411 protein-coding genes and 9 pseudogenes (2 of these 420 only partly in view) are annotated in these 454,473 nt (G+C 73.1%); 192 read left to right on the top strand and 228 right to left on the bottom strand.

Annotated features, from left to right (window positions below):
- From ACH54P_RS03900 to ACH54P_RS03880, 5 genes and pseudogenes are all read right to left on the bottom strand, one after another.
- Nucleotides 1-2,270: the 5' portion of a SpoIIE family protein phosphatase gene (locus tag ACH54P_RS03900; RefSeq protein ID WP_489910940.1), read on the bottom strand. 112 nt of this gene lie to the left of the window's left edge; 2,270 of the gene's 2,382 nt are visible here — the first part of the coding sequence; its start codon is at nt 2,268-2,270; its stop codon lies off the left edge, out of view.
- 4 nt (nt 2,271-2,274) lie between these two features.
- Nucleotides 2,275-6,810, bottom strand: coding sequence for a HAMP domain-containing protein (locus ACH54P_RS03895; protein WP_489910939.1), 4,536 nt, complete (start codon nt 6,808-6,810; stop codon nt 2,275-2,277).
- Nucleotides 6,811-7,208: 398 nt separating this feature from the next.
- Nucleotides 7,209-7,635 (bottom strand): annotated as a pseudogene (locus tag ACH54P_RS03890) (transposase); the annotation flags it as partial.
- 26 nt (nt 7,636-7,661) lie between these two features.
- A complete protein-coding gene (locus ACH54P_RS03885; RefSeq protein WP_489910938.1) occupies nt 7,662-8,633 on the bottom strand; it encodes a magnesium transporter CorA family protein in 972 nt (323 codons plus the stop codon).
- 357 nt (nt 8,634-8,990) lie between these two features.
- A complete protein-coding gene (locus ACH54P_RS03880) occupies nt 8,991-11,222 on the bottom strand; it encodes a helix-turn-helix domain-containing protein (RefSeq protein WP_489910937.1) in 2,232 nt (743 codons plus the stop codon).
- 125 nt (nt 11,223-11,347) lie between these two features.
- Here ACH54P_RS03880 and ACH54P_RS03875 point away from each other — a divergent pair, with 125 nt between their 5' ends.
- Genes ACH54P_RS03875 through ACH54P_RS03845 form a run of 7 tightly spaced genes read left to right on the top strand, consistent with a single transcriptional unit; the run spans nt 11,348 to nt 18,023 of the window.
- A complete protein-coding gene (locus tag ACH54P_RS03875) occupies nt 11,348-12,310 on the top strand; it encodes an AraC-like ligand-binding domain-containing protein (protein ID WP_489910936.1) in 963 nt (320 codons plus the stop codon).
- Between the two features lie 39 nt (nt 12,311-12,349).
- Nucleotides 12,350-13,117, top strand: a complete 768-nt coding sequence (locus ACH54P_RS03870) for a MoaF C-terminal domain-containing protein (RefSeq protein ID WP_489910935.1) — start codon at nt 12,350-12,352, stop codon at nt 13,115-13,117.
- 12 nt (nt 13,118-13,129) lie between these two features.
- The gene (locus ACH54P_RS03865; protein WP_489910934.1) at nt 13,130-13,525 is read left to right on the top strand and encodes a nuclear transport factor 2 family protein; all 396 of its coding nucleotides are present in this window, start codon (nt 13,130-13,132) and stop codon (nt 13,523-13,525) included.
- A complete protein-coding gene (locus ACH54P_RS03860) occupies nt 13,522-14,694 on the top strand; it encodes an ABC transporter substrate-binding protein (protein ID WP_489910933.1) in 1,173 nt (390 codons plus the stop codon). Before ACH54P_RS03865 ends, ACH54P_RS03860 begins: the two co-directional genes overlap by 4 nt.
- Before the next feature lie 10 nt (nt 14,695-14,704).
- On the top strand, nt 14,705-15,565 hold the full coding sequence (locus tag ACH54P_RS03855) for a branched-chain amino acid ABC transporter permease (protein WP_489910932.1): 861 nt from the start codon (nt 14,705-14,707) through the stop codon (nt 15,563-15,565).
- A 50-nt stretch (nt 15,566-15,615) separates the two neighbouring features.
- Entirely contained in the window at nt 15,616-17,334 is a 1,719-nt protein-coding gene (locus ACH54P_RS03850) for a branched-chain amino acid ABC transporter ATP-binding protein/permease (RefSeq protein WP_489910931.1), read from the top strand.
- Nucleotides 17,331-18,023 carry an ABC transporter ATP-binding protein gene (locus tag ACH54P_RS03845; protein WP_489910930.1) on the top strand — a complete coding sequence of 231 codons (693 nt, stop codon included), beginning with the start codon at nt 17,331-17,333 and terminating at the stop codon, nt 18,021-18,023. Before ACH54P_RS03850 ends, ACH54P_RS03845 begins: the two co-directional genes overlap by 4 nt.
- A 7-nt stretch (nt 18,024-18,030) precedes the next feature.
- Here the strand turns inward: ACH54P_RS03845 and ACH54P_RS03840 are convergent, their stop codons facing one another.
- The gene (locus ACH54P_RS03840) at nt 18,031-18,831 is read right to left on the bottom strand and encodes an SDR family NAD(P)-dependent oxidoreductase (protein WP_489910929.1); all 801 of its coding nucleotides are present in this window, start codon (nt 18,829-18,831) and stop codon (nt 18,031-18,033) included.
- Nucleotides 18,832-18,844: 13 nt separating this feature from the next.
- Nucleotides 18,845-19,543: an SDR family NAD(P)-dependent oxidoreductase gene (locus tag ACH54P_RS03835; RefSeq protein ID WP_489910928.1), complete on the bottom strand. Its 699-nt coding sequence runs from the start codon at nt 19,541-19,543 to the stop codon at nt 18,845-18,847.
- A gap of 113 nt (nt 19,544-19,656) precedes the next feature.
- Here ACH54P_RS03835 and ACH54P_RS03830 point away from each other — a divergent pair, with 113 nt between their 5' ends.
- Entirely contained in the window at nt 19,657-20,433 is a 777-nt protein-coding gene (locus ACH54P_RS03830; RefSeq protein WP_489910927.1) for a molybdenum cofactor biosynthesis F family protein, read from the top strand.
- A gap of 4 nt (nt 20,434-20,437) precedes the next feature.
- Nucleotides 20,438-22,051, top strand: a complete 1,614-nt coding sequence (locus tag ACH54P_RS03825) for an amidohydrolase (RefSeq protein WP_489910926.1) — start codon at nt 20,438-20,440, stop codon at nt 22,049-22,051.
- A gap of 13 nt (nt 22,052-22,064) precedes the next feature.
- On the opposite strand, the gene ACH54P_RS03820 is transcribed toward ACH54P_RS03825, so the two are convergent.
- Nucleotides 22,065-23,504: a GMC family oxidoreductase gene (locus ACH54P_RS03820; protein WP_489910925.1), complete on the bottom strand. Its 1,440-nt coding sequence runs from the start codon at nt 23,502-23,504 to the stop codon at nt 22,065-22,067.
- 139 nt (nt 23,505-23,643) lie between these two features.
- Here ACH54P_RS03820 and ACH54P_RS03815 point away from each other — a divergent pair, with 139 nt between their 5' ends.
- From ACH54P_RS03815 to hpaD, 6 genes are all read left to right on the top strand, one after another.
- A complete protein-coding gene (locus ACH54P_RS03815) occupies nt 23,644-25,077 on the top strand; it encodes an aldehyde dehydrogenase family protein (RefSeq protein WP_489910924.1) in 1,434 nt (477 codons plus the stop codon).
- An 87-nt stretch (nt 25,078-25,164) separates the two neighbouring features.
- Nucleotides 25,165-26,583 (top strand): fumarylacetoacetate hydrolase family protein, encoded by a 1,419-nt coding sequence (locus ACH54P_RS03810; RefSeq protein ID WP_489910923.1) that lies wholly within the window; start codon nt 25,165-25,167, stop codon nt 26,581-26,583.
- An 11-nt stretch (nt 26,584-26,594) separates the two neighbouring features.
- Nucleotides 26,595-27,233 (top strand): GntR family transcriptional regulator, encoded by a 639-nt coding sequence (locus tag ACH54P_RS03805; protein ID WP_489917097.1) that lies wholly within the window; start codon nt 26,595-26,597, stop codon nt 27,231-27,233.
- A gap of 16 nt (nt 27,234-27,249) precedes the next feature.
- Nucleotides 27,250-28,197 carry a 4-hydroxy-tetrahydrodipicolinate synthase gene (gene dapA / locus ACH54P_RS03800; protein WP_489910922.1) on the top strand — a complete coding sequence of 316 codons (948 nt, stop codon included), beginning with the start codon at nt 27,250-27,252 and terminating at the stop codon, nt 28,195-28,197.
- Entirely contained in the window at nt 28,194-29,702 is a 1,509-nt protein-coding gene (gene hpaE, locus ACH54P_RS03795; RefSeq protein WP_489910921.1) for a 5-carboxymethyl-2-hydroxymuconate semialdehyde dehydrogenase, read from the top strand. Before dapA ends, hpaE begins: the two co-directional genes overlap by 4 nt.
- A complete protein-coding gene (hpaD, locus tag ACH54P_RS03790) occupies nt 29,699-30,742 on the top strand; it encodes a 3,4-dihydroxyphenylacetate 2,3-dioxygenase (protein ID WP_489910920.1) in 1,044 nt (347 codons plus the stop codon). The genes hpaE and hpaD overlap by 4 nt, the downstream gene beginning before the upstream one ends.
- On the opposite strand, the gene ACH54P_RS03785 is transcribed toward hpaD, so the two are convergent.
- Both ACH54P_RS03785 and ACH54P_RS03780 read right to left on the bottom strand, forming a co-directional pair.
- The gene (locus ACH54P_RS03785) at nt 30,720-32,579 is read right to left on the bottom strand and encodes a S9 family peptidase (RefSeq protein ID WP_489910919.1); all 1,860 of its coding nucleotides are present in this window, start codon (nt 32,577-32,579) and stop codon (nt 30,720-30,722) included. The genes hpaD and ACH54P_RS03785 overlap by 23 nt on opposite strands.
- A 101-nt stretch (nt 32,580-32,680) precedes the next feature.
- Nucleotides 32,681-33,121, bottom strand: coding sequence for a DUF6292 family protein (locus tag ACH54P_RS03780; RefSeq protein WP_489910918.1), 441 nt, complete (start codon nt 33,119-33,121; stop codon nt 32,681-32,683).
- Between the two features lie 217 nt (nt 33,122-33,338).
- Between ACH54P_RS03780 and ACH54P_RS03775 the strand changes: the two genes are divergently transcribed.
- The 5 genes from ACH54P_RS03775 to ACH54P_RS03755 all read left to right on the top strand — a co-directional run bounded on the left by ACH54P_RS03775 (nt 33,339) and on the right by ACH54P_RS03755 (nt 37,414).
- The gene (locus tag ACH54P_RS03775) at nt 33,339-33,776 is read left to right on the top strand and encodes a DUF6292 family protein (protein ID WP_489910917.1); all 438 of its coding nucleotides are present in this window, start codon (nt 33,339-33,341) and stop codon (nt 33,774-33,776) included.
- Nucleotides 33,773-34,312, top strand: a complete 540-nt coding sequence (locus ACH54P_RS03770; RefSeq protein ID WP_489910916.1) for a DivIVA domain-containing protein — start codon at nt 33,773-33,775, stop codon at nt 34,310-34,312. The genes ACH54P_RS03775 and ACH54P_RS03770 overlap by 4 nt, the downstream gene beginning before the upstream one ends.
- Before the next feature lie 116 nt (nt 34,313-34,428).
- Entirely contained in the window at nt 34,429-35,835 is a 1,407-nt protein-coding gene (locus ACH54P_RS03765) for an FAD-binding oxidoreductase (RefSeq protein WP_489910915.1), read from the top strand.
- An 11-nt stretch (nt 35,836-35,846) separates the two neighbouring features.
- The gene (locus tag ACH54P_RS03760) at nt 35,847-37,112 is read left to right on the top strand and encodes a class I SAM-dependent methyltransferase (protein ID WP_489910914.1); all 1,266 of its coding nucleotides are present in this window, start codon (nt 35,847-35,849) and stop codon (nt 37,110-37,112) included.
- Between the two features lie 98 nt (nt 37,113-37,210).
- Nucleotides 37,211-37,414 carry a cold-shock protein gene (locus ACH54P_RS03755; RefSeq protein ID WP_072479091.1) on the top strand — a complete coding sequence of 68 codons (204 nt, stop codon included), beginning with the start codon at nt 37,211-37,213 and terminating at the stop codon, nt 37,412-37,414.
- 52 nt (nt 37,415-37,466) lie between these two features.
- On the opposite strand, the gene ACH54P_RS03750 is transcribed toward ACH54P_RS03755, so the two are convergent.
- Entirely contained in the window at nt 37,467-37,694 is a 228-nt protein-coding gene (locus tag ACH54P_RS03750) for a hypothetical protein (RefSeq protein WP_489910913.1), read from the bottom strand.
- A 254-nt stretch (nt 37,695-37,948) separates the two neighbouring features.
- Here ACH54P_RS03750 and ACH54P_RS03745 point away from each other — a divergent pair, with 254 nt between their 5' ends.
- Both ACH54P_RS03745 and ACH54P_RS03740 read left to right on the top strand, forming a co-directional pair.
- On the top strand, nt 37,949-38,887 hold the full coding sequence (locus ACH54P_RS03745; RefSeq protein ID WP_489910912.1) for an acyl-CoA desaturase: 939 nt from the start codon (nt 37,949-37,951) through the stop codon (nt 38,885-38,887).
- A gap of 52 nt (nt 38,888-38,939) precedes the next feature.
- Nucleotides 38,940-39,515 (top strand): polysaccharide deacetylase family protein, encoded by a 576-nt coding sequence (locus tag ACH54P_RS03740; RefSeq protein WP_489910911.1) that lies wholly within the window; start codon nt 38,940-38,942, stop codon nt 39,513-39,515.
- 36 nt (nt 39,516-39,551) lie between these two features.
- Here the strand turns inward: ACH54P_RS03740 and ACH54P_RS03735 are convergent, their stop codons facing one another.
- Nucleotides 39,552-40,568: an endo-1,4-beta-xylanase gene (locus ACH54P_RS03735; RefSeq protein WP_489910910.1), complete on the bottom strand. Its 1,017-nt coding sequence runs from the start codon at nt 40,566-40,568 to the stop codon at nt 39,552-39,554.
- A gap of 123 nt (nt 40,569-40,691) precedes the next feature.
- Here ACH54P_RS03735 and ACH54P_RS03730 point away from each other — a divergent pair, with 123 nt between their 5' ends.
- Nucleotides 40,692-41,762: a LacI family DNA-binding transcriptional regulator gene (locus tag ACH54P_RS03730; RefSeq protein WP_489910909.1), complete on the top strand. Its 1,071-nt coding sequence runs from the start codon at nt 40,692-40,694 to the stop codon at nt 41,760-41,762.
- Here the strand turns inward: ACH54P_RS03730 and ACH54P_RS03725 are convergent.
- The 4 genes from ACH54P_RS03725 to ACH54P_RS03710 are packed head-to-tail and all read right to left on the bottom strand — an operon-like array spanning nt 41,723 to nt 47,883.
- Nucleotides 41,723-44,782, bottom strand: coding sequence for a glycosyl hydrolase 115 family protein (locus ACH54P_RS03725; RefSeq protein ID WP_489910908.1), 3,060 nt, complete (start codon nt 44,780-44,782; stop codon nt 41,723-41,725). The two genes, ACH54P_RS03730 and ACH54P_RS03725, sit on opposite strands and share 40 nt — an antisense overlap.
- 16 nt (nt 44,783-44,798) lie before the next feature.
- Complete coding sequence (locus tag ACH54P_RS03720) at nt 44,799-45,623, bottom strand: carbohydrate ABC transporter permease (RefSeq protein ID WP_489910907.1); 825 nt, start codon at nt 45,621-45,623, stop codon at nt 44,799-44,801.
- Complete coding sequence (locus tag ACH54P_RS03715; RefSeq protein WP_489910906.1) at nt 45,623-46,594, bottom strand: carbohydrate ABC transporter permease; 972 nt, start codon at nt 46,592-46,594, stop codon at nt 45,623-45,625. The genes ACH54P_RS03720 and ACH54P_RS03715 overlap by 1 nt, the downstream gene beginning before the upstream one ends.
- Nucleotides 46,591-47,883 (bottom strand): extracellular solute-binding protein, encoded by a 1,293-nt coding sequence (locus ACH54P_RS03710; protein ID WP_489910905.1) that lies wholly within the window; start codon nt 47,881-47,883, stop codon nt 46,591-46,593. The genes ACH54P_RS03715 and ACH54P_RS03710 overlap by 4 nt, the downstream gene beginning before the upstream one ends.
- Before the next feature lie 133 nt (nt 47,884-48,016).
- On the opposite strand from ACH54P_RS03710, the gene ACH54P_RS03705 reads away from it, so the two are divergent.
- From ACH54P_RS03705 to ACH54P_RS03690, 4 genes are all read left to right on the top strand, one after another.
- Nucleotides 48,017-49,027 carry a LacI family DNA-binding transcriptional regulator gene (locus ACH54P_RS03705; RefSeq protein WP_489910904.1) on the top strand — a complete coding sequence of 337 codons (1,011 nt, stop codon included), beginning with the start codon at nt 48,017-48,019 and terminating at the stop codon, nt 49,025-49,027.
- Between the two features lie 29 nt (nt 49,028-49,056).
- Entirely contained in the window at nt 49,057-51,354 is a 2,298-nt protein-coding gene (locus tag ACH54P_RS03700; protein ID WP_489910903.1) for a beta-xylosidase/alpha-l-arabinosidase, read from the top strand.
- Entirely contained in the window at nt 51,351-52,577 is a 1,227-nt protein-coding gene (locus ACH54P_RS03695) for an SGNH/GDSL hydrolase family protein (protein ID WP_489910902.1), read from the top strand. The genes ACH54P_RS03700 and ACH54P_RS03695 overlap by 4 nt, the downstream gene beginning before the upstream one ends.
- Nucleotides 52,578-52,826: 249 nt before the next feature.
- A complete protein-coding gene (locus ACH54P_RS03690) occupies nt 52,827-53,507 on the top strand; it encodes an Asp23/Gls24 family envelope stress response protein (RefSeq protein WP_489910901.1) in 681 nt (226 codons plus the stop codon).
- Between the two features lie 44 nt (nt 53,508-53,551).
- Here ACH54P_RS03690 and ACH54P_RS03685 read toward each other — a convergent pair whose 3' ends face one another.
- On the bottom strand, nt 53,552-54,112 hold the full coding sequence (locus tag ACH54P_RS03685) for a dihydrofolate reductase family protein (RefSeq protein ID WP_489910900.1): 561 nt from the start codon (nt 54,110-54,112) through the stop codon (nt 53,552-53,554).
- 132 nt (nt 54,113-54,244) lie between these two features.
- Nucleotides 54,245-55,810 carry a phosphoenolpyruvate--protein phosphotransferase gene (locus ACH54P_RS03680; protein ID WP_489910899.1) on the bottom strand — a complete coding sequence of 522 codons (1,566 nt, stop codon included), beginning with the start codon at nt 55,808-55,810 and terminating at the stop codon, nt 54,245-54,247.
- A gap of 103 nt (nt 55,811-55,913) precedes the next feature.
- Between ACH54P_RS03680 and ACH54P_RS03675 the strand changes: the two genes are divergently transcribed.
- The 6 genes from ACH54P_RS03675 to ACH54P_RS03650 all read left to right on the top strand — a co-directional run bounded on the left by ACH54P_RS03675 (nt 55,914) and on the right by ACH54P_RS03650 (nt 63,758).
- Nucleotides 55,914-56,675 carry a DeoR/GlpR family DNA-binding transcription regulator gene (locus ACH54P_RS03675; protein ID WP_489910898.1) on the top strand — a complete coding sequence of 254 codons (762 nt, stop codon included), beginning with the start codon at nt 55,914-55,916 and terminating at the stop codon, nt 56,673-56,675.
- The gene (pfkB, locus tag ACH54P_RS03670) at nt 56,672-57,616 is read left to right on the top strand and encodes a 1-phosphofructokinase (RefSeq protein WP_489910897.1); all 945 of its coding nucleotides are present in this window, start codon (nt 56,672-56,674) and stop codon (nt 57,614-57,616) included. The genes ACH54P_RS03675 and pfkB overlap by 4 nt, the downstream gene beginning before the upstream one ends.
- Complete coding sequence (locus tag ACH54P_RS03665) at nt 57,613-58,065, top strand: PTS sugar transporter subunit IIA (RefSeq protein ID WP_489910896.1); 453 nt, start codon at nt 57,613-57,615, stop codon at nt 58,063-58,065. The genes pfkB and ACH54P_RS03665 overlap by 4 nt, the downstream gene beginning before the upstream one ends.
- 2 nt (nt 58,066-58,067) lie before the next feature.
- Complete coding sequence (locus ACH54P_RS03660) at nt 58,068-59,516, top strand: PTS fructose transporter subunit IIC (RefSeq protein ID WP_489910895.1); 1,449 nt, start codon at nt 58,068-58,070, stop codon at nt 59,514-59,516.
- 11 nt (nt 59,517-59,527) lie between these two features.
- The gene (locus ACH54P_RS03655) at nt 59,528-59,806 is read left to right on the top strand and encodes an HPr family phosphocarrier protein (protein ID WP_489910894.1); all 279 of its coding nucleotides are present in this window, start codon (nt 59,528-59,530) and stop codon (nt 59,804-59,806) included.
- Nucleotides 59,807-59,900: 94 nt separating this feature from the next.
- Nucleotides 59,901-63,758, top strand: a complete 3,858-nt coding sequence (locus ACH54P_RS03650; RefSeq protein ID WP_489910893.1) for a tetratricopeptide repeat protein — start codon at nt 59,901-59,903, stop codon at nt 63,756-63,758.
- A 4-nt stretch (nt 63,759-63,762) separates the two neighbouring features.
- On the opposite strand, the gene ACH54P_RS03645 is transcribed toward ACH54P_RS03650, so the two are convergent.
- Nucleotides 63,763-64,350, bottom strand: a complete 588-nt coding sequence (locus ACH54P_RS03645) for a TetR/AcrR family transcriptional regulator (protein ID WP_489910892.1) — start codon at nt 64,348-64,350, stop codon at nt 63,763-63,765.
- A gap of 161 nt (nt 64,351-64,511) precedes the next feature.
- Between ACH54P_RS03645 and ACH54P_RS03640 the strand changes: the two genes are divergently transcribed.
- The 6 genes from ACH54P_RS03640 (at nt 64,512) to ACH54P_RS03615 (ending at nt 70,791) form a co-directional block, all read left to right on the top strand.
- Nucleotides 64,512-65,804 (top strand): cytochrome P450, encoded by a 1,293-nt coding sequence (locus tag ACH54P_RS03640; protein WP_489910891.1) that lies wholly within the window; start codon nt 64,512-64,514, stop codon nt 65,802-65,804.
- The gene (locus ACH54P_RS03635; protein ID WP_489910890.1) at nt 65,801-66,691 is read left to right on the top strand and encodes an alpha/beta fold hydrolase; all 891 of its coding nucleotides are present in this window, start codon (nt 65,801-65,803) and stop codon (nt 66,689-66,691) included. Before ACH54P_RS03640 ends, ACH54P_RS03635 begins: the two co-directional genes overlap by 4 nt.
- Nucleotides 66,692-66,758: 67 nt before the next feature.
- Nucleotides 66,759-67,625: an SDR family NAD(P)-dependent oxidoreductase gene (locus tag ACH54P_RS03630; protein ID WP_489910889.1), complete on the top strand. Its 867-nt coding sequence runs from the start codon at nt 66,759-66,761 to the stop codon at nt 67,623-67,625.
- The gene (locus ACH54P_RS03625; protein WP_489910888.1) at nt 67,622-69,097 is read left to right on the top strand and encodes a flavin-containing monooxygenase; all 1,476 of its coding nucleotides are present in this window, start codon (nt 67,622-67,624) and stop codon (nt 69,095-69,097) included. Before ACH54P_RS03630 ends, ACH54P_RS03625 begins: the two co-directional genes overlap by 4 nt.
- Nucleotides 69,098-69,130: 33 nt before the next feature.
- Nucleotides 69,131-69,997, top strand: a complete 867-nt coding sequence (locus tag ACH54P_RS03620; RefSeq protein WP_489910887.1) for an NAD(+)/NADH kinase — start codon at nt 69,131-69,133, stop codon at nt 69,995-69,997.
- 113 nt (nt 69,998-70,110) lie between these two features.
- Nucleotides 70,111-70,791 (top strand): DUF998 domain-containing protein, encoded by a 681-nt coding sequence (locus ACH54P_RS03615; protein ID WP_489910886.1) that lies wholly within the window; start codon nt 70,111-70,113, stop codon nt 70,789-70,791.
- Here ACH54P_RS03615 and ACH54P_RS03610 read toward each other — a convergent pair.
- From ACH54P_RS03610 to ACH54P_RS03600, 3 genes and pseudogenes are all read right to left on the bottom strand, one after another.
- Entirely contained in the window at nt 70,788-71,630 is an 843-nt protein-coding gene (locus tag ACH54P_RS03610; protein ID WP_489910885.1) for a dihydrodipicolinate synthase family protein, read from the bottom strand. The two genes, ACH54P_RS03615 and ACH54P_RS03610, sit on opposite strands and share 4 nt — an antisense overlap.
- Before the next feature lie 364 nt (nt 71,631-71,994).
- Nucleotides 71,995-72,258 (bottom strand): hypothetical protein, encoded by a 264-nt coding sequence (locus ACH54P_RS03605; protein ID WP_489917145.1) that lies wholly within the window; start codon nt 72,256-72,258, stop codon nt 71,995-71,997.
- Nucleotides 72,259-72,272: 14 nt separating this feature from the next.
- Nucleotides 72,273-72,329: pseudogene (locus tag ACH54P_RS03600) on the bottom strand (DNA polymerase ligase N-terminal domain-containing protein); the annotation flags it as partial.
- 126 nt (nt 72,330-72,455) lie between these two features.
- On the opposite strand from ACH54P_RS03600, the gene ACH54P_RS03595 reads away from it, so the two are divergent.
- Nucleotides 72,456-73,439, top strand: coding sequence for a YdcF family protein (locus ACH54P_RS03595; RefSeq protein ID WP_489910884.1), 984 nt, complete (start codon nt 72,456-72,458; stop codon nt 73,437-73,439).
- Here the strand turns inward: ACH54P_RS03595 and ACH54P_RS03590 are convergent.
- From ACH54P_RS03590 to ACH54P_RS03580, 3 genes are read right to left on the bottom strand one after another with little or no spacing between them, the layout of a single operon-like run.
- Entirely contained in the window at nt 73,436-74,644 is a 1,209-nt protein-coding gene (locus ACH54P_RS03590; RefSeq protein WP_489910883.1) for a glycosyltransferase, read from the bottom strand. The two genes, ACH54P_RS03595 and ACH54P_RS03590, sit on opposite strands and share 4 nt — an antisense overlap.
- Nucleotides 74,641-75,471, bottom strand: a complete 831-nt coding sequence (locus ACH54P_RS03585; RefSeq protein ID WP_489910882.1) for an SDR family NAD(P)-dependent oxidoreductase — start codon at nt 75,469-75,471, stop codon at nt 74,641-74,643. The genes ACH54P_RS03590 and ACH54P_RS03585 overlap by 4 nt, the downstream gene beginning before the upstream one ends.
- Nucleotides 75,468-76,481 (bottom strand): alpha/beta hydrolase, encoded by a 1,014-nt coding sequence (locus ACH54P_RS03580; protein ID WP_489910881.1) that lies wholly within the window; start codon nt 76,479-76,481, stop codon nt 75,468-75,470. Before ACH54P_RS03580 ends, ACH54P_RS03585 begins: the two co-directional genes overlap by 4 nt.
- Nucleotides 76,482-76,882: 401 nt before the next feature.
- Here ACH54P_RS03580 and ACH54P_RS03575 point away from each other — a divergent pair, with 401 nt between their 5' ends.
- Genes ACH54P_RS03575 through ACH54P_RS03560 form a run of 4 tightly spaced genes read left to right on the top strand, consistent with a single transcriptional unit; the run spans nt 76,883 to nt 84,964 of the window.
- The gene (locus tag ACH54P_RS03575; protein WP_489910880.1) at nt 76,883-77,557 is read left to right on the top strand and encodes a hypothetical protein; all 675 of its coding nucleotides are present in this window, start codon (nt 76,883-76,885) and stop codon (nt 77,555-77,557) included.
- 17 nt (nt 77,558-77,574) lie between these two features.
- Nucleotides 77,575-79,284 carry a fatty acyl-AMP ligase gene (locus ACH54P_RS03570; RefSeq protein WP_489910879.1) on the top strand — a complete coding sequence of 570 codons (1,710 nt, stop codon included), beginning with the start codon at nt 77,575-77,577 and terminating at the stop codon, nt 79,282-79,284.
- The gene (locus ACH54P_RS03565) at nt 79,281-83,480 is read left to right on the top strand and encodes a beta-ketoacyl synthase N-terminal-like domain-containing protein (protein ID WP_489910878.1); all 4,200 of its coding nucleotides are present in this window, start codon (nt 79,281-79,283) and stop codon (nt 83,478-83,480) included. The genes ACH54P_RS03570 and ACH54P_RS03565 overlap by 4 nt, the downstream gene beginning before the upstream one ends.
- The gene (locus ACH54P_RS03560) at nt 83,477-84,964 is read left to right on the top strand and encodes an MFS transporter (RefSeq protein WP_489910877.1); all 1,488 of its coding nucleotides are present in this window, start codon (nt 83,477-83,479) and stop codon (nt 84,962-84,964) included. Before ACH54P_RS03565 ends, ACH54P_RS03560 begins: the two co-directional genes overlap by 4 nt.
- 24 nt (nt 84,965-84,988) lie before the next feature.
- Here the strand turns inward: ACH54P_RS03560 and ACH54P_RS03555 are convergent, their stop codons facing one another.
- Complete coding sequence (locus ACH54P_RS03555) at nt 84,989-85,447, bottom strand: SRPBCC family protein (RefSeq protein WP_489910876.1); 459 nt, start codon at nt 85,445-85,447, stop codon at nt 84,989-84,991.
- 127 nt (nt 85,448-85,574) lie between these two features.
- On the opposite strand from ACH54P_RS03555, the gene ACH54P_RS03550 reads away from it, so the two are divergent.
- On the top strand, nt 85,575-86,009 hold the full coding sequence (locus ACH54P_RS03550; RefSeq protein ID WP_489910875.1) for a DUF4383 domain-containing protein: 435 nt from the start codon (nt 85,575-85,577) through the stop codon (nt 86,007-86,009).
- On the opposite strand, the gene ACH54P_RS03545 is transcribed toward ACH54P_RS03550, so the two are convergent.
- A complete protein-coding gene (locus ACH54P_RS03545; protein ID WP_489910874.1) occupies nt 85,960-87,204 on the bottom strand; it encodes a glycosyltransferase 87 family protein in 1,245 nt (414 codons plus the stop codon). The genes ACH54P_RS03550 and ACH54P_RS03545 overlap by 50 nt on opposite strands.
- Before the next feature lie 96 nt (nt 87,205-87,300).
- Here ACH54P_RS03545 and ACH54P_RS03540 point away from each other — a divergent pair, with 96 nt between their 5' ends.
- Together ACH54P_RS03540 and ACH54P_RS03535 are read left to right on the top strand one after the other, a co-directional pair.
- Entirely contained in the window at nt 87,301-87,528 is a 228-nt protein-coding gene (locus tag ACH54P_RS03540; protein ID WP_489910873.1) for a hypothetical protein, read from the top strand.
- Nucleotides 87,529-87,560: 32 nt separating this feature from the next.
- Nucleotides 87,561-88,766: a cysteine desulfurase-like protein gene (locus tag ACH54P_RS03535; RefSeq protein ID WP_489910872.1), complete on the top strand. Its 1,206-nt coding sequence runs from the start codon at nt 87,561-87,563 to the stop codon at nt 88,764-88,766.
- 83 nt (nt 88,767-88,849) lie between these two features.
- On the opposite strand, the gene fusA is transcribed toward ACH54P_RS03535, so the two are convergent.
- The 3 genes from fusA to ACH54P_RS03520 all read right to left on the bottom strand — a co-directional run bounded on the left by fusA (nt 88,850) and on the right by ACH54P_RS03520 (nt 94,771).
- Nucleotides 88,850-90,841 (bottom strand): elongation factor G, encoded by a 1,992-nt coding sequence (fusA, locus tag ACH54P_RS03530; RefSeq protein WP_489910871.1) that lies wholly within the window; start codon nt 90,839-90,841, stop codon nt 88,850-88,852.
- Nucleotides 90,842-91,237: 396 nt separating this feature from the next.
- The gene (locus ACH54P_RS03525; RefSeq protein WP_489910870.1) at nt 91,238-92,887 is read right to left on the bottom strand and encodes a PucR family transcriptional regulator; all 1,650 of its coding nucleotides are present in this window, start codon (nt 92,885-92,887) and stop codon (nt 91,238-91,240) included.
- 78 nt (nt 92,888-92,965) lie between these two features.
- The gene (locus ACH54P_RS03520) at nt 92,966-94,771 is read right to left on the bottom strand and encodes a hypothetical protein (RefSeq protein WP_489910869.1); all 1,806 of its coding nucleotides are present in this window, start codon (nt 94,769-94,771) and stop codon (nt 92,966-92,968) included.
- A gap of 135 nt (nt 94,772-94,906) precedes the next feature.
- Here ACH54P_RS03520 and ACH54P_RS03515 point away from each other — a divergent pair, with 135 nt between their 5' ends.
- From ACH54P_RS03515 to ACH54P_RS03505, 3 genes are read left to right on the top strand one after another with little or no spacing between them, the layout of a single operon-like run.
- Entirely contained in the window at nt 94,907-95,248 is a 342-nt protein-coding gene (locus ACH54P_RS03515) for a cupredoxin domain-containing protein (protein WP_489910868.1), read from the top strand.
- Nucleotides 95,245-96,471: a hypothetical protein gene (locus ACH54P_RS03510; protein WP_489910867.1), complete on the top strand. Its 1,227-nt coding sequence runs from the start codon at nt 95,245-95,247 to the stop codon at nt 96,469-96,471. Before ACH54P_RS03515 ends, ACH54P_RS03510 begins: the two co-directional genes overlap by 4 nt.
- Nucleotides 96,468-96,629 carry a hypothetical protein gene (locus ACH54P_RS03505; RefSeq protein WP_489910866.1) on the top strand — a complete coding sequence of 54 codons (162 nt, stop codon included), beginning with the start codon at nt 96,468-96,470 and terminating at the stop codon, nt 96,627-96,629. The genes ACH54P_RS03510 and ACH54P_RS03505 overlap by 4 nt, the downstream gene beginning before the upstream one ends.
- A 48-nt stretch (nt 96,630-96,677) precedes the next feature.
- Here ACH54P_RS03505 and ACH54P_RS03500 read toward each other — a convergent pair whose 3' ends face one another.
- The 6 genes and pseudogenes from ACH54P_RS03500 to ACH54P_RS03475 form a co-directional block, all read right to left on the bottom strand.
- Entirely contained in the window at nt 96,678-100,280 is a 3,603-nt protein-coding gene (locus ACH54P_RS03500; protein WP_489910865.1) for a discoidin domain-containing protein, read from the bottom strand.
- A 206-nt stretch (nt 100,281-100,486) separates the two neighbouring features.
- Complete coding sequence (locus ACH54P_RS03495) at nt 100,487-101,353, bottom strand: MerR family transcriptional regulator (protein ID WP_489910864.1); 867 nt, start codon at nt 101,351-101,353, stop codon at nt 100,487-100,489.
- Between the two features lie 960 nt (nt 101,354-102,313).
- Nucleotides 102,314-102,973 (bottom strand): annotated as a pseudogene (locus ACH54P_RS03490) (AfsR/SARP family transcriptional regulator); the annotation flags it as partial.
- A 162-nt stretch (nt 102,974-103,135) separates the two neighbouring features.
- Nucleotides 103,136-103,801: pseudogene (locus ACH54P_RS03485) on the bottom strand (response regulator); the annotation flags it as partial.
- Nucleotides 103,798-104,955 carry a sensor histidine kinase gene (locus ACH54P_RS03480; RefSeq protein ID WP_489910863.1) on the bottom strand — a complete coding sequence of 386 codons (1,158 nt, stop codon included), beginning with the start codon at nt 104,953-104,955 and terminating at the stop codon, nt 103,798-103,800. The pseudogene ACH54P_RS03485 and the gene ACH54P_RS03480, both read right to left, overlap by 4 nt.
- Nucleotides 104,956-105,014: 59 nt before the next feature.
- Nucleotides 105,015-105,926, bottom strand: a complete 912-nt coding sequence (locus ACH54P_RS03475; protein ID WP_489910862.1) for an alpha/beta fold hydrolase — start codon at nt 105,924-105,926, stop codon at nt 105,015-105,017.
- A gap of 56 nt (nt 105,927-105,982) precedes the next feature.
- Between ACH54P_RS03475 and ACH54P_RS03470 the strand changes: the two genes are divergently transcribed.
- From ACH54P_RS03470 to glgC, 5 genes are all read left to right on the top strand, one after another.
- On the top strand, nt 105,983-106,798 hold the full coding sequence (locus ACH54P_RS03470) for a helix-turn-helix transcriptional regulator (protein WP_489910861.1): 816 nt from the start codon (nt 105,983-105,985) through the stop codon (nt 106,796-106,798).
- Between the two features lie 139 nt (nt 106,799-106,937).
- Nucleotides 106,938-108,341, top strand: a complete 1,404-nt coding sequence (locus tag ACH54P_RS03465) for a hypothetical protein (RefSeq protein WP_489910860.1) — start codon at nt 106,938-106,940, stop codon at nt 108,339-108,341.
- Between the two features lie 235 nt (nt 108,342-108,576).
- Nucleotides 108,577-110,097: a hypothetical protein gene (locus ACH54P_RS03460; RefSeq protein WP_489910859.1), complete on the top strand. Its 1,521-nt coding sequence runs from the start codon at nt 108,577-108,579 to the stop codon at nt 110,095-110,097.
- 94 nt (nt 110,098-110,191) lie between these two features.
- Entirely contained in the window at nt 110,192-111,346 is a 1,155-nt protein-coding gene (gene glgA, locus ACH54P_RS03455; protein WP_489910858.1) for a glycogen synthase, read from the top strand.
- A complete protein-coding gene (gene glgC / locus ACH54P_RS03450; protein ID WP_489910857.1) occupies nt 111,328-112,560 on the top strand; it encodes a glucose-1-phosphate adenylyltransferase in 1,233 nt (410 codons plus the stop codon). Before glgA ends, glgC begins: the two co-directional genes overlap by 19 nt.
- Nucleotides 112,561-112,794: 234 nt before the next feature.
- Here glgC and ACH54P_RS03445 read toward each other — a convergent pair whose 3' ends face one another.
- Together ACH54P_RS03445 and ACH54P_RS03440 are read right to left on the bottom strand one after the other, a co-directional pair.
- Nucleotides 112,795-112,926: a hypothetical protein gene (locus tag ACH54P_RS03445; protein ID WP_489910856.1), complete on the bottom strand. Its 132-nt coding sequence runs from the start codon at nt 112,924-112,926 to the stop codon at nt 112,795-112,797.
- Between the two features lie 131 nt (nt 112,927-113,057).
- Nucleotides 113,058-113,207 carry a hypothetical protein gene (locus ACH54P_RS03440; protein WP_489910855.1) on the bottom strand — a complete coding sequence of 50 codons (150 nt, stop codon included), beginning with the start codon at nt 113,205-113,207 and terminating at the stop codon, nt 113,058-113,060.
- 171 nt (nt 113,208-113,378) lie between these two features.
- Here ACH54P_RS03440 and ACH54P_RS03435 point away from each other — a divergent pair, with 171 nt between their 5' ends.
- On the top strand, nt 113,379-114,416 hold the full coding sequence (locus tag ACH54P_RS03435; protein ID WP_489910854.1) for an NADPH:quinone reductase: 1,038 nt from the start codon (nt 113,379-113,381) through the stop codon (nt 114,414-114,416).
- On the opposite strand, the gene ACH54P_RS03430 is transcribed toward ACH54P_RS03435, so the two are convergent.
- Both ACH54P_RS03430 and ACH54P_RS03425 read right to left on the bottom strand, forming a co-directional pair.
- A complete protein-coding gene (locus tag ACH54P_RS03430) occupies nt 114,400-115,224 on the bottom strand; it encodes an NAD(P)-dependent oxidoreductase (RefSeq protein ID WP_489910853.1) in 825 nt (274 codons plus the stop codon). The two genes, ACH54P_RS03435 and ACH54P_RS03430, sit on opposite strands and share 17 nt — an antisense overlap.
- Before the next feature lie 105 nt (nt 115,225-115,329).
- Complete coding sequence (locus ACH54P_RS03425; RefSeq protein ID WP_489910852.1) at nt 115,330-118,077, bottom strand: AfsR/SARP family transcriptional regulator; 2,748 nt, start codon at nt 118,075-118,077, stop codon at nt 115,330-115,332.
- A 115-nt stretch (nt 118,078-118,192) separates the two neighbouring features.
- On the opposite strand from ACH54P_RS03425, the gene ACH54P_RS03420 reads away from it, so the two are divergent.
- The 4 genes from ACH54P_RS03420 to ACH54P_RS03405 all read left to right on the top strand — a co-directional run bounded on the left by ACH54P_RS03420 (nt 118,193) and on the right by ACH54P_RS03405 (nt 123,591).
- The gene (locus tag ACH54P_RS03420; RefSeq protein ID WP_489910851.1) at nt 118,193-118,675 is read left to right on the top strand and encodes a hypothetical protein; all 483 of its coding nucleotides are present in this window, start codon (nt 118,193-118,195) and stop codon (nt 118,673-118,675) included.
- A gap of 33 nt (nt 118,676-118,708) precedes the next feature.
- Nucleotides 118,709-119,665 carry a zinc-binding dehydrogenase gene (locus ACH54P_RS03415; RefSeq protein WP_489910850.1) on the top strand — a complete coding sequence of 319 codons (957 nt, stop codon included), beginning with the start codon at nt 118,709-118,711 and terminating at the stop codon, nt 119,663-119,665.
- A 237-nt stretch (nt 119,666-119,902) separates the two neighbouring features.
- Nucleotides 119,903-121,783, top strand: a complete 1,881-nt coding sequence (locus tag ACH54P_RS03410; protein WP_489910849.1) for a serine/threonine-protein kinase — start codon at nt 119,903-119,905, stop codon at nt 121,781-121,783.
- On the top strand, nt 121,780-123,591 hold the full coding sequence (locus ACH54P_RS03405; protein ID WP_489910848.1) for a serine/threonine-protein kinase: 1,812 nt from the start codon (nt 121,780-121,782) through the stop codon (nt 123,589-123,591). Before ACH54P_RS03410 ends, ACH54P_RS03405 begins: the two co-directional genes overlap by 4 nt.
- A 1-nt stretch (nt 123,592) precedes the next feature.
- Here ACH54P_RS03405 and ACH54P_RS03400 read toward each other — a convergent pair whose 3' ends face one another.
- Nucleotides 123,593-124,552 (bottom strand): alpha/beta hydrolase, encoded by a 960-nt coding sequence (locus ACH54P_RS03400; protein ID WP_489910847.1) that lies wholly within the window; start codon nt 124,550-124,552, stop codon nt 123,593-123,595.
- A 104-nt stretch (nt 124,553-124,656) separates the two neighbouring features.
- Here ACH54P_RS03400 and ACH54P_RS03395 point away from each other — a divergent pair, with 104 nt between their 5' ends.
- Nucleotides 124,657-125,682: a helix-turn-helix domain-containing protein gene (locus ACH54P_RS03395; RefSeq protein WP_489910846.1), complete on the top strand. Its 1,026-nt coding sequence runs from the start codon at nt 124,657-124,659 to the stop codon at nt 125,680-125,682.
- Here the strand turns inward: ACH54P_RS03395 and ACH54P_RS03390 are convergent.
- Together ACH54P_RS03390 and ACH54P_RS03385 are read right to left on the bottom strand one after the other, a co-directional pair.
- On the bottom strand, nt 125,675-126,643 hold the full coding sequence (locus tag ACH54P_RS03390) for a TIGR01777 family oxidoreductase (RefSeq protein WP_489910845.1): 969 nt from the start codon (nt 126,641-126,643) through the stop codon (nt 125,675-125,677). The genes ACH54P_RS03395 and ACH54P_RS03390 overlap by 8 nt on opposite strands.
- A gap of 55 nt (nt 126,644-126,698) precedes the next feature.
- Nucleotides 126,699-127,586: a LysR family transcriptional regulator gene (locus ACH54P_RS03385; RefSeq protein WP_489910844.1), complete on the bottom strand. Its 888-nt coding sequence runs from the start codon at nt 127,584-127,586 to the stop codon at nt 126,699-126,701.
- Between the two features lie 115 nt (nt 127,587-127,701).
- Between ACH54P_RS03385 and ACH54P_RS03380 the strand changes: the two genes are divergently transcribed.
- Nucleotides 127,702-128,898: an MFS transporter gene (locus tag ACH54P_RS03380; RefSeq protein WP_489910843.1), complete on the top strand. Its 1,197-nt coding sequence runs from the start codon at nt 127,702-127,704 to the stop codon at nt 128,896-128,898.
- Nucleotides 128,899-129,132: 234 nt separating this feature from the next.
- Nucleotides 129,133-129,732: a hypothetical protein gene (locus tag ACH54P_RS03375; RefSeq protein WP_489910842.1), complete on the top strand. Its 600-nt coding sequence runs from the start codon at nt 129,133-129,135 to the stop codon at nt 129,730-129,732.
- Between the two features lie 3 nt (nt 129,733-129,735).
- On the opposite strand, the gene ACH54P_RS03370 is transcribed toward ACH54P_RS03375, so the two are convergent.
- A complete protein-coding gene (locus ACH54P_RS03370; protein ID WP_489910841.1) occupies nt 129,736-130,515 on the bottom strand; it encodes a prepilin peptidase in 780 nt (259 codons plus the stop codon).
- 103 nt (nt 130,516-130,618) lie between these two features.
- On the opposite strand from ACH54P_RS03370, the gene ACH54P_RS03365 reads away from it, so the two are divergent.
- A complete protein-coding gene (locus ACH54P_RS03365) occupies nt 130,619-131,482 on the top strand; it encodes a universal stress protein (RefSeq protein ID WP_489910840.1) in 864 nt (287 codons plus the stop codon).
- A gap of 60 nt (nt 131,483-131,542) precedes the next feature.
- Nucleotides 131,543-131,953 (top strand): hypothetical protein, encoded by a 411-nt coding sequence (locus tag ACH54P_RS03360; RefSeq protein WP_489910839.1) that lies wholly within the window; start codon nt 131,543-131,545, stop codon nt 131,951-131,953.
- Nucleotides 131,954-132,056: 103 nt separating this feature from the next.
- Here ACH54P_RS03360 and ACH54P_RS03355 read toward each other — a convergent pair whose 3' ends face one another.
- Complete coding sequence (locus tag ACH54P_RS03355; RefSeq protein WP_489910838.1) at nt 132,057-134,168, bottom strand: AfsR/SARP family transcriptional regulator; 2,112 nt, start codon at nt 134,166-134,168, stop codon at nt 132,057-132,059.
- A gap of 250 nt (nt 134,169-134,418) precedes the next feature.
- Nucleotides 134,419-134,781, bottom strand: coding sequence for an STAS domain-containing protein (locus ACH54P_RS03350; RefSeq protein ID WP_489910837.1), 363 nt, complete (start codon nt 134,779-134,781; stop codon nt 134,419-134,421).
- A gap of 181 nt (nt 134,782-134,962) precedes the next feature.
- Here ACH54P_RS03350 and ACH54P_RS03345 point away from each other — a divergent pair, with 181 nt between their 5' ends.
- Entirely contained in the window at nt 134,963-135,826 is an 864-nt protein-coding gene (locus ACH54P_RS03345) for a manganese catalase (protein WP_489910836.1), read from the top strand.
- Nucleotides 135,827-135,914: 88 nt separating this feature from the next.
- Nucleotides 135,915-137,114, top strand: coding sequence for an amidohydrolase (locus ACH54P_RS03340; RefSeq protein ID WP_489910835.1), 1,200 nt, complete (start codon nt 135,915-135,917; stop codon nt 137,112-137,114).
- On the opposite strand, the gene ACH54P_RS03335 is transcribed toward ACH54P_RS03340, so the two are convergent.
- From ACH54P_RS03335 to ACH54P_RS03305, 7 genes are all read right to left on the bottom strand, one after another.
- Nucleotides 137,094-139,991: a beta-galactosidase gene (locus ACH54P_RS03335; RefSeq protein ID WP_489910834.1), complete on the bottom strand. Its 2,898-nt coding sequence runs from the start codon at nt 139,989-139,991 to the stop codon at nt 137,094-137,096. The genes ACH54P_RS03340 and ACH54P_RS03335 overlap by 21 nt on opposite strands.
- On the bottom strand, nt 139,991-141,610 hold the full coding sequence (locus tag ACH54P_RS03330) for a rhamnogalacturonan lyase B N-terminal domain-containing protein (protein WP_489910833.1): 1,620 nt from the start codon (nt 141,608-141,610) through the stop codon (nt 139,991-139,993). Before ACH54P_RS03330 ends, ACH54P_RS03335 begins: the two co-directional genes overlap by 1 nt.
- A 10-nt stretch (nt 141,611-141,620) precedes the next feature.
- Entirely contained in the window at nt 141,621-141,815 is a 195-nt protein-coding gene (locus ACH54P_RS03325) for a hypothetical protein (RefSeq protein WP_489910832.1), read from the bottom strand.
- A gap of 15 nt (nt 141,816-141,830) precedes the next feature.
- Nucleotides 141,831-143,750 carry a GDSL-type esterase/lipase family protein gene (locus tag ACH54P_RS03320; protein ID WP_489910831.1) on the bottom strand — a complete coding sequence of 640 codons (1,920 nt, stop codon included), beginning with the start codon at nt 143,748-143,750 and terminating at the stop codon, nt 141,831-141,833.
- A gap of 17 nt (nt 143,751-143,767) precedes the next feature.
- Nucleotides 143,768-144,754 carry an arabinan endo-1,5-alpha-L-arabinosidase gene (locus ACH54P_RS03315; RefSeq protein WP_489910830.1) on the bottom strand — a complete coding sequence of 329 codons (987 nt, stop codon included), beginning with the start codon at nt 144,752-144,754 and terminating at the stop codon, nt 143,768-143,770.
- 164 nt (nt 144,755-144,918) lie between these two features.
- Nucleotides 144,919-145,941, bottom strand: coding sequence for a pectinesterase family protein (locus ACH54P_RS03310; RefSeq protein WP_489910829.1), 1,023 nt, complete (start codon nt 145,939-145,941; stop codon nt 144,919-144,921).
- A gap of 65 nt (nt 145,942-146,006) precedes the next feature.
- A complete protein-coding gene (locus tag ACH54P_RS03305) occupies nt 146,007-146,663 on the bottom strand; it encodes a pectate lyase (RefSeq protein WP_489910828.1) in 657 nt (218 codons plus the stop codon).
- On the opposite strand from ACH54P_RS03305, the gene ACH54P_RS03300 reads away from it, so the two are divergent.
- On the top strand, nt 146,641-146,829 hold the full coding sequence (locus ACH54P_RS03300; protein WP_489910827.1) for a hypothetical protein: 189 nt from the start codon (nt 146,641-146,643) through the stop codon (nt 146,827-146,829). The two genes, ACH54P_RS03305 and ACH54P_RS03300, sit on opposite strands and share 23 nt — an antisense overlap.
- 156 nt (nt 146,830-146,985) lie before the next feature.
- Here ACH54P_RS03300 and ACH54P_RS03295 read toward each other — a convergent pair whose 3' ends face one another.
- From ACH54P_RS03295 to ACH54P_RS03250, 10 genes are all read right to left on the bottom strand, one after another.
- Nucleotides 146,986-148,275, bottom strand: coding sequence for a pectate lyase family protein (locus tag ACH54P_RS03295; RefSeq protein WP_489910826.1), 1,290 nt, complete (start codon nt 148,273-148,275; stop codon nt 146,986-146,988).
- A gap of 10 nt (nt 148,276-148,285) precedes the next feature.
- The gene (locus ACH54P_RS03290) at nt 148,286-149,218 is read right to left on the bottom strand and encodes a DUF6807 domain-containing protein (RefSeq protein ID WP_489910825.1); all 933 of its coding nucleotides are present in this window, start codon (nt 149,216-149,218) and stop codon (nt 148,286-148,288) included.
- On the bottom strand, nt 149,215-150,504 hold the full coding sequence (locus ACH54P_RS03285; protein ID WP_489910824.1) for a Gfo/Idh/MocA family oxidoreductase: 1,290 nt from the start codon (nt 150,502-150,504) through the stop codon (nt 149,215-149,217). The genes ACH54P_RS03290 and ACH54P_RS03285 overlap by 4 nt, the downstream gene beginning before the upstream one ends.
- A 10-nt stretch (nt 150,505-150,514) precedes the next feature.
- Complete coding sequence (locus ACH54P_RS03280) at nt 150,515-151,645, bottom strand: Gfo/Idh/MocA family protein (protein ID WP_489910823.1); 1,131 nt, start codon at nt 151,643-151,645, stop codon at nt 150,515-150,517.
- Nucleotides 151,642-152,310 carry a DUF624 domain-containing protein gene (locus tag ACH54P_RS03275; RefSeq protein ID WP_489910822.1) on the bottom strand — a complete coding sequence of 223 codons (669 nt, stop codon included), beginning with the start codon at nt 152,308-152,310 and terminating at the stop codon, nt 151,642-151,644. Before ACH54P_RS03275 ends, ACH54P_RS03280 begins: the two co-directional genes overlap by 4 nt.
- 4 nt (nt 152,311-152,314) lie before the next feature.
- Nucleotides 152,315-153,160: a carbohydrate ABC transporter permease gene (locus tag ACH54P_RS03270; protein WP_489910821.1), complete on the bottom strand. Its 846-nt coding sequence runs from the start codon at nt 153,158-153,160 to the stop codon at nt 152,315-152,317.
- Complete coding sequence (locus ACH54P_RS03265; protein WP_489910820.1) at nt 153,157-154,143, bottom strand: carbohydrate ABC transporter permease; 987 nt, start codon at nt 154,141-154,143, stop codon at nt 153,157-153,159. Before ACH54P_RS03265 ends, ACH54P_RS03270 begins: the two co-directional genes overlap by 4 nt.
- Before the next feature lie 3 nt (nt 154,144-154,146).
- Nucleotides 154,147-155,448 (bottom strand): ABC transporter substrate-binding protein, encoded by a 1,302-nt coding sequence (locus ACH54P_RS03260; protein ID WP_489910819.1) that lies wholly within the window; start codon nt 155,446-155,448, stop codon nt 154,147-154,149.
- Nucleotides 155,449-155,657: 209 nt separating this feature from the next.
- Nucleotides 155,658-156,860, bottom strand: a complete 1,203-nt coding sequence (locus ACH54P_RS03255) for a Gfo/Idh/MocA family protein (RefSeq protein ID WP_489910818.1) — start codon at nt 156,858-156,860, stop codon at nt 155,658-155,660.
- A 214-nt stretch (nt 156,861-157,074) separates the two neighbouring features.
- The gene (locus ACH54P_RS03250) at nt 157,075-158,052 is read right to left on the bottom strand and encodes a pectate lyase family protein (RefSeq protein WP_489910817.1); all 978 of its coding nucleotides are present in this window, start codon (nt 158,050-158,052) and stop codon (nt 157,075-157,077) included.
- A 242-nt stretch (nt 158,053-158,294) separates the two neighbouring features.
- Here ACH54P_RS03250 and ACH54P_RS03245 point away from each other — a divergent pair, with 242 nt between their 5' ends.
- Complete coding sequence (locus tag ACH54P_RS03245) at nt 158,295-159,278, top strand: LacI family DNA-binding transcriptional regulator (RefSeq protein WP_489910816.1); 984 nt, start codon at nt 158,295-158,297, stop codon at nt 159,276-159,278.
- On the opposite strand, the gene ACH54P_RS03240 is transcribed toward ACH54P_RS03245, so the two are convergent.
- From ACH54P_RS03240 to ACH54P_RS03220, 5 genes are all read right to left on the bottom strand, one after another.
- Nucleotides 159,275-160,519 carry an FAD-binding protein gene (locus tag ACH54P_RS03240; protein ID WP_489910815.1) on the bottom strand — a complete coding sequence of 415 codons (1,245 nt, stop codon included), beginning with the start codon at nt 160,517-160,519 and terminating at the stop codon, nt 159,275-159,277. The genes ACH54P_RS03245 and ACH54P_RS03240 overlap by 4 nt on opposite strands.
- A 58-nt stretch (nt 160,520-160,577) precedes the next feature.
- A complete protein-coding gene (locus ACH54P_RS03235) occupies nt 160,578-161,636 on the bottom strand; it encodes an Lrp/AsnC family transcriptional regulator (protein WP_489910814.1) in 1,059 nt (352 codons plus the stop codon).
- A 33-nt stretch (nt 161,637-161,669) separates the two neighbouring features.
- Entirely contained in the window at nt 161,670-162,434 is a 765-nt protein-coding gene (locus ACH54P_RS03230; protein ID WP_489910813.1) for a hypothetical protein, read from the bottom strand.
- Nucleotides 162,431-163,018: a papain-like cysteine protease family protein gene (locus ACH54P_RS03225; protein WP_489910812.1), complete on the bottom strand. Its 588-nt coding sequence runs from the start codon at nt 163,016-163,018 to the stop codon at nt 162,431-162,433. The genes ACH54P_RS03230 and ACH54P_RS03225 overlap by 4 nt, the downstream gene beginning before the upstream one ends.
- Nucleotides 163,019-163,488: 470 nt before the next feature.
- Nucleotides 163,489-164,085 (bottom strand): DUF6801 domain-containing protein, encoded by a 597-nt coding sequence (locus ACH54P_RS03220; RefSeq protein ID WP_489910811.1) that lies wholly within the window; start codon nt 164,083-164,085, stop codon nt 163,489-163,491.
- A gap of 292 nt (nt 164,086-164,377) precedes the next feature.
- On the opposite strand from ACH54P_RS03220, the gene ACH54P_RS03215 reads away from it, so the two are divergent.
- Nucleotides 164,378-164,893, top strand: a complete 516-nt coding sequence (locus ACH54P_RS03215; protein WP_489910810.1) for a hypothetical protein — start codon at nt 164,378-164,380, stop codon at nt 164,891-164,893.
- 228 nt (nt 164,894-165,121) lie between these two features.
- Here ACH54P_RS03215 and ACH54P_RS03210 read toward each other — a convergent pair whose 3' ends face one another.
- Nucleotides 165,122-167,905, bottom strand: coding sequence for an AfsR/SARP family transcriptional regulator (locus ACH54P_RS03210; RefSeq protein WP_489910809.1), 2,784 nt, complete (start codon nt 167,903-167,905; stop codon nt 165,122-165,124).
- A gap of 302 nt (nt 167,906-168,207) precedes the next feature.
- Between ACH54P_RS03210 and ACH54P_RS03205 the strand changes: the two genes are divergently transcribed.
- From ACH54P_RS03205 to ACH54P_RS03190, 4 genes are all read left to right on the top strand, one after another.
- Entirely contained in the window at nt 168,208-168,909 is a 702-nt protein-coding gene (locus tag ACH54P_RS03205) for a S1 family peptidase (protein WP_489910808.1), read from the top strand.
- 466 nt (nt 168,910-169,375) lie between these two features.
- Nucleotides 169,376-170,629 (top strand): permease, encoded by a 1,254-nt coding sequence (locus ACH54P_RS03200; protein ID WP_489910807.1) that lies wholly within the window; start codon nt 169,376-169,378, stop codon nt 170,627-170,629.
- Between the two features lie 38 nt (nt 170,630-170,667).
- Complete coding sequence (locus ACH54P_RS03195) at nt 170,668-171,237, top strand: TetR/AcrR family transcriptional regulator (RefSeq protein WP_489910806.1); 570 nt, start codon at nt 170,668-170,670, stop codon at nt 171,235-171,237.
- 76 nt (nt 171,238-171,313) lie between these two features.
- Complete coding sequence (locus tag ACH54P_RS03190) at nt 171,314-172,327, top strand: medium chain dehydrogenase/reductase family protein (protein ID WP_489910805.1); 1,014 nt, start codon at nt 171,314-171,316, stop codon at nt 172,325-172,327.
- Nucleotides 172,328-172,374: 47 nt separating this feature from the next.
- On the opposite strand, the gene argG is transcribed toward ACH54P_RS03190, so the two are convergent.
- On the bottom strand, nt 172,375-173,829 hold the full coding sequence (argG, locus tag ACH54P_RS03185; RefSeq protein ID WP_489910804.1) for an argininosuccinate synthase: 1,455 nt from the start codon (nt 173,827-173,829) through the stop codon (nt 172,375-172,377).
- A gap of 91 nt (nt 173,830-173,920) precedes the next feature.
- On the opposite strand from argG, the gene ACH54P_RS03180 reads away from it, so the two are divergent.
- Nucleotides 173,921-174,799, top strand: coding sequence for an aminoglycoside phosphotransferase family protein (locus ACH54P_RS03180; RefSeq protein ID WP_489910803.1), 879 nt, complete (start codon nt 173,921-173,923; stop codon nt 174,797-174,799).
- Nucleotides 174,800-174,943: 144 nt separating this feature from the next.
- Here the strand turns inward: ACH54P_RS03180 and glpD are convergent, their stop codons facing one another.
- Genes glpD through ACH54P_RS03165 form a run of 3 tightly spaced genes read right to left on the bottom strand, consistent with a single transcriptional unit; the run spans nt 174,944 to nt 179,003 of the window.
- The gene (glpD, locus tag ACH54P_RS03175) at nt 174,944-176,647 is read right to left on the bottom strand and encodes a glycerol-3-phosphate dehydrogenase (RefSeq protein WP_489910802.1); all 1,704 of its coding nucleotides are present in this window, start codon (nt 176,645-176,647) and stop codon (nt 174,944-174,946) included.
- Between the two features lie 2 nt (nt 176,648-176,649).
- The gene (glpK, locus tag ACH54P_RS03170) at nt 176,650-178,167 is read right to left on the bottom strand and encodes a glycerol kinase GlpK (protein WP_489910801.1); all 1,518 of its coding nucleotides are present in this window, start codon (nt 178,165-178,167) and stop codon (nt 176,650-176,652) included.
- Between the two features lie 14 nt (nt 178,168-178,181).
- Nucleotides 178,182-179,003, bottom strand: a complete 822-nt coding sequence (locus ACH54P_RS03165; RefSeq protein WP_489910800.1) for an MIP/aquaporin family protein — start codon at nt 179,001-179,003, stop codon at nt 178,182-178,184.
- A 154-nt stretch (nt 179,004-179,157) separates the two neighbouring features.
- Here ACH54P_RS03165 and ACH54P_RS03160 point away from each other — a divergent pair, with 154 nt between their 5' ends.
- Together ACH54P_RS03160 and glpK (ACH54P_RS03155) are read left to right on the top strand one after the other, a co-directional pair.
- Complete coding sequence (locus ACH54P_RS03160; RefSeq protein WP_489910799.1) at nt 179,158-179,925, top strand: IclR family transcriptional regulator; 768 nt, start codon at nt 179,158-179,160, stop codon at nt 179,923-179,925.
- A gap of 10 nt (nt 179,926-179,935) precedes the next feature.
- Nucleotides 179,936-181,885 carry a glycerol kinase GlpK gene (gene glpK, locus ACH54P_RS03155; RefSeq protein ID WP_489910798.1) on the top strand — a complete coding sequence of 650 codons (1,950 nt, stop codon included), beginning with the start codon at nt 179,936-179,938 and terminating at the stop codon, nt 181,883-181,885.
- Here glpK (ACH54P_RS03155) and ACH54P_RS03150 read toward each other — a convergent pair.
- Nucleotides 181,882-183,006, bottom strand: coding sequence for an acyl-CoA dehydrogenase family protein (locus ACH54P_RS03150; RefSeq protein WP_489910797.1), 1,125 nt, complete (start codon nt 183,004-183,006; stop codon nt 181,882-181,884). The genes glpK (ACH54P_RS03155) and ACH54P_RS03150 overlap by 4 nt on opposite strands.
- A 29-nt stretch (nt 183,007-183,035) precedes the next feature.
- Complete coding sequence (locus tag ACH54P_RS03145; RefSeq protein WP_489910796.1) at nt 183,036-183,866, bottom strand: substrate-binding domain-containing protein; 831 nt, start codon at nt 183,864-183,866, stop codon at nt 183,036-183,038.
- 248 nt (nt 183,867-184,114) lie between these two features.
- Here ACH54P_RS03145 and ACH54P_RS03140 point away from each other — a divergent pair, with 248 nt between their 5' ends.
- The gene (locus ACH54P_RS03140; protein ID WP_489910795.1) at nt 184,115-185,557 is read left to right on the top strand and encodes a DUF1996 domain-containing protein; all 1,443 of its coding nucleotides are present in this window, start codon (nt 184,115-184,117) and stop codon (nt 185,555-185,557) included.
- 58 nt (nt 185,558-185,615) lie between these two features.
- Here ACH54P_RS03140 and ACH54P_RS03135 read toward each other — a convergent pair whose 3' ends face one another.
- The 16 genes from ACH54P_RS03135 to ACH54P_RS03060 all read right to left on the bottom strand — a co-directional run bounded on the left by ACH54P_RS03135 (nt 185,616) and on the right by ACH54P_RS03060 (nt 207,985).
- Nucleotides 185,616-187,664, bottom strand: coding sequence for a glycoside hydrolase family 2 protein (locus tag ACH54P_RS03135; protein ID WP_489910794.1), 2,049 nt, complete (start codon nt 187,662-187,664; stop codon nt 185,616-185,618).
- 14 nt (nt 187,665-187,678) lie between these two features.
- On the bottom strand, nt 187,679-188,371 hold the full coding sequence (locus tag ACH54P_RS03130) for a glycoside hydrolase family 12 protein (RefSeq protein ID WP_489910793.1): 693 nt from the start codon (nt 188,369-188,371) through the stop codon (nt 187,679-187,681).
- A gap of 134 nt (nt 188,372-188,505) precedes the next feature.
- The gene (mmsB, locus tag ACH54P_RS03125; RefSeq protein WP_489910792.1) at nt 188,506-189,726 is read right to left on the bottom strand and encodes a multiple monosaccharide ABC transporter permease; all 1,221 of its coding nucleotides are present in this window, start codon (nt 189,724-189,726) and stop codon (nt 188,506-188,508) included.
- The gene (gene mmsA / locus ACH54P_RS03120; RefSeq protein ID WP_489910791.1) at nt 189,723-191,243 is read right to left on the bottom strand and encodes a multiple monosaccharide ABC transporter ATP-binding protein; all 1,521 of its coding nucleotides are present in this window, start codon (nt 191,241-191,243) and stop codon (nt 189,723-189,725) included. Before mmsA ends, mmsB begins: the two co-directional genes overlap by 4 nt.
- Nucleotides 191,240-192,343: a multiple monosaccharide ABC transporter substrate-binding protein gene (gene chvE / locus ACH54P_RS03115; RefSeq protein WP_489910790.1), complete on the bottom strand. Its 1,104-nt coding sequence runs from the start codon at nt 192,341-192,343 to the stop codon at nt 191,240-191,242. Before chvE ends, mmsA begins: the two co-directional genes overlap by 4 nt.
- Nucleotides 192,344-192,360: 17 nt before the next feature.
- Nucleotides 192,361-193,869 (bottom strand): L-arabinose isomerase, encoded by a 1,509-nt coding sequence (gene araA / locus ACH54P_RS03110; RefSeq protein WP_489910789.1) that lies wholly within the window; start codon nt 193,867-193,869, stop codon nt 192,361-192,363.
- Nucleotides 193,870-193,885: 16 nt separating this feature from the next.
- Nucleotides 193,886-194,563: an L-ribulose-5-phosphate 4-epimerase gene (locus tag ACH54P_RS03105; RefSeq protein WP_489910788.1), complete on the bottom strand. Its 678-nt coding sequence runs from the start codon at nt 194,561-194,563 to the stop codon at nt 193,886-193,888.
- A complete protein-coding gene (araB, locus tag ACH54P_RS03100) occupies nt 194,563-196,191 on the bottom strand; it encodes a ribulokinase (RefSeq protein WP_489910787.1) in 1,629 nt (542 codons plus the stop codon). The genes ACH54P_RS03105 and araB overlap by 1 nt, the downstream gene beginning before the upstream one ends.
- 70 nt (nt 196,192-196,261) lie before the next feature.
- Nucleotides 196,262-200,086: a LamG-like jellyroll fold domain-containing protein gene (locus ACH54P_RS03095; RefSeq protein ID WP_489910786.1), complete on the bottom strand. Its 3,825-nt coding sequence runs from the start codon at nt 200,084-200,086 to the stop codon at nt 196,262-196,264.
- Nucleotides 200,087-200,153: 67 nt separating this feature from the next.
- Nucleotides 200,154-201,137, bottom strand: coding sequence for a galactofuranose ABC transporter, permease protein YjfF (yjfF, locus tag ACH54P_RS03090; protein ID WP_489910785.1), 984 nt, complete (start codon nt 201,135-201,137; stop codon nt 200,154-200,156).
- Complete coding sequence (locus ACH54P_RS03085; protein WP_489917095.1) at nt 201,134-202,132, bottom strand: ABC transporter permease; 999 nt, start codon at nt 202,130-202,132, stop codon at nt 201,134-201,136. Before ACH54P_RS03085 ends, yjfF begins: the two co-directional genes overlap by 4 nt.
- Before the next feature lie 35 nt (nt 202,133-202,167).
- Nucleotides 202,168-203,670 carry a sugar ABC transporter ATP-binding protein gene (locus tag ACH54P_RS03080; RefSeq protein WP_489917093.1) on the bottom strand — a complete coding sequence of 501 codons (1,503 nt, stop codon included), beginning with the start codon at nt 203,668-203,670 and terminating at the stop codon, nt 202,168-202,170.
- Nucleotides 203,671-203,720: 50 nt separating this feature from the next.
- Nucleotides 203,721-204,701 (bottom strand): ABC transporter substrate-binding protein, encoded by a 981-nt coding sequence (locus ACH54P_RS03075; protein WP_489910784.1) that lies wholly within the window; start codon nt 204,699-204,701, stop codon nt 203,721-203,723.
- Between the two features lie 115 nt (nt 204,702-204,816).
- A complete protein-coding gene (locus ACH54P_RS03070) occupies nt 204,817-205,860 on the bottom strand; it encodes a LacI family DNA-binding transcriptional regulator (protein ID WP_489910783.1) in 1,044 nt (347 codons plus the stop codon).
- A gap of 242 nt (nt 205,861-206,102) precedes the next feature.
- On the bottom strand, nt 206,103-207,065 hold the full coding sequence (locus tag ACH54P_RS03065) for an endonuclease/exonuclease/phosphatase family protein (protein WP_489910782.1): 963 nt from the start codon (nt 207,063-207,065) through the stop codon (nt 206,103-206,105).
- The gene (locus ACH54P_RS03060) at nt 207,062-207,985 is read right to left on the bottom strand and encodes a D-alanyl-D-alanine carboxypeptidase family protein (RefSeq protein WP_489910781.1); all 924 of its coding nucleotides are present in this window, start codon (nt 207,983-207,985) and stop codon (nt 207,062-207,064) included. The genes ACH54P_RS03065 and ACH54P_RS03060 overlap by 4 nt, the downstream gene beginning before the upstream one ends.
- A 298-nt stretch (nt 207,986-208,283) precedes the next feature.
- Between ACH54P_RS03060 and ACH54P_RS03055 the strand changes: the two genes are divergently transcribed.
- Both ACH54P_RS03055 and ACH54P_RS03050 read left to right on the top strand, forming a co-directional pair.
- On the top strand, nt 208,284-208,412 hold the full coding sequence (locus tag ACH54P_RS03055) for a hypothetical protein (protein WP_489910780.1): 129 nt from the start codon (nt 208,284-208,286) through the stop codon (nt 208,410-208,412).
- A 102-nt stretch (nt 208,413-208,514) separates the two neighbouring features.
- A complete protein-coding gene (locus tag ACH54P_RS03050; protein ID WP_489910779.1) occupies nt 208,515-209,585 on the top strand; it encodes a right-handed parallel beta-helix repeat-containing protein in 1,071 nt (356 codons plus the stop codon).
- 139 nt (nt 209,586-209,724) lie between these two features.
- Here the strand turns inward: ACH54P_RS03050 and ACH54P_RS03045 are convergent, their stop codons facing one another.
- The gene (locus ACH54P_RS03045; RefSeq protein ID WP_489910778.1) at nt 209,725-210,519 is read right to left on the bottom strand and encodes an SDR family NAD(P)-dependent oxidoreductase; all 795 of its coding nucleotides are present in this window, start codon (nt 210,517-210,519) and stop codon (nt 209,725-209,727) included.
- A gap of 187 nt (nt 210,520-210,706) precedes the next feature.
- Between ACH54P_RS03045 and ACH54P_RS03040 the strand changes: the two genes are divergently transcribed.
- On the top strand, nt 210,707-211,357 hold the full coding sequence (locus tag ACH54P_RS03040; protein WP_489910777.1) for a LysE family transporter: 651 nt from the start codon (nt 210,707-210,709) through the stop codon (nt 211,355-211,357).
- A gap of 111 nt (nt 211,358-211,468) precedes the next feature.
- Nucleotides 211,469-212,167, top strand: a complete 699-nt coding sequence (locus ACH54P_RS03035) for a DUF6008 family protein (protein WP_489910776.1) — start codon at nt 211,469-211,471, stop codon at nt 212,165-212,167.
- On the opposite strand, the gene ACH54P_RS03030 is transcribed toward ACH54P_RS03035, so the two are convergent.
- The 3 genes from ACH54P_RS03030 to ACH54P_RS03020 all read right to left on the bottom strand — a co-directional run bounded on the left by ACH54P_RS03030 (nt 212,148) and on the right by ACH54P_RS03020 (nt 218,491).
- Nucleotides 212,148-216,254 (bottom strand): beta-galactosidase, encoded by a 4,107-nt coding sequence (locus ACH54P_RS03030; RefSeq protein WP_489910775.1) that lies wholly within the window; start codon nt 216,252-216,254, stop codon nt 212,148-212,150. The two genes, ACH54P_RS03035 and ACH54P_RS03030, sit on opposite strands and share 20 nt — an antisense overlap.
- Nucleotides 216,255-216,476: 222 nt before the next feature.
- Nucleotides 216,477-217,520 carry a LacI family DNA-binding transcriptional regulator gene (locus ACH54P_RS03025; protein WP_489917091.1) on the bottom strand — a complete coding sequence of 348 codons (1,044 nt, stop codon included), beginning with the start codon at nt 217,518-217,520 and terminating at the stop codon, nt 216,477-216,479.
- Between the two features lie 83 nt (nt 217,521-217,603).
- Entirely contained in the window at nt 217,604-218,491 is an 888-nt protein-coding gene (locus tag ACH54P_RS03020; protein WP_489910774.1) for a serine hydrolase, read from the bottom strand.
- Between the two features lie 115 nt (nt 218,492-218,606).
- On the opposite strand from ACH54P_RS03020, the gene ACH54P_RS03015 reads away from it, so the two are divergent.
- The 5 genes from ACH54P_RS03015 to ACH54P_RS02995 all read left to right on the top strand — a co-directional run bounded on the left by ACH54P_RS03015 (nt 218,607) and on the right by ACH54P_RS02995 (nt 222,956).
- Nucleotides 218,607-219,176, top strand: coding sequence for an RNA polymerase sigma factor (locus tag ACH54P_RS03015; RefSeq protein WP_489910773.1), 570 nt, complete (start codon nt 218,607-218,609; stop codon nt 219,174-219,176).
- A complete protein-coding gene (locus ACH54P_RS03010) occupies nt 219,173-220,324 on the top strand; it encodes a CU044_5270 family protein (RefSeq protein ID WP_489910772.1) in 1,152 nt (383 codons plus the stop codon). The genes ACH54P_RS03015 and ACH54P_RS03010 overlap by 4 nt, the downstream gene beginning before the upstream one ends.
- 112 nt (nt 220,325-220,436) lie before the next feature.
- On the top strand, nt 220,437-221,210 hold the full coding sequence (locus tag ACH54P_RS03005) for a FadR/GntR family transcriptional regulator (RefSeq protein WP_489910771.1): 774 nt from the start codon (nt 220,437-220,439) through the stop codon (nt 221,208-221,210).
- Complete coding sequence (locus tag ACH54P_RS03000; protein WP_489910769.1) at nt 221,204-221,932, top strand: TSUP family transporter; 729 nt, start codon at nt 221,204-221,206, stop codon at nt 221,930-221,932. Before ACH54P_RS03005 ends, ACH54P_RS03000 begins: the two co-directional genes overlap by 7 nt.
- Nucleotides 221,933-221,945: 13 nt before the next feature.
- A complete protein-coding gene (locus ACH54P_RS02995) occupies nt 221,946-222,956 on the top strand; it encodes a 1-aminocyclopropane-1-carboxylate deaminase/D-cysteine desulfhydrase (RefSeq protein WP_489910768.1) in 1,011 nt (336 codons plus the stop codon).
- Between the two features lie 4 nt (nt 222,957-222,960).
- Here ACH54P_RS02995 and ACH54P_RS02990 read toward each other — a convergent pair whose 3' ends face one another.
- Nucleotides 222,961-223,611 (bottom strand): helix-turn-helix transcriptional regulator, encoded by a 651-nt coding sequence (locus tag ACH54P_RS02990; protein WP_489910767.1) that lies wholly within the window; start codon nt 223,609-223,611, stop codon nt 222,961-222,963.
- An 85-nt stretch (nt 223,612-223,696) separates the two neighbouring features.
- Between ACH54P_RS02990 and folE the strand changes: the two genes are divergently transcribed.
- Nucleotides 223,697-224,317, top strand: coding sequence for a GTP cyclohydrolase I FolE (gene folE / locus ACH54P_RS02985; protein WP_489910766.1), 621 nt, complete (start codon nt 223,697-223,699; stop codon nt 224,315-224,317).
- 191 nt (nt 224,318-224,508) lie between these two features.
- On the opposite strand, the gene ACH54P_RS02980 is transcribed toward folE, so the two are convergent.
- The 4 genes from ACH54P_RS02980 to ACH54P_RS02965 all read right to left on the bottom strand — a co-directional run bounded on the left by ACH54P_RS02980 (nt 224,509) and on the right by ACH54P_RS02965 (nt 227,795).
- Entirely contained in the window at nt 224,509-224,940 is a 432-nt protein-coding gene (locus tag ACH54P_RS02980) for a hypothetical protein (protein ID WP_489910765.1), read from the bottom strand.
- Nucleotides 224,941-225,062: 122 nt separating this feature from the next.
- Nucleotides 225,063-225,722, bottom strand: coding sequence for a response regulator (locus ACH54P_RS02975; RefSeq protein WP_489910764.1), 660 nt, complete (start codon nt 225,720-225,722; stop codon nt 225,063-225,065).
- A complete protein-coding gene (locus ACH54P_RS02970; RefSeq protein WP_489910763.1) occupies nt 225,719-227,221 on the bottom strand; it encodes a GAF domain-containing sensor histidine kinase in 1,503 nt (500 codons plus the stop codon). Before ACH54P_RS02970 ends, ACH54P_RS02975 begins: the two co-directional genes overlap by 4 nt.
- 166 nt (nt 227,222-227,387) lie before the next feature.
- Nucleotides 227,388-227,795: a pyridoxamine 5'-phosphate oxidase family protein gene (locus tag ACH54P_RS02965; protein WP_489910762.1), complete on the bottom strand. Its 408-nt coding sequence runs from the start codon at nt 227,793-227,795 to the stop codon at nt 227,388-227,390.
- Nucleotides 227,796-228,031: 236 nt separating this feature from the next.
- Here ACH54P_RS02965 and ACH54P_RS02960 point away from each other — a divergent pair, with 236 nt between their 5' ends.
- Nucleotides 228,032-228,649 carry a sigma-70 family RNA polymerase sigma factor gene (locus ACH54P_RS02960; RefSeq protein WP_489910761.1) on the top strand — a complete coding sequence of 206 codons (618 nt, stop codon included), beginning with the start codon at nt 228,032-228,034 and terminating at the stop codon, nt 228,647-228,649.
- A gap of 174 nt (nt 228,650-228,823) precedes the next feature.
- Nucleotides 228,824-229,336 (top strand): P-loop nucleotide/nucleoside kinase family protein, encoded by a 513-nt coding sequence (locus ACH54P_RS02955; RefSeq protein ID WP_489910759.1) that lies wholly within the window; start codon nt 228,824-228,826, stop codon nt 229,334-229,336.
- Here the strand turns inward: ACH54P_RS02955 and ACH54P_RS02950 are convergent.
- Together ACH54P_RS02950 and ACH54P_RS02945 are read right to left on the bottom strand one after the other, a co-directional pair.
- Nucleotides 229,308-230,711 carry an MFS transporter gene (locus ACH54P_RS02950; protein WP_489910758.1) on the bottom strand — a complete coding sequence of 468 codons (1,404 nt, stop codon included), beginning with the start codon at nt 230,709-230,711 and terminating at the stop codon, nt 229,308-229,310. The two genes, ACH54P_RS02955 and ACH54P_RS02950, sit on opposite strands and share 29 nt — an antisense overlap.
- 292 nt (nt 230,712-231,003) lie before the next feature.
- A complete protein-coding gene (locus ACH54P_RS02945) occupies nt 231,004-231,798 on the bottom strand; it encodes an IclR family transcriptional regulator (protein ID WP_489910757.1) in 795 nt (264 codons plus the stop codon).
- 116 nt (nt 231,799-231,914) lie between these two features.
- Between ACH54P_RS02945 and ACH54P_RS02940 the strand changes: the two genes are divergently transcribed.
- From ACH54P_RS02940 to ACH54P_RS02925, 4 genes are all read left to right on the top strand, one after another.
- The gene (locus tag ACH54P_RS02940) at nt 231,915-233,132 is read left to right on the top strand and encodes a CaiB/BaiF CoA transferase family protein (RefSeq protein WP_489910756.1); all 1,218 of its coding nucleotides are present in this window, start codon (nt 231,915-231,917) and stop codon (nt 233,130-233,132) included.
- A 1-nt stretch (nt 233,133) separates the two neighbouring features.
- Nucleotides 233,134-234,036 carry a hydroxymethylglutaryl-CoA lyase gene (locus tag ACH54P_RS02935; protein ID WP_489910755.1) on the top strand — a complete coding sequence of 301 codons (903 nt, stop codon included), beginning with the start codon at nt 233,134-233,136 and terminating at the stop codon, nt 234,034-234,036.
- Nucleotides 234,037-234,714: 678 nt separating this feature from the next.
- Nucleotides 234,715-236,145 carry a DUF1996 domain-containing protein gene (locus ACH54P_RS02930; RefSeq protein ID WP_489910754.1) on the top strand — a complete coding sequence of 477 codons (1,431 nt, stop codon included), beginning with the start codon at nt 234,715-234,717 and terminating at the stop codon, nt 236,143-236,145.
- A gap of 63 nt (nt 236,146-236,208) precedes the next feature.
- Nucleotides 236,209-236,559, top strand: coding sequence for an MmcQ/YjbR family DNA-binding protein (locus ACH54P_RS02925; protein WP_489910753.1), 351 nt, complete (start codon nt 236,209-236,211; stop codon nt 236,557-236,559).
- A gap of 3 nt (nt 236,560-236,562) precedes the next feature.
- Here the strand turns inward: ACH54P_RS02925 and ACH54P_RS02920 are convergent, their stop codons facing one another.
- Complete coding sequence (locus ACH54P_RS02920) at nt 236,563-237,783, bottom strand: MFS transporter (RefSeq protein ID WP_489910752.1); 1,221 nt, start codon at nt 237,781-237,783, stop codon at nt 236,563-236,565.
- A 75-nt stretch (nt 237,784-237,858) separates the two neighbouring features.
- Between ACH54P_RS02920 and ACH54P_RS02915 the strand changes: the two genes are divergently transcribed.
- Entirely contained in the window at nt 237,859-238,395 is a 537-nt protein-coding gene (locus tag ACH54P_RS02915; RefSeq protein WP_489910751.1) for an ArsR/SmtB family transcription factor, read from the top strand.
- Nucleotides 238,396-238,399: 4 nt separating this feature from the next.
- On the opposite strand, the gene ACH54P_RS02910 is transcribed toward ACH54P_RS02915, so the two are convergent.
- The 7 genes from ACH54P_RS02910 to ACH54P_RS02880 all read right to left on the bottom strand — a co-directional run bounded on the left by ACH54P_RS02910 (nt 238,400) and on the right by ACH54P_RS02880 (nt 246,714).
- A complete protein-coding gene (locus ACH54P_RS02910) occupies nt 238,400-239,614 on the bottom strand; it encodes an FAD-dependent monooxygenase (RefSeq protein ID WP_489910750.1) in 1,215 nt (404 codons plus the stop codon).
- 158 nt (nt 239,615-239,772) lie between these two features.
- Entirely contained in the window at nt 239,773-240,543 is a 771-nt protein-coding gene (locus ACH54P_RS02905) for an SH3 domain-containing protein (RefSeq protein WP_489910749.1), read from the bottom strand.
- 132 nt (nt 240,544-240,675) lie between these two features.
- Nucleotides 240,676-242,115, bottom strand: a complete 1,440-nt coding sequence (locus ACH54P_RS02900) for a glycoside hydrolase family 3 protein (protein WP_489910748.1) — start codon at nt 242,113-242,115, stop codon at nt 240,676-240,678.
- 4 nt (nt 242,116-242,119) lie between these two features.
- Nucleotides 242,120-242,950, bottom strand: a complete 831-nt coding sequence (locus ACH54P_RS02895; protein ID WP_489910747.1) for a carbohydrate ABC transporter permease — start codon at nt 242,948-242,950, stop codon at nt 242,120-242,122.
- The gene (locus tag ACH54P_RS02890) at nt 242,947-243,933 is read right to left on the bottom strand and encodes a carbohydrate ABC transporter permease (RefSeq protein ID WP_489910746.1); all 987 of its coding nucleotides are present in this window, start codon (nt 243,931-243,933) and stop codon (nt 242,947-242,949) included. The genes ACH54P_RS02895 and ACH54P_RS02890 overlap by 4 nt, the downstream gene beginning before the upstream one ends.
- Nucleotides 243,930-245,231 carry a sugar ABC transporter substrate-binding protein gene (locus ACH54P_RS02885; protein ID WP_489910745.1) on the bottom strand — a complete coding sequence of 434 codons (1,302 nt, stop codon included), beginning with the start codon at nt 245,229-245,231 and terminating at the stop codon, nt 243,930-243,932. Before ACH54P_RS02885 ends, ACH54P_RS02890 begins: the two co-directional genes overlap by 4 nt.
- A gap of 931 nt (nt 245,232-246,162) precedes the next feature.
- Nucleotides 246,163-246,714 carry an FHA domain-containing protein gene (locus ACH54P_RS02880; RefSeq protein ID WP_489910744.1) on the bottom strand — a complete coding sequence of 184 codons (552 nt, stop codon included), beginning with the start codon at nt 246,712-246,714 and terminating at the stop codon, nt 246,163-246,165.
- A 153-nt stretch (nt 246,715-246,867) separates the two neighbouring features.
- On the opposite strand from ACH54P_RS02880, the gene ACH54P_RS02875 reads away from it, so the two are divergent.
- Complete coding sequence (locus ACH54P_RS02875; RefSeq protein ID WP_489910743.1) at nt 246,868-248,370, top strand: CBS domain-containing protein; 1,503 nt, start codon at nt 246,868-246,870, stop codon at nt 248,368-248,370.
- A 3-nt stretch (nt 248,371-248,373) separates the two neighbouring features.
- On the opposite strand, the gene ACH54P_RS02870 is transcribed toward ACH54P_RS02875, so the two are convergent.
- Together ACH54P_RS02870 and ACH54P_RS02865 are read right to left on the bottom strand one after the other, a co-directional pair.
- Nucleotides 248,374-250,476, bottom strand: a complete 2,103-nt coding sequence (locus ACH54P_RS02870) for a (Fe-S)-binding protein (protein ID WP_489910742.1) — start codon at nt 250,474-250,476, stop codon at nt 248,374-248,376.
- 30 nt (nt 250,477-250,506) lie between these two features.
- A complete protein-coding gene (locus ACH54P_RS02865; protein ID WP_489910741.1) occupies nt 250,507-250,941 on the bottom strand; it encodes a hypothetical protein in 435 nt (144 codons plus the stop codon).
- A gap of 219 nt (nt 250,942-251,160) precedes the next feature.
- Here ACH54P_RS02865 and ACH54P_RS02860 point away from each other — a divergent pair, with 219 nt between their 5' ends.
- Nucleotides 251,161-251,823 carry a nitroreductase family protein gene (locus ACH54P_RS02860; RefSeq protein WP_489910740.1) on the top strand — a complete coding sequence of 221 codons (663 nt, stop codon included), beginning with the start codon at nt 251,161-251,163 and terminating at the stop codon, nt 251,821-251,823.
- 2 nt (nt 251,824-251,825) lie between these two features.
- Here the strand turns inward: ACH54P_RS02860 and ACH54P_RS02855 are convergent, their stop codons facing one another.
- The 4 genes from ACH54P_RS02855 to ACH54P_RS02840 all read right to left on the bottom strand — a co-directional run bounded on the left by ACH54P_RS02855 (nt 251,826) and on the right by ACH54P_RS02840 (nt 258,396).
- Entirely contained in the window at nt 251,826-253,928 is a 2,103-nt protein-coding gene (locus ACH54P_RS02855; protein WP_489910739.1) for a putative bifunctional diguanylate cyclase/phosphodiesterase, read from the bottom strand.
- Nucleotides 253,929-254,024: 96 nt separating this feature from the next.
- Nucleotides 254,025-254,879, bottom strand: a complete 855-nt coding sequence (locus ACH54P_RS02850) for an alpha/beta hydrolase (protein WP_489910738.1) — start codon at nt 254,877-254,879, stop codon at nt 254,025-254,027.
- Nucleotides 254,880-254,952: 73 nt separating this feature from the next.
- Complete coding sequence (locus ACH54P_RS02845; protein ID WP_489910737.1) at nt 254,953-255,075, bottom strand: hypothetical protein; 123 nt, start codon at nt 255,073-255,075, stop codon at nt 254,953-254,955.
- A 393-nt stretch (nt 255,076-255,468) separates the two neighbouring features.
- Nucleotides 255,469-258,396 (bottom strand): glycoside hydrolase family 3 protein, encoded by a 2,928-nt coding sequence (locus ACH54P_RS02840; protein WP_489910736.1) that lies wholly within the window; start codon nt 258,394-258,396, stop codon nt 255,469-255,471.
- Between the two features lie 344 nt (nt 258,397-258,740).
- On the opposite strand from ACH54P_RS02840, the gene ACH54P_RS02835 reads away from it, so the two are divergent.
- Genes ACH54P_RS02835 through ACH54P_RS02815 form a run of 5 tightly spaced genes read left to right on the top strand, consistent with a single transcriptional unit; the run spans nt 258,741 to nt 264,782 of the window.
- The gene (locus tag ACH54P_RS02835; protein WP_489910735.1) at nt 258,741-259,748 is read left to right on the top strand and encodes a LacI family DNA-binding transcriptional regulator; all 1,008 of its coding nucleotides are present in this window, start codon (nt 258,741-258,743) and stop codon (nt 259,746-259,748) included.
- A 35-nt stretch (nt 259,749-259,783) separates the two neighbouring features.
- Nucleotides 259,784-261,016, top strand: a complete 1,233-nt coding sequence (locus ACH54P_RS02830; protein WP_489910734.1) for a sugar ABC transporter substrate-binding protein — start codon at nt 259,784-259,786, stop codon at nt 261,014-261,016.
- A complete protein-coding gene (locus tag ACH54P_RS02825; RefSeq protein ID WP_489910733.1) occupies nt 261,013-261,951 on the top strand; it encodes a carbohydrate ABC transporter permease in 939 nt (312 codons plus the stop codon). Before ACH54P_RS02830 ends, ACH54P_RS02825 begins: the two co-directional genes overlap by 4 nt.
- Entirely contained in the window at nt 261,948-262,763 is an 816-nt protein-coding gene (locus ACH54P_RS02820) for a carbohydrate ABC transporter permease (RefSeq protein ID WP_489910732.1), read from the top strand. The genes ACH54P_RS02825 and ACH54P_RS02820 overlap by 4 nt, the downstream gene beginning before the upstream one ends.
- Before the next feature lie 21 nt (nt 262,764-262,784).
- Complete coding sequence (locus tag ACH54P_RS02815; protein WP_489910731.1) at nt 262,785-264,782, top strand: glycoside hydrolase family 31 protein; 1,998 nt, start codon at nt 262,785-262,787, stop codon at nt 264,780-264,782.
- 201 nt (nt 264,783-264,983) lie between these two features.
- Here ACH54P_RS02815 and ACH54P_RS02810 read toward each other — a convergent pair whose 3' ends face one another.
- The 3 genes from ACH54P_RS02810 to ACH54P_RS02800 form a co-directional block, all read right to left on the bottom strand.
- The gene (locus tag ACH54P_RS02810; protein ID WP_489910730.1) at nt 264,984-266,108 is read right to left on the bottom strand and encodes a DUF4239 domain-containing protein; all 1,125 of its coding nucleotides are present in this window, start codon (nt 266,106-266,108) and stop codon (nt 264,984-264,986) included.
- Complete coding sequence (locus ACH54P_RS02805; RefSeq protein WP_489910729.1) at nt 266,101-266,427, bottom strand: type VII secretion target; 327 nt, start codon at nt 266,425-266,427, stop codon at nt 266,101-266,103. Before ACH54P_RS02805 ends, ACH54P_RS02810 begins: the two co-directional genes overlap by 8 nt.
- 212 nt (nt 266,428-266,639) lie before the next feature.
- A complete protein-coding gene (locus ACH54P_RS02800) occupies nt 266,640-267,584 on the bottom strand; it encodes a pentapeptide repeat-containing protein (protein ID WP_489910728.1) in 945 nt (314 codons plus the stop codon).
- 53 nt (nt 267,585-267,637) lie between these two features.
- On the opposite strand from ACH54P_RS02800, the gene ACH54P_RS02795 reads away from it, so the two are divergent.
- Entirely contained in the window at nt 267,638-268,243 is a 606-nt protein-coding gene (locus ACH54P_RS02795; protein WP_489910727.1) for a TetR/AcrR family transcriptional regulator, read from the top strand.
- A 21-nt stretch (nt 268,244-268,264) separates the two neighbouring features.
- Here ACH54P_RS02795 and ACH54P_RS02790 read toward each other — a convergent pair whose 3' ends face one another.
- Complete coding sequence (locus ACH54P_RS02790) at nt 268,265-268,822, bottom strand: YceI family protein (RefSeq protein ID WP_489910726.1); 558 nt, start codon at nt 268,820-268,822, stop codon at nt 268,265-268,267.
- 107 nt (nt 268,823-268,929) lie between these two features.
- Here ACH54P_RS02790 and ACH54P_RS02785 point away from each other — a divergent pair, with 107 nt between their 5' ends.
- Genes ACH54P_RS02785 through ACH54P_RS02770 form a run of 4 tightly spaced genes read left to right on the top strand, consistent with a single transcriptional unit; the run spans nt 268,930 to nt 273,088 of the window.
- The gene (locus ACH54P_RS02785) at nt 268,930-269,406 is read left to right on the top strand and encodes a MarR family winged helix-turn-helix transcriptional regulator (RefSeq protein WP_489910725.1); all 477 of its coding nucleotides are present in this window, start codon (nt 268,930-268,932) and stop codon (nt 269,404-269,406) included.
- Nucleotides 269,407-269,414: 8 nt separating this feature from the next.
- Entirely contained in the window at nt 269,415-270,398 is a 984-nt protein-coding gene (locus ACH54P_RS02780; RefSeq protein WP_489910724.1) for a glutathione S-transferase family protein, read from the top strand.
- 22 nt (nt 270,399-270,420) lie between these two features.
- Entirely contained in the window at nt 270,421-271,194 is a 774-nt protein-coding gene (locus ACH54P_RS02775) for an SDR family NAD(P)-dependent oxidoreductase (RefSeq protein ID WP_489910723.1), read from the top strand.
- Nucleotides 271,195-271,222: 28 nt separating this feature from the next.
- Nucleotides 271,223-273,088: a GmrSD restriction endonuclease domain-containing protein gene (locus ACH54P_RS02770; protein WP_489910722.1), complete on the top strand. Its 1,866-nt coding sequence runs from the start codon at nt 271,223-271,225 to the stop codon at nt 273,086-273,088.
- A gap of 12 nt (nt 273,089-273,100) precedes the next feature.
- Here ACH54P_RS02770 and ACH54P_RS02765 read toward each other — a convergent pair whose 3' ends face one another.
- Nucleotides 273,101-274,045 (bottom strand): helix-turn-helix transcriptional regulator, encoded by a 945-nt coding sequence (locus ACH54P_RS02765; protein WP_489910721.1) that lies wholly within the window; start codon nt 274,043-274,045, stop codon nt 273,101-273,103.
- 61 nt (nt 274,046-274,106) lie between these two features.
- On the opposite strand from ACH54P_RS02765, the gene ACH54P_RS02760 reads away from it, so the two are divergent.
- Nucleotides 274,107-275,237, top strand: coding sequence for an epoxide hydrolase family protein (locus ACH54P_RS02760; protein WP_489910720.1), 1,131 nt, complete (start codon nt 274,107-274,109; stop codon nt 275,235-275,237).
- Here the strand turns inward: ACH54P_RS02760 and ACH54P_RS02755 are convergent.
- Both ACH54P_RS02755 and ACH54P_RS02750 read right to left on the bottom strand, forming a co-directional pair.
- Nucleotides 275,234-275,764 (bottom strand): LmrA/YxaF family transcription factor, encoded by a 531-nt coding sequence (locus ACH54P_RS02755; RefSeq protein WP_489910719.1) that lies wholly within the window; start codon nt 275,762-275,764, stop codon nt 275,234-275,236. The genes ACH54P_RS02760 and ACH54P_RS02755 overlap by 4 nt on opposite strands.
- Nucleotides 275,697-276,353: a GNAT family N-acetyltransferase gene (locus ACH54P_RS02750; protein ID WP_489910718.1), complete on the bottom strand. Its 657-nt coding sequence runs from the start codon at nt 276,351-276,353 to the stop codon at nt 275,697-275,699. The genes ACH54P_RS02755 and ACH54P_RS02750 overlap by 68 nt, the downstream gene beginning before the upstream one ends.
- Before the next feature lie 136 nt (nt 276,354-276,489).
- Between ACH54P_RS02750 and ACH54P_RS02745 the strand changes: the two genes are divergently transcribed.
- On the top strand, nt 276,490-277,089 hold the full coding sequence (locus ACH54P_RS02745; RefSeq protein ID WP_489910717.1) for a hypothetical protein: 600 nt from the start codon (nt 276,490-276,492) through the stop codon (nt 277,087-277,089).
- A 78-nt stretch (nt 277,090-277,167) separates the two neighbouring features.
- Here the strand turns inward: ACH54P_RS02745 and groL are convergent, their stop codons facing one another.
- From groL to ACH54P_RS02700, 9 genes are all read right to left on the bottom strand, one after another.
- Nucleotides 277,168-278,859 carry a chaperonin GroEL gene (groL, locus tag ACH54P_RS02740; RefSeq protein WP_489910716.1) on the bottom strand — a complete coding sequence of 564 codons (1,692 nt, stop codon included), beginning with the start codon at nt 278,857-278,859 and terminating at the stop codon, nt 277,168-277,170.
- Between the two features lie 10 nt (nt 278,860-278,869).
- Complete coding sequence (locus ACH54P_RS02735; RefSeq protein WP_489910715.1) at nt 278,870-279,895, bottom strand: NAD(P)-dependent alcohol dehydrogenase; 1,026 nt, start codon at nt 279,893-279,895, stop codon at nt 278,870-278,872.
- Complete coding sequence (locus tag ACH54P_RS02730) at nt 279,892-280,590, bottom strand: iron-sulfur cluster assembly protein (RefSeq protein WP_489910714.1); 699 nt, start codon at nt 280,588-280,590, stop codon at nt 279,892-279,894. The genes ACH54P_RS02735 and ACH54P_RS02730 overlap by 4 nt, the downstream gene beginning before the upstream one ends.
- Entirely contained in the window at nt 280,587-281,624 is a 1,038-nt protein-coding gene (locus ACH54P_RS02725; RefSeq protein WP_489910713.1) for an amidohydrolase family protein, read from the bottom strand. Before ACH54P_RS02725 ends, ACH54P_RS02730 begins: the two co-directional genes overlap by 4 nt.
- 45 nt (nt 281,625-281,669) lie before the next feature.
- A complete protein-coding gene (gene mimD / locus ACH54P_RS02720; protein ID WP_489910712.1) occupies nt 281,670-282,041 on the bottom strand; it encodes a propane 2-monooxygenase effector subunit MimD in 372 nt (123 codons plus the stop codon).
- Nucleotides 282,038-283,207 carry a ferritin family protein gene (locus tag ACH54P_RS02715; RefSeq protein WP_489910711.1) on the bottom strand — a complete coding sequence of 390 codons (1,170 nt, stop codon included), beginning with the start codon at nt 283,205-283,207 and terminating at the stop codon, nt 282,038-282,040. The genes mimD and ACH54P_RS02715 overlap by 4 nt, the downstream gene beginning before the upstream one ends.
- Nucleotides 283,208-283,224: 17 nt before the next feature.
- Complete coding sequence (locus ACH54P_RS02710; protein ID WP_489910710.1) at nt 283,225-284,259, bottom strand: NADH:ubiquinone reductase (Na(+)-transporting) subunit F; 1,035 nt, start codon at nt 284,257-284,259, stop codon at nt 283,225-283,227.
- Nucleotides 284,260-284,276: 17 nt separating this feature from the next.
- Nucleotides 284,277-285,929: a ferritin family protein gene (locus ACH54P_RS02705; protein ID WP_489910709.1), complete on the bottom strand. Its 1,653-nt coding sequence runs from the start codon at nt 285,927-285,929 to the stop codon at nt 284,277-284,279.
- A gap of 144 nt (nt 285,930-286,073) precedes the next feature.
- A complete protein-coding gene (locus ACH54P_RS02700; protein ID WP_489910708.1) occupies nt 286,074-286,313 on the bottom strand; it encodes a hypothetical protein in 240 nt (79 codons plus the stop codon).
- Between the two features lie 137 nt (nt 286,314-286,450).
- Between ACH54P_RS02700 and ACH54P_RS02695 the strand changes: the two genes are divergently transcribed.
- The gene (locus ACH54P_RS02695; RefSeq protein WP_489910707.1) at nt 286,451-288,244 is read left to right on the top strand and encodes a sigma-54-dependent Fis family transcriptional regulator; all 1,794 of its coding nucleotides are present in this window, start codon (nt 286,451-286,453) and stop codon (nt 288,242-288,244) included.
- 4 nt (nt 288,245-288,248) lie between these two features.
- On the opposite strand, the gene ACH54P_RS02690 is transcribed toward ACH54P_RS02695, so the two are convergent.
- Entirely contained in the window at nt 288,249-289,424 is a 1,176-nt protein-coding gene (locus tag ACH54P_RS02690) for an FAD-dependent oxidoreductase (RefSeq protein ID WP_489910706.1), read from the bottom strand.
- Between the two features lie 92 nt (nt 289,425-289,516).
- On the opposite strand from ACH54P_RS02690, the gene ACH54P_RS02685 reads away from it, so the two are divergent.
- Nucleotides 289,517-290,080 carry a TetR/AcrR family transcriptional regulator gene (locus ACH54P_RS02685; protein WP_489910705.1) on the top strand — a complete coding sequence of 188 codons (564 nt, stop codon included), beginning with the start codon at nt 289,517-289,519 and terminating at the stop codon, nt 290,078-290,080.
- A gap of 71 nt (nt 290,081-290,151) precedes the next feature.
- Here the strand turns inward: ACH54P_RS02685 and ACH54P_RS02680 are convergent, their stop codons facing one another.
- Nucleotides 290,152-290,862, bottom strand: a complete 711-nt coding sequence (locus ACH54P_RS02680) for a DUF4142 domain-containing protein (RefSeq protein ID WP_489910704.1) — start codon at nt 290,860-290,862, stop codon at nt 290,152-290,154.
- Between the two features lie 225 nt (nt 290,863-291,087).
- On the opposite strand from ACH54P_RS02680, the gene ACH54P_RS02675 reads away from it, so the two are divergent.
- Both ACH54P_RS02675 and ACH54P_RS02670 read left to right on the top strand, forming a co-directional pair.
- Nucleotides 291,088-291,564 (top strand): MarR family winged helix-turn-helix transcriptional regulator, encoded by a 477-nt coding sequence (locus ACH54P_RS02675; RefSeq protein WP_489910703.1) that lies wholly within the window; start codon nt 291,088-291,090, stop codon nt 291,562-291,564.
- A 17-nt stretch (nt 291,565-291,581) separates the two neighbouring features.
- Entirely contained in the window at nt 291,582-291,995 is a 414-nt protein-coding gene (locus tag ACH54P_RS02670) for a DUF5655 domain-containing protein (RefSeq protein ID WP_489910702.1), read from the top strand.
- A gap of 1 nt (nt 291,996) precedes the next feature.
- On the opposite strand, the gene ACH54P_RS02665 is transcribed toward ACH54P_RS02670, so the two are convergent.
- A complete protein-coding gene (locus tag ACH54P_RS02665; RefSeq protein ID WP_489910701.1) occupies nt 291,997-293,265 on the bottom strand; it encodes a YncE family protein in 1,269 nt (422 codons plus the stop codon).
- A 188-nt stretch (nt 293,266-293,453) separates the two neighbouring features.
- Between ACH54P_RS02665 and ACH54P_RS02660 the strand changes: the two genes are divergently transcribed.
- Both ACH54P_RS02660 and ACH54P_RS02655 read left to right on the top strand, forming a co-directional pair.
- Nucleotides 293,454-294,575, top strand: a complete 1,122-nt coding sequence (locus ACH54P_RS02660) for a helix-turn-helix domain-containing protein (RefSeq protein ID WP_489910700.1) — start codon at nt 293,454-293,456, stop codon at nt 294,573-294,575.
- Between the two features lie 32 nt (nt 294,576-294,607).
- A complete protein-coding gene (locus ACH54P_RS02655; protein WP_489910699.1) occupies nt 294,608-295,057 on the top strand; it encodes an HIT family protein in 450 nt (149 codons plus the stop codon).
- Here ACH54P_RS02655 and ACH54P_RS02650 read toward each other — a convergent pair.
- The 5 genes and pseudogenes from ACH54P_RS02650 to ACH54P_RS02630 form a co-directional block, all read right to left on the bottom strand.
- A pseudogene (locus tag ACH54P_RS02650) lies at nt 295,054-295,161 on the bottom strand (hypervirulence associated TUDOR domain-containing protein); the annotation flags it as partial. The gene ACH54P_RS02655 and the pseudogene ACH54P_RS02650 overlap by 4 nt on opposite strands.
- A gap of 5 nt (nt 295,162-295,166) precedes the next feature.
- Nucleotides 295,167-296,390, bottom strand: coding sequence for an FAD-dependent monooxygenase (locus tag ACH54P_RS02645; protein WP_489910698.1), 1,224 nt, complete (start codon nt 296,388-296,390; stop codon nt 295,167-295,169).
- Nucleotides 296,391-296,421: 31 nt separating this feature from the next.
- The gene (locus ACH54P_RS02640) at nt 296,422-299,427 is read right to left on the bottom strand and encodes an ATP-binding protein (protein ID WP_489910697.1); all 3,006 of its coding nucleotides are present in this window, start codon (nt 299,425-299,427) and stop codon (nt 296,422-296,424) included.
- 89 nt (nt 299,428-299,516) lie between these two features.
- Nucleotides 299,517-300,449: pseudogene (locus ACH54P_RS02635) on the bottom strand (winged helix DNA-binding domain-containing protein); the annotation flags it as partial.
- A gap of 74 nt (nt 300,450-300,523) precedes the next feature.
- Nucleotides 300,524-301,654 carry an epoxide hydrolase family protein gene (locus tag ACH54P_RS02630; RefSeq protein ID WP_489910696.1) on the bottom strand — a complete coding sequence of 377 codons (1,131 nt, stop codon included), beginning with the start codon at nt 301,652-301,654 and terminating at the stop codon, nt 300,524-300,526.
- 62 nt (nt 301,655-301,716) lie between these two features.
- On the opposite strand from ACH54P_RS02630, the gene ACH54P_RS02625 reads away from it, so the two are divergent.
- Nucleotides 301,717-302,685: a helix-turn-helix transcriptional regulator gene (locus tag ACH54P_RS02625; protein ID WP_489910695.1), complete on the top strand. Its 969-nt coding sequence runs from the start codon at nt 301,717-301,719 to the stop codon at nt 302,683-302,685.
- Here the strand turns inward: ACH54P_RS02625 and ACH54P_RS02620 are convergent.
- Both ACH54P_RS02620 and ACH54P_RS02615 read right to left on the bottom strand, forming a co-directional pair.
- Nucleotides 302,654-303,133 carry an SRPBCC family protein gene (locus tag ACH54P_RS02620; RefSeq protein WP_489910694.1) on the bottom strand — a complete coding sequence of 160 codons (480 nt, stop codon included), beginning with the start codon at nt 303,131-303,133 and terminating at the stop codon, nt 302,654-302,656. The two genes, ACH54P_RS02625 and ACH54P_RS02620, sit on opposite strands and share 32 nt — an antisense overlap.
- 1 nt (nt 303,134) lies before the next feature.
- The gene (locus ACH54P_RS02615; RefSeq protein ID WP_489910693.1) at nt 303,135-303,470 is read right to left on the bottom strand and encodes an ArsR/SmtB family transcription factor; all 336 of its coding nucleotides are present in this window, start codon (nt 303,468-303,470) and stop codon (nt 303,135-303,137) included.
- A 269-nt stretch (nt 303,471-303,739) separates the two neighbouring features.
- Here ACH54P_RS02615 and ACH54P_RS02610 point away from each other — a divergent pair, with 269 nt between their 5' ends.
- Complete coding sequence (locus ACH54P_RS02610; protein WP_489910692.1) at nt 303,740-304,093, top strand: alpha/beta hydrolase; 354 nt, start codon at nt 303,740-303,742, stop codon at nt 304,091-304,093.
- On the opposite strand, the gene ACH54P_RS02605 is transcribed toward ACH54P_RS02610, so the two are convergent.
- The gene (locus tag ACH54P_RS02605; protein ID WP_489910691.1) at nt 304,044-305,231 is read right to left on the bottom strand and encodes an amidohydrolase; all 1,188 of its coding nucleotides are present in this window, start codon (nt 305,229-305,231) and stop codon (nt 304,044-304,046) included. The two genes, ACH54P_RS02610 and ACH54P_RS02605, sit on opposite strands and share 50 nt — an antisense overlap.
- 80 nt (nt 305,232-305,311) lie before the next feature.
- Here ACH54P_RS02605 and ACH54P_RS02600 point away from each other — a divergent pair, with 80 nt between their 5' ends.
- Nucleotides 305,312-306,772, top strand: a complete 1,461-nt coding sequence (locus ACH54P_RS02600; protein ID WP_489910690.1) for an aminotransferase class I/II-fold pyridoxal phosphate-dependent enzyme — start codon at nt 305,312-305,314, stop codon at nt 306,770-306,772.
- Between the two features lie 62 nt (nt 306,773-306,834).
- Here the strand turns inward: ACH54P_RS02600 and ACH54P_RS02595 are convergent, their stop codons facing one another.
- A complete protein-coding gene (locus tag ACH54P_RS02595) occupies nt 306,835-307,314 on the bottom strand; it encodes a hemerythrin domain-containing protein (RefSeq protein WP_489910689.1) in 480 nt (159 codons plus the stop codon).
- 8 nt (nt 307,315-307,322) lie between these two features.
- The gene (locus ACH54P_RS02590; RefSeq protein WP_489910688.1) at nt 307,323-307,691 is read right to left on the bottom strand and encodes a hypothetical protein; all 369 of its coding nucleotides are present in this window, start codon (nt 307,689-307,691) and stop codon (nt 307,323-307,325) included.
- Between the two features lie 95 nt (nt 307,692-307,786).
- On the opposite strand from ACH54P_RS02590, the gene ACH54P_RS02585 reads away from it, so the two are divergent.
- Nucleotides 307,787-308,881 carry a carboxylate-amine ligase gene (locus tag ACH54P_RS02585; RefSeq protein ID WP_489910687.1) on the top strand — a complete coding sequence of 365 codons (1,095 nt, stop codon included), beginning with the start codon at nt 307,787-307,789 and terminating at the stop codon, nt 308,879-308,881.
- 218 nt (nt 308,882-309,099) lie between these two features.
- On the opposite strand, the gene ACH54P_RS02580 is transcribed toward ACH54P_RS02585, so the two are convergent.
- The gene (locus ACH54P_RS02580) at nt 309,100-309,495 is read right to left on the bottom strand and encodes an STAS domain-containing protein (protein WP_489910686.1); all 396 of its coding nucleotides are present in this window, start codon (nt 309,493-309,495) and stop codon (nt 309,100-309,102) included.
- A gap of 111 nt (nt 309,496-309,606) precedes the next feature.
- Here ACH54P_RS02580 and ACH54P_RS02575 point away from each other — a divergent pair, with 111 nt between their 5' ends.
- Nucleotides 309,607-310,740 carry a carboxylate-amine ligase gene (locus ACH54P_RS02575; protein WP_489910685.1) on the top strand — a complete coding sequence of 378 codons (1,134 nt, stop codon included), beginning with the start codon at nt 309,607-309,609 and terminating at the stop codon, nt 310,738-310,740.
- Nucleotides 310,741-310,749: 9 nt separating this feature from the next.
- Entirely contained in the window at nt 310,750-311,820 is a 1,071-nt protein-coding gene (locus tag ACH54P_RS02570; RefSeq protein WP_489910684.1) for an iron-containing redox enzyme family protein, read from the top strand.
- A 38-nt stretch (nt 311,821-311,858) separates the two neighbouring features.
- Here the strand turns inward: ACH54P_RS02570 and ACH54P_RS02565 are convergent, their stop codons facing one another.
- Nucleotides 311,859-312,077 carry a CDGSH iron-sulfur domain-containing protein gene (locus tag ACH54P_RS02565; protein WP_489910683.1) on the bottom strand — a complete coding sequence of 73 codons (219 nt, stop codon included), beginning with the start codon at nt 312,075-312,077 and terminating at the stop codon, nt 311,859-311,861.
- Nucleotides 312,064-312,783 carry a HemK2/MTQ2 family protein methyltransferase gene (locus ACH54P_RS02560; RefSeq protein ID WP_489910682.1) on the bottom strand — a complete coding sequence of 240 codons (720 nt, stop codon included), beginning with the start codon at nt 312,781-312,783 and terminating at the stop codon, nt 312,064-312,066. Before ACH54P_RS02560 ends, ACH54P_RS02565 begins: the two co-directional genes overlap by 14 nt.
- Nucleotides 312,784-312,945: 162 nt before the next feature.
- Here ACH54P_RS02560 and ACH54P_RS02555 point away from each other — a divergent pair, with 162 nt between their 5' ends.
- Nucleotides 312,946-313,119 carry a hypothetical protein gene (locus ACH54P_RS02555; protein WP_489910681.1) on the top strand — a complete coding sequence of 58 codons (174 nt, stop codon included), beginning with the start codon at nt 312,946-312,948 and terminating at the stop codon, nt 313,117-313,119.
- A 93-nt stretch (nt 313,120-313,212) separates the two neighbouring features.
- Here ACH54P_RS02555 and ACH54P_RS02550 read toward each other — a convergent pair whose 3' ends face one another.
- Nucleotides 313,213-314,487, bottom strand: coding sequence for an ATP-grasp domain-containing protein (locus tag ACH54P_RS02550; RefSeq protein ID WP_489910679.1), 1,275 nt, complete (start codon nt 314,485-314,487; stop codon nt 313,213-313,215).
- 83 nt (nt 314,488-314,570) lie between these two features.
- On the opposite strand from ACH54P_RS02550, the gene ACH54P_RS02545 reads away from it, so the two are divergent.
- Entirely contained in the window at nt 314,571-316,073 is a 1,503-nt protein-coding gene (locus ACH54P_RS02545) for an FAD-dependent oxidoreductase (RefSeq protein ID WP_489910678.1), read from the top strand.
- 43 nt (nt 316,074-316,116) lie between these two features.
- Here the strand turns inward: ACH54P_RS02545 and ACH54P_RS02540 are convergent, their stop codons facing one another.
- Nucleotides 316,117-316,641, bottom strand: a complete 525-nt coding sequence (locus tag ACH54P_RS02540) for a DUF1360 domain-containing protein (protein WP_489910677.1) — start codon at nt 316,639-316,641, stop codon at nt 316,117-316,119.
- 124 nt (nt 316,642-316,765) lie between these two features.
- Between ACH54P_RS02540 and ACH54P_RS02535 the strand changes: the two genes are divergently transcribed.
- On the top strand, nt 316,766-317,779 hold the full coding sequence (locus ACH54P_RS02535; RefSeq protein WP_489910676.1) for a DNA topoisomerase IB: 1,014 nt from the start codon (nt 316,766-316,768) through the stop codon (nt 317,777-317,779).
- A gap of 147 nt (nt 317,780-317,926) precedes the next feature.
- The gene (locus tag ACH54P_RS02530; RefSeq protein ID WP_489910675.1) at nt 317,927-318,271 is read left to right on the top strand and encodes a hypothetical protein; all 345 of its coding nucleotides are present in this window, start codon (nt 317,927-317,929) and stop codon (nt 318,269-318,271) included.
- Between the two features lie 139 nt (nt 318,272-318,410).
- Here the strand turns inward: ACH54P_RS02530 and ACH54P_RS02525 are convergent, their stop codons facing one another.
- The 3 genes and pseudogenes from ACH54P_RS02525 to ACH54P_RS02515 all read right to left on the bottom strand — a co-directional run bounded on the left by ACH54P_RS02525 (nt 318,411) and on the right by ACH54P_RS02515 (nt 320,175).
- Nucleotides 318,411-318,794 carry a VOC family protein gene (locus tag ACH54P_RS02525; RefSeq protein ID WP_489917089.1) on the bottom strand — a complete coding sequence of 128 codons (384 nt, stop codon included), beginning with the start codon at nt 318,792-318,794 and terminating at the stop codon, nt 318,411-318,413.
- A gap of 45 nt (nt 318,795-318,839) precedes the next feature.
- A pseudogene (locus ACH54P_RS02520) lies at nt 318,840-319,184 on the bottom strand (VOC family protein); the annotation flags it as partial.
- Nucleotides 319,185-319,188: 4 nt separating this feature from the next.
- Nucleotides 319,189-320,175 (bottom strand): YihY/virulence factor BrkB family protein, encoded by a 987-nt coding sequence (locus ACH54P_RS02515; protein ID WP_489910674.1) that lies wholly within the window; start codon nt 320,173-320,175, stop codon nt 319,189-319,191.
- Between the two features lie 84 nt (nt 320,176-320,259).
- Between ACH54P_RS02515 and ACH54P_RS02510 the strand changes: the two genes are divergently transcribed.
- A complete protein-coding gene (locus ACH54P_RS02510) occupies nt 320,260-320,724 on the top strand; it encodes an SRPBCC family protein (protein WP_489910673.1) in 465 nt (154 codons plus the stop codon).
- Between the two features lie 226 nt (nt 320,725-320,950).
- Here ACH54P_RS02510 and ACH54P_RS02505 read toward each other — a convergent pair whose 3' ends face one another.
- The 6 genes from ACH54P_RS02505 to ACH54P_RS02480 form a co-directional block, all read right to left on the bottom strand.
- Nucleotides 320,951-322,543 carry a phytoene desaturase family protein gene (locus tag ACH54P_RS02505; RefSeq protein WP_489910672.1) on the bottom strand — a complete coding sequence of 531 codons (1,593 nt, stop codon included), beginning with the start codon at nt 322,541-322,543 and terminating at the stop codon, nt 320,951-320,953.
- Nucleotides 322,544-322,577: 34 nt separating this feature from the next.
- On the bottom strand, nt 322,578-323,651 hold the full coding sequence (locus tag ACH54P_RS02500; RefSeq protein WP_489910671.1) for an NAD-dependent epimerase/dehydratase family protein: 1,074 nt from the start codon (nt 323,649-323,651) through the stop codon (nt 322,578-322,580).
- A 71-nt stretch (nt 323,652-323,722) separates the two neighbouring features.
- Complete coding sequence (locus ACH54P_RS02495; protein WP_489910670.1) at nt 323,723-325,747, bottom strand: CocE/NonD family hydrolase; 2,025 nt, start codon at nt 325,745-325,747, stop codon at nt 323,723-323,725.
- 19 nt (nt 325,748-325,766) lie between these two features.
- A complete protein-coding gene (locus ACH54P_RS02490; protein WP_489910669.1) occupies nt 325,767-326,957 on the bottom strand; it encodes a zinc-dependent alcohol dehydrogenase in 1,191 nt (396 codons plus the stop codon).
- A 271-nt stretch (nt 326,958-327,228) separates the two neighbouring features.
- Entirely contained in the window at nt 327,229-328,224 is a 996-nt protein-coding gene (locus ACH54P_RS02485; RefSeq protein WP_489910668.1) for an inorganic phosphate transporter, read from the bottom strand.
- The gene (locus ACH54P_RS02480) at nt 328,224-328,838 is read right to left on the bottom strand and encodes a DUF47 domain-containing protein (protein WP_489910667.1); all 615 of its coding nucleotides are present in this window, start codon (nt 328,836-328,838) and stop codon (nt 328,224-328,226) included. The genes ACH54P_RS02485 and ACH54P_RS02480 overlap by 1 nt, the downstream gene beginning before the upstream one ends.
- Nucleotides 328,839-328,931: 93 nt before the next feature.
- Here ACH54P_RS02480 and ACH54P_RS02475 point away from each other — a divergent pair, with 93 nt between their 5' ends.
- Nucleotides 328,932-329,873 (top strand): glycosyltransferase, encoded by a 942-nt coding sequence (locus ACH54P_RS02475; RefSeq protein ID WP_489910666.1) that lies wholly within the window; start codon nt 328,932-328,934, stop codon nt 329,871-329,873.
- 22 nt (nt 329,874-329,895) lie between these two features.
- Nucleotides 329,896-331,104: a glycosyltransferase family 4 protein gene (locus ACH54P_RS02470; RefSeq protein WP_489910665.1), complete on the top strand. Its 1,209-nt coding sequence runs from the start codon at nt 329,896-329,898 to the stop codon at nt 331,102-331,104.
- A 145-nt stretch (nt 331,105-331,249) separates the two neighbouring features.
- Here ACH54P_RS02470 and ACH54P_RS02465 read toward each other — a convergent pair whose 3' ends face one another.
- From ACH54P_RS02465 to ACH54P_RS02455, 3 genes are read right to left on the bottom strand one after another with little or no spacing between them, the layout of a single operon-like run.
- Nucleotides 331,250-332,140, bottom strand: coding sequence for a glycosyltransferase family 2 protein (locus ACH54P_RS02465; RefSeq protein ID WP_489910664.1), 891 nt, complete (start codon nt 332,138-332,140; stop codon nt 331,250-331,252).
- On the bottom strand, nt 332,119-332,985 hold the full coding sequence (locus tag ACH54P_RS02460) for a glycosyltransferase family 2 protein (protein ID WP_489910663.1): 867 nt from the start codon (nt 332,983-332,985) through the stop codon (nt 332,119-332,121). Before ACH54P_RS02460 ends, ACH54P_RS02465 begins: the two co-directional genes overlap by 22 nt.
- Nucleotides 332,982-333,845, bottom strand: a complete 864-nt coding sequence (locus ACH54P_RS02455) for a polysaccharide pyruvyl transferase family protein (RefSeq protein ID WP_489910662.1) — start codon at nt 333,843-333,845, stop codon at nt 332,982-332,984. Before ACH54P_RS02455 ends, ACH54P_RS02460 begins: the two co-directional genes overlap by 4 nt.
- 70 nt (nt 333,846-333,915) lie before the next feature.
- On the opposite strand from ACH54P_RS02455, the gene ACH54P_RS02450 reads away from it, so the two are divergent.
- The 9 genes from ACH54P_RS02450 (at nt 333,916) to ACH54P_RS02410 (ending at nt 342,433) form a co-directional block, all read left to right on the top strand.
- On the top strand, nt 333,916-334,881 hold the full coding sequence (locus ACH54P_RS02450; RefSeq protein WP_489910661.1) for an NAD-dependent epimerase/dehydratase family protein: 966 nt from the start codon (nt 333,916-333,918) through the stop codon (nt 334,879-334,881).
- A 113-nt stretch (nt 334,882-334,994) separates the two neighbouring features.
- Nucleotides 334,995-336,668: a carbamoyltransferase family protein gene (locus tag ACH54P_RS02445; RefSeq protein ID WP_489910660.1), complete on the top strand. Its 1,674-nt coding sequence runs from the start codon at nt 334,995-334,997 to the stop codon at nt 336,666-336,668.
- The gene (locus tag ACH54P_RS02440) at nt 336,668-337,228 is read left to right on the top strand and encodes a D-sedoheptulose-7-phosphate isomerase (protein WP_489910659.1); all 561 of its coding nucleotides are present in this window, start codon (nt 336,668-336,670) and stop codon (nt 337,226-337,228) included. Before ACH54P_RS02445 ends, ACH54P_RS02440 begins: the two co-directional genes overlap by 1 nt.
- Nucleotides 337,225-338,592 (top strand): PfkB family carbohydrate kinase, encoded by a 1,368-nt coding sequence (locus ACH54P_RS02435; RefSeq protein ID WP_489910658.1) that lies wholly within the window; start codon nt 337,225-337,227, stop codon nt 338,590-338,592. The genes ACH54P_RS02440 and ACH54P_RS02435 overlap by 4 nt, the downstream gene beginning before the upstream one ends.
- 37 nt (nt 338,593-338,629) lie before the next feature.
- Nucleotides 338,630-339,316, top strand: a complete 687-nt coding sequence (locus ACH54P_RS02430; protein ID WP_489910657.1) for an SDR family oxidoreductase — start codon at nt 338,630-338,632, stop codon at nt 339,314-339,316.
- Nucleotides 339,307-340,257 (top strand): glycosyltransferase family 9 protein, encoded by a 951-nt coding sequence (locus ACH54P_RS02425; protein WP_489910656.1) that lies wholly within the window; start codon nt 339,307-339,309, stop codon nt 340,255-340,257. The genes ACH54P_RS02430 and ACH54P_RS02425 overlap by 10 nt, the downstream gene beginning before the upstream one ends.
- Nucleotides 340,250-341,554: a UDP-glucose dehydrogenase family protein gene (locus ACH54P_RS02420; RefSeq protein ID WP_489910655.1), complete on the top strand. Its 1,305-nt coding sequence runs from the start codon at nt 340,250-340,252 to the stop codon at nt 341,552-341,554. Before ACH54P_RS02425 ends, ACH54P_RS02420 begins: the two co-directional genes overlap by 8 nt.
- Nucleotides 341,555-341,556: 2 nt before the next feature.
- Complete coding sequence (locus tag ACH54P_RS02415; protein ID WP_489910654.1) at nt 341,557-342,162, top strand: flavodoxin family protein; 606 nt, start codon at nt 341,557-341,559, stop codon at nt 342,160-342,162.
- Nucleotides 342,163-342,253: 91 nt separating this feature from the next.
- Nucleotides 342,254-342,433, top strand: a complete 180-nt coding sequence (locus ACH54P_RS02410) for a hypothetical protein (protein ID WP_489910653.1) — start codon at nt 342,254-342,256, stop codon at nt 342,431-342,433.
- A 50-nt stretch (nt 342,434-342,483) separates the two neighbouring features.
- On the opposite strand, the gene ACH54P_RS02405 is transcribed toward ACH54P_RS02410, so the two are convergent.
- The gene (locus ACH54P_RS02405) at nt 342,484-343,566 is read right to left on the bottom strand and encodes an FUSC family protein (RefSeq protein ID WP_489910652.1); all 1,083 of its coding nucleotides are present in this window, start codon (nt 343,564-343,566) and stop codon (nt 342,484-342,486) included.
- On the bottom strand, nt 343,559-344,911 hold the full coding sequence (locus ACH54P_RS02400; protein WP_489910651.1) for an aldehyde dehydrogenase family protein: 1,353 nt from the start codon (nt 344,909-344,911) through the stop codon (nt 343,559-343,561). The genes ACH54P_RS02405 and ACH54P_RS02400 overlap by 8 nt, the downstream gene beginning before the upstream one ends.
- A gap of 90 nt (nt 344,912-345,001) precedes the next feature.
- Here ACH54P_RS02400 and ACH54P_RS02395 point away from each other — a divergent pair, with 90 nt between their 5' ends.
- Nucleotides 345,002-346,486, top strand: a complete 1,485-nt coding sequence (locus tag ACH54P_RS02395) for an HAD-IIIA family hydrolase (protein WP_489910650.1) — start codon at nt 345,002-345,004, stop codon at nt 346,484-346,486.
- Nucleotides 346,483-347,532: a glycosyltransferase family 9 protein gene (locus ACH54P_RS02390; protein ID WP_489910649.1), complete on the top strand. Its 1,050-nt coding sequence runs from the start codon at nt 346,483-346,485 to the stop codon at nt 347,530-347,532. The genes ACH54P_RS02395 and ACH54P_RS02390 overlap by 4 nt, the downstream gene beginning before the upstream one ends.
- 16 nt (nt 347,533-347,548) lie before the next feature.
- Here the strand turns inward: ACH54P_RS02390 and ACH54P_RS02385 are convergent, their stop codons facing one another.
- The gene (locus ACH54P_RS02385) at nt 347,549-347,737 is read right to left on the bottom strand and encodes a DUF2795 domain-containing protein (RefSeq protein ID WP_489910648.1); all 189 of its coding nucleotides are present in this window, start codon (nt 347,735-347,737) and stop codon (nt 347,549-347,551) included.
- Between the two features lie 218 nt (nt 347,738-347,955).
- On the opposite strand from ACH54P_RS02385, the gene ACH54P_RS02380 reads away from it, so the two are divergent.
- Both ACH54P_RS02380 and ACH54P_RS02375 read left to right on the top strand, forming a co-directional pair.
- Nucleotides 347,956-348,552: a DUF8817 family protein gene (locus tag ACH54P_RS02380; RefSeq protein WP_489910647.1), complete on the top strand. Its 597-nt coding sequence runs from the start codon at nt 347,956-347,958 to the stop codon at nt 348,550-348,552.
- Nucleotides 348,553-348,751: 199 nt separating this feature from the next.
- Complete coding sequence (locus tag ACH54P_RS02375; protein ID WP_489910646.1) at nt 348,752-349,087, top strand: histone-like nucleoid-structuring protein Lsr2; 336 nt, start codon at nt 348,752-348,754, stop codon at nt 349,085-349,087.
- Between the two features lie 222 nt (nt 349,088-349,309).
- Here ACH54P_RS02375 and ACH54P_RS02370 read toward each other — a convergent pair.
- A pseudogene (locus ACH54P_RS02370) lies at nt 349,310-349,576 on the bottom strand (Ppx/GppA phosphatase family protein); the annotation flags it as partial.
- A gap of 339 nt (nt 349,577-349,915) precedes the next feature.
- On the opposite strand from ACH54P_RS02370, the gene ACH54P_RS02365 reads away from it, so the two are divergent.
- The 4 genes from ACH54P_RS02365 to ACH54P_RS02350 all read left to right on the top strand — a co-directional run bounded on the left by ACH54P_RS02365 (nt 349,916) and on the right by ACH54P_RS02350 (nt 352,208).
- Nucleotides 349,916-350,740: an SDR family oxidoreductase gene (locus tag ACH54P_RS02365; protein ID WP_489910645.1), complete on the top strand. Its 825-nt coding sequence runs from the start codon at nt 349,916-349,918 to the stop codon at nt 350,738-350,740.
- 156 nt (nt 350,741-350,896) lie between these two features.
- Complete coding sequence (locus ACH54P_RS02360) at nt 350,897-351,364, top strand: DUF4383 domain-containing protein (RefSeq protein WP_489910644.1); 468 nt, start codon at nt 350,897-350,899, stop codon at nt 351,362-351,364.
- 53 nt (nt 351,365-351,417) lie between these two features.
- On the top strand, nt 351,418-351,849 hold the full coding sequence (locus tag ACH54P_RS02355; protein WP_489910643.1) for a hypothetical protein: 432 nt from the start codon (nt 351,418-351,420) through the stop codon (nt 351,847-351,849).
- Entirely contained in the window at nt 351,846-352,208 is a 363-nt protein-coding gene (locus ACH54P_RS02350) for a VOC family protein (RefSeq protein ID WP_489910642.1), read from the top strand. The genes ACH54P_RS02355 and ACH54P_RS02350 overlap by 4 nt, the downstream gene beginning before the upstream one ends.
- A gap of 607 nt (nt 352,209-352,815) precedes the next feature.
- Here the strand turns inward: ACH54P_RS02350 and ACH54P_RS02345 are convergent.
- The 5 genes from ACH54P_RS02345 to ACH54P_RS02325 all read right to left on the bottom strand — a co-directional run bounded on the left by ACH54P_RS02345 (nt 352,816) and on the right by ACH54P_RS02325 (nt 356,275).
- Nucleotides 352,816-353,244 (bottom strand): DUF6292 family protein, encoded by a 429-nt coding sequence (locus tag ACH54P_RS02345; protein ID WP_489910641.1) that lies wholly within the window; start codon nt 353,242-353,244, stop codon nt 352,816-352,818.
- Between the two features lie 121 nt (nt 353,245-353,365).
- A complete protein-coding gene (locus ACH54P_RS02340) occupies nt 353,366-354,004 on the bottom strand; it encodes a phosphoribosyltransferase (RefSeq protein ID WP_489910640.1) in 639 nt (212 codons plus the stop codon).
- 4 nt (nt 354,005-354,008) lie between these two features.
- A complete protein-coding gene (locus ACH54P_RS02335) occupies nt 354,009-355,298 on the bottom strand; it encodes an erythromycin esterase family protein (RefSeq protein WP_489910639.1) in 1,290 nt (429 codons plus the stop codon).
- Nucleotides 355,299-355,340: 42 nt separating this feature from the next.
- On the bottom strand, nt 355,341-355,679 hold the full coding sequence (locus tag ACH54P_RS02330; RefSeq protein ID WP_489910638.1) for a hypothetical protein: 339 nt from the start codon (nt 355,677-355,679) through the stop codon (nt 355,341-355,343).
- 41 nt (nt 355,680-355,720) lie between these two features.
- Nucleotides 355,721-356,275, bottom strand: coding sequence for a copper resistance CopC family protein (locus tag ACH54P_RS02325; protein ID WP_489910637.1), 555 nt, complete (start codon nt 356,273-356,275; stop codon nt 355,721-355,723).
- A gap of 404 nt (nt 356,276-356,679) precedes the next feature.
- On the opposite strand from ACH54P_RS02325, the gene ACH54P_RS02320 reads away from it, so the two are divergent.
- The 6 genes from ACH54P_RS02320 to ACH54P_RS02295 all read left to right on the top strand — a co-directional run bounded on the left by ACH54P_RS02320 (nt 356,680) and on the right by ACH54P_RS02295 (nt 361,878).
- Entirely contained in the window at nt 356,680-357,297 is a 618-nt protein-coding gene (locus ACH54P_RS02320) for a hypothetical protein (RefSeq protein ID WP_489910636.1), read from the top strand.
- Between the two features lie 3 nt (nt 357,298-357,300).
- On the top strand, nt 357,301-358,209 hold the full coding sequence (locus ACH54P_RS02315) for a copper resistance D family protein (protein ID WP_489910635.1): 909 nt from the start codon (nt 357,301-357,303) through the stop codon (nt 358,207-358,209).
- Nucleotides 358,210-358,237: 28 nt separating this feature from the next.
- Entirely contained in the window at nt 358,238-359,209 is a 972-nt protein-coding gene (locus tag ACH54P_RS02310) for a cupredoxin domain-containing protein (RefSeq protein ID WP_489910634.1), read from the top strand.
- 59 nt (nt 359,210-359,268) lie between these two features.
- Complete coding sequence (locus ACH54P_RS02305; protein WP_489910633.1) at nt 359,269-359,730, top strand: hypothetical protein; 462 nt, start codon at nt 359,269-359,271, stop codon at nt 359,728-359,730.
- Nucleotides 359,727-360,341 carry a cupredoxin domain-containing protein gene (locus tag ACH54P_RS02300; protein WP_489910632.1) on the top strand — a complete coding sequence of 205 codons (615 nt, stop codon included), beginning with the start codon at nt 359,727-359,729 and terminating at the stop codon, nt 360,339-360,341. The genes ACH54P_RS02305 and ACH54P_RS02300 overlap by 4 nt, the downstream gene beginning before the upstream one ends.
- A 94-nt stretch (nt 360,342-360,435) precedes the next feature.
- Nucleotides 360,436-361,878 (top strand): glycoside hydrolase family 76 protein, encoded by a 1,443-nt coding sequence (locus ACH54P_RS02295; RefSeq protein WP_489910631.1) that lies wholly within the window; start codon nt 360,436-360,438, stop codon nt 361,876-361,878.
- A 42-nt stretch (nt 361,879-361,920) separates the two neighbouring features.
- Here the strand turns inward: ACH54P_RS02295 and htpG are convergent, their stop codons facing one another.
- Nucleotides 361,921-363,816, bottom strand: a complete 1,896-nt coding sequence (htpG, locus tag ACH54P_RS02290; protein ID WP_489910630.1) for a molecular chaperone HtpG — start codon at nt 363,814-363,816, stop codon at nt 361,921-361,923.
- A gap of 171 nt (nt 363,817-363,987) precedes the next feature.
- Between htpG and ACH54P_RS02285 the strand changes: the two genes are divergently transcribed.
- The 3 genes from ACH54P_RS02285 to ACH54P_RS02275 all read left to right on the top strand — a co-directional run bounded on the left by ACH54P_RS02285 (nt 363,988) and on the right by ACH54P_RS02275 (nt 366,953).
- Entirely contained in the window at nt 363,988-364,926 is a 939-nt protein-coding gene (locus ACH54P_RS02285; protein WP_489910629.1) for a CE1 family esterase, read from the top strand.
- Nucleotides 364,927-365,036: 110 nt separating this feature from the next.
- Entirely contained in the window at nt 365,037-365,498 is a 462-nt protein-coding gene (locus tag ACH54P_RS02280) for an HNH endonuclease (protein ID WP_489910628.1), read from the top strand.
- A 99-nt stretch (nt 365,499-365,597) separates the two neighbouring features.
- Nucleotides 365,598-366,953, top strand: a complete 1,356-nt coding sequence (locus ACH54P_RS02275) for a protein kinase domain-containing protein (protein ID WP_489910627.1) — start codon at nt 365,598-365,600, stop codon at nt 366,951-366,953.
- 7 nt (nt 366,954-366,960) lie between these two features.
- Here the strand turns inward: ACH54P_RS02275 and ACH54P_RS02270 are convergent, their stop codons facing one another.
- From ACH54P_RS02270 to ACH54P_RS02240, 7 genes are read right to left on the bottom strand one after another with little or no spacing between them, the layout of a single operon-like run.
- Nucleotides 366,961-368,784, bottom strand: a complete 1,824-nt coding sequence (locus ACH54P_RS02270; RefSeq protein WP_489910626.1) for an exo-alpha-sialidase — start codon at nt 368,782-368,784, stop codon at nt 366,961-366,963.
- A gap of 2 nt (nt 368,785-368,786) precedes the next feature.
- Nucleotides 368,787-370,748: a beta-galactosidase gene (locus tag ACH54P_RS02265; protein WP_489910625.1), complete on the bottom strand. Its 1,962-nt coding sequence runs from the start codon at nt 370,746-370,748 to the stop codon at nt 368,787-368,789.
- On the bottom strand, nt 370,748-371,671 hold the full coding sequence (locus ACH54P_RS02260; protein WP_489910624.1) for a dihydrodipicolinate synthase family protein: 924 nt from the start codon (nt 371,669-371,671) through the stop codon (nt 370,748-370,750). Before ACH54P_RS02260 ends, ACH54P_RS02265 begins: the two co-directional genes overlap by 1 nt.
- Nucleotides 371,671-372,624 (bottom strand): oligopeptide/dipeptide ABC transporter ATP-binding protein, encoded by a 954-nt coding sequence (locus ACH54P_RS02255; protein WP_489910623.1) that lies wholly within the window; start codon nt 372,622-372,624, stop codon nt 371,671-371,673. Before ACH54P_RS02255 ends, ACH54P_RS02260 begins: the two co-directional genes overlap by 1 nt.
- Entirely contained in the window at nt 372,621-374,525 is a 1,905-nt protein-coding gene (locus ACH54P_RS02250) for a dipeptide/oligopeptide/nickel ABC transporter permease/ATP-binding protein (RefSeq protein WP_489910622.1), read from the bottom strand. Before ACH54P_RS02250 ends, ACH54P_RS02255 begins: the two co-directional genes overlap by 4 nt.
- Nucleotides 374,522-375,481: an ABC transporter permease gene (locus ACH54P_RS02245; protein ID WP_489910621.1), complete on the bottom strand. Its 960-nt coding sequence runs from the start codon at nt 375,479-375,481 to the stop codon at nt 374,522-374,524. Before ACH54P_RS02245 ends, ACH54P_RS02250 begins: the two co-directional genes overlap by 4 nt.
- A gap of 15 nt (nt 375,482-375,496) precedes the next feature.
- A complete protein-coding gene (locus ACH54P_RS02240) occupies nt 375,497-377,095 on the bottom strand; it encodes an ABC transporter substrate-binding protein (protein WP_489910620.1) in 1,599 nt (532 codons plus the stop codon).
- A 142-nt stretch (nt 377,096-377,237) separates the two neighbouring features.
- Between ACH54P_RS02240 and ACH54P_RS02235 the strand changes: the two genes are divergently transcribed.
- The 3 genes from ACH54P_RS02235 (at nt 377,238) to ACH54P_RS02225 (ending at nt 381,380) form a co-directional block, all read left to right on the top strand.
- Nucleotides 377,238-377,966, top strand: coding sequence for a FadR/GntR family transcriptional regulator (locus tag ACH54P_RS02235; protein ID WP_489910619.1), 729 nt, complete (start codon nt 377,238-377,240; stop codon nt 377,964-377,966).
- Between the two features lie 112 nt (nt 377,967-378,078).
- Nucleotides 378,079-380,214, top strand: coding sequence for a hypothetical protein (locus ACH54P_RS02230; RefSeq protein ID WP_489910618.1), 2,136 nt, complete (start codon nt 378,079-378,081; stop codon nt 380,212-380,214).
- Between the two features lie 14 nt (nt 380,215-380,228).
- Entirely contained in the window at nt 380,229-381,380 is a 1,152-nt protein-coding gene (locus tag ACH54P_RS02225; protein WP_489910617.1) for a S53 family peptidase, read from the top strand.
- A gap of 12 nt (nt 381,381-381,392) precedes the next feature.
- On the opposite strand, the gene ACH54P_RS02220 is transcribed toward ACH54P_RS02225, so the two are convergent.
- From ACH54P_RS02220 to ACH54P_RS02200, 5 genes are all read right to left on the bottom strand, one after another.
- Complete coding sequence (locus ACH54P_RS02220; protein WP_489910616.1) at nt 381,393-382,100, bottom strand: LuxR C-terminal-related transcriptional regulator; 708 nt, start codon at nt 382,098-382,100, stop codon at nt 381,393-381,395.
- A gap of 3 nt (nt 382,101-382,103) precedes the next feature.
- Nucleotides 382,104-382,493, bottom strand: coding sequence for a hypothetical protein (locus ACH54P_RS02215; protein WP_489910615.1), 390 nt, complete (start codon nt 382,491-382,493; stop codon nt 382,104-382,106).
- Between the two features lie 30 nt (nt 382,494-382,523).
- Nucleotides 382,524-383,732 carry a cytochrome P450 gene (locus ACH54P_RS02210; RefSeq protein WP_489910614.1) on the bottom strand — a complete coding sequence of 403 codons (1,209 nt, stop codon included), beginning with the start codon at nt 383,730-383,732 and terminating at the stop codon, nt 382,524-382,526.
- Between the two features lie 247 nt (nt 383,733-383,979).
- On the bottom strand, nt 383,980-385,371 hold the full coding sequence (locus tag ACH54P_RS02205; RefSeq protein ID WP_489910613.1) for an aspartate aminotransferase family protein: 1,392 nt from the start codon (nt 385,369-385,371) through the stop codon (nt 383,980-383,982).
- A gap of 117 nt (nt 385,372-385,488) precedes the next feature.
- Complete coding sequence (locus ACH54P_RS02200) at nt 385,489-385,983, bottom strand: Lrp/AsnC family transcriptional regulator (protein WP_489910612.1); 495 nt, start codon at nt 385,981-385,983, stop codon at nt 385,489-385,491.
- Nucleotides 385,984-386,155: 172 nt separating this feature from the next.
- Between ACH54P_RS02200 and ACH54P_RS02195 the strand changes: the two genes are divergently transcribed.
- Nucleotides 386,156-387,529, top strand: coding sequence for an APC family permease (locus ACH54P_RS02195; protein WP_489910611.1), 1,374 nt, complete (start codon nt 386,156-386,158; stop codon nt 387,527-387,529).
- Nucleotide 387,530: 1 nt separating this feature from the next.
- On the opposite strand, the gene ACH54P_RS02190 is transcribed toward ACH54P_RS02195, so the two are convergent.
- The gene (locus ACH54P_RS02190; protein ID WP_489910610.1) at nt 387,531-388,070 is read right to left on the bottom strand and encodes a copper resistance CopC family protein; all 540 of its coding nucleotides are present in this window, start codon (nt 388,068-388,070) and stop codon (nt 387,531-387,533) included.
- 125 nt (nt 388,071-388,195) lie between these two features.
- On the opposite strand from ACH54P_RS02190, the gene ACH54P_RS02185 reads away from it, so the two are divergent.
- From ACH54P_RS02185 to ACH54P_RS02165, 5 genes are read left to right on the top strand one after another with little or no spacing between them, the layout of a single operon-like run.
- A complete protein-coding gene (locus ACH54P_RS02185; RefSeq protein WP_489910609.1) occupies nt 388,196-388,672 on the top strand; it encodes a hypothetical protein in 477 nt (158 codons plus the stop codon).
- Nucleotides 388,665-389,849, top strand: coding sequence for a PPE domain-containing protein (locus tag ACH54P_RS02180; protein ID WP_489910608.1), 1,185 nt, complete (start codon nt 388,665-388,667; stop codon nt 389,847-389,849). Before ACH54P_RS02185 ends, ACH54P_RS02180 begins: the two co-directional genes overlap by 8 nt.
- Complete coding sequence (locus ACH54P_RS02175; protein WP_489910607.1) at nt 389,846-390,139, top strand: hypothetical protein; 294 nt, start codon at nt 389,846-389,848, stop codon at nt 390,137-390,139. Before ACH54P_RS02180 ends, ACH54P_RS02175 begins: the two co-directional genes overlap by 4 nt.
- Nucleotides 390,132-390,818, top strand: a complete 687-nt coding sequence (locus ACH54P_RS02170; RefSeq protein ID WP_489910606.1) for a hypothetical protein — start codon at nt 390,132-390,134, stop codon at nt 390,816-390,818. The genes ACH54P_RS02175 and ACH54P_RS02170 overlap by 8 nt, the downstream gene beginning before the upstream one ends.
- Nucleotides 390,815-391,411: a hypothetical protein gene (locus ACH54P_RS02165; protein ID WP_489910605.1), complete on the top strand. Its 597-nt coding sequence runs from the start codon at nt 390,815-390,817 to the stop codon at nt 391,409-391,411. The genes ACH54P_RS02170 and ACH54P_RS02165 overlap by 4 nt, the downstream gene beginning before the upstream one ends.
- On the opposite strand, the gene ACH54P_RS02160 is transcribed toward ACH54P_RS02165, so the two are convergent.
- On the bottom strand, nt 391,323-392,111 hold the full coding sequence (locus ACH54P_RS02160) for a helix-turn-helix transcriptional regulator (protein WP_489910604.1): 789 nt from the start codon (nt 392,109-392,111) through the stop codon (nt 391,323-391,325). The two genes, ACH54P_RS02165 and ACH54P_RS02160, sit on opposite strands and share 89 nt — an antisense overlap.
- 48 nt (nt 392,112-392,159) lie before the next feature.
- Between ACH54P_RS02160 and ACH54P_RS02155 the strand changes: the two genes are divergently transcribed.
- Entirely contained in the window at nt 392,160-392,933 is a 774-nt protein-coding gene (locus tag ACH54P_RS02155) for an ESX secretion-associated protein EspG (protein ID WP_489910603.1), read from the top strand.
- 8 nt (nt 392,934-392,941) lie between these two features.
- Here ACH54P_RS02155 and ACH54P_RS02150 read toward each other — a convergent pair whose 3' ends face one another.
- Genes ACH54P_RS02150 through ACH54P_RS02135 form a run of 4 tightly spaced genes read right to left on the bottom strand, consistent with a single transcriptional unit; the run spans nt 392,942 to nt 395,409 of the window.
- Nucleotides 392,942-393,412, bottom strand: a complete 471-nt coding sequence (locus tag ACH54P_RS02150) for a hypothetical protein (RefSeq protein WP_489910602.1) — start codon at nt 393,410-393,412, stop codon at nt 392,942-392,944.
- Nucleotides 393,409-393,675, bottom strand: a complete 267-nt coding sequence (locus tag ACH54P_RS02145) for a YbaB/EbfC family DNA-binding protein (protein WP_489910601.1) — start codon at nt 393,673-393,675, stop codon at nt 393,409-393,411. The genes ACH54P_RS02150 and ACH54P_RS02145 overlap by 4 nt, the downstream gene beginning before the upstream one ends.
- Nucleotides 393,672-394,679 (bottom strand): CHAP domain-containing protein, encoded by a 1,008-nt coding sequence (locus tag ACH54P_RS02140; RefSeq protein ID WP_489910600.1) that lies wholly within the window; start codon nt 394,677-394,679, stop codon nt 393,672-393,674. The genes ACH54P_RS02145 and ACH54P_RS02140 overlap by 4 nt, the downstream gene beginning before the upstream one ends.
- 1 nt (nt 394,680) lies before the next feature.
- Nucleotides 394,681-395,409, bottom strand: coding sequence for a transglycosylase SLT domain-containing protein (locus ACH54P_RS02135; RefSeq protein WP_489910599.1), 729 nt, complete (start codon nt 395,407-395,409; stop codon nt 394,681-394,683).
- A gap of 117 nt (nt 395,410-395,526) precedes the next feature.
- On the opposite strand from ACH54P_RS02135, the gene ACH54P_RS02130 reads away from it, so the two are divergent.
- The 8 genes from ACH54P_RS02130 (at nt 395,527) to ACH54P_RS02095 (ending at nt 400,937) form a co-directional block, all read left to right on the top strand.
- Nucleotides 395,527-396,051, top strand: coding sequence for a L,D-transpeptidase (locus ACH54P_RS02130; protein WP_489910598.1), 525 nt, complete (start codon nt 395,527-395,529; stop codon nt 396,049-396,051).
- 12 nt (nt 396,052-396,063) lie between these two features.
- A complete protein-coding gene (locus ACH54P_RS02125) occupies nt 396,064-396,828 on the top strand; it encodes a putative protein N(5)-glutamine methyltransferase (protein ID WP_489910597.1) in 765 nt (254 codons plus the stop codon).
- Nucleotides 396,829-396,942: 114 nt separating this feature from the next.
- On the top strand, nt 396,943-398,241 hold the full coding sequence (locus ACH54P_RS02120; RefSeq protein WP_489910596.1) for a transporter: 1,299 nt from the start codon (nt 396,943-396,945) through the stop codon (nt 398,239-398,241).
- Between the two features lie 45 nt (nt 398,242-398,286).
- The gene (locus tag ACH54P_RS02115; RefSeq protein WP_489910595.1) at nt 398,287-398,769 is read left to right on the top strand and encodes an RNA polymerase sigma factor; all 483 of its coding nucleotides are present in this window, start codon (nt 398,287-398,289) and stop codon (nt 398,767-398,769) included.
- Nucleotides 398,766-399,359, top strand: a complete 594-nt coding sequence (locus ACH54P_RS02110) for a methylated-DNA--[protein]-cysteine S-methyltransferase (protein ID WP_489910594.1) — start codon at nt 398,766-398,768, stop codon at nt 399,357-399,359. Before ACH54P_RS02115 ends, ACH54P_RS02110 begins: the two co-directional genes overlap by 4 nt.
- Complete coding sequence (locus tag ACH54P_RS02105) at nt 399,356-400,069, top strand: 2OG-Fe(II) oxygenase (protein ID WP_489910593.1); 714 nt, start codon at nt 399,356-399,358, stop codon at nt 400,067-400,069. The genes ACH54P_RS02110 and ACH54P_RS02105 overlap by 4 nt, the downstream gene beginning before the upstream one ends.
- Nucleotides 400,066-400,443, top strand: a complete 378-nt coding sequence (locus tag ACH54P_RS02100) for a hypothetical protein (RefSeq protein WP_489910592.1) — start codon at nt 400,066-400,068, stop codon at nt 400,441-400,443. The genes ACH54P_RS02105 and ACH54P_RS02100 overlap by 4 nt, the downstream gene beginning before the upstream one ends.
- Nucleotides 400,443-400,937 (top strand): methylated-DNA--[protein]-cysteine S-methyltransferase, encoded by a 495-nt coding sequence (locus tag ACH54P_RS02095; protein ID WP_489910591.1) that lies wholly within the window; start codon nt 400,443-400,445, stop codon nt 400,935-400,937. Before ACH54P_RS02100 ends, ACH54P_RS02095 begins: the two co-directional genes overlap by 1 nt.
- On the opposite strand, the gene ACH54P_RS02090 is transcribed toward ACH54P_RS02095, so the two are convergent.
- The gene (locus ACH54P_RS02090) at nt 400,938-401,540 is read right to left on the bottom strand and encodes a LysE/ArgO family amino acid transporter (protein WP_489910590.1); all 603 of its coding nucleotides are present in this window, start codon (nt 401,538-401,540) and stop codon (nt 400,938-400,940) included. It lies immediately after the preceding gene.
- A gap of 68 nt (nt 401,541-401,608) precedes the next feature.
- Between ACH54P_RS02090 and ACH54P_RS02085 the strand changes: the two genes are divergently transcribed.
- Together ACH54P_RS02085 and ACH54P_RS02080 are read left to right on the top strand one after the other, a co-directional pair.
- The gene (locus tag ACH54P_RS02085) at nt 401,609-402,493 is read left to right on the top strand and encodes a LysR family transcriptional regulator ArgP (RefSeq protein ID WP_489910589.1); all 885 of its coding nucleotides are present in this window, start codon (nt 401,609-401,611) and stop codon (nt 402,491-402,493) included.
- A 308-nt stretch (nt 402,494-402,801) separates the two neighbouring features.
- Nucleotides 402,802-405,501 carry a tetratricopeptide repeat protein gene (locus ACH54P_RS02080; RefSeq protein WP_489910588.1) on the top strand — a complete coding sequence of 900 codons (2,700 nt, stop codon included), beginning with the start codon at nt 402,802-402,804 and terminating at the stop codon, nt 405,499-405,501.
- Here ACH54P_RS02080 and ACH54P_RS02075 read toward each other — a convergent pair.
- A complete protein-coding gene (locus tag ACH54P_RS02075) occupies nt 405,423-405,689 on the bottom strand; it encodes a hypothetical protein (RefSeq protein ID WP_489910587.1) in 267 nt (88 codons plus the stop codon). The two genes, ACH54P_RS02080 and ACH54P_RS02075, sit on opposite strands and share 79 nt — an antisense overlap.
- Nucleotides 405,690-405,883: 194 nt before the next feature.
- On the bottom strand, nt 405,884-406,528 hold the full coding sequence (locus ACH54P_RS02070; RefSeq protein ID WP_489910586.1) for a TetR/AcrR family transcriptional regulator: 645 nt from the start codon (nt 406,526-406,528) through the stop codon (nt 405,884-405,886).
- Between the two features lie 64 nt (nt 406,529-406,592).
- Here ACH54P_RS02070 and ACH54P_RS02065 point away from each other — a divergent pair, with 64 nt between their 5' ends.
- Nucleotides 406,593-408,110: an FAD-dependent oxidoreductase gene (locus ACH54P_RS02065; protein ID WP_489910585.1), complete on the top strand. Its 1,518-nt coding sequence runs from the start codon at nt 406,593-406,595 to the stop codon at nt 408,108-408,110.
- Nucleotides 408,111-408,160: 50 nt separating this feature from the next.
- On the top strand, nt 408,161-409,099 hold the full coding sequence (pip, locus tag ACH54P_RS02060) for a prolyl aminopeptidase (RefSeq protein WP_489910584.1): 939 nt from the start codon (nt 408,161-408,163) through the stop codon (nt 409,097-409,099).
- On the opposite strand, the gene dmpG is transcribed toward pip, so the two are convergent.
- Genes dmpG through ACH54P_RS02045 form a run of 3 tightly spaced genes read right to left on the bottom strand, consistent with a single transcriptional unit; the run spans nt 409,096 to nt 412,234 of the window.
- On the bottom strand, nt 409,096-410,121 hold the full coding sequence (gene dmpG, locus ACH54P_RS02055; protein WP_489910583.1) for a 4-hydroxy-2-oxovalerate aldolase: 1,026 nt from the start codon (nt 410,119-410,121) through the stop codon (nt 409,096-409,098). The genes pip and dmpG overlap by 4 nt on opposite strands.
- Nucleotides 410,118-411,017, bottom strand: coding sequence for an acetaldehyde dehydrogenase (acetylating) (locus tag ACH54P_RS02050; RefSeq protein ID WP_489910582.1), 900 nt, complete (start codon nt 411,015-411,017; stop codon nt 410,118-410,120). Before ACH54P_RS02050 ends, dmpG begins: the two co-directional genes overlap by 4 nt.
- A gap of 50 nt (nt 411,018-411,067) precedes the next feature.
- Nucleotides 411,068-412,234: an MFS transporter gene (locus ACH54P_RS02045; protein ID WP_489910581.1), complete on the bottom strand. Its 1,167-nt coding sequence runs from the start codon at nt 412,232-412,234 to the stop codon at nt 411,068-411,070.
- 145 nt (nt 412,235-412,379) lie between these two features.
- Between ACH54P_RS02045 and ACH54P_RS02040 the strand changes: the two genes are divergently transcribed.
- On the top strand, nt 412,380-412,598 hold the full coding sequence (locus tag ACH54P_RS02040; protein ID WP_489910580.1) for a hypothetical protein: 219 nt from the start codon (nt 412,380-412,382) through the stop codon (nt 412,596-412,598).
- Nucleotides 412,599-413,053: 455 nt separating this feature from the next.
- On the opposite strand, the gene ACH54P_RS02035 is transcribed toward ACH54P_RS02040, so the two are convergent.
- Together ACH54P_RS02035 and ACH54P_RS02030 are read right to left on the bottom strand one after the other, a co-directional pair.
- On the bottom strand, nt 413,054-414,547 hold the full coding sequence (locus ACH54P_RS02035; protein ID WP_489917087.1) for a rhamnogalacturonidase: 1,494 nt from the start codon (nt 414,545-414,547) through the stop codon (nt 413,054-413,056).
- A 170-nt stretch (nt 414,548-414,717) separates the two neighbouring features.
- Complete coding sequence (locus tag ACH54P_RS02030; protein WP_489910579.1) at nt 414,718-415,302, bottom strand: helix-turn-helix domain-containing protein; 585 nt, start codon at nt 415,300-415,302, stop codon at nt 414,718-414,720.
- An 18-nt stretch (nt 415,303-415,320) separates the two neighbouring features.
- On the opposite strand from ACH54P_RS02030, the gene ACH54P_RS02025 reads away from it, so the two are divergent.
- Nucleotides 415,321-415,809, top strand: coding sequence for a GNAT family N-acetyltransferase (locus ACH54P_RS02025; RefSeq protein ID WP_489910578.1), 489 nt, complete (start codon nt 415,321-415,323; stop codon nt 415,807-415,809).
- Between the two features lie 147 nt (nt 415,810-415,956).
- On the opposite strand, the gene ACH54P_RS02020 is transcribed toward ACH54P_RS02025, so the two are convergent.
- Nucleotides 415,957-416,544 carry a helix-turn-helix domain-containing protein gene (locus ACH54P_RS02020; RefSeq protein WP_191306572.1) on the bottom strand — a complete coding sequence of 196 codons (588 nt, stop codon included), beginning with the start codon at nt 416,542-416,544 and terminating at the stop codon, nt 415,957-415,959.
- Between the two features lie 77 nt (nt 416,545-416,621).
- On the opposite strand from ACH54P_RS02020, the gene ACH54P_RS02015 reads away from it, so the two are divergent.
- The 3 genes from ACH54P_RS02015 to ACH54P_RS02005 all read left to right on the top strand — a co-directional run bounded on the left by ACH54P_RS02015 (nt 416,622) and on the right by ACH54P_RS02005 (nt 418,793).
- A complete protein-coding gene (locus ACH54P_RS02015; protein WP_489910577.1) occupies nt 416,622-417,563 on the top strand; it encodes an NAD(P)/FAD-dependent oxidoreductase in 942 nt (313 codons plus the stop codon).
- Between the two features lie 40 nt (nt 417,564-417,603).
- Nucleotides 417,604-418,059, top strand: a complete 456-nt coding sequence (locus tag ACH54P_RS02010) for a group II truncated hemoglobin (RefSeq protein ID WP_489910576.1) — start codon at nt 417,604-417,606, stop codon at nt 418,057-418,059.
- Nucleotides 418,060-418,226: 167 nt separating this feature from the next.
- Nucleotides 418,227-418,793: a TIGR03086 family metal-binding protein gene (locus ACH54P_RS02005; RefSeq protein WP_489910575.1), complete on the top strand. Its 567-nt coding sequence runs from the start codon at nt 418,227-418,229 to the stop codon at nt 418,791-418,793.
- On the opposite strand, the gene ACH54P_RS02000 is transcribed toward ACH54P_RS02005, so the two are convergent.
- On the bottom strand, nt 418,765-419,676 hold the full coding sequence (locus ACH54P_RS02000) for an NAD-dependent protein deacetylase (RefSeq protein ID WP_489910574.1): 912 nt from the start codon (nt 419,674-419,676) through the stop codon (nt 418,765-418,767). The genes ACH54P_RS02005 and ACH54P_RS02000 overlap by 29 nt on opposite strands.
- Nucleotides 419,676-420,578 (bottom strand): GNAT family N-acetyltransferase, encoded by a 903-nt coding sequence (locus ACH54P_RS01995; RefSeq protein ID WP_489910573.1) that lies wholly within the window; start codon nt 420,576-420,578, stop codon nt 419,676-419,678. The genes ACH54P_RS02000 and ACH54P_RS01995 overlap by 1 nt, the downstream gene beginning before the upstream one ends.
- A 130-nt stretch (nt 420,579-420,708) precedes the next feature.
- On the opposite strand from ACH54P_RS01995, the gene ACH54P_RS01990 reads away from it, so the two are divergent.
- Entirely contained in the window at nt 420,709-422,127 is a 1,419-nt protein-coding gene (locus tag ACH54P_RS01990) for a serine/threonine-protein kinase (protein WP_489910572.1), read from the top strand.
- Here the strand turns inward: ACH54P_RS01990 and ACH54P_RS01985 are convergent.
- The 5 genes from ACH54P_RS01985 to ACH54P_RS01965 are packed head-to-tail and all read right to left on the bottom strand — an operon-like array spanning nt 422,117 to nt 425,207.
- The gene (locus ACH54P_RS01985) at nt 422,117-423,022 is read right to left on the bottom strand and encodes a DUF3800 domain-containing protein (protein WP_489910571.1); all 906 of its coding nucleotides are present in this window, start codon (nt 423,020-423,022) and stop codon (nt 422,117-422,119) included. The genes ACH54P_RS01990 and ACH54P_RS01985 overlap by 11 nt on opposite strands.
- Nucleotides 423,023-423,063: 41 nt before the next feature.
- Nucleotides 423,064-423,525: a DUF3291 domain-containing protein gene (locus ACH54P_RS01980; protein WP_489910570.1), complete on the bottom strand. Its 462-nt coding sequence runs from the start codon at nt 423,523-423,525 to the stop codon at nt 423,064-423,066.
- A gap of 2 nt (nt 423,526-423,527) precedes the next feature.
- Nucleotides 423,528-423,962 carry a Rieske (2Fe-2S) protein gene (locus ACH54P_RS01975; protein WP_489910569.1) on the bottom strand — a complete coding sequence of 145 codons (435 nt, stop codon included), beginning with the start codon at nt 423,960-423,962 and terminating at the stop codon, nt 423,528-423,530.
- Between the two features lie 13 nt (nt 423,963-423,975).
- Nucleotides 423,976-424,527 carry a DUF6529 family protein gene (locus ACH54P_RS01970; protein ID WP_489910568.1) on the bottom strand — a complete coding sequence of 184 codons (552 nt, stop codon included), beginning with the start codon at nt 424,525-424,527 and terminating at the stop codon, nt 423,976-423,978.
- The gene (locus tag ACH54P_RS01965) at nt 424,527-425,207 is read right to left on the bottom strand and encodes a hypothetical protein (protein WP_489910567.1); all 681 of its coding nucleotides are present in this window, start codon (nt 425,205-425,207) and stop codon (nt 424,527-424,529) included. The genes ACH54P_RS01970 and ACH54P_RS01965 overlap by 1 nt, the downstream gene beginning before the upstream one ends.
- A gap of 132 nt (nt 425,208-425,339) precedes the next feature.
- On the opposite strand from ACH54P_RS01965, the gene ACH54P_RS01960 reads away from it, so the two are divergent.
- Nucleotides 425,340-426,362: an alpha/beta hydrolase gene (locus ACH54P_RS01960; protein ID WP_489910566.1), complete on the top strand. Its 1,023-nt coding sequence runs from the start codon at nt 425,340-425,342 to the stop codon at nt 426,360-426,362.
- Here the strand turns inward: ACH54P_RS01960 and ACH54P_RS01955 are convergent.
- Nucleotides 426,317-427,519 (bottom strand): hypothetical protein, encoded by a 1,203-nt coding sequence (locus ACH54P_RS01955; protein WP_489910565.1) that lies wholly within the window; start codon nt 427,517-427,519, stop codon nt 426,317-426,319. The genes ACH54P_RS01960 and ACH54P_RS01955 overlap by 46 nt on opposite strands.
- Before the next feature lie 133 nt (nt 427,520-427,652).
- On the opposite strand from ACH54P_RS01955, the gene ACH54P_RS01950 reads away from it, so the two are divergent.
- Nucleotides 427,653-428,516 (top strand): alpha/beta fold hydrolase, encoded by an 864-nt coding sequence (locus ACH54P_RS01950; protein WP_489910564.1) that lies wholly within the window; start codon nt 427,653-427,655, stop codon nt 428,514-428,516.
- Here the strand turns inward: ACH54P_RS01950 and ACH54P_RS01945 are convergent.
- Entirely contained in the window at nt 428,477-428,815 is a 339-nt protein-coding gene (locus ACH54P_RS01945; RefSeq protein WP_489910563.1) for a DoxX family protein, read from the bottom strand. The genes ACH54P_RS01950 and ACH54P_RS01945 overlap by 40 nt on opposite strands.
- Before the next feature lie 335 nt (nt 428,816-429,150).
- Here ACH54P_RS01945 and ACH54P_RS01940 point away from each other — a divergent pair, with 335 nt between their 5' ends.
- Nucleotides 429,151-429,282, top strand: coding sequence for a hypothetical protein (locus ACH54P_RS01940; RefSeq protein ID WP_489910562.1), 132 nt, complete (start codon nt 429,151-429,153; stop codon nt 429,280-429,282).
- A 91-nt stretch (nt 429,283-429,373) separates the two neighbouring features.
- On the opposite strand, the gene ligD (ACH54P_RS01935) is transcribed toward ACH54P_RS01940, so the two are convergent.
- The 4 genes from ligD (ACH54P_RS01935) to ACH54P_RS01920 all read right to left on the bottom strand — a co-directional run bounded on the left by ligD (ACH54P_RS01935) (nt 429,374) and on the right by ACH54P_RS01920 (nt 432,949).
- Nucleotides 429,374-430,363 (bottom strand): non-homologous end-joining DNA ligase, encoded by a 990-nt coding sequence (ligD, locus tag ACH54P_RS01935; protein WP_489910561.1) that lies wholly within the window; start codon nt 430,361-430,363, stop codon nt 429,374-429,376.
- Between the two features lie 50 nt (nt 430,364-430,413).
- Nucleotides 430,414-430,833 carry a DUF6292 family protein gene (locus ACH54P_RS01930; RefSeq protein ID WP_489910560.1) on the bottom strand — a complete coding sequence of 140 codons (420 nt, stop codon included), beginning with the start codon at nt 430,831-430,833 and terminating at the stop codon, nt 430,414-430,416.
- Nucleotides 430,834-431,229: 396 nt separating this feature from the next.
- Nucleotides 431,230-432,150, bottom strand: a complete 921-nt coding sequence (ligD, locus tag ACH54P_RS01925; RefSeq protein ID WP_489910559.1) for a non-homologous end-joining DNA ligase — start codon at nt 432,148-432,150, stop codon at nt 431,230-431,232.
- Nucleotides 432,151-432,205: 55 nt separating this feature from the next.
- Entirely contained in the window at nt 432,206-432,949 is a 744-nt protein-coding gene (locus ACH54P_RS01920; protein ID WP_489910558.1) for an ANTAR domain-containing protein, read from the bottom strand.
- Nucleotides 432,950-433,056: 107 nt separating this feature from the next.
- Here ACH54P_RS01920 and ACH54P_RS01915 point away from each other — a divergent pair, with 107 nt between their 5' ends.
- Nucleotides 433,057-433,794 (top strand): GAF and ANTAR domain-containing protein, encoded by a 738-nt coding sequence (locus ACH54P_RS01915; protein WP_489910557.1) that lies wholly within the window; start codon nt 433,057-433,059, stop codon nt 433,792-433,794.
- 8 nt (nt 433,795-433,802) lie between these two features.
- On the top strand, nt 433,803-435,212 hold the full coding sequence (locus tag ACH54P_RS01910) for a SpoIIE family protein phosphatase (protein WP_489910556.1): 1,410 nt from the start codon (nt 433,803-433,805) through the stop codon (nt 435,210-435,212).
- A gap of 208 nt (nt 435,213-435,420) precedes the next feature.
- On the opposite strand, the gene ACH54P_RS01905 is transcribed toward ACH54P_RS01910, so the two are convergent.
- From ACH54P_RS01905 to ACH54P_RS01895, 3 genes are all read right to left on the bottom strand, one after another.
- Nucleotides 435,421-435,816 (bottom strand): STAS domain-containing protein, encoded by a 396-nt coding sequence (locus tag ACH54P_RS01905; RefSeq protein WP_489910555.1) that lies wholly within the window; start codon nt 435,814-435,816, stop codon nt 435,421-435,423.
- 98 nt (nt 435,817-435,914) lie between these two features.
- The gene (locus ACH54P_RS01900; protein WP_489910554.1) at nt 435,915-436,700 is read right to left on the bottom strand and encodes an ANTAR domain-containing protein; all 786 of its coding nucleotides are present in this window, start codon (nt 436,698-436,700) and stop codon (nt 435,915-435,917) included.
- A gap of 155 nt (nt 436,701-436,855) precedes the next feature.
- The gene (locus tag ACH54P_RS01895) at nt 436,856-438,463 is read right to left on the bottom strand and encodes a RecQ family ATP-dependent DNA helicase (protein ID WP_489910553.1); all 1,608 of its coding nucleotides are present in this window, start codon (nt 438,461-438,463) and stop codon (nt 436,856-436,858) included.
- A 128-nt stretch (nt 438,464-438,591) separates the two neighbouring features.
- Between ACH54P_RS01895 and ACH54P_RS01890 the strand changes: the two genes are divergently transcribed.
- Nucleotides 438,592-439,527: a PfkB family carbohydrate kinase gene (locus ACH54P_RS01890; protein ID WP_489910552.1), complete on the top strand. Its 936-nt coding sequence runs from the start codon at nt 438,592-438,594 to the stop codon at nt 439,525-439,527.
- Nucleotides 439,528-439,728: 201 nt separating this feature from the next.
- On the opposite strand, the gene ligD (ACH54P_RS01885) is transcribed toward ACH54P_RS01890, so the two are convergent.
- From ligD (ACH54P_RS01885) to ACH54P_RS01860, 6 genes are all read right to left on the bottom strand, one after another.
- Entirely contained in the window at nt 439,729-441,312 is a 1,584-nt protein-coding gene (gene ligD / locus ACH54P_RS01885; RefSeq protein WP_489910551.1) for a non-homologous end-joining DNA ligase, read from the bottom strand.
- Nucleotides 441,313-441,329: 17 nt separating this feature from the next.
- Nucleotides 441,330-441,473 (bottom strand): hypothetical protein, encoded by a 144-nt coding sequence (locus tag ACH54P_RS01880; RefSeq protein ID WP_489910550.1) that lies wholly within the window; start codon nt 441,471-441,473, stop codon nt 441,330-441,332.
- Nucleotides 441,474-441,478: 5 nt separating this feature from the next.
- Complete coding sequence (locus ACH54P_RS01875; protein WP_489910549.1) at nt 441,479-442,033, bottom strand: hemerythrin domain-containing protein; 555 nt, start codon at nt 442,031-442,033, stop codon at nt 441,479-441,481.
- A gap of 57 nt (nt 442,034-442,090) precedes the next feature.
- Nucleotides 442,091-442,276: a hypothetical protein gene (locus ACH54P_RS01870; protein ID WP_489910548.1), complete on the bottom strand. Its 186-nt coding sequence runs from the start codon at nt 442,274-442,276 to the stop codon at nt 442,091-442,093.
- Nucleotides 442,276-442,464 (bottom strand): hypothetical protein, encoded by a 189-nt coding sequence (locus ACH54P_RS01865; RefSeq protein ID WP_489910547.1) that lies wholly within the window; start codon nt 442,462-442,464, stop codon nt 442,276-442,278. The genes ACH54P_RS01870 and ACH54P_RS01865 overlap by 1 nt, the downstream gene beginning before the upstream one ends.
- A 102-nt stretch (nt 442,465-442,566) precedes the next feature.
- Nucleotides 442,567-444,144 carry a glycoside hydrolase family 13 protein gene (locus tag ACH54P_RS01860; protein ID WP_489910546.1) on the bottom strand — a complete coding sequence of 526 codons (1,578 nt, stop codon included), beginning with the start codon at nt 444,142-444,144 and terminating at the stop codon, nt 442,567-442,569.
- 26 nt (nt 444,145-444,170) lie between these two features.
- Between ACH54P_RS01860 and ACH54P_RS01855 the strand changes: the two genes are divergently transcribed.
- Complete coding sequence (locus ACH54P_RS01855; RefSeq protein WP_489910545.1) at nt 444,171-444,980, top strand: class I SAM-dependent methyltransferase; 810 nt, start codon at nt 444,171-444,173, stop codon at nt 444,978-444,980.
- 9 nt (nt 444,981-444,989) lie between these two features.
- On the opposite strand, the gene ACH54P_RS01850 is transcribed toward ACH54P_RS01855, so the two are convergent.
- Genes ACH54P_RS01850 through ACH54P_RS01830 form a run of 5 tightly spaced genes read right to left on the bottom strand, consistent with a single transcriptional unit; the run spans nt 444,990 to nt 450,737 of the window.
- A complete protein-coding gene (locus ACH54P_RS01850) occupies nt 444,990-445,361 on the bottom strand; it encodes a hypothetical protein (protein WP_489910544.1) in 372 nt (123 codons plus the stop codon).
- A gap of 8 nt (nt 445,362-445,369) precedes the next feature.
- The gene (locus ACH54P_RS01845; RefSeq protein ID WP_489910543.1) at nt 445,370-448,519 is read right to left on the bottom strand and encodes a WXG100 family type VII secretion target; all 3,150 of its coding nucleotides are present in this window, start codon (nt 448,517-448,519) and stop codon (nt 445,370-445,372) included.
- On the bottom strand, nt 448,519-448,836 hold the full coding sequence (locus tag ACH54P_RS01840; RefSeq protein WP_489910542.1) for a hypothetical protein: 318 nt from the start codon (nt 448,834-448,836) through the stop codon (nt 448,519-448,521). Before ACH54P_RS01840 ends, ACH54P_RS01845 begins: the two co-directional genes overlap by 1 nt.
- 1 nt (nt 448,837) lies before the next feature.
- Nucleotides 448,838-449,095, bottom strand: coding sequence for an acyl carrier protein (locus ACH54P_RS01835; protein ID WP_489910541.1), 258 nt, complete (start codon nt 449,093-449,095; stop codon nt 448,838-448,840).
- The gene (locus ACH54P_RS01830; RefSeq protein WP_489910540.1) at nt 449,088-450,737 is read right to left on the bottom strand and encodes a fatty acyl-AMP ligase; all 1,650 of its coding nucleotides are present in this window, start codon (nt 450,735-450,737) and stop codon (nt 449,088-449,090) included. The genes ACH54P_RS01835 and ACH54P_RS01830 overlap by 8 nt, the downstream gene beginning before the upstream one ends.
- A gap of 66 nt (nt 450,738-450,803) precedes the next feature.
- Here ACH54P_RS01830 and ACH54P_RS01825 point away from each other — a divergent pair, with 66 nt between their 5' ends.
- Complete coding sequence (locus ACH54P_RS01825) at nt 450,804-451,289, top strand: DUF2087 domain-containing protein (protein WP_489910539.1); 486 nt, start codon at nt 450,804-450,806, stop codon at nt 451,287-451,289.
- On the opposite strand, the pseudogene ACH54P_RS01820 reads toward ACH54P_RS01825, so the two are convergent.
- Nucleotides 451,286-452,233: pseudogene (locus ACH54P_RS01820) on the bottom strand (sigma-70 family RNA polymerase sigma factor); the annotation flags it as partial. The gene ACH54P_RS01825 and the pseudogene ACH54P_RS01820 overlap by 4 nt on opposite strands.
- Before the next feature lie 63 nt (nt 452,234-452,296).
- Nucleotides 452,297-452,815, bottom strand: coding sequence for a bifunctional nuclease family protein (locus ACH54P_RS01815; protein WP_489910538.1), 519 nt, complete (start codon nt 452,813-452,815; stop codon nt 452,297-452,299).
- 158 nt (nt 452,816-452,973) lie between these two features.
- Between ACH54P_RS01815 and ACH54P_RS01810 the strand changes: the two genes are divergently transcribed.
- Together ACH54P_RS01810 and ACH54P_RS01805 are read left to right on the top strand one after the other, a co-directional pair.
- Nucleotides 452,974-453,450, top strand: coding sequence for an SRPBCC family protein (locus ACH54P_RS01810; RefSeq protein WP_489910537.1), 477 nt, complete (start codon nt 452,974-452,976; stop codon nt 453,448-453,450).
- Between the two features lie 81 nt (nt 453,451-453,531).
- Nucleotides 453,532-454,473, top strand: partial view of an MFS transporter gene (locus ACH54P_RS01805; RefSeq protein ID WP_489910536.1) — the 5' portion only. Its footprint extends 492 nt past the window's final position; 942 of the gene's 1,434 nt are visible here — the first part of the coding sequence; the start codon lies at nt 453,532-453,534; its stop codon lies beyond the right edge, outside the window.

Below are 454,473 nucleotides of genomic sequence, written 5' to 3'. Positions count from 1 at the left end.
TCCACCAGGGTCACCAGGCGGGCCACCGAGTCCTGCACCGGGCGGTCCCGGCGCTCGATCAGGCCGTCGGTGTAGATCAGCAGGATGTCGCCCTCGTCGAGCTGGACTTCTTCCTCCTGGTAGACGACGTCGCGCACCGCGCCGAGCAGGGAGCCGCGGATCAGCGGCAGCGTCGTCGCCGAGCCGTCGCGGTGCCGCAGGATCGGCGGCAGGTGCCCGGCCCGGGCCCAGCGCAGCCTGCGGTTCGCCGGGTTGTAGACGGCGGCGACCGCGGTCGCCGTCACGTGGTCGGTGAGGTGGTAGGCCACCAGGTTCAGCCACGTGAGCAGCTGCGCCGGCCCGGCGCCGGTCGCGGCGAGGCCACGCAGGGCGTTGCGGAGGCTGACCATCCCGGTGGCCGCGTCGATGCCGTGGCCGGCGACGTCGCCGACGCACAGCAGGACCTCGCCCGTGGGCAGCGCGACGGCGTCGTACCAGTCGCCGCCGACGAGGTGTTCCTTCTCCGCGGGCCGGTACCGGACGGCGGCGCGCAGCCCCGGCATGTCGACCGGGCCCTTCGCCGGCGGCATGATCGCGCGCTGCAGCTGCAGCGCGAGCCGGTTGCGCTCGATCGCCTCCTGCTCGGTCTCGGCCAGCCTGTCCCGGGTCGCGGCCAGCGCCACTTCGGTCCAGTGCTGCGAGGAGACGTCCTGGTAGGCACCCCGGACCGCGACCAGCTCGCCCCGGCCGTCGACGACCGGCTCGGCGACCACCCGGATGTGCCGCGCGACGCCGTCGGAGCGCTCCAGCCGGAAGGCCGTCGACGACGGGCGCTTGTGGTGCAGCACCGCCCGCAGGAACCGGCCGATCGACGGCGCGTCGTCGGAGTGCGCGTGCTTGGCCAGTTCGTGCAGCGACAGCGGCGCGGCGTTCGGCGGCAGGCCGTAGAGGGCGAACAGCTCGGTGTTCCAGGTGATCGCCCCGGTCACCACGTTCTCCTCGAACCCGCCGATGCGGCCGAGCCGCTGGGCGTGCTGCAGCAGCACGGCGAGCTTCGCCGCGTCGTCCTGGATGCGCAGGATCAGCAGCACGTTGCCGGCGAAGCGCGTCACGCTGACGTCGGTGAGCACGGTCAGGGGCACCTGGTCGACCAGCGTGGTGATCGCCATGCTGTCGGCGCGGAACGGCTCGCCGGTGGCGTAGACGCGCTGGATCTTGTCGAGCAGGCCGCTTTCCCCGGCGGCCAGCGGGTAGGCCTCCAGCAGCCGGGTGCCGACGATCCGGCTGCGCGGCCGTCCGCCGGGGTCGGCGAACCGGACGTTGGCGTGGTGGATGCGGAAGTCGTTGAGCCGGTCGCCGCCGTCGAGGCACGGCGAGAGCAGCACGGCCGGGTCGTGCAGGCCGTCGATGAAGTCCACGAGCTCGCCGAGGATGTCGCCGGAACGGCTTGACACCGCCACCGGCGCGATCACGCCGTCCCAGGTGTCGAGCGTGTGCGCGCACAGGTCGGCCAGCGCCTCCAGCTGACGGCGCTGCCGCCCGGGTTCGGCGGGCAGCGGCTCGGGCCAGCACATCTCGACGACGCCGATGATCCGCCCGCCGGTGCCGGTCGGCACCGCGACCCGCCCGCCCCCGGCCAGCGTGTGCTGCCCGATCGACGGCAGCCCGGCGGCGGACAGGGTGGGGAACCAGACGGTGTCGCGCTCCAGCAGCGCGCTGCGGGCGGGCGTCGCCACGCCCGGCGGGACGTAGCGCCAGCGGGCGGCTTCCTCGGCCGAGAACCCGGCCGAGCCGGCCAGGGTCAGCGACCCGTCGGGCCCGGCCAGCCACACCGCGACGGCGGTCGCGCCGAGCGGCCGCAGCGCGTGCTCCAGAATGGACTCCGCGACGCGCTGGGTGTCCCCCGCCGCGAGCACCCCGCTCTCCGCGGTGCGCAGCCGCACGGCGACGGACTCTTCTTCGCCGTCCGCGCGGGCCAGGAACTCCTGCGCCACTTCGGTGATCCGGTCCTCGGCGGCCTCGCCGACGACGTCCGCGGCGAACTCCAGCGACGTCATCCCGGCCCGCTCGGCCAGGCTCTCCAGCTGCCGGGCGGCGTCGGCGGGCGTGCAGTGCAGGCGTTCCATCAGCACGCCCTTGGCGAGCTCGATCAGCGCGCGCCCGTCGGCGACGGCCTGCGCGTGGTCGACCTCGTCGCGCAGGCGGGAGACGGTGTCGGCGAGCCGGGCGAGGTTGGCGGTCACCTCGGCGGGCGGCGCCAGCACGGGGAGGGTCTCTTCCTCGGCGGTCACCCGATCACGCCGTCACTTGCCGCTTGATGCGGGCGATGAGGTCGTCCGCGTCGACCGGCTTGGTCACGTAGTCGGTGGCGCCGGAGGCGAGGCTCTTCTCGCGGTCGCCCGGCATCGCCTTCGCCGTCACCGCGATGATCGGGATGCTCGCGTGCTCGGGCATCGCGCGGATCTTGGCGGTCGCGGTGTAGCCGTCCATCTCCGGCATCATCACGTCCATCAGGATCAGGTCGATCCCCGGGTGCGAGGCGACCGTCTCGACGCCCTTGCGGCCGTCCTCGGCGTGCAGCACCTGCAGCCCGTGCAGCTCCAGGATCCCGGTGAGCGCGTAGACGTTGCGCGGGTCGTCATCGACGATCAGCACCGTGCGCCCGGCCAGGGTCGTGTCGACGTCGGCCGCCCGCACCGGCGCGGCCGGCTCGTCCGGGCGGACCAGCGGGAGCACCGCGCCGGGTTTCTCCGCCGACAGGTGCAGCGCGATCCGCTCGCGCAGCTCGTCCAGCCCGGACAGCACCTCCAGGGACTGCACGTCCGCGCGGGACTGCACGAGCTGGGCGAGCTCGACGTCGAGGCGGCGGCTGTTGTGCGCGAGCACCGGCACCAGCCGCAGCGCGCTGTCGCCCTGCATCGCGTCGAGGAAGGTGAACGCGGCCCGGTCCGGCAGGTCGAGGTCCAGCACCACGCAGTGGTAGGCGTCGGTGGCGAGCGCGGCCGCCGCCTCCTGCGTGCCGACCGCCGTGACGACTTCGACCTCGGCGGGCGAGATGCCGATGTCGCGGCTGTCGGCCAGGTCCGAGGCGGCGCTTTCGGCGACGAGCGTCAGCAGCCCGTGCTGGCGCTCCTCCACGACCAGCAGCCGCCGGTACGCGCGCGGTGCGGCCGTCGCGACCCCGGACTCCCTCGTCGCGAGGGCGGTCGAGGGCTGCTCGCCCGGCGGCAGCGGCGCGAAGTCCGGCCGCGCGACCGGCAGCGAGAAGGTGAACGTGCTGCCCTCGCCGGCGGTGCTCTCGGCCGTGATGAACCCGCCGAGCAGCTGGGCGATCTCGCGGCTGATCGACAGGCCGAGCCCGGTGCCGCCGTACTTGCGGCTGGTGGTGCCGTCCGCCTGCTGGAACGCGCCGAAGATCGACTCCAGCTGGTGTTCGGCGATGCCGATGCCGGTGTCGATGACGCGGAACGCGACGGCCGGGCCGTGCGCGCGCAGCGGGCGGGGCAGCCGGTCGGGGTCCACCGGCTCGATGTGCAGCTCGATCCCGCCGACCTCGGTGAACTTGACCGCGTTGGACAGCAGGTTGCGCAGCACCTGGCGCAGCCGCGAGTCGTCGGTGAGCAGCTCGGTGGGCGAGCCGGGGGCGACGGTGATCCGGAAGTCGAGGTTGCGCTGCGAGGTCATCGGCCGGAACGTCGCCTCGACGTAGTCCAGCAGGCCGCGCAGCGACACCTGTTCCGGGGTGACGTCCATCTTCCCGGCCTCGACCTTGGACAGGTCGAGGATGTCGTTGATCAGCTGCAGCAGGTCCGAGCCCGCGGAGTGGATGATGCCCGCGTACTCGACCTGCTTCGCGGTCAGGTTGCGGGTGGGGTTCTGCGCGAGCAGCTGGGCGAGGATCAGCAGGCTGTTGAGCGGGGTGCGCAGCTCGTGGCTCATGTTGGCCAGGAACTCCGACTTGTACTTCGACGCCAGCGTCAGCTGCTGGGCGCGGGCCTCCAGCTCCTGGCGGGCCTGCTCGATCTCCAGGTTCTTCGTCTCGATGTCGCGGTTCTGCGTGACCAGCAGCGCCGCCTTCTCCTCCAGCTCGGCGTTCGAGGACTGGAGTTCCTCCTGCCGCGCCTGCAGCTCCTCCGAGCGGGCCTGCAGCTCCGCGGTCAGCCGCTGCGACTCGCCGAGCAGCTCGTCGGTGCGGGCGTTGGCGACGATGCTGTTGACGTTGACGCCGATCTGCTCCATCAGCAGTTCCAGGAACGCCCGGTGCACCGCGGTGAAGCCGTGCACCGACGCGAGCTCGAGCACGCCGAGCACCTGGTCCTCGACCACGATCGGCAGCACGATCAGGCTGGCCGGGACGGTGCGGCCGAGCCCGGAGGAGATGGTGGCGTAGCCGGGCGGCACGTCGTCGACCGCGATCGGGCGGCGGCTGCGCGCGGCCTGCCCGACCAGCGACTGGCCGATCCGGAACCGGACCACCGGGCCCTCGCCCTCGGGGTGGCCGTAGGCGCCGACCAGCCGCAGCTCCGGCACCTCGGCGGTGTCGTCGGCCAGGTAGAACGCGCCGTACTGGGCGTTGACCAGCGGGACGAGCTCGTCCATCACCGCGGCCGCGACGACGGCGAGGTCGCGGCGGCCCTGCATCAGCCCGGTGATGGTGGCCAGGTTCGACTTCAGCCAGTCCTGTTCCTGGTTCGCCCGCGTGGTCTCGCGCAGCGACTCCACCATCGAGTTGATGTTGTCCTTCAGCTCGGCGACCTCGCCGGAGGCGTCGACGGTGATCGAGCGGGTCAGGTCGCCCTCGGCGACCGCGCTGGTCACCTCGGCGATGGCGCGGACCTGCCGGGTGAGGTTCCCGGCCAGCTCGTTGACGTTCTCCGTCAGCCGCTTCCACGTGCCGGACACGCCTTCGACCTCGGCCTGGCCGCCGAGGCGGCCTTCGCTGCCGACCTCGCGCGCCACGCGCGTGACCTCCGCGGCGAACGCCGAGAGCTGGTCGACCATCGTGTTGATCGTCGTCTTGAGTTCCAGGATCTCGCCGCGGGCGTCGACGTCGATCTTGCGGGTCAGGTCGCCCTGCGCGACGGCGGTGGTCACCTGGGCGATGTTGCGGACCTGCCCGGTGAGGTTGTTCGCCATCGAGTTGACGTTGTCGGTGAGGTCCTTCCACGTGCCGGCCACGTTCGGCACCCGTGCCTGGCCGCCGAGCATGCCTTCGGTGCCGACCTCGCGCGCCACGCGGGTGACCTCGTCCGCGAACGCGGAGAGCGTGTCCACCATCGTGTTGATGACGTCGGCCAGCGCCGCGACCTCGCCCTTGGCCTCGACGGTGATCTTGCGCGACAGGTCGCCGCGCGCGACCGCCGTGGCGACCTGGGCGATCGAGCGGACCTGGCCGGTCAGGTTGGACGCCATGACGTTGACGTTGTCGGTGAGGTTCTTCCACGTCCCGGACACGCCGCGGACGGTCGCCTGCCCGCCGAGGTTGCCCTCGGTGCCGACCTCGCGCGCCACCCGGGTGACCTCGTCCGCGAACGCGGACAGCTGATCCACCATCGTGTTGATGGTGTCCTTGAGCTCGAGGATCTCGCCGCGGGCGTCGACCCGGATCTTCTGCGACAGGTCGCCGCGCGCGACCGCGGTGGTGACCTGGGCGATCGAGCGGACCTGCGCGGTGAGGTTGTCGGCCATGACGTTGACCGACTCGGTGAGGTCCTTCCAGGTCCCCGACACGCCCTTGACGTCGGCCTGGCCGCCGAGGCGGCCCTCGGTGCCCACCTCGCGCGCCACCCGGGTGACCTCGTCCGCGAACGCGGACAGCTGATCCACCATCGTGTTCAGCGTGTCCTTGAGCTCGAGGACCTCGCCGCGGGCGGTGACGTTGATCTTCTGCGAGAGGTCGCCGCTCGCCACCGCGGTGGCGACCTGGGCGATGTTGCGGACCTGGTCGGTCAGGTTGCCTGCCATGAAGTTCACCGAATCGGTGAGGTCGCGCCAGGTGCCGGAGACGCCCTTGACGTCGGCCTGGCCGCCCAGCCGTCCCTCGGTGCCCACCTCGCGGGCCACTCTCGTGACTTCGTCGGCGAACGACGACAGCTGGTCCACCATCGTGTTGATCGTGTTCTTGAGTTCGAGGATTTCGCCGCGCGCGTCGACGGTGATCTTCTGCGACAGGTCGCCCTTCGCCACCGCCGTCGTCACCTGGGCGATGTTGCGGACCTGGTCGGTCAGGTTGCCCGCCATGAAGTTCACCGAATCGGTGAGATCGCGCCAGACGCCGCCGACGCCGGGGACCTGGGCCTGCCCGCCGAGGCGCCCTTCGCTGCCCACTTCGCGAGCCACGCGGGTGACTTCGTCGGCGAACGACGACAGCTGGTCCACCATCGTGTTGACGGTGTCCTTCAGCTCCAGGATCTCCCCGCGCGCGTCGACGTCGATCTTCTGCGACAGGTCGCCCTTCGCCACCGCCGTCGCCACCTGCGCGATGTCGCGGACCTGGGTGGTGAGGTTGCCGGCCATGGCGTTCACCGAATCGGTGAGGTCCTTCCACGTGCCGGACACCCCGGGGACCTTCGCCTGCCCGCCCAGCTGCCCCTCGCTGCCGACCTCCCGCGCCACGCGGGTGACCTCGGAGGTGAACAGCGACAGCTGGTCGGCCATCCCGTTGAACACGGTGGCGATCTCCCCCAGCAGCCCGTCGGCGCCACCCGGCAGCCGGATGCCGAAGTCGCCGTCGCGGACCGCGGTCAGGCCGGCCAGCAGCCGGCGCAGTTCCTGCTCCCCCGCCTCGCCCACGCCCGAAGCGTCCGCGCCCGGGCGCACGCCGTCGACCATTGCCCCACCCATCCGCCACCCGTTTCTTCGCCTGTCGGCGCCCTCGCGCCGTCCCGCCGTGCACACCGGATGGCTCAGCATAGTGCAGCTGCACTATGCTGAGCGGCAACGGTTGAGCAACCAGCCGCGCCCGTGTCCGCGTGCGCTCCCCAGGCGGTGCTCGAAAGCCTTTCCTTCTCCCCCAGGCCATCCGGCCGCATTGACCCGTTCGGCTGAACGCCGGCGCGGTCCCCGGTGACGTGTGCCCGACGACGTCGCCGCGCTTCGTTGCGCCCGGATTTCGGCTCCACTGTGGACGCTCCACTGTGGACGTCCCGGCGCGCCCTAGGGCCCGTCCTCAAAGCCAGATGAGTGCGGCGCCGGTGAGCCACACGGTCGAAGGCCGGTGGGCGTCCACCGGACCGGCCACGGCGTAGCCGGTCGGCCTGCTGATCCCGGCGTTCGGGAATCGTCGCCGGGATGTGCCGTCGGCGCGGGTAGGAGCGGATGGCTCGGCTGGAGTAGCCCTTGCCCGCCAGAACCCGGCTCGGCCGGGTCGGCGGACGGCCTGGAACCGGCCTGCGCCACCAGCGCGGAGAGGGTGCCAGTGCGTGACCAGCGCCAGAACCGGTTGCAGACCGTCTTCCACGGCCCGTACCGTTCCGGCAGCCCACGCAACGCGACACCGGTCTTGGCCTTGAACAACATCCCGTTGATCACTCGGCGGTCATCGACCGGCGGTCGTCCTTTGGCCCCGGAGGCCGCCAGCAAGGGCTCGATCACCTGCCGCTGCTCATCGGTCAACTCCTGCCTACGCACCACAACCCGGATCAAAGCAGGACACATCGCCCCCTTTGAGGACAGGCCCCAGCTCACAGCCAGTCCTTGCGCTTGAAGAGCGCGTACAAGCCCACCGACAGCACCACCACGGCGACCGTCGAAGCCCAGAACCCGCTCGGCGCGCCGTTGCCCGGGTACGGGACGTTCTGCCCGTAGAACCCGGTCACCGCCGTGGGCACCGCGATCACCGCCGCCCAGCCGGTGACCTTCTTCATCACCAGGTTCAGCCGGTTGCTCTGCAGGTTCAGCTGCGTCTCCCGGATCGTGGTCACCAGTTCCCGCAGCGACTCCGTCTTCTCCGCGGCCTGCCGGGCGTGGTCGTGGACGTCCGCGAAGTACGGGCGCGTCAGCTCGTCGGCCAGCCGCAGGTCCGGCCGCGTCAGGTCGCTGATCACCTCGCGCATCGGCAGCACCACCCGCCGCAGCGCGGTCAGGCTCTTGCGCAGCCGGAACGAGCGGTGCTGCAGCTCCGACTGGTCGGGACGGTTGTCGAACACGAGGTCTTCGAGGGCCTCGACCTGCTCGTCGAGCGACAGCACGGCCTCCAGGTGCCCGTCGACGACGTGGTCGAGCAGGCCGTGCACCAGGAACGGGACACCCGACTTCGCCAGCTCGGCCGCCTGGTCCCAGCGCTGCACGACGGCCTCGATGTCGAAGCCGTCGTCCTTGCGCACGGTCACCAGCGCCCGGGGCGTGACGAACGCGGCGAGCTCGGTGGTCGTGACGCGGCCGGTGGCGGCGTCGAACCGGACCGCGTAGGCGGTCAGGAACGCGTGCCCGTCGTAGCGGTCGACCTTGGGCCGCTGGTGCTCCTGGACGGCGTCCTCCACGGCGAGCCGGTGCAGGCCGAGCTCGCCGGCGAGGGCGGCCAGGTCCGCTTCGGACGGCGCGCAGAGGTCCACCCAGACCGCGGTGCCCGGTTCGGCCAGGAAGTCGGAGACGTCCTCGACGGGGAAGTCTTCTTTGTGCAGCTCGCCGTCGCGGTACACCCGGGTTCTGGTCATCCGCCTGGTTACCCGCCGTCGCGGAGGTTCACACGACGCCCGCGGTTGTAGAGGCGCGTTGTGGAGGTTGTCGCTGTCGCGCCCGGCGGCGCACCGCCAAGATCGTCTTGCCGCAGCTTTTTGAGGGGAAGGCACCGGTGACGACCGTTCGGACGACGCTTCCGGCCGCGCTGCTCGTGGCGTCCGCGCTCGCCGGCGTGCCCGGGAGCGCGGACGCCGCGGAACCCGGGGTGCGGGTCGTGGTGGTCCAGCGGGTGCGCGACACGGTGCACCTCGGCTGTGCGACGCACGCCGGCAAGGTCACCTGCGCCGCCGTCCACCGGCCGCGGTCCTACCTGATCGCCGGCTTCGCGGCCGTCACAAGCGGTCCAGCTCCGCTCGCACCGCGGCCGCGCGCTCCTCACCGCCGTACTCCCGCAGCAGGTCCAGGGCTTCCGTGAGCGCTTCGCGCGCCCGGTCGCGGTCGGCCAGGCCCAGGTGGGCGCGGCCCAGTTCGGCCAGTGTCATGGCCTCGTACAGCCGGACCCCGGCGGCGCGCCAGAGGTCCGCGCTCCGGCGCAGCTCGGCCACGGCGGAGCCGTACCGGCCGAGCTCCCGGTGCACGACGCCGATCCGCATCCGGCCGTAGGCGGTGCCCCGCACGTCGCCGGCGTCCTCCCCGACGGCCACCGCCTCGGCGGCGTACTCCAGTTCGCGCGAGCGGTCGCCCTGGCGCCCGTACAGCACGGCGAGGTTGACCAGGTTCAGCGTCTCGACGTGCCGCAGGCCGAGCGACCGGTTGAGCGCGAGGCTCCGCTCGCCGAACGCGATGGCCGCGTCGACGTCGTCACCGAGGCCGAAGACGAAGCAGAGGTTGTTGAGCGTGGCCGCGAGCTGGCGCGGGTCGCCGATTTCCTCCCAGTCCGCGAGGCTCCGCCGGAGGTGGTCGTGGGCGCGCCGGAAGTCGGCCGCTTCGCCGCCGTGGGCGAGTTCGGCCTCGGCGACCCCGAGGTCGTTGCGCAGGGTCGCGGCCGCCACCGGGTCGACGCCGTCGACCAGTTCGAGGGCCACCTCGTCGACCTGGATCGCGTCGCGCCACCGGGCACGGGCCCGGTGGTACTCGTACAGGCCGAGGGCGACGGCGGCGATCGTCTCGGGCGGCACCCCGGGGGTGGCCGCGGCCTGCCGCACGACGGTCACGAGGTGCGCCTGGTGCCGGTCGAGCCAGCCGAACACCTGCTCCGAAGACACCGGAGCCGCCGTGGCGGCCGGTCCGGCGGCCGCCCAGCGTCCCGCCGCCCAGTCGTGGCGGTGCGAAGCCGCCGCGACGAGCGCCATGCTCTGCCAGGCCATCGCCGCGCAGAGCTCGACGACGCGGGTGATCGCCGCGGCCCGCTCGGCGGCGGTCAGCCGCTCGGCGTGCTCGCGGGCGTAGAGCCGGAGCAGGTCGTGCAGCCGGTACCAGCCCGGCGCGGGCGTGGTCAGCAGGTGCTCGTCGGTGAGCCGGTCCAGCAGCGCCTCGGTTTCGCGCTCGGGCGCGTCGAGCAGCCGGCCGGCGACGGGCACCGACAGTTCCGGGACGTCGAGCAGGGACAGCAGCGGGTACGCGCGGGCCGCCGTCGCGTCCAGGGCGCCGAGCGCGAGCGCGAAGCCGGGCCGGACGCCGGTTTCGTCGAGGCGGCGGCGCTCGTCGTCGAGCCGGTGCGCGAGGTGGGCGACCGGCCAGGCCGGCCGCGTCGCCAGCCGGGCGCCGACGAGGTGCAGGGCCAGCGGCAGGTACCCGCACAGTCGGGCCACCCTCCGCGCCGCGGCGGGCTCGGCGGCGACGCGGTCCGCGCCGATCTCGGCCGCGAGCAGGCGCAGCGCGTCCGCCTCGGGCAGCACGTCCAGCTGCACCCGGTGGGCCTGCGGCAGGTCCGGCAGCGCGGCGCGGCTGGTCACGATCGCCGCCGAGCCGCCGGCCCCGGGCAGCAGGGGCGAGACGTGCGCGGCGTCGCGGGCGTTGTCGAGCACCAGGAGCACGCGCTTCCCGGCGAGCAGGGTCCGGAAGCGGGCCGACGCCGAGCCGAGCGAAAACGGCGTCGGCGGCTCGCCGCCGAGTTCGCGGATCAGGCGGTCGAGCAGGTCCAGGGGATCCGGCGGGTCGGCCGCGTGCCCGCGCAGGTCCAGGTGCAGCGTCCCGCCGGGGAAGCGGCGGGCGAGCCGGTGCCCGGCCGCCAGCGCCAGTGCGGTCTTCCCGATCCCGGCCATCCCGGTGATGGCGACGACGACGCCCTCCCGCCGTTCGGCGAACAGGCCCAGCACCCGCTCGAGCTCGACCTCGCGGCCGGTGAACGCGGCGACCCCGCCGGGAAGCTCCCGCGGGACGACGGCCTCGCCCGCCGGGGTCTTCGGCCGCGAAGCCGCCGCGGCGAACTCGGCGCGAGCGTCGTCGTCGAGGTCCAGGGCGTCGGCGAGCCGGTCGAGGGTGTCGCGGTGCGGGAACCGGCGGTCGCCGCGTTCGAGGGCGCCGACGGCCTGCGCGCTGAGCCCGGACTTCTCGGCCAGCGCCTCCTGGGTCAGCCCGGCCGCGCGCCGCGACCGGCGCAGCCGCGCCCCGAACGACTCCATCCCTGCCCTTCCTCCCCTTCAGGAGGATCACACGCGGGCGCGCCCGGGCGCCAGGAGCGTTGTCCCCGAAGATCGTATCGCTTATCGTATACGAGGCCGTCCTCCCGACGCTGTGAGGTGACCCCGTGCCCGCCCCCACCACCCTGATCGCCCGCGACTTCACCGAGTTCCGCACCGCGGTTTCGCAGTCGTTCGTCCCCCTGCACGTCACGGCGGGCGGTGACGGGTTCCGCGGCCGGATCCGCTCGTCGGCCGCCGACGAGGTGCAGGTTTCCGAGGTCACCGCGACGCCCCACGTCGTCGAGCGCACGCCCGAGCTGATCGCCCGCGGCGAGCGCCGGTTCTACAAGCTGAGCCTCGTCCTCGCGGGTACCAGCCTCCTGGTGCAGGACGGCCGCCAGGCCGTGCTGCGGCCCGGCGACGTCGCCCTCTACGACACGCACCGGCCGTACTCGCTGGTGTTCGAAGAGGACTTCCGCACCCTCGTCGTGATGTTCCCGCAGCGGCTGATCGACCTGCCCGCCGAGCTCGTCGGGCGGCTGACCGCGGTGCGGATCTCGGGCAAGGAGGGCGTCGGCAACGTCGTCGTGCCGTTCCTCGCCCAGCTCGGCGGCAACCTCGAGCAGCTGGCCGGCCCGGCGGGCGCGCGGCTGGCGCACAGCGCGGTCGACCTGCTCGCCACGCTCGTCGCCACCGAGCTCGACCTGGCGCACGTGAACGCCGACCCGCACCACGAGCTGATGCGCCGGATCCGCGCGCACATCGACGCGAACCTGCACACCGCCGACCTGACCCCGGCGCGGATCGCCGCCGAGCACTTCATCTCCACCCGGCACCTGCACGGGCTGTTCCAGGAGCAGGGCACCACGGTCGCCGGCTGGATCCGCACGCGACGGCTCGAGCACTGCCGTCGCGACCTGCTCGACCCGGTGCACGCCGGCCGCCCGGTCGCGGCCATCGCCGCGCGCTGGGGGTTCGTCGACGCCGCGCACTTCAGCCGGGTGTTCAAGGCCGCGTTCGGGCGCGCGCCGAGCGAGCTGCGCCGCGAGTTGACCGTGCGCGACGGGTTGTTGTCCGCGGGCGCGTGACCGCTCGTCGGGCGGGCCGCCCCGCCCGACGATGAGGCCATGCCCGAAGCCCCCACCGACGGCTGGCGCACCTACGACGAGTTCGCCGCCGGGATCGCCACCTACCGCCTGCCGGACGCCGACCTCACCGGCCGCTCGCTGACCGTCACCCTCGACGACGGCGCCGAGCTCGCGCTCGCCTTCGACGACGCGAAGCACGTCGTGCTCAACGGCGTCGAGGACCCGTACGACGCGGTCGCCGTCCGCGACGACGTGTTCTTCGTCAACGTGCCGTTCACCAGCGTCGACGGCGAGGCGCTGACCGTCGTGTACTCGACGGCGACCCACCGCGCGCTCGCCGTCCGGTCGGTGATCGGCGCCGAGGACGTCGACGGCGTGCCCCGGGTCTCGCAGCGGTTCCGGTCCGGGGTCACCGACGGCGGACCGGCGTCCGGCGCCGTGCCCGGGCCGTCGCGCGACCTGATCGGCAAGCGCAACCTCTACCGCTACAGCCCGGACCACCTCTACGAGCACGTCTACGTCTCGTCGGAGCGCTACGCCTGGCAGTGCCTCGAAGGCGTGCAGCGCGGCCACGGCGACATGGACCTCTCGACGGTGTGGAAGTTCGCCGACGGGTTGTACCTGTTCTGCTTCCGCGAGTTCCGGATCGCGGTGGCCGGCGTCTGGCTGCACGACCTCGGCTACGCGTTGCGCACCACCGGTGTGTTCCTCGGCCTGACCGGCGACGGCCGGTCCGAGCACTCCCGGGCGGGCGGGCACGTCTACCCGCTCGGCTCGGTCAGCTACCCCGACGCCCAGCCCGTCTGAAGGAGTTCACCCGTGTCCCCTGTGGACGTCATCCGCGCGCACTACGCCGCCAGCGACCGGGGAGACCTGCCCGGCATGCTCGCCCCGCTCGGCCCGAAGACACAGTGGACGGAGGCCGCCGGCTTCCCCTACGCGGGCACCTACACCGGCCCGGACCAGGTGCGCCGCCACGTCTTCGAGGCGATCGGGCGCGACTGGGACGGCTACCGGTTCACCCTCGCCGACCTCCTCGACGCCGGGGACACGGTCATCGGCGTCGGCACCTACACCGGCACCCACCGCCGGACCGGCAAGGCCTTCACCGCCCGCGTCGCGCACCTGTGGCGCTTCCACGGCGGTGCCGTCGTCAGCTTCGAGCAGATCGTCGACTCCGCGCCCGTCGTGGCCGCGACCCGGGAGCAGCCATGAGAAAGTCCCTTCCCGCCCTGGCGGTCGCCGCCCTCCTCGCCACCGCCGGGTGCGCCGGCTCCGGGGCCGGTACCGACGGCCCGATCGTCGTCGGCTCCGTCAACGCGCTGAGCGGCGCGGCCACCTTCCCGGAAGCTTCCCGGGCGGCCGAAGCCGTGTTCGACGCGGCCAACGCCGCGGGCGGCGTCAACGGCCGCAGGATCGAGTACAAGGCGATCGACGACAAGGGCGACCCGGCGGCGGCCGCGGCCGCCGCCCGCGAGGTGGTCGGCGGCGACGAGGCCGTCGCGCTCGTCGGGTCGTCGAGCCTCATCGAGTGCGAGATCAACGCGAAGTACTACGAGCAGCAGAAGATCCTGTCCGTGCAGGGCATCGGCGTCGACCCGGCGTGCTTCTCCAGCCCGAACATCGCGCCGGTCAACGTCGGGCCGTTCCACGACATGACGCTGACCCTGCTCTACGGCTCGGAAGTGCTGCACCTGAGCGACATCTGCGCGCTGCTGGAGATCGCGGGCAACACGCTGCCGGCGTACCGGGCGGCGATCGACGAGTGGACGAAGATCACCGGGAAGACGCTGAAGCACCTCGACTCGACCCTGCCCTACGGCGGCTCGGACTACACCTCCTCCATCGTCAAGGCGCGCGCGGCGGGGTGCAAGGCGATCACGGTGAACCCGGTGGAGCCCGACTCGATCGGCCAGCTCAAGGCCGCGCAGGCGCAGGGCTGGACCGACGTCACCTGGCTGCTGCTGACCAGCGTCTACAGCGAGAACTACGCCAAGGCGATCTCGAACGCCGGTGCCGGGGTGTACGTGCCCGCCGAGTTCTACCCGTTCACCGACGCCGGCAGCCCGCAGACGAAGGACTGGCGCGACCTGATGACGGCGAACCGGATCCCGCTGACGTCGTTCAGCCAGGGCGGTTACCTGGCGGCGAAGTACTTCCTCGACGTCGTCCGCGGCATCAAGGGCGACGTCACGCGCGAATCGGTGACGAAGGCGCTGCGCGAGATGAAGCCGGTCAGCGACCCGATGGTCGGCACGCCGTACGTGTTCGGCCCGGCCGCCACGCACCACGACAACACCGCCGGCTGGCCGATCAAGCTCGCCTCCGGCACGAACAAGTGGGAGCTGGCCGCGCGGGACTGGCTCCGGATCCCCCGGTCGTAGGAGGACGTTCATGCTGCAGGGCGCTCTGGCCGGCCTCGCCGCCGGCGGCCTCTACGCGGTGCTCGCGGTGTGCCTGACGCTGATGTCGCGGCTGGTGCGCGTGGTCAACTTCGCGCAGTCCGCCACCGGGATGTTCGGCTGCTACGTCGCGGTGTTCCTGTCGATCCGCTTCGGACTCCCGGAATGGGTGGCGACCCTCGCCGGGATCCTGCTCGGCGGTGCGCTGAGCGCGGTGCTGGGCTGGATCGTGTCCACCTGGCTGGCCGAGGCGGACACCGGGACGCGCTCGGCGGTGACGGTCGCGGTGCTCCTGCTGCTGATCTCGCTGGCGTTCATCCTGTTCGGCAACAAGCCCCAGCCGTTCCACCCGCTGCTGGCCGGGCCGGCGTTCACGGCCGGCGGGGTGGTGGTCAGCCAGGTCACGGTGGTGACGGTCGCGCTGGCGGTGCTGGTGGCGCTCGGCTGCCGCGCGGTCCTGGCCCGCACGGCGCTCGGCGTCCGGCTGCGGGCGTTGTCGGAGCGCCCGACGACGGCGGAGCTGCTGGGCATCCCCGCCCGGCCGCTGTCGGTCGGCGTCTGGACGGCGACCGGGGTGATCGCGACGCTGGCTGTTTCGATCGTGGCACCGTCCCAGTCGAACGACCCGACCTCCCTGGCGATGCTGGTGGTCCCGGCCGCGGCAGCGGCCCTCCTGGGCGGCTTCCGCCGGCTGGACCTGGCGGTGGCGGGCGGCCTGGTGCTGGGCATGGCCCAGGGCGCGGTCGCCCAGGCCGACCGGCTGTCGGTGCTGCGGTACTTCCTCCCGCTGCTGGTGATCGTGGCGCTGCTCCTGTGGACCCAACGCAAGGAGGTCTGGGATGCGGCTCGCTGACCAGCCCGGATCGCCGCCGCTCGTCACCCTGCCCCGAAAGGAGGTGTCCCGTGCCGCTTGCTGAGCACCCCCTCGGCCGGTTCGGGCTGCCCCTGCTCGTCGCGGCCGCCGCCGTCGCGGTCGGTTATGCCTTGAGCGCCGGGCTCGCCGGGTACTTCGTCTACCTCGGCGTGAGCGCCGTCGTCGCGGCCATTGCGCTGCTCGGGCTCGGGGTCGTCACCGGCACCGCCGGGATGGTTTCCCTGTGCCAGCTGACCTTCGGCGCGGTCGGGGCGTTCGTCGTCTCCGCGTGCAACGTCGCGGGCGTGCCCGGCGGGTTCGTCGTCTGGCTGCTCCTCGGCGGCCTGGCCGCCGCCCTCGCCGGGGTGCTCGTCGGGCTGCCCGCGCTGCGGCTGCGCGGCATCACCCTCGCCGTCGTCACCCTCGGGCTCGCCTCGGCCGCCGACCTGACGCTCGTGCAGATCCAGTTCCCCGGCGCCACCGAGGGCCTGCCGGTCGAGCGGCCGGAAGCGTTCTCCGACAACCGGTCCTACTTCCTGTTCGCGGTCCTGGTCCTCGTCGCCTGCGGGCTTCTGGTGCACTTCCTGCGCCGCGGCCGCTGGGGCAGCAGCTGGCACCTGGTCGCCTTTTCCGAGCGCGGCACCGCGGCGGTCGGCGCCGGCGTGCGGACGTCGAAGCTCACGGCGTTCGCGGTCAGCGCCGCGCTCGGCGGCGTCAGCGGCGGCCTGCTCACCGGCCAGGTCGGCCTCGCGTTCCCGGCGAGCTTCACCGCGATCCAGTCCCTCGCGCTGTACGTGCTGGCGATCATGTCCGGCGCGCACCTCATCGACATGGCGGTCTTCGGCGCGCTGCTCTGGGTCGCGGTGCCGGAACTGCTGAAACGCTGGGGCGTACCGCAGGACTGGGGGTTCGTGATCTTCGGTGTGCTCGGCATCCAGGCTCTCGCCGGGCGCGGCAACCTCGGCACGGCCGTCCGCAACCTCGCCCACCGCCGCCGGTCGCGGGCCACGGCCGGCGTCGGTCTCACCGCGGACGTCCCGGACGTCGAGCCACTGCCACCCGGTGCCCCGGTGCTGGAAGTGCGCGGGCTGAGCGTCCAGTTCGGTCACGTCGTCGCCCTGTCCGAAGTGGACATCGCGGTGCCGGAGCACGGGATACTGGGCGTGATCGGCCCGAACGGCGCCGGGAAGTCCACTTTGGTCGACGTCGTCAGCGGGTTCCTGCCGCGGGCCACCGGCACGGTGACCCTGGATGGGCGGCCGCTCACCGGCTCCCCGGCCCGGCGGGCCCGCGCCGGTCTCCGGCGGACGTTCCAGCAGGACCGCGTCCCGCCCGGCCTCACGGTCGGCGCGTACGTCCGGTTCGTCGCCCGGCGCCGGCTCTCCGGCGACGAGGTGACCGGCGCGCTGGAGTTCTTCGGCTGCCCGGCGGCGCGCACGCCGCTGTCCCGCGTCGACGCCGGCGCGCGGCGCCTCGTCGAGGTCGTCGGCCACCTGCTGGCCCGGCCCCGGGTGCTCCTGCTCGACGAACCGGCGGCCGGGCTGCCGCACGAGGAGCACGTCGCGTTCGGGCGGCGGCTGCGGCAGGTGCCGGCGCGGTTCGGGGTGTCGGTGCTGCTCATCGAGCACGACCTCGACCTCGTGCGGTCGGTGTGCGACCGCCTGACCGTGCTGGACTTCGGCGAGGTCCTGGCGAGCGGGCCGCAGGCGGACGTCCTGGCCGACCCGGCGGTCCTGAAGGCGTACATGGGCGAAACGGAGCTGCTGTGAACGCGTTGCGAGTGACCGGGCTGACCGTGAAGCGCGGAGCGGGCCCGGTGATCCGGGACGTCGGCTTCACCCTCGAGCCCGGCCGGATCACGGCCCTGGTCGGGCCGAACGGCGCCGGCAAGACGAGCCTCCTGGAGGCGGTGTCGGGCGTGGTCCCGCCGTCGGCGGGCCGCGTCCACCTCGGCGGGGTGGACATCACCCGGCACTCGCGGGTGGCGCGGGCGCGGCTCGGGCTGGCCCACATCGAACAGGGCCGGGCGGTGTTCCCGGGCCTGACGGTGCTGGAGAACCTCCGCCTGACCGCCCGCACCCCGGCCGGTCTCGACGAGGTGCTGTCCCTGTTCCCCGAGCTGGCCAAGCGCCGCGACTCCCCCGCCGCGCTGCTGTCCGGCGGCGAGCAGCAGATGGTGGTGCTGGCGCGGGCGTTCGCGGCGCGCCCGGCGTTCCTGCTCATCGACGAGATGTCGCTGGGCCTGGCGCCGGTGGTGTTCACCCGCCTGCTGCCGGTGGTGACGCGGTTCGCCGCCGAAGGTGCGGCGATCCTGCTGGTGGAGCAGTTCACGCACCTGGCGCTCGGTGTCGCCCAGGAGGCTTTGGTCGTCTCGTCGGGCAGGGTGACCTACGCCGGCGACGCGCGGACGTTGCTGGACTCCCCCGCCACGCTGCACGCCGCCTACCTGGGCGGCTGACGGGCCTTCACATGCCGGCACGCTCGAAGGCCAGGGTCGGCAGGTCCACGGCGTGGGCGCCGCCGTCGGCGACGAGGACCGCGCCGGTGATGTACGACGACTCCGCCGAGCCCAGGAACCGGACCACCGACGCGATCTCCTCCGGCTCGGCCGGGCGGCGCAGCGGGACCTCCGCCGTCACGCGGCGGTAGCCCTCGTCGTGACCGCCCGTGAACCCGGCCGCCGCCGCGAACTGGTCCATCTCCGCGTCCGCCATCGGGGTGCGGACCCAGCCGGGGCACACCGCGTTCGCCCGCACGCCCCGCGGCCCGAAGTCGCGGGCGATCGACCGGGTCAGGCCGATCAGCGCGTGCTTGGCGACGGTGTAGCCGGCGATGTTCGGCCCGGCGAACAGCCCGGCCAGCGACGACACCACCACGACCCGCCCGCCGGTCTCGACCAGCGACGGCAGCGCGGCCCGGCAGAACACGAACGCGCTCGACAGGTTCGAGCGCAGCGCCAGCTCCCACTCCTCGTCGCCGGTGTCGGTGACCGACGACAGGCCGTGCCCGCCGGCGTTGGCGACGACGACGTCCAGCCGCCCGAACCGGCCGATGATCTCGGCGACGGCGTGCTCGGCGTCGTCACGCACGCTCGCGTCGCAGGCGATGACGTGCGCGCCGGTCTCCGCGGCCACCTTCTCCAGGGGCTCGCGCCGCCGTCCCAGCACGACGACTCGCGCGCCCTCGGCCGCGTACCGGCGTGCCACCGCGGCGCCGATCCCGGTGCCGCCGCCGGTGATCGCGACGACGCTGCCCGACATGTCCATTGTGGATCCTTCCCTAGGCGGGGAACGCCGAGCGGGCCGACATCCCGAAGTCGGCCAGCAACGCTTGGCCGTTGACCGGCCGTGAAGCCGGCGAAGCGAGGAACAGCACCTGGCGGGCGACGTCGTCGGCGGCCTGGACCGGGAACGCCGGGTCGTCGAGGACCGCGCCGAGGTCGGCGCGCGCCATCGGCGTGTCCACCACCGACGGGCAGACGCAGTTCACCCGGATGCCCGGCACCTCGACGGCCAGCGCGCGGGTCAGCGCCACCACCGCGCCCTTGGACGCGCAGTAGGGCGCCATCCCCGGCGCCGCCGTGAACGCCGAGTCGCTGCCGAGCAGCACCACCGCGCCGCCGTCGGCCAGCCATGGCAGCGCGTGCTTGACCAGCAGGAACTGCCCGGTGACGTTGACGGCGAGAACCGCGGCCACCTCGGCCGCGCTCGTCTCGGCGAGCGGCTTGCCGACCGGACCGGAGACGCCGGCGCAGCCGACGACGACGTCGAGGCCGCCGAACCGGCGCGCCACGGTGTCCACCGCGGCGGCCAGTGCGGGTTCGTCGGTGACGTCCGCGCGGACGACGTCGGGGCCGGGCTCCCGGTCGACGACGCCCACCCGGGCGCCCTCGGCACGGAACGCCCGCGCGCAGGCCAGCCCGATGCCGGACGCCCCGCCGGTCACCAGGACCGCCTTCCCGGCGAGCTCGGTTCGCATGCGCCCATCCTCGCCGCGGGTGGCCGCAACGCCGTTGGCCGCGAGCGCAGCGTTGTTGTCCGCCGCCGCACGAGCGGTTCCGCGCGGGACGGCGCGGAACGAGACTGACCAGGGTGACGACGCTCTCCGACACCTCGACCTGGCTGCCCCTCGACGGGCTGGCCCCCGGCTTCGACGCGAACAAGGCCCCCGTGGTCGGCGACCTGCACGGCCGCGCGTTCGTGCTGCACGACGACGGCGGCGGCCACGACCGCACGGCCCGGTTCACCGGCACGCGCGTCGCCTGGGACGGCACGACCTGCCCCGGCGAGACGTTCCTGGTCGACGACAACCTGTACTACGTCCAGTTCCACCCGGCCGCGCGCGAAGCCGTGTCGCTCGTCCTGGACCTGCGCGACGGCCGCGCGCTGGTCGTCACCACGACGATCGGCGACGGCGGCACCCCGCGCGTCACCCAGGAGTTCCGGCCCGCGACGCTCGACGGCTTCGAGGTGCGCGGCGAGCCGATGGCGCCGAGCACCGCGCTGATCGGCCGCCGCGCGCTGTGGGTGTACAGCCGCGAGCACGCCTACGAACACGTCTACCTCAGCCCGCACTGGTACACCTGGCAGTGCCTGGCCGGCCCCGAGCGCGGGCTGGCCGACACCGACGAGAACACCGTCCACCGGATCCGGCCCGGGATCCACGTCTTCGCCTGGCGGGAGAAGGTCGTCCCGTGCGCGTCGGTGACGGTCGCCGACCACCGCGACGCCCGCCGCCTGCGCTCCCACGGCGTCCTCTTCGGGCTCGACGCCACCGGGGAACGGCCGACGCACTTCACCTTCGGCGCGCACGGGCGGCTGCTGAGCACGACCGTCCACCCGGACGGCTTCGACCCGGCGGAATCCTGAAACCATGGCCGCCGACCTGATCCTCACCAACGCCGTCGTGTACACAGTGGACAGCGCGCGGCCGTGGGCGTCTGCGCTCGCCGTCGCCGACGGGAAGGTCCTCGCCCTCGAAGACGTCCCGCGCGGACCGAACACGGAGGTCGTCGACCTCGGCGGGGCGTTCGTCATGCCCGGTCTCGTGGACGTGCACAACCACCACGCGATGGCCGGGCGCGCGGAGCTGTTCGAGCTCGGCTTCGGCTCGGACGCGGGCTTCGAGGACATCCTCGACGCGGTCCGCGCGCGAGCCGCCTCGCTGGGCCCCGACGAGTGGCTGACCGGCGGCGCTTGGGCGTCCACCTTGGCAGAGACGCTGTCGTCCGCCTCGGCCCGGCGCGCGCTCGACTCGGCCGCGGGTGGACGGCCGGTGTCGCTGTCCGACGACAGCCGGCACAACAAGTGGGTCAGCAGCCGCGCCCTCGAACTGGCCGGCATCACCGCGGCCACCCCGGACCCGCCCGGCGGCGTGATCGGCCGCGACGGCGGCGAACCCAGCGGGCTGCTCCTGGAGGCCGCGGGCGTGCTCGTCGAGCGGGTCACCGGCGGGCTCACGCCGGAGCAGCACCGGCGGGCCTCGCGGCGCGCGATCGAGATCCTGCACGGCTTCGGCGTCACCGCCTTCCAGGACGCCGGCGTCTCGACCGACATCCTCGAAGCCCTTCGCTCGCTGGACGCCGCCGGCGAACTGCCGGCGTGGGTGGTGTCGTCCCTGCTGGTCAACGACCCGATCTTCGGCTTCGACCCGGTCGGTGCGCCGCTGCTGGAGGTCGCCGGGCGCTACCGCACCGAGCACCACCGGCCGGACTTCGTGAAGATCTTCCTCGACGGGGTGCCGCCGACGCGCACGGCGGCGTTCCTCGAGCCGTACCTGCCCGACGCCGACCACGGCGCCTGCTTCCACGGCTCGACGACCATGCCGCCCGGGGAACTCACGGATTGGCTGCGCACGGCCGCTTCGGCGGGCTTCTCGGCGAAGGTGCACTGCACGGGCGACGCCTCGGTGCGGCAGTTCCTCGACGCGGTCGCGGAACTGCGGGCGTCGGGCTACACCGACACGCGGTTCCAGGTGGCGCACGGGCAGTTCGTGCACCCGGACGACGTGCCGCGGTTCGCCGAGCTCGGCGTTGCCGCCGACATCTCGCCGTTCCTGTGGGTGCCCGGGGTGATCCCTTCGGCGATCGCTACGGTGCTTCCCGCTTCGCGCGCGTCTCGTATGCAGCCGAACCGGGCTTTGCTGGACACCGGGGCCCTTGTCGCCGGTGGCTCCGACTGGCCGGTCAGCCCTTCGCCGAACGTTTGGGAGGGCATTGCCGGTCTGGTCGCGCGCCGGGACCCGTACGGCCGGTGGCCGGGGGCGCTGTGGCCGGAGCAGGCGATTACGCTCGCCGAGGCTGTCTCGGTGTTCACCCTCGGCGGGGCCCGGGCTTGTGGTCTGGATGACGTCACCGGGGCGCTGCTTCCTGGGCTGTCGGCGGATTTTGTCGTTCTTGATCGGGATCCTTTCCGGACTGGGGATGTCGCCGGGACTCGGGTCGTTGAGACCTGGTTCGCCGGGCGGAAGGTGTATTCGGCTGCCTGAGTTCCCCTTCCGGTCAGCCGTCGAGGATGAACCTCGCCGCCTGCTCACCGACCAGCACCGCCGGAGCGTTCGTGTTGCCCGTCGTCACCCGCGGCAGTACCGACGCGTCCGCGACCAGCACGCCGTCAAAGCCATGCAATGCCAGCTCGGGGCTCACCACCGCGTCGTCGTCCGTGCCCATCCGGCAGGTGCCTGCCTGGTGGTGGTACGTGATCGCCGTGCGGCGGACGTACTCGCCGATGTCCTCGCCGTCCGAGGGGTACAGCGGGCGGGCGCCCCAGTCCTCCGCCAGTGCCGGGGCCCGGCCGACCTCGCGGCACTGCTCCACCGATGCCACCAGGCTCTCGAAATCCGATCGCGCCGCCAGCGCGGCCAGGTCGATCAGCAGCACGTCGTCCGGGGACGGGCCGGACAGCCGCAGGGTTCCGCGGCTCTCCGGGGTCACCATGCCCGCCATCAGCGAGAACCCCGTCGGCGGCCCGGACATCCACGGCTCGTACATCGGCACGCTGAAGCAGATCGGCTGCGTGTCGGGCACCGCGAGGCCCGGGCGGCTGCGCCAGAACCAGTGGACCTGCGTCACCGGGCGGCCCGGCCACGGCGAGACCTCACGTTCGGTCGCGAAGAGCACCGGTGAAAGCAGGTGGTCGTGGAGGTTGCGGCCCACCCCGGGCAGGTCCGCGACGACGTCGATGCCGAGCGCGGCCAGTTCGTCCGCCGGGCCCACGCCGCTGCGGAGCAGGATTGCCGGTGAAGCCAACGCGCCCGCCGCGAGCACCACCAGGTCCGCGGACAGTTCACGGATCGAGCCGTCGAGCGAAGCCACGACCCCGGTCGCCCGCGAGCCGGAGAACCGCAGGCGGTGCACCAGCGCTCCCGTGTGGACGGTCATCCGCTCCGCCACCGGAAGCGCGTACGCGTGCCAGGTGGTGAGCCGCCGGTTGCTGCGCAGGGTGAGCTGCTGGACGGAAACGCCGTCGAGCGTGCCGCTGTGGTAGTCGGGGTTGAACGGCAGGCCGACGTCCCGGCAGGCGTCCGCTGTGGACTGCTGGATCGGGTGCAGCGGCTGGTTCGGGACGACGTCGAGGAGGTCTTTCTCGATCCGTTCGAACACCGGCCGGACGTCGGCCCAGGACCAGGCGGGCAGTCCCCAGCCGTCGTAGTCGGCGGGTGCGCCGCGGACCCAGATCATCGCGTTGAGCGCGTGCGAGCCGCCGAGGACCTTGCCGCGCGGCAGGTGCAGCCGACGGCCGGCCGCGTGCGGCTGCGGGACCGTGTACAGGTCCCAGTCCTCCGGCCCGTGCCACAGCTCTCCCGCCCGGGACGGGTCGTGGATGGCGGGGTTCACGTCCGCGCCACCCGCCTCCAGCAGCGTCACCGCCGCACCCGCGTCCACCAGCCGCCGGGCCACCACCGCACCGGCCGAGCCGGCGCCCACCACGATCACGTCCACGCGCTCCAGCGTGGCGGGCTTCCCCTGCGGACGGCGCCATCCCTTCGCCGTCGGTCAACGGGCGTGCGGAAGCGGACAAGACCCGCGGCCGGCCGGCGCCCGATACTCGGCGCACCCCACGCCGAGGAGGACGACACCGATGGCGACACGCCTGTGCATCGACGGACAGTGGACCGAGGCCGGCGGCGGCGTGCTCCCGACGCTCGACCCGGCCACCGGCCGCGTGCTCGAAGAGGTCGGCACCGCGGCGAAGTCCGACGTCGACGCCGCCGTCGCGGCCGCCCGGCGGGCGCTCACCGCGCCGGCGTGGGCCGGGTTGCTCCCGGTCCGGCGCGCCGCCCTGTTGTTCCGGCTGGCCGACCTCGTCGAACGGCACCACGAAGAGCTGGCCCGCCTGGAAACCCTCGACCAGGGCCAGCCCATCGGGGTGTCCCGGCAGGTGAGCGTCACCGGCGCCGCCGAGCACTTCCGCTACTTCGCGGGCTGGGTGACGAAGCTGCAGGGCACCACCAACCCGGTGTCCTTCCCGGACACCCTGCACTACACCCGCCGCGAGCCGGTCGGGGTGAACGCGCTGATCACGCCGTGGAACTTCCCGCTGATGATCCTCGCCTGGAAGCTCGCGCCGGCTTTGGCGACCGGCAACACCGTGGTGATCAAGCCGAGCGAAGTCACGCCGCTGACCAGCATCCGGCTCGTCGAACTGGCGCACGAAGCCGGGATCCCGGCGGGCGTGGTCAACCTCGTCACCGGCGACGGCTCGGTCGGCGCGATGCTGAGCGGGCACCCGGACGTCGACCACCTCTCCTACACCGGTTCCACGGCCGTCGGGAAGCTGATCACCGCGGCAAGTGCGGCGTCCAACCTCAAGCGCCTCACCCTCGAACTCGGCGGGAAGGCCCCGAGCATCATCGCGGCCGACGCCGACATCGACGCGGCCGTCGCCGGGAACCTCGCCGGGGCGACGCTCAACACCGGCCAGGTCTGCGCGGCCTACACGCGGTTCTACGTCGACCGCAAGCGCGAGCAGGAGTTCGTCGAGAAGCTGGCTCGCGGCCTCGAGGGCCTGCGCCTCGGCCCCGGGGTCGAAGAGACGACCCAGCTCGGTCCCCTCGTCTCGGAGAAGCACCGGGACCACGTCGCCGCGTTGGTGGGCACCGGCCGCGAGGAGGGTGCCGACCTCGTCACCGGCGGGCGCGCGGTCGACGGCGACGGCTACTTCTACGCCCCGACGCTGTTCGCCGGCGTCACCGACGGGATGGCGATCATGCGCGAGGAGATCTTCGGCCCGGTCCTGGCCGTGACCGCCTACGACGACGGCGACGAGCCGCTCGGCCGCGCCAACGACACCGAGTACGGCCTCGCCGCGACCGTGTGGACCCGCGACCTCCGCACCGCCCAGCGCTACGCCGACGGGCTCCGGGCCGGCGCGGTGTTCGTCAACATGCCGCCGGTCCCGGACATGGCCGCGCCGTGGGGCGGCTACAAGGCGTCCGGCTGGGGCCGCGAAATGGGCCCGTGGGCCCTGGACGCCTACACCGAGACGAAGGCCGTCTGGCTGCACTACGGCTGAGCGGGAGCCCCGATCGGGGGTTTCCCCACGCCACCGATCGTATATTATTTAGAATATGTTCTTCGCACCGGCAGGCAGGAACCCCCGATGACGAGCCTCGCGCGCCCCGGCAAGATCATCGCGCTGCACCTCAACTACCGCTCCCGCGCCGCCCAGCGCGGCCGCGTCCCGGAGCAGCCGTCGTACTTCCTCAAGCCGCCGACGTCGGTGGCGGCGAGCGGGACCGCGCTCGAACGCCCCGCCGGCACCGAACTGCTGGGCTTCGAGGGCGAGATCGCCCTGGTCATCGGCCGCACCGCCCGCCGGGTCGCCCCCGGGGACGGCTGGGCGCACGTCGGCGGGGTCACCGCCGCCAACGACTTCGGCGTCTACGACCTGCGGTACGCCGACAAGGGCAGCAACCTGCGGTCGAAGGGCGGCGACGGGTTCACCCCGCTCGGCCCCGCCGTGCTGCCCGCCGCGGAAGTCGATCCCGCCGCGCTGCGGCTGCGGACGTGGCTCAACGGCGAGCTGGTCCAGGAGGACACCACCGGCGACCTGCTGTTCGGCTTCGGCCGCCTGATCGCGGACCTCTCGCAGCTCATCACCCTCGACCCCGGCGACGTCGTCCTGACCGGCACCCCCGCGGGCGCTTCGGTCGCCGTCCCCGGCGACGTCGTCGAGGTCGAGGTCGACACCGCCGGGCACACCACCGGCCGCCTGGTCACCCCGATCGTCGAAGGGACCGTCCCCTTCGGACCGTTCGGCGCGCTCCCCCGCGTGGACGAGCGGCAGCGAGCCGACGCGTACGGGCGGTCCGAACCGCGGTTCGAGCTGACCCCGGCGCTGCGGGCGCGGATCGAATCGGTCGGCACCGCCACGCTTTCCGCGCAGCTGCGCAAGCGCGGGTTCGACGCGGTGTCGATCGACGGGCTGACCTCGACCCGGCCGGGCACCCGGCTGACCGGCCGCGCGCGGACCCTGCGGTACCTGCCCCACCGCGAAGACCTGTTCAAGCGGCACGGCGGCGGCTACAACGCGCAGAAGCGCGCGATCGACAGCCTCGGCCCCGGCGACGTCCTCGTCATGGAGGCCCGCGGGGAGCGCGGCACCGGCACCGTCGGGGACATCCTCGCACTGCGGGCGCAGGTGCGCGGCGCGGCCGGGATCGTCACCGACGGCGGCGTCCGCGACCTGGCCGCGGTGTCCGCTTTGGACATTCCCACCTACCACGCCGGGCCGCACCCGGCGGTGCTCGGCCGCCGGCACGTGCCGTGGGACGTCGACGTCGCGATCGCCTGCGGGGGCGCGGCCGTCTGCCCCGGCGACGTCGTCGCAGGTGACGCCGACGGCGTCCTCGTGATCCCGCCGGAGCTCGTCGAGGAGGTCGTCGACGCGGCGATCGAGCAGGAGCTGCAGGAGACGTTCATCGCCGAGCAGGTCGCCGCGGGCGAACGCGTCGAAGGGCTCTACCCGATGGACGGACACTGGCGCGGGAGGTACGCCGCGTGGCTCGCGAAGCGGTGAACGGCGCCGCGATGAGCAAGTCGCGGATCGCCTACCAGTGGATCAAGGCCCGGATCGCCGACGGCACCTTCTCCCCCGGCTACCGCCTCGTCCTCGGCCAGCTCGCCCAGGAACTGGGCGTCAGCGCGGTGCCGATCCGCGAGGCGGTCCGGCTGCTGGAGGCCGAAGGGCTGGTGACGTTCGAGCGCAACGTCGGCGCGCAGGTCGCGATGGTCGACGAGAGCGAGTACCTGCACACGATGCAGACCCTCGCCCTGGTCGAAGGCTACGCCGCCGCCCTCGCCGCGCCCCTCCTGCCGGCCGGCGCGCTGGAGCGGGCCCGGGCGCTCAACGCCGAGCTCGCCGACTGCCTCGGGCACTTCGAGCCGGCCCGGTTCACCGCGCTCAACCGGGACTTCCACGCCGTGCTGTTCGGCGCGTGCCCCAACCCGCAGGTGCTCGACCTGGTCCGGCGCGGCTGGGACCGGCTGAGCGGGCTGCGCAGCTCGACGTTCAGCTTCGTGCCCGGCCGCGCCCGGGAGTCCGTCGCGGAACACGAGCACATCCTCGGCCTGCTCGGCCGCGGAGCACCCGCGGCCGAGGTCGAACACGCCGTCCGCGCGCACCGGCTGGCCACCCTCGACGCGTTCCTCGCCCACCGCCACCCCTGACCCAGGAAGGACCCCCATGCGCTTCCGCTCCGACCCCGGCGCCATCCGCGGATCGATCGCGCCGCTCATGACGCCGTTCACCGGCGGCGGCGCGGTCGACCACGCCGGTCTGGAGAACCTGGTGCGCTGGCAGCTCGCCGCCGGCACCCACGGCATCTCGATCGGCGGCTCCACCGGCGAACCCGGCTCGCAGACGGTCGCCGAACGCGCGGAGGCGATCCGCACGGTGGCCGCGGTGGTCGGCGACCGCGTCCCGTTCGTGCCGGGCACCGGCTCGGCGAAGCTCGACGAGACCCTCGAGCTGACCGCGGCGGCGCGGGACGCCGGGATCGACGCGGCGCTGGTCATCACGCCGTACTACGCGCGGCCCACGCAGGACGCCCTGTTCGTCTGGTACCGGACGGTCTGCCGGGAGTTCCCGGACCTGCCGATCGTCGCCTACAACGTGCCGAGCCGGACCGCGGTCGACCTCGCGCCGGAGACGGTCGCGCGGCTGTACCGCTCGTGTGACAACTTCGTCGGGATCAAGGAGACGACGAAGGACTTCGAGCACTTCTCCCGCGTGCTGCACCTGTGCGGCCGCGAGCTGCTCGTGTGGTCCGGGATCGAGCTGCTGTGCCTGCCGCTGCTGGCCCTCGGCGGCGCCGGGTTCGTCAGCGCCACGGCCAACATCGCGCCCGCGGCCTGCGCCGAGATGTACGAAGCCTGGCAGGCCGGCGACCACGAGCGGGCCCGGGAGATCCACTACGGCCTGCACCCGCTCGTCGATCTGCTGTTCGTGGAGACCAACCCGGCGCCCGGCAAGTGGGTCCTGGAGCACCGCGGGCTGATCGCGTCCGGGCACGTCCGGCCACCGCTGATCCCGCCGTCCGAAGCCGGTATCGCCCGGATCAAGGACTTCATGGCCGAAGGCGCGAAGTACCTCTCGCCCGCCGAAGGCTTCACCGTGGAGGGGAAAGCATGACTCACCACGTCCCGGAAGGACTGCCGGGCGAGCTGAAGCACTGCATCGGCGGCGAGCTCGTGGACAGCGTCTCGGGCAAGACGTTCGACGTGCTCGACCCGGTGTCGAACCGGATCTACCTCACCGCGGCGGCGGGCCAGGCCGAGGACGTCGACCGGGCGGTCGCGGCGGCGCGCCGGGCGTTCACCGACGGGCCGTGGCCGCGGATGCTGCCCCGGGCCCGCGCGCGGGTGCTGAACAGGATCGCCGACGCCGTCGAGGCCCAGGACGCCCGGCTGGCCGAGCTGGAGACGTTCGACACCGGCCTGCCGATCACCCAGGCGCTCGGCCAGGCGCAGCGCGCGGCCGAGAACTTCCGGTTCTTCGCCGACCTCGTCGTCGCGCAGGCCGACGACACCTACCAGGTGCCCGGGCGGCAGGTGAACTACGTGCACCGCAAGCCGGTCGGCGTCGCCGGGCTCATCACGCCGTGGAACACCCCGTTCATGCTGGAGAGCTGGAAGCTCGCGCCCGCGCTGGCGGCGGGGTGCACGGTGGTGCTCAAGCCGGCCGAGTTCACGCCGCTGTCGGCGAGCCTCTGGGCGGGGATCTTCGCCGACGCCGGGCTGCCTCCGGGGGTCTTCAACCTGGTCAACGGCTTCGGCGAGGAGGCCGGTGACGCGCTGGTCAAGCACCCGGACGTCCCGCTGATCTCCTTCACCGGCGAGACGACAACCGGGCAGACGATCTACCGCAACTGCGCGGCCGGGCTCAAGGGCATGTCGATGGAGCTGGGCGGCAAGTCCCCGGCCATCGTGTTCGCCGACGCCGACCTCGACGCCGCACTCGACTCCACCCTGTTCGGCGTGTTCTCGCTCAACGGCGAACGCTGCACCGCGGGCAGCCGGATCCTCCTCGAACGCCCGATCTACGACGAGTTCTGCGAGCGGTACGCCTCGCGCGCGGCGAACATCGTCGTCGGGGACCCGCACGACCCGGCCACCGAGGTCGGCGCCCTCGTCCACCCGGAGCACTACGAGAAGGTCATGAGCTACGTCGAGCTGGGCAAGTCCGAAGGACGGCTGCTCGCCGGCGGCGGGCGTCCGCCCGGGCTGGCCACCGGCAACTACGTGGCGCCGACGGTGTTCGCCGACGTCCCGGCGTCCGCGCGGATCTTCCAGGAGGAGATCTTCGGCCCGGTCGTCGCGCTCACCCCGTTCGACACCGAAGCGGAAGCCCTGGCGCTGGCCAACGACGTCAAGTACGGCCTGGCCGCCTACCTGTGGACGGCGGATCTGCAGCGGGCGCACACCTTCGCGCAGTCGGTCGAGGCCGGGATGGTCTGGCTGAACTCGCACAACGTCCGTGACCTGCGCACGCCGTTCGGCGGGGTCAAGGCCTCCGGCCTCGGCCACGAAGGCGGCTACCGTTCGCTCGACTTCTACACCCACCAGCAGGCGATCCACGTCTCGCTCGGCCCGGTGCACACCGCCCGGTTCGGCAGCGTCCGGAAAGGACAGTCATGACCGCGATCCCGCCGGACGTCCTGCGTTGCGCGTACGCCGAACTCGTCGTCACCGACCTGGCCGCGTCCCGCGCGTTCTACGTCGACGTGCTCGGGCTCGTCGTGACCCACGAGGACGACGAGGCACTGTACCTGCGGGCGTTCGAGGAGTACCTGCACCATTCCCTGGTGCTGCGCCGGGGATCCACCCCGGCGCTGGCGGTGCTGGCCTACCGCGTCCGGAGCGCGGCGGACCTCGATCTCGCCGAGGCGTACTACCGGGAGCTGGGCGTGCGGGTGGACCGCCGTCCGGCGGGCGCGACGCGCGGCATCGGCGAGGCGGTCCGGATCGAAGACCCGCTCGGGTTCCCGGTCGAGTTCTTCCACGAGGCCGAGCACGTCGAGCGGTTCACGCAGCGCTACGACGTCCACGGCGCCGGCGCCCTGTCCCGGCTGGACCACTTCAACCTCGACACCCCGGACGTCCCGGCGGCCCGGAAGTACTACGAGGGCCTGGGGTTCCGCGTCTCCGAGGACATCCAGGACGACGAGGGCACGGTGTACGCGGCCTGGCTGTTCCGCAAGCCGACCGTGCACGACGTCGCCTTGACCGGCGGCGACGGCCCGCGGCTGCACCACCTCGCGTTCGCGAGCCACGAACGGCACCAGATCCTGCACATCTGCGACCACCTGGGGGCGCTGCGGAAACCCGGCATGATCGAGCGCGGGCCGGGCCGCCACGGCGTGTCGAACGCGTTCTACCTCTACGTCCGCGACCCCGACGGGCACCGCATCGAGATCTACACGCACGACTACTACACCGGCGACCCCGACAACCCGGTGATCACCTGGGACGTCCACGACCACCAGCGCCGCGACTGGTGGGGCAACCCGGTGGTGCCGAGCTGGTACACCGACGCGTCGGTGGTGCTGGACCTCGACGGCGCGGTCCGGCCGGTCGTCGCGCGGTCCGAGCCGCGCGAAGCCGACGTCACGATCGGCGCCGACGGGTTCTCCCACCGCGCCGGGGAAACCGAGTTCAAGCTGGGCGAACAGGTGTGAGCCACCGGGAAAACCACTCGCGCGTGCGGTGCAGGACGTCGAGCTGGTGGCCGCGTTCGCGGATCGAGTGCTTCTCCCGCGGGTAGACGACGAACTCGTGCTCGACGCCGCCGGCTCGCAGGGCGCGGTGCAGCACTTCCGCCTGCGAGAGCGGGACGTTCGGGTCGTCCTCGCCGTGCAGGACGAGGACCGGCGTGCGGATCTTGGCGGCGTGGGTGACCGGGCTCTGCTCCCGGCCGCCGAGGGCGGCCTCGAACCGGGTGTGCTCGCCGGTGGCCGCGATCAGCGGCCAGTCGGTGACGCCGGCGCCGACGAGAGCGGCGGCGAAGCGGCCGGTCTGCGTCACGGCCCACGCCGACATGTACCCGCCCTGGCTCCAGCCGCCGATCCCGAGCCGTTCCGGGTCGGCGACGCCGTCTTCGACGAGCAGGTCGATCCCGCTGAGGACGTCGGCGAACTCGGCGCCGCCCACGTCCCCGGCGATGCTCCCGGCGAAGGCGTGGCCGCGGCCCAGGCTGCCGCGGGCGTTCGGCAGGAAGACGGCGAAGCCGGCCGTCGCGAGCCACTGTCCCGACGGGTACCAGCCCAGGTTCAACCGGTCGGCGTAGCGGTCGTACGGTCCGCCGTGGACCAGGGTGACCAGCGGGAACGGGCCGTCGTCGCGGGTCCTGCCCGGCGGGAGGAGCAGGAGGCCGTCGAGGTCCAGGCCGTCCGGAGCGCGGTAGGACAGGCGTTCCTGGGAGCCCCAGCGGATGCCGTCGAGACCGCTGTCGCCGAGCCGGGTGAGCGGGCCCTCCGGCGGTCCCGCGTGGACGGTGTCGGGCCCGGTCGCGGTGCTCACGACCACCGCGACGGCGTCCCGGCTCGCGTCCAGGGCGGTCAGCTCCCCGCGTACGCGCGAGATCTCCGTGAAACCGAGGGTGACCGGGTCGAGCCGCCGGACGGTGGTGTCCAGTCCCTCGGCGAACAACGCCAGCGGGGTCCCGCCCTCGACGTGGGCCAGCTCGACCGGGCAGCCGCTCATCCCGGCGGTGAGGTTGCGGTGCTCCCCGTCCTCGACGGCGAACACCGCCCGGCCGCCGACCAGGCCGGGCGGGGTCAGCCCGTAGTAGCAGAGGCGCCACCCGGTTTCGTCGCGCCACCAGGTGAGGCCCCCCGCCTCCAGCGCCGGGGTGCCGAGGTCGCGGACGGCGCCGGTGGCGGCGTCGACGAGGTGCAGCCCGGGTTCGAAGACGCCGGGCTCGCGGTCGGCGACCGACCACGTCAGCACGGCGAGGGCGCCACCGTCCGGCCGGAGCGCGACCTCGACGACGTGCCGCTCGCCGAGGTCGCCGAGCGCACGGCGGACACCGGTCCCCGGCTCGAGCCGCCACAGGCGGCTGGGCGCGTCCACCGCGTCCCAGCGCCCGCCGGCCGGCACGGTGCGGATCCGGGGGTCGGCCGGCACGCGCCCGTCGGGCGCGATCACGGTGATCGCGTCCGGGCCCGGCACGAAACCCCGGACCCCGCCGTCCCGGTCGGTCAGGGGCTCGGGCTCGCCGCCGGTGAGGCGGACCCGGTACAGCTGCGCGGTGCCTCGTTCGGCGCGGTCCGACAGGAAGAACACCGAGCCGGAATCGGCCGCCCAGCGGGGATCGTGGTCCTCGGCCGTGGCGGGGGCCAGGTCCCGCGGCGGGGCGCTGCCGTCGGCGGGGGCGAGCCACAGGCCGCTGACCGGGTGCCGGCCCGCCCGGCCCACGGTGCCGGTCACGAACACGACCCACCGGCCGTCCGGGGAGAGCCGCGGTGTCCGCGGCACGATCCGGTCGACCACGGCTTCCGCTGTCAGTTCCCCCACCCGGCCTCCCCCGTCGCGTGCCCCCAGTCTGCCAGGACTCGCCGGGAGGCGGAGGACACCTCAGCCGGGCACGGCGGCCGGTCCGCGAACGGCCGACGCCGTTACGCGGGGCGGCGGGCCGTCGTGTCCGGCACCAGGCCCAGGAGCTGCTCGTGGTCGCCCGCCTCCCGCAGCACCGGGGCTTCGAGCGAGCCCGCGCCCGGGTCGCCGGCGCGCACCGCCGCGAGGAACCGGACCACCGCGCGGGGGTCGGGCAGGACTTCGCCGCCGAGGTAGCACAGGACGGTCGCGGCTTCGCCGGTCGCGTCCTCGATCGCCGCCGCCCAGCCGTGCACCTCGTCCCAGACGAGCGCCAGGTCGTGGCCGGGGAAGCGGGTCAGCCGCCAGTCGAGGGCGATGTAGGCCGCGGCGGGCGTGCCCGCGTCGAGCGTGCAGGACTCCAGTCCCACCCCGACGGCCCGCGCCACCGCGCCCAGGTAGCCGCGCAACCGCCGCTCGAACGAGAACTCCGTGTCGCGCCCGAAGTCGATCAGAATGCTCAACGCCGCCTCGCTTTCCCCGTCTCGCCGCGGGATCCCCGCGGTCCGTGCGCCGGGTACCCCGCTCTCGGCCTGGTCAATCTCGGAGTGAGACCCACGCATGTCGTCTTTCCGGCGACATCTTTCTTGTCATCGTTTCGATGACATGTTAGAACGGAAGAGCCTGCCGAACCCCGGAGCGGCACCCCGTCTCCCTGTCCGAGAAAGGCCTTCCGTCCCCGTGACCGCATCGCTCGAACTCCCGACCGGTTACCAGCACCCCGCCGTCCCCGCGCTGCTCGGCTACCTCCGCGACGTCACCGCCGGGCTGGGGATCGGCCTCGAGTCGTGCACCGTCGACCACGACAGCCCGATCTCGGCCTACGTCGCCCTCGACACCCGCCTGCCGCACTACCCGGACCGTGACGTCGCCCTCCTCTGGGACGAGGAGCGCGGCTGGGCGGCGGCGATCGAGACGCACTCCGGCGAAGACCTGATCGTCCTGCGCTACCTCGGCGGGCCCACGGTCGTCCCGTCGCCGCGGCGGGTCGCCCGGTTCGTCACCGCCCTGCACGAGGACGACCACAGCGTCGGGCGCCCGGACCCGGTGCCGCTGCGGGCCGCGGGCGACGCCGAAGAGCTCGCCGCGCTGCTGCGCCGCCCGGTCGCCGCCCGATGACGGCGCCGCTGCCCCTGCCGGAGAGCTTCGCGCTGACGTTCCGCGGCTACGACCGCGAGCAGGTCGACGAGCGGATCGACGAGCTCCTCGGCGAGATCCGCCTGCTGACCGCCGACCGCGACGCGGCCGTCGCCGAGGCCGAGACCCTGGCCCGGCGGCTCGAACAGGCCCGCGCGGGCAACGCCGAGCTGCGCGCCCGCGCCGACCGGCTGTGCCGGACGCCCGCCGACCCGGCCGCCGTCGGCGACCGCGTCCGCCACCTGCTCGGCCTCGCCCACGCCGAAGCGGCCGAGATCGTCGAAACGGCCCGGCAGCGGGCCGCCGCGATCGTGCGGGAAGCGGAGGAGACGGCGCGGCGCCGGGACGCCGACGCCCGGGCGCGGGCCGCGCACATCGTCGACGACGCCCGGCGGCGGGCCGGGCGCCTCGCGGCCGTCGAACGCCGCACCGCCGCCCGGCTGCGGGCGGTCGACGCCCTGCTGGCCGACGCCGAAACACTCCTCGGGGAGGAGACGCCGCTGCGCGCCGCCGCCTGATCCCGCCGGCGCCGGCGAGGGGTCCCCCGCCCGCGGGGTCCCGGCGCGCGGGACCGCGGGAAAACGGAGCACACCGGGGATGTGCGTCCGCCCTTCCCGTGAGGCAGGATCGGGTGGTGACCATCCATCAGGCCGGGGTGCCCGAAGCCCGTCCGGGCCCGGCCTTCCCCGAGCACGAATCCCGCGTCGACGCACTGAGACGGCAGCTCACCGCGATCAGCGGCGAAGCCACCGTCCGGCTCGCGAAGCGCACGTCGAACCTCTTCCGCTCCCGCGCCGCCGCGAAGCACCCGGGCCTGGACGTCTCCGGGTTCACGCACGTGCTGCGCGTCGACCCGGACACCCGCACCGCCGACGTCGAAGGGATGGTCACCTACGAGCAGCTCGTCGACGCGACGCTGCCGCACGGGCTGATGCCCCTGGTCGTCCCGCAGCTGAAGACGATCACCCTCGGCGGCGCGGTGACCGGCCTCGGCATCGAGTCGTCGTCGTTCCGCAACGGCATGCCGCACGAATCGGTGCTCGAACTCGAAATCCTGACCGGCGACGGCCGGATCGTCGTCGCCCGGCCGGACAACGAGCACCACGCCCTGTTCCACGGCTTCCCCAACTCCTACGGCACCCTCGGCTACGCGCTGCGGCTGCGGATCCTCCTGGAGCCGGTGAAGCCGTTCGTGCGGCTCCGCCACGTCCGCCACCACGACCGCGACAGCTACTTCGCCGCACTGGGCGAGGTCTGCGCCAAGCGCGAGTACGAGGGCGAACAGGTCGACTTCGTCGACGGCACGGTGTTCGGCACCGACGAGCTGTACCTGACCCTGGCCACGTTCACCGACACCGCGCCCGCGACCAGCGACTACACCTGGCTGGACATCTACTACCGCTCGATCCAGCGGCGCGGGACCGACCACCTGACCGTCCGCGACTACCTCTGGCGCTGGGACACCGACTGGTTCTGGTGCTCCCGCGCGTTCGGCGTCCAGCACCGGCTCCCCCGGCTGCTGCTCGGCCGCCGGTTCCTCCGGTCCTCGGTGTACTGGAAGGCCGTCGCGCTCGACCGCCGGTTCCGGATCGCCGAACGGCTCCTGCGGCTGCGGCGCCTGCCGCCCGAGGAGACGATCGTGCAGGACATCGAGGTCCCGCTCGACCGGGCCGCGGAGTTCCTCGAGTTCTTCGAGCGGGAGATCCCGATCAGCCCGGTCTGGATCTGCCCCCTGCGGCAGCGGCCCGGCGACGTGCGGTGGCCGCTCTACGAGCTCGACCCCGCCGAGCTCTACGTCAACTTCGGCTTCTGGTCGTCCGTGCCGCTGGACCCGGGTGAGCGTGACGGCGTGCACAACCGGATGATCGAAGCCGAGGTCACCCGGCTCGGCGGCCACAAGTCGCTCTACTCGGACAGCTTCTACACCGAGGACGAGTTCTGGCGGCTGTACAACGGCGACGCCTACCGGGACCTCAAGCGGACCTACGACCCGGCCCAGCGGTTGCTGGGCCTCTACGAGAAATGCGTCCGCCGCCGGTGAAAGGAACGAACATGACCCAGGAAAACACCCCGGTCGGCGCCGTCTTCGAGCGGCTGCTGGGCCCGCGCGCCCAGGTCTCGATCACCGCCTACGACGGCAGCAGCAGCGGCCCGGCCGGCGCGCCGGTGGCCATCGAAGTGCGCTCGCCGCTGGCGCTGGACTACCTGATGTCCTCCCCCGGCGACCTCGGCCTCGCCCGGGCGTACGTCGCCGGCGCGCTGGAGGTCAAGGGCGACCTCTACACGGCGCTGCGCGCCCTGTCGGCCCAGGTCGACCAGCTCACCCCGGCCGACCGGCTGTGGCTGCTGCGCAAGCTCGGCCCCCGCCACCTGCGGCCGGTCAAGCCGCCCGCCGAAGAGCACCCGAGCCGGTTCCGGCGCGGGATGACCGCGCTGCGGCACTCGAAGCAGCGCGACAGCGAGGCCATCGCCAGCCACTACGACGTGTCCAACCGGTTCTACGAGCTGGTCCTCGGCCCGTCGATGGCCTACACGTGCGCGGTGTTCCCGCACGAAGGCGCGTCGCTGGAGGAAGCGCAGGCGAACAAGTTCGACCTGGTCTGCCGCAAGCTCGGCCTCAAGCCCGGGATGCGGCTGCTCGACGTCGGCTGCGGCTGGGGCGGCATGGTCGCGCACGCCGTCCGGCACTACGGCGTCGAAGCGCTCGGCGTCACACTTTCGCGCGAACAGGCCCAGTGGGCCCAGAAGAACATCGTCGCCCTCGGCCTCGCCGACCGGGCCGAGATCCGCCACCTCGACTACCGGGACGTCACCGAAACGGGGTTCGACGCGATCTCGTCCATCGGCCTGACCGAACACATCGGCGCCCGCAACGTGCCCGGCTACTTCCGGTTCCTGGCCGGCAAGCTGAAGCCGCACGGGCGCCTGCTCAACCACTGCATCACCAACCCGGACACCAGCGTCGCCCACCGCTCCCGCGGGTTCATCGACCGCTACGTCTTCCCGGACGGCGAGCTGGAGGCGCCCGGCGAGCTCATGACGGCCATGCACGACGCCGGGCTGGAGGTCCGGCACTCGGAGAACCTGCGCGAGCACTACGCGACCACCCTCGCCGGCTGGTGCGCCAACCTCGACGAGCACTGGGACGAGGCGGTCGCCGAGGCCGGTGCGGGACGCAGCCGGGTCTGGGCCCTGTACCTGGCGGCCTGCCGGCTGGCCTTCGAACGGCGCGAGATCGAACTGCACCACATCCTCGGGGTGCGGACCGACAGCGAGGGCGGAATGGGCATGCCGCTGCGCCCCGACTGGGGAGTCTGAGACCGGGGGTGCGGCTTCGGACGAGTAATGGAATGATGGTCACGAGACCGGGGGTCCGAACGGGGCGCCCAGGCTCACTACAAAGAGTAGGTATTGGTATGGCTCAGGGCAGTGTCAAGTGGTTCAACGGTGAAAAGGGCTTCGGCTTCATCGCGCAGGACGGCGGGGGACCGGACGTCTTCGTCCACTACTCCGAGATCCAGGGCAACGGCTTCAAGTCGCTCGACGAGGGCCAGCGCGTGGAGTTCGAAATCGGCCAGGGCCAGAAGGGCCCCCAGGCCCAGCGCGTAAGCGTCATCTGAGCCACGAGGCACACGAAGGCCCTCGCCCCTCGGGGCGGGGGCCTTTCTCGTGTCATCGGTTGGACGACGGGAACCGGCGCTGCGGGGTGCCGAGGGCGACGAGCTCGGTGTACTGCGCCTGCCAGGACTGCTCGGTCGCGAGGAGATCGGCCAGCCGCTGGGCCCAGCCCTCGTCGACCGGCGCCACGGCGCCGTCCAGGTGCCGCCGGGTCTCCTCGCGGGCGTTGAGCCACTCGGACAGGGTCTGTTCCAGCGCGGGTCCACCAGGTTGGGCTGCCATCGCCCCACCGTACGCGCCTCGTGACCGCGCTGCGGAACGTCGCCGCTCGTGTAGCCTCGGCAGGAGCGGGAGCACCTCGTAAGCCGGGTCAAGACCGGTCTCACTCCCGCCTGACGTGGCCGGCCGGGCCCGATCGCCGATCAGGAGCGGCGACCACGCCCCCGCCACCCGTTCACCGCAGACCGCCGGGTGTTTCCGCTCCCCGGCCTCCCGCGCGGCTCAGTCCGGCGGCGAAGACTTCGAAACGAGAGTGCATGACCACCTCCACCCCCGTGAAACCCGCACGTCCGGCCCCGAAGCCCGTCCTTTCCGGCCGGCAGACGCTGGCCGAGCTGATCACCATCCGCACCTTCCTGCTCGTCCCGTTCCTCGCGCTCGCCGCGGCCGTCCCGGTGTTCTGGGGCTGGGGCGTCAGCTGGCTCGACCTCGCCATCGGCGGGGCGTTCTTCGTGGTGTCGACGCTCGGGGTGACCGTCGGCTACCACCGCTACTTCACGCACGGCTCGTTCCGCGCCAAGCGGGCGCTGCGGATCGCGCTGGCCGTTGCCGGCGGCCTCGCGGCGCAGGGCCCGGTGATCGGCTGGGTCGCCGACCACCGCCGGCACCACGCCTTCTCCGACCGCGAGGGCGACCCGCACTCGCCGTGGCTGTTCGGCACCTCCGCCGCGGCACTGGTGCGCGGCTTCTGGCACGCCCACATGGGCTGGCTCTTCGGCCGGGACAAGACCAACGTCGACCGGTTCGCCCCCGACCTGGCCGCCGACCGCGACATCCGCGTCGTCGACCGCCTGTTCCCCCTCTGGGTCGTGGTGAGCCTGCTGCTCCCGCCGCTGCTCGGCGGCTTGATCACGCTCTCGTGGTGGGGCGCGCTGACCGCGTTCCTCTGGGCCGGCCTGGCCCGGATCTCCTTCCAGCACCACGTGACGTGGTCGGTGAACTCGATCTGCCACATGATCGGCGAGCGGCCGTTCGCGAGCCGGGACCGGTCGGCGAACTTCTGGCCGCTGGCGATCCTGTCGATGGGCGAGTCGTGGCACAACTCCCACCACGCCGACCCGACCTCGGCCCGCCACGGCGTGCAGCGCGGCCAGATCGACATCTCCGCCCGCGTGATCTGGGCGTTCGAGAAGCTCGGCTGGGCTTCGCAGGTCCGCTGGCCGACGGCCAAGCGGCTCGCCGCGATGGCTCGCTGAAACCCCGGCGAAAGTCCTTGCCCGGCGGGGCGGACCGGGCGATCTTGGACGGATGGACCCGGTCGCCCTGACGTTCGACGACGGCCCGTACCCGGAGACGACCCCGGCGCTGCTGGCCGCGCTCGGCGGTGCCGCGGCGACGTTCTTCCTGTGGGGAGAGCACGCCGCGGCGCACCCGGAGCTGGTCCGCGCGATCGCCGCGGCCGGGCACGGGATCGGCAACCACACCTGGACGCACCCGCGTCTCACGCCTCTCGACGCGGCGGCCCGTGACCGGGAGGTCCGGCGTACGCAGGACCTCCTCGCCGAGCTGACCGGCGACCGGCCGGCGTTGTTCCGCCCGCCGTACGGCGACACCGACGACGCCGTCGCCTCGACCATCGCCGGGCACGGGCTGACCGAGGTCCTGTGGAGCGTCGACACCCGCGACTGGGCGGGCGCGCCCGCGGACGACATCGTGGCCGCGGCGGCGCAGGTGCGTCCCGGCGGGATCGTCCTCCTGCACGAAGGCCGCGCGGCGACCCTTGAAGCGGTGCCCCGCATCCTCGCGGCGCTCACCGCCCGTGGTCTCCGGCCCGGCCGGCTGGGCGTTCAGGCGGGCCGTCCCCTCGTCCTCGCCAGTCCGTGAAGGCCACCTCGGGAAGGTGGCCTTCACGGACCGCGGTCAGGGGTTGATGCGCGTGTAAGCGGGCTTCGGGCGCAGGTTCTCGTCGAAGAGGCAGGCCGCCCCCTCGCCCGGGAACACGTCCGGCACCCACGAATGCCGGTCCGTGAAGCCCCACGTCGTGAACTCCACGCAGCGGGACACGGCGTGGCAGCCGTCCCACAGCTGGTCGAAGTAGCTCGCCTGCGTGTCGAGCTTCGCCGCGTCGGGCGGGGTCGGGATCCGGACGTCCGCCTCCGTGATCGCGACGTCCACCCCCAGCGCGGCGAACCGCGCCAGGTTCGCGCGGTACTCGCCCGGGAAGCCGTACTGGATCGACAGGTGCGCCTGGACGCCGACGCCGCCGATCGGCACGCCCTGCCGCCGCAGCGTCTTCACCAGGTCGTACACCGCGTCGCTCTTCGGGTTGCGGCCTTCGATGTTGTAGTCGTTGATGTAGAGCTTCGCCGCCGGGTCGGCCGCGTGCGCCCAGCGGAAGACGTCGGCGACGAAGCCGTCACCGAGCTTCTGCCGGAACACCGTGTCCCGCCGCGTGCCGTCCTCGTTGAAGATCTCGTTGACGACGTCCCAGGCGCGGATCTTTCCCTTGTACCGCTTCACTTCCGTCATGATGTGGTCGCGCAGGACCCGCCGCAGCTCGCCGGCGGGCAGTGCGGCCACCCAGTCCGGGAGCTGGGAGTGCCAGACCAGCGTGTGCCCGCGGATCGTCTTGTGGTGCTGCTGGGCGTACCGGACGATCGCGTCCGCGCCCGACCAGTCGTACTGGCCGCGCACCGCCTCGACCGTGCCCCACTTCATCTCGTTCTCGGGGGTCACGTTGTCGAATTCCCGTGTCAGCACGGCCCGGTAATCGGGTTCCGACGCGAGATACGCCGCGGCGACGGCGCTGCCGACATACCGTTTCGTGATGTATTGGAGGGGAACCGAAGCCGAAGCCACGGGCGCCTGCCAGACGGCCACGCCCGCGAGCGCGGTCACCGCCACCAGGACGCGTTTCAGCCGAATTGCTCTCATCATGTCGCTCACTCCTTTGTTCGACGATAGAAGCGTCTTCCGACCACGGTCAAGGTCCCTTTCGGAGCAATGATCGAAAGTTTCGCACCATGTCCATTCGCGCCACCATGACCTAGAATCCCTCTCATGCCAGCGAAATCCGAGGAGCTCGAGCCGGCCGCCTCCCGGGTCACCATCGCCCGGATCGCCGCCGAGACCGGTGTTTCCGTGCCGACCGTTTCGAAAGTGCTGAACGGCCGCCCCGACGTCGCCGAAACCACCCGCGCCCGCGTCGAAGCGGTCATCGGGAAATACGGATACCGGCGCCGGGCCGACGAGCGCTCCCGCCGTTCCCGGCTGCTGGAACTGATGTTCCACGAACTCGAAAGCACGTGGGCGCTGGAAATCATCCGCGGGGTCGAGTACGTCGCCCGCGAAAACGGAATGGCGGTCGTGCTGGCGGAATCTTCGGGGCGGCACACCCCCGGGCAGAGCTGGCTCGAAAGCGTGCTCGCCCGGCGGCCGGTCGGCATCGTTTCGGTGTGCTCCGACTTCACCGGCGGGCAGCTGGCGAAGCTGCGCGCCCGGGACATCCCGCTGGTGGTGGTGGACCCGGCCGGCGCCCCCGGCCCGGAGACGCCCTCGATCGGGGCCACGAACTGGCAGGGCGGGCTGACCGCCACCCGGCACCTGGTGGAGCTGGGCCACCGGCGGATCGCGATGATCGGCGGGCCGGAAGGCGTGCTGTGCAGCCGGGCCCGCATCGACGGCTACCGCACCGCGCTCGAGACGGCCGGCGTGGGCTTCGACCCGGCGCTGGTGCGCCGCGGCGACTTCCACGTCCGGTCCGGGTACCGGGAGCTGGCCTCACTGCTCACCCTCCCCGACCGGCCGACGGCGGTGTTCGCCGGCAGCGACCTGCAGGCCCTCGGCGTCTACGAGGCCGCGCGCGACGCCGGGCTGCGGATCCCCGACGACCTGAGCGTGGTCGGCTTCGACGACCTGCCGATCGCCCGCTGGCTGACCCCCGAGCTGACGACCGTCCGCCAGCCCCTGCAGGAGATGGCCGCCGCCGGTGCGCGGCTGGCCATCTCCCTGGCCCGCGGCCTGGCTCCGGAGAGCCACCGGCTGGAGCTGGCCACCAGCCTGGTGGTCCGCCACAGCACGGCCGCGCCCGCTCACCAGGGCCACCGCGTGCTCTCCGGCGGCCCGAGGTAGCTCGGCCGCAGGCCGCCGGTGTCGACGACGAGCTTCTGCACGACGACGGCCGGGTCGACCATCCAGAACTTCAGCACGTGCGAGCCCGGCTCGGCGACGACGTGCCGCGTCGAAGTCAGGTTCACGTTGTCCGAAGTGGTCCGTTCCCATTGCCGGTTCATGGTCATGTCGTCCGCGCCCGTGGCCTTCGTGAGGTTGACGACCTGCGGGTCCGCGTCGTCGAACGAGACCGCGTACCGCAGCCCGTCGCCCTGCAGCACGTTGCTGCGCGGCGAAAGGTAGGCCCACACCGTGACCGGCCCGGTCGTGAACAACGTCATCCGGTACTCCAGCCGCGGCCCGGTCCCCGGCGCCCGGCTCGCCGCCGTCACCGGGAACGGCGTCATCCCGGCACCCGTCCGGCCCAGGTCCGGGATCCGCCGCCACGACACCGACGCCGCGGCGACGTTGGCGCTGCAGTGCTCGGCCGCCACGGACACGTATCCCCCGGCCTCGACGAACCCGCGCCGCCACGCCGGCGGCAGCGCCGGGTTGCGGACGACGGCGTCCACCGTGACCTCACGTCCGGCGCCCGCCACCGTGATCGGCACGGTGGTGGTCCCGCGCGGGGCCCGGCTCCAGTCGATCCGCACGGTCATCCGCAGCTCCTCCTCGACCCGGCCGCCGCGCGGCTCGACCAGCACCCACGGCGCACCGGCGGAGACGGTGCAGCGGAACGGTGCCCGGCCGCGGTTGAAGACGTCGACGTACTGCGGCGGTGCGCTCTGGAAGGGACTGAACTCCGGCAGGACCGGGCGTCCCGGCGCCGCGGGCCACCACTGCTCGGACCCGTCGACGGCGACCCCGAGCTCGGCGGCCGCGGGCAGGTCGAGGCGCCGCACGGCGGGGAAGATGACGTCCGGCAGCGCGACGTTGTTCAGCTCCGGCTGCTGCCACGGCGCGTTGGGGCCGTAGCGGGCGACGTCGCCGTAGTCGATGTGCGGCTGGGTCTGGAACCCCTTCCACTTCCCGCCCGCGATGCCGGTGTTGTACTTCTGCGCGAGCGCGAGGTCGTCGGCGAACCGGGCTTCGGTGACGGCGGCGAGGCCGTTGGCCGAAGCGCGGCCCTGGGCCGCGTACAGCAGGTTCGTGAACTCGGCGCGCCGGAGCGCGTACAGGTTCGCCGACGCCTTGACCTCGTAGAGCACGAGCTCGTAGAACGCGTCGCGGTAGGCGGCGGGCAGCCGGGCCGTGATCTTTTCGGCCCGTGCGGCCAGCTCCTGCCACTCCTGCGTGACGGTGTCGAGCTCGCGGTAGTTCACCAGGCTGAACGGCGTCATCTGGTCGTCGTAGAGGATCGCCGCCGCGGTGGCCGGGTCCTTCGCCGGGTCGAGGGTGATCCGCCGGTTGAGCAGCTCCGGCTTGCGGCGCGACTGCAGCCGCCCGTAGTCGTGCAGCACCCCGGCGATCGCCGACGCGGTCGCGCCGCCGAAGTTCGTCTCCGCGAACCGGCGCTCCCACGTGGACAGTCGTTCGGCCGGCCAGGCCGCCGGGTCCCAGGCGTAGTCGAGGAAGAACTGCAGCGGCAGTTCGTTGCCCTTCATGTCGCCGACGTTGGCCACCCACAGCCGGTCGTTGCCGTAGGCGATCGCCTGGTGCAGCTGCTCCCACGTGTTCGCGAGCAGCGCGGTGTCGACCCACTTGTAGTTCCGGCCGCCGCCGACGTAGTCGAAGTGGTAGTAGAGCCCGTACCCGCCGGGCCGCGGCGGCAGGGCCGGGTCCGGGTGCTTGCGGATGTTGCCCCAGTTGTCGTCGGTGAACACGACGATGACGTCGTCCGCCGGGCGCAGGCCCTGCGCCCAGTAGCGCTGCACCTCCTTGTACAGCGTCCACACCTGCGGCACGGTCGTGAGGTCACGGCCGGTTTCGCGGGCGAGGATCTCCCGTTCGGTGGCCAGGATCTCGCGCATCAGCTCGATGCCGTCGCCGTCGGGCAGGCTGACGTCGCCGTTGCCGCGCATGCCGAGCGTGACGACGCCCTCGAAGTCCTCACGGACCATCCGGCGGATCCCGTCGGTCCAGTAGGCCTTGATCGCCTCGCCGTTGCGGCGGAAGCTCCACTCCCCCGTGCCGCCGTACGGGTCGTGGCCGGGCGTCACGATGTTCCCGGCCGCGTCGCGGACCGCCGGCACCGCGTGCCGGTTCCACTCCTCGATCCCGCGCATCATCGGCGCTTCGTGCGAGGTGCCCATCACGACGCCGTACTCCTTGGCAGTGGCGTGGTTGAGCGGGTCGTCCTCGGCGAACGCGCGCCCCCAGACCGCCGGCCACAGGTAGTTGGCCCGCAGCCGCAGCATGGTTTCGAAGACCTTGGCGAAGAACAAGTGGTTGAAGCCGTTCGGGAAACCCGGCGCCTGGCCCGGCCCGAAGTAGGCCGGCGCCCAGGTGCCGAGCGCCGGGTTCTCGTCGTTGATGAAGAACCCGCGGTACTTCACGTGCGGGGTGCCCAGGCTGAACCGCCCGCCCGGGACGAACAGTTCCGCGCTCCGCTTCGGCGGGACGTCGGCCCACCAGTACCACGGCGAGACGCCGATGCGCCGCGAGATCTCGTACACGCCGTAGATCGCGCCGCGCTGGTCGCTGCCGGTCAGGACCAGCCGCCCGTCGACAACCTGGCTCAACGACGTCTCCCACTTCCCGGCGATCCCGGTGACGTCGAGCTTGCCCGCGGCGACCAGGTCGTCGACCAGCGGGCTGTGGCCCAGCGTGCCGATCAGCACCACCGGCCCGTGCGCCGGGACGACGTCGAAGGAGACGGCGGGGCGGATCCCGGTGACGCGTTCGACGTCGGCGGCCAGATCGCCCGCGACCCGCCGGACGCCCGGGAGGTCGCCGGAGCTCACCACGAGCGTGGCTGCTTTTCCCTTCGCCACCAACGGGAATCCCGTATCCGCTTCGGCGAGTCCCGGCAACGCCACGGTCCCGGCACCGGCCAGGGCCAGCAGTTGCAGGAAGGCACGACGGTGTACCTCGGACGTCACGGCAGACCTCCTGTGATCAGCCCTTCACGGATCCGGTGAGCCCGCCGACGATGCGCCGTTCGGCGAGCACGAAGAACGCGAGCGCGGGGATCATCGACAACGCGGTGAACGCGAGCACCCGGGCGGTGTCCTGGGAGTACTGGGACTGGAACGTCGCGACGCCGAGCGGGAGCGTGAAGTGCGCGGAGTCGTTGAACACGAGCAGGGGCAGCAGGTAAGCGTTCCAGCTGGTGACGAACGCGAGCACGCCGACCGTGGTCAGCGCGGGCGCCGACAGCGGCAGCAGGATGCGCCAGAAGAACCCGAGCCGGGTGGCGCCGTCGAGCACGGCGGCGTCCTCGATCTCCCCCGGGATCGCGTGCATGAACGGGCGCAGGATCACGATCGTCACCGGCAGCGAGAACGCCGCCTCCGGGATCGCCACGCCCCAGAAGCTCTCGAGCATGCCGAGCTGGCGCAGCCACAGGTACAGCGGCAGCGTCGCGACGCCGAGCGGGAACAGCAGGCCGAGGGTGAACAGCGTGTAGAACGCCTCCCGGCCCTTGAACTGGTACCGGGACAGCGCGTACCCCGCCATGGAGCCGAGCGCGACGGCGAGCGCCGTCGCGATCACGGCGATCAGCGCGCTGTTGCCGAGGAAGATCCAGAACGCGTCCGAGCCGAGGACCGCGGCGTAGTTGTCCCACACCCACGGCCCGGGCAGCCCGGCCGGGTCGGAGTTGATCTGCGCGTTGGTGCGGAACCCGCCCAGCACGACGAACAGCAGCGGCACGACCGTCACGCCGAGCACGACGATGGCCGCGAGGTAGCCCATCGACAGGCCGAACCGGCGACTGCGCATCAGCCCACCATCCTCGTCAGGGCGCCCTGGGTGTCCCGGCGGAGCGCGAACCGCTGGTAGATCAGCGCGAACACGAAGCAGATGACGAACAGGATCACCGCCACCGCGGAGCCGAACCCGAACTCGTAGCGCTTGAAGCCGTGGTCGATCAGGTAGGACGCCATCGTCGTCGACGCGTTCGCCGGCCCGCCCAGCGTCATGATCCAGACGACGTCGAACAGCTGCAGCGAACCGATCACCGAGAGGAAGATCCAGATCCGGATGGTCGGCCCGAGCAGCGGCAGCACGACGTGCCGGGTGGTCTGCCACGCCGACGCGCCGTCGAGCGCGGCGGCTTCGCGCAGTTCGGCCGGGACGCCCTGCAGCCCGGCCAGCAGCAGGATGATCCCGAAGCCGATGTACTTCCAGGTGATCACGGCGAACAGCGTGTAGAGCACGATGCCCGGGTCGGCCAGCCACTGGTGGACCAGGCCGCCGAGCCCGGCCCCCTTCAGCAGCTGGTCGGTGAACCCGCCCGGCTGCAGCATGAGCACCCAGATCACCGCGGTGATCGCCTCGGAGAGCACGTACGGCGCGAACACCAGCGCCCGCAGCACCGCGCGTCCCCGCAGCTTCCGGTTGAGCAGCAGGGCCAGCCCGATCGACAGCGGCAGCTGCACCACGATCGACAGTCCCGCGATGATCAGGTTGTGCAGGATCGCGCCCTGGAACACCTCGCCGCTGAAGGCGTCGGCGTAGTTGTCGAAGCCGATGAAGTCGTCGAGCGGCCCGAAGCCGTTCCACTGGAACAGGCTGTAGAACCCGGCGATCCCGATCGGCACCAGGACGAACCCGGCGAACAGCAGCAGCGCCGGCCCGAGCAGCAACGCCAGCTCGAGCCGTTTGCGCAGGCCGGGGCGGCGCGCCCGGGTCCGGACCGCCGGTGCGGACGGCCGCGCCGCCGTCCGCACCGGGGTCGTCGCCGTGGTCACTTGTTGCCCGCCGCGGCCTGGTTGACGGCGGCCACGATGCCTTCGGGGGTGCCCTGGCCGGCGAACATGTTCGCCACCGCGTCGTTCAGCGCCGCGCCGACCGCGGTCGGGAACGCCTTGTCGAAGTACATCTGCAGGTACGGCGCCTTCGTGCCGTAGTCGAAGACCTGCTTGAGGGTGTCGGTCTTCAGCGACTTCGCCGCCGCGGCGTTCACCGGGAGACCGGCGCCTTCCGCGGCCAGCTTCGTCTGCACCGGCTCGGTGCCCAGGTACTGCAGGAAGTCCGAGCACGCCTTGAACGCGCGGGTGGTGCAGGCGAAGCCGTCACCGCCGCCGAGCACGGCCGCCGGGTCGCCCTGGCCGCCCGGGACCGACGGGAAGGGGAACCAGCCGACCTTCGAGTTCAGGTCCTTGTCCTCGGTCAGCGACGACATGGTGCCGGGCTCCCAGTCGCCCTGCAGTTCCATGGCGGCCTTGCCGTTGGCGACCAGGCCGGCGGAGCTGCCCGCGCCCTGCTGGGCGGGCGTGCCGGCGAACCCGGTCTGGAACGGCTGGGTGGCGAGGAAGTTCTTGAGGTCCTGCCCGGCCTTCGTCCAGCACGGGTCTTCCAGCTTGACCGCCTTCACCGACTGCTTGAGCACGTCGGTCGAGCACTCGCGGACGGCGAAGTAGTTGTAGTAGAACGCATCCGGCCAGCGGTCCTTGCCACCGACCGAGATCGGCGCGACACCCTTGGCCTTCAGCTTCGTGACCGCGGCGTTCAGCTCGTCCATGGTGGCAGGCGGCGCGGTGATCCCGGCCTGCGTGAACAGGTCCTTGCGGTACCAGAAGCCGACGAAGTGCTGCTCGAACGGCACGCCGTACTGCTTGCCGTCGGCCTGCCAGCTTTCGGCGAACTTGCCCGCCGAGCCGATCCAGGACTTGGTCGCGTCGGTGATGTCGGCGACCTTGCCCGAGGTGACCTGCGAGGCCAGCTCGCCGGCGCCCCAGGACTGGTAGACGTCCGGCGGTTCGGCCCCCTGCAGGGCGAGCGGGACCTTGGTGGTGAAGTCCTCGTTCTGGAACGGCTGGCTCTTGATCGTCACGTCCGGGTGCGCCTGCTGGTAGTCCTTGACCACCTGGGCCCAGATCGTCTTGATGGGGTCGGTGGTGCCGTTGTGCCACCAGGTGAGGGTGACCGGCCCGCTCGGCTGTGCGGGTGTTTCGCTCCCCCCGCTGCACGCCGCGAGGGCGAGCGGAACGACGGCCGCCAGCGCGGCGAGAACGGGGATCCGGCGTTTCACAAACATTGTTGGTCCACTCCTGACGACTTCGGCCGAGTTGGACGGGGCGCCACTGCGCCCGGGTTGGCGAAGAGTTTGCTCCGGGGCAAATCGGATGTCAATCGTTGTCGATAACGTTTTACATGGCTAGTCTGAGCCGATGCAGCCCAGTTCGAGGGTGACCATCCGTGACGTCGCGGCCCGCGCCGGCGTCTCGGTGGCCACGGTTTCCAAAGTCATCAACGAGCGCTACGGCGTCTCCGCCGCGACGCTCGCGCGTGTCCGTGCGGTGATCGAAGAACTCGGCTACGAGGCGAGCCTCGTGGCGCAGAGCCTGAGAAACCACCGCACGAACGTCATCGGCATCCTGGTCGCCGACCTCGAACCGTTCTCGACCGAGCTGCTCAAGGGAGCCGCGGACGCCATCCGCAGCAGCGGGTTCGAACTCGTCGTCTACTCCGCGGGCGGGCGCACCGGCGATCCGGTGGGCTGGGAGAAGCGCTACCTGTCCCGGCTGAGCGGCACCCTCGTCGACGGCGCCGTGCTGGTCACGCCCGCCGTCTCGCTGGAAGCCGTGCCGGGCACGCCGGTTGTCGCGGTCGACCCGCACACCGGGCCGTCGCACCTGCCGACCATCGACTCGGACAACCTGCGCGGCGCGCAGCTGGCCACCGAGCACCTGCTCGAGCTGGGGCACCGGCGGATCGCGTTCCTCTCCGGCCGCCCGGACCTCCAGTCGGCCGAACTGCGCAAGACCGGGTACCTGCGGGCCTTGGCGGCCGCCGGTGTCCCGGCCGACGAGAACCTGATCCGGATCGGCGCCTACGACCCGGAGATCTCCGCGGCCTCGGCCCACGACCTGCTGACCGGCCCGGACCGGCCGACCGCGGTGTTCGCCGCGAACGACATCTCGGCCATCGCGACCGTCGGCGCGGCCCGTGAGCTGGGCCTCTCGGTGCCCGACGACCTTTCGGTGGTGGGCTTCGACAACGTGCCCGAGTCCGCGCTCTGCCGCCCGCCACTGACCACAGTGGACCAGCCGATCCGCGAAATGGGCCACCGGGCGATCAGCATGCTCATCGCGCTGATCAACGGCGACGAGGTCGAGCGCACCCACGTCACGCTCGACACCGGCCTGGTGGTGCGGCACTCGACCCGCGCCCTCTCCTGATCTCCCCTCCTGACGAAGGGCGGAAAGCCTTGACCACGCAGCCCACCACGGCTCCGGAGCCGTGGCGCGACCCCGCGGCCGACCCCGCCGAGCGCGTCCGCGCCCTGATGGACCGGATGACCCTGCGCGAAAAGCTGGCCCAGCTCTACGGCGTGTGGGTCGGCATCGACTCCGGCGGCGAGATGGCGCCGCACCAGCACGACTTCGTCGACGCCTCGATCGACCTCGAAGACCTGGCCCGGCACGGCATCGGCCAGCTGACCCGCGCGTTCGGCACCCGGCCGGTCGACCCCGCGATCGGGGCGCGCACCCTCGCGCGCACCCAGCGGCAGATCGTCTCCAGCAGCCGGTTCGGCATTCCCGCCGTCGTCCACGAGGAGTGCCTGACCGGGCTCGCCGCGTGGCAGGCGACGATCTACCCCGCCCCGCTGTCCTGGGGCGCGACCTTCGACCCCGCCCTGGTGCGCCGGATGGGCGAACGGATCGGGTCGACGATGCGCGGGCTCGGCGTGCACCAGGGCCTCGCGCCGGTCCTCGACGTCGCGCGTGACCTGCGCTGGGGCCGCATCGAGGAGACCATCGGCGAAGACCCGTACCTGGTCGGCACGATCGGCAGCGCCTACGTCGCCGGGCTGGAGTCGGCCGGCATCATCGCGACGCTGAAGCACTTCGTCGGCTATTCGGCCTCGCGCGCCGGCCGCAACCTGGCCCCGGTTTCGGCCGGGCCGCGGGAAATCGCCGACGTCCTGCTCCCGCCGTTCGAGCTGGCGCTGCGCGCGGGCGCCCGGTCGGTGATGAACACCTACACCGACATCGACGGCGTCCCGGGTGCCGCCGACCCGACGCTGCTGACCGAACTGCTGCGCGACACCTACGGCTTCGACGGCACGGTCGTCTCCGACTACTTCTCGGTGGCGTTCCTGCACCGGCTGCACGGCGTCGCGGCCGACCGCGGCGACGCCGCCGGGCAGGCGCTGACCGCGGGCATCGACGTGGAGCTGCCCACCATGGACTGCTACGGCGAGCCGCTGCTCGCCGCGGTGGAAGGGGGTGCGGTCGACGCCGCCGCCGTCGACCGCGCCCTCGAACGCGTGCTGCGGCAGAAGTGCGAGCTGGGGCTGCTCGACGCGGACTGGGCGCCGGAGGTGCCGGAGGAGATCGACCTGGACGACGCCGGGTCCCGCGCGCTCGCGCGCGAGGTGGCCGAGCGCTCGATCGTCCTGCTGCACAACGACGGGACGCTGCCCCTCGCCCCGGACGCGAAGCTCGCCGTCGTCGGGCCGCGCGCGGACGCGGCCGGCGCGATGCTCGGCTGCTATTCGTTCCCGCTGCACGTCGGCGTCCACCACCCCGACGTCCCGTTCGGCGTCTCGGTGCCGACGGTGGTGGAGGCGCTGAGGTTGTCGTTCGACGTGACGTACGCGCTCGGCTGCCCGGTCACCGGCGGTGACGACGACGGGATCGCCGAAGCGGTGGCGGCGTGCGCGGACGCGTCCGTGTGCGTGGCCGTGCTGGGCGACCGCGCCGGGCTGTTCGGCGGCGGGACGTCCGGCGAAGGCTGCGACGCACCGGACCTGCGGCTGCCGGGCCGTCAGGAGGAACTGCTGGACGCCCTGCTGGACACGGGCAAGCCGGTGGTCCTGGTCCTGCTTTCCGGGCGGCCTTACGAACTTTCCCGGCAGCTCCCCCGCCTGGCCGCGGTGGTGTGCGGGTTCTACCCCGGCGAGGAAGGCGCTTCGGCGCTGGCCGGCGTCCTCAGTGGACGGATCAACCCGGCCGGCCGCCTGCCGGTGAGCTTCCCGGCGGCCGGCGCGAGCCAGCCGTCGACGTACCTCGCGGCGCCGCTGGGCCGGCGCAGCGAGGTGAGCACGGTCGATCCGTCGGCGCTGTTCCCCTTCGGGCACGGGCTGTCCTACGCCCCGGTGACGTGGCTGGACGTCAGCGCGACGGGTTCGCTGTGGCCGACCGACGGCGTGTGCCGGGTCCGGGTGACGCTGCGCAACGACCACCAGCGCGAGGCTTCCGAAGTCGTCCAGGTCTACCTGCACGACCCGGTGGCGGAGGTCGCCCGGCCCGAGCGCCAGCTCATCGCGGCGCGTCCGGTCACGCTGGCGCCCGGCGCCACGACCGTGGTGGAGATCGGGTTGCACGCGGACCTGACGTCCTACACCGGCCGCGCGGGCCGCCGCCTCGTCGAGCCCGGCGACGTCGAACTGCGGGTCGGGACGTCGAGCGAGCAGATCGTCACCACCCTGCACTGCACGCTGGCCGGGCCGCGCCGCTTCGTCGGCTTCGACCGGGTCCTCGCGCCGGAGTTCGGGTCATGAAGCGGGCCTCGGTCGTTTCGGTCCTCGTGCTGCTGACTGCCCTCTTCGTCGGCGCGTCGGGCCGTCCGCCGGCGTCGCACTGGGTCGCGACGTGGACGTCGATGCCGCAGCTGACCGAGCCGTCGAACATGCCGCCGGCGCCGTTCACGGGCACCGACCGGGTGCTCGACGACGCTTCGCTGCGCCAGACGGCGCAGGTGACGGCCGGCGGTCCCCGGATCCGTCTGCGGTTCTCCAACGCCTTCGGCGGGGCGCCGTTGCCCTTGACCGCGGTGTCGGTCGCACGTCCGGTTTCCGGGGCGGCCGGGGTTTCCGCCGTGGTCCCCGGCAGCGTGCTCCCGGTGACGTTCCACGGCAAGCCGTCGACCGTGGTCCCGCAGGGCGCGCAGGTGGTGTCGGATCCGCTGCCGTTCCCGGTGCGCTCCCTGGAGAACATCACGGTGACGGCGTACCTGGCGCACGGCCAGGCGTCGACGTCGATCACCTCCCACCCGGGTTCGCGCACGACGTCCTACCTGGTGCCGGGCAACCAGGTGGCCGCCGCCGATCTGCCGGGGGCGACCCCGGTGGACCACTGGTACTTCCTGAGCGGCATCGAGACGCTGTCCCCGGCGTCGGCGGTGGCGGTGATCGGCGACTCCATCTCCGACGGCCGCGGCTCGACGACGAACGGCAACGACCGCTGGCCGAACGTCCTGGCCGCCCGCCTGCACGGGGTGTCGGTCGTGAACCAGGCCGCGGGCGGCAACCGGGTCCTGCAGGACGGCCTGGGCCCGAACGTGCTGGCCCGCCTGGACCGCGACCTGCTGTCGACGAGCGGGGTGTCGTGGGCGATCGTGTTCGAAGGGGTCAACGACATCGGCACGGCGTCCCCGTCGGCCGCGGCCGACGTGGCTGCGCAGCTGATCGACGCGTACGACCAGATCCTGACGCGGGCCCACGCCCAGGACATCCGCGTCTACGGCGCGACCATCACGGCGTTCGGCGGCAACACGGGATACGACTCGCCGGAGCGGGAAGCGGCGCGGCAGCAGGTGAACGCGTGGATCCGGGAGCCGGGGCACTTCGACGCGCTGCTGGACTTCGACAAGGTGACCCGCGACCCGGCGGCGCCGTCCCGCCTGGCGCCCGCCTACGACGTCGGCGACCACCTGCACCTGAACCCGGCCGGCTACCGCGCTTTGGGCTCGAGTGTGCCGGCGGGTCTATTCCGGACCGGCTGAAAAGAAATGTCCCTCCGACAGAAAGTGGACAATTCCAGGACGCTATTTCCGGCGCGTCATCACTGATCGCCGAACCCGGCCTGACGGACCGTGATCACAGGTCCAGTCAACTCGGAGCGTGCCGGATGTCCGTTGGGACACAAGCGAGTCTCGAACCCGGGACCCGGTGATGCGGATCACGGTCTTCCCCTATCATGTCGCCGTCTGCTCGTCCCCATCCGCAGTCGACGCTCCCGAAAAGGGGAAAGAATGTCCGACGTCATGAACAGCATCTTCGGCCGCTCCCAGAACGAAACGCCCAGTTCAGCAGGGTACGGCTACAGCACCCCGGCCACCGAGACCGACACCACCGAGGCCGGGGCGCCCGACGAGACCACCGAGACGGAGGACGCGGTCGAAGCCGAGTCCGCCGAGACCGAAGCCGAGTCCGGCGAAGCGGGCGCGGAAGAGGACACCGGCGAGGCGGAAGGCGACGAGGTGCCGGTGGCCGCTGCTGAGCCCGCCGAAGTGGACGAGTCCGCCGAGGCCGACTCGCCTGTTTCGCCTGCCTCGCCCGTCGAGGCTGTCGCGCCGGCCGCGCCGGTCGCTCCGGTCGCGCGGGTCGCGTCCGAAGAGGCCGAGACCCGGCCCGCCGCGGGCACCCGCGGCAGCACGACGGTGGCCGACGGGGTGGTCACCAAGATCGTCGTCCGCGTCGCCCGCCAGGCCGAAGGCGTGCACGAACTCGACGAGGCCGGCACTTCGGTCGAGGTCGACGGCGAAGTCGCCACGATCGCCGTCACGCTGGTCGTCGAGTTCGGACGCGCGGTCAAGACGCTGGCCGAGCAGATCCGCACCGAGGTGATCGAAGCGGTCGAGCAGTACCTGGGCCTGGAGGTCGCGTCGGTGGACGTCCACGTGGCGGACATCCACTTCCCGGACGCGGACTGAGGCGCCGCTCGGTCTCGGGTGTCCGCACCCGGGACCGAGCGCGCTCAGCGGCGCAGGGCGTAGCGCAGGTGGAGCACGTCCCGCGCCGGCAGCTGCCGCACCAGCTCGAACTCGGCGGGAGCCACCCCGTCGAACAACCGGCGGCCGGCGCCGAGGAAGACCGGGACCAGGTGGATTTCCATCGCGTCCAGCAAACCCGCCGCCAGCAACGACTGCGCGGCACTCGCGCCGTGCACCATCACCCCGCGGTCACCCGCCGCCGCGCGCGCCTGTTCCACGCAAGCCACGACGTCCGTGAAGAACCGCGCACTACCCGGCGGCGTGTCGGCCGGATCCATGTGGTGGGTCAGCACGTGGATCGGGACGCCGTCGTGGTGGTCGCCGTTCCAGCGCCCCGCCAGTTCGAACGTCCGGCGCCCCGAAATCAGCGCTCCGGTTGCCAAGGCCTCGCTGAACACCTGCCCGCTGGGGCCATCGCCGAGGCGGTCGTCCAGCCAGTTGAACAGCCGCCCACCCCCACGCCCGAGCTCCTGCCCCGCCCGATCATCCGGGCCGGCGATGAAGCCGTCGAGCGACATGGACATGTACAAGATCACCTGGGACACGGGTCCTCCTCGGTAGCGGTCGCTTCACCACCGCGTCGAACGAACCCGGCCCGAATCGACACCCGCCTTCCCTTGCGGACTCATCGGAAGTCATCGGCGAACCGGACGGGAGGCCTCCGGCGCGCGACGTCGTCAGCGCGCCGCCGCCTGGCATGCTGCCAGGTCCACCGCACGCAATGCCGCGCCCACGCCCGCCAAGGCCACCGCGTTCATCGACAGCGACGTGATCCCCAATCCCGCCAGCACCGGCGCCAGCGACGGATCCGCCGCCGCCTCGCCGCAGACTCCCACCGGCTTGCCCGCTGAGATGGCCGCCGATGCCACCATGCCCACCAGGCGCAGCAATGCCGGCTGGTGCGGGTCGTTCAACGCGGCCACCGCGCCGAGCTGGCGGTCCGCCGCGAACACGTACTGCGCCAGGTCATTCGTCCCCAACGACACGAAGTCGACCTCCGCGAGGATCGAATCGGCGCACAACGCCGCCGCCGGGATTTCGATCATCACGCCCACCCGCTCGATCCCCGCCGCGCGGGCGCGGGCGGCGAACCAGGCCGCCTCCTCCGCCGTGGCCACCATCGGGGCCATCACCGACAGCTCGACGCCGGTGTCCGCGCCCGCCGCGGCGATCGCGGCCAGCTGGCGGTCCAGCAGGTCCGGCCGGTCGAACGCGATCCGCAAGCCGCGGACACCCAGCGCCGGGTTGGGTTCCGCGCCCATCGGCAGGAACGCCAGGGGCTTGTCGGATCCGGCGTCCAGCGTCCGGACCACGACCGGCTTCCCCTCGAACGGGGAAAGCACCGCGGCGTACGCGGCTCGTTGCGCGGACTCCGTCGGCTCCGAAGCCGCCGACAGGTAACAGAACTCCGTGCGGAACAGGCCGATCCCCTCGGCCCCGGCGGCCGCGGCGGCGCGGGCGTCCGCGGCGGAACCGACGTTGGCCAGCAGCTTCACGCGGTGACCGTCGGCGAGGCGGCCGACGCCGTCCCAGAAAGCGCGGGGCGTCCGGGCCGGTGCCCGCACCGTGCCGTCGGACGGCGAAACCGTCCCCGCCGAACCGTCGACGGCGAGCCCGGGACTCGAAAGGTCCAGGACTCCGGCGCACGCGACGACCGCCGGAATTCCCAGTGCCCGCGCCAGGATCGCGGTGTGGCTCGTCGGGCCGCCCTCCGACGTCACCAGCGCGAGCACGAAGTCCGGGTCGAGCCCGGCCGTGTCCGCCGGCGCGAGGTCGCGCGCCACCAGCACGCTCGGCGACGTCAGGTCGGGAACGCCCGGCGGGGTCACGCCCAGCAGGGAGGCGACGATCCGGTCCCGGACGTCGGCGACGTCCCGCGCCCGCTCGGCCAGGTAGCCGCCCGCGGCCCGCAACGCCGTCATGAACTCCCCCGCCGCTTCCCACACGGCGCGCGGCGCGGGCAGCGAACGCTCCGAAACCAGACGTTCCGCCGAGGCGATCAACGCCGGATCCGACGCCATCGCCGCGGTCGTCTCCAGGACCGATCGGGCATCACCGGACACGGAACGGGCACGATCGGACAACGTGGCCGCCACCGAAGCCGCCGCCGGCCCGATCTTGCCCGCTTCGGTCTCGAGATCGGCGGGAGCGGGCGAAGACGCGGGTTCGGGCAGGTCAGCGGCCATGACGACGCGGGGACCGTCGACCCGGCCAGGACTGACTCCGACTCCGGACAACTGCATGGCGGGACCTCCGGGAGCAAAGGATCTCGTAACTGGGGATTGACAGTACGGTAACAACGGACACAATCAAACGGCAACGGGCAAACATCGGAGAGGAACGGGCATGTACGCCGCCGAACGGCATCAGCTCCTGGCGCAACGCGCACGTCGCGACGGCCGCGTCGACGTCAACGACGTCGCGGCCGAACTCGGTGTCGCCCCCGAGACCATCCGCCGCGACCTGGGCGTCCTCGAACGCCAGGGCGTCGTCCGCCGCGTCTACGGCGGCGCGGTCGCCGTCGAGCGGCTCGACTTCGAACCCGAGGTCGCCCTGCGGGACCAGACCAACGCCGCCGAGAAGGACGCGATCGCCCGGGCCGCCCTGGACCTGGTGCCCGACCGCGGCTCGATCCTGCTCGACGCGGGCACCACGACCAGCAGGCTCGCGACCCTGCTGCCCGACGGCCGCGACCTGACGGTGATCACCAACTCGATCCCGGTCGCCTCGATCCTCGCCACCCGCCCGGGCGTCACCCTGCACATCCTCGGCGGCCGGGTCCGCGGGACGACGCTCGCCGCCGTCGAAGCGTGGACGCTGCACGCGCTCGACGGGCTGCTCGTCGACGTCGCCTTCCTCGGCGCCAACGGCTTTTCCGCCGAGCACGGCTGCACGACCCCGGACATGGCCGAGTCCGCGGTGAAGGCCGCCGTGGTCGCCGCCGCCCGCAAGCGGGTGCTGCTCGCCGACCACAGCAAGTACGGCACCGACCAGCTCAGCCGCTTCGCGCGGCTGGCCGAGATCGACGTGCTGGTCACCGACAGCGGCATCGACGCGGGCGCGGTCGCCGAACTCGAGGAAGCGGGCCCGGAGGTGGTGCTGGCGTGATCGTCACCGTGACCCCCAACCCGAGCCTCGACCGGACCGCGCGGCTGGCCGGCCTGCGCCGCGGCGAGGTCAACCGAGCCGAAGCCGTGCGGCTCGACCCCGGCGGCAAGGGCGTCAACGTCGCCCGCGCGCTGGCCGCCGCCGGGACCCCGACCGTCGCCCTGCTGCCCGCCGGCGGCCTCGTCGGCGAACGGCTGGCCGACCTGCTCGCCCCCGAAGGCGTCCCGGTCGTCGCCGTCCCGATCGCCGGGACCACCCGCAGCAACATCACGCTCGTCGAAGCCGACGGCACCACGACGAAGATCAACGAGCCCGGCCCGGAGATCTCCCCCGCCGAGCTGGCCACCCTCGAACGCCGCGCCGTCGAGCTGGCCGCGCGCGGCGAATGGCTGGTGTGCTGCGGAAGCCTCCCCGCCGGGGTGCCCGGCGACTTCTACGCGCGCCTCACGAAACTCGCCCACGACGCCGGGGCGAAGGTCGCCGTGGACTCCTCCGGCGCGCCGCTCGCCGCCGCGTGCGCGGGCGGGCCGGACCTGCTCAAACCCAACCTCGACGAGCTGACCGAGCTCGCCGGCCGGCCGCTGCCGCTGCTCGGCGACGTCGTCGCGTTCTGCCGCGAGCTGATCTCCGGCGGCGTCGGCAGCGTGCTCGTCAGCCTCGGCGCACGCGGCGCCGTGCTCGTCGAGGGAACCGAAACCCGCCACGCGCTCGGCCCGCTGGTCGCCGTGCGCAGCACCGTCGGCGCCGGAGACGCCGCACTCGCCGGGTTCCTCCACGCCGGAGGAACCGGCCCCCGAGCCCTGCGGACCGCGGTCGCCTACGGCACCGCCGCGGTCACGCAGGAGGGCAGCCGCATGCCCACCCCGCAGGACGTGCACCCGGACCAGGTGCGCGTGCTCGACGCCGACCCCACCTTCACCCTCAGCGGAGCCGCCGCATGACCACCCCAGACCTGATCACCGCCGACCTGGTCGACCTCGGCCTCGACGCCGCCGACAAGCAGTCCGCCGTCCGCGGGCTCGCGCGGCGGCTCGTCGACGCCGGGCGGGTGACCGACCTCGACCTCTTCCTCAAGGACGTCGCCGCCCGCGAGGAGCAGATGGCCACCGGGCTCGAAGGCGGCATCGGCATCCCGCACTGCCGCTCGGCCGCGGTCACCACGCCGACGCTGGCGTTCGGCCGCAGCGCCGCGGGCGTCGACTTCGGTGCCCCGGACGGCCCCGCGAAGCTGATCTTCCTCATCGCCGCCCCGGACGGCGGCGGCAGCGACCACCTCAAGGTCCTCGCCGCCCTCGCCCGCCGGCTCGTCCGGGCGGAGTTCAAGCAGACCCTGCTGGACGCCACCGACGCCGCCGCCGTCGCCGCGTACATCAGCCAGGAGGTGTCCTGACCATGAAGTTCGTCGCCATCACCGCCTGCCCCACCGGAATCGCCCACACGTACATGGCGGCCGAGTCCCTGGAGCAGACCGCCAAGGCCAACGGCGACACGATCGTCGTCGAAACCCAGGGCTCGGCCGGCTCGAGCCCGCTGTCCGCCGAGGACATCGCGAGCGCGGACGCGGTCATCTTCGCCGCCGACCTCGCCGTGCAGGGGCGGGACCGCTTCGCCGGCAAGCCGATCGTCGAGGCGCCGGTCAAGGCCGCGATCAACGACGCCGCCGGGCTGTTCGAACGCGCCAAGGCCGCGGCCCGCGAGCCCGCCCCCACGCAGGCCGCCCCGGAGCTCACTTCGAAGGTCGGCGCGAACGACAAGCCCGGCACCAAGATCCGGCAGTGGCTGATGACCGGCGTCAGCTACCTGATCCCGTTCGTCGCCGCGGGCGGGCTGCTCATCGCCCTCAGTTTCGCCCTCGGTGGCTACCGGATCGTCGACGCGCCGAAGGTGACCGAGCACTTCGACCCGGGTTCGGTCGCCGGCTGGGCCGCGCTGATGTTCCAGATCGGCAGTGCCGCGTTCGACTTCCTGGTGCCGGTGCTGGCCGGGTTCATCGCCTTCGCGATGGCCGACCGCCCCGCCATCGCCCCCGGTTTCGTGGGCGGCGCGATCGCCGTGACCGTCGGCGCCGGGTTCCTCGGCGGCCTCGTCGCCGGGCTCCTGGCCGGTGGCGTGGTGATGGCGTTGAAGAAGATCGAGGTGCCGAAGGCGGTGCGGGGCATCATGCCCGTGGTCGTCTACCCGCTGCTCGGGTCCATTGTGGTCGGGGTGCTGATGTACGTCGTGGTCGGCAAGCCGATCGCCGCCGCGACGACGGGCCTGACGAACTGGCTCAACAGCCTCAGCGGCGTCAGCGCGCTGCTGCTGGGCGCGCTGCTCGGCCTGATGATGGCCTTTGACATGGGCGGGCCGGTCAACAAGGCCGCGTACGCCTTCGCCGTCGGCGGCCTGACCACCGGCGCGACGGCGTCGCTGCAGATCATGGCCGCGGTGATGGCCGCCGGGATGGTGCCGCCGCTGGCACTGGCGCTGGCGTCGACCGTGCGCAAGAAGCTGTTCACCGAAGCCGAACGCGAGAACGGCCGCGCGGCCTGGCTGCTCGGCGCGTCGTTCATCACCGAGGGCGCGATCCCGTTCGCCGCGGCGGACCCGTTCCGGGTGATCCCGTCGATCATGCTCGGCTCGGCCGTGACGGGCTCGCTGTCGATGGCGTTCGGCGCGACACTGCGCGCCCCGCACGGCGGGATCTTCGTGCTCCCGCTGATCGGCAGCCCGCTGCTGTTCCTGGTGGCGCTGGTCGCCGGGACGCTGGTCGCCGCCGGGTCGGTGATCGCGCTCAAGCAGGTGCGCTTCCGTGCTGTGGAGCGCTCCGCCGCCGTCTCCGGCCAGCCCGTCAACGCGTGAAGGAGTCCACTGTGTACCAACGCCGCACGCTCGTCGCCAGCACGGTCGGACTGCACGCGCGCCCGGCGGGCCTGGTGGCTCGCACGGCCGCCGGGCAGCCCGCGAAGGTCCGGATCGCCAAGATCACCGGAGGAGTGGCCGGCGACCCGGTCGACGCCGCGAGCGTCCTCGGGTTGATGACCCTGGGCGCCGCTTTCGGCGACGAGGTGGAATTGACCGCCGAGGGCGACCAGGCCCGGACGTCGGTCGACGCCGTGGCCGAATTGATCGCCCAGGACCTGGACGCGTAGAAACTCGCAGCGGCCCCGGTGCGCCGATACCACCGGGGCCGCTTCCCCCGAACGGCGGAAGCGCCCGGCTTGTTCTGTGGTGTCCACTACGCCGGTGAATGCGTCCGATTCCAGGGAAACGATCACCACATTGCGCCGGGCGTGCCGCTACGCCGAGGCGGAAACGGCCATCGAAAAGCTCCTCGACGGGGCCACGGCGCACGTCGAGCTGGGCCGGATCGCCTTTGAACGGGATCGGTGGGAAATCGCGTGGGGCCACTTCCACCGAGCGACGGAACTGGATCCGCTCGACCAAGAGGCCCCTGCGTGGCTGGTCGCGGCGCTCAGCAAACAGCGGCGGTTCACCGAGGCCCGCGTCGCCGCGGACGCCGTCCTCGAAAACAATCCGGAAGCTCACTTGGTCCGGATAGCGCGAGCGCGGGTGACCTCGGACGAGACCGGCGACAAACAGTACCTGCTCGATGAGTGCGAGACGGTTCTCGGCCTCGACTCCGGCCATCTGGAGGCGCTGGAAAGCCGCGTCAGGGCACTCGCCTGGCTGCATCGCCCAGAGGAGGCGATGGCCGCGGCCGAAGCAGCGCTGGAGCACCATCCCGAGGCCGCGGAACTGTACGTGGCGTGGGGATCCAGCCTGGCGAAGTCAGGCCGGTTCACGGCGGCGGTCGAGAAGTACGACCGGGCCGTGGAGATGCAGCCCGGGTACGTCGAGGCGCACAGCCGGAAGATCGACGTCCTGGTCGACGCCTACCGCCTCGACGAGGCACTCGACTGCGCCGAAACAGCGGTGTCGAACCTGCCGGAGGCGAGCAAGCTGTACTTTTCCTGGGGAATCGCCTGTCGACACTGCCAAGATTTCGCCGGGGCTCTGGAGAAGTTCGACCACGCCATCGCCATCGATCAGTACAAAGGGCACTACTACGGGTGGCGGGCGCTCGCACTGATGCAGCTCGGCCGCAGAGCCGACGCACACGCCACCCTCCGAACCGCTCTCGAAACCAGCCCCGACACCGTCGGCCTGCTGATCGAGCAGGCATGGCGCTACTACGACTCCGGCGATGTCGACGCCGCGCTCGCCGTCGCCGGGAAAGCCGCCTCGCTCACCCCGGCGAACCCTTCCGCGCTGCATTGCCACGTCAAGGTCTTGAGGCTCGCCCATCGCTTCTCCGCCGCGGAATCCGCGGCTTCCGCGGCCATCCGCAAGTGTCCGCGTGACGCTGAACTCCCGCGGGAACTGGGCTGGGTGTTCGCGGATCAGGACCGCGACGAGGAGGCCCTCACCTGGTTCCGCCGGGCGGCAGAACTGCACTCCGGCGACGCTTCGTACGTCGTGACCGTCAGCTCGGCCCTCCGCTGGCTCCGTCGCTATGACGAAGCTCTGCAACTGCTGACCGCGGTTTGCACGAAACTTCCCGAAGACCCCGCCCGCGTCGAAGAGCAGGCTCTTGCCAGCGAGGAAGCCGGTGCTGTCGACGAGGCACTGGACCACTACGTACGGATCAATCGCCGCTGGCCGCGGTACGCCGGCGCTTGGGAGCGCCGGATCCGGCTGCTCGCGAAGCGCCGGCGCTACGCGGAAGCCGAGCAGGTCGCGCGGAAGGCGGTGGAGGCGAATCCGTTCACCGCCCAGCTCCGCACCCGCACCGCGTGGCTCCACCAAGAAATGGGTGACGAAGCCGCCGCGGTCGCCTGCCTCCGCGAAGCCTGCTCCGCCCTGCCGAACCGGCAGGATCTCGCACTGAATCTGACGTGGTACCTGCGGCTCGCCCGCGAATACGAAAAGGCCCGCGAAATCCTCTGGAGACTCCCCGACGACCCAGAAGTCCTCAAACGCCGCGTCGGCCTGCTTCGAGACACCCGGGAACACCAGCAGGCGATCGCGATAGCGGTGGACGCCGCGGAGCGCTTCCCGGCGGACATCCAGTTCCGTCGCGCAATCGGAAATATCCGATCCGACCTCGGTGAATACGAGTCCGCGCTGGCCGACTTCGACGCGGTACTGGCTCTGGTCCCGACGGACCGGATCTCCGTGCGGGGGAAGGTGGGCTGCCTGCGGCGGCTACGTCGCTACGACGAAGCCGTGCGAATTCTGCTCGAGGAGATCGAGCGACGTCCGAACTACCTCCAATTCCGGGTCGAACTGGCTTGGACCTACGCCTGGATGGAACGCCGGGACGAGAGCATCACCATCTACGAAGAGGCCATCGGAATCGACCCCCGGGATGCCTGGGTGCAGCTGAACCACGCCAACGCGCTGTGGCGCGCCGGGCGGCACGAGGACGCGGAGGCCGCGCTGTTGGCGGCCTTCCACCTCCTGCCCGACAACCCGGAACTCATGCTGGAAATGGGCAAGCTCCGCGACGTGCAGAATCGGCACGAAGAAGCCCTCACCTGGTTCGACCGCGGTCTGGCCCGGCTCCCGAGGGCCAAGTGGGCCCTGACAGCGAAGTCCGCTGCGCTACGCTCACTGGGCCGGTTCGGGGAGGCTGAGCGGCTGCTCGCCCCACACGTCGACGGTGAGAACGTGCGCGCCGAACCGATGATCGAATGGGGTTGGGTGCTACGCGACCGCGGCGAACTCGCCCGCGCCCGCCAAACCTTCGAGCGAGCGCTCACCCTGGCGGTCGGCAGATGCGGCCGGGCGGATGCCCTGCGTTGCTTGGGCTGGGCCGCCTACAGCTCAGGCGACCTCGAACAGGCGGAAAGCCGGTTCCGGGCCGCGATCGGCGAGGATGCCTCGAACGACGCCAAGATCGGGCTGGCCTGGACGCTGGTCCACAACGGGGAACCGAACGGCGAAGACGAAGCAGAGCAGCTGTGCCTCGACGTACTTGCCGACGCACCGCGCCGCCACCTCGCCCACACCTGCCTCGGTGTCCTCTACGCCAGGCAGGGCAACCTGCCCCAGGCCGAACACCACCTCCGCCGGTCCATCGAAATCGACCCGTACGGCGGCAGCTACGTTGACCTCGGAGCCCTCTTCGCGCAGATGGGCCGCTTCGAGGAGGCCGAAACCCTCCTGCTCAAGGCCCTGGAACGCAACTGGTACGACAGCCAGGCGCACATCGAACTCGGGGCCCTGCACCTCCAGCGCGACCTCGACGGCACCGACGATCCCGCCGAAGCGCGGCGGGCCGCCCGGCACTTCCGGCAGGCTCTGGTCATCGAACCGACTCGCGGTGCCGCCGCCATCGGGCTGTCGCTGGCCCTGATCAAGTCGCCCGGCGACCTGCTGGCCGCGGAGCGCGTTCTTCGGGAAGCTCTGCGCCGCCCGGACTGCGACCAGCCGCGATGGCAGCTCCTCGTCGCTCTCGCGCGGCTGCTCATCGGCCGGGGCGACGAAACCCAGCGTCGTGATCTGCACCTCGAAGCGCTGAGCACCGCCCGGCAGGCGATCGAACTGGCCGCCAACCAGGCGGATCCCCACTACGTGGCCGGGGTGGCGGCCTACAAGGCGGGGGAAAGCGGGCCCCAGGCGCAGGCGCGGCCGTTCTACCGCCGGCGGGCACTCCACCATTTTCGCCGCTGCCTGCACCACGATCCCGAGCACATCGAGGCCCGGCGTGTCATGGCCCTCGCCGAGGAGAGTCTCGCGATCACCAGGAACAGCCTCGCGGGCAGTGCGACGATGATCGCGGTGGCCGGCGGCCTGCTGGTCACGCTGTGGCTGGGGTTCTTCCTCACCGACAAGGTGACGACGGTGGTGATCAGCACCCTGACCCCGATCCTGGTGGGCCTGGTGGCGCTCGGCTTCGTCCTGCCGTTCCTCGTCCGGCTCAAACTGCCCGGCGGGGTCGAAGCCGATCTCTCGGCCAGCTTGAACCAGGTCTCTTCGGGGCCGACGGGCGAGGTCAGCATCGGCCCCGGTCGGCTCGTGGGCAGCAGCTCCGAGGGTTCGGCGACATGGTCCCCGCTCGGCACCGGTCCCCGGGGCGAACTGCCTCGACTGGGGTAGCCGACTAGGCCGGGCCGAGCAGCGCGATCGAGGCTCGCACCGCGACCTCGGTGACGTCGCCGGCCCGGCCGCCGTCCTCCACTGTCGTGGCGATCAGTTCGCGCAGGCCGCCCAGGAGGATGATCGCCGTCTGGCGGGATGGGGGGTTGATTCCCGCCGCGCGCAACGCCGGGGTGTCGGTCAGCCGGTGGGTCATCGCGATGAACCCTTCCATCGCGTCGCGCTGCAGATCGCGCGCCGCGGCGCCGAGCGCCGGGACGTCGCGGATCCAGCTCAGCGTGATCGCCGGTTCCGACTCCGCGCACGCGATCCACGCCTCGATCGCCTGGCGCACCTGAAGGGCCCACGGCGCGGCCGGGTCGACGGCGTCGGAGATCTGCTGGATCATCGCGCGGTTCGCGTCCGCCAGCAGCGCGATCAGGCACTCTTCACGACTCGAGAAGTGCTGGTAGAACGTCCGGCGGGACGTGCGCGCCCGACGGACGATGCCGGCGACCGTCGTGTCGCGGAAGCCGTCCTCGGTGATCGACGCGGCCAGCCCGTCCAGCAGCCGTTGCCGGTGCCGGCGGGTGTCGACGTCCACGGAAGTCACTCTATAACCCTCCCTGAGGCTTGTTCAGCCGTCTGCGCCGGACAGCGGCCGAGGGCGCGGGGCGCGGCGGCCTGGCCAGAATGAGCCTCACTCTTGAAAGGGGATGGTACACCGGCGTACCGTACCGACGGTACGTTCGCGTACCAATCTCGGGAGGGTCGATGACGACCATGACAAGCGCGGTGACGCTGCCGCCGGGGCCCGCCGCGCCCCGCCCCGTCCAGGGCGTCTACGCGCTGACCCAGCCGCTGCGGGGGATGCGCCGGCTCAAAGAGCGCTACGGGGACGCCTTCACGGTGAACGTGCCGATCTTCGGCCACGCCGTCGTGATCAGCGATCCGGCCGAGATCAAGCAGCTGTTCACGTCCGGGCCCGACCTGGTCGACAACCTCGAGGTCAACCTCGGGCGCGTGCTCGGGCCCCGGTCGATGTTCGCCCTCTCCGGCGACGAGCACAAACGGCAGCGCAAGCTCCTGGTTCCGCCCTTCCACGGCCGACGGCTGGCGGCGTACGAAAAGATCGTCGAAGAGGAGACCGTCCGGGAACTCGCGACCTGGCCGGAGGGGAAAGCCTTCGCCACGCTGCCGTCGATGATGCGGATCACCCTCAACGCCATCCTCCGCGCGGTCTTCGGCGCCGAGGGGGCGGAGTTCGACGAGCTGCGGGAGCTGCTCCCGCCGTTCGTCACCCTCGGCTCGCGGCTGGCCGTGCTGCCGATCTCCAAGAAGGGCCGCTTCAACCCCTGGCGCCGCTTCGAGAAGATGCGCCGCGAGTACGACGCCATCGTCGACCGCCTCATCGCCAAGGCCCGTCCGGACGGCGACGACGTCCTCTCGATGATGCTGCAGACCCGTTACGACGACGGGTCCGGGCTGAGCCGCGACGAGATCGCCGACCAGCTCCTCACCCTGCTCACCGCCGGGCACGAGACGACGGCGACCACGCTGGCCTGGGCCGTCGAACGCCTCCGCCGGCACCCGCAGCTGCTGGAAGAGCTGCAAGAAGACGGCAAGCTCCTCGACGCCACCCTCCTCGAGGTCCAGCGCACCCGCCCGGTCATCGACCTCACCGCCCGGCAGGTCAAGCAGGACGGCTTCCGGCTCGGCCGCTGGACGCTGCCGAAGGGGTACGCGGTGCTCGTCAGCATCGCCCTGATCCACGACGACGACGCCGTGTTCCCGCACGCGGCCACCTTCGACCCGCACCGCTTCGCCGGCGCCCGCCCGGACCTCTACCAGTGGATCCCGTTCGGCGGCGGCACCCGGCGCTGCCTCGGCGCCGCCTTCGCGACCATGGAGATGAACGTCGTGCTGCGGACCCTGCTGCGGGACTTCACACTCGTGCCGACGAGCGCGCCCGGCGAACGCTGGCACTCGCGGGGCGTCGCCTACGCCCCCGCCCAGGGCGGCCGCGCGGTCGTGCGCCGCCGAACCACCACCGGAGGTGCTTCTTGACCGAGCAGATCGCCGACGCCGGCCGGGGGATTTCCCTGGCGTACGAACGGATCGGGGACGACGGCGCCGAACCGCTGGTCCTCGTCGCCGGGCTGGGCCAGCAGCTGCACAGCTGGCCGGACGCGTTCTGCGCGAAGCTCGCCGAGCGTGGGTACCAGGTCGTGCGGTTCGACAACCGCGACGCCGGGCGCTCGACGCACCCGCGCTTCCGGCCGTCGAGCCTGCCCGCGATGTTCGCCGGCCGCTTCCCGCCGGAGCAGTACGACCTGAAGGACATGGCCGCCGACACCGTGGGCCTGCTCCACGCGCTCGGCATCGAGACCGCGCACATCGCGGGCGTGTCGATGGGCGGCATGATCTCCCAGACGGTGGCGGCGCTGCACCCGGCGCGCGTCCGGACCCTGACGTCGGTCATGTCGACGACCGGGTCCCGCCTCCTCGGCCGCCCGGCGTTCTCGACGTTGCGGCTGATGGGCGCGAAGCCGCCGAAGTCCCGCGAAGAAGCCGTCGAAAGCGCCGTGAAGATGTTCCGGCACATCGGCTCGCACGGCTTCCCCTTCGACGAGGCCTGGGTGCGCGAAACGGCCGGGACGGGCTGGGACCGCGACCCGACGGCGGGCGGCGTGGGCCGCCAGCTCGGCGCGATCCTCAAGTCCGGCAACCGGACGGCGTGGCTGCGGCGGATCTCCGCGCCCACGCTGGTGATCCACGGCGACCGCGACCGGATGGTCCACCCGACCGGCGGCGCCGCCACCGCCCGCGCGATTCCCGGCGCGCGTCTCGAGACCGTCCGCGGCATGGGGCACGACCTGCCCGAAGGCGCGTGGCCCACGGTCCTCGACCTCATCGACGAGCACGCGAGGAGCAGCGATGTCCCGGCCTCGTAGTGCCGATCCGGTCGAAAGCAGGCGGACACGGTCCGCAGCCGATCCGCGCGAGGCAACGGTTTCCGCCGTGACTGCCGCCGGATCGGCACGTAAACGGCACAGCCTCGCCGGCCGCCCGGTGGTCATCACCGGCGCGGCGTCCGGGATCGGCCGGGCGCTGGCCACCCGGCTGTCCCGGCTCGGCTCGCCGGTCGCCCTCGCCGACGTCGACGAAGACGGCCTGAAAGCCACGGCCGCGGCCCTGCACGGGCGGGTGCTCACCCGCGTGCTCGACGTCCGCGACGCGGCAGACCAGCTGCGCTTCGCCGGCGAAGTGCGCGAGTGGCTCCCGGCGCCGCTCGCCGCGGTGTTCAACAACGCCGGCGTCGCGGTGACCTCGACCGTGCTCGACGCGGTGCCCGAAGACGACGACTGGCTGCACGACATCAACTTCCGCGGGGTGGTGCACGGGACGCGGGCGTTCCTGCCGATCCTCGTCGAGCAGGGCGAAGGCGCGATCGTCAACACCTCCAGCGTGTTCGGCCTGCTCGGGATGCCGTACCAGAGCGCCTACTGCGCGGCGAAGTTCGCCGTCCGCGGCTTCACCGAGTCCCTGCGGCAGGAGCTGCGCGGCACCGCGGTCCGGGCGGTGACCGTGCACCCGGGCGGCATCACCACGAACATCGCGCGCAACGCCCGGGTGCGCCGGGACCCGCAGGGCCTCGGCCGCACCAAGGAGCAGATGGCCGCCCAGTTCGAGGCCATGACGATGACCTCGCCGGACAAGGCGGCGGCGATCATCCACGCCGGCGTCGACCGCGGCAAGGCGCGCATCCTCGTCGGGCCCGACGCCTACCTGTTCGACGCGCTCGCCCGCGTCACCCCCACCCACTACAACGCCGTGCTGACCCGCGTGATGCGGCGCCCGCGGCGGACGGAGGCTCCGCTGCCATGACCGAGCACCTCGACGTGCTGATCGTCGGCGCCGGGTTGTCCGGCGTCGGCGCGGCCCACCACCTCCGCTCCGCCTTCCCGCGCAAGACGTTCACGATCCTCGAAGCCCGCGACGCCATCGGCGGCACGTGGGACCTGTTCCGCTACCCGGGCGTGCGGTCCGACTCGGACATGCAGACCCTCGGCTACCGGTTCCGGCCGTGGACCGACGCGAAGGCCATCGCCGACGGGCCGTCGATCCTCCGGTACGTCCGCGACACCGCGGCCGACGCGGGCATCGACCGGCACATCCGGTTCGGGCACAGGGTGGTCCGGGCCGCGTGGTCCACAGAGGACGCGCGGTGGACGGTCGAGGCGACGCACGACGGGAAACCCGTGCGGCTGACCGCGAAGTTCCTTTACCTGTGCAGCGGCTACTACGACTACGCGTCCGGCCACACCCCCGAGTTCCCGGGGATCGGCAACTTCGGCGGCACGGTCGTGCACCCGCAGCACTGGCCCGAGGACCTCGACTACACCGGCAAGAAGGTCGTCGTCATCGGCAGCGGCGCCACCGCCGTGACGCTGGTCCCGGCGATGACCGACCGGGCCGCCCACGTCACGATGCTGCAGCGCTCCCCCACCTACATCCTCTCGCTGCCTTCGGAGGACGCGCTGGCCAACCGGCTGCGCGGCCTGCTCGGCCCGCGGCTGGCGTACCCGATCGCGCGCTGGAAGAACGTCGCGGTGAGCACGCTGATCTACCAGCTCAGCCGGCGCCGTCCGGGCGTGGTGAAGGCGCTGATCCGCAAGGCGGCGATGAAGCAGCTGCCGGCCGGGTACGCCGTCGACACCCACTTCAAGCCGCGGTACCAGCCGTGGGACCAGCGGCTGTGCCTGGTGCCGGACGGGGACCTGTTCCGCTCGATCCGCCGCGGCGACGCCTCGATCGTCACCGACCGGATCGCCTCCTTCACCGGAAACGGCCTGCGGCTGGAGTCCGGTGAGGAGCTCGAGGCGGACGTCGTGGTCACCGCGACCGGGCTGCGGCTGCTCGCCTTCGGCGGCATCGACCTGTCCGTCGACGGCGACCCGGTGAAGCTGCCGGAAACCATGGCGTACAAGGGCATGATGCTCAGCGGCGTGCCGAACTTCGCCTTCACGATCGGCTACACGAACGCGTCGTGGACGCTCAAGGCCGACCTCGTCGGCGAGTACGTCGTCCGCCTGCTGCGCCACCTCGACCGGCACGGGTACGACCAGTGCGTCCCGGTGAACGACGACCCGGCGGTCACCGAGCGGCCGCTGCTGGACTTCGACGCCGGGTACGTGCGGCGGGCGATCGACGAGTTCCCCAAGGCGGGATCGCGGGCGCCGTGGCAGCTGGGCATGAGCTACGCGCACGACCTCGTCAAGCTGCGGCACGGCCGGATCGACGACGGCGCGCTGCGCTTCTCGCGACGACCGGCGGAAGCGGGCAGACTGGGCGCATGACGATCGACAAGCCCGCCGTCCGGGGCCGCTGACATGCACTCCGCGGGACTGGTGCTGCACCCCCGCCGCGACTCCGCGGCCGCCGTCGAAGCGGTGCTCGGCTGGGCCGGGAACCGGAACATCGAGATCCTCGGCATCGCCGACGAGATCGTCCGGCTGAACTGCGCGGCGATCGGGGTGACGGCCGAGGAGCTCGGCCGCCGCTCGGACCTGGTGGTCAGCCTGGGCGGCGACGGCACGATGCTGCGGGCCATGCGGCTGGCCGACGGCCAGCGCGCGCCGGTGCTCGGGGTGAACCTCGGCAAGCTCGGGTTCCTGGCCGAGGTCGACGTCCCCGACCTGCCCGGTGCGCTCTCGGCCATCGACGACCACCAGTTCACGGTGGAGCCGCGGCTGGCCGTGGACGCGGTGCTGGACGGGCGGCGGATCACCGCGTTCAACGACATCGCGGTGGTGCGCGTGCCCGGCGACGGCAGCGCGGTGGTCGCGGTCCGCGTCGGCGGCCAGCCGTTCGTCAGCTACTCGGCCGACGCGGTGGTCGTGGCGACCCCGACCGGCTCGACCGCGTACAGCTTCTCCGCCGGCGGCCCGATCACGAGCCCCGCGGTGGAGGCGCTGCTGGTGACGCCGGCGGCACCGCACTCGGCCTACAGCCGGGGCGTGGTGCTCTCGGTGCACGACGAGGTGACGCTGGACATCCTGCCGACCAGCGGACGGCTGGCGGTGGAGGTCGACGGCCAGGTCGCGGGGTACGTTTCCCCGGGCGACCGCCTGGACCTGCGCGCCCGCCCGAGCGCGGCGCGGGTGGTCCGGCTCGGGATGACGACGTTCTACCAGCGGGCCCGGCGCAAGCTCCGGCTCACCGACTCGGCCGAGATCCCGCAGGACGGCGACCACTGACGGGCGTGGGCTGCGTCACAGTGCGGGCGTGTCCGCGATGGTCACGGAAAGGTCACGGGTAGCGTCCGCGGCTCCGCCTGAACCAGCCGAGCCGTCCCGGAGTGTTTCACCGCATGCTGTGTCCCGCACCCGTCCACCCGTCACTCCGAGCGCGGCTGCTGGTGCCGGGCGCGCTGGCCGCCTTCGCCGGCGCCGTCGTCCTGCTGGCCGTGCTGCACCTCGACCGGCGGCTCGCGCCGCTCGATCCGGTCAGCACGATGCTCAGCGACTACGCGCTGAGCCCGGGCCGGTGGATGTGGGACGGCGCGCTGATCCTCACCAGCACCGGCTCGGCCCTGCTGCTGGTCGCGCTCTACCGCCGCGGCCTGCTGGCGAACCCGGCGCTGGTGGCGGCGAAGGCGTTGTGGTGCGTGAGCCTGGTGGCGGTCGCGATCTTCGCCAAGGACCCGCAGGGCGGCGCGATCACCGCGACCGGCAAGATCCACCTCTACGCCTCGGCGGTGACGTGCCTGAGCCTGCCGATCGTCGGCTGGGCGCTCGGCAGGCGGCACCGCGACGACCCGCGCTGGCGGCGCTTCGCGGCCTGGTCCCGGCGCCTCGCACTCGCCGCGATCCCGTTCTACCTGCCGTTCATCGTCCCGTTCGCCGTCAACGTCGTGCTCGGCGGCCACCTCCCGACGGTCGCGACCGGCCTGGTGGAGCGCCTGATGATGGTCCTCGAAATCGCGCTGCTGGCCGTGCTCGGGCACTGGGCCCACCGCGCGATGCGCGCCGGCGTCCGGCGCCCGGCCTAGCCGGCCAGGGCCGCGATGCGCTCGACGTCCGGGGCGGGTGCGGGCATGCGGAGCACGCCGGTGCCGATCCCCTGCCGCCGCAGCGCTTCCTTGATCCCCTGCACGGTTCCGCCCAGCGCCGCCGAGACCTCGTCGGCCCGGGCCTGGGCGTCGCGCTCGGCTTGGTCGTCCCCGGCCGCGACGGCCGCGGCCAGGTCCGTGAAGGGTTCCGGGACCGCCGAGGACAAGCCGGACACCACGCCCGCCCCGCCGGCGCGGGCCACCGCCGCGAGGTCCGTGTCGGCCCCCGACCAGAACCGCGCCCCCGGCAGGGCGGCGCGGAAATCGGCGAACCGGCCCGCCGCGGCGCCGGACAGCTTGCCGCCTCGCAGGCCCGTCGCCTCGGCGATCGCCGCGAACTCCTCCGGCGTGAGTGTGACGCCGGTGCGATCCGGGAAGAGGTAGCCGTAGACGTCGGCGTCGCCGGCCGCCTCGGTCACGGCGGCGAAGTGCCGCCGGACCGCTGCGGCGTCGGCGGGCAGGTAGTACGGGGTGACCACGGCCAGGCGCGTCGCCCCCGCCGCGACGGCGTCCGCGGTCACCGCGACGGCTTCGCGCGTGCTCGCGGCGCCCACGTGCACGATGACGCGGGCGGGACCGAACGCCTCCAGCGCGAGTTCGGCGAGCACCCCGCGTTCGGCGCGGTCGAGCGCGGGGAACTCGCCGGTCGTCCCGGCGACGAACACGCCGTCGACGCGGTCGCGCAGCCGGGCCAGCAACGCGGCGTTGGCGGCTTCGTCGAGGCCGCCGTCGTCGCGGAAGAGGGTGGGCGTGGCGGAAATGACCTCGGCACGAGGCATGACGTCTCCCTGGGTCAGGACCGGCCGGACAGGTCGGCGAGCGCGGCGCGCATCCGCTCGCGGGACCCCTCCAGGTGCGTGGACAGCGACGCGGACTTGCGGACCGGGCTGACGATCATCGGCGGCTCCCGGCGGGTTCGGGCACGGACCCAGCCTAGGGGTGCGACGGTTGACCGGAGAAGCTTCATCGCCGCGTTCGGCACGTTCGCCGTGGGGTCCCGCCCGGCCGCTCGGCGGGCTGTTCTTCGGTCGCCGCGGCGACCGGCGCGGCCGCAAGGCGTCTCCACCGTCCTCATCGTCTCGGCGTGGCCGGCGCCGGAGACCTTCCGGCGGGATCTGCACACGACCTCGGCGGCGGAACCCGCTAACCGTCGCCCGGCTGGTCGCGGGTGCGGTGCAGCAGCCAGTCGCGCGCGGTGTGGATCAGCGCGTACCGGACCGCGCCCGCCTGGCCGTGGAGGGTGAACAGGATCCGCTTGGCCGTCCGGTCGTGTTCCTCCCACCAGCCGGTGTCGGCGATCTTCTTGCTCTCGTCCTCGTAGCCGAGGTGGTCCATCGCGTGGTCGGGCACCGCGACCGCGAGCCGGTCGGCGGACGGGGACGGGGGAGGCCGCGGGGCACTGCCCACGAGCGCAGCACGCCGTTCTCCTCCAGGCGGAGGTCGAAGTGGTGCCGCGGGCGCCAGTGCTCGTGCAGCACGAACGCCGGTCGCCGATCGGTCACGGCGTCCACGATGCCAGAAGCCCGGGACCCGGCCGGGTGAAGCGGGGGCCGGCGCCCCGGCTAGGTTGGCCTCCCGGTGGGAAACAGTCAGGGGAGGCCGGAGTGAACCTGGCCGGTGGCGTGCTGCCCGTCGCGGCCGCGGTGGCCCTCGTCGTCTTCGCCGTGCGGCTGGCGCGGGAACCCCGGCGGCTGGGCAACGCCGTCTGGCTCGGCGTCGCACTCCTGCTGACCGCGCTGTGGCTGCTGCGCGAAGCCGTCCACCTGGAGTGGCTGACGCCGGTGCTGCTGGGCCTGTTCGTCGTCGTGGTGGTGCTCGTCGCGCTCGTCCTGCCGGCCGCGCTGCTCGTCAACGGCGTGGGCATGTGGCGGCGGGAAGGGCGCAGCGCCGGGAACCTGCTGTCCCTCGGCCTCGGCGCCGGGCTGATCGTCCTGGAAGCGCTGTTCTTCGCCCCGCTCGGCCGCTGGGGCTCGGCACTGGTCACCGTCGCGGCGGTGCTCGCCTGCTACTTCGGGTTCCTGTTCCTGTCGCTGCTGGTCTACTCCGTGGTGTACAGCCGGATCGGCCGCCGCGGCGGGTTCGACGCGATCATCGTGCTGGGCTGCGGCCTGGCCGGTGACCGGGTGCCGCCGCTGCTCGCCGGGCGGCTCGAGCGCGCCGTCCGGCTCTACACCCGGGAGGCCACGCCCCCGTTGCTGGTGGTCTCCGGCGGGCTGGGTCCGGGCGAGACGGTCACCGAAGCCGAGGCGATGCACGCCTACCTGCGCGAGCGTGGCGTCCCGGCGGACCGGATCCGCCGCGAGGACCGGGCGCGGACGACCGAGGAGAACCTCCGGTTCTCGGCCGCCCTGCTGCCCGGCGACGCCCGGCGGGTGGTCGCGGTGACCAGCAGCTACCACGTGTTCCGGACGGCGGTGGAGTGCCGGCGGCTGAGCCTGCCGTTCGACGCGATCGGCTCGCCGACGGCGCGGTACTTCCTGCCGAGTGCCCTGCTGCGCGAGTTCGCCGCCCTGATCCTGCACTACCGCCGCACGACGATCGCGGCGTGCGTCCTGGTCGTAGCGGTGGTCGTCCTGCTGACGCTCTAGCCGAGGGACCTGAGCACCGCGCACGCCCGCGCCACCCCGTCCTCACGGCGGAGTCTCGCGCCGACGTACTGGGCGCCGCGGCGGAACAGCGGGTTCCCGGTCAGCTCCCGCAGCCGCGCGGTGAGCACGTCGACGTCGAGGTCCTTCAAGGGCACCGGCCGCGGCCCGGCGCTGAGCCGGGACACCCGGTCCCCCCAGTACGGCTGGTCCGAGAACACCGGGCACACCAGCGCCGGGACCCCGGCGCGCAACGCGGCCGCCGTCGTCCCGGCGCCGCCGTGGTGGACCACCGCCGCCGTCCGCGGGAACAGCCGGTCGTGGGGCACGTCGGCTACCGCCAGCAGATCGTCGGCCTCGACGTCGAGGTCGGTGCCGAGCAGGCCCCGCAGCCCGGCGCGGCGCAGCGCCGTGCGGACGACGGCGAACGTCTGCTCCGGCGGCATGCTGCCGAAGCCGACGTGGACCGGGGGCGGTCCCGCCGCGAGGAAGTCGCGCAGCCGCGGGTCCGGGTGCGCGGCACCGGCGTCGAGGAACCAGTACCCGGTGACGTGGACGCGGGCCGGCCAGTCGGGCGGCCGGGGCACCACGGCGTCGGAAAACCCGCACAGCACCGGGGAACGCCGCCGCGGTCCGCGTCTTCCGGCGGCGGGCAGCCCGAGTGCCGAGACGCGCCAGCGGTCGACCTCGGGCCGCAGGAGCTGCCAGGTCAGCGCGTCGACCGCGCCGAAACTCAGCTGACGGCCCCACGGGCCCAGCCGGCCCGCCCACGGCAGCAGCGGGTGCGGGAACGCCCGCGTCGGCACGCCGGGCTGGTAGTGCAGCTCGACGTCCGGGACGCCGAGGTGGGCGCCCAGGTGCGTGCCGAGGAACCCCAGGGACGGCGCGAGCACGAGGTCCGCACCCGCCGTGCCGGTCTCGACGTCGGCCAGGAGACGGTCCAGCACCGGCCGCAGGGCACCCCGGAGGCCGCGCAGGAACGTCACGCCGGACGTCCACTCGCGGCCCCCCGCCGAGCCGAGGACCTCGCCCGGGTCGGCCGAGAGCGGCGCGAACTCCAGCCCGTGCCCGGTCACCAGCGCCCGGAACCGCTCGGCCGCGAGCACGCGGACCCGGTCGCCGTCCGCGAGGAGGCCGCGGCCGAGGGCCACGCACGGCTGGACGTCACCCCGCGAGCCCGGCGCGACGAGCACCACCAGCCGGCTCACCGCTTCGCCGCCGTCAGCCGGTACCGCAGCCGGAACGGCAGGTTCGCCAGGACCGCGGCCAGCCGCGCGTCCGTGCCGACCAGGTACCGCGGCGCGGGACGGCGCGCCGTGAGCGCGCGGACCACGACCTGGGCGGCGCGCCGCGGCGGCACCCCGGTCCGCGCGGAGCGGGCGGCGTCGCGCTCGGCCGCGGCCAGCTGCGCCCCGTACCGCTCGAGCCCCGCCGCGGGCAGGGCGGCGCGGACCTCCTCGGCGGCCGCGCGCGCCCGGGGCCAGATCGCCGTGGCGACCGCGCCCGGCTCGACCAGCACGACGTCGATGCCCTCGGGCGCGAGCTCGGCGCGCAGGCTGTCGGTCAGGCCGACCAGCGCGAACTTCGACGTGTGGTACGGCCCGACCATCGGCCCGGCGATCCGGCCGCCGATCGAGCCGACGGTCACCACCCGCGCGGTTTCGGCGACGCGCAGGGCGGGCAGCATCGCCCGGGTGACGGCGAGCTGCCCGGTGACGTTCACGTCGAGCTGCTCGCGGAAGGCGTCGAGGGGCACGTATTCGAGCGGGCCGGGGCGGGCGAGCCCGGCGTTGTTGACCAGGCCCCGCACCGGCCCGGCGGCCGCGACCCGCGCCCCGCACGCCTCGATCGACTCCGTGTCCCGCAGATCCATCCGCAGCACGGTGACCGCGTCGCCGTAAGCCCGTTCGAGCTCCTTCTCGTCCCCGTCGGTGCGCACGCTCGCCCAGACGTGCGCACCGCGCCGGACCAGCTCCGCCACGCAGGCGCGGCCGATCCCGCTCGACGCGCCGGTGACGACGTAGGACGGCCTCACGACGCGGCCGCCCCGAGCACCTGGAGCATCCGGGGCCACGTCTTGTGCAGCTGCTCCTGCCAGTACGCCCACTGGTGGGTGCCCGGCCCGTAGAGGTCCACGGTGGCCGGGACGCCGAGGGCGCGCAGCCGCCCGGCCAGCGCGCTCGTCTGGCCGCCGCAGAGGAATTCGAGCAGCATCGCGCCGGGCAGGACGTCGATCGGGAGCTTGGCGTCGAGCGGCCCCGGCAGGCCGTTGCCCGCCGAGAGGTACAGCTCGGTGCCGCGCAGGCGGGCGGCGTTCACCACCGGGTCGTGCGCCTCCCAGCGCGCGGCTTCGCGCCGCCGATCGCCCCACAGCGCCTCGGGATCGAGGCGGGCGGAGCCGACGATGGCGTCGGTCAGCAGTTCACCGCTGGGCCCGGCCGGGTTGACGTTCCCGCTGTAGGAGGCGGCGTAGCGGAAGACACCGGGCCGGCGGGCGGCGAGCTCGATCGCGCCGTACCCGCCGAGGGACAGCCCGGCGGCCGCGCGCCGCCCGCCGCCGCGGTAGCCCCGGTCGATCAGCTGCGGCAGCTCGACGGCGGTGAAGGTCTCCCACTGGTTCAGCGCGATGTCCTTGCCGTAGTTCCACCAGTCGCTGAAGAAGCCCGCCGGGCCGGAGCCGGGCATGACGACGAGGACGCCGGCGTCGTCGGCGAGCCGCCGGACGTCGGTGTTGGCGCTCCAGCCGCGGTAGTCCTGCAGCCGGGTCTCCCCGGCCAGCAGGTAGACCGCCGGCCACGTCCGGTCCGGCGCGGCGGCCCAGCCGCGCGGCACGATCAGCCGGACCATCGCGTAGGCCCCGACGCCGGTCGAGCGCACGGTCAGGTCGAGGACCCGGGCGTCACCGTCCACAGTGGTCTGAGCGACGACGTGCGACCCGTCGTCGGCGCGGGCGTCCGGCACGCCGGCGGCGGCGAGGCCGGGTACGCCGGGCAGCGCGCACGCCACGGCGGCCAGCACGGCGAGCCCCATCGGAAACAGGCGCATGCGCATTCCTTTCAAGCCGAACCGGAAAAGGATTTCGGATGTGCGCCAAGCTAGAGGAACACCGGCACGGCCCGCAATTGTCTCGTCCGCCACACAACGGGACAATGTGAATACCAAGCAAACAAACTCCCCCGCGCGGGTGAGCCGTCGACCACCCTCGGTGACCAAAGTCGGACGGCCGTGCCACACATCCGCAGGTGACCCGTCAGTGATAGGCGATTCTGCAGCTCACACCGTGTACACGGCGGACGTTTACGGGATCTTGAGAGGGTTCCGGTAACCGATTTCTTCCCCTAGCCTCCTCCGTGTCGCCGGGTTCGGCCGCTCCCCGGCGCGGCCCCCGGCCCGAGTCCCAGCGCCGGGGCCGCTCACTCCCGAGAATGCTCCCGGAAGGGTTTTCCATGCCTGCCCGAATTCGTTTTCCCCCGGTTCGCCTCGCCGCCATCGTCGTCGTCGCGGCCGCGGTGACCACCATTTCCGGGTCCGGCGGACCGGCCGGAGGGACGCCCGTCCCCCCGCCGCCCGCCATGCCCCCGGACGTGCTGCTCCCCGCCGGCGCCGTCCCCGCGCCGCCGGCCACGCGCGACGTCTTCGACGTCGCCACCGACGTGTCCACTTCGGACCGGCGGGACGACGGGTCCGGGTGCGCCGACGTCGTCCACGGCCGGCTGCTCGGACCGGAACCCGTGACGGGACAGGGCTTCCAGACCGCCGTGCCCGGCGGGCAGCTGTCCGAGCTCGTCGCGCGCACCCCGCGCCCGCCCGGCCTCGCCGCCTGGGCCGCCGCGGCCCGCCGCTGCGCCCGCGTCACCGTCGACGACCAGGACCTCCCCACGGTGTCCACCCTGACCTTCGGGACCGCGCCCGCCGTTCCCGGCGCGGAAACCCTGTCCTACCGGCAACTCCTGACCGTGCCCGGGCAACCGTCCGGGCTGCCGGGGCTGCGCCTGCGCACCGTCGCCATCGCCGCCGACGGCGTGCTGGTCGTGCTCCGCGACGCGGGAACGACCGATCTCGACCTCGACACCCTGGCCGTCGCCGCGTGGCAGCACGCGGACGCGCGGCTGGGCCGCTGAACCCCAAGGAGAAGACCATGTCCCAGGAGCACCCCGGCGGCGCGACCCTGACCGCCCGCCTGCGCCACTGGGCGGCGGCGAAGCCCGACGAGCCGGCCCTGACCTTCGCCGACTTCGGCACGGACCGCGACGGACGGCGGCGCACCCTCACCTGGCGGCAGCTGGCCGAGCGCGTCGACGCCGCCGCGGGCGCGCTCGGCGTGCGCCCCGGCGACCGGGTCGCCGTGCTCTGCCCGCAGGGCACGGACTACGTCGTCGGCTTCCTCGCCGCGATCGCCGCGGGCGCGATCGCGGTACCGCTGTTCGACCCGGGGCTGCCGGGCCACGCGGGACGGCTGACCGCGGTGCTCGCCGACTGCGCCCCCACCGCCGTCGTCACCACCTCGCCCGTCCGGGCCGCGGTCGAGGAGTTCCTCGGCGGCGCCGTCCCGGTCGTCGCGGTGGACCTCCCGGGTCCGGTGCGGTCGTGGCCCGCCCCCGCGGCGAGCCCGGACGACGTCGCCTACCTGCAGTACACGTCGGGGTCGACCCGCAGCCCGGCCGGGGTGGTGCTGACCCACGCGAACGTGCTCGCCAACGTCGGCCAGGCCGTGCGCGGCCTCGGGATCGACCCGGAAGCCGCGACCATGGTCTCGTGGCTGCCGTTGTTCCACGACATGGGACTGGTCCTCGGCCTCGTCACGCCGCTGGCGCTGGGGCTGCGGTCCGTGCTGATGGACCCCCTCGCCTTCGTCGAACGGCCCGTCCGCTGGCTGGAACTGCTCGGGGACCACGCCGCTGCCTGGAGCGCCGCGCCGAACTTCGCCTTCCACTACTGCGCGAGCCGGGTGCGCGAGCCCGACCGCGCTCGGCTGCGGCTCGGCCGCGTCGCCGGGATCGTCAACGGCGCCGAACCGATCAACCCGGACGTCCTCGACCGCTTCCACGCCGCGTTCGCCGGCGCCGGCTACCGGCCGGAGATGACGCGGCCCGCCTACGGCCTGGCCGAGGCGACCGTCTTCGTCACCACCGGCCCCGCCGCCGCGCCGCGCGTCACGACGTTCGACCGCGACGCCCTCGGCGCGGGCACCGGCCGACCCGCCGCGGACGGCGTCCGGCTGGTCGCCTGCGGGGTGCCCGCCGGTCAGTCCGTCGCCCTGGTCGACCCGGAAACGGCCGTCGCGCTCCCCGACGGCGAAGTCGGCGAAATCTGGGTGCACGGACCGAACGTCGGCGAAGGGTATTGGCAGAAACCCCTGGAGAGCACCGAAACCTTCGGCGCCCGGCTGGCCGGCGGCCATGACGGCCTGCCGGAAGGACCGTGGCTGCGCACCGGCGACCTCGGCGTCCGGCACGGCGGCGAGCTCCACATCGCCGGCCGGATCAAGGACCTGATCATCGTCGACGGCCGCAACCACTACCCCCAGGACGTCGAAGCGACCGCCGCCGCGGCCGATCCCGCGATCCGTCCCGGCAGCGTCGCCGCCTTCGCGGTCGAGGGCGCCGAGACCGAATCGGTTGTCGTGGTCGCCGAGCACCGGACCTGCGACGACCTCACCGGGCAGGCGGGACGCGACTTGGCCACGACGATCCGGCGCCTGGTCTCCGACGCGCACGGGCTGGCCCTGCGCGACGTCCTGCTCGTCCCCGCCGGCCGGGTGCCGCGCACCTCCAGCGGCAAGATCGCGCGCGGCGCCTGCCGCGACCGCTACCTCGCCGGCGACTACCGGAAGGCACTGGCGCGATGAGAAACCCGACGCCCGGCACCCTGCGCCGCTGGCTCCTCGACACCGTCGCCGAGCACACCGGCGTCGCCGCCGAACCCGACCGCCCGCTCGCCGACTACGGCCTGTCCTCCCGCCAGGCCGTCGGCATCGCCGCGGACCTCGAAGACCTCCTCGGCACCCGGCTGCCCTCGACGCTGCTGTGGGAAAGCCCCACCATCGACCACCTCGTCCGCGGCCTCACCGGCGGCGACGAGCCCGGACCCGGCGCCGCGCCGGGCACCGACCGCCGCCGGACCGACCCGGTCGCCGTCGTCGGCCTCGGCTGCCGCTTCCCCGGCGCGGACGGGCTCGACGAGTTCTGGGACCTGCTGCGGACCGGGCGGGACGCCGTCCGGACCGCACCGCCCGGCCGCTGGAGCGCCGACGCCGCGCCCGTCGCCGGCGGCTTCCTCGACGACGTCGCCGGGTTCGACGCCGAGCACTTCGGCATCACGCCGCGCGAAGCGGCGACGATGGACCCCCAGCAGCGCATGCTCCTGGAGGTGAGCTGGGCGGCGCTCGAACACGCCGGCATCGCCCCGGCGTCGCTGCGCGGCAGCCGCACCGGCGTGTTCACCGGGATCGCCACGCACGACTACGGCCACCTCACCATGGCCGGCGGCGAGCCGGACCTGTGGACGGCCACCGGTGCGGCGGGCAGCATCGCGGCCAACCGGCTGTCCTACGTCTACGACCTGCGCGGGCCGAGCCTGGCGGTGGACACCGCCTGCTCGTCGTCGCTGGTCGCGGTGCACCACGCGGTGCGCGCGCTGCGCGACGGCGACGCCGACCTGGCCCTCGCCGCCGGGGTGAACCTCATGCTGCTGCCCGCGCCGACCGCCGCGTTCGCCGCCGCCGGGCTGCTCGCCCTCGACGGGCGCTGCAAGACCTTCTCGGCCGGCGCCGACGGCATCGCCCGCGCCGAGGGCTGCGGGGTTGTCGTGCTCAAGCGGCTGGCCGACGCCGAGGTCGACGGCGACCGCGTGCTCGCCGTGATCCGGTCCTCGGCCGTCAACTCCGACGGCCGGTCGAACGGCATGGCCGCCCCCAACCCCGTCGCGCAGCAGGCGATGCTGCGCGACGCCTACCGCGCCGCCGGGCTCGCTCCGTCCACTGTGGACTACGTCGAGGCGCACGGCACCGGCACGCTGCTCGGCGACCCGATCGAGGCCCGCTCGCTGGGCGCCGTCCTGGGCGCGGGCCGCGACCCCGGCGCGCCGCTGCTGATCGGCTCGGTGAAGACGAACATCGCGCACGCGGAGGCCGCCGCCGGAATCGCCGGGTTGATCAAGGTCGTGCTCGCCATGACCCACCGCGAACTGCCGCCGCAGCTGCACTTCACCTCGCCGAACCCGCACATCCCGTTCGACGAGCTGCGGCTGCGGGTGGTCACCGCGCCGACGCCGTGGCCGCGGCACGCCGGGCGCGCCACCGCCGGGGTGTCCGCCTTCGGCTTCGGCGGGACCAACGCGCACGTCGTCCTCGAAGAGGCCGCGTGCCCCGGCCCGGCGCCGGACCGCACCGGCGTCCGGATCGGGCTGCTGTCGGCCCGCACCCGCGACCGGCTCGCCGAGCGGGCCACGCAGCTGGCGGCGTGGCTGGACTCCCCCGCCGGACGGCGGAGTTCCCTCGCCGACGTCACGCACACGCTGTTCCGGCGCGACAACGGCGCCGCGCACCGGGCCGCCCTCGTCGCCGCGGACCGCACCGAACTGGCCGCCCTGCTGCGTGCCGTCGGCGACGGCGCCGATCCCCTGCCCGCGGGCGCGGTGACCGGCACGGCGAGCGCCGGCGAAGGCCCGGTGTTCGTGTTCTCCGGGCACGGCTCCCAGTGGCCCGGGATGGGCCGCGGCCTCCTGGCCGCCGAACCGGCGTTCGCCGACCGGGTCGACAAGCTCGGCGACCCGTTCGCCGAGCGCACCGGGCGATCGCTGCGCGCGCTGCTCACGACCGGTGGCCGCTGGTCACTGGCCGAGACGCAGCTGGCGATCTTCGGGACGCAGGTCGCGCTGGCCGCCCGGTGGGAGGCCCTCGGCGTCCGGCCCGCGGCCGTGCTCGGGCATTCGCTCGGCTCGGCGGCCGCCGCCGTGGTGAGCGGGGTGCTGAGCGACGACGAGGCCGTCCACCTCGTGGCCACCCGCGCCCGGCTGCTCGGCACGATCGAGGCGGGCGGCGCGATGGCGGCGGTCGAGCTGGCCCCGGACGAGCTCGCCGCGTACCCGGGCGTCGAGCTCGCCGTCGAGTCCGCGCCGGGGCAGGTGACCGTGGCCGGGGACGGCCCGGTGCTCGACCGGCTCGTCGCGGAGCTGACGGCCGCCGGCCGGACGGCGCGGCGGCTGCCGGTCGGCGTCGCCGGCCACTCGGCCCGGGTCGAGCCCGTCCTCGGTCCGCTGCGGGCGGCCTTGGCGGAGCTGGGCGGGCGGCGGCCGCTGGTGCCGTGGTACGACACGGTGCTGACCGACCCGCGCGAGCTGCCGGACTTCGACGCCGGGTACTGGGCCGCGCACCTGCGCCGCCCGGTGCGGTTCCGCGACGCCGTGGCCGCGGCCGCCGCGGACGGGCACCGGGTGTTCGCCGAAGTGTCGCCGCACCCGATCCTGCGGGGCTCGGTGGCCCGGACGCTCGAAGCCGGCGGGATCACCGGCGCCGTCGTCACCGGCACCCTGCGCCGCGGCCAGGACGAGGTCCGGGCCTTCGGGGCGGCCGCGGGCGCGCTCTACTGCGCGGGCACCCGGATCACCCTCGCCGGCCCGGGCGACGGCGCGCGGCTCGCCGACGTCCCGCCGATGCCATGGCGCCACGAGCGGCACTGGTACACCGCGGACCCGGCCACGCCGGAACCCGCCGCCCGGCCCGAGCCGGCGCCGTCGCCGGTCCCCGCGGCCGGGGGCGACCGGCTCACCGGGATCGTCGCCGCGATCATGGGCCTGGCCCCGGACCGCCTCGACGCCGACGTCCCGCTCGTCGAACTCGGCCTGGACTCGCTGATGGCGAACCGGATCCGCGAAGCCGCCCGGCGGGAACTGGGCATCGAGCCCGACGCGGCCGCGGTGCTGCGCGGCGCGACCCTCGCCGACCTCAACCGCGACCTCGCGCCCCGCGAGGACGAACCACCGCGGCCGGCCCGCGGGCGGGCCTGGGACGCGGCCGACCGCCTGGTGCTGCGGCTGTGGCGGGAACACACCGGCGCCGACGCGGGGGGCACGCACGTCTCGCTGACCGGCACCGCCCGGCCGGAGCGGCTGGCCCGGCTGCTCGCCGACGGGCTCACCGCGGAGCTCGACACCCCGGTCGACCCGGCCGAACTCCTGCGCCACGACTCCCTCGCGGCCATCGCCGACGTCGCACGCGCCGTCCTCGACACCCGCGATGCCCAGGGCCCGGTGCACCTGCTCAAGCCGGGCGACGCCGGGACCGCGCCCCTGCTGCTGTTCCACCCCGGCGGCAGCACGTGCACCGTCTACCGGCCCCTGCTGGACCGGCTGCCCGCCGGAGTGCCCTGCGTCGGCTTCGAACGCGTGCCCGGCACGAGCATCGAAGACCGCGTCGAACGGCTGCTGCCGCTGGTGCGGGCGCGGCAGCCGCACGGGCCCTACCGGCTGGCCGGCTGGTCGTTCGGCGGCGCGCTGGCCTACGGCGTCGCCACCCGGCTCGCGGACGAGGGCGAACGGGCCGACCTCGTGGCGCTCATCGACACCATGCTGCCGCTGCCGGAACCGGACCTCGACGCGCGCGCGTCATCCGCCCGCCGGTTCCTGCGGTTCACCGGCTACGTCGAGGGCACGTACGGCCGGGCGGTCCGGCTCGGCCACGACGAACTCGCGGCGCTGCCCGAAGAAGAGCAGATCGAGCTCACCATGCGCCGGGTCGCCGAGGCCGGCTTGCTCGGCCCCGGCGTGCTCCGGCACCAGCGGCAGTCCTTTTTGGACACCCTCGCGGCGGAACGCGGGACGCCGCGGCCCTACGACGGCCGCGTCGTGCTGTACCGGGCGACCGAGCCGTACGCCGCCGGGCTGGCGATGGAACCGCGGTACTCCCGCACCGACCGCGCGGCGGGGTGGGCGGACCTCTGCCCGCGGCTGGAGGTCGTGCCGGTCGCCGCGCACCACCTCTCGGTGGTCGACCCGCCGCACGTCGACGTCGTCGCGCGGCACCTGGCGGCCCTGCTGTGGCCGTGACGCGGGCGGTACCGGCGGTCCGGACGTGGCCGCTGCTGGCCGTGCTGGGCGCCGGGCTGTTCCTCGTCGCGGTGGACGCGACCGTGCTGCACGTCGCGCTGCCCGACGTCGTCCGGCAGCTGCGCCCGGGCGCCGCCGCCCAGGTGTGGATCGTGGCGGTCTACCCGCTCACCGCGGCGCCGCTGCTGCTGCCGTTCGGCACGCTCGGCGACCGCTTCGGCCGGCGGCGGGTGCTCGTGACGGGGTACGCGGTGTTCGGGCTGGCCTCCCTCGGCTGCGCGTTCGCCCCCGGCGTCCCGGCGCTGCTCGCGGCGCGGGCGGTGCTCGGCTGCGGCGGCGCGATGATCATGCCGGTGACGATGTCGCTGCTGCGGGAGGTGTTCCCGCAGCAGCGGCGGCGGCGGACGGCGATCGCGGTGTGCGGCGGCATCGCCGGCACCGGCTCGGTGTTCGGGCCGGTGCTCGGCGGGGTGCTCGTCGAGGCGGGGGGCTGGCGGGCGACGTTCCTGGTCAACCCACCGGTGATCCTGGCCGCGGTGATCGCGGCGCTGCGGTGGCTGCCGCGGACCGCGCCCGGGCGGGGCCGGTGGGACGCGCCGAGCGCGGGGCTCGCGGCCGGCGGGGTGCTCGGGATCGCGTTCGCCGTCGGGCCGTCGGGGGGCGGCTTCGCGGCGGCGGCCACCGGGTGCGTCCTCCTCGGCCTGTTCGTCCGCCGCCAGCGCCGGGCGGCGGCGCCGCTGCTGGACCTGACCCTGTTCCGGCGCCCGGGCGTGCCGGACGCGGCCGGCGGCGTGCTGCTGGTGATGAGCACGCTGGTCGGGTTCGGGCTGCTGCTGGCCCAGTACCTCCAGCTGGTGCTGGGACTCTCCCCCACGGCCGCGGCGGCGCGGCTGCTGCTGGTGCTCGGGGCGTCGGCGGCCGGCAGCGTCGTGGCACCGGCCCTGCTGGGGCGGTGGGGCAACGCCCGGGTCCGCACGGCGGGGTTCGCCCTGGCGGCGGTGGCCTTGGCGGTCCCGGCGGCGGGCGGGCTGACGTCGTGGTGGCTGGGCGGCGCGCTGGTGGGGTCCGGCTTCGGCATGGCGCTCGCGCTGACGTCGAGCACCGACACGCTGCTGTCGGCCGCCCCGGCCGACCGGGCGGGCGGCGCGGCCGCGGTCGAGAAGACCGGCTACGAGCTGGGAGCGGGCCTGGGCACGACGCTGTTCGGCTCCCTGGCGGCCGCGGTGTACGCGGCGCACCTCGTCGTGCCGCCCGGGGTGCCCGAAGCCGCCGCCCGGCTGGCTTCCGCCGGACCGGCGCAGGCGGAAGCGGCGTCGCACGGCCTCGCGGTGGCCGACGAACTCCTGGCGGCGGCCCGGGCGGCGTGCACCGCCGGGGTGCGGGTGTCCGCGGGAGTCGCTTGTGGACTGTTCCTCGTCGCGGCTTCGGCGTCCGTGCTCGGCCGGTGGGCGCGTTCGCGGAGCGTCGAACGACCGGACGTATAGGTCGTTATACGCGAGGGGGGCGCGTCAGTGCGCCGAGTCCTTGCCGTCGTAGGAGGTCCAGCCGCCCTGGCCTTCCGCCGCCGCGACATCGGCGTCGGCGGCCGCCGCGTGGGTCATCGCCGCGACCGTGCGCTCGAGGCCCTGCTGGACCTCGTCCCCGCCGGCTTCCCGGACGCTGTGCAGCGTCACGGTGATCTCCGAAGACGCCGGGCCGTCGTCGCGGATGCGCAGCTCGCCGTGGTAGTCGTCGGGGCCTTCGGCGCCCCAGGTCAGCGACCGGTTCGCCGGGTCGGTGTGCAGCCACGCCTCGCTCGCGACGCGCTCACCGTGCACCTCGGCCTCGACGTGGACGCTGTTCCCGCCCTTCGGCTCGGCCACCTTCATCTCCGGGAAGTACCGCGGCAGGTTCTCCGGGTGGCTCAGGAACGCGAACAGCTCGTCGGCGGGGATGTCGGCGGTCGCGGTGTGGCGGTACTCGGTCATCGTCAGCTCCTCCTCGGCGGTCCGATCGGGTGCCCGGTTACCCCGTCCGGCCCACCACAACCCGAAACCGGGCCGGTACTTGGCCCGCGCGCGCATAACGGCACCCCCGGCGGGGAATCCGGAAGACATGACGCGCAGCGAATCCGCGGCCCGGGTGCCGAAGCCCGGTCCGGCCCCCGTCCAGGGCATGGGCATGCTCATCGGCCTGGTGTTCCTCGTGCTGGGTGCGTTGGAGCTGATGCCGGGCGTCTCGGTGGGCGACAAGCCGCGGGAGCTGTTCGGCGTCTTCGCCGTCTCGGGGACGTGGACGCTCGTGCACCTGCTCACCGGCGCCGCCGCCGTGTTCTGCACCCGGTCGGCGAAGCTGTCCAGCCGGTTCCTGCTCGTGAGCGGGGGCTGCTACGCGCTGCTCGGGCTCGCCGGCCTGCTCCCGCTGCCCCGCGCGTTCGACGACGTCTTCCCGATGAACACCGCCGGGATCTGCCTCGCCCTGGGGTTCGGCACCGCGATGCTCATCCTCGGAGCGGGCTGGCTGCGGCGCGGGCCGGGACGGCGCCGCTGAGGTTGTCGCGCCGGGGGAAGCGCACCAGGACGGCCGTCACCAGCAGCGCGAGTCCGAAGAGGACATAGCCGTTCCCGGTCAGCTGCCGGCCGAAGCTCCACTCGCGCTCCACCATCCCGCCGCGCGGCCACCACCACTGCGGGCCGGCGACGAACAAGACCGCGCCCACCCCGGCCAGGACGGCGAACCCGCGCTGCCGGGTGCGGCGGGCCGATGCGGCCCAGCCGAGCAGCACCACCACGGCCCAGACCCAGTGGTGCGTCCAGGAGATCGGCGACACCAGCAGCCCGCCGACGGCGGTCAGGCCGAGCGCGATCGTGGTCTCCCCCGCCGCCAGGGCGCGCCGGACGCCCAGCGCGGTCAGCACGAGCACCACCGCCACCAGCGGCAGCCACCACGCGGTCCGCGCGTCCGCCGGCACCCCGGCCCTGGCCAGCAGGCCCAGCAGCGACTGGTTGCCGGCGTAGGTCGGCTCCCCGACGCGGCCGGTGTCCCACAGGGCGCCGGTCCAGTAGCGGACCGAATCCGCGCCGGCGAGCAGGAAGCCCGCTGCCGTGGCAGCCAGGAACGTCACGACGGTGGTCAGCGCCGCCCGGCCGTCCCGGCGGAGCAGGAAGTAGAGCAGGAACACCGCCGGGGTCAGCTTCACCGCGGCGGCGATGCCGATCAGCAGGCCGCGGGGCCACCGCGGGGTGTCGACCAGGACGTCCAGCACGACCAGCGCCAGCAGCAGGTCGATCTGGCCGGCGTACAGCGTGCGCAGCACCGGTTCCAGCACCTCGGCGGCCAGCAGCAGCGCGCCGACCCGGCGCCAGTCGCACCGCGCGCCGAGCGCGCGGAGCACCGTCGTCAGCACCAGGGCCAGCACGCCGAGCGTGAGCAGGGTGAGCACGAGGCAGGCGGCCCAGTACGGCAGCAGCGTCAGCGGCGCGAGCAGGATCGCCGCGAACGGCGGGTAGGTGAACAGCAGGAGCTGGCCGTCGCCGGTGGGCGGCAACGTGCCGTACAGCGCTTCGCCGTGCAGCAGCGCCGCCGAGCCGAGCCGGTAGACGTCCAGGTCGACGCGGTACGCCGGGAACCGCCACCGGCCGTCGTTGTAGGACACGAGCAACGCCGCCAGCACGAGCAGCTGGGCCCCCGGCAGCACGTACTTGTTCCCCAGTCCGGCCCGCACCCCTGATCCCCCTCCGGTCATCTCACGCATTCTGTCGGGTGTCCGCGCGGGCGCCATCCGGATAACCCCCGATCCGCCCCCGGGAAAACCGGTTGCCGGGCGTGCCAGCCTGGGCGGATGGGGACTCCCGGAGGTTTCGCCTTCCACACCGACGAGCACGGCACCGTGACGATCACCCACCACGGCCGTCCCGCCGGGACGCTGCGCGGGACCGCCGCCGCCCGGTTCCTCGCCGCCGCCGGGCGCGGTGACGACCCGCAGCTGCTGATGGCCCGCGCGACCGGCAACTACAAGCACGGCAACGAGCGGCGGGCCCGCGAGCACCCCCGCAACCGCGGGCGCTGACGCGGGGTCCGGCGCCCTGGCATGCTGGCGCCGTGACCTACGACGTGCGGACGATCCGCAAGCACTTCCCCGCCCTGACCGGCGGCGCCGCCCACTTCGACGGCCCCGGCGGCTCGCAGGTTCCCGACGTCGTCGGCGAGGCGGTGGCCGGCACGCTGTGCGCCGCGATCGCGAACCGCGGTGTCGTCACGGCCGCCGAGCGGCGGGCGAGCGCCGTGGTCACCGAGGCGCGCCAGGCCGCCGCCGACCTGCTCGCCGCCGACCCGGCCGGGGTCGTCTTCGGCCGCAGCATGACGCAGCTGACCTACGACTTCTCCCGCACTCTCGCCAAGGGCTGGGGTCCCGGCGACGAAGTCGTCGTCACCCGGCTCGACCACGACGCCAACATCCGGCCGTGGGTGCAGGCCGCCGCGGCCGCCGGTGCCACCGTGCGCTGGGCTTCGTTCGAACCCGCGACCGGTGAGCTCGCCCCGTCCGCTATCGCGGAGCTGCTGTCGGAGCGGACGCGGCTGGTCGCGGTGACGGCGGCGTCGAACCTGCTCGGCACCCGGCCGGACATCCCGGCGATCGCGGCGGCGGTCCACGACGCCGGCGCGCTGCTGTACGTCGACGGCGTCCACCTCACGCCGCACGCGGCGGTCGACGTCACGGCGCTGGGCGCCGACTTCTACGCCTGCTCGCCGTACAAGTTCCTGGGCCCGCACCTCGGGCTGGTCGCCGCGGCCCCGGCGCTGCTGGAGACGCTGCACCCCGACAAGCTGCTGCCCTCGACCGACGCCGTCCCGGAACGCTTCGAGCTCGGCACGCTCCCGTACGAACTGCTGGCGGGAACGACGGCGGCCATCGACTTCCTCGCCGGCCTCGTCCCCGGCACGGGCCCGCGGCGCTCGCGGCTCCTCGCTTCCCTGACGGCGTTGGAGGAGCACGAAAACGCGCTGCTCGCCCGGCTCGACGCGGGCCTGGCCGGGCTCGGCGGGGTCACCCGGTACGGCGCGCCGGAGCGCCGGCGCACCCCGACGGTGCTGTTCTCCGTCGACGGCGTCACGCCGCAGGCGGTGTACGAACACCTCGGGGCGCGCGGGGTGAACGCCCCGGCGGGCAGCTTCTACGCGATCGAGTGCGCCCGGCACCTCGGGCTCGGCGACACGGGCGCCGTGCGGGCGGGTATCGCGCCGTACACGACCGAAGCCGACGTCGACGCCCTGCTCGCCGGGGTGGAGTCCCTCCCCCGCGGCTGAGTCCCCGGCCCGCTCCCCGTGTGGCGTTCGGTGCGTCCAACGCACCGAACGCCACATCCGGGGGGGCTGGGGCCGGGCGGCGCCTACGGCACCGGCGCGAACCCCGCCGGGCGGGCGGTGAACGTGCCGCGGCCCTGCGTCCGGCTCCGCAGCCGGTTCGCGTAGCCGAACAGCTCCGCCACCGGCACCGTCGCCGTCACCACCGCCGTGCCCGCCCGCACCGCCGAACCGGCGACCCGGCCGCGGCGGGCGGCGAGGTCGCCGAGCACGCCGCCGACGGCGTCCGCGGGCACCGTCACCACGACCTCGGCCACCGGTTCGAGCAGCCGCAGCACGCACGCGCGCAGGGCTTCCCGCAGGCCCAGCCGGCCCGCCGTCCGGAACGCCAGGTCCGACGAGTCCTTCGGGTGCGTCGCCCCGTCGGTCAGGGTGACGCGCAGGCCGGTCACCGGGTGCCCGCCCAGCGGCCCCTCGGCCAGGGCGTCCCGGCAGCCGGCCTCGACCGCGCGGACGTACTCGCGCGGCACCCGGCCCCCGACGATCGCCGAGGCGAACGCGAAGCCGTCGTCCGCCGGCTCGACGTCGAGGACGATGTGCGCGAACTGACCCGCGCCGCCGTCCTGCTTGACGTGCCGGTGGACCAGCCCGGACACCCCGCGGACCACGGTCTCGCGGTGGGCGACCTCCGGCCGGCCGGCCGCGACTTCGAGCCCGCGGTCGCGCCGCAGCTTCTCCACCGCCACCTCCAGGTGCAGCTCGCCCAGGCCGGACAGCACGGTCTGCCCGGTCTCCGGGTCGGCCCGCACGACCAGCGACGGGTCCTCCTCCGCCAGCCGCGCCAGTGCCGACGCCAGCCGCTCGCCGTCGCCCGCCCGGCGGGCCTCGACAGCCACCGAGACCACCGGATCCGCCGTCACCGGCGGCTCCAGCAGCACGGGGTCGCCGGGCGCGCACAGCGTCGCGCCGACGCGGGCCGCCTTCGGCCCGGCCACCGCGACGATGTCGCCGGCCACCGCACTGTCCACTTCGGAGTGCCGGTCGGCCTGCACGCGCAGGACCCTGGCGATCCGCTCGGTGCGCCCGGCGCCCGCGTCCCGCACCTGGTCCCCCTTCCGCAGCGTGCCCGAATACACCCGCAGGTACGTCAGCCGTCCCGTGGTCGTCGAGACGACCTTGAACACCAGCGCGGCCAGCGGCGCCGCCGGGTCGGCGGGCCGGTCGTCGCGCACCGGAGGCACCTCCGTCGGCGACGGCAGGTAGGCCACGACAGCGTCCAGCAGCGGCTCGATCCCGCGGTCGCGGTAGGCGGAGCCGCACAGCACCACCAGGCCGTCCCCGCTGCGGGTCAGGTCGCGCAGGATCTTGTCGAAGGTCTCCGCCGAGACCGTCCCGGTGGCGCAGAACTCGTCCAGCGCCAGCGGGTGCAGTTCGGCGACGGACTCTTCGAGCCGCCGCCGGCGTCGCCGCGCCTCGGCCAGCAGGTCGTCCGGCACCGGGCCCTCCTCGCCGCCGGGCCAGACCCGCGCCCGCAGGCGCAGCAGGTCGACGACGCCGGTGAAGCCGTCCTCGCGCCCGATCGGCAGCTGCACAACCAGCGGCGCCGGGTGCAGCCGCGCCCGGATCGACGCGACGGCCGCGTCGAGGTCGGCGCCCGCGCGGTCGAGCTTGTTGACGAAGGCGATCCGCGGGACGCCGTGCCGGTCGGCCTGCCGCCACACGGTTTCGCTCTGCGGTTCGACGCCCGCCACGGCGTCGAACACGGCGACGGCGCCGTCGAGCACCCGCAGCGACCGCTCGACCTCGGCGGTGAAGTCGACGTGGCCGGGCGTGTCGATGAGGGTGAGGCGGTGGCCGTCCCACGTGCAGCTGACGGCCGCGGCGAAGATGGTGATGCCGCGGTCGCGTTCCTGCGGGTCGAAGTCGGTGACGGTGGTGCCGTCGTGGACCTCGCCCTGCTTGTGGGTGGTTCCGGTGCGGTGGAGGATCCGTTCGGTGACGGTGGTCTTGCCCGCGTCGACGTGGGCGAGGATGCCCAGGTTGCGGACGGTGGTCAGGTCTCGGGTGGTGGTGCGCACGGCACGGTCCTTAGTGGAGGATCCGGAGCAGGACGGCGCGATTGCCCGTGACAGCGGGTTTTCAGGAACGCGTCACGGGGTCCGGTGCGAGCCGCGCGGCAGGCACCGAAGACGCGGAGACACCAGGATCACCTCGGACCACGACCGGGGAGCGACAGCGATGCGGTGACGCACGGCCGGCTCCCTTCGTTCGACGCGGTGTTCGGGTTCCGGCGCAGCCTAACGACGCCCCGGGCGGCCGGCCAACCGGTTTTCCCGGACCACCACGCGGGTCCGGAAAGGCATCACGTGTGGCTGAGCGGGTATCACGGGTGATTGGAGGGGCCTCACCCGCGAGGCCCCTCCAGACACGGGTGATGCCCCTCCAATCACGGGTGATGCCCGTTTCCGCACGGGTCAGGAGGCCGGTGGGGCCACCACCCGGAGCTGGAGCATCGCGGCGAACCGGGCTTCCGGGTCGGCCGGGTCGAAGCCGCCGACCTCGGCGAGCCGGCGCAGCCGGTAGCGGAACGTGTTGGGGTGGACGTGGACCGCGGCGGACGCGGCGATGACGTCGCCGAAGGCGTCGAGCCAGGCTCGCAGCGTCTCGACCAGGTGCGCGTGGTGCTGCTCGTCGTAGTCGAGCAGCCGCGCAACCGGCCCGGTCGGGCGGTCGCCCCGGGCGGCGACCAGGTCCTGCAGCTCCAGCAGCAGGGCCTCGACGTGGACGTCGGCCAGCAGCGCGACGCGGCGGCCGGCGCCGCTGCCGGACCGCAGCACCCGCAACGCCCGGTCCGCGCTGTCGCGGGCTTCCGGCAGCTCGGCCGCGCTGCGCGCCACCGGCCCGATCCCGACGACGGCCCGGACCCGGTCGCCCACCCGGTCCAGGAAGTCCTTCGCGATGCGCAGCGCCCGTCGTTCGCCGTCGGCGTCGCGCGTCACCGGCACCAGCCCGTACGCCGTATCGCCGACGAGCGCCGCCGCGCAGCGCGGGTGCACCGCGGTCAGGTGCATCGCCAGGCCGTCGGCCAGGCGCTGCCGTTCGGTGGCGACCTCGGCGTCGGGCGGGCGCGCGTCGGCGCCGTCGAGCACCGCCAGCGCCAGCACGACGACCGGCTGGTCGGCCAGGCCCAGCCGGCTCAGCGCCTCGCGCGCGGCGGCCCCGCCTTCGAGCGCCGTGCTGACCAGGTCGGCGCGCAGCCGGCGTTCGACGTCGGCACCCGCCCGGACGCGCAGGAGGTGCAGCGCCACCAGGCGGGCGGCGTCGCACAACGCCTGCGTCCGGTCCGGGGTGAGCGGTTCGCGCACCGCGGCCCAGATGGACCCGAGCACCTCGTCGCCGGCCCGGACCGCGACGGCGACGCGGGGGATCATGAACCCGTCGGGGCTTTCCGGCGGCCGGTCGACGTACACCGGCCGGTCGGTGCGGTAGAGCTCGCGGAACACCCCGCGGTCGGCCAGCATCCGGGAGAAGCGCTCGGGCACCTGCCGCCCGAGGATCGTCTCGACACGCGACGGGTCGGCTTCGTCCTGCCGTCCCGAAAACGCCAGGACGCGCGAGCGGCGGTCCTCGATGGTGACCGGCGCGTCGATCAGCGCCCCGATCGCGTTGGCCACCGCGAACAGGTCACCCGAAGGCAGCCCGGCGAGGGTCTCGGGTTCGGCGTCGCCGACGTCGCCCTCGGCCAGCAGCGACCGCAGCATCGCGGCGAGCTGGGCCCAGGACGCGCCGCGAGCCAGGCCCAGCAGGGCGACGCCGGTCTCCTCGACGGCGGCGGTGATCGCCGCCGTCACCGTGACCGGCGCGCGCAGCACGAGCCCGGCCGCGTCGTGGCGGGCCAGCGTCCGCAGCTGCCGCACGACCTCCGCCGGCTCGGCGAGGCCGACGCCGAGCATCAGGGCGTGCTGGGGCAGCGCGGGTTCGTCCAGGGGGTCGTGGATGGCGACGCCGCCGATGCCGCCCGGGCGGTCGCCGTCCCCGAGCACCAGGTCCAGGAGGGTGCCGCCCAGGTCGTCGAGGACACGGCCGAGGCTGGCGTGCGGGCGCAGGTTCACCGAAACGAGCACCTCCCGAAGCTAGGCGGGCAGACCCCAGCCTAGTTCGTCGAGAGGGACGAATTCAGCCCCCGAGTTCGTCGGCGACGACTACCTCGCCGTCTCCCGCCGCCGCGCCGGGTCGCCGGCCGCCGCGGCCGCGTACAGCCAGGCGAACACCGCCCACATCCCGGCGAAGATCGCCCCGACCACCACGTAGGCCACCGTCCACAGCACCAGCGGGGTGTCGGTCTTGCGTTCCCGCTGCAGGAACGAGATCTCCGAGACGAAGTCGCGGCGCCCGGACTCCGCCGCGATGACCTGCGCGTTCGCCGCCGGGTCGGCGGGGGCGTAGATCGGGGCGAGGGCCATCATGCGGTTCGCGACGTGCAGCCGGATCCCGGTCTTCCACTGCCCGAACACCGGCAGCGGTTCGGCCGTGCGGTAGGCGCCCGGGCCGATCTTCTCCAGCGGCGCGGAGTAGAAGTCCCCGCCCTGCCAGGAGAAGCCGGTCAGCCAGACGGCGTCGTCGGCGAGGTCGGGCCGGGTGATCGTCACGGTCGCGTCCACCCAGCGGGGCGTGCCGCCGCCGTGCGGGTTGGAGATCTCCTGGCCCGCTGCGGCCTCGGTCAGCCGGACGTCGGCGGCGAGGCCGGGCGGCGGGGCGAGCGGGACGGCGACCGCGGCCATCAGCGCGACGACGCCGAGCGCCCCGGCGAGCCCGGCGGCGTGCCGGGCCCCGAAGGCCTGCCGCGGCCGCGTGCCCGCGGCGACGTCCTCGATCCGCCGGTACTGCCACGCGCCGATCAGCGCGCCCCCGACGCTCGCGGCCGCGCCGAAGCCGAGGAACAGGCCAAGGTCGGCGGCCGGCCACGGGTCGGGCATCAGCCACTGGGAGAACGCCCACTCGCCGAGCAGGCCGAGGGTGCCGCTCGCGAGCCCCGCCACGACCGGGAACAGCGGCCCGCGCACCGCCAGGGCGGCGAACTCGATCACGACCGCCTCGGCGACGTACGGGAGCAGCGACGCGACGTGCAGGTCGGCCACCAGCGGGATCACCGAGAAGACGGCCCGGGTGACCAGCAGCACGGCGACGACGATCAGCGCGCCGCCCGGTCCCCACGACAGGCGCCCGCAAACGAGCGTCCAGCTGCCGATGAGGCCGACGAGCACCACTTGGGCGAGCATCGGGAACTGCGGCACACCCAGGTCGAACTCCATGAGGAACGCCGACGCGCCCATCATCCACGCGCCGGCGAGCACCGGGCCGAGCAGCCGCACGACCGGGCCGGTCGCGCCGGCCTGGCGGGCCTCGGCGAGCAGGAGCTGCAGGCCGATCACCACGCCGACGCCGCCGCCGATCATGAGCACGTGGGTGGGTCCCCACTCGGTCACGTCCTGGCCGAAGAGGCGGTGCCAGACGTCGTCGAGCGGGAAGCCGCCGATGCCGACGAGCCCGGTCAGCATCATCTGGACGCTGCCCATCGGCACCCGCCAGTGCGGGCCGAGCTTGAACGTGCGCTTCGGCAGCTTGCCCTTGGCCAGCGCGGCGCTGAGCACGCCGCTGGCGAAGATGCCCATCAGCCCGAAGTAGATCGGGTAGTGCGACGGGTTGGCCAGCGGCCCTTCGTCGCGGCCGAGCTCCATGTGGATCGGGACGTCCCAGTAGACGCCGATCAGCGCGGCCATGCCGGAGAGGAAGGCGACGAACATCGGCAGGGCGGCCCAGCGCGGCAGGCCGGACAGCTCGCCCGACCAGTCGGCGAGGCGGCCGACGAGCGTGCGTTTGCCGGCGCGGGCGCGCAGGACGAAGATCGCGAGCGGGAAGAACACCAGGAGGAACATCAGCCCGGCGACGACGATCTGGCCGAACTGGGCACCTCCGGCCGGTGGGCTGGGCTCCTGCGCCAGGACCATCTCGCGTGCCTTCCTGATTCCGTGAACAGAAGTAACTGTTACTGTTCGTCACACGATAAGCCGGGCGAACCGCCCGGGCAACCCCGGGGTGCCGCGGACCGGACACCCCGCGTGTGACGAGAGGACGACGGCGCGATGGCGCGGATCCTGGTGCTCTTGCTGGCGCTGCTGCTGAGCGGCTGCGGGTCCCCGGGCCCTGCGGCACCCGCGGGCGAGCAGGTCGAGCGGTTCACCGTGCAGGGCGGCCAGCGGGTCGCCGGGCCGGACCGGGTCGAGGTCGCCACCGGCCGCGCGGTCCGGCTCGAGGTCACGTCGGACACCGCCGACGAACTGCACGTCCACGGCTACGACCGGGAAGCCCGGCTGACACCGGGGCAGGCCGGGTCGGTGTCCTTCACCGCCGACGTGCCGGGCCTGTTCGAGGTCGAGCTGCACCACAGCGGGACGAAGCTGACCCAGCTGCGGGTCGGCACGTGACGATCGTCCTGGCCCACGGGCTCGGCGGGCGCTCCGACCTGCCGGTCCCGCTCTGGCTCGCCCTCTACGCCGGCGCGGCCGCGGTCCTCGCGTCGTTCGCCGCCGTGACGGCGTTGTGGACGAGCCCGCGGCTGCGGGGCGACCGGGCGGGACGGCCGCTGCCCTTCGCCCGCGCGATCGACTCGCGGGCGGCGTGGATCGTCCTCAAAGGACTCGGCCTGGTGTGCCTCACCGGGTTCCTCGCAACGGCGTGGTCCGGTCCGGACACGTCGTCGGCCAACCCGGCGCCCGCGTGGTTCTACGTGTGGTTCTGGGTCGGCCTGGTGCCGCTGTCGCTGGTGTTCGGCCCGGTCTGGCGGCGGGTGAACCCGTTGCGCACCTTGGCTTCGCTGTTCGGCCGCGGACGCCGTCCCCTGCCGCAGCGCCTCGGCTACCTGCCTGCGGCGCTCGGCCTGCTCGCGTTCCTCTGGCTGGAGCTGGCGTCCGGCCGTTCGGACTCGCCGCGGCTGATCGCCGGGTTCGTCACGCTGTACGCCGTGGTCCACGTGGTCTGCGGCGCGGTGTTCGGGCCGGAGTGGTTCGACCGCGGCGACGGGTTCGAGGTCTACGCCGTGCTCATCGCGGGGCTGTCGCCGTTCGGACGGCGGGCCGACGGGCGGCTGGTCGTGCGCTCACCCCTCGACGGGCTGCTCACCCTGAGCCGCTCCCCCGGCCTGACCCCGCTGATCCTGGTCGTCCTGGGATCGACGGCGTTCGACGGCCTGACCCGGCTCCCGTTCTGGAGCGACCTGACGCCCTCGGTCCTGCTGTCCACGGCTGGCCTCGCGGCGGCGATCGCCCTCACGGCGGCGGCGTACGCCGGCGGCATCCGCCTGACCCGGCCGTTCCTGCGCCGCGGCACCGAGCCGTACCCCGGGTTCGCGCACACGCTGGTGCCGATCATGGTCGGGTACACGGTGGCGCACTACTTTTCGTTCGCCGTCTTCGACGGGCAGCGGGGGTTCACGCCCGCGGTCGTCGACTACACGGTGGTCTCGACGACGGTCATCGCGTGGGTCCAGGTGGGCGCGATCGTCCTCGGGCACATCCTGGCGGTCGGCTCGGCGCACGACCGCGCGCTGGGGCTGCTGCGCAGCGGGTACCGCACGGTGGGCCAGTACCCGCTGCTGGCGTTGATGGTCGGCTACACGGCCGTCGGCATCGCCCTGGTGTCGGGCGCATGACCATCGTGACGGCGGCCCGGGTCGTGATGATGCACCAGGGCGGGTGGGACGAAATAGCCCTGTTCACGGGTCCCGTGGCGATCATCGCGTTGTTGATCTTCCTCGCCCGCCGCGCGGTCCCCCCGGAGGACGAGGAAGACGACGACGAAAGCCCGTGAAGGCCGGTTCGGGTCTTTCGACCGGACTTCACGGGCTTTCCAGCGGACTCAGCCGGTCAGCTTGGCCGCGACGTTGTAGGCCTCCACCTGCAGCCGGGCCCCCGGCACGCGCCGCCGCGGCTCGACCCGGACCGTGCGGCTTTCTCCCGGCAGGAGCCAGAAGTAGTTGTCGCCGTACTGGGTCGGCAGCACGCGGTCCGTGCCGTTGCGTTCCCGCAGCGACAGGCGGATCATCGCCGCCACCGTGCGGCCGTCGTTGCGGACCGTGGCCGTGTACGCGTCGCCGTCCGGGCGCAGGGATGTCGTCAGGCGCGCGCCCGGGAGCTGGTTGAGGGCCCGCATCGCGCTGTCGCTGCGGTAGCGCCAGTACGTGTTCTCCGACAGCACCGTGCCGCCGCCATCGGTCAGGGTCAGCCGCAGCAGATGCAGGTCCGGCAGCGCGTCGCCGAACGGCACCGTGAAAGCCGCCGCTGCGGAAATCGCCGCCACGTCGAGCTTCTGCTGCTGGACCGCCCCGAGGCTCGCGCCGTCCAGGCCGTACAACCGCGCGGTGGCCGTCACCCCGCTCAGCGCCGACGGGGTGTGGTTGACCACCCGCACCTGCCACGTCGTCAGGTCGGCCTGCACGTGGTGGTGCTCGCAGCCCTTGCGCGCGCCGTAGTAACTGCCGTTGACGTCGAGGTCGTAGTCGTAGGTCTGCCACACCGTGCTGTGCCACGCCGGGTGCGACATCCACAGCAGCACCCCGGTGGCGTCGTTCCACAGCTTCGCGTTCCACGCCTCGAAGATCGCGCGCATGCTCTCGTAGTTGACGAACTGCGCCTTGCGGCAGAACTCCGCCAGGCTCGTCGAGGGCGCCAGCCGCGCGTCGATCGCCGCCAGGTAGCTCTGCGGCGACTGGTTGCCGTTCGTCGACCAGTCGTGCAGGAACCACGGCGCGCCGATCGGCCAGCCCGGGTCACCCGGGCCCACCAGGTTGCGCATGCTCTCCACGACCGACACCGTGGGCAGCCCGATCTCGCTCCAGAACCCGGCCTTGCCGCCGGTCGCCTCGCCCGTGAAGTACTGCTTCGGGTCGAGCCAGCGGTAGGGACCGTCGCCGGTGATCACGCCACCCGCCGAGTTGCTCTGGTACAGCAAGTCGGTGTGGCCGGTGACGATCTCACGCAACGCCTGGTCGATCACGCCCGGCGGCGAGCCCTCGTTGCAGCCGAACCACACGGTCGCGCAGGCGTGGTGGCGGTAGCGCAGCACCGTGTCCTTCGCCTGCTCCAGGAAGATGTCGTGGTTGGCCGGATCGGTCGACCAGCCGTCCCAGAACTCGTTCCACAGCAGGATGCCGTACTTGTCGCAGGCGTCGAACAGCTCCTGCCGGTACGAAGACCCGACCCAGTTGCGGATCAGCGTGAAGTTCATGTCGCGGTGCATCGCGACGACCGCGTCGGTCCGCTCGGCCGTCATCCGGCGCAGCAGCTCGTCCCAGCCCCAGCTGCCGCCGCGGGCGAAGATCTTCACGCCGTTGACGAGGAAGGTCAGCGGCTTCGGGCTGTTGTCCACCGACGCGGCGTCGGTCCAGGTGTCACCGTCCTGCGACACCTGGATCTTGAACGTCGCCGCGTAGGCCGTCTCCCAGGTCAGCACGACCCGGTCGAACGCGGTCGCGGCGCCGAGGTCGACCTGCAGCCACTGGTTGTCGTCGTAGGCGGACGTCCAGCGGGTGTTCGGATCGCCGTCGAAGGCCCGTTCGGGCGGGTTGCCGTCGGCCACCGACAGCGACGTCGCCGTCTTGCCCTGGGCCAGGTCGGTGCCCGGGTTCGCCGCGGCGACCACGGACATCGCCCAGAGCGAGAACCCCCAGCCGGTGGCGCGCCGGAGCCCCTGCATCCGGACGAACCGGGCGTTCTGCGGGCCGAGGTCGACGGTCTGAGTGGCCCGGCCGTCGGCGATCACGATCGGCAGGTCGTACTGGTAGCCGATCTCCCGCAGCCCGATCTTGACAGTCCGCCGGTCGCTGGTGGCGGCCCCGATCGCCGCGGTGAGCGTCAGGTCGTAGAGGTTCGGGTCACCGTAGCCGTTGGGCCACCACAGCTTCGGGTTCGCGACCACCTGCTTCGGGAACACGACGTCGGTGCTCTGCCCGGCCGGGACGGTGACCGTGCTGGACACGCTGACCGGGCCGAACGCGGCGCTCACCTTGACGCGCTGAGCGGTCGCGGCGGCGTTGCGCACCGGCACGGTGAGGGTCACCTCGGCGGTGCCGGCGTCCGGCACCTTCGTGTCGACGCGGACGTCGCCGAGCACGGCGGCGCCGGTGGAGCGCAGGCGCACGTGGTCCCAGAGGCCGGAAGCGCGGTCGCGCACCGCGGGCATCCAGTCCCAGCCGGAGACGGCGAGGTAGGTCGGCGAGTTGTCGAACATCGTGCTGCCCGCGTCGACCCACGAGCTGCCGTTGGAGCCCTTGTCGCCCGGGCTGCCGGGGCGCGGCATCGGTGAGATCTTCACGGCGAGGGCCTGCTCGCCGGTGCGGCGCAGCGCCGCCGTGACGTCGAAGACGCCGCGGCCGAACGGGTGGCTCTGCGTGCCGATTTCGGCGCCGTTGAGCCAGATCTGGGCCTCGTGGTTGACGCCGTCGAACTCGAGCCAGACGTGCCGCCCGGGCGAGGTGTCCAGGCCGCGCGGCAGCGCGAAGCGGCGGCGGTACCACCAGGCGTGCCGGGAGAGCGCTTCCGGGACGTGCAGGTTGTTCATGCCCGACACCGGGTCGGGCAGCTGGCCCTGCTCGACGAGCGAGGCCAGCACGGTGCCGGGCACGGTCGCCGGGAGCCAGCCGCGGGTGTCCACGCCCGCTCCGGAGAGGGCCCTGCCGTCGCCGGCCGGCGCCCAGTCGTCCATCGTGAGGACCCAGCCGGATTCGAGCGGCACGGTGCCGTCGGCGGCCACGGCGAGCGCGGGCGGGTCGTCGTTCGGGCGGACCGGGAAGCTGGTCCAGCCGCGGACGGCGGGGCGGGGGTCGCGGCTGGTGCCGAACACCTGGAAGCCGTTGAGGCCGAGCGGGTTGGCCGTCGACCGGCGGGCGGCGCTGAACCGGACCCAGCGCGCGGTGACGGCGAGGGGGATCGTCACGACGCCGCCGGTACCGGAGTCGGTGTGGTGGACCGTGCGCCAGGCCTTGCCGTCGTCCGAGACGTCGAGGTCGAACGCCGTCGCGTAGCTCGACTGGACCTCGAAGCCGCTGGTGTGGCTGCGGGACGCGCCGGCGTCGAACGCCGGGTCGCCGGGCTGGGCTTCGAAGGTCAGCACGACCGAGTCGATCCGGCACGACGCCTGCAGGTCGACGACGATCCACTGGCCGTCGCCCTGGGCGGCGCGCCAGCCGGAACCGCGGACGCCGACCTCGGCGAGGCCGTCGACGGCGAACTCGGCCGGGGTGGCGGCGTAGTCGGTCGAGGACACCTGGACCGGGCGGAACAGCGCCAGGTCGGTCTTCGGGCTCCCGGCCGCCGCGGGCGCGGCCGACGCGACCCCGGGCAGGACGGCCGCGAGGCCGAACCCGGCCAGCAGCCCGGTCCCGGCGGCCAGGACGTGGCGCCGCGAAACGGCGGCCACCTCCACGGGCTCGACGTCCGGGCCGATGCCGTACTCCTCCGCCATGCGAACTCCGTTCTCGAAGCGGCAGCCCGGGCTGGAGCGCAGGGACCTGGCGGGTGTCGCGCCGCGGGCTGACAACGTTGCCAGGAAGCTTCCGCCGCGCTTGTCGGCACCGTCAAGAAGACAAGGAGGACAAGAATTCGGAGTAATGACATCGATGTCTGCGGGGCTCCGGGCGAGCGGGTCGCATCGAAGCTGCACCTTCGGCGTTACGCCTCCGTGTGCTCGACCGCCAGGGCCACGGCCGAGCCGAGGTCGTTCACCCGCGGGAAGCCGCGGTCGCCGAGGTGGGCCCAGCCGGGCCCGGCGGTGCCGACCACGCGGCCGAGGTCGCGCACCCGGGCGGCGAGGAGGTCGTCGGCGGTCGGGGGCGCCAAGGACCACAGCAGCACCAGCACCGGGTCGAGCCGGGCCGCCAGGTCCGCGACCGCCTCGGCCGGGACGAGCTGCCCGAGGTAGGCCACCGGGACACCGGCCTCGGCCAACGTGGCCCGCAGGGCTTCCATCGGCAGGGAGTGGCGCTCGGCGGGACAGCAGGCCAGCAGCACCGGGCGGCCCGGCACCGCGGCCGGGAACCGGCGGCTGAACCGCTCGAAGGCCAGCGAGATCTCGGTCGTCAGGGTCCATTCCGAGGCGAAGCACACGTCGCCGCGTTGCCAGCGGTCCCCGAGGCCGCGCAGCACCGGCGCGAGGACGTCGGTCCACGCGGCGGCCGGGCCGAGGGTGCCGAGGGTCTCGTCGAGCAGCCCGGCGACCGACGCGGACCGCAGCTCTTCGGCGGCGTCCGCGAGCTCGCGGACGCGGCGCGACGCCGGCACGTCGGGCGCGCCGGCCGGCCCGCCGGTGAACGCCGCGGCGGCCGCCTCCCGGACGGGCATCCCGCGCGCGACGAGCCGTTGCATGTGCTGCAGCCGGCGGACGTCGGCGTCGGAGTACCGGCGATGGCGCCCCGCGCCGCCGGCGGCGGGCCCGATCCCGTACCGCGCGCTCCAGCTGCGCAGGGTCACGGGCGACACGCCGAGCAGCTCGGCCACCTTGCCGGGCGCCCAGGCACCTTCGACGTTCTGCGGTTCCACCGGTTCCCTTCACCTCGCCGGACGGCGAACTGGCCGAAGCTTAGCGACGCGAAGCGCACCCGACCGGCGGCGACACGGCGAAACCCGTGAGGGGGTGGCCGCTCGACCGGATTCGACGAGCGCCAACGGCGGGCTGCTCGCTGCCTGGATTCCGCCGGTGGCAAGGGGTTCGGGCGATTCGCGGGAGTTTGGTGACTGGAGGGAAGGACAGGCCCGGTCGGCGAGCACCGCGGCTTTGCCGGACGCAGTGCGGCACGGAGTGTGCGGACACGGCCGGGGATCGGTCGGGCCGGATGCGGCGGTCGGGCCGGGCGGGGCGGGCGGGCGGGCGGGCGGCGAAGTAGAGCCGCTCCGCGCGGTCTTCCCGCCAGCGGTCGGCAGGCAGCGGTCGGCAAGCGGCTCGCGGCTCGCGGCTCGCGGCTCGCGGCTCGCGGCGAAGCTGCTCCACGCGGTTCCCGCCCGCGGGCGGGAACCGCGCCGTGCTGTCTTCCGTACCGGCGGCTGGCGGGGTGTGGTCTTTCTGCTGGCGGGTGGCAGGGGACGCGGCGGCGGGGCGATGGCCTGCCGCGTCCCCTCGGCGCCGCCCGGCGCCGGTGATCCGGCCCGCGTCGGCCGGATCCGGCCGGTCGCGGGGTGTGGCACCCGCCGCGGCCGGGGTCGTTCCGGGGCACGGTTGTGGCTCCACTCCAAGCTATACCCAGGTGCAACGCTTGCGCATCGTTAACCCCCGGATGTCGCAGCGTGCTGCCGCCGGATGAGTGAAGATCGGACCGCTCCCGTCCACGACGGACGGCCTGCCCGCCAGGTCGGCAGCGCACGGCCGACCGGCGGTGATGATCTCCGCCCGGCGCGGCATACCGAGCTCAGATGCACCCGGCCCGGGGGCCAGAGCCCGCGGCGGCCGCACCCGCTGATCCACGCGAGAACCCGACAATCGCAGCAAGCCACCCGCAAGACCCGCTAATCCAGCAGCTCCCGGCGCACCCGCCGCAGCTCCTCACCCGGCTCCACGCCCAAATCCGCACCGAGCCGGTCCCGGATCCTGCTATACACCGCGATCGCCTCGGCTCGGCGGCCCGTCGCGTGCAGCGCTCGCATCAACAGCGCGGCCAGCGGTTCGCGAAGCGGCTCCAGAGCCAACACGGCGGCCAGCTCGTCGGCGGCTTCGGCGGCCCGGCCCAGCCGGAGCTGCAGCCGGGCCTTGCGGGTCCACAACATGCTCCGCCGCTCGGTCAGCCGCAGGCGCTGGCCCTCGGCGAACGGGCCCGGCAGGCCGGCCAGGGGCTCGCCGTGGAACAGGGCCAGTGCCGCCGAGCAGGACGCCACCGCGGCGGCCAGGTCGCCGCCCGCCTCGGCCGCGGCGGCGTCCGCGTCCAGCTCCGCCAGCCGGGCCACGTCGGTGCGGATGCCGTCGGCCGCGAAGCGGTAGCCGCCGCGGGTGCGGCCGATCACCGAATCCGGGGTCCGCTCGCCGGGCGCGCGCAGGCACTTGCGCAGCCGGTGGACGTACACCGGGACCACGCGGCCGCCGGTGCCCGGCGGCTCCAGCCCCCACACGCCGTCGAGCAGTTCGGACTGGCTGACCGTGACCCCCGGGCGGAGCACCAGCGCCGCCAGCAGCGCCTGCTGGCGCACCGGCCCGAGGTCCAGCGGGGTGCCGCCGCGCCACGCGCGCAGCGGGCCCAGCACCGAAAACCGCAGGCCGGGGACCGGCTCCGGCTCGGGGACCGGCCGGATCGGCGCATCGTCCACAACGGACTCGGCGCGCCCCTCCCCCGTCCGCGGGCTGACGATGCCGTGGTCGAACGCGTACACGACGGCCGCGGCGCGATCGCGCAGCCCGAGCTTGGTGAAGATCCGGCTCAGGTGGCTCTTCACCGTCAGTTCCGAGACGACCAGCGCCGCGGCGATCTCGGCGTTGGTCAGGCCGCGGCCGGCCGCGCGCAGCACGTCCAGCTCGCGCGGCGTCAGCATCCCCGGCGGCAGGCCGGCGGGCCCGTCGGCGGCCGCGCGCCGGTAGGTCGTGAGCACGCGCGCGGTCACCGCGGCGTCGAGCCAGGCGTCGCCCGCCGCCACCGCGCGCACCGCCCGGATGAGGTCCTCGGCGGGCGAGTCCTTGAGGATGTAGCCGACCGCGCCCGCGCGCAGGGCGCCGGCGAGCAGCTCGTCGTCGTCGAACGTGGTCAGCGCCAGCACCGGCGGGTGGCTGCCGGCGCGCCGCAGCCGCCGGGTGGCCTCGATCCCGTCGACGCGCTTCATCCGCAGGTCCATCACGACGACGTCCACCTCGGCGGCGGCCACGGCGGCGGGGACGTCTTCGCCGTCGCCGCACTCCCCCGCGATGACGAACCCGTCGCGGCGGCGCAGGATCCGCCGCAGGCCGGACCGGACCAGGTCCTGGTCGTCGACGAGCAGGACCCGCACGACCTCGCCGTCGGCGGCCGTCACGGCGCGACACCCGCGGGCACGCTGACCGCGACCACCCAGTCCGCCCCCACCGGTCCCGCGCTCAGCTCGGCGCCCAGCTGGCCCGCCCGCGCGGACATCCCGGTCAGGCCGGACCCGCCCGCGGCGGCCACCGCCCCGGCGGGGAGCCGGTTGCGGACGGTGAGCCGCGCCTCGGCGGGCCCGACGTCGAGCCGCATCCGCGCCGGGACCCCGCCGCCGTGCTTGGCGACGTTCGCCAGTGACTCCTGCGCGATCCGGTACAACCCGAGCCCGGCCAGGTCCGGCAGCCCGGCCAGGTCGCCGTGCTGTTCGTAGTGCACCTGGAGCCCGGCCGCGCGGGTGCGCTCGACCAGCGCCGCGATGTCGGCCGCGTCGGGCAGCGGGTGGGTGCCGGCGGGCGCCTCGGCGAGCAGCCCGACGGTCCGGCGGATGTCGGCCATCGCCGCCCGCCCGACGCGTTCGGCTTCCTCGAGCCCTTCGAGGGCCTCCTCGATGTCCCCGTCGTGGCGCAGGGCGTGCCGGGTGCCGGTCAGGTGCAGCAGCGTGATGCTCAGCGAGTGGGCGACGACGTCGTGCACCTCGCGGGCGATCCGCTGGCGCTCGGCGAGGACGGCCTGGTCGCGGACGGCGTCCCGCGCCGCGCGCTCGGCGTCCAGCGCCCGCCCGTACCAGCGGCCCATCAGCCCGCCCGTCAGGCCCAGCAGCACGGCGGCGACGTAGACGGGGAACCCGACCAGCCCGACCCACGCCGTCGCCACGCCGAGGGCCGCCACGCTCGCGGCGGTCACGGCGTAGGCGAAGGCCGGCCGGGTGATCAACGCCGCTTCGGCGGCCAGCACCACCAGCAGGACCGGGGCGAAGTCCGGGACGACCGGATCGGCGAGGAGGATCCCGACGGCCGCGAGCACGGTCACCGACTTCAGCCACGGCGGCGCGATCACACCGGTGACGGACCAGCCGAGCTGGGTCGCCACCGCCAGCACCCCGGCCGGCACCGACAGCACCGACGGGCCCCGCTGGGCCACCGCGACCACGGCGAGCACCGCGCCGACGGCCGTCGCCCCCACCGGAACCCACCACGGCAGGGCGATCCCGGCCCGGTCGAGGCTCGTCTCCAGGCGGCCCCGCAGCCCGCTCACCACCCTCGCCCGCACGGGATCAGCCTAGGAACTCGCCCGGACGGGCGCATCCCGCCCCGGGAGGACGCGGCGGTTCACCCGGATTTCATCGGCCCAGGTCCGTCCACTGTGGTCGCCCGCCGCCCGGTGAAGGCGAGCACCCGGGCGGTGAAGCGGGCCGACTCGGCCGCCGGGAGGGGGAACGCGTGGGACAGGCCCGGCCGCACTTCGACGTCGGCGTGCGGGACGAAGGTGCCCAGGCGGCGGGCGGCCCGCGCGGCGTCGTGCACTTCGCTGCGGCCGGCGAACACCGCGAGCACCGGCAGCCGCAGGGCCCGCAGCCGGTCTTCGGGCGGGCAGGCCGGGAACGGCACGCGCGGCCGGTACTCCCGCACCCCGGCGAGGACGAGCTCGACCTCGGGCCGGCCGAGCGAGTCCCGCCCGGCGGTCCGGGCGACGAGCCACCGCAGGGCCCGGTCGGTCCGGACCACCGCGCCCAGGAGGGCGAGGGCGATCACCGAGCGCCTGAACGGCACGGTGACGGTCGTCGGGTCCAGCAGGCTGATCGACGCGATCCGGTCCGGGGCGTGGATCGCCTGGTTGACGCAGTGCCAGCCGCCGGTGGACCCGCCGGCCAGGTGCACCTCGCCGAGGCCGAGCTCGCCGAGGACGTCGTCGAGGCAGCGGGCGCGCCCGGCGTGGCCGGTGATCGGCTTCCGCTGCACGCTGCGGCCCGGCTCGCCCAGGGTGTCGACGGTGTAGACCGGGCCCGTGGCGGCGAACGCGGGCAGCAGCTCGGCGTAGCACGCCGAAGTGGCCGCCAGCCCGGGGAGCAGCACCAGCGGCGGCGCGTCGCCCTCGCCGAACCGGTAGACGCGGGTCGTGCCGTGCGCGGTGCCGACGTCGAGCACTTCGTCCGGGACCGGGCAGCGGCTCATCGCGCGGTCGTAGGCGGCGAAGTAGCGGGCTTCGGCGGCGGGGTCGCGGAACGTTCCGATGTCCTTCATGGGGCGAAAGTACGGAAAGCCGCCCGGTGCGGTCTTGGACGAAAGTACGATGGGGCATGGCCGACTGGACGGTCGTGGTGCCGAGGCGCGACGCCGTCCGCGCACCCGCCGAACGCCGTACCGCCCTTCCGCACCCCCGGCTGGCCGGGCACGTGCTCGGGTACGTCTCCCACGACTTCCACCGCACGGACGCGCTGCCGTGGCGGTTCACGCCGCTCGGGGTGGTCACCGTGACGCTCGACTTCACGGCACCGGTCCGCCGCGTGGCCGGCGCGGCGCACGACCTGCCGGTATCGCCGGTGCTGGGCCTGCGGGACCGGCCCCTGGAAGTGGTCCAGTCCGGCCCCGCCCGCGGCCTCGCGATCGCCTTGACACCGCCCGGCGCGTACGCGCTGTTCGGCATGCCGTTGCGGGACCTGGCCAACGCCACCGCCGGCTTCGAGGAGCTGCTCGGCCGGGAGGCGGCGCTGCTCACCGAGCGGCTGAGCGAGGACCCGGGCACGGAGGTGCTCGACGGCTTCCTGGGCGCGCGCCTGCTCGACGCGCCGGCCCCGCCGCGGCCGGTGCTCGGCGCGTGGCACCGGCTCACGGCGACCCGCGGCCGGCTGCGGATCGGCGCCCTCGCCGACGAGGTCGGCTGGACGCGGCGGCACCTCGCCACCCGGTTCCGCGCGGCGTTCGGGCTCGGCCCGAAGACCGTCGCCCGCGTCGTCCGGCTCCAGCACGCGGCGTCCCTGGCCGGGCGGCTGCCCTGGCCGGAGATCGCCCACCGCTGCGGCTACGCCGACCAGGCCCACTTCAACCGCGATTTCCGCGCGCTCACCGGGTGCACACCGACGGACTTCGCCCCGGTGAGCGGCAAAACGCCGTGAACCGCCGGACGGCTCACCCCCTCGGCCGTCGCACACCGGCGCCACGGTTCGCTAGCTTGGCGGTGATCGCAGTTTTCTGCGCCACCGCCGGGCGGCACCGCGGGGAGTTCCGGGCCGGCCAGTTCCAGGGGGATCCACCGTGTCCAAGCCACCCCTGCGCGGGGTGAGACGGCTCTTCGCCGTGCTCGCCGCCGTGCTCGCCGCCGTGCTCACCGCCGGCGCGCTCGCCGTGCCCGCCGCCCACGCCGACGGCCCGCAGCTGATCATCACCGCGTCGGCCGGCGACGCGCCGCAGCTGCTCGCCAAGCCGTTCCCGATCACCTTGACCCTCACCAACACGACCGACCAGCCGTTGACGAAGGTCACCGTCTGGGACGAGCACATCTCGGGCTCGTACCTGTCGGTCCAGGACTGGGCCGGTCTCAGCGTCTTCGACCAGGGGGTGACCCTCGACCCGGGCGCCACCCGGACGTTCACCCTCACCGCGGCCGTCTGGACCTGGAACCAGGACGTGCCGCACGAGCGGTTCCGCGGCTCCTGGGACCGGCCCGGTGACCTGGTCGTCCCGATGATCGACCCGACGACGACCCAGGGCTCGGTCTCCGGCGTCGTCTACGGCGACCGGAACGGCAACCAGGCCTACGACACGGGCGAGGGTCTCGCCGGGGCCGTGGCCTACCTCTACGGCACGGCCTCGGGCGACCCGGTCGAGGCCACGACCGATGCCGACGGCCGGTTCGGCTTCACCGGCCTGCCCGCCCGGCGCTACGGGATCTCGCTGCGGAACCTGCCCGACGGCTGGGTGAACGGCACGGTCGCCGAGCAGCACGTGGACGTCGACGGGAGCGATCCCGGCCCCGAGCCGCGGCTGCTCGCGATCCGGCCGTTCTCGGAGCAGCTGCACGTGACCGGGGCGTTCGACCGCACGACCTACCAGCCGGGCGACACCGTCCAGGTCACCTTCACGCTGACCAACGTCACCGGCGCGGACCTGCGCGGGATCCGGGTGGGCTGCGACCGCGCCGGTTCGGACCGCCACCTCCTCGGCTGGGGCTCGTGGGCCGACCTCGCCTACCCGGCGACGGTGGACCTGGCGGCCGGCGAGACGCGGACGTTCACCGAGACCGGCACCGTTCCCCAGGCGGCCGTCAAGTACGGCGGGTTCGACGCGGCGTGCGACTTCGGGATCGACCCCGGTCCGCTGGACGGGCGGCCCGGCGTGTTCCTCGCCGCGCACGTGCCCGCGCCGCCCGGCACCACCGCCGGGGTCGTCTACCACGACGACAACGGCAACTACACCGTCGACGCGGGCGAGGCGATCACCGGCACCACGGTGACCCTGGTCGACCAGGTCGACGGCACCGAGACCGCGACGGGCCAGACCGACGACCGGGGCCACGTGGCGTTCGGCACCGTCCCGGCCGGTCCGTACACCGTGCGCGTCGACGGCGGCTGGCGCCCGGCCGAGGGCGACACCCCCAGCATCTCCGTCGGGACCTGCTGGTACTGCGGCGAGGAGTGGGCCCTGCGGTTCCGCCGCTGACCGGTCCCGTGGCCCGGCGAGCCCGCCGGGCCACGGGCCGCCGCCTTCGTCCACAAGGGAGCCCGGCCGCGCTGCGGACCTGCCCGGGCCATGCCACGATCGGGTGAGTCCCGCAGGACCGGCGGTCCTTACCGCGGTGTAGCACCGCGGTAATGCCCCGCCACTACGGTCCCCGGGCATGTCGGTCGGACAGAGGGCGGATCCGGCGCCGGTGGCGCTTCCGCGAGGTGGACAGGTGCTTGCGGAAACGAACGTGGAACGGACGAGCCCGCGCGGCCGGTGGCTGCCCGTCTTCGGGGCGGTGCTGGGCGCGGCGGTCTTCCTGGTGGTGCGCGGCAGTCTCACCGACGACAGCTACATCACCCTGGCCTACGCGAAGAACCTCGCCGTCCACGGCGAGTGGGGCATCATCCCCGGCTCGCCCGCGAACTCCGCGACGTCACCGCTGAACGTCCTGCTCCTCGGCGCGCTGACCCTGGTGACGCGGGTGGCGGGCGGCCCGCACCCGGTGGTCGCGCTCGGCGTCCTGACCGTCCTGTGCGGCGGCGCGCTCGGGTGGGCGTGGCAGCGGATCGGCCGCGTGCTCGCGCTGCCGCCCGCCGCCGGGGTGCTCGGCGTCGCCCTGGTGCTGCTCAACCCGTTCGTGCTGTCCGCGATCGGGCTGGAGGTGCTGCTGATCCCGGCCGTGCTGCTCGTGCTCACGGTCTTCGCGCTCGAGAACCGGCCGGCCTGGTTCGGCGTGGCCGGCGGGCTCGCGCTCCTCACCCGGCTCGACCTCGTCGTGTTCGTGCTGGTGATCGCCATCAGCACGCCCGCGATCCGGCGACGCCCGCTGCCCGCCGCCGGCGTCGCCGCGCTGGTGGCCGCGCCGTGGTTCCTGGTGAGCTGGCTCGCGTTCGGGTCGTTCGTGCCCGACACGCTGGCGATCAAGCAGGTCCAGGCGGGGGTGTTCGCCCCGTGGAGCTACGGCACCGGGCCGGTGATGTACTACCTCGGCTGGCCGGTCACCGTGCTGGTGTCGTTCCTCCCGGCCCTGCTCGGCGTGGTCGCCCTGGCCGCGTGGGCCGCGGCGCGGTTCGGCGTGCGGTGGCCGGAGTTCCCCGCCCTCGGCCCGGTCGCCGCGCTGGGCGGCGGCGGGATCCTCTACTACGTCGCGTATTCGTGCCTCGGCGTCGGCCCGTTCCACTGGTACTACGTGGCCCCGGTGACCACGGCGGGCGCGTTCGCCGTCGCCGCCTTCGGCACCTGGTACGCCCAGACCCGCGCGCGGCCGGCATTGCGGACCGGGGCGCCGGCGCTCGCGCTCGGGCTCGTCGGCGCGCTCGTGGCCGGCGGCGCGGCGGTCGACGCCGCGCAGGGCCTGCCGTGGAAGTCGCCGGTGGTGTTCGGGAACTGGGCGAGCGCGGCGGACTACGCGCGCGTCGGCACGGAGCTGCGCGGCCGGCTCGGCGGGGCGACCGTCGCCAGCCCCGGCGAGATCGGCACCCTCGCCTACTACTGCGAGTGCGCGATCCTCGACGAATTCTCCGACCGCGGCCGCGCGGTGGGACTCGTCGAAGAGCGGATCGCGACGGCGAACCCGCTGATGAGCCTGGCGCTGCGGGTGAACTACCACTGGCTGGACACCACCGCCGCGCCGCGCAAGGTCGACTACCGGCTGCAGTACGCGCCCGGCCCGGCGACCGGACCGGACAGCTGGCAGGTCCGGTCCGAGGCGAAGGGCGTCGGGCACTTCACCCTCACCCGGGAGCCGTGAAGATCGCGCTCATCTGAGCAGTGACCGAAAACTCGCGGATTTCCCCTGGGTGCCAGACTGCGCGCCTTGCCCTCCAGGCCATAGGGTTCCGGACATGAAGGTCGGCCTGCTCACCCGGGAGTACCCGCCGGAGGTCTACGGCGGCGCCGGGGTTCACGTGGAGTTCCTCGCCCGGGAGTTGCGGCCGCTGGTCGATCTCGACGTGCACTGCTGGGGCGCGGACCGCCCGGACGCCACCGGGCACACCGATCCGCACGGCTACCGCCAGCCCGCGTTCACGACCATGGACATCGCCGTGTCCATGGCGAACGCCCTCGAAGGCCACGACCTCGCGCACAGCCACACCTGGTACGCGAACCTGGCCGGGCACCTGGCGAAGATGACCCACGGCATCCCCCACGTCGTCACCGCGCACTCGCTGGAGCCCCTGCGGCCGTGGAAGGCCGAGCAGCTCGGCGGCGGCTACCGCGTCTCGTCGTGGATCGAGCGGGAGGCCTACGAGGCCGCGGACGCGATCGTCGCGGTCAGCGGCGGCATGCGCCGGGACGTCCTGGCCGCCTACCCGGCGGTGCCGCCCGAGCGCGTGCACGTGATCCACAACGGCATCGACACGACGCTCTACCGCCCCGACCCGGGCACCGGCGCGCTGGCGAAGCACGGCGTCGACCCGGACCGGCCGTACGTGCTGTTCGTCGGCCGGATCACCCGGCAGAAGGGCGTCCCGCACCTGGTGCGGGCGGCCGCGGGGCTCGACCCGGGCACCCAGCTGGTGCTGTGCGCGGGCGGCGCGGACACCCCCGAGCTCGACGCGGAGTTCCGCGGCCTGGTCGCCGATCTCGAGAAGACCCGCACCGGGGTGCGCTGGATCCCGGAGATGCTGCCGCGCGACGAGGTCGTGCAGCTGCTGACGCACGCCGCGGTGTTCGCCTGCCCGTCGGTCTACGAACCGCTCGGCATCGTGAACCTCGAGGCGATGGCGTGCGGGACACCGGTGGTGGCCAGCGACGTCGGCGGGATCCCGGAGGTCGTCGACGACGGCCGGACCGGGCTGCTCGTGCACTACGACGAAAGTGACGCGCACGGGTTCGAGGCGGGCCTGGCCGCCGCGCTGAACGAAGTGGTCGGCTCCCCGGACCGGGCCGCCGCGATGGGCACCGCCGGCCGCGAGCGCGCGGTCGGCGAGTTCGGCTGGAAGGCGATCGCCGAGCGGACGGTCGCCCTCTACGAGGCGTGCGGGAGGTCGTCGTGAACGGCGAATGCCATGTCCTGGGGATCGTGCTCGCGGGCGGGGAGGGCAAGCGGCTGATGCCGCTGACGGCGGACCGGGCGAAGCCGGCCGTCCCGTTCGGCGGCACGCACCGGCTGATCGACTTCGTCCTCTCGAACCTGGTGCACGGCGGGATCCGGCGGCTGTGCGTGCTGACGCAGTACAAGTCGCACTCGCTCGACCGGCACATCAGCACCACGTGGCGGCTGTCGGCGCTGACCGGCGAGTACGTCACGCCGGTGCCGGCGCAGCAGCGGCTGGGCCCGCGCTGGTACCAGGGCAGCGCGGACGCCATCCACCAGAGCCTCAACCTCGTCCACGACGAGAACCCCGAGTACATCGCGGTGTTCGGCGCGGACAACATCTACCGGATGGACCCCCGGCAGATGCTGGACGCCCACATCTCGTCGGGTGCGGGGGTGACCGTCGCCGGCATCCGCGTCCCGCGTGAGGAGGCGAGCTCGTTCGGGGTCATCCGGACCACCGACGGGCTGATGATCGACGCGTTCATGGAGAAGCCCGAAGACCCGCCGGGCCTGCCGGACTCCCCCGACGAGGCGTACGTGTCGATGGGGAACTACATCTTCACCACCAAGGTGATGCTGGAGGCGCTGTACGCCGACGCCGAGAACGCGGCGTCGCACCACGACATGGGCCGCGACATCATCCCGGCGCTGGTGAAGTCCGGCGAGGCCGCGGTCTACGACTTCAACACCAACGTCGTGCCCGGCGAGACCGAACGCGACCACGGCTACTGGCGCGACGTCGGGACGATCGACAGCTACTACGACGCGCACACCGACCTGATCTCGACGCACCCGATCTTCAACCTCTACAACCGCAAGTGGCCGATCCTCGCCCACCCGGGCCAGCGAGCGGCGGCGAAGTTCGTCGAGGGCGGCTCGGCGAACCAGTCGATCGTCAGCAACGGCTGCATCATCTCGGGCGCCCAGGTGGTCGACTCGGTGCTGTCCCCGGACGTAATCGTCGAGCAGGGCGCGGTGGTCCAGGGATCGGTCCTGCTGGACGGGGCCCGCGTGGGCCGCGGAGCGGTGGTGCGGCGGGCGATCCTGGACAAGAACGTCGTGGTCCCGCCGGGCGCGCACATCGGGGTGGACCTGGCCCGGGATCGCGGGCACTACCACGTGAGCGAAGGCGGCATCGTGGTGCTGGGCAAGGGAGAACGCGCGATCTGACCGGGCGGCGGGCGTGGGGGCGCGGCCGGGTGGCGATCCCGCGCACGGCTGCGGTTCCGCCGGGAGCGGGAACCCGCGGCCGGGGCCCCCGGGCCCCGCGCGCTTCCCGCTCGAGGGAGGGCGGTTAGTGGTGCCGAGCACCGGGCACGCGATCTGACCGGGCGGTGGGAGGCGCGGCCCGCCGGCGATCCCGCTCGGGCGCGCATCCGCGATCCGCCGGGCCGCGGCCCGGTGTCAGGAGTGGGAGGCCGCCGAGATGCGCTCCACGACCTGGCGCGGGTCGATGCCCCAGCGCTCGGCCAGTTCGGAGATCGATGCTCCCGCCGCGTACTCGGCCGCGATCATGCTGTTCACGACGCTCGCCACGCTTCACTCCTCAACCGCAGATGCACGTGCACCCGGGATGCTACATGTTCGCTGCGGACGTCGAACAAAGTGCCGCAGGTCAGCCGCCGGGTGCCACGCCCCCGGCTCCTCCCGAAACCGGACGGCTCCGCTCACTGTCCCGTTTTGTCCGGCTCCACCGGCGGATTTCCGGTATTCGCGCCCGCGACCGTCGCGCTGAACACGGCGTCGAAGATCGGCGTCGGCTCACCGTCGTCGCCGTTCGGCCGGTCGTCCCCCGGGGTGCGCTTTTCCTCTCCCACGCGCCCAGTTTCTGGGACGACGGCCGATTTCGCTCGGGCAACACCGAAAATCGCCCGGGCGGGGGATCACCCGCCCGACGTCTTCTTTTCCGCGGAAAAGATACGATTTGCCCGCCCGCCATTTCCGCCGGCGCCGGGAATACCCGCGGGTCACCGGGGATTGCACCCGGTATGAAAGCAGTGAGCTACCGCCGCCACGGCGGCCCCGAGGTGCTGTCGGTGTCGGAGCGGGCCGCCGCGGAGCCGGGGCCGGGTGAGGTCCGCGTCCGGATCGTGGTGTCCGCCGTCAACCCCACCGACTGGAAGGCGCGGCGCGGCCGCGGCGCCGAAGCCGGGACCGAGGTGCCCGAAACCGTCCCCAACCAGGACGGCGCCGGTGTCGTCGACGCCGTCGGCCCGGACGTCGCGGACTTCGCGCCGGGCGATCGCGTGTGGCTGATCATCGCGGGCGCCCACTCGCCGGCGTCCGGCACCGCGCAGGAGTACACCGTGCTCCCCACCGCCAAGCTCGTCCGCCTGCCGGACACCGTCGGCTTCGACGAAGGCGCCGGGTTCGGCATCCCGGCGCTGACCGCGCACCGGGCGCTCACCGTCGCCGAAGACGGGCCCGCCCGGCTCGGCCCCGGCGCGCTCGACGGCCGGACCGTGCTGGTCAGCGGGGGTGCGGGCGCCGTCGGCAACGCCGCCATCCAGCTCGGCCGCTGGGCCGGGGCGACGGTGATCGCCACGGTCAGCAGCGACGAAAAGGCCGCGCTCGCCCGCGCGGCCGGCGCCCAGCACGTGCTGCGCTACCCCGACCCGGACCTCGCCACCCGCGTCCGCGAGGTCGCACCCGACGGCGTCGACCTGGTCGTCGAGGTCGCGGCCGGTGTCAACGCGGGGCTGCACACCGAGGTGCTGCGCCCCCGCGGCACCGTCGCGGTCTACGGCGACGACCGCGGCACCGGCACCCTCAGCCTCGACTTCGGCGCGAACCTGTGGCTGAACGCGCGCTACCAGTTCCTGGTGCTCTACACGGTCGGAGCGGACAAACTGCGCGCCGGTGCCGAAGACGTCACCGCGGCACTGGCCGACGGCGCGCTGCGGCTCGGCGAGGACCGCGGGGTGCCCGTCCACCGCTTCGCCCTGGAGGACACCGCGAAGGCCCACCTCGCGTCGGAGGAGGGCGTCACCGGGAAGGTGCTGATCGACGTCACCCCGGCGGGGTGACCAGCGCCTGAAGGAGGTCGGCGACCGCCACGCCGTCGTCGCGGTGGTCCCGCCAGCGCCCGAACAGCTCCTGCGCGGCGGCGAGCAGGGCGGGTGACAGCCCGGAATCGGCGCAGGCGGCGGCGATCTCGGCCATTTCGCCTTCCCACCGCCAGGCCTTCCGCCCGGCGGAGGCGAGGCCTTCGGGCGCGCCCAGCGGGGTCTCGGGCAGGACGTCGGCGGCGAGTTCACGCAGCTCGCCGCCGACGCCGTGGCGCTCCGCCAGGGCGTGGGCCTGCGCGGCGAGCGCGTAGGTGAGCTTGTTGTACGACGCGAAGGCGAGCTTGAGCGCCGACGCCCGGCCGACCGGCCCGTCCAGCACGACGGGCCGCAGGTGGCTGCCGGCGAACAGGCCTTCCAGCCGCGTGACGGCGGCCGCGGGCCCGGACAGGTAGAGCCGGGTGGTCCCGGCCGCCCGCGGTGGCGGCCCGACGATCCCGCCGTCGACGACGGTCGCCCGGTCCCCCAGGAGTGCCTCGATCTCCTGGGCGTGCCGGGGGCTGATGGCGTTCGCGTCGAGGTAGACGCCGGCGAACCCGGCGACGCTCCGCGCGACATCGAGCGCGGCGGCGGGAGGGCAGACGCTGAGGATGACGTCACAGCCGGCCAGCGAGGCGACTTCGGTGAGCCCGGCTGCTTCGGCACGGCGTCGCGTCGCGGGCCCGCGACCGGCGGAGACCCAGGAGACGCGGGTCCCGCGGGCGGTGAGCACCGCCCCGACGGCCGCGCCCATCGCCCCGGGGTGCAGCAGCCCGACAGACTGGTCCAAGGTGCACGCTCCTTTCGCGGACCCATGATCGCGCACGCGCCGGTCAAGGCGTGCGGACCCGCGCCCAAGGTGCACGCGGCTTCCGCGGAAGCAGCACGCTCCCGGTCAGGGCGTGCGGACCCGCTTCCCCGGCAGGCCGATCTCCTCCCGCAGCTCCCGCCCCCGGCGCAGGTGCCGTTCCGCGTCGGCCGGGTGCCCCTGCGCGGCGTGGGCCGACGCGAGGCCGAGCAGGGCGCGGGCCTCCTGGGCGCGGTAGCCGATGCGGCGCGCCGTCGTCAGCGCCACGCCGTGCGCCGCCGTCGCCGCCGCCGGGTTGCCGAGGGCCAGGCAGGCCGCGCCGAGGCTGTTGGCCGCCATCGTCAGCAGCAGCGGGTGGTTGAGCCGCGCGAGGATCGCGCACGCGCGCTCGGCGTGGCCGTGCGCGTCCGCCGGGCGGCCGGCCGCCAGCAGCACTTCGGCGGCGTCGATGCGGCTCCACGCCTCGCCGAACGCGTACTCTCGCCCGACTGCCGCGGCCACCGCCTTCTCCGCCACGGCCAGGGCCTCGGGCACCCGGCCGAGCCGGGCCAGCACCAGCCCGAGCTGCGCCGACGCCAGGATCGCGCCGTCGCCGTCACCGAGTTCCTCGCGGATCGCGCGGGCGCGCGCCGCCGACGTCAGGGCGTCTTCGAGCTGCCCGAGCACCTCCTGGGCGTTGCTGAGGTTGCCCCAGGCCAGGCAGGCGACGGCGTGGCTGCCCGTCTCGCCGGCCAGCACCAGCGCCCGCCGGTAGAGCCGGACCGCTTCGGGGTAGCGGCCGAGCATGCCGTGCAGCGCGCCCATCCGCGCTACGGCCGCCGCTTCGGCCGCGCGGTCGCCGGACGCGCGGACCAGGCGCAGCCGTTCCGCCGTGGCTTCGACGGCGTCGGCGAGCCGCCCGGTCTCCCAGTGCGCCGTCGTCAGGTTCGCCAGGCTCACCTGCCGGGCGTGCGGATCGCCCAGCCGGTCCGCGGCGCGGACGCCCGCCCGGGCCAGCGCCGTCAGCTCGTCGCGGTGCCCCTGTTCGCGCAGCGCGGCCACCGCGCGGTCGGCGATGCGCCAGACGTGCTCGTCGTGGTCACCGGCCCGCGCGGTGACGGCGACGAGGTTGGCGCGCTCGGCGGCGAACGAGTAGTCGGCGTCGCGGTAGTGGTCCAGCAGCCGGTCCAGCGCCGCCGCGGCCTCGTCCGGTTCCGCCACCTCCCGCGCGTGTTCGGCGATCAGGTCGTGGAAGGCGTAGCGGCCGGGGGCGGGCTGCCGGAGCAGGTGCGCGTCGAGCAGGTCCTCCAGCAGCCGCTCGGCCTCCGTGACGCCCGTGCCGTGGAGAGCCGCCGCCGCGGGCGCCCCGAAGTCACCGCCCGGATGGCACCCGAGGACGCGGAACATCCGCCGCTGCGCGGCCGTGAGATCCCGGTAGGACAACGCGAACGCCGCGCCGACGTCCCGGCCGCCCGCGCGCAGCTCCCCCAGCCGGCGGTGTTCGGACCCGAGCCGGGCGACGAGGTCATCGGCAGTCCACAGTGGACGTGCCTGGAGCCGGGCGGCGGCGATCCGCAGCGCCAGCGGCAGGTACCCGCACAACCGCGCGACCCCCGCGCCGGACCGGCCCCCGGCCGCGGCGGTGAACAGCGCCTCGGCCTCGGGCGGCGGCAGCACGTCCAGGCCGAGCCCGAGCGCGCCGTCCACCGCGGCGAGCCGGCGGCGGCCGGTGACCAGCACCCCGGCGTCCCGGTCGCCGGGCAGCAGCGGCACCACCTGGTCCGGCGAGCACGCGTTGTCCAGCACGACGAGCACGCGGCGCCCGGCGACCCGCGACCGCCACAGGGCGGCCCGCTCGTCGAGCCCGTCCGGGTGACGGCTCGCCGGCACGCCGGTCTGCAGCAGCAAGGCCGCCAGCGCGGCTTCGGCCGCCAGCGGCCCGCGGCCCGGGGTGTGGCCGTGCAGGTCCACGAACAGCTGCCCGTCCGGGAAACCGGCGGCGGCCCGGTGGGCGACGCGGACCGCGAACGCCGTCTTCCCGACGCCGGCCATCCCGTCGACCACCACCGGCCGCCCGGCGCGCAACGCCGCGAGCGCGTCGGCGACCTCGGCGGCGCGTCCGGTGAAGTCCGGGACGTCGTAGGGCAGGAAACACCGGCCCGGCGCGGGCTCTTCGCGCAGGAGCCGGTCGTGGAGCTCGCGCAGCGCTACGCCCGGGGTGATCCCGAGTTCCTCGGCCAGCCTCCGCCGCGCGCACTGGTAGGCGGTGAGCGCGTCGGCCTGCCGCCCCGCCCGGTGCAGCGCCCGCATCAGCAGCCCGACCAGGCCTTCGCGCAGCGGGTGCTGGGCGACCAGCGCGGTCAGCTCCGCGACGGCGTCGCCGGATCCGCTCTCGACGTCGGCAGCCAGGCTCCGCTCCAGCACAGCCAGCCGCCGCTCCTCGAGGCGCTCGGCGTCCGGGCGCAGGGCGGCGCTGTCCACCCCGGCGAGCGCGGGCCCGCGCCAGCAGGCCAGGGCCTGCCGGTACTCGCCGCGGGCGGCGTGCTCCTCGAAGGCGTCGACGTCGAAGGTGCCCGGCCGCAGCACGAACCCGGGTCCTTCGGCGGTGAGGACGTCTTCGCCGGCTCCGGCCGCGACGAGCGCGCGCCGCAGGGCGGTGGTGAGGTTGCGGACCTGCCGCACGGCCGTCGCCGGGGGTTCGCCGTCCCAGACGACGTCGACCAGGCGGGACACCGGCACCACCCGGCCGGCGTCGAGCAGCAGCGCCGCCAGGATGCGTTCCTGCCGGGGCCCGGACGGCCCGATCGGCCGCCCGCCGCCGAGCACTCGCACCGGACCCAGGACGCGGAACTCCATGACTCACCCCGCGGGCGAGGTTAACCGGCCGCCGCGGGGCGCCGGTGCGGAAGTGATGCAGCTGTGATGCGCCGCCCCGGCAGGCTCCGGCCGGTCCACGAAGAAGGGAAGCCAGATGCGCAAGTGGGGTTACGCGGCCTTGGGCGCCGCGCTGGCGGCGGCGGTGCTCGGCACGCCGGTCGCCGCGGCGGCCGGCGAGACCGGCGACGGCGGGCAGCAGGAGTGCCGGCGGGCGTTCGACCACGCCGTGTGGGAGGACATGGACAGCTACAACAAGCGCGACGCCGCCCGCTACCGCGCGATCATCCACCGCGACATGGTCACGGTGGGCCGGCGGGGCAACCTCATCATCGGCTACGACGCGAACGTGATCCCGGTGGTGGAGCAGCAGTTCAAGGTGCCGTACGAGTACGCGATGCCGTGGACGGTGACGCACACCGTCGTCGAGGGCTGCCACATGGGCTTCGCGATCCTCGACGCGCACTACCTCGAGCCGTCGCACGGCATCGACCGCCACTACACGATCAGCCTGACCCTGGTGCGCGACCACGGCCGGTGGCAGGTGGTCAAGGACACGGTCACCGACGTCGTGCCTTGACCTCAAGGGTTCTTGAAGTTCGAGACTGGGGGCATGGACGCGATCACGGTCACCCGCTTCGGCGGTCCCGAGGTACTGGAACCGGTCACCCTGCCCACGCCCGAGCCGGCGGAAGGGCAGCTGCGGGTCGCCGTCGAGTACGCCGGCGTGGGCTGGCTGGACACGCTGCTGCGGCGCGGTGACGGCCCGGCGGAGTTCCCGGTGCGGCCGCCGTACGTGCCGGGCGGGGCGGTGGCGGGCACGGTGACCGCGACCGGCCCGGGGGTGGCCGGGGACTGGCCGGGCGCGCGGGTCGTCACCCGCGCGCCCGGCGGCGGCTACGCGGAGGCGGTGCTCGCCGACGCCGGGTTCGCCTTCCGCGTGCCGGCCGGGCTGGGGCTGCCCGAGGCCCTCGCCGTCGTCGACGACGGCAGCACCGCGGTGGCGCTGCTCGAGAAGACGCCCGTCTCCGCCGGGGACGTCGTGCTGGTCGTGCCGGGGGTCGGCGGACTCGGCAGCCTGCTGGTGCAGCTGGCCCGCGACGCCGGGGCGGCGGTGATCGCCGCGGTCCGCGGGCCGGAGAAGCTCGCGCTCGCGCGGGACCTGGGGGTGCGGGCCGCCGACTACGCGGACCCGGACTGGGCCGGGCGGCTGCCCGGGCTGGACGTGGTGTTCGACGGGGTCGGCGGCCCGCTCGGCTCGGCCGCCCTGGCCCGCCTGCGCGACGGCGGCCGGTTCTCCGGCTACGGCATGAGCAGCGGCGCACCGACGGCCCTCACCGACGCGGACCGCCACCGGGTCACGGTGGCCGACATGTCCCAGCTGCCGGAGTTCTGGCCGGACACCCCGCGCCGCATCCGCCACGTGCTGGCGGAGACCGCCGCGGGCCGGTTGCGGCCGATGGTCACCCGGATCTACCCGCTGCGGGACGCGGCCAGGGCGCACGAAGACATCGAACGGCGCCGGGTGACCGGCAAGATCCTGCTCCGGCCGGAGGCCGAAGGCAGGTAGGAAAACGCCAGGCGAACCGGCTCCCCGGAGCCGCGCGGGCCCACCCACCCGGCAGCGGATCCCGCATCGCCACCTACCAACGCCGGGCGCCCGGCTCCCCCGAAGCCGCACGGCCCCTCACCCACCCGGCGAAACCGGGCACCGACCCCGGTACCAGATCACCTCACCGGCGCGGATCAGGACATTCCCGGCCGGTCGCGGGGGGCCACGCTCTACGATCGCCCGCGGAGGTGGGGCGTGGAGCCGTTGGGTCCGGGTGAGCCGGCGCAGGTGGGGCGGTACCGGCTGCTCGCCGCGGTCGGCGAGGGCGGGATGGGGCGCGTGCTGCTCGGGGTCGCCCCCGACGGCAGGCTGGCCGCCGTCAAGCAGGTGCACCGCGGCTTCGCGCACGATCCCGGGTTCCGCGAACGGTTCCGCCGCGAGGTCGAGGTCTCCCGGCTCGTCTCGGGCGCCTACACCGCGGCCGTGATGGACGCCGACCCGCACGCTCCGACGCCGTGGCTCGCCTCGGTCTTCGTCGCGGGTCCTTCGCTGCAGGAAGCCGTCGACGCGACCGGGCCGCTGCCGCCCGCCGCGGTGCGGCACCTGGCCGCCGGGCTGGCGTCCGCGCTGACGGGCATCCACCGGGCCGGGCTGGTGCACCGGGACCTCAAGCCGGGCAACGTCCTGCTCGCCGACGACGGCCCCCGCGTCATCGACTTCGGCATCGCCCGCGCCGCCGAGGGCAGCGTCGACCTGACCCACACCGGGGTCATCCTCGGCTCGCCGGCGTTCATGTCGCCCGAGCAGGCGGACGGACGGCCGCTGACCCCGGCGAGCGACGTCTTCTCCCTCGGCGCGCTCCTCGTCCTCGCGGCCACCGGACGCAGTCCCTTCGCCGGGGCGTCGGCCCCGCAGTCGCTCTACAACGTCGTCCACACGCACCCGGACCTGCGGATCCTCCCGCCCGAGGTCCGCGCCATCGCCGAACCGTGCCTCGCCAAGGACCCCGCCCGGCGGCCGACGCCGGCGCAGCTGCTCGAGCTCCTCGGGCCGCTGCCGCCGGTCCAGCGGCCGTGGCCGCCCGGGGTGCACGCGCTGGTCGCGCGCCACCGGGCCGAGGTCGCGGCCGTCGTGGCCAAGCCGCCGAAGCCGCGGCGGCGCGGCCTGCGCGTCGCGCTCGCCGCCGCGGCGGCCGTGGTCGTCGTGGCCGGCACGATCACCGCGGTCACGCTGCTGAACGACGACGGCGGCGCGACCGCCGCCCCGGCGAGCAGCCCGGCCCCGCCCCCGGTGACGACGACGTCCGCGCCGAACCCGGATCCGCTGGGCCCGGACAAGCTGCGCGCCGCCGACCCGTGCCGGGTGCTGCCGTCGGTGCCCGGGATCGGGCAGCTCACGCCGAAGGGCGAAGCCGACTTCGTTTCCTGCACCTTCCAGACCACGCAGCGCCAGTGGATGCAGCTGACGATCGGGGGCCCGTCGGCCGCCGGCGGCACGCCCGCCGGGGAGCTCGGCGGCCTGCCGCTGAGCCTCGACGTCAAGAGCAGCGGCTGCACGGCTTCGGTGCCGGTCGTCGACCGCCCGGCCGCCACCATCGGGGTCGAAGCCGGCGACCTCGGGGTCGGGAAGTTCGCCCAACCGTGCGACGCGGCGAAGTCCGCGCTCACCGAAACCCTGAACCGCCTCCGCGCCGGGAGCGTTTCCGCCGCGCCACCGGGAAGTCTCGCGCCGGTCGACCCCTGCGGCCTGGTCGACACCGCGACCGCGCAGCGGATCGCCGGGCCGATCACCAAGGTCGAACCCCGCGGGCTGCACGAATGCCGCTGGGCGGCGGGCGGCGACCTTTCCGTCGCGCTCGAACGCGGACGCCCGCCCGTCCCGGCGAAGGACAACTCCTACGACGCGGCCGGCGCGGTCGACCTCGGCGGCGTCACCGCGTACTTCACCGCGGACCAGATCAACCCCGCGAAGGTCGACTGCACCCTGACCTGGTCGCACCGGCCGGTCGGCGAAGAAACCTCGGAGAACGTCATCGTCCGGTACACGACTTCCGCCAGCACGCTCACCATCGAGCAGACCTGCCGCCAGGTCCAGGACTTCGCCAAGGCGGCCCGGCCCGGGCTGCCGAAGCCGTGAAGCCGCTGCAGCCGGGCGAGGCCCGGCACGCCGGCCGGTACCGCCTGGTCGCCGAACTCGGCGAGGGCGGCATGGGCCGCGTCCTGCTCGGCGTCGCCCCGGACGGCCGCCTGGTCGCCCTGAAGCAGGTGCACGCGGAGTTCGCGCGCGACCCCCGCTTCCGCGGCCGGTTCCGGCAGGAAGTGCAGGCGTCGCAACGGGTTTCGGGCGCGTTCACCGCGGCGGTCATGGACGCCGATCCGGACGCCGAAACCCCGTGGCTCGCTTCGGTGTTCGTCACGGGACCGTCGCTGAAGGAAGCCGTCGAGGCGACCGGGCCGCTGCCGGTCGAGGCCGTGCGCCGGCTCGCCGTCGGGCTGGCGACCGCGCTGATCGAGATCCACCGGGTCGGCCTGATCCACCGCGACCTCAAGCCCGGCAACGTGCTGCTGACCGGGGACGGGCCGCGGGTGATCGACTTCGGCATCGCCCGCGCCACCGAGGGCGGCGCCGACCTCACCCACACCGGCGGCATCGTCGGCTCCCCCGCGTTCATGTCGCCCGAGCAGGCCGAGAGCCGCCCGCTGACCCCGGCGAGCGACGTGTTCTCCCTCGGCGGCCTGCTGGTCATGGCGGCGACCGGCCGCGGCCCGTTCACCGGCACGACGACGGCGCAGCTGCTCTACAACGTCGTGCACGCCGTCCCCGACCTGACCGGGGTGCCGCCCGAGATCCGGGCCCTCGTCGAGCCGTGCCTGGCCAAGGACCCGGCCCGGCGGCCCGCACCCCAGCGGATCCTGGACTTCCTCGGCCCGGTCGCCCCGGGGACCCGGCCGTGGCCGGACGCGGTGCACCGGCTGATCGACGCGCAGGACACCGCGGTCCGCACCGCCCTGTCCTGGCCGGCGCCCGCGCCGGTGCCGGTCCCGGCGCCGCCCCGCCGTCGCCGCTGGTTCCCGGTCGTGACCGCGCTGGCCGCGGTCGCCGCACTCGGCGTGGGCAGCCTGGTGGCGGTGCTGGGGACGGCCGCGAACGCGGATCCGCCGACCGCGGGCGCGAACCTGGACCCGACGAGCCTGGACACGCTGCGGCGCACCGATCCGTGCAAGGTGCTCGACCAGGTCACCGTCCCGGACGCGGGCAAGCTGAGCACCGCCCCGGACACGGGCTACTTCGACCGCTGCGACTACCGGACCAAGTCCGGGGAGAAGATCTCGATCAAGCTCGGCGACGAGATCTACGTCGAGGGCGGCCGGCCGGCCGAGGACCTCGACGGCCGGCCGGTGCTGTTCACCGAGATCAGCGGCAGCACGTGCGACGCCAGCGTCCAGGTCCCCGCGCAGCCGGAACTGGGCGTGACGGCACTGGCCGAGACGTGCGGCCTGGCGAAGACGACGCTCGCCAAGGTGCTGGAACGCGTCCGCGGCGGCACCGGGTACGACCTGCCGCCCGGCACGCTGCTCGCGGCGGACCCGTGCACGCTGCTCGACAAGACCGCGGTGACCCCGGCGCTCGGCCCCGTCCGCGAGGTCAAGCTCACCCGGCTGCGCGAGTGCGAGTGGACGGCAGCGCCGTCGTCGTCGCTGCGGCTGACGTTCGACAAGGGGTACTCCACCGTGCCGGACGACGGGAGCCCGGTCGACCTCGGCGGCGTCACCGGCACGCGCCACCCGACCGGCGACAGCTGCGCGGTGTCGTGGAACCACCGCCAGTTCGACGCGAAGCGCACGGAACACGTCCGGATCTTCGCCTCGAAAACCGGCGGTGGTGCCTGCGACGCGGCGGTGGCGTTCGGCAAGGCGCTGGCGGGGAAGCTGCCGAAACCCTGACTCAGCCGCCGGTCACCCGCAGCCCGCGGCGCAGCGCCTCGACCTCGTCGGCGAACATCCGGCGCGAGATCTCCGCCGTCTCCACCATCCCCGAACCGTGGAACGTGCCCGGGTAGTGGCGCAGCTCGGTCTGCACCCCCGCGTGCGCGAGCCGTTGCGCGTACTGGATCCCCTCGTCGCGCAGCGGGTCGAACTGGCAGGTCGTCACGAACGCCGGGGGCAGCCCGGCGAGGTCGGCCGCGCGGGCCGGGGCCGCGTACGGCGAGACGTCGTCGCCGCCCGGTTCCGCACCCAGGTAGCTCGTCCAGCTGAAGACCGCGTTCGGCTGGTTCCACAGCGGGGTGTCGGTGTAGGCGCGCATCGAGAGGGTGTCCAGGCGGTCGTCCAGCTCGGGGATGCCGAGGTACTGGAAGCTGAGCGCCGGGCCGCCGCGGTCGCGGGCCAGCAACGCCACCGCCGCCGACAGGCCGCCTCCCGCGCTTTCGCCGCCGACGGCGAGGCGGGCCGGGTCGATGCCCAGCTCCGCGGCCTTGGCCCCGACCCACTGCAGGGCCGCGTAGCAGTCCTCGACCGGCGCCGGGAAGGGGTGCTCGGGCGCCAGCCGGTAGTCCACCGAGACGATCACGATCCCCAGCTCGTCGACCAGGCGGAGCAGGTGCGCGTGGAACATGTCGAGGTCGCCGAGGACGAACCCGCCGCCGTGGATGTAGAGCAGGCCGGGCACCGCGCCGGTGCGGCCGGCCGGCGAGTAGACGCGGACCGGCACGTCCGGGGCGTCGGACGGGCCGGGCACGGCCGTGTCCCGGACGTCGACGGGGTGCACCGGCTCGTAGGCCGGCAGGACGTTCCCCAGCTCCGCCATCGAAGAACGCGCGGCCAGCAGGGATTCGTGGTCGGTCAGGGCCACCGCCGGGAGCATGTCCAGCCAGGGCACCAGCTCGGGATCGATCGCGTAGGTCATGGACCGATCATCGGCCGCCGGAGGTGACCCCGGCCACCGCCATGCGGCGGGCGTTGCCGGGCCGGTCCTCGCCATCCGGCGGCGGGCGCGCCTATCGTGGCGGCATGAAAGGCCTGCTGCTGAGGCTGTCCGGGCTCGACGCCGACGCCGAGAACGCCGTGCGGGTGATCGGGTTCTTCGACCGCCTGATCACCGGCCGCGCCGGCTTGGACGCCCTCGTGCGCAGCACGGCCGGGCTCGCCGGCTGCCCGGTCGGCGTGCACGCCCCCGGCCAGGGGCTGTCCCTGCGCTCCGACCCCGGCGCAGACGTCACCACGCCCGGCCCGGCACCCACCGGGGCGGCCACCCGCGTGCTCGAGGGCGGGGTGGTCGTGTGGGTGGCCCGCGAGGGCGCGCCGATCCCGCTCGACGACATGCTGCTCGAACGGTTCGCGATCGCCGCCGCGATCCTGCTGGAGCACTCCGGCGTGCCGCGCCCGGAGCTCGGGGACCCCGCCCTCGTCGAGCTGGTGCTGTCCCCGGAACCCGGGACGGCGGAGCGGTCGCGGGCCCTGCACCTGCTGGGCATCGACCCCGCGACCCGGTTGCGCGTGCTCGCGGGCACCGGCGTCGACGCGCTCGCGGGACGGTCGGCCCAGCTGGGCAGCGTGCGGGCGGTGCTGCTCACCGGCGCGGTGCCCGGCCCGCTCCCGGCGGGCGGCCGGGCCGGCGTCGGCCCGGAGCTGCCGGCCATCGACGTGGCCCGGTCGTGGGAGGCCGCCCGGACCGCGCTGCGGTTCACCGCGGCCACCGAGCCGGTGGTGTGGTGGGAGCGGCTCGGCGGTCTCACCGCGATCGCCGGCCGGCTCGGCCCCGAGGACCTCGCCGAGCCGTCCGACGTCCGCGCGCTCGACCGGCTGGCCGGAGAACCCCACGGCGAGGACACCCTGGCGGCGCTCGACGCGCTGTGCGCGACGGGTTCGGCGCGCAAGGCCGCGGCGGTGCTGCACCGCCACCACAGCACCATGCCGGCCCGGCTCGCCCGCGCCGAAGCCGTGCTCGGCTTCGACGTCGACTCCCCCGCCGGCCGGTTCCGGCTGCACCTCGCTCTCATGCTGCGGCGGCTGCGGGACAACGCCGGCCTCAGCTGACCGTCCTCATCGGACTGCGCAGCCGCCGTACGAGGTCGTCCGCCGCCGCGGGCCACGCCGGGTGGTCGAACGCGAAACCCGCCTCCAGCAACCGTCCCGGCACCACGCGGCGGCTCTTGAGCAGCAGCTCGGTGTCGCTGCGCAGCACGAACGCGCCGAGCTCCGCCATCCACTTCGTCGCCGGCAGGCCGAACGGAACACCGGCGGCGGCACGCAGCGCCCGCAGGAAGTCGCGGTACGGCAACGGTTCCGGGGCCGCGAGGTTCACCGGCCCGGCGAGGTCGTCCCGCTCGACGAGGAAGCCGATCGCCCGGACGAGGTCGTCCTCGTGGATCCAGGACATGAACTGGGCACCACCCGCGACCGGGCCGCCCAGCCCCAGCCTCGCCAGGCGCAGCAGCATCGCGAACGCGCCGCCGGGCTCCGGGCTCATCACCATCGCCGTCCGGAGCGCGACCTTGCGGGTGTGCGGGGTGTCGGCCAGCCGCTGCTCGCGCTCCCACGCGCGGGCGATGTCGACGCTGTAGGCCCAGTAGTCCGGCACGCCCGGCTCGTGGCCGCCGAGGACGCCGGTGGTTTCGTCGTTCGGGGCGTCGAAGCGGTGCGCGTAGATCGTCGCCGTGCTCATCTGCAGCCAGACCCGCGGCGGCCGCGCGGCCCGCTCGATCGCGCCGCCGACGACCCGCGCCGAGTCGACGCGCGAGTTCCACATCTCGCGCAGGTTCGCCCGGGTGTACCGGCAGTTCACCGACCGGCCCGCCAGGTTGAGCACGACGTCGCTGTCGTCGATCTCGTGCGTCCACGCGCCGGCGCTGCGCCCGTCCCAGCGGACGTGGCGCACGCCCGGTTCGGCCCCGGCCTCCCGCCGGGTCAGCACGACGACCTCGTGCCCGCGTCCGGCCAGCGCGCGGCTCAGCACGCGGCCCAGGTGCCCGGTGCCCCCGGGTAGCACGACCTTCATCGAATCCCCCTTCGTTCCGCCCCGCAGCCCACGGTACCGAAAGAGTTGAACGTGTTCAAATACCGGGTGGGCCGCCGATGAGGTCGAGCAGCGTCCGCAGCGCTCGGCTCGGCGGCTTCGAGCCGGCGGTGATGAGGTTGAGCGGCCAGTCCAGGCCGGCGCCCGCGAGGGGCAGCGTGACGACGTCCGGTTCGTCCGGCGCGGGGGTGTCCGGGACGACCGCGATCCCGAGGCCGGCGCGGACGTAGCCCGGCACCGTGCGCAGGTCGGCGACCTCGACGGTGACCCGCCGCGGCGCGCCGAGGGCGTCGAAGGCCCGGTCCAGCGCGACGCGGTTGCCGAATCCCCGCGGCGTGTCGATGAAGGCTTCGCCACCGAGGTCGGCCAGGCGCACCGCGCGCCGCGCCGCCAGCCGGTGACCGGCCGGCAGCAGGGCGACGAACGGCAGCGTGTCGACCCGCAGCACGTCCAGCCCGGCGAGGTCGGCCTCGGGCAGGCCCACCAGGGCGGCGTCGAGCCGGCCCTGGCGGACCTCCTCGGCCAGCCCGGTCGAGCCGGTGATCGACACCGTGACGTGGATGTCCACCCGGGGGTAACGCCGGTGGAACGCCCCGAGCAGCGCGGGCAGGTCCACGCCGCCGATCGACGTCAGGGTGCCGATGCGGAGGCTGCCGCGCAGGCCTTCCGACGCCTCCTGGACGGTCGCGCGCGCCCGCTCGAGGGCCTCGATCGCGGCTTTCGCCTCGGGCAGGAACGCCGCCCCGGCCGCCGATAGCGCCACCCGGCGGGTGGACCGGTCGAACAGCCGCGTGCCGAGTTCGGTCTCCAGGGACCGGACGGCGGCGGACACGGTGGACTGCACGGCGAACAGCCGCTGGGCGGCCCGGGTGAAGCTGAGCTCCTCGGCCACGGCGACGAAGTACTCGAGCTGACGCGTCTCCATGCCGTCATTTTATCGCCTCAAACGATAACTGGGACCAGGACTTTTCGTTGGACTTGGTGAGTCGGCGAGGCGATGGTGGACGTCGGAAGATCCCTCGTCCGCCCGGAAGGTCCCGATGTCCGTCACCCTCTCCCCGGCCCGGCTCCGCATGAGCCACGGCCTGGGGTTCCGCGTCGTCGCGGTGGCGTTCGCGACGGCACTCGCGTTCTCCACCGTCCCGACGCCGCTGTACGCGCTCTACCAGCAACGGGACGGCTTCCCGACCTTCCTCGTCACGGTGGTCTTCGCCGCCTACGCGGTCGGGGTGATGCTCAGCCTGTACCTGGCCGGGCACGTCAGCGACTGGCTGGGCCGCCGCCGGGTCCTCCTCGCCGGGCTCCTGGCCGAGGCCTTCGCCGCGGCGCTGTTCCTGCTGTGGCCGGACGTGCCGGGCCTGATCGTCGCGCGGCTGGTCAGCGGCGCCGGGATCGGCGCCCTCACCGCGACCGCCACCGCGCACCTGTCCGAGCTGCGCGCCCGGACCCGGCCGGACGACGGCTCCGGTCTCGTCGCGACCGTCGTGAACGCCGGCGGTCTCGCCCTCGGGCCGCTGGTCGGCGGGCTCTTCGCGCGGTTCGCCGAACAGCCGCTGCGCACGCCGTTCGCGGTGTTCCTGGTCGTGCTCCTGCTCGAGGCGATCGCGGTGAGCCTGGTGCCGGAGACCGTCGAACGCCGGGAGGAACGCCCCGCCTACCGCCCGCAGCGGCTCGCGCTGCCGGCGGCCGCGCGGTCCGAGTTCACCGGCGCCGCGATCGGCGTGTTCGCGGCGTTCGCGATCAGCGGCCTGTTCATGGCCCTCGCCCCGGCGCTGCTGGCGCACGAGCTGCACGAGCCGTCCCGCCTGCTCGCCGGGCTCGCCCCCTTCACGATGCTCGGCACCGCCGCGCTCGCCCAGCTCGCGTTCGCCCGCCTCGGCACGCGGCCGCAGCTGCGGTCCGGGTACGCGCTGATGGGCACCGGCCTGGTGCTGCTGGCGGTGTCGGCGTTCTCGGGGTCGCTCCCGCTGTTCTTCGGCGCGAGCGCGCTCGCCGGCGCCGGGTTCGGGCTCGGGTTCCGCGCCGCGGTCGCCGCGGTGGCCGCGCTGGCGGACGACCTCACCCGCGGCGAGGTCCTGGCCGCGCTGTTCCTCGCCGCCTACGCGGGGCTGGTGCTGCCCGTGCTGCTGATCGGCCTCGCGATGCTGCGGGCGCCGGGCTCGGTCGTGCTGGCCGGGTTCGCTGTGCTGGAGCTCGCCCTGCTCGGGTGGTCCGCGCGCCGCACCCTCGGCCGCTGACCGTCACCGGCCGGTGCCGGGACCCGCGTTGCGCCGGGACAGGTAGACCGCCGCCGAGGTGCGGCGCTCCACGCCCAGCTTGTGCAGCACCGACGCCGGCAGCCTGTCCACTGTGGACGGCAAGCTCACCACCTGGACCAACACCGCCGGTGGCAACCAGAGCGCCACGGTGACCGCGGCCGGCTACGCCCCGCCGTCGGTGATCCGGCGGGGTCGATCCTCAAGTCCGCCCGGGTGACCGTGGTGCACGGCAACGACAACGGCTCCGACCAGGACAACCTGACCGTCCAGCTCAACGCGGCGGGTACCCCGGCCAAGGTGCCGGCGTACGCGGACAAGGTGCTGCACACCGACCAGGTCGATGCCCTGCAGCTGGAGCTGACCTACACCCCGCCCGCTCTCCGCGCGGAAAGCGGGTGCACGCAGCTGCCGTACACCACCAGTGCCGCGTGCGCGATGGTGACGTCGGTGAACAACTCCGGCAACCGGTTCTACGTGCAGGGGACGACGTACGCGCCCAAGGCCGCCCTGGACATCACGCTCAACAACGCCACCGAGCCGATCTTCCGCTTCGGCGTCGTCGCGCGGTCGTTGTGGGTGAAGCTGACCGGCAGCGTGACGTTCACCGGCGCGGTGATCGAGGTCCCGGACGACTCCCCCGGTTTCGTCTTCGGGGTCTACCTGTCGGCGTACGTCTGCCCCGGTGCAGGGACGTGCGCGCCGGGCGGTGCCGCGGTGGCCAGGGCACGGGTGGCCTATGTGGACGGTGATCCGGCGAACCCGGTGCCGGGGGCCCGCCAGGTGTCGGTGCTGAGCTGGTCCGGGAACCGGTGACGCTCAGGCCAGGCCGGCCAGCCGCTGGTAGGCCTGGCCGAGCGGGGCGGCCGCGAAGATCGCCACCAGGGCACCGGCGATCATGAACGGCCCGAACGGCAACGCCGTCTTGCGGTCGCCCTTCCCGGCCGCGAGCACCACGACCCCGGCGACCGCGCCGAGCAGGAACCCGCCGAACGCGCCGATCAGCAGCGCCGCCCAGGACAGGTACCCGAGCACCCCGCCGAGGATCCCCGCGAGCTTGACGTCACCGAAGCCCATCCCGGCCGGGTACCCCAGCGCCAGGAGGAGGTAGAACGCGAACAGCGCGGCCCCGCCGATCCCGGCGCGGGCCAGCGACCACCAGTCGTCGCGCCACCAGGCCGACGCCGTCAGCAGGACCGCCAGGACCGGGTAGGACGGCACCACGATCGCGTCCGGCAGGCGGCGGCAGTCGAGGTCGATCAGGGCGAGCGCGATCCCGATCGCGCCGAAGTACAGGTGGGCGGGCAGGTCCGGCGGGTCGAGCCGCAGCGCCAGCAGCGCGAACAGCACGGCGGTGCCCAGCTCGACCAGCGGGTAGCGGACGCTGATCCGGCTCCCGCAGCCCGCGCACCGGCCCCGCAGGACCAGCCAGCCGAAGACCGGGACGTTGTGCCGGGCGCGGATCTCCCGGCCGCAGCCCGGGCAGTGCGACGGCGGGCGGACCACCGACTCACCCCGCGGCACCCGGTGGATCACGACGTTGAGGAACGACCCGACGACCAGGCCGAGCACCGCGGCCGCCACGACCAGCACCGCCATCGGGCTCCTCCGGGATCGGGGCGGGGACGCCGCAGATCTTGCCCGACGCGGGCTTCGGCCGCGACCGCGCGGGCCTATCGTCGTCAGGACGAAGGAGCCGCTGATGACCGCTGGAACGGGACCGCCGATCGTCGCCGGGGTGGACGGGTCGGCCGAATCCCTCGACGCCGTCCGCTGGGCCGCGCGGACCGCCCGCCTGCGGGACGCGCCCCTGGAGATCGTGCACGCCCTCGACGTCCCGGCCCTGCTCGCGGGCGGGGTCGTGCCGCCGCCGGAGGAGATGGTCGACGCGCTGCGCGCCCGCGGGCACCGGGCGCTGCGGACCGCGCGGGAGCTGGCCGCCGCGCAGGGCGTGCCCGGCGCGGTCACCCGGCTCGACTCCGACCGCGCCGCCCAGGCGCTGATCGAGGCGTCGCGCACCGCCGCACTGCTCGTCGTCGGGTCGACGGGGCACGGCAGGCTCACCAGCCTGCTCGCCGGGTCCGTGGCGGGGGCGGTCGGGACCCACGCCCGCTGCGACACCGTCGTCGTCCGCGGGGACAGCTGGGACGAGCCCGGGGCCGCCGAGCGCCCGATCGTCACCGGGATCGACGGCAGCGAAGCCGGCACCCGCGTCCTCGCGACCGCCCTCGCCGAGGCTCGCACCCGTCGCGCTCCCCTGGTCGTGCTGCACGCCTGGGCCGACAGCCCGCCGCCGCACCGGGACCCGCGGTGCGTCACCGAGGCCGGGCGCCGGCTGCTCGGCGAGCGGGTCCTCGCCCACGAGACCGGCGACGTCGTGGTCGAGCAGGTTGTCGTCCACGCCCACCCCCGGCGCGAACTGGTCGAGCGCAGCGGCAGCGCGCAGCTGGTCGTGCTCGGCGACCGCGGCCGCGGTGGCTTCCCCGGCCTGCTGCTCGGCTCCACCGGCCAGGCTCTCCTGCACCACGCCGCCTGCCCGGTCCACCTGGTCCGCACCACGTCCTGACGGAAGCGGAACGGAAGCGGGACCGGGCAGGATGACCGGTGAAGCGAGCGGGAGGAAGAGATGAAGACTGCGGTACAGGCCGGGCTGGTCGCGCTGGTGGCCGGCGTGACGGTGCTGGCGACCCCGGCGCAGGCGGCCACGATCAGCGAGAAGACGGGCACCTGCCAGGCCGGCGACTTCGGCGGCAGGTTCACCCTCCGCTACGAGACCTCCGGTGGCTACCACCACATGATCGGCGCGATCACGTCATCGGGGCCGTACATCGGCGACGCGGGCAACCTGCTCCTGCGGATCTCCTACCGCGACGGCCTGACGACGCACACCGTCTACACCCGCTCGGTCCCGACGACGGGCAGCACGGGCCTGACGATCCCGTCGGGCATCGACGTACCGGCCGGCTCGTACGGCACGGCGTCGACGAAGTTCGACAACGGAACGGATTCGTGCATCGCGACGGTGCCGATCACGTAAGGGCGGGTGGGTCCACGGGCGGTGGCCAGCGGGCGTCGCGCCCGCGGCCAGGGTGGACGCCCGCTGTTCCGGCCGGCGGGCCGCACTTTCGAGCCGTTGCCGGTCATCGCCCGGTGACCGACGGCTCGTCGAACGTCCGGGCCTCTTCGGCGGCCGCGGCGAGTTCGCGGTCCGCGGCCGCCGCGTCGCCGGGAGCGCCGCGGCGGCGCAGGGCCCCGGCGTGCCGGCGGCGGGAGAGCACCACCGCCGGCCAGTGGGCCAGCGCGAGGTTGTGCCGGACCGCGGCCCGCAGGTGCGTCACCGCCCGGTCCAGGTCGCCCGTCGTCAGGGCCGTCGTGCCCAGCTGGTAGCGGACCGAGCCGAAGCAGGCGATGGCGAGGCTCGCCATCGCGGGCAGGTGACCGAACGGGCTCAGCAGCTCGCGGATCCGCGCCGCCGTCGCGCGGTCGTCCAGCAGGTACGCCGTTTCCGCGGCGCCGCACAGCGCGATCAGCCACGTGCTCGACCGGGGCAGCGCTCCCAGGTCGTCACCGCACAGCCTCGCCAGCGCGCCCGCGGCCGTGCGGCGGTCCCCAGCCGACGCCGACGCCACGGCCAGCGCCGCGTAGTACGAGTTGTCGATCGGGCTGAGCGTCGGCGAGTGCATCAGCCCGTCCAGCACCGGCACCAGTTCCCCGAGCCGGCCCTGGAACCACCGGATCGCCACCAGCTGCGCCCCGTACCAGCCGAGCGAGTCCGGATCGCCCGCCGCCTGCCCGAGTTCGGCGCAGGCCTGCGCACCCGCTTCGGCCTCGCGGAACCGGCCGGCGCGGATGGCGAGCATGACGCCGAGGGCGTCGGCCACGAACCCCGCGGCCAGGTGCTTCCGCGCGGCCAGCAGGTCTTCGAGCTCGCCGAGCCGCCGCTGCGCGTGCGGGTCCCCGGCGAGGAACAGGTCGACGGTGTCCCACAGCACGCCCATGACGAGGTCGGTGCGCCGCCCGGAGCGGCTGCTCACCCCGACGAGCTCGGTCGCGAGAGTGCGCCGCAGGTCCGTGTGGTCCGGGCCGAGCAGGCAGTGGTGGGCCACGCTCAGCGCTTCGGCGTGCGCGACCGGGTCGTCCGCCTCCCTCGTCCGCTCGAGGATCGCGAAGATCCGCTCGTGCGTGCCCTCCTCGTAGTCCAGTTCGCCCGCGAGCCGGGCCTGGAGCCGTCGCCCGAGCGACGACGCGGGATCGACCCGCTCCAGCGCGTGCCGCAGGCGCGTCAGCAGCGACGTCGAGGCGGCCGACGTCCGGTGTTCGTGCACCCACACCCCGCCCAGGCCGAGGACCGCGCGGCCGAGGGCGTCGTCGTCCCCGGCCCGCTCGGCCCGGCGGTAGGCGGCTTCGAAGTGCTCCCGGCTCGTGCGGAGGTCGCCGTCCTCCAGCAGCGCGTGCTCCCCGGCGGCCAGCGCGTCGCCGGGGGCGGTCACCACGGCCGGGACCGCGAGCAGGGCCGGATCGTGGGCCAGCACCTGCCGGTGCACCTGCGCCAATACCGGCGACGGTTCCACGCCGGAGGCGGTGATCAGGCCGTGCCGGGCCCGCCGGAACGCCTCCAGCGCGTCGCCCTGCCGCCCGGCGCGGTACAGCGCGGTCATCAGCTGCGCCCACAGCCGTTCGTGCCCCGGGAACGCGGCGGTCAGCGCCTCGAGTTCGGCGATCAGCCCGGTGTCTTCGCCGGCCGCGAGGTCGGCGTCGATCCGGTCCTGGACGGCGGTGTGGCGGAGCCGGTCCAGCCGCATCCCCTCCGCCCTCAGGGTTTCGACGTCGGGGAACTCCTCGTAGGCGCGGCCGCGCCACAGGGCCAGCGCGGCCGCCAGGTGCTCCCGCGCGGCGGCCGGTTCGCCGCCGGCGAGGGCGCGCCGCCCCTCGGTGGCGAGCTGTTCGAACCGCACCGCGTCGAGGGCGTGGGGCGCCACGTGCAGCACGTACCCCGGTGACCGGGTCAGGATCATCCGGGAGTCCACGGTGCCGCGCAGCCGCGAGAGGTAGGTCCGCACGGTCCGGTCGGCGTGCGCGGGCGGCCGCTCGCCCCACAGCGCCCGGCCGAGCGCGGGCACGCTCACGACGCGGCCCGCCTCCGCGGCCAGCACCGCCAGCAGGGTCCGCAGCCGCGGCCCGCCGACCTCCCGCGGCTCGCCGTCGAGCCGCACTTCGAACGGTCCCAGCACCCCGAGGTCCACCCCGCCCATGCCCGCCCCTCCGCGACACGGGTATCCCGCGCGCTCGGCGTACAGGAGCGGGCCGGGCCGCACGGGATACGTTCCACGGCCGGGAGAACCGACGTCGGTGAATTGTCGGACGTTCGTCGCCGCGGCCCGGAAGGGGTGTGCGGCCAACGGATCTTCGGGAGGAGGTCCCGGAGACGCACGATTCGTGGTCCCGCACCGGTTGTCACCTGGCGAACAGGCCGCGGCCGGGCGAAGAAGGCCGAACCGGCGGTCACCGGGCGATGAGCTGCTCCTGCTCGAGGACGCGGCCCTCAAGGCGGAAGAGCGGGGCGACCGCCGCGAGGTCGAGGGCTCGCCGCACCACCCGGGACGGCTTCACCACCAGGTCGATCCCCGCGTCGGCGCAGCGGGCGCGCAGCCTCCCCAAGGACGCCACGCCCGTCACGCCGCAGAAACCGACGCCGAGCAGGTCGACGACCAGCCGGTGCGGGGCCGCCGCCACGGCGGCGGCGAACTCCTCGTCGAGCCGGGGGCACGTGGCCATGTCGAGCTCGCCCGTCACCGTGACCTTCACCGTTCCCGGCCGGGGCGTCGTGGTTGTCGCCGTCAGCAGCAGGGCGGACAGGTCGCTCATCGGGGTTCTCCTTCCAGGGTGCGCTGCAGGTGATCAACTCCTACCCGGTCGCGCACGGCCCCAAACATCGCCCGGGCGTGCGGAAAACCCGGGTTCCGCGGTTATCGCCCCGAGGCACGGGAACGTCCCAGCGACCGCCGGTGACGGCGGAGCCCAGACCCCGGACGACGGAGGAAACCACGTGTTCCGTCACACGAAGCTGCTGCAGTTCGAAGCCAAGCCCGAAAAGCCCGACCCCGTCTACGCCCACAAACTCCAGGAACTCATCGGCGGCGCCTACGGCGAAATGACCGTCACCATGCAGTACCTCTTCCAAGGCTGGAACTGCCGCATCGAAGGCAAGTACAAAGACCTCATCATGGACACCGCCACCGAAGAAATCGGCCACGTCGAAATGCTCGCCACCATGGTCGCCCGCCTGCTGGAAGGCGCCCCCGCCACCATGACCGCCGAAGCCGTCAAAGACCCCGTCATGGCCGCCGTCATCGGCGGGATGGACCCCCAGCAAGCCATCGTCGCCGGCGGCGGCGCCCTGCCCGCCGACTCCAACGGCTACCCCTGGAACGGCAAATACATCGTCGCCTCCGGCAACCTGCTCGCCGACTTCCGCGCCAACGCCGCCGCCGAAGCCCAAGGCCGCCTCCAAACCGCCCGGCTCTACAACATGACCGACGACCCCGGCGTCAAAGCCATGCTCAAGTTCAACCTCGCCCGCGACACCGTCCACCAGAAACAATGGCTCGCCGCCATCGAAGAACTCAAAGCCGACGGCCTCGAAGACGACATCGCCCCCAACGCCCTGCTCGACGAAGAAGACCAGACCCACAACAACACCATCTGGCACCTCTCCGACGGACCCGACGGCGCCAAAGGCGGCTGGACCACCCGCGACGGCATCGAATACCTCACCGACCCCCAGCCGCTCGGCGGCCCCGGCACCGCCCCCAAACCCGACCCCGCCCTCTACGGCACCTACGCACCCCTGCAAGACGCGAAGGGCACCGCCAAAGGCAAAGCCAAGGAGCTCAAGAACAAGCTGACCTGACCGGGCGGCCCGGTGCGCACCCCGCGCACCGGGCCTTCCTTCTCCCGGGCCGGGCTGTAAAGCTCGGCAGCGACGAGAAGGAGCGACGATGCCCGGACTTCTGCTTCGCGACGGCCGCCCCTGGAGAGCCGGCGGCCCGGCCGACCTCCTCATCCGCGACGGCGTCGTCGCCAAGCTCGGACCGGGCCTCGACGCCGGTGACGCGGAGGTGCTCGACCTCGGCGGCCGGCTCGTCCTGCCGGGCCTGGTGGAGGCCCACTGCCACCTGGACAAGACGCTGTACGGCGGGCCGTGGCGGCCGCACTCGGCCGGGCCCGCGCTGGCCGACCGGATCGCCGACGAACGCGTCCGCCGCGCCGAGCTCGGGCTGCCCGACCCGGCCCGCGTCACCGCGCTGCTGGAGACCATGGCCGCCACGGGCACCACCCACGTGCGCACGCACACCGACGTCTACGCCGGTACCGGCCTGGCCGGGGTCGAGGTCGTGCGGGACATCGCCGCGCGGCTGGCCGGCCGGATCACCGTCGAGCAGGTCGCCTTCCCGCAGAGCGGCATCCTCACCAACCCGGGCACCGCCGGCCTGCTGGAGGAGGCCATCGGTCTCGGGGTGAGCGCGGTCGGCGGGATCGACCCGGCCGGGATGGACCGCGATCCGGTCCGCCACCTCGACGTCGTCTTCGGCCTCGCCGAGCGCCACGGCGTCCGGATCGACCTGCACCTGCACGACGGCGGCTCGCTCGGCGTGTTCGAGCTGGAGCTGATCATCGAGCGGACCCGCGCCGCGGGCCTCGCCGGCCGGGTGACGGTCAGCCACGCGTACGCGCTCGCCCAAGCCGACGCCGCGACCCAGGACCGGCTGGCGGCCGGGCTCGCCGAAGCGGGCATCACGATCACGACGGCGGCGATCTTCGACTTCCCCGTCCCGCCGGTGAAGAAGCTGCGCGCGGCCGGGGTCAACGTCGCCTGCGGGCACGACGACATCCGCGACCTGTGGAGCCCGTACGGCAGCGGCGACCTCCTGGAACGGGCGATGCACCTGGCCTACCGCAGCACGTTCCGCCGCGACGAGGACATCGAGGTCGCGCTGGAGGCGGTGACGTACGGCGGCGCCCGCGCCCTCGGCCTCGACGGCTACGGCCTGGCCGAGGGCGCGCCGGCCGATCTCGTGGTGGTCGAGGCGGACACCCCGGCCCACGCGGTCGTGACGCGGCCCCCACGCGACCTCGTCCTCAAGGCGGGCCACCTCGTCGCCCGCTCCAAGGCCCTCTCACCGCCGCCATCCCGGTGACGCGACCTCGCGGACCGGGACCCCGCCGCGCGCCGAGCCGAGGTCGGTGAGCGCGACCCGCTCCAGGCCGTTGCCCTCGCCGCCGTCACTGGTCACCGCCAGCGCCAGGGTGTTGCGGCCGTGCGGGTCCAGGATCCCGGTCGGCAGCGCGAACGTGTGCTGCGGGCCCACGTCCGCGACGTACTGCCCGAGGTTCCAGCCGTTGAGGAAGATCAGCACCCGGTACCGCCCGCCGGAGCGGGGCCGGGCCGGGTCGCCGAGGGTCAGGCCGACCGACGTGTCCTGGCCGTGCGGGACGCGCAGGTCGAACGTCGTGCGGTACCACGTCGTCCCCGGCGAAGCGGTCGCCGCCGGTACCGCCGCCGGGGTCCAGGCCCGGTCCGGGAAGCCGGGCAGGTGCCAGCCCGCGCGCTCCCCGGCGAGACCGCCGCTGTTCAGCGGGCCGCGCACCGGGTCCGCCGTCCCGCCCTGGAGCTTCCACGCCACCCCGGTCAGCGACGAGGAGATCAGCCCGCGCCCCTCCTTGTGCGCGTCGTTGACGCCGCCGTCCTCGTTGTGGCCGTTGTTCCGCACCATCACCGACAGCACGTGCGGGCCGTCGCCGCGCAGGCCCTCGGGCACGGTGAACGTCGCCGTGCCGGTCGTCGGCGGCGAGGCCAGGGCGGACGGCAGGACGTTCTGCCCGAGGTAGTGCCCGTCCAGCCACGCCTGGAGCATCCCGGCGCCGCCCCCGCCGTAGCGCAGGCTCACCTGCTCCCCCGGCGAGCCGGTGAACCGCCCGCGGTACCAGACGTCGCCGACGCCGAAGCCGTAGTCGTCGGCCGTGAGCACCGGCTGCCCGGCCGGCGGCGGAGTGGTGCTGTTCGTCGTGGTCCGGTCCGCGGCCGGCCACGCCGAGTCGTCGTACCCCGGCTCCGACTCCGGCGAACCGGGCGCGGACCGCCAGCCGGTGAGCTCGGGCAGCCGCGGGTCGGCGGGCCCGGGCAGCGGCCGGACCGCGGCCACGCTGCCCGACGCGGTCGGCCGCACCGGCACCGCGGTGCCGTTCCAGAACACCACCGGGCCGCGCGCGCCCCACACCTCGAGGTCCCTCGCCGCCTTCGTGTCCCCGGTCAGCGAGGCGAAGGGCCAGGACCGCGCGGTTCGCACCAGGTCCGGGCCACGCACGAGCAAGCCCGACACGAGCCAGAACGTGCCGGCGGTCGGATCGTCGGCGAGCAGCAGCGTGACGGCCGGGCGGCCGCCGCCGCTGATCCGGACCCGCGCGAGACCGTCGTGGCGGTAGGTCAGCCGGAGGTCGTTGCCGGTCCAGGTCGTCGTGACGTCCCCGGAAAGGACGTCCACGCGCGGCCGCGACGCGTACCGCAGCACCGTCTCGCCGTCCTCGCCCGGCCTGCCGTGCAGCAGCACGGTTCCGGCCGCCTGGGCCATCAGCTCCGACGTCGAGTACACCAGGTGCTGGCCCGCGACGTCGAAGTTCGCCACCAGGTGCTTGGCGTCCTGGCCGTCGAGCCGCAGCGGCACGGTGTAGGAACCGTCCGGAGTGGACAGCGGGAAGGTGAAGGTGTCGTCGGTCGTCAGGTTCGACGGCGAGTGCACCGGCAGGTAGAAGTGCACGCCGGTGTCCGGGTTGACGTTGTGGTAGACCTTCACCGCCGACGACGACGGGGTCACCGGGTCACCGTGGTCCATTTTGGCCAGGTCGGGGACGGTGGCGAGGAAGTAGCCCAGCTCCTTCATCGTCAGCGCCTTGGGCCGCAGCTGACGCCCTTCGTCGATCGCCGCGCCGTAGTCGTAGGACGAATAGACGACCGGGGCCGGGAGCCGGCCCCACGACGTGCCGCCGAAGGTCATGTAGAAGTTCTGCAGCGTCAGGCCGTTCGCGAGGTTGGTGCCGTAGAACACGCGCTCGTAGCCCGGGCCCTGCCGGACCGCGGTGCACGGGTAGGTGCCGTTGCTGCCCCAGTAGTCGAACCAGCCGCCGCCGAACTCGGCGACGAACCCGGGCGTGTTCGGCGACGCGCTCGCGCCGCCCTTCGCCCCGCCCGGCCCGTACGTGCCCCAGTCCGGCGCGGCGTTCGGGTTGCCCGGCGTCGCGTCGGTCCGGCAGGTGCCGCCCGGGTAGCCGTCGAAGGCGTACAGGTCGACCTTGCCCGGCACGGTGCCGGGCACGCCGGAGTCCGCCGGCACCCAGCTGCCGTTGCGGCCCTTGTCGTTGTGGAAGACCGGGACGGAGATGCCGTCGGCCCGGACCTTGTCGTAGAGGTGGGCGATGTAGTTCCGCTGCGCGGTCCCGGTCGCGGCCAGCTCGTTCTCGATCTGGTAGAGGATCACCGAACCGCGGCCGTCGGTGTACTGGTGCCGGGCGATGATCCGGTCGATCTGCGTCAGCCACTCGTCGGACGCCGCGAGGTAGTCCGGCGCGTCGCTGCGGGCCCGGCCGGCCTGGGTGCTCAGCCACGCCGGGAAGCCGCCGCCGGTCACCTCGGCGTTGATGTACGGGCCGGGCCGCGCGATGACGTACAGCCCGGCCTCGGCCGCCAGGTCGAGCACGCGGTCCATGTCGCGGACGCCGGTGAAGTCGTACACCCCCGGCGCCGGCGAGTGGTAGTTCCAGTCGAAGTAGATCGAGACGGCCGTGTAGCCGGTGGCCTTCATCTTCTGCAGCACGTCACGCCACAGGTCCGGGCTGGGCAGCCGGAACGGGTGGAACTCGCCGGACCAGACGACCTGGCGGCGGCCGTCCAGCAGCAGCGAGTACTTGTCGAAGGTGACCTGGTGCTTCGCGGGCGCCGCCTCGACGGCGGACGCGGGTGCGGTGCAGAGCCCGGCCGAGACGAGCAGGGCGAGCACGAAGGCCAGGAACCGGCGCATCATCAAGACATCTCCACGCAGTCGTACGCGAATCCGGGGCTGAGGTGGCCACTGCCGCCGGACCCGCTGATCACCGTGATCGTCAGGGTGTTCGTCCCGGCCACGAAGGCGCTCGCCGGGACCTGGTAGGTGAACAGGGCGTTGTTCCCGCGGTAGGTGCCGATGGTCAGGCTCCGCGAGCTGGGCTGCGACGACGCCCCGGGGGCCGGCGACGTCCAGTCGTTCACCCGGATCTGCGGGCGGCCGCCGGCGTGGGCCGCGCTGATCCCGATCCGGACGGTCCGGGCCGCGAGCCGGCTCGAGGTCAGGGAGAACCGGACCGTCGTCGGGTTGTTGACGTCCTTCCACTGGTAGGCCGGGAAGCCGCTCACGGCGCTGCCGACGGTGAACGTCGTCGGTCCCCAGCCGCTCATCCGGGTGTCCGAGGGGTGCATCCAGGTGACGTTCCCGGCGTTCTTGAACCCGCCCGGCGTCCCGTCCCAGTCCCCGATCCGGAACACGGCCGGCGGTGTCGACCACGTCGACGTGATGTTCTGCCCGGTCGTGGTGGCCCCGGCCGTCACGCCGGCCTGGCGGGTGGCCACGGCCAGCTCGCCCTGGTAGAGCGTCTGCGTGTAGGTGCCGGGTTTCATCGCCGGGCTGCTGAAGTTGCCGTCGGCGTTCGGCAGCGCCCAGTACTGCGCCTGGCCGTTCGCGAACCCGACGACGGCCTGTTTGCCGCTCGCGACGCCGGATGCCTTGCCGACGACGTAACCCCGCGCGGACGTCGCCACGTACCCGCGCAGTCCGAGAGTGCTCAGGAAGCTCATGTCCGGCGTGCCCGGCGTCGACGTCCCCGCGATCATCAAGGCGTAGGGTCCGTACAGGACGCCGAGCCGCTGGCTCTCGGTCTGGTTGTGCCCGGAGTATAGGTAGTTGTACAGCTCGATGGACGCGCTGGTGCCCTGCTGTTCGATGTCGCGGAAGAACGGCCCGCCCGCGCTGCTTTCGCGGTTTCCGTAGGCCAGGTAGACGCCGATGCCGCTTCCGGTGACACCGCGCGGGGTCTGGTCGAGGGCCCGGCGGTTGGAGTAGTACTTGGACCGGGTCTGGCCGTTGACGAGGTCGATGTCGCTCGACTCGATGGGGGTGCCGCCCTTGACGTCCGACGGCGTGTCGACACTGCTCAGCACGTCCCGGTTCAGGTACTGGATCCAGCGGAGCTCGCCACCGCCCGCGAAGTCGACGTAGGTGGCCATGTAGATGTCGTTGCGGCCGTTGACCGCGACGAAGTAGTGGACCAGGGTGCCGCTGCCGTACCAGTTGGTGACGGACTCGGTGACGATCACGTAGTTGCCGCTCCGGCCGGCCGTCACCTTCGCGGTGCTGCCCAGGCCGGACTCCACGTGGGAGCCGTTCGTGCCGGCCGGCTGCAGCTCGACGCCGTTGTAGGTCAACGACGTCAGGTCGCCGCCGCTCTGCTTGATCTTGAAGACCAGGCCCGCGCCGGTGGACACGGTGTAGTAGCCGCCGCTGTTCGTCAGGCCGAACGCGGGCGCCGCCTCGGCCGCGGCCGGGAGGAACGCGACGCCGAGGGGCACCGCGGCCGCGCCGGCCAGGAGGGTCCTGCGGCTGATCGTCATGGGTTTCTCCTCACGCCCGGCTGCGGCCGAGGTGGACGTTGCGGGCGCGGTAGCAGGTCGGCCCCGGTGAGCCCTCCGGCTGCAGGGTGCTGTAGCTCGCGAAGCTGCCGCCCGGCACGGTCTCCCGGGTGGCCGCGGCGGCGCGGCCGCCGAGCGCGAAACCGGCGGCGCCGGCGGTGAGGGTGGTCCTGCGGGGGTGGGGCACGGTCGCGACCTCCGGTCAGCCGATGAGCGGGGCGAGCCGGTCGGCGATCTTGCGGTGGCCGGCGTCGTTCGGGTGCACGTTGTCCACGGTGTCGGTCGCTTCGGTGATCCAGCCTTCGGTGTTCACGAACCGGATCCTGGCGTCGCCCATGGCGGCGACCGCGTTCTTCGTCTCGGTGACGAAGCGCTTCCGGAACGTCTCGAGCGCGAGGACGGTGGCGTTCGGGTACTTGGCCCGGATCCGCTGGAGGAGGGTGACGTACGCGGCCTGGAACTGCGCGCCGGTCACGTGGTGGCCGGCGTCGTTGGTGCCGAGGTTCACGACCACGGTGCTCGCCTGGTAGCGCGCGAAGTTCCAGTCCGGGGTGGACGCGTCGAGGCCGGTCTTGAGGAACCGGTCCCGCATGCCGAGGCAGCCGTCGGCCGAGGGGTACAGGCAGGCGCCGCCGACCGCGATCTGGGTGTGGGCCTGGCCGAGCCGCTCGCCGACGAGCCAGCCGTACGCGGTCAGTGCCTGGGCCGACGACAGCTGGCCGACGGTGATCGAGTCGCCGACGAACTCGATGAGCTTCGCCGGGACGGACGCGGCGAAGGTCGCCGCGCCGGAATCCAGGGTCACGCCGCCGAAGACCGCGTCCCCGTGGTAGGAACCGGCGACCGGGCGGTAGGACACGCGCAGGACGTGATTGCCCGCCTTCAGGGGTTGGGGCGTGAGGTTCACCGTGCCGCTCACGTTCTTGTACGGCACGAAAGCGCCGCCGTCGATGCTCGCGAACAGGTCGATCACGCCGCGTTGCTTCAGCTTCACCGTGGTGCCGGTGAAGCCGGTGACCACGTACGCCCCGGCCCATTCGGAGACGTAGGCGGTCGGTGAAGTGGTGTCCCAGCGCCCGAAGTACCGGATGTTGGGGTCGGTCGGCAGGCCGTTCCCCGCGGCGGCCAGAGCCGGCGCCTGCAGCGTGGGCGCGAGGATCGGCGCCAGCCGCTCGGCGATCTTGGCGTGCCCGGCGTCGTTCGGGTGACCGTCGCCGTCCGCGTAGTCGGTGCCGGTCGTCAGCCAGCCTTCGGTGGTGATGAACCGGACCTTCGCGTCACCCAGGGCCGCGACGGCGTTCTTCGTCTCGGTGACGTAGCGCTTCTTCAGCGTCTCGAAGGCGAACAGCGTCGCGTTCGGGTACTTGGCCCGCGTGTCCCGGAGCAGCTTCGTGTACGCGGCCTGGAAATCGGGCCCGCTGACGCCGTGACCGGCGTCGTTCGTGCCGAGGTTGATGACCACCGCGCTCGCCTGGTAGCGCGCGAAGTCCCAGGCCGCGTCGCCGGTGCTGTCGGTCCTGAAGAACTGCGTGCTCTGCCCGACGCACCCGGAGGCCGCCACCAGGCAGTACCCGGAGCGGGCGATCTGCGTGTGCCGCACGCCCAGTTTTTCGCCCACCTGCCAGCCGTACGCCGACAGCGCGAGCTTGCTCGTCAGCGCGCCGTAGGTGATGGAGTCGCCGACGAATTCGACGAGTTTCGACGGCACCGCCGGTGCGGCCGTCTTCGCGCCGGAGTCGAGGACGAGCCCCTGGAAGATCGTGTCCCCGGAGCGGTAGGACAGCCGCAGCGAGTGGGTCCCGGCCGGCAACGCCGCCGGCGTCAGGGAAACGACGCCCTTCACCCCGGCGTAGAACACGTCGGGGCCGTTGTCGACGCTCGCGTAGAAGTTCACCGCGTTGCGGGCCTTCACCTTGACCGTGGTCCCGGTGAACTTCGTGGTGACGTAGGCGCCGGCCCAGTGCGGGACGGCGCCGGCCGATTCGGTGGTCCACCGGCCGGCGTAGGCGAGGTTGGGGTCGGTGACCGGGACATCCGTGGCGGCGGCCGCCGCGTGCGGGGCGGCCACGGACACGGCGAGCGCGACACCGATCGTCGCGAAGAGCGCACGTAATCGGGGCATGACGGGTCTCCCGGAGTTCAGTAGACGTACGGCCAGCCGGCGCTGTCGTAGCCGATGAGGTTGATGCCGAGCTTCCCCGTCAGCGGTGTCGCGTCCGAGTAGTAGTAGTGGTAGACGAGCACGTCGGCGTCGGTGTCGTGCAGCACGGCCACGTGACCCGGGCCGTGGACGTCGCCGTGGCCGGCCAGGATCTGCGTGCCGCCGCCGGCGGTCATCCGGACCCCGTTGCGGTCCGTGTAGGGCCCGGTGATCGAGGTCGACCGCCCGACCATCACGCGGTAGGTGCTCTTCGTGCCCTGGCAGCACAGGTCCCACGAGACGAACAGGTAGAAGTAGCCGCCGTGCTGGACGATGTAGGGCGCTTCCTCGGCGGACGTGCTCCCCGTGCGCTGGGCGATGCTGCGCATCGCGGTGTCGGTGGTGCTGCGCTTGCCGGTGGCCGGGTCGAGCCGGTACATCTTGATCCCGGTCCACCACGAGCCGAAGCTCAGCCACCACCGGCCCGAAGAGTCGACGAACAGGTTCGGGTCGATCGCGTTGTAGTCGTTGCTCGTGCTCGTCTGCACGACGATGCCCTGGTTCGTCCAGCTGCCCGGCAGCCCGGTCGTGCTGGTGGCCAGGAAGATCGCCGAGTTGCGCGAGCCCAGCGTCGAGGCGGCGTAGTACAGGTAGTACTTGCCGTTGTGGAACGAGATGTCCGGCGCCCACAGGTACCCGGGGTTGGCCGGGTCGGTGAACGGCGCGGTCCACGGCGCGCCGTTCGGGAAGACGGACCCGATCTTCGTGAAGTGGATCCGGTCGGTCGAGCGGCGGACCTGCAGGTACTGGTCGGTCGAGTACAGCAGGTAGCTGCCGTCGGCCGCGCGGATCATCGACGGGTCGTGCACCGCCTCGATGTCCCCGGTGACGTAGCCCGGGTTCGGGTAGGTCGCGGCCTGGGCCGCGGGGGCGCTCAGCAGGGCGGCGGCCGCGGCGACGACGGCCGGGAGGCGGCGCAGTTTCATGGGGGTCCTCGGTTCGACGCTGATCCTGGACGTACTGTTAGCGTTAACACTTCCGAACTGGTGGCAGCTCACGGCTTCCGGGGTGAGGTGACGGTGAGATGGTTGACGTTCACACGCCCGCCGTCAAGAGCCGTCGGGAGGTTTTTCCCCACCCCGCGGCGGTCTCAGTGCACGGGGTTCCACCCGTCGCCGCCCGCGAGGTACCGCTGCGCGGTGTAGGTCGCGGCCTGGGCGGTGGTCAGCTGCGGCCGGTCGGCGCCGGTCCCCGCGCCCGGGCCGGTGTTGTGGTACTCGAAGAACCGGGCGTCCTTCCACGAGAAGCCGGACATGTCCGTCCACGGCGCCTGCTTGATAGCCGCCGGCAGGACGGTCTCCCGGATGACGACCTGCGCGATGGCGTCGACGTCGCCGCCGGGGTGCCACGGCCGGCCGAGGTGGTAGCTGGAGTTCGCCGCCGAGCTGACGACGCGGCTGCCGACGACCAGGAAGCCGTACGGGTTGCTCCGCCGGGTGCTGGCCGCGGTCAGGTAACCGTTGTTCGAGCTGGAGCCGCGGTCGAGCGCGGTGATCGTCGCCCGGTCGAACACCGCGGTGGCGCGGCCGAAGAGGAAGTCGACGTCCCCGCTGATCGAGCAGTTCCGGTAGTACTGGCGCCCGACCGTGCCGACGGCGGCGGTGTCGGCGTACAGCGTGTCCTGGTGCCCGAGGAAGGTGACGTTGTCGAAGACCATCCGGTCGCCGGTGGTCTTGACCGCGACCGCCTGGGTGGCGGTGATCTCCGGGTGGGCGGCCCGGTCGAAGGAGTTGCGGAAGGTCAGCGCGGTCGCGGTGAAGCCGTTCGCGGCGATCGTCGCCGTCGCGCTGCCCGAGGTGCCGTACGTCGAGCCGTCGGGTTTCTTCGTCCCGCTGGCGTTGTCGTAGTCGACGACGACGTCGGACGCCTTGCCGGTGGTCCCGCGCAGGGTGATCCCGGTCTTGGCCGCGGGGACGGAGATCACCTCCCGGTAGGTGCCGGGCTTGACCGAGACGGTGCCGCCCGCCGAGACGGCGTCGATCCCGGCCTGGACGCTCGTGTAGCTGCCGGAGCCGTCCTTGGCCACGACGACGTTCGCCGCCGCGGCTCCGGCCGGCGGGGCGGCCAGCGACGCCGCGGTGACCACCGAGGCGAGGAGCAGGGTCTTGAGCATGACGCCTCCACGAGGGAACACGCCGGGGGTACCGGACGGCGGCCGCCACCCCCGGCGTGGGTCGGTTACTTGTAGGTGATGTTGGCCGCGGTGTAGAGGCAGTTCGTCGAGTCCGGGCCGCTGCCGATCTTCGTCGGCTCGCCGCTGGTCACGCCCTTGTACTTCTGGCAGGGCTCGATCTTGCGGCTCGAGTCGCCGACGATGGTGATCCTCGTCAGCTTCGCGGTGTCGCCGTAGTTGGTGTTGATGCCGACCAGGGCCTTGCCGGGCACGGTGGCGGTGACGTTGTCGACGACGACGTTGCGCTTGTACTGCGTCCCGCAGTTGCCGCAGGAGCGGTACAGCTTGCCGAAGTCGTTGACCTGGAAGTTGCGGATGTACATGGTGCCGGGGCCGTTGTGCTGGAAGACCTTGTCCGACGCCTTGCGCGCGCCGCCGCCGTCGATGGTCATGGTCTGCGACGACGACGTGCCCTTGAAGGTCGCCGCGTCCTCGCCGACGTCCTCCCACCAGACGTTGAGCAGCGTGCAGGTGCCGAGGCAGTGCACGCCGTCGGCGGCCGGGCTGCCCAGGACGACGTTCTTGAGGGTGGTGCCGTTGGCGAGTTCGAAGAGCGGGCTCTGCCCTTCGTCCTGGCCACCGGAACCGAGGTCGCCGGTGCCGTAGAACCGCTTGAGGCCGCCGTCGTAGGTGCCGCTGGTGACCTTGATCTTCGCACCCACCGGCACGCTCGTGCCGGGATTGGGCCACGAGGCGGCCGACGCGGTGGCACCGGTGCCGACCACGGCGGACACCGCGAGCGCCGCGACCGCCGTTGCCCGCAACCACCGGGATATCGCTGGGGAAACCATTCATCACTCCCTGGTCTGGTTCTTCAATCGGCGCTGACGAAAACGTCCGACCGGGTTGTGAAAGCGCTTTCTCGTCACCGAGTTTCGGGTTGGCGGCAGTCCGTGTCAATGTCGTTCGCCGCAGCGGCGGGCATGTCGCCCGGATGGTCGCCACCGGCCCGGGTTTTCAGAAAACACCGAAAGTGTCGAATGTTCAGCGATCCTTCGGCCCGGCGCCGGCGAGCACCCGGACCGGCACCTGCCACGCCGGGTCGAGGCGCTCGACCAGGCTCGGGGTCCAGCCGACGTCCGGGCCGAGGTCCGGGTCGTCGGCCGCGTTGTACTCGGCCAGCAGGTCCACCGGGCGGGGCCACGCCGCGCCGGCGGCCACCAGCGTGCCGGTCGCGTGCAGGACCGTCCCCTTCCAGTAGTGGACCAGCGCGCCCAGGGGCAGCCCGGCCGGGATCCGGAAGAAGTTGTTCTCCGCGTAGATCCGGGACTCGACCCCGACGCCCAGCGAATAGGTGTAGGCGGCGGGATCCCCGACCACGTAAAGGTTGTCGTAGACGTGCACCTGCCCATAGCGCACCCGCGGCGCGCGCTGCCCGATCTCGGAGAACAGGTTGTGGTGCAGGGTGACGCGCAGCTTGCCGACGTCGTAGGTCGGCTTGTCGGTGTTGCCGATGAGCATCGTCTTGTCGTGGTCGTGCAGCCGGTTGTACGACACCGTGACGAGGTCCGAGCCGTTGACGATGTCCAGGAGCCCGTCGTGGATCTCGTACTTCCGGCCGAAGTACGTGGGCTGCTCCGTGTTCCCGCCGTCGCCGAAGTCGTTGTGGTCGACCCAGACGTGGGTCGCGCCGACCAGGTCGACGTTGTCGTACTCGGAGTTCCAGTTGCCGTCGGCGCCGTCGAGGGGGTCCCACTGCGGGAAGCAGTCGTGCGCGTCGGCGAAGCCGAGGTTGCGCAGGATCACGTTGTCCCCGGTGACCCGCAGCGTCAGCCCGTGCAGGGTGGCGCGGCCGCCGAGCCCGACGATCGTGGTGTTCGGCCCGACGTCGAGCACCACCTGCGCGGCCTGGTTGGCCTGCGACCGCGCCCGTGCCTCCTCCAGCGGCCCCGACGGTTCGACCTTCCCCCACGTCGAGGGGTCGTACGCGGCCAGGTAGGCGGGCAGGCTGTAGCCGGGGTCGGCGAAGTCGGCGCAGCTCATCGGCCGGTCCTGGGCGTCCACGTTGCCCTCGATCGTCCCGCGGACGTAGATGATCTTCGGCGCGCCCGGGTGCGCCGCCAGCGCGGCGGCCAGCTCCGAGCGCTTGGTCACCGTGTGGACGTCGCCGGGCGCGGCCGCCGCGCCGCCGGTCGTCCCGGTGGTCGCCGCGGCCCAGCCGTCGTGCGCACCGAGCACCACCCGGCCGGGGTCGAGGCCGTGCGCCGCCGCCGGCGCGGCCGTGAGGGTGAATCCGAGCAGGGCGAGGCACCCCGCGAAAGCCTTCCAGCGCATATCGGCTCCTTCAGTCGTTACGCGGCTCCATCGCCGCGAGCTCAGCCAGCCGGGCCGGGCCGGGTGCGCCGTCGATGACGACGACGTGGTGGGTCAGCGTCAGCTCTTCGCCCGGTTCGAGCAGCCACGGCCGGTGGTAGGTGGCGGCGAAGCTGACCACCGGGAACGGCTCGGCCCGGACGTACCACGCCGTCGGGTGGGCCGGGTTCGCCGGGCTGTCGGCGAACAGCAGCGTCGAGGTCCGCAGGCTCTCGTCGTGCTGCCCGGTGAAGGCGAGCCACGGCGCCCGGTGCCCCATCGCCTCCGCCGCCGTCAGGCCGTCCGACGTCCGGACTTCGCCGCCGACGAACGAGCGCGGACCGCGCCAGAACAGCCCGCCGTACCCGGCGGTGTCGCGCCCTTCGGTCACCGGGCTCCCCCAGCGCAGTTCGCGGCCGCTGGTGTTGCGCAGCCGGCTGGACCAGGTGAGCGTCCAGTGCCCGCCCGCGAGCGAGACGTCGCCGAAGCGCAGCGTCCGGTGCTCGGTGAGCCAGCGCCGCCCGGACGCGGTGCGCCAGGCGAGCTCGTGCCGCAGTTCGCAGTGCCCGGCCGCGCAGACGATGCTTTCCCAGCGGACGTGGCCCACCGTGCCGTTGTTGTCCAGCGGCGTGTAGCCGCGGCCGCGCACGTAGGTCCGGCCGCCCCAGAAGTTCTCCCCCGACAGGTGGGCCATGGTGAACTGCAGGCCGTTGTGCCAGGTGTGGTCGTGCGGCCGGACCGCGGTCACGACCTCCCCCGCGGTGGTGCGCAGCGGGTGCAGGTACGGCTTCGGCGAGTCCCCGGCCGGGGTCGGCGGCACGACCACGTACTCGGCCAGCACGACGTCGCCGAGGCGGACGCGCACCCGGCCGTCGTCCTCCTCGGCCAGCTCCAACGTTCCGTCCCCCACCGCCGCCCGGCTCACGCCGGTTCCCCGATTTCCCCGAGCAGGTCGTCGACGCCGACCGGCCGGCCGGTGGCCAGCGACCGGTTGGCGGCCAGCCCGGTGAGCAGGGCCTGCAGGCCGGCGTCGTGGTCCGCCGCGCAGCCGAGCGGGTCCGGCCCCGCGTCGCCGAGCAGCTCGGCGAGCATCCGCTCGTCCCCGCCGCCGTGCCCCTCGCCGAGCGGCTCGTCGAGCACGACCTCGGGCGGCGCCCAGTGCCGCTGCAGGGTGAGCCGCGCGCGGCCCGGCTCGGGCACCACGCCCGGCGGCAGGTCCGCGACGGACTTGGCCGCGCCGATCGCGTGGTCGTTTTCCCGGACGTCGAGCTCGAGCCGTCCTTGGCTTCCGGAGAACGCGACGCGGTAGCCCTCGCGCGGCGAGTAGGCGTGCAGGTGGTAGTTCAGCACCGCGCCGCCGCGGTGGCGGACGAGCACCGACAGGTCGTCCTCGATGGTGACGCCGGGGGCGAACACGTTCCGGTCCCGGAGGTAGCCGTCCTCGGCCTCGGCGTCCCGGTAGAGCGCCCGCAGCCGCGGCGACCGCTCGAGGTCGAGCGCGAACGGGTCGTCGCCGGCCCCGGTGCCCCGGGCGTAGCCGGTGCGCCTGCCGTGCCGCCGTCCGTTTTCCTCGCCGTAGAAGAACAGGCGCCCCAGCGCGAACACCGTCTCGGGTCCGCTGCCGAGCCACCAGTTGACCAGGTCGAAGTGGTGCCCGGACTTGTGCACGAGCAGCCCGCCCGAGTGGGCCTTGTCGCGGTGCCAGCGCCGGAAGTAGTCGGCGCCATGGGCGGTGTCGAGCAGCCAGCTGAACTCGACCGAACCGACCTCGCCGATCGAGCCGGCGGCGAGCAGCTCCCGCACCCGGCGGTGCACCGGGTTGTACCGGTAGTTGAAGGCGACCCGCACCGAGCGGCCGGTCTCGCGCCGGGCCGCGAGGATCCGCCGCGCGCCGTCGACGTCGGTCGTCATGGGCTTTTCGGTGACGACGTCACAGCCTGCTTCGAGGGCGGAGACGACGTAATCGGCGTGCGTGTGGTCCGGCGTGCAGACCACGACGACGTCGACGCGCTCCTTCGCCAGCATCGCGGCGAAGTCCTCCGGCCGGTAGCCCGGGATTTGCGTGCCGAGCCAGCCGTTGTGGACGCGCATGCGGGTTTCGTTGTGGTCGCAGAAGGCCGCGAGCTCCGCCCGCGGCGACGCGGCCAGTGCCCGGGCGAACAGCTGGGCCCGGGAACCCAGGCCGACGATCGCGTGGCGACGCACCGCCATCACCTCTCTTTCAGGCGCGAGTACCGGCGCCGGTCCAGGGCAGGGCGAGTTCGGAGAAGAGCGCGAGCCGGTCGGCCGCGGAGTCGACGTCGCGGTCGACGCCCGGCACGACGAAGTGCCGGTCCGGGCCGGCGCCCACGGCGTGGACCCACTCGGTGGGCAGCGGCAGCGGCTCGGGGGCGTCGCGCACCGCCTCCACCAGCGCGGTGAACGCGCGGGTCGCGGCCAACGGCGCCAGCAGGGGGACGCCGTCGCGGACGTGGTCGACGAGGTTGGCCAGCAGGTCCCGCGGCGGGCCGACCGGTGCTTTCGCATCGCCCACGACGACGAGGTCGGTCTTGTAGTGCCAGCGGATCCGCCCTTCGGTGCCGTGGACGAGCACATACGGCTCGTGGTCGGCCTCGGCGTCGAGCGTGGCCGCGGCGACGACGTCCGGCGCCCCGGCGAAGCTCAGGCGCGCGCACGCGGTGTCGTCCGACTCGATGTCCCGGGCCCGGTACAGCTCGACGGTGGTCCGCTCCGGCAGGTCCTCCGCGGTGCCGTTGACCAGCAACGCGGTCGCCACGGCGTGGGCGAAGGGGTTGGTCAGCGCGCCGTCGACCACCGGCTGCCCGCCGACGCGGCGGCGGCCCGCCCACCCGGTGCGCGCGAAGTACCGGTCCCGCCGGATCCACGCGCCGGCCGCGGCGATCCCGGTGACCGTGCCGATCCCGCCGGTTTCGATCGCCGCCCGGACCACGGGGACGGCGGCGGAGCCGAAGCTCTGGAAGCCGGTCTGGCAGGCGCGGCCGCGGTTTCGCGCGAGCTGGGCCAGTTCGTCGAAGGCCGCGAGGTCGAGCACCGGCGGTTTCTCGACGAGCAGGTGGCAGCCCGCGGCGAGGGCGAGTTTTGCGAGGGGCAGGTGGGTGTGCGGCGGGGTCGCCACGACGGCGATGTCCGGGGTCGTGCGGGCCAGCAGCTCGGCCGGGTCCCGGGTGACCACCGCGCCCGCGGGCAGCAGCGCGCGGGCCTCCGCCGGTGGTTCGCGGATGTCGCACGCCCCGGCGAGGACGATCTCGCCCCGGTCGTGCAGCGCGCGGGCACGGCGCAGGTGCTGCCCCGCGTAACCGGCCGTACCGAAGACGACCACCCCAGGGATCATCGGCGGCCGCCGGTCGCCACCGCGGCCAGGGCGAGGGGCCCGGCCACCACGAGCGCCAGGATCGGCAGCATCCAGACGAGCAGGGCGGCGAGCCCGATGGCGGCGGCCAGGAGCAGCGCGTTCCGCGGCGACGCGGCGGTTTCCCGCGCCGCGGTGACGAATGCCCGGCGCCAGACCGGGCGACCGGCTGCGGGGTTCGCCGCGCGGGGCGAAGCCGGACCACCGCTGCCGCCACCCGCCGCTCCGGCCGCCGTCTTCGCCTCGCGCCAGGCGAGACCACCCGTCGCCACCACCTCGCAGGTTCGCACCGCGACCACCGCACCGGCCGCGGCCAGCAGCCACAACGCCGCCCGCAGCGCACCCGCTCCCGGCATCGCGGCCACGACCTCCAGGTCCACCGCGAACAGCACCACCGCCGTGAGGCACCCCAGCCCGAACGGCACCCCGCCGCGGGCCGCCTCGCGGAAGTCGGCCCAGAACGTCGTCCACAGTGGACGTCCGAGGTCGTGGCGGAGCCGGTCGACGACCCGGCAGCCCGCCGTGAACGCCGGACCCGCCGTCACCACCGGCACCGACGCGAGCGCCACCAGGAGCCCGGCCAGCAGGCAGTCCGAGAAGTCCCCCAACCCGGCGCGCCAGTTCGTCCGCGCGGTTGCGCTGCGCATCGCCTCACCCCTTCAGGCCGCTGGTGCTGACGCCTTCGACCAGCAGGCGCTGGAAGGCGAGGAAGAACAGCACGATCGGGACGAGCGCGAGCGCGGACATCGCGAACATCGCGCCGAAGTTGGACTGGCTGCTGGTGTCCACGAACAGCCGCAGGCCGAGCGGCACGGTGAACTTCTCCGTGTCGTTCAGGTACACCATCTGCGTGAAGAAGTCGTTCCAGGTCCAGATGAACGTGAAGATCGACGTCGTCACCAGCGCCGGTTTCGACAGCGGCAGCACCACGTGCCAGAACGTCCGGTAGACCGAGCAGCCGTCGATGATCGCGGCTTCGTCGAGCTCCCGCGGGATCCCGCGCATGAACTGGACGATGAGGAACACGAAGAACGCCTCGGTCGCGAGGAGCTTCGGCAGGATCAGCGGGACGAACGTGTTGACCAGCCCGGCCTGCTGGAAGATCACGTACTGCGGGATCAGCGTGACGTGGTAGGGCAGCATCAGCGTCGTGATCATGAACGCGAACAGCGCGCCGCGGAACCGGAAGTTCAGCCGGGCGAAGGCGTACGCGGCCAATGAGCAGGACAGGACGTTGGCGACGACCGACAACCCGGCCACGAGGAAGGAGTTGAGGAAGAACCGGCCGAACCCGACGTCCGCCGCGCCTTCCCAGCCCTTCGTGTAGCCGTCGAAGACGAACCGGGTCGGCAGCAGCGCCAGCCGCGAGAGGATCTCGTCCGGCGGCTTGACCGACGCGAACGCCAGCCACACCAGCGGGTACAGCACCACCGCGACGATCACGAGGCACAGCACGTGCCAGCCCGCCGAGCGGGCCGTGCGGGGCAGCACGGTCATTTCCGCCCCCCGGTGTCTTCGGCGTCGTCGTAGAACACCCACAGCTTCGCCGTGCGGAACACGATCGCCGTGACGATCGCGATCACCGCCAGCAATACCCACGCCATCGCGGACGCGTAGCCCATGCGGAAGTCCTGGAAGCCGACCTCGAACAGGTAGAGCGTGTAGAACAGGTCCGCGTCGGCCGGGCCGCCGCGGCCGCCGCCGATGACGAACGCCGGCGTGAACGCCTGGAACGCGTGGATCGCCTCCATCACCAGGTTGAAGAAGATCACCGGGGACAGCATCGGCAGCGTGATGTGCCGGAACCGGCGGAACGCGCCCGCGCCGTCGATCGCGGCGGCTTCGTGCAGCTCCGCCGGGATCTGCTTCAGCCCGGCCAGGAAGATCACCATCGGCGCGCCGAACTGCCACACCCCGAGCAGCACGATCGAGGCGAGGCTGAACTGCGGGTCGTCGACCCAGCTCGGCGTGTGCCAGCCGAAGAACGCGAGGATCTCGTTCACCGGGCCGCCGCCCATGAACAGCGCCCGCCACACCAGCGCCGCGGCGACGCTCGCCCCCAGCAGCGACGGCGCGTAGAACGCGGCGCGGTAGAAGCCGTTCGCCCCGCGGCGGGTGTTGAGCAGCATCGCCACCAGCAGCGACACCGTGAGCTTCAGCGGCACCGACACCAGGACGTAGATCGACGTGACCTTCACCGACTGCAGGTAGCGGTTGTCGTCGGTGAACATGTGCGTGAAGTTGCCGAACCCGACCCACTGCGGCGACGTGAACATGTCGTAGTCGGTGAACGACAGGTAGAGCGAGACGACCATCGGGCCGACGGTCAGCGCCACCGCCCCGAGCAGCCACGGGGTGAGGAAGGCGAAGGCCTCCGGCTGGGTCTTGCGGCGGCGCCCGGCCGGCCGGTCCCGCCGGCGGACGCGCACAGGCGAGTCCCCCGACGCGACCGGCGGGTCCGGGGTGCGCAGGGTCGTCATCGGCTAGGACAGTCCCTTCTCGGCTTCGGACATGAACCGGTTCACCGCGTCGTCGATGCCCATCCGGCCGAACGCGATTTCCTCGTACGTGCGCTGCAGGAGCTTCTGGATCGCGCCGGCGCCCTTCGGCGGCACCGGTGGTGCGGCGCCGAGCTTCGGTTCGAGGGCGGCTTCGAAGTCGTAGAGCGTCTTGTCGTCGCCCGTCGCCGACGCCGCGAGCTGGGCGCGGACCTTGAGGTTGGGCGCCAGGCCGCGGTCGGTGCCGACGATCTTGCCGACCTCCGCGTCGTTGACCAGGAAGTCGACGAGCTTCGCCGCCGCCTCCTGCTGCTGGCTGCGGGCGGAGACGGCGAGGAACATCGACGGCCGCCGGTACTGCCCGGTGTTGCCGGCCACGTCGGTCGGGTACGGCGCCACGTTCAGCTCCTTGCCGTTCGCCTTCTTGTAGGCGGGCAGGAGGTTGTCGTAGGCGAACTCCGAGCTGGTCAGCTTCTTGCCGAGCGGGGACTGCTCGGGCGAGGTGTTGTAGGACGCCGTCACGTCGGCGGGCGAGGTGCCCTTGGCGTCGCGGAACCGGCCCGCGAGCTGCCAGTAGCGGCGGAGGTCGTCGGCGGTGAAGCCGAGCTTGCCCTCCGGCGTGTAGAACTGCTTGCCCTGCTGGCGCAGCCAGATCTCCAGCGTCGTGTCGAGGATGCCGAAGTCGGTCGCGCCGCGCGCGGCGAACCCGCCGGCGGCGCTGACCTTCTCGGTCGCCTGGGCGTACTGGTCCCAGCTCAGCCCCTTCGCCGGGTCCGCCCCGGCGGCGGTGAACGCGGCCGGGTCGTAGATCATCGCCGGGGTGTTCTGCGCCCACGGCACGGCGTAGCGCTTGCCCTGGTACACCCCGGTCGCGGCCAGCTCGGGGTTGATGTCGGCGAGTGAGATCGCCTTGCCGGCGCCGGAGTTGAGGTCGGCCAGGACGTTGCGCCCGCCGTACTCGGCCAGGTAGCGGGTGTCGACGTTGAGCACGTCCGGCGGCTTGCCCCCGGCCGTCTGCGTCGCGAGCTTCTCCCAGTAGGCCGCGTACGCCGAGAACGACGTCTGCACCTTGATCTTCGGGTTCTTCTGCTGGAAGAGCTCGACGGCCTTCTTGGTCAGGTTCGCCCGGCCGTCACTCCCCCACCAGACGAAGTTGATGGTCACGTCCCCGCCGTCCGCACCGGAATCCGAGCCGCACGCGGCCACCCCGGTCAGCAGCAGCGGGACCACCACGGCCAGCGCGGCGACCCCGCGCCCCTTGGTCCTGTGCGCAGATTTCCGACCCATCGAGCTCTCCGTCCTCAGCCGGTCAGCTGTTTTCTGAAAACGCTGTCAGCGCGCTCACGGTAGGCAGTCCGCCGCACCGCTGTCAACGGGCAATACGGCGCAATACCCCTTGTGCAGCAGTATTTTCAGCGTTCGGCAGGCACGTCGAGAAAGCGCTTACAGCAACCGGGGCGAGATCGGGGCTGCCAGCGCGGGGGCACCGGCCTGCCTCATCCGGTGCGTTCGGCGGTCCCCGCCTTCGGGGTCTCCGGCCGTCGTTCGGCGCTCGCCCAGGGGACGCCGATTTCGGAGAACAACGCCAGCCGGTCCGCGGCGACGGCGACCTCTTCGCCGATCCCGCGCACCACCGGGTGCCGGCTCGCCCCTTCGCCGACCGTGCGGATCCAGCCCGCCGGGATGCGCGAGGGCGAAGGCGCGTCCCGCACCGCCTCGACCACCGAGGCGAAGGCCCGGGTACCCGACAGCGGCGCGAGCAGCGGCACCCCGGCCGGGTCGAGGTGGTGGGCGACCAGGTTGCGCAGCAGGTCGGCCGGTTCGCCGAGGTGGACCCGCTCGTCGTCGAGCTCCAGGCGGTGGCTCTTGTACCAGAACTTCGCCCGTCCCCGGTCGCCGTGCACGACGACGTAGGGCTCGTGGTCCTGCTCGGCGCACAGCGACGCGGCGACGACGATCTCGGGCCCCTCGCCGAACCGGATGCGCAGGCACGCCGTGTCGTCGGCCTCGATGTCGCGGGTGCCGTAGAGCTCGAGGGCGATCTCGGCCGGGTCGCGCCCGGCGACCCCGCCGACGAGCAGTGCGGTGGCCACGGCGTGGGAGAAGGGGTTGGTCAGGGCGCCGTCGACGACGGCCTCGCCGTCGAGCCAGCGACGGCCCGCCCACGGGTTGCGGCGGTAGTAGGCGTCGGTGCGGATCCACGCCCCGGCCGCGCCGACGCCGACCACGTCGCCGAGCTTGCCGGTCGCGATCGCCGCCTGGAGCACGGGCAACGCCGGGGAGCCGAAGCTCTGGAACCCGGTCTGGCAGGCCGCGCCGCTCTCGGCGGCCAGCCGGGACAGCGTGGTGAACCCGGCGAGGTCGAGCACCGGCGGGGTTTCCAGCAGCAGGTCGCTGCCCGCCCGCAGGACCGCGCCGCCGACCTGGACGTGCGCGTGCGGCGGGGTCGCGACCACCGTGATGTCGGGGCGGCACCGGCGGAGCAGGTTGTCGACGCCGACGTGCGCCGTGCCACCCTCGGGCAGCAGCGCGGTCGCGGCGGCCGACGGCGGCCGGATGTCGGCCATGCCGGCGAACCGGACGAGGCCCTCGTCGTGCAGGATGCGCGCACGGTGCAGGTAACTGAACGCGTAGCCGGACGTGCCGACGACGGCCAGCTTCGGCGGGTCCGCGACGGTGCGGCGCCTGCTCCCCGACATGGGTCTCCGATCGGCGTGGCCCGTCCGGGCCGCGCGGAACTGACGAATGGGTGACAGTTCGGGAGAATCTTCCGGTCGTCACCGTAGGGCGTGGCCGACGAGGGTGTCAATATTCGCCGTCGTGCGGTCGAATTCGTCGAAATCGGCTTGCTCCGAACGGCGGCGGCCGGTTCGAGATAGCGCTTACCCGAACCGGCCGCCCCGCCCGGCCGCCTCAGATCCTGCCGGTGCCCGCGCCCGCGGTGACGGTGGCCTTGACCGTCGAAGTCGCTTCCAGGGCGAAGGAGTACGGCGCCGTCGTCATGCTGCCGGTCCGGGTGATCTTGTTGGCGCAGCCGCCGAAGGAGTTGCCCGACTCGTTGACGTAACCGTCGACGTCACTGTCCCCGGTGGTTTCGATGCAGGTCTTGGTGCTCTCGAAGACGTTGTTCTGCACGAGGAACTGCGCACCCATCCGCGAATGCACGGCGGAATCGCCGACCGCGTGGAAATAGTTGTCGTAGGCGTGCCCGGTGCCGAACCGCAGGCTCGGCAGCCGGGAGTTCACCGTCTCGAACCAGTTGTGGCTGTAGGTGACGTGCAGCTTGCCGGTGTCCTCGGCGGCGTTGCTGTCGCTGTGCCCGACGAGCGAGACCTTGTAGTGGTCGTGGAACTTGTTCCAGGACACGGTGATCCGGTCCGCGCCGTGGCTGATGTCGACCAGCCCGTCGTAGTAGTCCTTGCCGTGGTCCAGGTCGGACGACAGGTCGTTGTGGTCCACCCACACCTTCGTGGCGCCGCCCTGGATCTGGATGGCGTCGGTGCCGACCGCCTTCGCGATGACGAGGTTCCGGATGATCACGTTCGACGCCTTGTCCACGCGCAGCCCGCCGCCGGTGAAGCCCGAAGCGGAACCGACGCCGAGCACCGTCTTGTTCGAGCCGATCTTCACCTGGCTCTTGCTCGGGAGCGCGATCTTCCCGCTCACCCGGACGATCCGGGCCGTCGCGTCGGCCACGGCGCTGGTGAACGCCGCAGCCGTCGTGACGGTGACGGTCTCGCCGCCGGCGCCGCCGGTCGTGCCGGCGCCGAAGCCGACGGGCGAGCTTTCGTAGGCGGCGTGGGCGACGCCGGCGGGGACGGCCACGGCCAGCGCCGCGGCGACGGCGGCCGAGCCGAAAACGCGCGGGGAAAGCACGGATGTCCTGGTCATCAGGCACCTCGAAGTCCGGAAGGGGCCCGCGCCCCGGGAGCGGGGAACACGGCGGAGCTTCCGTTGTACGATTTGCAGCAAAATCCGGTCAACGATTTGCAGGATTTTCAGCGGAAGCCCAGCCGAATGGCCCTGCGCCGCCCCGCGACGGCCGGATCCCGGCTCCCCCCAACGCAGTGCCGTTGTTGACAACGCTGCCGGGCGTTTCCATGATGTTGCGCAGAGCCTGCCGAGGAGTTGCCGTGACCGTGACCATTCACGACGTCGCCCGCCGGGCCAACGTGTCGATCTCGACCGTCTCGCGGGCGTTCACGTCGCCGGACCTGGTCCGGCAGCAGACGCGCACCCGGGTGCTGGCCGCGGCGAACGAGCTCGGCTACCACGCCGCCGGGACGCCCCAGCCGCTGCCGGCGGTCCGCACCGGGCACATCGGCATCGTGGTCTCGGACCTGGGCAACCCGTTCTTCACCGGGGTGCTCAACGGCGTCCAGGCCCGCGCTCGGCAGGACGACATCGCCGTGCTGTTCGCCAACAGCGACGAGGACCCGGCGACCGAGCAGAACCTCGTCCGCCGGATGGCCAAGCAGGTCGACGGCGTGGTGCTGTGCAGCCCGAGCATGACCGACGACCAGCTGCGCGCGCTCGCCGGGCAGACCACCCTGGTGCTGCTGAACCGCGAGGTGCCGGGGATCCCGTCGATCGTGATGGACGCCGCGGACGGGATGCGGCAGGCGATCCAGCACCTGGCGGCGCTGGGCCACCGCCGCTGCGCCTACCTCGGCGGGCCGCGGACGTCGTGGGCGAACCGCGCCCGCAAGCAGGGCCTCGCGGAGGCGGCCGGGCAGCACGGCACGGACGTCGTCGAGTTCGGCCCGTTCCCGCCGGTGTTCGAGGGCGGGCTGCAGGGCGCGGACCTGGCGCTGGCGGCGGACGTGACGGCGATCGTCGCCTACAACGACCTGGTGGCCTTCGGCGCGCTGGCGCGGCTCAACGCCCGCGGGGTGCCGGTCCCGGACGAAATCAGCCTGGTGGGCTTCGACGACCTGGTCTTCGCGGCCATCTCGGCACCCCCGCTGACGACGATCGCGATGCCGACGGAGGCGGCGGGCCGCGCGGCGGTCACCATCCTGCTGGGCCTGCTCGACGGCGAAGCGGACGAACACACGACCCAGGTGCTGGACACGTACCTGATCGTGCGCGCCACCACCGCCCCGCCGGCGGGCTAGCCGCCGAAGACGTGGCGGCGCAGGAACGGGTTCCGGAACTTCCCGCCCGGGTCGAGGCTCTCCGCCAGCTCCCGGAAATCGGCCATCCGCGGGTACAGCGCCTCGAGCCCGCCGCCGTGGAAGAGCTTGCCCCAGTGCGGGCGGGCGCCGAACGGGGCCAGGCGGTCCTCGAGGACCGGGAGGACCGCTTCGACCTCCGGTTGCCGCGGCTGCCAGGTGAAGTGCAGCGCCACCCGGTCGCCGCCGTGGCAGGGGCTCAGCCAGCCGTCGTCGGCCGCGATCGCGCGGATTTCGGACACCAGCAGCAGCGGGGCGATCAGGTCGCCGATCTCGCGGACCGCCCGCAGCGCCGCCACCGCGTCGCCGTAGGGCACGAAGTACTCCGACTGCAGCTCGTCCCCGACGCTCGGGGTGAACGCCAGCGCGAAGTGCGGGAGCCGCTCGTGCCACGGGCCCGGAACGCCCTGCTGCGGTGTGCAGTTGTCCGCCGGGATGCCCGCCGCGTGCGCCGGGTGGCGGGGCCCGTCGGCGGGGACCGCGCCGTGCAGCCCGGCCCGCTCGGTGAAATCGTCGGCGCGGCTCTTGACCCACACCTGGTCGACCACGTCGTTCGCCCAGTTCGTGAAGAGGCTGACGCTGTAGCCGGCGTCCTCGATCTCGTCGAAGTGCCGGTACGCCGCCTCCCACGGGAGGCCGTCGAAGACGTCCTGCCGGACGTCGAACGCGGGCACGACGTCGAGGGTCAGCCGGGTGACGACGCCGACCGCGCCGAGGCCGACGACCAGCCCGGGGAAGACGTCGTCCTCGCGGGTGAACGTGCGGAGCTCGCCGTCGGCGGTGACCAGCTCGAGCGCCGAGACGGCGGACGCCAGCCCCGGCTGCCGCCGCCCGGAGCCGTGGGTGCCGGTCGCGACGCTCCCGGCCACCGTGATGTGCGGCAGCGATGCGAGGTTGGGCAGGGCGAACCCGGCCGCGTGCAGCCGCTGCGCGAAGTCCCCGTACCGCGCGGACCCGCCGACCGTCACCGTGCGCTCGCGGATCTCCACCGGGGTGTCGAGCGCGCTCAGGTCGAGCAGGACACCGCCCGGCGAATCCGCGATGTCGTTGAAGCAGTGCCGGCTGCCCAGCGCCTTGACGCGGTCCGCGGCCGCGACGGCTTCCCGCACCTCGCCGACCGTGCGCGGGGTCAGGACCGCGTCCGCGCCGTAGGTGTGGTTCCCCGCCCAGTTCGACTCGCCCACGCAGTTCCTTCCACCGTCCCGGATCCCGCTCCCGACCCTACGCGGCGCCCGGAGGGGCTCAGCGCGCCGGGATGATCGCCTGGTGGGTGCCGCCGAGGCCGTGCGGGCTGAGCAGCCGGCCCATCCGCTTCGGCATCCGCAGGGTGATCGCGCGGTCGAGGATGCGCGCGCCGGGCGCCGCGCCCGCCAGCCGCGTCTCGTAGCCCGTGCAGTCGGCCGGCACCCGCAGCCACGCCGACACGACGAGGTTGCCCTCCCCCACGACCGCCGCCGAGAGCCGGGTCTCCGGCAGCTGCGCGATCGCCGTGCCGGCGCGCTCGAGGTCGCCGGGGGCGACGTCGACGCGGTAGCCCGCGATCACCGGCCAGCCCGCCGGGACGTGCGCGAGGTCGCAGCGGAAGTCCAGCTCGTGGTTGCGCAGCATCCGCGCCAGCGTGCGGCGCACCGCCGACTCGCTCATCCGGCAGTCGCGGGCCAGCTCGGCGTAGCTGCGCCTGCCGTCCTCGCCGAGGGACTCGACCAGCGCGCGCAGGTCCCGGTCGTTCCACTGCTGCGGGACGACCAGCCGGGCCTGCACCGCCGTCTCGTCGAGCGCCGCCCGCTGTTCCGGGCCCAGCGCGTTCACCAGCCACCCGCTGCCCTCCCGGTAGACGCGGGTCGCGACGGCGAAGCGGACTTCGCGCACTCCGGGCAGGGCGCCGACGCGGCCGGTGACCAGGGCGTCCAGCGCGTCGAGGTCACGGGCGGCCAGGCCGAGGAACAGCGGGAACCGGCTGGTCGTGCGTTCGACGCTGAACACCGACGGCCAGCCGCACAGCTCGCGGGTCAGGGCGCCGAGGGCGTCCGGGCGGCAGGCCAGGTCGACGTAGCCGACCGTGGTTGTCGGCGCGGTCGAATACGCGGTGAGCCAGGCCAGCCCGGCGGCCTGCAGCCGGTCCCAGCGGCGGGCCGCCGTCGTCGCGTCGGTGCCGACGGCGGCGGCGATCCGCGTCCACGGCGCCCGCGGGTCGCGCTGCAGGGCTTCCACCAGCGCGAGGTCCGAGGCGCTCAGGCCCGGTCGCGCCGGTTCCGGCTGCGCACCGGCGGAAACGGGCATGGCGTATTGTGGCCTGGTCATGATCACCTGCCAAGGGCCGCCGGGCCCGCGGTCCTACCGGCGTCGCAGCCGCGGCACCGCGACCGCGCCCGCCACCAGGACCAGGACGCCGCCGGCCACGAACGGCAGGACCGGCACGTCCGCCGGGTCCGCGGCCGGGACGGCGCGCTCCCGGCCGCCGTAGCCGCCGCCCGCGCCGCCGCGGTCGTAGGCCGAGCCCGGCAGTTTGTCCGCGTACCGCTCGTGCAGCGCGGCGCGGTAGTCCTGCAGGGCCAGCTTCGTGCCCGGGGCCAGGCCGGTGACCGAGCCGTCCAGGACCGTCACGGAGTCGCCGTGCACCGCGTACCAGGCGTTGACCTGCGGCTCGTGCAGCAGGTACCCGCCGGCGGCGGTCTGCGCGTACCGGCGTTCGCAGTCGCCGGACGCGACGTTCACGACGGCCCAGGCCGCACCCTGCCGCTCGGCCCAGACGGTGGCCGCCGTGCCGTCCCCGGTCCGGGCCGGCACCGCGACGTAGGCGAGCGCGGCCGGGACGTCCGACGTCCCGGCGACGAACCCCGCCGTCGGCTCGTAGACCGCGACCTGGGTGCGCGGGTCGGCCGCGGCACCGGGCGCCGCGGCCGCGTGCGCGCCGGGGAACTTCGTCGAGGCCAGCCGGCCGAGCGTCGCCGTCCCGCCGGTGAGCTGCCCGATCGCGGCGGTGTCGGCCGCGGTCGGGACGCCGTCGGGGCCGGTGGCCGCGCCCGCTGCGCCCGCCGTGGTGAGCATCGCGGCGCCGGCCAGCACGGCCGCGCCCAGCACCTTCTTCAGCATGCTCATCCCTCGATCCCGTAGAGCGTGTGGGTCCACTGGAACTGGCTGTTCGAGCGGTAGGTGTCGTAGTTCATCGAGTTGTAGCGGCTGTTGTTCGGCCACGGGTCGCCGTATTCGACGCGCGTGGCGCCGCCGGAGTTGTCGTAGCCGTAGAGCACGTGCATGTGACCGCCACCGGAGCGCCAGCCGATGCGGGTGCCGATCGGCCGTCCTCCGTCGACCTGGTTCCTGATGCCGGTGAAGGAAAGGACCTGCCCGCCGGAGTTGTACGAGCCGATGTTGGAGAACCCGAGGTAGCGGAACACGCGTTGCTGGTCGCTGAGGTATCCCTGGTTGTTCGCGCAGTCGCTGCCCGACTCGTTGTGCGCGATCTGGCAGAACCGGGTCTGGGTCAGGGAATGGCCCCAGTAGTCGGCGATCGTGTTGCCGCTGGCGTCCCAGCACCACTGGTCCTTTTGCTGGGCCTGCATGGTGATGCCGAGCTCGGTGCGCGCGACGGCCGCGGCGGCCGGTGCCTGCAACGCGACGGCGGCGGCCGTGACGGCCGAAAGCGTCGCTAGTCCACGAAGGACTTTCGAAGTGGTTTTCACGAAGTGACCCTCCAGCCGGGGTGACGCATCGACGTGGTGGCACGGAATACTCCGCGCACCACTGTTTCCCCGGTACCTACTAAGGGAGGATCACGTTGGGAGGAAACGGTTTCCGGCGGATCCCGGCATTCGCTGGGTGCCGGATTCCGGCATCGCCTCACGGCCGCCGGACGGATTCCGGCGGCCGGTTCCGGAGACCGGTTCCCGCGGCCCGTTCCGGCGGCTGGTTCCGACGGCCTGTTCCGGCGGCCGGTTCCCGCGGCCGGTTCCCGCGGCCCGTTCCCGCGGCCCGTTCCCGCGGCCCGTTCCCGCGGCCCGTTCCCGCGGCCCGTTCCGGCGGCCCGTTCCCGCGACCCGTCCCGCGGCCGGTTCCCGCGACCCGTCCCGCGGCCGGTTCCCGCGGCCCGTTCCCGCGGCCCGTTCCCGCGGCCGGTTCCGGCGGGGAGGCGCGGGCCTCCCCGCCGGAAGCGTCAGCCGACCGTCGTCGTGCCGAGGGTGGCGTCCTGGTCCGGCGGGTCGAGCGCCAGCGCGACGTCGAACTCGCCGAGGCTGCTGTCGGTGATCACGTGCGTGGTCGCCGCGGCGTCGACGCTGCTGGTCGCCTCGCCGGCCGGGGTGCCGGCCGGGACGGTGAAGTCGACCTGGCCCTGCGCGGTGAACTTCAGCGTGCCTTCGGCGGGCACCGGCGTCTCCGGGATCGGCAGCTCGACCGGGATGGCCACCGACTGGCCGCCGATCGCGACGTTCACCTGCGACTTGATGGTGCCCGAAAGCTTCGTGGCGCCGACGAGGCGCAGGCCGTCCCCGGCCGCCTGGCCGGCGTCGACGTCGAGGCTGAACGGCACCGAGACCGGCGAGCCGGCGGTGGCGGTCGCGGGGATGTCGGCCTTGACCACGACGGTCACCGTCTGGTCGCCGATGAGCGGGAAGCCGCCCCGGTAGGTGAGCGTTTTCTCGGCCGCCGCGGCCGGTCCCGCGGAAACGACCGCCACCGCGCCCGCCAGCAGCGCGGCCACGCCCATTCCCAGGAATCGACGGCCTGTTTTCCGCACGAGGGTTTCCGTCATATCAAGTCCTTTCGTCGTTGAACGCCCTTGCGGATAGTAGGTGGAAACTTCCCAACCGGACAACGCGCGGGAGTTCCGTTTTCCCGGCGGGCCGGAATTTGTCACGCGCCTTTCGGTCGGGCGCGCGGGAATTGTCATTCACCCTTTCGGGACGTGACAGTTTCCGGCGCGCGGGCACTCATCCGCGTCAGCACCGCGAGAGCGGCGGTGTAGTGGCGGTGTAGGGGCCGCGCGCAAGGTCGTTCCCGTCGACGCCGGGGCACCGAGTCCCGGTCCACTGAGGGAGACACCCATGCGTACCAGGACCATCTGCCAGGCGGCCGCGCTCTCGGCCGCCCTGCTCTTCGGCGGCGCGAGCGTCGCTTCGGCCGCCACCGCCCCGCCGTCGGAGGTGTACTCGGAGGTCACCGCCGCCGACATCGCCGACCCGGGCGCGGTCATCACCGACTCGGCCACCGACCTGGCCGCCGCGCGGACCGCCAGCCAGGCGATCGCGTGGTTCTCCAGCCGCAACGGCAGCACCGCCTACCAGGGCTACTGCGAGAGGGCCGTCCGGCTGGCGTGGGACCGCGTCACGCACCACGCGAGCGCGATCGAGCACTGGCGCTCCTCCGACGGCGCCCGCCACACCACCGGCACCCCGCCGCGCGGCGCGTTCGTGTTCTGGAACATCTCGGCCTACGGCCACGTCGGCATCGCGGACGGCAGCGGCGGCGTCTGGGCGACGAGCGTCAACGGCGCGATCGGCCACGCCCGCCAGGGTTACTTCAGCAACTACCTCGGCTGGAAGCCGGGCAACAGCAACTGACCGGGCCAGGCCGCCGGCGCGTTCCCCCGCCCGGCGGCCGGCCGTGGCCTGATGCCCCTCGCAATCACGCGAGTTCCGCCCCCGATCACGCGAGCCCCGTCCCCAATCAATCACGCGGAACCCGCGGAACAAGGCCAGCACCCCCGGATCGAGGCACGCGCCAGGCGGCGAGGAAACAGACAGGGCGAGATCGCCAGGGGCCGTCCGAGCGAACTCCCCGGAAGCCCCTCAAGCCCGAGCCGCGGCGGAGGGGCTCCGGCGCCGTTGGACCTGCTCCAGCAACGCCAGTCCCGTCGTCTCGCCCTGGTGGTTGCCCGTCTCGCGGAACACCCTCAACGCCCGGTCGCACACCCCGCGCGCCTGCACCGGCTCGCCCGCCGCCAGCAGCGTCTGGCCGATGCCCAGCAGGGCGTACGCACTGCACCGTTCGTCGTCGAGTTCCTCGAGGATGTTCAGCGCCAGCCGCAGGCACGTCAACGACTCCGGCAGCCGGCCGGCGTCTCGGTGCAGGGTGCCGAGTTCGGTGAGGACCTTCGCCTCGCGGTGCGGGTCCTCGATCTCCCGCGCCAGGTCGCGCGCCCGGCGCAGCCAGGTCTCCGCCTCGGCGAACTCGCCCAGCAACGCGTACGTCGAGCCGATCGAGTTGCGCATCTGGGCGACGCCGCTGCGGTCGTCCGCCCGCTCCAGCCCCGCCAGCGCCCGGCGGTAGAAGCCGAGCGCGTCCCGGGGGCGGTCGCGGACGCGGGCCACCGTGCCGAGGCCCGCCACCGCCAGTGCCTCGCCGCGGACGTCGCCCAGTTCGGCGAACAACTCCGCCGAACGCTCCATGTCCCGCACCGCCGCCGCGTATTCGTCGTGGTAGAGCCGGACCTGGCCGAGCCCGCGGCGCAGCACCGCCGCGCCCGCGCGGTTGCCGGCCGCCTCGGCCGCGGCGAGCGCGGTCAGGTGGCTGCGCCGCCAGTCGTCGTAGGCGCCGCGCAGGTCGTAGAACGGGACGGCGGCGGCGGTCAGCTGCCAGGCGAGCTCGTCGAGACCCGCGTCGGCCGCGAGCTGGACCGCGGCCGCCAGGAGCTTGCGTTCGGCGGTGAACCAGCCGAGCGGGTCGGCCACCAGCCGCTCCGGCACGGGCGGGGAACCGAGCGGAGGCCCGGTCATCGCGCCGAACGCGGGCGGCAGGCCCGCCGCGGCGGCCTTCGCCAGCGCCAGCAGCACCGACAGCACGCGCGCCAACGTCTCCCGCCGCGCCGGCAGCGGCTCCTGGGCGAGCAGCTCGGCCGCGTAGCAGCGCAGCAGGTCGTGCAGCCGGTACCGCGGGTGCCCGCTGGAATCCTGCCCCACGAGGGAAACCAGGTTCGCGTCGACGAGCACGTCGAGCACTTCGTGCGTGCCGGCGCGGTCCAGCAGCGCGTCGACGACCCAGCTCGGGAAGTCCTGCGCGCCCAGCACGGCCGAGCGGCCGAACGCCGTCCGCGCGGACGGCGGCAGCTGGCGCAGGCTCAGCTCGAAACTGGGCCGGACGCCGAGATCGCCGACGCGCAGCTCGCTCAGCCGGCTCGACTCGTCGGCCAGCCGGTCGTGCAGGGTGCGCAGGCTCCACGCCTGCCGCCCGGCCAGCCGCGCCCCGGCGATCCGGATCGCCAGCGGCAGGTAACCGCAGCAGCGCACGATCGCCGCCGCCGCGGCCGGCTCGCCGACGACCCGGTCCGTGCCCGCGACCCCGGCGAGCAGCTGCGAAGCCTCGTGTTCGCCGAACACGGTCAGCTCGACGTGCTTCGCGCCCGCCAGCTCGGGCAGCCGCCCGCGGGCCGTCACCAGCACGGCGCACCCGGCGTCGGCGGGCAACAGCGGGCGGACCTGCGCGGCGGTCGCGGTGTCGTCCAGCACCAGCAGCACCCGGCGCCCGGCCAGCCGCGAGCGGAACAACGCCGCCCGCTGGCCGAGCCCGGCCGGGACGGTGTTTCCGGTGACACCCAAGGCGTGCAGGAAGTCGGCGAGCACCTCGGCGGGGTCGCGCGGCGCGCCCGTGCCGGCGAGGTCCACGTAGAGCTGGCCGTCCGGGAACCGGCCGGCGAGGCGGTGGGCGACGTGCATGGCGAGCGCTGTCTTGCCGGTGCCGGGCGCGCCGGTCAGCACGACCGGCGCCGGCCCCGCGTCCAGCGCCGTTTCCAGCTCCCGGACGTACTCCTCGCGGCCGGTGAAGTCCGGGAGGTCCGCCGGGAGCTGCCGCAGCGGCGACGGGCGGTCCGCGGCCGCGGCCGGCCCGGGCAGCGGCTCGCCGGCGAGGATCGCGGCCTGCAGCGCCCGCAGTTCCGGTCCCGGTTCGACGCCGAGCTCGGTGACCAGGCGCTCCCGGGCCGTCGTGTACGCCTGGAGCGCCTCGGCCCGGCGGCCCGCGCCGGCGAGGGCGAGCAGGTACTGCTGCCAGAGCCGTTCCCGGTACGGGTGTTCCGCCAGCAGCACGGTGAGCTCGGCGATCGCCGGGTCGTGCCGGCCGAGCCGCACCTGCAGCGCCAGCCGTTCCTCGACGGCGGCCAGCCGGTTCTCGACGAGCCGGCCGAGTTCGGCGTCCCAGGCGGGCGCGGTGGGCAGGTCCTCCAGGGGGTCACCGCGCCACAGCGCTTCCGCCTCGGCGAGCAGCTTCAGCGCCGTCTCGGGCGATCCGTCCTTGGCCTCGCGCGCGGCGTCGCCGACGAGCCGGGCGAACCGGTGCGCGTCGACACCGCCGGGGTCGACGGCCAGCGAGTAGCCCGGACCCTGGGTGCGCAGTTCCGCGCCTTCCGGCAGCAGCCGGCGCAGGCGCCACACGTACGTCTGCAGGTTCGCGGTGGCGGACGTCGGCGGTTCGCTCGGCCAGATCGTGTCGACCAGCTGCCCGGGCGCGACCGTCCGGTTCGCGTTGAGCAGCAGGTGCGCCAGCAGGACCCGCTGTTTCGCCCCGCCCAGCGGCAGCGGCCGGCCGGCGACCGTCACGGTCAGCGGTCCGAGCAGGTGAAACCGCACTTCAGGCGCCATCGCGTGCCCCCTGTTCCCGTGGCCGCCCCCAGGCGGAACCGAGCAGCCGGACTGTAGCCGGACGCCCGGGCGACCCGTGGGGAAATCGCCCACATCCGGGACACCGGGATCATCGATGTCACTCGTTTGCCGGGACGCCGTCCGGGGCACGCTCCGCCGGACGGCTCACGACGAAAGTCGGGCATTTCCTTGACCGACCATCGGCGGGTTCCGGACATTCACCCACAACGGTGACGGTAGGTGCGTCCTTCACCACTCGTCACCGCGAGACCCCGGGTCCGCGGATGGAGGTTGATCCCCCAGTGCGTATCGCGCGAACCGGCGTAGTCGTCTCCGGCGTTCTCCTGTCGGCGCTGGCGGCCGCGGCGCCGACCCTGGCCGCCGAGCCGGCCATCATCGACGGCGGCAACGCCGGCTCGCTCCACTCCGCGGCCCGGATGTTCGCCGGCGGCCAGGAGATCTGCTCGGCGACGCTCGTCGCGCCCGACTGGATCCTCACCGCCCGCCACTGCACGCGGGGCGCCGACGGCCGGCCGATCAGCTTCCACGTCGGCGACCTCGACCAGACCAAGGGCACCACCGTCAACGCCACCTCGGTGCACGAGGCGCCGGACGCGGACATCGCGCTGGTGCGGATCGACCAGCAGGTGCCGACCGAGTACGCGCCGCTGGGCAGCGAGGGCGACGTCAAGGTCGGCGACCAGGCACAGGTCTACGGCTGGGGCGCGACCTGCACCGACAAGCCGGAGATCGAGTGCCAGTCGCAGCTGCTCAAGGTGGCGACGGTGAACGTCACCTCGACCGACTGCCCCGACGGCGCGGCCGGGGTGTCGGTGTGCGCCCACCGCGGCGACGGCATCACCGCGGGCGGCGACTCCGGCGGCCCCATGTACGCCCACGGCAAGCAGGTCGGCGTCGCCTCCACCAGCGACCGCCAGTCCTACACCGCCTACATCAACATCACGAAGTACCGCGACTGGATCTCGACGACCGCGGGGGTCTGACCCGCGCGACCGGGCCGCTGCGCCACGCGCGGGACAGCGCCACCGGCGCCACCGCAGGGCAACGCCACCGGGCCCACGGCGCCCACCGCGCCACCGCGGGGCAGCGCCACTGCGGCACCCGCCCACCGCGCTCCCGCGGGACAGCGCCACCGCGGGGCAGCGCCACTGCGGCACCCGCCCACCGCGCTCCCGCGGGACAGCGCCACCGCGGGGCAGCGCCACTGCGGCACCCGCCCACCGCGCTCCCGCGGGACAGCGCCACCGCGGGGCAGCGCCACTGCGGCACCCGCCCACCGCGCTCCCGCGGGACAGCGCCACCGCGGGGCAGCGCCACTGCGGCACCCGCCCACCGCGCTCCCGCGGGACAGCGCCACCGCGGGGCAGCGCCACTGCGGCACCCGCGTCACCGCGCCAATGCGCCCACCGCCCCCGCCGTGCCACCGCGACCACCGCGCCACCACCCGCCGTGCCACCGCCCACCGCGCCCGCCGCGTCCACTGTGGACGTGGCGGGCGCGCTCGCCTGGCAGGCGCGCGGCGGCGCGGGTAGCGTCCCGTGGGCGATACGGGAGGAGACGGCCGTGGCCGCGATCGGCGAGGCACTGGCGCTGGCCGGGTCGATGACCTGGGAGATCCTCTGGGCCCTGATCCTCGGTTTCCTGCTGTCGGCGGTCGTGCAGGCGGTCGTCCGCAAGTCCACGATCGTGCGGCTGCTGGGCGACGACCGGCCGCGCACCCTCGCCGTCGCCTCCCTGCTGGGCGCGGCGTCGTCGTCCTGCTCCTACGCCGCGGTCGCGCTGGCCCGGTCGTTGTTCCGCCGGGGCGCGCACTTCACCGCCGCCATGGCGTTCGAGATCGGCTCCACGAACCTGGTCGTCGAGCTGGGGATCATCCTCGCGCTGCTGATGGGCTGGCAGTTCACGGCCGCGGAGTTCGTCGGCGGCCCGATCATGATCGTGCTGCTCGCGGTGCTGTTCCGCCTCTTCGTCCGCCGGCGGCTGCTGGAGAAGGCCCGGGAGCAGGCCGAAAAGGGACTCGCGGGTTCGATGGAGGGCCACGCGGCGATGGACATGTCCGTCCAGGGGCCGGGCACCTTCCGGCAGCGGCTGTTCTCCGCGGACGGCCTCACCGCGGTGGCGCACGTGTTCGTCATGGAGTGGGCGGCGATCCTGCGCGACCTGGTGATCGGGCTGCTCATCGCCGGCGCGGTCGGCGCGTGGGTCCCCGAATCGTGGTGGCGGGCGCTGTTCTTCACCGAGCACCCTGTCGCGTCGGCGGTCTGGGGGCCGATCATCGGGCCGGTCGTGGCGGTCCTGGCCTTCGTGTGCTCGATCGGCAACGTGCCGCTGGCCGCGGTGCTGTGGAACGGCGGCATCAGCTTCGGCGGCGTCGTCTCCTTCATCTTCGCCGACCTGCTGATCCTGCCGATCCTGAACATCTACCGGAAGTACTACGGCACCCGGATGACGCTGGTACTGCTGGGCACGTTCTACGCCTCGATGGTCGGCGCCGGGTACGTCGTCGAGCTGCTCTTCGGCGTCACGGGCCTGATCCCGGAGGGGCGCTCGGCGACGGTGATGCGGGAAGGCCTCTCCTGGAACTACACGACGTGGCTGAACATCGCGTTCCTCGCGCTCGCGGCGGCGCTGGTCGTGCGGTTCACCCGCACGGGCGGGATCGGCATGCTGCGGATGATGGGCGGCTCCCCCGAACCCGGCTGAGTTGCCCTCCCGGCAAGAGTGAGTGTACAGTCACTCACATGACGAAGCGCGGCGCCACCCTCTCCACCTCCGACGCCCGGCGGGACGTCGTCGTCGACGCGGCCATCGCCGAGTTCGCGCGGGGCGGGTACCACAGCACGCCGATCAGCACCGTCGCCGCGCGGGCCGACATCTCCCCGGCCTACGTCTTCAAGTTGTTCCCCAGCAAGGTTTCCCTGTTCGTCGCCGCACTCGACCGGTGCTACGAACTGGTCGTGCGCGCCCTGGCGAACGGCGCCGCCCGCGCCGGGGACGCCGGGCCCGCCGCGATCCTGCACGAAATGGGCGGCGCCTACGCGGAGCTGATCGCCGACCGGAACCTCCTGATGCTCCAGGTGCACGCCCAGTCCGCCACGGACACCCCCGAGATCGCCGACGCCGTGCGCCGCGGGCTGGCCAAGGTGACCGAGTTCGCCCGGTCGCGCTCCGGCGCCGAAGACGACGCGGTGCAGCGGTTCGTCGCGTACGGCCAGCTCTGCCACCTGATCGTCACCCTCGACCTCGACGAGCACACCGGCGAGTGGGCCGGCGTCCTCGCCGCCGGCATCCGCCACCCCGGCAAGAACTGAACCGGCCCCGCGCGCCGGGGCCTTTTTCACGCCCATCGAGTGATTGACCAATCACTCACAACCGAAGGGAAGTCCCATGACCACCACCGCCGTCGAAATCGTCCTGCCCGGCCTCGTCGAGCCGGACGGCCTGCGGGTGACCGAGCGCGAGCTGCCGCCGCCCGCCGCCGGTCAGGCCCTCGTCCGCGTCGAGGCGAGCGGGATCTCGTTCGCCGAGCAGCAGATGCGCCGCGGGAAGTACTACGACCAGCCGCCGTTCCCGTTCGTCCCCGGGTACGACGTCGTCGGCACGGTGCTCGAAGCCGGTGACCCGGCCCTGGCCGGCCGCCGCGTGGCCGCCCTGACCAAGGTCGGCGGCTGGAGCAGCCACCTCGTGCTCGACACCGCCGACCTGGTCCCGGTGCCCGCCGGGCTCGACGCCGCCGAGGCGGAGACGTTCGTGGTCAACGGGATCACGGCGTGGCAGCTGCTGCACCGGACCGCCCGGGTCCGCGCCGGGGGCACGATCCTGGTGCACGGTGCGAGCGGCGGTGTCGGCACGACGCTGGTGCAGCTCGCCCGCGCGGCCGGGATCCGCGTGATCGGCACGGCCTCGGCGCGCAACGCCGGCGTCGTCACGGCGCTCGGCGCGACCGCCCTCGACTACCGCGGCGACGTGCCGGCCCGGGTGCGCGAGCTGGCGCCCGGCGGCGTCGACGCGGTGTTCGACCACGTCGGCGGCCCCGGCATCGCCGACTCGTTCCGGCTGCTCGCGCCGGGCGGGACGCTGGTCGCCTACGGCAGCGCGTCGACCAAGGACGACCCGGGCAACTCGCGGCTGCCGGTGCTGAAGCTGTTCGCGCGGCTGTGGTGGTGGAACGCGCTGCCGAACCGCCGCCGCGCGCACTTCTACAACGTGTGGGGCGGCAAGCGGAACCTCCCCCGGTTCCGCGCCCGCCTCGCCGAGGACCTCGGCGCCGTCTTCGCCCTGGCCGTGAAAGGGGACCTGAAGGCGCAGGTGGCCGCCCGGATCCCGCTCACCGAAGCCGCGAAAGCCCTGGCCCTGGCCGAAACGGGGACGGTCACCGGCAAGGTCGTGCTCGTGCCCTGACCGCGCCGGAGGCCACCGCGGCGGACGTGGTGGCCTCCGGACCGCGGTCAGTCCGTGCCGAACTCCATCGCGGCGCTGTCGAGCAGGGCGTCGTTGCCCGCCTTGCCGCGCGAGGCGATGACCTCCGCGCCACCTTCGGGCATCGCGCCGATCAGGCCGGTCGAGGCCGCCTGGGCGGCGCCGATCAGCTTCGGGTGGGTGTGCGAGGTGCTGCCGACCATGCCGAGGCTCGCGTACTGCTCGAGCTTGGCCCGCGAGTCCGCGATGTCGAGGTTCCGCATGGTCAGCTGGCCGATCCGGTCGACCGGGCCGAACGCCGAGTCCTCGGTCCGCTCCATCGACAGCTTGTCCGGGTGGTAGCTGAACGCCGGGCCGGTGGTGTCCAGGATGGAGTAGTCCTCGCCGCGGCGCAGGCGCAGGGTCACCTCGCCGGTGATCGCGGTGCCGACCCAGCGCTGCAGCGACTCGCGCAGCATCATGGCCTGCGGGTCGAGCCAGCGGCCTTCGTACATCAGGCGGCCGAGCTGCCGCCCGTGGTTGTGGTAGCTGGCGAGGGTGTCCTCGTTGTGGATCGCGTTGACCAGCCGCTCGTAGGCCGCGTGCAGCAGCGCCATGCCCGGCGCCTCGTAGATGCCGCGGCTCTTGGCCTCGATGATCCGGTTCTCGATCTGGTCGGACATGCCGAGCCCGTGCCGGCCCCCGATGGCGTTGGCCTCCAGCACGAGGTCGACGGCGGTGGCGAACTCCTTGCCGTTGATCGTCACCGGCCGGCCCTGCTCGAAGCCGATGGTGACGTCTTCGGCGGCGATCTCGACCTCGGGGTCCCAGAACGCCACACCCATGATCGGCTTGACGATCTCGAGGCCGGTGTCGAGGTGCTCCAGCGACTTGGCCTCGTGGGTGGCGCCCCAGATGTTCGCGTCGGTGGAGTAGGCCTTCTCGGTGCTGTCCCGGTAGGGCAGGTCGTGCGCCAGCAGCCACTCCGACATCTCCTTGCGGCCGCCGAGCTCGGTCACGAAGTCGGCGTCGAGCCACGGCTTGTAGATCCGCAGGGAGGGGTTGGCCAGCAGGCCGTAGCGGTAGAACCGCTCGATGTCGTTGCCCTTGAAGGTGGAGCCGTCGCCCCAGATCTGGACGTCGTCCTCGAGCATCGCGCGCACCAGCAGCGTGCCGGTGACCGCGCGGCCGAGCGGGGTGGTGTTGAAGTAGCTGCGGCCGCCGGAGCGGATGTGGAAGGCGCCGCAGGTCAGCGCGGCGAGCCCCTCCTCCACCAGCGCTTCCCGGCAGTCGACCAGCCGCGCGATCTCCGCGCCGTACGCCGTGGCCCGGCCGGGCACCGACGCGATGTCGGGCTCGTCGTACTGGCCGATGTCGGCGGTGTAGGTGCAGGGGACCGCGCCTTTGTCGCGCATCCACGCGACCGCTACGGAAGTGTCGAGGCCACCGGAGAAGGCGATACCGACACGCTCGCCGACGGGCAGGGAAGTGAGCACCTTGGACATGCGAATGATTATGCACGGCTATGCATCGTCGTGCAATCCGGGGTGCCCGGGCTCACCGTAATGGCTTTGACGCGGGTGGTTCGGTGAGTCCATGGGCCGGATGCACGCCGACGAACACGTCATCGACCCCGCGCTCGTCGGGCGGCTGGTGCGCGGGCGGTTCCCGCGGTGGGCGGACCTGCCGATCACTCCCCTGGCCTCCGGCGGCACGGTCAACGCGGTGTTCCGCCTCGGGGCCGAGCTGACGGTCCGGCTCCCCCGCACCGCGGGCGGCGCCTCCGCCATCGCGAAGGAGCACCGGGTCCTCACCGCGATCGGCAGGCTCCCGGTGGCGGTCCCCGTCGTCGCCGGGGTGGGCGAACCCGCCGAGGGCTATCCGTGGCCGTGGGCGGTGCACCGCTGGCTCGACGGCGCACCGGCGGTCGAAGGCGCCCCGGCACCGGCCCGGGACCTGGCGGAGTTCGTGCTCGCGCTCCGGGCGAACCCGGCGGACGGTCCCCCGGCCTACCGCGGGGAGCCGCTGTCCGCTGTGGACGAGGCCACCCGCCGGGCGATCGAGTCGCTGAGCCGCACCGGCGAGCCGTTCGACCCCGAGGCGGCCCTCGCGGTGTGGACCGAGGCGCTGAACGCTCCACAGTGGACCGGGCGGCCGTGCTGGCTGCACGCCGACCTGATGCCGAGCAACCTCCTGCTGCGCGAAGGCCGCCTGAGTGGGGTCCTCGACTGGGCCACGGCGGGCCTCGGCGACCCGGCGTGCGACCTGATCCCGGCGTGGAACCTGCTGTCCGCGGCCACGCGCCCGCTCTTCCGCGACGCCGTGGGCGCCGACGAGGCGACCTGGGCGCGCGGCCGCGGCTGGGCGCTGTCGATGGCGGTGATCCAGCTGCCGTACTACCGCACGACCAACCCGGTCATCTCGGCCAACGCCCGGTACGTGCTCACGGAGCTGGGCTGCCGCCCGAAGGGGTGAATCGGCCCTTCGAAGGACTGGCCGGGCGCCGAGGCCGCCCCGGTCGCGGTGTGGCAGCGGCCAGCACGGTGTGCGGGCGGGCCGGTCCTTCGACGGTCGTGGGCGTGGCGGCCGCGAACACCGCCACGCCCCCCGCCGGATCGCTCAGCCCGGAAGCAGCGCCGGCGCCGCGAGGCGGGTGGCGTTCGCCGCCGCGTCGTCCGGGGCCTCCTGGGCGGAGCGCTCCGCCTCGACCCGCGCCAGGTAGTTCGCGACCTCGCGCTCCCGCTTGTGCTCGTCCCAGCCCAGCAGCGGGGCCACCAGCTCGGCGACCACCGGCGCCGCCGTCACGCCGCGGTCGCGTTCCTCGATGGAGATCCGCGTCCGCCGGGTGAGGATGTCCTCCAGGTGCAGCGCGCCTTCGTGCGAAACCGCGTAGACGGCCTCCGCGCGGAGGTACTCCGACGTGTCCGTGATCGGTTCCCCGAGCGAAGGCCGCTCCTCGATCAGGTCCAGGAGGTTCCAGATCCGCGTGCCGTACCGCTGGAGGAGGTGCTCGACGCGGGGCAGCGGCAGCCCCGTCCGGGACGCGAGCCCGGCGCGGTCGGCCCACAGCGCGTGGTAGCCGTCGGCGCCGGCGATCGGCAGCCGGTCGGTCCACGACGGCGGGGCGGGGCGGCCGAGCTCCTCGACGACGACGTCGACCGTGTCCGCGGCCATCACCCGGTACGTCGTGTACTTGCCGCCGGCCACGATGACCAGGCCCGGCACCGGGTGCGCGACCGCGTGCTCCCGCGACAGCTTCGTCGTCGCGGCCGCCTTCGCCGCGAGCAGCGGCCGGAGCCCGGCGTACACGCCCTCGATGTCGTCGTGCGTCACCGGGGTGCGCAGGACGGCGTTGAGGTGCTCCAGCACGTAGTCGACGTCCGCGCGGCTCGCCGCCGGGTGCTCGCGGTCGAGGTCCCACTCCGTGTCGGTCGTGCCGACGATCCAGTGCCGGCCCCACGGGATCACGAAGAGCACGCTCTTCTCGGTCCGCAGGATCAGCCCCGTGTCGAGGTCGATCTTCTCCCGCGGCACCACCAGGTGGATGCCCTTCGACGCGCGCACGGTGAACGGCGCCGGAATCCCGGCCGCCGCCGCCATGTCGTCGCTCCACACGCCGGTGGCGGCCACGACCGTCCGCGCGCGGACCTCGAACTCGACCCCGCTCTCCCGGTCGACCACCTTCGCGCCGACCACCCGCTCGCCGTCGCGAAGCAGCGAAGTGACGCGCGTTCGCGTCAGGACCGTGGCGCCCTGCTCGGCGGCCGTCCGCGCGATCGTCATCGTGTGGCGGGCGTCGTCGACCTGGGCGTCGTAGTACTGGATGGCGCCGATCAGCGCGTCGTCCGCGAGGGCCGGGGCGACCTTGGCCGCGCCGCGCTTGGACAGGTGCCGGTGCCGCGGCAGCGCGCGGGCGCCGCCGAGCGTGTCGTACAGCGTGACGCCGGCGCCGATGTAGCCGCGCTCCCACACCCGGTGCTGCAGCGGGACCAGGAACTTCACCGGCCGCACCAGGTGCGGGGCCAGCTTCTGCAGCAGCAGGCCCCGCTCCTTGAGGGCTTCGCGGACCAGCTTGAAGTCCAGCTGCTCCAGGTAGCGCAGCCCGCCGTGGATCAGCTTGGACGACCGGCTCGACGTCCCGGCGGCGAAGTCGCGGGCCTCGACCAGCGCGACGGACAGCCCGCGCGACGCGGCGTCGAGCGCGACGCCGGCGCCGGTCACTCCCCCGCCGACGACCAGCACGTCGACCTCTTCGCGGACCAGCCTGCGCAGTGCTTCCGCGCGGTACTGCGGGGAAAGCGGGGTCACGGTGTTCCTCCTCATGGTCACTGCACGTCGACCCAGTCGAGCGTGCGGCCGACGGCCTTCTGCCAGCCCGCGTAGCCCTCGGCGCGCTGCTCGTCGCTCCACGACGGCGTCCAGCGCTTGTCTTCGTTCCAGTTCTGCTCGAGCTCGTCGGTCGAGGACCAGAACCCGACGGCCAGCCCGGCCGCGTAGGCGGCGCCGAGCGCGGTGGTCTCGGCGACGACCGGCTTCGACACCGGCACGCCGAGGATGTCCGCCTGCAGCTGCATGCACAGCTCGTTGGCGGTGACGCCGCCGTCCACCCGCAGGACGTCGAGGGTGACGCCGGAGTCGTTCTGCATCGCCTCGACGACGTCGCGGGTCTGGTAGCAGATCGCTTCCAGCGTCGCCCGCGCGATGTGGGCGTTCGTCGTGGCGCGGGTGAGGCCGACGATCGCGCCGCGGGCGTCCGAACGCCAGTACGGTGCGAACAGGCCGGAGAACGCCGGGACGAAGTAGACGCCGCCGTTGTCCTCGACCTGGCGGGCCAGGCTTTCGCTCTGGGCCGCGCCGCTGATGATGCCGAGCTGGTCGCGCAGCCACTGGACGGCCGAGCCGGTGACGGCGATCGAGCCTTCCAGTGCGTAGACCGGCTTCTCGTCGCCGAACTGGTAGCACAGCGTCGTCAACAGGCCGTGCTGGGAGCGGACCAGCTCCTGGCCGGTGTTGAGCAGCAGGAAGTTGCCGGTGCCGTAGGTGTTCTTGGCCTCGCCGGGCCGGAAGCACACCTGGCCGACGGTCGCCGCCTGCTGGTCGCCGAGGACGCCGGTGATGGCGACCTCGCCGCCGAGCGGGCCGTCCGCGCGGGTGGTGCCGAAGAAGCCCGGGTTCGACGACGGCCGGATCGCCGGGAGCATCCGCTTCGGGACGTTGAAGAACGACAGCAGCTCGTCGTCCCAGTCCAGCGTCTCGAGGTCCATCAGCATGGTGCGGGAGGCGTTGGTCGGATCGGTGACGTGGACGCCGCCGTCCGGGCCGCCGGTGAGGTTCCAGATGAGCCACGAGTCGGTGGTGCCGAAGAGGGCGTCGCCCTTTTCGGCGTCCTCGCGCACGCCGTCGACGTTCTCGAGGATCCACTGCAGCTTGCCGCCGGAGAAGTAGGTCGCGGGCGGCAGGCCGGCCTTGCGGCGGATGACGTCGCCCTTGCCCTCGCGCTCCAGGGCCGAGGCGATCCGGTCGGTGCGGGTGTCCTGCCAGACGATCGCGTTGTAGTAGGGGCGGCCGGTGCGGCGGTTCCACACGACGGTGGTCTCGCGCTGGTTGGTGATGCCGAGGGCGGCGAGGTCGCCGACGGTCAGGTTCGCCTTGTTGAGCGCGGTGGCGATGACCGAGCGGGTGCGCTCCCAGATCTCGGTGGCGTCGTGCTCGACCCAGCCGGGCCGGGGCAGGATCTGCTCGTGCTCGAGCTGGTGGCGGGCGATCTCGTTGCCGCCGTGGTCGAAGATCATGAAGCGGGTGCTGGTGGTGCCCTGGTCAACCGCGCCGACGTAGTCAGGCATGGGGTGCTCCTTGCTCAGTTGGCGGGCTCGAGGTCCTTGGCGGGCATGGCGTCCAGCGGGTCCCCGGCGGGCAGGAACCGCTCGATCAGGTACTTGTAGATCGCGCCGCCGACGAGGGCGCCGATCACCGGGCCCACGATCGGGATCCACCAGTAGGGGAAGCCGTACTGGTCGGACCACGCCGTGTCGTAGCCGGTCAGCCAGGACGCCAGGCGCGGGCCGAAGTCGCGGGCGGGGTTGATCGCGTACCCGGCGTTCGTCCCCCAGGCCATGCCGATGGCGACGACGAGGAAGCCGACGACGACCGGGGCCAGGTTCGCGCCCGGCGAGGTGTTGCGGAGGTCGGTGATGGCGAAGAGGACGATCAGGAGGATCGCGGTGCCGATGATCTGGTCGCGGAAGGCGCCCCAGTCACCCACCGGGAGGGTGCCGTTACCCGGCAGGGTGGAGAACACGCCCTGGGTCTTGATCGTCAGGCCGGGGTCCTTGGCGTTGAGCACCTCGGTGTAGTTCCAGCGCACCAGCATGGCGGCGAGGAACGCGCCGGCGGTCTGGGCGAGGGCGTAGGGGGCGACCTTGCGCCACTCGAAGCCCTTGAACACGGCGAGGGCGATGGTCACGGCCGGGTTCAGGTGCGCGCCGCTGATCCGCGAAGCGACGTAGACACCGAGCGTGACGCCGAGGCCCCAGGCCCAGGCGATGCTGTCGTGGTCCCCGATGCCCGCGGCGGCGACCTGCGCCACCACCCCGCACCCGAACAGGATGAGGATCATCGTCCCCACGAACTCGGCGGCCATTTCGCCGCCGAGCCCGCGGGCCTTGAGGTTTCGCACCATTGCTTTCCTCCACAAAGGACCGTTCGTTCCCCCTGGTGGATGAAAGCTAGGTTCGCTCCCGGGGAGGGTCAACGGACACCGGTCGGCATTGTCGAACGCCCGATGTGGATGTTCGACATTGTCGAATCGGGGCCGGTCGGGTTAGGGTCGCGCCGTGCCCGGTCCGATCCAGTCCATCGAGCGCGCCGCCGCGATCCTGCGGTTGCTGGCGCGCGGCACGGGCCGTCTCGGCGTCGGCGAGATCGCCGACGCCCTCGAGCTGGCCAAGGGCACCGCGCACGGGATCCTGCGCACGCTGCAGGGCGTCGGGTTCGTCGAGCAGGACCGCGACACCGGCAAGTACCAGCTCGGCGCGGCGCTGCTGCACCTGGGCACGAGCTACCTCGACGTCAACGAGCTGCGGTCCCGGGCCATCAACTGGGCCGACGCGCTGGCCGCGCGCAGCGGCGAGGCGGTCCGGATCGGCGCGCCCCTCGAGGGCCGCGTGCTCGTGGTGCACCACGTGTTCCGGCCGGACGACAGCCTGCAGACCCTCGACGTCGGCACGCTGCTGCCGCTGCACGCGACCGCGCTCGGGAAAGTCCTGCTGGCCTACGACACGGCTCTCGTGGCATCGTTGCGCACCGGCGAACCGGAGGCCTACACCCGCCGGACCCTGGTCACCCAGACCGCGATCAAGCGCGCCTGCGCCAAGGTGCGCGAGGCGGGCTGGGCGGCGGAGAACGGCGAGATGATCTCCGGCGAGGCCGGCATCGCGGCCCCGATCCGCGGCCACGGCGGCATCGTGGTCGGCGCGATCGGGGTGTCCGGCTCGGTGGAGCGCATCTGCGAAGCCGACGGCGGCCCGAGCCCCCGGCTGCTCGGCCACGTGCGCGACGCGGCGCGCGCGGTCTCCCGCGACCTCGGCGCGTCCCGATGGTGAAGGGAGGACCATGGTCCAGCGGTACGTGATGTCCATCGACCAGGGCACCACCTCCACCCGCTGCATCCTGTTCGACGCGCGGGGCCGGCTCGTGTCGGTCGTGCAGCGCGAGCACCACCAGCACTTCCCGCGGCCGGGCTGGGTCGAGCACGACGCCGTCGAGATCTGGCGGAACCTGTCCCGGATCGTGCCGCAGGCGCTGGCCGACGCCGGGGCGGGCGCCGAGCAGGTCGTCGGCCTCGGCATCGCCAACCAGCGCGAGACCACGGTGCTGTGGGACCGGCACACCGGCAACCCGGTGGGGCGGGCGATCGTCTGGCAGGACACCCGCACCGACGCCATGCTCGAACAGCTGGCGCGCGAGCCGGGCGCCGACCGCGTCCGGCAGCTGTGCGGCCTGCCGCTGGCGACCTACTTCTCGGCGCCCCGGATCCGCTGGCTGCTGGAGCGCACACCGGGCCTGCGGGAGCGCGCCGAGCGCGGCGACGTCCTCTTCGGCACCATCGAGAGCTGGCTGATCTGGAACCTGACCGGCGGCTCCGAGGGCGGCGTCCACATCACCGACGTCACCAACGCCTCGCGCACCATGCTGATGAACCTGCGCACGCTGAACTGGGACGACGAGCTCCTGGAGTTCTTCGACGTCCCGCGGGCGATGCTGCCCGAGATCCGGTCGTCGACCGAGGTGTACGGGACGACGTCCCGCGTGGTGCCCGGCATCCGGATCGCCGCGGCCCTCGGCGACCAGCAGGCGGCGCTGTTCGGCCAGACCTGCTTCGCGCCCGGCGAGGCGAAGTGCACGTACGGCACCGGCAGCTTCCTGCTGCTCAACACCGGGTCGACGCCGGTGCTGTCCACCCACGGCATGCTCACCACGGTCGGGTTCAAGATCGGTGACGAGCCCGCGGTGTACGCGCTGGAAGGCTCGATCGCCGTCACCGGGTCACTGGTGCAGTGGTTCCGCGACGGGCTCGAGCTCATCGGCAGCGCGCCCGAGATCGAGACGCTCGCGAAGACGGTCGAGGACAACGGCGGCTGCTACATCGTGCCCGCGTTCTCCGGCCTGTTCGCGCCGCACTGGCACAGCGAGGCCCGCGGCGTGATCGCCGGGCTGACCTCGTACATCACGAAGGGCCACCTCGCGCGGGCGGTGCTGGAGGCGACGGGCTGGCAGACCCGCGAGGTCGTCGACGCGATGAACGCCGACTCCGGGCTCGCGCTCTCGACGTTGAAGGTCGACGGCGGGATGACCGCCGACAACCTGCTGATGCAGTTCATCGCCGACGTCCTCGACGTGCCGGTGGTCCGCCCGATGGTGGCGGAGACGGTGTCGCTCGGCGCGGCCTACGCGGCGGGGCTGTCCGTGGGCTACTGGCCGGACCTGGAGGGGCTGCGGCGCAACTGGCACCGGGCCGGCCAGTGGCTGCCGGCGATGGACCCGGCCCGCCGGGACAGCGAATACGCGCACTGGCGCCAGGCGGTGGAGCTGACGTTCGGCTGGATGCGCCCCGGCCCGGCGGCGGTCGCGCCGGGCTCGGACCTGGTCGAGGTCCTGCTGGCCGACCACCGGCGGTTCGAGCAGCTCTTCCGCGACCTGCGCAACGCGGAAGCCGACCGCCCCGCCCTGGTCGCGGAGCTGTCGGCCCTGCTGGTCGCCCACGCGACGGCGACCGAGCGGATCGTCCGCCCGGACGCGCCGGGTGCCCCGTTCGCCGACAACCTGCTCGCGGTCCTCGAGGCCGACGACTCCGACAAGGCGTTGCTGCGCTTGGAGAACGCGGTCGACGCGCACATCCGCGGCGAGGAACGCGGACGCCTCAACGACCTGCGGCGCACGATGTCCACTTCGGACCGGACAGGTCTGGGGCGGGCGTTCGTGGCGGAGCGCCGCCGCCAGCTGGACCTGGGCTGCGGCGAGGCGGAGCACATCCGCGAGCTGGGCGACCGGCTGACGCTTTAGAGGTACCCGGGGAACGGCCGGCCGCCGAGGAACACCGCTCCTGCCGCGTCGTACATTCCTTCGCCCAGGAACGCGTGCTGCGGTACCACCGCCGCGTCGCGCAGGTGCCGCTGCAGCGGGTGGTCCGCCTCGATCGCCGCCGTGCCGCCCAGCTGGTAGGCCGCTTGGACCACGGCGAAACCCACCCGGGCCGCGTGGGCCGCGGCCAGCCGGAGCAGGCTCACCTGCTCCGGGCCCGGCCGGTCCGCCGACGCCGTCTCCCACGCCTCTTCGGTCGCCTCGTAGAAGAACGCGCGGGCCGAACGGAGGTCCGCCTCGGCTTTCGCGAGGGTGATGCGGGCGTACGCGCGGTCGGCGAGCACCGGGCCGCCGGTGAGGCCCGCGCGGCCCGCGCCGAAGCCCGTCACGTGGTTCAGGGCCGCGCGGGCGATGCCGAGGTTGACCACCGCCAGCACCTGCGCCGCGTAGGCGAGCGCCGGGTAGCGGTAGAGGGGCTCGTCGATCGTGGCCGCGCCGCCGCGGACGAACGTCCACTCCGCCGGGACGAACGCGCCGTCCACCCGGAGGTCGTGGCTGCCCGTGCCGCGCAGCCCGACCGCGTCCCAGGTGTCGACGACCTCCGCCTGCGCGGCCGGCACCACCGCCGTCCGCGGGCGGCCCGCGGACCCCGTTCCGATGCCGACGCCGAGGTAGTCGGCCGCGAGGCAGCCGCTGGCCAGGCGCCACCGGCCGCGGACGCGGAACCCGCCCGGCACCTCTTCGGCCGGCTGCACCGGGAAGAGCGCGCCGGCGAAGACGACGTCGGGGCCGTCGGCGTAGAGCCGGGCCTGGGTCTCCGGCGGGAGCGCGGCGAGGTAGACGCCCGACGAGCCGAAGCTCGCGACCCAGCCCGCGGAACCGTCCACTTCGGACATCCGCTCGACCATCCGGAGGAACTCCGCCGGCGGCAGGGCGTCCCCGCCGAAGCGCTCCGGGGTCGTCGCGCGGTAGAAGCCGGCGAGGCGGAACTTGTCGACGACGTCGCGCGGCACGTGCCGCAGCCGGGTGAACTCCGCGGCCCGGCCGGCCACCTCCGCCAGCGCCGCGTCGAACGCCGGCGATGTCCCCCAGGTGTCCGCCATGGGCTCAGCCTAGGGGATTTCCGGGTCGTTCAGGCGCGGCTGGGGCGGCTGCTCTCCCGCACCACCAGCTCGGCCTCCACCGGGCCGCGGACCGGGGGCGCCACGCCGGCGATGTGGGCCGCGAGCGCCGCGAGGGTCTGCCGGCCCGCCGCCACGAAGTCCTGGCGGACCGTCGTCAGCGGGGGCTCGAAGTAGGCCGCCTCGGGCACGTCGTCGAACCCGACGACGTGCGCGTCGCGCGGGACGCGCATCCCCGCTTCGGTGAACGCCGCGAGCAGGCCGAGAGCCATGTGGTCGTTGGCGGTGAACACCGCGCGCACCCCCGGTTCGACGGCCAGGGACTGCCCGGCCCGGTACCCCGAGCGGGCCGTCCAGTCGCCGCGGACGACCGGGGGCACCTCCGCGCCGTGGCGTTCCAGGGTTTCCCGCCAGCCGCGCTCGCGGGCGCGGGCGATCGGCCCGTTCTCGGGGCCGCCGAGATGCCAGACCGTCGGGTGCCCGAGCTCGAGGAGGTGCTCGGTGGCCCGGCGCGCGCCTTCGCACTGGTCGGCGGACACGGCCGGCACCAGCGGGATCCCGGCGGCCGGCGCCGGTTCGGCGAGGGAGTGCGGGTCGAGCACGACGATCCCGGCGACGCCTTGCAGCCGCAGGCCGGTCACGGCGGCCGGCACCGCCGCCCCGCCGGGCCCGGGCACGCTGAAGACGATGAGCGCGTACCCCTGCTCGCGAGCGGCCGCGCGGAGGCCGTTCAGGACCGGCCCCGACGCGGCGGACCCGGTCGCGACGACGCCGAGCGTGCCCCGGCGGCGGAGGGCCGGCGCGCGGAGCGGGCCGTCGGGACCTGCGTCGTCCGGGGGCATGCGCCGATGTTAGCGATCACATCCCCGGACGTGAACCTCCTTCACCTTCCATAAATAACGAACCGGTAACGGCGGAAGGGCGGCTTGAACCGGCCCCCGTTCCGGGCCGTTTCTGCCAATGCCGGAACCAGTGACACCCGGACGCGGTCCCCGACCTTCCGCGCCCGGTGGCACTCCCCCGGGTTCCGCGCGTCTCCCCGGGCACGCAGCTGTCTTCGGCGTGCCCGGAAAAACCGAACGAGGTGAACATGGCCCGGAAAATCCCCCGATCCCCCGCCACGGGCAGACATCGCATCAGCCGCCGCACGAAGATCGCGACCGGCGGCCTCGCCCTCGCGATCGCGGTGGGCGGCATCGTCGTCGCGACCACCGCCGGCCGCACCGGCGAGGCCAGCGCCGATCCCGCCGACGCGTCGTTCTTCCTCGACATCGCGAAGGTGCCCGCCGGTGTTAACGTGAACAAGGCGCAGCAGAAGGGGGCACGCGGCACGTTCACGGTGGACTGCGGCCGCAACGAAAACCAGCACTTCAACCCCGACAACTTCATCGCCCAGCCCGGCATCCGCAACGGCGCCCAGCACCTGCACGACTACGTCGGCAACCTCTCCACCAACGCCGACTCCAACAACAAGAGCCTCGTCAAGGCCGGCACCACCTGCAAGAACGGCGACAAGTCCGCCTACTTCTGGCCCGTCGTCCGCATCGACACCGGCGAAGAGGAGAAGAACCCGCCCGCCACGCAACCCGACCGCGCGGGAAGCGCGCAGGACAAGGCGAGCACCCAGGTCGACTGCCCCGACGTCGCGAGCAAGCTCCCCGACGTCCCCGACCAGGCCATGGACGAGGTGAACCGCAACCTCGACCTGCTCGACAAGCAGATCGACGAGGCGAACAAGCGGATCGCGAACGGCGACCTCAAGACCCCGCAGGACGTCCAGAACGCCGTCGTCGGCCCCCTCAAGGACAAGCGGGCCGCCACCATCGACCGGATCGCCATCGCCATCGGCCGCCGGGCCGCGAAGCCGACGAACCTGGGCGGGCTCGCGCAGTGCGCGCTCAAGCAGAACGGCCAGGGCGGCCTCGACAACGGCGGCCAGAACAGCGGCGGCCAGGCGGGCGAACTGCCCGGCGTCAACGACAAGAACGAGATCGCCGACAACGACGGCGAGATCCAGCGCGTCCGGTCGGCGACGATCACGTTCACCAGCGGCGGCGCCGCCAAGGTCGTCGCGATGCCGCAGTTCCTGCGCATCCTCTACGGCGACGCCAAGCAGAGCACCAACGGCCCGGCCAACGCCCGGCCCAGCTGGACCTGCACCGGGTTCGAGGACCGGCTGACCGACCACTACCCGATCTGCCCGCAGAACAGCAGGGTCGAGCGCATCCACGCCTTCCCGAACTGCTGGGACGGCAAGAACATCGACAGCGCGAACCACCGCACCCACATCGTGTTCGCCGACCAGCAGGGCAAGTGCCCCCAGGGCTTCAAGAACGTGCCCCAGCTGGTGATCAAGCTGGTCTACGACATCCCGCACGACATCCAGGTCAAGGGCCAGTACAAAGTGGACGCCTTCCCGCAGGAGAACCACAACCCCCGCTCGGACCACGACGACTTCGCCAACGTCATGGGCCAGCGCCTGATGAACCAGGCCGTCAACTGCATCAACACCGGCAAACGCTGTTCGCAGTGACCGGCTGACCACCCGTGGAGGCCACCGGCAAGGACTCAGCGTCCTCACCCGGTGGCCTTCACGGCTGCCGGACCCAGGTCACCGTGTCGGTGCGCACCCGGCCGTCCTGGACCGAGGTCGCCCGCACCACGTTCGGCCCCGGCCGCAGGGCGACCCCGGACCAGACCGCGACGTGGCCGGCCGGCACGCGGGTGCCGAGCGGGACCCCGTCGACGGTGAGGCTCACCGGCGCGGTGCCGGCGTAGACCTTGACGTCGGTGGTGGCCGTGGTCCGGACGGTGTCGCGGGCGGAGGTGATGTGCAGGACCGGCCGCGCCGACCAGTTCGCCTGGTACCAGTAGAAAGCGTCCTTTTCGGTCAGGCGGTCGGCGGTGACCAGCCCCTTGTCGTTGATCCCCGGCCGATCGCCTTCGTTTCGCCCGTCCGAGGCGAAGTCGAACATGACCCAGACGAAACTGCCCCACAGGTACGGCCGCGCCTCGAGCGCGCGCCACGAAGCCTCGGCGACCTCCGCCTGGTACTCCTCGGGGTGCCAGTGGCCGCCGGGCGGCGGCGGCACGGGGTGCTGCTCGTGCTGCCGGACACTCGCGCCCGCCCCGTATTCGGAGACCGAGATCCGGCGACCCGGCTCGGCCCGGTGCAGCTCGTCCGCCCAGCCGCCCAGGTTCGCGGCGCCGGGGAGGTACCAGCCGTAGTACCGGTTGTAGCCGGTCAGGTCCGCGTGCCCGGCGAGGGCGTCGGTGTCGGACAGGCAGCAGTGGGCGTAGGTCGTGAGCCGGTCCGGGTCGTCGGCGCGGAACACGGCCTGGACCGCGGCGAGCACGGCGTTGGCGGCCGGGCTGGAGACGTACTGCTCGTTGCCCAGGCCCCACAGCGCCACCGACGGGTGGGCGGAGTTCTGCCGGACCAGCTCGTGCGCCTGCGTCCCGGCGTTCGCGGTGAAGGCCGGGGAGCCGGTCACGAACCCGACCAGCGGGACCTCCGTCCACACCACCAGGCCGAGCCGGTCGGCGAGGTCGTATTCGCGCGGCGAGTGCTGGTAGTGGGCCATCCGGACGGCGTTCGCGCCCAGCTGCGCGATCAGCGCGTAGTCGGCGTCGATGTCGGCGGGACCGACCGCGGGGCCCCGGTCCGGGCGGCTGGGCAGCTGGGTGTTCACGCCGTGCAGCGGGTACGGGACGTCGTTGAGGAAGAACCCCCGGGCGGGATCGGCGGCGAAGGTGCGCAGTCCCAGGGGGACGGTCACTTCGTCCCCGCCCGCCGACGCGGTGACCGAGTACCGGTACGGGTCCCGCACCCCGTTCCAGCGGTGCGGGTCGCGCACGCGCACGGCCGAGGTCACCGGGACGGTCCGCCCCGGCTCCACGGTGACCGCGGTGGCCGCGACCGCCACCACGCGCCGGGAAGCGTCCCGCACCACCGTCCGGACCGGGATCCGCCGCGGCACCGGCGAGTCGTTGGTGACCCTGGTGGTGGTTTCGAGGTCCGCCGCCGTCGCGGTCAGCGCCTTCTGGCGGACGTAGACGCCCGGTCCGCCGTAGTCGAGGGCGTCCACGTGCACCGGATCGGTGACGATCAGCCGCACGTCGCGGTAGAGGCCGCCGAACAGGGTGAAGTCGCCGTCGAGCGGGGCGACGTCCGGGTTCTTCCGGTTGTCGACCGCCACGGCGACGGGCACCGTCCGCCCGGCGGGCGCGAGACCGGTGACGTCGAACCGGAATCCGGAGTAACCGCCCTCGTGGCGGCCCGCGGGCCGGCCGCCGACGTACACGTCGGTGACCAGGTTCGCGCCGTCGAACTGGAGGAAGACCCGGTGGCCGCCCGCGGGGACGGCCAGCCGGGTGCGGTACCACCCGACGTCGCGCCGGTAGTCGCCGCCGCCGTCCGCGCCGTCGGCGGCGTTCCAGGTGTGCGGCAGGGAAACCGGGGTCCACGCCGAGTCGTCGAAGCCCGCGGCCGCCGCGCCGGGGACGTCGCCGAGGTGGAACTTCCAGCCGGTGGCGAGCACCGTCTCGGCGCGGGGCCCGCCGGGTGGCGCCGCCACGGCCACGGGCACGCAGAAGCAGCACAGCAGCGCGGTGATCACCGCGAGCGCGAGCCGGCGCACGCCACCCTCCCCGTTCAGGACGCGCTGACGGAGTAGCTGTTGGTCGTGAAGTTCAGGCCGCCGGCGGAGGAGGTGATCTCGAAGCCGAACTGGACCTCACCGAGGGTCACGTCCCCGAACCAGCCCCGCGCGCGGATCCAGTTCAGGACCGCGAGCACGTCGACCGTGCCGGAGTTCGTGTTCGACGTCCGCACGAACGAGAACACCGCGTTCGAGCCGTTCGATCCCTTGTAGACGTCCCAGGTGTGGCCGCCGACGGTCGCCGTGGCCTGCTTGGTGCCGAGCGGCCCGACCGCGCCCTGCTTGTTCATCCACAGCATGGTTTCGTAGGCGTTGTTGTCCGCCCAGATGTCGTAGGCGGTTTCGTAGGCGCCGCTTCCGGGGCGGTTGACGGAGAAACTGCTGGAAACCCGGCCGAGCGCGCTCAGCTTCTTGCCGACGTTCTTCGCCGAGTGCGGGTAGGTCTTCACCCCGCCGGTGTTCGGCTGGTCCGACCAGACACCGAAGTTCGAATACGAATTCGCCCAGATGGTCTGGGGGCCGGCACCGCTGCCCCAGACGTCGTTGCGGACGGTGTAGCCGCCGTTGGACCAGGTCGCCCATTTGTCGGAAGACGACCACGTGGCCGCGGTCGCGACACCGGCCGAGGCAGCCACCGAAGCGGCCACGGTCAAGGAAACCACAAGGGAACGCACGACATTGCGCATAAGGGAGGTCCTCCGCTGGTGAGGGATTCACCAGCACTATGTACGTCCCGTTACCGCCGGGTCAAGCAATTCGAGAACTTCGAAAAAGAAAGGGGCTTTCCCGTCGAACGGGAAAGCCCCTTTCGACGCGGGACTCAGGAAGCCGCGCGGCGTTTCGTCCAGATGTCGTACGCCACGGCCGCCAGCAGCACGACGCCCTTCACCAGCATCACCCGCTCGCTCGGGGCGCCGATCAGGGACATGCCGTTGTTGATCACGGCCATGATCAGGCCGCCGGTGATCGCGCCGACGACCTTGCCGACGCCGCCCTGGACGGCCGCGCCGCCGATGAACGCCGCCGCGATCGCGTCGAGCTCGAAGTTGACGCCGGCCGTCGGGCCCGCCTGGTTGAGCCGGCCGGCGAAGATGATGCCGGCCAGCGCGGCCAGCACGCCCATGTTGACGAAGATCCAGAACGTCACCGACTTGACCTTGACCCCGGAGAGGGTCGCGGCCTGCAGGTTGCCGCCGACGGCGTAGATGTGCCTGCCGAACACCGACTTCCCGGCCACCAGCGAGTAGCCGATCACCAGCACCGTCAGCAGGATGAGCACCCACGGCAGGTTCTTGAACCGCGCCAGCTGCACGACCAGCGCGAGCACCAGCACCGCGATCCCGGCGATCTTGAGCACGAAGACGCCGAGCGGGTCGACGTCCTGGCCGTAGCCCACGCGCGCCGAGCGCTTCCGCCACTGGGTGAACGCGATCCCGGCGACGGCCGCGACGCCGGCGAGCAGCGAGACCAGGTCGGCGCCGCCGAGCGGGCCGAGGCCGATGTTGCCGAGGTAGCCGTCGGTGAAGCCGTTCGACAGCGTGCGGATCGCGTCCGGGAACGGGCCGATGCCCTGGTTGCCCAGGACCGTCAGGGTCAGCGCCCGGAACGCCAGCATGCCGGCGAGCGTCACGATGAACGCCGGGATGCCGAAGTAGGCGACCCAGTAGCCCTGCCACGCGCCGATCGCCGCGCCCACGGCGAGGGTGATCAGCACCGCCCAGAACCACGGGACGTGCGAGTTCACCATCAGCACCGCCGACACCGCGCCGGTCATCGCGACAACCGACCCGGCGGAGAGGTCGATGTGCCCGGAGATGATCACCAGGATCATCCCGATCGCGAGGATCAGCACGTACGAGTTCTGCACGATGATGTTGGAGATGTTCTGCGGCTCCAGCAGCGCACCACCGGTGAGCACCTCGAACAGCACCACGATCAGCGCGAACGCGACGTAGATGCCGCTCTGGCGCGGGTTGATCGAGATCCTCCGCTTGGAGCGCTCAACCGGGGGCACGGCGGGCCGCGCTTCGGTCGTGGTCATTCCCGTTCCTTCGTCATGTACTGCATCAGCAGTTCCTGGGTGGCTTCTTCGCGCTTGGCCTCGCCGGTGATCCGCCCCGCCGAGAGCGCGTAGATCCGGTCGCAGAGCCCGAGCAGCTCCGGCAGCTCGGAGGAGATGACCAGCACGGCCTTCCCCTGCGCGGCCAGCTCGTTGATGATCGTGTAGATCTCGAACTTCGCGCCCACGTCGATGCCGCGGGTCGGCTCGTCGAGGATCAGCACGTCCGGATCGGTGAAGATCCACTTGGCCAGCACGACCTTCTGCTGGTTGCCGCCGGAGAGCTTCCCGGTCACGCTTTGCACGCTCGGCGCCTTGATCCGCAGGTCACGGCGGTACCGGGACGCGGTGTCGTGCTCGGCGTGCTCGTTGACCCAGCCGCGCTTGGCCAGCTTGCCCAGCCCGGCCGCGGACACGTTGCGCTGGATGTCCTCGATCAGGTTGAGCCCGTAGCGCTTCCGGTCTTCGGTGGCGTAGGCGATGCCGTGGCGGACGGCATCCTGCACCGAGCGAACCTCGATCTCCTTGCCGTGCTTGAGGATGCGCCCGGAGATGTCCTTGCCGTAGGACCGGCCGAACACGCTCATCGCGAGCTCGGTGCGGCCCGCGCCCATCAGCCCGGCCAGGCCGACGATCTCCCCGCGCCGCAGCGTGAGCGACGCGCCGTCGACGACAACCCGGCCGGCCTGGGTCGGGCTGTGCACGGTCCAGTCCTCGATCCGCAGGACCTCTTCCCCGATCTCCGGTTCCCGCGGCGGGAACCGGTGCTCGAGGTCGCGGCCGACCATGCCGGTGATGATGCGCTCTTCGGTGAGCCCGGCGGCGCCGAGTGTTTCGATCGTCCGGCCGTCACGCAGGATCGTGACGGTGTCGGCGATCGCCGTCACCTCGCCGAGCTTGTGCGAGATGATCACGCACGTGACGCCCTCGTCACGCAGCCCGCGCAGCAGCTCCAGCAGGTGGGCCGAGTCCTCGTCGTTGAGCGCCGCGGTGGGCTCGTCCAGGATCAGCAGCCGGACCTCTTTGGACAGGGCCTTGGCGATCTCGACCAGCTGCTGCTTGCCGACGCCGAGGTTCTGGACCTGGGTGACCGGGTTTTCGGCGAGGCCGACGCGCCGCAGGAGCGCGCCGGCCTCGTGATTGGTGCGGTTCCAGTCGATCCAGCCGCGCTTGGCCTGCTCGTTGCCGAGGAAGATGTTCTCCGCGATCGACAACTGGCCGCACAGCGCGAGCTCCTGGTGGATGATCACGATCCCGCGCCGTTCGCTGTCGCGCACCGACCCGAACTCGCACCGCTGCCCGTCGAAGTGGATCTCACCGTCGTACGTCCCGTGGGGGTAGACGCCCGAGAGCACCTTCATCAGGGTGGACTTCCCGGCGCCGTTTTCCCCGCAGATCGCGTGGATCTCCCCTTGGCGCACGGAAAGGGTGACGTCCGACAGCGCCTTGACCCCGGGGAAGGTCTTGGTGATCCCGCGCATGCCGAGCAGTTCCGTCATTTCAGCTGACCTGCCGTGTAGTAGCCGGAGTCCACCAGTTCCTTCTGGTAGTTGGACTTGTCCACGGTCACCGGCTGCAGGAGGTAGGAGGGGACGACCTTCTTGCCGTTGTCGTAGTCCTTGGTGTTGTTGACCTCGGGCTTGCCGCCCTTGAGCACCGCGTCGGCCATCTTGACCGTGGTGTCGGCCAGGATGCGGGTGTCCTTGAACACCGTCGAGTACTGCTCACCGGCGATGATCGACTTGACCGAGGCGACCTCGGCGTCCTGCCCGGTGACGATCGGGTAGGGCTGGCCGGCGGTGCCGTAGCCGTTGCTCTTCAGCGCCGAGAGGATGCCGATCGACAGGCCGTCGTACGGCGAGAGGACGCCCGCGACCTTCGCGCCACCGGTGTAGGTCTTGGTGAGCAGGTCCTCCATGCGCCGCTGCGCGGTGGCCGGGTCCCAGCGCAGGATGGCCGCGCGGGCGAAGTCGGTCTGCCCGCTCTTGACCACCAGCTTGCCGCTGTCGATCAGCGGCTTGAGCACGGACATCGCGCCGTTGAAGAAGAACGTCGCGTTGTTGTCGTCCGGCGAACCGGCGAACAGCTCGACGTTGAACGGTCCCGGCCCGGTGCCCAGGCCCTTGACCAGCGAGTTCGCCTGCTCGACCCCGACCTTGAAGTTGTCGAAGGTGGCGTAGTAGTCGACGTTCGGCGAGTTGCGGATCAGCCGGTCGTAGGCGATGACCGGGATCTTGCGGTCGGCCGCCTCCTGCAGCTGGGTGGTGATGGCGGTGCCGTCGATCGAGGCGATGACCAGCAGCTTGGCGCCCTTGGTGATCTGGTTCTCGATCTGGTTCACCTGCGTGGGGATGTCGTTCTCGGCGTACTGCAGGTCGACCTTGTACCCGAGCTTCTCCAGCGCCGACTTGATGTTGTCGCCGTCGTGGATCCAGCGCTCCGACGACTTCGTCGGCATGGTGACGCCGACGAGGCCGCCGGCGGCACCGGCGCTCGAGGACGCCGCCTGGTCGGCGGTCTTCTGGCTCGAGCCGCACGCCGAGAGCGTCAGCACGAGTCCCGCGGCGGCGATCCCCGCGAGTGTTCTGGTGAACTTCATTGTTCCTTCTTCCTTTCTCAGAAGCCCTGGGCGAGGCGGTGGTACGCCTGGTTCCAGCGGATGCGGTCGGCGAAGCCGTGCGGCGTGGTGTCCTTGTCGATCACCAGCAGCTCGACGCCGAGCAGGTTCGCGAAGTCGCGAAGGGTTTCGGTGCTCACGGCCTGGGTGAGCACGGTGTGGTGCGGGCCGCCCGCGGTGATCCACGATTCGGCCGACGTCGACAGCGACGGCGCCGGCTCCCACACCGCGCGGGCCACCGGCAGGTTCGGCAGCGGCTCGTCCGGCTCGACGACCTCGATCTCGTTGGCCACCAGGCGGAACCGGTCGCCGAGGTCGACCAGGCCGAGGGTGACGCCGGGGCCCGGTGCCGCGTCGAAGACCAGGCGGACCGGGTCTTCGCGGCCGCCGATGCCGAGCGCGTGGATCTCGCACGACGGCTTCGCCGCGGCGAGGCTGGGGCAGACCTCCAGCATGTGCGCGCCGAGGATCTTCGGCGTGCCCGGCCCGAAGTGGTAGGTGTAGTCCTCCATGAACGACGTGCCGGCGTCCTTGCCCACGCCCATGGCCTTGACCGCGGCCAGCAGCGCCGAGGTCTTCCAGTCGCCTTCGCCGCCGAAGCCGTAGCCGTCGGCCATCAGCCGCTGCACGGCCAGGCCGGGCAGCTGGCGCAGGCCGCCGAGGTCCTCGAAGTTCGTGGTGAACGCGCCGAACCCGCCGTCGGTGAGGAACTTCCGCAGCCCGGCCTCGATCTTCGCCGCGTAGCGCAGCGACTCGTGCCGCGCTCCCCCGGCGGCCAGCTCCGCGACAACGTTGTAATCCTCGGCGTACTGGGCTACGAGCGAGTCCACCGTGTCTTTTTCGGAAACCTGATCGACCAGTTCGACGAGGTCGTTGACGCCGTAGGTGTTGACCGAGACGCCGAACCGCAGCTCGGCCTCGACCTTGTCGCCTTCGGTGACCGCGACGTCGCGCATGTTGTCGCCGAACCGGGCCAGGCGCAGGTTCCGCAGGTGGTCGGCGCCGATCGCGGCCCGCGCCCACGCGTCGATCCGCGCGACGACGGCCGGGTCGGAGACGTGCCCGGCGACGGTCTTGCGCGGCACGCCGAGCCGGGTCTGGATGAACCCGAACTCCCGGTCGCCGTGCGCGGCCTGGTTGAGGTTCATGAAGTCCATGTCGATGGTGGACCACGGGAGTGCCTCGTTGAGCTGGGTGTGCAGGTGCAGCAGCGGCTTGCGCAGCGCGTCCAGCCCGGTGATCCACATCTTCGCGGGCGAGAAGGTGTGCATCCACGCGATCACGCCGACGCACGCGGCGTCCGCGTTGGCCTCCTGCAGCACCCGGCGGATCGCCGAGGCCTCGGTCAGCACGGGCTTGCCGACGATCTCGGCCGGGAGGCCGCCGGAGGCGGCCAGGAGCTGCTGGATCCGCAGGGACTGGCCGGCGACCTGCTCGAGGGTCTCCTCGCCGTAGAGGGCCTGGCTCCCGGTGAGGAACCAGAGCTGGGGTTTCGACGCGCGGGTCATCGTTCTCCTTGGAAAATCAGTGCTGGCCGTAGACGTTCTGGTACCGGGCGTAGAGCCGGTCGACGTCCTCGGGCGGCAGGGGTTCGGGCGTACCGAGCTCGAAGGCCTTGTGCACGGTGCGGGCCACGTCTTCGACCATCACCGCGGCCTTCACCGCGTCGCGGGCGGTGCGGCCGACGGTGAACGGGCCGTGGTTGCGCATCAGCACCGCGGGCGACCGGCTCGCCCGAAGCGTTTCGACGATGCCGCGGCCGATCGAGTCGTCGCCGATCAGGGCGAACGGCCCGACCGGGATCTCCCCGCCGAACTCGTCGGCGATCATCGTGAGCACGCACGGGATCGCCTCGCCGCGGGCCGCCCACGCCGTGGCGTAGGTCGAGTGCGTGTGCACGACCCCGCCGATCTCCGGCATGTGCCGGTAGACGTAGGCGTGCGCGGCGGTGTCGGACGACGGCGCGAGCTCGCCGTGCACGAGCTCGCCGTGCAGGTCGGTGACCACCATCGAGTCGGCGGACAGGTCGTCGTAGGACACCCCCGACGGCTTGATGACCATCAGGTCCCGGCCGGGCACGCGCGCCGAGACGTTCCCCGCGGTCCAGATGACCAGCGCGTTGCGGGTCAGCTCACCGTGCAGGTTCGCCACCGTCTCCCGCAGTTCGGCGACGGTGTCGAGGACTTCGTCGGTCAGCGACATCAGGACCGTCCTTTCGCGACTTCGCGGCGGCGGGCCGCGAGGCGGTGCATGACATCGTTGCCGCCGCGGCCGAAGTAGTCGTGCAACGCCGTGTACTCGGCGTACAGCTCGTCGTAGGCGGTGACGTGCGCGGGCACCGGCCGGTACACCGCGCGCTGGACCGAGCCCATCGCGGCGGCGGCCACCCGGATGTCCGCGTGGGCCCCGGCGGCGACGGCCGCGTGGATGGCCGAGCCGAGCGCGGGCCCCTGCCCGGAGCCGATGACCGACAGCGGGAGGTTGGTGACGTCGGCGTAGATCTGCATGAGCAGCGCGTTCTTCACCAGGCCGCCCGCGATGATCAGCTCGGTGACCGGGACGCCGGCCTCGTTGAACGTCTCGATGATCTTGCGCGTGCCGAACGCCGTGGCCTCCAGCAGCGCGCGGTAGACGTCCTCGGCGCGGGTCGCCAGGGTCTGCCCGACGATCACGCCGGACAGCTCGTGGTCGACGAGCACCGACCGGTTGCCGCTGTGCCAGTCCAGCGCGACCAGGCCGTGTTCGCCGATCTCCTGCTGGGCCGCCAGCCGGGTGAGCTGGTCGTGCCCGTCGCGGGCGAAGTGCTCGGTGAACCAGCCGAAGATGTCGCCGACACCGCTCTGGCCGGCTTCGTACCCCCACAGCCCGGGCACGATCCCGCCTTCGACCACCCCGCACATGCCGGGGACCTCGCGCAGTTCGGCGCCGTTCATCACGTGGCACGTCGAGGTGCCCATGATCGCCACCATCTGCCCGGGCTCGACGGCCTGGGCGGCGGGCGCGGTGACGTGCGCGTCGACGTTGCCGACGGCGACCGCGATGCCTTCGGGCAGCCCGGTCCAGGCGGCGGCCTCGGCCGACAGCGACCCGGCGCGCGAGCCCAGCTGGCCCAGCGGGTGTTCGAGCTTGTCGGCGACGAAGGTCTCGAAGCCGGGCGCCAGTTCGCGGAGGAAGTCGCGGCTCGGGTACTGGCCGTCCTGCAGGATCCCCTTGTAGCCGGCCGTGCAGGCGTTGCGGACGTACGTCCCGGTCAGCTGCCAGACGATCCAGTCGGCCGCCTCGACCCAGTGCCGCATCGCGGCGTAGACGTCCGGAGCCTCTTCGAGCACCTGGAGCGCCTTGGCGAACTCCCACTCCGACGAGATGAGCCCGCCGTAGCGCGGCAGCCACTTCTCGCCGCGGGTGCGGGCCAGCTCGTTGATCCGGACCGCCTGCGGCTGGGCCGAGTGGTGCTTCCACAGCTTGACGTACGCGTGCGGGTTGCCTTCGAACTCGGGCAGCTCGCACAGCGGCGTGCCGTCCGCGGTTGTCGGCACCATGGTGCACGCGGTGAAGTCGGTGGCGATGCCGACGACGTCGGCCGGGTCGACGCCGGCGTCCCGCAGCGCCGCCGGTACGGCGTTGCGGAGCACTCCGACGTAGTCCGCGGGCACCTGCAGCGCCCAGTCCGGCGGCAGCGCGCGGCCGGTCGCGGGCAGCGTCTCGTCGAGCACCCCGTGCGGGTACTCGAAGACGGCGCTGCCGAGTTCCGCTCCGTCCCGGACGCGCACGATCACCGCGCGGCCCGAGAGCGTGCCGAAGTCGACGCCGACGGTGAGTGGTTCTGACACGGTGTCCTCCCTCCTGGTTGGTGACCGGGACGCGGCGCGGGCGGCGGTGGACGCGCCGCGCCCCGGGGTCTTAGCGGCCGGTGAGGACCAGCGTCGTCACCGAGTTGGCCGGCAACGTCAGCTTCGACGTCGCGGCCAGGCCGGTGATCTCCCTGGTCTGCGGCACGATGGCGGTCGGCGCGGCGAGGCTGTTGCGCCCCGCCGGGTCGCCGGTGAGCGTGGTGAGCGTGCCGGTGCCGTCCACGGCGGTGACGCCGGTGAGCGCCAGCCGGGTGGTCTGCACCTGCGCGGTCGGGTTGACGAGCTTGACCGTGAAGGTCTTCCTTCCGCTCTTCGTGGTCACGTTGACCACCTGCCGCAGGGGGCTGCCCTGGTTGAGGCGGCTGGTCACGATCTGCTTGCCGAGGGTGCTGGAGAACATCTGCTGCACCCAGTACGACGGCGAGCCGTAGCTGCTCCCGGCGTCGAGGCCGATCAGGTTGACCGGCCAGTTGGACTGGTTCTCGTGCACCAGCACCGGCGCGTACATCGAGCCGATGACGACGTCGCTGTTGCGTTCGAGCCCGGTGAGGAACGCGGCCTCGCCGATGGCGGCGGCCAGGGTGCCGGTGGGCCGGCCGTCCTGGGCGCCGTACTCGCCGACGAGGATGTCCGGGCCGGACCGGTCCGCGGTGTCGTAGCGGGTCGAGTTGTCGGTGAACCACTGCGGCGACTGGTAGTAGTGGTCGTCCGCGGCGTCCGGGCGCACCCCGGTCGACGTGCTCGACGCGGCCCCGCCCTGCAGGCCGCCGGTGGTGGCGATGACGGTCAGCTGCGGGTACTTCGCCTTGATGGCGTTGTACATGTCGGTGAACCGCCAGGCGTAGCTGCCCGAGCCGTCGAACCAGTCCTCGTTGCCGACCTCGACGTAGTGCAGGTCGAACGGCGCCGGGTGCCCGTCGGCGACCCGCTTGGCGCCCCAGGGCGTCGAGCTGTCGCCGATGGCGTACTCGATCTCGTCGAGCGCCTCCTGGACGTACTGCGGGTAGTCGGCCTGGTCGACGTGCCGGCCGTTGAGGGTGTAGCCGGCGAACAGGGCCAGGAGCGGCTGGGCGCCGATGTCCTCGGCCAGCTTCAGGTAGTCGAGGATGCCGAAGCCGTCGGTGGACCAGTAGCCCCACGCGGTGTTCTGGTGGCCGGGCCGCTGTTCGAGCGGGCCGATGGTGTTCTTCCAGGCGAACCGCGTGTCGAGGGTGTTGCCCTCGAGGTAGTTGCCACCGGGGACGCGGAACAGACCGAGCTTCATCGCCGCGAGCTTCTGCCCGAGGTCGGCGCGGACGCCGTTGGGCCGGTTCTTGAAGGTCGGCGGGAACAGCGACACCTGCTGGAACCAGGCGTCGCCGGTCAGCGCCGTCTTGCCCTTGTTCACCAGCGACACGACGATCCGGTTGTCGGTGGACGCGGTGATCGTCGACGGCGTGGTGAAGCTGAACGTCTGCTGCGCCCACGCGGCGCCGACGGGTTGGACGTCCTTGCTCGCCAGCACCGTGCCGTCCGGCTTCTCCAGGCTGACCCGGACACCGCCGGTCCAGCTGCCCTTGGCGAAGAAGCTGCCGGTGTACTTGGTGGACGGCTTCGCGGCGACGCCGTAGAAGCCGACGTTGGCGGCGGCCACGCGCCCGGCGGCCGGCACCGCGTCGGCGTGCAGCTTCAGGGAACGGTCGAGCGCGGTGTTCAGCGGGTTGGCGGTGTCGACCGAGTAGGCACCGGTCGCGCCCGCCGAGGTGAGCAGCGACCAGTACGGCACCGGCGTGTTGCCCGCGCCGCTGCCGGGCTGGTAGCCCTCCTTGAACGTGCGGTTGCGGACGAGCTCGGCGTACAGCCCGCCCTCGACCGAGTGGCTGATGTCCTCGAGGATCGAGCCGTAGGTCGTCGGCCGGGTGTTGGCGCGGACCACGTTGGCGTCGACGGCGAGCTGGTTGGCCCCGGCGAGGGTGCCGATCTGCGCGGCGGTCAGCGGGAAGCGGCGCAGCTCGACCTCGTCGATGGCGCCGGTGAAGCCGGACCCGACGGTGAACGGCGCCGCCGCGGTACCCGAGGCCGGGCAGGCGGAGACGTCGAGGGTCGTGCCGGTGGGGGTGCCGCAGGTGCTGGTGACCGCGGCCGCGTCGCCGTCGGCGTAGACGGTGAGCCGCTGCGACGCGCGGTCCAGGACGACGGCGGCGTGGTGCCAGCCGCCGTCGGCGAGCCCGCCGCCGCTCGTGGTCACCTGGATCGTGCCGACGCGCGCAGTGAGCTTGCCGCCGGTCACGCCGAGGGCGTAGCCGTCGCCGTGGTCCACGAGCGTGCCGCCCGAGGTCGTGCGGAACCACGTGGCCAGCGAAAGGGAGCCGGTGCCGGTGTCGAACGCGGGCGAGGTACCCATGTCCACAGTGGACTTGCCGTCGAGCTGCACGGCCTTGCCCGCCGCCCCGGCGGTCCAGGTCGCTCCGCGCAGGGTGCCGTCGGCCGCGTTCGCCGAGGAGTCGTGCGCGACCGTGCCGGTGCCCTCGTCGAAGTGCCACGACCCGCTCGCGGCCAGCGCGGCGACGGCGGACGCGGTCAGCGGCGTCGGGTACGCGCGGACGTCGTCGACGCCTCCGGCGAACCAGTCGGCCGGGTTCCCGGCCCACTTGCCGCGCCCGACGACCAGGTGCCCGGCCGCGGTCCACGGCGTCGTGAACGGGACGCTCTGCTGGAGGGTTCCGTTGACGTACAGGGAAAGCGTGCCGGCCGCGCGGTTGTAGACGCCGGCGAGGTGCTGCCACTGGTCGGCCTGCGCGGGCAGCGTCGACACGGCCGACGACGACGCCGAGTCGCCGTCGGACGCCCGGCGCGTGAAGGCGAACCGGCCGTCGGCGCCGCGCTGGAGGTAGAAGCCGCTGATCGCCGAGCCGTCGACGCTCACCGCGGTCCGGAACCCGGTGGCCGCGGCCGGCTTGACCCACGCGGACACCGAGAAGCTCTGCGCGGTGTCGACGACCGGGGCCGGGACGTCGACCGCGGCGTCGGTGCCGTTCAAGGCGACGCCGTGCGGGCCGACGACGCCGTCGCCCCAGGTCGCGCCGCCGGTCAGGGTGGCGGTGCGGGCGTCGAGGGAGTCGTCGGCCGCGGTGGTGCCGCTGCCCTCGTCCAGGCCCCAGTGCCCGGCGATGGCCAGGCGGGCGGCGTCGGCGGGGGTCAGCGCGCCGGTGTAGGCGCGGACGTCGTCGATCGCGCCGTCGACGAAGTCCACCGGGTTGCCGCCGTACTTGCCGCGGCCGATCACCAGGTCCCCGGTGCCGGCCCAGCCCGCGGGGGCGGCGACGGTGGCCTGGCGGGTGCCGTCGACGTAGAGGGAGAGGGTCGACGCGGCGGCGTCGAACACGCCGGTCAGCTGGTACCACTGGCCGATGGCGGGGTCGAAGTTCGCCGACGCGACGACGCCGTCGGTCGGGGCGTCCCCGGCCAGGCGGGTGAAGGCGAACCGGCGCGAGTCGTCGCGGAACTGGAGGAAGAAGTTGCTGACCTGGGTGCCGTCGACGCTGACGAACGTCTGGTAGCCCGACGTCCTGTCGAGCTTGACCCAGCTGCTGACGGAGAAGCTCTTGGTGGTGTCCAGCACGGGCGCGCCGGCGTCGGCGAAGCCGTTCACCCCGTCGGTGGTCAGCGCTCCGCCGCGCAGGCCCGGGCCCCAGCCCGCGCCGCCGGTGAGCGTCGCGGGGTGGCTGCCCGCGCTGTCGGCGGCCGTCGTCCCGCCGCCCTCGTCGAACGCCCAGTGCCCGGCGAGCGCCGGGTCGGGGTCGGCCGACGCGGCCGGCGCGGCGGCGATCGGGATGCCGGAGCACAGGGCCAGGGCCGCCAGGACGGCCAGGGGCCGCCGGAATCTGCGGAGCATGACTCTCCCTTGAGTGTGAGCGCTCACAGGTGCCTCCGCGCGGGAGGCCGGACCGGGGTGCACGGGGTTAGCGGGTTCGCCGGGTGACGAGGCGTTGCAGGACGATGAAGACGAACAGGAGGGCGCCGGTGATGATCGAGGTCCACCAGGAGTTGAGGGTGCCGTCGAAGGTGATCAGCGTCTGGATGATGCCCAGCACCATGATCCCGAGGACGGTGCCCAGCACGTAGCCGGAGCCGCCGGTGAGGATGGTGCCGCCGATGACGACCGCGGCGATCGCGGTCAGCTCCAGGCCGACGCCGTTGAGCGGGTCGCCCGAGGACTTGTAGAGCACCAGCAGCAGCCCGCCGAGCGCCGAGCAGACGCCGCTGATCGTGTACACGGCGATCTTGGTGCGGCCGGTCTTGAGCCCCATCAGCATCGCGGACTGCGCGTTGCCGCCGATCGAGTACACCGTGCGCCCGAACCGGGTGAAGGCCAGGACGTAGGCCGCGGCGGCCACGACGAGCAGGGAGACCACCACGCTGATCGAGATGTGCAGCTCGCCGCCGAGCGGGATCTGCGTCTGGGCCAGGGTGGCGATCGTCGCGTTGTCGATCGAGTAGGCCTCCGTGGTGATCGTGTAGCAGAGCCCGCGGGCGAAGAACATCCCGATCAGCGTCGCGATGAACGGCTGGATCTCGAAGAAGTGGATCAGCGCGCCCATCCCGGCGCCCAGCAGCGCGCCGACCACCAGGACCACGGCGATCGCCGCGTACGCCGGCCAGCCGTGCTTCTGCATCAGGTCGCCGGAGATCACCGTGGACAGAGCGACCACCGACCCGACGGACAGGTCGATGCCGCCGGTGAGGATCACGAACGTCATGCCGACGGCGACCACGAGCAGGAAGGCGTTGTTGATGAACAGGTCGAGGACGACCTGTCCGGACCCGAAGGCCTCGTACTGGACCGCACCGAACACATACGCGGCGATCAGCAGCGCCAGCGTCGCGAGGATCGGCACGTGCCGCTGCTGCGGCCGGTAGCCCTTCACACGGGTGAGCGTGGTCATACCCCGACCTCGACCTTCTCCGGCGACGGCGCCGGGGTGACCGGTTGGGCGTGTCGCCGCCGGAACTTGCGGCGGAACGCGGGCGACAGGAGCAGGCACACCACCAGCACGACGATGGCCTTGAAGAGCATGATCGACTCCGGTGGGATGCCGAGGGCGTTGACGGTGGTGGTGAGCGTCTGGATGAGCAGCGCGCCGATCACCGAGCCGCCGAGGGAGAACCGGCCGCCGGTCAGCTGGGTGCCGCCGACGACGACCGCGAGGATCGCGTCGAGTTCGATGAACAGGCCGGCGTGGTTGGCGTCGGCGCTGTGCACGTTCGCGCTGATCATCAGCCCGGCGATGCCCGCGCACAGCGCGCCGAAGACGTAGACGAGCCAGGTCAGCCGCGCCGAGCGGAGCCCGGCCAGGCGGCTGGCCTCGGGGTTGCCGCCGACGGCCTCGACGAGCATGCCGAGCGCGGAGCGGCGGACGAGCACCGACGCGAGCACGAACACCGCCAGCGCGATGAGGATGGCGCCGGGCAGGGTGAACAGGTACCCGCTGCCGATCCACTCGAACGAGTGGGAGTTGACGGTGATGATCTGCCCGCCGCTGATCAGCTGCGCGATGCCCCGGCCGGCGACCATGAGGATCAGGGTGGCGATGATCGGCTGGATGCCCAGTGCCGCGACGAGCCAGCCGTTCCACACCCCGAGCAGCAGCGAGAGGCCCAGCGCCAGGCCGAACGCGATCAGCGTGGTGCCGACGCCGTCCGGGTTGTCGCTGATCCACAGGCAGGCGAGCGCGCCGCTGATCGCCACGACCGCGCCGACCGACAGGTCGATGCCGCGGGTGGCGATCACCAGCGTCATGCCGATCGCGATGAGGATCAGCGGGGCGCCGTTCTTGAGGATGTCGACGAGGTTCCCGTAGAGGTGCCCCTCGCGCAGCTCGATCTTGAAGAACGACGGGCTCGCGATCAGGTCGCCCAGCAGCAGCACCAGCAGAGCCATCACGGGCCAGAAGAGCCGCTGTTTGGTCAAGGCTTTCACGCCTGCACCCCCTCGGCCATGGTGGCCATGATGTCGTCCGCGGTGAGCGACTGGTTTTCCCGCTCCGCCACGACCTTGCGGTCCCGCAGCACCACCACCCGGTGGCTGAGCCGCAGGACCTCTTCGAGTTCGGCGGAGATGAACACGACGGCCATCCCGTCGCCCGAGAGCTGGGTGACCAGCCGCTGGATCTCCGTCTTGGCGCCGATGTCGATGCCGCGCGTGGGCTCGTCGAGGATCAGCAGCCGCGGTTCGGTGATGAGCCAGCGGGCCAGCAGCACCTTCTGCTGGTTGCCGCCGGAGAGGTTGCCCACCAGCGCTTCGGGGTTGGCGGGCCGGATGTCGAGCGCCTTGATGTACTTCTCGGCGATTTCGTCCTGGCGACGGCGGGACAGCGGCCGCGCCCAGCCGCGGGAGGCCTGGAGCGCCAGCACGATGTTCTCGCGGACGGTCAGTTCCTCAACCAGGCCTTCGGCCTTGCGGTTCTCCGAGAGGAAGGCGATCTTGTGGTCGAGCCCGGCGCGCGGGGTCCGCAGTGAGGCCGGCTCGCCGTCGACCTTCACCGAGCCGCTGTCGGCGTGGTCGGCGCCGAAGAGCAGCCGGGCGAGTTCGGTGCGGCCGGAGCCGAGGAGGCCGGCCAGCCCGACGACCTCGCCGGCGTGGATGGCGAGGTCGAAGGGGGCGACCCCGCCCTTGCGGCCGAGGCCTTCGGCGGCCAGCAGCACCGGCGCGCCGGCGACCTCGGCCCGGCTGGGGCCGGAGTCCTCCAGGTCCTCGAGGACCTGGAGTTCCTTGCCGATCATCTTGGTGACCAGCTCGACCGGCGTGATGTCCGCGGTGCGGTACTCGCCGATCAGTTTTCCGTTGCGCAGCACGGTCATCCGGTCGGCGATGGCGAAGACCTGGTCGATGAAGTGGGACACGAACAGGATCGCCATGCCGCTTTCGCGCAGGGACCGCACGACCTTCAGCAGCTGCTCGACCTCGCCGGTGTCCAAACTGGACGTCGGTTCGTCGAGGACGAGCACCCGCGCGTCGACGTCGAGCGCACGGGCGATCGCGACCAGCTGCTGCACCGCGATGGAGCAGGTGGACAGCTCGGCCGAGACGTCCACGTGGACGTCCAGCCGGGCCAGGAGTTCCTCGGCCCGCCGCCGCATCGGGCCCCACTGGATGCGGCCGAAGCGGCGGGGTTCCCGGCCGAGGCAGACGTTCTCCGCCACGGACAGGTTCGGGCAGAGGTTGACTTCCTGGTAGACCGTGCTGATGCCGGCCTGCTGGGCCTCGCCGGGCCCGTTGAAGGCGACCTGGTCGCCGCCCAGCTCGATCGTGCCCGCGTCCACCCCGTACACCCCCGTCAGCACCTTGATGAGGGTGGACTTGCCGGCGCCGTTCTCGCCCATCAGGGCGTGGACTTCGCCGGGGTACATCCGGAAGCCGACCCCGTCGAGGGCGAGAACGCCGGGGAACTCCTTGCGGATACCGCTCATCCGCACCATGGGTTGCGGTTCAGGCATTTGGTGTGCTCCGGGGTGGACGCGGGTCGGGATCAGTACTGGCGCTGCGGCAGCGCGGTCTTGGCCGCCGCCTGGTCGAACTCGGTTTCCTTGGTCTCGATGCGGGCGGGCACCTGCTCGCCGGCGGCGACCTTCTTCACCAGGTCCATCAGCTGCGGGCCGAGCAGCGGGTTGCACTCGACGATGTGGTTGATCTTGCCGTCGGCCAGCGCCTGCATGCCGTCCTTCACGGCGTCCACCGAGACGATCTTGATGTCCTTGCCCGGGACCTTGCCCGCGGCCTCGATCGCCTCGATGGCGCCGAGCGCCATGTCGTCGTTGTGCGCGTAGAGGACGTCGATCTTGGGCTGGGACTTCAGGAAGGCCTCCATGACCTCCTTGCCCTTGGCGCGGGTGAACTCACCGGTCTGCGAAGCCACGATCTTGTACTTCGGGTCCGCCGCGATGACGTCCGCGAAGCCCTTCTTGCGGTCGTTCGCCGGCGCCGAACCCGTGGTGCCCTGCAGCTCGACGATGTTGACCTGGCCGGTGGCGCTGCCGAACTCCTTGGTCAGCCACTCCCCCGCCTTCTTGCCCTCGGCGACGAAGTCCGAACCGAGGAAGGTCTTGTAGAGCGACTTGTCCGGCGAGTCGATCGCCCGGTCGGTGAGGATGACCGGGATGTTGGCCGTCTTGGCCTCCTTGAGCACGGTGTCCCAGCCGGACTCGACCACCGGCGAGAACGCGATGACCTTGACCTTCTGCTGGATGTAGGACCGGATCGCGGAGATCTGGTTCTCCTGCTTCTGCTGGGCGTCGGAGAACTTCAGCTCGATACCGGCGGTCTTCGCCGACTCCTGGATCGACTTGGTGTTCGCCGTCCGCCAGCCGCTCTCGGCGCCCACCTGGGCGAACCCGAGCGTGATGGCCCCGCCCGAGCTACCGGACGAACCGCCATTCCCGCAGGCGGTGAGCAGCACGAGTCCGGCCGCCGCGGCCGCCGCGGCGGCCCATCGCTTCTTCAGCACGTTCACTCCTCGATCGACGGTGATCTGTGGATCTGTGACATTTTCAAAAAGGGAAAATCGCAAAACAGTTGTTAGCGTTAACACTCCCAGGTGGACCACGAGGTCCACCCGGGCCGGGGCGCTACCTCGGCCCGGTGCTTTCGCGCACGATCAACTCGGGGACGACCAGGGCGCGCGCGTGCCGGTCGCCCCCGTCCATCCGCCCGGCCAGCAGGCCGAACGTGCGCCGGCCGACTTCGATGAAGTCCTGGCGCACCGTGGTCAGCGGCGGCGTGAAGTACGCCGCCTCGGGTACGTCGTCGAAACCCGCGACGCGCACGTCGCGGGGCACCGAAATGCCCGCTTCGGCGAACGCGCGGAGCAGGCCGAGCGCCATCTGGTCGTTGCCGGCGAAGACGGCGTCCAGGTCGCGTTCCTTGGCGAGGGATCGCCCCGCCTCGTAGCCGGAGCGCGAACTCCAATCGCCGCGGATGACCCGCGGCACCGCCACGCCGTGGCGTTCCAGCGTCTCCCGCCAGCCGAGTTCGCGGTCGCGGGCCTCGAGCCAGTCTTCCGGTCCGGCGATGTGCCAGACGGTCCGGTGACCCAGGGCCAGCAGGTGTTCGGTGGCGCGGCGGGCACCGTCGCGCTGGTCGACGGAGATCACCGGCACCGGCGCGGTTTCGCCGCCACCGACCGCGACCACCGGGAAGTCCGCGGGCGCGGCTTCCAGGGCCCGGCCCGCGGTGACGTGCGGGGCGATGACGATGATGCCCTCGACGGCCTGGCGGCGGAGGTTCTCCACCGCGTCGGCGATCGAGGACCGGCCCGGACGGCTGACGCTGGAGATCGTGATCGCGTACCCGGCTTCGCGGGCCGCGTTCTCGATGCCGTACAGCGTGCTGGCCGGACCGTACAGGTTGGACTCGAGCGCGACGACGCCGAGCGTGCCGGTCCGCCCGGTGACCAGCGCCCGGGCCGCCGAGTTGGGGCGGTAGCCCAGTTCTTCGATCGCGGCGAGCACCCGGGCCCGGGTCTCGGGGCGCACCGGGCCGGTCCCGTTGATCACGCGGGAGACGGTCATGTGGGACACCCCGGCCACCCCCGCGACGTCGGTCAGGCTCGGCTGCCGCGTTCCGGCCGCGGTCGTCTTCACGGGTCCGCCGGAGCGGGGTCGTTCGGCCACCGGTGTCCCCTTTCGTCGACCGTGACGTGGTCCGCGTCACCTGTTCCGGTGACGGCGAGGAGTAGTGTTAGCGATAACACCCGCGGGGTCAACCCCGGGTCGCGTAACGGTCTAGTCACGTGACCCGGCGACCCCCTCGCCGACGAATTCGACGGCCCGACCTGCGGGGACCGTCGTGGGTAAATCACCGGAAGCCCGGCCGCCGCGGTGTTCAGGTCGCATGTTCGCCCCCGGCGGGGACGTCAAAGCGCCAGCGTGGCCGCGACGGGCAGGTGGTCGCTGCCGGTCGCCGGCAACGTCCAGGACGCCACCGGCCGCACCCCGGAGACGAAGATCTGGTCGATCCGGGCCAGTGGCAGCGCCGCGGGCCAGCTGAAGCCGAAGCCGTCGCCGGCCTCGTCCTGCGCGGCGCGCAACCGGCCGGTGATCGGCGCGAGCGCGCGGTCGTCGGCGGTGCCGTTGAAGTCGCCGACCAGCACCGCGCGCGACGCGGATTCCGCGGCCAGTGCGTCGGCGAGGAGCCCGATCGCGGCGTCGCGGCCGTTCGCCGTGAACCCCGCGTCGAGCCGCACCCGCACCGACGGCAGGTGGGCCACGAAGAGCGCCACCGGTCCCTTCGGAGTGTCCACTGTGGTCCGGAGCGCGCGGGTCCACGGCATGATCGCCAGCGGGCGCGTGTCGCGCAGCGGGAACGTGCTCCAGACGCCGACCGTCCCCTGGACCGAGTGGTGCGGGTAACCGGCGGCGAGCGCGTCTTCGTACTTCGGGATTTCGGGCTTCTTCAGCTCTTCCAACGCGATCACCTGCGCGCCCGAGGCGGCCAGTGCGCGCGCGGTGCCCGCCGGGTCGGGGTTTTCGTCGTTCACGTTGTGCGAAACGACGGTGAGGTCGCCGCCGGCTTCCGTCCTGTCGAAGAACCTGCCGCCGAAGGACCCGCCCCAGACCAGGGCCGGCAGCAGGAGGGCCACGAGCGCGAGCGCCGAGCGCCGGACGAGCGCCGCGACGAGCAGCGGCAGCACGAGCAGGCCGGTCCAGGGCAGGAACGTCTCCAGCAGGCTGCCGGCGTTGCCCACGCCGTTGGGCACCAGCGGGTGGGCGAGCATCACCAACGCCACCAGCACGGCGAAGGCGGCCGTGACGCGGCCGCGGCGCCAGATCCCGGCCCGGACGTGCGGGGGCGTCTCCCGCTCGAGGGTCGCGGTCACCGGGTGGCCGCCGGCAGTTCCCGCTGGATCCCGGCGATGAGCTTCTCGCTGGTCTCCAGCGCGGCCCGCAGGCCGGCCGACGGGCTGCCGCCCGGGTTCTGGTGCAGCACCACGCCGAGGATCAGCGCGCCGCTGCGGGCCTTCGCCGCCCACATCAGGGCGCCGCCGGCGGCGGTCGACGAGCCGGTCTTGAGCCCGATCACGCCGTCGCGGCCGAGCAGCGTGTTCGTGTTGACGACCGCGCCGGGCACCCCGTCGACCTTGAGCCGGGTCGTGGCGACGATCTCGCGGACGACGTCGTTCTTCATCACCTCGCGGGCCAGCCGCAGCTGGTCGGTGGCGGTGCTCGTGGTGGAGTCCTCGACGCCGCTGGCGCCGGTGTAGGTGGTGCTGGTCATGCCGAGTGCCGCGGCTTCGCGGTTCATCTTCGCGACGAACGCTTCCTGGCTCCCGGCGTCCCAGCGGGCGAGCAGGCGGGCGACGTTGTTGCCGGACGGGACGAGCATCAGGGCCAGCAGGTCCCGCTCGCTGATCCGGCTGCCGGCGCGGACCGGCGCGGTCGACTCGCCGGCCGCCGCCGCCTCGGTCTCGGCCTGGTCGTCGACGGTGACGTCCGGGCCGGCTTCGCCCGCACCGAGCGGATGGTCCTTCAGCACCACGTACGCGGTCATCACCTTGGTGACGCTGGCGATCGGCACCGGCGTCTGCTCACCGCGGCTGCCGAGCGAGCCGAGGCCCTGGACCTCGGCGCTCGCCTGGCCTTCGGCGGGCCACGGCAGCGGCAGGTCGACGTCGGGCCGGGCGGCGCTCGCCCGGCCGGCGATCTCGGGCGGGAAGACGACCCAGCAGGCCGCGGCGACCGCCACGGCCACCGCGGCGGCGAGCCCCCCGACGACGGGCGGGATTCGGGTACGGGCCATCTCTCCTCCGGGTGCCGGGTGCGCTTTCGCAGCGCACACCGTCACTGTGTCCGGAGAAGATCGCCGGTCCGTCGGGGTTGTTCGACAGGTCTGAACCAGAAGTGTCCCGGTTCTGTACCAGCAGACGGGGCGGCTCGGCTCACGTGGACGTGGTCGACCACGAGCTGTTGCGGGAACCCGGTGCTGCCGTCGGGGTCGCTCCCGACCGCGAGGTTGGGGATGACGAAGAACGGGTGGTCGAACGCCCACGACTTCCCGCCCAGGCCCGGCCGGGCGGGCCTCGACGTGCCCGGACCTCGTGGAGAACCTGCCGGAGGTGTCGAGCCGCGCGGAGGTGTATTCGCAGGTGCCGTACCAGCAGCTGTGGCCGCTGTTCTCCCGCTTCGCGGTGATCACGAGGTGGCCCTGGCCGCGTTCACGTACGTGATCACCGTTCGGCCTGTTGACGCCCCTCCCGCCGGTGACCTATAAAGGAAACGTCCGGGTGTCCGCCGCAACACCTCCGCTGTCCCGTGTCCGGAGGCTTTCGGTGTCCCCCAGAATCCCGCTTCGCCGCGCCGTTTTCCTCGGCTGCGCCACCCTTTCCGCCGCCGCCGTCGCCCTCGCGCCGGCCACCGCGGCGAACCTGACCGCGGTCGACGTCTCGACCGCTGCCCAGCTGCGGGCCGCGCTGGCGAACGCCGCACCGGGACAGGTGATCCGGCTCGCGGCCGGCACCTACCGCGGCTCGTTCGTCACGACGAAGGCCGGCACCGCGGCGCAGCCGATCACGCTGTCCGGCCCGGCGGACGCCGTGCTGATCAACGACGGGCCGTCGGGCGAGGCCCCCGGCTGCCCGGCGCCGACCGCGGGCTGGGACCCCGGGTACGGCCTGTGGCTGTCCGGCGCGCCGTACTGGACGCTGAGCGGGTTCACCGTCCAGGAGTCCAAGAAGGGCATCGTCGCCGACGGCTCCCCGCACACCACGATCGACGGCGTCACGGTCCACCACATCGACGAGGAGGCGGTGCACTTCCGCCGCTCGTCGGCCGACAGCGTGCTGAAGAACTCGACGATCACCTACACCGGCTTGGTGCAGCCCGGCTACGGCGAAGGCGTCTACCTCGGCTCGGCCGGCTCGAACTGGGGCTGCCACGGCAACTCCGGCGGTGTCGACCGCGGCGACCGGATCCAGGTGCTGGACAACCACATCGGCCCGTTCGTCGCGGCCGAGCCGATCGACGTCAAGGAAGGCACCTTCGACGGCGTCATCCGCGGCAACACCTTCGACGGCCGCGGGATCACCGGCCAGAACTCGGCGGACTCCTGGATCGACGTCAAGGGCATCGGCTACACGATCGAAGGCAACACGGGCACGTTCGCCCCGCCCGGCACGTTCGCCAACGGCTACGAGAACCACAACCCGGGCACGACCCCGTCGTTCCCCAACGGCTGCGGCAACGTGTGGCGGGACAACCGGTCCGACCTCGGCGGCGTCGGCGCCTACGCGATCAAGATCAGTTCCGTGTCGAAGTGCGCGGCCCGCCCGAACGTGGTCCACGCGTCGAACACGGTCACGAACGCCCGGTCGGGGCTGACGAACATCCCGGTGACGCCCTGAAAGTTCCACGGACGGGGGCGACGCACGTCACCCCCGTCCGCGGGAACACCGGGGGTCCGTGTCCGTTGTACCGGGTGCCGGCGCGCAAACTCCCGCTCCCACCCGAGGCTCCCCCGTGCTTCCGGGCGGGGGCGGGACTTCACGGCACGATCGCGTCGACGTACCCGCCGTCGACCCGGACCGCCGCACCGGTGGTCGCCGAGGCGAACGGGGAACTCAGGTACACCACCAGGTTCGCGATCTCCTCGGGCTCGATCAGCCGCTGCAGCAACGACTGCGGGCGGTGCTTCTTCATGAACTCCCGCTGCGCCTCGTCCCAGGGCAGGTCCTTGCCGACGAGCTCGTAGACGAAGTCCTCGACCCCGCCGGTGTGCGTCGGCCCGGCGATGACGGCGTTGACGGTGACCCCCGTGCCGGCCGCGTGCTTGGCGAACCCGCGGGACACGCCGAGCAACGCCGTCTTCGACACTCCATAGTGGATCATCTCGGCCGGGATGACGATCGCGGAATCGCTGGCGATGTACTGGATCCGGCCCCAGCCGCGCTCGATCATGCCCGGCAGGTAGGCGCGGGTGAGCCGGACCGCGGCCAGGACGTTGACCTCGAAGTAGCGCCGCCAGTCGGCGTCGGTGATCTCCAGGGGCTCCTGGGCGCCGAAGATGCCGAGGTTGTTGACCAGGATGTCGGCGTCCGGCACCTCTTCGACCACCTGCGCGGCGCCGGCCTCCTCCGAGACGTCGCCCGGGGCCGGCATGAAATCCGCGTCCGGCAGGGCTTCCCGCAGCCTCGCGATGGCCTTGTGCACGCCGGTTTCGCCGCGGCCGTTGACCGCGACCCGCGCGCCCGCGGCCGCGAGCCCCGCCGCGATCGCCGAGCCGATGCCCTGGGTGGACCCGGTGACCAGTGCCGTCTTCCCGCTCAGGTCGACCCGCATCGTGAAAGCCCTCTCTCGCGTCGCGTGTCCCTCCGGCCGATTCAAGCACAGGTGGCGAACGCGCACCGGCTGGAAATCCGGTTGCCGCCCCCGCCCGCCGGCGGCACCATCTGCGCATGACCACGCACCGCACCCCGCTCCTGCCGACCGTCGCCGCGACCACCACCGCGCCGGTCCAGCAGCAGCCGTGCCGTCCGCGGAGGTCGATCACCCCGGCGCCGTGACCGGCGCGCTGCTCGCCGGCCTGCTGGCCGGTTACGGCATCGCGATCCCGGTCGGTGCCGTGGCGACGTACCTGGTCGCGCTCACCGCCCGGACCTCGCTCCGGACCGGCCTCGCCGCCGCCCTCGGCGTCGCGACCGCCGACGGTGTGTACGCGCTGGTGGCCGTGCTCGGCGGCGCGGCGATCGCGGGCGTCATCGCCCCGGTCGCCGGGCCGTTGCGGCTGGTCTCGGCGGGCATCCTGGTCGTGCTGGCGGTCCGCGGCGCCGTGCTGGCGCTGCGCTCGCACCGCGAGGCCACCGCGCGGCCGGTGACGCCGCTCGCACCCGGCCGCGCCTACGTCAGCCTGCTCGGCATCACGCTGGTGAACCCGACCACGGTCGTCTACTTCACGGCCCTGGTCGTCGGCGACCGCGCCGGCACGGCCGTGTCGGTGCTCGACCAGGCCGTGTTCGTGCTCGCCGCGTTCGCCGCCTCGGCGAGCTGGCAAGCCCTCCTGGCCGGCGGCGGGGCCCTGCTCGGGCGGGTCCTCACCGGGCCGCGCGGCCGGCTGGTGACGGCGCTCGTGTCGAGCGCGGTGATCACCGCGCTGGCCGTCCGGCTTGTCCTCTCCTGAGCAGAAAACCGTTGCGGTGTAACGGTTTGTCCGAATTCCGGCCGCACGCCGGAAGACGTTCGCCGGCCCGGCTCCCGGCTAGCGTCGAGGGGACGACCACAGGAGGCGGCCATGGCGATGCCGATGTCGGGGTGGGACACCGCGGGCGCGGTGCTGCTGGTGCTCTGGGCGCTGGCCATGGGGGCCGCCGTCGCGGTGCTGGCGTCCGCGAACCGCGGGCCGGTGCGGCCGTGGGTGTACCGCGGCTCGGCCGTGGTGATCGGCCTCGGCGTGCTCGGGCAGCTCGGGCACGTCCAGGAGCACGTCGCGCAGGCGGGCTACTGGCTCGGGCACCCGAACTCCCCGGCGTGGATGACGCCTTGGGGCACGGCGCTGGCGAACGGGCTGCAGCAGGTGCTCCCGGACCGGCCGACGTTCGGGATGGAGCTGCTGCACCTCACCGGCAACTTCCTCTTCCTGGCGGGCCTGGCGGGGGTCATGGTGATCACCCGCCGGGCCGGGGCCACCCGCGCCCGGCGCTGGGCGAAAACGGGTGTCTGGATGCAGGGCCTGCACGGGCTCGAGCACCTGGTCCTGACGCTGTCGGTGGGCTTCGGGGCGCCCCGGGCGATCGGGCTGTCGACGTTCTTCGGCCTCGTCGACCCGGGCCCGGGGCTGACCACCTACCGCGTCTGGTGGCACTTCACCGCGAACGTCGTGGGCTCGGTCGTCTTCGCCCTCGCGCTGTACCACCTGGTGCGCGAACGCCGGGAGGTCCGGGCGGCGTTCTTCGTCCGGCCCGTCCCGGAGTTCACCCGGCGGGCGGCGTGACGCAGGTCAGGGTCGGCACCGCCCAGTCCGCGTGGTCCTGCCCGTTGCCGTCCCCGCCGTCGGTGACCAGCAGGTCCAGCACCTGGGCCCCGGTGACGTCGACGTCGATCGAGACCGCCGCCTGGCCGCCCTTGACCACCGGCGTGGTGACCCGGGTCGCGCCGTCCACCGAGACGGCGAAGGCGACGCTGCCGCCGGTGCCCGTCTCGCCGTCGACGCCGGCCGAAGCCGTCAGCCGCGTGCAGGCGCCGGCCAGGTAGAGCTGGACGTCGCTCGCCGCGTGGACGCCGAGCCCCTTCGCGTACGCCACCCCGCCGATGGTCATCGGCTTGCCGTCGCCCGCGCTCGCTTCGCCGTTGCTCGTGTCGCGCTCGACCGGGCCCCAGCCGTTCGTCGCGGTCAGGAACGGCAGGGAGCTCACCGCGACCTCGCCGGCGGGCGGCGCCGGCGGCACCGCGCCGACGATCCGTTCCCCGGTCGCCGAACCCGCGCGGCCCGCCTGCCGGTACGCCACCGCCACCTTCAGCGCGGCCGTGTCCACTGTGGAGGGTGGCGTCACGGTCCACGAGAACGTCGCGGACCTGCCGCCGTCGATCCGCGCGACCGAAGGCGGCGTCGCGGCGCCGACCGTCCACCCGGCCGGCGCGGTGAGCACCGGCTTGACGTCGAACGCGGGCGGCGCGCCCGCCGGGACCCGCACGGTGGCCGAGGCGGTGAACCGCTGCCCGCCCGATGCGGTGTCCGGCGCGGTCAGCGCCACCGCGGTGGTCGGCGCCGGCGGCATCGCGTACCGCACGGGGTCGTACCCGGGCGAGGCGTTCTGCCGGACGGTCAGCGGCGACCGGTAGCTGCCGTAGTTCGTCCAGGTGATCTTGCCGAGGCCGCCGGTGCTGCCGTCGAGGTTCCACACCGCGACCGCGATCGTGTTGTGCCCGTTCGGGTTCAGGACGCCGTTCGGGATCGGGAAGCTGTGCTGCGGGCCGAGGTAGTTGACGTACTGGCCGAGCTGCCAGCCGTTGACGAACAGCAGCGCGCGGTAATGCCGCGCCGGGTTGTCGGTGATCGTCAGGCCGAGCGAGGTGTCCTGGCCGCGCGGCAGATCCAGGTCCGCCGCCGTCCGGTACCACGAGACACCGGGGGTGGTGTCCTTCGCCGGGAGCGACGCCGGCGTCCAGCCCCCGTCCGGGAACCCGGGCAGCGACCACCCCGCGCGCTCGCCGTACAGGCCGCCGGTGTTGAGCGGGCCGCGGACCGGGTCGAGCCCGGTCTCGCCACCCCGGACGCCCTGCAGCCGCCAGGTGACCGACGTCAGCGGGGCCCCGGTCAGCCGGGCTGCGGTGAGCCCGCGGGCGGCCTTGTTGCCGTTCGCGGCACTGTAGTCCTCCTCGTGCCCCATGTTCACGGTGAGCACGGAGATCTCGTTGTCGCCTTGGCGCAGGGCGCCCGCGGGGAACGGGAACGTGTGCTGCGAGGTGGTCGAACTGCCGAGGAAGACGCCGTTGAGCCACGCCGAGAACGCGCCCGCCGGGCCGCCGCTCTGGCTCGACAGGGTGATCCCGGTCTGCTTCCCGTCGCCGGTGAAGTGGCCGCGGTACCAGGTGTTGCCGGTGTGGAAGCCGTAGTCGTCGGCGAAGAGCACCGGTTTCGTGCCCAGCGCGGTCGAGCTGTTGCTGGTCTCCTTGTCGGCCACCGGCCACGCCGAGTCGTCGAAGGCGGGTTGGCTCTCCGGGGATTCCTGCTGGTGCTTCCAGCCGGTCAGGGCCGGGAGCGTGACGGCTTTCGCGGTCGGCGCGGTGGCGGTGAGGCTGCCGCTCGACGTCGGCTGCACCGGCACGGGAGAACCGTTCCACAGCACCGACTTCCGGGTGCCGAACACCTCGAACGCCCCGTCGGTGCCGGTGTCGCCGGTCAGGGCCAGGGTGCCGTACCGGTCGGCCGCGGTCCGGACCAGGTGGGTGCCGCGGACGAGCACCGGGCCCGCCGAGGTGTCCTGGCGCCAGAACGTCGCCGCCGTCGCCTTGTCCGCGAGCAGCAGGAGCAGCGGCCGCGCGCCCGGGGCGGTGACGAGGACCCGGGCCAGGCCCTGGTGGGTGTAGTTCAGCCGCAGGTCGCCGCGGGCGGCGTCCCACGTGCTCGTCGCGGCGCCGTCGAGGACCTGCACGGACGGCTGCCCCGCGAACCGCAGCACCGTTTCGCCGGGTCCGCCCCGGTCGCCGTAGAGGACCGCGACGTCCCGGCCGCCGATGGCCGCGGTCGTCATGATTTCCGACGTCGAGTACTGCATCCGCGTGGCCCCGAGGTCGTACCCGGCGACGAGGATCTTCGACTGGCGGCCGGTCAGCGTGACGCCGGTGCCGGGCTGCTGCGGCACGACCGGGTAGTAGTCGGTGCTGCCGGACAGCAGGTCGACCGCGTCCACGACGGCGAACGCCCCCGTCGCCTTGGCGTTCTTCTGCCCGGTGACGACGATCTTCAGCGTGTGCGCCGCGGCGGGCAGGCCGCGCACCTCGTAGCCGGTGACCTGGTTCTGCTTGCCCGCCGCGTAGAGGTCGACGGTGCCCACTTCGGCCCCGTCGAGGTAGACGTCGGCGATGCCGTGGCTCGGGTCCTTCGACGTCACCCACCGGATCCCGGTGCCGGTGAAGGGAATGCTCACGCTGTCGCCGGCGACGTTCGAGAACGACTCGGTGTGCTGGTAGTCGCCGCCGGTGTAGTTGACCTCGGGCCCGACGTGGCTCCAGGTGCCGGTGTAGCCGACCTCGGCGGCGCGGTCGTCGTAGGTGTAGCCGGCGTGCGCGGCCAGGTCGAGCGCGAGGGTCGTGGTGTTCGTGGCGGTGGACGTCGAATCGCTGTGGCGCAGGGTGTGGAACTGCGTGCGGGTGTCGGGGTTGATCCGGGCCGTGTCGGTGAGGGCCGGGTCGGTCAGCGGCGCGCCCGCGAGCCCGTCGGTCTTGGTCAGCGGGGCGACGGACTGGGTGAAGTAGCCGATCAGCTTGTCTTCGGCGTACTTCGGGTCGAACTGGCGGGCCTCGGTGATCGCTGCGCCGTAGTCGTAGGACGTGTAGTTCTGCGGGATCGCGCTCCAGCCCCAGGACGTGCCGCCGTGCAGCATGTAGAAGCTCTGGCCGGTCGCGCCGACGGCGATGTTCTGCTTGTAGAAGACGTTCGCGAACTGGTCGTTGATCAGCTGGGCGCACTTCTCGTAGCCCGGGCCGCCCCAGGGGTCGAAGGCACCGCCCTGGAACTCGGCGGTGATCAGCGGCTTGCCGGGGACGTGGTCGTAGCTGATGTCCGGCACGCCGTTCCACTTGGCGGGGTTCGAGCAGTCGAAGCCCTGCGGGTAGGAGTCGGCGGCGTCGACGTCGAGCGCGGCCTCACCGGCGTTGAAGGTGCCGTTGTTGTTGCCCACCAGGGGAACCGTGATGCCGTCGGCGCGGGCCTTGTCCTCGAGGTGCTTCATGTACGCGCGGCCGTCGGCGTTGCCGTTGTAGTACTCGTTCTCGACCTGGTAGGCGAGCACGCTGCCGGTGCCGTTCGTCAGCTGGTGGCGCGCGATGATCCGGTCGATCTGCGTCTGCCACTCGTCGGAGTACTTCAGGTAGACCGGATCGGCGCTGCGGGTGTGGCCCGGGGTGGTGGACAGCCAGGTCGGGAAGCCGCCGCCGTCGACCTCGGCGTTGATGTACGGCCCGGGCCGCGCGATGACGTAGAGGCCGGCCTGCTGCGCCAGGTCGAGGAGCCGGTCGAGGTCCCGGATGCCGGTGAAGTCGTAGACCCCCTCCCGCGGCGAGTGGTAGCCCCAGTCGAAGTACAGGGAGGTCGAGTTGAACCCGGCGGCCTTCATCTTCTGGAAGATGTCGAGCCACAGGTCCGGGCTCGGCAGCCGGTAGGAGTGGAACTCCCCCGACCACAGGTAGGTCCGGTTCCCGTCGACGAGGAACGAGTAGCCGTCGTAGGTCACGGTGTGCGCGGGCTTCGCCGCGGGCGCCGCCGTGGCGTGCGGAACGGCCACCCCGGCGAGGGCGAGGAGCGCGGCGAGCAGGGCCGCGAAGAACGTCCGGGGAAAAGCACGGCGGGCGGAGCGCATGCGGGGACCTCCGGGAACGGCTGGAGCAGCACTGAACCAGAACCGAACACGATCCTTTGCCAACTCCACAGAAGCGGTCAAGATGCAACACCGGGATGGATCAGTGCCGAGGTCGTGTTAGCGCTAACAGTCCGGGCTGGCGGGTACGCCGGCAGTGCAGACCTCCTGCAAAACGATGTCACCGAGCCGGACGACCCAGCCGTCCCGGTCCCGGGACGAACCTCAGCGGGGCCCGGTGCTCTCGCGCACGATGAGCTCCGCGGGCACGAGGTGCCGGACCCCGGCGTCCCCGCCCGCCATCCGGTCTTCGAGCAGGCCGAACGTCCGGCGGCCGACCTCGATGAAGTCCTGGCGGACCGTCGTCAGGGGCGGGTTGAAGTACGCCGCCTCCGGCACGTCGTCGAAGCCGGCCACGTGGACGTCCTCCGGGACGCGGATGCCCGCCTCGGTGAACGCGCGCAGCAGGCCCAGCGCCATCTGGTCGTTGGCCGAGAAGACCGCCTTGAGCCCGCGCTTGCCGGCGAGCGCCCGGCCCGCCTCGTAGCCCGACCGCGGGCTCCAGTCTCCGCGGACGACCGCCGGTACCCGCAGGCCGCGGGCCTCCAGGGTCTCGCGCCAGCCGCGTTCGCGGTCGCGGGCCTCGAGCCAGTCCTCCGGCCCGGCGACGTGCCAGACCGTCCGGTGCCCCAGGGCGAGCAGGTGCTCGGTGGCCCGGCGCGCGCCGTCGTACTGGTCGACCGAGAGCACCGGCACCGGCGCGGACTCCCCGCCGCCGACCGCCACCAGCGGGATGTCCGCCGGAGCCGCCGCGAGCGCGCGGCCGGCCGTCACGTGCGGGGCGATCACGACGATCCCCTCGACCGCCTGGCGCCGCAGGCTCTCCACCGCGTCGCCGATCGACGTCCGGCCCGGCCGCGTCACGCTGCAGATCGCCACGCCGTAGCCGGCTTCGCGCGCCGCGTTCTCGATGCCGTACAGGGTGCTCGCCGGCCCGTAGAGGTTCGACTCCAGCGCGACCACGCCGAGGGTGCCGGACCGGCCGGTGACCAGTGTCCGCGCGGCGGTGTTGGGCCGGTACCCGAGTTTCTGCACCGCGGCGAGGACGCGATCGCGCGTTTCCGGGCGCACCGGCCCGCTCTCGTTGACCACCCGCGAGACGGTCATGTGCGAGACCCCGGCCATGCCGGCGACGTCGGCCAGGCTCGGCTGCCGCGGCCCCGGCAACGCCGTCCTGGCCTGTTCCCCCGGCTTCGCCCGGTCCACCACCCTGGCCCCCTCCACCTCGCGCCGTCTCACCACGTCCGAGACGGTACCGCCGAATCGCCGCGCGCCGGACGTCCCGCGCCGGGTCAGGACCAGCCGAGCGGAGCGGAGAGCGCTTTCACGACGGCCGTGACGCGCTGGGACGCCGTCGTCCAGCCGGTGGCGGCGGGCTGGGCGGTCAGCACGACGACCACGTACCGGCGGTCGCCGACGAGCCCGCTCGTGTGCAGGTTGCGGCCCGGGTCGCAGCACGACCAGCCCTGCTTGACGGCCCAGTCGGTGCCGGTGACCGCGGACGGGATGCCGAAGAACTGGTCGAAGCCGTCCGCGCCGTGCCCGGTGGCGCCGTCGAGGGCGCGCAGGACGACCTGGCGGGTGCCGCCGGGCGCCTCCTCGAGCAGGTACCGGTAGAACCGGGCCAGGTCCGTGGCGGTGACGAGGGTGCTGCCCCAGTGCCCGGCGTCGGCGGGCGGGCGCGTCGAGGTCATGCCGATCCGCGCCGCCCAGGCGGTGACGATCGCGGGGCCGCCCAGCCGGGCCCAGAGCCGGCTGGCCACCTCGTCGTCGCTGCGCGAGAGCATCTCCGCGACCTCACCGGCCGGTTCCCCCTGCTTCAGCGCCTCCAGCGCGATGAGCAGCTTGACCAGCGAGGCGGAGGTGTAGGCGGCGTCCGGCCGGTAGGAGACGACGTCCCGGCCGGTCTCGCGGTCGTGGACGAGCACGCTCAGCCTGCCCGGCACGAGCGCCGCCAGCGTGGCGCCGTCCGGCAGCGGCTTCGCCTTCGCGGACCGCTTCGCGGAGGTCTTCGGCGCCGAAGTCGCCGTCGTGGCCACGCTCGTCGTCACCCGCGGCGCGGGCGACGGCCCCGCGGCGGAGGCCGGCCCCGGTGTCCGGATCACCGCGGCCACGACCAGCATCGCCACCACCGCGCCGGCGCACGTCCCGGCCAGCAGCATCGCGTTTCCCCTGTGCATACCGGCTGTTGTCCGGAACCCCCGATCGTGTTCGCCCGGACGGCCCGGATGTGGCCTGTGTCTCATCCGGACGAGCGATCGGGGACGCGGGCGGCCGGTCACGACAACCAGTAGCGTGACCAGAATCGTCGAACGGCTGGACCGGCCCGACCTCGCCGCGCGGGATCCGAAAGAGGTCTTCGCGCGGCTCTTCGACGAGTACGCCGCTCCCCTGCGCGGCTACCTCGCGGGCCGGGTCGGCGTGCACGTCGCCGACGACCTCGTGGCGGAGACGTTCGTCGTCGCGCTGCGAAGACGGGCGAGCTACGACCCCGGCCAGGCGCCGATCCGCGGCTGGCTCTACGGCATCGCCACCAACCTGCTGCGCAACCACGTGCGCCAGGAGGTCCGCGGGTTCCAGCTGACCGCGAAGGCCGGCGCGGAGGACCGCCCGGCCGAAAACCACGACACCGCCGTGGCCGGCCGGGTCGACGCGGCGGCGCGCCTGCGCGTGCTCGCCGGCGAGCTGGCCGCACTGTCCGAACAGGACCGCGACGTCCTGCTGCTCACCTCCTGGGCCGGGCTCGAACCGGCCGAAGTCGCCGAGGCGCTCGGTGTGCCCGCGAGCACGGTGCGCTCGCGCCTGCACCGCGTGCGCCACCGGCTCCAGGCCCAGCTCGTCCCCACCGAGGAGAACCACTCATGAACGAGCTCGACGAAACCCTCGGGCTGCTCCACCGCGACGCCCGCACCGCCCCGGCCGACCTGTCGGCGGCCCGCGCGAGGCTGATGGCCGAGCTCGGCGGCGAAGCCGGCCCGCGGGGGCGGTTTTCGCACGGAAGCGGACCTCGCCGGCAGCCGGCGGACGTGGTCCCGCTGCGCCCGAAGCGGGTCCGCCGGTTCGCCCTGCCCGCCGCCGCCGCGGTGGCCGGTGTGGTCGCGGTGACGGTCGTCGTCGTGCAGGCCGGTTCGCCGGGGCCCGCCGGCGGGCCGACGGCCGCCGCGCCCGCCCCCACGGCAGCGGCCCCGCCGAAGATCCGGCTGATGTCGGCGACGGAGGTGCTGGACCGGGCCGCCGACCTCAGTGTCGGCGCGGTCGACCGGCCGGTGGGCCCCGGGCAGTTCCGCTACGTCGGCGAGCACACCTGGGTGGGGCGCGGGGTCCAGACCGCGGACGGGACCGGTTACACGTACCTGTGGGAGCAGGAGGTCGAGCGCTGGATCCCGGCGGACGAGACCGACGTCTGGCAGGAAACGCGCAGGATCCTGAGCACCGGGAAGTTCCTCGGCGGCTCGGTGCCGCAGGCGCAGGCGCCCGAACCCCCGGTCACCGGCACCGACCAGGGCCGGTGGCAGGGGCGGTGCGGCGACTTCTTCCCCCGCGCCAAGCCGGCGAAGAAGTGCGGCGACCCGGCGGACTGGGACAGCCCGGCGTTCTACGCGGCGCTGCCCCGTGACCCGGACGGCCTCTACGCGAAGCTGCGGGACATGACGAAGGGCCGTGGCTCGACGCCGAGCGTCATGTTCCACTTCGGCATCGAGATCCTGCGGGCCGGGCTGATGCCGGCCGGGCTGCGGGCCCAGTGGTACCGGGCGCTGGCGAAGATCCCCGGTATCCAGGTGCTGGCCGCGGAGACGAACCTCGACGGCCGCACCGGCGTCGCGCTCGGGCTCGACGACCGGCACGAGATCCGGCAGCTGATCATCGACCCGGTCACCGGCGGGTTCCTCGGCGAGCGCACGGTCGCCGGCGCCGAGCCGGACGAACCGTGGATCAAGCCGGGCACGGAGCTCGGCGCGAGCGCGATCACCACGGCGGTCGCCGGCCGGCTGGGCGAGGTCCCGGCGCGGTAGCCCGGAGGCCGCCTTGAGGGACGCAGCGTCCTCAAGGCGGCCGGGTTCGCCGGCCGGGTTTGTCCGACGCTGACGGCTGATATGTCGGACATATCGGTGGTACCGTCGGCTCGTGGAAGGCACCACCGGAACCGCCGCCGGGCCTTCGGCCGGGCTGCGGATCGCCGCCGAAGTCCGCGCCCGCGTCGACGACGGGCGCTGGCCCGCCGGCACCGTGCTGCCGACCGAACTCGAGCTGGCCCGTGAGTTCGCGGTCAGCCGGTCGTCGGTGCGCGAAGCCCTCAGCGCGCTGCAGTTCGCCGGGTACGTCGAACCGCGGCGCCGGCGCGGCACCGTCGTGCTCGGCGGTGCGCCGGTGCCCGGCGCGGCCCGGCACGTCCGCGCGGCACGGACCTTCGAAGAAGCCGTGGACCTGCTGGAAGCCCGCCTGGTCCTCGAACCGGCCGTGCTGGCGCTCGCGGCGGCCGACCCGGATCCCGCGGCCCTCGACCTGGCCCACGAAGCCGTCGCCGGGATGGCGCTCGTGACCGGCGGCGACACCCTGCCGGCCGACACCGACCACCGGCTGCACGCCGCGATCGCCCGCGTCTGCCGGAACCCGGACCTGCGCGAGCAGGTCGAGGCGCTGCTGGAACGGGCGTCCGGGCCGGTCTGGCGGGAGACACAGGCCGCGGCGTGGGCGGACGGCGGCGGACTCGCGCGCCGGTGGACCGCCGACCACCGCGAGATCGTCGCCGCGCTGGCCCGCGGCGACGGCACGGCCGCGGCCGCCGCGTCGCGCCGGCACCTGCTGTCCGCTGTGGACAATGCCGCCGGCTGCCCCGCCCTGCCGCCGTCCCAGCTGCGCCGCCTGCGCCGGCTCCGGGAGCACTTCGGACCGTGTTAGCCGTCCTGGTCCTCGCGGTCCCGGTGGGCGTGCTCATCGGGACGGTCGGCATCGGCGGCGTCCTGCTGCCGCCCGCGCTGACCTGGCTCGGCGGCCTCGACATCCACGCGGCGGCGGGCACCAGCAGCTGGTGCTTCCTGTTCACCGGGATCGTCGGCACCGCCGGCTACGCCCGGCACCAGGCGATGCCGTGGCGCTTCGGCGGCCTGCTCACCCTCGGCGCGGCGCCGGCCGCCGCGGCCGGTGCCCTGGTCAACGGCGTGGTCCCGGCGACGGTGCTGTGGCTGGTCCTCGGCGTGGTCACGGCCGGGTCCGGCGGCTACAACCTCTGGGCGCGGCCGCGCGAGGCCCGGGAGCTGCCCGCGGCCGACGCCGTCGTCGTCGGCGCGGTCGTCGGGTTCGGGTCCGCGCTGACCGGGACCGGCGGGCCGGTGCTGCTCGTCCCGCTGCTGCTGGCGCTCGGCGTGCCGGCGTTGACGACGATCGCGGCCGGGCAGCTGATCCAGCTGCCCCTCGTCACCTTCGCGACGCTCGGCTACGCGGCGCAGGGCTCCGTCCACTTCGGACTGGGCAGTGTCCTCGGCGTGCTCGCCGGAGCAGGCACACTGCTCGGCACCCGGCTGGCCCGGCGGCTGCGGGGCCGGCGCCTGCACCGCGTGGCGTCGGCGGCCCTGGTCGGCTTCGGCGCCTTCCTGATCACTCTTCCGTTCCTGCCGCGCTAGAAAGGACCAGCCCGTGGACCTGGCCACCCGGCTCGAGCAGTTCCCGCGTGAGGACCTCGCCCTCACGCCGACCCCGCTGGACGTGCTGGCCGCGCTCTCCGCCCGGCTCGGCCCCCGCGTGCTGCTGAAACGCGACGACCTCACCGGGCTCGCGCTCGGCGGCGACAAACCCCGCAAGCTCGAATACGAACTGGCGCGGGCCCGCCGCGCCGGCGCCGACGTCGTGGTGACGTGCGGGTCGATGCAGAGCAACCACGCCCGCCTGACCACCGCGGCCGCGCGCCGGCTCGGGATGGACTGCGTGGTCGTGCTCAGCCGCGACGCCTACGACGAGTTCCAGGGCAACCTGCTGACCGTCCGGGTGCTCGGCGCCGACGTGCGGATCGTCGACGTCGAAGACCACTGGGCCCTCGACACCCACGTCCGCGCCGTGTGCGGCGAGCTGCGCGCCGCGGGACGGCGGCCGCACGCCATCCCGATCAGCGGCACCACCCCGCACAGCTGCCTCGGCTACGTCCGGGCCGGTCTGGAACTCGCCGCGCAGCTGCGGGCCACCGGTGACCACCCGGACGCCGTCTACCTGCCGTTCGGCACCGGCGGGATCTTCACCGCGGTGACGTTCGCGTTGCGCGACCAGGGTTTCGGCTGCCCCGTGATCGGGATCAGCGTGAACCAGGACCGCGCCGCTTGCCTGGCCGGTTACCGGCACTGGTGGGCCGAGCTGACCACGCTCCTGGGAGCCGGCGGCGAGCCGCCGGAGGTCGAGCTGCACGACGAGTTCGTCGGGCGCGGGTACGGCGATCCGACGGAGGCCTGCCTCGACGCGATCCTGCTGCTGGCCCGGACCGAAGGCGTCCTGCTCGACCCGGTCTACAGCGGGAAGACGTTCGCCGGGTTCCTCGCCCACCACGCGGCCGGGCGCTGGACCGCCGGGCACCGCGTGGTCGTGCTGCACAGCGGCGGCGTGCCCGCGCTGTTCGCCTACCACGACGCGCTGGCCGCGCACCTGGCCCGGCGCGGCTGAGGCGTCAGGCCCGCACCAGGCGGACGCAGCAGAGGCCCGGCCGCGGGTCCAGCCGCGCCCGCAGGCCGCGGCCGCCGGCCCCGGCGAGCATGCCTTCGACCAGCCCCAGGTTCATCCCGCACACGAGCTGGGTGTGGGCCTGGGCCAGCCGGTGGAACGGGCAGTTGCCGAGCAGCACCTCGCCGTCCTCGACGCGTGGTTCGAACCCGTGTTCTTCGAGCGTGCCGACGATCTCCGGGGCGCCGTCGGCGAGTTCCGCCCCCCGTTCCCGGGCCCGCCGGCCCAGGATCTCCCGCGCCGAACCACCGGTCTCGTCCGCCTCCTCCACCGCCGCCGCGAGGAGCTGACCAGCGAGTTCGTACTGCCGCTCGGGCAGCGAGACGCTCACCTGCCGCTCCGACCGGCGGTAGAGCTTCGCCGGACGGCCCGCTCCCGGACCGCTGCGGCCGGTGCGGCGTTCGTGGCCGACGGTCAGCAGGCGTTCGTCCACCAGGCGGTCGAGGTGGAACGCGACGGTCGCACGGGGCACGCTGAGGGCGGCGGCCACGTCGTCGCGGCTCACCGGCTCCGGCTGGCGGACGACGTACTCGTACAGCCGGCGGCGGGTCGGCTCGTCGAGGGCCGCCACCGCGGCCAGGCCACCGGAATCGTGCATCACCGCACTCTAAAACAAATAACCGTTGACGAAAACCCCCGCGAGCTTCTAACGTCAGCTCGACTTGTTTTTAGAAGGAGGCCCCGTGACCGTCGATCCCGTCAGCGAAGCGATCCCGCTCCGGCACCTCGGTGTCGTGCACAACCGCGACGCCGTCGACCTGCACGCGGCCGAGCGCGCGGTCGCCGACCTGCTGCGGGCCCTGGGCAAGGACCCGGTGTCGGAGCACCTGAGCGACACCCCGCGGCGGGTGGCCCAGGCGTACGCCGAGATGCTCCGGCCCCGCGACTTCCGGCTGACGACGTTCCCCAACGACGAGGGCTACGACGAGCTCGTGCTCGCGAAGAGCATCCCGGTCCAGTCGCTGTGCGAGCACCACATGCTGCCCTTCCGCGGCGTCGCGCACGTGGGCTACCTGCCCGGCGAGCGGATCCTCGGGCTCTCGAAGCTCGCCCGCGTCGTCGAACTGTTCGCGCGCGACCTGCAGGTGCAGGAGCGGCTGACCAAGCAGGTCGCCGACTGGCTCCAGGAGCACCTCGCGCCGAAGGGCGTCGGCGTCGTGATCGAAGCCGAGCACCTGTGCATGTCGCTGCGCGGAGTCCGGGCCGACGGCGCGCTCACCGTCACCTCGTCCCTGCACGGCCTCCTGCGCGAGGAACCCAAGACGCGGCAGGAGTTCTTCGCCCTGACCGGGGTCCACGCCTGAGCTCGCGGCCTACGCCTGAGCTGGAGTCAGTCGCCTGAGCCGGGGTCAGTCGCGCCGGTGCCGCCCGCCACGCCCGAGCCGGCCCACGCCTGAGCCCGCGGCCGACCTCGGCGGAGCCCATCGTCCGGCCGCGCCGTTCCGCGGCGCCGCGAGGTGGGGCGAATCGAGCGGGGTAACCAACCCCGCCGGGGTCAGTCGCGCCGGTGCCGCCCACCACGGGCGCCGGCGATGGCGCGCACCCGCGTCTCCAGGTCGTCCCGGCGGGCGCGGCGGGCGTAGTCGAGCAACGCTTCCGCCTGGGCCTCCGGGAGCCAGCCCTGGTCGACCCCCGCCTCCAGGCGGAGCAGGTGCGTCACCAGCTCCCGCGACTCCTCGTCGTGCTCGCCCGCCAGCTCCGCGAACCGGCGGGCCGCGTCGGCCGCGCCGTCGCACCAGGCCGTCATCGCGAGCAGCGTCGCCGTCGCCGTCAGGATGTCGCCGCGGTGGACGCCACCCTCCGCGGCCAGGTGCTCGGCCAGCTGGAAACTCCGGGCCCCGATCCCGCCGGCCCCTTCCCGGCGCACCGCTTCCGCGAGTGCCCGGATCTGCTGCGTGACATAGTCCCCGCTCGACAACCCCGCCATGCCGTCCCCTCCACCACGCACCAGGGTCCCCTGCCGGCCCCGTGCGTCACCACGACAGGTGTACTCCATCCGGGGCCAGATACGTCGAACGCCCCACCGGTTACGTCCGAACAGTCGCCGGATCAGCCCGATCGTCCCGGTTCGGCGCGCCGCTGGGACATGTAGACGGCCGCCGAGGTGCGCCGCTCGACGCCGAGCTTGTGCAGCACCGACGACACGTAGTTCTTGACTGTCTTCTCGGCCAGGAACAGCCGCTCGGCGATCTGCCGGTTGGTCAGGCCCTCGGCGACCAGGTCGAGGACCCGCCGCTCCTGCGGGCTCAGCTGCTCGTACCGCGGATCCGGGGCCGAGACGTTCTCGCCGCGCAGCTTGTTCATCACCGACGCGGTGAGCGTGGCGTCCAGCAGCGAGCCGCCGACGGCGACCGTGCGGACGGCCTCGATCAGCGACCGGCCGGAAACCTGCTTCAGCATGTAGCCCGCCGCACCGGCCATGATCGCGCCGAACAGCGCGTCGTCGTCCGAATAGGACGTCAGCATCAGGCACGCCGGCGGCGGCTCGACCGTCGAGCGGATCTCACGGCACACCCCCACGCCCTCGCCGTCGGGCAGCCGGACGTCGAGGATCGCCACGTCCGGGCGGGCCTGCGGGATCCGGACCAGCGCCTCGGCCGCCGTGCCCGCCTCCCCGACCACGTCGATGTCCGGTTCGGACTCGAAGACGGTCTTCAGCCCCGTCCGGACCAGCTCGTGGTTGTCGAGCAGGAACACCGAAATCGTCATCGCCCACTCCCCTGCTCGCCGGTCCGCGCCGGCAGCTCGGCGGTCCATTCCAGCCGGGAGCCGCCGCCTTCGGCGGCCACCAGCACGCAGTTCCCGCCCCACCGGGCCGCGCGGGCGGCCAGGTTGGCGAGCCCGCTGACCCGGCCGGTCTCCGCCGGCGGGCCCGCTCCGTCGTCGCGCACGACCAGGCTCAGCCGCCGGCCGAGCCCGTCCACGGTGACCTCGACCGAGGACCAGGTCGCGCCGGCGTGGCGCGCGACGTTCGTCAGCGCTTCCCGCAGCGACGCCATCAGGTCGGTGCGGACGGCGTCCGGCACCGCCGCGTCGAGCGGCCCGTCGAAGCCGACGCGGGGCTCGAAGCCCAGCGTGTCCCGCGCGTCGACCGCCACCCGCAGCAGCTCCGCGCGGAGGCTGCCCTGCGCCTGCGCCGGTGCCTGCAACGAGAAGATGCTGTTGCGGATCTCGCGGATCGTGCCGTCGAGGTCCTGGGCGAACCCGGCGACGCGCGCGGCCACCGCCGGGTCGGCGATCAGCCTGCTCACGCCCTCCAGCCCGAGCCCGGTCGCGAACAGCCGCTGGATCACCAGGTCGTGCAGGTCGCGGGCGATCCGGTCCCGGTCCTCGAACACCGCCAGCTGCTGCCGCGCCTCCTGCGCGCGGGAGAACTCGACGGCGAGCGCCGCGTGCCCGGCGAAGGTCTCGGCCAGCTGGACGTCGGAGTCGGTGAACGGCGACTTGTCGCGGAACTTGGCGACGACCAGCACCCCGAGGGTCTCGTCGCCGACGATCAGCGGCACGGAGATCGCCGAGTCCAGGTCCTTGATCATCGCCGGCATCGGCCCGGCGCGGTCGCGCTGCTGTTCCTGCACGCGCTCGCCGTAGTCGCGGACCACGACCGGGCGGCGGGTGGTGAACGCCATCCCGGTGGCGGTGCCTTCGGCCGGCACGGTCAGCCCGGTGAGGCGGTCGGCGTCCTCCCCCGGCGGCTCGACGACGTCGAACACCAGCCGGTCCGGGCCGTCGGGCCGCGCGATCGCGCCCGCGGTCCCGCCGGCGACCACGCGGGCGCGTTCGGCGACCAGCCGGAGCGTCGCCCGCAGGTCCTGCGCGGCGAGCAGCGCGCCGGTGACGTCGTAGGACGCCTCGAGCCAGCGTTCGCGGCGGCGCATCTGGTCGACGAGCAGCGCCTTTTCGATGGCCATCCCCGTGGCCGCGGTGAGCGCGCCGAGCACCTCCCGCTCGCGGCGGCCGAACTCGCCGCCGTCCCCGGGTTCGACGGCCAGGGTGCCGAAGGTCTGCGTCCCCGCGCGGACCGGCAGCTCGAGCGCACCGGCGCCGGGCCTGCCGCGGCCGTACTCGGCGACGCCGCCCTCGGGCAGTTCCAGCCGGGCGCGCCGGGCCCCGAGCAGCTCGCCCGCCGCCGTGACCGCGCGGTCCATCAGCGCCGGCAGCTCCAGCTCGCGGGCGATGCCGCCCACCGCCGCGAGGATCGCCGGCATGCTGATTTCGTCCGCCACTACCCGTCAGACCCCGCTGGCTCCGCCCGATCCCGGGCTTGCCCCGGGCCGTCAAGGGTCCCACAGGCGACTGCCCGCGACGGCCCAATCCGGTTCGTCCATCCGGTGGGTCGATGGCGGGACCGCGTCTGTTACGGATGTCGCGGGGTCACTCGGCGTGGCAGGCGATGCGGTGACCGGTGATGGTCTCGACCGGGATGCGCAGGAACCGGCGGCCCGCCCGGGCCGGGCACGGGCAGCGGCAGGCGATCTCGTCGACGTCGGCGACGCCGGACTCGGTAGCGCGCCCCAGCAGGCTGACGTACCAGCCGTCGCCGAGGTCGGCGGCGAAGTCGTCGGCCTCGAACGCGACGACGGCGTCGCGCGCGCCGGCGTAGAGGGGGCTGCCGACCGGCACGGCGAACACCACGGCGTCGTCGACGACCGTGAAGCGCACTGGGCGGACCGCGGGCATGGCTCGGTGGGTGAAGATCACCCGTCCGAGGGTCGCCGTCCGGAGCAGCGCCAGGCACTGCTGCCGGTCGAGCAGCAGCCCGAAGCCCACGTCGTCCACCATCGCGTACCTGTGTTTCTCCGGTGAATATCCCGGACATCAGCGTGATCGGTGCACCCGGTCGCGAATAGGGCCGTTCGGCCCGGCCGCCGCCGCGCGGGCCCGGTACGCACACGGGGGGCCCGCGCGCCAGGGCCGGAAGACCCGGGTCGCGGCGGCCGCCCGGCCGGTGTGGCGGCCACGCGGCGTCACCTAGCGTCGTGACCGTCCGTTGCCGCCGGTGAGGGGAGGTGAGCCCGATGTCGCCGCACTCCGCCGAGGGTGATTCCACGCCCACGGCGACGTTCTCCCTCGACCCCGCGCTCGTCCGGGCCGCGCTCAAGGGCAACCGCGCCGCGGTGGCCGGGCTGCTGCGCACGCTGCGGCCGACGGTCTTCCGCTACTGCCTCGGCCGGCTGGGCACGTGGCAGGACGGTTCGTCCGACGCCGAGGACTGCGCGCAGGACGTGCTGCTCGCGGTCGTCCGCGCGCTGCCCGGGTACCGCCACGAGCCCGACGGCTTCCTGCCGTTCGTCTTCGGCATCGCCGCGCACAAGGTGTCCGACGTCCACCGCCGCCGGGCCCGCGACCGCACCAGCCCGGTCGCGGAGCCGCCGGCCGACCGCTGGGTGGGCACGGACCCGACGGGCGAGGAGGTCGAACGCTCCGCCGCGCTCGACTGGTCGGCCGGGCTGCTCGACACGCTGCCGCCGCGCCAGCGCGAAATCCTGGTGCTGCGCATCATCCTGGGCCTGTCGGCCGAGGAGACGGCCACCGCGGTGGGCCTCAGCAGCGCCGGCGCGGTCCGCGTCGCCCAGCACCGGGCCCTCACCACCCTCCGCCGCGGCCTGCTCGACCGAAAACGCGCCGCCTCGTGACCGCGCCGCGTGCACCGGCCTCCTGACCAGCCCGCGTGCACCGTCCCCCGACCACCCGCGTGCACCGGCCTCCTGACCAGCCCGCGCGCACCGCCCCCCGACCACCCGCGTGCACCGGCCTCCTGACCACCCCGCGTACACCGCCCCCGACCACCCGCGTGCGATCATGCGGTGGTGCCTCCGCTGCTGATCGTCGTCGGCGGGCTGCCCGCGACCGGGAAGACGAGCGTCGCCGTGGAACTGGCCCGCCGGACCGGGTTCGCGTTCCTGCGCGTCGACACGATCGAGCAGGCGATCCTCCGCACCACCGCACTGGCCCCGCCGCTGGGACCGGTCGGCTACGTCGTCGCCCGGGAGGTCGCCGCCGATCTGCTCCGCACCGGCGTCAGCGTGATCGCCGAGTGCGTCAACCCCCTGACCATCACCCGCGACGCCTGGCGGGCGACCGGCCTCGGCGAAGGCGCGCGGGTGCTCGAAGCCGAGATCGTCTGCTCCGACCGGGCCGAACACCGCCGCCGCGCGGAAACCCGCGATGCCGGCATCCCCGGCCTCACACCGCCGACGTGGCAGGAAATCCTGAGCCGGGAGTACGAACCGTGGAGCCGGGGCCGCCTCGTCGTCGACACCGCCCGGCGGTCGATCGGCGAGGCGGCCGCGGTCATCGAAGCGGCTGCCGCGGCACCGTGACGGCGTCGTTCACGCTCTCCAGCCGGCGGCCGGTCGTGCGCGGGCCGAGGACCGCGATGTCCACCGCGACCACCACCAGCGCGCCGGCGACGACCAGGAACAGCGTCGTCGGGCCGTGCGAGTTCAGCAGCGGCACCAGCACGAACGGCATCGCGCCGCTGGCCAGCCGCGAGAGCGAGTAGGTGCCGCTCGACGCCGTCGAGCGCAGCGCCGTCGGGAAGATCTCGGCCTGGTAGATGTGGTAGGCGTTCGAGAACACGTTGCTGGTCGCGGTGTAGAGGAAGCCGAACACGAGGATCAGCGCCATCGAACCCGCGAAGCCGAACGCGATGCCGAACACCGCCATCGCCAGCACCGAGCCGACCACCAGGTACTTCCGCTCGAAGCGTTCCACGAGCGGCAGCGACAGCGCGGAGCCCACCGGGTAGCCGATGTAGGTCAGCGCGGCGAACAGCAGCGACTGCGAGAGGGCGTACCCCTTGGCGGCCAGCACCAGCGGCACGAGCGTGCCGAAGCCGTAGTACCCGAGCGTCTGCAGGACGTGGAAGACGACCATCATCCACGTCCGGCGGCGCTGCCCGGGACCGAACAGCTCACGCACCGGCGCGGCGGCGCGCTTGCGGGTGGTGCCGCGCGGCGGGGCGGGGACGTCGTTGGCGGCGCCGCGGGCTTCGGCCTCCATGCCGGCGACGAGGTGCTCGGCCTCTTCGGTGCGGCCGACGGACTCCAGCCACCGCGGCGACTCGGGCAGGCCGCGCCGCAGCAGGAACACGGCGCCGGCGCCGAGCGCGCCGATCACGAACAGCCAGCGCCAGCCGGCGATCCCGAAGATCTCGTGCTCGGTCAGCCCGCGGGCGAGGAAGCCGACGACCGGGAAGCCGCAGAACGCGAGGGTGTACGCCCAGGCGATGAACCGGCCGCGTTTGCGGGCGGGCAGCAGGTCGGTGAGGTAGGTGTCGGCCAGCGGGGGTTCCGCGCCCAGGCCGATGCCCGCGAAGAACCGCGTCACCAGCAGCATCAGCGCGCTGCCGCTGAACGCGCCGAGCAGCGAGAAGAGCGAGTAGAGCCCGAGGTTGAGCAGGAACGCCCCGCGGCGGCCGAACCGGTCGGCGAGCCTGCCGAGCAGCAGTGCCCCGAAGAACATGCCGACGAAGGTCGACGCGAGCAGCGGCGGCAGTTCCGCCTTGGTGAGCTTGAACTCCTCGACGAGCACCGAGCTGAGGACGCCGGTCAGGAAGACCTCGTAGAAGTCGAAGAACAGCCCGAGCCCGACGGCGACGGTGGCCCGCCGGTGCGTGCGGGTGATGGGCAGCCGGTCGAGCCGGCCCGCGATCGTGCCGGTGTCCGGCGCGGTGGCGTCGTAGGTGTTCGCCATCCGTCGTCTCCTTTGACTTCTCCACTATGTGGTTGGCCGACCCATAATGTGACGGACGACGGGCAGAGTCAAGGACAGGCGCGACACCAGGAGGGTGAGTTGACGGGCAACCGGCGCAGTCCGACAGGAATCGGGCACGGCGGGACGCTCAGGTGATCAGGGAGCGGGGATCCGCGCGGCCTCGGCCGCTCGGAGGTTCGCCACCCCGCCTCCACCACGATCGGCGCCAGGGCAGCTCGAACTGCCGCACCGGCGCATCCGGAGAGCGGCGAGCCGCCGCACCGGCGCGCGCTCAGAGAGCGGCGACCTGCTCGACCCCCGGCCGGTACCCCAGCCGCTCCGAGGCGCGCCGTCCCGCTTCCACCACGATCGGCGCCAGCCGCGGAACGTCCGCCGGGGTCATGCGCTGGGTCGGGGCGCCGATCCCGATCGCCGCGCTGACCTCGCCGTTCAGCCCGAACACCGGGGCGCTGAGGGACGCCGCGCCCAGGTCGCGTTCCTCGAAGCTCGAGGCGTACCCCGCGTCGCGGATCTGCCCGAGCTGCTCGGTGAGCAGCTCGAGGTCGACGACCGTGCGCGGGGTGAAGCGGGCCAGCCCGTGGCCGATCGCGTCCCGGACCGCCAGCTTGTCCCAGGCCAGGAACACCTTCCCGGCCGAACCCGCGTGCAGCGGCATCACCATGCCGACGACGAACAGCCGCACCACCGGGTGGCGGGACTCGGCCAGGGAGATCACCGTCCGGTAGGCGCCGTCGCGCACGTACAGGCAGGCCGTCTCGCCCGTTTCGTCGCGCAGCTGCTGCAGCACCGGCCGGGTCAGCCGGACCAGGTCGAGGCCGAACGTGCCCGGCGCCGCCCAGCGGACCAGGCCGAGGCCGACGCGGTAGGTGTCGTCGTAGCGGTCGAGGAAGCCTTCGCGCACCAGGTTGTGCACCAGCCGCTGGCACGTGCTCGCCGGCAGCCCGGTGGACCGGGTGATCTGCTGCAGCGTCAGCTCGGGGTTGTCGATGGTGAACGACTCGAGGATCTGCTTGAACTTGCGCAGGACCAGCACCGGCGTCGTGCCGCTGCGTTCTTCCTCTGCCATCGCCCCGCCCCGTGCCCGTGGTGTGCCACACAGTCTATCCACGCTCTTCCCGGTTGACTCCCCGACACTCGCCCGTATTCTGGGTTTACAACTCACATCGTGGTTTGGAGTCGGGCATGAGTGAACAAACCGGGCCGCTGTCCGGCATCCGGGTGGTCGAACTGGGGAACTTCATCGCCGCGCCGACCGCCGGCCGCCTGCTGGCCGACTTCGGCGCCGACGTCGTCAAGGTCGAGCGCCCGGGCACCGGCGACGAGCTCCGGCGCTGGCGCCTGCACGCCGGCGACACGTCACTGCTGTTCCGCACCCTCGGCCGCAACAAGCGCTCGGTGACCGTCGACCTGCGCCGCCCCGAAGGCCAGGAGATCGTCCGCGCGCTGGCCGCCCGCAGCGACGTCCTCCTGGAGAACTTCCGGCCCGGCACCCTCGAACGCTGGGGCCTCGGCCCCGACGAGCTGCGCGCGCTCAACCCCCGGCTGGTCGTCGTCCGCGTCTCCGGGTACGGCCAGACCGGCCCCTACCGCGACCGGCCCGGCTTCGGCGGCGTCGCCGAGGCGATCGGCGGCCTGCGCGCGCTCACCGGCTACCCCGGCCAGGCCCCCACCCGTGTCGGGGTCAGCCTCGCCGACTCCGTCGCCGGCCTCTACGCGGTGATCGGCGCGCTGATGGGCCTGCTCCGGCGCGACCGCGAGCCGGGCGCCGCCCCGGGCGAGGTGGTCGACGTCGCGCTGTACGAGGCCGTCTATTCGCTGATGGAGTCGCTGATCCCGGACTTCGAGGCGTTCGGTGTCGTGCGCGGCCCGGCCGGCTCCGCACTGCCCGGGGTGGCACCCTCCAACACCTACCGCTGCGCCGACGGCAAGTACATCGTGGTCAGCGGCAACGGCGACGCGATCTTCCGGCGGCTGATGCACGCCATCGGCCGCGCCGACCTGGCCGGCGACTCGCGATTCGCGGACAACGCCGGCCGGGTGGCGCACGCCGGCCTGCTCGACGACGCGATCGGCGCGTGGACGGCGACGCTCACCCAGGAAGCCGCCGAAGCCGCGCTGCTGGCCGCCGCCGTGCCCAGCGGGCCGATCCTCACCGCGGCCGACATCGCCAAGGACCCGCACTTCGAGGCGCGCGGCATGCACGAACGGCACCGGGTGCGCCTCGACGGCGACCACGAAACGGAAGTCACCTTCCCCGGCATCGTGCCGACGCTGACCGAACGGCCCGGCCGCACCCGCGCGCTCGGGCCGGAGCTGGGCGAACACACCGAAGCCGTGCTCGCCGAGCTCGGTGTCACCGGCGAGGCGGCCGCCCGCCTGCGCGAGAGCGGAGTGATCTGACATGACCGAAGTCCTCATCACCGAGGTCGTCCTGCGCGACGGCCTGCAGGACGAGCCCGTCACCGTGGCGACGCACGAAAAGGTCCGGCTCGCCCGCGGCCTGATCGACGCGGGCCTGCGCTCGCTGGAGGTCGGCTCGTTCGTCTCCGCCCGCCGGGTGCCGCAGATGGCCGACACCGGCGACGTGCTGCGGACGCTGCTGCCGGACGTGCCCGCGAGCCTGCACACCCTGGTGTTCACCGAACGCGGGGCGCGGCAGGCGATCGACGCCGGCGCGAAATCGGTGCGGCTGGTGGTGTCGGCCAGCGACGGGCACAGCGTCGCCAACGCCGGCGTGCCGACGGACGCGGCGCTCGACCGGCTGGCGGCGTGCGCCGCCCTGCTGACGTCGGCGGGTGTGGCGGTGGAGGCCAGTGTGGCGACGGCGTTCGTCTGCCCGTTCGACGGCGACACCGATCCCGACCGGACGGCCGACGTGGCCGCGCGCCTGGGCCGGCTGGGCGCGCGGGTCGTCCACCTCGCCGACACGATCGGCGCGGCGCGGCCGGGGCAGCTGCGCGCGACGGTGAACGCGGTGCGCGACGAGCTGCCGGACGTCCCGCTCGGCCTGCACCTGCACAACACCTACGGCCGCGCGGCGGCCAACGCCTGGGAAGGGCTTTCCCTCGGCATCCGCCGGTTCGACTCGGCACTCGGCGGGCTGGGCGGCTGCCCGTTCGCCCCGGGCGCCTCGGGGAACGTCGCCACGGACGACCTGGTCGACTTCTTCCACCGCGAAGGCATCGCGACGGGGATCGACGTCGAGAAGCTGGCGGAACTGCGGGACCAGGTGGGCCTGGCGGTCGGCCACCGCCTGGATTCGGCGCTGGCCGCGATTCCCGCGGTTCCGGCCGCGCTGCGCTGACGGAGCCGGAGGGACGGCCGGACGAGGACGATCCGCCCCCGAAAAGGGCGCAACGGGAATGACGAGGGCGGTGGTGTTCGCCAATCGGACCACCCGACGCCCGGAAATGCGGAAGTCCGGACCGAACCGGGTTCCGCCTCCGGCCGCGGGTGCGGGCATTCCGCGCGCCTCACTCAGGGATACGGATGCGGGTTCAGGTCGGTTCAAAGTTTTTTCCGCGGGCTTCGCCACACCCGCCGAAGCTGGACAACGCCCCGGTCAGGAGCCGAGGATGGGCGCACCCCGAGTACGCCGGAGAGGGACACGCGCGGCCGCCTCAGCGTGATCCAGGTGCGGGCCGTCGCGCCCGCGTTTTCCGCGTGCGCCATTCCTCGTCCATTCCTGACGCCTTTTTGCGTTCGAGCACGGCTACGGAAACCGGACACCGGCCTGACGGTTCGTAATTGCCGGAAATACCTTCTTGCCCGATGTCAAACCCCGGTGTAGCTTCCATCACGGAACGATAACCAGCCGGTTGACGGCGCGGCCACGGGCAGGTGGCCGCATGCCTACCGATGTCGGGTCGGTGGCCGGCCGGGAATCGTGGCCTTGCCGACGCATTCCCTGATGGGGACGAGCCTGGGCTCGTCCCGTTCAGTGTCGCGCCTTCCCGCCAGCCCGACACCCGGAGGATTTCCCATGTCCCGCACCCAAGGACGCCATCGTCTTTCCCGCAGAACGAAGATCGCGACCGGCGGCCTCGCCCTCGCGATCGCGGTCGGCGGCATCGTCGTCGCGACGACCACCGGCAACCCCGGTGAGGCCAGCGCCGACGAAGCCGACCCCGCCTTCTTCGTCGACATCCTGAAGGTGAAGCCGAACCAGTTCGACCCGCGGCCGGTCACCGGCGCCTCGACGGGCACGTTCACCGTGGACTGCGGCCGCAACGAGAACGGCCACTTCAACCCCGACAACTTCATCGCCCAGCCCGGCGTCCGCAACGGCGCCCAGCACCTGCACGACTACGTGGGCAACCTGTCGACGAACGCCGACTCGAACAACAAGAGCCTCGTCAAGGCCGGCACCACCTGCAGGAACGGCGACAAGTCCGCCTACTTCTGGCCGGTCGTGCGCATCGACACCGGCGAAGAGGAGAAGAACGAGCCCGCGAAGGCGCCCGACGGCGACCGCACCCAGGCCGACCAGGAGGCGAAGACCGTCCAGGTGGCCTGCCCGGACGTCGCGAGCAAGCTGCCGGACATCCCCGACCAGGCCATGGCCGAGGTCGACAGCAACCTGGAGCAGCTCGACACGCAGACCGACGAGGCCAACAAGCGCGTCGCGGCGACCCAGGGCCAGGGCGGCGCGGACTTCGTGCGCAACGCGATCCTGAATCCGCTCAAGGACCGGCGCACCGCGATCATCGAGCGGATCGCCATCGCGATCGGCCGGTTCGCGCCGAAGCCGGGCGACCTGGGCGGGCTCGCGCCGTGTGCGCCGAAGCCCGGCAAGGACACCGGAACGCCCACCCCGCCGCCGAGCACCACGGCGGGCGGCGCGCTGCCGGGCCAGGACGAGAACAACGAGCTGCCGGGCAACGACGGCAAGATCCTGCGGCCGCAGCGGGTGCAGATCACCTTCCGCGGCAGCCCGGTCGGCAAGGTCGTGGCCATGCCGCGCTTCCTGCGCGTGCTCTACGGCGACGCGAAGGTCTCGACGAACGGGCCGGCCAACGCCCGGGCGAGCTGGACGTGCACCGGGTTCGAGAACCGCGTCACGGACAAGTACCCGATCTGCCCGCAGAACAGCAAGGTCAAGCGCGTCCACACCTTCCCCAGCTGCTGGGACGGGAAGAACACCGACAGCGCCAACCACCGCACGCACATCGTGTTCCCGGACCAGTCGGGCCGGTGCGCCAAGGGGTTCAAGGCCGTGCCGCAGCTGCAGATCTCGCTGACCTACGACATCCCGCACGACATCCAGGTCAAGAAGCAGTACAAAGTGGACGCTTTCCCGCAGGAGAAGCACAACCCGGGTTCCGACCACGACGACTTCGCCAACGTGATGTCGCAGCGGATCATGAACGGGCTGGTCAACTGCGTGAACCGCGGCCGGACCTGCCGCGCCTGACCCTCCGGGAACCGGCGGCGTGCCCCCTTCGGCGCGCCGCCGGTTCCGCGCGAGAATGGGGGTATGGTCACCGCTGACGAGGTCCGCGCGTTCGCTGCCACCCTCCCCCGCGCCTACGAGGCGATCGTGCGGGACCGGATCAAGTTCCGGGTGGGGCAGATCGTGTTCGTCGCGCTGTCGGCCGACGAGACGCTGATGGGCTTCGCCTTTCCCCGCGAGCAGCGGGAAGCGCTGGTGGCGGGGGAACCCGGCAAGTTCCTGCTGCCCGAGCCGTCGGACCTGCGCTTCCGCTGGGTGCGCTGCCGCCTGGCGGCGATCGACGCCGGCGAGATGCGTGAGCTCGTCCTGGAGGCGTGGCGGATGTGCGTGCCGAAGAAGGTCTGGACCGAGTACGTCGAGACCCATCCGCTCTGACCGTCACGCAACTGCCTCCCCGGCTTCGCGTTCGGCGTCCGCGAGCGCGTCTTCCGTGACCACGAAAAGGCCGGCCAGCACGGCGAAAGCCGGCACGCTCATGACGGCGAACACCGCGGGCAGCCCGAACCCCTGCGCGATCGCGCCGCCGGCCAGCGCTCCGAGCGACTTGGTGCCCCAGGCCACGAGCCGGTGGCTGCTGTTGAGCCTGCCGAGCAGGCGGCCGGGCGTGAGCCGCTGGCGGATCGTCACCATCACGACGTTCGACACCACGATGCCCGCGCCGCCGAGGAAGAACGCCGCCCCGACGGCGTACGGGTTCGCGGTCACCGCGAGCACGCCCACCGTGAGACCGCCGGCGAGCCACGACACCCACAGCGTGCGGACGCGGCCGAGCCGGCGTTCGACCGGCTCCGCGAGGAACGACCCGGTCAAGCTGCCGACGGCCGTCGTGGCCATCAGCAGCCCGAACGCCGGTGCGGACAGGCCCATCGCCGAGCCCGGGCCGACCGCGTGGAGCACGAGCACGGCGAACGCGGCGCCGGTGGCGAAGTTGAACGTGCCGACCATCACCGAGAACGTGCGCAGCACCCGGTGGTGCCAGAGGAAACGCAGTCCTTCGGCGATGTCCGCGCGGAGCGTGGTCCGCCCGGCGCGCGGGATCCGGTACGAGCCGCGCACGAGCAGCAGCGCCGCCAGGGCGAGCACCCACAGCGCGACCGGCGCGGCCAGCGCGACGGCGACCCCGGCCGCGGCGAGCACCCCGGCGAGCGGCGGCCCGGCGAACTCGTTCGCCGTCTGCTCGGCGGCGTACATCCGCCCGTTGGCGCGGGCCAGCAGGTCCCGGCCGACCACCTGCGGCACGATCGACTGCGCCGCGGTGTCGTAGACGGTCTCGGCGCCGCCGACACCGAGCGCGACGACGTAGAGGACCCAGATCGATCCCCCGCCGAAGACGGTCAGGAGCGTCGCCCCGGCGAGGAGCCCGCCGCGGACGACGTTCGCGGTGAGCATCGCCCGGCGGCGGTCGAGCCGGTCGACCAGCGCGCCGGCGGGCAGCGCGCAGAGCAGCCACGGTAGGGTGAACGCGAAGGCCAGCCCCGCGATGAGCGTCGGCGACCGCGTGTAGCTCACCGCCACGAGCGGCAGGGCGACCTTGAGGATCCCGTCGGCGAGGCTCGACAGGCCCGCCGCCGTCCACAGCCGCCAGTACACGCCGTCCATGTGATGGAGAATCGCACATCGATGGGTTTACTCCATCGATGTGACTGTAATCCATCGATGGATTACGCTGCGCGCATGACAGAACCCCGGCGGCGGCCGGCGACGCCCGAGGAGGCGAAGGCCCTCGGCCACCCGCTGCGGCTGCGCATCATGCGGATGTGCCTGGTCGAGGAGCTGACGAACAAGCAGCTGGCCGACCGCCTCGACCGCGATCCCGGCACGGTCCTGCACCACGTGCGGCAGCTGGTGGCGGCGGGCCTGCTCGAACCGGCCCCGGTCCGCACCGGCGCCAGCGGCGCCCTGGAGAAGCCGTACCGGTCGAACAACGAGACGTGGTGGCTGGACGGCCCGCTGTCCGGCGCCGACGCGCGGACGCGGTTCGCGCCGATCGAGATCTTCCAGGAGGAACTGGCGGAGGCGGGCCCGGAGTCGGTGGCGGTGCACGAGAAGTTCCTGCTGCACCTGTCCCCCGACGAGGTCGAGGAGCTGGACCGCCGCATCCTGGCGGTCCTGGACGAGTACGTGGCGACCGACCACGAACGCGCCGGCCGCCCGGCCGTGGGCGGGATCTTCGTCCTGCACCACCTCAAGCCGGGCGGCGGCCCGTCGTGACCCGCTACGGCCTGGCTGAGGACTTCGAAGCCCCGAAGTCCGGCACCCCGGCGTAGCCGGGCAGTGCGACGCCGTTGATCGCGCGATCGATCAGCGCGGTGAGCGCTTCCATGTCGGGCTCCGGGCCCGGTTCGGCGTCCGGACGGGGGACGGCGCGGCTGTGCGCGTGCAACCGGCCGATCTCCTGGTTGGCCTCGACGAACGAGCGCATGCGGGTCTCGTAGCCGGCGAACCCGGCCTCGGGATCCCACCCGGCGGCGGCCAGTTCGCCGGCGAGCAGGTAGGCGCCGACCAGGGCCAGCCCGGTGCCCGCCCCGGACATCGGCGACGCGCTGAACGCCGCGTCGCCGATCAGCCCCACCCGGCCGGCCGACCAGCGGTCCATCACCACCTGGGCGACCTGGTCGAGGTAGAAGTCCGGGCTGGCGTCCAGGTGCGCGAGGATGCGCGGGGTCCACCAGCCCAGGCCGGCCATCTGCTCGCGCAGCAGGCGCTTCTGGCCTTCGACGTCGCGGTAGTCGACGTCGAAGTCCTTCGCGGGGAACGCGAACATGGCCATCGCCTGCGTGGCGTCCTGGATGGGCCGCAGGCCGGCGGACCGCGCGGTCTCCGGGTCCTGGTACTCGATGAACCAGCGGTCCAGGCCGAACTCGTTGGGCACGCTGGAGAAGGCCAGCACGAGCCCGAGGTGGCGGACGAACCGCTCGCGCGGCCCGAAGACCATCGCGCGCAACGCCGAGTGCAGCCCGTCCGCCCCGACCACCAGGTCGAAGCGCCGCCGGCCACCGCTCGCGAAGGTCACGTCGACGCCGTCCGCGTCCTGGGTGAGCTCGGCGATCCGGTCGCCGAAGACGTACTCGACGCCGTCGCGGGTGTCGTCGTAGAGCACCTGGGACAGGTCTCCGCGCAGGATCTCGATCTCCGCGATGAACCCGTCGCCGCCGTCGTCGTCGGCGCGGTAGGTCTCCAGCACGTTCCCGTCGACGTCGACGGTGTGCGCGCCGGCGGTGTCCGTGCGGGCCGCGCGCACCGCCTCGGCCAGCCCCATCCGCGCGATGACCTCCTTGGCCACCCCGCGTGCGTCCACCGCCTGACCGCCGGGGCGCAGGCCGGGGGCCCGCTCCACCACGGTCACTTCGGCTCCTCGCCGGCGCAGCCAATGGGCCAGCGCGGGCCCCGCGATGCTCGCCCCGGCCACCAACACCCTGCTCCCGCTCACGCGGTCCCCCCATCACGTCCGTCCGGATGACGGTCCGGAGTGTACGGCGATCCCCGGCCCGGGTCCCCGGTTTTCCGCGCAGGTCCCGAAGACACGCGAACGGGCCCCTGTCCGGGGAAGGTGGACAGGGGCCCGTGCGCGTCAGGCGGACCGGGTGATCAGTGGTTCACCTTGAACCACGGCTGCGACCAGCCGAGGTAGGTCTGGCCCCACTTGCTCTTGATCTGCGCGATCGTCGTCTCGGTGTAGGTGCCGGCCCCGTTGATGTCGTTCGACAGGAACTTGCCGCCGCCGATCGAGATCATCGTGTGGCCCGCGCCGCCGTTGGAGAAGAACGCCAGGCCGCCGGCCGGGACGTCGGTGCTGCCCGCGTGCTTGTACTGGCCGGGGATCTGCGTCCAGTGCACGTACGCCGTGGTCGAGCCGCTCGCGGTGAAGCCGTAGTTCTGGGCGTTGATGCGGTCGCACCAGCCGTCGTAGGACGATTCGTAGTTCGTGTGGACGCGGGACTTCGCCTTCGTGACCGCCTGGGCGCAGGTGTTCGGGTCGCCCAGCCCGGAGGTCGAGCACACCTCGGCCGGCGGGGTCGGCACGTCGGTGCAGTCCGGCGCGATCCGGCCGTCGGTGCCGGTGTAGACGTAGGTGTCGGTGATGTAGCCGCCGGGGATGTGGTCCCAGATGTTGCTCGTGCCGTACTTGCCGGTGACCGTCTCGCCGGTGGTCTGGCAGTCGATCGTGACGGCGGTGCCGTCGGCGACCGTGCCGGTCGACGTGGCGCCGGTGCTCGGGGCCGAGCGCACCGTGAGGGGCGCGCCGGAGTCGGTGTGCACCGTCCCCGAGGCGGCCAGGGCCGGGGTGGCGCCGGCCAGCACGATCGCCGCGGCGACGCCGACCACGCCGGCCGTCCGCTTCCCGATCCGAATTCTCATTTGTCCGTCCTCCACTGTCTGGTGTGGCGACAGCGTGACGGGCGGCGATACAAGCCGCGTACAAAAGCCGTTCCCCCGCCTGGAGATACGGCAAAAGGGACAGACTCCGGCGAAGTCTGTCCCTTTTGCCCCTCAGGCGAGGTATTCGGCCGCCGCGCGGAGGCTGACGTAGGAACCGCTGAACGTGTCGATCCGCGGGCCCCCGTCGTCCGCGGGCCCCGGTGCCCCCGTCTCGACGCGGATGTAGTCCACATCGGACAGTGCGGCGAGCAGCGCCCGCACCCGCGGGTGCCGGTGCGCTTCCCGGGTGACCACGACGACGCTGCGGAACCCCTGCGCCGCTTCGAGAACCGCGTCGGCGTCCTCCGGGGTCGCGGTGATCGCCCGCGTCCCCGGCACCAGCTCGGCCAGGTGCGCACCGAGCCCCCACGGCATCGGCCCGGCCGCGATGGTGGGCTCGGTCTGGACGTCGACCACCAGCGGCGGGCCGTCCAGCCGCACCTCGCCCCGGACGCGGAGGGCCTTGCGGGCCGCTTCCAGGCCGAGCCGCCGGTCGACCGGGCCGACCTTCGCCGGAGCCGGATCGGTGCCCAGCGCCGCGGTGCGCGCGGCCGCTTCCCCGAGCCGGTCGAGCGGCAGCTCCCCCGCCGCCACCGCGGCCACGATCGCCGTGACGCAGGCGTCCAGAGCCGGAGCTTCGAACGCCGCGCCCCCGAGGCACAGCGCGTCGGCGCCCGCGGCCAGGGCCCGCACGGCGGAGCGGCCGAGGCCGTCGTGCCGGCCGTACCCGCCGGACACCGCGCCCATCTCCAGCGCGTCGGTGATGACCGCGCCGGTGAAGCCCAGCTCGCCGCGCAGGACGTCGGTGAGCGCGGTGCGGTTGAGCGTGGCGGGCTCGGCGCCCCACGCCCGGACGACCAGGTGACCCGACATCACCGACCGCACCCCGGCCCGGATCGCCGCGGCGAACGGGACCAGCTCGATGGCGTGCAGTTCTTCCAGGGTGCGTGGCAGCACCGGCAGGGCCACGTGCGAGTCCTCGGTTGCGGCGCCGTGCCCCGGGAAGTGCTTCGCGCACGCCGCGACGCCGTACTTCTGCAGACCGGTCACGAAGGCCGCGACGTGCGGCGACGCCTTCGCCGGGTCGGACCCGAACGCCCGGACGCCGATGATCGGGTCCTCGGCCGCCAGGGTCAGGTCCGCGCACGGCGCGAGGTTCACGGTGACGCCGCAGGCCGCCAGCCGTTCGCCGAGCGCGGCGGCGACGGCCGTGGTCAGCTCCGGGTCGTCGGCCGCGCCCAGGGCCAGCGGCCCGGGCACGAACGATCCCGTGTTCACGTCGAGGCGGGTGACGTCGCCACCCTCCTCGTCGATCCCGACGACGACGCCGTCGCGCTCACCCCGCAGCTGCGCGGTGAGCGCGGCGACCTGCTCGTCGTCGATCACGTTGCGGCCGAACAGGATCACCCCGCCGAGGCCTTCGGCGATCCGGCGGCGGAGCCAGCCCGGCGCCGTCGTGCCGGCGAACCCGGGCAGGAGAACGGCTTCCGCGAGTTTCTCCGGAGACGACAACGCCCTACCCCTTCACGGCGCCGGCGGTCGCGCCGGACACGAGCTTGCGTTGCACGAGCAGGAAGAAGATCAGCGCCGGGATCGCGTAGATGACCGACGCGGCCATGACGCCGCCCCAGTCGGTGGCGAACGCGGTGCGGAACGACGCCAGCCACACCGGCAGCGTCTCCTTCGGCTTGTCCTGGATGAACACCAGCGCGAAGAGGTACTCGTTCCACGCGGTGATGAAGCTGAACACCGACGTGGTGACCAGCCCCGGCCCGAGCAGCGGCAGCGTCACCCGGCGGAACGCGCCGGTCTGGCTGCAGCCGTCGATCATCGCGGCCTCCTCCAGCTCGTACGGGATCCCGTTGACGAAGCCGTAGAGCATCCAGACCGTGAACGGCAGCGTGGTCGCGAAGTAGATCAGCAGCAGCGACGGCAGCGTGTTGAGCAGCCCGGCGTCCCGCATCAGCAGGAACAGCGGGATGAACAGGGCCGACACCGGGGCCAGCTGCGCCACCATGACCAGCACCAGGAAGCCCTTGCGGCCGGTGAAGCGCAGCCGCGAGAGCGGGATCGCCGCCAGTGTCCCGGCGACCAGCGCGCACAGCACCGACCCGACCGTGACGATCAGGCTGTTCATCAGGTAGGTCGGGAAGTTGTCCTTGCCGAGCGCGGTGGCGAAGTTGCCGAACGAGAACGACGTCGGGATGAGGTCGTACTTGGGCGAGAGGATCTCGCCGGGCGTCCTCAGCGACGTGACGAACATCCAGTACGTCGGGAAGACGATCGCCAGCGCCACGAGGACGCCGACGACCGAGAGCGCGATCCGCTGCGGCAGCGATTTCCTCACTTGAGATCACCTTCCGGGGTCCGGACGAGCAGCTGGATGTACCGGCCGGTGATGAGCGCCAGCACGATCAGCATCAGCGTCGCGATCGCGCCCGCCGCGCCGAAGTGGTTGCCCGCGATGCCCTTGAGGTACAGGACCACGGCCAGGGTGGTGCTCCCGCCGTCGGGCCCGCCCTCGCGGATCGCCCAGATCTGGGCGAAGGCGTTGAAGTCCCACAGCACCGACAGGAACGTCACCATGGTGGTGATCGGCCGGATGGCGGGCCAGGTGACCGCGCGGAACGTCTGCCACGCGCCGGCGCCGTCGATGCCCGCGGCCTCGTACTGCTCGCGCGGGACGCCGATGATGCCCGCGTAGAGCGAGAACGTCACGAACGGCACGGCCTGCCACACGATGAGCAGCCCGATCACGGTCAGGGTGCTCGGTCCGCTGGAGAACCACGAAAACCCGATGAAGCCAGAGAAGCCGAGCCGGTCCAGGGTCTTGTTGAGGATGCCGTACTGCTCGTCGAAGATCCACTGGAACACCGTGGTCGTGGCGATCACCGGCGTGGCCCACGCCAGGACCAGCGTCACCTGCACCATGATCCGCACGACCGGGCCGAGGTGGCGCATGAGCACCGCCAGCAGCAGGCCGCCGAGGATGGTGGCGGCCACGATGGCGGCGGTGAAGACCAGCGTCCGGAAGGTGATCGTCCAGAACTCCGGGTCCGAGAGCGTGTTCGTGTAGTTGTCGAACCCGATCCAGACGGTCTTGCCGGAGACGAGCTGGCCGATGTCGAGCTTGCGGAAGCTGATGGCGAACACCTGGACCAGCGGCCAGGCGAGCAGGACGAGGATCGCGGCGAGCGCGGGGAGCAGCAGCAGGTACGGGAGCACCCGGTCGCCGAACCGGCCCCGCCTGCGCCGCCTGACCCCCGGGTCGCGCGGCGATGCCGGCGGGGTCGCCCCCGCCGGCATCGTCACATTCGCGGTCGCTGTCATCCGCCGATGAGCTTGTTCAGCGCTGCGTTGGCGTCGGCGGTCGCCTGGTCGAGCGTCTTCTTGCCGGTCAGGTACGCGGTCAGCATGTCCTTGACCGGGTTCTGGCCGGACTCCACGTCACCCCACTGGGGGCTGGCCGGCACGGCCTTGCCGTTGGCCGAAGCCTTCGCCATCACACTGCCCAGCGGGTCCTTGTCCAGGCCGGTGAGGTCGGTCGACGTGCCGGGCACGACGCCGGCGGCGGCGAGCTGGCTCTGGTACTTCGCGCTGGAGAGCAGCTTGATGTACTCCTTGGCCGCGGCCGCGTTCTTGCTGTTGGCCGGGATGGCCAGGTTGGAGCCGCCCAGGAAGACCGGGGCGCTCTGGCCGGCGGTCTTGCCCGGGATCGGGAACGCGGCGGTCTTCTCGGTCAGGCTCGGGTCGGTCTTCGCCGCCGTCGCCAGCTCCCACGGGAGGCCGATCATCATGGCCACCTTGCCGGCGCCGTAGACGGTCGCCTGCTGCGGCTTGGCCTCGTCGGCGTCCTTCGGGGCCTTGGTGCCGGAGGTGTCCACGAGCTTCTTGTAGAACTCGAGGCCCGCCTTCGCACCGGCGCTGTCCAGCGTCGCCTTGAACTTCTTGCCGTCGGGCTGGGCGATGTCACCCCCGTTGTCCCAGATGAAGGACAGCAGGGAGTACCAGTTCTGCCCCGGCATGTAGAGGGCCTGGAAGTCGGGGTCGGAGCCGAACTTCGTCTTCAGCTTGCCGATCGCGTCGATCCACTCGTCGTTCGACGCCGGCGGCTTGGCGATGCCCGCCTGCTCGAACATGTCCTTGCGGTAGATGACCTCACGGTTGGCCGCGTAGAACGGGACGCCGTAGACCTTGCCGTCGTAGGTGCCCGAGTCCGCGAGGCCCTTCAGCCACTGCCCGCCGTTGAAGCTTTCCTTGTCCCCGGTCAGGTCGGTCAGGACGCCTTCCTGCGCGGCGAACGCGGCCGTCTGGGTGTTGCCGATCTCGATGACGTCCGGCGGGGTGCCGCCGGCCAGCGCGGTGGTCAGCTTCTGCTGGATGCCGTCCCACTGCTGGATTTCGTACTTGACCTTGACCCCGGGGTGCGCGGCCTCGAACTCCTTGTTGAGCGCGTCGGTCAGGGTCGTCGGCGCGGACCCGGTCATCAGCCAGACCGTGACCGTGCCGCTGAGCGGTGCGTTGCCACTCGACGAGGCCGCGGTGTCCGAGCCGCTGGAGCCCGCGCAGCCTGCGGTCGCGAGCGTGAGTGCGGCGGCGCCCGCCGCCAGCTTGAGCCAGCGTTTCACTCGATGCCGTCCTTTCCATGCCCGGCCAGCCGCGGCCAGGCGCCCCAAATGGTGTAGACCAATGTTGGGGTTAGAGTGGTACGTACCACAGGCGGTGTCAAGGCGGTTGCCGGAACGTTGTAAACGCACCGGGGACTCTGACGGCGAGTAGTCGCGCGGTCACCGGCCTGACCCCGACCTGCGGCGGAAGTCGTCCGAATAGGAGGCTGTCCGGAACGTTTTTCACCGGTGGGCGCGCGGAAGCCGGCCCACGGCCACCCGGACGGCGCAACGAAAACCGCCCCGGGAAAGACTTCCCCGGGGCGGCAGCCGCGGCGTGCCGGTGTTTTCGCTGCTGGACCGGCGTGTCGGCGCGCGGGGCCCCTTCGAGGGTGTCGACGTGCCGCAGCATCCGCGCCGGATCCGGCTCGACGCCGGTGAACAGCCGGCAGGCCGCCGCCGTGCAGCTCCCGGCAGCCGCGGGCGCGGGCGGCGGCCAGGAGTCGGCGTGCTTCGGCGCCGGCCGCGTGCGGACCGGCGGTCTCGACGCCGTCCACCGCGCCAACGGCCTGGTGCACGCGACCCCGACCGGGATGGCCGCCCCTCCCGGCGGAACTGCTGCGCCCGGAACTGTCGGTCGCCGACATCCGTCTACCGGCCCCTGGAGACCGCGCGCGGGGGCTTCCGGCGACAGGTCGTCGAGGAACGACAGCCTGCTTGGCCGGGTGAGTGACGTTGAGCCCGTCGAACCCGGCGAGCCGGGCCGCGGCCGGCACGTCACCGACCGGGCGGCCCACGACGTCGAGGTCCGGCCCGATGCCGGTGCCGACGAGTCCGATCAGGTGGCTGGTCACGCGACGCCCCGGGTTGATGGACGAACCAGGGAGTTCACACCAGCCCGGCTTCCGCCCCGGCGAAAGAGCGTCCTCGTCACGGTGCCCGGCGGTCGGGTCTACTGTGGACGGCCGGCCCGCACGCGCCGGCGTGCCCGTGCCCAGGCTAGTCCGGCCAGCGTCACCGCGAACCCCAGGACCAGCAAGGCGAGGCCGACCTCCGGCCGGGCGTCGAAGTGCCGCAGCACCCTCGCCGCCCCGAGCCCGAACCCGGTCACGAACAGGACGGGGCCGAGCACCAGCGCGACGGTGCCCGTCCGCTCGGCGGGGACGGCGGTGAACACCGGCCGCTCCCCGGCGGCCGCGCCGAGGTCCGAGTAGACGGCGGTGATCGGCCCGAAGGACACGCGGTCACCGTCGTGCAGCAGCCGCGCCTGCCCGTTCACCAGTGCCTCGCCGTTGACGAGCGTGCCGGTGCGCGAACCGGCGTCGGACACCCAGGTGCCGCGCGCGTCGCGCCGGAGCCGGGCGTGCCGCGGGCTCACCCGGTCCGAATACAACCGCAGGTCCGCTTCGGGCCCGCGGCCGACCAGCCACGAACCCCGCCGCACGTCCAGCCGCGCGACGGCGCCTTCGAGCGTCTCGATCGTCGCCGTTCCCCGCTGCCCCATCGCCCCTCCTCCGCCACCGACTCCGGACAGAGCGACGCCGCGGCGGAAAAATGCGCCCCGAACGGGTGAACCGGGCCGCATTCGGGCGACGATCATCGTCCCTCGACCGACTGGGTGCGTGAGCCAGTTCGGCCCCAGGGAACCGGGAGAACGATGAAGTCAGCATGGCAAGTCCGCGCGGGCCGGCAAGGGGAGCGTGACCAGGAGTCCCTCGCCGAAGGTCTCGCGATCGTCGGCTGGGGCGGCGTCCCCGCCCTCGGCGGGTTCGGCAGCAAGGACGCACTCAAGGCCGGTCTCCGGGAGTGCTACCCCCAGCGGTCGAACTACGTGGTCGGGAACTGGGCCGGGCAGCTGTGGCGCTTCTACCGGGAGATGAGCGAGGGCGACCTCGTCGTCATGCCGCTCAAGAACGTGCGGCAGTTCGCCGTCGGGGAGATCACCGGGTCGTACCACTACCGCCCCGACGCGGCTCCGGACTGCCGGCACGCCCGGCCGGTCCGGTGGCTCCGGACCGGCATCGACCCCGGTGAGTTCGAACCCGACCTGCGCGGCAGCCTCGGTTCCCTGCTCACCGTCTGCCGGCTGAGCCGCCACGACGCCGCCCGGCGGATCGGCGAGATCGCGGCCGGGCGGCCGGATCCGGGCTGGCAGCACGCTTCGGCGAACCTCGATCCCGACGCCACCCAGGCCGACCTGTGGGAAGCCGTCGAAACCGGTGCGGCGCCCGTGAAGCTGACCGTACGGGATCTGCTGTCGATGTGGGGCTACCGGCGGCGGACCGCGACCTCCTTGGTCACCGTCCAGTCCGAGCTGGCCGAGCACGGGGTCTCGACCAGGCCACCGTTCACCACCGCCCGGATGGACGCGCTCGTCGAACTGGTCCCGATCGCCGTCGAGCCGGGCGAGACGGGTTCGGAGCCGGACTCACCCGAGGCCGAAGCGCCGGACGACCTGCCGATCAAGTGGACGGTGCGCGCGCTCCTGCCGGCCGAACCGGCCGTCGAAACCATCACCGCCGGCCGGCCGCTCGCCGCCGCGGTGACCCTCATGCTGGCCAAGGACTACTCCCAGCTGGCGGTGACCGACGAGGACGGGTTCTACGCCGGGGCCGTCAGCTGGGAATCCATCGGCCGGGCCCGCCTGGCGAACCCCGAGCCGACGTTGCGGGACGCGACCACGCAGGTCCGGGTCATCGACTTCGACGAGGAATTGTTCGGCCAGATCGACGAGATCTACCGCCGCGGCTACGTCTTCGTCCGGGGAGAGGACCGCCGGACGCTCATCGGCATCGTGACGGCCAACGACCTCGCCCGCCGGTTCGGCACGCTCACCCGGCCGTTCTCCCTGCTGGAAGAGGCGGAACTGCGGCTTCGCCGGCACACCAGGCGCAGCCTGCCCGAGGACGTCCTCGACAAAGCGGTCCCCCCGTGGGCGAACGGCAACCCGACGTTCGGCAACTACGTCAAGATCTTCGAAACCCCGCGCCACTTCACCCTGCTGAACTGGCCGCTCGACCACGCGATGTTCCTCGACCTGCTCAAGGAAGCGCGGCGCATCCGCAACGAGCTCATGCACTTCTCCGGCGAGGAGGTCCCGGAGCAGGACCTCGCCGCCATCGAAGGGTTCTGCGCGACGATCAAGGCCGTCGACCAGTAGGCGTCAGGGCTTGGGTGCGACCTCCGGCGTCTTCACCCGCTCCAGCAGCAGCTGCGCCACATCGCGGACGTCGACGTTCTCCGCCTTCTGTTCGCTCTGGCGCTGGACCAGGCCGTCCGTCAGCATCACCCGGCAGAACGGGCAGCCGGTCACGATGGTCTCCGCGTCGGTGGCGATCGCTTCGTCCACGCGCTCCAGGTTGATGCGCTTGCCGATCTGCTCCTCCATCCACATGCGCGCACCACCCGCTCCGCAGCACAACGCCCGGTCCGCGTGGCGGGGCATCTCCTCCAACGTCGCGCCCGTCGCGCCCACCAGCTCGCGCGGGGGTGTGTACACCTTGTTGTGACGGCCCAGGTAGCAGGGGTCGTGGTACGTCACGCGCGGGCCGTCGCCGTCCACGCTGGCGACCGGGGTCAGCCGGCCGCCGCGGACCAGGCGGTTGAGGAGCTGCGTGTGGTGGACCACCTCGTAGTGGCCGTCCAGGTCCGGGTACTCGCGGCCGAGCGTGTTCAGGCAGTGCGGGCACGTCGTGACGATCTTGCGCAGCCGGGGCTCGCGGCCCTCGAACACGGCGTTGAGCGTCTCGGCCGTCTGCTGGGCCATCATCTGGAACAGGAACTCGTTGCCCGCGCGGCGCGCCGGGTCACCTGTGCAGGACTCCTCCTTGCCCAGCACCACGTACTTCACCCCGGCGATGTGCAGCAGCTCCGCCGTGGCGCGGACGGTCTTGCGCGCCTGGTCGTCGAACGCTCCCGCGCAGCCGACCCAGTAGACGTACTCGACGTCCTCGGCCAGCTCGCCGTCGAACACCGGGACGTCGAAGCCGAGGTCCTTGGTCCAGGCGAGCCGCTCCGAGTTGTTCTGGCCCCAGGGGTTGCCCTTGGTCTCCAGGTTCTTGAACAGCCCGCCCAGCTCGGTCGGGAACGCCGATTCGATCATCACCTGGTAGCGGCGCATGTCGACGATGTGGTCGACGTGCTCGATGTCGACCGGGCACTGCTCGACGCAGGCGCCGCACGTGGTGCACGACCACAGCACGTCCGGGTCGATGACGCCGCCGTCGTCCTCGGGCCCGACGAGCGGGCGGGCGCCCTCGTGCTCGGTGCCCGCGAGGATGTAGGGCGCCTCCTCGAACAGGTTGTCGCGCAGGTTCATGATGACGAGCTTGGGCGACAACGGCTTCCCGGTGTTCCACGCCGGGCACTGCGACTGGCAGCGGCCGCATTCGGTGCACGTGGCGAAGTCGAGCATGCCCTTCCACGTGAAGTCGCCGATCTTGCCGCGGCCGAACGTGTCGTCCTCGCCCGGGTCCTCGAAGTCGATCGGCTTGCCGCCGGACTCCATCGGCAGCAGCGGGCCGAGCCCGTCCGGCAGCCGCTTCGCCGAGACGTTGATCGGCGCCACGAAGATGTGCAGGTGCTTGGAGTAGAGCACGATCGACAGGAACACCAGCATGACGCCGATGTGCAGCAGCAGGCCGACCGTCTCGAGGACCTCCGTCGTCGAGTGCCCGAGCGGCTCGAGGAGGTTCCCGACGCCGAGGGAGACGTACGCGCCCGAGTCGTAGGGGAAGTTGCCGGACGCCGAGGACGCGCCGCGGAAGAAGAACATCGTCCAGACGACGTTGAAGATCATGGCCAGGATCAGCCACGCGCCGCCGGTGTGCGAGCCGTAGAAGCGCGACGCGCGGTCCTTGCGCGCGGGGGCGTTCCGGATCCGGATCACCGTGAACACGCCCAGCGAGACGGCCACCGCGACGGCGATGAAGTCCTGCAGGAAGCCGAGCACCGCCCAGTGCCCGATCCACGGGATCGCGAACCGCTCGTCGAAGAGGGCGCCGTACGCCTCGAGGTACACCGAAGCGAGGATCACGAAGCCCCAGAACGTGAAGAAGTGCGCCAGGCCGGGCACCGACCACTTCAGGAGCTTGCGCTGGCCGAACACCTCGCGCACCTGCGCGAAGACGCGGGCACCCAGGTCGTCCGACCGTTTGGTGTCGGGCTGGCCGGCCTTGATCAGCCGGTACAGGAAGGCCACGCGCTTGCCGGCGACGGCGAGGCCGACGACGGTCATGAGCAGGCCGAGGATGAGACGAACGAGCACGAGTCCTCCGGTCGTTCTTGAAGGAACGGCTCAGTGCGAGCCGGTGTAGTACCGGCACGCCTTGCACGCGTACCGCATCTTCGCGACCCGCCAGTGTTTCCGGTACAGATCGAGGTCGGGCGACCGGCGGACGCCGAGGCGCTGGTAGCGCCCGGGCCGGCGGCCGGTTTCGTACTGCTCGGTCGCGCGGCCGAGGTGGGCGCGCCGCAGCACGCACCCCCGCGTCCGGCAGCGCCCGAGCGCGCTGCGGCAGAACCGGTGCAGCAGCACCAGATCCGGGGCGGCGGTGCCGTCCCCGGCGAGTTGTTCGACCACGCCGTAACCGGGGTGGTCGCCCGGCCCGGTGAGCCGCACCGGCAGCCCGCAGTACCCACAGGTGAGGGTGCAGGGGAGGCAGCCGGTGAGGTGCCTGAGCCGCAGTTCGCGCCGGTCTTCGGAGCCGGGTCCTCGGACGCGCGACGCCATGGGGCCTCCTGGAACGACTGTGATCGGCACCACTGTCTACTGGAGGGTAATGAGAAGCTCACTTGCTGCGACAGGACCGAACGGCCTACTTGCACTGCGCTGTTCGGGGTAAAAATCGAGGCAAGGTCGACCTTACTGTCCGTACACTGGACGCCGTTGCGTCGGAAATCGTACGTTCGGCCCTGCTGACGCGGCCGTGTCCCCCGCCACAATCCGGGCATGACCTACCACCCGGTCCCCTACCGGCCCGCCCGCCTGCCCGCCGACGAAACCGTCGCGCACGCCGCCGCCCTGCGGGAGCGGATGGAAGCGCGCCGCTCGGTGCGGATGTTCTCCCCCGACCCGGTCCCCGAGCGCGCGGTGCTCGACGCGATCGCGGTGGCCTCCACCGCGCCGAGCGGCGCGCACCAGCAGCCGTGGACGTTCGTCCTGGTCACCGATCCGGCGGTGCGCCGGCGGATCCGTGAAGCCGCCGAGGCGGAGGAGCGGATTTCCTACGACGGCAGGCTCGGCGGCGAATGGCTCGACGCGCTGCGGCCGCTCGGCACGGACGCGGTGAAGCCCCACCTGACGGACGCGCCGTACCTCATCGTCGTGTTCCAGCAACGGTTCGCCCTCGACGACGACGGCGGCGTCCGCAAGCACTACTACGTCGACGAATCGGTGGGCATCGCGGTCGGCATGCTCCTCACGGCGTTGCAGGTGGCGGGGTTGGCGGCGTTGACGCACACGCCGTCGCCGATGCGGTTCCTCGGCGACGTGCTCGGCCGTCCCCGCAACGAACGGGCGTTCGCGGTGATCCCGGTGGGCTACCCGGCCGGCGACTGCGTGGTGCCGGACCTGCGGCGCAAGTCCCTCGACGAAGTGCTGGTCCGGATCTGACGTCAGCAGCCGGGCAGGCCACCCGGCAGCTCGGCGAACAGCGGGCCCGACATCCGGTCCGCGCCCCGCTCCTGCCACCACCCGGCCTCCTCCGGGGTCGCGATCCCGGTGACGCCGACCTCGGCCCCGGCCGCGTGCGCCGCGTCGATCAACGCCGAGAGCGTTCCCGTCACCAGCGGGTGGTCGCGGCGGGCCACCAGCTTCGCCGCGACGCGGACCGCACGGGCCGGGAACTCCGTGAGGCAGGTGACTTCAGCGAAGTCGTGGATCTCCGCCGGCACGCCGATTTCCGCCAGCACCTTGAGGTTGTCCGCCGCGTCGCCGGAAGCCGCCAGCAGCGCCGCGGCCGGGAAGCCGGGCCGCAGCCGGTCCGCGGGGAGGCCGGTCGAGGTCAGCACCTCGCGGATCTCGCCGACCAGCTCGGGGTCGGCCGCCTGGGGCGCCGTGAGCTCGACGGTCAGCGGCAGCGCCACGCCGGCCGCCGCGAGCCGCTCGGCCGCGGTGCGCAGCAGCCACGTACCCAGGGGCAGCGCCAGCCCGGTCTCCGCGGCCAGCCGCAGGCAGGACTCGTGCGCCAGCACGCCTTCGGCCGGGTGCGTCCAGCGCAGCCGCGCTTCGACGCCCCGCACGGAGCCGCCGGCCGCGGACACCAGCGGCCGGAAGCCGACCTCGATCTCGCCGTTCTCCCAGGCACCCGCCATCGCCGCGGCCAGGCCGAACTCGTGGCGGTCGCGCCGGTCCAGCTCCCGGTCGAACAGGCCCCACTGGTCGCCCGCCCGCTGCACGCGCCGCAGCGTCAGGTCCGACGCGCGGAGCAGCTCCGCCGGGGTGATGTCACGCGGCGGCCGGTGGACGACGCCGATGCCGGCCGCCACCGCGACCCCGCGTTCGCCGTCGACGTACACCGGCTCCGCGAGCTCGTGGGTGATCCGGCGGACGAGCGTGACCACGCCCGGGGTCTCCGCCGTGTTCTGCACCAGGACGCCGAATTCGTCGCCGCCGAGGCGCGCGATGAGCGCCTTTTCGCCGTCGAACACCGTCTTCAGCTTCGCCGCGACCCCGCGCAGCACCCGGTCGCCGAGTTCCTGGCCGAGCCCGCCGTTGATCTGCGCGAAGCCGTCGAGGTCGAGGTGGAACAGCGTCACGCCCCGGGCCGGGTCGGCGTCGCGCAGCAGGTTCTCCAGCCGGGTGCTGAAGAACTGCCGGTTCGGCAGCCCGGTCAGCACGTCGTGCAGGGCCTGGTGGGACAGCCGCCGCTGCAGCAGCGACACCTCGGTGTCGTCGTCGACGATCGTGATCAGCTGCCGCGCGACGCCGGTGGTGTCGCGGATCACCGACGCGGCGAACGTCGCCCACATCGGCTCGCCGTCCCGGCCGACCAGCCGGCGGCCGGCGCGCAGCCGGTGCAGCCGGCCGGCCACGAGCTCCCGGTAGGCCTCCCGCAGCTGCCCCACGTCTTCGGGGTGGACCAGGTCGAACAGGGTCATCGACGCGATCTCGGCCGGCGTGCGGTTGAGCGTCTTGGCGAGCGCCGCGTTGGCCCGCAGCACCCGGCCGTCCAGGTCGGTGAGGGCGACGCCGCTGGCCGAGCCGGCGAACACCTCCTCGAACTGCGCGCGGGTGATGACCTGCTTCTGCCGCGTCTCCTGCTCGACCTTCAGCAACGCCCGGCTGAGGCCCTCCTGGCGTTTCTGGATGTCCTCGCGCAGCATCTCGCCGTACCCGGAGCTGAGCGCGCCGAGCACCAGCACGACCCGCTCGGCGAGCCCGTCGACCCCGCGCAGCTCCGGCTCGCCCACCAGGGCCTTGCCGAGCACCTCGAGGGTGCGGCGCAGGCTCTCCGCGCCGACGCACCGCAGCTCGACGAGCCGGGCACCGGCCGCGGCGGCGGCGTCGAGGTCCGGCGGCTCGCTCGCGACCGCGTCGAACAGCCCGCCGACCAGGACCGCCAGCTCGCGCTCGATCTCTTCGGGCGTGTGCGGCAGGTACGCGGTGGTGCTGATCAGGTAACCCCACTTGCGCGCGAGCGTGCCGAGCCGCCGCGCCGCGCGTTCGGCGGACGGCTTCTTCCGCGGGGCGTCACCGCGGGGACGAGGAGCAGTCACCTCAGCCTGTCCTGGGTTTCACTGAAGCTTGTTCAGCCGGTCTGGGTCAGCCGATATATCTTGGCGCGAAATTGTGTCCGGTGCACGAAACAGCATTCATCCAATCGAGTGATAACCCTGCGGAGCGATGCCCCGGCGATCCGGCAACCACGACCGGGTGGCATCGCGGTATTCACCGGCGTTTTCGTGCCACGCCACGGAATGACCGGCACCCGGCAGGACGTACATCGACATGTTCGACGGATCGGCGTAGCACGGCGCCTCCTGCGCGCGCAGGACACCGGCGTCCACGCAGTCACGCAGGGCGAGCAGCCCGCGGAAAAGGACGTCCTTTTCCCCCACCACCTGAAAAACCGGTGCGGTAATTCCCTTCGTCGCGGGCCGCACGATCCCGAACAGCGCCACGGTGCCCATCCCGGGCACCGAAACCTGGTCCTCGGCCGCTTCGTCGGCCGCGATCGCGGCCGGGTCGGAATCGCCCGCGGCGTAGAACAGCCCGGCGCGTGCGCCCGGTTTCGTCGTGAAGGACAACGGGTCGCCGCCCAGGCTGCCGAGCTGCCGGTCGAGCAGCGCCGGCTGCAGGCCGAGGGCCGGCACCGGCAGCGCGGGCAGGGGCGTGATGCCGGTCAGGACCACGCCGTCGACGTCGTGGCAGGTCTGCGGGTCGTACAGGAGGTCCCAGTACGCGCTGGTGCACGACCCGCCGTGCACGAGCCGCGGGACGGTGTCCGGCACATCGGTATCCACCCCAGCCCCGGCCGGCAGGCACAGCCGGCCGGGCACCGTCGCCGGCGCGCCCGGCACCGGCGGTGGCAGGCCCGGGCCGCCGACCGGCAGTTCCGTGTCGCCGCAGGAGATCACGGCGGCCTCGGCGGGCAGCGCGGCGGTCAGCGAGGCGAGCAGGACGGCACCGGCGAACAAGGCTGACGTCACCCTGACGGGCAGCTGCACGCGGCGATTCCTTTCAGGCTCGGACAGGTGAAGGAACTCGGGAACACTACACCTGGTAGCCGGACAGCCACCGTCAGGTCCGCCGCGCCACCCCGGTCATCGGCAGCCGGTCCGGCTGCATCGTGGCCTTGAGCTGCGCAACGGCGGTGGTGGTCTCGGCGCCGGTGGCGAGGATCGTGATGACCTCGTCGTGCACCTGCCGGTCCGCCGTGGCCGGCGCCCTGTTCGCGGGCCGCGACGACGGTTTCGCCGATCACCTCGCGCAGGCGTCGCCGAGCGCGGTGGAGAACAGGAACCCGCCAGTTCGTCCGCCAGCTTCGTCGTGGTGTTTTCGGCATAGCCCGCGACCCGACTGCTCGTCCTCCAGGCCGACCGGGGTGTTCATGCTGCTGCTGCACTTCGTGCCGGACGAGTGGGATCGGCCGGCATCGTCGCGCGCTACCGCGGCCGGCTCACCCCGGCAGCTTCGAGGTGGTCGGCCCCGGCGTGGTCGGCTGCGCGATGTGGCGGCCCGAGGGCGCCGGAGACATGTCCGACGCCCCTTCGATCAACGCGCTGCCGTACGCCGGGGCCGGCCGCAAACCCTAGGTCACCGCAGGGAGAACGACGAGACGTTCACCGGGCCGTCGAAGGTCAGGTAGACGTCGTGCCGCCCGGTCGCCCTGGCCAGGTCCGCGGTCACCGTGGTGTACGCGTACCGGTCGCCCGTGCCCGGGACGGAAGCGGTGCCCAGCACCCGGCCGGTCGGCGAGTCCAGGTGGACCGTGACGGTCGCGGACTCCACAGTGGACACCGACGCGGTGAACCGGGCGGGGCCGGCCAGGGCGACGTTCTTGAACGCCAGCCAGCTCCCGGCCACGGCCGCGACCGAGGTGCCCGCGGTCTTCGCCGTGTCCGTCAACGTCGTCCCGGAGTAGTCGTCGAAGTTCTGCGCCGGTGTGGGGCGGCTCAGGTCGCGGGGCACGGCCCGCTCCCCCGGCACGAAGACCGGCTGCGCGGCGGAGAGGTCGGCGGCGTTGCGGCCCACGGCGAACTCGTACACCCCCTGCGCCACCACCGACCGGTCGCGTGCGACGTCCCAGGAAGCCAGGTCCGCGACCGGCACCTCGAACCGGACCGTCCGCGTCTCGCGCGGCTTCAGCGTCACGCGGGAGAAGTCCCGCAGCCGCTGCACCCCGGACGCCTTCGAGTAGAGCTGGACGACGTCGGTGCCGGCCCGGGCCCCGGTGTTCGTCACCTCGACGCTCACCCGGACCGAAGAACCGGCGCGGACCGCGTGCACCGGGCCGTAGCGGAAGTTCGTGTAGCTCAGCCCGTACCCGAAGGGGTACAACGGCTTCCCGCGGTAGTACTGGTAGGTCATCCCGGTCTTCGCGATGTCGTAGTCGAGGATGCTCGGCAGCCCGGCGTCGGAGGCGTACCAGGTCTGGGTGAGCCGTCCGCTCGGGTCGTGGTCGCCGAAGAGGACGTCGGCGACCGCGTGCCCGGTCTCCTGGCCGGCGTGGCTCGTCCACACGATCCCCGGCACCGACAGCGTGTCCCAGCCGGTGGTCGGGTAGCTGTTCTCCACCACGACCACGGTGTGCGGGTTGGCCTTCTGCACGGCCTCGATCAGCGCGCGCTGGGCGGGCGCGAGTTCCGTGCTCGTGCGGTCGTTCGCCTCGCGGCCGTTGATGAACGGCATGCTGCCGACCACGACGACGGCGGTGTCCGCGTCCTTGGCCGCCTCGACCGCCGACGAGACGCCGCTGCGCAGCACCTCGCGGCCGAACTTCGTCGCGTGCGCGGCGTCCGGGGCGGAGATCGTCAGGACCCCGTCGGAGCCGACGACGGCGAAGCGGTTCGGACCGAACCAGGGCTCGTCGACCTCGTTGCCGGCGTACTCGAGCACGTAGCTGCCGTCCGGCTGCGGGTCGAGCTTCAGCTGCTGCTGCACGAACCAGCCGGTCGGCTGCGCGGCGTCGTTCACCAGTGCGCCACCGGAGTAGCCGAGGTACTTGCCGTTCGCCGCCGCGCGCAGGGTGTTCTTGCCCGCGCCCCAGTCGAAGACGTCGAAGGACTCGGCGGTCCCCGCCGTGGTCCCGCCCGCGGTCACCTTGCCCGGGGTGGCGGGCGCGGTCAGGTACCGGCCCGTGGCGAGGTCCTTCAGCGCGATCCGGTCGACGCCTTCCGACGAAGCGACCGTGCCCGCCGCGCCCAGTCGCTCGGCGATGCCCTGCACCGGGGTGACCTTCTCCGTCATCGCGCCGCTGTACCAGTCTTCGTACAGCGTGTCGGCGAGCGGGCCGACGACGGCGACCTTCTTGTTCCGCGCGGCGTCCAGCGGCAACGCGTTCCCGTTGTTGCGCAGCAGCACGACCTGCTCGTCGGCGGCCTTGCGCGCCAGCGCCCGGTGCTCCGGCGAGTTGATGACGGCCGGGGTGATCTTCGCGTACGGGTTGCGGCCCGGCGGGTCGAACTCGCCGAGCCGGAAGCGCAGCGAAAGCAGGTGCCGGTCGGCGGTTTCGACGTCGGCCATGGTCAGCAGCCCCTGACTCAGGGCCTGCTTGACCGCCTCGACGGTGATCGACCCGTTGGTGTCGTTGTCCGTGAAGCTGTCCAGCCCGGCCTTGATCGCCGCGGCGTCCCCTTCGGCCTTGGTGGCGTAGTACTTCTCGGAGTTGACCAGGTTCGACGGGGCGCCGGCGTCGCTGACGACGGCGATGTCCCGGGGCGCCCACTTCCGCAGCTTGGCGTCGAGGTCCGGGCTGACGTGGTTGGGCCGCCCGTTGACCAGGTTGTACGACGGCATGACGGCGTTGGCCGCGCCGGCCTGCAACGGGATCTTGAAGGCCTGCTCGTCGTAGTCGTGCAGGATCTTCGGCGGCACCGAGGAGTTGCTCGTGTCGCGGTTGACCTCGTTGTTGTAGGCGAGGTAGTGCTTCAGCGTCGGGGCGGCCTGCAGGTACCGCGGGTTGTCGCCCTGCATGCCGTGGCCGTACGCGGTCGCGAGCTCGCCGGTCAGGTAGGGGTCCTCGGAGTAGCCCTCTTCGTTGCGGCCCCACCGCGGGTCGCGCAGCAGGTTCACCACGGGCGCCCACAGGTTGAGCCCCCACAGCGTCGGGTTGCGGGCGTTGAAGCCGCGCGCCTCCTGCCCGACGGCCGTGCCCACCTGCTTGACCAGCGCCGGGTCCCAGGTGCTGGCCAGGCCGATGGCCTGCGGGAACACGGTGCCGTCCGCCTTGACGACGGCGCCGTTGTTGTCGTAGTCGGTGGACCAGGCGACCCCGTGCAGGGCTTCGGTGCCCGTCTTGAACACTCCGATGCCCAGCCGCGGGATGGCCGGCTGGTACTGGTGCAGCAGCGAGATCTTCTCGTCGGCCGTCAGCCGGGAGAGCAGGTTGTCGATCCGCGTCGCCAGCGGCAGCGCCGGATCGCGGAACGGGGGCGGGGGTGCCGCGAGCGCCGGCGAGGGCGCCAGCAGCAGGGCCGCGGTCACCACCGGGACGAGGGCACGGCGGAACAGGGACTGGCGCACGGACGCCTCCGGATTCGTCGAATCGTTTCGACAGCGCGACGCGGAACATTCGCGTCGAAGGTGGGGATGGTGACGACTATTACAGCCGGGTCAGCGGCAGGTCAAGAGTTCCTGGGCGCGCTCCCAGGAACTCCGGAGCACGCCGGAAACTGCGCCTTGAGCTGCGGAAAGAGGCGCTATCAGCGGCGTTCGACAATTTCGACACCGAGGGCCGTCGTCGAATACTAATCGAATAAGAGCGAGCGGCAAATCATGCTTGTGTTTCGGGCGGGTGTCACTTACCTTCGTGCCATCGTCGATGCGCTTCGACACCGATCTCCCGCCCCGTCCCCAGGAGGCCGCCCGTGGTCACGATCAACGACGTCGCCAGCGCGGCGGGCGTGGCACCCAGCACGGTGTCGTACGTGATCAGCGGCAAGCGTTCGATTTCGCCGAAGACCCGCCGGCTGGTCGAGGAGAGTATCCGCAAGCTCGGCTACCACCCGCACGCCGGGGCGAGGGCGCTGGCCAGCAGCAAGACCAACGTGCTGGCCCTGGTCGTGCCGCTGCGCACGGACCTCAACGTCGCCGTGGTGATGCAGTTCGTCGCCGCGGCGGTCACCGCGGCCCGCGCGCACGACCACGACCTGCTGCTGCTCACCAAGGACGAAGGCCCCGCCGCCCTGCAGCGGGTGGCGTCGTCGGCGATCGCCGACGCGCTGATGGTGATGGACGTCGAAGCCGCCGACCCGCGGGTGCCGATGCTCATCGCGCTCGACCTGCCGGTGGTGCTCATCGGCGTGCCCGACCACCCGGCCGGGCTGAGCTGCGTCGACCTCGACTTCACCGCCGCCGGCTCGGCGTGCGTCGCGCACCTGGCCGACCTCGGCCACCGCTCGATCGCGCTGATCGGCCCCTCCCCCGCGGTCTACCGCCGCGGCACGAGCTACGCGACGCGGTTCCTGCGCGGTTTCGACGAAGCCGCGAAGAGCCGCGACGTGCGGGCGGCCTCCCGGCCGTGCGCGCACTCCTACGAAGCGGTGAGCGCCTGCCTGGACGACCTGCTCGCCGCCGACCCGGACCTGACCGGCCTGGTCGTGCACAACGAAGCCGTGCTGCCCGGGCTGCTGTCGGAAATGCGCCACCGCGGCCTGCGGGTGCCCGAGGACATCTCGGTTGTCGCCGTGTGCCCGGACACCATGGCCGAACAGCACGCGGTCGCGCTGACCACGGTCGCCATCCCGGCCGAGGAGGTCGGGGCCCAGGCCGTCGAGATGACCATGCGCCGGCTCGCCGGCCACACCACCCCGGAGGTCCGCCTGCTCGGGCCCCGGCTCACCCGGCGCGACAGCACCGCCGCGCCCCGCGCCTGATCCCGGTTCTGCTCCGCCGCCGAAGGAGAATCACCATGTCCGTAGCCCGTCGCGCCCTCATGCTGGCCGCGAGCGCCGCGTTGCTGGCCGCGTGCAGCCCCAGCCCCGCCCCGTCCGCGTCGGACGGCGCCGGCGCCCCGGCCGCCACGTCGATCACCGAACTCGACTACTACGCCGACGAACAGGGTTCCGCCGCGTGGCAGAAGATCCTCGACGCGTGCGCCGCGCAGACCGGGATCAAGATCGACCGGCAGAAGGTGCCGACCAGCCAGATGCTGCCGAAGGTCCTGCAGGGCGCCAGCTCCAAGACGCTCCCGAACCTGCTCTTCACCGACAACCCGACGCTGCAGCAGGTCGCCGCCACCGGCGCGCTGACCCCGCTGGCCGACTACGGCATCACCACCGACGGCTACTACGAAAGCATCGTCAAGGCCGGGACGTACCAGGGCAAGGTGTACGGCGTCGCCCCCGGCGTCAACGGCCTCGCGCTGATCTACAACAAGGACCTCCTCGCGGCCGCCGGGGTGGAACCGCCGAAGACGTGGGACGAGCTGAAGGCCGCCGCGGCGAAGCTGACCAAGGACGGCAAGTACGGCCTCGCCTTCTCCGCGATCCCGTCCGAAGAGGGCACCTGGCAGTTCCTGCCGTTCTTCTGGAGCAACGGCGCCGAACTGTCCCAGCTGGACTCGCCGCAGGCCACCCAGGCGCTGCGGTACGTCACCGACCTCGTCAACGCCGGGTCGGCGTCGAAGTCCGTGGTGACCTGGAACCAGAACGACGTCGCCGACCAGTTCGTCGGCGGCAACGCGGCGATGATGGTCAACGGGTCGTGGAACCTGGCCCGGCTCGACGAGCAGAAGTCCCTGCACTACGGCGTCGTGCCGATCCCGGTGCCGCAGGCCGGCGGCAAGCCGGTGGTCGCCCTCGGCGGCGAGGTCGGCGCGATCCCGGTCACCGGCGGGCCCACCCAGCAGGCCGCCGGCAAGGTCCTCTCCTGCATCCTGTCCGAGCCCACCATGCTCGAGTGGAGCAAGGCGCACGCCTACATCCCGTCGAAGACGGCCGTGGCGGCGAAGTTCGGCGCGGAGCAGCCGGCCATGCAGGCGTTCGTCGACGAGGTCGGCTCGGCCCGCTCCCGCACCGCCGAACTCGGCGAGAAGTACCCGAAGGTCTCCCAGGCGCTGGCCGACGCGCTCCAGGCGGCCCTGACCGGGAAGCAGCCGGCCGACCAGGCCCTGAAGGCCGCCCAGCAGGCGAGCGGGTCGTGACGCTCACCGCCCCCGCCGTCGCGGCGCCGCTGCGCGCGGGCCGCCGGACCCGGCGGGACAACCGGTTCGCGGCGTGGGCGTTCCTGCTGCCGGCCGTGGCCTACGTCGTCGTGTTCTTCGGCTATCCCCTGGCCGCGAACCTGGTGATGAGCACGCAGGACTACACGGTGAAGTCGTTCTACACCGGCGAAGCGCCCTTCGTCGGCTTCGCGAACTACTCCGCCGTGCTGAGCAGCCCGCTGTTCTCGACGGCGGCGCTCAACACGGTGCTCTTCACCGCCGGGTCGCTCGTCTTCCAGTTCGGCCTCGGCCTGGCGCTCGCGGTGTTCTTCAACGGCCGCTTCCTCGGCAGCGCGCTGCTGCGGTCGCTGCTCCTGCTGCCGTGGCTGCTGCCGCTGGTGGTCAGCGGCGCGGTCTGGCGGTGGATGTTCGACCAGGACCACGGCGTGCTCAACGCGGGCCTGCGGTTTGTGGGGCTCGACGCGGTGCCGTGGCTGAGCAGCACCGGCTGGGCGCTGCCCGCGGTGATCCTCACCAACATCTGGATCGGCATCCCGTTCAACCTGGTCATCCTGCACGGCGGCCTGCGGGCGATCCCGGCGTCGCTCTACGAAGCCGCGGAGCTCGACGGCGCGGGTCCGTGGCAGCGGTTCCGGCACGTCACCTGGCCGCTGCTGCGGCCGGTCACCGGGATCGTGCTCATGCTCGGGCTGGTCTACACGATCAAGGTGTTCGACGTGATCATGGTCGTCACCGGCGGCGGGCCGGCCAACGCGACGCAGACGCTCACCACGTGGTCCTACCGGTTGTCCTTCCAGGACTTCGCGTTCGGGCAGGGCGCCGCGGTCGGCAACGTCCTCATCGTGGTGGCGACGGTCTTCGGGCTGCTGTACCTGCGCTCGGCGAAGGCGACCCTGGCGGAGGCGGCGGCATGAGGACGGCTTCCTGGCCGCGCACGGTGTTCGGCGTCCTGATCGTCGCGGTGCTGCTGTTCCCGCTGTACTGGATGGTCAACGCCTCGCTGCAGCCCAGCGGTGCGCTGCTGCGCCCGGACCCGGCGTTCTTCCCCGTCGGCGGGACGCTGGACGGCTACCGCAAGGCCGTCGCGACGCAGGGGCCGAACCTCGTGTCCAGCGTCGTCGTCGCGCTCGGCACCGTGCTCGTGTCGCTGCTGGTGGCGGCGCCCGCGTCCTACGCGCTGGCCCAGCTCAAGGTGCGCGGCGGCCCCGCGCTGGTGTTCGTGCTGCTCATCGTGCAGATGATCCCGGGCATCGTGATGGCCAACGCGCTCTACACCGTGTTCAGCAACCTCGGCCTGATCGACAACTACCTCGGGCTGGTGCTCGCCGACTCGACCGCGACCATCCCGTTCGCCGTCCTGCTGCTGCGGGCCTTCATGATCTCCGTGCCGAAGGAGCTGACGGAGGCGTCCCGGGTGGACGGTGCCGGCTACTGGCGCACGTTCTTCTCGATCATCCTCCCGGTCAGCCGCAACGCGCTGGTCACCGCCGGGCTGTTCTCGTTCCTGTTCGCGTGGGCGGACTTCCTGTTCGCCGTCACCCTGACCACCGGGCAGTCGTTCGAGCCCATCACCGTGGGCATCTACCGGTTCGTCGGCAACCAGTCCGCCGACTGGAACGGGATCATGGCCACCGCCGTCCTCGCCGCGATCCCCGCGGCCGTCCTGCTCGTCGTCGCCCAGCGGTACGTCGTCGCCGGGCTGACCAGCGGCGCCGTCAAAGACTGAATTCTGGCAAGGAGACACCGCGTGATCACGACCGAAGACGGCCGCTCGCTCGAAGTCAGCGTGCGGCACGAGGTGCTGCGCATCGAGCCGTGGGGCGACGGCAGCCTGCGCGTGCGCGCCGGACGGCACCGCATCCTCGACGACGTCCCGGGTGCGCTGCTGCCCGCGAAGCCGTCCGCCGCCACCGCGGAGGCCGACGGGCGCCACGGCCGGGTGGTCAACGGCGCGCTCACCGCGATCGTCGAGATCGCCGACACCGACACCGGGATCGACGCGCAGCTGCGGTTCGTCCGGACCGACACCGGCGAGGAGCTGCTGTCCGAGCAGCGCGCGCACTTCTGGTGGCCCGGCGCGCGCCTGTTCATGCCCTCGCGCAACGGCTACGGCCGGCTCGAGCAGCGGTTCACCGCCTACGACGACGAGCGGATCTACGGGCTCGGGCAGCACACGCACGGCCGGCTCGACCAGAAGGGCCTCGTGCTGGACCTGGTGCAGCGCAACGCCGAGGTGTCGGTGCCGTTCCTGCTGTCGAGCCGCGGTTACGGGTTCCTCTGGAACAGCCCCGCCGTCGGCCGGGTCGAGCTGGCCGCCAACGGCACCCGCTGGGTCGCCGACGACGCGCGGCAGCTCGACTACTGGATCACCACCGGCGACGGCCCCCGCCAGATCCTCGGCCACTACGCCGACGCGACCGGGCACGCGCCGATGCTGCCGGAGTGGGCGGCCGGGTTCTGGCAGTCGAAGCTGCGCTACCGCACGCAGGAGGAGCTGCTCGCGGTGGCGCGCGAGTACCACGCGCGGGGCCTGCCGTTGTCGGTGATCGTGGCGGACTTCTTCCACTGGACGCACCTCGGCGACTGGAAGTTCGACCTGACCGAGTGGCCCGACCCGGCCGGGCTGGTGCGGGAGCTGGCGAACCTCGGCGTCAAGCTCATGGTCTCGGTGTGGCCGTCGGTGAGCCCGCTGTCCTCGAACTACCGCGAGCTGCACGAGAAGGGGCTGCTGGTCGCCGCCGAGAACGGCGTCCCGGCGCACGCGCCGTGGAAGGACAAGGGTTTCGACGTCGAGATGCCGGTGGCGTTCTACGACCCGACGAACCCGGAGGCCCGGCGGTTCGTCTGGGCGAAGGTCAAGGAGAACTACTACGACCTGGGCGTGCGCGCCTGGTGGCTGGACGGCGACGAGCCGGAGATCCAGCCCGGCCACCCGCACAACCTCGGCTTCCACGCCGGCCCGGGCGCGGAGGTGTTCAACCTCTACCCGCAGGCGAACGCGCAGACGTTCCACGACGGCATCCGCGGCGAAGGCGACGACGAGGTGGTGCTGCTCAGCCGGTCGGCGTGGGCGGGCAGCCAGCGCTACGGGGCCGCGCTCTGGTCGGGCGACGTCGGGGCGACGTGGGAGTCCCTGCGGGCGCAGGTGCGGGCGGGACTCAACGTGGCGATGGCCGGGATCCCCTGGTGGACCACGGACATCGGCGGCTTCCACGGCGGCGACCCGGACTCCCCGGAGTACCGCGAACTGATGGTCCGCTGGTTCCAGTACGGCGTGTTCTGCCCGCTGTTCCGCCTGCACGGCTTCCGCGACCCGCGCCCGCCGTTCGGGCCGGAGATGACGGGCGGCCCCAACGAGGTGTGGTCCTACGGCACTTCCGCTTACGAGGCGATCACGGAGTCGTTGCGGCTGCGGGAGCGGCTGCGGCCGTACCTGATGGAGCAGATGCGGGTGGCGCACGAGCAGGGCGTCCCCCCGATGCGCCCGCTGTTCGTCGACTTCCCCGCCGACACCGCCGCCTGGGACGTGACGGACGAGTTCCTGCTGGGCCCCGACGTGCTGGTGGCACCCGTGCTCGAGCCGGGCGTCACGAGCAGGCCGGTGTACCTGCCCGCGGGCGCGGCGTGGACGGACGCGGTCACGGGTGCCCGCCACGAAGGCGGGGTCACGGTCGAGGCGGCGGCCCCGGCCGAGCGGATCCCGGTGTTCCTCCGCGACGGAGCGGACCTGCCGATCCGGCCGTGACCTCCGCGGCGGCCGGATGGAGTGCCCCGCGGTTGGGGCGGTGCAGGAATGCGGTAGCGCGTCGGCTCGGACCTGCGCGCTGGTGCAGGTTGGCCGTAGGCCGATTCCCCGGCGAGGGTGCGGTCGACCCGTTCGATGCGCCGCCGTCCGTGACCGCGTCGCGGAAGGCGGTGGCGCGCCGGTAAGCCTCCTCCGCGGCGGCTAGACCCTCGCCGTCTTTTCGCCCGAGCTGCCGATGACGTCGAAGTCGCGTGCCTTGCCCGTGGTGTTGAGGTGCGCGATGTCGGCCTGCTCGAAGTCGACGTCCATGACCGGGGTGCTCTTCTCGAGGTCGCGGCGGTGCTCGCTGGGGATGCCCCAGTCGTACCGCTTCTGGATCTCGACGTGGTAGACGACCTCGTCGCCGTGCTTCTCGCCCACCAGCCGGTACTGGAAGTGGTTGAACGAGTAGTACCAGTCCTGGCCGCCCTTGCCGTCCCGCTGGAGGTCGGGTGCGGTCGTCTTCCACTCGGTCGTGAACGGGCCGTCCGGGCCTTTCCCGGCGTCGGCCACGTCCTTGTCGACCTGCTCCCGGAACGACGGCAGGTCGTCCAGCATGTCCTGCACCGGCGCTTCGACCGTCGTGCCGTCGCCGTCGAGGTAGTGCTGCAGCAGCCAGGCCGCGTGGTCGTTGCCCTGCTTCACCAGCCCGAGCAGGACGACGTTGTGCAGCTGGTTCCAGACCCGGCGGTCGTGTTCGGTCGGCGGGAGGACGCCGTAGCGGCGGTCCTCGGTCTCGAAGTTGTCCTCGGTGCCGAAGACGACCTTGAGGTTGCGGGCGAGCTCCTGGTCGATTTCGGTGGCCTGCTTCAGGTGCGCCTGGATCTTCTTCTCCAGGCCGTCGGCGATCTCGGCCTGCTCGCCGAGCGCGTCGAAGTACCCCGGCGACACGCCCGGCGTGTCGTCCCAGGTGACGTTGCCCTCGGCGGTGACCGTCATGCCCTGTTCCCGCGCTTGGCGCTGCAGGTCGAGCACGGCCCGCTGGTGGCCTTCCAGGCCCTGGATCCCCGCGGTGCCCTCGCTTCCGTCGGCTTCGACGTCGATGTACTTGCGCAGCGCCTTGACCTCGGCGTCCACGGCGTCGAAGTCCCACCGGATGCGGGCGCAGTACCGGGTCGCCGCCTCGCCGCCCTTGCCCGCCCATTCGCCGTCCTCGAGCGGGGTCACGACCGCCGATTCGTAGGCGTCGCGGATCCGGTGGAGCTTCTGGTGCACCATCGCCCACTGCTCGGCGAACGTCTCCAGCCCGGCGACGTCCAGTTCCGTCAGCTGCTTGAAATCAACCACGGGGCTGCTCCCCACCCACGGCGTAGGCGCCGGCGGAGTCGGTCTTCGTGTACGAATCGGCGCTCAGCCGGAAGTTCTCGGCCGCCTCGGCGAGCCGGCGGTGCAGCAGGTCGCTGAGACCGTCCCACCGCGACCGCATCTCGTCGATGCTGTCGGCGAACTCCCAGCCGGGGGCCGTCCGCGCCAGCGGCGCGAAGGTGTCGTCGGCCGCGCCGCGCAGCGCGTTCACGGCCAGCGCGGTCTCGTCGCACGCGTCGGCGCGTTGCCGCAGCCACGGGGGCGTGACCCCGAGGTCCGGACCGCCACCCCAGGGCGGCACGCGCTTCGGCGGCGGCCCCGGAGAGGGCGACGGGGTCGGATCGGGCTCGGGCGAAGAGCCGTGGTCCCCCGGGGACGGCGGTGGCGGGGTCGGTCCGGGTGTGGGCTCCGACACCACTCGCCAGCCGCCTGATTCCGTTGCCACCACAAGGCTCCCTCCAGAAGATCGTTCCCGAGGCTACGACGCGGGCCACCGCCGATCAGTTCCGGGGTTCACCGCGGGCGCAGGTCCGCCCAGGCACCCGGCTTGAGCGGCCGGGGCGGGCCCGGGGTCCAGCCCGGCGGCCAGGTCCGGGCCACGTGCACGTCCGTGCGCGCCCGCGCCCCGGGGAACCGGAACCGGCCGGCCGCCGCTCCCGAGAAGTCGGCGGGCCCGCCGAACCGCGCTCCCCCGAAGAAGGCGTCGGCGAGGCGGGCGCCGCGAAACGTCGTCCGGCCCGCGAACCCGACGCCCGCGAAGGACGCGTCGGCGTCGAAGGTCACCTCGGTGAAGTTCGCGAGAGCCGAGAACCGGGCTTCGTCGAACCACATCGTGTGGCGCGCGTCCGCCCTCGCGAAGTCCGCGTTGCCGGTGAAGGTCGCGTTCTCGAAGTCCGCGCCCGCCCCGAACCGCGCTCCCCCGAACCGGGCGTGCCGCGTGAACCACGCCCCTTCGAACGAGACCAGGCCGGTGAAGACGGCCGCTTCGAAGCGGGCGTCGCCGACGAAGCGCACGCGGTGGAACACGGCATCGCGGACCTCGCATCCCCGCAGGTCGACGTCGAAGAGCGCGAGGTGCTCCATGTGCAGGGACATTCCGGGCCAGCGGAGCGGCGAGGCCCGCCGCAGGCGCGGGAGCAGGAGCTCCCACAGCTCCGCCTGCCACGCTCGCCGGTCGTGCCACCCGCAGCCGAACTGGGCGACGATCTCGTCGACGCAGTCCTGACGCCGGGCGGGGTCGGCGTCGGCCCGCGCGACGAGGCCGGCGAGGACGTCCGTCCGGGCGCGGTACTCGTCGGCCAGCAGCCGGGCGGTGGCTCCCGCGGGCATCGGCTCGGGCGGCGCCGAGGGGGTGAGCACCTGCGCGGGCCGGTCCCGGCGCAGGATCAGCCACGCCGTGACCGCGCCGGACACGGCGCCGATCAGCGCCAGGACCGGGAAGGGCGTGAGCGTGGACATACCGGGATTGTCCCGCCCGGCGCCGGTGCGCGACACCGGTTTAAAGTGGACCCGTGAGTCCAAAGCTGACCGCCAAGGGCGCCGCGACCCGGCAGCGGATCATCGAAGGCGCGGCGGCGGAGATCCGCGAGCGCGGCGTCGCCGTCACGACGCTCGACGACGTCCGGGCGCGGACGGGGACCAGCAAGAGCCAGCTCTTCCACTACTTCCCGGACGGCAAGGACGAGCTCCTGCTGGCCGTGGCGCGCTTCGAGGCCGACCAGGTCCTGGCGGTCCAGCAACCGCAGCTCGGGAAGCTGACGTCGTGGGCGGGGTGGCGCCGGTGGCGCGACACGGTCGTCTCGCACTACCGCGGGCGGGGGCAGCACTGCCCGCTCAACGTGCTCATCTCCCAGCTGGGCCGCGCGACGCCGGGCGCGCAGGCCGTGGTGAGCGAGCTGCTGCGGCGCTGGCAGGACGAGATCACCGCGGGCATCCGCCACCTGCAGGAGGCCGGCGAGGTGCACCCTCGCCTGGACGCGGAACGCACGGCAGCCGCCCTGCTGGCCGGGATCCAGGGCGGCGTGGTGATGATGCTGTCGACCGGCCGCATCGACCACCTCGAAGCGGCGCTCGACGTCGGGATCGGCAACCTGCGGGCGAGCGGGAACCGGGACTGAACCCGGTTCCCGCTCCCGAAGTCAGGCGTTCTTGATCGCGGAGATCTCGAACTCGAGGGTGACCTTGTCGCTCACCAGCACGCCACCGGTCTCGAGGGCGGCGTTCCAGGTGATGCCGTAGTCCTTGCGGCTGATCGTGGTGGAGCCCTCGAAGCCGATCCGGTCGTTGCCGAACGGGTCCTTCGCGGCGCCCTCGAACTCGAACGGGATGGTCACCGAGCGGGTGACGTCCTTGATCGTCAGGTCACCGGTGACCTCGAAGCCGGTCTCGCCGGTCTGCTTGATCCCGGTCGAGGTGAAGGTGATCTGCGGGTACTCGTCCATCGACAGGAAGTCGTTGCTCTTCAGGTGCCCGTCGCGGTCGGCGTTGCGGGTGTCGATGCTGTGGGCCTGGATGGTCACCTGGGCCGACGACTTCTCCGGGGCGTCGCCGTCGATGGTGGCGGTGCCGGTGAACTCGTTGAAGCTGCCGCGCACCTTGGTCACCATGGCGTGCCGGGCGACGAACCCGATCCGCGAGTGGGCGGCGTCCAGGGTGTACTCGCCGGTCAGCTGGGGGTAGGTGGTCGCGCTGGTCATCGCTGTTCTTCTCTCCTCGTAGTGACGTCCCCCCGGTGATTGAGGGTTCAACAAGACTGTACTCGATTTTGCTGGTTGCGCAAGCAAGCTTTCGGTAGACTGCCGGTATGGGTGAAATGGCCGCGCTCGACACCGACGAAGCCGCGTTCTGGCGGCCGCTGCACCGCATCATCACCGCACTGCCCCGCGCACTCGAAGACCAGTTCGTGCCCGAGACGGGGCTCACCATGACCGACTACACGGTGCTGGTCTCCCTGTCCGAAGCGCCGGACAAGCTGCGCCGCATCTCGGCACTGGCCTCGGCGACGGCCCTGTCGCTCAGCCGGATCAGCCGGGTGGTCGACGACCTGACCCGCCGCGGGCTGGTCGAGAAGCGCCGGTGCGCCGAGGACGGCCGGGCGGCCAACGCGGTGCTGACCGACGCCGGGCTCGCGAAGCTGAAGGCGGCCTACCCGGGGCACCTCACCCGGGTCCGGGCCTCCGTGTTCGACCACCTGAGCGCCGAGGACGTCCGCACGGCCGGGCCCGTGCTGGCCCGGCTGGCCGCGGCGCTCGAAGCCACCTCCCCCTCCGACGATTGCTGAGGACGCCGATGAGCGAAAAAGGCGAGTACCAGCGCGACCTGAACTACATCCCGGACCGCATCACGGCCGACGGCCGCGACGGCTGGCCGGTCGAGCCCGGCCGCTACCGGCTGGTCGTCGCGCGCGCGTGCCCGTGGGCGAACCGCGCGGTGATCGTGCGGCGGCTGCTGGGCCTGGAGCCGGTGCTGTCGATGGGCATCGCCGGGCCGGTGCACGACGAGCGCAGCTGGAGCTTCGACCTCGATCCGGACGGCCGCGATCCCGTGCTCGGCATCGAGCGGCTGCAGGAGGCGTTCTTCAAGCGCGACCCGGAGTACCCGCGCGGCATCACGGTGCCGGCCTTCGTCGACGTCCCGAGCGGCAAGGTCGTCACCAACGACTTCGCGCAGATGACGCTGGACATGTCGACCGAGTGGACGGCGTACCACCGCGACGGCGCGCCCGAGCTGTACCCGGAGAAGCTGCGCGACGAGATCGACGACGTCGCGCAGAAGGTGTTCACCGACGTCAACAACGCGGTGTACCAGTGCGGGTTCGCCCGGTCGCAGGAGGCCTACGAGCACTCCTACCGCAAGCTGTTCGCCCGGCTGGACTGGCTGTCGGAGCGGCTCGCGGACCAGCGGTACCTCGTCGGCGACACGATCACCGAAGCCGACATCCGGCTGTTCACCACGCTCGTGCGGTTCGACGCGGTCTACCACGGCCACTTCAAGTGCAACCGGCAGAAGCTCACCGAGCTGCCGGTGCTGTGGGCCTACACGCGCGACCTGTTCCAGACGCCCGGGTTCGGCGACACGATCGACTTCGCGCAGATCAAGGAGCACTACTACGTGGTGCACAAGAACGTGAACCCGACCGAGATCGTCCCGCTGGGCCCGGACGTCTCGGGCTGGCTGACCCCGCACGGCCGCGAGCAGCTCGGCGGCCGCCCGTTCGGCGACGGCACCCCGCCCGGCCCGCCGCCGCCGTCCGAGAGGGTGCCCGCGCTCTGACTTCCCGGCTACGGTGATCGCCATGGAACGCTTCCGCGATCGCCGGGTCCTGGTCACCGGCGCGGCTTCCGGCATCGGCCGGGCCACCACGCTGCGGCTGCTGGAGGAGGGCGCGCGGGTTGTCGCCACCGACGTCGCGGAAGAGGGCCTCGCCGCGCTGCCCGGCTCCCCCGCCCTGAAGACGTTCACGATGGACGTGGCCGACGAGGCGTCGGTCGGCGAGCGCACGGGGTTCGCGCTCGACCACCTCGGCGGGCTGGACGTGCTGGTCAACGCCGCCGGGATCCTGCTGGCGTCGCACACGCACGAGACCTCGCTGGAGCTGTGGAACCGGGTGCTGGCGGTGAACCTGACGGGCACGTTCCTGGTGACCCGGGCCACGCTGCCGGCCCTCCTGGCGAGCGGCAAGGGCGTGGTGGTGAACTTCAGCTCGACGTCGGCTTCGTTCGCCCACCCGTACATGGCGGCGTACTGCGCGAGCAAGGGCGGGATCCAGGCGTTCACGCATTCGCTGGCCCTGGAGTACAGCAAGCAGGGCCTGCGCGCGGTCAGCGTCGCCCCGGGCAGCGTGAAGAGCGGCATCACGGACTCGGCGGCGAGCTGGCTGCCCCAGGACGTCGACTTCTCCCTGTTCGGGCGGCTGCTGCCGATCCTGCCGACGGACCAGACGACGGAGGTGGGCAACCCGGTGGCCCGCCCGGAGGCGGTGGCGGGAGTGGTGGCGATGCTCGCCTCGGACGACGGCGAGTTCATCACGGGCACGGAGATCCGCGTCGACGGCGGGACGCACACCTGACCAGCGCCGGGCCGATCGATATCAGCCCTTGACCTCCACTCTGAAACTTTTCGCCGTTCTCGTGCGACATACGGCGGACGAGACGGAGAACGGAGAAGCTGTGGGTGTTGAGGGTTTCGGCATTGGGAAGGAATTCCTCAAGGACTTGCTCGCTCAGGTCGACCAGGGAAAGACACAGCTCCCCGAGTTCCAGCGCGGGTGGGTATGGCCGGATCGCAACATCGCCAGCCTCATCGCCTCGATCTCTCTCGGCTATCCGGCGGGCACCATCATGATGCTGAAGCAGGGCGGTGAAACGCGCTTCAAAACCAGGCCCGTGGAGGGCGCCCCGGCGCCCGCCCAGGCCACACCCGAACGGCTGATCCTCGACGGTCAGCAGCGGCTGACGTCGCTCTACCAGGCGATCTTCCGCAACGATCCGGTCGAGACGCAGGACATCCGCGCGAAGCCGGTCAAGGGCTGGTTCTACCTCGACATGGAGCGAGCCGTCCTCGACGACGGCGACCGCGAAGACGTGGTCGTGTTCGTGCCGGAATCGAAGATCCGGGTGGACTTCCGCGGCCGCCCGGTCCTGGATCTTTCGACGCCGGAGAAGGAGTACGCGGCAAGGATGTTCCCGTGCGTCGCGTTGTTCAACTCGATGCCGTGGATGATGGGCTTCTGCCAGTACTCCCCCGAGCTCCAGAGCGACAACTTCAAGCTGTGGGGCAAGTTCCAGGACGCGGTGGTCCAGCGTTTCCTCCAATACCAGCTCCCGGTGATCGACCTCGGTCAGAGCACTCCGCGGCAGGCGGTTTGCCAGGTCTTCGAGAAGGTCAACACCGGTGGCATCACCCTGACCGTCTTCGAGCTGCTCACGGCGACGTTCGCCGCCGACGACTTCGACCTGCGGCGCGATTGGGACGAGCGCCGGGAGGTCTGGAGCGACGGCAAGTACAACATCCTGGCCAACGTCGCCAACACGGACTTCCTGCAGGCAGTGGCGTTGCTGGCGACCATCGAGCGGCGACAGGCGGCGATCGAAGCCGGCCGTGACGAAGCCAGCGCGCCCAGGATCGGCTGCCGCCGGGCGGACATGCTCAACCTGACCCTGCCCGAGTACCTCAAGTGGGCACCCGACGTGACCCGGGGACTCAAGGCCGCGGCGCAGTTCCTCCATGGTCAGCACATCTTCGACACCCGGTTTCTCCCCTACGGCAGCCAGCTCATCCCGATGGCCGCCGCATTCGCGCTTCTGGGCCAGCAAGCGAAGACGATCGGTGCCCGGCAGAAAATCTCCCGGTGGTATTGGTGCGGCGTCTTCGGTGAGCTCTACGGAGGCACGACGGAGACGCGCTTCGCGCGGGACGTCCCCGAACTCGTGGACTGGGTCCGGGGCTCGGAAACCGAACCCCGGACCGTCCAGGAGGCCCAGTTCTTCTCCAGCCGGCTGTCGTCTCTGCGGACGCGAGTCTCTGCCGCGTACAAGGGCCTCTATGCGCTGCTCCTCCGCGAAGATCCGAGGGACTGGTGCACCGGCTCGAAGATGTCCGATGAGACCTACTTCGACAACGCCGTCGACATCCACCACGTCTTCCCGAAGGTGTGGTGCGAGAAGAACGGCATCGAGGCGAGCCGGTACAACTCCATCCTGAACAAGACACCGCTGACCGCGCGCACCAACCGGATCATCGGTGGCCGGCCGCCGTCCGTGTATCTGCGCGGACTCGCGAAGAACGCCGAGACGACACCGGAGACCATCGACCGGAACGTGCACTCCCACCGGATCTCGGCGGCCGATCTGCGCAACGACGACTTCGACACCGTCGTGAAGGATCGCGAGCAGGCGCTGGTGTCGCTGATCAGCCGTGCCATGGGCAAGGACGTGCAGACCGACGCACCCGTCGAACAGTGAGCTGACTTTCCTTCAGCTGCCCTCCCGAACGGCTCCGGAATAACGCGCGGACAGCACCCGGAGCCGCTGGGCCAGTTCCGGTGGGGACTCCACCTCGAAGCCGACGTCGAGCAGCCCGACGACGTACAAGGCGAGGTCGTACGAATCCGTTGCCAGCTCGAGGCGGCACGACCGCGAGTCGATCGGCGTCACCTCGCCCTCCACCCGGCCCGCCACCTCCGAAGCCGGCGCGTGGACCTTCAGCCTGACCCGGTAGGGCCACATCTCGCGCCCCATCGTCCGGGTCAGGTACGTGGTCCAGTCGCCGTCGGGCGGTGGTCGAGGGGCGAACCGGGGGCCGTTCGGTGTCCGCAGGGTCAGCCGGTCGGCGCGGAACGTCCGCCAGTCCGCCCGGCCCGTGTCCCAGCCCACCAGGTACCAGCGGCGCCCCCAGGACACCAGCCGGTGCGGTTCCACCGATCGGCGTGACGGGGTGCCGTCGTGGCTGACGTAGTCGAAGCGCAGCGTTTCGGTCGCGCGGATCGCCGCGGAGACCACCGTCAGGACCGCCGCCGGTGCCTCCGGGCCGCGCACCGGAAGCGCGAGCATGCTCGCCTCCAGCGCCGCGACGCGGTGCCGCAGCCGCGGGGGAAGCACCCGCGAGAGCTTGGTCAACGCCCGCAGCGACGCCTCCTCCAACCCGGACGCTCCCCCGGTGTGCAGGCCGGCCACGACCGCGACGGCTTCGTCGTCGTCGAGCAGCAGCGGTGGCAGCTCGGCTCCGGCGCCGAGCCGGTAGCCGCCGACCGGGCCCATCACCGCGTGCACCGGGTAGCCCAGCGCCCGCAGGCGGTCGACGTCGCGGCGCACCGTCCGCGTCGTCACGCCCAGCCGCTCGGCGAGTTCGGTGCCGGACCAGTCCCGGGGCCGCTGCAGCAGCGACAGCAGCCGGAGCAGCCGGCCGGAGGTTTCGCGCACGACCCCAGACTGCCGGACATCTAGGACCGACGCTGTCCTACACGGGCGACACGCTGGAGCCATGGATCCCTTCCGCATCGACGTCCCCCAAGCCGACCTCGACGAGCTGCACCACCGGCTCGCCCGCACCCGCTGGCCGGGCGAGCTGCCCGGCGCCGGCTGGTCGTACGGCGTCAGCGAGCCCTATCTCGCCGAGCTCGCCGAGTACTGGCGGAACGGCTTCGACTGGCGGGCACAGGAAGCCCGGCTCAACGCGTTTCCGCAGTTCACGACCACGATCGACGGCCAGCGCGTGCACTTCCTGCACGTCCGCTCCCCCGAACCGGACGCGACGCCGCTGATCCTCACCCACGGCTGGCCGAGCACGGTCGCCGACTTCCTCGACGTGCTCGGTCCCCTCACCGACCCCCGCGCCCACGGCGGCGACCCGAAGGACGCGTTCCACGTCGTCGCGCCGTCGGTGCCCGGCTTCGCCTTCTCCGGCCCGACCGGCGAACCGGGCTGGAACACGCGCCGGATCGCCCGGGCGTGGGCCGAGCTGATGCGGCGGCTGGGGTACGAGCGCTACGGCGCCCAGGGCGGCGACTTCGGCAGCATCGTCTCCCCCGAGCTGGGCCGGACCGCCCCGGAGGCGGTGCTGGGCGTGCACGTCAACGCCGTCGCCAACGCCGGGGTCCCGACCGCGCCCGGCGACCTCGCGCGGCTGTCCGAAGAGGACGCCGAACGGGCCCGGGAGAACGAAGTGTGGTGGTACGCGCACTCCGGCTACGCCACGCAGATGGCGACCCGGCCGCAAACGCTGGCCTACGCCCTCAACGACTCCCCCGCCGGGCAGCTGGCCTGGAACCTGGAGTGGTTCGTGGACTGGGACCCCACGGCGACGGACCAGACCCCGGTGAGCCGCGACGCGATCCTGACGAACGTGACGATCTTCTGGCTCACCGGCACCGCGGGCTCGGCCGCGCGCCTCTACCTCGAGGCAGGCCAGGACGGCTGGGGCGAGCGGCCGGCCCCGTCCGGCGTGCCGACGGCGGTGGCGAACTTCCGCGGCGACCACGCCCTCCGCGGCCTGGCCGCGCTGTCCAACACGATCACGCGCTGGTCGGAGTACGACACCGGCGGGCACTTCGCGTCCCTGCAGGCCCCCGAGGAGCTGGTGCGGGACGTCCGCGAGTTCTTCCGCGGCCTCTAGTCCACAGTGGAGGCTCGACGGCGGCGTCGGTCGACGGCGCCGTCGAGCAGGGGCCGCAGCTCCGCGACCACGGTGTCGAGCGGCGCGACGTCGTGGTGGGCCCGGGCCAGGACGATCGCGCCTTCGAGGGCGCTGAGCATCAGCACGGCCAGCGACGTGCTGCGCGCCGGGGGCACGCCCAGCTGCTCGAGGGTGGCGGCGACCGGGCGCTGCCAGCCGTCGAAGGCCTTGCCGACGGCCGCCCGCAGGTCGTCGCTGGTCGCCGCGGTGTCGGCGACCGTCGCGACCAGCGGGCAGCCGGCGTCGAAGCCCGCCGTCGTGAACTCGTCGCGCCACTGGGCCGCCATCGCCTCGAAGAGCTTCCCGGGCGTCGGGTCCTCGATCTTCGCGGCGACGCGGGCCACCCGCCGGGCGGCGTAGTCGCCGGCCCAGGCGACGGCTTCGGCGATCAGCTGGTCCTTACCACCGGGGAAGTAGTGCTGCAGGGAGCCCCGCGGCGCTTCGGCGTGGGCGACCACGTCCCGCATGCCGGTCGCCCCGACGCCGTGGATCCGCACCAGCTGCGCGGCGCTGAGCACCATCCGCTCGCGCGGTGTCCTCGTCATCGGCTGCCTCCTTCATGACGTCCGTCATGGTAGCCCAGTCGGGCACGACCAGGGCGAAGTCCCGTTCGCCGCGTTCGCAGGTGGGCACCGGGCGGAAGCCCTGGCGCCGCAGGAGCGCCTCGGCCCCGGCGTTCCCGGCCTGCACGGTGGCCCGCACGGTCCAGCCCGGCCATCGCCCGGACGCCCACAGCCACCGGCTCAGCGCGCTGCCGATCCCCTGCCGCTGCCACGCGTCGGCGACCAGGATCCCGATCTCGGCGTCACCCGGGGTCTCCGAGACGAAGTTGAGGAGCCCGACGGGGACGCCCGCGCGGGTGGCGAGCAGCGCCACGCCGTCCGGTGGCCCGGCGAGCAGGAAGCGCTGGTAGCGCCGGAAGATCTCGGCCGGGACGGCCGGCCCGCCCATGATGAAGCGGCGCCGGAGGCTGTCCGGCGAGCAGGCCGCGACGAGGGCGGCGACGAGCTCGCGGTCGGCGGCGCCCGCCGCACGGATCTCTATGACAGCGGTCATAGTCCCATGAGAGCACAGCCGGAACGCACGCACACTATGACCGCTGTCATAGATCAGGACGGACCGCCCGATTCGCCCGCGACGCGCGCGGGTACGTTGCCGTGGCCGCGCTTCCCCCACCGCGAAAGGCCTCCCGATGCAGCTCTACGCCGAACGGCCGATCCGCCGCACCGCCCAGCTCGTCAGCGACCTGCTCGCCCTGCTGCTCGTCGTCATCGCGGTGTGGCTGGGGACGTCGGTGTACGACCAGGTGATGAAGCTGCGCGCCCCCGGGGACGGGCTCGTCGACGCCGGGACCGGGCTGCGGGGCACGTTCGACTCGGCGGCGAACTCCGCCGACGGGATCCCGCTCATCGGGGACGCGCTCGCGAAGGCGCTGCACGGCGGGACCGACGTCGGGACCAAGCTCGCCGACGCGGGGCGGTGGCAGATCGAGGCCGTCGAGAGCCTCGCCTGGTGGATGGCGGCGATCATCATCGCCGTGCCGGTGCTCGCCCTCGTGGTCACCTGGCTGCCGCTGCGCTGGCACTACACCCGCCGCGCCACCGCGGCCGCGCGGCTGCGGGCCCTCGGGGACGAAGGGCTCGACCTGCTCGCGCTGCGGGCCCTGGCCACGCAGCCGCTGGGCCGCCTGGCTTCGGTGGGCGAACCGGCCACCGGCTGGCGGGAGCGCGACCGGGACGTCATCGAGAAACTGGCGGGCCACGAGCTGGCCCGCCACGGCCTTCTGGCCTGAGCCGCGGAGGTCTCCCCGCCGGGGCTCAGGACACCGGCGAGGAGACCTCCTCACTCCGCGGGCCGATCGACGTGGGTCTCAGCCGACGGAGGGACCCATTCCGAGCGACTGCGGTGTGCTCGCGTCCGGGGACGGCTGGTGCAGGCCTTCGTCGAGGGGCCCGAACTCGGTCATCAGCGCCGCGCTGCCGCCCCACGGGGTCTGCTCCTCGGCGATCAGCGAGTTCGTCGTCAGCAGCAGCCCGGCCACCGACGCCCCGTTCTGCACCGCCGAACGGCACACCCGCAGCGGGTCGACGACGCCCATCGAGACCATGTCGCCGTAGCGGTCGTGCAGGGCGTCGAAGCCCTCGTCGTCGCCCAGCTCGCGGGTGCGGGCGACGATCTCGTGCGCCGGGTGGCCCGCGTTGTGCGCGATGAGGTACGCCGGTTCCGCAAGTGCCCGCCGGACGATCTCCACGCCGATCGCCTGGTCGCCTTCCAGCCCGAGCCCTTCCAGCGCCTTCTCCGCGTGCAGCAGCGCCGCTCCCCCGCCGGCCACGATGCCTTCGGCCATCGCCGCCCGGGTCGCCGACAGGGCGTCCTCGACCCGGTGCTGCAGTTCCTTCAGCTCGGCCGGGGTGGCCGCGCCGACGCGGACGACCGCGACCTTGCCGGTCAGGGCGCCGATCCGTTCGGTCAGGACGTCCTCGTCGACGCCGAACTGCGCGCGTTCCAGCTCCGCCCGCAGCTGCCCGACCCGGAAGTCGACCGCGGAAGCGGACCCCGCGCCGCCGACGATCGTGGTGCGGTTCTCGGTGACCCGGACCTGCTTGGCCCGGCCGAGGTGCTCCAGCGTCATCGTCTCCATCGTGAACCCGGACTGCCGCGAGAGCACCGCGCCGCCGACGATCGCGGCGAGGTCCTCCAGCTTGTGCAGCCGCCGGTCGCCGAAGCCGGGGGCGCGGACGGCGACCGACTGGAAGGTGCCGTTCAGGTGGTTGTGCACCAGCATCGACAGCGCCGTGCCCTCGACCGTCTCCCCGATCACCACCAAGGGGCGGGGCGCGCGCATCACCTTGTCCAGCAACGGCATCAGCTGCTGCACCTTGGTGATCTTCTCCGCGCACATGAGGATGTACGGGTTGTCGAGCACGGCCTCCAGCCGGCCCGGGTCGGTGACCAGGTACGGCGAGAGGTAGCCGTTGTCGAACTCGAAGCCTTCGACGAACTCGACGCTCATCCCGATCGTCGGCGACTCCTCGACCGTCACCACCCCGCCGTCGCCGACGGTGTGCAGGGCCTTGGCGATGACCGTGCCGACCGCTTCGTCGTCGTTGGCGGAGATCGCCGCCACCCGCGCGTAGTCCTGTTCGGACACCACCGGGTGCGCCTGCTTCTCCAGGTGCGTCACCAGGAGGCCGACGGCGTGGTCGATACCGCGCTTGACGAGCACCGGGTTGCCGCCGCCCGCGATCGCCCGCATGCCTTCGTGGACGATCGCCTGAGCGAGCACCGTGGCCGTCGTGGTGCCGTCGCCGACGACGTCGTTGGTCTTGATCGCCGCTTCCTTGACCAGCTGCGCGCCCATGTTCTCGAACTGGTTCTTCAGGTGGATCTCGCGGGCGATGGTGACGCCGTCGTTGGTGACCACCGGCGAGCCGGTGATCTTCTCGATGATCACGTTGCGGCCCTTGGGGCCGAGGGTGGACTTGACCGCTTCGGCGAGCTTGTCGACGCCCGCCAGCAGCAGGTCGCGGGCGTCCGAGCCGAACCGCAGTTCCTTCGCCATGTGCCTGCTCCTAGGGGGTGAGGATGGCCCGGCCGCGCACGCGCCCGGCGTCGAGGTCGGCCAGCGCGTCGAGCGCGGCGTCCAGCGGGTACTTCTTCGTGTGGAGCGTGACCTTCCCGGCCTGGGCGAGCACCATCAGCTCGGCCAGGTCGTTGTAGGTGCCCACGAGGTTGCCGACGATGTTGCGCTCGGTGGAGATGATGTCGATGGTCGGGATCTCGATGTTCGAGCCGTAGCCGATGACGAAGTGCGAGCCGGCGCGCCGCGTCATCGCGAACGCGTCCTGCTGGGCGCCCTGCTCGGCGACGAAGTCGAGCACGACCTCGGCGCCGTTGCCGCCGGTCAGGTCGAGCACGGCGTCGACCTGCTTGCCGTCGGCCAGCACGGTTTCGTCGGCGCCCAAGGCCGACGCCAGTTCCAGCGCGTCGGCGTTGCGGTCGACCACGATCACGCGCGCCGCGGACAGCGCCCGCAGCGACTGGATGCCGATGTGCCCGAGCCCGCCGGCGCCGTTGACGACGCACGTGGTGCCCGGGTACAGCTGCGGGACGGCCTTGCGCACCGCGTGGTAGGCGGTGATGCCCGCGTCGGCCAGCGCCGCGACGTCGGACGGCTGGGTCGCCGGGTCGAGCTTGATGCACGCCCGCGCCGACGTCAGCAGGTACTCCGCCATCCCGCCGTCGGAGTCGATGCCCGGGAAGCTCCCCCCTGCGCAGTGCATGTCGTCGCCCGCGCGGCAGGCGTGGCACAGCCCGCACGTCGGCGTCGGGTGCAGGATGACCGTGTCGCCGACCTCGACGTTCGTCACCGCCGGGCCGACCTCGTGCACCCAGCCCGCGTTCTCGTGGCCGATCGTGTACGGCAGCGTCACGCCGGACTTCTCGGCCCACTGCTCCTCGATGATGTGCAGGTCGGTGCGGCACACGCCGGCGCCGCCGATCTTGACCACGACGTCGAGGGGTCCGGTCGCGCGCGGCTCCGGTACCTCTTCGATCACCGGGTGCTGGTGGTACTTCTGCAGCCGCACGGCCTTCATCCCGTGCCCTCCTCTTCGCTGGTCAGCGAGTACCGCGCGCGCAGCATGCCGCGGCACACGCCCGAGTTGGCCTCCATGCTCGTGCGGGTCAGCCGGGCGAAGGCCAGGTGGCGTTTCGCGGCGGCCGGGGCGACCGCCCGCCCGGTGGCCGGGTCGAGCAGCAGCGGGTCGCCGTCCTCGGCGGGCAGCCCCAGCTCGCGGCGCCGGGCCCGCAGCCGGTCCAGGTCGGGGCTCGCCGGGACATCGCCGAGGGTCAGGGCCGACGGGTCCCGCCCGGCCAGCGACCGGCACACGCGGTCGGTTCCCGCCAGCACCGCCTTGCGCACGAAGTCGTGCCGCAGGCCGTCGAGCTCGTCGACGGCCTCGCCCTCGAACGACGCGACGAACCCCTGCCGCGCCGCCACCCCGCGGTTGATGACGTCGGACGCGAAGTGGTCGTCGAGCCGGATGTCGAGCCCGGTCAGGCCCGGCACCCCGGCCACGGCGTCGTAGGCGTCCGCGACCATCAGGAACGCGAAGTTGGGCGCGCAGAAGTACGTCGGCAGCCGCAACCGGATGACGGCGTGGCCCGCGTCGCTCACCTCGCAGCGGGCGACGAACCCGAGGTCGGTGAGGGGTTCGTCCAGTTCGGGATCGCGGACGGTGCCCAGCGCCGCCCAGACGGCGGCGCGGGCACCGGTCACCAGCGTGGTCATGAGCTCGGCACGCCGACCGGCTCGACCGTCTCCGGGTCCTTCAGCCGCAGCTCCTCCGGCACGTCGATGTCGTAGAGGCGGGCGGCGTTCAGCCCGAGGATCTTCTTCTTCTGGTCGACCGTCAGCGGCGCGAAGTCCGAGAGCTCCTCGTCACCCGGCATGTTCCAGTCGACGAAGCCCTCGACCTGCCATTTCGGCTCCCAGATGGCGTAGTCCGCGCCGAAGATCAGCTTGTCCTCGCCGAGCCAGAACATCAGCTCGCCCATGACCTTGGCGAAGAACTTCGGCCGGGCGTGCATCAGGCCGCCGATCACGACGGCCAGCCCCGCGTAGACGTTCCGCTCCTGGGTGGCCATGAAGCAGAAGTCCTCGATGCGCGGCAGGCCGACGTGCTCGACGATGAAGTTGAGCCCCTGGAAGTCCGTCGCCACCTTGTCCACGTCGGACACGTCGAAGGCGTCCTTGTCCAGCGGCCAGATCGTCGGGCCCTTGTGGACGTGGACGTTCTTGACGCCGAGCTCCTCGCACTTCTCGAGACAGCGAGCCGCCTCGGGGTCCTTGAGGCTCCAGCCTCGGGAGTCGCCGCGCCACTCGGCGGTGTAGAGCTTGACGCCCTTGCAGCCGTACCGCTTGACCCGCTCCTCGAACGCCTTCATGCCCTCGTCGCCTTCACGCGGGTCGAAGGTCGTGTTCACCAGGAACTTGCCGGGGTGCTTCTCGGCCAGCGCCCCGTCGGCCTCGGTGGTGTTGAAGCCGTTCTTGTACCACTGCCGCAGGTTCGTCGGCTGGAAGATGGCCGTGTCGACGTGCCCGACCTCGAACAGGTCGTGCATCATCAGCTCCTCGGAGTACTTCTGGAACCGGTCGATCGGCCAGTGCGTCTCCTTCGGGCCGAGGCCCTGGTAGGCGTGGAAGCACTCGATCCACCCCTTGGCGTATTCCTCCTGGCCCTTCACCCAGTTGTCCGGGCTCGCGTCCCAGAAGTGGGTGTGGCCGTCCACCACGAAGTATTTTTCGCCGTCTTTTTCGTACATGGGTGATCCTTCCTGAGCGGATCGAGTGCGTCCTTGCGTTGTCTGCTAACGAATCGGCTTGAGGTCGAAGTCGAGGTACTCGGCCGCGTCCTCGGGGTTGGCGAACATGATCGTCCGGTCGTCTTCGTGGATCATCCGCCCGTAGTGGGTGGACATGCTCTCCTCGAACTCGGCGGCGTTGAACCAGCCCTCCTCCTCGCCGGCGGCCTCGTCGACCTCGGCGTAGACGACCTCCATGCGGCCGACGGCGTCGACCCGGATCATCGAGGGCAGCGGCGTGATCGTGACGTTGTCCTTCGTCCCCATCACCTCCGCGATGATGGCGCCGACCTGGTTGTTCATCAGGGTGAACCCGCACATGTTGGAGGCGGTGTTGTCCGCCTTGAACGGGCTTTCCGCGGTTTTGAAGACAGTCACTGGCCCAGCTCCTCGGGTGCCTTGAGGCCCAATTCGGACAGGATTCCGGCGAACCGGCTCTTCACGCGGTCGAGACCGTCCTCGAACCGGATCGGCTTGGCGTCGGGCTGCGACCACAGCGGCTGCAGCGCGCGGGCGGCGGCGATGCTGCGCGGCACCCAGTCCTGGAGCCACTTCTGCAGCAGGGCCCGGTTGTGGTCGGCGAACTCCTTGTCGTTGACCAGGAGGTGGAACATCGCCTTCGTGTAGCGGAGGTCGCGTTCGGAGAAGTCGAACTCCTCGGCGCCGATCAGCGTCGGCGTGACGAAGTCGCCGTTGGCCGGCGCGGCCTGCTGCACCAGGTTGCTGCGGAACAGCTCGCCGACGAGGGGCTCGAAGACGACGTTCGCGGCGAAGATCGCCTCGCACCAGTCGAAGATGCCGGTCAGCTGCTCGGCGGTCTCCCGCACGCCCTGCCAGGCCGGGTCCTCGTTCCAGGTCGCCAGGTGGGCCGTGCCGTCGAAGCCCTCGACCTCTTCGGTGAGCGTGAGGTTGTACAGCGCGAGGTCCTGCGCCGCGCGGATGCGGTGCATGCTGTTCACCGAGATGGCGTTGTTGTGCATGTTCGTCGGCGCACGCCGGTTGGCGTTGGCGTACAGGTAGAGGCCGAGGCCGTGGTCGACGTGCATCCACGCGCCGACGTGCTTGGCGACGAAGTCGACCCAGTTCCGGTTCCACTGCTCGAACGCCTTGGCCTGGCGCGCGGCGTCGATGTTCTGGTTGAGCTGGCGCACGACGTTCGCGTTGTAGCGGTAGAGGGTGAGCTCCCACTCCTCGTTGGGGTCGCGGAATTCGTGCCAGCCGTGGGCCGGCCACTCGTAGCCCTGGCCGCCGGAGCCGGGGCTGCGTTCGGGCACCGGCCGGTCCGAACCCCACGCCTTCAGCGCGGTCCACTCGAGCGGGTACCCGGCCTTGCCGTCGGCGAAGGCGTAGAGCCAGCCCTGGGCCAGGTAGTGCCGCGGGTCGGGCTGGACCTCGACGGTGACGTCCTCGTAGTGGCTCTGCTTGCGCTTGGCGGCGGTGAAGTAGTTGAACCGCCGGGCGTCGGAGTCCGGGAAGACCTTGGCGCCCGCTTCGGCGTCGGTGAACGTCGGCTTGGGCACGCTGCGTTCTTGCGTGGCTGTCATGGGATCCGTCCTCTGTCTCAGGCGTCGGATTCGCCCGTGGTGGTGAACTTGTCGTAGAAGACGCGCTTGTCGGCGACGCCGAGCGCGGGCAGCAGTTCCAGCGCGGCTTCCACCATCGGCGGCGGCCCGCAGACGTAGGCGTCGGCTCCGGTCAGGTCGAGACCGGCCCGGCGCAGGACGTCGGTGATCAGGCCGGTCTCGCCGTCCCAGCCGTCGTCTCCCGGCTCGGAAAGCGCGGGTACGTACCGGAAACCCGGCAGCTTCTCCTCGAGCGCCCGCAGTTCCGCCTCGAAGCAGAGGTCGTGCCGGCGGCGGGCGCCGTAGTAGAAGGTGGCCTTCCGGTCGATGCCGCGCTCGGCCATGGCCCGCAGCAGCGCCAGGATCGGCGCCATCCCGGCCCCGCCGCCGACGAAGACCAGGTCCGCGCCCGGGTTGTCCCGCAGGGTGAACACCCCGAACGGGCCGGTCACCCGGAGCCGGTCGCCGACCGCGACAGCGGTGTCCAGGAACCGGGAGAACAGCCCGTCGGGGTAGATCTTGATGACGAACTCCAGCAGCCCGTCCCGTGCCGAGGTGTTGGCCATGGAGAACGACCGAGTCTGCTCGGTCCCCGGGATCGCGAAGTCCAGGTACTGGCCGGGGAAGAACTTCAGCTCCCGGTCCAGCCGGACGACGAGGTGCCGCAGGTCGTGCGTGACGGGGTCGTTGGCCACGACCTCGGCGACCGCCTCCTGGATCGGCAGCCCGGACTGGATCATCTCCTCGTCGTAGTTGAGCAGCTCGATCGTGAGGTCCTCGTAGGGGTGGGCCCGGCACAGCAGCGTGAAACCCTCCTCCTTTTCGTAGTCGGGGAGCGCGAAGGTCGAGTACCGGTCGTGTTCGACGTCTTCGCCGTCGAGGATGAACGACTTGCAGGCCGCGCACTGCCCTTCCTTGCAGCCGTGCATGAGCATGACGCCCTGCTCGGCGGCGGCGCGCAGGATCGTCTGGTCCTCGGCGACGTCGATCTCGATCCCGACCGGCTCGAACCGGACGCGGTGCTTCTCTGCCATGCCGGGCCCTTCCCCTGTCAGGCCTGCTGCGGCGCCGGGCGGCCGGCGGGCCCCTGGCGGTTGTAGTCGGCCTGGAAGGCGGCCCGTTCCTCGTCGGTCATCCGGTTCAGCAGCACGTTCGGCGACTGCACCTCGGGCATCCGGCGCAGGTGGTCGAGCGTCCACATCTTCTTCGGGTCGAGGTCCAGGTGCGGCTGCGCGACCATGGTCTTGCCGTCGTCGCGGACGAAGCCCATGTCGGACACGACGTCGGCCCAGTTCCAGCCGTGGTAGAGCGTCTCCCACTCGCGGGCGCCGACCAGCTGGCCCATGTTCGGGGTGTTGCGGCCCTGGTAAGTGGGCCGGAACGCCTCGGCGTCGGTCCAGCGGCAGGTCTCCGAGCAGTACGTCCGGTGCTGCCCGTCGACCTCGTCGACCACCATGTCCTCGCGGATCAGGCACGGCACCATGCAGGTCCAGCAGCGGTGCGGGTACACGTAGTCGACGTCCTCGGCGACGATCGGGTGGTGCCCGTTCGGCGTCGCGAGGCGGGCGTAGTTCTCCCACCACTTGCCGTACTTGTCGTACCAGCCCGGGTACTTGTACTCGAACCACTCGAAGTCTTCGTCGGTCATCGGGTCGATGCGCCAGTAGTTGGCGAGCCACCCGGTGGCGAAGAACTGCGCGACCTCGTGGACGTAACCCTTGTTCCAGATCCGGTTCCACGCCTCTTCGATGAGGTCGTGCGGGATGACGAGCCCGTACTTCTCGAGCGGGACGAGGTAGCTGCGGTAGTAGTCGTCGTAGATCCAGCGCCGCCACATTTCCGCGTAGCTCTCGCGGTCCTTGCGGCGGTCCTTGGTGCCGTACTCGATGAACGTGCCGATCGCGGCGTCGACGACGGCGTGGTTGTTCCACCACGCGTACCGCAGGTCGCGTTCGAGCAGCTGGTGGTTGCTTTCGTCGGACAACGCCATCAGCAGCGTCGCGTAGCCGTTGCTGATGTGCCGGGACTCGTCGGACTGCACCGAGTGGAACACCGTCGGCAGCAGGTAGTCGCCGTTCGCGGCGGCTTCGGCCGGCATGGCGACGAACAGCGTGTTCGTGAACGCCGTTTCGGCGACGATGGTGAGGTAGATGCTCGCCGCGGTGATGGCGTCACCGGTGATGAAGCCTTCGGCGAACTGGCGGCCGATGGTGCCGCAGTAGTCGTTCTGGAAGTTGCGCAGGCTCGAGTTGAAGCCCGCCGGGTCGATGTAGTTCTGCATGTACAGGCGCTTGAGGTTCTGCTGGATCGTCGAGTGGCGGACCTCGTCGATCATCTGGATCGCCTGGCCGTTGTGCAGCTCCGGGTTCGGCACCGTGCGGAACAGCAGCGGCATCGCCCGCGCCGCGGAGATCTCCGGCAGCGGGATGATGGACAGGAAGAGCTTCTGCCACTCCAGCCAGCGCTCCTGGACCTGGCGGAACATGTTGCCGCGGATCGCGCCGTCCTCGGCGCCGTAGACCCGGTGGTCCTTCTCCTCCTGCATCGGGAAGTACGAGCGGAGGACCTGCTTCAACGGGTCCTTCTTCTTGGCCTTCTGGAAGGTGTAGTCGGTCCCGTAGTGCGAAACCGGGGTGTGGTACGCCGGTTCCCACGACAGTTCCTGGATCTTCTGGTGGGCTTTCGCCACACTCTGGCGACTCATGGATCACTCCTTATCCGTGGCTCCTGCCTACGGCGGCCGAGCGGGCTCCCCTCCCGGCCGGGGGTTCGGGGCGCACGTCCTGCGTTGACCATTGAAGGGGCGCCCGCGAGTGACGCGGGTCTCAATCTGAGACAGAACCGCTGTTCAGGGCGCTTGACCTTCGCCCAGCATCCGGGCGCGCAGTTCGGCGAGCTCGCTGTGGACGCCGGCCTGCACGCGCGCGTCGCCTTCGACGGTGGGCACGATCCCGAGCGCCCGCAGCAGCGCGGCCGCGGGTTCGCCGGGATGGCCTTCCCCGCCGAGCACGGGGTGCAGGCCCTGCTCGGCCAGGTGCGTGAAAACCAGGTTCACGATCGTCCACGGGTTGTACGTCTCGGCGGCCATGGATCCATCGCACCGCCGCCCGCGCGGCCGGAGCGTCTCAATTTGAGACACCCCGCCGGCCGCGGCGCGTTTACGCTGGACAGGCGGCACAACGGGTGTGCCCGCACCCACGTGGGCCGCGGGAAGCTGGAGGTCACGTGGACGAGATCGCGCCCGGAACCCTGCTCGCCGACGACGAGCTCGCCCGGACCCGGGTGCGTTTCCTGACCGCCGAGCCGGTCCCGCCCGGGACGGTCCGGCAGACGATCCTGGCCTCGTGGCGGCGCTCGCGGGAGTTCCGGGTGCAGGCCGAGCGGATCGACCCGCTCTACCTCGGCGACCAGAACCGCGACATCCCGCTCATCCGCGGCGCCGAGCCGGTGCTGGACAAGCTGGGTGAGCAGTTCGAGGGCCAGCCGATCAGCCTCATCCTCACCGACGCCAGCGGCGTCGTCCTGACCCAGCGCACCGGCGACGCCGATCTGCGCCGGCACCTGGAGCGCGTCGAGCTCGTGCCCGGGTTCAGCTACGGCGAGCAGTCCGTCGGGACGAACGGCATCGGCACGGCGCTGGAGGACGGCCGCGCGACGACGGTGTTCGGCCACGAGCACTACGCCGAGCACCTGGAGAACCTCGCGTGCGCGGGCGTGCCGATCCACCACCCGATCTCGGGCAAGAAGATCGGCGCCGTCGACCTGACCTGCTGGTACAAGGACGCGGGCGGGCTGCTCATCGCGCTGGCCCGCTCGACGGCCGAGCAGATCCGGCAGGCGCTGCTGCGGCACAGCGACCTGCGGGAGATGATCCTCTTCCAGGCCTACCTGCAGACCTGCCGCCGGTGGACCGGCATCGTCCTGGCGTTCAACGAGGACATCGTGATGATGAACGACCGGGCCCGGCAGCTGCTCGACCCGGCCGACCAGTCGGTGCTGCTCGGCCACGCCACCGAGGCGCTCGCCGAAGGGCGGCGGACGCCGGCGACGCTCGCGCTGTCCAGCGGCCTGCGGGTCCGGGTGTTCTGCCGCCGCGTCCCGGGCCAGCGCGAGACCGACACCGCCGGCGGCGTGCTGTCGGTGAAGCTGATCGAGGCCGACGAGCCCCTGGCCGTGCCGACGCCGATGCTGCCGATGTACCTGCCGGGCGTGGTCGGTTCGGCGCCGCTGTGGCTGCGCTGCGGCCACGAACTCGACACCGGCCACCAGCGCGGCGATTGGGTCGCGCTGGAGGGCGAGCCGGGCACCGGCAAGCTGACCCTGGTGAAGGGCCTGCACCAGCGCCACCACCCGGCGGCGCGGCTGGTGACCGTCGATGCGGCCCTCACCCCGGACTGGGCGGCGGTGCTGCGTGAACACGCCGAGGCCCCGATCCGCACGCTGGTGGTGCGCCACGCCGACCGGCTGGCGGCACCGGCGGCGAACGCGCTGGCGGCGCTGCTGCGCGAACTGCGGGACCGGGCCGACGCGCCGTGGGTCGTGGCCACGCTCGTGCCGGAGGCCGAGACCGAACCGGCGCTGGCCGAGCTGCTGAAGTCGTTCCCCCGGACGGTGCGGGTGCCGCCGCTGCGCCACCACGTCGACGACCTGGCCGAACTGGTCCCGCTGGTGCTGAGCAAACTCGGCTACGGCGGCCGGCTCACGTGCTCGGCGGCCGCGTTGCACCTGCTGATGCGGGCGGAGTGGCCGGGCAACACCGGCCAGCTCTACGACGTGCTGCGCAAGGTGGCCCAGCGCCGCCGGGCCGGCACCATCCGCCCGGGCGACCTCCCGGCCCAGTTCCACGCGGTGACGCGGCGGCCGCTGAACCGCTTCGAGTCGATCGAACGCGACGCCATCGTGCGGTGCCTGGAGGACGCGGACGGGAACAAGGTGCGGGCGGCGAAGCTGCTGGGGATCTCGCGGGCGACGATCTACCGCAAGATCCACGAGTACGGCATCGTGCCCCCGGCCCGGTGACCGGTCAGCGGGCGGCGAGTTCGGCCAGCTGGTAGGCCAGCTTCGCCCGCACCGGCGGCAGGGACAGCGCCACCTTCAGCACCGCGTTGCGCGCCATCCGCGCCGGCCGCGGCCGCAGCGTCGCCATCCGCGTCATGCGGTCGGTGAACGCCACGACGCCGGTCGCGACCGGGCGGCGCTTCGCCTCGTAGCCGTCGAGGATCGCGTCCGGCTCGCCGCCGGCGACCCGCGCCAGCAGGCGGCCGAGCGCGACCGCGTCCTGGATGCCGGTGTTCATGCCCTGGCCACCGGCCGGGCTGTGCACGTGGGCCGCGTCGCCGGCCAGGAGGATCCGGCCGGCGCGGTAGTGGTCGGCCACCCGGTGGTGCACGCGGAACCGCGAGCTCCACAGCACTTCGGTGACGCGGGTGCGGCCGCCTTCCGGGCCCCGCGCATCCACAATGGACTGGACGTCGGCGATGCCCGGCTTCTCGGGCGCCTCGGCGACGGTGGCGACCACGCGGTAGCGGTCGGCGGCGCCGGGCAGCGGCGCGACCACCGTGACCCCTTCCGGCGACAGGTGCAGGCTGACCTCCTCGCGAGCCAGCGGCCAGCTCATCCGGACGTCGGCCAGCACGAAGGACTCGGCGTAGGTGGCGCCGGTGAACCCGATGCCGGCCTGCTCGCGGACGGTGCTGTGCATGCCGTCGGCGCCGATCACGTACCCCGCGCGCACGGTGCTCGCCACACCCTCGCCGTCTTCGACGGTCACGGTGACGCCGGTGCCGTCGCCGGCGACGGCGGCGACCCGGTACGGGCGGTGCACGTCCCCGCCCGCCTCGCGCAGCCGCGCCAGCAGCACCGCTTCGGTCTGATCCTGCGGCACCATCAGCGTGTACGGGTAGTCGGTGGGCAGCCCGCCGAACGGCACGGTGGCCAGCACCGAGGCGCCGTCGCGGACGGTGAACGTCGGGACCACGACACCCAGGTCCCGCAGCCGCTCGGTGACGCCGAGCTCGGCCAGCACCTCGAGGGTCCGGGCGTGCACCACGCAGGCCCGGGAGGTGTTCGCGCCCTCGGCCTGGCGGTCGAGCAGGACGAAGTCGGCCCCGGCCTCGGCCAGGACGATCGCGGCGGCCAGCCCGGCGGGGCCGGCGCCCACGACGAGCACGTCGGTCCGGGCCGGCAGAGAGGGGGTCATGGCGGGCTCCTTCGGTTTGCCAACAACTGTTGGCATGACTGTAGGCGCGCCCTCGCTCGCGTGTCAACAAGCGTTGGCCTACACTTGTTGGCATGGTTGATTCGCCCCGCCGCTCCGACGCCACCCGGGCGGCCATCCTCGAAGCCGCGCGCCGCCGGTTCGCCGCCGACGGCTTCCGCCGCGCGACGATCCGCTCGATCGCCGCCGACGCGGACATCGACCCGTCGATGGTGATGCGCTACTACGGCAGCAAGGACGGCCTGTTCGCGGCGGCCGTCGACGTCGAACTCGACCTGCCGGACCTGGCCGCGGCCGATCCGGCCACCGTCGGCGAGCTGCTGACCCGGCAGTTCCTGGCCCTGTGGGAGCGGCCGCCGACCGACGAGATCCTGCTGACGCTGCTGCGCTCGGCCGTCGCCGACGACGCCGTGGTCGAGAAGGTGCAGCAGGTGTTCGCCGGCCAGGTCACCCCGGCGGTCCTGCGCTGCGGGGCCCCGGCCGGCGCCCCGCGCCGCGCCGGGCTCGTCGTGAGCCAGCTGCTCGGCCTGGCACTGACCCGGTACGTCCTGCGGCTGCCGCCGGTGGTCGCGCTGACCCCGGCGGAGATCGTCGCCGAGATCGCCCCGACCGTCCAGCGCTACCTGACGGGCGGCTGAAGCGGACGAGAACCGCCCGGGCCGGGTTTCCCCGGCGGGCGGCTCCCTCGCTCCCCCGCGGTCGGCACTCGTCACTTCGGCGGCGGGTTGACCGCCGCGGCGACGTCGGCGAGGGTCTTCTCGTCCACCAGGCCCGTGTCCTCCAGCACCTCCATGTGGTCGAGGACCGTCTGGTTCGCCTGCCGCGCGTGGCGGCGGATGACGTCGTTCTGCGTGCCCGCGCGGACTTCGGCGATGGTCGCGAAGATCTTGCCGTGCGACGCGCGCAGCAGGTTCACGAACAGCTTGTCGAACTCGAGGCCCTGCGCGGCGGTCAGCCGGCGGACCCAGCCCTGCTGCTCGGCGCTGGCCTGGTCCGGCAGGGTCACGCCGAGCATCTTCGCGTCCTCGCGGACGAGCTGGTCGAGGTGGGAGTGCCCGTCGAGCAGGTGCAGCCCCGCGCGCTTCACGGCGTCGCTGCTGGCGTGGGTCTGCGCGAGGTCGCCGGCCGGCATCTCCCAGAGCCCGGCCTGGCGGACCTTGACCAGGAACGTCTTGTCGAGCTCGGTGACCGGCCCGGCGCCCGCCACGTCGGCCGCGGCCGCGGCGGCCGAGCCCATGTCCATGCCGGCCATGCCCTGGCCGTAGGCCGGGACCTGGGCCTGCGTCTGCGCCTGGGCCGGCTGCTCGGCACCGGCCCGCAGCACCATGACCGACCCCACACCGACCACGGCGAGCGTGGCCACGACAACCAGCGCCGTCCGGGCCTTGACCCGGCCCGTCATGCCACGGTGATCCGGCATCGTTCCTCCTTCTCGCGACAGGTACCTGTACGGGCTACACGGGCGCCGCCGCGGCGGAGTTCACCGAAATCCGGAAGTTTTTTCTTGTGCACCAACGGGATCCGCACAGAAGAGTCCACTGTGGAGACACAAGGAAGAGGCGGCCGCGAGCGGGCCGGACGTCCCGGGCGAGTGCCGGGGTCACCCATCTTGACCGATGCTCTTGCCGTTGGCAAGTATTGCGTCATGCAAACCCTCGAAGACGCCGCCCCCGGCGCCGATCCGGACGTGGCCGCCCTCGACGGCCTGACCCTGGTCCTGGTCGGGATCGCGTGGGAATGCGCGCACGCGGCCCCGCCCGAGGTCACCTTCCCCCAGACGCGCCTGCTGCTCATCCTCGACCGCCTCGGCCGGGTCCCCAGCTCGCGGCTGGCGGCGGCGATGAGCGTCAACGCGTCTTCCGTGACCCGGCTGGCCGACCGCCTGGAGGCCCTCGGCTACGTGGCGCGCGGCCGCGACCCGCGCAACCGCAGCGTCGTCACCCTGGAGGTGACCGCGGCCGGGCGTGAGCTCGTGGCGCGGATCCTCGACCGGCGGCACGCCGCCCTGGGCTCGCTGCTCGACCGGCTGCCGCCGTCGCAGCGGAAGGCCGCGGCCGCGGCGGCCCGGCGGCTGGTGCACGCGGCCGCCACCGTCCCGGCGCTCGGCCCCGCACCGCTGTGAGTGCCATCCTGGACGGCATGCCGACCCGCTGGACGTGCCCGCGCTGCGACCGCGAGTTCGCGCGCGCCCGCCAGGGGCACACCTGCGTGCCCGGGTGCACGGTCGACGAGACCTTCGCCGGGCGCGACCCGCGGCAGCGCGCGATCTACGACGCGGTCGTGGCGCACGTGCGCACCCTCGGCGACGTCCACGAGGACGCCGTCAAGGTCGGCGTGTTCCTGAAGCGGGAGCGCAAGCTCGCCGAGCTGCGCCCCCGCTCCCGTGACGTGCTGGTGTACCTGTGGCTGCCGGGCCCGGTCACCACGGCCCGCATCGCCCCGGCGAGCTGGGCGAGCGGGCCGCGGGTGGGCCACCGGCTGAGCCTGCGCGCAGTGTCCGATGTGGACGACGAAGTCCGCGGGTGGCTGACGATCGCCTACGAGATCTCCTGAATCAGGAGCCCGCGGGTCCGGTCCAGCCCTCCGGGACGTGCCCGATCCGCACCCGCTGCGGGTGGTCGCCGACCGGCACCGAGACGAGCTTGCGGCCCGTCGCGAAGTCGATCGCGGTCACCTGGTCGGCACCGGCTTCGGAGATCACGCAGGCACTGCCGTCCCCGCTCACCGTCGCCCAGTACGGCTTCACCGCGGGCACCAGCTGGCCCTGCTGCAGGGACGCGCGGTCGACGACCGTGGCGTAGTCGTCCATGGTCCCGGCGATGCAGAGCTTGTCCCCCGCCGGGCTCATCGACATGCCGTGGTGGCGGGAGTCGTTGACGAAGGTCTTGCGGTCGTCGCTGGTGGCCGGGTTCTTCGGCAGCTCCTTGACCCGCGTGATCTTGTCGGTCGCGACGTCGTACTCCACGAAGCCGTTGAAGAACGACACCTGGAAGTACAGCTTCGACTCGTCCGGGGTGAACGCGACCGGCCGCACCGCGTCGGACAGGTCCTTCCGGCCGAAGGCGTCGAGCCGCTGCCGCATGTCGATCACCTTGACCTGGCGGAACGTCGCGGCGTCGACGACGGTGATGCGCCGGTCCCCCTTGGTGAAGTCCCAGCCCGGGTCGTCGAGGTCGGTGTTCACCTCGCCGATCGACATGTTCCACAGGGTCCGGCCGCCGTCGGTGAAGACGTTCTCGTGCGGCTTGTCGCCGGTGGCGAAGGAGCCCACCTGCTGCCCGGTGACGATGTCGAGCACGTGCACGGTGTTGGACGTCGAGGCGGACACGGCGACGCGGCGCCCGTCCGGCGAGACGGCCATGTGGTCGGAGCGGAAGCCCGACACCGGGAAGCGCCAGTTGATCCGGCCGGTGGCGAGGCTGATCGACACGACGTCGGCGAAACTCGGCCGCGACGCCACCACCGAACCGCCGTCCGGCGTGGTGTACATGTCGTCGACGAACTGGTCGTGCCCCTCGCCGGGCCCGTTGCGGATGCCGAGGAAGAAGGCCAGCTTGACCGGGTTGAGGTAGATCTCCCGCAGCCGTTCGTCCTTGTCCGGGATGACGTTCACCCGCCCGATGCGGGCGAAGGAGCCCCGGGACTGGATGACGTCGGCCGTCCCTTCCCAGTTGTTGCCGACGAACATCACCTCCCGCAGGGCCGCGGGCGCGCCGTCGGCCGGCACCGCGGCGCCGGCCGCCAGCAGGGTGACGGTGGAGGCCAGGTACGCCAGGCGCGAGAGGTACGACCGCCGTCGGCGGGTGCTCGGGGAAGTGCGCACGGGAAAACACCTTTCGACGTTGAAGAGGTGCGACGACAACCTCGCGATCGATGGCTTTCGCGAGGTAGAGGGGTTACTGTCCGGTATGGCCACGATAACGGCCCACCGGAGCTCCTCCGGTAGGGCCGCTCGCCCAACATCGCGGTCGCGGTGTTGTGGCCGTGCCACAACGGGTTCGGGAGGGTGCCGTGCCGGCGTCGCCACTGCTCCGGCAAGTGCTGGACGCGATGGCCGCGGACGAGGCCGTGCTGGACGAGCTGGTCAAGGCCGCGCGGACCCAGTCGCCCGGCGTCGCGCGGCTGCCGGAGGCCGAGAACCGGCGGCACGTCCAGTTCCTGCTCTCCGCCGCGCTGCGGGCCACCACGAACCCGGACACCGCCGACTACACCACCGCCGAGGCGCTGGGCGCCGACCGTGCGGCGCAGGGTGTCCCGCTGACCGATCTGCTGCGGGGCGTCCAGGCCGGCCGCACGCTCGCCGCCCGCGTCGCGGTCGAACGCGCCCGGGCCGCCGGCGTGCCCGACGACCTCATCCTCGAAACGATCCTCGACGCCGAGCGCTACACCGGCGCGCTGGAGCGGCACATCGTCAAGGGCTACCACGCCGCCGAGCTGCAGCTGTCGCGCACGGTCCGCGACGCGCGGACCCAGCTGCTGCGCACCCTGCTGCTCGCCGGGCACCCGCCCACGCCGGAAGAGGTCCGGCAGGCGGGCCTGCGGCCCGAAGGCCGGTACTCCTGCGTGGTTTCCGACGTCAGCGATCCCGCGCGGGCGCGCACGCTCGAGCAGGCGCTCCTGGAGTTCGGCGGTGTGTACGGGCTGGTCGAAGGCAGGCTCACCGGCTTGGCGGCCCGCCCGCCCGCCGGGGTCGCGCTCGCCGACGACGTCCTGCTGGTCGTCGCGCCCCCGGCCGCCCTGCCCGAGCTGCGGGAGGTCCACCGGCTGTGCACGGCGGCGGTGCGCGTCGCCGCCGGGCGCGGCTACCACGACCTCACCGAGCTGGCGGGCGAAATCGCGCTGTCGGCCCAGCCGCTGCTCGCGGGCCTGCTCACGACCGGCCTGCTCGGCGCGCTCGACCGGGGCAACCCGTTCCACCACGAGCTGGCGGCGACGGCGCTGGCCTACCTCGACCACGGCCAGCGGCTGCGGACCACCGCCGAAGCCCTGCACCTGCACCCGAACACCGTCCGGTACCGCCTCGACCGGCTGGCCGAGCTCACCCCGCTGGCGCTGGCCGAGAACAGCGGCGGGCGCGTGCTCGACTCCGTGCGGGCGTGGTGGGCCCTGCAGCACTGGCTCGACGGCACCTGACAACCCGGGCGATGATCGATAAGGTCACGCGCATGGGTGAACTCCGCCGCATGCCGGCGACCACGTCCGGCGGAGAATGCGTTTTCTGCGCGATCGGCACCGGCCGCGCCCCCGCGGCTTTCGTGCACGAGGACGACGAATTCGTCGGCGTCGTCGACCTGCGCCCGGTGACCACCGGCCACCTGCTGGTGCTCCCCCGCGCCCACCACGCGGACCTGGCGAGCCTCCCGCCCGAAGCGGGCGCGCGGATGTTCACGGTCGCCCAGCAGCTGGCGGCGGCCCTGCGCCGCACGGACCTGCCGTGCGAAGGGATCAACCTGTTCCTGGCCGACGGCAAGGCCGCGGGGCAGGAGATCCCCCACGTCCACCTGCACGTGATCCCCCGCCACGCCGGCGACGGCTTCGTCATGGACGCCGACTGGCGGGTGCGCTCCCGCGAGGAACTGGCGGAGGTCGCGGGCAAGGTCAAGGCGGCGCTCTAGGCGGGGTGCAGCTTGTCCGGGTGGTGCACCGCGGTCTTCCCGGGCTTCTCGCTCCGCACGAGGTACTGCGGCTCCTCCGGCGACGCCTTGACGTCGCGCTTGCCCGTGATCACCGCGGGTACCCGCCGCTGAGGTGGTAGTCCTTGAGCACCAGGGCGTTCGCCGCTTCGCGGACCGGGCGGGCCATCTGCTCCAGGACGCGGTTGCGGCCCGGGAGGTACGGCATCAGCTTGATCATCCGGGTGTTGAACCACGCGAACGCCCGCGACTGCGGGAGGATCCCGCGCAAGGCCGTCTTCGCGAGGGCCTGGTTCTTCTCGACGTACGGCCGCATTTCCGCCTCGTACCGGGAAAACGCCACCGCGAAGTCGCCCGCCGCCGCGGCCAGCTCGCCCGCCAGGACGTACGCGCCCGCCAAGGCGAGGCTCGTGCCCTGCCCCGACGCCGGCGACGGGCAGTAGCCCGCGTCGCCGAGGAGGGTCACGCGGCCGGCCGAGAAGTGGTCCATCCTGATCTGGCACACCGGGTCGAAGTAGAAGTCGCCCGCCTCGCGCATGGACTCCAGCAGCTCCGGGATCTCCCAGCCCAGGCCGGCGAACTGGCCGGCCACGAGGTCCTTCTGCGCGTCGACGTCACGGCGGTCGTAGGCCAGGGGCGGCGCGCTGAACCAGAACGCGGCCTTCGCGTCGTCGGCGCGGGCGGTGCTGTAGACGTTGACCATCTTGCCCGGCGCCGCCGAGTGCAGCAGCTCCCAGCGGTCCAGCTGCTGCGTGTTGGGCACGGTCGAGATCGAGATGTAGGCGTCGAACCGGCGCAGGAAGTCCTCCTCCGGGCCGAACGCGAGCGCGCGGACCCCGGAGTGCAGGCCGTCGGCGCCGACGACCAGGTCGAACCGGCGCGCCGCGCCGTGGGCGAAGGTCACCTCGACGCCGTCGGGCCCCTGGTCGAGCCCGGTGATCCAGTCGCCGAAGACGTACTCGGTGTACTCGCGGGTGCTGTCGTGGAGGATTTCCGCCAGCTCGCCGCGGAGGATCTCGGTGTCGTCGCCGTGGCGGAAGCCGAAGGTGTCGGCGTCGAGCGTGGCGAGCTCCTTGCCCCGCTTGTTCACGAAGGCGGCGCCCCGCATGGCGGTGCTCGCCGCGTGCACCCGCTCGAGCAGGCCCATCCGGCGGACGACGTCGACGGCCACCCCGCGGATGTCGACCTTGTAGCCGCCTTCGCGCAGGCTCGGGGCCCGTTCGACGACGACGGCGTGGAAGCCGTGGTGGTGCAGCCACCAGGCGAGGGCGGGGCCGGCGACGCCGGCGCCGGAGATCAGGATGTTCTTCGTCATGCCCCGAACGGTGGGCGCGGCCGCTGACCGCTCACGAACCGAGCGCGAACCGCCGCTGACCGAACTCCTGAACGGCCTGGTCGGACGGCATTTCCCGGCCGCGGCCGTAAGCGACGGCGTAGGCCTCGGCGCCGATGCGCCCGCGGACGCGGTCCGCCACGCCGCCGACGTCGGGGTCGCCGGAGACCGGCGCCCCGCGCAGCCCGACCGCGACGCCGAGGAGGAACGCGGCCCGCTCGTCCTCTTCGCGCGCGGCGAGAACTCCGGCCAGTCCTTCGATCGCCTGGGCCGCGCCGGGCAGGTTCGCGTGGTCCAGTGCCGTGGCGAGGGCTTCCTGGTGCAGCTCGGTCGCCGCATCGAGGTCGCCTTCGGCCGCCGCCGTCCAGCCGAAGCCGGTGTGGAGCCGGATCCGCGTCTCGCCGCCGGTCACGGGGTCGGTGGCCAGGCCGATCGCCGAGGTGTACCAGCGCCGGGCGGCGGCCAGGTCGCCCGCTCGGCGCGCGATTTCGCCCAGCCCGCCGCGAGCTCGGGCGAGGGTCAGCGGCGTCCCCGCGGCGCGGGCCTGCTCGGCGGCGGCTTCGTAGTCGGCTCTCGCGGCTTCGGCGTCGCCGGCCCGGAGCACGCCGTCGGCCCGGCGGCACAGCAGGTCGGCGGCGTCCTCGACGGCACCGAGCTCACCGGCCAGCCGGACGGACTCGTCCATCAGCTCGCGGAACCGCACGGGGTCGCCGCGCCAGTCCGCGAACTCGGCGAGCTTCTCCAGCGCGCTCGCCTCGCCCCAGCGGTCGCCGAGGTCGCGGAACCCGGCCAGTGCGGCCGAAAAGTGCGTCTCGGCTTCGGCGATCCGGCCTCGGTACTGCGCGCCGAGGCCGTCGCCGATCCGCGTGAACGCCCGCGCCCAGGCGTCCGGGCCGACGAGCGCGGCGAGCCGCTCGCCGTCCTTCGCTTTGGTGTGCGGGGAAAACGCCCACAGGAGGAAGAGGTACGGGTACCGCAGCGGCCCCTCGAGCCGCTGCAGGACCGGCTCGACCGCGACGTCGGTCGCCGAGGCGTGGATCAGGCAGAGGACGTACTCCTCGGCCAGGCCCGGCGGCGGTTCGGGGCCGACTGCGGCCAGCACGGCGTCCGCGAACGGCGTCGCCTCGCTTCGCAGGCCGCGCAGCCACCAGTACCAGGTCAGCGCCGCGATGAGCCGCAGCGCGAGTTCCGGGGCCGCGGTGACGCTCCAGCGCAGGGCGGCGTGCAGGTCGGCGTGCTCGGCGGTCAGCTCGGCCAGGGCCGTCAGCTGGTCCGCGCCACGCAGCTTCGGCTCGGCCGCGCCCGCGAGGTCCAAGAAGTACTTCGCGTGGTCCGCGCGCCGGTCGTCGCCCTGCTCGGCGCAGAACGCCCGGATGGTCTCCAGCATCCGGTACCGGCCGCCGTCGAACTCGACGAGGGACTTCTCGACCAGGCCGGTGAGCACGACGTCGGTGTCGGGGACGGCGCAGACCCGCTCGGCCGCGTCGAGCCGCGCGCCGCCGGCGAACACCGCGAACCGGCCGGCCAGCTGCTGTTCCGCCGGGTCGAGGAGGTCCCAGCTCCATTCGACGACGCCGCGCAGGGTCCGGTGCCGCGGTTCGGCGGTCCGTTCGCCGCGCGACAGGAGCTTGAAACGGTCACCCAGCCGGGTGGCGACGTCGTCCGCGGACATCGACCGCAGCCGCGCGGCGGCGAGCTCGATCGCCAGCGGCAGGCCGTCGAGGGCCGCGCAGATCCGCGTGACCGCGCTCGCTTCGGGCTCTCGGCCCGGGGCCGACGCCTTGGCCCGGTCGGTGAACAGCCGCGCCGCGGCGGCCGCGGGCAACGCGCCGACCGGCACCAGCGTCTCGCCGGTCAGGCCCAGCGCTTCCCGGCTGGTGGCGAGCACACGCAGGCCGGCGCACTCGCGCAGGAGGCGCTGCACCAGCCTGGCCGCTTCGGCGACGACGTGTTCACAGTTGTCGAGGACCAGCAGCAGCGGCCGGTCGGCGAGCCCGGTGGCCAGGCGGTCGGCCGGGTCCGGCGGTGCGCCCGGCGCCAGGACGCCTTGTTCGCGCAGGCCGAGCGCGGCGAGCACGGCCCGGGGGACCTCCGTCGTCGTCGCCAGTTCGACGAAGCACACTTCGCCGGCTTCGCGGGCCGCGGCTTCGACGGCGAGCCGGGTCTTGCCCGCGCCGCCCGGCCCGGTCAGCGTGACGAGCCGGACGCCTCGCAGGGCTGCGGTGAGGTGGTCGAGTTCGGTCCGGCCGACGAAACCGGTGAGCGGTACCGGAACCCGCCGGGCCGGGGCCGGGGTGGCGGCCCGCAGGACGGCGGCGTGCGCGTCCGCGAGTTCGGCCGACGGGTCCGCGCCGAGCTCGTCGGCGAGGCGCTCCCGGACGGCGGCGAACACTTCGAGCGCTTCGGCGGATCGGCCGCTGCCGTGTAGCGCCCGCATGAGCTGGGCGGTGAGCCGTTCGCGCAGGGGGTGCTCGCGCGTGAGCTCCCGCAGTTCGGCGACGAGCCGGTCGTGGTGGCCCAGGGCCAGCCCGGCTTCGACGCGGTCCTCGGTCGCGGCCAGCCGCAGCTCCGCCAGCCGGGCCGCGACCGGCGGATCCGCGAGGCCGTCGAGCGCGGGCCCGCGCCACAGGGCGAGCGCCTCGCCGAAGAGCTCCAGCTTCACACCCGGATCGGCCGCTTCCCTCGCCTGCGTGATGAGACGTTCGAAGCGGTGGACGTCGACGTCCTGCGGGTCGACGGCCAGCCGGTACCCGGCGGGCGTGAACTCGACCAGGCCGTCGGGCCCACCGCCGTCCCGGAGCCGCCGCCGGAGCCGCGAGACCTGGGACTGCAGCGCCTCGGCGGCGCCCTCGGGCGGGTGCTCGCCGTGCAGGCCGTCGATCAGCCGCCCGGAACCGACGACGCGGCCGGCGTCGAGGGCGAGCAACGCGAGCAGCCCCCGCAGCTGAGGGCCGCCGAGGGCGACCGGTGTCCCATCGGGACGGCGGGCTTCGACCGGCCCGAGGATGGCGAACTGCACGGGGAAGATTCTGGCCCAGCACGAGGGCCCGGCGGTCGGTTTTCGGTGAACCGGACCGACCTGCCCCCCGCGTCGAGGAACTCCAGCAGCCGCACGGCCTCCGCCTCGACCTCCGCCCGCTCCCCCGCCGCCAGCCGGTCGTGCGGCGTGACGTCGAGACCGGACCCGGACAACCGCCAGTCCGCTCGATAAAACCCGTCCACCAGCACCGTTCCCCGCGAAGCGCCGTTGCCGGGCGGCAGCGGGACCCGCCGCCCCGGCGGGAGCACCCGGGATCGATCGGCGTGCGCGAGCAGGACGTTGTCGTACTCGGGCAGGAACCGCGGCGGCGCCGGGGTTTCCGGGTCCGGCAGGAGACCGTCCTCGACGTCGTAGAGCAGCTCGCCGGACTCCGCGCGGTGCGTCCGCAGCCCCATCGGCTCGACGACGTCGCGCAGCCTCGTCCGTCCCGACCACGCCTGGACGTCGGCGACCGAAGCCGGGCCGAACGCGCGCAGGTAGCGGCGCACCACATCCTCCAGCGATGGTCCGTCGGCCAGCGGACGGCCGAGCCAGCCTTCCAACGTGGTCAGCGTGGCCGGGCCCGTCGACCCCCACACGCCGCGAGGTGTCACCTGCGCGGTCGGCACCAGGTAGCCGACCGCGTACGAGAGCGCTTCGGCGTCCTGCCCCGGCCACCGGACGGCGAGCGCGTCCTGCAGCTGCCGCCGGGTGCGGGGCCGCTCTTCGAGCAGCTGACGGCCGAAGCGGGCCACCGCGTCGAGGTCGGCGTCGCCGATCCGGCGGCCGAAGTGGCCGGTGTAGCCGCCGGCCACCACCGGCTGGACCAGCGGCCGCAGCACCCGGGCGTCCTCGGCGAGGACCAGGTGGACCGTTCCCCGCATCAGCAGCCCGCGCACGGCGGCGCGGCCGGTGACGAGCGACGCCAGCTCGTCCGGCCGGAACCGGTCGAGCCGCGTCCACAGCCCGACGTACGGCGCGAGCGGGGCCTGCGCCTGCATCCCGACGAGGTGCCCGAGCATCGCGGCCGCCGGGCGCGACGACCGCTCGAGGAGGTGCTGCCGCGCGAGCAGCGCCCGGTTGAGCGCGCGGACGTTCACGCCCGCAGCCCGCGGAAGAACGCGCGGACGTCGGCCACCAGCAGGGCCGGTTCCTCCATCGCCGCGAAGTGGCCGCCCTCGGCGAAGTCCGACCAGTGCGCGATCTTCCCGTCGGGGTCCATGATCCGCCGGACCACCGGCGAGCTGTTGAACACCGCCCAGCCCGCCGGGACGTCCGACGGCGCCAGCCAGCCGTGGGCCGAGTGGGCGGCCTCGTAGAGGAACCGCGCCGCGCTCGCCCCGCTGCGGGTGAACCAGTAGAGGCTGACGTTCGTCAGCAGCCGGTCGTGCCCGACGCCGCCCCCGGGGTTCGTCCACGCCTCGAACTTCTCCGCGATCCAGGCCAGCTGGCCCACCGGCGAGTCGGTCAGCGCGGCCGCGATCGTCTCGGGCTTGTGCGACTGGAGATCGAGGTAGCCGCGGGCCGCCTTCCACGCCTCGCGGGCGGTGTCCAGTTCGGACTGTTCCGCCGGGGTCAGGTTGTCCGGCATCGGCAGCTGTTCCCCGGCCAGCGCGATCGTGCCGCGGTCGCTGTTGACGTGGGTGCCGAGGACGCGGTCCGGGTACAGCGCGGCGAGCCGGCCGGTGACGCCCGCGCCGATGTCGCCGCCCTGGGCGGCGAAGCGGTCGTAGCCGAGCCGGGTCATCAGCTCGGCGAAGGCGTCCGTCGTCCGGGCGAGCTCCCAGCCGGGCCCGCTCAACGGCGTCGAAAACCCGAACCCGGGCAGCGACGGCACGACGACGTGGAAAGCGTCCGGGCCCGGCTCGGTCAGGGGACCGATGACGTCGAGGAACTCGGCGAAGGAACTGGGGTAGCCGTGGGTCAGCAGCAGCGGCACCGCGTCGGCCTGCGGCGACCGGACGTGCAGGAAGTGGATGACCTGACCGTCGATCATGGTCGTGAACTGCGGAAACGCGTTGAGCGCCGCTTCATGGGCGCGCCAGTCGTAGCCGTCTCGCCAGTACCCGGCCAGCTCCCGGACGGCGTCGGCGGGGATGCCGCGGGACCAGTCCGGCTCGTCGCCGGGCACCGGGGCCGGGAACCGCGCGTCGGTGAGGCGCCGGTGGAGGTCGTCCAGCTCGGCCTGGGGGATCTCGAGGCGGAAGGGGCGGATTTCGTTCGTCATGGGAAGGACGGTAGGAGCCATTGCGGAAGACTTCCTTCCGCGATTCGTGGGATCCTCGGACAATGTTGCAGACCTCCGCCCGCCTGCTGCGCCTGCTGTCGCTGCTCGAGACGCGGCGCGACTGGACCGGCGCCGACCTCGCCGGCCGGCTCGGCGTCACCACGCGCACCGTCCGCAGCGACATCGGCAAGCTGCGCGAGCTCGGCTACCCGGTCGAGGCCTCCCCCGGCGTCCAAGGCGGCTACCGCCTCGGCGCCGGCGCGCAGCTCCCGCCGCTGCTGCTGGACGACGACGAGGCGGTGGCCGTCGCGGTCGGGCTGCGGACGGCCACCGGCGTCGCCGGGATCGGCGAGACGTCGGTGCGCGCGCTCGCCAAGCTGGAGCAGGTGCTGCCGTCGCGGCTGCGGCACCGGGTACACGCGATGCAGGCGGCCACGGTGGCGGTGCCGGGCACCGGCCCGGCCGTCGACGCGGAGGTGCTGACCGCGATCGCGTCGGCGATCCGGGCCGGCGAGCGGCTCCGGTTCGGCTACACCAGCCACCTGCGCGCGGAGAGCCACCGCGACGTCGAGCCGCACCGGCTGGTCAGCTGGGGCCGGCGCTGGTACCTCGTCGCCTGGGACACCGGGCGGGACGACTGGCGCACCTTCCGCGTCGACCGGATGACGCCGAAGGTGCCGACCGGCCCGCGTTTCGCCCCGCGCGAGCCACCGGAAGGGGACGTCGTGCAGTTCGTGCAGCGCAGCGCGGGCGCGGCGACGTGGCGCTTCCACGCGAGGGTCCGGCTGCACGCGTCGGTGGGCTACGTCCGTGCCCGCCTGCCGATCGCGGTCGACCTGACGGCCGAAGGCCCGGACCGTTGCGTGGCCGAGCTCGGGTCCGACCACGCCCAGATGCTCGGGCTGTACCTGGGCCTGCTCGAGGTGGACTTCGAGGTGCTGGACGCGCCGGAGCTCGCCGAGGCACTGGCGAAGACCGGCGAGCGGTTCCTGCGGGCCGCTAGCGCAGGGAGTCCGCCAGCTCCTGGATGATTTCCATCTGCTCCCGCACGCCGACCTCCATGCCGGACTGCAGGATCGTGTCGCGCAGTTCCTTGCTGCCGGTCTCGGTCAGCAGCTCCAGGCGCGTGCGGTCGCCGTCGATGGCGGTGAAGGTGACCGTGTTGAGCGGGCCGTCCACCGAGTCCGGGTCGACGCCGGGCAGCTCGAACACCTCGGTGTAGACGATCCGCTCGTCCGGCACGATCTCGCGGTACTCGCCGTGGAAGCCGACCTCGGCGCCGTCGTTCGTCTTCAGGACGTACCGCCAGCGGCCGCCGGGCCGCAGGTCCAGGTTGACCTCGGTGGTGGTCCCGCGATGGCCGCTCCACCAGCGGCTCACCAGCTCCGGCGTGGTCCACACCCGGTAGACCAGGTGTTTCGGCGCATCGAACTCGCGCGTGATGAGGATCCGGTCGTCGGCGGGGGTGGTGATCTCCACGTCATTGCTCCTGTTCCTTGAGTTCTTCGAGGACGTCGTCCATCAGGTCGAACCGCTCCGCCCACGTCCGTTCGTAGCGCTTGACCCAGTCGTGGATCGGCTTGAGCGCGGCGCCGTTGAGCCGGTAGAGCCGCTGCCGTCCGTCGCCGCGCACGTCCACCGCGCCCACCTCCCGCAGGACCCGCAGATGCTTGGACACCTGCGGCTGCGCCAGGCCGAGCAGCTCGACGAGGTCGCCGACCGAACGCTCACCGCCCATGAGGACGTCGAGGATCTGCCGCCGCCGCGGTTCGGCGACGGCGTTGAAGGTGTCGGTTGTCGTCGCTGCCCGCGCCACGCGGCTCATCATATGCCCATATGGGTATGCGTCAAGAGGAGGAGCGGCACGAGGTGCACGGCTTCCCCTGCTACACGTTCCGGCCGCGCGGCGGGCCCGCGAGCGACCTGCACGTCTTCCACCTCCACGGCGGCGGCTACCACACCCGCCACGATCCCCGATGGTCCAGGCCGCCTACGACCAGGTCGCGGCTATCGGCGACGAGCGCGTGGTGATGTCCGGCGGCTCCGCAGCCCGACCGGCTGATCCTGTATTCGCCGTGGCTGGACGTGCTGCTCGAGGACCCGGTTTCGGAACTGCTCGACGAGCACGACCCGATGCCCGGCATCGCCGGGCTGCGCGAGGCGGGCCGGATGTACGTCGAGGGAACGGATCCGCGCGACCCGCTGTTCATCGGGACCCGGGACGTCCTCCTGCCGGACGCCCGGCGGTTCGCGTCCCGGGCCGAGGAGGCCGGTGTGGACCTGGACTACCGCGACTACCCCGGCCTGTTCCACAACTGGCTCATGCAGGCGATCCCGGAGGGCCGCGAGGCGATGAACCACGTGGAGCGCACCCTGCGGCGGCGCCCGGTCACCGCCCGTTCCGCGCCAGGTCCCGGAAGCAGTCCCACGCCCGGCTGACCAGCGCCGGGTGCGTCCGCAGGTCGATCGCCGTCCGGGCCAGCGCCGCGGCCGAGGCCAGCATCGCCGAGCGTCCCCGCGGGCTCGCCGCCGCGGCCGCGAACTCCGGCGTGTGGTCCGAGTACTCCTCCGCCGTGATCGCGACGAACGGGTGGATCGCCGGCACGCGGACGCTGACGTCACCGATGTCCGAGGAACCCAGGTACACCCCCGGGGCGGGCGGCGTCGCGTGGATCCCGCAGGCCGCCAGGTGCTCGGTGAACCGCTCCGACAGCACCGGGTTGTCGCGGAAGTGCGCGTAGCCTGGCCCGAGGCGTTCGACGTCGACCTTCGCACCGGTCGCCAGCGCCGCGCCTTCCGCGCACGTCGCGACGTCCTCGGCCAGCCGGTCCAGCGCGGCGGTCGTGAGCGCGCGGAGACCGAACCGGCCTTCCGCCCGGTCGGGGACGATGTTCGTCGCCTCGCCGCCGTGGGTGATGATCCCCTGGACGTGGGACGCCGGGGGCAGCCGCTGGCGCAGGGCCGAGACCGCGCCGAACGCCTGGATCAACGCGGCCAGCGCGTCGATGCCGTGCTCGGGGTCGCCGGTCGGGTGGGCCGCGCGGCCGTGGAAGGTCACCTTCAGCTCCACCTGCGCGGTCAGCGGGGCCCACGACCACGAGTGGACGCCGGGGTGGACCATCAGGGCCGCGTCGACGTCGTCGAAGACACCGGCCTCGGCCATCGCGACCTTGCCGCCGCCGCGTTCTTCGGCCGGCGTGCCGATGGCGAGCAGCGACCCCGGGCTGTCCCCCAGCACCTCCTTCGCGGCCAGTGCGGCGCCGAGGCCGGCCGCGGCGATCAGGTTGTGGCCGCAGGCGTGCCCGAGCCCGGGCAACGCGTCGTATTCGAGCAGCAGCGCGACGCACGGCCGTCCGTGGCCGGCACGCGCGACGAATGCCGTGGGGAGCCCGGCGACCCCCGTTTCCACTTCGAAGCCGTCCGCGGCCAGCTCCCCCGTGAGCCGTTCGGCGGCGGCGTGCTCCTCATAGGACAGTTCCGGCCGCTCGTGCAGCGCGGTGGCGACGGCCCACAACCGCTCGTCCAGGTGCTCGATCCGCTCGTCGGCCCGCTCGTGCAGCTCTTCGTGCCACTCCATGCCCACCGGAATACCCCCACCACGCACGGTCACACCACCGGGGGCGTTTCACCGCGGCCGGCTCCGGCTACTCCGGCGGAATGGACCACAGCAAGGCACCCGTGCTCGAGGCGCTGCGCGACTACCACCGCACCGGGTACGTTCCGTTCAACGCGCCCGGCCACAAGCAGGGCCGCGGCATCGACCCGCGCGTCCTGGACGTCGTCGGCGCCGACGTGTTCAAGTCCGACGTGATCGCGCTCAACGGCCTCGACGACCGGCTGATGCGCCAAGGCGTGCTCGCCGAGGCCCAGCAGCTGATGGCCGACGCGGTCGGCGCCGAGCACACGTTCTTCTCCACCTGCGGCAGCTCGCTTTCGGTCAAGAGCGCGATGCTCGCGGTCGCCGGGCCGCACGAAAAGCTGCTGGTGCCCCGGCACGTCCACAAGTCGGTGGTGTCCGGCCTGATCGTCAGCGGTGTCCAGCCGGTGTGGGTGCGCCCGCACTGGGACGCCCGGCAGCACCTGAGCCACCCGCCGGGCCCGCGCGAGTACGCCGAAGCGTACGAGAGCGACCCCGAAGTCAAGGGTGCCCTGATGGTCACCCCGACCGACTACGGCACCTGCGGCGACGTCCGCGCGGTGGCCGACTTCTGCCACGAGCGCGGGATGCCGCTGATCGTGGACGAGGCGTGGGGTGCGCACCTGCCCTTCCACGGCGACCTGCCGCCGTGGGGGATGTACGCGGGCGCCGACGTGTGCGTGACGAGCGTGCACAAGATGGGTGCCGCGGTCGAGCAGAGCTCGGTGTTCCACCTCCAGGGTGACCGCGTGGACCCGGACGTGCTGAAGTCACGCGAAGACCTGCTCGGCACGACCAGCCCGAGCTCCCTGGTCTACGCCGCCCTCGACGGCTGGCGGCGGCAGATGGCGGAGCAGGGCAAGGAACTGCTGAGCGGCGCGCTGGAGCTGGTGACGTCGGTGCGCGGCCGGCTGGCCGGTCTCGGCCTGACCGTGCTGTACGACGAATTCCTCGGGCCGGACCTCGCGGACTCGGCCGATCCGCTGAAGGTCGTGCTCGACCTCGATCCGCTGGGCATCAGCGGGTACCAGGCCGCCGACTGGCTCCGCGAGGACCAGCGCGTCACCGTCGGCCTGTCCGATCATCGCCGGATCGTGGCCCAGTTCAACCATTCGGACGACGAGGAGACGGCGGGCGTGCTCGTCGACGCCCTCGACGCCTTGGTGAAGGCCGCGCCGTCGTTCTCCCGGCCGCCCAAGGTGGAGATCCCGCCCCCGCACGAGTTCGAACTGGAGACGGCGATGCTCCCGCGGGACGCGTTCTTCGGCCCGGCCGAGCAGGTGCCGCTCGCCGAAGCGCCCGGCCGCATCGCGGCGGAGATGATCACGCCGTACCCGCCGGGCGCGCCCGGGGTGCTGCCGGGCGAGGTGATCACCAAGCCGATCCTCGACTACCTGCGCAGCGGTCTGGCAGCGGGGATGGAACTGCCCGATCCCGCCGACTCCGACCTCGAGTCGGTCCGGGTCGTCGCCCGGCGCTGACGACACGACGAAGGCGGCACCTTCTCGCGGAGAAGGTGCCGCCTTCGTCGTGTGCGGGAGGATCAGGCCTTGGCGCTCTTGAGCTCCAACGGGTTCTTCGGCGCCGAAGAACGGGCGTCGATCATCCGCTGCCCCAATTCCTGCAACTGCTTACGACCCATCGCCGAGCGAACCTCCGGGAACCACTCGTCTTCTTCCTCTTCGACGTGGTGGCGGACGTTCTCGGTGAGCACCGTGACCTTCGCGTCGAAGGTCTCTTCCTTCGGGTCCATGCCGAGCAGCTCGGACAGCATCCACACCACGACGTGGTGCTCCTCCACGCTTTCCAGCACGTGGTCCTTCGTCTCCGGCACCGCCTGCCGCGCGGCCGGGTAGAAGATCTCCTCTTCGATGTAGGCGTGGACGGTCAGCTCTTCGATGATCGAGTCGGCGATCCGGCGTTTTTCCTCGTACGCCTCGTCCCCGGCCTTTTCGAACTCCTTGAACAGCTTCTCCACGGTCTTGTGGTCGTTCTTGAGCAGCACGATCGCGTCGGTCGACATCGGTGTCCTCACGGTGTGGCCAGGTCCCGCAGGGCGACCTGGGAGTTCTCGAGTTCCTTCGTCATCAGCAGGGCGACAGTCCCGGCGTGGGCCAGCGCCCGGCCGACCTCCCCGACCGCGTCCCACGCCCCCGCCAGGTGCTCGCCGCCCGGCCGGCGCACGACCTGACCGGACAGCAACCGGTCCTCCAGCCGGTCCTGCAGGGCCGGCAGCAGATGGGTGAGGTCGCCGGCCAGCAGCCGGAGGGCGCCGAGCACGCGGTACATCTCGGCCGGCGAATCGAGCTCGCCGTCGAACACGCAGCGGGACAACCGGCGCACGGTGGCACCGGCGTCGGCGGCCAGCAGCGACGGCGTGGGGGCGGCGCTCGGGTTCATGACGGCCCGGATACCCGCTCGGCGGCGGGGAAAACGCCGTTTGCCCGATCCGCCCCACGGGTACCCAGCGGGCCCCGACCCCCAGGAGAGCACCGGTGAACGAAAAGACCGGCGACGTGCTGACTTTCGGCATCGAAGAGGAGTTCTTCGTCGTCGACCGCCGAGGGCACCTCTCGCAGGCCGGCGACGACGTGGTCGACGCCGCGGAGGCGGCCGTCGACGACCAGGGCGAGCTGCAGCACGAGCTCACCCGGTCCCAGGCCGAGGCGGCCACCGATGTCTGCCGGACCCACGCCGAAGCCCTGCGCCAGCTGCGCGGGCTGCGCGGCGACCTGGCCGAGGCCGCGCGCCGCCGCGGGTACCGGCTCCTGCCCGCGGCGGCGGCCGTGCTGTCCGAAGTGGACCCGCCGAGCATCACGCCGAACCCCCGCTACGAACGGATGGCCGAGCATTTCGGGGCCACCGCGCGGACTTCGCACACCTGCGGCTGCCACGTGCACGTCGCGATCCCCGACAAGGAGACCGGCATCCAGGTGCTCGCGCGGGTGCGGCCGTGGCTGCCGGCGCTGCTGACCGTCACCGCGAACTCGGCGATCTCGGACGGCTACGACACCGGGTACTGCAGCTGGCGCTACCAGCAGTGGAGCCGGTGGCCTTCGGCCGGTCCGCCGCCGCAGTTCGCGTCGCTCGACGAATACGAGAGCATCGTCGACGCCTGGCTGCGCGCCGGCTCCATCCTGGACCGCGGGATGATCTACTGGGACGTCCGGCTGTCCGAGAAGCAGCCGACCCTCGAATTCCGCATCGCCGACGTCGCCGCGACGCCCGAGGAAGCGGTCCTGCTGGGAGTGCTGGCGCGGGGCCTGGTCGCCACCGCGCTGGCCGACGACGGTCCCCCGCCCGAGCTGCCGAACGAGGTGCTGCGCGCCCAGCTCTGGCGGGCCTCGCGGGAAGGGGCGACCGGCTGCTGCCCGCACCCGAAGACCGGGGACCTGGTGCCCACGACGGCGGTCCTCGACGAACTGCTGCAGCTGACCGCCCCCGCGCTGGAAACGGCGGGGGATCTCGACTTCGCGCGGGACGGGCTGGCCCGGCTGGCGGCCGAAGGCGGGGGCGCCGACCGGCAGCGGCGCCGGTTCGCGGACCGGGACCGCGCGGAAGACGTCGTCGACCTGCTCGCCGGCGGTTAGGCCGCGGGCGGGACGGGGTCAGGCCGCGGGCGGGGCGGTCAGGCCGCCGGCGGGACGGGGTCAGGCCATCGGCGAGGCGGTCAGCCGCGGGCGAGGCGGTCAGGCCGCGGCCGAGGCGGTCAGGCCGCGGGCGAAGCGGTCAGCCGCGGCCGAGGCGGTCAGGCCACCGGCGAAGCGGTCAGGCCACCGGCGAAGCGGTCAGGCCACCGGCGAAGCGGTCAGGCCGCCGACGGGGGCCAGCCGTCGAGCAGTTCGAGCGCGCGGACGGCGGGGCGGGAGCGGCCGGGGTCGACGACGAGGTGGACACCGGCGGCTTCGGCGTGCTGGTGGACCCGCAGCAGCACGCGCAGGCCCGCGGCGCCGAGGAACCGGACTTCCCCGAGGTCGACCCGCAGGACGCCGGGGCACGCGCGCACGTGCTCGTCCAGCGTGGCTTCGAGCCCGGGGGCGGAACAGAGATCGATTTCCCCGCCGACCTGCACGACGATCGCGTCGGGGGTCTTCCAGCGCAGGCGGCTGCCCGCCGGGGCGTCGGACGGCGCGCGGGGCGAGGGCAGCCGGTGCGTCCGGGGCGGCTCGAGGCCGACCTCTCCCGGCCGCTCGTAGGTCGTCATGGGTTCGAGGTACCCCGGCCGCGTTCGCGGCGAAACAAGCCCCCGGTACCGGCGCATTTACCGGCCCGGAGCGGGTACCCCCGGCCAGCGCCCCCCGGAAGGAGCCCGCCCATGTCCGACGGCCCGCCCACGATGGGCGTCGAAGAGGAGTTCCTCCTCGTGAACCCGCGCACCGGGCACGCGTCCCCGTGCGCGGAACCGGTGCTGGCGCGGTACCGCCACCACGGTCCGCTGCCCGGCGGTGTCAAGGTGCACCGCGAACTGCGGCTCACGCAGATCGAGGCCGCCAGCGGAGTCTGCCGCGACGCCGAAGAACTGCGCACCCACCTGACCGCCGCCCGCCGCGTGCTGGCCGGCGCCGCGGCGGCCGAGGACTGCGCGCTCCTGGCCACCGGCACGCCGATCGGGCCCGGGCCGGCGTCCCCGCCGCCCGCAGGCACCGGCCGGTACGCCGAGATCGACGCCGCCTACGGCGCGGTGGTCGCCGACTACGAGGCCTGCGGCTGCCACGTCCACGTCGGGGTCGAGGACCGCGACACGGCCGTCGCCGTCGTCAACCACCTGGGCCGGTGGCTGCCCACGCTGCTCGCGCTGTCGGCGAACGCGCCGTTCGACCACGGGCGCGACACCGGCTACCACAGCTGGCGGATGGTCCTGCAGTCCCGCTTCCCCGGCTCCGGCGTCGCCCCGCACCTGCGCGGGTACGCCGAATACCGCCAGGCCGTCGAGACGCTGGTCGACTGCGGGGCGCTCGTCGACCCGGACCAGACGTTCTGGCTCGCCCGCCCGTCGGGCCGCTTCCCGACGGTCGAGTTCCGGGTCGCCGACACAGCGCTGACCGTCGACCACGCCGTGCTGCAGGCCCTGCTCAGCCGGGCGCTGGTGCAGCGGGCGCTGGCCGACCTCGGCGAAGGCCGCGAAGCCACGCCGCTCTCCCCGCAGGTGGCGGCGGCCGCGGTGTGGGCCGCGGCGCGCCACGGTCTCACCGGCCGGCTCGTGGACGCCGCCGAGGAGACGCGGCGGCCGGCGTGGTCACTGGTCGAAGACCTGCTCTCGCACGTCCGGACGGCCCTCGAAGACAGCGGAGACCTGGCCGAGGTCGAGACGCTCGTCGCCGCGCTGCGCGCCGACGGCACCGGCTCCGCGCAGCAGCGAGCGGTGGCCGGGCGCGGGACGGCGGCCGCGGTGCGGTGGCTCACCGGGCGGACGGTGCCGGCGGGGCATGGAACGCTGCTCACGGGGTAGCCCAGGGTCATGACGACCTTCACCGCCACCGCGGCCACCCTGCCGGCCGCCCGGGGTCCGCTCTCGGAGTCCGTACGCGGGACGTTGCTAGCCGGTTTTCGGGGGTCCGGGTGGCGAAGCCCCCGGCCCGGGGCGGAGCCCCGGATGTCACAGGGCGAGCAGCCGCGGGCGGACCTCGACTTCGACGGCCTCGCCGACGCCGACCCGCTCGGCGACGACCTCCAGCTCGCCCTGCACCTGTGCTACGAACTGCACTACCAGGGCCTGCCCGGGGTGTCGCCGGACTGGGAGTGGAACCCCGGACTGCTGCGCCTGCGCGGCGCGCTGGAGGCGCGGTTCCTCGCCGCGCTGCGGGAAAACGTGGCGGGCGGCGACGACGTCACCGGTGAACTCGACGGGCTGCTCGTCGAACCGCTCGACGCCGAAGGGGTCTCGCACTTCCTGCGCGACCACGGTGACTGGACGCAGATGCGGGAGTACTTCGTCCACCGATCGGTGTACCACCACAAGGAGGCGGACCCTCACGCGTGGGTGATCCCCCGGCTGCGCGGGCGCGCCAAGGCCGCGCTGGTGGCCGTGGAGTTCGACGAGTTCGGCGGCGGGCGCGCGGAGTGCGCGCACTCGCGCCTCTACGCCGACCTGCTCGGCGCGGCCGGGCTGCCGGACGGCTACCTGGAGCTGATCGACCACGTCCCGGGGTCGATGCTGGCGGTGGTCAACATGATGTCGCTGTTCGGCCTGCACCGGTCCCTGCGGGGCGCGCTGTGCGGCCACTTCGCGGCGGCCGAGATCACGACGGCCCCGTCCGCCACGCGCATGGACCAGGCCCTGCGGCGGCTGGACGCGCCCGAGACGTGCCGGTTCTTCTACACCGAGCACATCGAGGCGGACGCGGTCCACGAACAGGTGATGCGCCACGACGTCCTCGGCGACCTGCTCGACCAGGAGCCCGGCCTCGCCGCCGACGTCGTCTTCGGGATCCAGGCGACGGAGTTCCTGGAGGGGCGGTTCGGCTCGCAGGTGCTGGACAGCTGGCGCGCCGGGCGGTCCTCGCTGCGGCAACCCCTGGCCCTGGACTGAAAAGCGCGGCGGCGACCTCCGGGGAGGTCGCCGCCGTGTCAGTTCTTCTCGCCCGCCTGCGTCCGCACCCGTTTCCGGTGGCTGGTGTCGCAGAACGGGAACCGCTTGCTCCGCCGGCACGCGCACACCGCGACCACGAACCGGTCGGACCGGACGGTCTCGCCCTCGGGCGTGCACAGCTCGACCGGCCCCTCCACCAGGACGGGGCCGCCGGGCACGACGGTCACGCGGCGGGGACGGCGCTCAGCGGTCGGCACGGAGCACCACCAGCTCTTCCATCCGCTGCCCCGGCTCGATCAGCCCGGCCGACTCGAGGAACTCCGTCCGTCCGGAAAGGACCGGGCCGAACGGGATCCGGGCCCGCCGGGCCACCGACGTCCGCAGGCCCTGCGCGGCCAGCAGTTCGCAGGACTTGTCCACATCGGACAGAGCCGACTGGACGAGCAGCAGGGTCCCGCCGGGCCGCAGCAGCGAGCCCGCGGCGGCGCACAGCGGGTCGAGCACCGCGCGGCCGTCCGGGCCCGCGTCCCACGCGCGGGTGGAGCGGACCGTCGCGGCCGGGGCCGGCACGTACGGCGGATTCGCGACGACGACGTCGAACGGGCCTTCGCGCAGCGCTCTCGTGAGGTCGCCCCGGCACGGGCGCACCGTGACCTGGCGGACGAGGGCGTTGAGCCGCGCCGAAACCAGCGCGCGGCGCGAAAGGTCCACTGCCAGCACGGTTCCGGCCCCCCGCCGGGCGAGGGTGATCGCCTGGGCGCCGGTGCCGGTGCAGAGGTCCAGTGCCCGGGCGCCGGCCGGGATCGCCAGGTCGTCGATCGCGGCCGCGAGCAGGGCGGTGTCCTCCTGGGGACGGTAGACGCCGGGCAGCCGCAGCAGCCGCGGGGCGGCCGGAACGGGACGGTGGACGACGGGCCGGGCGGCCAAGGGGCCCGGGCGGACGGGTTCCGCCGACGTGGTCATCTCGGTCTCCTTCACTCGCCGCGGTCCCGGCGCGATCGCCGGCGGACAACCGCGTGCCCCCGGCTACCCGGCCAAGATCGGCGCAAACGGAACCCGCCGCAGGTGGTTGACGCGGCCGGGCCCGGGTATCCGATCCGGAAAGGACCCCGAAGGAGGACCCAGATGACGTCCGGAGACGGCTCCGACCGCACCCAGCACCCGACCGAGCCCGCCGAGGGCGCCCGCGGCGACGACCCGCACGGCGACACGCCGGAGGCGCAGCGCGAAACCCTCCGCGGCGAGCAGGGCACGTCGGGCGGCGACGAGCACGACGACAGCGACCCGCAGTCGGGCTGACGCGTCCGGCCGGGGTGGCTTCGAGCCGAGCCCCCGGCTCACGACCCGGGACCGGGGGTCGCGTTCGGACTGTCCGAACGCGACCCCCGTTTCTCACGCCTCGTCGAACTCGAACGGCAGCGCGTCCACGCACGCCTGGTACTTCTGCACCATGTCGTGCTCGGTGTGCCCGGCGACGAACAGGTGCGCCAGCTCGAAGCTGTAGCTGTCCTGCTCCGGCAGGTCGGACAGCCGCTGCCCGACCTGCGGGATGATCTCGATCTGGGTGCCGTCGATGCGGTCCTGCACGGCGGCGATCTCGTCCGGGGTCGGCACGCGCGTCACGACGCCGTCGGTGAACCGGCGCAGGTACCACTTCCCGGCGATCTGGTACGTCCCCTTGTGGGGACGGCGGCCGGGATCCTCGCCGAGGCCGAGGCGGACCATGATCTCGTGGTTGGCGACCCCGTCGACGAACTCGAACAGCTCGGCGTGCGACTGCGAGTGCCGCGGGTTGATCTCCAGCAGGCACACCTGGCCGGACTCCGGGTCGCAGAAGAACTCGATGCTGAAGGTGGCGTTGTCGAAGCCGATCTGCTGCATCACCCGCTTGGCGACGTCCCGCATCCGCTGGACCGGCTCCTCCCCCAGCTGCGACGGGTACTGGTGGCGCAGGAAGGACGAGCTGTCGGGGTAGTTGATCGAGTCGAGCGCGCCGTAGACGACAACCTCGCCCTGGTACACGTAGCCCTCCACGGCGGCCTGGACCCCGTGCAGCGCCGCTTCGGCCAGGCAGGCCGCACCGCCGACCCTGGCGATCTCCGGCGGCAGCTGCACCTGTTCCAGGACGTAGCCGAACGGCTCCCCCACTCGGCCGACGCCGGCCCGGATCTCGGCGACCGCGTCGGCGAACTCGGTCTCGTTCTCGGCCTTGAAGGCCAGCTCGGAGGAGAACGACTTGACCGGCTTCAGCCACATCGGGAAGCCGACGCCCTCCGGCGGGGAGGGGTGCTCGTCGTCCAGGTCGACGATGCCGAAGTGCGGCAGCTCGTCGATCACCTTTCTCTGCTCGAGCCGGCTCCAGTACTTGTGCTCGCACTTCAGCACGGCTTCGAGCGGCACGCTGGGCAGGCCGTACCGGGCGCACAGGATGGGGACCAGCGACGCGGCCGGGAAGTCCCAGTAGCTGACGATCGCGCCGACGTCGCCGTCGAACGCGTCGAGCTGGTGCTGCGCCGTCTTCAGGAGCGCTTCGAAGTCGATTTCCCCGTGTTGCAGCTCTTCGGGGGTCAGCAGCCCGTGGAACCGGTAGTGCTCGGCCCACGGCAGCCGGTCCAGTACTCGCTGGTTCTCCTCGTCCAGGCCGACCACGAAAATGTTGGTACTCATGCGAAAGAGCTACCCGGCCCGCCGACCCGGCGAAACGGGCCGGATGGCGGGTTTGACCCGGCCGGGAGCGGGCATCCGCAGGCATGACAGCGCTGCCCGAACCGCTTTCCCTGTGGGTCGAGACCGCACCCGCTCCGGACCGCACGGGCGTGCCGGTGCCGGAGTCCGCCGACGTCGCGGTGCTCGGCGCGGGCATCGCCGGGCTCACCACCGCGCTGCTGCTCGCCCGCGGGGGCCGGTCGGTCGTCGTGCTGGAGGCCGAGCGGGTCGCCGCCGGGGTGTCCGGTCACACCACCGCGAAGGTCAGCGCGCAGCACGGGGCGAAGTACGCGGAGCTGACGTCCCGGCACGGTGCCGAAGCCGCCAAGACGTACGCCGGAACGCAGGTGGCGGCGTGCGAGTGGATCGCCGCCACGGCGGCCGAACTCGGCATCGACTGCGGCTTCACCCGCGCCGACAGCTACGTCTACACCACGCGCGAGCAGACCGTGGACTCGCTCAAGCGGGAGGCCGACGCCGCCGCGGCGGCGGGCCTGCCGGCGTCGTTCACCGAAGACGTCACGCTCGACGTCCCGGCCCTCGGCGCCGTCCGGACCACCGGGCAGGCGCACTTCCACCCGCGCCGGTGGCTCCTCGGGCTCGCCGACGCGATCGAGCGGGCCGGCGGGACCATCGTCGAACACGCCCGCGCGACGGCGGTGCACGGGCAGACCGTCCGCACCTCGCGCGGCGACGTCGTGGCGGACGAGGTCGTCGTCGCGACCCACTACCCCGTGCTCGACCGGGGCCTGTACTTCGCCCGGCTCGACCCGGTGCGCGACCTCGTCGTCGCGGGCCCGGCGGCCGGGAACGCCCTGCCGGCGGGCATGTTCCTCGACGCCGACACCCACCACTCCGTGCGCGGCTACACCGAGGCGGGCACGCCGATGGTGATCGCCGGCGGCGAGCACTACCGCGTCGGCGCGCACGTGAACGTCGAACGCCGGTACCGGCGGCTCGCGGACTGGGCGGAGGCGCACGCGGGCCTGCACCGCGTGACCCACCGCTGGTCGGCCCACGACATGTCCACTCCGGACAGCGTGCCCTACGTCGGGCGCTACCTGCCGGGGACGAAGAACCTGTGGGTGGCCACCGGGTTCGGCCAGTGGGGCATGACGGGTGGCACCGCGGCCGGGCACGTCCTCGCCGCGCGGATCCTCGGCGAGGCGCACCCGGCGGCGGATCTGTTCGACCCCAACCGCTTCGACGCGCGTTCGGTGCTCGGCGTGGCCCAGGACAACCTCACGGTCGCGCGCTACCTCGTCGGCGACCACGTGGCCGCGCTGTGGCGGTCCGAGAAGCTCGACAACCTCCGGCCCGGCGAGGCCGAGGTGGTCCGGGTCGGCGGCGAACTCGTCGCGGCCCACCGCGACGAAGCCGGGCAGCTGCACACGGTCGGCGCGCACTGCACCCACCTCGGCTGCCTGGTTTCCTTCAACGACGCGGAAAAGACCTGGGACTGCCCCTGCCACGGCTCCCGGTTCGGCGTGGACGGCGAAGTGGTGCAGGGCCCGGCGGTCCGCCCGCTGCGCCGCGGTCCCGCCTGAGCGGGCCGTGGCCGGGCCGGGAAAGGTCCGGCCCGGCGCGGTCCTAACCGGACGCGAGCTTCTTGCCCGCGTCGTAGAGCAGGTGCAGGGCGTCGGCAACGCCCACCGCCGTCAGGACCGTGGCCGCCAGCCGCGTCGGGCGGGGTGCGATGACCAGGCCCGCGGCCAGTCCCGTGCCGATCCACACGTTGAGGCAGAAGGGGCACGACACGAGCTCGCCCACCGCGTGCGCGACGTGACCCTTCGCGGGAACGGACTCGTTCAGCTCGTCGTCGCCCGCCGGCTCCTCGTACCGGGTGAACGGCGCGCGCAGCGGGCTGGTCACCGCGTCCTTGGCCAGGAGCCGGCTGGCCTTGAACGTCGCCGTGCCCAGCAGCACCGTGTCGCCGACGCCGAACCGGTGCGGCAGCCGTCTCCCGAGGACGCGCCCCACGGCCGTCAGCCCGCCGACCAGGACGCCGTAGGCCCCCATCACGCCGACGTACCCGCCCAGGGGCCGGTCGGCGTCGCCCGCATACCCGCGTTGCACCTGCTTCGCCTTCTCCGTGACTTCCTTGACCACGCTCATGCGTCCGCCGATCCGGGCTCTTCATCGGGCCCTGTCGCTCACCTGTGAACTTCTTGCCGTACGTACCCGCCGCGCCGGGCGGCAATCATGGTTTCCCCCTACGCGGGGCGGGTACCTCGCGGCGGTGGGACGCATCAGACTCCGGCGCAGTGACCTGCGCGGCCCCGGCATCCGGCGGATCCGCCGCGGCCGCGGGTTCTCCTATGCCACGCCCGAGGGCGAACCGGTCACCGACCCGGAGACCCTCGACCGGATCAAGGCCCTCGTCATCCCGCCGGCCTGGCGGAACGTGTGGATCTGCCCGTACCCGAACGGGCACGTCCAGGCCGTCGGCACCGACGACGCGGGCCGCCGCCAGTACCTCTACCACGAGCAGTGGCGCCGGGACCGCGACGAGGAGAAGCACGACCGCGTGCTGGCCATGGCCCGCCGGCTCCCCGCGTGGCGCGCCGAGGTCGAGGCCGACCTCGGCGGGAGCGGCCTCACCCGGAAGCGGGTCCTCGCGGCGGCGCTGCGGATGCTCGACCGCGGGATCTTCCGGACCGGCGGCGAGGAGTACGCGGAGGAGAACGGCACCCACGGCGTCGCGACGCTGCTGCGGGAGCACGTCGCGGTCCGCGGCGACGAGTGCCGCTTCTGCTACGTCGCCAAGGGCGGCCTCGACCGCGAGGTGGCCATCCGGGACGCCGCGCTGGCGAAGGTCGTGAAGGCGCTGTTGCGCAGCCGGTCGGGCAGCGACCGGCTGCTCGTCCACCGGGACGGCGGCACCTGGCACGAGGTGCACGCGGCGGACATCAACGAGCGGTTCAAGGAGCTGGCCGGCGAGGACTGCACGGCCAAGGACCTGCGCACGTGGAACGCGACGGTGCTGGCCGCGGCCGCCTTCGCCGTCGCGGACCCGCCGACGTCGGAGACGGCCCGCAAGCGCTCCGAGGCGCGGGTGATGAAGGAGGTCTCCCAGGCCCTCGGCAACACCCCGGCGGTCTGCCGGTCGTCCTATGTGGACCCGCGGCTGGTGGAGGCCTACCGCGGCGAGCGCACCATCGCCCCCGCGCTGAAGCGCGCGGGACGGCTCGACGGGGACGAGGCCCGGGCGGTCCTGGAGAAGGCCTGCGCCCGGCTGCTGAACGCGTCCTGACGCCGTCTCGTGGTTAGCCGTCACCCGAGCGGGAACCCTCCCCGGTGTGGAGACGTCTCACGAGCGGCAGGGGGCACGGTGAGTGAACGCCGATCCATCCGAACGTGTACTGGCCCGCGGACGCGCGCGTCCGGGACCCTGGACACGATGAACCCCGAAGCCTCCCCCGTGCGCTGGCGCGCGTCGATCGGCCTCGCCGTCGGCGGCGGCGGCCCGGTGTCGAGCATCGTCGAGTCCGAGCACGGCAGCGAAGGCTCCGCGCGGGAGTGGATCGAGCGGAAACTGCCCCGCACCCGGTTCCCCGCCTGGATCCCGGCCGCCCGCCGCGCCGACGGCGTCGAGCTGTTCGGCCGGGTGGCCCGCGGCCACGTCGTCACCGGACGGCTCGTGCCCACCTGGGAGTCGGACTCGGGCACCGCGGTCTGGCACGCCGACCGGGCCGGGGACCGAGTGCAGTGGCGCCGCTGCGCCGCCGAGAGCACCGACGGCTGACGGCGGAGCCTGCGACCCGGGAGCAGAATGTGTTTCGGCTGGTCAGGGATCTCCCGGAGCGAGTCCCGCGCTCATGAACCGACCTCGCGGGCGTTGAATCTCCCCGGCGTGCACCCGGCCTGCGGAATCGTGCGGGCCCTCAGCCCGCCGCGCCCACGTCCTCGCTCAGCAGGCAGAACTCGTTGCCCTCCGGGTCCCGCAACACCACCCAGGACTCCTCGCCGGTCTGGCCCACGTCCGCCGGGCGCGCGCCCAGCCCCGTCAAGCGGGCCAGCTCCGTCTCCTGGTCGCACCCCACCGGGCTCACGTCCAGGTGCAACGGCAACTTGCCGCGGCGCGGGACGGCCGTCTGGGCGAGGATGAGCGTCGGCGGGCCGTCGCCGAAGCGGTGTCCCAGCGGGCCCAGCTCCAGGCCGTCCGGCTCGGGCCCGACGACCTCGTAGCCGAGCGCCGCGCACCAGAACTCCGCGAGCCGCTCCGGGTCGCGGCACTCCAGCACCAGCTCCGTGATCCGGCACGTCATCCGCTCGTCCCGGCCGGCTCCCACGTCCGTCCCCAGCAGGCAGAACTCGTTGCCCTCGGGATCCTGCAGCACCTCCCACGGCTCTTCGCCGGTCTGGCCCACGTCCGCCGGCCGCGCGCCCACCGCCGTCAACCGGGCGAGCTCCGTCTCCTGGTCGCGGCCGGCCGGGCTGACGTCCAGGTGCAGCGGCAGCCGGCCGCGGCGGGGGTCGTCCGTCTGAGCCAGGACCAGCGCCGGCGGGCCGTCGCCGAAGCGGTGACCGGGCGCGCCCAGCCCGAGGCCGCCGGGCCAGCGGCCGACGACCTCGTAGCCGAGCACCGCGCCCCAGAACTCCGCGAGCCGGTCCGGATCCCGGCACTCCAGCACGAGTTCGGTGATCCGGCCGGCCATCCGCTCATCTCCGTTCGGTCTCCGCCGCCACTTCCGCGGCTTCGTCGTCGTCCATCGCCCTCGTGTCCCGTGGCGGCAGGAACGGCTCGTCCTGACCGTCGTCGGCCCGCCCCGCCTCGATCGTCCGGCCGCGGGCGACCTCCGCGTCCAGTTCGGCCCCCAGCAGCACGGCGAGGTTCGAGATCCACAACCATACGAGAAAGACGATCACGCCCGCCAGCGAGCCGTAGGTCTTGTTGTAGGAACCGAAGTTCGCCACGTACAGCGCGAACCCCGCCGACGCCAGCACCCACAGCACCACGGCCAGCAGCCCGCCCGGCGTCAGCCACTTGAACCCCGGCTGCCGGACGTTCGGCCCCACCCAGTACAGCAACGCGAACGCCAGGCTCACCAGCACCGCGATCACCGGCCACTTCGCGATCTCCCACACCAGGATCCCGGTCGAGCCGAGCCCGACCAGGTCACCGATCCGGCGGGCGACCGAGCCGGTCGCGACCACGCCCAGCGCGCACGCCGCCAGCAGCACGACGATGCCGATCGTCAGCGCCACCCGCAGCGGGATCGTCTTCCAGATCGGCCGTCCCTCGGGCATGCCGTAGATCGCGTTCGATGCCCGCATGAACGCGCCGACGTACCCGGACGCCGACCACAGGGCGCCGAGCAGGCCGAGGATCGCCAGCGGCCCGGCCAGGCTGCGCGAGCCCGTCAGCTCCTTGATCGCCCCGACCAGGATGTCCTTGCCCTGGCCGGGGACGATCTGGTTGATGTTGTCGATCACGGTCTGGATCTTGTCCGGGCCCAGCAGGCCGAGGATCGCGGTGAGCACGATGATGCCCGGGAAGAGCGACAGGACGCCGTAGTAGGTCAGCGCCGCGGCCCAGTCGGTCAGGTTGTCCCGGTTGAACTGCTTGAAAGTGCGTTTCAGCACCGCGCCCCAGGACCGCTTGGACAGCTCGCCCGGCCCTTCGGGTTCTTTCCTTCGTCTGGCCACCGTCGCACCTCCGCTTCGTCGCCGCGGGCATACCCCGTCCGGGACTGGGTATTCCCCCTTCGTCCCGAGAAGCAGGAGGAAGCCGTGCCCGAGGTCAGCCGCGTCATCGACGTACCGCCCGAGGCCGTGTTCGCCGTGCTCGCCGACGGCTGGCTCTACGCGGGCTGGGTGGTCGGCAGCTCGCACATCCGGGACGTCGACGCGTCCTGGCCCGCCGTGGGTTCGCGGATCCACCACAGTGTCGGCCCGTGGCCGCTGCACATCCAGGACGTCACGGTGGTCCGCGCGGTCGAGCCGGGGCTTTCGCTGTCGCTGGAGGCGCGCGGCTGGCCCCTCGGCGCCGCGGCGGTCGGGCTCACGCTGGTCCCCCACGGGGAAGGGCAGACGCTCGTCCGGATGACCGAGCACATCGTCCGCGGGCCGGGCAAGGTGCTGCCGGAGCCGCTGCAGGCGCTCCTCGCGAAGCCGCGGAACACCGAATCCCTCGCCCGGCTCTCGGACCTGGCCACGGGCAAGTACGCCGGCACCAAGACCGACCAGCCCGGCTGAGCCCGGCTCGGGCAGGCCCTTCTGGGTTCCGCGAGGGGTCTTTCCGCTCAGCCCGGCCGAGCCCGGCTCGGGCAGGCCCCGTGCGGAGTTCCGCACGGGGCCTTTCGCTCCAGCCCGGCTCGCGCCCCCCGGGCGGAGTTTCCCCAAGGGGCCTTTCCGCTCCAGCCCGGCTCGGGCAGGTCCCGTGCGGAGTTCCGCAAGGGGACCTTTCCGCTCTTGGAACTCCTCAGCCGTAGACCGCGCGGTGCGCCGCCCGGATCACCGCCGCGTAGCCGCCGCCCAGGCGTCCTGATCGGGCCAGGGCCGCGCGGGCCGCGTTCGCCCCCGGGCCGCCGTGCACCGCGCCGCCCGGGTGCGCCGAAGCGCCCGCCAGGTACAGGCGGTCGACCGGGGTGTCCGAGCGGCCCGTGCCCGGCACCGGCCGGAAGAACAGCTGCTGGTGGATCGCCGTCGTGCCACCGTTGATCGCGCCGCCGACCAGGCCCGGGTCGTGGCCCGCCAGTTCGGTCGGGCCCTGGACGTACCGGGCCTTGATCAGGTCGGTGAACCCGGGCGCGTTCGCCTCCACCGTCTCCTCGATCCGCTTGACCCGCCGCTCCAGCGCCGCCCGGTTCTCCATCGTGCCGCGCGGCACGTGCGTGTACGCCCACGCCGCCTCCGTGCCCGCCGGCGAACGGCCCGGGTCGCTCGTGGTCATCTGGCCGAACAGCAGGAACGGGCGGCGCGGGGTGCGGCCGCGGGCGAGTTCGCCGCCGAACGCCGACAGGCCGTCCATGTCCGAGCCCAGGTGGATCGTCCCCGCTCCGCGCGCGCCTTCGGCCGTCCACGGCACCGGGCCGGACAGCGCCCAGTCCACCTTCACCGTCGCGCTGTCCCACTCGAACCGGCCGAGGTCCTCGAGCAGCCGCGACGGCAGCGCCTCCGCGGCGAGCAGCTCGCCGTACAGCACCGGCGCGGGCACGTCGGCGAGCACCGCCTTGCGCGCCCGGACCGGGTCTCCGGCGCCGTCTCGCACGCCCAGCGCCCGCCCGCCGCCGACGAGCACCTCGGCCACCGGACGTCCACAGTGGACCTTCCCGCCGCGCGACTCCAGCCGGCGCACCAGCGCCGCCGTCAGCTCCCCCGCGCCGCCTTCCGGCACCGGGAAGCCGGCGTCCTGCCCGATCATCGCCAGCAGCCAGCCGAACACCGCGCTGCCCGCGTTGTCCACCGAAAGGTCGCTGTGCGCGGAGTTCCCGGCCAGCAGCAGCTTGGCGCCCTCGCCGGTGAACAGCTCGTCGCCGAACCGGCGGGCGGGCAGCGTCAGCATCCGGGCCAGCCGCAGCGCGTCGGCCGTCCCGGTGCGGCGCAGCAGCCGCAGCGCCGGGCGCACCGGCGGGAACGGCGTGAACAACGCGTCGAGCAGCGGCTCGCGGATCTCCTGCCACTGCTCGAACAGCCGCCGCCACGCCGCACCGTCCCCGGGCGCGAACTCGTCGGCGGACGCGGCGGTGCGGTCGAGGTCCCGCGACAGCACCGCGCACCGGTCGTCGGGCAGGACGTGGGCGAGGACCTCCGGTGCGTGCCGCCAGCGCACGCCGTGCTCCTCCAGCCCGAGCCCCCGGATCACCGGCGACACCGCGGTGAGCGGGAAGAAGGCGCTGCACAGGTCGTTGCGGAAGCCGGGCTCGGTCACCTCGGCGGTCTGGACCGCCCCGCCGGGGCGCGGCGTCGCCTCCAGCACGAGCACCGACCAACCCGCGTCGGCCAGGAGGTTCGCCGCCACCAGGCCGTTGTGCCCGGCGCCGATCACCACGGCGTCGGCGGCTTCGGTACTCACTGGGGCCTCCCGGCGGCTCGACCTGCTCAGGTGTTCAGGATTGCGACTGGTGGCTCGGCCCGACCCGGGTGAGCGAGCGGAGCCGGGACACCAGCCCGTCGCGGCGCGGCGGGGCCAGGGGCGGGCTCGCCGCCCCCGCGCCCGACCGGAGCCCGTCGACCAGGTCGGCGAGCGCGGACGCGGCGTCGTACCGAGGTTGCCAGCCCAGCGCGGTCTCCGCCAGGGTCGTGTCCCCGAGCGCCGCGCGATCGGCCAGCTCGAGCCAGCCCGGGTGCAGCGGCAGCGCGCCGGTCCACCAGGCCGCCCGGGCCGCGACCTGCACCCACGGCTTCGGCACCGGCACGCGCACCCCGCCGAGGACCCCGGCCAGCGCGTCGGCGTCGAGCACCTCCGGCGCGGCGAGGTTGACCGGGCCGGTGAAGCCGGCGTCGAGGATCAGCCGGATCGCGTCGGCGACGTCGGCGGTGTGCACCACCTGCGCGCGCAGCTCCGTCCACAGCGGAACCGGCAGCCGGCGGCCGCCGACGACGCCGGCGGGCACCACCGGGCCGAGCAGCCAGCGCGCGAACTCGCCGGCGGCGCGCCGGTGCAGGATCGCGCACGGCCGGAGCCTCGCCACCCGGACCTGGGGGTGCCGCTCCTCGAACCGGTCGAGCAGCGTTTCGAGGGCGGCCTTGCCCCGGCTGTAGGCGCTGCTCGCGATGCCGTCGCACGGCCAGTCCTCGGTGACCTTTTCCCAGCGGGGCGCGGGCCCGTAGGCGGCCACCGACGACGCGACGACCAGGTGCCGCACCCCGGCCTGGGCGGCCGCGGCGAGGACGTGCCGGGTGCCGTGGTCGTTGGTCCGCCACATCGGCGGGTCGCCGCGCACCGGCGAGATGGCCCACGCGAGGTGGACGACGGCATCGGCGTCTTCGAACAGCCGCGTCAGTTCCCGGTCGGCGCCGCGGACGCCGACGTCGACGGCCCGCCAGCCCGCCCGGCGGTACGGCTCGGCCGTGGTGTCGGGCAGCCGCCGCGCGAGGCCGACGACGTCGTGCCCGGGCTCGAGGGCGGCGAGCAACGCCGTTCCGACGTTACCGGTGGCCCCGGTGATCACGATGCGCACGCGAAAGGCTTACCCCGTGTCGCCACCGCGAAACCAGCGGCGACCGGGGCTTCGCCACCCGACCCGGAAAATCAGACCAGGTCGCGCGGGATCCGCCGGTGCCAGTTGCGGGAGACGATCCGCCGGGCCCCGTCGTAGCCGTCGAGCTGGGCGTCGATGACGAACTCGGTGTCCGTGCACGACACGCGGGTGCGGGTCTCGCTGCGCGCCAGCCACTCGCCGCGGGCGAAGGTGACCTCCCACCCGGTTTCCGCCACCGGGGAGCAGAAGTCGTCGGCGACCCAGCTGTAGCACTCGCGGACGTCCCGGGTGACCTCCAGGTCGATGTCCTCGTAGCGCACCGTGCCGGCGTTCTTCACGATGTCCAGCGCGGAGCGGTAGCCGATGAGGTCCCGGGAGACGGTCCAGCGCTGCTCCCCCGGCGTCACCGCGGTGACCGGGATCGGCGGTGTGCCTTCGGGTTCGCCGAACGGCCGCGCCGGCAGCTCGTCCGGTTCGGCGACCGGGCGCACCGGCAGCTCGAGCGTGCTGTGTCCGGTGTGGACGGACAGCAGCGCCGGCGTCGGCGGCGGCCAGGCGAGCGGCCAGTACGACGTGGACAGCGAAAGGCGGATCCGGTGCCCGGCCGGGAAGGCCTGCGCGACGGCGTTCAGCTCGATCTCGACGGCGCACCGCTGCCCCGGCTCCATCGGCGCCGGTTCGTCGTGGCCGTCGCGGTGGGTCAGGTTGAGCAGCCCGTAGGTGACGCGCGTGGCGCGCCCGTCCGGCGCGACGTCGGACAGCCGGGCCGCCACCATCGCGACCGGCTGGTCGGCCGAGACCTCCAGGCGGACGACCGGCGAGCCGAGGATCTCGCAGCGCTCGGTGAGCACGTCGGTGTCGAACACCAGCGACCCGCCGTCCTCTTCGCGCTGGTCGTAGGGCAGGTCCGGCGGGGCGCTGTAGGAGGCCCACTTCCCGGAGAACTGGCCGACCGACAGCGGCGAGGACACGGTCAGCGCCTCGTCCTCGACGGTCTCGTCCGGCCGCGCGAGGCGGTGCCGCGCCAGCGGCAGCCGGGTGGGCTTCACGTGCGGCGACGGCCAGGTCGCCTCCCCGACCCACCGGCCGGGCCGGTCTTCGTAGGACGTCGACGGCGGCACGCTCTCCTGCATCCAGGTCCGCAGCATCGGCCCGTCCATGGCCTCGTTCTCCTCGCCGCGGAGCCAGTGGTCCCACCACTTCACGACTTCCTGGAGGTAGCCGATCGCCGGCCCCGGCTCGCCGAGGTGCGGGTACTTGTGCGACCACGGGCCGATCAGCCCGCGCCGCGGCACGTCGAGGTGGGCCAGCAGCCGGATCACGGCGTTGGAGTAGCCGTCGGCCCAGCCGCTGGAGGCCAGCACCGGGACCTGGACGTCGCTGTAGTTCTCCGACACCGAGGCGTGCCGCCAGTAGTCGTCGCGGCGCTGGTGGGCGAGCCAGTTGTCGATCCACAGGCTGCAGTTCTCCAGCCGCTCCAGCCACATCTCGCGCCAGCGCTCCCCGACAACCGCCGGGTCCGGCGGCAGCGTGGCGTAGGCGAACATGGTGCCGGACTCGGCGACGTTGTCCGACAGCAGGCAACCGCCCATGTAGTGCATGTCGTCGGCGAACCGGTCGTCGGTGAACGACGAGATCACGATCGCCCGCAGGCTCGGCGGTTTCCGCGCCGCGACCTGCAGCGCGGCGAACGCGCCCCAGGAGATCCCCATCATGCCCGTGTCGCCGGTGCACCACGGCTGCGCGGCGATCCACTCCAGGACGTCCTCGGCGTCGAGCTGCTCGCGTTCGAGGTACTCGTCGGCCAGGACGCCCTCGGACTCGCCGGTGCCGCGGATGTCCACGCGCACGCAGGCGTACCCGTGCCCGGCGAGGTAGGGGTGGTGGATCGAGTCGCGGGGCGCGGTGAGGTCCCGCTTGCGGTAGGGGATGTACTCGAGGATCGCCGGCACCGGATCGGTGTCCGACGAAACCGGCCGCCAGATGCGGGCGGACAGGACGGTTCCGTCGGACACCGGGATCCGGACGTGGTCGGTCTCGGTGATTTCGTGGGGCAGCGAGGTGACGGCTCGCAAGAGCAACTTCCTCCCAGGGTTACGCGTTCGGCTGCAGCAGGATCTTCTGTGCGCCGTCGAGCTTCTTCTGGAAGATCTCGTACGCGCGGGGCGCGTCTTCCAGCGGCAGCTTGTGCGTGGCGAAGCCTTCGACGCCGAGGGGGTCGCCGTCGCCGGTGAGCACCGGCATGATGGCGTCGAGCCAGTGCCGGACGTTGGCCTGGCCCATCCGCAGCTGGATCTGCTTGTCGAACAGCTCCATCATCGGGATCGGGTCGACCATCCCGCCGTAGACGCCGGACAGCGAGATCGTGCCGCCGCGGCGGACGCTGTCGATCGCCGCGTAGAGCACGCTCAGGCGGTCGATGCCCGCCTTCTCGGTGACCTTCGCGGCCAGCGGCTGCGGCAGCATGTTGACCAGGTTGTGCGCCAGTCTGCCGACCGGCGCGCCGTGCGCCTCCATGCCGACGGCGTCGATCACCGAGTCCGCGCCGCGCCCGTTCGTGAGCTGGCGGATCGTGTCGCCGATGTCCTTGTGGTCGCGGGTGTCGAGCGCGGTGGCGCCGTGTTCGCGGGCCCGGGCCAGGCGCTCCGGCACGAGGTCGACGCCGAGCACCTGGCCGGCGCCGCGGTGGCGGGCGATCCGGCAGCACATCTGCCCGATCGGCCCGAGCCCGAAGACGACGACCGTGCCGTCCTTCGGGACGTTGGCGTACTCGACGGCCTGCCACGCGGTCGGGACGACGTCGGACAGGTAGACGAACCGCTCGTCCGGCGGGCCGTCCGGGACCTTGATCGGGCCGTAGTGCGCCTGCGGGACGCGCAGGTATTCGGCCTGGCCGCCGGGGACCTGGCCGTAGAGCTTCGTGTAGCCGAGCAGCGCCGCGCCCTTGCCCTGCTCGGTGACCTGGGTGGTCTCGCACTGCGACTGCAGGCCGCGTTCGCACATCCAGCAGTGGCCGCAGGAGATGTTGAACGGGATGACGACCCGGTCGCCGGGCTTGAGGTTCTTGACCTCCGGCCCGACCTCCTCGACCACGCCCATCGGCTCGTGGCCGAGGATGTCACCCTCGGTCATGAACGCGCCCAGCACCTCGTACAGGTGCAGGTCGGAGCCGCAGATCCCGGTCGACGTGATCCGCACGACCGCGTCCGTGGCCTCCTCGATCTTGGGATCCGGCACCTCCTCGACGCGGACGTCGCGTTTGCCGTGCCAGGTCACTGCCTTCATGGCTCTCCCTCTCCGCGGACGGATGTCTCCGCCCCGGCTTCCCCCGCCCGGCGGCGGACAAACCCGCCCAGGTCAGGTGAGCGCGTCGGCCCGGCGGCGATGCGGACGGGAGCACGTCGGCCGATCCGCCCCGGGGTGGTCCGGCTGCGTCCATCCCGGCGCGGGCGGGCCCGTCCGCCGTGGCCGACCTCCGTACGCGGCTGTCACAGCCGCGGCGCCTCGGCGAACAGGGCCGACCTCGGCGACCCGATCTTCCGGGCGGCCGCCCGGCTCAGGTGAGCGCGTCGGCCACCAGGTACACGGCCGCGGCCACCGCTGCGGCGGCCGGGAACGTGAGGACCCAGCCGAGGACGATGTCCCGCGCGATGCCCCACCGGACCGCCGACAGGCGGCGGGTCGCGCCCACGCCCATGATCGCCGCCGTGATCACGTGGGTCGTCGAGATCGGGGCCTTCACCGCGAACGCCGTCACGTACAGCACCGACGATGCCACCGACTCCGCCACGAACCCGTGCGGCGGGTCGAGGGGGAAGACGCGGCGGCCGAGCGTCCGCATGATCCGCAGACCACCCGAATAGGTGCCCAGCGACAACGCCGCGGCGCACGCCAGTGTCACCCACAGGGGTACGTCGAACGTCGCCTGCTGCCCCGCGGCCACCAGCGCCAGCACGATCACGCCCATGCCCTTCTGGGCGTCCTGCAGGCCGTGGCCGAGCGCGAGCGCCGACGCCGACACGATCTGGAACCGGCGGAACACCCGGCCGCTGCGGTGGGGGTTCGCGCGGCGGAGCAGCCACAACGCGCCGACCATCGCGAGGTAGCCCAGGCCCAGCCCGAGCAGCGGCGACGCGACCATCGGGATCAGCACCTTCTCGCCGATCCCCGCCCAGTGCACGGTGCTCGCCGCCGCCAGGGCCGCGCCGACCATCCCGCCGATCAGCGAGTGCGAGGACGACGACGGCAGGCCGAAGTACCAGGTGATGAGGTTCCAGGTGATCGCGCCGGCCAGCGCGGCGAACACCACGGTGAGGGCGTCCGGGCCGACCGGGACGTCGATGATGCCCTTGGCGACCGTCGCGGCGATCCCGGTGGACAGCAGCGCGCCCGCCAGGTTCATCACCGCCGCCAGCAGGAGTGCCGCGCGCAGGGTCAGGGCCCGCGTCGACACCGCGCTGGCGATCGCGTTCGCCGCGTCGTGGAAACCGTTGGTGTAGTCGAAGAACAGCGTCAGCACGACCACGGTGACCAGGGCGGCCGTCCCCGTCACTAGGACTCCTTGACCGCGATGGTCTGCACCACGTCGGCCAGGTGTTCGAAGGCGTCGGCGGCCAGCTCGAACTGCTCGACGACTTCCTTCGTCTTCAGCACCTCGAGGGCGTCCCCGCCCGGCTCGAACAGGTGGGCCAGCACCCGCCGGTAGACCCGGTCGGCCTCGTTCTCCAGCTCGTTGATCTCGATCCAGAACGGCTCGAGCTCGCCCACCTTGGCCAGCAGCGGCATCGACGACGCGGTCAGCTCCGCCGCCCGGCACAGCACCCGGACCAGCACGTCGATCCCCGGCGGGAACGCCTCGATCCGGTACAGCACGGTCAGGTCGCCCGCGGTGTCCATGAAGTCCAGCACGTCGTCGATCTTGGCGGCGAGGGCCTGGATGTCCTCGCGGTCGAACGGCGTCACGAAGGAGCTGTTCAGCTCGACCATGATCGTGTGCGTCAGCTCGTCGCCCTGGTGCTCGACCTCGTGCAGGCGCTTGGCGATCGGCTCGCGCTCGGCGGGCTGCGCGGCCACCAGCTCTCTCAGCAGCGCGGTGGCGGTGACGAGGTTGGCCGCCGCGTCGGCGAGCAGGTCGAAGAACCGGCTGCCCCGTGGGGTGAACCGCATGGATGGACGTCCCTTCGTCGCGCACAGCCGTCGGAGCCGAGTACCCCGCCCGGCCGTACGTTTAACCGGCGGTCTCCGGGAAACCAGGAGGCCATGACCGCTCCCGGAACCCGGCGCCTGAGAGTACTGCTCTGGCACGTGCACGGCTCGTGGACCGACGCTTTCGTCCGCGGCCGGCACGACTACTTCCTGCCGGTGTCGCCCGACGGCGCGCCCTGGGGGCTCGGCAAGGCCGGCCGGGACTGGCCGTCGGTGACCGAAGTGCCGCTCGACCGGCTGGCCGAGGCCGAGCCGGACGTCGTCGTCCTGCAGCGCCCCGAGGAGCTGGACCTCGCCGCGCCCCTGGGTGTCCCGTCCGTCTACGTGGAACACAACGCGCCCCGGCCGTCCGCCGCGTCGAGCGAGCACCCCCTCGCCGGCCGCTCCGACATCACCGTCGCGCACGTGACCCACTTCAACGAGGCGATGTGGGACTGCGGCCGCGCGCCCACCACCGTCGTGCCGCACGGCATCCCCGACCCCGGCCCGCGCTACACCGGCGAGCTCGCCGCCGGCGTGTCGATGATCAACGAGCCGGTCCGGCGCCGCCGGGTGACCGGGGCCGACCTGCTCGGCAGGCTCGCCGAAGCCGCGCCGGTCGACGTGTTCGGCATGGGGACCGAGGAGCTCGGCGAGCCGCTGCGCGGCCGCGGCGACGTTCCCGCGCCCGCGCTGCACGACGAGATCGCCCGCCGCCGCGTCTACCTGCACACCGCGCGGTGGACGTCGCTGGGACTGTCCCTTCTGGAGGCGATGCACCTGGCGATGCCGGTTGTCGTCTTCGCCGCGACCGAGGCGGTCGAAGCCGTGCCGGCCGACGCGGGGGTGCTCTCCACCGACGTCTCCGTGCTGGCCCGGGGTTTCCGCGAGCTGATCCACGAACCCGACTTCGCCGCGCTCGCCGGGAAGAACGCCCGCGAGCACGCGCTGAAGCACCACGGGCTCGACGCCTTCCTGACCGCTTGGGACCACCTCCTCGCCGAGACGGCCCGTTGACCCCGAAGGGAACGCCTCACCCATGAAGATCGCGATGGTGTCCGAGCACGCCAACCCCCTGGCAGCGCTGGGCGAAGCCGACGCCGGTGGCCAGAACGTCCACGTCGCCGAGCTTTCCGCCGCGCTCACCCGCGCCGGCCACGACGTGACCGTCTACACGCGCCGGGAAAGCCGTGCCGAGCCGCCGGAGGTCCGGGCTCCCCAGGGGTTCCGGGTGGTGCACGTGCCCGCGGGGCCACCGCGCAAGGAGCCGAAGGACCACCTGCTGCCCTACATGGGCGAATTCGGCAGCTTCCTGCGGGACCGGTGGGCCGGCGACCGGCCCGACCTGGCGCACGCGCACTTCTGGATGTCGGGCCTCGCGACCTCCCTCGCGGCGAGCGCGACCGGGACGCCGGTCGCGCAGACCTTCCACGCCCTCGGCGTGGTCAAGAAGCGGTACCAGGGCGATCAGGACACCAGCCCGGCCGACCGGATCCGGCTGGAGCGGATCATCGGGCGGCAGGCCGGGCGCGTGATCGCCACCTGCTCCGACGAGGTCTTCGAGCTGTCCCGGCTCGGCGTCCCGCGGTCGCGGATCTCGATCGTCCCCTGCGGCGTCGACCTCGGCCGGTTCACCCCCGACGGGCCCGTCGCGCGCCGGCAGGCGCCGCACCGGCTGGTCACCGTGGGCCGGCTGGTGCCGCGGAAGGGGTTCGACATCGCGATCACCGCGCTCGCCCAGCTGCCGGACACCGAGCTGGTGATCGCCGGCGGCCCGGAGCGCGGCCGGCTGTCCCAGGACCCCGAGGCCCGGCGGCTGCGGGCCCTGGCCGACCGGCTCGGCGTCGGTGACCGCGTGCGCTGGCCGGGCCAGGTGTCGCGCGAGGACATGCCCGCCCTGCTGCGCTCGGCCGACGCGGTGGTCTGCGCGCCGTGGTACGAGCCGTTCGGGATCGTGCCCCTGGAGGCGATGGCGTGCGGCGTCCCGGTGGTCGCGGCCGCGGTCGGCGGCCTGACCGACACGGTTGTCGACGGCGTCACCGGGCTGCTGGTCCGCCCGCACCAGCCGAAGGAGCTCGCGTCGCGGGTCCGCCGGCTCCTCGACGACCCGGCGCTCTGCCACGCGTACGGCACCGCGGGCCACGACCGCGCGGTGGCCCGCTACTCGTGGGACCGCGTCGCGGCCGACACGCTGCGCGCCTACCACAAGCTGGTCCCGGAAGCCGCCATGACGGCCGAGGCCCGCTGACCGCAACGGCCGGCTCGCGTACCCAGAGGGCCGGCTCGCGTACTCAGAGGGCCGGCTCGCGTACCTGGAGGGTCGGTTCGTGCACCGGCTGTTCCGGTACGCGAGCCGAGCCTGGGGGTCCGGGAGCCGACCGTCCGGTTACGGGTCAGCCGACGTAACGGCGGGCCTGGGACTCGCGCTGAGGGGCCTCCAGCAGACGCAGGCCGTGCTCGACCCGGGGTGGGACCACCCGGCGCTCGGCCAGCACCCACGGCAGGCCGCGGACCACGTCGAGCAGGGCCGCCGCCGTCGCGCTGTCGAACGGTGCCGTGCGCAGGACCTCCCGGCCGCGGCGGAAGACCGCCGGCCAGGGGCGGCGCAGCAGGAGCGTCCACAGCGTGTTGCGGATACCCAGGCGGCGGCGGTGGCGCGGGTCCCGCAGCTTCGACGGCGCGTGGTGGATCACGACGTCCTCGGCCCAGCACATCCACCAGCCGCGGGCGGCGAGGTCCAGGGCGAACAGCTCCTCCTCGCCGCCGAGCCACATCCGGGTCGAGAAGCCGCCGACCTCGCGGAACGCGCTGACGCGCACCGCGGTCAAGCCGGCCATGATGCCCAGCAGCGCCGGTCCGGGGAGCCACGAAGGCCCCGGCACCGGCGAGTCGCGCAGCTCCGGCGTGATCGGGTCCTCGGCCAGGCCGGGCTCGACCAGGCAGCGGCCGGTCACCGAGCCGAGGCCGGGGTACTCGTCGAGCAGGTCCGCGGCCCGGGTCAGCGCGCCGGGCTGCCAGCACGTGTCGTCGTCGCAGAACGCGACGTACGGGGTCGTCACCTCCTCGACGGCGACGTTCCGCGCCACCGCGCCGAGGTTCTCCCCCAGCCGGAACAGCCGGACGCCGGGGAACTCCCGGGAGACCATGTCGGCCGTGCCGTCCGCGGACGCGTTGTCCGCGACGAAGATCGGCGCGGCGTCCGGCAGGGACGTCATGTGCGCCAGGGTTTCCCGCAGCTGCTCGCGGCGGTTGCAGGTGATGATCACGACCGAGATTCGCGCCATTCGGCGGTCCTTTCCAGTGTCCGGGCCTGGTCTTCGACGTGGTCGGGCAGCACGCGTCGGGAGCCGAGCGCCCGCGGCAGCCGGGCCACCGCGCCGAGCACGGCGCCGGGCGCGGTGACGAGCGTCCGCGCGACCTCGCGGCGGCAGACGCGCGGTGGCCGGCGCAGCACGGCGATGAGCAGCCGGTTGCGCAGTTCGGCCCGGCGGCGCCACGACGACGGCGGCCGCGAGCGGGACGGGTGGTGGTGGGCGCGCAGGCGCCCGACGTAGCAGACCTCCCAGCCGCGCGCGGCCAGGTCGTAGGCGAGCAGCTGCTCCTCCGCGCCGAAGTGCAGCAGCGGGCTGAACCCGCCCACCTGCAGGTACGCGGTGCGGCGGACGATCGCCGAGCAGGCGAGGAAGCCGAGCACGAGCGGCCCCGGCGCGCCGTCCGGGTGGCCCAGCGGGCTGCTCTCCATCTCGGGCGTCACCGGGTCGTCCCGGCATTCGGGACCGACGAGGGTGCGCGCGGCGAGGAGGCCGGTCCGCGGGTGCTCGTCGAAGATCCGCTCGGCCTCGGACAACGCGCCGGACGCCCACCACGAGTCGTCGTCGCTGAAGGCGACGTACGGCGTTTCGGCGACCAGCACGCCGAGGGTGCGGGCGGCGGCGCCGAGGTTGTGCGGCAGCCGGATCACGCGCACGCCGGGGAACCGCCCGGCGACGTCGGCGGTGTCGTCCTCGGAGGCGTTGTCCAGCACCACGACCGGCGGCGGTGGGTCCAACGTGGACAGTTGCGCCAGCGTGCGGGCCAGCTCGCGGGCGCGGTCGCGGGTCGCGATGACGACGGTCGTGCGCGCGCTCACGGCCGCCCCACCAGCTCTTCGACCAGGCCGGCCAGGGAGGGCACCGGAGGGTGCACGGCGGACCGCCCGTCCGCCGACAGGCACCACTTCAGCCGGGAATCGAGCAGCGCGGCGTCCCCGGCGTCTTCGGCGGTGACGACCGGCCAGTCCAGCGCCGCGCCCTGCGCGGTCACCTTCCCGCCGCCGGCCACCGGGTCGACGGCGAGCACCGGCACCCCGGCCTTCAGCCCGAGCACCAGCCCGTGCAGCCGGGTGGTCACGATCGCGTCCATTTTGGACACCGCCGCGACGAACTGGTCGGGCGTGGCGCACCGCTCCCAGTCCTCGTGCGCCAGCCGGGTATCCAGCGGGACCCGGGCGCAGTCCAGGCCGGCGAGCCAGCCGGTCAACGCCGCGTGGACGTCGTCGTGCCGGCCGGCGTCACCGTATTCCGGCTGGTGCGGCGCGAGGACCACGCCCAGCACCGGCGTCGGTGACACCGGCGCCGCCAGGGAAAGATCCGGCTCCGCGGTGCCGTCCGCGTCGCGCGCCAGCACCCGGTGGAACCCGGTCACCGCCGGGTCGTCCGGGTCGGGCACGGACACGCCGGCCGCGATCCGGCGGCAGTCCGCGTACCGCTCGTGCAGCGAACGCACCTGCGGCCCGTGCACCGGGCCGCAGACGAACACCACGTGCGTGTAGTCCGACGGCGGCGCGTCGGGCAGGTGCCGGGCCCCGGGCCGGAAGCCCGGGCTCCACGCGACGTCGTGGTCGATGTTCGCGTCGGTCAGCGCGGTCCCGGCCGCGCGCAGGCTGAGGACGTCACCCGCGGTCGCTTCGCCGTGCAGGAAACTGGCCCATCCGGTGAGCAGAACTCGCATGCCGGGCGGGTACCCGCCTGCGCTCTCCTAAACGGGTTTGCCGGCATCGGAGGCGGGTAGCCGGATCGACATGACGGATCCGGGAGCGACCAGGCGGTTCGAGCGGGCAGTGGTGACCGGGGGCGCCGGGTTCGTCGGCGCGCACCTGTGCGCGCTGCTGCTCGAAGAGGACATCGAAGTGATCGCCGTGGACAACCTCGCGACGTCCTCGGCGGACACCCTCGCGGAGTTGCGCCGCCACGAGGGGTTCCGGTTCGTGCGCCACGACGTCACGCGGCCGATGCCGCTCGGCTGCCGGGCCGACGTCGTCTTCCACCTCGCGAGCGCCGCGTCGCCGCGCGACTACCTGGCCCTGCCGATCGAGACGCTGCGCGCCGGTTCGCACGGCACCGAGAACGCCCTCGACCTGGCGCGCCGCGACAACGCCCGGTTCGTCCTCGCCTCCACCAGCGAGGTCTACGGCGATCCGCTGGAACACCCGCAGCGCGAGGAGTACTGGGGCAACGTCAACCCGATCGGGCCGCGCAGCGTGTACGACGAAGCCAAGCGCTACGCCGAAGCCCTCACCTCCGCCTACCGCCGTGAACACGGCGTCGACACCGGCATCGCGCGGATCTTCAACACCTACGGCCCCGGCATGCGCGCCCACGACGGCCGGATGATCCCCGCTTTCCTCGACCAGGCCCTGAAAGGCGAGCCGATCACGGTGACCGGCACCGGCGAGCAGACGCGGTCCATCTGCTACGTCGAGGACACCGTCCGCGGCCTGCTCGCGCTCGCGCGGTCCGGCCACCCGGGCCCGATGAACATCGGCAATCCGTACGAGCTGACCGTCCGCCAGGTGGCGGAACGGATCAAGGGCATCACCGGCTCGTCGTCCCCGATCGCCTACATCGACGCGGTGGTCGACGACCCCCGGCGCCGCTGCCCCGACATCTCCCTCGCCCGCGACGTCCTCGGCTGGGAACCGAAGATCGACGCCGACGACGGGCTTCATCGCACTGCGGCGTGGTTCCGGCGGGCGCCGTCGCGCTGAGTAGCGACGCCCAGGGCTTTTCCCGCCCGTCGTTTATCAACGACTTCGCCGGGTAGCGCTATAGGCGAGAGCGGACCGAGGTGGGTCCGCACCGGAACGCCAGAGGCAGGTCGATGCGCATACTCGGGATCAACGCCGTCTTCCACGACCCGGCCGCGGCGCTGATCGTGGACGGGGAGATCGTCGCCGCGGCGGAGGAGGAACGCTTCAGCCGCCGCAAACACGGCAAGCAGGCCGTTCCGTTCTCCACCTGGGAACAGCCCGCCCAGGCCGCGGCCTGGTGCCTGAAGCAGGCGGGACTGTCCGCCAAGGACCTCGACGCCGTCGGCTATTCCTACGACCCCGCGCTCGTCGAACCCGGACTGGCCGGGCACGACCCCAGCGGCGAAGAGCTGCGGACCGAGTTCGCGAGACGGGCGCCGCTGTTCCTGAAATCCGCTTTGCCCGGTCTCGACCCGGGAATCGTCCGGTTCGTCCGGCACCACGTCGCGCACGCCGCGTCGGCCGCGCTCGCCGCGCCGTTCGGCGACTGCGCCGTGCTCGTCGCCGACGGCCGCGGCGAGAGCACGTCCTACCTGGCCGGTGAATACCGCGACGGCCGGTTCAAGGAGCTGGCGGCGCAACGGCTTCCGCACTCGCTCGGCCTGCTCTACGAAGACCTCACCGAGCACCTCGGCTTCGCCCGCTCCAGCGACGAGTACAAGGTGATGGCGCTCGCCTCCTACGGCACGCCGGAGTACCTCGACCAGCTCTGCGAGCACGTCCACGTCACCGGCGACGGCGGTTTCCGGGCCACCGGCGTCGACCTCGAGGCACTGGCCCCGCGGCGCAAGGAGGGCGAAGAGCTCACCGCCCGCCACGCCGATCTCGCCGCGAGTGTCCAAAGGGTTCTCGAAGACATCCTCCTGGAGCTGGCGGACTGGCTGCACGAGCGCACCGGCCAGCGGGACCTGGCGATGGCGGGCGGGATCGCGCTCAACTGCGTCGCCAACACCCGCCTGCACGCCGAGGGTCCGTTCGACCGGATCTGGGTGCAGCCCGCCGCGGGTGACGCGGGCACCGCGCTCGGCGCCGCCCTGCAGCTGGCCGCCGACGCCGGGGAACGCGGGGCACCCATGGGGGACGCGGGCCTGGGCCGCGGCTGGACCGACGAGGAGCTCGAAGAGATCCTCGAGCGGGCCAAGCTGCCGTACGAGCGCCCGGACGACCTCGCGGAGACCGTCGCCGAAGCACTGGCCCGGGACGACGTGGTGGCCTGGTTCCAGGGCCGCGCCGAGTTCGGCCCGCGGGCGCTGGGACACCGTTCGCTGCTGGCCCACCCCGGCCGCAAGGCGAACCTGGAACGGCTCAACGACGTCAAGGGCCGCGAGCAGTTCCGGCCGGTCGCGCCGATGGTCCGCGCCGAGCGCGCGGCCGGCATCTTCACCCGCGGCCCGCTGCCGAGCCCGTACATGCTCTTCGTGCACGACGTCGCGGAAGACTGGCGGGACCGCATCCCGGCCGTCACGCACGTCGACGGCACCGCCCGCGTGCAGACGGTCGAGGAACGCGAAAACCCCGTCCTGGCCCGGACGCTCGCCGCGTTCGAGCGGCGGACCGGCCTGCCGGTCGTGATCAACACCAGCCTCAACACCGCGGGCCGGCCGATGGTCGACTCGCCCCGCGACGCGCTCGAATGCTTCGGCTCGGCGCCGATCGACCTGCTCGCGCTGGGGCCGTTCGTGCTCCGGCGTCCCCGTCCGACCCACACCGGCGCGGCGTCGCCGGAGGAGAAGGAGGTGCCGTGATGGAAGACCATCTCGCCGCGTTGGCCGAAGCCGCCCGGCGGACCCGCGAATCCGCTCCCAAGATAATCGCGTGGGGACGGCACCTCGCCGGCGTGTTCGAAGCCGGCGGCAGGCTGCTCGCCTGCGGCAACGGCGGCAGCGCCGCCGAGGCCCAGCACCTGACGGGCGAGCTCGTCGGCCGGTTCCGCCACGAACGGCGGCCCCTTTCGGCGATCGCGCTGCACGCGGACACGTCCGCCACCACCGCGATCGTCAACGACTACGGCGACCACGAGGTCTTCGCCCGCCAGGTGCACGCCCACGGCCGGCCGGGCGACGTCCTGGTCTGCCTGTCCACCAGCGGCGGCAGCCAGAACGTCGTCGCCGCGGCGAAGGCCGCGCACGAACTCGGCGTGACGACGTGGGCGCTGACCGGCCCGGCCCCGAACCCCCTCGCCGCGTTGTGCGACGACGCCGTGACGGTCGAGGCGCCGACCGTCGCCACGGTGCAGGAGATGCACCTGGCGCTGGTGCACGGACTGTGCGCGGCGCTCGACGACGCGCTCGGGGTGACCGCGTGAAGCCGCTGGTCGTCCTCGGCGACACGCTGCTCGACGTCGACGCCGAGGGCACCGCCGAGCGGCTGTGCCCGGAGGCGCCGGTGCCGGTGGTCGACCTGACGGCGCGGCGCCGCCGCCCGGGCGGGGCGGGCCTGGCCGCCCTGCTGGCCGCGCGCTCCGCGGCCGAGGTCGTGCTGGTCACCCCGCTCGGGGACGACGAAGGCGGGCACGCGCTCGCCGGGCTGCTGGAACCGGACGTGACCGTGCTGCCGCTGCCGCTGCGCGGCACGACGGTGTGCAAGACGCGGGTCCGCGCGGGCGGGCAGTCGTTGCTGCGCCTGGATTCCGGCGACGGCACGGCGACCGCCGACCCGCTGCCCGCCCGGGTGCGCGAGGCCCTCGAAAGCGCCGGCGCGATCCTCGTCGCCGACTACGGCCGCGGCCTGACGCGCAACGCCGACGTCCGGCGGGTCCTGCGCGAGCTGGCCGAGCGGATCCCGGTGGTCTGGGACCCGCACCCCCGCGGTGCTCAGCCGGTGCCGGGCACCGGGCTGGTCACGCCGAACCTCGCCGAGGCGCGCGCGGTGCTCGCCGGGCACGAAGAACCGGCCGAACTCGCGAAGCTGCTGCGCGGCCACTGGCACGCCGACGCGGTCGCGGTCACCGTCGGCGCCCAGGGCGCCGTGCTCGCCGACGGCCTCGGCGAAACGAGCGTCCCGATCCCCGCCGCGGCGCGGACGCCGGGTCACACCGCGCCCGACACGTGCGGTGCGGGCGACCGGTTCGCCGCCGCCGCGACCGCGGCCCTGCTCGACGGCGCGGACGTCACCGAAGCCGTCGCGACGGCGGTCGAGGCGGCCGCCCGGTTCGTCGCCGCCGGCGGCGCCACGGCCCTGTCCACGAACGACGGCCCGGTCCCCGACCCGCAGCCGGCGACCGACGCCTTCGGTCTCGCCGAGCGCGTCCGCGCGGGCGGCGGCCGCCTGATCGCCACCGGCGGCTGCTTCGACCTGCTGCACCCCGGGCACGTGAGCCTGCTGCGGCAGGCGCGCGCCCTCGGCGACGCGCTCGTCGTCTGCCTCAACTCCGACTCCTCGGTCCGGGCCCTCAAGGGACCCGGCCGCCCCCTGGTGCGGGACCGCGACCGGGCGCGGCTGCTGACCGCGCTGTCCTTTGTGGACGCGGTCGCCGTCTTCGACGAATCCTCCCCCGCGGCCGTGCTGGAGCGGCTGCGCCCGCACGTCTGGGTGAAGGGCGGCGACTACGCGGCGGCGGACCTGCCCGAACGCGAGGTTGTCGAGCGGCACGGCGGTGAGGTCGTGCTCGTCCCGACCGTGCCCGGCTATTCGACGTCCCGGCTGGTCGCCGCCGCGGCCAGTGCCTGAAATCCCCCGGAATCCCCCGACCCGGCGAAGGAGAGCGATGCGACCCCTCGGCAACGTCCTGATCACCGGTGGCGCGTCCGGCCTCGGCGCCGCCACCGTCGACGCCGTCCGCAAGGCGGGCGGCACCCCGTACGTCCTCGACCGCGTCCGCCCCGAAGACCCGGCCGAGTACGTCGAAGCCGACCTGACCGACACCGCCGCGACCGAGCGGGCCGTGCGGGAGATCGCCGAACGCGCGGGCGGCCTGGACGGCGTCTTCACCGCCGCCGGCACCGATGCCTGCGGGCCGCTCGGCAGCGTGTCCACCGAGGACTGGGAGCGGGTGGTCAAGGTGAACCTGTTCGGCACGGCGGCCGTGATCCGCGCCGCGCTCCCCTCTCTGGAACGCTCGCACGGCAGGGTCGTCACCGTCGCGTCGACCCTGGGCATCAAGGCCGTGAGCGACGCGACCGCCTACTGCGCCTCGAAGTTCGGCGTCGTCGGGTTCACCCGCGCGCTCGCCGCCGAGCTGGCCGGCCGGGTCGGCGTCACGCTGCTGATCCCGGGCGGGATGTGGACGCACTTCTTCGACGACCGCACCGACCAGTACAAGCCGCCGCCGGACGCGAAGCTCAACCAGCCCGAGCACGTGGCGGACACCGTGGTCTTCGCGCTCCAGCAGCCGCCGGGCGCGGAAGTCCGCGAGCTGGTCGTGTGCGCCTCGGAGGAGGGGTCATGGCCGTGAGCTCCGCGGTGCTCGTGCTGCGCGCGCTCGGGATCGGCGATCTGCTGACCGCCGTCCCGGCGCTGCGCGCCCTGCGCGCGGCGTACCCGGACGACCGGCTGGTGCTCGCCGCGCCGGAGCAGCTGCGCGACCTGGTGGAGCTGATCGACGCCGTCGACGAACTGCTGCCCACCCCCCGCCTCGGGGAGCTCGAGTGGCCCGGACCGCCGCCGAGGCTCGCGGTCAACCTGCACGGCAGCGGCCCGGAGAGCCTCCACGACCTGCTGGCCGCCGACCCCGCCGAGCTGCTGACCCACCACCACCCCGACTTCCCCGACGTGCCCGGCCTCCCGTGGCGGGACGACGTGCACGAGGTCGACCGCTGGTGCCGGCTCGTCGAGTACGCCCACCTGGAGGCGGACCGCTCGGCGCTGCGGCTGGCCGCGCCACCGGGCCCGAGCCCCGCCCCGGACGCCGTCGTGGTGCACCCCGGCGCGGCTTTCCCGGCCCGGCGCTGGCCACCGGAGCGGTTCGCCGGCGTGGTGCGGGCGCTGGCCGCGGCCGGGCACCGCGTCGTGCTCACCGGCAGCCCCGGCGAACGCGACCTGGCCCGCGGCATCGCCGAGGCGGCCGGGCTCGGCGACGACGCCGTGCTCGCCGGGCGGACCGGCCTGGCGGACCTGGCCGCGCTGGTGGCCGGGGCCGCGCTCGTCGTCTGCGGCGACACCGGCGTCGGGCACCTCGCGACCGCGTTCGGCACGCCGTCGGTGCTGCTGTTCGGCCCGACCCCGCCCCGGCTGTGGGGCCCGCCGCCCGAGGCGCGCCAGCATGTGGTGCTGTGGGCGGGCAACGTCGGCGACCCCCACGGCGAACGGCCCGACGGCGGCCTGCTGCTGCTCGGCGAAAAGCGCGTGCTCGCCGCCACCCGCTCGGCGCTGGAAGCACGGGTGCCGCATGGCTGAGCACATCGGGATCGTGGGCGCGGGCTACGTCGGCCTGACGAGCGCCGCCTGCTTCGCCCGGCTGGGCCACCGGGTGACCTGCGTGGACGCCGACGAGTCCAAAGTGGACGAGCTGAGCCGTGGCGTCGTGTCGATCGCGGAACCCCGACTGGCCGAGCTGGTCGCCGAAGGCCTCGGCGACGGCACCCTGACCTTCACCACCGCCCAGGCCGAGCTGTACGGCGCCGGCCTCGTCCTGCTCTGCCTGCCGACGCCCCCCGCCGAAGACGGGCGTCCCGACCTCGGCGTCCTCGAGCAGGTCCTGCCGCAGCTCGGCCGGCTGCTCCGGCCCGGCTGCGTGGTCGTCACCAAGTCGACGGTGCCGGTCGGCACCGCGGCCCGGCTGCCGGGCCTGCTGCGGCGCGACGACCTGCCGGTGGTCGGCAACCCCGAGTTCCTCCGCGAGGGACACGCCGTCGACGACTTCCTGCACCCGGACCGGGTGGTGGTCGGCACCGATCCGCCGGATTCGGCGGCGGCGCGGCGCGTCGCGCGGCTGTACGAGCCGACCGGCGCGCCGGTCGTGGCGACCGACTCGGCCAGCGCCGAACTGGCGAAGTACGCGAGCAACGCGTTCCTGGCGGTGAAGCTGTCCTACGTGAACGTCCTCGCCGAACTGTGCGAACGGTTCGGCGCCGACGTCCGCGAGGTCTCGCGCACCATGGGCCTCGACGCGCGGATCGGCCCCGAGTTCCTCGCCCCCGGCCCCGGCTGGGGCGGCTCGTGCCTGCCGAAGGACACTTCGGCCCTGCTGCACGCGGCCGAGTCGGCGGGCGTCGACTTCGGCATCCTGCGCGACGCCGTCCGGGTCAACGACCGGCAGCGCGCCCGGGTGGTGCGGGCCGTGCGGCAGGCCGTCACGGGGGCGGCGGACGGGTCCCTCGCGAACGTCCGCATCGGCCTGCTGGGCCTGGCGTTCAAGGCGGGCACCGGCGACCTGCGCGACTCCCCGGCGCTCGCCGTGGCCGCGGACCTCGCCCGCGCGGGGGCGGAGCTCACCGCGCACGACCCCGCGGTCGGGTGCGTGCCCGGCATGGGCGCGGTCCAGGTCGTCGACGACCCGTACCTGGTGGCCAAGGACGCCGCGGCCCTGGTCGTGCTCACCGAATGGCCGGAGTTCCGCGACCTCGACTGGGCCCGGCTGGCCGCGTCGGCCGACCGGCCGATCGTCGTCGACACCCGCAACCTGCTCGACCCCGACGCGGTCGCCGAGGCCGGTTTCACCCACGTCGGCCTCGGCACGCACTCACGGAGGTAGTCATGCCCCTGCGCGTCCTCGCGCTGACCTGCACCCTCAAGCCGTCCCCGGCGAAGTCGAGCAGCGATCTCATCGCGCGGCAGCTGCTCGACCTCTTCGCCGAACGCGGGGTCACCGGCGAGGTGGTCCGCGTGGTCGACCACGACGTCCGCCCGGGGGTCGAGGCCGACATGGGCGAGGGCGACGAATGGCCCGGGATCCGGCGGAAGATCGCGGCCGCGGACATCCTCCTGATCGCCACCCCGACGTGGGTCGGCCACCTGTCGAGCGTCGCGCAGCGGGTTCTCGAACGCCTCGACGCGGAACTGTCCGAAACGGACGACGAGGGCCGGCCCGCGATGTTCGGCAAGGTCGGGGTCGCCGCGGTGGTCGGCAACGAGGACGGCGCCCACAAGATCATCGCGGACCTGTTCCAGGCCCTGAACGACGTCGGGTTCACGGTGCCCGCCCAGGGCGCCACCTACTGGAACGGCGAAGCCATGCAGGGCGGCGACTACCAGGACCTCGACGAAACGCCGAAGGCCGTGGCCTCGACCAACGCGACGCTGGTCCGCAACGCCGTCCACCTGGCGAACCTGCTCCGGTCCGAGCAGTACCCGGCTTCGTAGCTACTCCGTTCGAGTGACGTCACTGCTCCGGACGAGTGTGGCGCCCGCCACGGGGGTAACCGGGCCGGACCTTCGACCGCCAGGGGGCGCCATGCCGAACCGAATGCTGATCAGCCGCGACAGCAAGCCCATCCCGTGCGAAGAGTGCGGGCTGCCCGCTTTGCACGTGGCTCGTCTGGTGTCCGGTGACGGCACCTTGCTGGGCCAGACCATGGTGTGCACGGCCTGCCGCCGCCACCGTTCCGAACCCGACGCGGTCGCGGTGTCCTAGTTCGTCCGTGAAGGCCACGTCGAGGGGACTCGGCGCGGCCTGCACGGACGTCAGCGGTGCTCGAGCTTTTCCACCAGGTGCCGCACCGGCAGCGTCAGCGTGCCGAGCCCCAGCCGGGCCGGTACGCCGTCGTCCTCGGCGGTGACCAGACGCCGCTCGAGCTGCGACAGCAGCGTGCGGCACTCGTCGAGATCCACCGGCTCGCCCTGCACCGCCACCGACCGGACGGCGCCGGCGAGGCCGCGGATCAGGTCCGCCAGGCAGTTGCGCGCGTCCGGCCACGGGTACGCGAACGGCTCGTCCTGCCGCGCCGAGGTCGTCCGGACCGCGGCGATCAGCTGGGAGACCGGTGTCCACAGCGCGATGAGCGTCTCCAAGGGACGGTCGTGGCGGGCTCCGGAGCCGGGACGGCGGCGGCGCAGGTTCAGCACCCGCCCTTCGCGGGTCAGGCCGGCCGCGTCCTCGGCCACCAGCACCTGGCTGCGCACGTCCTGGGCCTGGGCGAGCAGGTCCTCGACGTCCTCCGGCGGCTCGTCGCGGCGCACGAGGTCGGCCGTCGTCTCCAGCAGCTCCGCCAGCGCCTTCGCAAGCCGCTGGGTGGCTGTGGCGAGGCGGTCGCCGTGCAGCGGCGGGAAGATCAGCGCGTTCACCGCGGCGCCGATCGTCGCGCCCAGCGCCGTCTCCAGCAGCCGGTCGCCCAGCAGGACGGTCTCGGTCGCGGTGCCGTACGAAATCAGCAGCATGCCGGTGACGCCGACCCAGATCCCGGCCGGGCCGAAGTGCCGCCAGTTCCCGGCCAGCAGCCCGACGAACACGACGACGCCGAGCGCGACGGCCTGCCACGGGATCAGGTGGCCGGCCACCGCGGCGAGCAGCACGCCCGCCGCCACCGCCGCGACCTGCTGGGCCCAGCCGCGCAGCGACCGGTACACCGTCACGTCCACCAGGAACACCGCCGCGTACGGCGCGAGAAACGGCTGGGGCAGCCGGAACACCAGAGTCGCCAGCAGCCACGCCCCGGTCGCCGCGAAGGTGGCCTTCGCGGCTTGGACCAGGCTCCGGCGTTCGCTGCCGGGAACCCGCAGGGCACGGGCGAACCAGCCGACCGGGGTCCGGTCGTGCTCGTCAAGCACCGGGCGGCGCCACGTGCACGAGCTTCGTCTGGGTCAGCTCGTCGAGCAGCTCGGGCCCGTAGCCGTAGCCGTTCCCGCTGCGGCCGCGGGGGTGCGCGGCACCGCCGGGGGCGCCGCCGAAGACGTTGTTGACCTTGACCGTGCCGGCCGGCAGCTCGCGCCAGGCGCGCTGGGCGTGCGCCATCGACGCCGTGAGCACGGTCGCGGCGAGCCCGTAATCGCCCTTCGCGGCTTCGGCGAGGCCTTCGTCGAAGCTCGCGACGACCTGGACCGGCGCCACCGGGCCGAACGTCTCCTCGGTCATCACCCGCAGGCCGGCCGCGCAGCCGGTGAGCACGGTGGCCGGGTAGTGCGCGCCGGGTCCGTCCGGCACCGCTCCCCCGGTCAGCAGCCGGGCGCCCCGCTCGACGGCGTCCTCGACGTGCGAGTGCACGTGGTCGCGGTGGCGCCGGTCGACCAGCGGCGCGAGGGTCCGCGCCTCGGCTTCCTTCACCAGCGCGGCGAGGAACGGCTCCGCGACGGCTTCGTGGACGTAGATCCGTTCGACGGCCACGCAGATCTGCCCCGAGTTGGCGAACGCGCCGAGCGCCGCCTGCGCGGCGGCCCACGCCGGGTCGACGTCCTCGTCGACGACGAGGGGATCGTTGCCGCCGTTCTCCAGCAGGGTCTTCGCGCCGGTCGCGGCCGCGCTCGCGGCGATCGACCGGCCGGTCGCGGTGCTGCCGACGTGGGCGATGACGTCGACGTCGTCGCGCATCGCGAGCACGGCGCCGACCCCGCCGTCACCGTGGAGGGTCTGCAGCACGCCGGCCGGGAGCACGCCGGAGAGCACTTCGCCGAGCAGTTCGCCGGTGTGCGGGGCGCGCTCGCTCGGCTTGTGAACCACGGTGTTCCCGGTGGCCAGGGCCGCGCCGAGGAGCCCGCAGGCGACCGCGACCGGGTCGTTCCACGGGGTCAGCGCCACGACGACGCCGCGCGGCTCGGGCACCATGAGGTCGGTGGCGTCGACGCCGCCGAGCAGGCTGCGCCCGCGGTGGACCGGGCCGAGTTCGGCGTACTGGTCGAGCGTTCCCGCGCCGGCGAGCACGCCTTCGCGGGCCTCGCCGCGGGGCCGTCCGGTCTCCGACTCGTTGGCCTCGGCGAGCTCGCCGGCGTGGGCACGCAGCCGTTCGGCCGCGGTGTGCAGCAACGCGCCGCGCTCGGCCGCCGGTGTCCGCGCCCACCGGGCCCGGGTCCGGTTCGCCAGGGCCAGGGCGGCGTCGATCTCGTCTTCGCCCGCGGTCGGCACACTGCCCACCACGCTGCCGTCGGCCGGGTTCCGGATTTCGATCGTCCCCGCGGTCATCCGCACCTCCTCCGTGTCGCCGGCCGGTTACCCGTGCGCGGGGCGTTCGACACGCCGTTTGAGCGGCGGCGCTCCGGGTAGCCCTCTGCGGTGACTACCGCTTCGCTCGACTACACCGTGGTGATCCCCACGACGGGCCGGGAGACGCTTCGGCCACTGCTGGAAACCCTGCTCGGCGGCGAGGGTCCGCGACCGGCGGAGATCCTCGTCGTCGACGACCGCCCGGGAAGCGGGTCCGCACTGGACGTTCCCGGCGGCGTGCGCGTGCTCCGCTCCGGCGGGCGCGGCCCGGCGGCCGCCCGCAACCTCGGCTGGCGCACGGCGAAGAGCGAATGGATCGCCTTCGTCGACGACGACGTCGTGCTCGCGCCGGACTGGCCGCGGCAGCTCGAGGCGGACCTCGCCTCGCTGCCGCCGGAAGTGGCCGCCTCCCAGGGCCGGATCACCGTCCCGCTGCCCGCGGACCGCCGTCCGAGCGACGACGAGCGCGGGACGGCGGGCCTGGAGCACGCGCGGTGGATCACCGCCGACATGGCCTACCGGCGCCGCGCGCTCGTCGAAGCGGGCGGCTTCGACGAGCGGTTCCCGCGCGCCTTCCGCGAGGACTCCGACCTCGCGCTGCGCGTCGCCGAAGCCGGGCACCGGATCGACCAGGGTGAGCGGCTGACGACGCACCCGGCCCGGCGCGCCGGGTTCTTCTACAGCCTGAAAGCCCAGCGCGGCAACGCCGACAACGCCCTGATGCGCCACAAGCACGGCGTGCTCTGGCGGCAGCGCACCGGCGCCGGCTCCGGGCGGCTCGGGCTGCACGCACTGTCCACAGTGGCCGGTCTCGCGGCGCTCGCGCTGCCTTTGCTGCGGCAGCGCGGGAAAGCCGTCCTCGCCGCCGGGGTCTGGGCCGGGCTGACGGCGGAGTTCGCCACCCGCCGGATCCTGCCGGGCCCGCGGACGCCGGGCGAGGTGGCGCGGATGGCCGTCACCAGTGCCCTCATCCCGCCCGCCGCGTGCTACCACCGGATCCGCGGCGAACTCGCGGCGCGGCGGCCCCGGCCGCCGGTCGCGGTGCTGTTCGACCGGGACGACACGCTCATCGTCGACGTCCCCTACCTGGCCGACCCGGACGCCGTCCGCCCGGTGCCCGGCGCCGTCGAGCTCGTCCGGGGCCTGCGGGACCGGGGCATCCCGGTCGGTGTGGTGAGCAACCAGTCCGGAGTCGCGAAAGGACTGATCACCCCGGACCAGCTCGCCGCGGTGAACGCCCGCGTCAAGGAGCTGTTCGGCCCGTTCGGCACGTGGCAGGTCTGCGTCCACGACGACGGTGACGGCTGCGGCTGCCGCAAACCGGCCCCCGGCATGGTGCTGCGGGCAGCCGGCGAACTCGGCGTCGACCCCGCGTCCTGCGTGGTCATCGGCGACACGGGCGCCGACGTCGACGCCGCGCTCGCCGCCGGCGCCCGCGCGGTGCTGGTGCCGACCGCGCGCACCCTCGAACCCGAGATCGCCCGCGCCCGGGAGCACGCCGCCGTCGCCCGGGACCTGTCCGAAGCGCTGCGCGTCGCCGGGGTCGCCGGATGACCCGGGTGCTCGTCGCCCGCCAGGACAACCTCGGGGACGTCCTCCTGGCCGGGCCGTGCGTCCGCGCGGTCGCCGCGCACGCGTCCCACGTCACGCTGCTGACCGGACCCCACGGCCGGGCCGCGGGCGAACTGCTGCCGGGCGTCGACGAGGTGCTCACCTGGCTGGCGCCGTGGATCGACCCCGAGCCGCCGCCGGTGACCGCGGAGGACACCGGCGAGTTCGTGGCGCGGGTGCGGGCGCGGTCGTTCGACCGGGCGCTGATCCTGACGTCGTTCCACCAGTCGCCGCTGCCGCTGGCCCTGCTGCTGCGGCAGGCCGGGGTGCCGTGGGTCGGCGCGATCTCCGAGGACTACCCGGGCAGCCTGCTCGACCTGCGCCACCGCGTCGACGGTGACCCGCCGGAGGCGGTCCGCATGCTGTCGCTCGCCGAAGCGGCGGGGTTTTCCCTGCCCCCGGACGACCACGGCGCCCTGGCCCTGCGCCGCCCGCTGCCGAACACCGCCCGGCTGACCGGCGGCGGCCCGTACGTCGTCGTCCACCCGGGCGCGTCGGTCCCCGCGCGGCAGCCGTCCACCGAGTGGAGCCACCGGATGGTCAAGGCCCTGGCCCAGGACGGGCACCGGGTTCTGGTGACGGGCGCGCCGTCGGAACGGCCGCTGACCCAGAGCGTGGCCGGCACGTCGGCGGTGAACCTCGGCGGCCGGACGTCCCTGGCGGAGCTCGCGGCGGTGCTGTCCGGAGCGCAGGTGGTGGTGGCCCCCAACACGGGCCCGGCCCACCTCGCGGCGGCGGCGGGCACGCCGGTGGTGTCGCTGTTCGCGCCGGTGGTGCCGGCCGCGAGGTGGGCGCCGTACGGGGTCCCGGTGGTGCTGCTCGGCGAGCAGCACGCACCGTGCCGCGACAGCCGGGCGCGCGTCTGCCCGGTGCCGGGCCACCCCTGTCTCGAGACGATCGACCCGGCGGAGGTCTGCCACGCGGTCGCGGAACTCAGCCAACCGGGCGTCGGCTCTGCCGCCGGGGCGGCGATGAGCTCACGGCGGTAGCCGCTACCGCCGTGAGTCAGCCACCGATCTCCTTGCTCACCCCGCTGGGCCCGTCGTAGGTCCGGTCGGGCAGGCCCCGCACGACGCTGAGGGTGTCGGAGTCGGCACCGTTCTTCTCGGCGGCACGGACGAGATCGTCGCGGTGGGCCGGATAGTCGACACCCGAGAGGTACTTCTGCAGCTCGATGGGGTTCGGCTTGCTCACGAGAGCGCTCCTTCCGTTCGAGGAACGGCGCGATTACCCCCTTCCCGGCTGAACACACCTCGGGAGGGCAGGAGTGCTCGGGCACGGGGGGAAGTGATCGCCCTGGCCCGCGCCGGTCACCTCCGGGTGGAGACGAGGGCACCGGCGGGACCGCGATGCTGTTCGCATGAGCAAATAGCTTGGTGTCGTTTCGGCCGGTCCGGGCTTAGCGTCGGGCGGTGGCGAACGAACTGACCATTCCGCTCCTGCCCTGTCCTTCCATCGACGAGATCGCGTCGTTCTACCAGATGCTCGGCTTCGAGATCACCTATCGGCAGACGCGGCCGAACCCGCACGTCGCGGTGCGGCGGGAAGACCTCAACCTGCACTTCTTCGGCATGGACGGCTACGACCCGGCGCAGTCGTACAGCACGTGCCTGGTCATCGTGGCCGACACCGGCGAGCTGTTCGAGGCGTTCGCGGCGGGGATGCGGTCCGTGCACGGAAAACTGCTCGTCTCCGGCATCCCGCGCATGACCCGGCCGCGGCTGCGCAACGACCGGTACACCGGGTTCACCGTCGTCGACCCGGGCGGCAACTGGATCCGGATCCACCAGGCCGCCAAAGAACCCGAAGCGCAGACCAAGCTCGCCAAAGCCATGGAGAACGCCGCGAGGCAGGCGGACGCGCGCGGCGACGAACACCAGGGGCTGAAGATCCTGGAAGGCGCGTTGAAGCGGGCCACCGGCGACGAACCGGAGTTTCAGGCGGTGCGGGAGTACCGCGACGAGCTCGTCGAACGGATCAAGGGGTCCGAGCCGCGTCCGGGCGCTTGAGCGCGGCCCTGGCCACCTCGGGGTCGCAGGTCGTCCGGAAGGGGGATGGGGCGGAGACCGAGTTGTCCCCCTTTCGGCGGCCGACTCGGCTTTCGCGCGGCTGCGGGAAAACGGGGGGAAATGTTTCCCTGAAACGCCGGGTTTTGCTAGCCTCGGCAGAGGAGCCGATTCATCGGGCGAATCTTCCCAAGGAGCAGGAATGGCCCAGAAGGTCCTCGTCGAGATGGTCGACGACATCGACGGCAGCACCGCCGCCCGCACCATCCCGTTCTCCCTGGACGGTGTCACCTACGAAATCGACCTTTCCGAGGACAACGCCATCGCCCTGCGCGGCGAACTGGCCCGCTTCATCAGCGCCGCGCGCCGCACGGGCGGCCGGAAGGCCCGCGCCACCACCGGCCCCACCGCCGACCGCGAACGCAACCAGCAGATCCGGGCGTGGGCCAACGCGAACGGCTACACGGTCTCCGAACGCGGCCGCCTGTCCTCCGAGGTGATCACCGCCTTCGAGCAGGCGCGGACCGCCGGGCGATAAGGCCGCGAGCGTTCTTTCCCGGTGAATGCACGACCCGCGACATAAAGAGACGCTCAGGACGGCACCGGTTGTTCGTCCGCGCTGTGCAGGTGCCGCACCGTGGCGTCCGGGTGGCGCGCCAACGGCTGCACCGGCAACGCCGGGGTATCGGCCACCCTTTCCAGGTGCCGCAGCAGGATTCCCTCCCGCAGCGCCCACGGGCAGATCTCGACGCGGCGGATCGGCGGTGAGGAACTCGCGGGTGAGCCGCCCCGTGCCGAGCGGGAGCGAGACCGCCGGCCCGGGCTCGACGTCCCGGCCGAGCACCAGCTGCATCGATCCGCCGCCGATGTCGATCAGCGGCAGCCGCCCGGCCGACCAGCCGTACCATCGGCGCGCGGCTAAGTACGTCAGCCGCGCCTCTTCCTCGCCCGAGAGGAACTGCGGGCGGATGCCCGAGCCGGCCTGGATGCGGTCGATGACCTCCTCGCGGTTCACCGCGTCCCGCACCGCCGCGGTGACGAACGGGTACAGGGGTCGGCGCCGAGCCGGCCGCCGCGTCCACCGCCCGGCCCACCGCGGCGGTCACCCGCTCGATCCCGGGCTCGCTCAGCGTCCCGTCGGGCGAGAGCTCTTCGGCGAGCAGCGTCGGCTCCTTCACCGCGTGGGCCGGCAGTGGCGGTGCCCCGGCGAACAGTCACCACCTGTAGCTGGGCGGAGTTCGACCCGCTGTCCAGCACGGCCGGTCTCATCGGGCCGGGATACTCCCCGGCGAAACTTCCGCACCCCTCGGGTTTAGCCCGCGTCGGACGTGGTAGCCGACGACGAACGCCCCGAAAGGAGAGTCCCGTGCCCGCTCCGGCGCCGCTGCCCGACGAAGCCGCTTCGCCGCGGCGTGCCGTCGTCACGGGCGCGGACTCCGGTATCGGCCGCGCGGTGGCCGTCGCCCTCGCCGGTGGCGGCCTGGACGTCGGCATCACCTACCACTCGGACGCCGACGGCGCGGAGGAAACCGCCGCCGAGGTGCGTTCGCACGGCGTGGCGGCCCACGTCCGGCGGCTCGACCTGACCGAACTGCCCGGCGCCGCCGAGGTCCTCGACGCGTTCGCCGCCGACCTCGGCGGCATCGACGTCCTGGTCAACTGCTCGGGGACGGGCAGCAGCCAGCGGGTGATGGACCTCAGTTTCGAGAAGTGGCGCGAAGTCCTCGACGTCGACCTCGACGGCGTGTTCCTCGTGTCGCAACGCGCGGCGCGGCACATGATCGACGCCGGCCGCGGCGGCCGCATCATCACCATCACCAGCGTGCACGAGCACGTCCCCCGCGTCGGCGCCGCACCCTACTGCGCGGCCAAGGCCGGTGCGGGCGCGCTCACCCAGGTGCTCGCGCTGGAGCTGGCCGAGCACGGCATCACCGTGAACTCGGTGGCACCCGGCGAGATTTCGACGCCGATGACGGGACAGACCGACGCCGACCCGCGCGAGCAGGACCGGCCCGGCATCCCGCTCGGCCGCCCCGGGCACGCCGCCGAAGTGGCGGCCGCGGTCGCGTTCCTCGCGACCCCCGCCGCCGGCTACATCACCGGCACGTCGCTCGTCGTCGACGGCGGCCTGCTCCTGATGGGTGCCCAGCACGGGACCGCCGCCCGCGGTCACGACTGGCGTTCCCCCTGAGACCAGGGGCCCGCGTCCTGGCTGCAGGGACCGGCGCGGGTCCCGGCCACGGGCCGGACGGCGGATCCCCAGCCCGCCGTCCGGCCCGTTCCATTCCCTCTCTCCGTTTCCGGATGATCGCGCCGGGTATCCCGGTCCGGAGGGAAGGAGGTCCCCATGGCGTCCGCCGAAACCCGCTCCAAGCCGGGCCCGGCCTGGCTCCGCCCGGTCGTTGCCGTGGTCGGGCTGCTCTACCTGGCGCTCGGCGTGGCCGGGTTCCTGACGCCGGAAACCGCGGCGGTCGGGCACGAAACGAGCCGCGCGGTCTGGATCTTCAGCGTGACCCCGCTGCTGAACCTCGTCCACGCGGTGGTCGGCGTGTTCGGGCTGCTCGCCGCGACCCGGCGCACCGGCTCGATCATCTACTGCTGGGTGCTGTTCGTGGGCTTCGCCGGGATGACCGCCTACGGCGTCCTGGCCGCCGCGTTCGTCAACCCCGAAGACCCGATCAACATCAACTGGGCCGACAACTGGCTGCACGGGACCACCGCGGCGGCCGGGCTGGTGCTCGGGATCGCCGGCGCCCGCGCGGCCACGCGGTTTTCGGCGCGGGAACACCGGGTAGCCGGGGAGAACCCGGCGTGAAGGAGGTCCCCCATGCACCGCGAAAGCGACGTCCCGCCGAAGGACGGCGGCGCGTGACGGCCCCGGAGCCGGCGGCGGTGGGTGCACCCGCCGTCGTCGTCCACTACCGCCTCCACGCGGACTTCGCCGTCCCGTTTCCCTGGCTGCGCCGACTGCTGGGGCCCCGCAGCGGCCTGGAACTCGACGCGGACGGCTTGCGCGTGCGGTTCGGGCCGTGGCTGGTCAGCACGCCGTTGAGCAACCTCGCCGGCGCCGAGGCGACCGGCCCGTACAGCGCGCTCCGCGCCTTCGGTGTCCGGCTGTCGCTCGCCGACCGGGGGCTGACGTTCGGCACCACGACCGAGGGCGGCGTGTGCCTCCGGTTCCGCGAGCCGGTCACGGGCATCGACCCCTGGGGCCGGATCCGCCACCCGGGCCTGACGGTGACGGTCTCCGAACCGGAGCTGGTCGCCGCGGCCGTCAACCGGATCGTGGCGGACGCATGACGACGACGCGCATCCTGGCCGTGGCGGTCGACTGCCGGCAGCCGGACCTGCTCGCCGCGTTCTGGGAGAAGGCGCTCGGCCACGGCAAGACCCGCACCTGGACCGACTCGCACGGGACGACCTACCGCCAGCTCGAGTTCGACGAGGGACCCGCGCTGCTGTTCCAGCCGGTGCCCGAGGAGAAGGCGGTCAAGAACCGGCTGCACCTCGACCTGGCCCCGGTCGGCCGCGACCAGCGCGCGGAAGTGGAACGCCTGGTGATGCTGGGCGCGAAGGTCCTCGAAGACCCGGACGACAACCCGTGGATCGTCCTCGCCGACCCGGAGGGCAACGAGTTCTGCGTCCTGCCGCCGCGCTGACTCGCCGTCGGGTTGAGCGTGCTGGCCGACGAGACCACGCTGGCCGAGGTCGCCGCAGCGCACGCGGCGGCCCTCGACGTGCAGATCCGGGCACTGCGCCTGCGGCGTGCGGTGCTGGCGGCCGTCGCGAACCGGGATCGACCCTCAGGGGATGGATCTGATGCACAAACCGGTGAACCTGTCCGATGCCGAACGGCGCCGGAGCTCCCCGAAGACGCCACACCCGAACAGGTCGAGGCGTGGATGGAACTCGGGGAGCTGGTGCAGGACACCGACTTCCGGGCCGCTGTCCGGCGGATGGCCGAGTACCAGGCGGCCCGACGCGCCGACGGGGACACGACCGGCCTGCACCACGACCTAACCGCGACCGTGCGCGAAGACGTCGGCCGCGCGCTTGCGGCGGGGGTCGCACCGGACTCGGAGCGGGCCGACGGCATTGTCGCCACGCTCACCGCGCGCTACGCCGAGACTTTCGGCAAGGCCGACGGCGACCGGCTCAAGCGGTGGATCCTCGAGCGGCTCGAGGTTGCCGACGATCCTCGCATCACGCGGTACTGGCGGTTGGTGGCGGCTATCAACGATGGCTGCGTCCCGCGGCCGCGCCGACTCAGGGCTCGGGCAGGCAGACGGGGTCACCCGCGTAGGCGGCGAGCCGCTCGTCGAAGCCGTCGCGGGTGCCGGGTCTGCGGAAGTCCGGCGGGTCCGGCCGGCCGGGGTAGACCTCGCCGTAGAGGTCGCGGACGAACGCGGCCACCACCTCCGGGGCCGGCAGCACGTCGTCGCCCAGGTAGGCCAGCACCACCACGTCCTCGCCCGAGGCCGACTCGACCGCCGCGGCCCAGCCGTCCCGTTCGTCCCACAGCAACGCCGTCTCGTGCTCCGGGAACCGCGCCAGCCGCCGTTCCAGGGCGAGGTAGGCGCCGGCCGGGACGTCGACGTCGCAGAACCAGGCGGGCACGTCCAGCCTGCCCGCGACGGCCAGCAGGTACTGCCGCAGCCCGCGCGCCGCGGCGCCGAGCCCGTCCCGTTCGATCATCTCGCGCCTGCCCATCCGGTCGGTGCCCCCGCCCCGTGATACCCCGTCACCCGACCGGTCAACCCGGCCTTCCCCAGGTGGAGCAGCACGTCACCGGTAGTCCTCTGTGGAATCCCGAGGGTCACCGGACGAGCAGTTCCAGCACGTCGTCGTCGCTCGTCTGGCGGAAATCGGCGTACCACTGGCCGACCGCGCGGAATCCTGGCGGTTCGGCGACGCAGACGACGTCGTCGGCTTCGTGCAGCAGCCCGGCCGCCGCGCCCGGAGCGGCCACCGGCGCCGCGAAGACGACGGTCCGCGGGTGCCCGGCCCGCACGTCGCGCAGCGCCGCCGTCGCCGTGACGCCGGTGGCCAGGCCGTCGTCGACGAGGATGACGTCCCGGTCGGCGACGGCGGCCGGGGCCCGGCCGCGGCGGTAGCGCTCGAGGCGCCGCCGCGCTTCCGCCCGCTCCCGGGCTTCCGCGCGCGCCATCCGGGCGGCCGTCAGCTTCAGCGCGCGCAGGATCGCTTCGTCGTAGATCGCGGGACCGTCCGGGGTGACCGCGCCGACGCCGTACTCCCGCCGCCCGGGCGCGCCGATCTTGCGCGCGACCGCGACGTCCAGCTCGGCGCCGAGCCGCCGCGCGACAACCGCAGCCACCGGTACCCCGCCCCGGGCGAGCCCGAGCACGAGCGGGTCGGCCCAGGTGCGCCGCCGCAGTTCGCCGGCGAGCTGCCGGCCGCCGTCCTCCCGGTCGGCGAAGACCCGGCGGGCGGCCATCGCGTCACCCCCCGCCCGGGTACGCCGCGGCCGGTGCGTCCTCCTCCGGCTCCCAGTGGTGCAGCGGCGTGATCGCGGTCGTCTCGTCGCAGTGCACGAACGCGTCGTAGCGGGCGGCCGGCACGGTCGGGACGTACCCGCCGCCGCGGTGGACGACGCCGATCGCGCGGTGCCCGCGCAGTGCGTGCGCCCAGCCGTCGTCCGGGAAGACGTGCAGGCTGTCCTCCCCGGGAACGGCTTCGTGCAGCACGCCTTCGAGGCTGTCCGGGCGCGCCGGCTCGACGGTCATCCGGCGCACCGGCCCGCCCCAGTGGCCGGCGGCGATCACGGACCCGCGGTAGGTGCCGAACCCGACGGCGACGACGCCGTCGGCCGCGTGCCGTTCCCGCACCAGCTGCCCGAGGTTGAGCATCCCCGCCGCGGCCATGTCGGTCGCCCGGGCGTCCCCGACGTGGCTGTTGTGCGCCCACACCACGCCCTTGGCCCGCGGACCGTACGCGCGCAGCAGCCGGTCGAGGGTGTCGCTCATGTGGGTGTCGCGCACGTTCCACGACCGCACGCCGCCGCGCACCAGCTCCCGGTAGTAGCGTTCCGCGCCCGCGACAACCTCGGCGTTCTGCCCGGCGACGAAGGCGGCGTCGAGGCCGGGCACGTGGTCGGCGAGGGCGGCCACCCGGACCGACGCCAGCAGGTGCACCACTTCCTCGCGGCAGTTCTCCGGCACGAGCTCGGCGGAAGCGCCGTAGTCGCGGGGATCTTCGCCGTACGGTTCGAAACACCGGAACGCCGCGAGCGCCGCCTCCGTGTGCTCGGGCGCGTGGTCGTGGACGTAGTCCAGGACCACGCGCAACGACTCGCCCAAGCTGTAGACGTCGAGACCGTGGAATCCGCACGGGACGCCGTCCCCGGTGGCGTTGAACGAGCGCAGCCAGGCCGCGAACTCGGCCACCTCTTCGTTCGCCCACAACCAGGTGGGCCAGCGCCGGAAGCCCCACAGGACCTGGCCGGGATCGTTGGGCGCGCCGGGCGCCCCGGCGACGCAGCAGTGCACCCGGTGGCACTCCGGCCAGTCCCCTTCGACGGCGACGAACGCGAAGTCCCGTTCGGCCAGCAGCCGTTTCGTGAGTTCGGCGCGCCACCGGTAGAACTCCGCGGTGCCGTGGGTGGCCTCGCCGAGCAGCACGATCCGGGCGTCCCCGATCCGCCGGACGAGCGGGTCGAGATCCTGCGGGCTGCGCAGCGGCGCGGCCGCTTCGCGGATCGTCGTCACGTCGTCGAGCACCGTTTCGGACATACTGGCGCATTCCCGTTCGGAGGGCAGGCAAACGTCAGCCGGTCACGGCCGCCATTCGTCCCGCCAGTCCGGGTGGGCTTCGTAGACGGAGGCGATCAGCTTCACCGACGCGTCGTCGTGGCTGTCGCGGATCTCTCGGCGCAGGAACTCGGCCTTCTCGGCGAACGGCACCGGCTGCCGGTCCTCCATCGTCTCGACCGGTCCGCCGGCGAGCAGGAGCCCGTCGCCGCCGTCCGCGCGCATGATCCGCAGCCTGCCCCGCCGCTCGGCCTCGTCGATCAGCGGCAGTTCGCCCGCGCGGACCCGTTCTTCGTCCTCCGCGAGCCGGGCGAGCACGAATTCGTCCAGCTTCGCGGTCGTCGTGTCGTCGAGATTCGTCATGGGCCCGGGATACCCGCCCGGCCGCGGCGGCACACACGCCCTCAGGCCGGCGCGCGCGACAGCCGCCGGGCCACCGCGAAACCGGTACCGAGCAGGACGGCGCCACCGGTGATCCACGGCCACAGCGGCATCGAACCGCCGCCGGCCGGGTTCGCCGTCATCGCCGCGGCCGGGCCCGCCGACGCCGGGCCCGCGACGGTGAGCCGGAACGGGATCGCGCCGGAGACCGGGTGGCCGTCGGCGGAGGTGATCCGGTACCGGATCGTGTAGCCGCCGGAGGGCCCGAGCGGGCGCAGCGGCGCGGACACGCGGCCGTCCACAACGGACGCCGCGCCGGCCTCCCAGTGCGACGTGCCGTCGGGCCCCAGCACGGCGAGCTCGGTGAAGCGGTTCTCCACGGGCTCGTTGAACACGAGCACCACCTCCGCCGGGGCGTCGGCGACCGCCGCGTCCCTGGCCGGCGAACTGGACAGCAGGACGCTGTGCGCGTCCGCCGCGGGCGCGCCGAGCAGGAACGCGCAGCCGGCGGCGGCCAGGAGCGCGGTCAGCCGGACGGCGGTGGACGAGCGGGCAGGACGAAGCAAACGGGAAGACATGATTTCCTCGCGTTCGACGGGAATTGCGGGACCGGACGGCCGGATACCGGGAACCGTAACGGCCGGCGGCCGGAGCGCACCGGCGAGCCGTGAAACGTATTTGTTAAGCACTTCTCACCGCCGTACCGGGCCGCCCCGGCCGAACCGGGCAAATCGGTCGACTACTCCGGGCGTTCGCCGGGTCGAGCACCCGAACAGCGGAGCGAACGGGCCGTTCGGCGCACGAACTCACGGTCGCGAGCGGTCCGCGGGCCTTCCGACTTTACCTGGACTTCATGCGAGGATCACGCCCCGAAACCTGGCGGCTGGTTACCTGCTCCCCACATCCCCTTTCCCCATTTCCCGGTGGCCGTCGCATTCCGGCGGATCCCGCACGGGATTTCCCGTTCTTGGAGGACGAAACCGTGCCAGGTCCCGCACCACGCCGTGACCACGTCATCGCCGCGAGCCTGGCGGGCGCGGTCGTGATCGTCGTCGGCTACGCGTCCGGCATCGGCCTGCGCCCCGGCACCGCCGCCGACGCGGCCACACCCCCGATCGCGGACGGCGGGCACCAGGCCACCCCGGAAACCCCTGGTGCGCAACCACTTCCGCCGGGCCTGCCGCCCTCGGGCGTCCCGGCGGCCCCGCTGCCTGCGGTCCCGGCAGGCGACCAGCCGGCGCCGGCCGTGCCGACGATTCCGACGATGCCGCCGATGCCCGGCGGCGGCGTGGAGCCGGTCCCCGGCCCCGGTTCCCCGTCGCCGCCGTCGTCACCACCACCGACGACACCGCCGCCGCTCCCGCCGCCGGGAACCGACGTGCCCGCGTGCCGACCCGGGCTGCCCCAGCAGGTCCTGGCCACCGTTGGCGGGCTGCCCCTGCTCGGGGCCGTCACCACCGGCCTCGGGGTCACCGGCCCGGACGGCGCCGCCGCGCTCGTCCTCGGCTACTGCCGCACCACCGACGGGGGTCTCGAGCCCGCGATGGTGCCCGCCGGCGCCGTCGGCGTCCCGGCCCCGGCCGTCCCGAGTGGACGGTGAGCCGTGGAACCCGTCAAGGCGTGGTACGTGATCGCCCGCAGCGTCGACTACGCCGGTCTGACCCTGTTCGCCGGCGGGCTGCTGTTCCTGGCCGTGCTCTGGCCCGCCGGGGCCGGCCACCGCGGCGCCCGCTCGGTGCTGGTCACCGGCTGGGTCCTCGGCCTGCTCGGCACGCTCGCCGGGCTGGGCCTGCAGGCCGCCTGGGCGGCTCAGCGCCCGCCCGCCGACTTCGTCGCCTGGGACCTGCTCAGCCAGGCCCTGGACAGCCAGTTCGGGCGGATCTGGTTCGCCAGGGCGCTGTTGTGGCTGCTCGGCGGAGTCGTGCTGGCCTGGCTGCTGCAACGCGGCCAGGCCGCCGCGACGGCGTTGCCGTGGCGGGTCGGGACCGGCGCGATCCTGCTCGGGCTGCTCCGCACGACCGGCCTCACCGGGCACGCGGTGGAGAGCACCCGGCCGTGGCTGACGCAGATCGCGGACTTCGCGCACCTCGCGGGGGCCTCCGCGTGGATCGGGGGCCTGGCCGTGCTGCTGTTCGGCGTCCTGGCCCGCCGTGACCCCGGCGAACTCGCCGCGGTGGTCCCCCGCTACTCGAAACTGGCGATGACGTCGGTCGCCGTCGTCGTCGCCGCGGGCACGGTGCTCGCCTGGCAGACCGTCGGCAGCATCGGCCGCGTGTTCGGCACGGCCTACGGGCAGACGCTGCTGATCAAGCTCGCCGTGCTCGCCACCGTGCTCCTCGCCGCGCAGGCCAGCCGCAGCTGGGTCGGCCGGCGCCTCGACTTCGCCGTCGTCCTGCGCGGGGACGCCGGGACCGTCCGCCCCTTCGTCTATTCCGTCGCCGCCGAGACCACGCTCGTGCTCGTGGTCCTCCTCGCGGCGAGCTTCCTCGTCACGGCCAGCCCCGGCCGCTGATCGCGCAGTACCCGAAAGGAGTCCCTCGATGGACAACCCCACCCCCGCCGCCCCCGAACAGCCGGAGGTGGTGCGGCGACGGCGGAACTGGCCGATCGCCGTGGCGATCCTCGCCCTGGCGACGGCGTTGTTCAGCCTCGCCACGCTTCGCGGCGGACAGACCGAGCAGGCCGCGCCGAGCCAGGCCGCGAACGTCGACCTCGCCGCACTGGCCCAGCAGGGCCCCCTGGCGGTCCCGCTCTACCAAGGGCTTTCCCAGGAACAGGCCGGGGGCGCCGCGGCGGCCGCGGCGCCGGCCACGAAGTCCGTCGAAGCGATGGGCTACAAGTTCTCCCCGGCCGACCTGACGATCACCGTCGGCGACACGGTGACGTGGACCAACCACGACACCGCCCCGCACAACATCGTGGTCACCGACGGGCCGGAGAAGTTCACCTCGCCGACCCTGCAGACCGGCCAGACGTTCAGCCACACCTTCACCCAGGCGGGCAAGTACTCGTACTACTGCTCGATCCACCCGGACATGAAGGCCACGGTCACCGTCACCGGTCCGGCGCCGACCACGGCCCCGCCGACGCCGGCCCCGACGTCCGCGCCGACCTCGGAACCCACGCACTCGATGCCGGTGCCGTCCACCCCGGCCGGCGGCGGCTCCTGCGTGCCGAAGTCGGTCCTGCAGCCGATCCTCGACCACATCAAGAGCGCGCACCTGGAGACCTCACCGGGTCAGCAGGTGCAGGACATCCTCAACCTGGACCAGTACATCAAGACCCACACGGTCTGGCTGGAAACGGTGCTCGCCCCGGCGTTCGACGGGTCGGCCGACAAGGTCGTCACCGACACGCTCGCGCCGATCATCGCGCACATCAAGAGCGCGCACCTGGAGACGTCGCTGGGCCAGCAGGTGACCGACCTGCTGAACCTCGACCAGTACATCAAGACGCACACGGTGTGGCTCGAGAACGTGCTCACCCCGTTGCTGAACCAGGCGAGCTGCTGACCGCGGCGGGTGACCCGGTTCCTCGCCGGGTCACCCGCCCCCTCCCGGAGGACTTCCCCATGCCCGACACCGCCGTCCTGCCCGCCCCGCCCGGGACCGGGTACACCCTGCGCCGCGACCGGTGCGTCATCGAGCTCTCCTCGCCGCATCCCCTTCGCATCCGCAGCCGGCTCACCGCGACCGGCGGGCACTGGACGCCCGGCTCGGCGCTCACCGTCACCCTCGACCCCGGCTCGGTGCGGACCGGCATCCCGTACCTGGGCCGGGCGTTCCGCGGCGGCGAACTCACCTTCATCGCCGCCGAAGTCGCCGAAGACCCCTTCGTGGTCGAAGGCCGCGTCGCCGGCCGGGAAGTGCGCCTGCGCGGCGACATCCGGCACCGGGACGACCACGGCGTCGTCGTGTGGGCCGCCGGGCACGTGCTGCCGTCCCGCCGGAAACCGCGGTACGCGGGCCGGATCGCGCGCCTGCTCGCCCGGCGACGGCTGCGCGTCGAGATCGCAATCGAGTTCGTCCGATGAGGCGCGCCGCTCTCGTCGTCGCCGGCCTGCTGCTGTTCCTGAACGTGCCCTTCGCCTCCGGGCCGGCCGTCGCGGCGACCCAGCAGGTCATGATGCAGGACTACGCCTTCTCCCCCGCCACGCTGACCGTCCGGGTCGGCGACACCGTCACGTGGATGCAGCACGACCAGGCCCCGCACGACGTCGTCACGACGAGCGCGCCCGTCGCGTTCCGCAGCCCGCAGCTGTCGTCCGGGCAGAGCTGGAGCTACACGTTCCGGCAGCCGGGCACCTACCAGTACTACTGCTCGGTGCACCCCGACATGCGGGCCTCCGTGACGGTCCTGCCCGCGCCCACGACGGCGCCGCCGGCCACGGCTCCCCGGACCACGCCCGCCCGGACCACGACGGCCGCCACCTCGGCCGCCGCGGTGCCGGTGGCCACCACCGCGCCGTCCACGGCTCCCCCGGCCACCACCGCCACCGCCGCCGCTCCCGCGACCGGGCAGCCGGTGGTCCAGCAGGCGAGCGCGGCGTCACCACCGTCGCTGGACCCGATGCTGCTGGTCGCCGGGCTCGTCACCGGCGTCGCCGTGCTGTGCCTGCTCCTGCTGAGCTCGCGGCGGGCGTGAATTCCTGTCCGGAAACCTGTCCGGAAAAGGACTGGACCAATATTATCGGCGCCCGACAATGGAGAGCATCGCCCTTCAGCGTGGAAGGTGGCCGATGCACTTCCTTGTCCCCGTGCTCACCCTGGTCCTGGCAGCCACTCCGACACCGGCACCGACACCGGCGGCGGCCGCCCCGCTCGCCGCGATCTGCGACAAGTACTGCGACGCCAGGGATCCCGCGTTGTCCCCCGGCGACCGCGAAGGCGGTTCGGCCGGCGTCGGCGGCCGCCGGATCTCCCTGCACCTCGACGACGCCGACGACATGGGCTGGGCGGCGATCACCGGCGGTGCGGCCGGTGACCACGTCTGGCTGGACCGGTCGTTCGACGCCGGGCGCACCTGGGCGTCGGGCAGCAAGCTCGGCGACACCGCGACGCCGTCCGGGTCGACCGGCTGGCGGACCCTGATGTACAACGCCGACGACTGGGCGAACAAGGGCGTCGGCCTGCTGCGGGCCTGCGAGCAGCCCGCGGGATCGGGAACGATCGCCTGCACCGGCTGGGCCCGCCCGACGTGGAACGCCTGGGACCGCCGCACCGCGGCCGCCACCGCGCTGATGGAGCGCTACAACCTCGGCACCGGCCTCTTCGACACGACCGGGTGGTGGAACTCCGCCAACGCCCTCACCGCGGTCATCGACAACATCCGGATCAGCGGCATGGGCAGCTACCGCTACGCGATCGACACGACGTACACGAAGAACCTGTCGGCGCAGGGCGGCAGCTTCCGCAACGACTACCTCGACGACACGGCGTGGTGGGGCCTGGCGTGGGTGGACGCGTACGACCTCACCGGCGACAGCCGCTACCTGAACACCGCCCGCGCCGACGCCGACCACATGTCCGCCTACTGGGACGGCGTCTGCGGCGGCGGGGTCTGGTGGAACACCACCCGGACGACGAAGAACGCGATCCCCAACTCGCTGTACATCCAGCTGAACGCGGCCCTGCACAACCGCGTCCCGGGTGACACGGCGTACCTGGCGCGCGCCCGCGCGGGCTGGACCTGGTTCTCCGGCAGCGGGGTGATCAACGGCGCGAACCTGGTCAACGACGGCCTGAACATGTCGACGTGCGCGAACAACGGCCAGCCGGTCTGGACGTACAACCAGGGTGTGCCCCTAGCGGCGCTGACCGAGCTGTACCGCGCCACCGGTGATGCGGGCCTGCTGACGAAGGCCCGTGCGATGGCGAACGCGTCGACGACGAACACGGCGCTCAACCCCGGCGGCATCCTGCGCGACCCGGGCGAAACGGCCGGGGGTGGCGGTCTCGACGGCCCGACGTTCAAGGGCGTGTACGTCCGCGACCTGGCGGTGCTGAACGCCGCCTTGGCGGACCACCCGTACACGGGCTACCTGCAGCGCCAGGCGAATTCGGCGTACGCGAACGACCGCACCGCCGCGGACGCGTACGGGCTGATGTGGGCAGGTCCGTTCGACCAGTCCGACGCCGCTCGCCAGCAGAGCGCCCTGGACCTGATGAACGCGGCACCCTGAGCCGGCGCCCGGGCGGGCGGCGATCCCGCCCGGGCGCAGGCCTCAGAGGGTCTTCTCCAGCCGGCTCGACAGCAGCTTGATGAACCGGGCCGGGTCGCCCAGCTCGCCGCCCTCGGCCAGCAGCGCCATGCCGTACAGCAGCTCCGCCGTCTCGGCCAGCCCGGCGTCGTCCGGCCGCGACGCGTGCGCCTCGCGCAGGCCCGTCACCAAGGCGTGCTCCGGGTTCAGCTCGAGGATGCGCTTGATCGGCGGCAGCTCCTGCCCCATCGCGCGGTACATCTTCTCGAGCGTCGGCGTCAGGTCGTGGTCGTCCCCGACGATGCAGGCCGGCGACGTCGTGAGCCGCGACGACAGGCGGACTTCCTTGACGGTTTCGCCCAGCGCCGTCCCCATCCACGACAGCAGGCCCTCGAAGTCCTTCTTCTGCTGCTCGCGCGCGACCTCGGTGGCCTTCTTGTCCTCGTCCGACTCCAGGTCGACCTGGCCCTTGGCGATCGACTGGAACTGCTTGCCGTCGAAGCCCGGCACCGCGTCGACCCACATCTCGTCGATCGGGTCGGTCAGCACCAGGACCTCGTAGCCCTTGGCCCGGAACGCCTCCATGTGCGGCGAGTTCTCGATCGCGGACCGCGACTCGCCGGTCATGAAGTAGATGTGCTCCTGGCCGTCCTTCATCCGCTCGACGTAGTCCCGCAGCGACGTCGGCTTCTCGGCGTCGTGCGTCGACGCGAACGACGAGATCTCGAGGATCGCTTCGCGGTTCTCGAAATCGTCGAGCAGGCCTTCCTTCACCGCGCGGCCGAATTCGCGCCAGAACGTGGCGTACTTGTCGGCGTCGGCGGTCATCATCGTCTTGACCGTCGAGAGGACCTTCTTCACCAGGCGGCGGCGGATCAGCTGGATCTGCCGGTCCTGCTGGAGGATCTCCCGCGAGACGTTGAGCGAGAGGTCCTGCGCGTCGACGACACCCTTGACGAACCGCAGGTACTCGGGGACGAGCGACTCGCAGTCGTCCATGATGAAGACGCGCTTGACGTAGAGCTGCACGCCGCGCTTGCGCTCCCGCAGGAACAGGTCCATCGGCGCGTGCGAGGGCAGGAACAGCAGCGCCTGGTACTCGAACGTCCCCTCGGCCTGCAGCCGGATCGTCTCCAGGGGGTCCTGCCAGTCGTGGCTGACGTGCTTGTAGAACTCGTGGTACTCGTCCTCGGTGACCTCGCTCGACGAGCGCGCCCACAGCGCCTTCATCGAGTTGACGGTCTCGACCTCGGCGTCCTCGCCGTCACCCCGCATCCGGATGGGCCAGGTGATGAAGTCGGAGTACTTCTTGACGATCTCCCGGATCTTCGCCGGGGACGTGTAGTCGTACAGGTGGTCCTCGGCGTCCTCGGGCTTGAGGTGCAGGGTCACCGCGGTGCCCTGGGGCGCGTCCTCGACCGGCTGGATCGTGTAGGTGCCTTCGCCGGTCGACTCCCAGCGGACGCCCTCGGCGGTGCCCGCGCGGCGCGTCACGAGGGTGACCTTGTCCGCGACCATGAAGCTCGCGTAGAACCCGACGCCGAACTGCCCGATCAGGTCCTGCGACGCCGCCGCGTCCTTCGCCTCCTTCAGCTTGGTCAGGAAGTCGGCGGTGCCGGACTTGGCGATCGTGCCGATGAGCGCGACGACCTCGTCGCGCGTCATGCCGATGCCGTTGTCCCGCACGGTCAGGGTCCGCCCGGCCGGGTCCGTCTCGATCGCGATGTGCAGGTCGGCGGTGTCCGCTTCGAGGTCCTTGTCGCGGTACGACTCCAGCCGCAGCTTGTCGAGGGCGTCGGAGGCGTTGGACACCAGCTCCCGCAGGAAGGTGTCCTTGTTCGAGTAGATCGAATGGATCATCAGCTGGAGCAGCTGACGCGCTTCCGACTGGAACTCCAGCGTCTCGATCGGGGTGGTCACTTCCGTTCCTTTCCGCATGTCAAGCGTGTCGAAGCCGAGGTGGCCGATCCTACCGAGCGGGTCCGCCGCTCCCCGTCGTCACCCGCCCGCGCACTTTATGAACGCAATGTAGGTGCGCCGGGCTCCCGGTGTGATGCTGGCCACGCCCCGCTGCCGATCAAGGAGGATCGAGTGCCCGGACGCTTCCCCCGGTGGGCGGCCGTGTTCGCCGCGGCCTGTGCCCTGACCACCGCCTTCGCCGCGCCCGCCGCGGCCGCGGGCGTCGTCGACCGCCCCGTCCCGACCACCGGCTGCGGCCGCGCGGCCCCGGTGCCGGCGGGGCAGACGACCACCCGGCACGTCACCTCGGGCGGCCTGGACCGCGAGTACACCGTCCACCTGCCCGCGGGCTACACCCCGCACCGGCCGTACCCGCTGCTGCTGTCGTTCCACGGGCACAAGCGCACGTCCCTGTACCAGGAGCAGCTGTCCGGCTTCTCGGAGCTGGACGCGATCGCCGTCTACCCGCAGGGCCTCATCGGCACCGACGGCGAGTCGGCCTGGACCGGGGCGCCCTACTCCGCCGCCGCCGACGACGTCCTGTTCACCAGCGACCTGCTGACGTCCCTGCAGCGCGCCTTCTGCGTCGACCCCGCCCGGATCTTCGCCGCCGGGAAGTCCAACGGCGGCGGGTTCGTCGGCGTCCTGGCGTGCCGCCTGGCCGGCCGGATCGCCGCGTTCGCGCCGGTGTCCGGCGCCTTCTACCCGCAGGGCGGCGCCTGCCACCCCAGCCGCCCGGCGCCGGTCCTCGACTTCCACGGCACGGCCGACACGACCATCCCCTACGCCGGCAACCCGGCCAAGGGTCTGCCCGCCATCCCGGACTGGCTGGCCGCGTGGTCCACAAGGGACGGTTGCCGGCCCGAGCCGGTGTCGTGGACGCCGGTCGCGGGGGTCGTCGCCCAGAAGTGGCTCGGCTGCGACCGGCGGAGCGCCCTCGAGCACTACCGCGTCGAGGGGGCCGGGCACGTCTGGCCCAGCACGCGGCCGAACAACGACTCGGCCACCCCGACGGTCATCGACGCGACCCCGGTCATCTGGCGGTTCTTCCGCGCCCATCCCCTGCGGTGAAACGCGATTGACGCCCGCCTCGCGGCTCGGCGACCATGACTTCCACCAGGCGAAAGCCGCCCGCCGGAACAGCCGGCGGGCGGCTTTCGCCTCAGTGAAAGGGGTGTGTCGTGAAGGTTCTCGTCCTCAACGCCGGTTACGAGCCGCTGCAGACCGTTTCCGTGCCGCACGCGATCCGGATGCTCGTGCGGCACGTCGCCGAGATCCACGAGGCCGAGGACGGTCTCGCCTACGGGCTGTTCCCGCGCCCGAAGATCGTGCGGTTGCTGCGGTACGTCGTCATGAAGTGGCGATATACGCAGCCGCCCCGGTGGTCCCGGCGCGGCGTGCTGGTCCGGGACGGGCACCGCTGCGCCTACTGCGGGCAGCGCGCCACCACGATCGACCACGTGACGCCGCTGAGCCGCGGCGGCGCCCGGACCGACTGGCTCAACACGGTCGCCGCGTGCGGCGGCACGTCCCGCAGCTGCAACGCCCGGAAGGCGGACCGGCTGCCGGGCGAGGCCGGGATGAAGCTCCGGTTCACCCCGTACGTCCCGACGTGGGACCAGCTGCACCGGCCCGCGGCGTGAGCGCCCGACCTGCCCGCCGGCACCCCGGCGGGCAGGTCGTTAAGCTCGAACCGATCGTCTTCCGCATCCGTGTGTTCCGGGGAAGGCCGGGAGGTCGTCGTGACCGACGCAGGACAGCTGATCGCCGGGCGCTACCGGCTGGCCGAGCGGATCGGCCAGGGCGCCATGGGCGTCGTCTGGCGCGCCCGCGACGAGCGGCTCGACCGGGTCGTCGCGGTCAAGCAGCTGGACTACGACCCGGCCATCGGGCAGGCCGCCGGTGACCAGGCGCGCGAGCGCGCCCTGCGCGAGGCGCGGCTGACCGCGCGGCTGCGGCACCCGCACGCGGTCACGGTGCACGACGTGGTCGAGGAGCCCGGCGGGCCCTACCTGGTCATGGAGTACCTGCCGTCGCGGAGCCTGGCGGACATCCTGCTGGACCGGGAGACCCTGCCCGCCGACGAGGTCGCCCGCATCGGCGTCCAGGTCGCTTCGGCGCTGGCCGCCGCGCACGCCGAGGGCATCGTGCACCGCGACGTCACGCCCGGCAACGTCCTCATCGGGGAGTCCGGCGTCGCCAAGATCGCCGACTTCGGCATCTCCCGCGCCACCGGCGAAGGCACGGTGACCGGCGGCGGCTTCATCGCCGGCACGCCCGCCTTCCTGGCACCCGAAGTCGCCGGCGGCGGCGAAGCCGGCTTCCCGTCGGACGTCTTCGCCCTGGGCGCGACCCTCTACCGCGCGTTGGAGGGCACGCCCCCGTTCGGCAACGACGACAACGCGATCGCGCTGCTGCTGCGGGTGGCCCGGGAGGAGGTCGTCCCGCCGCGGCACGGCGGCCCGCTCGCCGAGGTGCTCGGCCGCCTGCTGCAGCGCGATCCCCCGGCGCGGCCGGCGATGGCGGAGGTCCAGGAGCTGTTCGAGGCGGTCACCGGCGGCCGCCCGCTGCCGCCGCCCCGCCCCCGCGGCCGGATGGGGACCCGCCTGCTGCGCGTCCGCCGTCCCCGCCGGCGGCTGGTGCTGGCTTCCGCGGGCGGAGCGGTCCTGCTGGCCCTGGGCGTGGTGATCGGCACGGCCCTCGTGCCGGACGGCGGCACGACGGTCGCGGCACCGGCCACGTCCGCTCCCCCGGCGTCCACGCCACCGGCCCCGACGACGGCGCCCGACCTGGGCTGCGCCGCCCGCTACGAGGTGACGAACTCCTGGCCCGGCGGCTACCAGGTGGAAGTGACCGTCCGCAACGACCACGGCGGCGACCTGTCCGGCTGGAGCGTCCGCTGGACCCTGCCCGAGGGCCACCACATCAGCGGCCTGTGGAACGGCGACTTCGAGGTCGACGGCTCGACGGTGACGGTGGAGAACGCGGGCTGGAACGCGAAGCTCGCCGCGGGCGGCTCGACGACGTTCGGCTTCATCGCCCTGGCGGGCAGCGGCAAGGCCTCGGAGCGCCCGGCGGTCACCTGCCGGACGCTCTGAGGCGCGCTCAGCGGATCCGGTCGAACGGCAGCCGCAGGACCTGGCCCGTGGTCACCGGGGCGTTGCCCGTCCGGATCGCGTCGAGCTCCGGTTCCGTCAGGGCCCGGTGGTAGAAGCGGACCTCGTCGAAGCCGCCGTTCCAGCGGAACTGGTTGTCCAGCCGCTGGCCCAGCTGCAGCTGGAACGACACCGTCCGGCTGACCGACCCCGCGGCCGCCGCCCCGGAGGCGACCTGGACGCCGTCCACCCACAGCAGCAGTTTCCCGCCGGTCCGCTCGAGCGCCACGTGGTGCCAGGCCTGGTCGTCGTACGCCTGCGCGGTCGAGATCGACGCGCTCCCGGCGGCCGTGGTCATCGTCGCGAGCAGCCGGTGGTTCGCCGGTTCGCCGCGCAGCCACAGCTGCGGTGCCGTGCTGCCCATCCCGCCCAGCCAGAACAGGACCTGGTTGCCCTTCGTGGCGCCGTAGGAGAACCAGCCGGTCCACGTGAGGTCGCCGTCGCCCGGCGGCTGGGCCGGGTCGTACGGCACGCGGACGTAGTCGTCGACGCCGTCCAGCGACAGGGCACCGCCGAAGCGTCCGGCAGCCAGGGAAGCGCCCCCGAGGACCCGGGCATCCGCGTGGTGCGAAACGTCCGGTGTGGACGGTCCCGCCGGGTTCTTCCACCCGAGGTAGTCCTCGTCGAAGCGCGCGAAGCGGATCTCGTCCCGCGCGTCGACCGCGCCGCCCTCGTAGAGCAGCCCGATGTCCGAGCCGCTGATCTGCACGAGGTCGGAATACCCCGACCAGTCCGTCGTGATCCGCGTGCCCTGCTCGGCGTTTTCCCACGTGCGGCCCCCGTCGTAGGACGACCGGATCATCATCCAGCGCCGCCGGTCGGTGTCCGAGGGCGACGAGAACAGCAGGCGGTGGCCGACGCGCAGCACCGCTCCCTGCACCATCGGCGTCACCAGGTCGGGGATGGTGGTGAAGGACCGGGTGAACGTCTCGCCGCCGTCGCGGCTGAGGGCGTAGTCGCGGTTGCCGATGTCGGTGCCGCCCTGCTCGCGGCCGCCGGCGTAGATCGAGCCGTCGGCCAGTTCGACGACGGTGACTTCGGACGGCTTCTGCGTGTAGGTCCCGCCGACCGGGTGCGGGTAGCTGTTCACCGCGCCGACGTGCCAGCTCCCGCCGCCGTCGTCGCTGTAGACCAGCCCGGCGTGGTTTTCGATCGAGTGCGTGCCGTCGCTGGTCTCCGCGTTGACGCCGAACACGAGCCGGCCCGCGTGCTTCCCGCGAGTCAGCTGGATCCCGTGCACCGGGCCGGACGCGTACCAGGAGTCCCAGTCCGGCAGCTTCGCCTGCGCGCTGATGTCGACCGGCGTGGACCAGGTCAGGCCGTCGTCGTCGCTGTACTGCGCATGCGGGGTGCGCGGGCACGGGACGTCGCACGCCTTGTCGTCGTCGCGGCCCTTGTTGTACGTCGTGATCAGCACGATCCGGCCGGTCCGGCGGTCCACCATGGGCACCGGGTTGCCGTGCGTGTCCCCGCCGCCGCGGTTGACCACCTGCAGCGGCGACCACGTCTTCCCGCCGTCGGCGGACCGCTTCAGCACCAGGTCGATGTCGCCGGTGTCGCCGCAGTTGTCGATGCGGCCCTCGGCGAAGGCCAGGAGCGTGCCGTGGGCGGACTTCACGATCGCCGGGATCCGGAAGCAGCTGTAGCCCGGATCCTGCGACGCCTTGAACAGCACCTGCTGGTCGAGCCGCGGCGCGCCCTGCGCCGGGCTCACGGCGAGCAGCGAGCCCGCCACCAGGGCCACCAGCGCGGCCCATCTCCCCGGTGTTCTCATTCTCATCCCTTCAGGACGGCGACACCTCGCGGGGCGAGCCGGACCTCGCGCACCGGCCGCGACGGGTCGGTCAGCAGGTCCGGCGCGGTGTGCGGCAGGTCGACGGTGACCGGCTCGGTGCCGTGGTTGAGCAGGATCAGGTAAGCGCTCTCCTCGCCGTGCCGGACGACGGCCTGGACGCCGGGCGGAGCCTCCAAGACCGGCGTTACCCCGGCTTCGGCGGTGATGCGGCGGAACAGCACCGCCAGGTCGGGCCGCGTGCCCAGGTACCAGGCGACGCCGTCGCCGAAGGCGTGCCGGGTGATCGCGGGCCGCCCGGCCAGGTCACCACTCGCGAACGAGGCGACGGCCTCGGCGCCTTCCGGTTCGATCCATTCGGACCAGACCGACCCGGAATCCGTGGTGCCATCGGCGAAATCCAGGGAGGCCGGCGCGGCCAGGGGCCAGAACTCGTCCACTCGCAGGCCGAGGACGTCCCGCAGCGGTGCCGGGTGCCCGCCGAGGTACGCGCGGTCGCAGCCGTCGACGATGCCGGAGAAGTACGAGACCACGAGGTGCCCGCCGCCCGCGACGTACGCGCGCAGGTTGTCGGCGGAAGCCCGGTCCAGCAGGTACAGGTTCGGGACGACGACGAGCTTGTAGCGCGTGAGATCCCGCCGGGGGTGGACGACGTCGCAGGTGAGGTTGGCGTCGAACAGCGGCGCGTAGTGCGCGAGCTGCGTCTCCAGGTACTCCAGCTGAGCCGGGTGCGAGTCGAGTTCGAGGCCCCACCAGCTCGGCCAGTCGTGCAGCAGGGCGACGTCGGCCCGCACGCGCGTCCCCGCCAGCTCCGGTACTTTCGCGAGCTCCTGGCCGAGCGCGGCGGACTCGTGGAACGTCCGGGTGTCGCGGCCGCCGTGCGGCACCATCGCCGAGTGGAACTTCTCGGCGCCGCCGCTGGTCTGGCGCCACTGGAAGAACAGCACGGCGTCGGCACCCTGCGCGATGGCCTGCCAGCTGCCGAGCCGCATCGCGCCCGGCGGCTTGGGACTGTTCCGCGGCCGCCAGTTCACCGCGCTCGGCGCCTGCTCCAGGAGCAGCCACGGCCGATCCTTGGCGGACCGGACCAGGTCGTAGGCGAACGCGGCTTCGACGTGGGCCCGCGGATCGTCCGGATCCGGGTAGGAATCCAGGCTGACGACGTCCTCGTGCGGCGTCCAGGTGTGCCAGTCGAGGGCCTTCTGCACCCGTCCGACGAAGTTGGTCGTGACCGGGACGCCCGGGGTGATCCGCCGCAGCACGCGTTGCTCGGTCAGGAAGCAGCCGAGCGCGGCGTCGGAGGAGAACCGGTGGAAGTCGAGCTGCTGGGCGGGATTCGGAAACGTCGGCGCGACGCGCGGCGGCAGGATCTCCTCCCACGCGGAGTAGCGCTGGGCCCAGAACGTCGTCGTCCAGGCCGCGTTGAGCTCGTCGATCGAGCCGTAGCGCTCCCGCAGCCAGCGACGGAAGTCCGAGGCCGACCCGTCGCAGTAGCAGGCCCGGACGTGGCAGCCGTACTCGTTGCCGACGTGCCACATCGCCAGCGCGGGATGCCCGGCGTAGCGCGTCGCCAGCTCCGAGACCAGCCGTCCGGCATGGGCACGGTAGACCGGGCTCGACGGGCAGAACTGCTGCCGCGCCCCGGGCGAAAGCCGGACGCCGTCGGCGCGCACGGGCAGGATCTCCGGGTGCGCGTGGGACAGCCACGGCGGCGGGGACGCGGTCATCGTCGCCAGGCAGACCTGGATCCCGGCGCCGGCCAAGCCGTCCATGACGTCGTCGAACCAGCCGAAGTCGTATTCCCCGGGCCGGGGTTCGACCCCGGCCCACGAGTAGATCCCCGCGGTGACCATCGTGACGCCCGCTTCGGCCATCAGCTCCAGGTCTTCCCGGCGGACCTCTTCCGGCCAGTGCTCGGGGTTGTAGTCGGCGCCGTAGCGGATCATCAGAGCAGGCCCGCTTCGGCGAGCTTCTCCTTGATCCGCAGCAGTTCTTCGGCGTCCAGCGGGAGCTGCGGCGGCGCCATGACAGCGTTGTCGATGAACCCGCGCATCTTCATCGCGGCCTTGAAGGCGCCGAGCCCGGCCGAGCCGCGGCCCATCCGGCTTGGCGGCGCGACGGACGTGATCGAAAACAGCTTCATCAGCCGTTCCTGCTCGCGGCGCGCCGCGGCGAGGTTGCCGGACTTGAAGTGGTCGTGGATGAGCACGTACCCGACCGGGTCGACGTTGCCGAGGCCCGGGACCGCCCCGTCGGCGCCCATCGCCAGGGCCGCGTCCACGACGAGTTCGGAGCCGGTGAACACGGCGAACGAGTCGAGGCCGCGGTCGCGCTTGCCGAGCAGCACGGCGCGGAACGCCGCTTCGTCGCCGCTGGAGTCCTTCAACCCGGCGATGACCCCGTCGGCGGCGAGGTCGAGCACCATTCCGCCGTCGAGCTTCGTGTGCACCGCGACCGGGATGTCGTAGGCGACGATCGGCAGCGACGTGCGCTCGTGCAGCAGGCGGAAGTGCCGATCGATCTCGGCGACGTGGGTCCGCGTGTAGTACGGCGCGGTGACGACGGCGGCGTCGGCCCCGGCGGCTTCGGCGGCCGCGATGTGCTCGGCGACCCGCAACGTCGTCATGTCGATACAGCCCACGAGCACCGGGACGCGGCCGGCGACCTGGTCGACCGCCGTTTCGACGACGACGCGGCGCTGGGCGTCCGGCAGGAAGGCGACCTCGCTGGAGGAGCCGAGGACGAAGACGCCGTGCACCCCGGCGTCGAGCTGGACCTCGAGGTGGCGCCGCAGGGAGACGGTGTCCACGCTGAAGTCGTCGTTGAACGGCGTGCACAGCGGCGGGACGATTCCGGCGAACTTCGGCATCAGGCGGTCACTCCGGTCGGGATCTCTGGGTGGATGCAGCGGTAGGTGTGCCCGGGCGGCCCGTCGGCGGCGGCGAGCGGCGGCAGCTCGGCCGCACAGGCGCCGGTCGCGTTGGGGCAGCGGGTGCGGAACGGGCAGCCGCTCGGCGGGTTCGTCGCCGAGGGCACCGGGCCGGTCAGGACGATCGGCTCGACCGGGTGCAGCAGGCTGGGTGTCGCCGAGAAGAGGGCCCGGGTGTACGGGTGCCGGGCGGCTTCCGGGAGTTCGGGAGCCGGGGCCTCTTCGACGACGCGGCCGAGGTACATCGTGACGATGCGGTCGCTCATCTTCTTCACGGTCTGGATGTCGTGGGAGACGAACACCATCGCCAGGTCCAGCTGTTCGCGCAGGTCGAGCAGGAGGTTGAGGATCTGGGCGCGGACCGAGACGTCGAGGGCGGACGTCGGCTCGTCGGCGACGAGCAGCGCCGGCCCCAGTGCCAGGGCGCGCGCGATGGCGACGCGCTGGCGCTGGCCGCCGGAGAGCTGGCCGGGTACCGCGTCGGCGGCGCTGGCGGGCAGGCCGACCAGCGCCATCAGCTCGCGGACGCGGTCGTCCCGCTCGGCCGGCGTGCCCACCCGGTGCACGTCCAGGGGGTCGCGGATGATCTTGGCGACGGCGAGCCGCCGGTTCAGCGCGGTCGACGGGTCCTGGAAGACCATGCCGACCTCCCGCCCGGAAACGAGCGGTTCCCCGCGGAAGCGCACGGCTCCCGCGGTCGGCCGCTGCAGGCCGACGATCACCTTGGCCAGGGTCGACTTGCCGCAGCCGGACTCGCCGACGACGCCGATCGTCTCGCCCGGGTTCACCACGAGGTGGGCGTCGGTCAGGGCGTGGACGTGCTGGTGGCCGAACAGCCCGCGGCCGCGGATCTTGTGGACGACGTGGACGCCGTCGACCTCGAGGAGGTTCACGCCGTCGCCTCCTTTTCGCGGGCGATGTCGACCGCCGGGAAGTGGCAGGCGACGAGGTGGTCGACCGGCTCGCCGAAGCGGACCGGGGTCTGTTCGTGGCACTTGGCGCGGGCCGCCGGGCAGCGGTCGGCGAACCGGCAGCCCGCCGGGAACTCGGCCGGCGCCGGGACGACGCCCTTGATCTGGGTGAGGCGGGCCTCGCTGGCCTCCAGCGACAGCACCGCGCTGAGCAGGCCGCGCGTGTAGTGGTGCCGCGGCGAGCCGACGACCTCGGCGGTGGCGCCCAGCTCGGCGACCTGGCCCCCGTACATGACGACGACGCGGTCGGCGATCTCCGACACCAGCGCGAGGTCGTGCGAGACGAGCACGAGCGCGAACCCGAGTTCCTCCTGCAACCGCAGCAGCAGCGCCATGATCTGGGCCTGGACCGTGACGTCGAGCGCGGTCGTGGGCTCGTCGGCGACGATCAGCTTGGGATCCCGCGAGAGCGCCATCGCGATCAGCACGCGCTGGCGCTGCCCGCCGGACAGCTCGTGCGGGTAGGCCCGCAGCGTCCGGTCCGGGTCGAGGTTGACCAGTTCGAGCAGCTCCCCCGGGGTGCGGGTGCCGCCGCGGCGGGTGAACTGCTTGAGCTGGGCCCGGATGGTCATGGCCGGGTTGAGCGAGCTGAGCGCGTCCTGGTAGATCATCGCGATGTCGTGGCCGAGGTGACGGCGGCGTTCGCCCGGCCGCAGGTTCAGCAGGTCGCGCTGGGCGAACCGGATCCGGCCCGACACCCTCGCACCCGCCGGCTGCAGGCCGAGGATCGACAGCGCGGTGAGCGTCTTGCCGCAGCCGGACTCGCCGATCAGGCCGAGGACTTCGCCGGCGCGCACGCTGAACGACACGCCGTCGACGACGTCGACGCCTTCGTGGCGGCCGGGGAACGAGATCCGGAGCCGGTCGACCTCGAGCACCGTCTCGCGGTGGTCGAGGGACCGCGCGGTCCGGCTCAGCCGCTCCCCCGCCTCCCGCAGGCCGGTGATCGGCAGGACGGGCGCGGTGTCGGCGTCCTCCCGCTTGGCGACGGCTTTCGCGACTTCGGCCGCCTTGACGGCGCGCGCCGAGGGCGCGGCCCAGGCGTCCGAGATCCGCTCGGACAGGATGTTCAGGGCGAGCACCGTGACCAGGATCAGCAGGCCGGGGAACAGCGTGGCCCACCAGCCGCCGGTCAGCACCAGGTCCTTGCCGTCGGCGAGCACCGAGCCCCACGACGGGTCCGGCGGCTGGATGCCGGCGCCGATGAACGACAGCGACGCCTCGAACACGATCGCGTCGGCCACCGTGACCGTGCAGTACACCAGCACCGGCGCGGCGCAGTTGATCGCGACGTGCCGGGTCAGCACGAAGAACCGGCGGGCCCCGATGACGCGTTCGGCGGCGACGTAGTCCTCGCCGTACTGGGCCAGCACGTTCGCCCGGATCACCCGGGCCACCGGCGGCGTGTTGAGGAACCCGATGGCCAGGATCAGCACGAGGATCCCGTGCCCGAACACGGCGACGAGCACCGCCGCCAGCGCGATGCCCGGGAACGCCATGACGACATCCAGCACGCGCATGACCACGGCGTCCACCCGGCGGTGCGAGGTCGCGGCGAAGGCCCCGATCACCGCCCCCGCCACGAGCGCGAGCGCCACCGCCCCCAGGCCGATGGCGAGCGACCAGCGCGTGCCGGCGACGAGCCGGGAGAAGATGTCCCGGCCCGAGGTGTCCGTGCCGAACCAGTGCGAGCCACCGGGCCCGCCGGTGTCGGTGCTGAGCGCGTCCGGGTTGTGGGTCGCCACGAGCGTGCCGAGCACGGCGACCAGCACGAGGACGCCGAGGATCGCGAGAGCGGGCCAGGACCCGCGCAGCCGCCTCACGCGTGGCTCCGCAGGCGCGGGTTGGCGATCAGGTAGAGGACGTCGACGATCAGGTTGACCAGGACGAACCCGATCGCGATCGTGATGACGAAGCCCTGCACCTTGGCGGTGTCGCCGTCCTTGACGGCCTGGATCATGTTCTGCCCCATCCCCGGCAGCGCGAACATCGTCTCGATCACGACCGCGCCGCCGAGCAGGTAGCCGACCCGCAGGCCGAGCACGGTCAGCGGGGTGACGAGCGCGTTGCGCAGCACGTTGCGCCCGACCACGACCACCGGCGGCAGGCCGCCGCCGCGCGCGGTCCGGACGTAGTCCTTGTCCAGTTCCTCGACCATCGAAGTCCGGATCACCCGGGTCAGCTGGGCGGCCACCGGCAGCGCCAGGGAGACCGCGGGCAGCGTCAGCGAGTTGAGCCAGCCGCCGAAGGAGTCCGCCGGGCTGACGTAGCCGCTGGTCGGGAACAGGCCCTGGTCCACGGCCAGCCACTGCACCAGCAGCAGCGCCACCCAGAACGCGGGCGCCGCCACCCCGGCGAGGGTGACCACCCGGATCACCTTGTCCGGCCAGCGGTCGCGGAACAGCGCCGACGTCACGCCGAGCACGAGCGACGTCACCAGCGCGATGACCAGCCCGAGCAGGGTCAGCTGCACGGTCAGCGGCAGCGCGGTCGCGATGATCTCGCCGACCGGCTGCTTGGTGATCACGCTGGTGCCGAAGTCCCCCTGGACCAGGTGCCAGACGAAGTGGACGTACTGCAGCGGCAACGGGTCGAGCAGCCCGTTCTCCAGCCGGAACTGCTGGAGCTGCTCGGCGGTCGCGTTCGCGCCGTCGAACGCGGCGAGCGCCGGGTCGGTGGGCGCGAAGCGCATCACGATGAACACGAACAGGACCACGCCGAGCAGCAGCGGGATCAGGGCGAGGATGCGGCTCAGCAGCATCCGCACGACGACGGCCACGGGGGTTCTCCTCGCTCAGACGGGCTTGGCCTGGTTCAGGTAGATGCCGGGGTAGCCCTGGGCGCGCACGCCGGTGATCGCCTTCGGGTCCCACGCCGTGCCGAGCTGCGTGAACACCACCGGGTAGATCACGGCCTGCTCGGAGATCCGGTCGAGCAGCTGCTTGTTGAGCGCGGTCCGCTTGGCCTCGTCCGGCTCCGCGGCGGCCTGGTCCTGCAGGGCGAGCAGCGCCTGGGCGTCCGGGCCGGTCCAGCGGGCGTACCTGGTGGTGAGGATCGACTTGGCGTCGTAGTAGTAGCGGATGAGCAGGTCCGGGTCGTTGCCGAACTGCATCGGGTTGTTGGTCGTCGCGACGACCTGGAAGTCGGTGCCGGCGTCGAGCTTGGAGAACAGCGCCTTGGTGTCCTGGGAGTCCAAAGTGGTCTGGACGCCGATCGCGTCCCAGCCCTCCTTGATGACCTTGACGCAGTCGGCGACCAGGGAGGTGTTCGTCGTGGACAGCGTCACCTTCAGCCCGCTCACGCCGGCCTCCTGCAGCAGCTGCTTCGCCTTCTCGGGGTTGTAGGCGAAGTCCTGCGACGCGGGCTGCGAAGACGGGAGCTTCGGGTTGATGAACGACGTCCCCGGCGTACCGGCGCCCTTCAGCCCGATCTCGACCATCTTCTTCTTGTCGATCGCGTAGTGCAGCGCCTGCCGGACGAGGTTCTTGTCGAAGGGCGCGTGCTGGGTGTTGAAGAGCAGGAAGAGGTTGTTGCCGCCGTCGGCGAACTCGACGGTCCGGCCGGCCTTGCGCAGCTGCTCGGCGTTGGCGGCCGGGATGTTCTCGGCGATCTGCGCGTCCGGCTTCGCCCCGGAGATGGCCGCGACGCGCGGGGCGGCGTCCACGATGGACTTCCACAGCATCTTGTCGTAGGCGGCCGGGCGCGGGCCGTTGTAGGCGGCGAACTTCTCGAAGCTGGTGTGGCTCAGCGGCGCCTGCTCGACAACCTTGTACGGGCCGGAGCCGACGACCTTGCCGCCCTTGGCGTCGTCCCACTTGCCGTCGTAGACGTGCTTCGGGACGATCTTGCAGCACTGGATCCGCTGCAGCGCGTACGGGAAGGGGAACTCGAGGACGAACTCGACCGAGCGGTCGCCGGTCTTGCGCACTTCCTTCAGCCAGGTGGCGAAGAAGCTGTGGATGAGCACGTTTTCCTTGTCGTCGAGCGCTCTCGCGTAGGTGAAGACGACGTCGTCGGCCGTCACCGGCTGCCCGTCGTGCCACTGGGCGCCGTCGCGGAGCTCGAAGGTGAAGCTGGTTCCGCCGACGTCGGCCGGCAGGGCCTTCGCCAGGCCCGGGAACGGCGCGCGGGTGATCGGGTCACCCTCCACGAGGGACTCGTAGCAGTGCAGGATCGCGGCCATCGAGAACGCGGAGGCGGTCTGCAGCGGGTCCCACGTCTGGTTGTTGCCGTACCCGATGACGGCGGTCAGCGAGCCGGCGGAGCTGCCGGTCTTGTTGGTCGACGCCGGGCCGCCGCACGCGGCGAGCACGGTCGGGAACGCCAAGGCCGCCCCGGCGAAGGTGGTGTAGCGCAGCAACTGGCGGCGGCTGAGCGACGGGCTCTGGGACATCGCTGTCTCCTGGGGGCCTCGAACGGTAGGACGTGGGACGTCCTATGACCGGCGTGAGCCTAGGATGCGTTCGCGTGCCGGTCAAGAGGCCTGGACGTATGACGTAGGATGTCCTCTCACGACGCATCCGGGGAGGACAGCAGTGGCCCGTCCGCAGCGCAGCGAAGAGATCACCAAGCGCATCATCGACCTGATCGTCGAACGGGAGCTCCCGCCGGGCGCCCCCATGCCCACCGAGCTGAGCCTGATGGAGGACATCGGCGTCAGCCGCAACTCGATCCGCGAAGCGATCAAGGCCCTGCAGGCCCTCGGCATCGTCGAGATCCGGCACGGTTACGGCACCTTCGTCGGCTCCGCGGGCTCGGAGTCGCTGCAGACGTGGCTGCTGTTCCGCACCCGCGCGCGGGGCGCGACCGACGTCGGACGGCTGCGCGACCTCCTGGAGGTGCGCGAGATGCTCGAAACCGAGCTCACCCGCCGCGTCGCCGCCGACCACCGGCCCGGGCTCGTCGAGGAGCTGCAAGCCTGCGTCACGCGGATGAAGCGCAAGGGCCCGGACGCCGCGGAGGCCGACCGCGAATTCCACGACCTCATCTGCGCCGAGGCGGGCTTCGACCTCGCCCGCGAGCTCACCGGGCTGTTCTGGGACGTCTACCGGATCGCCGAGAGCGAGCTCGGCGGACCGGCGTCGTCCCCGACGGCGACGGCGAAACGGCACCAGGCCATCGTCGACGCGCTGCTGCTGCGGGACGCCGACGCCGCGGCCGAAGCCGTGCACCGGCACTTCGACGAGGTCCGCAAGCGCGCGAAAGCCGGTCCGTACGGCGGTTTCGGCGTGGCGAGGCCGGTGCCCGCGGCCCACTCGTCCTGACTCTGGGTGGTTGACCCGTTCGAGGTAACTTCCGGAAGTTCGAGAACCGGCCTCAACGGCCGGGGCGTCTGGCTCGTCGTCAGTGGTGATCAACCACCACAGGGAGGCGCCAGTGCGAAGAAGACTTTCGGTGTTCGCGATCCTGCTCGCCGGTTCGGCGGGGCTGACCGGGCTCGCCCCGCCGTCCGCGGTGGCCGCGACGACGACGGCGGCCACCGCCACCCTGCCCACGGGTGAGCGGCTCACCGTCCGGACCACCGCGGACGGCCGGTCCCTGTACGACATCCGGCCGGTCGCGGAGAAGGGCATGGCGCGGGCGCTGGTGCACCTGCGGCTGGGCGAACGCGACTACGAGGTCCCCGGCACCGCGCTCCCCTACCTGGGGCGCGGGCTGGACCTGAGCCTGTTCGACGTCAAGGCACTCCTGGCCGGGGCCACGGCCCCGGTCGATCCGGCGGCGTTCGGCGCCGCCCTGGCGAAGCAGTTCAAGGAAGACAACGCGAAGGGCCGCTTCGGGGGTCAGGGCCTCTTCGCCGGGGGCAGGACCTTCGCGCTCCCGGGGGCGCCGGCGCGGCGGGCGGCCCAGCCCCGCTCGGTGATGCGCACGGTGTCGGTCGACGCCACCGACATCGGCGGCAAGCCCGCCGACACCGGCGTCGCGTTCCTGTACAACACCGACGACGGGAACATCCTCGACCCGAACGAAAACCTCGGCTACTTCTCGGGCGGCACGGCGAAGTTCAGCGCGCCGGACGGGAACTACAGCGCGCTCGGCCTCTTCTGGACCGCCGACGCCGACGGCAACCCGACCGAGGTGCGGTTCAGCGCGCAGCCCGAGTTCACGGTCAAGGCGGACACGACCGTCCGCGTCGACGCGAAACGGGCGTCCAGCAAGGTGACCTGGGTGACCCCGCGGCCGGCGCTGCTGGACGACACCGGGTTCCTGTTCCGCCGGGCCGCCAGGACCGGGCCCGCCCTGCTCGTCGACTTCGACGCCGGTCCGGGCGTGCCGATCTCGGTGTCGCCGACGGCCGTCCCGGTGCGCACCGGGGCGCTGCAGACGTACCCGTACAGCAGGCTCGTGTCCCCGCCCGGACCGGGCACGCCGTACGAATACGTCCTGCAGAAGGCCAGTGCCGGCACGATTCCGCAGCAGCGGTACGTGATCACGGCGAAGGACGTCGCCGCGGTGGACGCCACCTACTACAGCGAGTTCTCCTCGCTCGGGTTGCGGCAGCGCAGCGGGATGTTCGCCTTCGAGGACGTCAGCGGCCACGTGTCGCACCCGATCCAGCTGCCGCGGAAGCAGACCGAATACGTCTCGGCGGCGCCGGACCTGCGCTGGTTCGGCGGGTTCTCGAAGTACGTGCTGCCCGGGCCGTTCGCCGGCTGGGCCGGCGGCCAGTACGAGGCCTTCCACGCCTACCAGGGCGGCTCGTCGGTCACCGAGGAGTGGAACAAGTTCCCGCTGCACCCGGCGGGCGGCGTGGCCCTGCTGCCGCTGAACGACGGCAGCGCGCCGGAGCAGCCGGCCGCCACGCGCGCGGGTGACCTGCTGCGGTTGTCGGTCACGCCGTTCAGCGACAACCAGCCCGGGCACACCGGCTTCGGCTTCTACGGCGAATCCCGCGACACCGTCACCGGGCACTACACGCTGACGCAGGACGGCGCCACGATCGCCGAGGGCAGCCCGGCCGGGACCACCGAACTCACGCTGGAGCAGCCGGTGGCGCCGGCATCGTCGACGCTGGGGCTGACGGTCGACGCCGGGCGCACCGGGCCGATGTACCGCCAGAGCACCGCGACCCACACCGAGTGGACGTGGAAGTCCCGGCACGTCGAGGGCGCGGAGCTCCCGCCGGCGCTGGTCTGCGTGCGCGAAAAGGGCGGAGTCGACCGGTCGTGCGCCGTCGAGCCGATGCTGACCCTGGGGTACGCCGTCGGCGGGCTGCGGCCGGACGGTTCGGCGCTCACCGGCTCGCAGAGCCTCGACCTGACGGTGGGGCACCTGCAGCAGAGCGCTGCTTCGCCGGTGGCGGCCGCGACCGTGCAGTACTCGACCGACGGCACGACGTGGCAGGACGCGACGGTGACCCCGCGCGGCGACGGCGTCTTCCACGCCGACTTCGTCGCGGCCACGGACTCGTTCCGCGGTGCGGACGTCTCACTGCGCGTCACGGCTTCCGACGCGGCCGGGGCGACCGTGGCCGAATCGATCACCGCCGCCTACCACGTCCACCAGTCCTGAGGGGAACGTCCACTGTGAACAGATCGATCATCGGCGTGCTGAGCGCCGCGGTGGTCGCCGTGGGTGTCCTCACCCCGGCCGCGTCCGCCGCACCGGCACCGCGGGCGGCCTGCCCCGACCCGGGTCCGGGCCTGCTGCGCTGCCTCACCACGTACACCCCGGGCCGGGCGCACACCCTGGCGGACGGCCCGGTCGGCTGGGGTGCCGACGACCTGGCGTCGGCCTACCGGCTGCCCGCCGAAGCGGGGCCGGACACGGTCGTCGGCATCTCGATCGCCTACGACGCGCCGAGCCTGGAGGCCGACCTCGCGACGTACCGGGCGCAGTACGGCCTGCCGCCGTGCACCACGGCGAACGGCTGCTTCCGCAAGGTGAACCAGCAGGGCGCCGCGGCTCCCCTGCCCGCCGCGAACTTCGGCTGGGCCCTGGAGTCCACTTTGGACGTGTCGATGGTGTCGGCGGCGTGCCCGTCGTGCCGGATCCTCGTCGTGGAGGGCAACACGCCCGGGTTCGCCGACCTCGCCGAGACGGAGGACACCGCGGTGCGCCTGGGTGCGAAGGTGGTGTCGAACAGCTACGGCGCACGGGAAGGCGGCGCGCCGCTGGCGTACGCGAACCACTACCGGCACCCGGGCGTGACGGTGGTGGCGTCCTCGGGCGACAGCGGCTTCACCGCGGCGAGCTACCCCGCGGTGCTGGCGTCGACGGTCGCCGTCGGCGGGACGTCGCTGGCCCGCGACCCGGATTCGCCGCGTGGCTGGGCGGAGTCGGCGTGGGTGTACGGCGGCAGCGGCTGCTCGGCCTACATCGCGAAACCGAAGTGGCAGCAGGACACCCACTGCGGCAAGCGGACGGTCGCGGACGTCGCGGCGATCGCCGACGGCGTGGCCGTCCACAGCACCGACGCCGGCGGCTGGCTCCCGGTGAGCGGCACCAGCGCCTCGGCGCCGTTCGTGGCCGGGCTGTACGGCCGGTCGGGCCGCGCGGGCGTCGCCCAGCCGGCCGACCTGTACGCGCACGCGGCCCAGTTCGTGGACATCACCACCGGCCACAACGACCCGTCCGGCGCGGGCAAGAAGTGCGGCGGCGACTACCTGTGCGTGGCGGGTCCGGGCTACGACGCCCCCACGGGGGTGGGCGTGCCGAACGGCCTCGCGGGCTTCTGACGCAGCCGGCTCTCACGCCCTGGAGGACTCGTTCCGGTCGTCCGGTGACCGGAACGAGTCCTCCACGGTCGCTCGGCCATCGCCCGGCCGGCACAGCCCGCGCTCGTAGGCCAGCAGACCCGCTTCGGTCCGGTGCGCGCAGCCCAGCTTCCGCACCACCTGGGTCACGAGACCGCGCACCACCGGCTCGGCGATCCCCAGCCGCGCCGCGATCTCCGCGTTCGTCCGGGCCTCGCCGATCAATGCCAGCACCTCCCGCTCCCGGATCGAGAGCCGGTCCACCCGGGCCAGCCGCTCGTCGCGGGGGCCGGAGAGCCTCGTGGCCGCCGACACCAGCCGTCGCGAAGCGTCCGGGGAGAGCACCACGTGGCCGTCCGCCGCGAGGCGGACCACCTTGAGCAGCTCGTTGCGGCGGGCCGAGCGCAGCAGGAAGCCCGCGGCGCCGTCGTGCAACGCGCGCAGGATCCCCGCGTCCGAATCGAACGCGGCCAGCACCACCACCGCGGGGCGCCGGGGAAGCGGCTCGCGCACGATCAGGCGCAGGTCCAGCAGCACCACGTCGGGCAGCCGGCGGCGGAGGGTCGTCCGGGCCGAGTGCGCGTCGCCCACCGAGCCGACCACCTCGATGCCGTCCGCCTCGCCCAGGATCGTGCCCAGGCGGGCCCGCAGGGCCGGATCGCGGTCGGCCACCAGGACCCGGACCGGCGGGGCGGGCAGCACCGGTCAGTCCCGGGGCCGGAGGCGGATCAGCGGCAGGTCCTTCTTCGACGCGCCGACCAGGTCCCGCCCGCCCGGGCCGCGCAGCCGCAGCTCACGGAACCGCACCGAAGACAGCTGGGCGGCTTCGATCGGGTAGACGTCGCCGTAGCGCTTGATCTTGTCCACCAGCTCCGTGCCGAGCAGCTCGACCAGGCCGGCGTGCCGGGTCGAGCCGCCGCCCAGCGGGACGTCCAGTTGCTTGCGCACCTCGGGGAACCGCTGGTCCAGCTCGACGGCCAGCTGGTGGATGGTGACGTAAGCCGGGCCGAACTCCGAGACGTCCGGCCCCGGCGGGATTTCCTTCAGCACCTTGACGAGCTTGTCGTCCATCCCCAGCCTGTCCCACAGGGTCACGGTTTTCCTCCAGTCACGGCCGCCGCAGGTCTACCAGAGGACCGGCACGCGGTCCACTCCCCCGGTGACACGGTTCGTCCGGACCTCCAGTTCATCCACCGGCACGGCCAGGCGCAACCCCGGGAACCGGCCGAACAGCGAGCCGAACACCACGCGCAGCTCGGTGCGGGCGAGGCTCGCGCCGATGCAGAACCAGCCGCCGTAGGCGAAGGCCACGTGCGAGTTCGGCTTGCGGTCGGGGTCGAACTCCGCGGCGGCGGGGAACACCGACGCATCCCGGTTGGCCGCCGCGAGCGACAGGACGACCGCGTCGCCGCGGGCGATCCGCACGCCACCGAGCTCGACGTCGTCGTGGGCGTACCGCAGGACGCCGAGCCCGCCCGGCGCGGACAGCCGCAGGATCTCTTCGACCACGCCGTGCACCCGGCCCTCGGGGTCGGCGGCCAGCGCGTCGCGCCGGGCGAGGTCGGTGAGCAGGTACAGCACCCCCAGGTCGATGCGGTTGGACGTCGTTTCGTGGCCGGCGAACAGCAGGCCGGCGGCGAGCCGCGCGAGGTCGTCGTCGCCGAAGGCCGGGTCCTCGGCCTGCGCGCGCACCAGGTCCGAGACGACGTCCTGCCCGGGCGAGCGTCTCTTGGCCGCCGCGAGGCGCCCCATGTACCCGGCGAACTCGTCGAGCGCCGCTTCCGCGCCGGCGCCGATGTCCATCCGGCCCATCCGGTCCGAGAGCACCCGGAACGTGTCGCGGTCTTCGTACGGGACGCCGAGCAGTTCGCAGATCACCAGGACGGGCAGCGGGAACGACAGGTGCTCGTGCAGGTCGACGGGCTCGTTCCCCCGCCGGGCACGCTCCATGGCGTCGAAACAGCCGTCGGCCAGCTCCTGGACGTGGCCCGCGAGCCGCCGGATCCGGTTGGCGGAGAACGCGGGCACGAGCATCCGCCGCATTCGCGCGTGTTCGGCGTGCTCGGTTTCGTGGTCGCCCTGCGGGCGGCTGAGGATCGCCGCGTCCGACAGCGCCGACGCCTCCTCCGGCGCCGGGTGCGAGCGGCCGAAGCGCGGGTCGGTGAACACCGCGCGGACCTGCTCGAACCCGGTGACCAGCCAGGCGGGGTCGCCGGTCGGGGTGGTCACCGCCACGACCGGCCCCTGGCGGCGCAGCACCTCGAAGAGCGGGGCGATCTCCAGGACGTTCGGCCGGTCGAACGGCAGGCGCGGGGTGTCCGTGGTCGCGGTCATCGGGTTCTCCTCCCGGGAGCGCGGCCGGTCGGCGCGGACGCGGGCGGCCCGGTCACCGGCCGCTCCCCCGGTCCCCCCGCGTTCCACGGTACCCAGAAACCCCGGCGAGGGCGGGCAACGCGGGATTCCCCGCCCTTTCGGGCCAGCGCCCCCGGAACTGTCGGCCCCTTCCGCGAGGTCCTGGTCTCAAAGCCAGAGGAGCTTTGAGGACAGGCCCTAGCGTGGATACCGGGGCCGGAGGCCCGGACTACAGCAGTTTCCCGGCCTGGGTCAGCGTGTCGCGCAGGATCTGCTCCATCTCGTCGAACTGCGCCTGGCCGCAGATCAGCGGCGGCGACAGCTGCACGACCGGCTCGGCGCGGTCGTCGGCGCGGCAGTACAGCCCGGCCTCGAACAACGCGTCCGACAGGAACCCGCGCAGCACCCGCTCGGATTCGGCGGCGCTGAAAGTCTCCTTGGTCGCCTTGTCCTTCACCAGCTCGATGCCGTAGAAGAACCCCGCACCGCGCACGTCCCCGACGATCGGCAGGTCGGTCAGCTTGTCCAAAGTGGACCGGAACGCGGCCTCGTTGCGCAGCACGTGCTCGTACAGCCCCTCCCGCGCGATCAGGTCGAGGTTCGCCAGCGCGACCGCGCACGACACCGGGTGCCCGCCGTAGGTCGACCCGTGCATGAACGTCGTTTCGCCCCGGGTGAACGGTTCCATCAACCGCTCCGAAGCCAGCACCGCGCCCAGCGGCGCGTACCCGGACGTCAGGCCCTTCGCCGTCGTGATGATGTCCGGCTGGTAGCCGTAGCGCTTGGCGGCGAAGTCGTACCCGACGCGGCCGAACGCGCAGATCACCTCGTCCGACACCAGCAGCACGTCGTGCTTGTCGCAGATCTCGCGCACCCGCGCGAAGTAGCCCGGCGGTGGCACGAAGCAGCCGCCGGTGTTCTGCACGGGCTCGAGGAACACCGCGGCGACGGTGTCGGCGCCTTCGAACTCGATGGCCTGCTCGATCCGGTCGGCGGCCCAGCGCCCGTAGGCCTCGTAGTCGTCGGCGTGCTCGGGCGCGCGGTAGAAGTTCGTGTTCGGCACGCGCAGGGTGCTCGGCACGAGCGGCTCGAAGTCGGCCTTCGCGGCGGGGATGCCGGTGATCGACAGCGCGCCCTGTGACGTCCCGTGGTACGCGAGCGCGCGGCTGATCACCTTGTGCTTGGTGGGTTTCCCGACGAGCTTGAAGTACTGCTTGGCGAGCTTCCACGCCGTCTCGACCGACTCGCCGCCGCTCACCGTGAAGAACACGCGGTTCAGGTCGCCGGGCGAGGCGTCGGCCAGCCGCGAAGCCAGCTCGATCGCCGCCGGGTGCGCGTGGCCCCACAGCGGGAAGTACGCGAGCTGCTTCGTCTGCCGCGCGGCGGCCTCGGCGAGCTCCTCGCGGCCGTGGCCGACCTGGACCGCGAACAGGCCGGCGAGCCCGTCCAGGTAGCGCTTCCCGCGGGCGTCCCAGATGTAGGGCCCTTCGCCGCGCACGATCACCGGGACGTCGGTCTCGTCGAAGGCGGAGTGGCGGGTGAAGTGCATCCAGAGGTTGCTGCGAGCGGCCCGCGCGAGGCCGGCGGCGTCGGCGGGAGCGAGGTCGGCGGTAGTGGTCATGACTCGGTTATCGCATGCCTCAACCGGTCGAAGCAAGCGATTCAGTCGTCCGGACGAACAACGGCAACTAATTCATGGTCAACAATCGGCCAAGTGCTTCGGATTTAGTCGTCACCCTCAGCGAGTACCCCACTGGTAGGTCTGTTTCCGCAGCTTGAGGTAGACCATCGCCTCCGCGTGCCGGACGCCGGGCAGCGCGCGGATCCGCGTCGAAATCAGGTCGAGCAGCGCCTCGTCGTCCGCGCAGACCGCCTCGCAGAGCAGGTCGTAGCGTCCGGCGCAGAGGATCACGTACGCGATTTCGTCCATTTCGGCCAGCGCGTCGCCGACCGGCTCCAGCGGGCCCTCGACGGTGATCGCGATCATCGCCTGCCGGAACAGCCCGACCTGCAAGGGATCCGAGACGGCGACGATCTGGATGACGCCGGAGTCCGACAGCCGCTGCACCCGCTGCCGGACCGCCGCCTCCGACAGGCCGACCGCCTTGCCGATCGTGGCGTACGCGCGCCGCCCGTCCTCCTGCAGCTGCGCGATGATCTGCCGCGAGATGTCGTCGAGCGCCGGCGGGGCGGGCCGGCTGGGGGTGTCCTGGCTGCTCACGCCCCGGATCATCCCCGACCCGGGCGACACAGGGCAAACCCGGCGACGCCGTCGCGGTCGGTCACTAAATACGAAGGTGAACTCGCGCCTGCACGACGGATTTAGTCGTCTTGACGGCGTTGACAACCCCAAATCGGTGCTGTTCCATCCGTCGCACCTTGCCCCCGGCCGGAGGGAACGCCCCATGCCCCGCACTCCCGCCCCGCCCGACGTCGCCGCGGCCGCCGAGCCCGGAACGGCCCGCACGCTCACCCGGTCCACCGGGGTCGGCGGCGGCACCCTGCTCACGCTCAGCTGCGTGACGCCGGCGTCGTCGCTGTTCGTCCTCGTCCCCCCGCTGTTCGCCGACCTCGGCACCGGCACCGCCCTCGCCATCGCCCTCGCCGTCCTGCTCTGCGTCGGGATCGCCTTCTGCTACTCGGAACTCGGCACGCTGGTGCCGAGCGCCGGCGGCGAATACGCGATGGTCACGACGGTGGCGAACCGGTTCGCCGGCTGGCTGACGTTCATGCTGTCGTTCGTCGTCATCCTCGTCGTGCCGCCGATCATCGCGATCGGCGTCGCCGACTACGTCGCCGCGGTCGCCGACGTCGACCCGTCCGTCGCCGGGGCGCTCGTGATGCTGGCGGCCACCGTGATGGGCCTGCTGAACCTGCGGTCCAACGCCTGGATCACCGGGATCTTCCTGGTCATCGAGCTCATCGCGATCTTCGCCGTCTCCCTGCTCGGGTTCACGCACACCACGCAGAGCCCGGCGGTGCTGCTGAAACCGAGCCTCGGCACGAGCGGGATCGGGCTGATCGCCGTCGTGGCCGGGCTCGCGGTCGCGTTGTTCGTCGTGCAGGGCTTCAGCACGGCCGTCTACCTCGCCGAGGAGATGCGCGAGCCGCGCCGGACCGTCGCGCGCACGGTGTTCTGGACGCTCGGGATCAGCGCCGTGGTCATCCTGGTGCCGGTTGTCGCGATCACCCTCGCCGTGCCGGACGCCGCCGCGCTCGCCGGGATCGACCTGACCGCGCTGGTCACCGGCTGGAGCACCACGGGCGTCGGCGCGGCGATCAGCCTCTGCATCGCCGCGGCCATCGTCAACGCCGTGATCGTCATGGTCGTCCAGAACTCGCGGGTGCTCTACGCGTCGGCCCGCGACCAGGCCTGGCCGTCGCCGGTGAACCGCGCGATGAGCGTGGTCGGCGCGCGGTTCGGCTCGCCGTGGGTCGCGACCCTGGTGACCGGGCTGTCCGAAGCCGTCCTCTGCTTCGTGCCGGTGGACACGCTCAGCGGCGTCACCGGGGTCGCCGTCGTCGCGCTCTACCTCAGCGTCGCGGCCGCCGCGCTCGGCGCGCGCCGGGCGGCGCACCGGAAACCGCACGTGTGGCGGATGCCGGCCTGGCCGCTCGTGCCGGTGCTGGCGGTCGCGGCGCTGGCCTACGTGCTGGTCGAGCAGAGCGCGCTCGACCTCGGCATCACCGCCGGGGTCCTGGTGGTGTCGGCGCTGTACTGGTGGGGGTACCTGCGCCGCCGTCCCGGGCGGTGGGTCGTGACGGTCCCGCAGGAGTAGCTCAGCCCTTCGGGCCACCCCTCAGCTGCCGCACCCCGACGACGATCACCGCGAGCAGGCCGGCGACCGCGACGAGGATCCAGATCCAGCCCGGGATGCTCGAGGTGTCCACGGACGGGGGCGCCGGGGAGCTGGGCGCGGTCGTCGCCTGCGCCCGGACCGCGGAGGCCGTCGCCGCGGTGAGGGTGAAGTGCACGGCGCCGTCGAGGGCGTCGCCGTCGTCCGCGACCGCCTTCCAGGTCAGGGTGTAGGCCTGGGCGGGTCCGGCCGGGGTCACGGGGACGGTCACGACCGAGCCGGCCACCGTCGCGGCGCCGGTCGGCCAGGCGGTGCCGTCGGCGCCGGTGATCGTGACGGGGTCCCGCGGCAGCGAGACCGGGGCGCCGAAGGTCAGCTGGACCTGCGTCGGCGCTGTCGCGAGCGACGCGCCTTCGGCGGGTGAGCTGGCCTCGAGCCCGGTGTGGGCCGAAGCGGGTCCGGCGAGCACGACGAGCCCGGCGAGAGCGGCCAGCACGGCTCCGAACGCACGAAGCGGGATCATCCGGACATCCTGCCCTATCCGCCTGTGCAGTCTTCGTGTCCACCCGTGCAGCCGCGCGGGTCTCCCTTCTCTTCGCGCCGCGCATTGGCCAGGATGGACGCCTGGGTGGCGAGGGAGGGACGTCCATGGCGACAGTGCGCGACGAAGCCGACGCACGACGGCAGCTGTCCGCGGAGCACCAGCGCGAGAAGCACCAGCGGCACGAACCGAGGGAACACGCCTCGGACGTCGCGAGGCCGGAGGGCCGGGGGGCCGCCGCGCTGGCCGCCGGCGGCACCGATGTCCTCGAACTGGACTACGCCGAGATCGACGCCGCGAAGAAGGCCCTCGACGAGCGGCACGCGGAACTGTCCGCCTACCTCGAACGCGCCCGTGAGCTGGGCTCCCCGCTGGCCGACGGCAAGGGGCCCGTCTCCCACTGGATGCGCCGCTCGTTCGGGTTGCGCGGCGGCGCGGAAGCCGGCGGGGTGCAGGCCGCGCTGGTTTCCTACCTCGGCGAGCTCACCTCGCTGCGGCAGGCGCTCGACACCGTCGCCACGAAGCACCGCGTCAACGACGACGCCGCCGCCGCGTCGCTGCGGGCGGGTGAGCCGGATGCCTGAGTTCCACTCCACGCACCACGGGCCGACCGCGCGCGAGAAGGCCAAGGCCCGGCGCGTCCGTCGCGAGAAGGCCGCGAACGACCGCGAAGCCGCGTTCGGCCGGATCCACTGGAACAGCTACGACCACCGCGAACTGTGGGACATGGTGCAGTCGGCCGAACTGCCGAAGCTCGGCGAGCAGGCGCGGCGGTGGGCGCTGCTCGCCGAGGGCGTCGACACCGCGACCGGTGACGTCCACGCGCTGGTGAGCAAGCTGCTGCAGTCGTGGCGCGGCCCGTCCGCGGTGCGGGCGGCGGACTCGGTGCAGCGGCTGACCGGCTGGGCGAGCACCGCGGGCGAAAACGCCCGGCACATCGGCGACGGCCTCGACACCTACACCTCGGCGATCGACGAAGCCCAGCGGCGCATGCCGGAACCCGTGCACTACTGGGCCGAGCGGTGGTTCCGGCAGGGCTACGCGGTCAAGCGGCTCGACGGGCCCGAAGGCACCTACATGCTCGACGACCTCGTCGACGACCGGCTGCCGACCAAGAAGCAGGCCGACGAGGCCAAGGCGGAAGCCGTCCGCGTGATGGAGCAGTACGAGAGCGCGAGCCACGACGTCCGCCACCGCCTGCCGCCGGCGTTCGACACCGCGCCGCAGGTCAGCGCGGACGGCGCCGACGTCGTCGCACCCCGGCCGCCGGCGCGGGTGCCCCCGCCCGAAATCGACTCCTGGCAGGTCGACCCGCCGGGACCGGGGCCGGACGACACGACGTCGACCGCCTCCGCCACGCCCGGCACGTTCACGGGGGCCGGGCTCCCCGGCGGGCTGGACGGGGTGATCGGCGGGACGGGACCGGGCGGTCCCGGGGCCTACGGGACTTATGGGCCGGGCTTCGCCGGCGTCGCGGGTGCCGGCGTCCTGGGTTCGGGTGTCCCGGGTTCGGGTGTCCCGGCTTCCGGGGCGCTCGGCGAAGGCGGGCGGGCCGGGGTCGGGCGCGGTCCCGGCGGCGGGGTGTCCGGCTTCGGACCGGGTGCTTCCGGGGGGCGTGGCGCGGCGGGCGGGTACGGCATGTACCCGCCGGGCCAGGGCACGCGGCGCGAGGAGGACACCGAGCACCGCGACAAGTACGCCGAGGGCTACGACCTGCTCGACGACCTGCCGCCCGCGTACCCGCCGGTGTTCGGCGAATGACGGGGTTCCACGCCGACCCGGCCGCCCTGTCCGCCCTCGCGCGGCGGCTGGAGGACGCGGCCGAGGAGTACGGCACCGCGGCGGCCGACATCGAAGCCGCCGGCCGGGGTGACCTCGGCCCCCTCCCGGTGACGTCCGCGCTCGCCTCCCTGACGGCCGGGTGGTCGGCCCGGACCCGGGCGACGCAGAAGGATTTCCACGCCGCGGCGGCGAGCGTCCACGCGGCGGCGAAGGCGTATCGGACCACGGACGCGAACGCCGCCGACGAGCTCGGACGCGCCGATGGCTGAGTTCCGAGGTCTCGGCTTCGACCCCGTGCCCGGCAACCCCGACACCGTCGCCGAAGCCGCCCGCCGATGCTCCGCGGCCGCCGCCCGGCTCGCCGAAACCCGCACCCCCGGCGGAATCCCCGAATGGGCCGGGCCCTCCGCGCAGGCGCTCGCCGATCGCGCCGAACGCGCGGCGGCCGGGCTCGCCGCCGTCCCCGGCGCTCTGCGCTCGGCCGCCGCGGTCCTCGAGGACTGGGCCGGGACCCTGCTCGACCGGCACCGCCGGGCCGAGGAGCTCGACAGCCGGGCCACCGCCGCGCGGCGGGCCGTCGTCGAGGCCGAAGACGATGTCGAGCGCGCCGAGACGGAAGCCCAGTTCACCCGGCGGGGAGACCTCACCGCCGTCCGGGCCCGGCTCGCGGAACGACGTCACGCGCTCGACCGCGTCCTCGACGAAGCCCGCGCCCTCGAACGCGCCCACAACGCCGAGGCGGCCCGCGTCGCCGAACGGCTGCGGGCGCTCGGCGACGGCGGCCCGCTTCCGCCGGCGCCCGACTTCCGGGGCCTGGCCGGCCGGCTGGAGACGTTCTCGGCCGCCGGGCGGGAGCTGGGCGTGACCGTCGCGCGGACCCCCGTCGCGCCGGTGACCCCGCCGCCGGGGGCCGTGAACGCGTTCGCCGCGGCACTGGGTGGCCGGTGAAACTGCCCGCCGTCCCGGGGATCACCCCGGTGAGCCTGGACTCGGTCGAGCGCACCACGGCCGAGCTGCACGCCCTCATGGCCCGCCTGCGCGGTCCCGACGCCGCCCGTGATCCCGGGCTGGAGGCCGCCGCCGTGCAGTCCGCCGAGATCGCCCACGAGCAGCAGGCGGGCCTGCTCGCCCTGGTCGAGCACCGTGACGCCGACCCGGCGCTGCTGATCGCCGGGGTGGTCCCGCTCGACGGACCGCTCGAAGAAGCCGCGGACCTCCAGCACTTCGTCGCCGACACCACCCCGGGCCTGCGCGAGGTGAGCAGCGCGCGGACCGGCCGCGGTTACCCGGTGGTGATCGTCGAGCGGATCGGCCTGTCCGGCGCGCAGCTGCAGGCCGTCGTGCTGGACCCGGACCGCCCGCGCGCCGCCGTGTTCACCCTCCACTCCCCCGGCGGGCGGGGCTGGCTCGAGGTCGCCGGGCTGGCCGGGACGCTCGTCGCCGGCGTCGACCTCACGCCCGCAGCGCCCGCTCCCGGTACTCGCGCGGCGTCCGGCCGGTCGCCCGGCGGAACGTCCGCGAGAAGTGCGGGGCGCTGGTGAACCCGCAGTCCCGCGCGATCTCCGCGATCCCGCGGCCCGCCTTCGCCGGGTCCGCGAGCAGGGCTTTGGCGCGGTCGATCCGCAGTCCCTTCAGCCGTTCCGAGACGCCTTGGCCGTCGTCGAACAGCTGGTACAACCGCCGTCGCGAGATGTACAGCGCTTCGGCGATCCTGTCCGCCGTGAGCGACTGTTCGGACAGGTGCGCGCGCATGTACTCCAGCGCCTCGCGCCGCCGGGCGGCGAGCGCGTCGACGCGGTCGAGCTCGACGCGCAGGGCGCTGCGCAGCACCAGTTCGGCCAGGCCCAGCAGGTGGTGGGCCAGGCCGTGCGGGTCGAGCCGCGGCCCGGCCGCCAGGACGTGCGCCACCGCGCCGGCGAACAGGCTCCGCAGCGGCGCGTCGACCTCGACCGGCCGGAACATCAGCGGCCGCAGCTCGGCGAAGGAGATCGACAGCTTCGCCGTCGCGACGGTCAGCATCACGACGCCGGACGGCTGCAGGTGCAGCGTCGCGTCCGCGAACGTCAGCTTCGCGCCGGACTCGGCGACCGCGCGCGGGACCGGGCAGCGCAGCAGCAGCTGGATGCCTTCGGGAGGACCGGCCGCGCCGCCGAGGATCGCCGCGCGCGCCGCCGCCGCGCCCGAAGCGCGGACGACGAGGTACCCGCTCGCGGGTAGGTCCACTGGGTGCGGTTCGGCCATCGGGACCATCGTGCCCGACGGCGGCCGCCCACCACGGGAAGGGGGACGATGGCGCGCCGCACCGCGACGACGGCCGGAGTGATCCTGTCGCATCTGGAATTCGATCTCCTCTGGGAGGACCTGGGACCGGGCGGGCCGCCGCCGTACCCGTTCGACGTGCCGGCGCACGGCGCCACCCACGCCGAGCGCGACGACCTGGGCGTGCGCGTGTTCGCGGGGCTCGAAGAAGCCGGGCTCACCGACGGCGACGACGTCGACCCGGGGCTCGCGGACCTGTTCGTGCTGCTGGGTTCGCCCACCCTGAGCGTCGACGCGCTGGTGCTCGGCGAAGCGCCGTGGCGGCTGCTCGCCGCCGTGCGCGACGCGGCCGGGGTGCTCGCCGTGCTCGACGAGCGCGACCTGGTGCTGGAACCGTTGCGCCCGCCGGACCTCGTGCCCGCCGTCTCGCGGATGCTCGGCGAGCAGCCACCGGGCCCCGGCGACCAGCTGCGCCTCCCGCGTGCGGCGTATTCGGCGGCGATGGACGCCTGCGCGCGCAGCGGGTACGACGCGTTCGAGCGGGCACTGGGCACGGCCGGGATCACCGGCCGCGCGGTGCGCCCCCTGGCGACGCTGGTGATGGCGGAGCGCTACGCGGCGGGCCAGCTCGCGGCGACGGGCCCCGCCGGCCGGACCCCGGTGCTCGCCTGGTTCGACACGGCGGCCGGGCGCTACGCGGTGACCCCGGAGGACGTCGGCGGCGAGCCGTGGGTCACGGTCACGCCCGCCGGCACCCCCTGGCTCACCGACCGCCTCACGCGGCTGGTCGACGCGGCCCGGTGAGCGCCGGGTCAGGTCGCCCAGGTCGCCGGGAGGTAGGAGTCCGGCTCGGGGTCCCGCGGCGGGCGCGCGGGTCGCCTGGCGCTGGAGACCTCGGGTAGCAGGCCGCCCGGCCCGGGGTCCTGCCGCGAGCGGCCGCCGGAGTCCCTGGGCAGCAGGCCGCCCGGCTCGGGATCCTGCCGCGAGCGGCCGCCGGCGTCCTCAGGCAGCAGACCGCCCAACAGAGCGCGGCCCTGGCGCAGCGCGTCGGCCCCGGCCTCCCCCGCCAGTCGCCGGACCAAGTCCGCCAGCTCGTGCGGCGGCCGGTTCAATGCCCACCGGTCGAAGCGCAAATCCACCAGCGCGCCGTGCAGATCCACCGCCACCGTCACCCCGTCCGCGGCGGCGCCGGCGCGGATCGCCGCCAACCGGGCCCCGTAGCCCGGGTCGGGTGCCGTGAAAGCGTCGTCGGCCAGCTCCAGGGCCGTGCGTTCGGCGGTCACTGGGCCCGCCAGCTCTCCGGCGTCGTCTCTTCCGCCGCTTCCCCCGGGGCGGGCAGGCCCAGCGCGTCCCAGTCCCCGTCGAGGCTGTGCCACAGCGAGGCCGTGGCACGGGCCGACGCCGCCGCGGTGAGCAGCAGGATCCGGCGGGCGAGCTCGTCCGGTTCCAGCCGCAGCGCCGCGGCTTCCAGCGTCAGCTCCCGCAGCGCCCCGCCGGGCGCGACCTCCACGGCGACCGTCCGGTCGGCGGCTTTTCCGGTGATCACGGGTGGACCCCTCCGTAGAACGTCGACGCCGACAGCGTGTGCGTGTTCCGGCGGACGGCGTCCCCGGAGTTGCCTTCGATCATCGTGACCCGGTTCCCCTCGACCTTCTCGACGATGCCGATGTGCGTGCTCGTCGAGGTGTTCTGCGGGCCCGTGCCGAAGATCAGCACGTCCCCCGGGCGGGCCTCGTGCAGCGAGTGCTTGCCGTAGGCGTGCCCGTTGCGTTCGCCCCAGTGGTAGACGTCGCCGCTGAAGGGCAGGACCGGGATCTTCACCCCGGCCTTGCGCCACATCGCCGTGGCGAACGACGAGCACCACGCGGCGGTCGGCCCGTACGGGTTGCGGTTGCTGCCCGGCGGGTTCTCGCGGGTGCCGAGTTCCCCGCGGGCGGCGTGGACGATGTCCTTGCCCCGCCCGGAAACCTTGCTGGGATGCGTCGCGGGTGCCTTCCTGTCGGCGACGCCGTCGTGGGTCAGATCCTTCCGCAGGGCGTGCAGTTTCTCCGCCGCCGCCTTGAGTTCCGCGTCGACGTGCCGCAGCGTCGACGCGGACTGGCGCGTGTAGTGCGGTGCCAGGTCCGCGGCGTGCCCGACGGCCCGCATCAGCGCGGCCTGGGTCCCGGCGGCGACACCCGCGTCGAGCACCTGCTTCGCCTTGGCGGTGTACTCGTCGACCAGCCGCTGCACGGCCGTGTGCCCGGTGTCCACTGTGGATGCCACGTGCGCGACGACCCGCTCGGCCGCCGCCCCGGCCGCGCCGGTGACCCGCAGTTCCCCGGTCAGCTTCGCGCTGGTGTGGCGGAAGCCGTCGGCACCGTGGCCGTGCCAGTGGCCGAGGACCGTGGCGCTCTCCCGGTGGTAGGCGTCGTGCTGCTCGTCCAGGGTCGCGGCCACCCGGTGCAGGGCGTACTCGGCGCGGACGGCGTCCTCGGCCTTCCCGGCGAGCTTGTTGCGGTGCGCGATGAGGTCCTTCGCGAAGGAGCGCGCGAGCGCGGTGGTGTCCATGTCAGCTCCGTCGGGCGTGGTCGGTCAGGGCGGCGGCGGTGGCCGTCTCGTGGTCGCGGTAGGCCTTGGCGGCCTTCTGCGCGGCCGAGGCCAGCCCGTCGGCGTGCGCGCCGACGCCCTTGACCTGCCGCTGCAGGGCCAGGCCGAAGCCGGCCAGCGCGTCGGCGAAGCCCGACTCCTTGCCGATCCGGCCGAAGCTGTCGTCCGCGATCTCCCGGACGTCGCGCAGCGGCCCGGTCGCGGCGCCCAGCGCGTCGCCGACGTGCCGGGTCCGCCGGACGTAGGTGTGCAGCACGGCGTCGTCCACCTTGAGGGCGCCGCCGCCCGGCCCCTGGTGGGCGGGTGGCTTGCCGTGGTGCTTCGTGACGTCCTGGGCGGCCCGGCGTGCGGCGGTGAGGTGGTGCCGGTAGGCGCCGTTCGTGTACGTCGACCAGGGCGTGAAGTCGTGGCCGTCGCCGGAGATGCGGTTCGCGACGCGGGCGTTGGTGGCCGGGTCGAAGAGCGCATCGTCCGACTTCAGGTGGTACTCGTGGCGGCGGTCGGGGCCGAGCGCGCCCAGCATGTTGATCTGCCACAGCCCGTAGGAGTCGTCCGGCGGCACGGCGTTGTGCGCGTTCGCCCGCCCGCCGGACTCGGCCAGCGCGACCGCGACCGCGGTGGTCAGGCCCTGGCCGCGGAACCCGGCCGCGTAGGCGTGCCGGGCGATCTGCTCGGCGGTCAGCTTCGTCATGGTTCGACCTTGACCGTCCGGGCACCCCTGACGGTAGCCGCGGTGCACGCAGGGACAACCCGGGTGCACGCGCGGCTCAACCTTCGGGGCCTTCCGGCCGTATTGACCCCCGGACGAGTGACGACGAGGAGAACCACGGATGCGCAGGGCGATGGCGGTCACCTGCTGGGGTTCCTGCTGGTCACGGCCTGTGCGGCGCCGCGCCCGACGACGCCGGGCCCGATCGCCGAGCCGGCGCCGCTGACCCCGGCGACCACGCCGAAGCCGTCCCCGGCCACGACGACCCCGCCACCCGCGCCCCCGTGCGCCGTCACCACGGGGGCGTGCGTGAGCCTGTCCGAGCGGCTGGCCTGGCTGCTGCGGGACGGCCGGGTCGTGCGCGGCCCGGTCCCGGCCGGGTTCGGCCCGCCGGACCAGGCCACGCCCGCCGGGTCGTTCCACGTCGTGTGGAAGGACCGCGAGCACCGCAGCAGCGCGTACGGCACGGACATGCCCAACTCCGTGTTCTTCGCCGCCGGCGGCATCGCCTTCCACGCCGGGCCGCTCGACGCGCCGTCGCACGGCTGCGTCCACCTCACCGACGCGGATTCGGCGGCGTTCTTCGACGGGCTGGCCGTCGGCGACGCGGTGCAGGTCCGCTAGGGTCACCGCCTGGTGACCACTTCCCTTTCCTCCGTCGTTTCGCGGCTGCGTGCCGCGGGTTGCGTGTTCGCCGAGGACGAAGCCGAGCTGCTCGCGGCCGCCGCGGCGACCCCGGCGGAGCTGGAGAGCCTCGTCGAGCGGCGCGTCGCCGGGCTGCCGCTGGAGCACCTGCTCGGCTGGGCGGAGTTCCACGGACGGCGCGTCGCCGTGCGGCCCGGGGTGTTCGTCCCGCGGCACCGCACCGAGTTCCTGGTCGACGTCGCGGTCGCGCTGGCCCCGCCGGATCCGGTGGTGGTCGACCTGTGCTGCGGCTCGGGCGCGCTCGGGGCCGCGTTCGCCGCGGCGGCACGGCCGCGGGAGCTGCACGCGGCCGACGTCGAACCCGCGGCCGTCGCGTGCGCCCGCCTCAACCTCCCGGACGCCCGCGTCCACGAAGGCGACCTCTTCGACGCACTGCCGGCGTCGCTGCTCGGACGCGTCGACGTGCTCATGGCGAACGTGCCGTACGTGCCGTCGGAGGCCATCGAGACCATGCCCCCGGAGGCGCGGCTGCACGAGCCGCTCAGCGCGCTGGACGGCGGTGCCGACGGCCTCGACCTCGCCCGCCGGGTCGCCGCGGGCGCGCCGCGCTGGCTGGCGCCGGGCGGGACCGTGCTGGTCGAATCGAGTGAGCGGCAGGCGCCGGTATTGGCGCAAATCTTCACCGCGGCCGGGTTGACCCCGCGCATTCACGATTCCGCCGAGATCGGCGCGACGGTCGTCACCGGAACGGCGTGATTTAGCCTGTGGCGCAACGGATCCCGTTCACTCCTTCGCCGGAGTGACCGCCCGGAACCCCGCACGCTAATGTCCGGTCACCGCTTTTCGGCGGACCGGCAGAAATGGGGAGCAATGCCTGGTCGAAGAGGGGCCGCCAGCGCCCTCGCCATCCTCGTCGCCTTCTTTTCGATCAGCCCGGCCACGGCGCACGCCGCGCCGGACCGCTCGGTCGGCCTCTTCCGCGAGGTCCCCGCGGGCGTGCCGCTCACGAAGTCCCTCGACCTGCGGACGCTGCCGCCGGCCGCCCCGGCGGAGACCCGGCAGCTGTCCGCCGGCCAGAACACGCCGTCCCCGGTGACGTTCGACGAGTGCCGCAAGGACATCCGCGCCGGCTACTGGACCAAGAACCGGTTCGCCAGCTGCACCATCACGGATATGGCCTACCAGCGCTACGCCTGTCCCGAGGCGGGCTGCGCGGTCATCGGGACGGCGACGGCGCGGGTCGTCTCCACCGGCAACCTGCTGCCGGCGCAACGGCGCCTGGAGGTCGCGACGCGGATGGTCGGCTGGTCGGTGTCCGGCGTCGTCACCGACGCCATGCGGTTCGGCGTGTCGATGAGCTGCGCTCCCCGGTCCACCACCGGCACCGCGCACTGCGACACGCCGTCCGAGCAGGTCGTCAAGAGCATCGCCGACTGGCGGGCGAAGCCGGACGAAGCGCACGTCTTCACGATGGAGGGCACCGATCCGCCGGTGGCGGCCGACCCGCCCGCGGTCCAGGCCGAGCAGCGCACCTGGTACGTCGGCGAGCGCCACCTGGTCGCCGAGGAAACCGGCGAGCGCACCACGCTGACCACGGGCGCGCACAGCGCGTCCCTCCGCTGCGACGTCGCCCGCCTGCTGGACCCGGCGTACGCGGGCGGCAGCGATTGCGCGTTCGGGTTCCAGCCGCTGTACACCCTGGACAACTCGGCGACGTCCGGCTTCCCGGCGTCGGCGGCGCTGATCCGGACCGCGATGAACAGCTTCGCGAGCACCTACCCCGGGCTCGCCCAGGGCCACTTCGTCCCGGGCAACCCCGGCTACCAGGGCACCGGGTCGAGCCGGACGTACCCGATCACCCGGCTGCACTACGACACGGCCGCGCGGGCCGCCCACCGCGCCACCGCGGAACTGGCGTGCACCCAGCGCTGGGGGCCGGACTACGCGACCCGGCCGGACGGGCAGGTCAACACCTGCGGGGTCTACCCGTTCGACACCACCCGCGACGGCGCCACCCTGCCGGTCCCCGGGGTCGACCGGGGCCCGTCGTACGCCGTCCAGCCGGTGCCGAGCGGCGATTACCAGGCCCTGCTGGCGGATGTCGAGCAGTTCGTCGTGAACAACCACCTGCTCGACGGGGACGGGTACTGGGTTTACCCGTACGCGTGACAAAATCCGATCTCACGTTCCGGCGTCCCCGGACGTCTGCAGGGTGTGATCGTGAAACCGTTCGAGCAGATCGTGGCCGAGCACGGGCCGATGGTCCTTCGCGTCTGCCGGGCCGTCCTCGGCCCGGCAGACGCTGAAGACGCCTGGTCGGAGACCTTTCTCGCGGCCCTCAAGGCGTACCCCGGGCTGCCCGCCGACGCGAACGTGCAGGCGTGGCTCGTCACGATCGCGCACCGCAAGGCCATCGACGTCACCCGGGCCCAGGCCCGACATCCGGTGCCGGTCGGCGAGATCCCGGACCGGCCCGGCCGCGCCGAGGCGCCGGACGGCGACCTGTGGGACGCGCTCGCGCGGCTGCCGGACAAGCAGCGCGCCGCCGTCGCCTACCACTACCTGGCCGGGCTGCCCTACCGCGAGATCGCGGAGATCACCGGGGGCAGCACCGACGCCGCCCGCCGGGCGGCCGCCGACGGCATCAAGGCCCTGCGGGCCACCTACCCCGCCAGCTTGGAAGGAGCGCACTCATGACGGACATCATCGCGTCGCTTCCGGCGGACTTCGAGGTCACGCCGCACCGCCTGCACGAGCGGCTGACCGCCGCGGCGGAGCGCGAGGGGCTGCTCGACGTCGCCTACCGCACGCTCGACAGCCCGGTCGGGTCGCTGCTGCTCGCGGCGACCGAACAGGGCCTGGTCAAGGTGGCCTTCGACCGCCAGGACCACGACGCCGTGCTGGCCGCGCTCGCCGAGGCCATCAGCCCGCGGATCCTGCGCGCCCCGGCGCGGCTCGAGGCGGTCACCCGGCAGCTGGACGAGTACTTCACCGGCGGGCGGCGCACCTTCGACGTGCCGCTGGACTTCCGGCTCGCCCGCGGGTTCCGCCTTTCCGTCCTGGAGCACCTGCCGGAGATCGGCTACGGCCACACCGAAAGCTACGCGCAGGTCGCGGCGGCGGCGGGCAGCCCGAAGGCGGTCCGCGCGGTCGGCACGGCGTGCGCGCTCAACCCGCTGCCGGTGGTCGTGCCGTGCCACCGGGTCGTCCGGTCGGACGGGTCGTACGGCCAGTACGCCGGCGGCGAAGAGGCCAAGCGGACCCTGCTGACGATGGAGGCGGCGTGACCACGTTCGAAAAGCGCGTCGCGGCGGCCGACTGGGACGCGGTGGCCGCCGAGGTCGACGACTACGGCTGCGCGCTCCTGCCGCGGCTGCTCACCCCGGCCGAGTGCGCCCGGCTGGCCGGGCTGTGGGACGAGCCGGCGCACTTCCGCGCGACGGTGAACCTGCGCCGCCACCGCTTCGGGGACAACGGCGACTACCGGTACTTCGCTTCGCCGTTCCCCGAGCCGGTGCAGCGGCTGAGGCAGGCGCTCTACCCGCGGCTGCTGCCGATCGCGCGGGACTGGCACGCCCGCCTCGGGCGTGAGGCGGAGTGGCCGTCCACATTGGACGAGTGGCTGGCGATCTGCCACGCCGCGGGGCAGGAGCGGCCCACGCCGATCCTGCTGCGCTACGAGACGGGCGGCTGGAACGCGCTGCACCGCGACCTCTACGGCGACAAGGTGTTCCCGCTGCAGGTCGTGATCAACCTCAACGAGCCGGGCGCCGACCACACCGGTGGCGAGTTCCTGCTCGTCGAGCAGCGGCCGCGGGCGCAGTCCCGCGGCACCGCGACGCTCATCCCGCAGGGGCACGGCCTGGTGTTCACCACCCGCGACCGGCCGGTCCGCTCGGCGCGCGGCTGGTCGGCGGCCCCGGTGCGCCACGGCGTTTCGGCGGTCCGCTCGGGGCGGCGGCACACCCTGGGCCTGGTGTTCCACGATGCGGCATGACCGCCGAGGAGCTGGCCGCGGTGCTGCGGCTGATGGGGCCGGCGCGGCACGCGGTGATCGGCACCGCGGTGGATCCGGTGTCGCGGGCCGACGGGGCGCGGATCGCGGCGGCGTGGGGCGGGCCGGTGCTGGCGACGGTGACGTGGCCGGAGACGGCGGCGTCGTGGCTGCGCCAAGCCCGGCGGTTCGCGGCGCCGGACCCGGACGTCTGGGTCGTCAGCGCGACCCCGGCCGGCTGGGCCGGAATGGCGCTGCGGCTGCGGATGTCGACGTCCTGGCGTCCACATCGGACGGTCCTGACCGCGGCACTGGCCGGTTTCCGGCTGCCCGGCATCCGGGGCGCCCGGGCCGACGGCACCACCTGGGAGGACTGATGCGGCACACGATCCTCGACTCGCCGATCGGCGAACTCACCCTGGTCGGCGACGACGACGGCGAGGTCGTCACCGGCCTGTACTTCCCGCACCACTGGACGCGCCCGGACCGGTCGGCGTTCGGTCCGCGGGACGGCTCCGCGTTCCCGGAAGCCGTCCGGCAGCTGAAGGAGTACTTCGCCGGGCAACGCACGGCGTTCGACCTGCCCGTGCGGGCCGAAGGCGACGACTTCGAGCGCGCCGTCTGGGCGGAGATCGCGAAGATCCCCTACGGCGCCACCGCGACCTACGGTGAGCTGGCGCGGGCCGTCGGCGGGTTGCCGCACGAGGTCGGGGCCGCGGTCGGGCGCAACCCGCTGAGCATCCTGGTGGCGTGTCACCGCGTCGTCGGCAAGGACGGGAAGCTGACCGGGTACGCGGGCGGGCTGAAGCGGAAGGTGTTCCTGCTGGAGCTGGAGCGCCCGCCGGCGGAGGAGCGCGGGCAGCTGTGGTGATCAGACCCGGCCGAGCAGCATCGCCGCGCCGAGGCCGGTCATGGTCACGGCGATCAGGACGTCGAGGACCCGCCAGGCCACCGGCTTCGCGAAGACGCCCGCGAGACGGCGGGCGCCGAAGCCGAGCGCGCTGAACCAGACGGCGCTGGCGATCCCGGCGCCGGCGCCGAAGAGCCAGCGCCCGTCGCCGTGGGCGACCGCGACCGAGCCGAGCAGCAGCACGGTGTCGAGGTAGACGTGCGGGTTGAGCCAGGTGAAGGCGACGCAGGCGAGCACGGCCTTGCGCAGCGGCGTCCGTTCGTCGCCGACCGTCATGACCGACGGCCGGAACGCCCGCCGCGCGGCGAGGGCGCCGTAGCCGAGGAGGAACAGGCCGCCGCCGACGGCGATGACGCCGATCGCGGTCGGCCACCGCGCCAGCACGGCGCCGATCCCGCTGACCCCGAGGCCGATCAGGACGAGGTCGGACACGGCGCAGATGACGACCAGCGGCGCCACCGCGCCACCACGGAGGCCTTGCTGCAGGAGGAACGCGTTCTGGGAGCCGATCGCGATGATGAGGGACAGGCCGGTCCCGAACCCGGCCACGAGGAGAGCGAACACCCCTCGACGCTAGGTCCCGTGACCGCATTACTCCAGCTAAAGATTCTTACGTAACATTAGCGCTCGTGATGTCGGATCTGCCCCTCGACCAGGTCAGGACCCTGCTCGCCGTCGTGGACGAGCAGAGCTTCGACGCCGCCGCCGCGGTGCTGCACGTGACGCCGTCCGCGGTCAGCCAGCGGGTCAAGGCTTTGGAGCAGCGCATCGGCCGGGTGCTGCTGCTGCGCACGAAACCGGTCTCGCTGACGGAGTCGGGCAAGGTCGTGGTCCGGTTCGCGCGGTCGCTGGCCCAGCTGGAGCAGGACGCGCGCGCCGAACTCGGCCTCGGCTCGGCCGGCACGCGGACGCTGTCGATCGCCGTGAACGCCGACTCGCTCGCCACCTGGTTCCTGCCCGCGTTGGCCGGTGTCCCCGAACACCTCGGGATCTGCTTCGACCTGCAGCGGGAGGACCAGGACCACACGGCGGAGCTGCTGCGCGAAGGCCTGGTGATGGCCGCGGTGACGGCGGCGCCGCAGCCGGTCCAGGGGTGTACGTCCGTCCGGCTGGGCCGGATGCGCTACCGCGCGATGGCGTCCCCGGGGTTCGTGGCGCGCCGGCTGGCTTCGGGCCCGCTCCCCCAGCTGCTCCCGGCCGCGCCGGTGATCGTCTTCGACCGGAAGGACGACCTGCAGGACCGCTTCCTGCGCGGCCTCACGCGCCGCCGGAACTTCAGCCTGGTGCGCCACCACATCCCGGCGTCGGAGTCCTTCGTGGACGCGGTGGCGGCGGGCCTCGGCTGGGGCATGGTTCCCGAGATCCAGGCCGCCTCCCGCGGCGACGCGCTGGTGGAACTGGCGCCGGACCGCCCGCTCGACGTGCCGTTGCACTGGCAGCAGTGGAAGCTGGATTCGCCCGCACTGGCGGCCGTGGCAGCGGCGGTCACCGAGGGCGCGCGGAAGACCCTCCGCTGACCGACGGCGACGCTGGCCCACAGCGCGCGGAACACCCTCCGCTGACCGGCAGCGGCGCTGGCCCAGGGCGCGCGGAACACCCTCCGCTGACCGGCAGCGGCCATTCCCACCGCCGAGAGGAAGACCCTCCGCTGACCGGCGGCGGCGCCGGCCCACGGCGCGCGGAACACCCTCCGCTGACCGGCAGCGGCCATGCCCCGCCGTCGAGAGCGCGCCGAGAGGACCGGCCTGGTGGCGGGGTCCGGGCGGTTTGGGAGAATGCGGACGGAAATTCCCGGCCCGGGTGGCCGAACGGGAAGGGAACACACGTGCGCGAAGGTTCAGAGCCCGACCCGTCCGCGGTGACGGACCTCGCGGGGCTGGCCGAAGCTCTCGACCGGCTGCGGCGCCGGGCGGCCCGGGGCACCGGGAAGAGCCGCGTTTCGCTGCAGGACCTCAGCCGGCTGACCGGGCTGCCGCGCTCGACCGCGCACACCTACGTCTCGGGCAAGGCGCTCCCGCCGATCGACGTCCTGGACGGGATCGTCCTCGCGCTGGGCGCTCGCCCCGGCGAACTCGGCGCGTGGAGCGAGGCCTGGTTCCGGATCACCGCCGACCGTGACGGGCGCCGGCGCGAGGCGCCGCCCGCCGTCGTGCCCCGGCAGCTGCCGCCGGACGTCCCGGGTTTCGTCGGCCGGCACCACCAGCTCGTCGCCCTGGACGACCTCCTGCCCGACCCGGACGGCGGCTCGCCGGTGTCGGTGGTGGTGTCCGCCATCGCGGGCACGGCCGGAGTGGGGAAGACCGCGCTGGCCGTGCACTGGGCCCGCCGGGTGGCCGGCCGGTTCCCCGACGGGCAGCTGCACCTGAACCTGCGCGGCTACGACGTCGAGGCGCCGATGCGGCCGGACGAGGCGCTCGGCCGGTTGCTGCGGGCGCTCGGCGTCGACCTGGAGGACATGCCGGCGTCGCTGGACGAACGGGCCGCGCTGCTGCGTTCGGTGTCCGAAGGAAAGCGGTTCCTGTTCTTCCTGGACAACGCGCGTTCGGCGGAGCAGGTCCGGCACCTGCTGCCGGGCGCGCCCGGGTGCCTGACCCTGATCACCAGCCGGGACGCCCTGACCGGGCTCGTCGCGCGCGACGGGGCCCGGCGGATCGACCTCGACCTGCTGCCGCTGGCGGACGCGGTGGCGCTGGTCCGGATGCTGATCGGGGAACGGGTCGGCGACGAGCCGGCCGCGGCCGCCGGGCTGGCGCAGGCCTGTGCCCGTCTGCCGCTGGCCCTGCGGATCGCCGGGGAGTACGTCCGCAGCCGGCCGGAAGTCACCCTTTCCGACGCCGTGCGGGAGCTGCACGACGAGCACCGGCGGCTGGCCGTGCTGGACGCCGGCGGCGACGACCGGACGGCGGTCCGGGCCGTGTTCTCCTGGTCGTACCGCGCGCTGGCGAAGGGCCCAGCCCGCCTGTTCCGGCTGCTGGGGGCGCACCCCGGCCCGGATTTCGACCTGCACGCCGCCGCGGCGCTGGCGGGGACGGACCTCGTGTCGACGGCGGCGCTGCTCGACGAACTCGTCCGGGCCCACCTGGTGAACTCCACCGGCCCGGGCCGCTACGGCATGCACGACCTGCTCGCGGCGTACGCCCTCGAAGTGGCCGGCGGCGATCGCTCCCCGGAGCCGTTGGAGCGGCTGTTCGGCTACTACGCGTTCACCGCGATGACGGCGATGGACACGCTCTACCCGGCCGAACGGGAGCGGCGGCCCCGGATCGCCCGTCCGGGCGCGACCGCGGTTCCCGACCTCGCGGAGGCGGGGGCGGCGCGCGCCTGGCTCGCCGCCGAGCGGGCGACCGTGATCGGGATGGTGCGGCTGGCCGAAGCCCAGGGCTGGACCCGGTGGATCGGCGAGCTCGCCGGCACGCTCTGGCGGGAGTTCGACACGCAGACGCACACGGCCGACGCCATGGCCCTGCACCACCTCGCCCTGTCCGCCGCGCGGGCCGGCGAAGACGCCGCCGCGGAGGCCGAAGCCCTGCGCAACCTCAGCACCGTCTACCGGAACGCCGGCCACTACACCGAAGCGCTCGCCTACGCGCAGCAGTGTGTGGCGTTGCGGCGTGAGCTCGGCGACGAGCCCGGGGAAGCCGGCGCGAACAACAGCCTCGGGATCGTCGCCGGCCTGCTCGGCCGGCTCGACGAGGCGGTCGCGGCCTACGAGCGGTCCCTGCTGCTGCGCCGGAAGGCGGGTGACCTGCGGGGCGAGGCCGCGGTCCTGCTCAACCTGGCCGTGACGTCGATGCGGGCGGAGGCGTTCGGCGGCGCCGAGGACCACCTGACGGCGGCCCTGAAGCTGTTCCGCGAGATCGGTGACCGGCTGGGTGAGGCGCACGCGCTCAACAACCTGGGCGACGCCCACCGGGCCGGCGGCCGCGGCGCCGAGGCCCTCGACCACCATGAGCGCGCCCTCGCCCTCTACCAGGAACTCTCGATCCGGGACGGCGAGGTGGACGCCACCAACGGCATCGCCCTCGACCACGCGCGGGCCGGCGACTTCGCTGCGGCCCTGCCCTTCCACGAACGGGCCCTGGAGCTGGCCGACCCCGGCCACCACGGCATCCTCACCGATGTCCGCAACAGCCTCGGCACCACGCTGCGCGGGCTGGGACGGTTCCGCGAAGCCCGTGAGCACCACGAGGCGGCGCGGGCCCTCGCGGTGGAAGCCGGCGACCGGTACGAACAGGCCAGGGCGCTCGCCGGGATCGCCGAGACCCTGGCCGGCGAAGATCCGGAGGGCGCCCAGCGCTTGTGGAGCGGCGCCCTCGCGCTCTACGAGGACCTGCGCCACCCCGCAGCCGCGAAGGTCCGGGCCCGCATCGCGGCGTGCGACCTCCCCCACGGGCCGCATCACGGCCGCAGCCCCTCGCCGCCGAGCGACCTCCCCCACGGGACGCATCACGGCCGCAGCCCCTCGCCGGCCACCGGCCACGATCCGGCCACCGGCCACGATCCGGCCACCGGCCACGACCAGTAGGCGCGCCGCGTCGCCGTGATCGCGTAGACCACCCGGTAGCCGCCGTCCGGCGCGCGGACCAGCCTCCGGTCCGCCGAGATGCGGTACACGTAGTGGTCGGGCGCCCCGCTCTTCGAGGAGGAGCCGGGCTGTTGCGCCGCGGACGCCGCGACCGGCGGCGCCGCCGCGAGAGCCGCGGCCAGGGCCACCGCGGACCACCACGCCGTTCCGGTCAACGGGACCCGGGCGCCGCGTGCCCGTCCCGGCCCGCCCCCAGGCCATCCCCGAACCTGGTCTGCACCATCGCTCCCCCTCTCCGGACGAGCGAAGTAGACCAGCTTGCTCCCTATTCCAGGGGTGCTCCTGGACAGAGCTGGACGAACGTGGACACCGGAGCGCGGGCCTAGCGAGCCCCGCCGGCAGGCCCGTCCGGGAAGTCCCCCACCCCGTGTTCGGCCAGGTCGAAGGCCTGATCGATGAACCCGGCCTGCTCCCGCCGGACCTGCTCGACGTCTTCCCCCGCCAAGATCCGCCCCATGGCGTGGGCGAAGACCGTCGTGATCGCCGTCGTCAGGAGGCCGGCGACCACGCGGGAGCGGAACGGGTCGCCCGTCTCCTCGGTGAACAGCTCGGCGAACGCCTCCGCGATCTCGCGTTCCTGCTCGTACCACCGGGTCATCAGCGCGGGGCTCGAGGTCAGCACCCACCAGAACCCGGGGCCGCCGGCGATGGCGCCGGACAGGGGGTGGCCCGCGGCGAGGAGCTCGTGCTGGTGGCGGCGCAGGGCCGTCGCGGCCGAGACGCCCTCGGGGCGCGTGCGCACCACCTCCGTCAGCTCGCGCAGCCGGTCCGCGTGGCGGTCGAGGAAGAGATCTTCCTTGCGCGGGAAGTAGTTGAACACGGTCATCTTCGAGACCCCCGCCGCCTCGGCGATCTCCGCCACCGTCACCTCCTCGAAGCCGCGCTGGATGAACAGGCCCGTCGCCACGTTCGAGATGAGCTGGCGCGTGGCCTGCTTCTTGCGTTCGCGCAGTCCGTGATCCGCCATGAGCCGAGAGTATAGACCGAGCCCAAAGTTTGACTCGGTAAAAGTTTCTGGCATCATCGGAGGCATGAACTGGGATGTGGTGATCTCCGGGGGCGGGCCGGTCGGCCTGATGCTGGCCTGCGAACTCCGGCTGAAGAACGTGGACGTGCTCGTCGTCGAACGGCTCCCCGAGCCGGACCGGACGATCAAGGCCGGCGGGGTCAACCTGACGACCGCCGAGGCCTTCTACCGCCGTGGCCTGCTGCCCGCGATGGACGAGGTCGTGCGGCAGAACTTCGAGAAGATCCAGGAGTTCATGAAGTCGCGCGGCGGAGGCGGGCCGAAGGGCACGCTGCCGGTGGGGCACTTCGCCGGGATCATGGTCGCCTCCCACGGTGTCGACTTCGGCGATCCCGCCTTCCGGGACGTCGGGCCCGCGTCGCGCGTGGTGGTGATCCAGCAGCAGGCGGTCGAGGCGATCCTCACCGAGCGCGCGCTCGAGCTGGGGGTGGAGCTCCGGCGGGGCGTCGAGGTGACCGGGTTCGACGCCGGCGACGACGGCGTGACCGTGCGGCTCGGCGATGAGGACACCGTCCGCGCCGGCTGGCTCGTCGGCTGCGACGGCGGCCGCAGCTTCGTCCGCAAGCGAGCCGGGTTCGAGTTCCCCGGGACCGAGCCCGCCATCACCGGGAGGCAGGCGCTCGCCGAGCTCACCGGCGCGGAAGCGCTGCCCGCCGGCTGGCAGCACGGCACCGGCGGGCTCTACGTCCACGGGCCGATGCCCGGCCGGATGCTCACCGTCGAGTTCGACGGGCCGCCCGAGGACCGGGACTCGCCGATCACCGCCCAGGAGCTGGAAGACAGCTTCCGGCGGGTGTCGGGCGCGGACATCCGGGTGAAGAAGGTCCACAGCGCGACGCGCTTCACCGACAACGCGCGGCAGGCGACCACCTACCGCCGGGGCCGCGTGCTCCTCGCCGGGGACGCCGCGCACGTCCACTCCCCCTTCGGCGGGCAGGGACTCAACCTCGGCATCGGCGACGCCGTCAACCTCGGCTGGAAGCTCGCGGCGACCGTCCGCGGCTGGGCGCCCGACGGCCTCCTCGACACCTACACGACCGAACGCCACCCGATCGGCGAGTGGGTGCTCGAGTGGACGCGGGCCCAGGTCGCGCTGATGCGCAGCGACGTCCGGACCAAGGCGCTGCGCCAGGTCGTCACCGACCTGCTGCACACCGACGACGGCGCGACGTACCTGGCCAAGAAGCTCTCCGGCGTCCTGCACCGGTACCCGATCGACGGCGAGCACGACCTCACCGGCCGCGGCGCGCCCGACTTCGCGTTCGCCGACGGCACCCGGCTCGGCGAGCACCTGCGGGACGGCCGGGCCCTCCTGCTCGACCTCGCCGACCACGCCGGCCTGCGGGAGACGGCGGGCGGCTGGGCCGATCGCGTCGGGGTGCTGACCGCCAAGTGCGACAGCGAACCGGCGCTGACCGGCGTGCTGATCCGGCCGGACGGCTTCGTCGCCTGGGCCCGCGAAGACGGCGCGGCGACCGGCCTCGAAGCGGTGCTGCGCCGGTGGTTCGGCGAGCCCGCCTGACGCACGGACCGGGCGCGCCGGCACCCGGCGCGCCCGGGCAGGATGGGGTGGTGATCGAACTCCACCCGGCGATCGAGCCCTACGACCACGGACTGCTGGACGTCGGCGACGGGCACCACGTGTACTGGGAGACCTGCGGGAACCCGGACGGCAAGCCGGCGGTGGTGCTGCACGGCGGCCCCGGCCAGGGCTGCACGCCGGGCATGCGGCGGATGTTCGACCCGGCCCGGTACCGCGTCGTGCTGCTGGATCAGCGCGGCTGCGGCCGGAGCCGTCCGCACGCCGCCGACCCCGCGACATCGTTGCGGCACAACACCACCGATCACCTCGTCGCCGACCTCGAACGGCTGCGGGAGCACCTCGGCATCGAGCGCTGGCTGGTGACGGGCGGCTCGTGGGGCACGACGCTCGCGCTGGTGTACGCCGAACGCTTTCCGCACCGGGTGTCGGAGATCGTGGTCAGCGCGATCAGCACGACGCGCCGGTCGGAGCTCGACTGGCTGTACCGCGGCGCCGGCCGCTTCTTCCCCGAGGCGTGGCAGCTCTTCCGCGCCGTCGCCGGGGACGACGACGTCGTACCCGCCTACGCGCGGCTGATGGAAGATCCGGACCAGCGCGAGCGCGCCGCCCTCGCGTGGTACGCCTGGGAAGAAACGGTGCTGTCCCTGGAACCGGGCGCCCCGACCGAAGTCCACAGTGGACCACCGGACGCCGCGCTGCTGGCGTTCGCCCGGCTCACCACGCACTACTACGCGCACGGTGGCTGGCTCGAGGAAGGCGCCGTGATCCGCGACGCCGGGCGCCTGGCGGGCATCCCCGGCGTGCTGATCCACGGCCGCCTCGACCTCAGCTGCCCGGTCACCACCGCGTGGGAGCTCGCGCGGGCCTGGCCGGGCGCCGAACTGCTCGTCGACGACCGGTCCGGGCACCACGCGAGCGACGTCAAACGCGCCTGGAAGCTGGCCGCCCTGGACCGGTTCGCGCGTTAGCCTTCCGCCGCCAGCTGCACGGCGACGTCGATGATCATGTCCTCCTGGCCGCCGACCAGCGCGAGCTCGCCGCAGCGGCGCAGGATCGCCTGCGCCGGGACGCCGTAGCGCTCCGCCGCGCGCTCGGCGTGCAGCAGGAAGCTCGAGTAGACGCCGGCCCAGCCCTGCACGATCGCGTTGCGGTCCATCTTCGGCCACCGGTGCAGGTACGGGCGGACGACCTCCTCCGCCGCGTCGAGCAGCCCGCCGACGTCGAGGCCGGTGTCGATCTCCAGGCGGTCGAACACCGCCGCGAGGACCTCCGTCGGCGAGTTCCCGGCGCCCGCGCCGAGCGCGCAGAGCGAACCGTCGATGTAGCGGACCCCGGCTTCGTAGGCCAGCACGGAGTTCGCGACGCCGAGCGAGAGGTTCTGGTGCCCGTGGTAGCCGATCCACGCCGTGTCGCCGACCTCGGCGACCAGCGCCTCGAACCGGTCGCGGGCCTCGTGCATCAGCAGCGCCCCGGCCGAGTCGGTCACGTAGGCCGCCTGGCAGCCCGCGTCGACCATGATCCGTGCCTGCTTCGCCAGGTCCTCCGGCGGCGTCCGGTGCGCCATCATGAGGAACCCGGCGGTCTCCATCCCGAGCTCCCGCGCCAGCCCGAAGTGCTGCGGCGAGACGTCGGCCTCGGTGCAGTGCGTCGCGACCCGCACCATCTCCGCGCCCGCGTCGAAGGCGCGCCGGAGGTCCTCCGCCGTGCCGATGCCGGGCACGAGCAGCACGGCGATCTTCGCCCGCTTCGCCTCTTCGCGGGCCGCGGCGATCAGCTCGAGTTCGTCGACGGCGGAAAAGCCGTAGGTGAACGACGAACCGCCGAGTCCGTCGCCGTGGGTCACCTCGATGACCTCGACGCCGGCGCGGTCGAGCGCCCGGACCGTGTCGCGCACCTGCTGCTCGGTGAAGCGGTGCGCCATCGCGTGGCTGCCGTCGCGCAGCGTCGTGTCGACGATCCGGACGTCGTGCTCGAGTTCGGGGCGGGTCATGCGGGCACCTCCTGCTTCGCGCGGGCCATCAGCTCGCCGACGCGGGCGGCCGCGGCGGTCATGATGTCCAGGTTCCCGGCGTACTCGGGCAGGTAGTCGCCGTTGCCGCGGACCTGCAGGAAGATCCCGACCCGCGCGTGACCGTCCCACTCCTCGCGCGCGTCGTCGAACTGCGGATCCGCCCGCAGGGTGTAGCCCGGCACGTACTTCCGGACCTCTTCGGCCATTTCGTGGATCGACGCGGTGATCGCGTCGCGGTCGGCGTCGAGCGGGATCGCGCAGAACACCGTGTCCCGCATGATCATCGGCGGTTCGACCGGGTTGAGGATGATGATCGCCTTGCCGCGCCCGGCGCCGCCGACCTCCGCCACCGCGTGCGACGTCGTGCGCGTGAACTCGTCGATGTTCGCCCGCGTCCCCGGGCCCGCGCCGCGCGAAGCCACCGAGGCGACGATCTCGGCGTACGGCACCGGGGTGACCCGGGAAACCGCGTGCACCATGGGGATGGTGGCCTGACCGCCGCAGGTGATCATCGAGACGTTCGGGGCGCCGAGGTGCGCGCCGAGGTTGACCGGCGGGCACACCATGGGGCCGAGGTGCGCCGGGGTCAGGTCGATCGCCTGGATGCCGGCGGCCTCGTACCGCGGCGCGTTCGCCGCGTGCGCCTTCGCCGACGTCGCCTCGAACACGAGCTCCGGCAGGGGATCCTGGCGCAGCAGCCAGTCGACGCCCTCGGCGGACGCCTCGATCCCCTGCGCACGGGCGCGTTCGAGGCCGTCGGACTCGACCACGCCGACCACGTAGCCGACTTCGATCACTTCACTGCGTCGCAGCTTCGCCAGCAAATCGGTGCCGATGTTGCCGGGGCCGACGATCGCCGCCATCACGGGAGCCATGCCCCGACCGTCGCACCGCGGCCGCCGTCCACGACAGCCGTCTGTTCCGGTCAGCGGAACGCCGAGGGCGTGTTCCCCTCCTCGCGGGCGCGGGCGCTCCGGACGACCGCCCCGGCCGCGAGGGCGGCGGCCACTCCCCCGCACGTCATGACGGCCGGCACCGACACGGCGTCGACCACGAAGCCGCCGGCCAGCGCACCGGCGGCGATCGTCGCCTGGAAGGACGCCGTGAAGAGGACGGTCGCCGCCTCGGGCGCGTCCGGTGCCGCGCGCGCGAACCAGGTCTGCGAGCAGACCGGCACCGCGCCGTAGGCGACGCCCCACAGCAGGAGGAGCGCGAGCGCACCGACCGGGCCGGCGTGCGGCAGGAGGACGGCCGACACCCCGATCAGTGCGGCCGCGGCGGCGAAGGTGGCTTCGGAGCTGCGGCTCAGGCCCGCGAGGAAGGTGCCCGCGATCCCGGCGGCGCCGTACGCGAGCAGGTAGAGGCTGAGCACGCCCGGCCGGACGATGTCCTGCAGCAGCGGGGTTACGTAGGTGTAGGTACCGAAGTGGGCCAGGACCACGAGGAAGGTCACCAGGAGTCCACTTCGGACCTTCGGCTGACGCAACAGGCCACTGAGGACGTCGAACGCGGTGATCTGCCGGGCGGGCAACGACGGGGTGAGGGTGAGGAGCGCCGCGGCGGTGCCGAGACTCAGCAGGCCCAGGAGGGCGAACGCCGTCCGCCACCCGGCGAGCTGGCCGACGAGGGTGCCGAGCGGCACGCCCAGCACCGACCCGAGGGGCACGGCGGAAAAGATCACCGCCGTCGCCCGCGCGGCGGCGGCCGTCCCGACGAGCCGGGGCGCGAGACCCGAGCCGATCGACCAGAAGCCGCCGATGACGAGGCCGACGAGGAACCGGGCGGTGAGGAGCACCCAGAACGCGGGCGCGGCCGCGGCGAGGAAGCCGGCGACCGCGAGCAGCAGCATCAGCCCGGCCAGCATGAGCCGCCGGTCGAACCGTCCGGTGGCGACGGTGACCACGGGCGCGGCGACGGCGGCGACGAGACCGGGCACGGTCATGGTCCAGCCGGCGGTCCCGGGCGGGACGCCGAAGCCGTCCGCGATCGGCGTCAGCAGGCCGATGGGGAGGATTTCGGTGGTGACGATGGCGAAGATCCCGACGGTCACGGCCGCGACGGCGGCCCATCGGTGCTGCGGAGGTGCGTTCATGGGGCCCCAGTAGACCGGCGGCGGCGCGCGCGGGCTGGCAGGTTTGCGACAGCTCCGTGGCCGCGCGGGGTCACGTCGGATTCCCGCCGGTTTGATCGGCTCCGGACCGGGGCAGCTTCGGGGAGAGACCGACCGAGGAGGTTCGATGGCCGAGCGGAACCGTTGGCACATCATCCCGACCACCGCCCCGCTGTGCTGGCTCACCATGGCGGCGGGGGTGCTCCTGCTGGTGTCGAGCATCATCACCCTGCCCGCGGCCGGCACCCGGGTGCCGGTGCTGGAAGTGCTCGTCGCTGTCGTGGCGGTGGCGTTGATCGTCTGCGCGGGACTGGGTCTGGCGAGGCCGCAGCTTCGCGGCCGCTGAGCTTCAGGGGCGCAGGCAGGGTTCCGGCGGCCGGGAAGGCGCCGGACGCCGCGTCAGCGGGGTGCGCCGGTGGGGCGGCGCTGAGGCGTCGCCCCACCGCCTGGCTCAGCGCGCAGCGACCGACCTCAGCGGGTCCTCCGAGTAGTGGGGCGCCGCTGAGGGGTCGGCGTCGACCTCTTCGCCGTCACCGTCGGGGCGTGGGCCCTCGTCGGGGTCGTCGGCGGCGCGGTCGCCGTGGATAGCGGGAACTCCGTCGTCGCCGGAACTGCGGTGGTGCTCGGCGTCGGCTCGGGCGTGGTCGACGGCACCAGGCGGCCGCTGCCCGAACCGCCGCCGGCGGCGCACGCTCCCGCCAGCAGGACCACTCCCAGGACCAGACCGCTCCACCCCATCCGCACGATCCGGACGCTACCAACGCCACGCCCCCGATACCGGCGAAACAGCGAAACCGGCCGCTACAGCTCCTGGTGGTCCGCGTGCTCCACCCGGGCCTCCGGCACCGGGCGGCCGTCGCTCACCCGGAAGTCGCCCACGTCGTCCAGGACGAACGTCGGCGTGGCGGCCACCTTGTCCGCGCGGCAGTGGTGCACGTCGAGATCCACGACGTCGCGCAGCACGAAAGCCGGGCGCGTGTCCGGCGCGCCGAACTTCACGTCCACGTTGTCGAGGCTCACGCCGCGCGCGTGGCGGACGAAGAAGCCGTACGCCGGCAGCGTGCCGAACATCGACGGCTCCGGGTAGGCCGTCTCCAGCTCCGGCGGGTTCTGCACCGCGTCGCCGGGGGTGAGGCCGCCCGCGAGGTGGTGGCGGATGTTGCTCAGCTTCACGTCCTCGATCGGGTGACCCGGGATCCCGGCCAGGCACGACGGGTACCGCGGGTCGGCGTCGTGCGTGGTGACGTCGCTGATGCTGACCCGGCGCAGGAACCCCACCGGGAGCCCCGCCGGTCCGCGCATCCGCGCCCCCAGCCGGAGGAACAGCGGCATCTGGACGTTGCGCATCGTCAGGTTGCTGATCGTGACGTCCTCCAGCCACCCGCCGTCGACCGTCTCCAGTGCCAGGCCGCGGCAGTGTTCGAAGACCACGTTGGAGATCGCGATGTTGCGGAACCCGCCGTTGGACTCGGTGCCGAACTTGACGCGGCCGGTGCGCCCGTACGCCGACGCTGTCTTGAACGTGCCGGCGACCAGGGTGCCGAGGTCGTAGCCGCTGACGAAGCAGTTGTCGATGGTGACGTTTTCGGTGTCGCGCACCTGGTTCAGCGCGTACGTGCTCTTGAGCACGATGGCGTCGTCGTTCGGCGAGTTCACCGTCGTGTTGGCGATCCGGACGTTCCGGCAGCAGTCGATGTTGATGCCGTCGCGGTTGGTGTCGATCACCAGCCCGTCGAGGCGGAAGTTGTCGACGCCGGTCGGGAGGATGCCGAAGTGCCCGCCGTTGACGATCGTGATGTCCCGGATCGCGACGTTGCGGCACAGCTTGAGCGCGATCGCCTTGTTCCCGTTGAGCGGCGCGGATTCCGCGCTGCCGCCGGCGACGAGGCCCTGGCCGTCGATCTTGCCCGGCCCTTCGATGGTGACGTTCTCCAGGTTCTCACCCCAGATCAGGCTGTTGTGCCAGTGGCTGTGGCCGAAGTCCTGGTACGGGTTGCCCGCGCCCGGTTCGGCGGGGTCGTAGCCCCGGCCGCCCGCCGGGGCGGCCGCGAGGATCGTCGCGTTCGCCGCCAGGTACAGCGCGATGTTGCTCTTGAGGTGGATCGAATAGCTCGCGTACGTCCCGGCCGGGAAACAGACGGTTCCGCCGCGGACGGCGGCCGCGTCGATCGCGCGGTTGATCGCGGCGGTGTCGATGGTGCGCCCGTCGCCCTTCGCGCCGAACTTCGTGACGTCGAAGAAGCGGCCCGGCGGGCTCGCCGGTTCCTCGGCTCCGGCCGCTGGAGACCCGGCCAATGGCAGGGCGGCCCCCGCGGCTCCCGCGGCTCCCCAGGCGACGACACGGCGGCGGCTCAACGCTCTTCCCACGACAGCTCCCTCAACTCGCCACGGCGAAAGCACCTCAAAGTGCTTCCGACGGCGGAATCGGGAATGCGTCTTCAGCTAAGAGCAAATGATCGGACGAGTCAAGCTCGTCCTGCCGGTCGCGCCGAGCGGGGCCGCATGATCAGCGCCGCGACGTGGTAGACGCACGGTTCTTCGCCGCGGTTCGCGTAGGAATGCCTTGTGTCGGCCGGGAAGTAGAGCGAGTCGCCCGCGTTCAGGGAGTACTCCGTCTCGCCGACGCCGAGGCACAGCGCGCCCGACTCGACGGCGACGAATTCGTGCGAACCCGGGGCGTACGCCGGAAAATCGCCCGCGTCGCAGCCGGGCGGGAGGGTCGTGCGGATCCACTCGAAGTTGACGCCGGGGACGACCGGCGTCAGCACCGTGCGGTGCCAGCCGCCCGGTTCGGCGACGTGGTCCTGCTCGGCCGCGCGGCGGACGAGCACGCGGTCGGTCTCGAGGTCGGCCAGCAGCCGCGAGAGGGACAGCCCGAGGCCGTCGGCGATCCGGGACAGCACCACGACCGTCGGCGTCTTCTCGCCGCGCTCGATGGCCGACAGCATGCTGACGCTGACGCCCGCCTCCTTGGCCAGCGCGCTGAGGGCGAGCCCGCGGTCGGCGCGCAGGGCGTGCAGGCGGCGGCCGAGGATCACCGGATCGATCATTCCTCTATAATACCGACCATGTCCACTATAGAGGAAGCGGTGGAGGCCGACGCCGAAGGCATCGCCGCCGTCTTCACGCCGTACGTCACCGGCTCCGTCGTCACGTTCGAGACGACACCGCCGACCGCGGCCCAGTGGCGCGCGAAGATCCGCGAGAGCACTTGGCCTTTCCTCGTCCTGGCCGAAGCGGGCGAGGTCCTCGGCTACGCGCTGGCGGCGCCGTGGCGGCCCAAGCCGGCGTACCGGTACTCGGTGGAGACGACGATCTACCTCGCCCCGGCCGCCACCGGCCGCGGCTACGGGCGGCGCCTGCTCGGCGAGCTGCTGAAGCGCTGCGGCGAGGCCGGGGCGCGGCAGGCGATCGCGGTGATCGTCGACTCCGGCAGCCCAGCTTCGCGGAACCTGCACCTCGCGGCGGGCTTCACCGACGCCGGGGTGCTGCGGCGCGTCGGGTTCAAACAGGACCGCTGGCTCGACACGCTCCTCATGCAGCGCGAACTCGGCTAGCGGAACGCCGCGTGCAGGTGGAGCCGCTCCTTGTGCAGCGCGAACTCGGCTAGCGTGACGCCGCGTTCAGGTGGAGCCCCCCTGCCGCATGAACTCGGCTAGCGGAACGCCGCGCGCAGGTGAAGCCCCCCTGCCGCGCGAACTCGGCTAGCGGGACTTCGCCCGGAGGTGGAGCCGCTCCCCCTGCTTCCCGAACAGGCTGAGGATCTCCGCCGGCCGGCCGCCGACCGCGCCGAACCAGTGCGGGAGGCGGGTGTCGAACTCCGCCGCCTCGCCCGGGCCCAGCGTCATGTCGCGGTCGGCCAGGATCAGGCGCAGCCGCCCGGACAGGACGTACAGCCACTCGTAGCCCTCGTGGACCTGCGGGTCCGGCTCGCCTGTCTCCGGCTCCAGGATCATCTTGAACGCCTGGGGCGCGCCCGGCTGGCGGGTGAGCGGCAGCACCGTCATCGTGGCGCCGTTGTGCCGCGGGATGCGCCGCGCGGTCAGCCGGACCCGGGGGTCGCCGACCTCCGGGGCGCCGACCAGTTCGTCCAGGGGCACCTGGTGGGCCTGCGCGATCGGCAGCAGCAGCTCCAGGCTCGGCTTCCGCTGGCCGGACTCCAGCCGGGACAGCGTGCTCTTCGAAATGCCCGTCGCCGCCGACAGGTCGGCCAGCGTGACCCGCCGCTGGGTGCGGACCCGCTTGAGCCGGGGGCCGACCTCGGCCAGGGCCTGGGTGATCGCGTCCGTCATGTCCCCAGGAAACCCGCTCGTCCCGGAAACGGCAACATTAGTTGTCGGATTCGCGAGTCCGGGGTCAAGGTGGCGGCATGAGCGAACACGACAACTTCGACGTACTGGTGGTGGGTGGCGGCGCCGCGGGCCTGAGCGCCGCCCTGATGCTGGGCCGGGCGGGGCGGCGGGTCGCGGTCGTCGACGGCGGGTCGCCGCGCAACGCGCCGGCGTCGCACATGCACGGCTTCCTGTCCCGGGACGGCCTGCCGCCGTCCGAACTGCTCAAGATCGGCCGCGAAGAACTCGCCGGCTACGGCGTCGGGATCATCGAAGACAGCGTGACCCGGCTCGACCCGGGCTTCACCGCGCGGCTGGCCGGCGGGCGGGAGCTGACGGCCCGGCGCGTCCTGGTCGCCACCGGCGTCCACGACGACCTGCCGGACCTGCCGGGCCTGCGCGAAAGCTGGGGCTCCGACGCGGTCACCTGCCCCTACTGCCACGGCTACGAGGTGCGCGACCAGCCGCTCGGCGTGCTCGGCACCGAAGCCGCGAGCGTCGAGCACGCGCTGCTGGTCCGCCAGTGGTCGCCGGACGTCGTGTACTTCTCGCACACGGCGCCGCCGTCCGAAGAGGACCGTGCGCGGCTCGACGCGCGCGGCATCCGCGTCGTCGACGGGCTCGTGACCGCCGTGCGGCGCGAGGACGGCCGTCTCACGGGGATCGAGCTCGGGGCCCGGTTCGTGCCGCGGGCCGCGCTGTTCCTGCGCACCCGGACGGTCCCGCACGACGAGCTGCTGCGCGGGCTCGGCTACGAAGAGGGCGACGTCGACCCGTCCGGCAAGACGAGCGTGCCGGGCGTGTGGGCGGCCGGGAACGTCGCCGACGCGCGGGCCACGGTGATCATCGCCGCGGCCCAGGGCGCGGCGGCCGCCGGCGCGCTGAACCACGACCTCGTCGCCGAAGACGTCCGGCGGGCGGTCGAGGCGTTCGGCGGCTTCACCCCCGCCGCGGAACGCGCGGCCGCGGCGGCGCGCTGACGTCCTGGTGTTCGGCGGCCGGGCGTGCCAGGCTCGGCGGGTGCGCCCCACGCTGTACGAATTCGCCGGCGGTGACCCCGCGTTCCTCGCGCTGGCCGCCGCCCACCACGAACGGTGCCTGGCCGACCCGGAGCTGAACCACCCGTTCTCGCACCCGGGTCAGCACCCGCGGCACGTCGAACGGCTGGCCTGGTACTGGGCCGAGGTCATGGGCGGGCCGCCGCGGTTCTCCACCGGGTGCGGCGACCATTCGTCGATGCTGAAGATGCACGCCGGAAACGGCGACATGAGCGACCTCGGCCGCCGGTTCGTGACGTGCTTCGTGCGGGCCGCGGACGACGCCGGCCTGCCCGCCGATCCGGAGTTCCGCGCCGCGCTGCGGGCCTACATGGAATGGGCCGTCGCCGAGGTGCTCACCTACCCCGGTCCCGCCGGCGACGTCCCCGCCGGGCTGGCCATGCCGCACTGGTCGTGGAACGGGTTGCAGCCGGTGTAACGACCGGGGCCGCCGCCGCGTCTTGCAGGGAACGACCGGCTGTGGAGGTCCGTCGCAGAGACCGGTCCGGGCGGGTTCCCCCCACCCACCCGGACCGGTCTCGTCCTCCGGCACGACGTCCGATACCCGCCTGCGCCGCACCCGCGGGCCGGGCCAGACTGGCCACCATGCTCCTCGACCGCTTCTTCCTCGCCTCCCGGGGTTTCGAGCACCACCTGCGCACGGTGGAGCCGGCCGTCTGGGGCGCCCCGACGCCCTGCTCCGCCTGGGACGTCCGGGCCCTGGTCAACCACATGACCCGCGGCAACCTCAACTACATCGCGCTCCTGGGCGGCGCCACCCGGGAAGAGTTCCTGGCGCACCGCGACGACGACGCTCTGGGAGACGACCCCGCCGCCGCGTTCGCGGGATCGGTGCAGGCCTTCGCGGACGCCTTCCGGGAGGAAGGTGCACTGGACCGCGTTCTCGACTACCCGCCCGGCCGGATCACCGCCCGGCAGGCGCTGGCCGTGCGCACGGCGGACAGCACCGTGCACACCTGGGACCTCGCCCGCGCGCTCGGCGCCGACGAAACCCTCGACCCGGGCCTGGTCGCGTGGATCGACGAGGACTTCGACGCCATCTTCGCCGGGCTCGCGCTGGGCCCGCGGTTCTTCGCCGACCCCCCGCCCGGCGTGACCGGCGAGACCCGCCAGGACCGGCTGCTCACGCGGTTCGGCCGCGATCCTCGCTGACCCCGCTGCCGCAGCCCAGCCGGGCGGCGAGCTCGGTCAGCGCCTGCCCGAGCGGCCGGTCGACCCGCACGGACGCGTAGCGGTCGCCGCGGGTTTCGCCCTGGTTGACGATCACCACCGGCTTGCCCGCCTTCGCCGCGTGGCGGACGAAGCGCAGGCCGGACATCACGGTCAGGGACGAGCCGAGCACCAGCAGCGCGCCGGCGTCGTCGACCAGCCGGTAGCACTGCTCGACGCGCGGCCGCGGCACGTTCTCGCCGAAGAAGACGACGTCCGGCTTGAGCACGCCTCCGCAGGACTCGCAGGGCACGAGGGTGAACCGGCGCACCACCTCGTCGGGCAGCTCGACGTCGCCGTCCGGGTTGATCCGGGTGGCTTCGCCGTCGAAGCCCGCGTTCGCCGCCCGCAGCCGCCGGTCCAGCTCCGCGCGCGGGCTCGTCCGGCGGCAGACCAGGCAGACGACCCGGTCCAGGCTGCCGTGCAGCTCGACGGCGTCCGGGGTGCCGGCCGCCTGGTGCAGGCCGTCGACGTTCTGCGTGATGACGCCGGAGAGGTAGCCGCCGTCGCGCAGGGCCGTGACCGCGCGGTGGCCGTCGTTGGGGTCGGCGCGGGCGATCGTGCGCCAGCCGAGGTGGCTGCGCGCCCAGTACCGCCGCCGCCCCTCGGCGCTGGTGACGAACTCGTCGTAGGTCATCGGCGTGTGCTTGCGCAGGCTGCCGCTTTCGCCGCGGTAGTCGGGGATCCCGGACTCGGTGGACAGCCCGGCGCCGCTCAGCACGGCGACCCCGCCGCGCGCGACGACGTCGGTCAGCTCGTCGAGGCGGGCCGTCCGCGGCAGCGGCGCCTCCGCCGACGTCCAGCTCAGGGTGGGTCGGGTCCGCACTACGCCAGGGTACGTGGGCCGAGAAGGATCTTCTCGAACCAGTGATCGGCGTAGTGCTCGTCGTTGAACGGCGCGACCTCGCGGTAGCCCGCCGCGCGGTAGAGCGCGATCGCTTCGCCGAGCGCCCGGTTCGTCTCCAGCCGCAGCGTGCGGACGCCGTGGGCGGCCGCGTGCGCCTCCAGCTCGGCCAGCAGGCGCCGGCCCAGCCCGAGGCCGCGCGCCGACGGCGCCACCCACATCCGCTTGATCTCGGCGGGCGCGTCGCCGTGGAACTTCAGCGCCCCGCACCCGACGGGGCCGCCGTGCAGCGTGGCCACCAGCAGGACCCCGGCCGGCGGCGTCATCTCGGCGTCGGCGGCGGAAATGCTGAGCTCCGGGTCGAAGCCGTCGTCGAACCGCTCGGCCAGCTCGGCGAAGTAGGCGCGCAGGCAGGAGCGAGCCGCGGGGTCGGTGGGTGGGCGCGGGGCGAACTCGACCGCCGAGGCCGTCAGGAGCCGCTCGACCTCGCCCATCGCGGCGACGAGCCGGGTGCGCTGCCCGCCGGACAGCGGGGCGAGGAGGGCGGCGGCCGCGTCGTCGGAGAGCCGGTCGAGGGTGGCGCGTTCGGCGAGCCCGGCCTCGGTGAGCCACGCGGTCCGGACGCGGCGGTCGGTGCCGCTGGGCTCGACGCGCACCAGGCCGTCCTCCTCCAGCCCGCGCAGCAGCCGGCTCAGGTAGCCCGAATCGAGGTCGAGGCACGCCCGCAGCTCGCGGACGTCCCGGCCGGCCGCGCCGATCTCCCACAGCACCCGCGCCTGACCCAGCGGGCGGCCGCGGGCGAGAAAGGCGTCGTCGAGCGCGCCGATGCGCTGGGTGACGGTCCGGCTGAACCGCCGGACGCCGTCGACCAGCTCCCGTTCCATTCCCTGACTATAGTCAGGGATCGGCGTCGCGGGGCAGGCCGTCCGGGTGCGGCCGGACCGATCCGGCGTGTAACGCCCGGCCGCGCGGGGCACGATTTCCCGGTGTCCGGGGTCTGGTGGAAGGAAGCGCGTGAGCTGGCAGTTCGGGCCGTACCGCGTGGAGTCGCTGATCGCCCGCGGCGGGATGGGCGAGGTCCTGCGCGCCTACGACACCCGGCACGACCGCGTCGTCGCCCTGAAGCTGCTCGCGCCGGAGTTCGCCGCCGACCGGGACTTCCAGGAGCGGTTCCGGCGGGAGGCGCACGCCGTGGCGCGGCTGCGCGAGCCGCACGTGATCCCGATCCACGCCTACGGCGAGATCGACGGGCGGCTCTACCTCGACATGCGCCTGGTCGACGGTGAGGACCTCGGCAGCAGGCTCGCCGCGGGCGGGGCGCTGGCCCCGGCCGAAGCGGTCGACCTCGTCGGGCAGGTCGCCCAGGCCCTCGCCGCCGCGCACGCCGAAGGGCTGGTGCACCGGGACGTCAAGCCGTCGAACGTGCTCGTCGGCGCCACCGGGTTCGCCTACCTCGTCGACTTCGGCATCGCCCGCGCGGCCGGGCCCGGCACCGAGCTCACCGCGACCGGCGGCGCCGTCGGCACGCTCGACTACATGGCGCCCGAGCGCTTCACCGACGCGCCGGCCGACCACCGCGTCGACGTCTACTCGCTGACCTGCGTGCTGCACCAGTGCCTCACCGGCAGCAAGCCGTTCGCGGCGTCGACGGCGGCGTCGCTGATCGGCGCCCACCTGCACCAGCCGCCCCCGCGCCCGAGCGAGGTGCGGCCCGGCCTGCCCGCGGCGTTCGACGCCGTGATCGCGCGGGGCATGGCGAAGGACCCGGCGGAGCGGTTCGGCGGGGTCGCGGAACTGGCCGGCGCCGCCCGCGCCGCGCTCGGCGGCACCCACCCTCCCCCGACCCTGGTGGCGCCGGTGACCGGGGTGCGGCGGGCTTCGAAGGCGCCTTGGCTGGTCGCCGCGGTGGCCCTGCTCGCCCTCGTCGCCGTCGCCGGGTGGTTCACGGTGGTGAAGCCGTCGTCGCAGGCCGGGACGACGCCGTCCGCGGCGCCCTCCGCGACCCCGTCCACGACGCCGTCCACGACGCCGTCCACGACGCCGCCGCCGTCCGTCGCGCCGGTCACGACGACGCAGGTGACGGTCCGGACCTCGGTGGCCACCATCGGCGGCGCGGACCTCGGGCTCGCGACCGCGATGAGCACGCCCGCGTGCGACGGCTCGTACGTCGTGGTGCTCGGCTCGGCGGTCACCCCGGCCCGCTACCGCGCCGACGTCCAGCGCTTCCTCGACGCCCACCCCGGCGCGGGCTACCTGCACGCACCGACCACCGGTTGCGGCTCGCTGCGGCAGCAGCTGAACGGCGCCGACGTGTACGCCGTCTACAGCGGGCCGTTCGCCACCAAGGAAAGCGCGTGCGCCCGGCGCGCCGGCGACGCGTACGTCAAGCGGCTCGACGACACGACCCCGCCGACCCAGGTGATCACCTGCTGAGCCATTCTTCGTCCACAAAGGACTTCAGGAGGGTGGTCAGCCGGGGGTCGCCGCGGCCGTTCAGGTTGTCGGAGGCGATCCGGCGGGCCACCCCGGCGAGGAAGTCGGCGACCTGCACCCGGGCGTCGGACCGGGAGTCGACGAACCGGACGCCGGCCAGCCGGTGGCCGAGGGTGGTCTTGAGCTGCAGCACGCGCTCGGCGGTGAGGGCGAGCTGTTCGTCGTGCACCAGGGCGACCGGGGTGCCGCCGGTGCTCCAGTGCCGGACGGTGTGGATCACCGCGGGCACCAGCGGATCCAGCACCGGCACCAGGCCCGGGTCGCTCGCCAGCCGGGCGCGGTAGGCGGCCACCTTTCCGGCGCCGCCGCGGAACCGGCCGAGGATTTCGCCGGCTTCGCCCGGAACCGCGGCCAGTTCGTCGACCAGGGCGAAGAACTCCTCCGGCGACGACGTCACGCCGCGCCGGGGCCGCAGCCGCAGCACACTGGTGAAGGCGGTCAGGAAGAACTCCCAGCGGTCTTCGCCGAAGGCGGCCGGGCCCGCGCGGTGGAGGGTGCGCGCCATGGCGTCGGTGGCGTCCTCGGCCAGCAGCGTCACCGCGGCGCGCACGGCGAAGAAGGTCTTGTCGGTCAGGTGCACGTGCCCGTGGCCGGCGAGCGGGCCGGCCGGGTCGAGCAGCCACTCGAGCACGGCCCGGTGCTTGGCGCGGAGCAGGTGGTTGGCCTTGTACTCCTCGGCGGGCGAGCCGATGCGGTCCCGGATCTCCCGCACACAGGCCGCCGCGGCTTCCGGCGTCAGCCGCACCCCGGCGTGGGCGAAGACGTCCGTCTCGCCGCCGAGCAGGTTCTCGCCCTCGGAACCCGACTCGTCGCAGGCGATCTCGACCGGGCTCACCGCTCCGATGGTGCCAGACCCGCCGGGCCACGGCGACCGCGTTATCGGCCCCGGCGCAGCGGGCGTCCGTCCTCGGCGAACTGGCGCAGCAGGGAGAACGCCTGCGGGGACGGTCCGTGGGCCCGGAGGAACTGCAGCCGCGCCAAGGCCTGTTCGACACTGGGACGTCCGCCGTCCGGTACCCACCACAGCGCCGTCGACGGCCGGCGCGTCGTGCCGAACCACTGCCGGCGGCGCAGGAGCAGCTGCCCGTGCGCACTGCGGTAGACGAACTCGTGCAGGCTGCGGTAGTCGCGCCACACCGAGACGTTGACGACCAGGTCGGTGCCGCCGGCCGCCGCGACGACCGCGTGGCCGGACCCCGCGCCCAGCCGCCAGACGAAGCCGGGCGCGGCTTCGGCGAGCCGCGCGACGGCGTCGAACGCGTTCGCGAACCCGGCCATGACCGGGTCGTCCAGCGGCGCCCGCGGCACCGCGACGTTCACCTGGGCGAGCTCGGCCACGCTCAGCCCAAGGTGATCTTGCCGCCGGTGACGGTGATCGTCTTCTTCTCCAGGGCCCGCGCCGCCGGGCCGTTCGCGACCGAGCCGTCGGCGATCTTGAACCTGCTGCCGTGGCACGGGCAGTTGATGGTGCCGTCGGCGACGGCGTCGACCGTGCAGCCCTGGTGGGTGCACACGGCCGAGAAGGCCGCGAACGTCCCCGCCTCCGGCTGGGTCACCACCACCCGCTGGTCCGCGAAGACCTTGCCGCCGCCGACCGGCACGTCGCCGGTCGCGCCGAGCGGCGTCCCGCCGGCCGCGGGCGCCGGCGCGGCCGGTGCTGCCGGGGCGGCCGTGCCCGAGCCGCCGTAGGTGCTGCACCCGGCCACCAGCCCGGCGCCGAGGACCGCGAGCGCTGCCCGGCGCGCCAGCACCGGGTCCGTTTCGTCGTTCCGCACGATCGTCCTCCGCCTAGAAGGTCAAGCCGGATCGGGTGAAGAACCACAGCGACGCGCTCAGCCAGAGCCCGACCAGCGCGGTGAAGACCAGCCCGCCGAGCAGCGGGAGCGACCACGCGGGCGCGCCGTCCTTGCGCAGCAGCAACATCTTCGCGACGAACACGCCGTAGAAGAAGCAGCCCAGCAGGGAGTGCAGGAGGACGCGCGTGTCGAACGACTGGAACCCGAGCGCGTAGAGGCAGTGCAGCGCCACCGGGATCGACACGAGGAACGCCAGCCGTCCCGACCAGCGGTGCACCGGCGCCACCCACGCGGGCGCGCCGCCGCCGAGCTTGCCGTACATCGCCAGCGCCGAGAACAGCTGCACCAGCGCCAGCACGACGACGACCGTGGCCAGCCACGCCTTCACCGCCTGCGGGCCGGAGAAGCCCGCGACGTTCACCGCCACGCCGGTCGGCGTGTGCAGGCCGCCGTAGACGCCGAGCGCCACCGAGACGACGGCGCCGACCGCCAGGGGCACCACGAGCGCGGCTGCGGCGCGGTGGTTCGCCGCCGGGACGGCCATCAGAAGTCCCCGTTCCCGGCCAGGCCGCTGATCGGCTCGGCCGTCACCGGGGCGCCGTCGACGGTCGCGGTCCCGGTCGCCGCGTCGAGCGCCGGCGCGGCCGCCGAGTCGTCGCCGGTCGTGAGGATGCCGACCTGGCTGCCGTCGGGTTGCACGATCCAGCCGACCTTCGCCGCCTTGTCCCGCACCTTCGGGGTGGCGCGGTAGAGGCCCGCGGGCTTCTTCGCCGGGGGCGCGGTGAACTGCCACGTCTTGCCCGCCGCCGTCACCGTCCCGGTCACCGCGGCGGCGTCGAACGTGCCGGTCAGGCCGGCGTTCCTGGCCCCCTTGAGGTCCAGCTTCCCGCCGGTCGTCACGCCCTGCAGCCAGGCTTCGACCTTCTTGCCGTCGCAGAGGTAGGCGATGGCGTGGCCGTCGCGCACCGACACCGCCACCGACGCGCCACCGCCGACAACCCGCCCGGCGTAGTCCGCCCGCGCGGGTGCTTCGGGCTTCGGCGCCTCGGACGTCGTCGGCGCCTCCGTCTTGGGCGGCGCTGTCGTGGCACTCGCCGCGCCCGCCGCGCTCGCGGCTCCGGCGACCGGCGCGACGCCGGTCCCCGTCGCCAGGTTGACGATCCCGATCCCGCCGGCGAGCACCACACCGGCGAGCAAGGTGAACAACGGCCCCGGACGTTTCATGGCTTTCCCCGCATCTCCCTACCCACCACCGTGCCCGTAACACGGAGGTCGGGGCGAAACGGCTCAACGCTACGCGCGGAAAAGAGGTATCGCTTAGCCCCCGCAACCGGTGACCCGTGGTTGACTGGCCGCATGCTGCCCTGGGACGGCGACCTCGCCGGCCGGCTCGACCGGCACACCGTGCACTCCGCGCTGCTGCGCGGCAACCCCCTCGGCGACCCGCACGAACGGCCGCTGTGGGTGTACGTCCCGCCGGGCTACGACGACGGGGACGCGCGGTACCCGGCGGTGTACGTCATCCAGGGCTACACCGGGCACCTGACGATGTGGGCCAACCGGACGCCGTTCCGGCAGCCGTTCGTGGAGACGGCCGACGCCGTGTTCGCCGACGGCGCGCCCGGCTGCGTCGTGGTGTACGTCGACGCGTGGACCGCGTACGGCGGCTCGCAGTTCGTCGACTCCCCGGGCACCGGCCGCTACCACTCGTACCTGTGCGACGAGGTCGTGCCGTGGGTCGACGCGCACTACCGGACCATCCCGGAGCGCGAATCCCGCGCGATCACCGGCAAGTCGTCGGGCGGGTTCGGCGCGATGATCACGCCGATGCTGCGCCCCGACCTGTTCGGCGCGCTGGCGACGCACGCGGGCGACTCGCTGTACGAGCTGTGCTACGTCCCCGACTTCGGCAAGGCGGTCCGCGCGCTGCGCGAGTACGACCAGGACATCCAGGCGTGGTGGGCCGACTTCCGCGGCCGGACGGCGTTCACCAAGCCCGAGGACGCGACCCTGCTGATGATGCTCGGCGTCTCGGCGAGCTTCTCGGCGCGCGAGGACGGGACGCCGGAGCTGCCGTTCAACCCGCGGACCGGGGCGCTCCGCCCGGAACAGTGGCAGCGCTGGCTCGACTGGGACCCGGTCCGGATGGTGCCGGACCACGCGGAGGCGATCCGCGCGTTGCGCGCGGTGTGGATCGACGCGGGCACGAGCGACGAGTGGTTCCTCGACCTCGGCGCGGAGGCGTTCCGGGCGGAGGTGGCGAAGGCGGGCCTGCCGGACGACCGGGTCCACTTCGAGCTGTTCGACGCCGGCCACGGCGGGATCGACTACCGCTACCCGCTTTCGCTCGGCTGGCTCGCGGAGCGGCTGGCCCGCTGAGCCGCCGCGAGCCGGGTCAAGGTGGGCCCAAGCTCGTCGAATGTCACCAGCTCGACGCCGTCCACCGGCCGGATCGAGTCCCGTTTCGGGCCGGTGATCGGTTTCAGGGTGACCAGGAGCGCGGAGCACGCCTTCCCGAGTCCGACGACGTTCTCGAGCTCGTCGATCCTCGCCTGCAGAGCGTCCGTTTTCGGTGGACGCAGCCAGTACGCCGTTTCCACCGCGATCCGGTGCCCCTCACCGAAGTCGGCGATGAAGTCGGCGTCCTGCATATCAGCGACCGCATTGGCGCCTGCTTCGGTGATCTGCTCGCGCACTTCGAGGTCGAAGCGCGCACTGGCCACCCGGCGCACGCGTTTCGCCAGCTGGTCGAAAGACGCCGCGACGGCCACGCCGTCGAGTTCCGATTTCTTGACCACCACCGTATCCGGGGACACATAGAGAATCACGTCCCGCGCGGGATGCTTCTTGGCGAACTTCGTCGCGACCTTCGAGTCGAGCGTTCTCCTCGTCCCGTCGGCGCCGGCGGACTTTCCGGTCGCCGCGATGACGACGGCGTCGAAGTTCCCGCTGCGCCATTGCCTCGCTGCCGCTCGCTCGCTCCGCTCGACGGTGACGGAGAAGAGCCTGGCCAACGCCTCGCGTTCGTAGGCGGTCGACGCCGGGGCTTCGTCCAGCCAGAGCACCTGGGCGCGCGATGGGGACTTCGTGACCGCCGCATCGGGAGGCTGCACGACGCAGGCGGCATCCGCCTCACCCGCCTGGTCGCCGGCGTGCAGCGCCTTCTCCTGGACGAGCCGGGAGACCGCGCCGTCGACCGTCTTGAGCACCTCGACCAGCCCGCTCAGGCTGTCGGCCGCCGGGGCGGCGAACTCGGCTTTCGCGCCACCGAACTCGAAGTTCTTCAACTGGTGGATGAATGGCGTGACCAGCAAGACGGCCAGCAGCAACGCGGTGGTCTCATCGGCGTGAAACCCGCCGGACTCGAGGAAGGTGTGCACGACCACGGCCGCCCCCGCGAGGAGGAAGACCACGGCGATCGCCGCCGCGATCAGCCATTTCACCCACGCCCGGCTCGTCTCCGAACGCTTGAGCTTCGCGACCGCGGCTTCGACCTCGCGCAGTGCCGTTTCGACCGAATCGCTTTTGCTGTTCACGGGCCACTCCGTTCTCCACGCCGGGAAACCGCCCGTCAGGGCGTTGCTCCCGTCTGAATGCGGAGACGCCGCGCGATCGCGGTGAGTTACGGCCTTAATGTCTCGATTCGCCTACGGACTAGGCTCGGGCCCCATGGTCACCGAGACGGATCTGGCCTTGCCCGGCGGACGTACCCTGCACGTCTACGACACCGGCGGCCCCGGGCGGCTCACCGTCTTCTGGCACCACGGCACGCCCAACACCGGCGCGCCGCCCGGGCCGCTGCTACCGCTCGGCGAGGAGCTGGGCGTGCGCTGGGTGTCCTTCGACCGGCCCGGCTACGGCACCTCGACGCCGGTGCCGGGGCGGACCGTCGGGAGCGCCGCCGCATGCGTGAGCGCGGTCGCCGATGCTCTCGGGATCGGCGAGTTCGCGGTCATGGGGCACTCCGGTGGCAGCTCGCACGCCCTCGCCACCGCGGCGCTGCTGACCGATCGTGTCGTCGCCGTCGCGAGCCTCGCCGCCGTCGCGCCGTTCGATGCCGAGGGGCTCGACTGGTTCGGCGGCATGGCCGCCGCCGGGGCGGCCTCCTTGCGTGCGGCCACCGAAGGCCGGGCCGCCAAGGAAAAGTACGAAGCCGCCGCCGAGTTCGATCCGGACGTCTTCACCGCGGCCGACTTCGCGGTGCTCAAGGGATCGTGGTCGTGGCTGGACGACGTCGTCCAGGCCGCGCTCGCGGGCGGGCCCGGTGGCCTGATCGACGACGACCTCGCCTACGTCACGCCGTGGGGCGCCGATCCGGCGTCGATCAGCGCGCCCGTTCTGCTGGTGCACGGCGAGGACGACCGGATGGTCCCCGCCACGCACAGCGCGTGGCTCGCCGGGCGCTGCGCGGACGCGGAGTTCCGGCCCACCGCCGGCGACGGGCACCTGTCCGTGCTCGGCCACGCCGCCGGCGCCCTCCGCTGGCTCGCCGGTCACAGCAGCGCCAGCGAAGCCACCACCGGCGCCAGGTAGAGCAGCGGGAAGGCCAGGTGCGGGTACGACCGCGCGCGGGCCACGGTGACGAGGGCGCCGGTGAAGTACAGCACCAGGCCGATCGCGGCCGCGACGCCGATCGCCGGCACGAAGAGGCCGGCGACCAGGCCGACCGCCCCGGCGGCCTTGGCGCTGCCGAGCCACATCCACCACGACTCGGGCACGCCGTACTCGGTGATCGGCTCGACAACCCACTTCGCCCGGGCGAACACGGAAACGGCGGAGAAGCCGACCCAAGCGGCGGCGGCCAGGGTGACGATCACGTAAGCGGTGGACATCGGACCTCCTCGGGGGAATCGCGGACCCCGGGGTTCCGGGTCCGTCACCCCCACGACTCCGCGGTGAGAACCGATGTGACAGCCCCGAGAGTGACGGCGGTCACAGGGTCGGCCGAGGGTCGTCGACCCCTCCCGCCCCGCCCGCGCCCGTGGTCGGCTGGGCCGATGATCATGCTGCGGATCCTGGGAACCGTGCTGTGGTTCGCCGTCCCGGCCGGGCTGCTCACAGCCGGGGACGCAGGTGGTGGTCGAGGTTTCGAAGGTGACCGCCGAGGTCGTGCTGCTGCGCAAGGGCGGCACTGCGGCCGCCGATCGGCGACGACGTCACGATTCCCGTGTTCGGCGGGCTCGGCTCACCGATCACGCTCGTGCGCGAGTTCCTGCTCGAGGACTACGACATCCCGCGCTGGGCCGGGCTCGTTCTCGGGCCCTGTCCGTGGGCGGTGGCGCTGCGGCCGGCCGCGTAGATCCGAGAGCCGGCCGCATGTCCGGGTGAACGCGCAGGGCGCACACCGCGGTTCTCGGCGGCGATCTCGGCCGGCCGCACGCGCGGCGACGTCACCCGGCGGTTCCCGGCACGCGCACCTCGTCCGGGGTCCGGTCCGGGCGCAGGCCGCGCCAGGAGGTGTGGCGCAGCCGCCGGTCCGGCGTGATCCGGCGGTACACGACCTCGCCCACCAGCGACGGGGACACCCAGTGCGCGCCACGGGCGCGGTCGCGCGGAACGTCCTCGGCGAACGGGCTCTCCGCGCGGGCCAGGGGCGCCAGGACGGCGCGGAGGTGGTCGAGCGCGTCGTCGGTGAAGCCGGTGCCGACGTCGCCGATGTACACCAGCGCGCCTTCGTCGTCGTACGCGCCGAGCAGGAGCGCGCCGAGCGTGCCCGCGCGGCGGCCCGCGCCGATGCGCCAGCCGCCGACGACCACCTCGCACGTCCGCGTCAGCGCGCGTTTCGTCCACAAGGGCGTGCGGGCGCCGGGCAGGTACGGCGCGTCCAGGCGTTTCGCGACGACGCCCTCGATGCCGTGCGCGGCCGCCGTTTCCAGCAGCTGCGCCGGCGCGATGTCGGCGCGGGTGTACCAGGGCGGCACGACGATCCGGCCGTCCGTGGGCCGCAGCAGCTCCCCGAGCAGTTCGCGGCGCTGCTCGTACGGCCGCGTCAGCAGTGACTCGTCCCCGATCCGCAGCAGGTCGAACGCGAAGTAGACGACGGGGACCTCGGCGCGCAGCGTCGCCGTCGGCTCGTGCATCGCGCGGCGCTGCATCAGCTCGAACTCCGGGCGGCCGGCGGCGTTCAGCGCGACGACCTCGCCGTCCAGCACCGCCGCCCGGCCGCCCAGCGCGGGGCCGAAGATGTCCCCGAGCTCGGGGTAGCGGTGGGTGTGGTCGCTGCCGCTGCGGCTGGTGATCCGGGTTTCGCCCGTGTCCGAAACCCGGGCGCAGCCGCGGAAGCCGTCCCACTTCCACTCGTAGCCGTGCCGGTCGTCGTCCGGCAGCGGCCCGTCGACCGCCAGCATCGGCGCCACCGCGTCGGGCACGATCCCCGCCATCGCCACCTCCCCTGCCGGCGTCCAGTCTGGACGACCGGCGGACGGCGCGGTCACCCGGCCGGCAGCAGCGGCAGGAGCTCCTGGTGGCTCCCGGCGCGGCGCAGCACGGGTGAGCCCGGCCCGTCCGGTTCCAGGTCGCCGGCCCGCAGCGCGGCCAGGAACCGCACGATCACGCGCGGCGGCGGCAGGATGTCGGCCCCGCCCAGGTAGGCCAGCACGATCATCTCCTCCCCGCACGCCGCCTCGACCGCGACGGCCCAGCCGTGCACCTCGTCCCAGAGCAGCGCCACGTCGCGCTCGGGAAACCGGCGCAGCCGCCAGTCCACCGCGACGTAGGCCGACACCGGGACGTCCACGTCCACGGTGCAGGACTCGAGGCCGAAGCCGAGCGCGCGGGCCACCTCGCCGAGGTACGCGCGCAGGCCGCGCTGGAACCAGAACTCGAGATCGGTGTCGATCAGGCCGGACACCCGTTTCCTTTCTTCGCACCGGAAGCCGGCCGCGCGCCCTGCGCGGCCGGTGGAGCTGGAGCCGGGATCGGGGCGGTGCCGGTTCCCGCGCCGGCCGCCGCACCGCTTTCCCGGTTTCCGCACATTCGACAAGAATGGCGACGGTCGCGAGAACGATGTCTCCCGGTCTCGCCCACGGTTTCGCGTCGACCGTACCCAGTTCGTCCAGGTTGCGGCACAACGGAAACACCGCGGCCGATCGGGCCGTGCACCGACACGCCCTTCTGCACGTGCAGAAGTCCATTGAGGACGATCAAATCACCTGGTCGGACCCGTGCCGGCGCAATTCGCCGGGAAATCGTGGCCGCCGGGGCCGGAACGCGACGGGATTCGCCGAGGAATTGCGGTTCCGGAAATTCAGCCGAACGCAGGAATCGGGACCCGGGTGCGCTCGAGGTCGGCGAAAAGATCTCCGAGGTCGTCGACGCGCGCCAGCACCTCGTCGGCGGTGAACCGCAGGTGCGCAACGTGCCGGCAGGCACGGACCTCGTCCCACGTGACCGGCGTCGACACGGTCGGCTCGTCCCGCCCGCGCAGCGAGTACGGCGCGACGGTGGTCTTGAACGGGTTGTTCTGGCTCCAGTCGATGAAGATCTTGCCCGGCCGCAGGGTCTTCGTCATCCGCGCCACGACGAGGTCCGGGGTCTCCGCGGCGAGCCGCTCGGCCAGCGCCTTCGCGTACTGCGAGGTCTCGCCGCCGTCGGTGGTCACCACGCCCGCGTAGAGCTGCATGCCCTTGGAGCCGCTGGTCTTCGCCACCGGGGTGAACCCGTCGGCGGTGAGGACGTCGTAGAGCCGCTCGGCGACGCGGCAGCAGTCGACCACCGACGTCCCGGGCCCGGGGTCGAGGTCGAACACCAGCCGGTCCGGCGTGCTCCGCTCGTCGTCCCCCTCGACGGTCCACTGGTGGACGTGCAGTTCGAGCGCGGCGAGGTTGGCCGCCCACACGAGCTCGGGCAGGTCGTTGATCAGCGGGTAGGCGATGATCTCCGGCTCCTTGCCGCGCCCGCCGACGGTGAGGCGCGCGGTGCGGACCCAGTCCGGGGCGTGGCGGGAGACGTCCTTCTCGAAGAACGAACCACCGGCGACGCCGTCGGGGAACCGCACGAACGTCATCGCCCGGTCGCGAATGTGCGGCAGCAGCACCGGCGCGATCCGCGTGTAGTAGTCGAGCACCTCGCCCTTGGTGAAGCCGTGCCGCGGGTACAGCACCTTCTCGAGGTTCGAAAGCGTCAGCTGCCGCTCGCCCACCCGCACCGTGACCCGGCTCCCCACCACGCCCCCACGTTACCGCGCCCGGCCCCCTCCACGGTTGCGGCGAGCGCGGACGCGGTCACGGCACGACGTGCCCGGCAACCACCCGCGCGACGAACCGCTCCGCGACTTCGCGCAGCTTGGTGTTCTCCCGCTGCGACTGCTCCACGAGGAGGGCGAAAGCGTCGTCGGCGTCGATCTGCCGGATCGCCATCAGCATGCCCTTCGCCTGGTCGATGACCGCGCGCGAGGTCAGGGCCGTGCGCAGGTGGTCGGCCGTTTCCCGGGCGCGCAGGTACCGGTGGTACACCCGGAGCACCGCCTCCACCGCCGCCGTGTACAGCTCGAGCAGCCGGCCGTCGACCTCCGCGAAGCCGTCGTCCCGGCGGCCGTAGCAGTTGACCGCGCCGGTGAACCGCTCGTCCGCCACCAGCGGCGCGGCGAGGAAGCTGCCGAAGCCCGCCTCCCGCGCCCCGCGGGCGAAGTCCGGCCAGCGCTCGATCGCGTCCGACACGGCGGTGCGGACGATCTTGCCCGTGCGGATCGCCTCGAGGCAGGGACCGTCGCCGATCCGGTACTGGTCGGCGTCGAGGTCGCCGACGACCCCGCTCGTCGCGGTGGCCGTGTGCGGCTCCTCCGCGCGCACCAGGGTGACGGACGCCTCGTCGACCCCCGGGACGGCGTGGCGCACCTGCAGGCAGACGTGGCGCAGCAGGATCCGGAAGTCGTCCTCCTCCTGCAGCACGGCGGTCAGGGCTTCGAGGGCTCCGGTGACCTCGTCGAACAGCGTCGAAGTCGTCGCGGTCGGTTCCGGCCGGTCCATGTCCACATCCTCCCGCTCGGGCGCGAAGTGCCCTCGGGTACCCACTTCGCGCCCAACCATGTCCCGGAGCAGGTTTGCCGGGGTCCGCCGGATGGTATTCAGCGGCCATGTCGTCGGAAGAGGTCTCACCGGGCGGGCTGCCGCTGGACGGTGAGCTGGCCACGGTCGCCGCGCGCATGTCCGGGCTGCTCCTGTCGCGCGAGACCGTCGATTCGGTCCTGGAACTGATCGTCTCGCTGGCGGGGACGACGATCAGCGCCGCGGCGGGCGCGGGGGTGACCCTCGTCGACGACGACGGCGGCCTGGCCACCACGAGCGCGTCGGGCCCGCTCGTGCGGGACGCCGACAGCCTGCAGTACGACCTCGGCGAAGGTCCCTGCATGGCCGCGCTGGCCGAGTGCGCGCCGAAGCGGATCGACGACATCGCCTCCGAACGGCGCTGGAGCCGGTGGTGCACGGCGGTCGCCGGCTGGGGGCTGCGGTCGGTGCTCACCGCCCCGCTCGTCACCGAAGACGGCTGCCACGGCGCCATCAAGCTCTACGCGACGGTGCCGGGCGCGTTCGGGCCCTCCGACGAGCAGACGCTGATGACGTTCGCCGATCGGGCCGCGGTCCTGGTCGCCAACACCCGCGCCTACGAACGGGCGAGCCGGTTCAGCGAGGAGTTCAAGCACACGCTCCTCGACCGCGACCGGATCAGCCTGGCGAAGGGTTTCCTCATGGGCCGGGAGGGCCTCGACGAGGACACCGCGTTCGACCGCCTCCTGTCACTGGCCCGCGCCCGCGGCCGCAGCCCGGCCGAAGCCGCGGCCGACCTCGTCGCCCCGGCGCCGCGGGAAAGGTGAACCCACCCATGCGCTTTCTGCCCGAGGGGGAACAGCAGCGGCTCCTCACCGCGTGCTTCGCGCGGAGCGAACTGACGCTGGAGCAGCTGTGGATGCGCTACTTCGCGCTCGGTGGCAGCCTGAGCCTGCTGGAGCTGGACGCCTACCTCAACGGGCTGACCACGCTGCCCCGGGTCGACCGCGACATGCTCGCCCACGCCGTCAACGAGCGGCTCGACGAGCTGGCCGGCCCGCCGCGCGCGCCCTACAGCCACTCGGTCCGCGACGGGAAGCCGTTGCACGGCCCGCTGAAGGCGCTGGTCGACCTGCTCGAAGGCGCGCACCGCGCGCCGCCCGAGCGGCTGCCCGCCATCGTCGCCGAGGCGGGCCGCGCGCTCGACCTGACGATCGACGTCTACCTGGCCGACTACGACCAGCGGACGCTCGTGCCGCTGCGGCCGGGCGCCGCGGAGCTCGACATCGAGACGACCGTCGGCGGGGACGTCTTCCGCCGCGCCGGGACCACCGTCACGCGGGAGGGGGCCGCCCCCACGCTGTGGACGGTGCTGCTCGACGGCGTGGAGCGGCTGGGGGTGCTGGAGATCGTCCCGGCCGACGACGCCGACCCGGACGACCCGGTGCTGCGGGAGCAGTGCAGCTGGCTGGCCGCGCTGCTCGGCCACCTCGTCACCGTCACGACCCAGTACGGCGACGGCCTGGACATGCGGCGCCGCCGGCGTCACCGCGGCTCGCCCGCCGAGCTGCTGTGGCAGAGCCTGCCGCCGCTCACCGGCGCGACCGAACGCGTGGTCGTCGGCGCGAGCGTGCAGCCGGCGTACGAGGTGTGCGGCACGGTGTTCGACTACGCCCTCTCCGAAGGACGGGCCCAGCTGGCGATGTTCGACGCGGGCCCGCGCGGCGGCGGCGCGAGTTTCGCCGTGGTGAACGCCCTGGCCGCCTACCGCGCCGCCCGGCGCGACGGAGCTTCGCTCGACGAGCAGTACGCCGCGGTCGGCACCGAGCCGGCCGCCCGGCCGGGCGCCCCGGTGGTGACGGGGGTGCTGGCCGAGCTGGACCTGCGCACCGGCGACCTGCGCTGGCACGACGCCGGGCACCCGCCCCCGCTGCTGGTCCGCCGGGGTTCGGTCCTCCCCCAGCCGGAGCCGGCGACCACCCGGTTCGGGCACCCGGGCCGGGCCCGGACGGCCCGCCTCGAACCCGGCGACCTGCTCGCGCTGTGCTCACCGGGGGTCGCGGAGACGACCGACGCGGCCGGGGAGCGGTTCGGGCTGACGCGGATCACCGAGCTCCTGGGGCGGGACGCCGACGAGCTGCCCCCGGAGATCGCCCGCCGCCTGACCCGGGCGGTGCTGGACCACGCCGGCGGCGAGCTGCGGCACGACGCAGGGGTGCTGGTCGCGCGCTGGCTGCCTCGCTGAGTCTCCGGGCAGCACCGCCGCCGCAGCGGACAAGCTGCGGCACGACGCCCGTGTCCCCGCCGCCCTGGCTGCCTCGCTGAGTCTCCGGTCGGCACCCGCCGCCGCAGCGGACAAGCTGCGGCACGACGCCCGTGTCCCCGCCGCCCTGGCCGCCACGCTGAGCCACCGGGCGGCACCGCCGCCGCCGATCCGCTCCGCGCCGGTGTCCTCAGCAGGCGGTGTCGTGCACTCCGGCCGACAGGAGCTCGCGCAGCGCGTCCGACAGCGAGGCGAACATCGGCACCACCGCCGCCAGCCCGGTGATCCGGAACAGCCGCGCCAGGGTCCGGCTGTTCGCCACCACCCCGAACCGGCGTCCTTCGGTGCCCGCGCGCTCCGCGGCCGCCGCCAGGGTGCGAGCGCCCGCCAGGCCGACGAAGGCCACCTGGGTCAGGTCCACCACCGTCGTCCCGGGTGGCGCCGCCCCCAGTTCGCGCTTCAGGATCGGCAGGGTCAGCGCGTCGATCTCGCCGGCGAAGGTCAGCACGACGAGGCCGGGGCGGTACACCGTCCGGCGCGCCGTCAGCGGCGCGGACCGGGTGGGGACCGGTGAAGTGGGGAACACGGGTTCGGCAGGCCTTCCGCACCGGCGCTCGGCCGGCGACACAGGGAGGTGATCAAGGACGGGGTCTTGATACCCAAACGTCCGGCGGGGAAACCGCCTTATTTCGCGGTGAAGGCCGACCAGAGCCGTTCCGCCGCGTGGTGGGCCGGGGCACCGGGCCGGATCTCCGGCGTGCCCTCCGGCTGGGGCGCGTCCCCGCCCCCGATCTGCCGGACCAGGGCGACGGCCAGCTCGCGGACCTTGACGTTGAACTCCTGGCTGGTCCGGCGCAGGGTCTGCCAGGCCTCGTCCGGCGGACACCGCCGGACCGCCATGATCGCGCCCTTCGCCTGTTCGATGACGGCGCGGGAGGCCAGCAGGTCCAGCATCTGGTCCGGGTCGCCGGCGGTGGCGGTCTCGGCGACCACCAGCGTCATCTCGGTGAGCTTCTCGTAGCGCCGCAGGACCGCCAGGGCATCGGCGCCGGCCGGCCGGTCGAGCGTCGCCGACAGCACGAACGCCCCGCTGTCGTCGGCCCAGAAGCCGGGCAGGGCCGCGGCGCCGCGGATGGCGGCGAAGCGCTCCGCGAGCACCGGACGGCCCGCCGCCGCGGCCTCGCGGGTCAGCCCGGGCCAGCGCTCGTCGGTGAAGAGGTCGTCCGTCGTCACTGGTTCGCGGGTGACGTCCGCCACCACGACCGGGCCGCCGTGCGTCAGCTGGGCGGGCACCAGGTGCTCGGCCGCCCCCGCGGTGGCGAGCACCCGCAGCGGCCGCTCGCCGTGACTGACCGTGAGCGCCGCGCCGAGGCACCCGGACAGCTCGCCGGTGATCCGCTCGAGCAGGGCGTGCAGCAACTCGGTCAGCGGTCTCCACCGGTCCGCGGCGTTCATCAGGGTTTCGGTCACCGAACCTCGCTTCCACCTTCGTCTTGATACCCCCTTGATTTTCCCGGAGACGCGGCGATCCGCTCGCGCTGACGCGCCGGTTTGTGGGTCCTGCCGCGCGACAGGGGTGGCGCCGGTACGGCCGTCCGGCGCAACGGCGGATGGCCCGGCCACGCTCAGCAGCGGTCGAGGAGATCCTGTTCGCGGACCACCGGCAGGGACAGCGTGCGGTAACCGACTTCGTCGAAGAGCACGGTGAGCTTCTCCTCTTCGACGGTCATCACGACGCCCCTTCCCCACTCCGCGTGCCGGACGACGCTTTCCGCGCGGAACTCGCTCGACGGCGGCGGCTCCTGCGCCGCGAGGCCGGACTCGCAGGTGTCGCAGCGGCCGCAGGGCGCGCCCAGCTCCTCGCCGAAGTACCCGAGCAGGTACCGGCGGCGGCAGCCGGTGGTCTCGGCGTAGGCGCGGATCATCTCCACCCGCGAGCGGACGACCTCGGCGGCCCGCTCCGCGGCTTCGAGCGCCCGCTCGACAGCGCCGTCGGTGCCGCTGACCGCGAACCGGCCGTCCGGGCCGGTCAGGACGTCGCCGCACCGCTCGAGGAGCCCGAGCGCGCGGGTCCGCCGCGCGGACGGCCCGGGGACCGCGCGGGCGAGCTGCCGCCGGTTCAGCGGTCCCGCCCGCAGCGCTTCGACGACGGCCCGGAGCTCCGCCTCCGGGGGCGCGGACCGGGTGAGGAACCGCTGGCGCGCGAGGTCTTCCGGCCGGTAGCAGAGCAGCACCTCGGCGGGCTCGCCGTCCCGGCCCGCCCGGCCGATCTGCTGGTAGTACGTGTCGACCGAGTCCGGCACCGACGCGTGCACCACGAACCGCACGTCGGGTTTGTCGATGCCCATGCCGAACGCCGAGGTCGCCACCACGACATCGGTCTCCCCCGCGGCGAACAGCCGGTGCACCCGGTCGCGGTCGGCGGTCTTCATCCCGCCGTGGTAGCCGAAGGCGCGGACCCCGCGGGCCGCCAGTTCCCCGGCGTAGTCCTCGGTCTCCCGGCGGCTCGCGGTGTAGAGGAGCCCGCTGCCGGCCATCGCGGTGACCCCGTCGGCCACCGCCGCGCGCTTCTCGGCGTCGCCGGCGAACCTCGCCACGGCCAGGTGCAGGTTCGGCCGGTCGAAGCTCGCGATCACCCGCACCGGGTCCCGCAGGCCCAGCGCGGCGACGATGTCGTCGCGGACGGGCGCGGCCGCGGTGGCGGTCAGCGCGAGCACCGGCGGCCGCCCGAGCCGCTCGGCGACCGGGGCCAGCCGCAGGTAGTCGGGCCGGAAGTCGTGGCCCCACGCCGAAACGCAGTGCGCCTCGTCGACGACGAACAACGACACCCCGGCCGCGGCCAGCCCGGTGACGACCTCGTCCTTCGCCAGCTGTTCCGGTGACAGGAAGACGTACTCGGCCGCGCCGCGCCGGATCGCGTCCCACACCCGCCGCCGGTCGGCGGCGGACTGGCGCGAGTCGAGCGCGACGGCGTCCGGGACGGCGGCGGCGTCCAGGCCCTCGATCTGGTCGCGCTGCAGGGCCAGCAGCGGTGAGACGACCACCGTCGGGCCGGGCAGCACCAGCGCGGGCACCTGGTAGATCGCCGACTTGCCGGCCCCGGTCGGGAGCACGGCCAGCACGTCCCGGCCCGCCCGCACCGCGCTCATCGCCTCGACCTGCTCGGCGGACAGCCGCGCCCAGCCGAACCGCTCCGCCGCCAGCCGGCGGAGTTCGTCTGCACCGTCTCTCATGGGCGCAGGGCTACCCCGGACCGCGGGCGGCAACCGCTCGACCCGAACGAGCGGTTTACCCGCCGTCGCGGGCGGGGTAGCCGACCAGTGATCCGAGGAGGCGCCATGACCGACCAGCGGTACCGGTGATGTTCAGCGAAGTGGTTGTCGTCGGGCAGATCGCCCGCGACCTGGTGATCGAGGTGCCGGACGCCCCGGCCGCGGACTCGTCGGCGCCGGTGCGGCACCGGCAGGAGCTGCTCGGCGGGAAGGGCGCCAACCAGGCCGTGGCCCTGAGCCAGCTCGGCACGTCGGTGTCGCTCGTCGGCGTCGTCGGCCAGGACCGCACCGGCGACACGCTGCTCGCCCAGGCCAGGGCCGACCGGATCGGCACCTCGCACGTGGTCCGCCGGCCCGGGGCCGAGACGGCGCTGCTGGTCGACGTGGTCGACGACCACGGCCGCCGCCGCTACCTCGAGCACGTCCCGGACGGCACCCTGCTCACCGAGACCGACGTCTTCGCCGCGTCGGCCCCGATCTCGGCCGCCGGCTCCCTCATCGTCCAGCTGCAGCAGCCGGCCGCGGCGGCACTGCTGGCGGCCCGGCTCGCGCACACGGCGGGCACGCGCGTGGTCCTGGACGGCGCGCCGCAGGACGACGCGCTCACCTCGGACCTGCTGGCCCTCGCCGACGTCCTGCGCGCCGACGGCCACGAGGCCGAGCTGCTCACCGGTCGGCCGGTGGACGACGTCACCGCGGCAGCCCGGGCGGCCGCCGACCTGCGGCGGCGCGGGCCGTCGCTGGTCGTGCTGGAGGTGTCCGGGCAGGGCAACCTGTTCGCCGGGCCGGAGGGCACCTGGTTCGTGCCGCACGTCGAGACCGAGGTCGTCGACCCCACGGGCGCCGGCGACGCGCTGGTCGCCACGCTGACCGCCGCACTCACCCGGCGGCGGCCCCTGGAGACGGCGGCGTGCCTGGCGGTGGCGGCGGCCGCGGCGACGACCGAGCACGCGGGCGGGCGCCCGCACCTGACCCGCCCCGACCTCGACCGGCTGCAGCCGCAGCTGGAGACCGTCGACGCCTGACCCCGGCTGGACGCCCGGCAGCCGCCGTCACCTCCGCTAGAGGCCTGGTCTACGCCTCACCCCGGCTGGAGGCCCGGCAGCCGCTGCTCCCGCCCGAGCAGCACCACGAACGAGTCGCCGGGCGCGGGCGGGAGCAGCTGACCCGCCCCGGACCTCGACCGGCTGCAACCGCAGCTGGAGACCGTCGACGCCTGCCCCCCGCTACAGGCCGGGCAGCCACTGTTCCCGCCCCAGCAGCACCGCGAACGGGTCGCCGCGCTCGGCCAGGCGTGCGGGGATTTCCCGGATCGTCCAGCGGTCCGGGGCGAGGTCCGGGTCCTCGAGCTCGTCCCACTCGAGCGGCACCGACACCGGGGCACCCGGCCGGGGACGCACGCTGTAGGGCGCGACCAGGGTCTTGTTGAGCACGTTCTGCGTGTAGTCCAGCCGGGCGCGGCCGCGGCGCTTGTCCTTCGTCCACGCCCAGCTGACCAGGTCCGGCAGGACCCGCCCGATCGTCCTGGACACCGTCTCCGCCCACGCGCGGGTCTGCTCGAAGGTGCAGCGCGGCGCGATCGGCACCCACACCTGGATCCCGCGCTGCCCGGTCACCTTGGGCCGCCCGGTCAGGCCGAGGTGCTCGAGCGCGGTGCGGTGCAGCCGGGCCAGCTCCAGCACCTCTCCGAAGGACGTCTCGGGTCCCGGGTCGATGTCGAACAGCACCCACGTCGGGTGGTCGACGTCGACGGCGCGGGAGGTCCAGGCGTGCAGCTCCAGCGCGCCGTAGTTCGCCAGCCAGGCCAGCGTCGCGACGCTGTCGGCCACCACGTACCGCTGGCTCTCGCCCTCCTCCGCGCGCTCGTTGCGCCAGGTCGTCAGCCAGCCGGGCGCGTGCCCCGGGACCTCCTTCTGCCAGAACCCGGGCTCGGTGACGCCCTGCGGGAAGCGCTGGGTGTTGAGCGGGCGGCCGGCCAGGTACGGCAGCATCACCGGCCCGACGGTGACGTAGTACCGGATCAGGTCCCGCTTGGTGACCGGCTCGCCGCCGCCGGCCGCCGGGAAGAGCACCTTGTCCAGGTTGGTCAGGGCGAGCTCCCGGCCCGCGACCGACCACTTGCCCTTGGCGCCGAGAGCGTCGAGGGCGGCCAGTTCGTCGTCGGTCGCGGCCGGGAATCCCACCGCTTCCTCCGCCTCGGCGGCCGGCCGGTCGCCGTGCCACAACGCGTCCGGGGCGGCCGCCACCTCGTCGTTCGTGCGGCCGCTCTTCACCGAACGCGGGTGGTCTTCGGCGTCCCAGCCGGCGGTGGCGTGCTCGTCCTGCTTGTGCAGGAGGAACCACTGCTCCTTGTCCCCGTCGCCGCGGCGGGTGCGGACCAGGACGAACCGCCCGGCCAGCTTCTCGCCCTCGAGGTCGAAGTGCAGCGTGCCGTCCTCGATCGCGCGGGCCGGGTCGGGCTCGACCGGCCGCCACACCCCGCGGTCCCAGACGATGACGTCCCCGCCGCCGTACTCGCCGCGCGGGATCACGCCCTCGAAGCCGGCGTACTCGATCGGGTGATCTTCGACGTGGACGGCCAGCCGGCGGACCTTCGGGTCCAGTGTCGGGCCCTTCGGCACCGCCCAGCTGACCAGCACGCCGTCCAGCTCCAGCCGGAAGTCGTAGTGCAGCCGGCGCGCCCGGTGCCGCTGCACCACGAACCGGTGGCCGTCGGCGGCGGGCGCGTCCCCGCCGGCCGGCTCGGCCGTCCGGCCGAAGTCGCGCATCTCCTGGTAACGCCGCAGTTTGCGGGCCGGGACGTCTGCCATGGAGACGGGGTACCCAGTCAGGACGGCGACGACCAGGGCGCCCGCTTCTTCGCCAGCTCCTGGTACTCGTCCACTTCCTGCGGGGTCGGGTCGGTCCCGGCCTCCTCCGCGAACTCCTCGGGGTCGGGCAGCTCGCCGGGTTCCGATTCGTCGGACGTCATCGCGGTCAGCCCCCGAACGCCGAGCGGATGAGGTCGCGCGCGCGGTCCATGATCGCCGCCGGCGGGCCCAGCAGGAGGTTCGCCTTCGCGCTCTCCACGCCGGGGTGCGGCCGGGTCGGCCCCACCGCTTCGGCCAGCTTGGCGGTGGCCGCCATGGCCCGCAGCCGCTCCGGCGGCCGGTGCGCCCGCAGGAGCGGGAACTCCTCGCGTTCCTCGTGCTCGGCGTGCGCCAGCACGTCCTCGCGCAGCTGGACGAGCAGCGTGTCGAACCCGTCGGCCTCCGTGCCCATCTTCTGCAGGGTGGTCAGCAGCTCCTTGGCCCGGTGTTCCTCGCCCAGCCGGGCTTCGACGACGGGCCGGGCCGCGGGTTCGAGGTCGCGGATCTCGGGGTGCACCACCATTTCCTCGGCCGTCTCGTGCACCGCGAGCAGCCGCACGAGGGCGTGGAACAGCTCCCGCCGCCGGTCGCCCTCGGCGGTCTCCAGCCCGGCGAACAGCTCGCGGATCTCCCGGTGCTGCCGCTGCAGCAGCTCGATGACGTCTTCCTCGTTCCCCGCCATGGGAGAACCTCCTCCTCGCTCGATGGTCGCTCGGAGGCTTTCCCCGTCGCGGGCGGGTTACTCGTCCCGGTTCGCCACTGTGAGCCACAGCGCGCCCGCGGCGGTCAGCGCGATCCCCGCCACCGTCCACCACGACCACCACGAGAAGAACGCGACGACCAGCCCCACGGCGAGCAGCACGCCCCCGCCCACCGAGGCGGTGTCGTCGTTCCCGGCCCGCGAAAACCCGCCGGTGACGGCCATCAGCCCACCCGCCCGTCGACCGCGGCCACGACCAGCGCCGCGCACCGCCCCACCGCCAGCCCTCTTTCCCGCGCCATCGAAACCAGGGCGGCGTGCGCGGCCGGGCCGCTCAAGCCTTGGGCCGCAAGGACTTCCAGCGCCAGGCCGACGACGTCGGTGGCGGGCGGGGTGGCGGTTCGGACGGGCATCGGACGACCTCCGGTTCATTCGGCGGCGAAACGAACGCGACCGGATACCCCGTCGCCGCGGCTTTCACACCGCTCCACCGAACCTTTCCGGGCGGTGCCCGCTCAACTCCCGTCGAGCCATACCGCCGAGTCCGGCAGCACCCGGTTACCGTCCGGCGGCGCGCTCGCCAGCAGCACCCGGGCACCGTCCGGCAGCGCGGACGGCTCGGCGGACAGGTTCACCACGCAGCCGAAACCCGGCTCCCGCGCGAAGGACAGCACTCCCTCCGGCGCGGGCAGCCACGTCATCGTCCCGTCTCCCAGCGCGGGGTGCGCCCGCCGCGCGGCGAGGGCGGCGCGGTAGAGGCGGAGCATCGAGCCCGGGTCCGCCGCCTGCGCCCGCGCGGTCATCGTCTGCCACCGGGCGGGCTGCGGCAGCCACGGCGGCACACCGTCGGGGGTGAACCCGAACGGCGGTGCCGTCCCCGACCACGGCAGCGGGACCCGGCAGCCGTCGCGGCCGCGACGGGTGCGGCCGGAGCGTTCCCACGTCGGATCGGCGAGGACGGCCTCGGGCAGGTCCTCGACCTCCTCCAGGCCCAGTTCCTCGCCCTGGTACAGGTAGGCGCCGCCGGGCAGGGCGAGCATCAGCAGCAGCGCGGCCCGCGCCCGCCGGCGGCCCAGCGCGAGATCACCGGAGTCGGCGAACCGCGTCACGTGCCGGACGACGTCGTGGTTGGACAGCACCCAGGTCGCGGGCGCGCCGACCGCCTGCAGGGCCTCGAGGGTCCGGTCGATCACCTCGCGCAGCGCGCCGGCGTCCCAGGCGCAGCGCAGGAAGTCGAAGTTGAACGCGGTGTGCAGCTCGTCCGGGCGGACGTACCGCGCGAGGCGGTCGGGCCGGTCGACCCACGCCTCGGCGACGAACACCCGGTCCGGGCCGAACTCGCCGGCGATCTTCCGCCACGTGCGGTAGATGTCGTGCACGCCGTCGAGGTCCCAGTGCGGGTGCCGGCTGCGGTCCGGAGGCCGCGCGATCTCTTCGTCGTCGGCGCCGAGGTCGGGGAACGCCGGGTCCTTGAGCAGGCCGTGGGCGACGTCGATGCGGACGCCGTCGACGCCGCGGGAGAACCAGAACCGCAGCAGGTCCTCGAAGTCGGCGCGGACTTCGGCGTGGTCCCAGTTGAGGTCGGGTTGTTCGGGGGCGAACAGGTGCAGGTACCACTCGCCGTCGGGGACCCGGGTCCAGGCCGGTCCGCCGAAGACGCTGCGCCAGTCCGTCGGCGGCAGCTCGCCGTTCGCCCCGCGGCCGGGCCGGAAGTGGTAGCGCGCGCGTTCGGGCGAGCCGGGCCCGGCGGCCAGCGCGGCCCGGAACCACCGGTGGGCGTCGGAGGTGTGGTTCGGCACGACGTCGATCAGCACCCGCAGCCCGAGCCGGTGCGCCTCGGTGACCAGTGCGAGCGCGTCCGGGTCGGTGCCGAACAGGGGATCGACGGACCGGTGGTCTTCGACGTCGTAGCCGCCGTCGACCATCGGCGAGCGGTACCACGGCGTGGTCCACACGGCGTCGACGCCCAGCTCGGCCAGGTGGCCGAGACGGGCGCGCAGGCCGGCGAGGTCCCCGGTGCCGTTGCCGTCCGCGTCGGCGAAGCTGCGTACGTAGACTTCGTAGACCACGGCGTCGCGCCACCAGTTGTCCATGACACCCGAGTATCTACGCTGGGGTCGTGACCGACGCGCCCAACGGAGATCCGTCCCTCTATTCGGGCAGCGCCGCGTACTACGCGCGGGGCCGCGTCGCCTACCCGGAGGCGCTCGCCACGGCCTTCGCCGCCGAGGCGGGGCTCGACGGGTCGGGGCGCCTGCTCGACGTCGGCTGCGGGCCCGGTTCCCTGACGCTGCTCCTGGCGGGGTGGTTCGAGGAGGCGGTGGGGCTCGACGCCGACGCGGACATGCTCGCCGAAGCGGGCCGGCTCGCTGCGGAGGCGGGGATCCGGAACTGCCGGTGGGTGCACCGGCGCGCCGAGGAGCTGCCGGCCGGGCTGGGCCGGTTCCGGCTGGTGACCTTCGCCCAGTCCTTCCACTGGCTGGACCGGCCGCGGGTCGCCGCGGCGGTGCGCGCCATGCTGGAGCCCGGCGGTTTCTGCGCCCACGTGCACGCGACGACGCACCAGGGCGTCGAGGACTCCACCCCGCACGCGGCGATCGAGGACCTGGTGCGGAAGTACCTCGGCCCGGTGCGGCGGGCGGGCCGCGGCCACCTCCCGCACGGCACGCCGGGCGGGGAATCGGAGATCTACCGGGCCGCGGGGTTCGGCGGGCCGCTGCGGTTTTCGGTCCCGGGCCGGGTGGTCCCGCGCACGGCGGACGACGTCGTCGCGAAGGTGTTCTCGCTGTCCAGCTCGACGCCGCACCTGTTCGGGGAGCGCCGTGCGGAGTTCGAGGCCGAGCTGCGGGAGCTGCTGCACCGCGCGAGCCCGGCCGGGACGTTCAGCGAGCGCCTGCGTGACATCGCGGTCGACCTCTGGCGGCCGTGACCCGCAGCCTCACCAGGGGTTGTTGTCGAAGGCGTCGTCCTCTTCTCCCGCGCGGTGGCGGCGGGCGCGGCGCGGGGCCTCGTCACGGGCGGACGGGCGGGTCGCGAAGGGGGCCGCGGGTTCGTCGCCGAAGGGGTTCGTGTCGAAGGCCGAGGCGGGCTCGGTGCTCGAGCGGTCCGTGCTCCAGCCGGCCTTCGTCTTGCGCTGGCCGAGCTCGCGGCGGTGCTGGACGTACCGCTCGGCCGCCTGCACCTGCTTGGTCATGTACTCGTGGGAGCGGGCCTTGATCTCCTCGCCGCGCTGCTCGCGCAGGGCGCGGCGCTCGGCCTGCTCCCGGACGAGACCGTCCAGCTCGGCCTTCATCCCGGCGATGTCGCTCATGCGTCCTCCTACCAGGTCCGGGCGGACGGCGGCTCTTCGCCGTCGATCAGGGAACCGGTGATCCGGCTGGCGGGCTCACCGAGGTTGTCGAAGACGGCGCCCTCGACGCGGTAGGCGCGGGACCGTTCGGTGTCTCCCCCGCCGCCGCCGTGCGCGCCGCCGCCCATGGCGCCCATGCCCGGCATCCCGGACATCGACTGGCCCGCCGGGCCGCTCGCCCCCGCGGCCGCGAAGGCCGCCGGCTGCGGCTGGGCGGCTCCGGCGCCGGTGTGCGCACCGCCGGACATCGGGGTTTCGCCGAGCCCGGCCGGGTTTCCGGCGCCGCCCGGGCCGAAACCGGCGGCTGAGGGGACGGACCCGCCGCCGTGGTGCGCGGCGAGCCCCTCGCCGCCGCCGCTGCCGCCGTGGGGAGCGCCGCCATCGTGGGATGCGCCACCGTGGGAGGGGCCGTCACCACCGCCGCTGTGCGATGCGCCGTCACCGCCGTGGGAAGCGCCATCACCACCGCCGCCGTGCGAAGGGCCGTCGGTTCCGCCGCTGTGCGGGGCGAGGTCCTCGAGGGTGCCGCGGTGGGTCGGCAGGTCGTCGTCGAGTCCGGTTTTGCCGGGGGTGTCGCCGAGGGACGGCTTGTCGTCCTCGCCGAGGGTGTAGGTCGTCGGGGTGCCGGTGCCGTCGTCGACGGTGACCACGGTCGCGCCGTCCGGGCCGTCGGGCCGCTCGGCGGTGATCTTGAGGTCGCCGTCCTCGATGTGGATCTTGCCGTCCGGTCCCGGGCAGTGGACGTCGTCCGTCCCTTGTGGACCTTCGTCGGTCCAGTCGAGCTTGAAGTCCTTCAGCGGGCCGGAACCGTCGCCGACCTTGATGTCCATCTTGCCGTCGTGGTCCGGTTCGGACATCTCGAAGGTCTTGTCGCCCTGCTTGACCTTCAGCGTGTCGGGCTGGTCGCCGTCTTCGCCATTTTCGCCGGCCGGGTCACCGTCCATGGCGCCCAACGCGTCCGAGGCCTGCTTCTTCGCCTCTTCGGCGGCGGCCTCCGCGGCTTCCTTGCCGTCCGGGGCATCCGTCCCGTCGCCCGGCTCGGTCTTGATCGGGTCGCCGTCGAACGAATTCAGCGCCTCCGAAGCCTGCTTCTTCGCCGCCTCCGCAGCGGCCTCCGCGGCTTCCTGACCACCGCCCGGCGAACCCGAACCGCCGCCCAATCCGGCACCGGCGCCCGACTCCGCGGCCGCTGCCTCTCCGCCGCCCGTCGAACCGGGCGTGTCGCCGAGCCCGCCGCCGGGTTCCGTCTTGATCGGGTCGCCGCTGAACGATCCGAGGGCGTCCGAGGCCTGCTTCTTCGCCGCCTCCGCGGCCGCGGCCGCCGCCTCCTGGCCGCCCGGCGAACCCGCGCCGCCCAGACCCGCGCCGGCGCCCGGCTCCGTCTTGATCGGGTCCCCGTCGAAGGAACCCAACGCCTCCGACGCCTGCTTCTTCGCGGCCTCCGCGGCCTCGACGGCCTGCTGCTTCGCCGCTTCCTGCGCGGCGGCCGCGTCGTCCTGGCCCGACGAGGCGCCGGATCCGCCGCCGGACGAGCCGCCGCCGGACGGGGTGGACACGTCCGGGATCGACGGCACCGGGCCACCGCCGCCGGATCCCGGGCCGCCGCCCGAGCCGGAACCGCTCGCGGAAGGCGTGGTCCCGTCGGGGATCGGGGGAACCGAGCCCGAACCACCGGAACCCGAGCCCCCGCCGGAAGCCCCGGCGCCCGAGCCGCCATCGGGAATGCCCGGGCCCGCCCCGGAACCCGAGCCACCACCGGGAATGCCCGAGCCGGAACCACCCCCGGAGCCACCCGAACCGGACCCGGAACCCGAACCACCGTCGGGAATGCCCGAACCGGAACCCGAACCACCCCCGGAACCACCCGAACCGGACCCCGAGCCACTACCGGAACCACCGGAACCACCGGAACCGGAGCCACCGGGAGCACCCGAGCCCGAGCCGCCGGGCAGGGTCACGCCCTCGAACTCGTTCCGGACCGCGCCCATGACCTTGTCGAGCGCGTCGTACGCCTGGTCGACCAGGTCCTTCGTGTCCTTGCAGGTCTTCACGAACCCCTGGTACAGCCGGTCCCACATGTCGGGGTTGAACTGGTTCTGCACCCACTGCTTCGCGAGGTCCTGGCCGTGGCGGGTGATCTCGTCGTCGTCGCAGCAGCCGTCGTCGTTGAGGGTCTTCACCAGGTTGGTGCCGAAGTTGACGTCCATCCAGCCCGCGATCTGGGCGAGGTCGTCCTTGCTGCCGTGCTCGCCGCTGGCGACCGCGACCACCTTCTGCGCCATCGTGTAGTCGGCGCGGCCCACCAGGTCGGTGTACATGCCGATGATCGCGTCGGCCTTGCCCTTGCACAGCTGGAAAACCGTCGTGGCGGTGGTGAGCGTCGCCTCGCTCGCGGTGCCGAGCGTCTGGGCCAGCTTCGCCGCTTTCGGCTGGATCTTGTCGTTGTACGTGTCCGACGCCGCGTCCGCGCCCGCGCCGCTCCAGCTCTGGTACAGGCTGCCCAGCTGGGAACCGGTGTCCTGCACCGTCCGGTCCACCGTCTCCGAACCGCGCTTGAAGTGCGCCGCGTCGGCGACGAAGTCCGCGAAGCTGATCCCGCGCTGCTCGTCGAACGGCGTCCGGATGTCCTTGTCGAGGTCGAGGGCCCGGGTGTTGCCGCGGCAGTCGGCGGGGAGCTTCGCCAGCAGCGACCCGAACGTTTCGAACAGCTTCAGCGCGGGCGCGGCGGCGTCGAAGATCTCGTCGGACGTCTTCGTGCCGGTCGCGCTCCCGCTGTCGCCGGACGCGGGCGGCTGGGTGCCGTCGAGCTTGCTCTTGCCCTCGTCGACGGCCTTCTTTTCCTGGTCCTCGTTGTAGGAGTTCTGGTCGCCGGTCGACTTGGCCTTGTCGTAGGCGTCGTCGACCGACTGCCCGGCGAACAGCGGGTTCGCGTTGTAGGCGTGCGCGTACTTGTCGGCTTCCTGCCGCTTCTGCTTGATGTCGTCGGGTTCCTGGTCGGCCAGGAACGGCGGCGGTGGCGGGTTCTCGCGCAGCCAGCTGCTGATCAGCGTGCTCTTCTGCGCCGCCGGGATGCCGGGGTCGTCCAGCAGCGCCTTGACCTCGCTCCACTTCTTCGCCATCAGAGCGATCCCCCGGCGTTGGTGATGGCGCCCGCCTGGTCGTCCTCGTTGGCGCTGTAGCTCGACCCCGCCGTGCCCAGGTTCGCGCCGAACGAGCCCAGCGTGCTGCTGTACCCGGAGACCGCCGCCCACAGCGCCTTCGCGCCCGCGGTGTACTTTTCCGCGTGGGTGCCGTGCGCCCGGCCGAACTTCTCCGCGGTCACCTGCGTGTTCTGCAGGTCCGGGTTGTCGTCGAGCAGGTGCTCCGCCAGGTCACCGATGGTCTTGGACGCCGTCGACAACGCTTCCGTCGTCGCGGTGTACCCCCCGCCGCTCATTTCAGCGCCTCTCCTCAGCTCCGCCAGTTCCCATGGCCTCCGCGAGCACGTCGGCCACGGACCCCACATCGGTGAACCGCTCGAGCTGGTCCAGCTCGAGCGTCACCCCGTAGTAGATCTCCAGTGCCGCCAGGAGGCGGATCCGGCCCTTCGAGTCGATGCCCAGCTCCTCTAGGGTGGCGTCGGGCTCGACGAGTCCCGGGTCGAGCCGGAAGGTGTCGCTGACGACCTTCGTGACCTCGGCGCGGTGATCACCCACGGGCGCCACCATAACGTGCCTTCGCGGCCGACCGGGCGACCTTGCCGCTGGAGGTGCGCGGAAGGCCACCGGAAGGGACCAGATGTACCGCACGGAGCGTGAGGTCGTGCTCCCGCGACACCGCGCGCAGCACCGCTCTGGTCACTTCCTTGACGTCGGCCTCGGCGCCGCGCACCCACTCGGCCACCACTACCGCGCCTTCCCCGCGTTCGTCGGAGACGCCGAACGCGGCGACGCGGTCGCGGCGGACCGCGGGGTGGGCCTCCCCCGCCGCGGCCTCGATGTCCTGCGGGTGGAAGTTGCGGCCGTCGATGACGACGAGGTCCTTCAGCCGTCCGGTGACGTAGAGGTCGCCGCGGTGCACGACGCCGAGGTCGCCGGTCCGCAGCCAGCCGCCCAGGCCGTCGAGCGTGGCGCCGAACGCGGCGGCGTCGCCGCGGCCCCAGTAGCCGGTGGCGACGTTCGGGCCGCGCACCCAGATCTCGCCGACGACGCCGTCGGGGCGCACCTGCCCGTCGCCGACGATCCGGACCAGCTGCCCGACGGGACGGCCCACCGACACGAGTTCCTGCCCGTCCGGCGTTTCGGCCGCCCGGCCCTGCGCGAGGGCCTCGCGGTCGAACACCGCGCCGCGCGGCCCTTCCGGCCCCGCGCTCGCGACGTACACGGTGGCTTCGGCGAGCCCGTACGACGGCCGGTGGGCTTCACGCCGGAACCCGTACGGCCCGAAGACCTCCTGGAAGCGCTCGACCGTCCGCGGCCGGACGGGCTCACTGCCGTTGAGCGCGACCCGCACGTCCGAGAGGTCCAGGTCGTCGTCGGCGCCGGCGTCGGCGGCCAGGTCGTAGGCGAAGTTCGGGGCGGCGGTGAAGACCGCCGGGTGGTCCGCCAGCTGCCGCAGCCACCGCCGCGGCCGGTGCACGAACTCGGCCGGGGCCATGAACACCGACCGCGCGCCGGCGAAGACCGGCAGGCACAGCAGCTGGATCAGGCCCATGTCGTGGAAGAACGGGATCCAGCCGGCGCAGGTGGTGCCCTCGTCGACGGCGTAGGCCCGGCTCCCCTGCCAGCAGGCGGCCGTGATCGCCCGGTGCGGGATCACCGCGCCGGCGGGCTCGCGCGTCGATCCCGACGTGTACTGCAGGTACGCGGGGCTCTCGGGGTCCACCGGCACCGGATCGGTCCCGGGCCCGGTCAGTTCGTCGACGACGACGAGCTGTTCCCCGTTCCCGTTCTCGCGCACCTTCGCCTCCGCGGCCGCGGAGGTCAGCCACACCCGCGCGCCGGAATCGGCCAGCACCCCGGCGAGCCGGTCGGCCTGCGCGCGGGTGGACGGCGCCATCAGCGGCACGGCGACCAGCCCGGCGGCGAGCGCGCCGAAGAACGCCAGCGGGTACGCCGTTTCCTGACCGGCGAGCACGGCGACGCGCTCGCCCGGTGCCACGACCCGCCGCAGCTCCCCCGCGACGACGCGGACGCGGGCGGCGAACTCGGCCCACGTCACCGTGTGCTCGGTGCCGCGGGTGTGGTCCTGGTGGGTGAACAGCGGGCGGTCGTCGCCGGCGCGGGCGAAGAGCCGGTCCACGATCGAGGCGCGCAGCACCTCCTCGGGCACGGTCACCGGCTCGGTCGGACGGGGCACGCTGCGCAACCTACTGGACGGCCGAAATCCCGTTCGCCGTCGGGGCGGCCGCGGTACGGTCCGGGCATGGCCTCACCGGAAGCACTGGTCTCCGCGCTCGCGGACGCCGGACGGCTGCACCTGTTCGCCCGGATCTGCACGGCGGCCGACGGACTCCCGGTCGCCGAAGACCGGCAGGAGGCGAAACTCGCCCGGCGCCTGCTCTCGGCGGGCCTGGTCACGCTCGCCGGGAACCGCTACCGCGCCGTCCCCGAGGTGTTTCGCGAAGCGCTCGCCAAAGCCCCCGCCGATCCCCTGGAGGCCCTGTTCAGCCGCGGCCGGCTCGTCGCGATCCCGCATTCGGGTCCGAGGCGGCGCGCGCTGCTCGGGTACCTCGCCGAGCGGTTCGAGCCCGGCCGCCTCTACACCGAGCAGGACGTCCGGGAAAAGCTGTCGATGGTCCACGACGACCACGCGACGCTGCGCCGGTACCTCGTGGACGACGGCCTGCTGCAGCGCAGCAACGACGGCGGCACCTACGGCCGTCCCGCGGAGGCCCGGGCCGCGGGCTAGGCCACCGCCGGGAGATCGAACAGCGCCAGCACGGCGGGATCGGCGAACACGACGTTGTGCGCGATCCGCCCGCCGGTCACGGTGAACACCTGCAGGGTGTGCAGGCGGTGGACGCCGGTGTCGTCGCGGCAGTACGCCACCAGCGCGGGCTGGCCGTTGGCGGCCGTGCGCCTCATCCGCCAGTCCGGGCCCCGCATCGCGAAGAGGCGCTCCAGGAAGCGGCCGTAGTCGTCGCGGCCGCGGAACCAGAGCGGCACCGGCGGCATCTCCATCACGGCGTCTTCCGTCAGCAGCCCGACCAGGCCCGCGACGTCGGCGCGTTCGAACGCCTCGACGTAGCGGTCGAGGACCGCTTCCACGGCGGCGTCGTCCGGTTCGCCGACGTCGTCCGCCGACAGGCCGCCGAGCCCGGCGCGGGCGCGTTGCAGGGCGCTGTTGACCGCCGCGGGCGTCGTGTCCAGGAAGCCGGCCACCTCGGCCGCGCTGAACTCCAGGACCTCGCGCAGGATCAGCACCGCGCGCTGCTTCGGCGGCAGCGTCTGCATCGCCGCCAGCAACGCCAGCCGGAGCGTGCCCCGCCGCGCCAGGCGGTGGCCGGGGTTGTCGAGGCGGGCGTCCGGAAACGGGTGCAGCCACGGGATTTCGAAGGACGGCGTCAGCGGCGCACCCGGGTCGTCAGGGCCGCCGAGCCCGGACGGCAGCGGCCGCCGCGCCCGCCCTTCCAGCGCCGTGAGGCAGGCGTTGGTGGCGATCTTGTACAGCCAGGTGCGCACCGACGCGCGGGCCGGGTCGTAGCCCGCCCACGCCTTCCAGGCGCGGACCAGGGTCTCCTGCACCAGGTCCTCGGCCTCGTGCACCGAACCGAGCATGCGGTAGCAGTGCACCAGCAGCTCGCGCCGGTGCGGCTCGGTGCGCGTGGCGAAGTCCTGCATCGTTCTCCCGTCCGGCCGGCGTCGGGGGGTGTACCGGCGCCGCGGCCGGGATCCATCGCCTCCGGGAGAAGATTCTCACCCCAGGTCGTCGAAGTCCTCCGGCCGCAGGCCGTCGAGCTCGGCGCGGAACCGGGCGACCTCGGCCTCGGTGTCCAGCACGTCGGCGGCCGGGCCTTCGGCCTCCTGCTCGACCTCGAGCTGCACGGACGCGACGTCGAGCACCTCTTCGGCGACGCGGATCGGCGCGCCCTGGCGCAGGCCGAGCGCGACCGCGTCGCTCGGGCGGGCCGAGACGCGGGTGCCGGAGGCGAGCACGAGGTCGGCGTAGAAGATCCCGTCGCGCACCTCGGTCAGCTCGACCGCGGCGACGCCCTGGCCGAACGCCGCGAGCACGTCGCCGAGCAGCTCGATCGTGCCGGGGCGCGGCTGCGCGATCTGCTCCCGCGCCCGCACGAGGGCCTCGGCCTCGCCGTACCCGATCATGATCGCCAGCCAGCGGCGAGCCCCCTCCGGCTCGCGCAGCAGCATCAACGGCGCCTCACCAGGCACCGGGACGGCCATCCCCACGACCTCGATCGGGATCACGCTGACCACCGCACCCTCCGTGTCGAGACTCCTCCGCGCGCGAGGTACCCAGAATGGCCCGCGCACAACCCGGTTCCGCGGGCGGGTTTTTCAGCCGGGCTCTCCTCGGCTGCGCACCACGCCGGGATCCCTTGCCCCCCAGGGCGTACCGCTGTCACCGTCGGGACGTGGAACCGACGATTTCCCGCAGCACCGATGTCCCCGCCGACCCGGCCACGGTCTGGTCGTGGATCACCGACCTGCCGCGGATGGGCGAGCTGAGCCCGGAGAACGTCGGCGGCCGCTGGGTGGACGGCACCGGCCCCGCGCTCGGCGCGCGGTTCCGCGGCCGCAACCGCAACGGCGAGCTGCGGTGGTGGACGCGGGTGCGGGTGGTGGCGTTCGAACCGGGCCGCCGGTTCGCCTTCGACGTGCGGACGCCGTTCGGCTCGCGGGTTTCGCGGTGGGAGTACGTGCTGGCGCCGAGCGCGGCCGGCTGCGTGGTCACCGAGAACTGGTACCGGATCGGCAGCTGGGTGGTGCGGAAGTTCATGGGCCCGCGCGTGACCGGCCGCGCGGACCGGCCCGGCTACAACGTCCGGTCGATCGAACATACCCTCGCGGCGCTGAAGGCGCGGGCCGAGGAGCGCGCGGCCGCGGCGTGAGCTAAATCGCTTCGAACTGGTCAGTCTCTTGTTGAGACCCACTGTTTCCAGCTAGGTTGCTTTTTCGAACCTAGGAGGAACATGACCGCCACCGCGCCGAAGCCCGGCCTCGTGCTGCTGGTCGTCTCGACGGCGGCGTTCCTCGCCAGCCTCGACACGTTCATCGTCACCATCGCCTTCCCCGGCATCCGGGCCGCCTTCCCCGGCGACGACCTCGCGACGCTGTCGTGGGTGCTCAACGGCTACACGGTGCTGTTCGCCGCCTGCCTCGCCCCGGCCGGGCGGCTGGCCGACCGGTACGGCCGGAAGCGGCTGTTCCTCATCGGCGTCGCGGTGTTCACCCTCGCCTCGGCCGCGTGCGCGGCCGCGCCGTCCATCCCGGCGCTGATCGCGTTCCGCGCGGTGCAGGCGATCGGCGCGGCGCTGGTCATGCCGACGTCGCTGGCGCTGCTGCTGACGGCGTTCCCGCCGCACCGGCGCCCGTTCGCCGTCGGCGTCTGGGCGTCGGTCGGCGCGGCGGCCGCGGCGCTCGGCCCGCCGGTCGGCGGCCTGCTCGTCGAGGCCTCCTGGCGCTGGGTGTTCCTGGTCAACCTGCCGATCTGCGCGGCGACGCTGCTCGCCGGGCCGCGGGTGCTGCGCGAGTCGCGCGACACCACCACGGGCGTCCCGGACGTGCTCGGCGCGGCCGGGCTCCTGGTGGGCGTCGGGTCGCTGGCGTACGCGCTGGTCGAGGCGTCCGGCCACGGCTGGGGCGCGGCCGAGGTCGTGCCGGCGTTCGCGGTGGCCGTCGTGGCGCTGGCCTGGGTGCCGCTGCGCTCGGCGCGGCACGCGGTGCCGGTGCTGGACCTGCCGGCGCTGCGCGTCCCGACGTTGTGGCTGGCCTGCCTGACCACGGGCGTGTTCGCCGCCGGGTTCGCCGCGATGCTCTTCGGCAACGTGCTGTTCCTGACGTCGATCTGGCACGACTCGATCCTGGTGGCCGGGCTGTCCCTGGCCCCGGGGCCGCTGATGGTGGTCCCGGTG

This window comes from Amycolatopsis sp. N2S4-7, assembly GCF_058119595.1.
Note: the sequence above shows the minus strand (reverse complement) of the source record. Positions and strands in the feature narration are given on the sequence as shown.

Bases quoted from the DNA above. Each gene is read 5' to 3' on its own strand.
- ACH54P_RS03895 (WP_489910939.1), bottom strand. From the start codon at position 6,810: ATGGTCGACGGCGTGCGCCCGGGCGCGGACGCTTCGGGCGTGGGCGAG.
- ACH54P_RS03885 (WP_489910938.1), bottom strand. From the start codon at position 8,633: ATGACCAGAACCCGGGTGTACCGCGACGGCGAGCTGCACAAAGAAGAC.
- ACH54P_RS03880 (WP_489910937.1), bottom strand. From the start codon at position 11,222: ATGGAGTCGTTCGGGGCGCGGCTGCGCCGGTCGCGGCGCGCGGCCGGG.
- ACH54P_RS03870 (WP_489910935.1), top strand. From the start codon at position 12,350: ATGCCCGAAGCCCCCACCGACGGCTGGCGCACCTACGACGAGTTCGCC.
- ACH54P_RS03860 (WP_489910933.1), top strand. From the start codon at position 13,522: ATGAGAAAGTCCCTTCCCGCCCTGGCGGTCGCCGCCCTCCTCGCCACC.
- ACH54P_RS03855 (WP_489910932.1), top strand. From the start codon at position 14,705: ATGCTGCAGGGCGCTCTGGCCGGCCTCGCCGCCGGCGGCCTCTACGCG.
- ACH54P_RS03840 (WP_489910929.1), bottom strand. From the start codon at position 18,831: ATGGACATGTCGGGCAGCGTCGTCGCGATCACCGGCGGCGGCACCGGG.
- ACH54P_RS03835 (WP_489910928.1), bottom strand. From the start codon at position 19,543: ATGCGAACCGAGCTCGCCGGGAAGGCGGTCCTGGTGACCGGCGGGGCG.
- ACH54P_RS03825 (WP_489910926.1), top strand. From the start codon at position 20,438: ATGGCCGCCGACCTGATCCTCACCAACGCCGTCGTGTACACAGTGGAC.
- ACH54P_RS03815 (WP_489910924.1), top strand. From the start codon at position 23,644: ATGGCGACACGCCTGTGCATCGACGGACAGTGGACCGAGGCCGGCGGC.
- ACH54P_RS03810 (WP_489910923.1), top strand. From the start codon at position 25,165: ATGACGAGCCTCGCGCGCCCCGGCAAGATCATCGCGCTGCACCTCAAC.
- ACH54P_RS03805 (WP_489917097.1), top strand. From the start codon at position 26,595: ATGAGCAAGTCGCGGATCGCCTACCAGTGGATCAAGGCCCGGATCGCC.
- dapA (WP_489910922.1), top strand. From the start codon at position 27,250: ATGCGCTTCCGCTCCGACCCCGGCGCCATCCGCGGATCGATCGCGCCG.
- hpaE (WP_489910921.1), top strand. From the start codon at position 28,194: ATGACTCACCACGTCCCGGAAGGACTGCCGGGCGAGCTGAAGCACTGC.
- hpaD (WP_489910920.1), top strand. From the start codon at position 29,699: ATGACCGCGATCCCGCCGGACGTCCTGCGTTGCGCGTACGCCGAACTC.
- ACH54P_RS03770 (WP_489910916.1), top strand. From the start codon at position 33,773: ATGACGGCGCCGCTGCCCCTGCCGGAGAGCTTCGCGCTGACGTTCCGC.
- ACH54P_RS03760 (WP_489910914.1), top strand. From the start codon at position 35,847: ATGACCCAGGAAAACACCCCGGTCGGCGCCGTCTTCGAGCGGCTGCTG.
- ACH54P_RS03755 (WP_072479091.1), top strand. From the start codon at position 37,211: ATGGCTCAGGGCAGTGTCAAGTGGTTCAACGGTGAAAAGGGCTTCGGC.
- ACH54P_RS03750 (WP_489910913.1), bottom strand. From the start codon at position 37,694: ATGGCAGCCCAACCTGGTGGACCCGCGCTGGAACAGACCCTGTCCGAG.
- ACH54P_RS03745 (WP_489910912.1), top strand. From the start codon at position 37,949: ATGACCACCTCCACCCCCGTGAAACCCGCACGTCCGGCCCCGAAGCCC.
- ACH54P_RS03740 (WP_489910911.1), top strand. From the start codon at position 38,940: ATGGACCCGGTCGCCCTGACGTTCGACGACGGCCCGTACCCGGAGACG.
- ACH54P_RS03735 (WP_489910910.1), bottom strand. From the start codon at position 40,568: ATGATGAGAGCAATTCGGCTGAAACGCGTCCTGGTGGCGGTGACCGCG.
- ACH54P_RS03730 (WP_489910909.1), top strand. From the start codon at position 40,692: ATGCCAGCGAAATCCGAGGAGCTCGAGCCGGCCGCCTCCCGGGTCACC.
- ACH54P_RS03720 (WP_489910907.1), bottom strand. From the start codon at position 45,623: ATGCGCAGTCGCCGGTTCGGCCTGTCGATGGGCTACCTCGCGGCCATC.
- ACH54P_RS03710 (WP_489910905.1), bottom strand. From the start codon at position 47,883: ATGTTTGTGAAACGCCGGATCCCCGTTCTCGCCGCGCTGGCGGCCGTC.
- ACH54P_RS03705 (WP_489910904.1), top strand. From the start codon at position 48,017: ATGCAGCCCAGTTCGAGGGTGACCATCCGTGACGTCGCGGCCCGCGCC.
- ACH54P_RS03695 (WP_489910902.1), top strand. From the start codon at position 51,351: ATGAAGCGGGCCTCGGTCGTTTCGGTCCTCGTGCTGCTGACTGCCCTC.
- ACH54P_RS03690 (WP_489910901.1), top strand. From the start codon at position 52,827: ATGTCCGACGTCATGAACAGCATCTTCGGCCGCTCCCAGAACGAAACG.
- ACH54P_RS03680 (WP_489910899.1), bottom strand. From the start codon at position 55,810: ATGCAGTTGTCCGGAGTCGGAGTCAGTCCTGGCCGGGTCGACGGTCCC.
- ACH54P_RS03675 (WP_489910898.1), top strand. From the start codon at position 55,914: ATGTACGCCGCCGAACGGCATCAGCTCCTGGCGCAACGCGCACGTCGC.
- ACH54P_RS03665 (WP_489910896.1), top strand. From the start codon at position 57,613: ATGACCACCCCAGACCTGATCACCGCCGACCTGGTCGACCTCGGCCTC.
- ACH54P_RS03660 (WP_489910895.1), top strand. From the start codon at position 58,068: ATGAAGTTCGTCGCCATCACCGCCTGCCCCACCGGAATCGCCCACACG.
- ACH54P_RS03640 (WP_489910891.1), top strand. From the start codon at position 64,512: ATGACGACCATGACAAGCGCGGTGACGCTGCCGCCGGGGCCCGCCGCG.
- ACH54P_RS03625 (WP_489910888.1), top strand. From the start codon at position 67,622: ATGACCGAGCACCTCGACGTGCTGATCGTCGGCGCCGGGTTGTCCGGC.
- ACH54P_RS03620 (WP_489910887.1), top strand. From the start codon at position 69,131: ATGCACTCCGCGGGACTGGTGCTGCACCCCCGCCGCGACTCCGCGGCC.
- ACH54P_RS03615 (WP_489910886.1), top strand. From the start codon at position 70,111: ATGCTGTGTCCCGCACCCGTCCACCCGTCACTCCGAGCGCGGCTGCTG.
- ACH54P_RS03610 (WP_489910885.1), bottom strand. From the start codon at position 71,630: ATGCCTCGTGCCGAGGTCATTTCCGCCACGCCCACCCTCTTCCGCGAC.
- ACH54P_RS03580 (WP_489910881.1), bottom strand. From the start codon at position 76,481: ATGCGCCTGTTTCCGATGGGGCTCGCCGTGCTGGCCGCCGTGGCGTGC.
- ACH54P_RS03575 (WP_489910880.1), top strand. From the start codon at position 76,883: ATGCCTGCCCGAATTCGTTTTCCCCCGGTTCGCCTCGCCGCCATCGTC.
- ACH54P_RS03570 (WP_489910879.1), top strand. From the start codon at position 77,575: ATGTCCCAGGAGCACCCCGGCGGCGCGACCCTGACCGCCCGCCTGCGC.
- ACH54P_RS03565 (WP_489910878.1), top strand. From the start codon at position 79,281: ATGAGAAACCCGACGCCCGGCACCCTGCGCCGCTGGCTCCTCGACACC.
- ACH54P_RS03555 (WP_489910876.1), bottom strand. From the start codon at position 85,447: ATGACCGAGTACCGCCACACCGCGACCGCCGACATCCCCGCCGACGAG.
- ACH54P_RS03550 (WP_489910875.1), top strand. From the start codon at position 85,575: ATGACGCGCAGCGAATCCGCGGCCCGGGTGCCGAAGCCCGGTCCGGCC.
- ACH54P_RS03545 (WP_489910874.1), bottom strand. From the start codon at position 87,204: ATGACCGGAGGGGGATCAGGGGTGCGGGCCGGACTGGGGAACAAGTAC.
- ACH54P_RS03540 (WP_489910873.1), top strand. From the start codon at position 87,301: ATGGGGACTCCCGGAGGTTTCGCCTTCCACACCGACGAGCACGGCACC.
- ACH54P_RS03520 (WP_489910869.1), bottom strand. From the start codon at position 94,771: ATGGTCCTGGCGCAGGAGCCCAGCCCACCGGCCGGAGGTGCCCAGTTC.
- ACH54P_RS03515 (WP_489910868.1), top strand. From the start codon at position 94,907: ATGGCGCGGATCCTGGTGCTCTTGCTGGCGCTGCTGCTGAGCGGCTGC.
- ACH54P_RS03505 (WP_489910866.1), top strand. From the start codon at position 96,468: ATGACCATCGTGACGGCGGCCCGGGTCGTGATGATGCACCAGGGCGGG.
- ACH54P_RS03500 (WP_489910865.1), bottom strand. From the start codon at position 100,280: ATGGCGGAGGAGTACGGCATCGGCCCGGACGTCGAGCCCGTGGAGGTG.
- ACH54P_RS03475 (WP_489910862.1), bottom strand. From the start codon at position 105,926: ATGAAGGACATCGGAACGTTCCGCGACCCCGCCGCCGAAGCCCGCTAC.
- ACH54P_RS03470 (WP_489910861.1), top strand. From the start codon at position 105,983: ATGGCCGACTGGACGGTCGTGGTGCCGAGGCGCGACGCCGTCCGCGCA.
- glgA (WP_489910858.1), top strand. From the start codon at position 110,192: ATGAAGGTCGGCCTGCTCACCCGGGAGTACCCGCCGGAGGTCTACGGC.
- ACH54P_RS03435 (WP_489910854.1), top strand. From the start codon at position 113,379: ATGAAAGCAGTGAGCTACCGCCGCCACGGCGGCCCCGAGGTGCTGTCG.
- ACH54P_RS03425 (WP_489910852.1), bottom strand. From the start codon at position 118,077: ATGGAGTTCCGCGTCCTGGGTCCGGTGCGAGTGCTCGGCGGCGGGCGG.
- ACH54P_RS03420 (WP_489910851.1), top strand. From the start codon at position 118,193: ATGCGCAAGTGGGGTTACGCGGCCTTGGGCGCCGCGCTGGCGGCGGCG.
- ACH54P_RS03415 (WP_489910850.1), top strand. From the start codon at position 118,709: ATGGACGCGATCACGGTCACCCGCTTCGGCGGTCCCGAGGTACTGGAA.
- ACH54P_RS03400 (WP_489910847.1), bottom strand. From the start codon at position 124,552: ATGACCTACGCGATCGATCCCGAGCTGGTGCCCTGGCTGGACATGCTC.
- ACH54P_RS03395 (WP_489910846.1), top strand. From the start codon at position 124,657: ATGAAAGGCCTGCTGCTGAGGCTGTCCGGGCTCGACGCCGACGCCGAG.
- ACH54P_RS03390 (WP_489910845.1), bottom strand. From the start codon at position 126,643: ATGAAGGTCGTGCTACCCGGGGGCACCGGGCACCTGGGCCGCGTGCTG.
- ACH54P_RS03385 (WP_489910844.1), bottom strand. From the start codon at position 127,586: ATGGAGACGCGTCAGCTCGAGTACTTCGTCGCCGTGGCCGAGGAGCTC.
- ACH54P_RS03380 (WP_489910843.1), top strand. From the start codon at position 127,702: ATGTCCGTCACCCTCTCCCCGGCCCGGCTCCGCATGAGCCACGGCCTG.
- ACH54P_RS03370 (WP_489910841.1), bottom strand. From the start codon at position 130,515: ATGGCGGTGCTGGTCGTGGCGGCCGCGGTGCTCGGCCTGGTCGTCGGG.
- ACH54P_RS03365 (WP_489910840.1), top strand. From the start codon at position 130,619: ATGACCGCTGGAACGGGACCGCCGATCGTCGCCGGGGTGGACGGGTCG.
- ACH54P_RS03360 (WP_489910839.1), top strand. From the start codon at position 131,543: ATGAAGACTGCGGTACAGGCCGGGCTGGTCGCGCTGGTGGCCGGCGTG.
- ACH54P_RS03355 (WP_489910838.1), bottom strand. From the start codon at position 134,168: ATGGGCGGGGTGGACCTCGGGGTGCTGGGACCGTTCGAAGTGCGGCTC.
- ACH54P_RS03350 (WP_489910837.1), bottom strand. From the start codon at position 134,781: ATGAGCGACCTGTCCGCCCTGCTGCTGACGGCGACAACCACGACGCCC.
- ACH54P_RS03340 (WP_489910835.1), top strand. From the start codon at position 135,915: ATGCCCGGACTTCTGCTTCGCGACGGCCGCCCCTGGAGAGCCGGCGGC.
- ACH54P_RS03335 (WP_489910834.1), bottom strand. From the start codon at position 139,991: ATGATGCGCCGGTTCCTGGCCTTCGTGCTCGCCCTGCTCGTCTCGGCC.
- ACH54P_RS03330 (WP_489910833.1), bottom strand. From the start codon at position 141,610: ATGACGATCAGCCGCAGGACCCTCCTGGCCGGCGCGGCCGCGGTGCCC.
- ACH54P_RS03320 (WP_489910831.1), bottom strand. From the start codon at position 143,750: ATGCCCCGATTACGTGCGCTCTTCGCGACGATCGGTGTCGCGCTCGCC.
- ACH54P_RS03315 (WP_489910830.1), bottom strand. From the start codon at position 144,754: ATGAAACTGCGCCGCCTCCCGGCCGTCGTCGCCGCGGCCGCCGCCCTG.
- ACH54P_RS03310 (WP_489910829.1), bottom strand. From the start codon at position 145,941: ATGCTCAAGACCCTGCTCCTCGCCTCGGTGGTCACCGCGGCGTCGCTG.
- ACH54P_RS03295 (WP_489910826.1), bottom strand. From the start codon at position 148,275: ATGCGCTGGAAGGCTTTCGCGGGGTGCCTCGCCCTGCTCGGATTCACC.
- ACH54P_RS03285 (WP_489910824.1), bottom strand. From the start codon at position 150,504: ATGGCGGTGCGTCGCCACGCGATCGTCGGCCTGGGTTCCCGGGCCCAG.
- ACH54P_RS03280 (WP_489910823.1), bottom strand. From the start codon at position 151,645: ATGATCCCTGGGGTGGTCGTCTTCGGTACGGCCGGTTACGCGGGGCAG.
- ACH54P_RS03275 (WP_489910822.1), bottom strand. From the start codon at position 152,310: ATGCGCAGCGCAACCGCGCGGACGAACTGGCGCGCCGGGTTGGGGGAC.
- ACH54P_RS03270 (WP_489910821.1), bottom strand. From the start codon at position 153,160: ATGACCGTGCTGCCCCGCACGGCCCGCTCGGCGGGCTGGCACGTGCTG.
- ACH54P_RS03265 (WP_489910820.1), bottom strand. From the start codon at position 154,143: ATGACGACCCTGCGCACCCCGGACCCGCCGGTCGCGTCGGGGGACTCG.
- ACH54P_RS03260 (WP_489910819.1), bottom strand. From the start codon at position 155,448: ATGGGTCGGAAATCTGCGCACAGGACCAAGGGGCGCGGGGTCGCCGCG.
- ACH54P_RS03255 (WP_489910818.1), bottom strand. From the start codon at position 156,860: ATGTCGGGGAGCAGGCGCCGCACCGTCGCGGACCCGCCGAAGCTGGCC.
- ACH54P_RS03250 (WP_489910817.1), bottom strand. From the start codon at position 158,052: ATGACCAGGACATCCGTGCTTTCCCCGCGCGTTTTCGGCTCGGCCGCC.
- ACH54P_RS03235 (WP_489910814.1), bottom strand. From the start codon at position 161,636: ATGACCAGGCCACAATACGCCATGCCCGTTTCCGCCGGTGCGCAGCCG.
- ACH54P_RS03230 (WP_489910813.1), bottom strand. From the start codon at position 162,434: ATGAGCATGCTGAAGAAGGTGCTGGGCGCGGCCGTGCTGGCCGGCGCC.
- ACH54P_RS03220 (WP_489910811.1), bottom strand. From the start codon at position 164,085: ATGACGGAAACCCTCGTGCGGAAAACAGGCCGTCGATTCCTGGGAATG.
- ACH54P_RS03215 (WP_489910810.1), top strand. From the start codon at position 164,378: ATGCGTACCAGGACCATCTGCCAGGCGGCCGCGCTCTCGGCCGCCCTG.
- ACH54P_RS03210 (WP_489910809.1), bottom strand. From the start codon at position 167,905: ATGGCGCCTGAAGTGCGGTTTCACCTGCTCGGACCGCTGACCGTGACG.
- ACH54P_RS03195 (WP_489910806.1), top strand. From the start codon at position 170,668: ATGACGAAGCGCGGCGCCACCCTCTCCACCTCCGACGCCCGGCGGGAC.
- ACH54P_RS03190 (WP_489910805.1), top strand. From the start codon at position 171,314: ATGACCACCACCGCCGTCGAAATCGTCCTGCCCGGCCTCGTCGAGCCG.
- argG (WP_489910804.1), bottom strand. From the start codon at position 173,829: ATGTCCAAGGTGCTCACTTCCCTGCCCGTCGGCGAGCGTGTCGGTATC.
- ACH54P_RS03180 (WP_489910803.1), top strand. From the start codon at position 173,921: ATGGGCCGGATGCACGCCGACGAACACGTCATCGACCCCGCGCTCGTC.
- glpD (WP_489910802.1), bottom strand. From the start codon at position 176,647: ATGAGGAGGAACACCGTGACCCCGCTTTCCCCGCAGTACCGCGCGGAA.
- glpK (WP_489910801.1), bottom strand. From the start codon at position 178,167: ATGCCTGACTACGTCGGCGCGGTTGACCAGGGCACCACCAGCACCCGC.
- ACH54P_RS03165 (WP_489910800.1), bottom strand. From the start codon at position 179,003: ATGGTGCGAAACCTCAAGGCCCGCGGGCTCGGCGGCGAAATGGCCGCC.
- glpK (WP_489910798.1), top strand. From the start codon at position 179,936: ATGGTCCAGCGGTACGTGATGTCCATCGACCAGGGCACCACCTCCACC.
- ACH54P_RS03150 (WP_489910797.1), bottom strand. From the start codon at position 183,006: ATGGCGGACACCTGGGGGACATCGCCGGCGTTCGACGCGGCGCTGGCG.
- ACH54P_RS03145 (WP_489910796.1), bottom strand. From the start codon at position 183,866: ATGCCCCCGGACGACGCAGGTCCCGACGGCCCGCTCCGCGCGCCGGCC.
- ACH54P_RS03140 (WP_489910795.1), top strand. From the start codon at position 184,115: ATGGCCCGGAAAATCCCCCGATCCCCCGCCACGGGCAGACATCGCATC.
- ACH54P_RS03130 (WP_489910793.1), bottom strand. From the start codon at position 188,371: ATGCGCAATGTCGTGCGTTCCCTTGTGGTTTCCTTGACCGTGGCCGCT.
- mmsB (WP_489910792.1), bottom strand. From the start codon at position 189,726: ATGACCACGACCGAAGCGCGGCCCGCCGTGCCCCCGGTTGAGCGCTCC.
- mmsA (WP_489910791.1), bottom strand. From the start codon at position 191,243: ATGACGGAACTGCTCGGCATGCGCGGGATCACCAAGACCTTCCCCGGG.
- chvE (WP_489910790.1), bottom strand. From the start codon at position 192,343: ATGAAGTTCACCAGAACACTCGCGGGGATCGCCGCCGCGGGACTCGTG.
- araA (WP_489910789.1), bottom strand. From the start codon at position 193,869: ATGACCCGCGCGTCGAAACCCCAGCTCTGGTTCCTCACCGGGAGCCAG.
- ACH54P_RS03105 (WP_489910788.1), bottom strand. From the start codon at position 194,563: ATGTCGCTGACCGACGAAGTCCTCGACACCGTCGCCGAACTGCGGGAG.
- ACH54P_RS03095 (WP_489910786.1), bottom strand. From the start codon at position 200,086: ATGCTCCGCAGATTCCGGCGGCCCCTGGCCGTCCTGGCGGCCCTGGCC.
- yjfF (WP_489910785.1), bottom strand. From the start codon at position 201,137: ATGACCACGCTCACCCGTGTGAAGGGCTACCGGCCGCAGCAGCGGCAC.
- ACH54P_RS03085 (WP_489917095.1), bottom strand. From the start codon at position 202,132: ATGGCTCTGCTGGTGCTGCTGCTGGGCGACCTGATCGCGAGCCCGTCG.
- ACH54P_RS03080 (WP_489917093.1), bottom strand. From the start codon at position 203,670: ATGGTGCGGATGAGCGGTATCCGCAAGGAGTTCCCCGGCGTTCTCGCC.
- ACH54P_RS03060 (WP_489910781.1), bottom strand. From the start codon at position 207,985: ATGGCCCGTACCCGAATCCCGCCCGTCGTCGGGGGGCTCGCCGCCGCG.
- ACH54P_RS03045 (WP_489910778.1), bottom strand. From the start codon at position 210,519: ATGCGGGTCGACCTGAGCGGGAAGACGGCACTGGTCACCGGGTCCACC.
- ACH54P_RS03035 (WP_489910776.1), top strand. From the start codon at position 211,469: ATGGCGATGCCGATGTCGGGGTGGGACACCGCGGGCGCGGTGCTGCTG.
- ACH54P_RS03030 (WP_489910775.1), bottom strand. From the start codon at position 216,254: ATGCGCTCCGCCCGCCGTGCTTTTCCCCGGACGTTCTTCGCGGCCCTG.
- ACH54P_RS03020 (WP_489910774.1), bottom strand. From the start codon at position 218,491: ATGCACAGGGGAAACGCGATGCTGCTGGCCGGGACGTGCGCCGGCGCG.
- ACH54P_RS03010 (WP_489910772.1), top strand. From the start codon at position 219,173: ATGAACGAGCTCGACGAAACCCTCGGGCTGCTCCACCGCGACGCCCGC.
- ACH54P_RS02990 (WP_489910767.1), bottom strand. From the start codon at position 223,611: ATGCACGATTCCGGTGGCCTGGCCGCGGTGGCGGCCCTCGACGAGCCG.
- ACH54P_RS02980 (WP_489910765.1), bottom strand. From the start codon at position 224,940: ATGGCGGGGTTGTCGAGCGGGGACTATGTCACGCAGCAGATCCGGGCA.
- ACH54P_RS02975 (WP_489910764.1), bottom strand. From the start codon at position 225,722: ATGACGATTTCGGTGTTCCTGCTCGACAACCACGAGCTGGTCCGGACG.
- ACH54P_RS02970 (WP_489910763.1), bottom strand. From the start codon at position 227,221: ATGCCGGCGATCCTCGCGGCGGTGGGCGGCATCGCCCGCGAGCTGGAG.
- ACH54P_RS02965 (WP_489910762.1), bottom strand. From the start codon at position 227,795: ATGGTGGACGACGTGGGCTTCGGGCTGCTGCTCGACCGGCAGCAGTGC.
- ACH54P_RS02960 (WP_489910761.1), top strand. From the start codon at position 228,032: ATGTCGCCGCACTCCGCCGAGGGTGATTCCACGCCCACGGCGACGTTC.
- ACH54P_RS02950 (WP_489910758.1), bottom strand. From the start codon at position 230,711: ATGGCGAACACCTACGACGCCACCGCGCCGGACACCGGCACGATCGCG.
- ACH54P_RS02945 (WP_489910757.1), bottom strand. From the start codon at position 231,798: ATGGCAGAGGAAGAACGCAGCGGCACGACGCCGGTGCTGGTCCTGCGC.
- ACH54P_RS02940 (WP_489910756.1), top strand. From the start codon at position 231,915: ATGAGTGAACAAACCGGGCCGCTGTCCGGCATCCGGGTGGTCGAACTG.
- ACH54P_RS02935 (WP_489910755.1), top strand. From the start codon at position 233,134: ATGACCGAAGTCCTCATCACCGAGGTCGTCCTGCGCGACGGCCTGCAG.
- ACH54P_RS02930 (WP_489910754.1), top strand. From the start codon at position 234,715: ATGTCCCGCACCCAAGGACGCCATCGTCTTTCCCGCAGAACGAAGATC.
- ACH54P_RS02925 (WP_489910753.1), top strand. From the start codon at position 236,209: ATGGTCACCGCTGACGAGGTCCGCGCGTTCGCTGCCACCCTCCCCCGC.
- ACH54P_RS02920 (WP_489910752.1), bottom strand. From the start codon at position 237,783: ATGGACGGCGTGTACTGGCGGCTGTGGACGGCGGCGGGCCTGTCGAGC.
- ACH54P_RS02915 (WP_489910751.1), top strand. From the start codon at position 237,859: ATGACAGAACCCCGGCGGCGGCCGGCGACGCCCGAGGAGGCGAAGGCC.
- ACH54P_RS02905 (WP_489910749.1), bottom strand. From the start codon at position 240,543: ATGAGAATTCGGATCGGGAAGCGGACGGCCGGCGTGGTCGGCGTCGCC.
- ACH54P_RS02890 (WP_489910746.1), bottom strand. From the start codon at position 243,933: ATGACAGCGACCGCGAATGTGACGATGCCGGCGGGGGCGACCCCGCCG.
- ACH54P_RS02880 (WP_489910744.1), bottom strand. From the start codon at position 246,714: ATGGGGCAGCGGGGAACGGCGACGATCGAGACGCTCGAAGGCGCCGTC.
- ACH54P_RS02875 (WP_489910743.1), top strand. From the start codon at position 246,868: ATGAAGTCAGCATGGCAAGTCCGCGCGGGCCGGCAAGGGGAGCGTGAC.
- ACH54P_RS02865 (WP_489910741.1), bottom strand. From the start codon at position 250,941: ATGGCGTCGCGCGTCCGAGGACCCGGCTCCGAAGACCGGCGCGAACTG.
- ACH54P_RS02860 (WP_489910740.1), top strand. From the start codon at position 251,161: ATGACCTACCACCCGGTCCCCTACCGGCCCGCCCGCCTGCCCGCCGAC.
- ACH54P_RS02830 (WP_489910734.1), top strand. From the start codon at position 259,784: ATGTCCGTAGCCCGTCGCGCCCTCATGCTGGCCGCGAGCGCCGCGTTG.
- ACH54P_RS02820 (WP_489910732.1), top strand. From the start codon at position 261,948: ATGAGGACGGCTTCCTGGCCGCGCACGGTGTTCGGCGTCCTGATCGTC.
- ACH54P_RS02800 (WP_489910728.1), bottom strand. From the start codon at position 267,584: ATGTCCACGCTCACGCCCTTCCCGGTCCTGGCGCTGATCGGCGCCGTG.
- ACH54P_RS02790 (WP_489910726.1), bottom strand. From the start codon at position 268,822: ATGACCAGCGCGACCACCTACCCCCAGCTGACCGGCGAGTACACCCTG.
- ACH54P_RS02785 (WP_489910725.1), top strand. From the start codon at position 268,930: ATGGGTGAAATGGCCGCGCTCGACACCGACGAAGCCGCGTTCTGGCGG.
- ACH54P_RS02780 (WP_489910724.1), top strand. From the start codon at position 269,415: ATGAGCGAAAAAGGCGAGTACCAGCGCGACCTGAACTACATCCCGGAC.
- ACH54P_RS02775 (WP_489910723.1), top strand. From the start codon at position 270,421: ATGGAACGCTTCCGCGATCGCCGGGTCCTGGTCACCGGCGCGGCTTCC.
- ACH54P_RS02760 (WP_489910720.1), top strand. From the start codon at position 274,107: ATGGATCCCTTCCGCATCGACGTCCCCCAAGCCGACCTCGACGAGCTG.
- ACH54P_RS02755 (WP_489910719.1), bottom strand. From the start codon at position 275,764: ATGCGGGACGTGGTCGCCCACGCCGAAGCGCCGCGGGGCTCCCTGCAG.
- ACH54P_RS02750 (WP_489910718.1), bottom strand. From the start codon at position 276,353: ATGACCGCTGTCATAGAGATCCGTGCGGCGGGCGCCGCCGACCGCGAG.
- ACH54P_RS02745 (WP_489910717.1), top strand. From the start codon at position 276,490: ATGCAGCTCTACGCCGAACGGCCGATCCGCCGCACCGCCCAGCTCGTC.
- groL (WP_489910716.1), bottom strand. From the start codon at position 278,859: ATGGCGAAGGAACTGCGGTTCGGCTCGGACGCCCGCGACCTGCTGCTG.
- ACH54P_RS02735 (WP_489910715.1), bottom strand. From the start codon at position 279,895: ATGAAGGCCGTGCGGCTGCAGAAGTACCACCAGCACCCGGTGATCGAA.
- ACH54P_RS02730 (WP_489910714.1), bottom strand. From the start codon at position 280,590: ATGACCACGCTGGTGACCGGTGCCCGCGCCGCCGTCTGGGCGGCGCTG.
- ACH54P_RS02725 (WP_489910713.1), bottom strand. From the start codon at position 281,624: ATGTACGAAAAAGACGGCGAAAAATACTTCGTGGTGGACGGCCACACC.
- ACH54P_RS02715 (WP_489910711.1), bottom strand. From the start codon at position 283,207: ATGACAGCCACGCAAGAACGCAGCGTGCCCAAGCCGACGTTCACCGAC.
- ACH54P_RS02710 (WP_489910710.1), bottom strand. From the start codon at position 284,259: ATGGCAGAGAAGCACCGCGTCCGGTTCGAGCCGGTCGGGATCGAGATC.
- ACH54P_RS02705 (WP_489910709.1), bottom strand. From the start codon at position 285,929: ATGAGTCGCCAGAGTGTGGCGAAAGCCCACCAGAAGATCCAGGAACTG.
- ACH54P_RS02700 (WP_489910708.1), bottom strand. From the start codon at position 286,313: ATGGCCGCCGAGACGTACAACCCGTGGACGATCGTGAACCTGGTTTTC.
- ACH54P_RS02690 (WP_489910706.1), bottom strand. From the start codon at position 289,424: ATGACCCCCTCTCTGCCGGCCCGGACCGACGTGCTCGTCGTGGGCGCC.
- ACH54P_RS02685 (WP_489910705.1), top strand. From the start codon at position 289,517: ATGGTTGATTCGCCCCGCCGCTCCGACGCCACCCGGGCGGCCATCCTC.
- ACH54P_RS02680 (WP_489910704.1), bottom strand. From the start codon at position 290,862: ATGCCGGATCACCGTGGCATGACGGGCCGGGTCAAGGCCCGGACGGCG.
- ACH54P_RS02675 (WP_489910703.1), top strand. From the start codon at position 291,088: ATGCAAACCCTCGAAGACGCCGCCCCCGGCGCCGATCCGGACGTGGCC.
- ACH54P_RS02670 (WP_489910702.1), top strand. From the start codon at position 291,582: ATGCCGACCCGCTGGACGTGCCCGCGCTGCGACCGCGAGTTCGCGCGC.
- ACH54P_RS02655 (WP_489910699.1), top strand. From the start codon at position 294,608: ATGGGTGAACTCCGCCGCATGCCGGCGACCACGTCCGGCGGAGAATGC.
- ACH54P_RS02645 (WP_489910698.1), bottom strand. From the start codon at position 296,390: ATGACGAAGAACATCCTGATCTCCGGCGCCGGCGTCGCCGGCCCCGCC.
- ACH54P_RS02630 (WP_489910696.1), bottom strand. From the start codon at position 301,654: ATGACGAACGAAATCCGCCCCTTCCGCCTCGAGATCCCCCAGGCCGAG.
- ACH54P_RS02625 (WP_489910695.1), top strand. From the start codon at position 301,717: ATGTTGCAGACCTCCGCCCGCCTGCTGCGCCTGCTGTCGCTGCTCGAG.
- ACH54P_RS02605 (WP_489910691.1), bottom strand. From the start codon at position 305,231: ATGGAGTGGCACGAAGAGCTGCACGAGCGGGCCGACGAGCGGATCGAG.
- ACH54P_RS02600 (WP_489910690.1), top strand. From the start codon at position 305,312: ATGGACCACAGCAAGGCACCCGTGCTCGAGGCGCTGCGCGACTACCAC.
- ACH54P_RS02595 (WP_489910689.1), bottom strand. From the start codon at position 307,314: ATGTCGACCGACGCGATCGTGCTGCTCAAGAACGACCACAAGACCGTG.
- ACH54P_RS02590 (WP_489910688.1), bottom strand. From the start codon at position 307,691: ATGAACCCGAGCGCCGCCCCCACGCCGTCGCTGCTGGCCGCCGACGCC.
- ACH54P_RS02580 (WP_489910686.1), bottom strand. From the start codon at position 309,495: ATGACGACCTACGAGCGGCCGGGAGAGGTCGGCCTCGAGCCGCCCCGG.
- ACH54P_RS02575 (WP_489910685.1), top strand. From the start codon at position 309,607: ATGTCCGACGGCCCGCCCACGATGGGCGTCGAAGAGGAGTTCCTCCTC.
- ACH54P_RS02570 (WP_489910684.1), top strand. From the start codon at position 310,750: ATGACGACCTTCACCGCCACCGCGGCCACCCTGCCGGCCGCCCGGGGT.
- ACH54P_RS02560 (WP_489910682.1), bottom strand. From the start codon at position 312,783: ATGACCACGTCGGCGGAACCCGTCCGCCCGGGCCCCTTGGCCGCCCGG.
- ACH54P_RS02555 (WP_489910681.1), top strand. From the start codon at position 312,946: ATGACGTCCGGAGACGGCTCCGACCGCACCCAGCACCCGACCGAGCCC.
- ACH54P_RS02550 (WP_489910679.1), bottom strand. From the start codon at position 314,487: ATGAGTACCAACATTTTCGTGGTCGGCCTGGACGAGGAGAACCAGCGA.
- ACH54P_RS02545 (WP_489910678.1), top strand. From the start codon at position 314,571: ATGACAGCGCTGCCCGAACCGCTTTCCCTGTGGGTCGAGACCGCACCC.
- ACH54P_RS02540 (WP_489910677.1), bottom strand. From the start codon at position 316,641: ATGAGCGTGGTCAAGGAAGTCACGGAGAAGGCGAAGCAGGTGCAACGC.
- ACH54P_RS02530 (WP_489910675.1), top strand. From the start codon at position 317,927: ATGAACCCCGAAGCCTCCCCCGTGCGCTGGCGCGCGTCGATCGGCCTC.
- ACH54P_RS02525 (WP_489917089.1), bottom strand. From the start codon at position 318,794: ATGACGTGCCGGATCACGGAGCTGGTGCTGGAGTGCCGCGACCCGGAG.
- ACH54P_RS02490 (WP_489910669.1), bottom strand. From the start codon at position 326,957: ATGAAGGCAGTGACCTGGCACGGCAAACGCGACGTCCGCGTCGAGGAG.
- ACH54P_RS02480 (WP_489910667.1), bottom strand. From the start codon at position 328,838: ATGCGGTTCACCCCACGGGGCAGCCGGTTCTTCGACCTGCTCGCCGAC.
- ACH54P_RS02475 (WP_489910666.1), top strand. From the start codon at position 328,932: ATGACCGCTCCCGGAACCCGGCGCCTGAGAGTACTGCTCTGGCACGTG.
- ACH54P_RS02470 (WP_489910665.1), top strand. From the start codon at position 329,896: ATGAAGATCGCGATGGTGTCCGAGCACGCCAACCCCCTGGCAGCGCTG.
- ACH54P_RS02465 (WP_489910664.1), bottom strand. From the start codon at position 332,140: ATGGCGCGAATCTCGGTCGTGATCATCACCTGCAACCGCCGCGAGCAG.
- ACH54P_RS02455 (WP_489910662.1), bottom strand. From the start codon at position 333,845: ATGCGAGTTCTGCTCACCGGATGGGCCAGTTTCCTGCACGGCGAAGCG.
- ACH54P_RS02450 (WP_489910661.1), top strand. From the start codon at position 333,916: ATGACGGATCCGGGAGCGACCAGGCGGTTCGAGCGGGCAGTGGTGACC.
- ACH54P_RS02445 (WP_489910660.1), top strand. From the start codon at position 334,995: ATGCGCATACTCGGGATCAACGCCGTCTTCCACGACCCGGCCGCGGCG.
- ACH54P_RS02440 (WP_489910659.1), top strand. From the start codon at position 336,668: ATGGAAGACCATCTCGCCGCGTTGGCCGAAGCCGCCCGGCGGACCCGC.
- ACH54P_RS02430 (WP_489910657.1), top strand. From the start codon at position 338,630: ATGCGACCCCTCGGCAACGTCCTGATCACCGGTGGCGCGTCCGGCCTC.
- ACH54P_RS02425 (WP_489910656.1), top strand. From the start codon at position 339,307: ATGGCCGTGAGCTCCGCGGTGCTCGTGCTGCGCGCGCTCGGGATCGGC.
- ACH54P_RS02420 (WP_489910655.1), top strand. From the start codon at position 340,250: ATGGCTGAGCACATCGGGATCGTGGGCGCGGGCTACGTCGGCCTGACG.
- ACH54P_RS02415 (WP_489910654.1), top strand. From the start codon at position 341,557: ATGCCCCTGCGCGTCCTCGCGCTGACCTGCACCCTCAAGCCGTCCCCG.
- ACH54P_RS02410 (WP_489910653.1), top strand. From the start codon at position 342,254: ATGCCGAACCGAATGCTGATCAGCCGCGACAGCAAGCCCATCCCGTGC.
- ACH54P_RS02400 (WP_489910651.1), bottom strand. From the start codon at position 344,911: ATGACCGCGGGGACGATCGAAATCCGGAACCCGGCCGACGGCAGCGTG.
- ACH54P_RS02390 (WP_489910649.1), top strand. From the start codon at position 346,483: ATGACCCGGGTGCTCGTCGCCCGCCAGGACAACCTCGGGGACGTCCTC.
- ACH54P_RS02375 (WP_489910646.1), top strand. From the start codon at position 348,752: ATGGCCCAGAAGGTCCTCGTCGAGATGGTCGACGACATCGACGGCAGC.
- ACH54P_RS02360 (WP_489910644.1), top strand. From the start codon at position 350,897: ATGGCGTCCGCCGAAACCCGCTCCAAGCCGGGCCCGGCCTGGCTCCGC.
- ACH54P_RS02350 (WP_489910642.1), top strand. From the start codon at position 351,846: ATGACGACGACGCGCATCCTGGCCGTGGCGGTCGACTGCCGGCAGCCG.
- ACH54P_RS02345 (WP_489910641.1), bottom strand. From the start codon at position 353,244: ATGATCGAACGGGACGGGCTCGGCGCCGCGGCGCGCGGGCTGCGGCAG.
- ACH54P_RS02340 (WP_489910640.1), bottom strand. From the start codon at position 354,004: ATGGCCGCCCGCCGGGTCTTCGCCGACCGGGAGGACGGCGGCCGGCAG.
- ACH54P_RS02335 (WP_489910639.1), bottom strand. From the start codon at position 355,298: ATGTCCGAAACGGTGCTCGACGACGTGACGACGATCCGCGAAGCGGCC.
- ACH54P_RS02330 (WP_489910638.1), bottom strand. From the start codon at position 355,679: ATGACGAATCTCGACGACACGACGACCGCGAAGCTGGACGAATTCGTG.
- ACH54P_RS02325 (WP_489910637.1), bottom strand. From the start codon at position 356,275: ATGTCTTCCCGTTTGCTTCGTCCTGCCCGCTCGTCCACCGCCGTCCGG.
- ACH54P_RS02310 (WP_489910634.1), top strand. From the start codon at position 358,238: ATGGACAACCCCACCCCCGCCGCCCCCGAACAGCCGGAGGTGGTGCGG.
- ACH54P_RS02305 (WP_489910633.1), top strand. From the start codon at position 359,269: ATGCCCGACACCGCCGTCCTGCCCGCCCCGCCCGGGACCGGGTACACC.
- ACH54P_RS02300 (WP_489910632.1), top strand. From the start codon at position 359,727: ATGAGGCGCGCCGCTCTCGTCGTCGCCGGCCTGCTGCTGTTCCTGAAC.
- ACH54P_RS02295 (WP_489910631.1), top strand. From the start codon at position 360,436: ATGCACTTCCTTGTCCCCGTGCTCACCCTGGTCCTGGCAGCCACTCCG.
- ACH54P_RS02270 (WP_489910626.1), bottom strand. From the start codon at position 368,784: ATGAGAACACCGGGGAGATGGGCCGCGCTGGTGGCCCTGGTGGCGGGC.
- ACH54P_RS02265 (WP_489910625.1), bottom strand. From the start codon at position 370,748: ATGATCCGCTACGGCGCCGACTACAACCCCGAGCACTGGCCGGAAGAG.
- ACH54P_RS02260 (WP_489910624.1), bottom strand. From the start codon at position 371,671: ATGCCGAAGTTCGCCGGAATCGTCCCGCCGCTGTGCACGCCGTTCAAC.
- ACH54P_RS02240 (WP_489910620.1), bottom strand. From the start codon at position 377,095: ATGTCCCAGAGCCCGTCGCTCAGCCGCCGCCAGTTGCTGCGCTACACC.
- ACH54P_RS02210 (WP_489910614.1), bottom strand. From the start codon at position 383,732: ATGACCGCGACCACGGACACCCCGCGCCTGCCGTTCGACCGGCCGAAC.
- ACH54P_RS02205 (WP_489910613.1), bottom strand. From the start codon at position 385,371: ATGACCACTACCGCCGACCTCGCTCCCGCCGACGCCGCCGGCCTCGCG.
- ACH54P_RS02200 (WP_489910612.1), bottom strand. From the start codon at position 385,983: ATGATCCGGGGCGTGAGCAGCCAGGACACCCCCAGCCGGCCCGCCCCG.
- ACH54P_RS02195 (WP_489910611.1), top strand. From the start codon at position 386,156: ATGCCCCGCACTCCCGCCCCGCCCGACGTCGCCGCGGCCGCCGAGCCC.
- ACH54P_RS02190 (WP_489910610.1), bottom strand. From the start codon at position 388,070: ATGATCCCGCTTCGTGCGTTCGGAGCCGTGCTGGCCGCTCTCGCCGGG.
- ACH54P_RS02185 (WP_489910609.1), top strand. From the start codon at position 388,196: ATGGCGACAGTGCGCGACGAAGCCGACGCACGACGGCAGCTGTCCGCG.
- ACH54P_RS02180 (WP_489910608.1), top strand. From the start codon at position 388,665: ATGCCTGAGTTCCACTCCACGCACCACGGGCCGACCGCGCGCGAGAAG.
- ACH54P_RS02175 (WP_489910607.1), top strand. From the start codon at position 389,846: ATGACGGGGTTCCACGCCGACCCGGCCGCCCTGTCCGCCCTCGCGCGG.
- ACH54P_RS02170 (WP_489910606.1), top strand. From the start codon at position 390,132: ATGGCTGAGTTCCGAGGTCTCGGCTTCGACCCCGTGCCCGGCAACCCC.
- ACH54P_RS02160 (WP_489910604.1), bottom strand. From the start codon at position 392,111: ATGGCCGAACCGCACCCAGTGGACCTACCCGCGAGCGGGTACCTCGTC.
- ACH54P_RS02155 (WP_489910603.1), top strand. From the start codon at position 392,160: ATGGCGCGCCGCACCGCGACGACGGCCGGAGTGATCCTGTCGCATCTG.
- ACH54P_RS02140 (WP_489910600.1), bottom strand. From the start codon at position 394,679: ATGGACACCACCGCGCTCGCGCGCTCCTTCGCGAAGGACCTCATCGCG.
- ACH54P_RS02135 (WP_489910599.1), bottom strand. From the start codon at position 395,409: ATGACGAAGCTGACCGCCGAGCAGATCGCCCGGCACGCCTACGCGGCC.
- ACH54P_RS02120 (WP_489910596.1), top strand. From the start codon at position 396,943: ATGCCTGGTCGAAGAGGGGCCGCCAGCGCCCTCGCCATCCTCGTCGCC.
- ACH54P_RS02110 (WP_489910594.1), top strand. From the start codon at position 398,766: ATGACGGACATCATCGCGTCGCTTCCGGCGGACTTCGAGGTCACGCCG.
- ACH54P_RS02100 (WP_489910592.1), top strand. From the start codon at position 400,066: ATGACCGCCGAGGAGCTGGCCGCGGTGCTGCGGCTGATGGGGCCGGCG.
- ACH54P_RS02095 (WP_489910591.1), top strand. From the start codon at position 400,443: ATGCGGCACACGATCCTCGACTCGCCGATCGGCGAACTCACCCTGGTC.
- ACH54P_RS02085 (WP_489910589.1), top strand. From the start codon at position 401,609: ATGTCGGATCTGCCCCTCGACCAGGTCAGGACCCTGCTCGCCGTCGTG.
- ACH54P_RS02070 (WP_489910586.1), bottom strand. From the start codon at position 406,528: ATGGCGGATCACGGACTGCGCGAACGCAAGAAGCAGGCCACGCGCCAG.
- ACH54P_RS02065 (WP_489910585.1), top strand. From the start codon at position 406,593: ATGAACTGGGATGTGGTGATCTCCGGGGGCGGGCCGGTCGGCCTGATG.
- dmpG (WP_489910583.1), bottom strand. From the start codon at position 410,121: ATGACCCGCCCCGAACTCGAGCACGACGTCCGGATCGTCGACACGACG.
- ACH54P_RS02050 (WP_489910582.1), bottom strand. From the start codon at position 411,017: ATGGCTCCCGTGATGGCGGCGATCGTCGGCCCCGGCAACATCGGCACC.
- ACH54P_RS02045 (WP_489910581.1), bottom strand. From the start codon at position 412,234: ATGAACGCACCTCCGCAGCACCGATGGGCCGCCGTCGCGGCCGTGACC.
- ACH54P_RS02040 (WP_489910580.1), top strand. From the start codon at position 412,380: ATGGCCGAGCGGAACCGTTGGCACATCATCCCGACCACCGCCCCGCTG.
- ACH54P_RS02030 (WP_489910579.1), bottom strand. From the start codon at position 415,302: ATGATCGATCCGGTGATCCTCGGCCGCCGCCTGCACGCCCTGCGCGCC.
- ACH54P_RS02025 (WP_489910578.1), top strand. From the start codon at position 415,321: ATGTCCACTATAGAGGAAGCGGTGGAGGCCGACGCCGAAGGCATCGCC.
- ACH54P_RS02020 (WP_191306572.1), bottom strand. From the start codon at position 416,544: ATGACGGACGCGATCACCCAGGCCCTGGCCGAGGTCGGCCCCCGGCTC.
- ACH54P_RS02015 (WP_489910577.1), top strand. From the start codon at position 416,622: ATGAGCGAACACGACAACTTCGACGTACTGGTGGTGGGTGGCGGCGCC.
- ACH54P_RS02005 (WP_489910575.1), top strand. From the start codon at position 418,227: ATGCTCCTCGACCGCTTCTTCCTCGCCTCCCGGGGTTTCGAGCACCAC.
- ACH54P_RS01995 (WP_489910573.1), bottom strand. From the start codon at position 420,578: ATGGAACGGGAGCTGGTCGACGGCGTCCGGCGGTTCAGCCGGACCGTC.
- ACH54P_RS01970 (WP_489910568.1), bottom strand. From the start codon at position 424,527: ATGGCCGTCCCGGCGGCGAACCACCGCGCCGCAGCCGCGCTCGTGGTG.
- ACH54P_RS01965 (WP_489910567.1), bottom strand. From the start codon at position 425,207: ATGAAACGTCCGGGGCCGTTGTTCACCTTGCTCGCCGGTGTGGTGCTC.
- ACH54P_RS01960 (WP_489910566.1), top strand. From the start codon at position 425,340: ATGCTGCCCTGGGACGGCGACCTCGCCGGCCGGCTCGACCGGCACACC.
- ACH54P_RS01950 (WP_489910564.1), top strand. From the start codon at position 427,653: ATGGTCACCGAGACGGATCTGGCCTTGCCCGGCGGACGTACCCTGCAC.
- ACH54P_RS01945 (WP_489910563.1), bottom strand. From the start codon at position 428,815: ATGTCCACCGCTTACGTGATCGTCACCCTGGCCGCCGCCGCTTGGGTC.
- ligD (WP_489910561.1), bottom strand. From the start codon at position 430,363: ATGGCGGGGATCGTGCCCGACGCGGTGGCGCCGATGCTGGCGGTCGAC.
- ACH54P_RS01920 (WP_489910558.1), bottom strand. From the start codon at position 432,949: ATGGACCGGCCGGAACCGACCGCGACGACTTCGACGCTGTTCGACGAG.
- ACH54P_RS01915 (WP_489910557.1), top strand. From the start codon at position 433,057: ATGTCGTCGGAAGAGGTCTCACCGGGCGGGCTGCCGCTGGACGGTGAG.
- ACH54P_RS01910 (WP_489910556.1), top strand. From the start codon at position 433,803: ATGCGCTTTCTGCCCGAGGGGGAACAGCAGCGGCTCCTCACCGCGTGC.
- ACH54P_RS01895 (WP_489910553.1), bottom strand. From the start codon at position 438,463: ATGAGAGACGGTGCAGACGAACTCCGCCGGCTGGCGGCGGAGCGGTTC.
- ACH54P_RS01890 (WP_489910552.1), top strand. From the start codon at position 438,592: ATGTTCAGCGAAGTGGTTGTCGTCGGGCAGATCGCCCGCGACCTGGTG.
- ligD (WP_489910551.1), bottom strand. From the start codon at position 441,312: ATGGCAGACGTCCCGGCCCGCAAACTGCGGCGTTACCAGGAGATGCGC.
- ACH54P_RS01880 (WP_489910550.1), bottom strand. From the start codon at position 441,473: ATGACGTCCGACGAATCGGAACCCGGCGAGCTGCCCGACCCCGAGGAG.
- ACH54P_RS01875 (WP_489910549.1), bottom strand. From the start codon at position 442,033: ATGGCGGGGAACGAGGAAGACGTCATCGAGCTGCTGCAGCGGCAGCAC.
- ACH54P_RS01870 (WP_489910548.1), bottom strand. From the start codon at position 442,276: ATGGCCGTCACCGGCGGGTTTTCGCGGGCCGGGAACGACGACACCGCC.
- ACH54P_RS01865 (WP_489910547.1), bottom strand. From the start codon at position 442,464: ATGCCCGTCCGAACCGCCACCCCGCCCGCCACCGACGTCGTCGGCCTG.
- ACH54P_RS01860 (WP_489910546.1), bottom strand. From the start codon at position 444,144: ATGGACAACTGGTGGCGCGACGCCGTGGTCTACGAAGTCTACGTACGC.
- ACH54P_RS01850 (WP_489910544.1), bottom strand. From the start codon at position 445,361: ATGAGCGACATCGCCGGGATGAAGGCCGAGCTGGACGGTCTCGTCCGG.
- ACH54P_RS01845 (WP_489910543.1), bottom strand. From the start codon at position 448,519: ATGGCGAAGAAGTGGAGCGAGGTCAAGGCGCTGCTGGACGACCCCGGC.
- ACH54P_RS01840 (WP_489910542.1), bottom strand. From the start codon at position 448,836: ATGAGCGGCGGGGGGTACACCGCGACGACGGAAGCGTTGTCGACGGCG.
- ACH54P_RS01825 (WP_489910539.1), top strand. From the start codon at position 450,804: ATGGCCTCACCGGAAGCACTGGTCTCCGCGCTCGCGGACGCCGGACGG.